Source organism: Pseudomonas sp. P135 (assembly GCF_020312125.1).
Lineage (GTDB): Bacteria > Pseudomonadota > Gammaproteobacteria > Pseudomonadales > Pseudomonadaceae > Aquipseudomonas > Aquipseudomonas fragariae.
Genome location: NZ_JAGPYR010000006.1, coordinates 56131 through 429081 on the forward strand (window position 1 = coordinate 56131; position 372951 = coordinate 429081).

Sequence of the window (372951 nt, forward strand, 5' to 3'; positions counted from 1 at the left end):
GGGCAACGCTGACGCTGCCCGTGCCGAGATCACCAAATCGGTTGCAGCGTACAAAGGCTGATCATCGATTGGCGTTTCAGGGCACGCCACACCCGTGCCCTGAAACACGCGTCCCCCTCCTCGCTGTACCTCCCCGAACACCTCGCTCGCCGAAACACAATCCATCTTTTTTGCAACTCGCACGTTTAAAAATGCGCCCGGCTTTTAGACATTCAATGAACAGTTCGTTAAGGCCCGTATAGCGGGGGTAAACGCGCAATACCTCGTTTAGCGCCAAAAGAGCTATTACGGAATCCACCTACACGACATTCATTCCATCCGTAGTCCGGATAGCCACGCCCACCCTGGGATAACGTCGACGTCAACACCTCGTTCATTTAAACGCCCAGGCGACGCCCGTAGACTTCGCCACTATGAATACATCAGGTGATCGACTCCGCATCCTCCTTCGGGAGTGCCATCTCACAGCGACTGATTTTGCCGCCAACCGCAAAATCACGCCGCAACACGTCAATAACTGGTTCAAGCGCGGCGTGCCCATGGCGCGGATTGACGAGGTGGCTGAACTGTTGACCGTCAACGCCCGCTGGCTGCGCACCGGCGAAGGCCCCAAACACCCTAACGAATGCGCCAATGAAAACACCGGCGGCGATACCCGCGTCATCATTCATCAGGCCAGAAACGTGTCGCGCGGCGATGTGGAAATCCAGATCTTCATGGAAGCCGAATCCACCCACGGCGTCGGCAAGACCGTCCTCGCCGAAGCCCCCGGACAGAAAATCCGCCTGCCCCTGCAAGTCCTGCAGAACATGGGCATCGACCCGAAAAACTGCATGTGTGTGGCCATGGTCGGCAACAGTATGGCCGACAAGATCCAGGACGGCTCGATCCTCGGCGTCGACCGCGAGCTGACCCAGGTCATCGACGGCGAAATCTACGCCCTCGAACACGGCGGCATCCTGCGCGTCCGCTACCTCTACCGCCTGCCCAACGGCGGCCTGCGCCTGCGCAGCCATAACGATGCCGAATACCCGGACGAACTGTTCAGCGCCGAAGACATCGACCGGGAAAAAATACGGATTCTGGGCTGGATATTCTGGTGGTCGACCCTGAACAGCCGACGCAATGCCATGCTGCTGTTATGAGGTGTTTACGGCTGAAAGGCATTCGGGCTGGGCATGGAAGGCGAAGTTCAGTATCCTGTTCGCCATCCAGAGCACCTGACGCAGTCATGCGATGCGGTGTTTGAACGGGGCATGTGATCCGTTTGCCCTGTTGCCTATTCGCGCTTCTTCAAGAGGTGCATCTGTTGAAGGCGATTGCGGTCTATCAAAAATAGATCAGAACCGCCTACGAGAAGCCGGCCACAAGCCGGCTTTTTAATGTCTGCTGCTTTCTTCTTGCGGCTGGACAGTGGATATTCGCTATCTTAAGCAACATGAATCTCCGCCAGCACAAGGAAGGGTTCAGCGCAGCAGCGCCTGACCTTCAATTTGCCGTGATCACGATTCATCGAAACTTCGCGCTCAAAAACCGCTGGAAGATCATCCCTCAACACCCACTAGCTAATCATGCCATTCAGCTACTCGACTATGCCGAAGGCTTCGAAGCTATCAATTGGGCCGTCATGAATGTAAGGGACTATCATGATGCCGAATGTAAAAGCGTCTGCATGGCAGAGTGCCTATCGCCCAATATTGTTTCCCCTCAAGATTTCTTCAAGATTTTTGTTTCGAATGCCGAGATTGAGGCCTTCTGCGGGGCTAAAATGCGCGACGCTGGTTTTAATGTGCAGCTCGGGGTGAACAGGGGAATGTTTCTTAGATGATTTATCGCAGTCTGAATCCAGAAAAAGCTCTGATTTGGCGGATCGTCCATCGCGATAATCTGCCCTGGATTCTGGATAACGGCCTACATTGCGCCAGCTCCGACGTGCAGGCACCGTATTATGTGAACATCGGCAACACCGACCTGATCGACAAACGCCGCAACCGCGTTGTTCCCATTGCTCCCGGGGGCGTATTGTCTGACTACGTGCCGTTCTACTTCACACCTTTCTCTGTGATGATGAAAAACATCCAGTCCGGGTGGAGCGTTCAGCAGCGTAGCAATGAAGAGATAGTGATTCTGGTCTCAAGCCTTCCCCGCGCCGAACATCTCGGTCTCGCTTTCGTCTTCACCAACGCACATGCCTATCCCGACTGGACCGACTACTACAGCGATCTGGCAGATCTTGACCGGGTCGACTGGTCTATAATCCAGCGACGCGATTTCAAGCGCGATGCTGATGATCCACGTAGGATGGAGCGTTATCAGGCCGAAGCGCTCATTCACCATCACCTACCGATCACAGGACTCCTTGGCATCATGTGCTACGACGATGCAACGAAAGAACGTATTGAGCAAGACGTTGCCGCCAGAGGTCTGACCTTGCCTGTCCACGCGCGCCCGGGATGGTATTTCCAATGATCAGATTCACCCAAGGCAATCTGCTGGAAGCAGATACCGAAGCTCTCGTGAACACGGTGAACACGGTAGGCGTGATGGGAAAAGGCATTGCACTGATGTTCAAGGAGCGCTTTACCGAAAACTACCGCCTCTATTCGGCGGCGTGCAAGGCTGGTGAGGTAGAGACCGGAAAGGTTCACGTAACGGCAGTCAACGAACTGGACGGGCCGCGCTGGATAGTGAATTTTCCTACCAAGCGTCACTGGCGTTCCCCCTCGCAGATGGCATGGATAACTGAAGGCTTACGGGACCTGCGCCGCTTTTTGATCGATAACCAAGTCAAATCCGTAGCAGTTCCACCTCTCGGTGCTGGTAATGGCGGTTTGAAATGGGTAGAGGTCCGTGAGCAGATTGTTGATGTCTTGAGTGATCTGGATGTCGATGTACTTGTCTTTGAACCCACCGATCAATATCTGAATGTCGCGAAGCGCAGCGGTGTCGAGAAGCTGACGCCTGCACGTGCACTCATCGCCGAACTCGTTCGGCGTTACTGGGTTTTGGGCATGGAATGTAGCCTGCTTGAAATTCAGAAGCTCGCTTGGTTTCTGGAGCGTTCGATAGAACAATTGCCAAGCGCAAAGAACCCCTTGGATCTCAAATTTGTAGCCCACAAATATGGGCCATACGCCAATCGTCTTGAGCATCTGCTCGACAATCTCGATGGCAGCTACCTGCATTGCGATAAACGCATCACCGACGCAGGTATTAATGACGTGATCTGGTTTGACGAGGGCCGTAAGGCTTTTCTGCAAACCTATCTGAAAACAGAGGCCAAGGAATATTCCCAAGCTCTGGAGCGCACCGCAGAGCTGATTGACGGCTTTGAGTCGCCTTTCGGCATGGAGCTGTTGGCGACGGTTGACTGGTTATTGAGTAAGTCGGGAGTTTCTCCAACGGTTCCGGCAGTGCGTGAAGCATTGAAACATTGGGATGGGGGCGCAGGTGCGGCTGCTCGGAAAAGCAGGCTGTTCGATGATCAAGCTCTCGGCATTGCGTTAAAGCGGTTGACTGCCAGCAATCTCAGTACAGAGATAGCCGCACCCTAGGTCTCATCTACTCTGTGTTTTGACTATCAAAATAGCAGTCCACTGCGAAGACAACGCTCATTTCAACTGCTAGGTTCGTGACGTTTTGCCCCAGCGTGCTGCAGCAGAGCAAAACAGTCTGCCAGGCATAGCTATCGCGTTCGAAGGCGCTGTTCAGTTTGGTCATCAGCTCGCTGACCAAATCGAAGATCCAGGCAATGCGGCGCAAAAGAAGTGCGGGTATTTGAGATTGCTGGTTGACCAGTCCCTCAGGTTCGGGAATAAGTCGTTGAGATCTTGCGTTCGGCGCTCAATCACTTTCCCTCCCCCAAACGCCTCCGCCGCGCCACCAGCGCCCTGCGCAGGGAAACATCCGCATACTCCATAAACAGCGTTGCCAATCGATTCAGCGCTGCCTCTTCCTCTTCACCGCCCACGATTGAATCGAAGCCAAGCGCACGCTTGTTCTGTTCGGGCAGTTCTTCCCAGCTGGTCATGAGATAGGCATACATTGCGCTGACGATTTGGCACTGGGTCATGACATCAGGTACTGGGGCGGATGAGGTGGCGTTAGAGCGTTGCTTTAGCGCACGACATTGTGGACATAGGTTTCGCGTAAGCGACAAGCCAAGGTAAAGACGCCTACGGCGCAGCAACTGGGCTTTTCTGATTTTCATAAGACCTCCTTGAACGTGTGCGTACATCCTTGAGGTACATATCTTAATCGAAAAACCTATTTTGGGATAATCCCAAATCGGGTTTATTTAGGTAGCCGGACTATTCAGACGGCGTGCCCAAGTGAAAACCATCCATAATGCTCGCTACCAGGCGTTGCTTGATCTTTTGCTGGAAGCGCGCAATGCAGCCGGTATGACGCAAAAAGAATTAGCCGTCAGGCTAGGGCGACCGCAGTCGTTTGTCTCGAAGACGGAGAATGCCGAGCGCAGGCTCGATGTCATCGAGTTCATGGATGTCTGTCGGGGGATCGGGACTGATCCATATGCGTTGCTCAGCAAGCTGGATGAACGCTTGCGCAACGCATGACGTGTTTTCGATACCTGCCCACGCCCAGCCCTCAAACCCGATAAGACTCCGCATGCGCGACCTTCCTCAGCGTGCGCCAATACGAACGGATGCGCTTGGCAAGGGTTGGCGAAGTGCTGAACAGTACGATGGTCGCAAAGGACACCCACCAGCCGGGGCGCAGGCAGGTCAGCAGGTATTGATTGAGCCAGATGCGCGCAATTCTCAGCCTGTAGCCCTGCGGGTCGAGCCTTTGCAATTGCTCTATCGCAGAAGCTTTGTAGAGCGTCGTCAGTACGCGGCGGCTGGTCAGAAAGCGTTCCGGGAAGTCGACGCCAGCCTCGCAGTGGTTGAGGACTCTGAAGTTGCGTCTCAAGACGTTGTCCCATAATTTCAGGTTGCTCAGCCCTACTTCGCAGGGTCGTGCGAGCCGGGCGTCGATGCCCTTCCTGTGCATGACACCCAGCATCAGTGCCTGTTCGCTGACCAGGCGCGCGGACGTGTAGCCAATGAAGTTGCCAAACGGGTTGCGAGACGGCCGGTCGTTGAAAAGCTCGTCCCTTTCGAACAGGGGTTGCTCCCACATGGCGAGCATCGCATTGCGCGTGCCGAATTGAACGAGATCCGATATATGGAACAACATCGGCAACCGTTCAGGGTCGCGAATATAAAGCGTCGTGGTAGTGATGGGCGTGTCGAACAGTTGTGTCTCGCCCGGCTCGGTATCATCAGACTGGCCTATGACGGCCAGTGCAGCGCTGGTCAGGTTGTGATCGGCGCGCATTTTCATGACATAGGGTCTTGAAGCGCTCTGAATACCGCATAACGTCGATCGCAGCATGCGATTGATGTTGATCTGATTACCGGCGTCATCGACGAAGGCACCCGGATCATCCGACATGACGATCTGGTCCGCCTTCACACCGGACGTATCTTCATGACGCCAGGTCGAAACGATGATTTCGGCCTGTGGCAGGTGCGTCCGGATCGACGCGATGCAGGCGAAGATGTTTCGTTTGGAACTCAGGTTGCGATACAGGGGGCCCTGAATAACCACGCTGATTTTTCTGGAATCGACGGCCACAAGATGAGGCATGTGTTTAACCTTGTAATGAGAAGCGCCTGCTACCGACGGCTAGCGGCAGATCGGTCAATGGGATCTTGCAACACGCCGAAAGACGCGCAGAGCAACACGCCGTATTCGACGCAGAATGCCTGCCAGCAATGGAAGACTTATCAGTACTCGCTCAAGACGAGTGACCATCAATAACCTTCTAATCTGAACGGAACGGGCTGAGGCGGTTGTGCTTGCCGGCAAATTGTTGAACGACGCATTGAGGGTTCGCGAATAAATGCCCAGATGCATGGAGGGCACCATGATCACGAGGTTTCGCTTTCGCAGCCTGGCGCTCAGATAGTTGTAACGAGCAATTTTCTGGATGAAGTCCATGCAGGTAGCCGAGTCATGCTGGCCAAAATCAATCAGCACCCAGTCGCTTTCGACTTTATCCATGTGCTGGGCAATTCTGTTCGCCACAATGCCGCTCAGACCATTGTCGTGAAGAAAATCCTCCAGGCTGAACAGGGCGTGTTCCGTCGGTAGATCGCTGACGGGCAGTTCGCTCAGGTTGTAGCGGTCATCAATCACAAGCACGGGAACGGTCTTTCTGTGCTCGTGCTGAATGTGCGCCAGCTGACAGATCAACTGATGACTGGAGGGGCTGGGGCTCAGATGAGAAACGACGAATACCTTCACTTCGCCCCCTGGATGTAGGACTTGAAAGGTGTGGAGTTGTAGACCGCCCTCACGGCAGCCCACAGGCTTTCAAAATAGAAGATTTTCCCGTTATTTCTGTACACACGAATCGCAGAAATCAGAATGCCGGGGAGCGAAAGAAGATTGTGGTGAAAGTAGTCATCCTGCTGGCGGACGAACCAGGTCTGCGTACTGCGTTGACGCAACATATTGCGCACCTCACAGCTTTGCGTGATCAGTGTCTGTTTGGCCAGCACAGGGTCTGTGAGGAAGCGATTGACCAGAAACTCCTGACGGGTTTCTGTCAATTGGTCGAACAGCATGAGCCTCTCGAAGTCGGCGAGAAATTCTCTGACTGCGTCGATATCATTTCTGAAGCTGGACTGCTGGGCCACGCGATCGATCAGTTCGACCCAGGCTCGAACAGAGATGCGATCAAGACCGGTAGGAATGACAACCGCCGATGGATTGGCCAGGTATTTGTCCCCGAACTGTTGCAGTCTGGCCAATGCGGCCTCGGCAGACAGATTGAAAAGAGGTTTCTTTTGAAGCAGGGACACATAGCAAGGCCCGGACACCTCAAGGCGCCCGTTAGCCGATTCGACTGAGCCCTTGCCACCCAGCAGCGCCCGGGAGGTCACCGACTGAGTGATACCAAAAGGGTTGATCCGATTTGGAATACCTGCCCGGGATGCGCGTAGTGCATGCTCGATGTCTTCGTATTCCACCCAGTGCAGGGACTCGTCCAGCGGGCAGGCATTCCAGACATCCTTGCGACAAATGTAGAGGCTGCCTGTCGGGTAGCTGGCGTCGCTGTTGTAGCGCATCGGGCTGGCGAAACAGAACCCGGTCCGGTCGACGTCCGGGAATATTGACGGCGCAATGGACTGAGCATTACCGCTGGTGCGGTGCAGCCCCAGCAGACCCTGAGCGACCTCGTCCATGGCCATGCCGTAATCCGAGTAGCGACGCGGGTGCATGCTGATTCGGTTATCGAAGAACATGCTTTGCAAGGTCATCAATGGATAGCGCGGACCAAAGCGGCGGACAACTTCCCCGAAATGTTTTGGCAAAAAAACGCGATCATGCAGGATCACCAGATTGCTGTGTCTGGCCTCCAGCGCGAGACGGTTTTTCTTCTTGCAGATCTGCACAGGCGGGGCAGTGATGTCCTCACCCACGATGCGGACTTTGTCGAAATAGGCGAAGTTACTTCCCGGCGTGCCGCACAGCAGTATCTCCTTGTGCGGGATGTCAATTTCCAGAATGCGCTTCACGACGGCATTGAGAACGGTGGCGTCGCCTGGACCGACAGGGATGCCGAAGGTCCAGCTGTCGAGATCGTCGTTAGATTCCGCAGTCAGCCTGGATACTTTCTTGTAAGTGACCGAGTTGGCCGAACGCGCAATGACCTTGAGCGATCCCGCGAAGTAATCACGATCCAGATAACACTCGATAGGCGTGTCTTCGATGACCGTTATTTTTTCGCCAACATTCAGAAAGTGCGCACCGTCCCACAGCAGCAGGGGTGCCAGCGGTGAATCACTCTGGACACCATAAAAACAGTAGCTACCCGACCCATACAGACACAACGGACGCTGTGCGGCATGCAGTTTCCTGATCACCCGCTCAGGCTTGCGAAACGGATGCGCGCGGAACGAGATGAAGCTGGAACACTCATGGGGCAGCAGTAGCCCTACCGGGAGGCTGCGCAGACTGCCAGCCGCTATGTAACCGAGGCTTGGGTGATGCTGCAGATGGGTCGTTTTCATGGTCAGACGACGTACTTGTCAGCAAGCGCACCCGGCACCTTCACGACAACGGTGGTCGCATCGGTGAGCGCTTCGAACGCCGTGATGTCGCCCGGTTCCAGAACGATGATGTCGCCGGCATGCCAGACCTGATCGCGCATGTTGACCGACCCGGCAATGAGCAAGGTTATTTCGGTGGCGACCTTGTGGTAATGAGCCGCTTCCTTTTCACCTGCCTTGTAGGTCTTGACCCCGACCTCACAGGACTCGGTACTGAAAACTGCAGGTTCGAATCCGCCCACGAACCAGCCTTTGACCATGTCTTCCAGTCTGGCCGTTTTCATCGCATTTCTCCTGCTTCGAAAGCGTGGAGCTGACTGTCGGTTTTCAGTGGCCGGTACTGATTGGGTTCGATCCGGTAGGCGCCGATCCTCTTCTGCAACAGCACCAGCTCATTGAGGGCGGGAGCTATGTAGAAATTGTCGTTGACCCTGGCGTCCTTGCGAATCATCTCCTTGGCCGCCGATACGAACAGCGAGCCGGACTTGAACCAGTACACACCTGCAATGGCGTTTGAGCTGATCGGATTTTTTTCGGCAGCTTCTATAACCCGGCAGTCGCTATCCAGGCGCGCGAATGAATAACGAGGGTGCAGAGAATTGAAGATGACCACTCCGGCATCCTCATGGCTTTGCCGAAACGTGCGCACTACATCCTGCAGCTCGATATCCAGGAAGTCGCTGACACTGAGAATCAGCAATTCGTCATCGTTGTCGATTTCTTCGCTCGCCAGAAGCGCCGTGCACGCCGCGCCCCGGGTGACGTTGTGAACCGCTAGAACACTGGCCGACGGGTGCATCTGCGGGAGCATGCTGCGAAGGTGCAGCCGGGCGATATCGTGGTTCGAGAATGTGCAGATCATCCTGCGCGGCTGAAGTACCCCACAGTTGTCTATCAGTGTATGAATCAGTGGCTTGCCGTTGTATTCGCACAGGTAGTGCGGGTACTCGCCCTCATCGTGCAGCGCCTCTGACTGCCTGCCGGTCAGAAGGATGATATTCAACGCGCTCACAGGACAGCCGCCTTGTCGAAGTTGATCTGTTCGACTTTGCCAAGAATGTTATTGAGGTTTACGTCGCAGGTTTCAGCCACGACCAGAACATGTGCGCCTGAGTCTCTGGCGGCCTTGATGCCATTCTCGTTGTCCTCGACGATGAGGCATTCTTCAGGCCGAAGACCCAGTTGGCTGATGGCCTTGGTATAAATGTCCGGCGCTGGCTTGGCATGCCTGACGTCTTCATTGGAGAGGCGCAGATCGAGGTATTGGTCGAGATCTGCCCTGTTCATCATGACCTCCACGGTGTTGCGGATGGAGTTGGACGCCACTGCCAGCTTGTAACCCAGCGTTTTCAGTGACGACAACGCGTACTGATGCACAAAGGTCGGTTTGCACTGGGCGTAAACGATCTCCATGGTGTACTGCTGCTTCATCTCGTTGATGAAGGCGTGCAAGGCAACCGGCAGGTCGCGTTCGACACTCAGCATGTCGAGTTTGCGCGAGGTGGGCAGACCGTCGTAGGCGGTGAGGTGTTCGTGGCGACTGATGTTGTAACCGAACAGGCTGAGCGCTTTGTTCAGTGCGTCGTAATGCCATTCTTTGGCGTCGATAAGGACACCGTCCATATCGAAAATCACTGCCTTGATCATGATTGCCTCACGTGAAGAAAGTGGCTGCGTCTGCGGGAAAGTCAGTACACAGCGTCAAACGGTCCTGCGACCTGAACTCGAGCAATTGCTGCCACAGGGCGTCATGACCACGCCCGTGCAATTCGGGTGACACCACACAAATTCGCTTGCCCAGGGAAAGAAGATCGCCAATGACCTGGTTGGAGAACCACTCACCCTCAAAACCGTCAAGCCAGACGCCGGCTGCCTGTTCGAGCCAGGCTGGCGACGGCTCAACATCGCTGAGACGGGTGTAAGTGGTGAGGTTGGCGTTGAGGTAACTGCGCATGTCCGGCACCGCCATATCGAAGGTGAACCAGTTGGTATGGCCGTAACGGGCGAAGGTTGCAGCGAGAGCCTGTGCCAGGCCATCCGCCTTGACGTTGATGGCCAGAGGCAGGTTGCGGCCTGCCATGATGTCGAGCAGGCCGTTCAGGGTCAGCTCGCCGCCCGCGGGCATGTCGTGGGAAATGACCAGCTGGCCCGCCACATCACGGACATCGGTTTCGGTGCCGAAGCCAAGGTCGAATGATCGATGAAAGGCTTCGGGCAGATTTCGCTCCGGCTTTTGCAACCAATAGCCGCGATGGCTGATGATCTGCATCTCAGGCCTCTTTTCCCGAAGCTGCCTGCCTGCTCAGCGGCAGCGACAGAAACTGGTTGAGGTCTGCCGGGATGCCCAGGCCATACATGCCATGACCTTCTGCGCCAATGCTGTAATGAATGACCCTGGCGCCCTGCCCGATGAGCTCGTTGTAAACCGGTGCGACATAGAATTCGCCATTGACGCGAAGATCTTTCGCGATCATCGCCTCGATGGCCGATATCAGTTGATCTGCGCGGCGAAAGTTATAGATGCCGACGGTGGCCTCGTCAGAGATAACCTCTTTTTCCACCACACGGTCGATCAGGCCTGCTGCACTGAAACCCACGAACGACCACTTCGGATCGTCGGCTTTCATGGTCATGATCAAGCCTTCTGCATCATTCTCGTTCATTGCCTGCAGATAGGCGTTTATATCCACATCGACGTACTGGTCGCTGTTGGCGATCATCACTTGCTGGCTGTCGTCGAGCAGGTGCCTCGCGGCATACACCGAGCACGCAGCGCCCCCGGTCAGCCCGCCGAGTTCGACGATCTCGCAGCCGGGCGCCCAGGCATTCAGTTTTTCCCTCAGCCCGTAACGGGCGACCTGTTCCGCCTGACAGATAAAGATGAATCTGTGCGGGCACTCCGGCGTCAGGTTGTCGATCACGACCTTGATCATCGGTACACCATGTACAGGGATCAACGGTTTGGGATCGGTGTAGCCTGCAACCGCAAAGCGACTCCCGGCCCCGGCCATCGGAACGATAATTTGCAACATGGAAATCCCTTTATGAATTGAGTTATTGCTCAGTTGGCAGGACGCAGGGCATCGCGAAGCAGTGAATCAGTAATAACCGTGCTCGGTCATCCGGCCGCGCTCAAGCGTTAAATAACGCTGGCAAAACTTCTTGCCTTCGTCTATTTCGTGGGTAACAAGAATCAAGGCCATCCCGTCATCCTGCATTATTCGAATTCGTTCGTGGCATTTGCGCTTGAACTCTTCGTCACCTACCGCCAGTACTTCGTCAGCCAGTAATGTCTGAGGCTCGACATGAACGGCGACTGAAAAACCCAGCCTCATGTACATGCCAGACGAATAGTTCTTTACCGGTGTATCGATGAAGTTTCCCAACCCGGAAAAATCGACAATTTCATTGAAGCGCGAACGCACTTCCTTGTTACTCAATCCAAACAGACTGGCATTGAGGTAGATATTTTCCTCGCCGGTCAGTTCAGGGTGAAAACCCACCCCTATTTCGATTAGCGGTGCTACCCGGCCCACGCTGGTCAGACGCCCACTGGTCGGCAAAAGAATGCGTGAAACCAGTTGCAACAAGGTACTTTTACCTGAACCGTTATGCCCCACCAGTGCAAGCGACTCGCCTTTGTGCAAGGTGAACGATACATCGCTGACTGCCGTGAATGTTTCGGCACGTTCACGATATCGAGCGTCAAACAGCCCGAGAAACTTCTTCTTCAAACCGCCCCTGTTGTGGCGCAGAACAAACTGTTTGGTGAGGTTTTCTGCCTTGATGACGACGCGACTCATAAATACTCCACCACGCTGTCCACCTTCCTGAACATGAACAACCCCACCAGCAGCGACGCGGCGCCCATGAACACGCACAGCAGCAGATCACGGGGCTCTGGAACGACTCCGGCATGCAGAATGCTGGTAAAGCTGTTGAAGTACAGACCTATCGGGTTATAGGCCGCAATGTTGGCGATACCGACGGGCAGCGATGAGCTCACCCATACAATGGGTGTGAGCCAGAACAACAAGGGTAGAAACACGTCGATGAAGTGCTTGGCATCCCGTACGGTGACCTGGATGACACTGAGTGCCAGACCAACGCCCATGATCAATGCCATGAACGCGATCAGCACAATCGGATAAAACAACAGCGCACGCGAAAAGACGCCGCCGAGCACGGCAAATAATGATGCATAGACGAGCATGCAGCCGGCCCAGAAAACAACGATTGCCAGTGCCCCGGAAATGGGTAGCAACAGACGGGGAAACCGCAACTTTCGAATGAGGTTGCCGTTATTGATCAGCCACTCTCCGCTTTGCGAAACAATTTGTGCCAGAAGCATCCAGTGGACGATACCTGTCACCAGGTGCAGCGCAAAGCGGTCCTGACTACTGGGCAGAATATACGTGAACACCGTGTAATACGTGAGCGTGACAACCAGCGGATTGCCCAATGACCAGATAAAGCCCAATGTTGCGCCCATGTAGCGGATTTTTATTTCCTTGATGACAAGATTAATGATCAGGTCGCGCCACTTCATCACGCCAGGGCTGCAAAAAGACGGCATACGGTATCCAGCTATTAATGGGAAAATCAGAGAGAGCAACTTTGACAACCAGGATCATGAATGGATAACCTTATGATCCTCGTGCTGCGAACACATATTCTCTTCTTTTACCTGGCTACAGCTATAGGACGACGCCTTAGTTGCCGTAGGAATATTCCACAAACGCCCAAAGGTAGCGAAATGGGCCACTCGCTGCCTCGCTACACTCGTTCACGATCGCAAGGCACTTCCCAGCCCGTACGTTGATCTATAACGTCTATGGTTCTTTGCAACACGACCGGTCCAGCGAACACCCTTGAACAAGCGAGGCTCCTCATGACCCAAACGTCCTACACCCCGCCGAAGGTCTGGCAGCAGGAAACAAAGGCGGGCGGCACGTTCGCCAGCATCAACCGGCCCGTCGCCGGCCCCACGCACGACAAGGCGCTGCCGGTCGGCAAGCACCCGCTGCAGCTTTATTCACTGGCCACCCCCAACGGTGTGAAAGTCACGATCATGCTCGAAGAGCTGCTGGCGCTCGGGCACAGCGGTGCGGAATACGATGCCTGGCTGATCCGTATCTCCGAGGGCGATCAGTTCTCCAGCGGTTTTGTCGAGATCAATCCCAATTCCAAGATCCCGGCATTGCTGGATCGAAGCCATGAAACACCTGTTCGGGTATTCGAGTCCGGCTCTATCCTGCTGTACCTGGCCGAAAAGTTTTCCAGCTTCCTGCCCGCCGACCCGGCAGGCCGAACCGAAACGCTGAACTGGCTGTTCTGGCAGATGGGCGCTGCGCCGTATCTGGGCGGCGGTTTCGGGCATTTCTATGCCTACGCGCCGGAGAAACTCGAATACCCCATCAATCGGTTCGCGATGGAGGCCAAGCGCCAACTCGATGTGCTGAACCGTCGCCTGGGCGAGCACCGCTACCTGGCCGGCGACACCTACACGATTGCCGATATCGCGGTCTGGCCATGGTATGGCGCACTGGTGCAGAACAAGGTGTACTCGGCTGCCGAATTCCTCTCGGTACACGAATACCCGCACCTGATTCGCTGGACAGAAGAAATCGCCGCACGCCCTGCCGTCATCAGAGGCCAGAAGGTCAACCGCACCTGGGGCGAAGAAGCCGATCAGGTTCCGGAGCGGCATCAGGCGTCCGATCTGGATAAATAAGGCACACGTCAAGTCCTTCGCGGACAGAAACCTGATGCTACAAACCCACAGGAAACTCTGGAACAGAACGTCCTGATCTGCACGTAAAGTAGCCGACCTTAGCCACCGCCCAAGGACGCGCCTTTATGAGCCGAACAACTGTTCTTCCAGACTTTCGCTTGCAATCGCCCATCAGGTTGCCACGCAGTGGAGTACTTTCAGTATGAGTACTCCCAACACACCGCATACGCCTGTACATGATCGCTTTGATGAAGTGCTCGCCATGATACGGAGCGCTCGACAGCAGGCCGCACAGGCGGTGAACACCCAATTGATCGAGCTTTACTGGCAAGTCGGCGCCTACATCAGTCGCAAGCTTGAAAACGCTGAATGGGGTGACGCGGTGGTCACCCAGCTTGCCGAGCATCTGGCCACCACCCAGCCAGGGCTGCGTGGTTTTACGCGCAGCAACCTCTTTCGCATGCGTCAATTCTATGAGATTTACCGTGCAGAAGAGAAAGTCGCGCCACTGGCGCGACAATTATCCTGGTCACATAACCTGATCATTTTCAGCCAGAGCAAGCGTCCTGAAGAACGCGAGTTCTACTTGAAAATGGCAACTCAGGAAAGGTGGTCAAAACGCGAACTTGAACGCCAATTCAAGAACGCTCTATTCGAGCGCACTGTCACCCAGCCAGCCAAAGCCTCGGCGATGCTCAAGGAAACCCGGCCGGCCGCACTGGATATATTCCGTGATGCCTATATGGTGGAGTTTCTGGAGCTGCCACCGGGGCACGCCGAAGCGGACCTGCATGGCGGCTTGTTGAAACGCCTGAGGGACTTTCTGATCGAGCTAGGCCGCGATTTCTGTTTTGTCGGCTCCGAGTACGCGTTGCAGGTCGGCAGCCAGGACTTTGCTCTGGATCTGCTGTTTTTCCATCGAGGCCTCAATTGCCTCGTTGCCATTGAACTCAAGGTCGGCCGCTTTGAGCCCGAATACCTCGGCAAACTGGACTTCTACCTGGAAGCGCTGGACCGCAATGAACGCAAACCCCATGAAAACCCGGCCATTGGCGTCTTACTCTGCGCCAGCAAAAACGACGAAGTCGTCGAGTACGCTCTGAACCGCTCGCTTTCACCCGCGTTGATTGCCGAGTACCAGACCCGCCTGCCGGACAGACAGTTACTGCAAGCGAAACTGCATGAGTTCTACGCGAGCGCTGTGTTGAACGATCAGTGATACCTGCCAGGCGCACGATGCATTACGCTTGCGGGTACCTGAGCCGCAGCCTGCAAGCCTTTTCCACCCGGAGCCTCCAATGCCGCAAGACAAAGACCCTCGTGCCCACACCGCCCTGTCGCAACGCGGCCGCAGCGCCGGCAGCGGGCCCGGGATTGCGGTCAACCCACCCGTCGTGCGCCTCAGTACGGTGCTGTTCGACAGTCTGGAAAGCTTGCGGCAGGCGGAAATTCGCACCACGGGGCCTGAGCGCTCGTTGACTTACGGCGCCAACGGCAACCCGACTGCGTTTGCCTTGCAGGACCTGATCTCCGAGCTCGAAGGCGCACACGGCACCTGCCTGTACCCGACCGGGCTGGCCGCAGTGGCACAAATGTTTCAATCGTTTCTGCGCCCAGGCGATCATGTCCTGATCACCGAATCGGTCTATGGCCCTGTTCGACGGCTGGCGAAAACCATGCTGACCGCCTTCGACATCCAGTTCGACTTCTACGCGGCCGACGGCAGTAACGTGGAATCGCTGCTCAAGGCCAACACCCGGATGATCTATGCCGAGGTGCCCGGCTCGCTGACATTCGACATGTGTGACCTGCCCGCTCTGTCGCAGCTGTGCAAAGCAAGGAATCTGCTGCTGGCTGTGGATAACTCTTGGGGCTCGGGGGTGCTGTACAAGCCGCTGGAGCTGGGCGCGGACATTTCGCTGATGGCCCTGACCAAGTACGTGGCCGGGCATTCCGACGTGATGATGGGCAGCGTCAGCACCACCGAAGCGCATTGGCATACCCTGAAAACCATGAACACCGCCGTGGGCAATACCGTCAGCCCCGACGATGCCTATCTGGTGCTGCGTGGTGCCCGCAGCCTGGCGGCGCGCATGGCCATGCATGAGCGCCATGCGCTGCAGATCGCACAATGGCTGCAGGCCCAGCCTCAGGTTGCCCGCGTGCTCTATCCCGCTTTGCCGGACGATCCGGGCCACGCCATCTGGAAGCGCGATTTCCATGGCTGCAACGGCTTGCTCAGTTTCGAATTCAACACCGCTGACCGGCAAGTGCTGGATCGCTTTACCGGCGCGTTGGAACTGTTCGGCATCGGCTATTCCTGGGGTGGTTTTGAAAGCCTGATCACGGAAGTGGAACAACACGGTCCCGAGCGCGGTGCAGGGCCGATGCTGCGGCTGCAGGTCGGCCTGGAAAGCCCGGAAGACCTGATCGCAGACCTGCGCAACGGATTCGCGGCAGAGTGACCCCGGCAACCGCTTGAAGAGCGCGGCTCCGTCGCCGCAATTTGCCCAGACGCCATCGCTCTGCTAGTGTCGCGCGGTTTAACCTCTACCGGAAATTCCCTCATGGCCCGCAAGAAAGCTGCACTGGATTTCGAACAGTCACTCGCTGATCTGCAAGCGCTGGTAGAGCGGCTGGAGAATGGCGAGTTGTCGCTGGAAGACTCCCTGACCGCCTTCGAGCAAGGTGTACGCCTGACCCGCGACTGCCAGAGCGCCCTCACCCAGGCCGAGCAGAAGGTTCAGGTGCTGCTGGAGCGCGATGGCGAGCTGAGCGAAGAGCCGTTCGACGATGCGGAACTCCCCGAATGATCGCGAGCTATCAAGCGCAAAGCCAGACTCGCGTCAACGCAGCACTCGACGGGCTGTTCAAGGCTCCGGGCCCTGAGCTCGAACGCCTCTACCAAGCCATGCGCTACAGCGTGATGAACGGCGGCAAGCGCGTGCGCCCGCTGCTCGCGTATGCCGCCTGCGAAGCACTGGGCGGTGTAGCCGAGGATGCCAACGGCGCCGCCTGTGCCGTTGAACTGATTCATGCCTATTCGCTGGTACATGACGATTTGCCGGCAATGGACGACGACGACCTGCGTCGCGGTCAGCCGACCACGCACAAGGCCTTCGATGAAGCCTGCGCGATCCTCGCCGGTGACGGCCTGCAAAGCCTGGCTTTCACGGCCCTGCTCGCCCCTCACCTGACGTCACGCGATGCCGAGACGCGTCTGCAGATGGTCACGGCCCTCGCGACTGCGGCCGGACCGGCGGGCATGGTGGGTGGTCAGGCTATCGATCTGGGTTCAGTGGGGCTGAAGCTCGATCAGGCCGCGCTGGAATACATGCATCGCCACAAGACCGGCGCATTGATCGAAGCCAGCGTCCGGCTTGGCGCACTGGCCAGCGGTCACGCCGATCAGCCGCGCCTTGATGCTCTGCAGGTCTACGCGCGTGCAATCGGCCTGGCGTTTCAGGTTCAGGACGACATTCTCGATGTCGAAAGCGATACCGCGACCCTCGGCAAGCGCCAGGGTGCCGACATCGCCCGCGACAAGCCGACCTACCCGGCGCTGCTGGGCCTGGAAGCGGCCAAACACTACGCACTGGAACTGCGTGATCAGGCGCTTCTGGCGCTGAGCCCGTTCGATGCTGCCGCAGAGCCGTTGCGCCAGCTGGCACGCTACATCGTCGAACGTCGCCACTGATCACTGTCACCGGACCGGAAAATCCGCTGAATCAACCACGCTTCATCGTGGTCTCAGTCATTACACATGTCAGTCGGCAGATCATCCGCCGACTCACTTCATGGGCAGCGTACGATGCATAAGGTAAACTGCCGCCTCTTTTACTTATAACGATTCGCCTGATGCCCACGACGTTCAAAGAGATCCCCCGCGAGCGCCCGGTCACGCCGTTGCTCGACCGAGCCGATACCCCGCACGGCCTGCGCCGTCTGGGCGAAGCCGAGCTGGAAACCCTGGCCGATGAACTGCGCCTGGAATTGCTGTATTCCGTTGGCCAGACCGGAGGGCATTTTGGTGCCGGCCTCGGGGTCATCGAGCTGACCATCGCGCTGCATTACGTTTTCGACACCCCGGACGACCGTCTGGTGTGGGACGTGGGTCATCAAGCCTATCCGCACAAGATCCTCACCGGCCGTCGTGCGCGCATGTCCACCCTGCGCCAGAAGGAAGGGGTTGCCGCCTTTCCGCGTCGCAGCGAAAGCGAGTACGACACCTTTGGTGTCGGGCACTCCAGCACCTCGATCAGCGCCGCGCTGGGCATGGCGATTGCATCGCGCCTGCAGGGCAGCGAGCGCAAATCGATTGCCGTGATCGGCGACGGCGCGCTGACTGCCGGTATGGCCTTCGAAGCGCTGAACCACGCGCCGGAAGTGGCCGCCGACATGCTGGTCATTCTCAACGACAACGACATGTCGATCTCGCGCAATGTCGGCGGGCTGTCGAACTACCTGGCCAAGATTCTTTCCAGCCGCACCTACAGCAGCATGCGTGAAGGCAGCAAAAAGGTGCTTTCGCGCCTGCCCGGAGCATGGGAAATCGCGCGGCGCACCGAAGAGTACGCCAAAGGCATGCTGGTCCCGGGCACGCTTTTCGAAGAGCTGGGCTGGAACTACATCGGCCCTATCGACGGCCACGACCTGCCGACCCTGATCGCCACCCTGCGCAACATGCGTGACCTGAAGGGCCCGCAGTTTCTGCATGTGGTGACCAAGAAGGGCAAGGGGTTTGCGCCGGCCGAAGTCGATCCGATCGGCTATCACGCCATTACCAAGCTCGAGCCGCTGAATGCGCCTGCCGCGCAGAAAAAGATCAGCGCACCGAAATACTCCGGCGTGTTCGGCCAGTGGATCTGTGACATGGCCGACGCTGACGCACGGTTGGTCGGCATCACGCCTGCAATGAAGGAAGGTTCGGATCTGGTCGCGTTCAGCGAACGCTTCCCCGAGCGCTACTTCGACGTGGCCATCGCCGAACAACACGCAGTGACCCTGGCGGCCGGTATGGCGTGCGAAGGCAGCAAGCCGGTGGTGGCGATCTATTCGACCTTCCTGCAGCGTGGCTACGATCAGCTGATTCACGACGTCGCGGTACAGAACCTCGACGTGCTGTTCGCCATCGACCGCGCCGGGCTGGTGGGCGAAGACGGCCCGACTCACGCGGGCAGCTTCGACCTCTCCTACCTGCGCTGCATCCCCGGCATGCTGGTGATGACACCTAGCGATGAAAACGAACTGCGCAAACTGCTCAGCACCGGTTACCTGCATACCGGTCCTGCAGCAGTGCGCTATCCGCGCGGCACCGGCCCTAACGCGGTGATCGAGGCCAGTCTTGACCCGGTCGAGATCGGCAAGGGCATTGTGCGGCGTCAGGGCCAGGGCGTTGCGATACTGGCGTTCGGCGTGCAGCTGGCCGAGGCGCTGGTGGTGGCCGAGAAGCTCGACGCAACGGTGATCGACATGCGTTTCGTCAAGCCACTGGACGAAGCCCTGGTCAGCGAAGCTGCCGCCAATCACGAGTTGCTGGTCACACTGGAAGAAAACGCCGTCATGGGCGGTGCCGGTGCTGCGGTCAGCGAGTTCCTGGCACGCGCCAATATCCTCAAGTCGGTATTGCACCTGGGTCTGCCGGATGTCTACGTCGAGCATGCCAAGCCTGCGCAGATGCTCACCGAGTGCGGCCTGGATGCCCAAGGGATCGAAGCCGCGATCAATGAGCGACTGGCGCTGATTGGCTGACTGCCAGAGCTTCCTCACGCGCCTGGCGTGAGGAACGATCAGCACCCGCCCTCGTGCAGCAATCCTGATAACATGCTGCGCACCTCGACACTGCCGCGATGCCAGCCGATGCCTCATGTGACCCGCTCCGCCTCCACGCCTGAATTGACCTCGCTGTTCGCCGCCCTGCAGCAGCACTTCATGCAGGTCGTCGTTCCGCTGTGGCAGGGTCCTGGCTGGAACGCACAACTGGCATTGCCCTACGAAGCACTCGACGCCAGTGATCAACCGTTACCGCCGCAACGCTATCGCGCCATGGCCTGTGCGCGTCAGCTGTTTCTGTTTTCCAGCCTCATCGATCACGCGCAAGTGCCAGATGCACGGGCGCGGGCCGGTGAATTGTTCCGTTCCCTGCAACAGCACTTCCACGATGCCGAGCATGGCGGCTGGTTTTACAGCATCGATCCACAGGGCAAGCCGCTGGATCGCCGCAAGGACCTCTACACCCACGCCTTCATTATCTTTGCCTGCGCCCACTACTGGGCGCACGTGCAGGACCCGCTGGCAGAGTCGGTGCTCAACGCAGCGCTCAACGTTGTGGCAGAACGCTTTGCCGACGACGACGGGCTGTACGAGGCGCAGCTCGCTGAGGACTGGTCGGTATTGGGTACCGGACCGTTGCAAAACCCCTTGATGCATCTGGCAGAGGCGTTTCTGGCTGCCCTGTCGGTGCGTGCCGACCCTGCCACGCAGGCGGCACTGGACGCACTGGTTATCCACATGCAGCGCCGTTTCGTCGATACCGCAACCGGCGTGATGCTGGAGAAGCCTCTGGGCGCTGTGGATAACTGGTACGAGCCAGGGCATCAGTTCGAATGGTTCTTTCTGCTGCAATCGTCGCCGGAACTGCACGGGCGCGAGCTGCATGAATCCATGACCCGCGCGTTCGCCTACGCTCAGGCGCAGGGCGTCGATCCACACAGCGGCGCTGTGACGGCGATGCTGGCGCTCGATGGTACGGTACGCGATGCCACCCAGCGTATCTGGGCCCAGGCGGAATACCTGCGGGCCATGGCCCTGCGCCCGGACTGCGAAGCGGCCTTGACCCAGCAGTTGTCGGCCTTCGAGCAGCGCTTTCTGCATGCCAGGGGCTGGAACGAGTGCGTCGAGCCCGATGGCAGGGTCAGCCGCAGCGACATGCCGTCGACCACGCCCTACCACCTGGCGACCTGCTACATCGGCCTGGCAGATTTCGTCGAAAATCGCTTCGTCAGTGCATTCCCGCCGCCAACACCCGCAGACAGCTGATCGGGCCGCAGCTGCGCGGCCCGATCAGCAATCAATCAACCGCGGTTGCGATCAATCGCAAAGCCGGCCCAGGTCTGGCTGACAGGCATCAGTTCCAGGCTGTTGATGTTGACGTGCGCGGGTGTGTTCATGATCCAGAAGATGGTGTCGGCGATGTCCTGAGGCTGAATCGGCTCGGCACCTGCGTAGGTGGCGTCGTACTTGGCCTGATCACCGCCGAAACGCACCAGCGAAAACTCGCTCTCGCACAGCCCCGGCTCAAGGTTGGTGACGCGCACGCCGGTGCCGATCAGGTCGTTGCGCAGGTTCAGCGAGAACTGCCCGACAAAGGCCTTGGTGCCACCGTAGACGTTGCCGCCCGGATACGGGTAGTTACCGGCGACCGAACCCAGGTTGACGATGCTCGCGCCGCGACCGTGCGCGATCAGACGCGGCAGCAGCAGACGCGTGGTGTACACCAGACCTTTGACGTTGGTGTCGATCATGGTGTCCCAGTCATCCAGATCGCACTTGGGCGCAGGATCGATTCCCAGCGCCAGACCGGCATTGTTGATCAGCCCGCGAATGCTGCCGAACTCTTCAGGCAAACCTGCGATGGCGCTCTCCATCGCCTTGCGGTCACGTACATCCAGCACCAGCGTATGCACCTTGGTCTGCTTCGACAGCTCGGCGCTCAAGGCATCCAGGCGGTCCTTGCGTCGACCGGTCAGCACCAGCGACCAGCCCGCCTCGGCGAAACGACGGGCACACGCCTCGCCAAAACCGGAAGTGGCGCCCGTGATGAATACAGTGGAAGTCATTTCATTCTCCTGACATGGCGCAAAAACAGCGCTGCCTGTTAATAAGTTTCTGGCAAGGGCAGCAGAATGCCCGTCAGCGGGACATCGATGCAACAACCGAGTGTATTTGTACAAAAAACAACCAACCCGGAGCGGGCCATGCGCTACGGGCCTCACAGGCACTTTTGCCCACCTTATCCACAGTCAGACCCACAATCTCTGGGGGCAAGTCAGGTACGCTGAACATCACGTGTTTCGGGGCCTGCAGCGTATCAGGCGAAGTTTTTTCCTTGACTTTGCCCGAGACCGCCAAGGGGTCGCCAAGCGTCAGAAAACAGTGATGGCCTGTAGCCCAGACCCCATAACGTCCGGGGCAGTCTTTCCAAGGCTTGTTAACAGACTTACCCACAGGCTGTTCGCCTGTAAAGCCTGTATGAACGACCAGCCCGGATGCTGTTGACAAATGCCCCGTCACGTCGGCCGAAAACCTCTGTACGAAATTTGATCATTCTTCTGCAGGCCTTATGCATAAAGGGCTGCAGGTAAATACTCCCAAGTTATTAACAGCCGGTTCCACAGTAAACCTGAACAAGTCAAAACGGTGACAAAACAACCCTTTGCAGCGGTTTTATGTCGCACTTATCAGACGCGCCAAAATTGTTTTCCACAATTGCAGACGACCGCGCCCCGGATGTTTGAGCATCCGGGGCGCGCGACGAAAACGGCAGGGTTTTGACGAACTCAGTGCCCGCCCAGATAAGCGTTCCTTACCTCTTCATTTACCAGCAATTCCTGCCCCGTGCCGGACAGGCGAATCTCGCCATTGACCATGACATAGGCCCGGTCGGACAGCTTGAGCGCATGGTTGGCGTTCTGCTCGACCAGAAATATCGTCATGCCCGTGGCTGCCAGTTCACGCAGGGTCGAGAAGATCTGTTTGACGATGATCGGGGCCAGACCCAGGCTTGGCTCATCGAGCAGCAGCAATTTCGGACGACTCATCAGCGCACGGGCGATGGCGAGCATTTGCTGCTCGCCTCCGGACATGGTCATGGCGCGCTGATTGCGGCGCTCCTTGAGCCTGGGGAACAGCTCGAACATGCGCTGCATGTCTTCGGCCGAATGCTTGTCGCCAATCGGAATGGTGCCCATCATCAGGTTTTCTTCGACCGACATGTCGGGAAAGACCCGCCGTCCCTCCGGCGACTGCGCAATGCCGTTGGAGGCGATGTAATGCGAGGACTTCTGGGTGATGTCGGTGCCCTGATAGATGATCTGCCCGCTGGCCGCGCGCGGCTGACCGAAGATCGACATCAGCAGCGTGGACTTGCCCGCGCCGTTGGAGCCGATCAGGCTCACCGTTTCACCCTCATTGATGTGCAGCGAGACTTTCTTCAGGGCCTGAATCGGCCCGTAAAACACATCGATCTCTTTCAGTTCGAGGATCGGCTTGCTCATACCAGCTCCTCTTCATCAGCGCCCAGATACGCAGCGATCACCTTCGGATCATTACGGATCTGTTCCGGCCCGCCCATCGCAATCACGTTGCCATGGTCGAGCACCACAATATCGTCGGAAATCCCCATGACCATGCCCATGTCGTGCTCGATCAGCACAATGGTCATGTCGTGCTCGTCACGCAGCAGGCGGATCATGCCGCTGAGTGCCTCGGTTTCCTGCGGGTTGAGACCGGCAGCCGGCTCATCCAGGCAGATCACCTGCGGCCGCGTGCACATGGCTCGCGCAATCTCCAGACGGCGCTGCTGCCCGTAGGACAACTCGCCAGCCAGACGGTTGGCGCAGTCCACCAGATCGACCACCTCCAGCCAGTAGAACGCGGTGTTCAGCGCATCCTCTTCGGCCTTGCGATAGCCCCTGGTATTCAGGATCCCGCTGATCAGGCTGCGGTTGACCCACATGTGCTGGGCGACCAGCAGGTTTTCGACGACCGACATTTCCTTGAACAGGCGAATGTTCTGGAACGTGCGCGCCAGCCCTGCCCTGTTGACCAGATGGGTGCCGCCGAACATCTTGTAGTACACCCGGCTGAGGAAGCTTTTCGGCGACACGAAGTCGGTCGCCTGGAACGGCTCGCCCAATAGCTTGATCACATTGGTGGTCTTGCCACGAGTGTGCAGTTCGATGCGTCCGCCAGTGGCCTTGTAGAAACCGGTCAGGCAGTTGAAGACCGTGGTCTTGCCCGCACCGTTGGGGCCGATCAGGGCGAAAATCGAATTGCGCCGGACCTTGAGGCTGACGTCGCTGAGGGCCTTGATGCCGCCAAAGTGCATCATCAGGTGCTCGACGGAGAGAATCACTTCAGTGCTCATCGCGCAGCCCTCTCTGTCACCAGCGCGCCCTTGCGCGGTTTTACCCCGGTGCGGCTGATGCGAATCAGGCCGCGTGGTCGCCAGATCATCATCAGCACCATCAGAATCCCGAACAGCAGCACGCGGTATTCGGAGAAGCTGCGCAGCAGTTCAGGCGCAACGGTCAGCACGAACGCGGCGATCACCACACCGACGGTCGAGCCCATGCCGCCCAGCACCACGATCGCCAGAATCAGCGCCGACTCGAAAAAGGTGAATGAGGTCGGGTTGACGAAGCCCTGATAGCTGGCGAAAAACACTCCGGCAAGGCCTGCGGTCGACGCACCGATGGTGAACGCCGACAGCTTGACCAGCACATGATTGAGGCCCATCGAACGACAGGCGATCTCGTCCTCGCGCAAGGCTTCCCAGGCACGCCCGATCGGCATGCGGGTCAGGCGATGCTTGATGAACAGCACCGCCAGCACGACCAGGAACAGCACGGTGTAGATGAAGATGAATTTCAGGTCCGGGTTGTAATCGAAGCCGAAATATTCATGGATCGGCACCCCGCCGTCCTTGGCGCGTCGGCCGAATTCCAGCCCGAGGAAGGTGGGCGCCGGCACCGGCACACCGTTCGGGCCGCCGGTGAACGACAGCCAGTTATTCAACACCAGGCGAATGATCTCGCCGAACCCGAGCGTCACGATGGCCAGATAGTCGCCATGCATGCGCAACACCGGGAAGCCAAGAATGCACCCGGCCAGCGCCGCCGCGATCGCCGCCAGCGGCAAGGCCGACCAGAAGCCCAGGCCCAGATACTGATAGCCCAGCGCCAGACCATAAGCACCGATGGCGTAAAACGCCACGTAGCCAAGATCGAGCAGCCCCGCCAGACCGACCACGATGTTCAGCCCCAGGCCCAGCAGCACGTAGATCAGACCGAGGATGACCACGGTCAGAATGTACTTGTTGGCGAAGATCGGGAACACGATGGCAATCACGATCAGCAGCGGAATGACCCAGTACAGGCTCGATCGATGATCCGGTTTGAGTACATGCACGCCGGAGTCGGAGCTTTCGAAGCTCTGGGAAACACGCAGGCCTCTGGGTGTTTGCAGAAACAGACTGATCAAAAAGCGACCGATCATGACCACGCCCACCAGCCAGGCCACGCGCGTCGGTTGCAGGTTGAAGCTGTAGCCATCGAGCACGATCCCGACAATGGGGCCGAATACGATCAGCGCCAGCAACCCGGCGACTACGGCATCGATCAGACTCTTCTTGATGTCGACAGGTTTGGAAACAGGAACAGCAACAGGAGCGGACATACTTATACCTTCGCCACGAGTGGGCGACCCAGAAGGCCTTGGGGACGGAAAATCAGGATCAGCACCAGCAGGCCGAAACTGAACACGTCTTTGTAATCGGAGTTGATCAGACCGGAGAACTGCGACTCGGCAACCCCCAGGATCAAGCCGCCCAGCATGGCACCCGGCAACGAGCCGATCCCGCCCAGCACGGCGGCAGTAAACGCCTTGATGCCGATGATGAAGCCGGCATAGAAGTCGAACGTGCCGTAATTCATGGTGATCAGCACACCGGCCAGTGCCGCCATGGCAGCGCCGATGATGAACACATAGGAAATGACCCGGTCGGTGTTGATGCCGAGGATCGAGGCCATCTTGCGGTCTTGCTGGGTGGCCCGGCACATGCGGCCCAGCTTGGTGTACTTGATGATGTAGGTCAGCACGCCCATGCCGACGAAGGCGGCAATGAGGATGAAGATCTTGGTGTAGGTGATCTGCACGAAGCCGCTGCCGACCTCGAAGCGCCACGCGCCTTCAAGCAGCGTAGGCACGCCTTGCTGGCGCGCGCCCTGGCTGATCTGTGCATAGTTCTGCAGGATCAGGGAAATGCCGATAGCGCTGATCAGCGGTGCCAGGCGGGTCGAGTTGCGCAGCGGCTTGTACGCCACACGCTCGATGACGAAGCCGTAAACCCCGGTGACCACAATGGTGAACACCAGCGTACCGAGAATCAGGAACGGAAAGGATTCCACGCCGAAGAACGACAGAACCGCGAGGCCGATGGCGGCCAGGTAGGCGGAAATCATGTACACGTCGCCATGGGCGAAGTTGATCATGCCGATGATGCCGTAGACCATCGTATAACCGATGGCGATGAGGCCGTAGACAGACCCGAGAGTGAGTCCGTTGACCATTTGTTGCAGGAAGATTCCATCCATCACGCACGCTCACACAAAAAGGCAGCTCAGCACCCCGCCAGTCACACCCTCGTGAGGCATGACCGACAGGTCCGAAAACGATAAAAGAGATGCAGGCTCGCTCATGGGCGAGCCCATCACCGGGTCAGCACCTGACGCGCAGGACTGACGCGAGGTCTATCTCACTTCTGTTTTTCGAGTTGCTTGTATTTGCCGGCGGCGTCCCACTGGTAAACCACGTAGTCGGAGACTTTCAGGTCACCCTTGGCATCCCAGGCTTTTTCACCCATGACGGTCTTGACCGGGTTGGCCTTGAGCCAGACGGCGGCTGCGTCACCCTTGTTGGACTTGGCGCCATTGAAACCGGCCGCCAGGGCCTGTACCGAAGCGTAAGCGTACAGCGTGTAACCTTCAGGCTCGTAACCGGCCTTGCGGAACTGGTCCACCACAGCCTTGCTGTCCGGCAATGCGCGCGGGTCAGCGCCGAAGGTCATGTACACGCCATCGACGTACTGTGCGCCACCTGCAGTGGTCACCAGCTCGTCGGTCACGACACCATCATCGGACATGAACTTGACGTCCTTGAGGCCTTGCTCGCGCATCTGCCGAACCAGTGGACCGGCTTCCGGGTGCAGACCGCCGAAGTACACGACGTCAGCGCCCACCGAACGAATCTTCGTGACCAGCGCACTGAAATCTTTCTCGCCACGGGTCAGACCCTCTTCGAGGATCGGCTCGACGCCACGCTTGGTCAACTGAGCGGCCGTTGCGTCCGCGAGGCCCTTGCCGTAGGTGTCCTTGTCATTGATAACGGCGACTTTCTTGCCCTTGAGCACGTCGACGATGTAGTCCCCCGCAACGACACCCTGCTGGTCATCGCGACCGCACATGCGGAACATATCTTTCAGACCACGCTCGGTCACTGTCGGGTTGGTCGAGCCGGGCGTAATGGCAATCACGCCTGCTTCGTCATAGATCTCAGACGCCGGGATGGTTGACGACGAGCAGAAGTGCCCGACCACGCCAATCACCTTGTCCTGATCCACCAGGCGGTTGGCAACTGCCACGGCCTGCTTGGGCTCACAAGCGTCATCGCCCGCGACCAGTACGATTTTCTCCCCGTTGACACCCCCTGCCGCATTGATCGCATCGGCTGCTGCCTGCGCGCCCTTCATGTACTGCTGACCAAACGACGCGTTCGCGCCGGTCATTGGGCCCGCTACGCCGATTTTCACGTCCGCCTGTGCAAACGAAGACACGCCCAATGCAGTAGCCACTGCGATTGCCAGAAAATCTTTCCTGTAAAACGTATGCGACATAAGTGGTGCTCCTGAGGGTATTTTTTTAGTTGGCACTTTCATGATCGAACAGATACAGAGTTGCTCAGAGCAAGGCGCGTGCCATCGCTTTTTGGTTGAGGGCGATGTCGTGTTTTTCGTGTCATTCCATCATTCAACGCCGCGCAACAGGGCACCGTGGTTACTTCAGACGCGCAAGGTGCAACCCCGGACGAAAAAAGAGCAACCCACGCGCACTCGAGTAGCAACCAGCACATGCCGGGATGGGCAACCCACCTGTAACAGCACACGTCACCGAATTGCACACGCCCGGTGCGTGAACGCTACGAGACGCACCATTTGAGGCTAGCGGATTAAACGAGACCTGCCGCAGCCATCGTCAGATTCTGAAAAGCGCGTCACGCGACGCCAGTAATAACCTCCCCGCATACACCCGACAAACGACCTTTAAGCGAGATATCATTCCGATTATTCATAATGCTTACGCCAGCCCGCGCGCGCCGCAGACAGAGAAGTCATCATGCTGAACAAACGTCATCTGCCCTCGATAGCCGCATTGCAATGCTTTGAGGCAGTGACCCGGCACCTGAGCTTCACGCGCGCAGCAGAAGAACTCAACCTGACCCAGAGCGCCGTCAGCAAGCAGGTCGCGCAACTCGAAGAGCTGGTTCAGCACCTGCTGTTTCAGCGCGTGCGCCGCCGTCTGCAACTGACGCCAGCCGGGGCGCTGTACCTGGCTGAAGTGCGCAAGATCCTGACCCAGATCGAGATGTCTACCCACTTCCTGCGCTCCTACGGCGGAGAAACCGAGGTGTTGCGCGTCTCCACACCGTCGACATTCGGCGCGCGCTGGCTGGTGCCGCGCCTCAAGGGCTGGCGCTTGCGTCACCCGCACATTCACCTGGACCTTATCAACGAACAGGAATCCGATGACCTGATCAAGGGCCGCTGTGACGTGTCGTTCTATTTCGGCCAGGCGGCCATGCCCGGCGCAGAAAGCGTGAAGCTGTTCGGTGAGGAACTGGTGCCGGTGTGCACCCCCGAAAGCCTGCCGGACGAGCCTCTCGCCGACCCGACCCAACTGAGTGAACTGGTCCTGTTGCAGAATGCCTTCCGCCCCGAAGCCTGGCATGAATGGTTCGAAAGCCAGGGCTATCACACCGACCACAGCTATCACGGGCCGCGCTTTGAAACCTTCTATATGTGCATCCGCGCGGCACAGGTCGGCTGCGGTGTCGCGCTGCTGCCACGCTTTCTGGTCGAGGAGGAACTGGCCGAGGGCAAGCTGGTGATTGCCTGGGATTACGCATTGCCCAGCACTAACAGCGCCTACTACCTGTCCTATCCGGAACATACCGCCGACGTGCCCAAAATCCGGGTTTTTCTACAGTGGATGCTGGAACAGTTGGATCAACCCCCCGCTTAAGGGCGACAATGCACACCCATCCGGCCGTGAGCCTTCCATGGTGACAGACAGGAAGTCACGCGCCCCACTTTATCCGGCTGCTCTGGAGAGCCTGATTCAATGAGCGAGAGCGCCTTTTCCAATCGCATCGTGCAAAGCCTGCTCGATACCGATTTCTACAAGCTGACCATGATGCAGGCCGTCCTGCACAACTACCCGAACGTGGACGTCGAGTGGGAATTCCGTTGCCGCAACGGGGAGGACCTTCGCCCCTACCTGGATGAAATCAAGCACCAGATCGAGCTGTTGTGCGAGCTGTCCCTGAGCCCCGAGCACCTGGCTTTTCTGGAACGCATCACCTTCATCAAACCGGATTTTCTGCGCTTTCTCGGGCTGTTCCGCTTCAATACCCGCTACGTGAAAACCACCATCGAGAATGACGAACTGTGCATTCGCCTGCACGGGCCGTGGCTGCACGTCATCCTGTTTGAAGTGCCGCTGCTGGCCATCGTCAGCGAAGTGCGCAACCGGCATCGCTACCCGGACACCCTGCTCAGCCAGGCGCGGGATCGTCTGTATGACAAGTTCGAATGGTTGACCACGCATGCCACGACGGATGAGCTGGCCGAGCTGAAAGTGGCGGACTTCGGCACGCGCCGGCGGTTTTCCTACCGCGTGCAGGAAGAAATGCTCGGCGTCCTGAAAAACGACTTTCCAGGCCAGTTCGTCGGCACCAGCAATGTGCATCTGGCCCGCCAGCTTGACCTCAAGCCCTTGGGCACCATGGCCCACGAATGGATCATGGCCCATCAGCAGCTGGGACCGCGTCTGATCGACAGTCAGATTGCCGCGCTCGATTGCTGGGTCCGTGAATATCGCGGCCTGCTGGGGATCGCGCTGACCGACTGCATCACCACCGATGCCTTCCTGAACGACTTCGATCTGTACTTCGCCAAGCTGTTCGACGGTTTGCGCCATGATTCGGGCGACCCGGTGAAGTGGGCCGAAAAATGCATCTCGCATTACCAGAAGCTCGGTATCGACCCGATGAGCAAGACCCTGGTGTTTTCCGATGGGCTGAACCTGCCCAAGGCGCTCGATATCTTTCGCGCGTTGCGCGGACGCATCAATGTCAGCTTCGGGATCGGCACCAACCTGACGGCCGACATCCCCGGCATTGCGCCGATGAACATGGTATTGAAAATGACGGCTTGCGCCGGTCAGGCCGTGGCGAAGATCTCTGACGAGCCCGGCAAGACGCAGTGCAAGGACCCGAACTTTGTCGCTTACCTGCGGCATGTGTTCAAGGTGCCGGATTTGCCGAGCCCGGAAAACCCGCTTGAATTGTCCTATCTACGAGGAGTGAATCATGCACGCCGTACAGCGCCAGATTGCTGAACAGCTCAAGGTCCAGCCACCTTTCGCGGACCAGAACGCGCTGCAGGCCGAGGTCGCCCGCCGCGTCAACTTCATCAAGGAGTGCCTGCAGAACGCACGGCTCAAGACTCTGGTGCTCGGCATCAGCGGCGGAGTCGACTCGCTGACGGCCGGCCTGCTCGCCCAACGCGCGGTCAAGGAACTGCGTGAAAGCACGGGTGACAACGCCTATCGCTTCATCGCCGTGCGCCTGCCTTATGTGGTGCAGGCCGATGAGCACGAAGCCCAGGCCTCTGTCGACTTCATCGAGCCGGACGAGCGCCATACCATCAACATCGGCAGCAGCGTCAAGGCCCTGGCCGCTGAGGTGAAGGCCTTCGACGGGCTTCCAGCGACTTCGGTGGATTTCGTGCTCGGCAACACCAAGGCGCGCATGCGCATGGTCGCGCAGTACACCGTCGCCGGCGCTTACCATGGCCTTGTGATCGGCACCGATCACGCGGCCGAAGCGGTGATGGGCTTCTTCACCAAGTTCGGCGACGGCGCATGCGACCTGGCACCGTTGAGCGGCCTGGTGAAAAACCAGGTACGCGCCATCGCCCGCCATTTCGGCGCACCTGAATCGCTGGTCGAGAAAGTGCCGACTGCGGACCTGGAAGACCTGTCACCCGGCAAACCGGACGAAGCTTCGCACGGCGTGACCTACGCCGAGATCGACGCCTTCCTGCACGGCGAACCGGTACGCGAGGAAGCGTTCCGGATCATTTGCGAAACCTACGCCAAGACCCAGCACAAGCGCGAACTGCCTTACGCGCCGTGAGTGAGTGCGGAACGAGAGCGCTGCAGCACTATCGTGCCCATGCTCCGCGTGGGTACGCCTTTCTGGACGCTCTGCGTCCGCTTCTGAATGCGCGGCGCGGCACAGATCTGTGACGCAGAGCGCCACGAACGGCATTCCCACGCGGAGCGTGAGGAACGATACTCTCAGACGCTCCGGAGACCTGCCGTTACTTCAGGGTCACAGCGCCTTTCATCATGCTGATGTGCCCGGGGAAGGTGCAGAAGAACTGGTATTCCTGGGCAGCGTCGAGCTTCGACACGTCAAACGTCACCGAGTCCTTTTCGCCAGCGCCGATGACTTTGGTGTGGGCGATAACGCGGCTGTCGTCCGGCTTCAAATACTCCTTGTCGATGCCAGCCGCCATGCCGTCGGTGACGATTGCCTGGGTGTCGGCTTTTTTGCCCAGCACCCAGTTATGGCCCATGACATTCTTCGGCAGGCTGCCGGAGTGAGTCAGGTTGACGGTGAATTCCTTGCAGCTCTTGTCGATCTCAATGGCTTTGGTGTCGTACATCATTTGATCGGTCGAATCGACTGTGACCGAGCACTCGGCAGCCAGCAATTGACCACTGGCCAGCGACAACAGCGAAATCGCTAAAAGCTTGCGAATCATTTGAATCTCCAGGGCAGGACTTGATTAACGTAAAACTGATGTAAGAAGAGAGTGCCCGATCAGGGCCAGGGTTCCAAGGACGTGCGTCAAATGGTCCCGCGGACGCTCGCGACAGAGCGCCCTTTGAAAGAACGATTCCCGGCAGCAGGTAATTAGCCGCTGACCGGCATCACCGTTACCCGCACATCCGGATCATGCGTGCCGCCGCCCAGAATCACACCACGCAACGGTGAGACATCGGAGAAATCGCGTCCCCAGGCCAGGCTGATGTGCTCCAGCGCAGGCTGCACATTGTTGGTGGGGTCGAAGTCGACCCAGCCAGAGGCCGGACAGAATACCGAGACCCAGGCGTGCGAGGCATCGGCACCGATCAGCCGCGGCTGCCCCGGTGGCGGCTGGGTGAGCAGATAGCCGCTCACATAGCGCGCCGCCAGGCCACGGGAGCGCAGACACGCCAGCATCAAATGGGCGAAGTCCTGACACACGCCGCGCCGCCGCTCCAGCACTTCCACCAGCGGCGTGGCGACCTGAGTGGCTTCTTCATCGAAGGTGAACTCCTCGAAAATCTTTTCCATCAACGCCTGTACGCACAGCAATAACGGGCGGCCCGGCGGGAAACAGACCTGCGAGAACTCGACGAACGAGCGCTTCAGGTGAACGTAGGGGGATTCGAAGCGATAGCGGCAGGCCTCCAGAATGTCCTCGGTCATCGGCTTGGCGCTGTACGTCAGCGCACTGCGGGTCACTTCCCATTCCGGCGACAGATTGAAATCCAGAAACGGCTTCTCCATGACCTCGATACGCAACCGCGCATTGACCTGCAACTCATCGTGCGGACGCTCGAAGGCCAGACGGGTCAGCGGGTTGCCGAACACATCCAGCTCATCACGACGCGTGGTGGGCTCCGGAAGAATCTCCAGCGCCTGCTCGGTGCAACGCTGCCAGGGACTGCTGCGCGGCCACAGGTGCGCCAGTTGCTGGGCCAGCGAGACCGGGCTGTCGTACTTGTAATGCGTGTCATGGAAAATCTGGTAGAAAGCGCTCATCAGACAGACACCGTGCGTTGGCTGACATCATCGACGTGGGCAAAGTGGCGCAACGCCAGGCGATCGGATGCCTGTCCACTGCAATCACCGATGCTCTGCAGCAAGTCCGCCAGCCCGTCGAGCACGGCGTCGATACTGCTCTGGCCAAACAAGGGATTCTCCAGGCTGCCCAGGTCGAACGCGGCAAGACGCTGGGCCAGCACCGCCAGGCTACTGTCGCGTGGCGCATCGAACTCGTCGTTCAGGCGGCGCAACGAGCGCTGCACCAGCTTGAGCTGAAACAGCACCGCATGCGGGTTCTGCTCGTCGAGCAGCAACAGGTCCAGCACCGGAATCAGATGCGGCACCGCCATGTAGCGCGAGCGATAGGTGATGCTGCTGTTACCCAGCTCCAGCAACCACTCCAGTCCGGCCCGCTCGAAAACCACCAGCCCGCGCAAAAACGCCGAGAGACTGGTGCTGAGAAACTTCAGGCGCTCGATCCGTCGCCCGATCATCAGGAAGCTCCAGCCCTCGTCGCGGGTCATGTCATCCATGGCGAAGCCAGACAGGGCCGCCAGCGACATCACCAGACGGTTGAGAAAATCCAGCAGCTCGCCGAAATCCGGCTCTTCGCTTTCCAGGCTCAGGGCCTCGCGCTGCAACTCGACCAGCGCCTGCCAGTTTTCCTTGGATAACTTGCCACGCACTTGCGAGGCCGCCCATTGCAGGCGCTGCAAATTGGCCCGCAGGCTGAACGGCCACTCGTCGCCCATCAGCGCGACAAGCAGGCGATCCTTCAGCTCTTCGCCCTCCTGTGCCTCGGGCAACATGCCCAGGCTCTCGGCCAGCGCGACGGCGGCTTGCAGCGCGAGAGGGTCATCATCGTCGACGTAGCGCGTCAGCATGATGCGCAGCAGGCGCGCACTGTCGTCGCAACGCTCGCAGTAACGGCCAAACCAGAACAGGTTTTCCACCACCCGTGACGGCAGATAGGGGTCGCGACGGATCAGGTCGTAGACACCCAGCTTTCGTTGGCCTTTCCACGGCTCGCCAAGGTGCGAGCGCTCGCCCAGCACCCAGGTGTCCTTGCTTGCCCCGCCACGCTGCATCGAAACCACGTCGGCATCGGCTTCGGCGGCCACTCGGGTCAGGCCGCCCGGCAGCACGCGATAGCCGTCGAGGCTGGCCACGGCATACACACGCATGCCGATGGCGCGCGGCTGCAAACCGGTGCCATCGGCCTGCAGCACCGGAGCATGGGACAACTGCGCCAGTTCCTGAGCGACATAGGCATAGGGCCGCGACTGCATGCGCTGGGCAAGTGCCAGGCGTTGCTCCTCATTCAGATCACGGCCGAACACCGGCGCGAAGTGCTGCGAGGGGAACGCCGGTTTGATCAACAGATCCGGCAGTTTTTCCAGCGCCTGGGCCAGCACCGGCGGCTCTCCGCACCACCAGGTCGCCACCGAGGGCAGGATCAAATCCTCGCCGAACAGGTATTGACTGATTTTCGGCAAAAAGCCCAATAGCCCAGGCGACTCCAGCACACCACTGCCCAACGCGTTGGCGACCAGTACATTGCCCTGACGCACCGCCTCAAGCAGCCCCGGCACACCCAGCGCAGAATCGGTACGCAATTCCAGGGGGTCGCAGAAGTCATCGTCCAGCCGGCGCATGATCGCGTGAACCCGACGCAAGCCGCTGAGGGTTTTCAGGTAGACCGTGGCATCGCGCACTGTCAGATCGCCACCCTCGACCAGCGGATAGCCCAGTTGCCGCGCCAGGTACAAGTGTTCGAAGTAGCTTTCGTTGAAACGGCCCGGCGTCAGCAGGACGATCAGGGGGGCTTCGTTGCTGGTCGGCGCCTGACGGGCCAACGTCTGCTGCAGCGCATCGAAGAAACCCGACAGGTGCCGGACTTGCAGGTCGCGGTAGGTTTCCGGCAAGGCGCGCGCGACGCTCTGGCGGTTTTCCAGCGCATAACCGGCACCCGAAGGCGCCTGGGTACGGTCGGCAGTCACCCACCAGCGCCCGTCCGGGGTACGCGCCAGATCAACGGCGTACATGTGCAGGAACGTGCCTTCCGGAGGCTTCACACCCTGACAGGGCCAGAGAAAGTTGTTGTGGCCAAACACCAGTTCGGCGGGCAACAGGCCATTGGCGATCAGCGTCTGCGGGCCGTAAAGGTCGGCGAGCACTGCATTGAGCAGCCGCGCACGCTGGGCAATCCCTGCCGCCACGTGCTGCCATTCATCCGCTGCAATGATGTGCGGCAACAGGTCCAGCTCCCACGGGCGATCCGCGCCCTTGGGGTCGGCATACACGTTGTAGGTGACACCGTTTTCCTGAATCTGCCGGGTCAGCAGGGCCTGACGCTGGATCAGTTGCGCTGCACTGCTGCGCCGCATGTGCTCGTACAGACGACGCCAGTGCGGGCGAACGGCTCCGTCGGCGTCGAGCATTTCGTGGTAAGTACCCTCGGACAGCGGGTAATGGTCAAGCAGGTCGGGCATGGAAGGCTCGGCAGGCAACGTAAGGACTTCAGATTAGTGCAGTCAGATGTCACGTCCGTGTGCATCTGACGCACAGAGCCACTGTTTTTTTAATGCAGACGCATATCCAGCGTCATCGGCAGCTCGTCGTTAATGTTGAGCGACGGAACGTCCAGTTTGCCCGGGGTGTGGCCGATGCGGAAGAAACGTGACAGGCGACGGCTTTCCGCTTCGTTGGCGTTGACCGGCAAGGTTTCGTAATTACGGCCGCCCGGATGGGCGACATGATACTCGCAGCCACCCAGCGAGCGGTGCATCCAGGTGTCGAGCAGATCGAAAACCAGTGGCGCATGCACGCCGATGGTCGGTTGCAGGCAGTTGGCCGGCTGCCAGGCGCGATAACGCACACCGGCAACGAACTCGCCGGCCCGCCCGGTCGGCTGCAGAGGCACTGCCACACCGTTACAGGTCAGCATGTAGCGCTGCGGCGGCAGCCCGCTGATATGCACTTGCAGACGCTCCAGCGATGAATCGACGTAGCGCACCGCGCCGCCGGCCGAGCCCTCTTCACCCAGGACATGCCAGGGCTCCAGCGCCTGACGCAGTTCCAGCTCGATACCGTTGACGGCGTAATCGCCCACTTTCGGGAAGCGGAATTCCAGGTGCGCAGAGAACCAGTCGGCCTGCACCGGGTAGCCTGCCGCGTTGAGGTCGGCAACCACATCGGCAAAATCCTGCTCGATGAAGTGCGGCAGCATGAAGCGGTCATGCAGTTGCGTGCCCCAGCGCGCCAGTTTCGCGGGGGCGTAGGGTTCACGCCAGAAGCGCGCCACCAGGGCGCGCAGCAACAACTGCTGCGCCAGGCTCATGCGTGCATGCGGCGGCATCTCGAACGCACGCAGCTCCAGCAGCCCCAGACGTCCGGTTGCACCATCGGGCGAGTAAAGCTTGTCGATGCAGAACTCGGCACGGTGGGTATTGCCGGTGACGTCGATCAGCAGGTTACGCAGCAGACGGTCCACCACCCACGGCGCAACTTCCTCGCCTGGCGCCGGCATCTGCGCAAAAGCGATTTCCATCTCGTAGAGCGAGTCGTTGCGCGCCTCGTCGATGCGCGGTGCCTGGGACGTCGGGCCGATGAACAGGCCGGAAAACAGGTACGACAGCGAAGGATGGTTGTGCCAGTAGCTGATCAGGCTGCGCAGCAGGTCCGGACGCCGCAGAAACGGCGAGTCCGCCGGCGTCGCGCCGCCCAGGACGAAATGGTTGCCCCCGCCGGTGCCGGTGTGACGGCCATCGATCATGAACTTCTCGGTGGTCAGACGCGTGAGGCGCGCCTGTTCATAGAGAAACTCGGTGCGCTCGACCAGCTCGTCCCAGCTCGCCGAAGGCTGCACGTTGACCTCGATCACGCCAGGGTCCGGGGTGATCCGGAAATTGCACAGCCGCGGATCGCTTGGCGGCTCGTAGCCTTCCAGCAGGATCGGGCACTGCAGTTCTTCTGCCGTCGCTTCGATCACGGCCACCAGCTCAAGGTATTCCTCAAGCTTTTGCAGCGGCGGCATGAACAGGTACAGCCGCCCTTCGCGCGCTTCGGCACACAACGCCGTGCGGGTCAGCCAGTCGGCCGACTCATCGATCTTCGGCGCGCGCTCGGCGTCCGTGTCTGTGGACTTGAGCGCCGAGGTCAACGAGTCGCTGTCGGCCAGCTCGGGGAAGTCCTGGTTATGGTCGGTCGGGTGAATGAACGGGTATTCCGCCGCCTTGACCCAAGGCTGCGACGCCAGTGGCAATCGATAGCCCAGCGCAGAATCCCCCGGCACCAGACGACAATGCTCGTCACGCAGGTACCAGCGGCCACTCTGCCAGCTGTCACCGTCCGCGTTGCGGGCCAGCGGCAGGACCTGACCGATCATCTTGTCCAGCCCCTGGGCAAAGACCTTGCGCAGACGGGCACGCTCCAGCTCGTCGCCCAGCCGCGAATCTTCGGCCGTGACGTTGACCGGCAACGCGCCTTCGCGCCACAAGTAGTAGAAATTGTCTTCGTAAGCCGGGAAAACGAAGCGGGCCGGCAGCTTCAGACGCTCGGCAACGCTGGCCAGAAAACGCCCCGCCAGTTCGCCGGTAGCGCCGTAGTCGCGGGTTTCATCGGCGATCAGTGCATTATTGCGCCACACCGGCTGGCCGTCCTTGCGCCAGAAGCAGTTCAGCGACCAGCGCGGCAACTGCTCACCCGGATACCATTTGCCCTGCCCGAAATGCACGATGCCCAGCGGCGCGTAATGCCCGCGCATGCGCTGGAACAGCTCGGCGGACAGCTCACGCTTGCGCGGCCCCAGCGCGGCGGTGTTCCATTCGGCGCCATCGCGATCGTCGATGGACACGAAGGTCGGCTCGCCGCCCATGGTCAGGCGCACATCGTCGCGCAGCAGATCGGCGTCGATCTGTCGGCCCAGGGCCTGGATGTCCTGCCATTGCGCCTCGGTGTAAGGCTTGGTGACGCGCGGCGCCTCCCAGATACGCTCGACCGACATTTCATGGCTGAATTCGGTTTCGCAGGGCTCGACCAGACCGCTGATCGGTGCTGCAGAGGACGGTTCAGGGCTGCATGCGAGGGGAATGTGCCCTTCACCAGCGAACAGGCCGGAAGTGGCATCCAGCCCGACCCAGCCCGCACCCGGCAGATAGACCTCGCACCAGGCGTGCAGATCGGTGAAGTCGACATCCGTACCCGACGGCCCATCGAGCGCCTCGACATCGGCCTTGAGCTGAATGAGGTAGCCCGACACGAAGCGCGCCGCCATGCCCAGATGACGCAGCAGTTGCACCAGCAGCCAGGCCGAGTCACGGCACGAGCCCGAGGCGTTTTCCAGGGTGAATTCCGGAGTCTGAACGCCCGGTTCCATGCGGATCAGGTAAGCCACGTCCTGACTCAGGCGCTGATTGAGGCCGACCAGAAAGTCGATGGCCGGAATCGGCTCGCGACTGATGCTGTCCAGGTACGCCTGAAATCTCGGGGTCAGCGGCAGTTTTTCGAGGTACGGCGCCAGCTCGCGCTGCTCTTCGCTGGCGTAAGTGAACGGGATGTTCTCGGCGTAGGGCTCGAGGAAGAAGTCGAACGGATTGAACACCGCCATCTCGGCGACCAGATCGACTTCGACGCGAAATTCATCGGTCTTTTCCGGGAAGACCAGACGCGCCAGGTAATTACCCTGAGGGTCCTGCTGCCAGTTGATGAAATGGTTTTCAGGCAGGACTTTCAGCGAATACGACAGCACGCGTGTGCGGCTATGGGCGGCCGGGCGCAGGCGAACGATCTGCGGACCCAGTTCGACCGCGCGGTCGTAGCGATAATGCGTGACATGGTGCAAGGCAATATGAATCGACACGGCGTGCCTCCTGCGAGCCTGAACGGTAATTGAGCCGCGCAAGACTTATGCCATCCGGTCAAAGTCGTGCGCCAACGAGATTGGAACTCCCCGCCTGAACGGGCGCAGCACCAAAATCGTGCCGGCCGAAGCCAGCGGTGCAAGGGTTGCACGCTAATAAGGCAGACAGTGTGGCAGAGGGAATGAGTGGGGGGTGAAGAATTGTGAGCGGCGTGGGTATGTGGCGTTGATGGATAGAGCGGCACGGCGGGAGTGGTGTGACGCGGAGCGTCACGAACGGCATTCCCACGCTGGAGCGTGAGGAACGATGATCTCGACTATCGTGCGACGCTCCGCGTCGACATGCCGTTCTGGACGCTCTGCGTCCGCCTTACTGCCGGTCCCCGGCAGATCGCGAACAAGTTCGCTCCCACGCCCTCCGGGCAGAAGCCCGCTATTCAGCGGCCTTCAGAACCTATGTATGGACACGCAGTTCCGGACGCTCTGCGTCTGCCCTGATACCCCACGTTAGCGTGGCACCACCGGCTTGCGCTTGGGCGGTTTGGTGCCTTTGCCTTTGGCTGCATCCATGCGCTCCTTGGCGGCCTGCTTGTTGCGCGCCATGGCGGCAGCCTTGGCCTCTTCGCGCTTGTCCCACGGCTTGCTGCCATCGCTTCCGCGCGGCGGCAGGCCGGTGTGCTGGGTCTGGATCAGCGTGGTCTTGGCATTTTTCGCAACCTTGTGGCTGCCCGCCGGCGTCGAGTTCTTGCGGCGCGCACTCTGATAGCTGTCGGTAGCCGGCTGATGCAACGGGATCAGTTGATCCTTGCCCGGCCCGATCAGATCGGCACGGCCCATGCGTTCCAGTGCCTCACGCAGCACCGGCCAGCCTTTCGGATCGTGATAGCGCAGGAAAGCCTTGTGCAGACGACGTTGCGCTTCGCTCTTCACGATGGTGACGGCATCGCTCTTGTAGGTGACCTTGCGCAGCGGGTTCTTGCCCGAGTGGTACATGGCCGTGGCCGTGGCCATCGGCGACGGGTAGAACGCCTGCACCTGGTCCGCACGGAAACCATTGCCCTTGAGCCACAACGCCAGGTTCATCATGTCTTCATCGGTGGTACCCGGGTGGGCGGCGATGAAGTAAGGAATCAGGTACTGCTCCTTGCCGGCTTCCCTGGTGTACTTCTCGAACATGCGCTTGAACTTGTCATAGCTGCCAATGCCCGGCTTCATCATCTGGTTGAGCGGACCTTCCTCGGTGTGTTCCGGGGCGATCTTCAGGTAACCACCGACGTGGTGCGTGACCAGTTCCTTGACGTACTCCGGCGACTCGACCGCGAGGTCATAGCGCAGGCCAGAGGCGATCAGGATCTTTTTCACGCCCGGCAAAGCGCGCGCGCTGCGATACAGCTGGATCAGCGACGAGTGATCGGTATTCAGGTTCGGGCAGATACCCGGGAATACGCAGGACGGCTTGCGGCAGGCCGACTCGATCTCCGGGCTTTTGCAGGCGATGCGATACATGTTCGCGGTCGGCCCGCCCAGGTCGGAAATGACCCCGGTAAAGCCCGGCACCTTGTCGCGGATCTCTTCGATTTCGCGAATGATCGACTCTTCGGAGCGGTTCTGAATGATCCGTCCTTCGTGCTCGGTGATCGAGCAGAAGGTGCAGCCGCCGAAGCAGCCACGCATGATGTTCACCGAGAAACGAATCATGTCGTAGGCAGGGATCTTTTCCTTGCCGTACGCAGGGTGCGGGACGCGCGCGTAAGGCATGCCAAACACGTAGTCCATTTCTTCAGTGGTCATCGGAATGGGCGGCGGGTTGAACCAGACGTCAACGTCGCCATGCTTCTGAACCAGCGCGCGAGCGTTGCCCGGGTTGGTTTCAAGGTGCAGCACGCGGTTGGCGTGGGCATACAGCACAGCGTCGTTACGGACCTTTTCCACTGAAGGCAGGCGGATGACCGTCTTGTCGCGGGTCATGCGCGGGCTGGCAAGAATCTGCACCACCTTGGCTTCGTTGGGGTCCTCGACGTTGCCCTTTTCCTGCTCGATGGCGCAGGCCTGAGTGTCCTGGGTGTTGACGTACGGGTTGATGATCTTGTCGACCTTGCCCGGACGGTCGATACGCGTGGAATCGACCTCATACCAGCCCTGCGGCGTGTCACGACGAATGAACGCCGTACCGCGCACGTCGGTGATGTCTTCGATCTTGTGGCCGTAGGACAGGCGCTGGGCGACTTCGACAATCGCACGTTCGGCATTGCCGTACAGCAGGATGTCGGCACAGGCGTCGATCAGGATCGAGTTGCGAACCTTGTCCTGCCAGTAGTCATAGTGCGCGATGCGGCGCAGCGAAGCTTCGATGCCACCCAGCACGATAGGCACGTGCTTGTAGGCTTCCTTGCAGCGCTGGCTGTACACCAGACTTGCGCGGTCCGGACGTTTGCCGGCCATGCCGCCCGGGGTATAGGCGTCATCGGAGCGAATTTTCTTGTCCGCGGTATAGCGGTTGATCATCGAGTCCATGTTGCCGGCAGCGACACCGAAAAACAGATTCGGCTCGCCGAGCTTCATGAAGTCGTCTTTGGACTGCCAGTCGGGCTGCGCGATGATCCCGACCCGAAAGCCCTGGGATTCGAGCAGACGACCGATGATCGCCATGCCGAAAGACGGGTGATCCACGTACGCATCACCGGTAACGATGATGATGTCGCAGGAATCCCAGCCAAGCAGATCCATTTCTTCCCGGCTCATGGGCAGGAAAGGTGCTGGTCCGAAACATTCGGCCCAGTACTTGGGATAGTCAAATAACGGCTTGGCTGATTGCATGTTCAGGACCTACGTTTGCACGTTGGAAAAATCGCGGGCGCGGAATATAGCACATTTTTTGATCAAGTCCGACGGCAATGGTCGGAATAGCAAGATCATTCGCCTAGCGCGCCTCACTGCTATTTATCACAGTACCGCGACTTATCGAGTCGGAATACCCTGATTCCGCGCTCTGATGGAAATCTACGACCATGCCTGATTCCCTGCACCGACATACACCCACGCTTATGGTGACTGATAGCCGGGGGCTGCCAATCCGCAGTGTGAGTTATTACCGCGGCACACCGGGTGATAGTTCGCAGGCGCGCCCGGAACGCCAGCAGTATGATGCAGCGGCAAGACCCGTCGCCAGATGGGACGCCAGGCTATTCAGGCAATTGACCACCGAGCCATTCACTCGCCCGAACCTGAGCACGGTATTCAGCCTCACCGGCGCGCCCCTGGCGGTAAACAGTGTCGACGCAGGCTGCCGGGTTTCCCTCTATGGCGAGGCGGGTCAGTTGCTGGAGCACCATGACGCACGCGGTACCCACTGGACAACCCGCTACGACGAACTGCTTCGCCCCTTGGCGATCAACGAAAAGCCCCGGGGCCAGCCCTGCCGAACATCAGAACGTTTCTCATATGCCGATAGTTCAGAGCTGGCCGCTGCCAACAATGTCTGCGGCCGCCTGATTCAGACTTACGACGGATCGGGTAGCGATCTTATCGATGCCTGTGGCGTATCAGGGCAGATTCTCCAGCAGACCCGACGCTTTCTGCAGAAGAACGATCTACCGAACTGGCCTGCAGACGCTCTGCATCAGGATGAGTTGCTGGAGCCCGGCCCGGGTTTCTCAAGCAAAGCACGCTTCAACGCTATGGGCGAGGTACTTGACCAAACCGATGCATCAGGCAATCGTCATACGTCGACCTATGACGTGTCGGGCCAGTTGAAGGCTACCCGCCTGAGGGTGATGAACGGGAGCGATCAGGTACTGCTGCATGGATTGATGTACGACGCGCATGGCCGTATCGAGTCGCAAACAGCCGGTAACGGAGTCATCAGCTGCGCAAGCTTTGATCCTGCCGATGGTCGCATGGGTGAGCTAATCACCTACCGTCCGGGAGTCAAGCAACTGCAGCACCTGCTGTACGACTACGACCCAGTGGGAAATGTAACCAGGATTCGGGACGAGGCACAGCCCGCACGCCACTGTTCAGGCCAGCGCATTGATGCCGTCAATGAATACGAATATGACAGCCTTTACCAGTTGATCAGGGCCAGCGGTCGCGAAACCGCCCTGGCGGGGATTCGCCCTGAATTACCGGAGCTCGCCCGGCTACCAGTGGATGAAAGTCAGCTACTCAATTACACCCAACGTTATTCCTACGACGATGCGGGCAATCTCTTAAAGCTCATTCACAAGGGTGCGCAAGCGTACACACGTCACATGATCGTCGATACCAAAAGCAACCGGGCCTTGCCCTGGCGCGAGGGTGACGCGCCACCAGACTTCGATAAACAATTCGACGCCAATGGCAATCAGCAAGCGCTGGTTGCGGGACGAGCGCTGCACTGGGACTCGGGAAACCGCCTGATCAAGGTGGATGCCGTTACTCGTTCCGAGCAACCAGACGACGGCGAACACTACGCTTACGACGCTAGCGGCCAGCGCCTGCGTAAAACAGCGAAGGCCATGACCCGGACATTCCAGCACCAATGCGACGTGCGCTATTTGCCAGGCCTGGAAATCCGTACAAACAGTGCAACCGGCGAGCGACTGGAAGTCATCACAGTGTACGCCGGACGGACTAACGTGCGCTGCCTGCACTGGCGAGAGGGCAAACCGGATGCGATAGACAACAATCAGCTCCGCTACAGCATCGGTGACCACCTGGGCTCAAGCACACTTGAGCTGGATGCCCAGGCAAAGCTGATCAGCCATGAAGGGTATTACCCGTTCGGAGGGACCGCATGGTGGGCTGCGCGCTCGGCTGTTGAAGCGTCCTATAAAGCCATCCGCTACTCTGGCAAGGAGCGGGACAGCACGGGTCTTTATTACTACGGCGTGAGGTATTACGCGCCTTGGCTGATGCGCTGGATGAGTGCAGACCCGCTAGGCGATGTAGAGGGGCTGAACCTTTACCGAATGACCAGAAACAACCCCGTCAGCAGAGTCGACCCAGAGGGTGGCCAGAGCATTGATTTTGACGGCATGACGCTCATTTCCATAGGCATTACTATTGGGGTAGTCGCTATGGGACTGACCACCTGGGCACTTCTAGCCTACACCTCGTGGACACGGAAAAACGCCAAACTAAAGGCCTATAGGGCTTTTTCTGATAGTGCGGCCAGTGAGTTCGGGCTTGACAGCAATGAGATTAAAGAACTTCACGGCTTCATGAGCAGCGTCAACGCGAGACCCAGGGATATATTTTTTCGGCACGACGACCCGACTGGATCGGTACATGCGTATTACCTCCCCAAATCAGTCCAGCAAGACTTTTTCAAAAAACACAGCAAATCGCCTGAATTCTTAAGCCAGTCAACGAAACTCATCCACATGGAGCTTAGGGCCGCAGAGTATCCTGACCTGTCCCGCCGCGCGAGCAATGTGAGCAATGTGAGCACCTTAAGCAACGTGAGCAACCGGACATCTATTACTGAGACATCAGAACCCACCGTATCTCCTGAAGATAAAAAGCGTTATCGCGACTCTGCAGGAACAAGTACATCCACGCCTGAAGCCCCCAGTCTTAATGCCCCAGTAAAAAAGAAGCGAGCGACAACATTCGCCAAGGTTGCTATCGGCGACTTTTTTAACTCCACAGTGTTCGAGGATGCTAAAAACACATTTGGAGAGGATGAAGTGACATCAGCCGTCACCAAGGCGATCGACAGTTTCAATGAGCGAGGTTTTAACGGCGCCTCAGCACACAAGTTAAGGACAGGAGAAATCTCTCTGGACCTTCTCGGGTTAGGCGGCGCCACAGGCAGAGGCAGAATGCGGTTGCTACTGGCAAAAAACAAAAAAACAGGGCGATTGTATCCAACCCGAATCACGGATACGCACCGATAGATGCTGCCACCGTCTCAGCACGAGCCATGATGAAACGGCAACAGCATCTGGCGGCAAAATCAATCGTCGTCAAAGTTGTAACTGCCCGGTGCCAGATTCTCGAAGCGCGTGTATTTGCCGATGAACGCCAGGCGCGTGGTGCCGATGGGGCCGTTACGCTGCTTGCCGATGATGATCTCGGCAATGCCCTTGTGCTCGGTTTCCGGGTGATACACCTCGTCCCGGTAAACGAACATGATGACGTCGGCATCCTGCTCGATCGCTCCGGATTCCCGGAGGTCGGAGTTGATCGGGCGTTTGTTGGGACGCTGCTCAAGGGAGCGGTTGAGCTGCGACAGGGCAATCACCGGGCAGTTGAATTCCTTGGCCAGTGCTTTCAACGAGCGCGAGATCTCGGAAATCTCGTTGGTACGGTTGTCGCCACTGGAGCCGGGAATCTGCATCAACTGCAGGTAGTCGATCATGATCATGGCGATGTCGCCATGCTCACGCACGATCCGCCGCGTCCGCGCGCGCATTTCGGACGGGCTGATACCGGCCGTGTCGTCGATGAACAGCTTGCGGTCATTGAGCAGATTGACCGCCGATGTCAGACGCGGCCAGTCATCGTCATCAAGCTGGCCGGCCCGCACCTTGGTCTGGTCGATGCGCCCCAGCGAGGACAACATACGCATGATCAGCGATTCGCCTGGCATCTCCAGCGAGTAGACCAGCACCACCTTGTCACTGCGCAGCACCGCGTTCTCGACCAGGTTCATGGCGAAAGTGGTCTTACCCATCGACGGACGTCCGGCGACGATGATCAGGTCGGAGGGTTGCAGTCCGCTGGTCTTTTCATCGAGATCGGTATACCCGGTCGACAGGCCGGTAATGGCGTTGTCGCTGTTGAACAGGGTATCGATACGGTCGATGGCCTTGGTCAGCAGGTCGTTGACGCTGACCGGGCCGCCGGTCTTGGGGCGCGCTTCGGCGATCTGGAAGATCTGCCGTTCAGCCTCGTCAAGAATCTCTTCGGCGGTCCGGCCTTCGGGGTTGAACGCACTGTCGGCGATTTCGGTACTGATGCCGATCAATTGCCGCAGCGTGGCCCGGGCCCGGACGATCTGCGCATAGGCCTTGATGTTGGCGACAGATGGCGTGTTTTTCGCCAGCTCGCTGAGGTAGCCCAGGCCACCCACTTGCGAGGTCTGCCCTTCCTTGTCCAGCTGTTCAGCCAGGGTGACCACGTCGATCGGGCTGTTCTGGTCGGCCAATCGGGCGATGGCGCGGAATATCAGGCGGTGGTCATGTCGATAGAAATCGCCATCGGAAACTTGATCGAGCACCCGCTCCCAGGCGTTGTTGTCCAGCATCAGACCACCGAGTACAGCCTGTTCGGCCTCAATGGAATGTGGCGGCACCTTCAGGGCGGCGGTTTGCAGATCGTATTGCTCGGGGGCGGAAATATCGTTCATGGCCACTTTAATTCGGGGTTTGCAGAATGGGGATGGCACAAAGACAAAGGGCACGACCTGTAAACAGGATCGTGCCCGATGTTAATCCTCTGGCAGCAATGCCGCCAGACGATTACGTGTTGCTTAAGCAGCCACTACGACAACGCGTACGGTTGCTTCTACGTCGCTGTGCAGGTGCACGGCTACGTCGAATTCACCAACGTTGCGGATAGTGCCGTTCGGCAGACGAACTTCGCTTTTTGCAACTTCAACGCCAGAGGCGGTCAGTGCATCAGCGATGTCGTGGGTGCCGATCGAACCGAACAGCTTGCCTTCGTCACCAGCGGTGGCAGTGATAGTCACTTCCAGCTCAGCCAGTTGGGCTGCGCGAGTTTCGGCAGATGCTTTCTTGTCTGCAGCCAGTTTTTCCAGCTCGGCACGACGCTCTTCAAACGCAGCCACGTTGGCAGCGGTTGCAGCGGTTGCTTTGCCGTAAGGCAGCAGGTAGTTACGACCGTAGCCGGCCTTAACGTTTACTTTGTCGCCCAGGTTGCCCAGGTTGGCGACTTTTTCCAGAAGGATCAGTTGCATGTGGAAATCCTCTTAACTTTTAACCTTCACCGTTCGCAGGACCATTGCCGGAATCTTTCGAGCTCCGGCGACCGCGAAAATCAATCAGGCTGTCGACAATGGCAATTACCACGAGCAACGGATAAATCAGCTGCATGAACACCAGCAGCGTGATGTACATCCCCACCAGCCAGAACCTGGACAGACGCTTTTCAGCGACCAGTCCGTGAATCAGGGCCAGGCCCGCAAAGACCAGCGGTACGCTGCACAGCGGTGTAAGCATCGCTATCTGCGGACCGAAATTCGGCCCCACCAGCATGCACACCACCAGCACCAACGCCGGCACCAGCGGGAGTTTCACGGCGCGAAATTCACGCCCGAAACCACCAGGGTTGTACAACATCGCTTGCCAGTACCGCCCAAGAATCAGGCACAGCACACTGACGATTTGCAGCACAGCCGCTATCAGGCCATTCAGGACGGGTGCAATCAGTGCCCCCAGACGCGCTCGCTCTTCTACGTTCAACTGCTCGTAGAGCCCGGCCAGCATTGTCGGCAGATGTTTCTGCAACTCCTGCGACATTGCTTCCAGAGGTTCGCGAAAAACCGTGCCCAGAATTACTGCATACACCACACCCAACGCCACGCTGACCAGCAGCACGCGGACCCAGGACTCGCTGGCACGCAAAACCATTGCCAAACTCAGTGAACCCGCCAGCACCATGGCTGTACGAGGCTCACCGAAATACCACCAGACCAAAGCCGGCAGCAGAGCCCAGGCCAGGACACCAACGGCATCACTGAACCCGCGTCGCAGGAGCACAAGGCACCCTGCGGCAGCACTCAACCAGAACAACAGCGGCAATGCCGCACATCCAGCCACTACGAAAGTGGCCTGCATACGGCCGCGCATGATGAATTCAGCCAGGGCACGCATGCTTTCTATCCTTTGTTACGTTTTGTCGACTACCTGGTCTCAGCGGCCGTGGCTGTCGGTGTAGGCCAGCAGGGCCAGGAAGCGGGCACGCTTGATAGCGGTGGCCAGCTGACGCTGATAACGTGCTTTGGTACCAGTGATACGGCTTGGAACGATTTTGCCGGTCTCGGATACGTAGGCTTTCAGAGTGTTGAGATCTTTGTAATCGATCTCTTTGACGTCTTCAGCGGTGAAGCGGCAGAATTTACGACGACGGAAGAAACGTGCCATGTAATTGGCTCCTCAAAAGGTCCGTGGATTACTCGTCAGCGTTATCGCTAACGTCGCTGTTGTCGCCGTCATCGCCATCGGCGCTGTCGGAGTGCTCAGGACGGTCACGACGCTCACGGCGCTCACTGCGGTTCTCTTCAGCCTTGAGCATCTCGGACTGGCCGGTTACGGCTTCGTCGCGACGGATGACCAGGTTACGGATCACAGCATCGTTGTAACGGAAGTTGTCTTCCAGCTCGGCCAGAGCCTTGCCAGTGCACTCAACGTTCAGCATCACGTAGTGAGCCTTGTGAACATTGTTGATTGCGTAAGCCAGTTGACGACGGCCCCAATCTTCCAGACGGTGGATTTTGCCGCCGTCTTCTTCGATCAGCTTGGTGTAACGCTCTACCATGCCGCCGACTTGCTCGCTTTGATCCGGGTGGACCAAAAAGATAATTTCGTAATGACGCATGAATGCTCCTTACGGGTTGTAGCCTGCCGCTCAAATAGCGGTCAGACAAGGAGTGAATGACACTGTTGGTCTTGCTCAGGGACAGGCACATGCGCGCCTGCCGTGACAGCAAGGGGCGCAAGTGTAGAGAAGGCAGCTGCAAGCTGCAAGTGGAAAGCTACAAATGGGGAAGGAGCTACAAGCTGCAAGTGAAAAGCTACAAGTAGAAGCAGTCCGCTTGTAGCTTGTAGCTTGTAGCTTGTAGCTTGAGGCTTGCAGCTGCTACTAAGCCGGCTTCCGCTTGGCGGATCGCTGGCGCAGCGCTTCAAACAGACACACGCCGGTCGCGACCGACACATTGAGACTGCTGACACTGCCCGCCATCGGCAGGCGCACCAGATAATCACAATGCTCACGGGTCAGGCGGCGCATGCCCTTGCCTTCCGCGCCCATGATAATGATGGTCGGCCCGGTCAGGTCCTGCTGATACAGCTCGACCTCGGCCTCGCCCGCAGTCCCCACCACCCACAATCCGCGCTGCTGCAGTTTTTCCAGCGTACGCGCCAGGTTGGTCACGGCCACGAGCGGGATGACCTCGGCAGCACCGCAGGCGACCTTGCGCACAGCCGGCGTCAGGGTTGCGGATTTGTCCTTGGGTACGATGACCGCCAGCGCACCTGCTGCATCAGCAGTACGCAGGCAAGCGCCGAGGTTGTGCGGATCGGTCACGCCGTCCAGCACCAACAGCAGCGGCGAGCCTTCACTGCGGTCCAGCAGTTCGTCGAGCATGGCCTCGCCCCAGACCTGACTCGGGCTCACGTCGGCAACAACGCCCTGATGCACGCCCTCGACCCAGGCATCCATTTCGCGGCGCTCGGCCTGCCCGATGGTCACGCGATTCTCGGCTGCCAGCGCCACCAGCGTCTGGACGCGAGGGTCGTTACGACCCTCGGCCAGCCAGATGTGCTTGACGCGTTTCGGATGATGACGGAGTAACGCTTCTACGGCGTGAACGCCGTAGATTTTTTCCAGCTGACTCATGACTTGGCCTTGGGTTTACGAGCGCCACTGCTTTTCGCAGCTGGCGCGGAGCCCGTTTTTGACGAGCCTTTACGGTGTTTGCTGGCCGGCTTGCCCGATGAAGGCGCAGAGCCCGACCTGTCAGACTTTCCCGACGATGCCTTGCTACCACCCTTCGCGTCTGCCAGAAGCGCTTTTTTCAGCTCGCGGCTTTTACGCACTTCTGCGTTTTTCGCCGCGGCATCGCTCGGGCGATACGCTTCGGGGCTGCTTTCCTTGGTCGAAGCGCTACGACGCCCGGACTTGGCCGGCGCCTTGTCCTTTTCAGCCGTGGTTGTGGCAGCAGGTGCCGCGGTGTCATTACCACGACGCTTGCGCGCCGTCGGCTTCGCAGCCGCTGCCGCTTCGGAGATCTCGAAATCGATCTTGCGCTCGTCCAGATCGACGCGCATGACCCGCACCTCAACGGTGTCGCCCAGGCGGAAGTTACGCCCGGTACGCTCGCCGGCAAGGCGGTGGTGCAGCGGATCGAAGTGGTAGTAGTCACCCGGCAAGGCGGTCACGTGGACCAGGCCTTCGACATAGATATCGGTGAGCTCGACGAACAGACCAAAGCCGGTTACAGCGGTGATCACGCCCGGGAACGACTCGCCGACGCGATCCTTCATGTATTCGCACTTGAGCCAGTTGACTACGTCGCGCGTAGCCTCGTCGGCACGGCGCTCGCTCATTGAGCATTGTTCGCCCAACTGGTCGAGCAGCGCATCGTCGTACGGGTAAATGCGCGCCTTCGGAATCGTCGCAGCACCGGCACGACGAACGTGCGGCGTATCCTGCTTGGAGCGAATGACGCTGCGGATCGCGCGATGAGTCAGCAGGTCCGGATAACGACGGATCGGCGACGTGAAGTGCGTATACGCTTCGTAATTCAGACCAAAGTGACCGTTGTTGTCCGAGCTGTAGACCGCCTGACTCAACGAACGCAACATCACGGTCTGGATCAGGTGGTAGTCAGGACGGTCGCGAACGGTTTCAAGCAGCGCCTGATAATCCTTAGGTGTCGGACCTTCCTTGCCTTTGTGCAGCGTCAGACCCAGCTCACCGAGGAATGCGCGCAGTTTTTCCAGGCGCTCTGGCGGCGGACCGTCGTGGACGCGGTACAACGCAGGAATTTCATGCTTCTTCAGGAACTGCGCGGTGGCCACGTTGGCGGCCAGCATGCATTCCTCGATCAGCTTGTGGGCATCGTTACGGGTGGTCGGACGGATTTCGGCAATCTTGCGCTCGGAACCGAAGATGATCCGGGTTTCCTGAGTTTCGAAATCGATCGCACCACGAACATGGCGCGCGCCCAGCAATACCTTGTACATCGCATAAAGCTGTTTGAGGTGCGGCACCACATCGCCGTATTCGCCGCGCAGGCTCTTGGCTTCAGCGGTTTTCGGCTGTTCCAGAATCGTGCTGACCTTGTTGTAGGTCAGGCGAGCGTGGGAGTGGATGATGCCTTCGTAGAACACGTAGTCAGTCATCTCGCCGGTCTTGGAGATGGTCATCTCGCAAACCATGGCCAGACGATCGACGTGCGGGTTCAGCGAGCACAGGCCGTTGGACAATTGCTCAGGCAGCATGGGCACGACGCGCTCGGGGAAATACACCGAGTTGCCGCGCACCTGGGATTCGGCATCCAGCGCCGAGCCGATCTTCACGTAGCTCGATACATCGGCAATTGCCACGTAGAGCTTCCAGCCCCCGGAGAACAAACGCAGTTTGCCCGGTTTGGCTTCGCAATAGACCGCATCGTCGAAGTCGCGAGCGTCTTCGCCGTCGATGGTCACGAACGGCAGTTGGCGCAGATCGACGCGGTGTTCCTTGTCCTTCTCTTCGACTTCCGGCTTGAGCTTGGCAGCCTCTTTGAGCACTGCCTCGGGCCACACGTGCGGGATATCGTAGGTACGCAGCGCGACATCGATCTCCATGCCGGGCGCCATGTAGTTGCCCACCACTTCGATCACATCGCCCTGCGGCTGGAAACGCGGTGTCGGCCAATGGGTGATTTTCACCTCGACGAACTGGCCGATCTTGGCGCCGTTGTTACGACCGGGCGTTACCAGCACTTCCTGCTGGATTTTCGGGTTGTCGGGTACGACAAAACCAATGCCGCTTTCTTCGAAATAGCGACCCACGATGCTTTCGTGAGCACGCGAGATCACTTCGACGATCACGCCTTCGCGGCGGCCGCGACGGTCAAGGCCGGAAACACGCGCCAGCGCCCGGTCACCGTCGAACACCAGGCGCATTTGCGCCGGGCTCATGAACAGGTCGTCGGAGCCGTCGTCCGGTACCAGAAAGCCGAAGCCATCACGATGCCCGGAGATGCGACCCAGGATCAGGTCAAGCTTGTCTACCGGTGCATAAGTGCCGCGACGGGTGTAGATCAACTGGGCGTCACGCTCCATCGCCCGAAGGCGGCGGCGCAGAGCCTCGAATTGATCTTCGGTGGTCAGGCCGAACTCTTCGACCAGTTGCTCGCGACTGGCCGGCGAACCGCGCTCGGCAAGGTGCTGCAAGATCAGCTCGCGGCTGGGAATAGGGTTTTCGTATTTTTCCGCTTCACGAGCGGCCTCGGGATCGAGGGACTGCCAATCGGCCATTAGATAGTTTTCACCTTGTATATATAGGGGTTAGTTTGGCATAGACCTCATGAAACGGGAAATTTCACGCTCAATCCACTGGACAAAAAGCCTCCTGGACCCCGCTGAAACACCCGAAACACGCCGCCCGCGATTTTTTTCGGGTTTTTTTCACTGCCGGGCTTTACAGCCTAAAAGGCGCTCCGTATAGTGCGCGCCATCGACAGGTTGATGCCTGTTGATACTGCCCAGATGGTGAAATTGGTAGACACGCCAGCTTCAGGTGCTGGTGACCGCAAGGTCGTGGAAGTTCGAGTCTTCTTCTGGGCACCAATTCAGGCAACAGACTACAACAGTCTCAAGCCTCACAAAAACCCGCGAAAGCGGGTTTTTGCATTTTCAGGGTTTGATTATTAAATCAAAACAGGGGTTTACAGAGTAAAACGATCGCCGTATAGTGCGCCCCATCAACGGCGTACGCGCTGCTGATGCTGCCCAGATGGTGAAATTGGTAGACACGCCAGCTTCAGGTGCTGGTGACCGCAAGGTCGTGGAAGTTCGAGTCTTCTTCTGGGCACCAATTCAGGCAACAGACTACAACAGTCTCAAGCCTCACAAAAACCCGCGAAAGCGGGTTTTTGCATTTTCAGGGTTTGATTATTAAATCAAAACAGGGGTTTACAGAGTAAAACGATCGCCGTATAGTGCGCCCCATCAACGGCGTACGCGCTGCTGATGCTGCCCAGATGGTGAAATTGGTAGACACGCCAGCTTCAGGTGCTGGTGACCGCAAGGTCGTGGAAGTTCGAGTCTTCTTCTGGGCACCAATTCAGGCAACAGACTACAACAGTCTCAAGCCTCACAAAAACCCGCGAAAGCGGGTTTTTGCATTTTCAGGGTTTGATTATTAAATCAAAACAGGGGTTTACAGAGTAAAACGATCGCCGTATAGTGCGCCCCATCAACGGCGTACGCGCTGCTGATGCTGCCCAGATGGTGAAATTGGTAGACACGCCAGCTTCAGGTGCTGGTGACCGCAAGGTCGTGGAAGTTCGAGTCTTCTTCTGGGCACCAATTCAGGCAACAGACTACAACAGTCTCAAGCCTCACAAAAACCCGCGAAAGCGGGTTTTTGCATTTTCAGGGTTTGATTATTAAATCAAAACAGGGGTTTACAGAGTAAAACGATCGCCGTATAGTGCGCCCCATCAACGGCGTACGCGCTGCTGATGCTGCCCAGATGGTGAAATTGGTAGACACGCCAGCTTCAGGTGCTGGTGACCGCAAGGTCGTGGAAGTTCGAGTCTTCTTCTGGGCACCAATTCAAAAAAACCGAGCCAATGGCTCGGTTTTTTGCGTTTGGCACTCGAAAAGCCCTCCCTCCTGCAGACAGTGCAGCACCACACTTGCAGCGCTGCACCTAGCGCTCATGCCCGAAACTGCCCCAGGCTCGCCTTCAACTGTGCAGCCAGTCCATCGAGCACTTTGCCGCTGGCGGTCGTCTCCACCACAGCCTTCGCAGCACGCTCGGCCTGAGCATGGATCACCTCTACCCGACCACGCACCGCCTGAGCACCTTCAGCCTGATGAACGGCCGCCTTGGTCGCCAGACCAATGGCCGCATGCACCTGCTCCACGGATGCCTGCACCGTCTGCTGGCGCTTGGCGCTGTCGCGCAATACCTCCAGCCCCTCCTTGGCCTGACGCCCGGCGATGCCGATCGCAGCGACCGCCTCTTTCGCGCCGCGCTGCAAGGCCACGATGTGTTCCTGAATATCGCCCGTCGAGCTTTGAGTCTTGCTGGCCAGCGCCCGCACCTCATCGGCCACCACGGCAAAGCCCCTGCCCGTCTCCCCTGCACGGGCCGCTTCGATAGCTGCGTTCAGCGCCAGCAGGTTGGTTTGTTCGGCAATACCATGAATGACTTCCAGCACCACCTCGATCTGCTGACTTTGCTGCGCCAGACGCTCGATGACTTGCGCACCGGTCTCGACCTGCCCGGCCAACGCTTCGATCAGCCCGCCAACCTGACTGGACGTGCGGGTGTTTTCGTCGGTCGCCTGCTTGATGTCGATAACCTGACGCAAAGCCGCCTGCATCGCGTGGCTTTCCGACTGCGCCTCGTCGGCCATCTGCTCCAGCGCTTTGAGGCTGGCCGCTACTTCGTCCCGCTGCAATTCGGCCGCCGCATCGGCGCCGGCGTTACGCTCGCTCATGACACCGATTTCCTGCCCGGTGCGCTGCGCCACTTCGCCTGCCTCGCGGACGATAGGTTGCAGCTTGTCGATGAAGCGGTTGACCGCGGCCGACATATCACCAATCTCGTCATTACTGTCCAGCTTGACGCGCTTGGTCAGATCACCCTCACCCGCCGCCAGGTCATTGAGTGCCGCGATCAGCAGATGCAGCTTGCTGACAACGCGACGCCCGAGTACCACCGCCAGTAACAGCAATACACCCAGGCCGACCAGGGCCAGACCCATACCGATTCTCCAGCGCAGCGTTTCGGCCGCTTCCTGAACAGCGACACGCGTATTGCCGGTCATTGCAGTCGCTGCCGACTGAGCGGATTGCAAACGCGTACGCAGAGCGGTCGAGCTGTCTTTCGAGGCGCTGGCAAGACTGTCAGACACCAACTGCTCACCACTGGTGATCAGGGTCGCGAAACGCTTGTCCAGGGCGGCAAGATTCTCTTCGACCGTTGCCGTGGATACACCCATGCGCACCTTGCCGATCTCCACACCGTTAGGGCTGATGGACGCTTCAACGTAATACACAGAAGGATCGTTTTTCGCCGCATTGAGGACCTTGTCCATCGCCCGCTCGCCTTCGCCCTTGGCCAGCAAGGCCTTGACCAGCGGATTGTCGCGGTTCATGTAACGCGTAAGGTGCTCACCTGCGGCGTCGTCATAAACCACGAACAGTACATCGGGATTGCGCTGGGCACGGCGTGCGAATTCGGAAAGCGTTGGTGTGTCGTTGTCCCACATGGCGCGTGGAGCGACGGCGGCGAGCAGTTCAGCCATGTCGGTCGCGGACTCGCGAAGGTCTTTCTCCAGCGTGGCACGCAGTTGAGCCTGCTCGTCCTTCAGACGGGTAGAGAGCCCGACACTCAGGCGCTGACGAGTGCTGGCTGACAACGCATCGAGGCTCGACGTCACTTCGCTACTCGCCGACTCCAGCTCTGAGGAAAGATGTTGCGAATCTACCCCGAGACGACTGGCGAGATCAGCCTCAAGCGCGGTGACCGTGCTCCGGGTAAGCGCAACCGCCACCACGACCTGCACCAAAAGGGCGATGCCCAAGGCAATGAAGACCGGGCGCAACAAACGACTTTGCAACAGAGATAAGACAGCAGACACAGGAGAATCCCTCCACCCTCAGCGCCACTAAAATGATGGCACTTTTCTGTCATCTTTGTAGCAAGCGCCGTGCCGTGACACAAGTCTCACTTTTGTGCGCTTCCCTGCCCTGGGCGCGAAAATAAAAAAGGGCCGCACAGGCGACCCTTTTTGGCACAGCCCGGTGACGTATCAGCCGAACGGATGACGCAGCACGATGGTTTCGTTGCGGTCAGGACCGGTCGAAATGATGTCGATAGGCGCACCCACCAGCTCTTCGACACGCTTGATGTAAGCGCGAGCGGCAGCAGGCAGCTCTTCGAGGGTTTTGGCACCCAGCGTGGATTCGCTCCAGCCTGGCATCTGCTCGTAGACCGGACGCAGACCCAGATAGCTGTCAGCGTCGGTAGGCGCGTCAATGACTGCGCCCTCTTCGTTCTCGTAGCCCACGCAGATGTTGATGGTTTCCAGACCGTCGAGCACGTCCAGCTTGGTCAGGCACAGGCCCGAGATGCTGTTGATTTCGATGGCGCGACGCAGGATGACGGCGTCGAACCAGCCACAACGGCGTGCACGACCGGTGGTGGCACCGAACTCATGACCACGCTTGGCCAGGAAGGCACCGACGTCGTCGAACAGTTCTGTCGGGAACGGACCCGAACCCACGCGTGTGGTGTAAGCCTTGGTGATGCCCAGGATGTAATCCAGGTACATCGGACCAAAACCGGAGCCGGTGGCAATGCCGCCCGCCGTGGTGTTGGAGCTGGTGACGTACGGGTAAGTACCGTGGTCGATGTCCAGCAGCGAACCCTGGGCGCCTTCGAACATGATGTCCTTGCCGTCGCGACGCATCTCATGCAGCGCAGCGGTGACGTCGAGCATCAGCGGCTTGAGCATGTCAGCGTATTCCATGCACTCGTCGAGCGTCTTCTGGAAGTCGATTGCAGGCTCTTTGTAGTAATTGACCAGCACGAAGTTGTGATAGTCGAGCAGCTCGCCCAGCTTGGCGGCGAAACGCTCGCGATGGAACAGGTCACCGATGCGCAGACCGCGACGTGCGACCTTGTCTTCGTAGGCCGGGCCGATACCACGACCGGTGGTGCCGATCTTGAACTCGCCGCGGGCTTTTTCACGCGCCTGATCGAGTGCCACGTGGTACGACAGGATCAGCGGGCAGGACGGGCTGATGCGCAGACGCTCGCGCACCGGAATGCCTTTCTCTTCCAGCTTGACGATTTCGCGCAGGAGCGCGTCGGGAGCAACCACCACACCGTTACCGATCAGGCACTGCACGCCTTCGCGCAGCACACCGGACGGAATCAGGTGCAAAACGGTTTTCTCACCGTCGATCACCAGCGTGTGGCCCGCGTTGTGGCCACCCTGATAGCGAACTACGGCGGTAGCATGTTCGGTCAGCAGATCAACGATCTTGCCTTTGCCCTCATCACCCCATTGAGTGCCCAGGACTACGACATTCTTACCCATAACACTTGTCCTCATTCACGCAAACTTGGTGCCGGCGGCGGCCGGCAGGAATACTCAAGGAGCCAGCGGCATTACCTGCCAGTGCTCGCCATGCTGAATCAATTGCCGGTCACAGTCGGCTTCACGCGCGGCGCTCGCCTGCTGCCCAGGCAACGCCTGAACCACACGCTGACCTTCACTGCGCAACTGGCAAACCATCTGCCAGAGTGCCGCATCCGTACTGTCCGGCACCCAGATGCCACCAGACGGTAAGACGATTTCTGCCTGGCCCAGGGTAACCAGGGTTTTCAGGTCGGTGGAAAAGCCGGTCGCCGGACGGGCACGACCGAAGTCGGCACCGATGTCATCGTAACGACCGCCCTGAGCGATCGACTGGCCCACGCCCGGTACGAATACCGCAAACACCACACCGGTGTGGTAGTGGTAGCCGCGCAGCTCGCCGAGGTCAAAGTACAGCGGCAACTGCGGGAAACGCGCAGCCAGACGCTCGGCGATCGACAGCAGGTCATCCAGCGCGGCCAGCACTGGCGCCGGTGCGCCGGCCAGACGATCACGTGCGGCATCCAGCACCTCACGACCACCGCACAGATCAACCAGTGCGCGCAGCATTGTTGCCAGCTCTGGCGGCAGATCGGCGGTGAGGGCAATCACCTCATCGATGGCCTTGCGCTGCAGTGCATCGAACAGTTGCTGCTCGACTTCACCCGACAGGCCGGCGGCACGCGCCAGACCGCGATAGATACCGACATGCCCGAGGTCCATATGCACATCCGGCACATCGGCCAGTTGCAGCATGGCCAGCATCAGGCTGATGACTTCGACGTCGCTGCTCGGGCTCGCATCACCGTACAACTCGGCACCCAGTTGTATAGGGCTGCGCGAGGACGACAGCGCGCGCGGCTGGGCGTGCAGAACGCTGCCCGCGTAGCACAGACGGCTCGGGCCTTCACGTTTCAGGGTGTGAGCATCGATGCGTGCAACCTGCGGCGTGATGTCGGCGCGAAAGCCCATCTGCCGGCCCGATTGCGGGTCGATAACCTTGAAGGTGCGCAGATCCAGATCCGAACCCGCGCCAGTCAGCAGGGACTCGAGATACTCGATATGCGGGGTGACGACAAACTCATAGCCCCAGCTCTGAAACAGATCCAACACCTGACGGCGCGCTACTTCAATGCGCGCCGCTTCCGGTGGCAGTACTTCTTCGATGCCATCTGGTAGCAGCCAGCGGTCGACCGTTGCCATTACGCCATTCCCCTGTGATCCAGGCGGCCAGCCTACAGGCCGACCTTGAGTGAAGCAGAAAGTGATGCGCCGTATGACGGGCACGACAAATGCCCGAGACAGGCCTTGCAGACCACTTTCCTCGAAAAATCTTGCCGCGTTCCGATTCAGATACGGCCAATCAATCGTGCAGACGCAAAAAAGCCGGGAATTTCCCGGCTGCCGCATGATACACACGTTTCACCGTACGTTCACCCCACCGGGCGGTTTTGCCGCCCGGCGGATGATTAATTACGGCTTGGCTTTTTCCATGTAGCGAAAGAATTCGCTGTTCGGATCAAGCACCATCACGTCGCTCTTGTTCGCAAAGCTTTCGCGGTAGGCACGCAGGCTGCGATAGAACGCGTAGAACTCCTGGTCCTGACCATACGCCTTGGAATAGATCGCGGCAGCCTGGGCATCACCATCACCACGCGCTTCTTCCGACTCGCGATAGGCTTCGGCCAGCAGCACACGACGCTGACGATCGGCGTCGGCACGGATGCCTTCAGCCAGCTCGTTACCCTTGGCACGGTGCTCGCGCGCTTCACGCTCACGCTCGGTGCTCATACGTTCGAAAACGCTGCGATTCACTTCCTTCGGCAGATCGATGGCCTTGACCCGGACATCGACGACTTCGATCCCCAGTTCTTTCTCGGCCATGCGGTTCAGCGAACCGGTGATATCCGCCATCAGCGCGTCTCGCTCACCCGACACGACTTCGTGCAGGGTGCGCTTGCCGAACTGGTCACGCAGGCCGGATTCCAGACGACGCGAAAGACGCTCGTCGGCGATCTGCTTGAGGCCGGAAGTCGCGGTGTAGAAACGCTCCGCATCCTTCACACGCCACTTGGCGTAGGCATCGACCATGACCGCTTTCTTTTCCAGTGTCAGGAAGCGCTGGGTCGGTGCATCGAGGGTCAGCAAACGACCGTCGAACTTGCGCACCTGGTTCACGTAAGGAACCTTCACATGCAGACCCGGCTGAACGTCAGCCTGGACCACACGACCGAATTGCAGCAGAACAGCGCGTTCGGTCTGGGACACTATGTAGAAGCTGTTCCAGGCAATGACCGCCAGTATCACGCCAACAATAAGGGTGATCAGTGATTTGTTACTCATCAGCGAGTCTCCCTGGTACGTACTTCACCACGCTGCTGAGCCTCAGTCGCCCGGGCGGCGGCAGCAGCAGCGGCAGCATCATTGGCTGACTGCGATGGCGTACCTGAATTGGAGCCATTGCCGGTACCGCTGCGGCTGCTTTCGATCATCTTGTCGAGTGGCAGGTAAAGCAGGTTGTTCTGCCCCTTGTCGCCGGTCACGAGCACCTTGCTGGTGTTGCTGAAGACTTCCTGCATGGTGTCCAGATACAGACGCTGGCGGGTGACTTCAGGTGCCTTGCGGTACTCGGCAACCAGTTTGGTAAAGCGATCCGCCTCACCCTTGGCGCGCGAAACCACTTCATCGCGATAACCGTTGGCATCTTCAAGAATACGCTGAGCCTGACCACGGGCTTCCGGGATCACACCATTGGCGTAGCTTTCAGCCTGGTTACGTGCACGCTGCTCGTCTTCACGGGCGCGGATCACGTCATCGAAGGCTTCCTGCACTTCACGCGGCGCGGCGGCGCTCTGCACGTTCACCTGGGTCACGGTGATACCGGTGCGGTAGGTATCGAGGAAGCGTTGCAGACGCTCCTTGATTTCGCTGGCCATCAGTTCGCGGCCTTCAGTCAGCACCTGATCCATCGCCGTGGAACCCACGACATGACGCAACGCACTTTCAGTCGCGTGCTGCAGGCTGATTTCAGGCTGATCGACGTTCAGCACGAACGCCTGAAGATCGCTGATCTTGTACTGCACGGTCAGCGGCACTTCGACGATGTTCTCGTCTTCGGTGAGCATCTGGCCCTGCTTGCTGTAGGCACGCTCGCGAGTCACGTTCTCCATGTACTTGCGATCGAACGGCGGGAAGTAGATGTTAAGGCCCGGGCCCACGGTCTCGTGGTACTGACCAAAACGCAGCACGACAGCCTGCTCTTGCTCGTCGACCACATAGATAGCGCTGTACAGCCAGAAAGCGACGAGTACGACAAGCCCGATGCCGAGCAGACCGAAGCCACCGCCCTTGCCTGAACCGCCACCACTGCCACTGCTGCCGCCATCGCTGCCGCGTTTGTTACCGCCGCCGAACAACCCCTTCAGGCTTTCCTGCAGCTTACGGAAGGCCTCGTCGAGATCAGGTGGTCCCTTGCGGTCGCCGCCACGGCGTTTGCCACCCCAGGGATCTTGATTATTCGAGTTGCCACCCGGCTCATTCCAAGCCATAGCGCTCTCCATCTGATAAAGCAAAGACGCGCCCGCGGCGCGCCGACCAATGCTACAGAATGCTCGGGAAAGCCGTACAACGGCTTTCTCGTGCTTTTATTGCAAAGTGTGTTGCTCGATGAACTCCAGCGGCTGCAATCCTTCGCGACTCACCAGTCGATTGAGTTCAACGCGCGGCAGTCGTACGGCCAGCACGCTGGCACCTTCCTCGTCATGCGTTTCGCTCTGCACCGCACCCAGTTCAAAGAACTGGGCACGCAGCCGGGCAAGACTTTGAGGCAGAAGCAGCGTGCCGACAAACAGATCGTCGCCGAGCAATTCGGCGATAGCCTGTTTGAGCAGATCAAGCCCTCGACCATCACGGGCAGACACCCAGACACGCTGCGGTTTGCCGTCGGCATCGCGCTGTATCTGAGGTTCTACGCCTTCAAGCAGATCGAGTTTGTTATAGACCTCGAGGATCGGCAAGCCCTCGGCTCCGATCTCGCCGAGCACCGCCATCACCTGCTCGATCTGCGACATGCGATCCGGCTCGTGGGAGTCGATCACATGCAGCAGTAAATCGGAGTTGCTCGACTCTTCAAGCGTCGCGCGAAAGGCCTCGACCAGTTTGTGCGGCAGGTGGCGAATGAAGCCCACGGTATCGGCCAGCACGATAGGACCCAGGTCATCGAGCTGCAGACGACGCAAGGTCGGATCGAGCGTGGCGAACAGTTGGTCTGCCGCAAACACATCCGAATCGGTTACCGAGTTGAACAGGGTGGATTTGCCGGCGTTGGTATACCCCACCAGTGAAACCGATGGAATATCCGCGCGACGACGCCCGCGACGGGCCTGATCACGCTGGCTGCGAACCTTCTCCAGCCGTCCCTTGATCTGCCGCAGGCGAACCCGCAGAAGACGTCGGTCGGTTTCGAGCTGGGTTTCACCCGGACCGCGCAGGCCGATACCACCTTTCTGTCGCTCAAGGTGAGTCCAGCCACGGACCAGACGGGTACTCATGTGTTCAAGCTGGGCCAGTTCGACCTGAAGCTTGCCCTCGTGAGTACGCGCCCGCTGCGCAAAGATATCGAGAATCAGACCGGTACGATCAAGCACACGACACTCGAAAACGCGTTCGAGGTTGCGTTCCTGACTGGGCGTGAGGGTGTGATTGAAGATCACCAGATCGGCCTGCTCGGCCTTGACCTGATCGCGAAGCTCCTCGACCTTGCCAGAGCCGATCAGATACTTGGCCGAAGGCCGATGACGCGGCACGTTGATAAACGCAACGGTATCGGCACCGGCCGAGATGGCCAATTCCTGAAACTCCTGCGGATCTTCGCGCGCCTCAGGGTCCTGACCATCCAGATGAACGAGAATTGCACGTTCACCACCACTGTGGCGCTCAAAGAACAAGGCAGACTCCTATCAGGCGTTACCTGGCTCGGCGTCCGCGCCGTCAGCGTCTGTAGCGCTTGGCAGGCGGATCGGACGAACCGGTACGACGGTGGAAATGGCGTGTTTGTAGACCATCTGGCTGACCGTGTTCTTCAGCAAAATGACGAACTGGTCGAAAGACTCGATCGTACCCTGCAGCTTGATACCGTTGACCAGATAGATCGATACCCCGACCTTCTCTTTACGCAAGGTATTCAGGTAAGGGTCTTGTAGCGAATGCCCTTTTGACATGTGCCGCACTCCTTTAAGGATCAATAAAATAATAAATCGAATTCGATTTGCTTGACCGACCACCCCCCAAGGATAGACGGCTATTGCAGGGACTCAGCTCAATATGGAGACCGATCCCAGGTATTTCAAGGCGCGCGACAGATTGTCGCTGGCCAGGCTGTCCAGCCAGTGCAGGTCGTCCCAGCTACGTAGCCAGGTGAACTGCCTTTTGGCCAGCTGGCGCGTCGCAATGATGCCGCGCTCCTGCATTTCATCCCGTGTCAGTTTCCCATCCAGGTGATCCCAGACCTGGCGATAACCGACGGCTCTTATCGATGGCAACCCCGAATGCAGGTCACCTCTTGAGCGCAATGCCAGTACTTCGTCCAGAAACCCCTGATCCAGCATTTGCTCGAAACGTAGCGCGATGCGTTGGTGCAGCACCTTGCGATCAGCCGGAGCAATGGCAAGGTTCGCGACAGTATAGGGCAATTGCTGGCGCCCTGATGCGGCTGCTTCGGTACTTTGCGCAGTTTGTTGCTCGCGATGTGCCGTCATGCTCATTCCGCTGACGCGATACACCTCAAGCGCCCTGATCAGCCGTTGCGGATCGTTGGGGTGAATACGTGCCGCCGAAACGGGATCGACCACCGCCAACTGATCGTGCAATGCCTGCCAGCCGAAGGCCTGTGCATCCGCCTCAAGCTGCGCCCTGACCTGTGCATCGGCCGCCGGCATATCCGCCAGCCCGTCCAATAGAGCCTTGAAATACAACATAGTGCCGCCGACCAGCAAAGGAATATTTCCGCGTGCGGTAATTTCCGCCATGGCCGCCAGAGCGTCACTGCGAAAATCGGCTGCGGAGTAGCTTTGCGCCGGGTCGAGAATGTCGATCAGACGGTGAGGATGTTCAGCCAGCTGCGTCTTCGACGGCTTGGCGGTGCCGATGTCCATGCCGCGATAGACCAGCGCAGAATCGACGCTGATCAACTCGCAGGGGAGCACTTTGGTCAGTTCTATCGCAAGGTCGGTCTTGCCTGCAGCGGTAGGCCCCATGAGAAAGATGGCCGGAGGTAAAGCGTTCATTCATTGACCGCGCAGGAATAATTTATCCAGGTCATTGAGACCCATCTGGGTCCAGGTAGGACGACCGTGGTTGCATTGCCCGCTGCGCTCGGTGTTTTCCATGTCACGCAGCAGGCCGTTCATTTCCGGGATGGCCAGACGCCGATTGGCACGAATCGCGCCGTGACAGGCCATGGTGCCGAGCAGCTCGTTCATGTGCGCCTGCACCCGGTCGCTGGTGCCGTATTCCATGAGGTCAGCCAGCACATCGCTGACCAGCCGGTTGGCCTCGGCCTGCTTGAGCAACGCAGGGATCTGGCGGATCGCCAGGGTTTCCGGGCCGAGCCGCTGCAGTTCGAAGCCCAGGCGCTGGAAGGTCGCAAGGTGTTCTTCGGCGCAGTCCGCTTCACGCTGGCTGACCGCGATGGACTCGGGCACCAGCAATGGCTGGCCGCTCAGGCCTTCGTTGGCCATGGCTATTTTCAGGCGTTCGTACATGATCCGCTCGTGGGCGGCATGCATGTCCACCAGCACCAGGCCGTGAGCATTTTCAGCAAGGATGTAGATCCCCTTGAGCTGCGCCAGCGCATAACCCAGCGGCGGAATATCACCGGGCGATTCAGGCAGCGACGCGGGCGCGGCACTGGGCAGCGGTGCGAAGAATTCCCGGTAGGCACTTTGCGCTTCGGCGACCGGCACGCCAGCGGTGGGCCGAGGCGTGTATTGATACTGATAACCGCTGCCAGCGCCGCCAGCGCCGCCAGCGGCAGCAGGCCGGGCAAACGGCTCGCCCTGGGGCTGCTCCAGCACATTGTTGGCCAGACGCATTTCACCCTGCGGCCCGAATTCGCCCGCTTCAGGCCCGCTCGGGCGCGTCTCGGCGACAACCGGCACGCTGCCACCCAGCTGATTTTCAGGACGTACATCGCCCAGCGCACGGTACAGCGTGCCATACAGGAAGTCATGCACCATGCGCCCGTCGCGGAAGCGCACTTCATGCTTGGTCGGGTGAACATTGACGTCCACAGCGGCCGGGTCGACCTCGAAGAACAGCACGAAAGTCGGGTGACGGCCATTGAACAGCACGTCGCGATACGCCTGACGCACCGCGTGGGCGACCAGCTTGTCGCGCACGGCCCGGCCATTCACGAAGAAATATTGCAGGTCGGCCTGGCTGCGCGAGAAGGTCGGCAGCCCGACCCAGCCCCACAAATGCAGGCCGTTGCGCTCGATCTCGATGGGCAGCGCCTGCTCCAGAAAGCCCGGCCCGCAGATTGCCGAGACACGTCGCGCTCTGGCGGTGTCGTCATGCGCCTCATGCAGGCTCAGCACGGTCTTGCCGTTGTGCCGCAGATGGAAGGCCACGTCGAAACGCGCCAGCGCCATGCGCTTGATGACTTCCTGCAAATGATCGAATTCGGTTTTCTCGGCTTTCAGAAACTTGCGCCGGGCCGGCGTATTGAAGAACAGGTCGCGTACTTCAACGGAGGTGCCCACCGGATGCGCGGCCGGCTGCACGCGTGGCGCCATGTCACGACCTTCGGTTTCGACCTGCCATGCCTGATCGGCGTCACGGGTGCGCGAGGTCAGGGTCAGGCGCGCCACGGAGCTGATCGAAGCCAGCGCTTCGCCGCGAAACCCCAGGCTCATGACCCGCTCGAGGTCTTCCAGGTCGCGAATCTTGCTGGTCGCGTGGCGTGCCAGCGCCAACGGCAGATCGTCCGAAGAGATGCCGCCGCCATCGTCACGCACTTTCAACAATTTGATGCCGGCCTGCTCGACGTCGACATCGATGCGCCGCGCGCCGGAATCGAGGCTGTTTTCCAGCAACTCCTTGATCACCGAAGCCGGACGCTCGACAACTTCGCCCGCCGCAATCTGGTTGGCCAGACGCGGACTGAGCAGTTCGATGCGTGCTGCGTTCAGGGCAGTCTGAGCGTTATCGGCTTCGGCGCCGTCGAGCAGGAGATCGGTCATTACTGAGTCGCCACCTCGGAACTTGGAATACGCAGATCCTGGCCGATCTTCAATTCATCGGACTTCAGATTGTTGGCGCTGCGCAAGGTGGCGATGTTCATGTCATAGCGTGCAGCAAGCATGGCCAGGGTTTCGCCGGAACGAACGACGTGGGTTCGCGGCCCCTGAGCCAGCTTGCCATTGTCACGCAGCCAGGCAATGTAGGTGCCCTGCGGCGGGTTCTGCTGGAAGAACTGCTTGACGCCCGATGTGATCGAACGCGCCAGCGCCTGCTGATGCGACGCAGAACCGAGCTTGTTAGCCTCATTGGCGTTGGAGATAAAGCCGGTTTCCACAAGAATCGACGGGATATCCGGCGACTTGAGCACCATGAAGCCCGCCTGCTCGACGCGTGCCTTGTGCAGCGAGGTCACGCGGCCAATATTGCTCAATACCTTCTGGCCAACGTTCAGGCTCGAAGACAGCGACGCGGTCATGGACAAGTCCAGCAACACACCCGCGAGCATGCGGTCCTTGTCATCGAGGCTGACTGCGCCGGCCCCACCGATCAGGTCAGAACGGTTTTCACTGTCCGCCAGCCAGCGGGCGGTTTCGGAAGTGGCGCCACGATCAGACAGGGCGAACACCGATGCGCCGAACGCAGCGGAGGACGGCGCGGCGTCGGCGTGGATCGACACAAACAGGTCAGCGCCCTTGGAGCGGGCGATCTCGGTACGTTTGCGCAGCGGAATAAAGTAGTCGCCGGTCCGCGTAAGTTCGGCACGGTAGCCTTTCTCGGCATTCACCTGGCGCTGCAACTCCTTGGCAATCGACAGCACCACGTTTTTCTCTTTCTGACCGGCGCCGCCCGAGGCACCGGGGTCTTCCCCGCCGTGCCCGGCATCGATCACCACGACGATATCGCGCTTGCCATTCGGCACCGGAGTCAGCTTGATTTCAGGCTTGGCCGGGCTGACCGGAACTGCGGGTGCGGTGTTGGCAGCGGTGTCGGGAATCACCGGCGTGGGGTTGGCATCGGCAGCGTTGTCGTACAGGTCGACCACCAGACGGTTGCCGTATTGCTGGTTGGGCGCCAGCGTGAAGCTCTTCGGGGTCACACCCTTTTTCAGGTCGATGACCACGCGCAGGTCGGTAGGTGTGCGCTGCGCAGAACGCATGCTGCTGATCGGCGTATTGGCCGTGGGTACGTTCAAGGGTCCGCCGAGCGTCGCACCATTGATATCGATCACCAGACGGTCAGGCGAAGTCAGGGTAAACAGGCTGTGCTGAACCGGCCCCGTCAGGTCGAAGACCAGACGTGTGTTATCCGGCGCTCGCCATAAGCGGACACTTCGTACTTGCGTAGCGGCAACCGCCTCGACAGCCATGGCCATCAACAGCAGACCTACTACAGTAACCAGCGCGCGCATGCGCATACCTAACCCCATATCTATTTGAATTCCAAAGCCAAAGTGGCACACCACTGTTCGCCACGCGAGCCCAGCGGGCTCAATATCACGGACCGACCTTCACCGTGCGGCACAATGGTAATGGTCAGGTCGGGCTTTGGCAAAAAGCCTGCACCGCGTTGGGGCCATTCAATCAGACAAAGTGCATCGCCGTCGAAATAATCACGCCCGCCCATGAACTCGAGTTCTTCAGGATCGACCAGCCGGTAAAGATCAAAGTGAAAGACCTTTATCGCACCGATTTCGTACGGCTCGACCAGCGTGAAAGTAGGGCTCTTGACAGCCCCGGCATGCCCGAAGCCGCGAATCAATCCCCGCGAAAGCGTGGTTTTTCCAGCGCCCAGATCGCCATCCAGAAAGATGACGCCAAGGCCTTCTGTAACCTTGGCCAAGCGTGCACCAAAATCCATCATTGCCTCTTCGCCAACCACATGCAGCGTTAAATCTGACACGGTTGCAGCTCCTCCAGTAACTGACGAATGGCAGGAATAATATCGCTGGCGGCCAACCCGCGACCGTACTCGCCGACTTTCTGACCGGCGCTTGCGTGCAGCCATACCGCCAGACAGGCCGCGTCGAATGGCTTGAGATGCTGCGCCATCAACGCACCGATCAATCCGGCCAGCACGTCACCCAGTCCCGCAGTGGCCATGGCCGGATGACCGCGGTCGCACAGCGCCAGTTGCCCGTGCGCGTCGGCAATCAGGCTGCCGGAGCCCTTGAGCACACAAACCGTATCGAATTTACGCGCCAGCGCCCGCACTGCAGCGGCCCGGTCCGCCTGAACCTCCTTGATGCCCACGCCCAACAAGCGTGCCGCCTCGCCCGGATGCGGGGTGATGACACTGCCTTTGGGCAGGCTGACCAGCCCGGCGGCCAGCATATTCAGCGCATCGGCGTCCCACACCTGCGGACGATCCGCATTGGCGGCTGCCGACAGCAGGCTGCGCCCCCAGGCCGACTGCCCCAGTCCGGGGCCGACCACCAGCACGCTGGCTGGCTCGATCAAGCCCATCAGCTGGTTGGCCGAATGAATTGCCGCGCTCATGATCTCCGGCATGCGCGTCAGGGCGGCCGCAACGTGCTCGGGCCGTGTGGCCAGCGTCAGCATGCCTGCACCGCTGCGCAGGGCGCTTTCGGCGCTGAGCAACGCGGCACCACCAAAACCGTGATCGCCACCGATGACCAGCACGCGGCCAAACATGCCTTTATGAGCGGTCCGCGGACGCGCTGCCAGTTGTGGCAGGTTGTGTTTATCGAGGCGCTTCGCGCTGAACGGCATCTGCGCCACCAGCGCCGGGTCTGCTCGCAGGTCGTCGAAAATCAGCTCACCCACCAGATCCGCCGCATCCCCCGTCAGCAACCCCAGTTTGAGGCCGATGAACGTAACGGTCACATCGGCACGCACCGCGACACCCAGCGTCTGGCCGGTATCTGCGCTCAAGCCAGACGGAATATCCGCCGCCACGACGGGCAGACCACTGTCGTTGACAGCCTTGATGGCCGAGACATAGGGCTCGCGCACCTCGCCGTCGAGCCCGGTACCGAGCAAGGCATCCAGCACGACACCGGCCAGCGACTGCCCGGCCCATGCCTGAATATCAATACCGAAAGCCGCAGCATGCGCCGCCGCAGCATCACCGGTCAGTGCAGCCGGGTCGCCGACGGCCAGCACCCTGACCTGCCAGCCGGCCTTGTGCGCCATTGCAGCCACCAGATACCCGTCACCGGCGTTGTTACCACGCCCGGTCAATACGGTCAGCTCGTTGGCCTGAGGCCAGCGCCGAAGTAGCGTGTGCCACAACGCCTGCGCGGCACGCAGCATCAATTCCAGGCCGGGTGTACCGGCCGCAATCAGCCGTGCGTCGAGGTCGCGGACCTGCGCAGCGCTGTACAGCGCGTCGGGTAAATGAGGTTTAGTGTCGAACATGCGTCTATGGGCTCCGATGTCTGGCAGAATTATACGCACCTTGGCCCCGGTTTCTCTCTGCGCATGTCCGCTATTACTGCTGTATTTCCCACTTCCGATGATCTTGCCGCCCTTGCCGTTTCAATCAAGGCGTGGGGGCGTGAGCTGGGCTTTCAGGAAGTCGGGATCAGCGGCCTGGACCTGGCAGAGCACGAACAGCATCTGCAACGCTGGCTCGATGCAGGCTATCACGGGGAAATGGACTATATGGCAGCCCATGGCAGCAAACGCTCCCACCCCGATGAGCTGGTGCCGGGAACGCTGCGCGTGGTGTCGCTGCGCATGGATTATCTGCCGGGCGACACCGAGATGGCGCAACGCCTGACCGAGCCGGAAAAAGCCTACGTCTCACGCTACGCGCTGGGCCGTGATTATCACAAACTCATCCGCAAGCGCCTGCAGCAACTGGCCGAGCGTATTCAGCAGGCCATCGGGCCGTTTGGCTTTCGAGCCTTCGTGGACAGCGCGCCAGTGCTGGAAAAGGCCATCGCCGAACAGGCCGGGCTGGGCTGGATCGGCAAGAACACGCTGGTGCTCAACCGCAAGGCGGGCAGCTTCTTCTTTCTTGGCGAGCTGTTTGTCGATATTCCGCTGCCGGTGGATGCGCCCCATGCGACCGAACACTGCGGTCGTTGTACAGCCTGCCTGGACATCTGCCCGACTGCGGCGTTTGTCGGGCCTTATGTGCTGGATGCGCGGCGTTGTATTTCCTACCTGACCATCGAGCTGAAGACGGCGATTCCCGAAGAGCTGCGGCCGTTGATTGGTAACCGGGTGTTCGGCTGTGACGATTGCCAGATCGTCTGCCCGTGGAACCGCTTCGCCCGGCCAACCGAGCAGAGCGACTTTCAGCCGCGTCACAATCTGGACAATTCCGGGCTGGCCGAGCTGTTCCTCTGGGATGAAGAGAAATTCCTCGGCAGCACCGAAGGCTCGCCACTACGCCGGGCGGGTTATGAGCGCTGGCTACGCAACCTGGCCGTGGGGCTGGGCAACGCGCCCTCCACCATCCCGGTGATCGAGGCCCTGCAAGCACGGCGCGACTACCCGTCGGAACTGGTCAGAGAACATGTGGAATGGGCGCTGCAGAGACATGGCGTGGCGCCGCTTTAAAGGTACCCCCTAGATATTCCTGTGGGAGCTTGCTCGCGAAGGCGTAGTCACGATATATAGATTTTCAGCGACTGCACCGGCCTCTTCGTGAGCAAGCTCACTCCCACAGGTCCGGCGTGTTTTCAAGCCCTGTGGATCACTCCCGCAGGTCGGGGGTGTTTTCGAGCCGCCTAGATGTTCTGCAGCAGCGCTGATCTTGTGGGAGCGAGCTTGCTCGCGAAGAGGCAGGGACAATCGCCGGAGATTTATGCCTCTGTCAGTCAGCCTTCGCGAGCAAGCGAAGCGTGGCCCGGCTCGCTCCTACATGGTTATGACTGAACAACATTGCCTCCCACAAGACTAGCTTGGGCATGCCGCTCGTGGCCTTCTCCCCCTCTTCAAGGCTCGTCTTTATAGACAAACTTGGGCATTTCCCAACGGAAACGAATCGCCAGCAGGCGCAGCAGCAGGCCGCCGAACAGGGTGATCAGCACTGCTTGCTCGTCCGGCAACTGCAGGTACTGGCATAGCAGAAAACACCACGCGGCCAGAAATGACACGCTGGCGTACAGCTCGCGGCGGAAGATCAGCGGGATGTCGTTGCAGAAGATGTCGCGCAGGATGCCGCCGAATACCCCGGTGATCACGCCACAGACTGACGCGATCAGCAGACCGTGCCCGGCCTCCAGCGCAGTCATGCAGCCGATCAGGGTAAAAGCCACCAGTCCCAGCGCGTCGAGCACCAGAAACAGTGAGCGCAGATGACGCATCAGTGGCGCGATGAAGATCGTCACCAGGGCCGCCACGCTGGTCAGGACCAGATACTCCGGATGCTTGACCCAAGTCAGCGGGTAATGACCGATCAGTACGTCGCGCACCGACCCGCCACCCAGCGCAGTGACGCAGGCGATCAGCACCACGCCGAACCAGTCCATCCCGCGCCGCCCTGCAGACAGGGCTCCCGTCATGGCTTCAGCAGTGATGGCGATCAGATAAAGCATCAGCAACATGGCGGCGACTCTGCGACAAAGGCGCGCAGTCTAACCAGCCGACCTGCGCACTGAAAGAGTGCAGCGAAGATTATTCACTGCACGCGCGAGTCTCGATCAAGGCTTGATGAAGTGCTCACGGTAGAAGCGCAGCTCGGCAATCGACTCACGGATGTCGTCGAGCGCCAGGTGGGTGCTGCCTTTCTTGAATTTCAGCTCGGGGGACCAGCGCGCAGCCAGTTCCTTGAGGGTCGAGACATCCAGATTGCGGTAGTGGAAGTAGTTTTCCAGCGTCGGCATGTGGCGATACAGGAAGCGGCGATCCTGGCAGATGCTGTTGCCGCAGATCGGCGAACTGCGCTCCGGCACCCACAGCTTGATGAACTCAAGGGTCTGCGCCTCGGCTTCAGCCATGCCGACGGTACTTTCGCGCACGCGCTGGGTCAGGCCCGAGCCGCCGTGCTGGCGCGTGTTCCACTCATCCATTTTCGCCAGTGTCTCGTCGCTCTGATGCACAGCGATCACCGGGCCTTCGGCCAGGGTGTTCAGCTCACTATCGGTGATGATCGTGGCCATTTCGATAATGACATCGGTATCAGGGTCCAGACCGGTCATTTCCAGATCGATCCAGATCAGGTTCTGCTTGTTCTGCATGTGTCGACTCCTCAGCGTAGGCGCGCAGTTTAGCTCACCCTGCCGTGCTAGACTCCTGCCGATCAATCGTACTGCCTAATTCATCGGTTACATCACATCGGAACACCCATGGCCAAACGCCAACTCAATCGTCGTCAGAACTGGCGCATCGAAAAAATTCAGGGCGAGCGTGCTGCCCGCGCAGCAAAACGCGAGTCCGCTACGCTTGAAACACTCGAGGGTGGCGACCTCGGCCCCGAGCAGACGGGCCTGGTGATCGCCCACTTCGGCGTGCAAGTCGAAGTGGAAGCTCAGGAAGGCGAAGTGACCGGCCAGGTCTTTCGCTGCCACCTGCGCGCCAACCTGCCTGCACTGGTGACCGGTGATCGCGTGGTATGGCGCGCCGGCAATCAGGGCATTGGCGTCATTGTCGCGCAACTGCCTCGCACCACCGAACTGCGCCGCCCGGATTCACGCGGCCAGCTCAAGCCTGTGGCGGCCAACGTCGACCTGATCGTGATCGTCTTCGCGCCGATGCCCGAGCCGCATGCCAACCTGATCGACCGCTACCTGGTGGCCGCCGAGCATGCCGGGATTCGTCCGTTGCTGCTGCTCAACAAGGCCGACCTGATCGACGAGCAGAATGCGCCCGCGCTCAATGCGCTGCTGGCGGTCTATCGCACACTGGGTTACCCGGTACTGGAAGTGTCCGCGCACCACGGTGACGGCATGCAGAGCCTGCAAAGCCAGCTTGACGGGCACATCAGCGTGTTCGTCGGCCAGTCCGGCGTCGGCAAGTCCTCGCTGGTCAACAGCCTGTTGCCGGAAACGGACACTCGGGTCGGTCCGCTGTCCGAGGTTTCCGGTCAGGGCACACACACCACGACCACCGCCCGCCTGTTTCACTTCCCGCGCGGCGGCGATCTGATCGACTCGCCGGGCATTCGTGAATTCGGCCTTGGCCACGTCAGCCGTGCCGACGTAGAGGCAGGCTTCATCGAGTTCAACGACCTGATCGGCACGTGCCGCTTTCGTGACTGCAAGCACGACCGCGAACCGGGCTGCGCCCTGCTCAAGGGGCTTGAGGACGGCCGCGTTCAGCAGCAGCGCATGAACAGCTACCGCTCGATCATTGCCAGCCTGCCGCAAGACAGTTACTGAGCACCGAACGCCGCACGCAAAAACGCCGCGATCATCGCGGCGTTTTTGTATCGGTTGCAGCTCAGTTCTGGGCCGGCTCGACCCGCAATTTGCCATCGTCAAAGATATTCAGCTTCTGCCGGATCTCGTGCGGCTGTGCGTAGGCCTGCGGGTCGGGCGGCGCCGCTGTCGAAGCCCCCGGCGCAGCGGGAGCACCTGGAGCAGCAGGCACCGCCGGTGCGGGTGCTGTCGGCGCCGCAGGCGTGGCTGGCGCACCGCCGGAGTTCTGATCGCCCTCGATGCGGTGCTGGGCCTTTTTGGTCAGCACCACGATATCGATGCGGCGATTGATCGGGTTAGTCGGGTTCTGGCGATCATACAGAGCAGACGACGCGTACCCCACCACCCTGGCCACTTGTGAATCCGGATACGTCCCGGCTACCAGCGCACGGCGTGCAGCGTTGGCACGGTTGGCCGACAATTCCCAGTTGCCGAACCCGCCACTGCCCACGAAAGGCGTTGCATCGGTGTGGCCGCTGATACTGACCTTGTTCGGCACACTTTTGATGGTGTCAGCCAGGGCCAGCAGAATGTCTTCGAAATATGGTTTGAGACGCGCGCTGCCCGAGTCGAACATCGGCCGGTTTTCCGCATCCATGATCTGGATACGCAAGCCGTCCTGAGTGATCTCGAACAGAATCTGGTCCTTGAATTTCTGCAGCTGCGGGTTTTCCTCGACCTTGGTCTGCAATTCCTGGAGCAGCATCTCCAGACGTTCCTGCTCCACCGCTTCAGCCTTGGTCTCGGCATTTTCCGCCTCAAGCGGCACGGTGTCCGGCGACGGCGTGGTCTGCACCTCGGGGTTCAGCGTCTGGTTCGGCGACATCTCCGGCGAACCGCCCAGATCGATCACGTACGGCGAACCGCTGTCCGAGAAGCCGACCGGGTCCTTGAAATAACCGGCGACCGCGAGCAACTGCTCGGGGGTGGCAGACGACATCAGCCACAGCACCAGAAAGAACGCCATCATCGCCGTCGCGAAGTCGGCAAATGCGATCTTCCAGGCACCGCCGTGATGTCCGCCACCAAAGCGCTTTACGCGCTTGATGATAATCGGCTGATTATTTTCCATGACTTAGCGACCGCGAACCGCTTGTTCCAGCTCGCTGAAGCTGGGGCGATGCAGCGGATAGAGAACCTTGCGGCCGAATTCGACAGCCAGCGAAGGCGGCATGCCGGAGGCCGAGGCCACCAGCGACGCCTTGATGCTCTCGTAGACGTTCATTTCTTCCTTGGCATCATGCGCAAGGCTGGTGGCCAGAGGACCGAAGAAACCGTAAGCCGCGAGAATACCGAAGAACGTACCGACCAGCGCCGCACCTACGTGCATGCCGATCGCTGCCTTGTCGCCCGAACCCAGCGACGCCATGGTCACCACGATACCCAGTACCGCAGCCACGATACCGAAGCCGGGCATACCGTCGGCGATACCGGTAATGGCGTGGGATGGATGCTCGAGGTCTTCTTTCATGCTCAGCAGCTCCATGTCGAACAGACCTTCCAGCTCGTGAGGAGCCATGTTGCCGGACGACATGATGCGCAGGTAATCGCAGATGTACGCAGTCATGCGCTCATCCTTGAGGACACCCGGGTATTTGGCGAAGATCGGGCTGGAGGCAGCGTCTTCGATATCCCCTTCGATCGCCATCATGCCTTCACGGCGGCTCTTGTTGAGGATTTCGTAGACCAGCCCCAGCACTTCAAGGTAATAGGCATGTGTGAAGCGCGTACCGAACATCTTCAGCGACTTCTTGAACACGTGCATGAACATGTAGCCAGGGTTGGCCTGGAGGAACGCGCCCAGTGCAGCACCGCCGATAATCAAGACCTCGTACGGTTGGAACAGCGCCATGACCTTGCCATGGGACAGCACATATCCGCCGATGACACTTGCGAGAACGACAATGATGCCGATGATTTTAGCCATAGGAAAAAATACTTTACTGAGTCGGGTTCAGGGACAGTCCGGAAGTTGTTGAATCTCTTCTTCTCCTTATCGGCCTAACTGGGCCAGACTATAGCCGGTTCTTTTGAAAAACCCATTTATGCGCCTCCATAAAAGGAGGAAAATGGCCTCAGCACCCCGTACGCTGGCGGTTTCCCAGCTCAGATAATCAGCCGCACAGGCCCTCGAATGCCGACAGTACACGCAGCACATCACCTCGTTCCGAAGACGCTGGATGCCTGGGTCAAACTGCTTGACGGCATCGCGTTGCCGGTCCCTGCCGTCAATCATGGACACGTCCGCGCCGCACTGAACGACAGTCGTCGGTCGCTGCGTGAAATTGCCGAAATGATGCAGGAAAGTCCTGCGCTGGTGCTGAGCGTGATGCGCGAGGCCAACCATCACACCCACGGTTTGACCGAGCAGGCCGAGAGCCTTGAAATTGCCATCAACCGCCTGGGTCTGGCGCGTACCGAAGTCCTGCTGGGCCGTTTACCGGCCAAGCCGCCCGAAGAAATTCCTGCGGCCTATCGCCAACTGATTCTGGTCAGCCAGCACGCCACGCAACAAGCCAACGGCCTGTTCGCCAGCCGGCTGGCGCGACTCTGGCAGGACATCCACATGGGCAGCCTGCTGTTTCTGTCGCCGCTCTGGCCGATGGCGCTGGCTTATCCGAAGCTGCTCGAAGAGCTGGAACTGCGGGTTATCCACAAGGGCCATTCCAGCGCTGCAGTGGAAAAAGAGCTGTTCGGCGTCAACCTGCTGGAACTGTGCCTGGCACTCGCCGAGTTCTGGCGCCTGCCGATCTGGGTCACGCGCGGCTATAAACTGTTGATCAACGAGCGACGCGATCTGGCCAAGGCGCTGCGCATCGCCCGCGAAGACAACAGCCCGCTGCAGCAGCAACAACTGATGGACGACGACCCCAACCTGCGACGCTGGCTGAACCAGCCCGCCAATACCGTGTTGCTGGGCAACGGCCTGGCGCTGGCGGCACAAAATGCCTGGAACAGCCCGCATTGCCTGCGCTGGGAACGGCTGACCAGCCTGTACCTGCAACAGTCGATCAGCGAAGTACAGCAACAGGCGCACCAGAATGCGGCCAGCAGCGCACGCGTCCATGCGGAAAAAGACCTCTGGCACCCGGCCGAATCGCTGATCTGGCCGTGGGATGCACGGCGTGTAAGGCGCGACAATGAGCCTGCACCTCCGCCATCGGCTGACGCCCTGCAAATGTGGCGCAAGCAATGCGCCGAACTGCTGCAGGACCCCAGCCCGTTCATCAACGCCATGCACCTGACCACCTCGGCGCGCGACGCCTTCATCTCGTGCGGCATGGAGCGGGTCATGCTGCTGATGCTGGACAAGACCTCAACCGTGCTGCGCGTCAATCAGACTGCCGGACTGCCGAAGGACGCCGCTGCCTTGCAGCTGTTCATCAAGGAAAGCACCGTACTGCAGCGCTTGCTGACCCAGCCGACGCAGTTACGCATGACGCCCGCCAACAGTGCGCAATTTGCCGCCCTGCTGCCCCCGCCGCTGAAAACCCTGTTCAGTGGCCAGCACTGGCTGATTCGCTCGCTGAGCAACAACGGCAAAGTCATGCTGCTGGTGGTCGCCGACCAGGGCGGCGGGGCCTTGTCGGAAATTTCCGTCCAGGCATTCGGAAAAACCGCGCAATGTATTGAACGGGCACTGGGCATCTTTAGTCATCGCAAAGCCTGAGGCCTGGCGTACAATTCGCCCCTTTCCTTTCATCGGAGGCTGCAAATGTACGCATTCACTGGCTTGTCGCTGGTCATCGAACCCAACGATCTGCTTGAGCGTCTAGACGCCCCGGAACTGATCCTCGTGGATCTGACCAGCAGCGCTCGCTACGAAGCCGGGCACATTCGCGGTGCCCGCTTCGTCGATCCGAAACGTACACAACTGGGCACGCCTCCTGCCCCCGGCCTGCTGCCCGACACGGCCGGTCTTGAGCAAGTGTTCGGCGAGCTGGGCCACAACCCTGACGCTGTCTATGTCGTCTACGATGACGAAGGCGGCGGCTGGGCCGGGCGTTTCATCTGGCTGCTGGATGTCATCGGCCACAGCCGTTATCACTATCTGGACGGTGGACTGCTGGCCTGGGAAGCGCAATTGCTGCCGCTGAGCACCGACGTGCCGCCTGCTGCCGATACTCCGGTAACGCTGACGCTGCACGATGAACCTACCGCCACGCGCGAGTACCTGCAAAGCCGTCTGGGCGCCGCCGATCTGGCGATCTGGGATGCCCGCGCGCCGACCGAGTATTCGGGCGAAAAAGTGGTCGCGGCCAAAGGCGGCCACATACCCGGCGCCGTCAATTTCGAGTGGACGGCGGGCATGGACAAGGCGCGCAACCTGCGTATTCGCCAGGACATGCCGGAGATCCTTCGCGACCTGGGCATCACGCCCGACAAGGAAATCATCACGCACTGTCAGACCCATCACCGCTCGGGCTTCACCTATCTGGTGGCCAAGGCGCTTGGCTATCCAAGGGTCAAGGCATATGCCGGCTCGTGGGGCGAATGGGGCAATCATCCGGATACACCGGTAGAAGTACCGAATGTGGCCGCCGCGCCCGTCGAGGCAGTCGAGGTTGCGCAACCCGTAGAGCCTCCCCAGCCAGCCCCGGCCGAAACCGTCGAACCGGTCCGCGCCACCGAACCGGGACGGACCTCACAGAAATATTCAGGACACTCATCCTCAGGACCTTCAATGAAAGACCGCTTGTTCATCATCAGCCAGTACCTGCTGCCACACCACCTGCTGTCCCGACTGGCAGGCTGCGTTGCCGAATGCCGCGTACGCTGGTTCAAAAACGCTTTCACTGCGTGGTTTGCCCGCCGTTATCAGGTGGACATGTCGCAGGCACTGGTCGAAGACCTGACGTCCTACGAGCACTTCAACGCGTTCTTCACCCGCGCATTGAAAGCTGACGCGCGCCCGCTCGATGCCACGCCGGGCGCGATTCTCTCGCCGGCCGACGGTGCCATCAGCCAGTTGGGCCCTATCGACCACGGCCGGATCTTCCAGGCCAAGGGCCACAGTTTCAGCGTACTGGAACTGCTCGGCGGCGACCCCAAGCTGTCGGCGCCGTTCATGGGCGGCGAGTTCGCAACCGTCTACCTGTCGCCGAAGGACTATCACCGCGTTCACATGCCACTGGCCGGCACGCTGAGTGAAATGGTCTACGTACCGGGCCGCATCTTCTCGGTCAACCAGACCACCGCTGAAAACGTACCCGAGCTGTTCGCCCGTAACGAGCGAGTGGTCTGCCTGTTCGATACCGAGCGCGGACCAATGGCAGTGGTACTGGTGGGCGCGATGATCGTGGCGTCTGTCGAAACGGTATGGGCCGGACTGGTCACACCGCCCAAGCGTGAATTGAAGACGTTCAGCTACGACGAAGCGGCGCGTGCGCCGATCCACCTGGAAAAAGGTGCCGAGATGGGTCGGTTCAAGCTGGGCTCTACCGCCATCGTGCTGTTCGGTCCAGGTCAGGTGAAATGGGCCGAACAACTGACGGCCGGCTCCAAGGTTCAAATGGGCCAGGCACTGGCCGTTCCGGCACAGGCATGATCGCGACCTGAGCCTCGATGCATGAGTGCCCGATGATGGATATTGGCACTCATGCAGCATGCCACCGGACGATAATGGCCTCCAGCCATAATTGCTGCGAACCTATGTCGATACTGGTAAAGTCGCCCGATCGATGCTGTAGGATACTTCGCACTTTCATGGGCGTATGCTCGGCATATCGCGGGTGCGCGATAACCTCGCCCCCCCTATGAAGCCATCATCCAGGCCAGTGAGTTGTTGGAGTTTGTCTGTCACATGAGTAATTTTAGCCTCCCTCTGCTATTGCGTGCGCCCACGCCGACGCAGTCGAGCCTGACATTCAGTGAAGCCAATCCCCGCGACCTCAAACGCTGGATCTCCAGACTGCCCAAGGCAAACCTCGGAGAAATGGCGCGTCAGCTCTATCAGGGGCTGACCGAGCTAAACCAGTTGATCACCCCGAGTGAAAACCGCCTGCAATTGCTTGAATTGCTGCGGCCCGAGGTGTACTTCGTCTGCAAGCACCTCGAACGTCACTTTCTCAATCAGGCCATTGTGCTGGACGAGCGACCACGCAAGGTTGCCAACCTCTGCCAGGCGCTGCAAAACCATCTGGCGACCGGTTACAAGCAAATCATTCAGCAGGTCGCCCCGCGCTACACCCGAGACCAGGCCGGGCTGTTCAGCACCGCACTGCAACGAGCAGTGCACGGGCTCAACGGGCCGCTGATTCGCGCCAACCAGCTTTACTGTCCCGTTCAGGACGGCCTGTGGCTCGAGCTGCACCAGATTTATCAGATTGCCCGTCAGTACCAGCTACACAACACGCCGGTCGAAGAACCCCTGGCCCATCACAGCAAAGTGCTGAGCGTTGAACAGACCTATGTGATCGCACTGCTGATGGGCTGCTCGCGCTGCAATCAGATGCGCCAACTGAACATCGGCAAACTGGCCGATGCGCTGGAGGCCTGGAGCGCGCTGGTAAAACTGCAGTCGCCTGCCACGCAAAGCAGCCTATTCGCCCTGGACCCGACGGCAGACAAACCGCCGCTGTATCGCACCCTGTTCAGTGACGAACAATCACCCCGGCTGCTGGGCATCAATACCTTGGCGCTGGCGGAAGCGATCAATCAGTACCTGGCCCTGCCGGACGACCAGCGCACGCCCTCACCGCTGCTGATCCCAACCGGTATCAACACCGACCTGCTGCAACATCTGGCGGTCGCCTGGGGTGATGTGGCCGAACGCACCTTTCAACGTACGCCCGGTCAGGGCACGCTGAGATTGTGCATCGGCATGAGCGCGCTGCATTTCTATGTCGCTGGCCAGAAGTCGTTCAGCGAGCTGTTGCAATTGAACAGCGCCACCAGTGCAGCGAGCTTTTCGTTGAAGATGGCCAATGATGACGCGGACGACCCGTGGGCCTCTGCCTTCGATACTCAGCGTGGCAAGACCTCATCCGTTCTGCTGCCCTACGAAGAGATTGAATACCCGAAAAACGACGGCGACAGCGACTCGCTGTCCAACAACCAGCACACGTTTCCGACCTTCGACCTGAATATCGTCAACCACAGCCCGGGCGGTTACTGCCTGGCGTGGCAGAAGGACGTGCCTCAACAGTTGCAGGCTGGCGAACTGGTGGGTATTCAGGACGACGCAGGCCAGGGCTGGAGCGTTGCCATCGTGCGCTGGATCCGTCAGGTACGCAGCGGGGGCACACAGATGGGCATCGAACTGATCGCCCCGTTTGCCCAGCCGTGCGGCATGCAACTGATTCGCGAACAACAGAACAGCCAGTACCTGCGAACTCTGATGCTGCCCGAAGTACGCGCCATGGAAAAACCGCCCACCGTGCTCGCACCGCGCCTGCCTTTTCAGGAAGGCAGCATGGTGATGGTCAACGTCAACGGCGAAGAACGCCGCGCCTCACTGAGCAACCGGCAGGTCAGCAGCGCCAGTTACAATCAGTTTGAGTATCAGATGTACGACGCCCCGAAAGCCGCCGAAACCGAAAAGGCCATGCCGGATCAGGAATTCGATTCCTTGTGGGGCACGCTGTAGCGATCATTGCGACAGCCGTCGCGATTGCCCCTCGCCATCAGGAGCAGACCACGACGGCCTGAGCGTCAGCGCTTTCCCTCGCGGTCGCGCAAGCCCAGCAGATACAGCACGCCATCGAGCCCCAGCGTCGAAATGGCCTGCTTGGCCGATTGCTTGACCAGTGGCTTGGCGCGAAACGCTACACCCAGCCCGGCAATCGCCAGCATCGGCAGGTCATTGGCACCGTCGCCGACCGCGATGGTCTGCTCCAGACTCAACCCTTCCTTGTGGGCCAGTTCGCGCAACAGATCGGCCTTGCGCTGCGCATTGACGATCGGCTCGACCGCTACGCCGGTCACCTTGCCGTCAACCACTTCCAGCTCATTGGCGAAGACATAATCAATGCCCAGCTTTGCTTGCAGCTGCTTGGCAAAATAGGTGAAGCCTCCCGACAGAATCGCCGTCTTGTAACCCAGCCGCTTGAGCTCGGAGAACAGTGTTTCAGCACCTTCGGTCAAACGCAGGGACGCGCCGATTTCATCCAGCACACTCACGTCGAGGCCCTTGAGCAAAGCCAGACGTTCCTTGAAGCTTTCGCTGAAATCCAGTTCGCCGCGCATGGCACGTTCGGTAATCTCGGAAACCTGCTCGCCGACGCCTGCGGCCTTGGCCAGTTCGTCGATGACTTCGGCCTCGATGAGGGTCGAGTCCATGTCGAACACCGCCAGGCGCCGGTTGCGGCGGAACAGCGAGTCCTGCTGGAACGCGATATCAACGTCGAGATCCTGGGCGACCGCGAGAAATTCGGCCTGCATGGCTTTCGGGTCGGCGGGCTCGCCGCGCACGGTGAACTCGATGCAGCCCTTGCCCTTGTCAGCCGGGGTGTCGAGCGGCATGCGACCGGACAACCGATCGATCTGATCGATATTCAGCCCGTACCTGGCAGTGATGGCGCTGACGCGCTGCAATTGCTCGGCCGTGACTTTGCGAGTCAGCAGCGTAACGATGTGGCGCGCCTTGCCCTGACCTTCGACCCAGTGTTGATAGTCGGTTTCGGACACCGCAGTGAAACGGACCTGCTGATCCAGTTCGTAGGCGGTGAACAGGATGTCCTTGAGCACCGAAGATCCCTGTACGGTATCCGGAATTTCAACCAGGATGCCGAACGACAGGGTGTCATGGATCACCGCCTGACCAATATCGAGAATGTTCACGCCACCCTGGGCGAGGACGCCGGTGATGGCTGCAGTGAGACCGGGACGGTCGACACCGGTGATGTTAATCAGGACGATTTCGCGCAAGGCGCACCCCCGCAGTGGAAAAAAAACGCATTCTAACCACATTCAGTGACCACCGGGCACAGGCAGCGCTTTGCCGCCACTGGGTCGCTCGTTATACTGCGCGACAACTTCACCGAAAGAGCCGTGCTCTGTGAACCGGCCCACGCCCGTTAAAACCGATAATTTCTTCCTGCTCATCTTTCGTGCCCTGCGTCATCGCCGTGTACCGATCGCTTTGCGCATTGCCAGCCATAACGTGATCCTGGTCGCTTTGGCGCTGGTGATCTACGCCGGAGTCATGGGCCTGCAGTTCAAGCAGGCCATGCATGAACAGGCTGATGCGCTGGGGCAGGCCCTGACCACCCAGACCGCCACCTCGGCTACCGAGCTGTTGGTGTCCAACGACATCCTCAGTCTCAACGTGCTGCTGGGCAATCTGGTCAAGAATCCGCTGGTCGCGCATGCGGCTATCTACAGTGTGGATAACCGCATCCTCGCGGAGGCCGGCCAGCGCCCGAAAAACGGGCTTCTGGGGGAAGCTCAGGGCCTGTATGAAATCAAGATCACGTTCCAGGACGTGATGGCGGGCCATCTGCGTATCAGCCTCGACATGTCGCAGTTCCAGCAGCCGCTGACCATCAGCCTGCAGAGCATGGGCATTCTGGCCGGTATCCTGCTGGCCCTGGCGCTGGCCCTGAGTCTGCGCCTTGGCCGCCACATCTCCACGCCACTGATGCAGATGCGTATCTGGCTGCGCGATATCGACCCGTACACACCCGCCACTGATCGCCAGGATGAAATCGGTGATCTGGCGCGGCAGTTGCGCACCTCGTTCGCGCCGCCGGTGCCGGAGCCAGAACCGCTGCCCGAGCCCGAGTATGACGGCGAGGAAGACGACAGCGAAGATCCGTATCTGGAGCCGGAAGAGAAGCCTGCGCCAGTGGTTTCAGCTCGTAGCAGCGAAGCAAAACCGCGCTTGCCGGCACCACCGGTGCAGCGCCGCATCGTTGCCGAGGAAGATGAAGACGACGATGAGGATCCGTTCGCCGATCTGCGCGACCACTCGGACAACTCACCAGCCGTTCGCCCGGCGGCTGCCTCGGTAGCGCCGGTCGAGCCGCACAACAGTGCAGTGCTGGCCGTGCAGCTGGGTGCACAGGATCAATTGCGTCGCCTGCCGCGTGCACGCCTTACCGAATTGCTGCAACGCTACCGCGACTGCCTCGATCAGGCCGCCTCGCTGTATGAAAGCGAGCTGCATACGCTGAATGACGGCAGCACGCTGATGCTGTTCCACAGTCACGAAAGCGGTGATGACTACCTGACCAACGCGATCTGCTGCGGCGAGCTGTTGCGCGCACTCAGTCATGCCTTGCAGATCGAGGTGGCCGATAGTGGCATCACCTTGCAACTGCAACTGGGCCTGACGCTGGGTGAAGGCTTGAGCGGTCTGAGCCAGATCGATCTGTTGCTGACCGAAACGGCGCAGGACGCACTGGCGCTGTCTCAGCACAGCCGCAACCTGCTGCTGGTCGAACGCCGCATCAACGACGATCCGTTGATCCGCCAGCGCGCCCGCATCCGCCCGATCGCCAGCCCGGAAGGTGCCTGCTGCGTAGAACGCCTGATGGAGCCCTACCCGTCGATGCTCGAGCGCCAGCTGGCGCGCATGCACGAATCCAACAAGGCCTGATCCTCTCCTCCGCTCACGCTTGAAGTGAGACGCTTGTGCCCATGCTCTGCGTGGGCATATCGCTCTGAATGCTCCGCATCCGATACTGACCAACCTGTCCCGGTGCAAACAGATGACGCAGAGCGTCATGACCGGCATTCCCACGCGGAGCGTGAGGAACGATAGGTGTCCGCAAGATCACCACCTGGCCCGGCCCCAGCGCGGGCATGCCGCACCGGGGCGTGAGGAGCGATAGGTGCCCGCAAGATCACCATCGTGCCCATGCTCCAGCGTGGGCATGCCGTTCTGGACGCTCTGCGTCCTATCCTGACTGTGCGAAGCGTCAGGAACGCCGAGGTGTGGGAACCAGAGATGAGCGCCCAACAAAAAGCCCGCATCGCTGCGGGCTTTTTGTTGGGCCAATCCTAGAAGCGGAACACTTCAAGATCGGTGCGTATGGGGGAAGCCAGCGGAATTCTTGGCTTGTCAGGCTCTTTGGCCTTGGCGACAGGCGTTTTTTTCGGCTCATCGAGCGCCTGCCAGGAAATCGGCTTGATCGCCGTGCTGACCTGATCAGCGAGGCGCTGCAACAGCATGCCCTGGGCCTTGACCTGATCGGCAGAGCTGCCGGCATGGACTTGTTCCAAGTGAACCAGTCGACTGTCACGGACATGGCCCTTACGGTCCAGAAGACGCCATTGCGCATCCAGTACCGCAGGCTGCTTGGCCCCGGAGTCCAGACGGGTGATGGACAGCACGACCTGAACATCGGGCGTGAAACTGGCCGTCGCAGGCGCCATGACGACGCGCTGGCTGTCGAGCTTCCAGGCCAGCTGACGCAAGAGCAACTGATCTATATCCGAAGACAGGTTGCCCGCCCAGCGCCCATCGGACGAAGCGGTCAAGGTCCCGTCAGGCTGGCGTTGCAGCAGAGTTTCGCGTTGCAGATAGTCGGCCACCGAAACAGGACCCAGCAAAACTGCCAGACCACTACTCTGTTTCGGCTGACCAGGCTCACCACTATCGAGCTGATAAAGCGCGGTCGGCTGGCGCACACTGCAACCAGCCAGACCCAGAACGCCAGTCATCAGCAGGATCAAGGGAAGGCGTAGAAAATTCATCATCCCATCCAGGTGGCCGTCCAGAGACAGGCCACAGTATAAGTACTTTCAAGACCCATGCAGGCACTGAGCCACGCATGCACCCCAAGACCCCATATCATCCGTGAATATGCACCATGACTCCAGCGATTATGCATCGTACTTCATGGCAAAACGAAGAACCTTGGTGCCAGATCAATGTTTTCAGCTATTTTCCACCAATAATGCATCGACCCTCTGGAAGCCCCTTGGCAGTTTATTGCCACGTCTGCCGCGCTCCCCCTTGTAATGTTCGAGGTCTTCAGGTTTCAGCGACAGCGTTCGTTTGCCCGCCTGAAGTACCAGCGTAGCGCCTTGTCCGATCACCGCAAGATCGGTCACATACTCTTCACGACTGGCCACCCGCTCGCCCGGAATGCCAATGATCTTGTTGCCCTTGCCTTTGCCCAGCTGCGGCAAATCGCTGATCTTGAACACCAGCATGCGGCCTTCGGTAGTCACCGCCGCCAGCCAGTTCTGCTCACGATCGGGCACGGGGCGAGGCAGGATGACTTTCGCCCCGGCCGGCAGGCTCAGCAGCGCCTTGCCCGCCTTGTTCTTGGCTTGCAGGTCTTCGCCTTTGACGACAAAACCATAACCGGCATCCGACGCGATCACGTACAACGCATCATCTTCCGGCAGCAATACGCATTCGAAGGTCGCACCCGGTGGCGGTTGCAGCTTGCCCGTCAGCGGCTCGCCCTGGCCTCGCGCGGATGGCAGGGTGTGGGCGGCAACCGAATAGCTGCGCCCGGTCGAGTCGATGAACACGGCGAACTGATTGGAGCGGCCGATGGACGAGGTCTTGAAACCGTCCCCGGCTTTATAGGAAAGCCCGGTAGCATCAATGTCGTGACCCTTTGCACAGCGTACCCAGCCTTTTTCCGACAGCACGACAGTCACCGGCTCGGTGGGCATCAATTCGTTTTCAGACAGCGCCTTGGCTTCGGCACGGGCAACGATGGGCGAACGACGCTCGTCGCCATAGGTTTCAGCGTCGGCAATCAGTTCGGCACGCACCAGCTTGCGCAGCTTGGACTCACTGCTCAACAGCGCCAGAAGCTTGGCCTGCTCTTTGCGCAGGGCATCCTGTTCGCTGCGCAGCTTCATCTCTTCCAGGCGCGCCAACTGACGCAGACGGGTGTCGAGGATGTAATCGGCCTGAATTTCCGACAGATCGAAACGCGCAATCAGCTCCGCCTTCGGATGCTCGGCGGTACGGATGATGTGAATCACTTCATCGAGGTTCAGGTAAGCCGTGAGCAAACCGTCCAACAGGTGCAGACGATGCTCGACCTTGTCCAGACGGAATTGCAGACGGCGACGAACCGTACCGATGCGGAACGTCAGCCATTCGCCGAGCAGTGTCTTGAGGTTCTTGAGCTGCGGCTTGCCATCCAGACCGATGATGTTGATGTTCACCCGGTAACTGGATTCCAGCTCGGTAGTGGCGAACAGGTGCTGCATCAGCTCGTCCAGCTCAACCCGATTGGAGCGCGGGATGATCACGATACGGCAAGGGTTCTCGTGGTCCGACTCGTCGCGCAGGTCGGCAACCATCGGCAGCTTCTTGGCCTGCATCTGCGCGGCGATCTGTTCCAGCACCTTGGCACCGGATACCTGATGCGGCAGTGCGGTGACGATAATGTCGCCATCTTCGATGCGATAAACCGCACGCATGCGCACAGAGCCACGTCCGGTCTCGTAGATTTTCAGCAGGTCGGCACGCGGCGTGATGATTTCCGCTTCGGTCGGATAGTCCGGCCCCAGAATGTGCTCGCACAGCTCGGCAACCGTGGCCTTGGGATCGTCCAGCAGGCGAACGCAGGCACTGGCGACTTCGCGCAGGTTATGCGGCGGCACATCGGTCGCCATACCGACGGCAATGCCGGTGGTGCCATTGAGCAGGATGTTCGGCAGACGTGCCGGCAACACCGCGGGTTCGTCCAGCGTGCCGTCAAAGTTCGGCACCCAGTCAGCGGTGCCCTGACCCAGTTCACTGAGCAGGACTTCAGAGTAGCGCGACAGACGCGCCTCGGTGTAGCGCATGGCCGCAAAGGATTTGGGATCATCCGGCGCACCCCAGTTGCCCTGCCCGTCCACCAGCGTGTAGCGGTAGCTGAACGGCTGAGCCATCAGCACCATCGCTTCGTAACAGGCCGAGTCGCCGTGCGGGTGGAACTTGCCGAGCACGTCGCCGACGGTACGCGCCGACTTCTTGTGCTTGGCGTCGGCACCCAGGCCCAGCTCGCTCATCGCGTAGATGATGCGTCGCTGAACAGGCTTCAGGCCGTCACCGATATGCGGCAAGGCACGGTCCATGATCACGTACATGGAGTAGTTGAGGTAGGCCTGTTCGGTGAAGTCCGCCAGTGATCGGCGTTCTACACCATCCAGGCTGAGGTCAAGGGAGTCGCTCATGCGGGCCTCATTATTTCGTTGACTGGCGCAGCAGCAAATTGCCGCCACGCTGTGTGAATTCGAGTTGTTTCATTGCGCTCATACCCAGCAGCACCTGTTCACCGTCCAGACCGGGCGCCACCAGGGCGCGCACATTGGTCAGGACGATATCGCCCAGTTGCAAGCGGTCAAGCGTGGTCCGAAAACCCTGACTGTTACCATTGGCCGTACTGACCGTGACCGGAAAGCCACGCTTGAGCCCCAGGCGGTCAGCCATATCACCGGGTACGGCCACATCGGTCGCCCCGGTGTCGATCATGAACGCCACTGTCCGGCCGTTGATCTGGCCGGTCGTGACGAAGTGCCCCTGTCGGTTGCCTGCCAGCTGCACTTCTATATAGCCGTCACCGTGTTGCGAGGTGACCACGGCGTTGGGATTCTGCTGCCGGTCTTCCCAATCGCCGAAAAAGCGCGTCGCGAGAAACAGACCGGCCGCCCAAGCCATGATCATCAGCACCTTGCCAGCGCGCTTGCCGGGCTGCACGTCGCTCACTGCCCGGCACTCCAGCCCGCCTCAGGCGCAGCGAAACGCCAGACGATCGGGCGTTTCTCACCGTCGGCACGCACACCGAAATTATTGTCGATGCCGATCCACGCGCCCTTCTCGTCCACCACCAGTGCCTCGGTCAGCCCGTAGGGTTGATCGTAACGACGCGACGGCACCATGGCTTCCTTGGCGAACGACCAGCAACGCTCGATCTGCCCGGTTTCGAGATCACGCCGACAGATGCGATACACCGCACGTTCCAGCGTGAACAGCTTGCCGTTGTACAACGACACATCAGAAAAATCCGTCGACACCTTTTTGCTGCCCTGCTCCGGCGGCAACGCGTCCAGACCGGACTCGGACAGCAGCACGCAGCTTTGCCCGCAGGTCCACTGCTCCTTGTCGCGTTGCACCACCAGCAAGCCGCGCTTCTCGCGTTCGGCCGCCAGCCAGAGACGGTCGCCTGCCGGACTGACGGCAATCCCTTCGAAAATCGCGTTGAAACGCTGCAACATGCCCTGAGCCCGCGCCTGATCCACCAGTTCCTTCGGCAAATCCAGCCAGAACGGTTTGCCACTCACCGGAACCTTGAGCACCGTGCCATAAGCCTCGCTGACCAGATAGCGATTGCCGGCTGCATCACAGCTGACACCCTCGAAATCCAGACTACCGCCGCGTATCAGCGCGGAAAGCCCGGCCATGAAACGCAACTTCAACGGCAGATAGCTTTGTGGTGCCGGTGCGTCAATATGATGTGACTGAGCCTTCCAGGTGTCTTGCGACACATCCAGGCTGTACAGCACATCGTCGTCACGGTCGGACACGGTCCACAGCTGGCCATTGCACATCGCCAGACCTGACAGATTGCCACCCGCCATGTCGTCCACCGGATGCTCGGATTGCAGCTTCAGGGCCTCGAGTGGCGCAGCGACAACCGGCGCGGCAATCAGGATCAGGGCGGCGAGCCAGGCTCGTATCAAGTCAGGACCTCGGCAAGGTTGCCCTTCGACTCGAGCCAGGACTTGCGATCACCCGCACGCTTCTTCGCCAGCAACATGTCCATCATTTCCGACGTGGCTGCGAAATCATCCAGCGTGAGCTGCACCAGGCGCCGGGTGTTCGGGTCCATGGTGGTTTCGCGCAGCTGCGGCGGGTTCATCTCACCCAGGCCCTTGAATCGGGTGACCTGCGGCTTGCCACGTTTCTTTTCAGCGACCAGACGGTCAAGGATCCCGTCACGCTCGGCTTCGTCCAGCGCGTAGTAGATTTCCTTGCCGAGGTCGATCCGGTACAGCGGCGGCATGGCGACATACACATGCCCGGCGTCAACCAACGGGCGGAAGTGCTGCACGAACAAGGCACACAGCAGCGTCGCAATGTGCAGACCGTCCGAGTCGGCGTCAGCCAGGATGCAGATCTTGCCGTAACGCAACTGGCTGATGTCGGCTGCGCCGGGGTCAACCCCGATGGCCACGGCAATGTTGTGGACTTCCTGACTGGCAAGCACTTCGCCGCCATCGACTTCCCAGGTGTTGAGGATTTTGCCGCGCAGCGGCAGGATCGCCTGGAATTCCTTGTCGCGAGCCTGCTTGGCGGAACCGCCGGCAGAGTCACCCTCGACCAGAAACAGTTCGGAGCGCGCCGGGTCCTGTCCGGCACAGTCAGCCAGCTTGCCCGGCAACGCCGGCCCTTGGGTGATGCGCTTGCGCTCGACCTTTTTGCTCGCCTTGAGGCGCCGACCGGCGTTGTTGATCGCCAGATCGGCCAGCTGCAGGCCCAGCTCGGAGTGCGTGTTGAGCCACAGGCTGAACGCATCCTTGACCACGCCGGAGACGAACGCCGCCGCTTCACGGGACGACAGACGTTCCTTGGTCTGCCCGGAGAACTGCGGCTCCTGCATTTTCATCGACAGGACGAAGGCAATGCGTTCCCAGACGTCTTCCGGGGCCAGCTTCACACCACGCGGCAACAGGTTGCGGAACTCGCAGAACTCGCGCATGGCATCCAGCAAACCCTGGCGCAAGCCGTTCACGTGGGTGCCGCCCTGCGCGGTCGGGATCAGGTTGACGTAGCTTTCCTGAACGCTGTCGCCACCCTCGGGCAGCCACAGCAACGCCCAGTCGACCGCTTCCTTGTTACCGGTGAAGCTGCCGCAGAACGGCTCGTCCGGCAGGCGCAGGAATTCGGTGACCGAGTCCTGCAGGTAGGAGCGCAGGCCGTCTTCGTAATGCCACTCGACTTTCTCGCCGCTGGATTTGTCTTCGAAGCTGACCAGCAGGCCCGGGCACAGAACCGCCTTGGCCTTGAGGACGTGCTTGAGACGGCTGACGGAAAACTTCGGTGTATCGAAATACTTCGGATCGGGGGCGAAATAGACGCTGGTCCCGGTGTTGCGCTTGCCGACGGTGCCGACGACCGCCAGTTCGGTGGCCTTGTAGCCGTCAGCGAAGGTCATCTCATATTCGTTGCCATCACGCTTGACCCGCACCCGGACCTGAGTGGACAGCGCGTTGACCACGGAAATGCCCACGCCGTGCAGGCCGCCGGAGAACTGATAGTTCTTGTTGGAAAACTTGCCGCCTGCGTGAAGCTTGGTGAGGATCAGCTCGACGCCGGACACGCCTTCTTCCGGGTGGATGTCCACCGGCATGCCGCGGCCGTCGTCGGACACCTCGAGCGAATTGTCGGCATGAAGGATGACTTGTACCGAACGCGCGTGGCCGGCCAAGGCTTCGTCGACGCTGTTGTCGATGACTTCCTGAGCCAGGTGGTTGGGCCGCGAGGTGTCGGTGTACATGCCCGGACGTTTACGAACCGGATCGAGGCCCGAGAGGACTTCGATGGCGTCTGCGTTATAAGAGCTAGCGCTGGGATTGGCCATGGGTTCTCGATATCAATCTTTCATGGAATTTCGGGGGTTCAATGTTCTTGCATTCATGTGACCGGGCATCGATCACCTACAGCGCCGACAGATCGATCTTCTGCAACAGATCGGGGGCAAATCCGGCAACGGTCAGCAGTGCTGGCATGTGCTCGGCAAAGCCCTGAAAGCTGTGGTCGCCGCCCGCCTGAATACGCAAGGCGCAGCTGCGGTAAAACTTCTCGGCACGACGATAATCGAGCGTCTCGTCACCGGTCTGCAACCACACCTGAAACTGCTGCGGATCCTGCGGCGCGGGTACCTCCAGCTCGGCCAGCGCCCGAATATGGTCTTCGGTCAACTGCCACTGCTCGCCGGTGTACAGGTTCTGTTGCACGCCGAGAAACCCGTCGAACAGCTGATGCGGATTGACTGCCGGGTTGATCAGCACCGCCTTGAGGCCGTGCCGCTGCGCCAAATGAGTCGCATAGTAGCCGCCGAGGGAGCTGCCGACCAGTAATGGCCGTCCCAGCGCCGTGATGGCCGCTTCAAGCTGGAGCATGGCCTGACGCGGATGGTGATGCAGTTCAGGGACTTGCAGACGATCAGCCAGACCCAGGGATTTCATCAGCGCGCTGAGCTGACAGGCCTTTCTCGACAGGTTCGAGCTGTTCAAGCCATGGATGTATAGCAGTGAAGGTGTGTCGCTCGTCACGCTGTTGCTCCCGGGTGCAAGGCAAAGCCGTGTAGTTTACAGGGACTTGCGCTACAGCACCTCACCGGAAACGTATCCGCCTGCCCGATCAATAGCCGGTGCCGCCGTAATCGACCTCGAATTCCAGGCCGACCACTCGGGAAACAGCCGTTTCCAGCCGTCCATCGTCGTGCAGTCGCAGCCAGCGATAGCCCGGCGCCGTGGTGTCCACCTTGAAATCGGCACTGCCCGGGGCGAATTGAATGCAGGTCGAAGGCGACGCCAGCAGGCGCACACCGTTACGCATCTGGTCGAACTCCTGATGCACATGTCCCCACAGTATGGCGCGAACCTGTGCAAAACGATCGAGCACAGAAAATAACGCATCGGCATTGCGCAAGCCGATCGGCGCCATCCACTCACAACCAATCGCGACCGGGTGATGGTGCAAACAGATCAGATGATGCCGATCAGGCGCTTCGCTCAGCGACTGCTCCAGCAACTGCAATTGCGTGTCCACGAGAAAACCCGGCACCGAACCAGGCACCGCCGAATCCAGCAGCGTCACCCGCCATTGACCGATATCCACCACAGGGTCGAGCAGCCCGTTATGCTGCGCAACCTGCTCCATCTGCGGCAGTTCGTCGTGATTACCGGCGAACCAGCGCGCTGGCGCATCGATCCGCCCGCTTATCCGACGAAACGCTTCGTAAGACTCGACGCTGCCGTCTTGGGAGATATCGCCGCTGGCGACCACAAGATCGATGTGTGGCTGCTCGGCCAGCACTCGATCAACGACTTTTTCCAGACTGTCGCGGGTGCTCATACCCAACAATGCACCGTCCGCCTCGGCGAACAAGTGGCTGTCGGATAGCTGGACCAGCAAAACTGACGACGAAAGGGCTGCGCTCGGCAAGACCGTCTCCCAGAGAGGATTCAGCGCGATTATGTGATGCGGCAGCGAGCGGGTAAACCGGGAATGTGCGTGCGGACGAGCATTTGGTCACATTTGCTGATTCGCTCGGTGCTTGAGCACAATTGAAGCAATAAGTCCGGCCGACACCATGCCTGCCAGTCCCGCACCCAAGATATAGCTCAACACGCGCTCATAAGGCATTCCGGGCCAGAGATATCCCGCCAGCAAAAGCTCCAGGGCAACACCAAGAATCATTCCTGCCAATCCAGCCAGATGAACGATCCACGGCATGAGCCTCAAAGACAGAATACCGATGACCGCTCCGATAATGGCCATATACAGGGAGTGCTCCCCACGCAGAGCGCTGCCGGTCAGGGTTATCACCTCGATATAGCTGAAGAGGCTGAAAGTGATTCCCGCGAAGCACGCTAACTGACGCCGAGGAGTACCTGAGTAACTCATTCGTTATACCTGAAGATCAATTCAGGCCGAATGTAAGGCATTGGGTTTCAAATCCAAGGTGCCGGGGTATTTTCAGAAACAACCTACAGGACCGAAGCACACCCACTGTCAGTTGATGTCACTTGCCGGCCAATCAGATGTGGGAGAAATCCAGAGCGAAGCCAGGAAGCGGTAGTACGAGAACAACTGAGGAAGGAGTTAACGCACCGCCTCAAACTCATGCCCACACGCCAGGCAGTGACTCAGCCATTCGCCCAGAAACAGGTTGAGCTGGGCTTTTTCATCCGGCTGGTGCATGTCGGCGTTGGGGTAGGGATAGATGCCCCGGAAGCGCCTCGCGTGTTCGGCGCCGATGACTTCGGCCATGCGTGCGTCATGGTAGACCTGTACTTCAAGCACTGGCACCGGCAGCCACGGCAGGCTGTGTTCCTGGCGGACTTGCAAGGTGGTGGTGTACGGGCAGTCGAGCAGCACTTCGACGGCCAGTACGCCCAGCATCTGATCACCCTGGGTAACGGCGACGCGGCGTGAGCGCTGTTCGTTGCGCATGTCGGGCAACAGGCGCATCAGGCGCGCGTAGTTGGCCTCGCACGCAGCCTGCAGTCCGGCAAGATCGACACGGTAGCGCTCGCGCAATAGATTCACGACCATAAACCCCTTATCTCGGCACGATTCAGCGCCAGCCATTGCAAGGCGATGATCGTCGATGCGTTCTTGATTGTTCCGTCTTTCATCGCCTGCAATGCGTCATCGAATGACCAGACTGTTACCCGGATGTCTTCACCTTCGGCCTCCAGCCCGTGCAAGCCGCCCGCCCCTTCACTGCTGCAACGCCCCAGAAACAGGTGAACGAACTCGTCGCTGCCACCCGGCGAGGGGAAGTATTTGGTGATCGGCCACAGCGCTTCGAACTTCAGCCCAGCTTCCTCCTCCGCCTCGCGATGAGCAACTTCTTCCGGCTGCTCGTCCTTGTCGATCAGACCTGCGACCAGTTCGACCAGCCAAGGGTTGTTGGTCTTTTTCATGGCGCCTACACGAAACTGCTCGATGAGCACCACTTCGTCACGTTTGGCGTCATAAGGCAGCACGCAGACGGCGTCGTGGCGAACGAACAGTTCGCGGCTGATTTCCTTGCTCATCCCGCCGGCGAACAATTCGTGGCGCACATGCAGCTTGTCCAGCTTATAGAAGCCCTTGAAGCAGTTTTCACGCTTTATGGTTTCAAAAGCGCTTGGTGCAGATCGTGTGGTCTGGGTCATGGGTTTCTCGCTGGCCGCCGTGTTTGACATCGGGCCATCCTAACGCGCATCGGCAGTCAGATGCAGCCCCCTTGAAGATGCAGGGTAGACGGCCGGGACTTAAAACAATTCTAATCTGCCATGATCGAACCGAAGACGTTGTCTACAGTCCAACCAGCCTGCATACGTACAACGCAACCGCCTTTACTGACACTGCCAAGGATCAACATGTCGTTATTGAGGATCACTTCACTGGCTTGCCTGGCCCTGTTGCTCGGCGCCTGCCAAAGCCTCTTCACGCCCAACATGCGCACACCGCTGCAAGTCCAGCGCGATGCTTCCGAGCTGATCAAGCCGGGCTGCACCACGGCCGACTGCCCGTTGGTGAACATCGATACCGTGCACTTCCCCGATGAGCCGCGACTGGACGCCATCGTTCAGAAGACGTTGCTGCAACTGACCGTTGCCGACAGCAGCGCATCGCCACCTGCGTCGATCAAAGCCTATCAGGAACAGTTCCTGAGTCAGGCCCAGGGTCGCAACGCCAGCTATCTGCAGGCCAAGGTACGCGAGCAGCATGACGGTATCGTAGTGGTCGAACTGTCCAGCTATCTGGAGACCGGCGGTGCCCACGGCAACCCAGGTCGGGCGTTCATCAACTATTCGCGTCAGCAGCAGAAAGTCCTGACCCTGGCTGACATGATCATCCCGGGCAAGGAAAGCGAGTTCTGGCAGAAAGCCCAACTGGCCCACCAGGGCTGGCTGGTATCGACCAAGATGAATGAAGACAGCGAGTTCATGAAGACCTGGCCGTTCAAGCGCACGCCCCACATTGCGCTGACCTACGGTGCAGTGATCCTCAAGTACTCGGTCGATACCATCGCGCCGTATTCGATGGGTCACATCGAGCTGAAGATTCCTTATCCTCAGCTCAATGGCATCCTCAAGCCGGAACTGTTCCCCGGCCGCGGTTGATCGCACCGCCGATCAGCAGTTGCAACACGCCAGCGACAATGAGCGCTGGCAGTGTTGCGCCCACTTCAGGATAAAGATTGGCCAGCAGGTGATAGGTGCTGAGCCCGCCGAGCCACGCCAGCAGGCTCATCCAGCGCAAACCGCCCTCCGCTGCCTGACCACTGCGACCACGCAGGATGAAATGGTCAACCAGCACGACGCCGAACAGTGGCGCGAATACCGAGCCGATCAATAACAGAAAGTTCTGATACTGCGCCAGCGGTGCCAGACAGGCGATCAGCGTACAGATCACGCCAATCACCAACGCCAGATACTCGACCTTGATGCGTGACAGCAGCGCGCTGGAGACCGCAGCCGAGTGAATATCGGCGAACGCATTTTCCGTCTCGTCCAGCAGAATCAGGAGCAGCGGGATACCCAGACCTGCGCCGGCCAGTGCCAGCAGCAAGGCATTGACCTCGCCGCTCGGGGCGAACGCCAGGGTGTAGGCGACGCCCAGGCTCATCAGCCAGAAGTTGCCGATGAAAAAGCCAGTAGCGGTGCCAGCGAAGACACTTTTCGCGCGCTGCCCGAAGCGTGAGTAGTCGGCAATCAGCGGCAGCCACGACAGCGGCATGGCGATGGCAATGTCGAACCCGGAGGCAAACGGTAGCGAACCATCGCCGGACGTTGCCCACAGCGCGGTCAGATCAGCCTTGGCCAGCAGGTTCCAGGTCAGCCATGCACACGCCGTCAAGAGTATCCACAGGCCCCACTTGCGCAGAAACCGGCGCACGAAGGTCAGGGGTCCGCTGACGGCCAACAGTGTGGCCAGTGCGCCGAACAACAGCGTCCAGAGCAGCGGACTGCTCCACAGGCTGCCCTCTGCAAAGGCCCGCGCGCCGAGCAGACTGGCTGCGTCGCGCATAACGATGATCTCGAACGAACCCCAACCGATCAGTTGCAGCAGGTTCAAGACCGCTGGCAGCGACGCGCCCTTGCTGCCCAGGCTGAGCTTCAGCGCGGCCATGGACGACAGGCCGGTATCGCTGCCGATCACGCCAACGCTGGCGAGCAGCAAGACGCCCGCCAGCGTGCCGAGGAAAATTGCCAGCATCGAGCCGGACATGCCCAGCCCCGGCGCCAGCAAGGCACCGGTCTGCAACACCATCAAGCCGATGCCGAGGGAAAACCACAGGGAAAACAGATCCCGCCCGCCGAACACACGCTGGCTGGCGGGGACTGGGGTATCGGGAGAATAGGTGCCGGGTGTATTCACAGGGGTGTCTCGTGTGGGAAGTCAAGGAACCGGGTGAAGCCGCACTGCACCCTCAGAATCGGACGCAGAGCGGGCTTCTGGCCGAAGGCCGTAGGAGCGAACTTGTTCGCGAAAGGGTCGTTACATCCGCTGAAGATGTATCGCCCGGAATAAAGCTTTCGCGAACAATGCGGATCGCCGCCCCGGTCGCTCCTACGCCCTTCGGGCAGAATCAAAGCGGAACTGTGTATAACGACGGGCTATCGCCCTTTACACCTTCTTGTACAGCTGACTGCCCTCCTGCTTGAAGCGCTCGGCCTGTTCGGCCAAGCCCTTGGCAACGTCGACGTCTACCGCATCGATGCGCTGATTGGCGGCGTACTCGCGGACTTCCTGAGTGATCTTCATCGAGCAGAATTTCGGCCCGCACATGGAGCAGAAATGCGCGACCTTGGCCGAATCCTTGGGCAGGGTTTCGTCGTGGTACGAACGCGCGGTGTCCGGGTCCAGGCCGAGGTTGAACTGGTCTTCCCAGCGGAACTCGAAACGCGCCTTGCTCAACGCGTTGTCACGGATCTGCGCACCCGGGTGGCCCTTGGCAAGGTCCGCCGCGTGGGCCGCGATCTTGTAGGTGATGATCCCGGTTTTGACGTCATCCTTGTTCGGCAGCCCCAGGTGCTCCTTGGGCGTGACGTAACACAGCATGGCGCAGCCGAACCAGCCGATCATGGCCGCGCCGATGCCCGAGGTGATGTGGTCGTAACCCGGCGCGATGTCGGTGGTCAGCGGGCCCAGGGTGTAGAACGGCGCTTCGTCGCAGCATTCCAGCTGCTTGTCCATGTTCTCCTTGATCAACTGCATCGGCACATGGCCGGGGCCTTCGATCATGGTCTGCACGTCATGCTTCCAGGCAATCCTGATCAGTTCGCCCAGCGTTTCCAGTTCGCCGAACTGCGCCGCATCGTTGGCGTCGGCAATCGAGCCCGGACGCAGGCCGTCGCCCAGCGAGAAGCTGACGTCGTAAGCCTTCATGATTTCGCAGATGTCTTCGAAATGGGTGTAAAGGAAGTTTTCCTTGTGGTGCGCCAGGCACCATTTGGCCATGATCGAACCGCCACGGCTGACGATACCGGTGACACGCTTGGCGGTCAGCGGCACGTAACGCAGCAGCACTCCGGCGTGGATGGTGAAGTAATCGACGCCCTGCTCGGCCTGCTCGATCAGCGTGTCGCGAAACAGCTCCCAGGTCAGGTCCTCGGCTGCCCCCCCCACTTTTTCCAGCGCCTGATAGATCGGCACCGTACCGATCGGCACCGGCGAATTGCGGATGATCCACTCACGGGTTTCGTGAATGTGCTTGCCGGTGGAAAGGTCCATGACCGTGTCCGAGCCCCAGCGGATACCCCAGGTCAGCTTGGCGACTTCCTCTTCGATGGAAGAACCCAATGCGCTGTTGCCGATGTTGCCGTTGATCTTCACCAGGAAGTTGCGACCGATGATCATCGGCTCAAGCTCGACGTGGTTGATGTTGGCCGGGATGATCGCGCGGCCCCGGGCAATCTCTTCACGCACGAACTCGGCAGTGATTTCCTTCGGGATGCTCGCGCCAAAGCTGTGCCCGGCATGTTGCGGGTTCAGCAGACCTGCGGCGCGGGCTTCCTGAAGCTTCATGTTCTCGCGGATGGCGACGTATTCCATCTCGGCGGTAATGATGCCCTGACGCGCATAGTGCATCTGGCTGACGTTGGCTCCGGCCTTGGCCCGGCGCGGGTTGCGCACATGGGCAAAGCGCAGCGCGGTGAGCTCGGCATCGCTCAGGCGTTGCTGGCCGAAGTTGGAACTCAGGCCCGGCAGACGCTCGGTGTCATTGCGCGAGTCGATCCATGGCGAACGCACGTCAGCCAGGCCTTTGCGCACGTCGATGATCACATTGGGGTCGGTGTAGGGACCGGAAGTGTCATAGACCGTGACCGGGGCGTTGATCTCGCCGCCAAAGTCAGTCGGGGTGACATCCAGGGTGATTTCGCGCATCGGCACGCGGATGTCCGGGCGCGAGCCCTGAACGTAGATTTTCTGCGAACGGGTAAACGGCTGTACCGATCCGGAATCGACCTGCGCCGACTCACTCAAATGGGCTGCGTTTTTTGCTTTTATACTCATCACGGCTCTCCAGACATCCAGTTGCGGATTTATTGTCGGAGTGACCTGACATGACGGACGGGTGCACCAGTGCTGGTGCTGAGTAGCGAAAGGAGGCGAAACTGTTCATTATTTGAACAATCGACCCCGGACGGCACTCAAGAGGACTCGCCGGGAGACGAGAAATCTTGTTCCCTACGCAGGCGCTAACCTGATCAGGTTCAACGGGATCCGGTTTAACCGATCTCAGCCTCATAGCAAGGCACCCCGACAAGAACGTCGCCAGTCTATGACGGGGTGCGGTCGCAATGCCAGCCTATTTGCACGGGGCTCGATAAATGGCGCAAATCGACGATTGTTGCCAAAAGCGTCTGGCTCTACACTCCCTAGCCCGGTTTCTCTTCAACCCGAACTGTAATTATTTTCTTCATGAACAGGGAATGCCTCATGTTGCGCAAACTTTCGTTGGTCGTGGCTGTTTCGTTTGCGTCCAGCGGGTTGACTTGGGCAGCCGAATTGCCGATGCCAACGCAGACAGGGCTGTTGAGCGTTTATCAGCAGGCCGTGGACAACAACGCCGACCTCGCGGCCTCGCGCGCCGATTACGATGCGCGCAAGGAAGCCGTGCCGCAGGCCCGCGCCGGTTTGCTGCCGAACATTTCCGGCAGCGCCCAGAACAGCAGCACCCGCACCAGCATCGATCAGCCCAGAGCCGTGGCCAGCCGCAGCGGCAACCTCTACCAGGCCACGCTGAGCCAGCCGATCTTCCGCGCCGACCGCTGGTTCCAGTTGCAGGCTGCCGAAGCGAGCAACGAACAGGCGGCACTGGAGCTGTCGGCTACCGAGCAGAATCTGATCCTGCAATCGGCACAGAGCTATTTCAGCGTACTGCGTGCACAGGACAACCTGGCTTCGACCAAGGCCGAGGAAGCGGCCTTCAAGCGCCAGCTGGATCAGGCCAACGAGCGCTTCGATGTCGGCCTGTCGGACAAGACCGATGTGCTGCAGGCGCAGGCCAGCTATGACACGTCACGCGCCAGCCGACTCCTTGCCCAACGTCAGGTCGAGGATGCCTTTCAGGCGCTGGTGACGCTGACCAACCGCGAATACAACTCGATCGAAGGCATCGTGCATACCCTGCCGGTGCTGGCGCCGACGCCCAATGATGCCAAGGCCTGGGTCGATACTGCCGCGCAGCAGAACCTCAATCTGCTGGCCAGCAACTACGCGGTCAATGCCGCCGAAGAAACCCTACGCCAGCGCAAGGCCGGACACGCGCCGACGCTCGATGCCGTGGCGACCTATCAGCGTGGCGATAACGATGCACTGGGTTTCAGCAACCCCAACTACACCGGGCGCAATTACGGCGGCGACGTCGAGCAGCGCAGCATTGGCGTGCAGTTGAATATCCCGATCTACAGCGGCGGGCTGACCAGCTCGCAGGTACGCGAAGCCTATGCGCGCCTGAGCCAGAGCGAGCAGCGCCGTGAAAGCCTGCGTCGTCAGGTGGTGGAAAACACCCGAAACCTGCATCGCGCGGTGAATACCGATGTGGAGCAGGTCCAGGCCCGCAAGCAGTCGATCATTTCCAACCAGAGCGCGCTGGAAGCCACAGAAATCGGTTATCAGGTCGGCACCCGCAACATCGTCGACGTGCTGGATGCGCAACGCCAGCTGTATGCCTCGGTGCGTGACTACAACAACACGCGTTACGACTACATCCTCGACAACCTGCGCCTCAAGCAGGCAGCAGGCACCCTGAACCCGGGCGACCTGCAGGACCTGTCGCGCTACCTGAAGGCCGACTACAACCCGGACAAGGACTTCCTGCCGCCGGACCTGGCGACTGCTGCGCAGAAGAACTTCGAGCGACCTGCAAAGCGCTGAGATGGCTGGCCGCTCCGGATGCTCTGCGCCCGACTTCAAGTCATGCAGCGCGACGCAGATTTGTGACGCGGAGCGTCACCCAAGGCATTCCCACGCTGGAGCGTGAGGAACGATAGGCGTCTGGGCGAGCGTGAAGAGCGTGAAAAAAGCAAGGTGTCTGGAAGAACACTATCGTGCCCATGCTCCGCGTGGGTATGCCGTTCCGGACGCTCTGCGTCCTCCCGATTCAGCGCCTGCCCATCAACCGCCCGATCCCGTCGAGCAGGCGTTGCAGCGCGCCCTGATTGGCCTTCATCACCGCAAGCCCGGCATCAGCCATGTTGCGCGCCTGCTGCGGCTGGTCGAAAAGGCCCTGCACGGCGGTGGCCAGCGCTGCTGCATCATTGACCTCTTGCAACGCACCGGCCTTGCGCAGCAGGGCGGCGATCTCGAGGAAGTTGAACAGGTGCGGGCCGCTGAGCACCGGCATGGCCAGCGCCGCAGGCTCCAGCAGGTTGTGCCCGCCGTTGGGCACCAGGCTGCCGCCAACGAAAGCGATGTCAGCCAGCGCATAGAGAAACAGCAATTCCCCCATGGTATCGCCCACCAGCACCGAAACATCCGCTGTGACAGCCTGCGCGGTTGAGCGTCTTACCGTCGCAAAACCCTGCTGCTGACACAACGTATGCACGCTGTCGAAACGCTCGGGATGACGCGGCACCAGAATCAGCAGCGCGTCGGGGTGACTGGTCAGTAACGTGCGATGAGCCGCCAGCACGCTTTCATCCTCGCCCGCATGCGTGCTGGCCGCGATCCAGACCGGCCGCTGCGTGGTCTGCCATTGTTCACGCTGCTGGGCGGCACGCTGCAGAAGTTGCGGGTCGATGCTCAGGTCGAACTTGATCGAGCCGGTCACCGCCACGCACTCGGGACGTGCGCCCAGATCACGAAAGCGCTGCGCCTCAGCTTCAGTCTGCACCGCGAACCAGGCCATTTCCGCGAGCATAGGTCGTGTCAGGCAGGCAAAGCGTGCGTAACCCCGCGCCGAACGCTCCGACAGCCGGGCATTGGCGAGCACCACGGGAATCCCGCGCAGGGAACACTGATGGATGTGGTTGGGCCACAGTTCGGTTTCCATGATGATGCCCAGCCGTGGCTGCACCTGATCGAGAAAGCGAGCGGCCGCCCACGGCAGGTCGTAGGGCAGGTAGCAATGCTGAATCCGCGGCTCGCTGGCGAACAGCGCCTTGATTCGCTCCGAACCTGTGGGCGTCATGCAAGTCACAGTGATCGGCAACTGCGGATATTGCACCAGCAGCGAGCGAATCATCGGCGCGGCGGCGATGCTTTCACCCACCGACACCGCATGCACCCAGATACCGCCCCGCTGCATGACCGGCAAGCCGCGGGCAAAGCGCTCGCCAATGCGCTGGCGATACGCAGGGGCCTTGCGCGCACGCAACCAAAGGCGCAGGGCAACCAGTGGCAGGCCGAGATGAAACAGTACGGTATAAAGAGTTCTATTCATGGGCGCGGAGTTTATCAGCCCGCCATCACAAGTCGCTAGAATGCGCAGCCTGACGAAAAGGAATGCACCATGAACGCTTATTACCTGTTGGCTATCGCCGTTTGCGCGGAAGTCATCGCCACCACGTCCATGAAAGCCGTGAAGGGGTTCAGCACCCCGCTGCCCCTGGTGCTGTTGATTACCGGCTATGCGATCGCGTTCTGGATGCTGATTCTGGTGATGCGCACGATCCCGGTCGGCATCACTTACGCCATCTGGTCGGGCATGGGCATTGTCATGGTCAGCATCGCGGCGTTCTTCATCTACGGCCAGAAACTCGACCTGCCCGCGTTGTTGGGCATGGGCATGATCGTGGCGGGCGTGGCGGTCATTCAGCTGTTCTCGAAAACCGCCGGGCATTGAAAACCCGATCCTTTATAATGCTGGTACTTTTCGCTCACTGAGGTGCTCATGCCATCGGTTATTTCCACTGACGTGCTGATTGTCGGGGCTGGCGTCGCCGGTCTCTGGCTCAATGCCCGGTTGCGTCGTCAAGGGTTCTCGACAGTGCTGGTAGAAAGCGCCAGCCTGGGTGGCGGGCAAAGCCTCAAGTCTCAGGGGATCATCCACGGCGGCGCCAAGTACGCGCTGCACGGCGCGCTGTCCGGTGCCTCCGAAGCCATTGCCGACATGCCGCGCCGCTGGCGTGAAGCCCTCGATGGCAAGGGCGAGCTGGACCTGTCCGGTGTACGTCTGCTGTCCGAGGCCCATTATCTGTGGTCACCAGGAACCATCGCCGGCAACCTCACCAGTTTTTTCGCCAGCAAGGCCGTGCGCGGTCGTGTGGATCAGGTCAAGGGCGAGCAACTGCCGCCGGCCCTGCAAAACCCCAAATTCAAAGGCAAGGTCTATCGGCTTGCCGAGCTGGTGGTCGATGTCCCCAGCCTGATCGGGCGGCTTGCCGAGCTGGCCGGTGACAGCCTGCTGGCCGGTCAGCACATCGAGCCGCTCTTCGAGGGCGGTGAACTGATCGGTCTGCGCGTCGATGGTCGCGATATCCATGCGCAGCGCATCGTGCTCAGTGCCGGCGGCGGCAATGCTGACCTGCTGAACGCACTGGGCGTGTCGCAACCGCAGATGCAACGCCGCCCGTTGCACATGGTGCTGGTCAAGGGGCCGACCTTGAAGCCGCTGTACGCTCATTGCCTGGGTGGCGGGCCCAAGCCACGCATCACCGTGACCACGCACCCGGCCGCGGATGGCCAGTGGGTGTGGTATCTGGGTGGCGATCTGGCCGAAGCCGATGGCGTGGCGCGCCAACCCGACGCGCAGATCGCCGTCGCCCGCAAAGAGCTTGAAGCGATGCTGCCTTGGGTCGACCTGAGTCAGGCGCAGTGGGCGACCCTGCGTGTTGATCGTGCCGAGCCGGCTCAATCAGGACTGGTGCGCCCGGACAACGCCTTCCTCGACAGCCAGCAACGCCTGATGATCGGCTGGCCGACCAAGCTGGCGCTGGCACCGGACTTCGCCGACCGGGTCCTGTCGCAGCTGTCCAGAGACGGCATCCACCCGACCCCGCAAGCTGCGCTGAGCGATGTGCCACGGCCGCCGATGGCCATACCTGTCTGGGATGAACTGCTGCCATGAGCCTGAAAACCCTGCACGATCTGCATCGCCCGCTGGGCAGTACCGGCCTGAACGTATCACCGCTGGGGCTGGGCACCGTCAAACTGGGGCGCGACCAGGGCGTCAAATACCCCAGCGGCTTCAAGATTCCCGATGACCAGCAGGCGCAGATGCTGCTGCGCATGGCCCGCGACATGGGCATCAACCTGATCGACACGGCGCCCGCCTACGGCACCAGCGAAGAGCGCCTGGGGCCGCTGCTGCGCGGTCAGCGCCAGGACTGGGTGATCGTCAGCAAGGTTGGCGAGGAATTCGTCAACGGCCAGTCGAGCCATGACTTCAGCGCCACCCATACACGCACATCGGTCGAGCGCAGCCTGAAACGTCTTGAAACTGACTTTCTCGATCTGGTTCTGGTGCATTCGGACGGCAATGATCTGGCGATCCTCAACGATGCCGAGGTGTACCAGACGCTCGCCGACCTCAAACGCGAAGGCAAGATTCGTGGCTTCGGCTTTTCCGGCAAGACCGTCGAAGGCGGCCTGCTGGCGCTGCGTGAGGGTGACTGCGCAATGGTCACCTACAACCTCAACGAGCAGGACGAAAAGCCGGTACTGGATTACGCGCAGGCTCATGGCAAGGGCATTCTGGTGAAGAAAGCGCTGGCCAGTGGTCATGTCTGCCTGACACCCGGCACGGACCCGGTCCACGCCAGTTTCCAGCTACTGTTTGAACATCCGGCGGTTGCCAGTGCTATTGTCGGCACCATCAACCCGTTGCACCTGGCACACAACGTTGCAACTGCCGCAGCCGTGATTTGCCGTCAAGCCTGATTAAGGCGGCCGACCCCAACGCAAGAAGGAGCCGTTATGCCGCGAACACTGATCCGGAAGAATCCCAGCAACTTCAAGACCTTGCCGCTGTTTGTCGAGGCCACTCCGGAAAGCCTGAGCTACCAGAGCGTCGGCATGCCGATGAACTTCGCGCAGACCTTGCAGCGGCGGCGCAAGATCGACGTGCCGGACACCGAACGTTTCGCCACCGAGCTGGCCAATCTGGGGGTGTCAGTTCGCCTGACCGTCAGTTGGCAGAATCGCGATTACTGGGTGCTGGTCCGCCAGCGTCGTCAGGACCGCGGCGACGTCGTACTCAAGCTGATCTCGGGTTATGTCCCGGCCCATGAGCTGACACTGCCGCTGCACACCGCGATTCAGGAAGTGGCCGAAGAGTGCCTGATCGAAACACCGCAGGGCTGGCTCAGCGGGCTGTTCAAGGAGACCTGGCTACCTGCGCCCTATGCTGCCGCGCTGCATTATCGCGAGGCCATGCCGTTTCGCCTCAGCCCCCTCTCCGGCGCCGCGAGACCTGTTCGAACCGGCAGCCTGACCCTGCTGGAACGCCCACGGGCCTATGTGCATTTGCCCACGGCGTCGTTGCAGCTGATTTACGACATGCGCCTGGAAATCCCCAAGGAAGCGCGGCCGGTCAGCCTTTTCCATGTCGACGAAGCCCTGGAAAACGATCAACTGGTCGCCCGCCTCAACCGCAGCAAGCCTGACCTGTACCTGATGCCGCTGGAGAATGGCGCGCCCCTGCCTGAGCTGTACACGCTCAAGCGCGACAAGCTGATCCCGGCCGGCACGAGAGGGCTGTACCTGGCCGAGAGTTTCGCCGCGCAGGATGGCTGGGTGGTGCGTGAAGAGCGGATTCGCTGGAAGGACTGGCTGCGTCAGCAGGGCATGGCCCCACCGGCGAAGAAGTCAGGACTCAAACGCCTGACCGGCAAGGCCCGGGAGTTGTTGCACTCCATTAGTGGCAAGCTGTAAGCCTCAAGCCTCAAGCCTCAAGCCTCAAGCCTCAAGCCTCAAGCCTCAAGCCTCAAGCCTCAAGCCTTTTGATTTGATCTGCTTTGGCTTGTAGCTTGTAGCTTGCAGCTTGAGGCTTGCAGCTTGCAGCTAACCCCTACCCCTACCCCTGCCCTCGAATCTTTTCGACGATCGCGGTGGTAGAGCTGTTTTCCACCAGCCCCAGCACACGCACTTCGCCACCGTACGCCTGAACGATATCGGCACCGACCACTTGGTCAACACCGTAGTCACCGCCCTTGACCAGCACGTCGGGCTTGACGTGGGTCAGCAGGTTTTCAGGTGTTCCTTCCGGGAAGCTGATGACCCAGTCCACGGCTCCCAGACCTGCCAGCACCGCCATGCGCCGCTCAACGCTGTTGATCGGTCGGCCCGGCCCTTTCAGGCGGCTGACAGACGCATCGTCGTTGACGGCAACGATCAGGCGATCACCCAGCGCGCGCGCCTGCTCCAGATAGGTCACATGACCGGCGTGGAGAATGTCGAAACAGCCGTTGGTGAAAACGATCCTTTCCTTGTGCGCGCGCGCATCGTCGACCGCCAGCAGCAGTTGCTCCAGCCCCAGCACGCCGCGCTCGGAGCCCTCTTCGCGCTGAATGGCACGGCGCAGCTCGGGGGCGCTGATGGCCGCGGTGCCCAGCTTGCCGACCACGATGCCCGCGGCCAGATTGGCCAGCGCTACCGCATGCGGCAGTTCCTCACCGGCAGCGATCGCCGCAGCCAGGGTAGAAATCACTGTATCGCCAGCGCCGGTCACATCGAACACTTCGCGGGCACGGGCCGGCAGGTGCAGCGCCTGCTGATCAGGACGCAGCAAGGTCATGCCATGTTCGCCACGGGTCACCAGCAGCGCGCCGAGATCGAGCTCCTGCATCAACTGCGCCCCCTTGGTGACCAGTTGCGCCTCATCGACACAATGACCGACGATGGCTTCGAATTCGCTGAGGTTCGGTGTGATCAGGCTGGCACCGCGATAAATCGCGAAATCCTTGCCCTTGGGGTCGGCCAGCACCGGAATGCCGCGCTTGCGGGCGGCCTGGATCAGCGCCTGATGGTTTTTCAGTGCGCCCTTGCCGTAATCCGACAGGACCAGCACCTTGATGCCATCCAGCAAGCTATAGACCTCTGCGCTCAGGGCCAGCGGGTCGGTCCTGAACGGTTCTTCGAAATCGATGCGCAACAGTTGCTGGTGGCGACTCATGACACGCAGTTTGACGATGGTCGGCTGATCGGCGATGCGCTGAAAGCGCGCCAGTACACCAGCAGCCTTGAGGCTGTTGGTCAGACTCTCGGCAGCTTCGTCATCCCCCGTCACACCGACCAGCGAAGCCGGTGCGCCCAGCGCAGCGATGTTCAAGGCCACGTTGGCAGCGCCACCCGGACGGTCCTCGATCTGATCGACCTTGACCACAGGCACTGGCGCTTCAGGGGAAATACGCGAGGTACCACCATGCCAATATCTGTCGAGCATGACATCGCCCACCACCAGGACAGGGGCCTGATCAAAGCGCGGCATGGATAGCTTCATGGAACAACCCGTACTTGAAAATGGACAGGGGCGGAATCTTAGCACAGGGGTTTGCAACCGACAGGCTGTTGAATCACACCGCTGAAAGGCAGGCGGGCTGTGTCAGCCCGCCTGATAATGAGGTCAAACCGCGCCGGCAGGCGCTGGCTCGTCCAGCCCCATGGCATGCAGGCGGGCGTAATAGCCGTTCTGCGCCAGCAGCTCGGTGTGCGTACCGCGTTCGACGATCTGCCCGGCATCCATGACCAGAATCAGGTCAGCCTTTTCGATGGTCGAAAGGCGGTGGGCGATGACCAGCGTGGTACGGCCCTTCATGACGTGATCCAGCGCCGCCTGGATGTGCCGCTCGGACTCGGTGTCCAGCGCCGAGGTGGCTTCGTCGAGAATCAGCAACGGGGCGTTCTTGAGCAGCGCGCGGGCAATTGCCAGACGCTGGCGTTGACCGCCGGACAGCAGCACACCGTTTTCGCCCACCTGGGTGTCGAAACCCTGCGGCAACTGGTCGATGAATTCCTTGGCGTACGCATCAGCGGCAGCCGCTTCGATGTCGGCACGCGGCGCACCGGCCAGATCGCCGTAGGCAATGTTGTTGGCAATCGTGTCATTGAACAGCGTGACGTTCTGATTGACCTGAGCGATGTGCCTGCGCAGGTTACGCAAGCGATAATCGTTGATCTCGACGCCATCGAGCAGGATGTTGCCGATGTCGTGCCCGTAGAAACGCGGGATCAGGTTGGCCAGGGTCGACTTGCCGCTGCCGGAGCGTCCTACCAGGGCAATCATCTGCCCCGGCGCGGCGGAGAAACTGATGTCGTTCAACACCTGACGCGCAGTCTGCGGGTAGAAGAAGCTGAGGTTCTTCACCTCGAGGTGGCCGGTCACGCGCTCACGCTCGATGGTGCCGGTGTCGACTTCCTCTTCCACATCCAGCTGTTCGAAGATGCTCTCGGCACCGGCGACGCCTTTCTGGATCGTCGAACTGACTTCCGACAGCTGCCGAATCGGCTTGGGCAGCAGGCCCGCAGCGGTGATATAGGCAACCAGATCACCCGCTGTTGCCTCGCCACGCAGGAACAGCACCAGGAACATCAGCACCGCCATGGCGCTGTAGATCACCAGTTGCAGCATCGGCGTATAGATGGCGCCGGTCTTGGTCATGCGCAGCTGCTTTTGGGTGTTGCTGTTGCTGGCCTGGGCAAAGCGCGCCTGCTCGTAGGCCTCGCCACCGAAGCTGCGGACTACGCGATAGCCCTGAATGGTTTCCGAGGCAACATGCGTGACATCGCCCATCGCCACCTGGATCTTCTTGCTCTGCTTGCGGAATTTCTTGCTCGCGGTGCCGACCATCACGGCAATCAACGGCAGGATCGCGAGCATGACCAGTGTCAGCTTCCAGTTCATCATCAGCAGATAGATGAACAGGAACACCACGGTCAGGCCTTCGCGAATCACCACCTTGATAGCATCGGTGGCAGCGCCGGTCACCATCGTGACGTTGAAGGTGATGCGCGAGATCAGATGACCGGAATTGGTTGTATCGAAGTAGCGATTGGGCAACACCAGCAGCTTGTTGAACAGCTCTACCCGCAGGTCATGCACCAGCCCCAGGGAAACCTTGGCCAGGAAATAGTTGCCCAGAAAGGAGCCCAGCCCCTGCCATGCGGCAATCAGCACGATCAGCAGCGGCACGGCCTGCAATAGCTGCAACTCGCGCAGATAAGGGACATTGGGAAACAGCACCGCTTCGGGATTGGTCAGGCCGTCGACGAAATATTTCAGGATGCCGGCGAGCATCGGCTGGGTCGAGGCGAAGATCACGAAACCAATGATGCTGAGCAGGAAAATGCCCACATACGGACGCACATAAGACAACAGGCGGAAATAGATTTTCACGCTGGAGGTTGCGGACGATTCGGAGGTTGTCATGAGAATCCGTCGTGTTAAAAAGAGGCCGAATTGTATCACAGCGGTTTTCGCGGCTGCCTGCTGCGGTAACATAGGCGGCTCGCCCATTCCCTGGGGCGTAAAAACCGGAGTATCGATGCAAGCGCTTGACCACGCCCATTACCTTGAACGGGTTCAAGGTGCCGAAGTACTTGAAGCCGACGGCACGGGCGACAAGGTACTCCGTCTGCGTGACGGCTCCATGCTGAAATTGTTTCGGCGCAAACGCCTTGTCAGCTCCGCAGCCTGGTACCCCTACGCGCAGCGCTTCGCAGACAACTGTGAAACGCTGGCCAGACGCGGTATTCCCTGCCCGCGGGTACGCACAGTCTGCCGCATCGCCGAGATCGAGCGCGATGCCGTGCATTATGATCCGCTGGCAGGCTTCACCCTGCGCCAGCTGCTGGGCAGCGCGGTTGCCGACGACAAGCTGCGCATGCAACTGGGAAGCTTCATTGCCGGGTTGCACGAAAAGGGCATCTACTTTCGCTCGGCCCATCTTGGCAACGTGATCCTCACGCCGGAAGGCAGCCTCGGCCTGATTGACATCGCCGACATGAAAACCTATCGCCGCGCCTTGCGCAAAAGCCTCCGCTTGCGCAATTTCAAGCACATGCTGCGCTATCAGGAAGACCGCCAATGGCTGCTGGACAACGGCAACCCGGCCTTCCTCGATGGCTACATGAGTGCTCAGACCCTATGCGACACCTCTGAACTGGCCCAGGCTGTTCAATAGCCTGCCCCATGAAAAATGGCCGCTGTCGAAGCGGCCATTTTTTTGATGCTATTGCTGCTGCCTGAGCCGATGCGTCTGCACCACTCGCCCGAGCACCATGGTCGCCGGTAACAGCACCAGCACCCAGAGCTCGTCGGGATTGCCGACCAGCTGGCCACCGTCGAAGTTAAGCATGACCAGCGCGCACACCAGGTAAAGACCCCAGGCATCGCCGTTGCGCAAGGCGTCCCACAGCGTCATCGCCATCACGACCAGAAACATCACCAGCGAAGCCGCGCCGGTGTACAGCCCCAGCGACACGAAAATATTGTGCGGGTGCTGGATCGGTATGCCGCCCGTCAGGGTCTGGGTCGTATAGAAATCGACACCGCAGCCGAGCATCCAGCCACAGCGACGCCATTCACCGGTCATGATATCAAACAGCTCGATGCGGTAGGAATCACCCCTGGCCGTCAGCAGCGCGACCCACTGTTCATCCTTGACGAACCAGAAGGCTGCTGCCGCCACAACGCCAAGCGCCAACAAAGCCACTATCGTACGCAGAGGGAAACGGTACAGCGAATAGGCGGTGCAGACGGCAAACAGAACGGCGCAACCCACCAGTGCAGTACGCGTCTGCACTACGAAGGCGCTTATCACCAGGGTGACAAGAACGGCGCAGACAGCCTCAACCCAGCGACGCTCTCTTGCCCACAGCGGCATGGCCAACGCAAGGCTGCAGACCAGCCAGGCACTGGCGTAGATCACGTTCTCCATTCGCCCCGGCAGAATCGCCACACGCTGGCCGAATTCGAACTGCCCGGTCACCCAGCTGTGAATGCTGCTGAGCAGGATGTACAGGCATATGGCCCAGAACATGCTGCGCACGAAGACCCCGCGCCTGAAGAAGCCGTTGTCGGTAATCCCGGCCACGACAAAGACAAACAGGCTGACGTAGATGATGTGCTTGTAATACTGGAACTCCTGCGCCTGCAGCGCGGGGACCAGAAAGCAGGCCATGAACACCGCCCAGGCAATGCCCAGTGGCTTGGCAAACACGCCAGCGGCTCGGTACTTGATCAGAAAGAACAAGCCCGGCAGCGCCGTGAATGCATAAAACAGATTGTTGGTGATCTTGGCTGATGGGTTGAGGATGAAACTCAGCAGGAAGATGACGATGGCAGCGGTGAAGTACTGCTGTACTTTGCTGCCGGGTACTCTTATCGGGTCAACTGACATTATTAAGCAACCAACCTGCTACTAGGCCAGCGAGCACAGCGACGATCAGCTTGATGCGATCCCGACGTTTGCGACGCTGTTTGTCAAGCCGCTCCTGCGGCACCTCCACGTGCTCACCAAACCCGGTGTGCAACACGGCATCATTTTCCAGAATCAAAGCGTAACGGTTTTGTGCAGCGAATAATTGTGAAAGTTTCTTCTCGCCACCGTGCCCGGCATAAGGCGCATGCTGCTGGTAATCAGCCAGGCGGCGCAGCCCAGGATTGAAGGAAAACCCCTGCCATTCCGGTTTGTGCGAGCCCAACTTGTAAAACGCGATGCCTTCAACCACTTCACGCTCGTTCAGGTAAACGTAAGGGCTGTGGATACGCAGATCATGATTGTAGCTGCGCAACCAGACTTGCAAGGCCTGAGGGTCGTGTTCCAGCAGCGTCATCGACTCTTCGATGAAGTGCGGACGGTAGAAATCCCAGTCATCTTCGCAATGGAACACCCAAGACGTTTCGATCAGCGAATAGGCCGCGTCGACAGAGCGCATCTGCCCCAGCTTGGGGTTGTTGATGATGAAGCGCGTATGCGGGTGCCAGTGTTCGGGAATGCATGCCTGAACCCGGTCATCGCCGGAGTCTTCGGTAATCAGCACATGGCGTATGGGCGCAGTGTTGAAATGGTCGAACGTTTCCAGGGTGCGCTTCAACAGGTCGAATCGACCACAACTGGTGACGACCAGCGTAATGTCGCTGTTTTCGCTGAATACCATCATTCGTTCCCAATCATTGAATATTCATAATTCCTTACCATCCCAATCGTGACCGCAGGCGATCGATCCAGCTCGCCGCCGGCATGCTGCGCAGTGGCGCATGCATGGCGTCCACGATGGCTTTTCCAAGGGCATGGAATGTAAAGCGTTCCTCGACCAAAGTCTGCCCATTACAGGATATTTCACTGGCCAGTGTGACGTTATCGCGCAATTTCGCCAGCTTTTCGCGAAGCTCGGGAATGTCGCGATAGAGCACGATGTTGTGCATGTCGACAAAGCCCAGCGCGCGGTTTTCTTCAGCGCCCTGATCGAAGGCAAGCAGCACGCAGCCGCATGCCATGGCCTCGAAATTCTTGATCATGTATTCGCCCATGCCCACGTCGGCACTGACGAAAAAACGGATGCGGTTCAGGGTGTCGCAATACTCTTCGCCGGACTTGGTCCGTGTGACGAGCAGGTTCTCGACCTGGCCCAACTCGTCCAGCAACGCCTTGCGACCGCTGTAGGCGACGCTGTTGGTGCTGCCCACAAAGGCCAGTTCGATGTCACGCTCGCGTGCCTGCAACTGCAGCAGGCTCTGGTCATAGCCCTTGGGCACGAACACCGCGTCGAAGCCTTCCTGGCGCAGGCGCTCGCTGACCATGAACCCTGAACAGATCACCCGCGCCCAGGGCAGCTTGCGGTAGTGCGCGCTGAACTTGCCGGTGTATTTGCACGGAATGTAGTTCTGGTAGGCATCGTGTTCGAGGATGACCAGATTGGGAATCGTGCGGATAAACCCGACCTGACGCACTTCCTGCTTGAAACGCAGGAAAAACACGATCCGGTCATAGCGGCTGACGTCCACCTCGCGGCGGAAATAACCACGCAGGTTGCGTTGCTCCGCAGAGCTCAGCCAGCGCACTTCGCATTCACAATGTGCGGCGATGCCGTCATAGAGACGGTCCAGAATCGCACGCTGCTCTTTCTGGACCAGCAGTAGAACTTTCATGGTTTTCCTTGCAGTACTGCGCCTGCTGAATCAGAGATCACGGCTGCACCAGAACAACTCGTGTCGTCGCACCGCCTTGCGGAAGAATTCGTTCTCGCCCTCGGCTGGCCAGTGACGACCGGCCAGAACGCGTTGCAGCGCACGGCGCACACGGCGCTTGAACGGCATGCGTGGCAGCAGGTCATGCATCATGCCCAGTGCCATGGCCTTGTCGCGTTGCGCGGCGACCGACAATTGAAGGCTGTACGGCACCAGCGGCAGCGCGGCATCGAAAACCGGCGGCAGGCTGATGCCGCTGTAGGCATCGCCCATCGGCCAGCGGTCGTTGTCGTGCAGGTGATTGGCATAACCGAGCACCACCTCCGGCTGCCATTCGAGCCCGAGCAGCGCTTCACGCACCGCAGCCTGGGCGCAGATGTGATCGGGATGAGGGTCGACGGCAGGATGCGGCATCACCACAACCTGCGGCCGGGCCTTGAGAATCAGCGCGCGCAGGTCGGCGAGCAGGTTATTCCAGGTCGGCTGGCCGTTGTCGCCGGGCAATGGCAGGGTATTGAACTGACGAAACAGGCGGGTATCGGTCAGATCGGCTTCCCGCGAACCAATCGGCGTATCCGGCGCAGCCTGCATGGCGGGCAGTTGCAGGCAGAAATAGCCCAATTGCACACACTGCGACTCGGGCACCCCGCCCCAGCGCGCCACGGCGATACTGTCCCAGGCCCGCAAGCGGCCCTTCATACGCGCAGCTTCGGCACGCTCCATGCCCATCTGCCGATAATGCTCGGCCTCGATCTCACCGGCGGTCAGCGTGATGATCCACGCCTCCTCGGCCTGGCTGTACAGCCCGAAGGCGGCCAGCTCGGCATCATCGGCGTGCGGTGCGATGACCATGACACGCTGTTTTCGCGCATCCGGTTGGCGAAACAGCCAGAGACGCGGTGTGCCGGCAAGGCGGCAGCAACGCCCGCGCAGTTTCAGCACACCTGCGGCCAACGGCTCGCCCAGCCCGGTCAGGTTCAGATAGCGCACGCCGCTGACCCCGCGTTCGAATGCCTGCTGGTCGTTGAGGCCCTGACCTTGCAGCTCGACCACCGGATCGAGAAAGCGCCCGAGCCAGGTGCTTTTGACCGTCAGTGCCAGTATCAGCGTTTCGTCGCCGTTCAGCTGTACTGCGGGGTCGATCAGCAACGTGCCGCCGTCGAGGCGCACGCCCGGCACTTCGCTGTCGGCAGCAAAGGTGTACTGATAATCGTCAGACGGCGAATAGAACAGATGATCGGCGAACCAGGCCTCATGGGCGACCCAGGCACACACGGCCAGCACCGGCGCCAGCCACCAGGCCACCAGCACGCCCACCGCGATCAGCAGGAGCAGTCCACCCAGCAACGCCAGTCGCTTGTTACGGCGATGGCGCTTGAGCAACTGCTGCTTGCGACTCAAATCTGGAACACCGGAACGGGGTTGCACCATCGGTCCTTGTACTCGCGGTCGGCACGACCGAAGGAAAAACGCAGTGATTTGCCCAGTGCGCGGGCGTTCTCCCAGGCGGACTGGGTATTGACGAAGCTGAGCACGCTGCCCGGACTGAAGTCACGGGTTTGGGGATCGACACCGCCGTTGACGTACTCGATGCTGACCCACTGCGGCGCTTCGACGCGATACACCAGTTGAATGGCAATCGGCGCATCGTTGAGAAACACCACCGAACCGATCAGCAGCTCGCGCAACAGTTCGATGACTTCGGCCTTGTGCCGGGCACCGGTCGCTTCGAAGCCCCAGCGCCGCTGAAACAGGTCGCAGTACATGCTCGCCAGTTCGGCGCTGCTGAACTCGCTGACAGGCCTTACCGTCCCGCCGGCCTCTTCCAGCAAGCGAAGCTCACGACGCTGGTTGTAACGAAATTTCTTGGACAGTTCTTCAGGCGTACGCGCCATCGCCAGGGATTCGGCCTGTGGCTTGAAGTCACTGATGCGGCCTTCGTTGAGCGCAGACACATAGCGGGCGCGATGCCGGACCGGCACCTCGATATCATCGGCCACCGGCAAAATCAGCTCGGCATTCCCCAGATCGAACAGCCCTTTCTTGCCGTGGCGTTTGAGTTCGTCCTTGGACAGCGCCAGCGAGCGGCCCCAGGTGGCAATCGCGGCCTTCACTTCACCGCCCTGCTCCCAGGCCAGATAACGCACAGCGATGCCGGAAAAGGCCGACAGGCGCGCGACCACCAGCGGATGAGTGGCGACGCTGCCGCCAAACCGCTGCCAGGCTTGCTCGTAGGCAGCCGCATCGATCTGCACCCAGCCACGCTCGCGCCAGCCCTTGAATCGATTGAGCATCAGGCCCCCGCTGTCAGGCTGGAGACTTGTGGCAGACGCCAGAAGACATTACGCACAGCGTGATCGGAAAAACGTTCGCGCAAGCGCAACAGCATGCGCTCAGCACAGTCCTGACGTTGTTCGGCATCGAGACCGGCCATGTGCACCAGGCCGTGTGCCAGGCTATGCACGTCACCCAGCGGGAACAACAGGCCAACGTCTTCAACCACTTCCTTGGCGCCGCCGCATGAGGTTGCAACCAGCGGGACACCGGCGACCATCGCCTCCAGCAGGACCATGCCGAACGGTTCGTGGTCCGAGCTCAAGGCGAACACGTCGAAGGCCTTGAAGTAGCGGCGCGCGTCAGGCACCTGCCCGAGGAACAGCACCTGCGGGCCGATGCCCAGTTCCAGCGCCAGGGCCTTGAGGTCTTCTTCCAGACGACCCTTGCCGAGAATCACCAGCTGGCTGTTCTCGGGAAGATCGGGCAGCGCTTCGGCAAAACCGCGCAACAGCGTGGCCTGGTCCTTGTCGGGATGCAGGCGACCGACGTTGGCGACAATCCAGGCCGAGGGCGACAGGCCCAGCTCTGCGCGGGCATCTTCAGCGGAAAACTGACTGCCCTGCAGTTGCTCGACATCGATCCGGTTGTACAGGGTCTGAATGCGCTCGGACGGCCACTTGGGCAGGCTGCCGCGCATGTCGTCGCGAACCGCGTCGGAAACACCGAGCAGGCTCAGGCGCTTGCGAAACAGGTTGGCGAACAGCTTGCGACTGCGCCGGTGGTAATCGCCGAACGCATGATGCACACCGATCACCGGCAGCTTCGTCGCCAGCAGGGCTATGTACACCGGCTTGAAGCGGTGCGCGATGCAGAAGCTGAAACTGCGCGTGGCAGCAATTTTGCGCAGATCCCGAATGGCGCCCAGCTTCAGGCCACGAATGGCACTGGAGCTGTACTCCATGAACAGCACTTCGTCCGAACCGCAGTCAGCAACGACATCCGGATCGGCGGCACCGGTCAGAAACACCGTCGTGACCCGATAGCCCTTGCCGGCGAACAGGCTGGCGTATTGCCGCGCGCAGTCCAGAAACGGCCCGTCATAACCGTGACAGAACTGCAGTACGTGTCGTTCAACCGAGCGTGTCATAAGCCTCGACGCCCTCTTTTACCACCAGGATGTCTTCCATGATCAGATACTCGAGGTCCGAGCCGAAGAACATGTTCAGCGCATCGGTCGGCGAGCAGATCATCGGCTCACCACGGCGGTTCAGCGAGGTGTTCAGGGACACGCCATTGCCGGTCAGGTTTTCCAGCGCTTTCATCATGTCGTAATAGCGCGGGTTGTATTCGCGCTTGAGCACCTGGGCACGGGAGGTGCCGTCTTCATGGACGACTTCCGGAACGCGGGTTTTCCACTCTTCGGCCACTTCGAAGGTGAAGGTCATGAACGGCGCCGGGTGATCGATCTTGATCATCTGCGGGGCGACGGTGTCGAGCATCGACGGGCAGAAAGGCCTCCAGCGCTCGCGGAACTTGATCTGATGGTTGATGCGGTCGGCCACGCCGGTGACGCTCGGGCAACCGATGATGGAGCGGCCGCCCAGCGCGCGCGGACCGAACTCCATACGCCCCTGGAACCAGGCAACCGGGTTGCCCTTGACCATGATTTCGGCAATCCGCTCCGGCGTGTTGTCGATCTGACGCCAGACCGGCTTGCTCGGGTGACGGGCACAGGCCGCAATCACATCTTCGTTGCTGTAAGCAGGGCCGAGGTAGACGTGTTCCATCTTCTCGACCGGCACACCGCGGGCGTGCGAGACATAAGCCGCAGCGCCCACCGCCGTACCGGCATCGCCGGACGCAGGCTGCACGAACAGTTCCTTGACTTCAGGACGGGCGATGATGCGCTGGTTGAGTTTGACGTTCAGCGCACAGCCACCGGCGAAAGCGATCTTGCCGGTTTCCTTGAGGATGTCACCCAGGTAGTGATCCATCATCTGCAGCGCGAGCTTTTCGAACAGCGCCTGCATGCTCGCGGCGTAGTGAATGTAGGGTTCGTCGGCCACGTCGCCAACGCGTTTCGGGCCGAGCCACTCGATCAGCTTCGGCGAGAAATAGAAGCCCTTGCCGTTCTCTTTGTAGCGACGCAGACCAATAACGTTGGCCAGCTCGGTATTGATGACCAGCTCGCCCTTCTCGAAGGTCGCCAGACGCGAAAAGTCATACTTGCTGGCATCTCCATACGGCGCCATGCCCATGACCTTGAATTCGCCGTCGAGCATCTCGAAACCGAGGAACTCGGTGATCGCGCCGTACAGGCCGCCCAGCGAGTCCGGATCGAAGAATTCCTTGATCTTGTGGATCTTGCCGTTCTCGCCATAGCCGAAGAAGGTCGTGGCGTACTCACCCTTGCCGTCGATGCCCATGATCGCGGTTTTTTCGGTGAAACCGGAGCAGTGGTAGGCGCTGGAAGCGTGGGCCAGGTGATGCTCGACCGGCTCGATCTTGATCTTTTTCGGATCGAAGCCCAGTTGCTCGAGGCACCAGACAATCTTGTTGCGGTAGCGCTTGTAACGGCGATTGCCCATCAGCAGCGCATCGAGGGCGCGATCCGGTGCGTACCAGTAACGCTTGGCGTAATGCCAGCGGGCCTTGCCGAACAGGCTGATCGGGGCGAACGGAATCGCGACCACGTCGACGTCCGAAGGCTTGATGCCTGCCTGTTCCAGACAGAACTTCGCCGACTCGTAGGGCATGCGGTTCTTTGCATGCTTGTCACGAACGAAGCGCTCTTCTTCGGCCGCTGCTATCAGCTTGCCGTCGATGTAAAGCGCTGCGGAAGGATCATGGCTAAGGGCGCCGGACAGGCCAAGGATCGTCAATGCCACTATGTCTAGCCTCTTTAGTCTGCATGCAGGCGCAGGGCGCCCGGGAAAAGGTGTGCCCCCGCACAGCGGGCTGAGGGCAGCTAAAGGGCGGGATTATAACGTAATGACCAAGGATTGGCTCGACGCGCTGAAATGTCACTCAAGGCGGCCCGCCAGACGGTGTACGAAACGTCTCTTTCGCCGCCTCGCATATTTATCTACAGCGTTGCTGCCCGTTGCACCTGATTAATTGAGGCCTTCAGTCGCAGCCCCCGAGGCCGCCGATCACACCTCAGCGCCTAGCGCAATGGAAAGCCTGTCATGACGCAAACACCACCCTCTTTGGATTTCAACCTTTCAACGCCGAGTCCTGTACCGATGACGCCCAGCGATACCTGGGCTGGCGCGTCCGCAGCGCTGAAAAGGCTCGACGAACTGCGCACCCTGCTGGCCAGGGAGCTGGACGCGCTGCCCCAGGCTGGCGAAGCCCTGCTGAGCGCCCTCGACGGCGCTGACGTGTCCGAACGCGAGTTGCAGATCTTCGGCCTGTTGCAGCAGATCGAAGACTACTGGACGGACCCGGGCGAAACCGGTGAAAGCCGCCGTGATCGCCTCTTGCCCGCCTTGCAAAGGTCCCTGCATGACGAAGCTCGCGTCAGGATTCACGAGCGCGATCTCGACAGTGGCTACCTGGCCTGCCTGCCCGACTCGCCCGACTCGCCCGATCAGGAAGGCCCGGCGCTCGCCTATTCGACGGTGCGGGTGCAGTTGCATGATGACGAACAGATTGAAATGGCCGGCGTGCTGGTGATTTCCCAGGATCAGGGGCGCACGTTATTGATGCTGCCAGGGCTCGGGATCAGCGGTTTTGCCACGCAGGCCATGATGGTCGCAACCCTTGTGCAGTGGCTCAACACGCCAACGCTGCGCGATGCGCTGCTCAGCAACGCGCAACGACAGCATCAGGAGCGTTTGACCGAGATACTCCAGGACGCCGACCTGTACCTGGAACCCTTCACGGCTGCCGACGTGCAATTGCAGCCGGTTGTTACCACGGCACCGTTCATTCACGCCTTCGACCGGTTGCTGAACAAGCAGCGCAACGACATCCGTTACGCCTGCGAACAGCCCGGCACGGCGGATCGGCTCAAGCGTCAATCGCTGATCCAGCAAGCCATCGACATGCCTGGCCTGTTCGGCCCGGCGGCCATGCTAGAGCTGCGTGAACTGACCAACAGACGACGTCAGTACGAGCGGGACTTGCCGGAGTGGATGAAGATCGCCAGCGCGGCTGATCTGCAGACCTATGCCCTGCACCTGCAACGCTACGACGCGGCGCATGCTGCGATGCTGAGTGTATTGGGCAGCGCGGCGTCGCCGGAGCGGTTTGCCGAAATGCAGTTGCGCACACGCCTGGCCAATGACCTGGGCCATGATCTGGACCCTGGGGCCTTGACCATCGACACCCGCCGCACGCTGCCAGCGACGAGCGAGACCTACCGCGTGAAGCTGCCGCTGACCGAACTGGCGCTCTATGGCCTGCATCCGGATGACGAGACAGCGGGCTCGGACTTCCTCGACCAGACGCTCATCACCCTCGATGGCCAGCCGCTGGACGCCGCCTATTCGGCCTTGAACCCGGCCTACCTTGCCAGAGTGATTGACGAACTCGATCTGCGCGCGGTGTTTGGCGATTTTCAACGCCAGGCCTATCAACAGGAACACAACCAACAGATGCTGCGCGCACTGGCGCGTGTCCGACTGACCACGCTCGGCTGGGCGGCGAAGATGCAGGGGCATATCCGGCCCGATGACTTTGCCATCGTCGCAGCGCTGACCAGCGCGGCGACGGGGACGCCTGATCCCGCGCTGCGCGTGCAGCAGATCAGGCTGAACGACCGCAACGTGATGGCCAGACTGCTGGTGTGTCGCAAGCAGGATGCTCAAGGCCGGACGCAACGGCTGATCATGTTCGCCAGCGAGGCGCCCGGGCAGCAGTATTTCAAGGCCTTCGACACCGACACCCAACTGCTGCATGAGGTGGTCGGCTGGACCGCATCGCCCGCAATGACGGCCTGGCTGCTTGATCAGGTAGAGGTCGCTGCCCGCCCGGAACTGGCTGCGCAACTGACCGCGCTGCGCGAGAAACCCCAGCCCGCAAAGGACTTCCTGCAATTCATCGATCACCCCGACTGCGAGACGGCACTGCGCCGTTTTACCGACGAGCAGACCCGCGTATTGCTCTCCGAACAGGCCCGCCATACCCCGGACTGGTACCTGCGCGCCAGCCGCGCCCAGCGTCGGGAATTACTGGCCCTTGAACGCGCCATCAATGGCGCCCTCGACAACTATCAGGCCCAGGCGCACACCGGGGTTCAGTCGTTCAAGGACTACGTACACCAGCGTGCCAGCCAGCAGCTCGGCAAACTGCTGGGCGTCCCCGCAGGCACGGTAGACCCCGATCAGATCGTGATCACCAGCGAGCGCGAAACGCAGACCTACACCGACATGCTGCTCAAAGGCTACAACGACAGCATCGACCCCTTGAGCACTTCGGCAGCTACCGACGCCACGTTCAGCGGCCCGCCGGGGATCGACCTGAGCGCGCTGTCACCCGCTGCTGTCGCAGGTTCGGTACGCGGCCAGTGGCTGGCGGACGAGTACATTGCGCTGATCAGAAACACCCTGCTGAACAGCGAAAACGATGGCTACGCCTACCGTCGCCAATACAGCGTGATGATCACCCAATTGCAGATGAAGGCGGCTGCACTGCGCAGCCTGCTGAAAGGTCATGTCGAGGCCGCGCAGTATGCCTGGCTCACGCAATCACTGGATAACGCGCACCTGAGCGACCCGGCCTCACGCGAGCGATATCCCCTTTACCCCCTGCAAATACATGTGGATAAACCCCTGATCGCCTCGGGACTGACCGATGTCGATCAACTGGTTATCCCCAGCCCGCTGCTGACCCACATCGAAACCGTTCAGGGCTGCCTGGTCATCCTGCCGACACAGATCCGTCACGCCGCGCTGCTCTATACGCCGCAGGCACCTGACGGTATCGAATTCCGTCTGTTCAGCGACTTCGTGAGCTCGCTGGATAGTGACGGGATGATCGATTACTACAAGGATCGCTGCCGCATCAAGGCACGCCGGACCCTGTCGTTCTTCCTGCGGGACATGCAGAAGGGCAACGCCAACAAGCCTCCGGTCATCCCCAGGGCATTCATTGCAGACGTTGCCGATACCTGTTTCAACCGGCCGCTGGAGCGCAGGCTGCGTGACGTGGAAGAAACCACCACCGGCCGTAACGACATGCTGACGAAGCTGATCCGGGTCAGTGTCGAAATCGTTGCCACGGCCCTGACCCTGCCCTTCCCGCCGGCAAGCTTTGCGGTGGGCAGCCTGATTTCATTGCATGACAGCGGGCAGGCACTGGCAGCGCTGAGCGCAGGCGACCGGGAGCGCGCCACGAACTACATGCTGTCGGCCCTGCTCAACGGCCTCGGTGCAGGCAGCGATTTGCTGGTGGGTCTGAAAGGACTTGGCGGCGCGTTGCACCAGCTTGAGAACAGTCAGCATTCGACCCCGGTACTGCGCTCGTTCCAGCGCCAGCCTTCCCTGCCGCGTTACGAGGATCTGTACCCGGTAGAGCTGCAAGAGCAAGTTTTTCTGCTCGGCAAGCCCAACGTTCATGGGCATGCTGCGGTTTTCCAGGCGTCCCATGTCGCCTCGGCACCGCCGCTGGCAACCGGCCAGTTCGCTGCGCGCGAGATCGGAGGCGCCTGGCAGCCGCTGCTCCCGTTGCCCCCGACTGCACAGCGCGCGCCATCAGGTTTGCGCATCGATCTGGCCGTCGACATCTCTCTGGAGAACGTGCCACGTATCGCCGAGGGTCACGCAAAAGGCGTGCATGCGATCAATGGAAAATACTATATCCAGCTCTCAGACCAGGCCTTTGAGGTTCAGTACGACGCCTACTGGCAGTACTGGCAGATCATCGACCCGGCCAATCCGTTCGCCTTCTTCGGCAAACAGCCGGTTCGCCTGAATGATCAGGGCCAGTGGCTGCTTGTCGAACGGCAGCGCCTGCGCGGCGGCGGGCTGGACACTCCGGGCACTTATCGACCGCTACCTGAGCAAGCCAGCGCAAGCTCAAGCTCGCTGAATACCTTGAGCGACTATGAGATGCCGAGCGGCATGCGCGCGCACCTGGACATCGTCATCAACAAGGAAGTCTTCGACCCGACCGGCGCAGGCCTGGACGTCTATTTCGAAACGTATTTCACCGAGGTGCGCCAGACCTTCACGGCGCGTCGGGAACAACTCTATCAGGACGCCCAGGCCTTTTTTGCCCGATTCACGCCTCCACCCAGGCCGACCCTGCCCGCCTATGGCCTGCCCGGCAGCGTCGACACGCTCATCAAGCACATCTTCAGTCACAGTAACGGACTGGTGTTCAGCGAAGCCCCGAAATCGGTGGCCAGCAAGCGTCTGCTGCTGCTCAACATGCCCTTGCTCGCAGAGCAGCGTGTCGAGGTGCTGTACATCGAGCACCTGCTGACCGACAAACACCTGCGCAAGCTGGCCAGGTATCGCCAACTGGGCAAAAAGAGTCGCTCCGGCTCTCATGAACTCAAGTATTACCTGCAAGAGACCAATCGCGGCGCCCTGAACAACGCCAGCAGCGAATTCGATTACTACCACCTGATCAAGGCAGCCCACCGTTACGGGATCGAGGTGCGCCCGTTCAGTTCGTCGATCAGCTATCCGTTTCTCGGCCATACAGTGCTGAGCGCTGCCGATGACCCGGCAGCCGCCATGAAAATGAGCAACTTCTTCGGGCACAGGCTCATCAACCACGACATCGAGCCGGCCTCTGCCAGGCGTTGGGTAGCGCTGCTCGACCAGAAGCTGGCCACGACGCACGATCAAGTGCCCGGCATCGCTGAAATGCAGGGCGCCGTCAGTGTGCAGGTCCAGGACATCCCCGCCGGACGTCCGACCCGCATCAGGCAAGGCGCTGGTGAGGCGCATGAAAACACGCCGTCTCACTGCGACTTCAGCATAGCGTTTGCCGACCCGACGCTGCCCGCCAGGCCGCTGCCCCCTGCCACTGCTCTGGATAACACGTTGATCCGCGAGCTGGGCGACCCGACCGCGATTGCCGAGGGTGAGCGCTGGGCGGGCGAGTACGGGTTCGTCCTTGACGAAAACCATACCTGGCTGCGCGTGGAAGCCGATGACTGGAGCGTTGACAGGTCGATGACGGCCATCCAGCAATCGCTGACCGATGCTACCTACGAAATGCCGCCGGATACCAGAACCACGCTGCATCGCCTGGCGAACTTCGAAAAGAAGGGGCTCGATATGGAGTATTTTTTTGAAGACATCGAACTCGACACTGTGCGCAATACGTTCGACCTGCGGCGCAAGAATCTGCAAAAGGACGCCGCCAGCATCAGTGCCGCGCAACTGCCGCCTCGCCCGACATTGCCAGCCATTGAACCCCAGACAAGCACTGCCGGGCTGCTTGAAACCCTGTATCGCCATACCGAAGGCCTCGTCATTGGCGAGTCACACTCTTCGGTCGCCAGCAAAAAGCTGATCATCGACAACCTGCCGTTGCTGTCGCAGCAGAACGTCAAAACGCTGTACATGGAGCACCTGCTGAGCGATCTGCATCAGGCGGACCTGGATCGTTTCCTCGAAACCGGGCAGATGAGCAAAACCCTGCTGCATGACCTGAAAACCCTGGACCGCGGGCATCACACCGACCCGAACGGCGTCTACACGTTCGAACAGCTGGTCATCAGGGCGCGGCAGCAGGGCCTGGAGATTCGCGCCATCGATTGCGCAAGCAGTTACCACCTCAAAGGCATCGCCGAGGACGAGCCCCTTATCCGCCAGCAAATGATGAATTACTTTGCCTCACGCACGATCCGCAGGCATCAGGACGTGATGGGCTCGCACAAGTGGATCGCGCTGGTTGGCAACAGCCATTCCAATACCTACCAGGGCGTCGTGCCTGGCATTGCCGAACTGGAAGGAGGAATCGGCCTGCGGGTCGTCGATGTGGCTCCGGGCCATTCGAGGGGTATAACGCTGGATCAGGGAGAGCTCGTCTCGGGTGGCATAGCGGATGACAAGGTCTACATCAAAGCTGATTATCGAGTGGAGATGGAGGTGCCGCGTCCACAGCCGGCCCGGCTGCCGAGCATCGAGAAACGCCTCTCCCGTCCGGGCATGTTTCTGGTGCAGGAGGGTGAAGGCAACCTGCAAACCATCGTCCATCGCGCGCGCGACACCTGGATTCACCGCACGCCAGTGCTGCGCAATGCCGAAGGCAAGCTGTACATCGAACGCCTGCGCTGGCCGCGCATCCACCTCAAACCCTTCGACGACATCGATGCACTGGTGGCGGCACTCGAAGCGATGAACCTCACGCGCGCTACCTGAGGATGCAGACGCTCCGCGTCACACAGAGGACGCGGAGCGTCCGGAACTGCATGCCAACGCGGAGCATTGGCACGAGAGTCAGCCACTACCGATGAGCGCTCCGCGCTGGCACGAGAGTCAGGTGGATTCAGTCTGACGCGAGCTTCGGCAAGCGCTGTTCCAGCAACTGGTGCAGCGCGCTGTGCGCGGGCCAGTTACGCATGAAGCGGGCCCGGTCACGGGCGTAGGCCGCCGCGAATGACGATTGCGAACTGTGCTGCTGCATGGCGTCCAGGTCGATCATCGCCCAGCGATCGACGTGCCAGAACAGGTTATGCCCCTTGAAATCGCCATGGCTGATGCGCGCCTGGATAAGCTGCACAAAAAGCCGATCCAGCGCCTGCAGTTCGACCTCTGGCGCATCACCGCTTTCAACATAGGGGGCGAAGCGTTCGATGATGTCCGGCCCATCGATGAATTCGGTCACCAGCCAGGCCTTGCTGCGCAAGCCGAGAAAGCGCTTTTCCTGCACGGCCAGCGGTTTGGGTGTGGCGATACCGAGGAACTTCAGCCGATTGCCTTCGCGCCACGAATGCCAGGCTCGGCTGGGGCGCCAGAAGCGCTTGAGCCAGTGGCTGAAATTCTTGATGTTGTAGCGCTTGATGACCAGCGGACGACCACTGACCTCAACCCGCCCGACACTCGCAGCGCCCCCGGTCTTGTACAGATGCCCCTGGTCGAGCAAGGCATCCGCCTGACTCAGCACCGGCAGCATTGCGGATTCTTCCTCGCGACGAATGGCGCGGAACACCGAAGCGCTGTCCTCGACGCTGAACAGACTGCAGTCGCGCACGGTCTTGCTCATGAAGTCCTTGAGCCGCCAGCTGCGAACCTTGTCAATCTGCTTTTGCAGCGCTTCCATCGGCAAACCATGTTCGGCATTGCTCAACAGGTAATGCACCAGCAGCTCTTCAGTAAACGGTTCGAAAGACCTGGGCAACTGGGCAAAGAACACGCCGAGGTTTTCCAGCACCTTTTGCCGGGACAACGGCGTACCGGCCTGTTCAGCACGAATCCCGGCGCCATCGATCAGGTACAGCTGCCCGTTGTGGCGCAGCAGGTTGTCCAGGTGCAGGTCTTCCTGCCACAGGCCTTTTGCGTGCTGCCGGGCAATGGCCGATAGCGCCTCGCCAAGCACCGCTTGCTGCTCGTCTGCCAGCGGTGGCAGGTGCTGAACGGCGTTCCAGGCATCGCCCAGGCTTGGCGCCTGTTCGAGAAACTCGAACAACAGCCAGCCACCCTCGCCGTCCTGTAAACCGTCGGCCAGCAGCAGCGGTGTGGTCAGGCCCTGTTCGGCAAGCAGCCTGACCCCGGCCAGCTCACGCTGAAAGTGTCGGGCCGCCTTGTCGCCCACCAGCAGTTTTGCCAGCACCGTTCGGCCTCGCCAGACACCGGCCCCGACATAGCGCTGCCCCGGCAATACACGCAGCAGGGTCAGCAATTGCAGTTCAGCCGATCCGGCAGCATCGGCCAGCGTCAGGCTCATCGGCAACTCGAGGGTACGGCCGGCGGTCTTGAGTTCAGACAGGCGCATCAACGGGTCTCTTTATCATCGCTGTGTTGAAGGTCTCGTTTGTGAGCGCCGCGTTTGCCAAGGCGCGCACTCCAGGCGTCGACCAGCAGGCTGTTTGGCGTGGCGTGCAGATAAGCCGCCAGCAGCTCGCGCCGATCGGCCTCATTCCACATCGGCGCGCGGCGCAGCAGCGGTTCGAGGTCGCGGGCAAGGTCACGCTTGCCAAAAATCACCGGGCGGGTCTTTTCCAGGTCGATCAGTTGCGCCTGATACCCGGTACCGGCTGCCTGAAGAAAAATATGTTTGGGGTAGAAGCAGCCATGTACCTGTCCGGCGCGGTGCAGCGTGCGCGCCAGCTGGCCGCAGGCGTGCAGTATTGCCTGACGCTGAGGGGCCTCCATCTGGTTCCACTGCTGCAACAGCTCGTCAAGATCGGTCCAGCCGTCCAGCGCACGCGTCATCAGGATCGCCCGGCGTTCGCCGTCGACCTTGCGCTCGCCATAGAACACCGCCTGCAACGCCGGAATCCCCAGCTTGCGATAGCGACTGATGTTACGAAACTCGCGCGAAAACGACGGTTCGCCAAACGGGTGATGCAACGTGTGCGTCAGGTAATTGCTCTGACGCTTGAGGTAAAAACCCTGACCGTCCAGGTCGAGGCGGAACACACTGCTCCAGCCGCCGCGCCCGGTATTGGGCTCATCGACCGCATCAAGCCTGATGTTCCAAAGCGATTCAAAATCAGCCAGGTTGTGACGCGCCAGTAAAGGCTGGTCGGCACTGGCAATAAAAACGCTCATTCACGGCCCTCGAAAAAGCTGACGATATGTCGAATACGTTTCTTGTCGGAGGCGTTCAAACGCGTTCGCTGGCGGTATTGCAGGTAGAAGCGCAGGCGCTGGGTGGCTGACAAATGATACTTGGCGACCTTGTCCAGGCAGGCCAGATCCTTGGTGATCCGATAGCGCAGCATGAAGCTCCACCAGAATGCACCATTGGGGCAATCGATGAAAAACAGCTTGCCCTCGTTATCGACCAACAGGTTGCGCCATTTCAAATCGTTATGCGTGAAATGGTTGTCGTGCATGATCCGGGTAAAGGCAGCCAGTTGGCGACTGACTGCATCGACCCAGTGGCGGTCGGCCAGTCGCGGGTCCTTGCGTTGCGCCAGTGCCGACAAGTCTTCGGTGTTCGGCAAGCCTCGCGTGATCAGTGCGCCGCGATCATACGCCGCGCCGTTGCGCTCCAGCCCCCAGGCCACGACTTCTGCGGTGGGAATGCCCCATTTGGCAAAGCGCTTGAGGTTCTGCCACTCGGACTTGACCCTCGGCTTGCCCATATAGCGACGCAGGCCCTTGCCCGCGCCCACGTAGCGTTTGACGTAGTAGTAAACCCCGCCGCGCTCGACGCGAATGACGTCGGACAGCGGGTCGCGGGTCAACTGCTGTCCCTGCAAGGCAAATACGGCATCCAGGCTACCGAATTCCTGTTCCAGGAACGCGTACTCGGGCTCGAGCTTCCAGCCCGCCATCAGAGAGCGTCTCCGTAGCGCACTTTGCGCTGATACAACTTGTCGGCTTTTTTGTCCAGCCAGGTCAGCAACGTCGCTTCCTTGAGCAGGATTTCGCGCAACGGCTTCTGGAAATAGCCCTGGAGAAAACGCAGTTTGTCGCGGCGGGTCAGGCCGATGTCCAGCGCGGAGAAATACAACGCGGCCAGGTCCTTGTTGCGCCAGCGCGGCGTGATCGCACGGCGGGTCTGGGCACGGTGCAGGTCGATGACCGACAGTTTGAAATCGTCAGCGGTCACTGGCTTGTCGGTGTGCAGCAGAAAATGGCAGATGTAGCAGTCGCGATGATTGACGCCTGCGCGGTGCATCATGCCGACCATGCGGGCGACTTCGGCAATGAAGGCTCTTTTCAGACGCGGCTCGGGCGGCTCGCTGCGCCAGTTGAGGCTGATGTCTTCAAGGCTGATGGTCGGTGCCAGTTCTTCAGTGACGATGAACGAGTGCTGCGCGGCAGGGTTGCTGCCACGCTCACCATAGGCCACGGCGGTCATGGTCGGGACGCCGACTTCATGCAGACGCTCGATGGCGTCCCATTCCTTGCCCGCGCCCAGTACCGGCAGCTTGGCGGTTGCCAGGTTCTTGGCGATCTCGCCCCAGCCGATGCCGCGGTGGATCTTGACGAAGTAACCGCGCCCGTCGACCTCGGTGCGCAGCGTGCGGCGCCCTTCCAGTTCGCGGTAGACCTCACCGCTCAGGCCTTCGACCTCGACGAACGCATCGCGCTCCGCCCACAGGCTCTTGAACGGCTCAGCAAGGAACAGCTTCATCAATAGTGCTCCGCCAGAATCACATCCGCAGCGTGTTGCGGCATGCTGTAAAGGTCTGCCGTGTCGGCAAAGGTCAGGCCATTGCGCGACCACGCGCTGCGTGCGGCGTTGTCCTGAAGCATCTCCGACAGGTAGCGATTGAGCTGCGCCTGATCGAACGGCTCATCCAGCACCCGCCCGCAATCGGCCTCGGCAATATAGTGAGCGTAACCACAGACCGCGCTGACCAAAACCGGCAAACCGGCAACCAGCGCTTCGAGCAGCACGGTCCCGGTGTTTTCGTTGTAGGCCGGATGAATCAGCAGGTCGGCACCCAGTAGAAAGCGCGGAATATCGCTGCGCCCTTTCATGAAGGTCACCTGATCACCCAGGCCGAGCGCCGCGCTCTGCAATTGGAATACTTTGGGGTCGTCCTGCCCGATTACAAACAGTCGCGTGCGCTTCTTCAGCTCGGCGGGCAGAGCCGCGAGCGCCTTCAGGCTGCGATCCACGCCCTTGGTCTTGAAACCGGAGCCTATCTGCACCAATAACAGGTCATCGTCGGCAAGGCCGAATTCCTTGCGAAAGCCCGCGCGGATCTCAGGGGCATCCGGCGGCGCGCGGCGATCCTGGGAAATACCCGGCGGCAGCAAATGGAAGCGCGACGGCGGGGTGTCGTAATGCTTGATGAACAGCGGCTGCTGCACTTCGGAAATCATCAACACCTGGGTTTTCGAGTCCCTGGCAAACACTGCGCGCTCGTAGTCGGCAAAGTGGCGGTAACGGCCCCACTTGCGATAGAGCGGGCTGCGCAGGTTCTGCGCCTTGTCCTCGAAGCAGCCGTCGGCGGCGTAATACACATCCAGACCGGGCATCTTGTTGAAACCGATCAGGCGGTCCACCGGGCGTTTGGCCAGGTCCGCCTCCATCCAGGCACTGAGCTTTTCGTTGCGCCGATGGTTGAAGAACGCCTTGACCGGCGCCACCAGCACCTCGAAACCGGGCGGCACATCGCCTTCCCAGATCAGGGTGTAAACGCGGATCTGATGACCGCGCTGCTGACACTCCAGCGCGATGCGCATGAAGTCGCGTTGCAGGCCACCGAACGGGAAGTATTTGTAGAGTACAAAAGCCAGTTGCATCAGCCAGGTTCCTTTGCCAGCAACAGCGCGCCCAATTGGCTCGCTACTCGCTCGGGATTCAAACGAGTGAAGCACATCGGCCACTCGCGCTTAAGGTCGAACCGGCGCTGATCGTCGGCGCTCGGTTGGTACGTGCATTTCTTTTGCAGGCACGGCGTGCAGCCCGGGTAGTCGCTGGCCAGATGCACCTGCGATTTGCCGTAGGCCCCGGTCAGGCCCGGATTGGTCGGGCCGAACAGGGAAATGGTCGGCACATCCAGTGCCGCGGCCAGGTGCCCGATGCCGGTGTCTACCGCGACGCACGCCTGCGCGCTGGCCAGCACCCGCGCAACCCCTGCCAGATTCAGCTTGGGCAGCACGTGCGCGCTGCTCAGACCCTCGGCAATGCGCTCGGCGCGGGCCTTCTCTGCCGGATTGCCCCACGGCAACTGCACCTGCAGGCCGCGCGCGGCCATCAATTCGGCCAGTTGCCGCCAGTACAGCTCGGGCCAGTGCTTGGTGTCCCAGGTCGTGCCATGCAAGAACAGCACGAACGGGGCCTGCAAACTGTCATCCAGCGTCGCCAGCGGCTTGAGACCGTAATCGCCCATGCCGGACGGCTGTGGATAGCCCAGTGCCTGAGCGAACAACTGACGCAGCCGCTCGACCGCATGCTGCCCGCGTGCCACTGGAAAAGCGCGATCATAAAAGCGACTGGCGACCGGCTCGCGTGCCGAATCGCGGTCCAGACCGGCCACCGGTGCCTCGACATAGCGCGTCAGCCAGGCACTTTTGAACAGGCCCTGCGCATCAATCACCAGATCATAACGCTGTTCGCGCACCTGCTGCTTGAAGCGCCGCCATTCGCCGGACCTGAAGGTCTGCCAGAGGTGCTTGCGCCAGCGGCGGATCGCCACCGGGATGACCCTGTCGACCGCCGGATGCCAGGCGGGAATTTCCGCGAAGCCTTCCTCGACCACCCAGTCGAAGCGAATACCGGGCAGCGCGCGCGCCGCATCGGTCAGCGCGGGCAAGGCATGAATCACATCACCCAGTGAAGACGTCTTGATCAGCAGTACCCGCAAAATCAGGCAACCTCCACCGGCGTGCTACTCAGACGGCTCAGCGCCTGAGTCACCGCGTCCGGCTCAAGCAGACGCATGCAGTTGTAATGGCCGAAACGGCAGGTGCGCTCAAAGCACGGGCTGCACTCGATGCCCAGTCGCACCACCTCCACTGCGTCGGCCAGCGGCGGCGTGAAGCCCGGCGAGGTCGAGCCGTAGACAGCCACCAGCGGACGGTTCAGCGCGGCGGCCACATGCATCAGGCCGGAATCGTTGGAGACCACCGCGTCGGCGCACGACAGCAGGTCAATGGCTTCGGCCAGCGAGGTCTCGCCACTGAGGTTGACGGACTCCTCACGCAGGCCGGGAATCAGCTCCTGGCGAATGCTCTCACCGACCGGATGATCCTTTTTCGAGCCAAACAGCCAGACCTGCCAGCCTTCGCGAATGCTCGCGTCAGCGACCTGTGCGTAATGTTCGGCAGGCCAGCGCTTGGACTCGCCGAACTCTGCGCCGGGGCACAGCGCCAGTACCGGGCGATCCAGGGTGAGGCCGAATTTGCTCAGTGCGGCATCGCGCGTGGCCGGGTCGATGCGCAGGCTCGGTCGCGGGTAAGGACGCGGCAACTCGGCGCCCTTGTCGAAGGCCAGGGCCATGAAACGTTCGATCATCAGCGGGTAACGCTGTTTGTCGAGGGTCCGCACGTCGTTGAGCAGGCCGTAGCGAAACTCGCCGCGCCAGCCGGTGCGCTTCGGGATACCGGCAAAAAACGGCACCAGCGCGGATTTCAGCGAATTGGGCAGCAGGATAGCCTGATCGTATTGGCCAGCCAGGGACTTGCCGATCCGGCGACGGGTCGCCAGTTCCAGGGCACCGTGCCCCAGCGGAAAACTCAGCGCAGCGCGAACCTGCGGCATGCGCTCCAGTATCGGACGGCTCCATTCAGGGGCCAACACGTCGATTTCGCACTCGGGATGACGCTGTTTCAGACACTGGAACAGCGTTTGTGCCATCACCATGTCACCGACCCAGCTAGGCCCAACGATCAGAATTTTCATGTTCTATCCAAAAACGACCAGAAACGATCAGGGAGGCCGATCAGACTGCGTGACGTTCCCACACAACCTGTCGCCTCCCTGTCATAGCTTTATAGAGTGTTGCAGCGGAATGTGGCGTTGCCGTGAGGCTCAGCTCAACCCCATCTGCGTCCAGATCCGCATCACCTCACGCCGCTGGGCATGAAACTGATCGCCGCTGACCACGCCCGCCTGCTTCTGCAAGGCCTGGCGATGTGCCGCCGAGCGATACGCCTTATAGGCTTCGCGCAACAGGCCGGCATCCGTATCCGGCAGCAGCCCTGCCTCTTCCAGCCCTTCGAGAATCCGGATGTTGTCGGTGTATTGCAGCAGCGCGGGATGCTCTCTGGACCACGCCAAGGCGGCGTATTGCACCATAAATTCGATATCGACGATACCTCCGGCGTCCTGCTTGAGGTCGAATGGCACCGCCGCCTCGAAGGCATTGGCCGCCCTGCCAGCCGCTGTCACGCGGGTCCCGAGGTTGTCACGCATCTTGGCGCGCATTTCGCTGACTTCGGCGCGCAGCTTGTGCAGATCACGTTCGCGCCCCAGCACATCGGCACGGACTTTCTCGAATTGCTCGCCAACATCCCGGCTGCCGGTCATCACCCGCGCACGGACCAGTGCCTGATGCTCCCAGGTCCAGGCTTCATTGGCCTGATAACGGGCGAAAGCGCCCAGAGAGCTGACCAGCAGGCCGGACGCCCCCGAAGGCCGCAGGCGCATGTCGACCTCATACAGCTGACCGGAGTTGGTTTGCGTGGTCAGCAAATGGATCACCCGCTGCCCCAGCCGGGTGAAGAACTGCGCGGTGTCGATCGGTTTGGCACCGTCGGTCTCGGCTTCCAGATCGCCATCATGAATGAACACCAGATCCAGATCGGAGCCGTGCCCCAGTTCGATGCCACCGACCTTGCCGTAGCCGACGATCACGAAGCCCGGATCGCACAACGAGCCATCCGGGCGTAACGGCGTGCCGTGGCGGGCCACGCTGTAGCGCCAGGCCAGCGCGAGCACCTGATCGAGAATCGCCTCGGCCAGCCAGGTCAGGTAATCACTGACTTTCATCAATGGCAGGCTGCCGGATATCTCGGATGCCGCGACCCGCAGGCTGTGCGCCAGCTTGAAATGCCGCAGGGCTTCCATCTGTTGCTCGAGATCGTCCTCGGGGATACGAATCAGCCGTTCGCGCAGCTCGGCGGCGAGTTCCGGGGCCAGCGGCGGATTGAACAGGCGTCCCTCGTTGAGCAACTCATCGAGCAGCAACGGGAAACGCGCGATCTGTTCGGCAATCCACGGGCTGGCGGCGCACAGGGTCAACAGTTGCCGCAGTGCGTCTGGGTTTTCCGTGAGCAGCACCAGGTACGCCGAGCGCCGGGCGACGGCTTCTACCAGCGGCAGCACGCGTTCCAGGACCAGGTCGGGCTTCTCATGCTCCACCGCCTGAGCCAGCAGACGGGGGATGAACGCGTCCAGTCGCTCACGGCTCAGACGCTGCATCGAACGCAGGTTGGGGCTGCTGCGCAGGTTGGCCAGATTTTTCAGCGCCCTCTCGGCATCGACGAAGCCGGCCTGCAACAGTTGGCGACCTGCGGCTTCTTCGTCCTGGGACTCTTCCCACAACGGCAGCCATTCGCCTCCAACCACCACTTCGCCATCTTCATCTTGCTCGTCATCCGGATCGGCGTCGGGGTCAGCAATGACCTGGCGGAAATGCCAGGCCACACGGCCACGCCAGTACATCAGCCGTTCATGAAAGGCAGCCCAGTCAGCGAAGCCCATGATCAAGGCAACACGCGCCTGATCCTGTTCGTTGTCCGGGAGCATCTGCGTCTGACGGTCGGCAATCGCCTGAATGGCGTGCTCGGTGTAGCGCAGAAACTCGTAGCCCTCGCGCAACTCTTCGGTCACCGCCGAGGGCAGATAGCCCTGCTCCTCAAGGGTTTTCAGCACTTTGAACAGCGGTCGCTGCTGCAGACTCAGGTCGCGGCCGCCGTGAATCAGTTGAAAGGCCTGGGCGATGAACTCCACCTCGCGAATACCGCCGGCACCCAGCTTGATGTTTTCCGCCATGCCCTTGCGCTTCACTTCCTGCTGAATGAGCTGCTTCATGGTGCGCAGCGCTTCGATGGCCGAGAAGTCCAGATAGCGGCGATAGACGAACGGACGCAGCATCGCCAGCAATTCGGCACCGGCCGCCTGATCGCCCCCGACCACGCGCGCCTTGATCATCGCGTAACGTTCCCAGTCACGACCCTGGTCCTGGTAATACTGCTCCAGCGCATTGAAGCTGAGCACCAGTGCCCCGGACGAACCGTAGGGACGCAGACGCATGTCGACCCGGAACACGAACCCGTCGACGGTCACCGGGTCGAGCGCCTTGATCAGCCGCTGGCCCAGACGAATGAAGAACTCCTGATTGTCCAGGGCACGCTTGGTGCCGACGGTTTCGCCGCCCTCCGGGTAGCCGAAGATCAGGTCAATGTCCGAGGACAGGTTCAGTTCGACCGCGCCGAGCTTGCCCATACCCAGGATGACCATGTGCTGCGGCTTTCCGGAATGACGACCGGTCGGGGTGCCGAACTGCTGGCAATGCCGGGCGTACAACCATTGGTAAGCCAGATCGATCGACGCATCGGCCATGTCCGACAGGTCACGGCAGGTTTCGATCAGGTTTGCCTGACGGCTCAGGTCGCGCCAGATAATCCGTACTTGCTGGCGCGCGCGCTGTCGACGTAGATTACGCCCCAATTCATCCTCGCTGGCGACGCTCGACAGCGCGTCGGCAAGCTGACCGCGCAATTGGCCGGCAGAGAAGCTACGCTCCAGCTCGCCCGAATCGGCCAGCTGCAGGAGCATCTGCGGATCACGGCAGACTTGTTCGGTTACAAAATCACTGGCGGCGCAGACCCGGTCGAAGGCTGCCTGTCGCGCCTCGGGCCAGGCCTGGAAAGAAGCCAGCGCGTCCTCGGACAGGGCAGTCAGCGCAGCCTGAAACATCTGGAGGGCGCGGCTGATCGATGGCAGCAGAATGGCCGGAAATTCGGCCAGTAAAGGTAGGCTCATGGTCTATCCTTGATCGGCGTGCAGACGCCCGTCCGTCGTTACGGCGAGACGCGTCTGCCAGCACCGCTTGTCGAACAAAGGTTATAAATTGCTGGAAAAATCAAATTAGAAGCATAAAAATCCGCTTTTTCCCTGCAAGATATTCAATAGCGATCAACAGTAACGTTTTAAGCTACACGACAACAGGAGCGATTGAGTCGCTTCTCTGTAGTTTTACTACTGGGTCCGATACTCGGAGGGCTGAAATCGTCGTCGATTTGTAGTAAAACTACACGCCGCCGGATCCCACCCTCCGGAAATCCAAGAATTTATGTCGTCTGCCCACAAGGCCAGTCGCAAACTCAGGCAACCGATTCTGGAAGCCTTTCCGCCCTGGAGCAAGCCATGCAAGACCTCGATCCCGTCGAAACCCAGGAATGGCTGGACGCCCTGGAATCGGTTCTCGACAAAGAAGGCGAAGACCGCGCTCACTACCTGATGACCCGTTTGGGCGAGCTGGCCACCCGTAGTGGTTCGCAGCTGCCGTACGCCATCACCACGCCATATCGCAACACCATTCCTGTCACCCACGAAGCACGCATGCCTGGCGACCTGTTCATGGAACGCCGCATTCGCTCGCTGGTGCGCTGGAACGCATTGGCCATGGTTGTCAAAACCAACATCGGCGACCCGGATCTGGGCGGCCACATCTCCAGCTTCGCCTCCAGCGCCACGCTGTACGACATCGGCTTCAACTACTTCTTCCAGGCCCCGACCGACGAACACGGCGGCGACCTGATCTACTTCCAGGGTCACGCATCGCCAGGTGTTTACGCCCGTGCGTTCATGGAAGGCCGCATCACCGAAGAGCAAATGACCAACTTCCGTCAGGAAGTCGACGGCAATGGCCTGTCGTCTTACCCACACCCGTGGCTGATGAAGGATTTCTGGCAGTTCCCGACCGTATCGATGGGCCTTGGTCCGATCCAGGCGATCTACCAGGCGCGCTTCATGAAGTACCTGGAGCACCGCGGTTACATCCCGGAAGGCAAGCAGAAAGTCTGGTGCTTCCTGGGTGACGGCGAGACCGACGAGCCGGAATCCCTGGGCGCCATCGCCCTGGCCGGTCGCGAGAAGCTCGACAACCTGATCTTCGTCGTCAACTGCAACCTGCAGCGCCTCGACGGCCCGGTTCGCGGCAACGCCAAGATCATCCAGGAACTCGAAGGCGTGTTCCGTGGCGCCCAGTGGAACGTCACCAAAGTCATCTGGGGCCGTTTCTGGGACCCACTGCTGGCCAAGGACGTCGACGGTATCCTGCAACGTCGCATGGACGAAGTCATCGACGGCGAATACCAGAACTACAAGGCCAAGGACGGCGCGTTCGTCCGCGAGCACTTCTTCAACTCGCCTGAACTCAAGGCCATGGTTGCCGATCTGTCCGATGACGAGATCTGGAAACTCAACCGTGGCGGCCACGACCCGTACAAGGTCTATGCGGCCTACCACGAAGCCGTCAACCACAAGGGTCAACCGACCGTGGTTCTGGCCAAGACCATCAAAGGTTATGGCACCGGCGCCGGTGAAGCGAAAAACACTGCGCACAACACCAAAAAGGTCGATGTCGACAGCCTGCGTCACTTCCGTGACCGCTTCGACATCCCGGTCAAGGACTCCGAACTCGAAGCCCTGCCGTTCTACAAGCCGGAAGAAGGCAGCGCCGAAGCCCGTTATCTGAGCGAGCGTCGTGCTGCGCTGGGTGGTTTCGTGCCGCAGCGTCGTGCGCAGAGCTTCAGCCTGCCGACCCCGCCACTCGAGACCCTCAAGGCCATCCTGGATGGCTCGGGCGATCGCGAAATCTCCACCACCATGGCCTTCGTGCGCATCCTGACGCAACTGGTCAAGGACAAGGAAATCGGTCAGCGCATCGTGCCGATCATCCCGGACGAAGCGCGTACCTTCGGTATGGAAGGCATGTTCCGCCAACTGGGCATCTACTCGTCGGTCGGCCAGCTCTACGAGCCAGTCGATAAAGAACAGGTGATGTTCTATCGCGAAGACAAGAAAGGCCAGATCCTCGAAGAAGGCATCAACGAAGCGGGCGCCATGTCCTCCTTCATCGCTGCCGGTACTTCGTATTCCAGCCACAACCAGCCGATGATTCCGTTCTACATCTTCTACTCGATGTTCGGTTTCCAGCGTATCGGCGACCTGGCCTGGGCCGCTGGCGACAGCCGTACCCGTGGCTTCCTGATTGGCGGCACCGCCGGCCGTACCACGCTGAACGGTGAAGGCCTGCAGCACGAAGACGGTCACAGCCACATCCTGGCATCGACCATCCCGAACTGCCGCACCTTCGACCCGACTTACGGTTATGAACTGGCAGTGATCATCCAGGACGGCATGCGCCGGATGTTCGAAGAGCAGCAGGACGTTTTCTACTACCTGACCGTGATGAACGAGTCCTACGCCCAGCCAGCCATGCCGGCCGGTGTGGAAGAAGGCATCGTCAAGGGCATGTACCTGCTCGAAGAAGACACCAAGGAAGCGGCGCACCACGTCCAGTTGCTGGGCTCGGGCACCATCCTGCGTGAAGTCCGCGAAGCAGCGAAGATTCTCCGTGACGAGTTCAACATCGGTGCCGACGTGTGGAGCGTCACCAGCTTCAACGAGCTGCGTCGCGACGGTCTGGCTGCAGAGCGCAACAACCGCCTGCACCCTGGCCAGAAGCCGCAGCTGAGCTATGTCGAGGAATGCCTGAACGGTCGCAAAGGTCCGGTCATCGCATCGACGGATTACATGAAGCTGTTCGCTGATCAGATTCGTCAGTGGGTTCCAACCAAGGAATACAAAGTCCTGGGCACCGACGGTTTCGGCCGTAGCGACAGCCGCAAGAAGCTGCGTCACTTCTTTGAAGTCGATCGTCACTTCGTGGTGCTGGCAGCCCTGGAAGCCTTGGCTGATCGTGGCGATATCGAACCTAAAGTCGTGGCGGAAGCCATCGCCAAGTTCGGTATCGATCCTGAAAAACGCAATCCACTGGACTGCTAAGAGTCTGCTTCAAGAGCGCTGATCAGAGCGTAAACAGCCGAGGATGCGGAATTTACTCGACGTAAATGAGCATCCAACGCTGTTTCGTTGTAACTGAACCAGCGTATTCGTGAGTGAACAGGTTCTCCTAAGGAGAGACATAGTGAGTGAGTTAATTCGTGTACCCGACATCGGCAACGGTGAAGGCGAAGTCATTGAATTGATGGTCAAGGTCGGTGATCGCATCGAAGCCGACCAGAGCGTTCTGACGCTTGAGTCGGACAAGGCGAGCATGGAAATCCCTGCTCCCAAGGCTGGCGTCATCAAGACCATGAAGGTCAAGCTGGGTGACCGCCTGAAAGAAGGCGACGAGCTGTTCGAACTGGAAGTGGAAGGCGAAGCGGCTGCGGCTGCGGCTGCGGCCCCGGCACCTGCTGCCGAACCTGCCCCTGCCCCTGCTGCTGCCGAAAAGCCGGCTGAAGCGGCACCTGCACCTGCGGCCGCCGCCGAGCCTGCTCCGGCAGCCAGCGCCAGCGTTCAGGACATCCACGTACCGGACATCGGTTCGTCGGGCAAGGCCAAGATCATCGAACTGATGGTCAAGGTCGGTGACAGCATCCAGGCCGATCAGTCGCTGATCACCCTGGAATCCGACAAGGCCAGCATGGAGATCCCTTCTCCGGCAGCAGGCGTTGTCGAGAGCATCGAAGTCAAGCTGGACCAGGAAGTCGGTACCGGCGACCTGATCCTGAAACTGAAAGTCGAAGGCGCCGCGCCTGCCGCCGCTCCGGCCCCTGCCGCCAGCGCACCCGCCGCGGCCCCGGCCAAGGCTGAGGCCGCAGCTCCCGCCGCCCCTGCTCCCAAAGCAGAAGCAGCACCTGCGCCAGCCGCTCCAGCGGCTCCGGCCAAAGACGGTGCCAAGGTTCATGCCGGCCCGGCCGTTCGTCAGCTGGCCCGCGAATTTGGCGTCGAGCTGAACGCTGTCAGCGCCACCGGCCCGCACGGCCGTGTGCTGAAAGAAGACGTTCAGGCTTACGTCAAAACCATGATGCAGAAGGCCAAGGAAGCTCCAGCTGGCGGCGCAAGCGGCGGCTCGGGCATCCCGCCGATTCCGGAAGTCGATTTCAGCCGTTTCGGCGAGATCGAAGAAGTACCGATGACGCGCCTGATGCAACTCGGCGCTTCCGGCCTGCACCGCAGCTGGCTGAACATTCCGCACGTCACGCAGTTCGACCAGGCCGACATTACCGACCTGGAAGCTTTCCGTGTGGCGCAGAAAGGCGCTGCCGAGAAGGCTGGCGTCAAGCTGACGGTCCTGCCGCTGCTGCTCAAATCCTGCGCCCACCTGCTCAAGGAGCTGCCGGACTTCAACGCTTCGCTGGCGCCTAGCGGCAAGGCCGTGATTCGCAAGAAGTACGTGCACATCGGCTTTGCCGTGGACACCCCGGACGGCCTGCTGGTCCCGGTCATCCGCGACGTCGACCAGAAGAGCCTGTTGCAACTGGCCGCCGAAGCCGCCGCACTGGCGGAAAAGGCGCGCAACAAGAAACTGACGGCGAACGACATGCAGGGCGCGTGCTTCACCATCTCCAGCCTCGGCCACATTGGCGGCACCGGCTTCACGCCGATCGTCAACGCGCCGGAAGTGGCGATCCTCGGTGTTTCCAAGGCAACCATCCAGCCCGTCTGGGACGGCAAAGCCTTCCAGCCGAAACTGATGCTGCCGCTGTCGCTGTCCTATGATCACCGCGTGATCAACGGCGCAGCTGCTGCCCGCTTCACCAAGCGCTTGAGCGAATTGCTGGCGGACATCCGCACAATCCTGCTGTAAGCCCTGCCGGCCCGTCCCCGGACGGGCCTTGCTGTACACCCTTGCGAGCTGCCACGCTCGAACCTCAACCCCGCCCTCCAGCGGGGATTTTTTTGCCCTGGATATCGCGCCCATGCTCCGCGCTCATTGCTGGATCCTGTGGGAGTGACCGGGGCGGCGATCCGCATTGCTCACGAAGACCATGGTCCAGACGCCCCATCTTCTGGGACTGTAAGGGCCCCTTCGCGAGCAAGCTCGCTCCCACGACCTTTATCGTCGGTGCCAGGTCTCACTGGCGGGTGATACACTACGCGACATTTTTGTTTTGCAGGTCCACCGTCGTGACTAACACCGCTTTCAATTCCCTGCCTCTGTCCGCTGCCATGCTGGCTAACCTGGAGTCGCTTGGTTATGCCGAAATGACACCGATTCAGGCGCAGAGCCTGCCGGTGATCCTCAAGGGCATGGACCTGATCGCGCAAGCCAAGACCGGCAGCGGCAAGACCGCTGCGTTCGGCATCGGCCTGCTCAACCCGATCAACCCGCGTTTCTTCGGTTGTCAGGCACTGGTCATGTGCCCGACCCGCGAACTGGCGGATCAGGTGGCCAAGGAAATCCGCCGTCTGGCGCGTTCCGAGGACAACATCAAGGTCCTGACCCTGTGTGGCGGCGTATCCTTTGGCCCGCAGATCGGCTCGCTGGAACATGGCGCACACATCATCGTCGGCACTCCGGGTCGTATACAGCAGCACTTGCGCAAGGGCTCTCTGGTCCTGGACGGCCTGAACACGCTGATTCTCGATGAAGCCGACCGCATGCTGGACATGGGCTTCTACGACGCCATCGCCGACATCATCGAGCAGACTCCGCAGCGCCGTCAGACCCTGCTGTTCTCCGCCACCTACCCGGTCGGCATCAAGCAGTTGTCCTCGAAGTTCATGCGTGATCCGCAGACCGTCAAGGTCGAAGCGCTGCACGCCGACAGCCAGATCGAGCAGATTTTCTACGAGATCTCCCCGGAGCAGCGCCTGGAAGCGGTGGTCAAGGTACTCGGCCATTTCCGTCCGACGTCCTGCGTGGCGTTCTGCTTCACCAAGCAGCAGGTCCAGGAAGTGGTCGATCACCTGACCGCCAAGGGCATGTCTGCCGTCGGCCTGCATGGTGATCTGGAACAGCGTGACCGTGATCAGGTACTGGCGATGTTCGCCAACCGCAGTACCTCGGTACTGGTCGCCACGGACGTAGCCGCGCGCGGTCTGGATATCGACGCGCTGGACATGGTGATCAACGTCGAGCTGGCGCGTGATTCGGAAATCCACATCCACCGTGTCGGCCGTACCGGTCGTGCAGGCGAGAAAGGCATCGCGGTCAGCCTCGTGGCCCCGTCGGAAAGCCAGCGCGCCCGTGCCATCGAAGAATTGCAGAAAGCGCCGTTGAACTGGCAGCAATACGACAGACTGAGCATCAAGGAAGGCGGCAAGCTGCTGCCCGCCATGACCACCCTGTGCATCGGCTCGGGCCGCAAGGACAAGCTGCGTCCGGGCGACATCCTCGGCGCACTGACCGGCGAGGCAGGCATTGCGGGCACTCAGGTCGGCAAGATCGCGATTTTCGACTTCCAGGCCTACGTTGCCGTCGAGCGCAGCATGGCCAAACAGGCCCTGGAGCGTTTGAACAATGGCAAGATCAAGGGCAAGTCGCTGCGCGTGCGGATTTTGTAAAGTTTATCGTTGACCCTGATAGTCCCTACACGCCGCGCCGAGCGTCATATACAGGCCCCGAAGGTCCTGAAAACGCGGTTTTCAGGCTTCTGCGGCCAGAATCAAAAACAGGCTTGTGCATAGCTTGGCGCGGAGCATGGGAACGATAGTGACCTGAAGATCGAGGAACCACGCTGTGCCCGTTACTGACGTTGTAATCATTGGCGCCGGCGCTGCCGGTCTGATGTGTGCGTTCACCGCTGCCGCTCGCGGGCGCAAGGTGATGTTGATCGACCACGCCAACAAACCCGGCAAGAAGATCCTGATGTCCGGTGGCGGGCGGTGCAACTTCACCAATATGTACACCGAGCCGGCCAACTTCCTGTCGCAGAACCCGCATTTCTGCAAATCGGCCCTGGCCCGCTACACCCAATGGGATTTCATCGCGATGGTCGCCAAACATGGCGTGCCTTATCACGAGAAAAAGCTCGGCCAGCTGTTTTGCGACAACAAGTCCAGCGACATTCTGGAAATGCTTCTGGACGAGTGCCGCCACGCCGGTGTCAGCCTGCACATGGACACCGCCGTGCAGCAGATCGAAAAGACTGACGCCGGCTACAGCCTGCAGACCACGCTGGGCACCCTGAACTGCCAGTCGCTGGTGATTGCCACAGGCGGGCTGTCGATTCCGACGCTGGGCGCCACCGGTTTTGGCTATCAGGTCGGCAAGCAGTTCGGCCACACGCTGCTGCCGACCCGCGCAGGGCTGGTGCCGTTCACCATCACCGATCAGCTCAAGGAGCTGTGCACCGAGCTGTCAGGCACCTCGGTGGATTGCCTGGTGAGCTGCAACGACACCAGCTTCCGCGAAAACATCCTGTTCACCCACCGCGGCCTCAGTGGCCCGGCGATCCTGCAGATTTCCTCGTTCTGGCAGCCCGGCGACACAGTGGAAATCAACCTGCTGCCCGATCATGACGTGCCCGCCTGGCTCAACCAGCAGCAGGCCGAGCGCCCCAACAGTGAACTGAAAACCCTGCTGGGCGAGATTTTCACCAAGAAGATGGCCAACCTGATCGCCGAACACTGGTTCGTATCCAGACCGATGAAGCAGTACACCCACGCCGAACTGGCCGAGATCGCCGAAAAGCTGGCGAGCTGGCAGGTGGTCCCGGCGGGCACCGAGGGTTATCGCACGGCCGAAGTGACGCTGGGCGGTATCGACACCCGCGAAGTGTCGTCCAAGACCATGGAATCGCTGAAATCCCCCGGTCTTTATTTCGTGGGCGAAGTGCTCGACGTGAGCGGTCATCTGGGCGGCTTCAACTTTCAGTGGGCGTGGGCGTCGGCCTATGCTGCCGCACAGTACGTGTGACCTGGTCGCTGATATGCAACATCACGACACGGCAAACCGGTATAAATTTTGCGAGGCGGATGTACAGCCAGTCATTTGGTCTGTACATATCCCCCTGCACGATCGATCAATTGCGAACAGGGCCGTCAAGCTAACCCATGGCATCGAAATCTCTCCGTCATACATTCCGTCGATTGTGGGCGCTGGATAAATTCAGCTATAGCGTTCGAGTCTTTATCGCACTGACCGGCAGCATGGCACTGTGCTGGTATCAAAATGAAATGGCGTTACTGATCCCGCTGTTTCTGGGGATTATCGCCTGCGCCCTGGCCGAGACCGACGACAGCTGGCAAGGCCGACTCAACGCACTGGCGGTGACGCTGGTGTGTTTCAGCATCGCCGCCCTTGCCGTCGAATTGCTCTTCCCCTACCCCATCCTGTTTGTCTGTTCACTGGCGCTGGCCAGCTTCTGCCTGACCATGCTCGGCGCACTGGGTGAACGCTATGGCGCGATTGCCTACGGCACGTTGATCCTTTCGGTCTACACCATGATCGGCGTCGATCAGCGTGGCGGTGAAGTACTGGACTTCTGGCATGAACCGATGCTGCTGGTGGCGGGCGCAGCCTGGTACGGCCTGCTGTCGGTGCTGTGGCAGATGCTGTTTTCCAACCAGCCGGTGCAACAGGCGCTGGCGCGACTGTTTCGTGAGCTGGGCCAGTACCTGAAGCTCAAGTCGACCCTGTTCGAACCGATTCGCACGCTCAACGTGGAGGCCCGTCGCCTGGAGCTGGCGCAGCAGAACGGCAAAGTCGTCGCCGCGCTGAACTCCACCAAGGAAATCATCCTGCACCGCGTCGGCAGCGGCCGCCCCGGCTCCAAAGTCAGCCGCTACCTGAAGCTGTACTTCATCGCCCAGGACATCCACGAGCGCGCCAGCTCGTCGCATTACCCCTACAACTCACTGGCCGATGCGTTTTTCCACAGCGACGTGCTGTTCCGCTGCCAGCGCCTGCTGCGTCAACAGGGCGTGGCCTGCCAGGCGCTGTCGGAATCCATCCAGTTACGTCAACCATTCGTGTATGACCCAAGCTTCGCCGAAGCCATGGAAGACCTGCACGCGTCCCTTGAACATCTGCGCATCCAGAGCAACCCTGCGTGGCGCGGCCTGCTGCGTTCGCTGCGCGCGCTGGCCGCCAACCTTGGCACCCTGGATCGCCTGATCAGCGACGCCAGCAACCCGGACGCCGTGGCCGATGCCACCGACAGCAGCCTGCTGGACCGCTCGCCGCGCAACCTCAAGGATGTCTGGACGCGCCTGCGCCTGCAGATGACCCCGACCTCGCTGCTGTTTCGTCACGCCCTGCGCCTGCCGCTGGCATTGACCATCGGTTACGCGATGGTGCACCTGATTCACCCGTCACAGGGCTACTGGATCATCCTGACCACGGTGTTCGTCTGCCAGCCCAGCTACGGCGCCACCCGGCTCAAGCTCGGCCAGCGGATCATCGGCACCGCGATCGGCCTGACGGTCGGCTGGGTGCTGTTCGATCTGGTTACCAGCCCGATTCTGCAATCGATGTGCGCCGTGCTGGCCGGGGTGGTGTTCTTCGTCAATCGGACCACCCGCTACACCCTGTCGACCGCCGCCATCACGGTGATGGTGCTGTTCTGCTTCAATCAGGTCGGTGATGGTTATGGCCTGTTCCTGCCGCGGCTGTTCGATACATTGCTGGGCAGCCTTATCGCCGGTCTCGCCGTGTTCCTGTTTTTGCCGGACTGGCAGGGACGACGCCTGAACAAGGTGCTGGCCAATACCCTGACCTGCAACAGCATCTACCTGCGGCAGATCATGCAACAGTACGCCAAGGGCAAGAGTGACGACCTGGCCTATCGACTGGCGCGGCGCAACGCCCACAACGCCGACGCCGCGCTGTCGACCACGCTGGCGAACATGCTCATGGAGCCCGGCCACTTTCGCAAGGAGGCCGACGTCGGCTTCCGCTTTCTGGTGCTGTCACACACGCTGCTGAGCTACCTTTCCGGCCTCGGCGCGCACCGTGATACGCAGTTGCCGAGTGATGTCCGCGAACACCTGATCGATAACGTCGGTGCCACACTGGCCGCCAGCATCGACGAAATCGCTGCAGGGCTAGCCGAGAAGAAGCCGGTTGCGGTGCAGAGCGATGCCGAGGAAGGGCTGGCCGCGCAACTGGAGCAACTGCCCGAAGACATGGACGAAAGTCAGCGACTGGTGCAAGCCCAGCTGGCGCTGATCTGCCGCCAGCTGGCTCCGCTGCGCACCCTCGCCGCGCACTTGATCAAAGCTCCGGAGGTTGCTGCAACCCATGCAGTCTGAGCAGCTCATCGTAGGTGCCGTCGGCTTTCATGGCGGCAATTTCGCGATCAAAGTCGGCGACGATCTTGTCGTGGTGGGGATTTTTCAGGCTGACCAGAATATGCAGGCTGTTCTCGCTCAACGAGCCCGGTAGAAACTCGACCCGGTCACGCACCTCATCCGGTTCCATCGCCAGGTTGTAACGGGCTACGTACTCATCTTCCAGGGTCAGGTCGACACGCTCGGCGGCGAGCATGCGTATGGCGGTGGAGAAGTTCTGCACAGGGACCTTCTGCAACTGGCTGTCGCTGTCAAACGCAGGGGCATAAGCATAACCCCTGACCACCGCGATCACGTATTGGTGGAGCTGCTCATGGGTCAGGGTGCCAATGGGCGACTCCTTGCGCTTGATGAAACGTATCCGGTTGAGCAGGTATTCCGCAGAAAACTGGCCAATTTTCGTACGTTCATCGCTGAACCACGCATTGATCAGCACATCATGACGCCCTTGGCTCAAGCCCAGCATCGCCCGTGCCCAGGGCACTTGCTCATACAGCGTGGTGTACCCGGCACGGCGCAGCGCCGTATTGACGATATCGGTTGCCAGCCCGCCGTTGAGCAGCAGCGCGTCGGTAAAAGGTGGCCAGGGATCGGCGACAAGACGCAACTTTTCAGCTGCGTTGACGTGCGCCATCAGCAGAAAGACCAGCACCCCCACCGCTCGAAGCAACTGCGACATGCTCAGGTTCCTGAAAGGGGCGGCATGCCCGATTTAATCCTATCGGCAGGAAAACGCTCGCCCGTGAGGGCGCCTGCAGTTCTAATTGAAGACCTCAAGCAGGCAGTAGACAAGCCGGGCAGGCAACATGCTCAACCGGCGCAGCATTCATATCGTTGACGGCGTTTATTGGGAATGTCGCCGGATACGTTTAGACTTCGCTTCTGGTTTCCCTGCGAGTCTGCGACATGTCTATCAAATGGATCTGCAAACATCACACCGAGCTGAGCATCGAGCAACTCTATGCCGTGCTGCAACTGCGTGCCGAGGTGTTTGTGGTCGAGCAGCAATGCGTGTACCTGGACGTCGACGGACAGGACCTGATGGGCGACACCTGCCACCTGATGGCCTGGCAGGAAGACAAGCTGGTCGCCTACCTGCGTTTGCTCGACCCGATCCAGCAAGGCGGCGACGTGACCATCGGCCGGGTGGTGACTGCGCCTTCGATCCGCAGCAGGGGCATCGGCCATGAACTGATGGAGCAGGCCCTGGAAAACGCCGAACGCAAATGGCCCGACCAGCCCATCTACCTATCGGCCCAGGCCCATCTGCAAGGCTATTACAGCCGCTACGGCTTCAATCCGGTGGGCGAGGTCTACCTGGAAGACGACATTCCGCATATCGGCATGCGTCGCGATCTGGACTGAAAGCCGCTCAGGGATACTCCAGCACGGCCTTGATACGCGGCAGATTGTCGGCAATCCAGCCCTTGTCAACGGCGCCCCAGTCACGGATCCGGTAGCTGCCGGCGTGATTGCGGCCGCCTTCCAGCTGCTCGAAATCACACACAATGTCCAGATCGGCAAGCGCACTGATAGTGTCCTGCGCGGTCCGACGCGGCATGCCGGTTGCCGCTATCAGCTCCGGAACACTGCTGGCGATCTGTGAATCGATCAGGTACGCCACGTACAGGCGGCGATAGAAACTGCTTTTGGTCTTGCTGACCTGCATCGTCGAATCCTTTTTCAGTGCCTGGCTCAGCATGGCGCTCGCGCGGCCTGCAGATCGCGGTACGTCAGGTACACGCGCAAATCGAACTCCAATTGGTGATAACCGGGCAACATGTGCTCGCACAACTGGTAGAAGGCCTTGTTGTGATCCGACTCACGAAAGTGAGCCAGCTCGTGCACGACGATCATTTTCAGAAACTCTGGCGGCGCTTCCTTGAACAGCGCGGCCACACGGATCTCGTTACTGGCCTTGAGCTTGCCGCCCTGCACTCTGGATATCTTGGTGTGCAGGCCCAGCGCGCGGTGGGTCAGGTCGAGACGATTGTCGAAAAGAACCTTCTTGATGGCTGGCGCGTTGCGCAGGTGATCCTGCTTGAGCGCCAGCGCGTAGGCGTAAAGGGCCTTGTCGCTCTGGACCTGATGCCGCGCGGGGTAGCGCTGCTCAAGGTAATCCGCCAGACGATCCTCGGCAATCAGCTGCTGCACCTGATCCTGCAGGGCCTGCGGATAGGCCTGCAGGTATTTGAGCGGAGCAGGGCTGGATGCAGTCATGGGGCCTTTGCATGAGATCGAAAAACGCCATTCTACAACAATCTGGTTTGCCTGAAGCCCGCCACATCAAAGTGCCCGGGAAAGCGCAACGCATCTTCTGGCAACATCGGATGAGCGATCAAAAAGCCCTGCATGACCTGACAGCCGTTGTCTGCCAGCCACTGGTATTGCTCGGCAGTCTCGACCCCTTCGGCAATAACCAGCATATCGAGGTTGCGGCTCAGGTCGATGATACTGCTGGCCATCGCCGCCTCGCGCTTTGACCCTGCAATATTGGCCACAAAACGCCTGTCCAGCTTCAAGGTGTCGAGTTGCAGATTGCGCAGGTGCGACAGCGAGCATTCGCCGGTACCAAAGTCGTCGAGCGCAATGCGCACACCGACCTCATGCAACAACTTCAGCTGTTTGTGGCTGTGCGTCAGGTTGTTGACCAGGGCGGTTTCAGTGATTTCCACCTCTATCTGCCCCGGTTTCAGCTCGAAGCGATCCATGGCGCGTTTCAATTCCGAGGCCAGATTGGGCAGGCAGAATTGTGTGGGGCTGACACAGACACTCAGCACCATGTCGGGCGCGAAGATGTGGCTCCATGCCTGACGCTGCTCGGCGCCCTGATCAAAGATCCAGCTGCCGAGCCGATTGATCAGTCTGGTCTCTTCCAGCAGCGGAATGAACAGCGCAGGCGGGACCTCTCCGACCGCTGGATGCTGCCAACGCAGCAAGGCCTCGAAACCACGCAAGCGACCATCCGCCACGTGAATCTGGGGCTGGTACACCACTGAAAAATCCCGACCGTCGATGGCCGTACGCACGCTTTCCTCAAGCATCAGTCGCGAGCGGGCGCGCCCGTTCATGTTCTGATCATAGAACCGGTATTGTTGCCGCCCTGCACGCTTGGCCTCGTACATGGCGATATCTGCCGCGCGCAGCAGACCGTCCAGATTCGAGCCGCAATCCGGAAAGGTCGCAATGCCGACGCTGGCACCCAGGGTGATCTCGACACCGTCGACCTGGCGTCTTCCGGATACCCGCTCGATGAGCTTTTCGGCGATCTTGGCCGCCTGTTCGGGGTAATCAAGCCCGTCGATTACGACGGTGAACTCGTCGCCGCCGATGCGTGCCAGCACATCATAGGGGCGCATGCTGTCCTTGAACTGCTCGGCGACCCAGAGCAATACCTGATCACCGGCCTCGTGGCCCAGCGTGTCGTTTATCTGCTTGAAACCATCCAGATCCATGAACAGCACGACCAGGTATTTATCCGCCCGCTCGTTGCGCAACAGCATGCTTTCAACGGCCTGATAAAGTCCCCGGCGATTGAGCAGGCCTGTCAATGCATCGGTGACGGCCTGTTTTTCCAGCTGCTGATAAAGATCACGAACCACCGACATATCGAGAACCGTCAGCACCATTGCCTTCTGTTCGGCAGGCAGCGCCGCACAGGACAACGCCACTGGCAGTTGCGTGCCTTGCGCCGTACGCAGAATGGCGTCGTGCACCCGATAGGTGTCGGACTTGCGATAGTGCTGGTAAAAGCCCGAATCCAGCCAGTGGCCTACCTTCGGTTCGATGATGTAGTCCAGCACCTGGGTGCCGCGCAGGTGATCGACGGAGGTGTTCAATAACTGACAGATAGCCGGGTTGGCAAAGCTGATGGTGCCTGCTTCGTCAACGACCAGAATGCCTTCGGCGACGTTGGCCAGCACCGATGCGTTGAACGCACGGGCCGACTCCAGCTCCAGTGACAGCTGTTGCAGCGCACGACGATTGCGCTGTTGCTCAAGCAGGGTCTGCACCTTGGGCTTGAGCACATTCGGGTCGAAGGGTTTGAACAGATAGTCCGTCGCACCATTCGCATAGCCCTTTTGCACCGCATCCTGGGTCTGCTCATTGGCGGTGAGAAAAATAATCGGCGTAAGGCGGGTGCGCTGACTGCCACGCATCAGTCGCGCGACCTCGAAGCCGTCCATACCCGGCATCTGCACATCCAGCAAAACCAGGTCGACTTCCTGCTCGAGAAGTACGGTCAATGCTTCTATTCCGGAACTTGCAGTCACAATGTGCCAGTCCGTTCTTTGCAGAACAGCGCACATCGTCACCAGATTTTCCGGGTAATCGTCTACAACAAGTAAAACTGAAGAGCCATCATCTGGCTGGTTTGGCACGCGTTCCATGCTGCTTCTCTGTGTGGGCATGACGCCTGAGACTCAGGACGACCGTCATACTTTGGAATAACTCTAGCCTCGTCTCGCCAAAAGCAGAAGCAAGGCGCCTCTTCCCTACTGTCAAAGTTCGATCTAGCCGACTAACGGTCATTCTCTGCACCCCTTACAGGCTCTGCCCTGCAGAAGAAGTGACAGCACTTTGACGCCATCCGTTCGACATTTTTTTATTAACAAATTGTCCTACAAGCCGTATAAAAGCTGGCTGAAGCCTCGTGCCAGAGGCTTTCTCTATGAGCGATACAAAGACATTTACGGACGGAGACAAAATGGTAGATCTTGGATCGTGGAATCTCAGCATCCCGGTGGGGTCGCCCCCCAAGACCATCGAAACCGCTCAGTTAGTAAAAGGCTACGACGGTAAATATTTCAAATCCAAAACCGACGCCATTGTGTTCTGGTCGCCCGTCACCGGCACTAAAACCGAGAACGCCAAATATTCCCGAAGCGAACTTCGGGAAACGTGGTCCGATGGTTCGCTGCATAATTGGGTGTACCCGGATGCCGACAACTTTCTGAATGCCAAACTGGAAGTCGACCAAGTACCTTCCTCAGGCAAGATTGTCATCGGACAAATACACGCATACGAGAGCACAGAGCCGCTCCTGAAAGTCGAGTTTCAATACAAGGAAGACACCAAGACCGGCGATATCGTTGCAAAAGTCCGCAACCGCTATGACGACGATGAAAGCAAGGTTTACACCATCGTAGAGGGTGTGAAGCTCAATGAGACATTCAATTACGTCATTCACCTGAGCAAGGGCGGAAAACTGTCCGTCAGCGCCAAGGATCAGGACTGGAGCACGCGCATCAGTGAGACCTGGCGCGACAAGCCTCTGTACTTCAAGGCGGGGGTGTATACCCAGGACAATACCGGGTACACCTCGGAGGGTGGCAAGGCGACGTTCTACAACCTCGACATCGATCACAACCAGAGCTGAGCGGCACGCAGCTCTCAGCCTGAATACACAACGGCCCGCGCTTCACGAAGAAGAACGGGCCGTTTGTGTTTCAGTCAGACCTGTCAGCGGTTGGCTTTGAAATCCTGTTCGGCGGCCAGGAAACGGGTCTGCATGGACGCAGAAGCAGGCTTGCCGATCAGGCTGAATACCACGATGGCGATGCTGGCCAGGATGAACCCGGGGATGATTTCATACAGCCCCATGGTACTGAATTGCTTCCAGAGCACCACGGTGGCCGCACCCATAATGACCCCGGCCAGAGCGCCGTTGCGAGTCATGCCCTTCCACAGTACCGAAATCAGTACCACAGGGCCGAAGGCTGCGCCGAAACCGGCCCAGGCGTAACTCACCAGGCCCAGCACGCGGTTTTCAGGATTGGCCGCCAGCAGAATGGCAATGATCGCGATCAGCAGCACCATTGCCCGACCTACCCAGACCAGCTCGACCTGCGAAGCGCCCTTGCGCAGATAAGCCTTGTAGAAGTCCTCGGTCAACGCGCTGGAGCACACCAGCAACTGGCAGCTCAGCGTACTCATCACCGCAGCCAGAATGGCCGACAACAGCACGCCGGCAATCCACGGATTGAACAGCAGCTTGGCCAGCTCGATGAACACCCGCTCCGGGTTCTCGGTAACCGGCCCGGCGACCTCAGGGTGCGCGGAAAAATAAGCGATGCCGAAGAAACCCACCGCCACGGTGCCGCCCAGGCACAGGATCATCCAGGCCATGGAGATGCGTCGGGCGCTGGCAATCGACTTGACCGAATCGGCCGCCATGAAGCGCGCCAGGATATGTGGCTGACCGAAATAACCCAGGCCCCAGCCGAGCAGGGAAATGATGCCGATGAATGTGGTGTTCTTGAACATGTCGAAGCTGGTCGGGTCTTTCGCTTCGATCGCCAGAAAGGTGGTGTCGACGCCGCCCGTTGCCAGCAGAACGATGATCGGCGTCAGGATAAGGGCGAAGATCATCAGCGTGGCCTGCACGGTGTCTGTCCAGCTCACCGCCAGAAAACCACCGACGAAGGTGTAGGCGATGGTCGCCGCAGCGCCGGCCCACAGGGCGGTTTCGTAGGACATGCCGAAGGTGCTTTCAAACAGACGCGCGCCCGCAACGATGCCAGAGGCGCAATAAATGGTGAAGAACACCAGAATCACGATGGCCGAAATGATGCGCAGCAGGCCACTGTTGTCTTCGAAACGGCTGCTGAAGTAATCCGGCAGCGTCAGTGCGTCACCGTTGTGCTCTGTCTGCACACGCAGACGGCCGGCCACGAACAGCCAGTTCAGGTAGGCGCCGATGATCAGGCCGATGGCGATCCAGCTTTCCGACAGGCCGGACATATAGATGGCACCGGGCAACCCCATCAACAGCCAGCCGCTCATGTCCGAGGCTCCTGCTGAAAGAGCGGTGACCACGCTGCCGAGGCTGCGTCCGCCGAGAATGTAATCCGAAAGGTTGTTGGTAGAGCGATAGGCCATCAGGCCGATCAATACCATTGCCGCTATATAGATCACGAACGTGATCAAGGTAGGGTTGCTGACACTCATGAGTTCTGCCTTGGCATTATTTTTATGTTGGCACCCGATGCCAAAGGGAATAGCGACCGATATTCGGCACATCCCTGCTTTTGCACCCGACACCGCGTTGACTGATCGCTCCGCAAGGATTGGCAATCAATGACTGGCGGTTGCACCGCGGGAACGAATCCTATTAAACAATCCAAACAAGGTGCAACCCATTTCATCCTGCAAGTTGCACCTGTTACAAAAAACTCGTGACATATGCATTTACGCGCCATTTTAGGGCGTTTTCAACGCAATCTACAAAAAATCACGCACCAGCACTGAGCGTAGCGCCATTTTTATCAGCCGCTCACCGGGAACCTCACAAAATATTCTGCAAATCGGGTTGCACCCGGTTGCACCCCACCCTGTCCCGAGGCTAATCTGCGCCAAAGCCGATGCCACTTCCACGTGGCTATAAAGAGGACAACACATGGCCACCACCACTCTGGGCGTCAAACTTGACGACCCGACCCGCGAGCGTTTGAAAGCCGCAGCTCACTCCATCGACCGTACGCCGCACTGGTTGATCAAGCAGGCGATTTTCAATTACCTGGAAAAGCTCGAGAGTGGTGCAACCCTGCTGGAGCTCGACGGTGCTGCCGGCAAGGACAACGAAGACCGCGGCGAGCTGGCAGAAGAGGCGGGGCTGCAATGCTTTCTGGATTTTGCCGAGAGCATTCAACCGCAGTCCGTGTTACGTGCAGCCATCACCTCCGCCTACCGCCGCCCCGAGCCGGAAGTGGTGCCTATGCTGCTCGAGCAGGCACGCCTGAGCGCGCCGGTTGCCGAGGCCACCAACAAGATGGCCGCGTCGATTGCGGAGAAACTGCGTAACCAGAAAAGCGCCGGTGGTCGCGCGGGCATCGTTCAGGGCCTGCTGCAGGAGTTTTCACTGTCGTCCCAGGAGGGCGTCGCGCTGATGTGCCTGGCCGAAGCGCTGCTGCGTATTCCGGACAAGGGCACCCGCGATGCCTTGATTCGCGACAAGATCAGCAACGGCAACTGGCAGCCGCACCTGGGCAACAGCCCGTCGCTGTTCGTCAACGCCGCCACCTGGGGCCTGCTGCTGACAGGCAGGCTGGTCGCCACTCACAATGAAGCGGGCCTTACATCCTCGCTGAGCCGCATCATCGGCAAAAGCGGCGAACCGATGATCCGCAAGGGCGTCGACATGGCCATGCGCCTGATGGGCGAGCAGTTCGTCACCGGCGAAACCATCGGTGAAGCCCTGGCCAATGCCAGTCGCTTCGAAGCCAAGGGCTTTCGCTACTCCTACGACATGCTGGGTGAAGCGGCGCTGACCGAACATGACGCGCAGAAGTACCTGGCGTCCTACGAGCAGGCTATCCACTCCATCGGCAAAGCCTCGCACGGTCGCGGCATCTACGAAGGTCCGGGGATTTCCATCAAGCTGTCGGCGCTGCACCCGCGCTACAGCCGCGCCCAGTACGAGCGGGTGATGGATGAACTGTACCCGCGCCTGCTGTCGCTGACGCTGCTCGCCAAGCAGTACGACATCGGCCTGAACATCGACGCCGAAGAAGCCGATCGCCTGGAGCTGTCGCTGGATCTGCTCGAGCGCCTGTGTTTCGAACCACAGCTCACCGGCTGGAACGGCATCGGCTTCGTGATTCAGGCGTATCAGAAGCGCTGCCCTTATGTGATCGATTACGTGATCGACCTGGCGCGCCGCAGCCGCCATCGCCTGATGATCCGTCTGGTCAAGGGCGCGTACTGGGACAGCGAGATCAAGCGCGCCCAGGTCGAAGGCCTGGAAGGCTATCCGGTGTACACGCGCAAGGTGTACACCGACGTGTCCTACATCGCCTGCGCCCGCAAGTTGCTCGCGGCACCGGAAGTCATCTATCCACAATTTGCCACACACAACGCCCACACCCTGGCGGCGATCTACCAGATCGCCGGGCAGAATTATTACCCTGGCCAGTATGAATTCCAGTGCCTGCACGGCATGGGCGAGCCGTTGTATGAGCAGGTTGTAGGCAAAGTCGCCGACGGCAAACTGAATCGTCCTTGCCGCGTGTACGCCCCGGTTGGCACCCATGAAACGCTGCTGGCCTATCTGGTGCGTCGCCTGCTCGAAAACGGCGCCAACACCTCGTTCGTCAACCGGATTGCCGACCACTCGATCTCGATTCAGGAACTGGTCGCCGATCCGGTCAGCCAGATCGAACGCATGGCGACCCAGGAAGGCGGTTTCGGCCTGCCGCACCCACGCATTCCGCTGCCGCGTGATCTGTACGGAACCGAACGCGCCAACTCCAGCGGCATCGACATGGCCAACGAGCATCGTCTGGCTTCGCTGTCTTCGGCCCTGCTGGCTACCGCGCACAACGACTGGAAAGCCGCCCCGATGCTGGGCTGCCCGGCCAGCGCTGGCACGCTGAGTGCCGCGCTGAACCCATCGGACCTGCGTGACGTGGTCGGTCATGTGCAGGAAGCGTCCCTTCAGGATGTCGATAACGCCATCCAGTGCGCCTTGAGCGCTGGCCCGATCTGGCAGGCCACTCCGCCTGTCGAGCGCGCTGCGATTCTGGAGCGTGCCGCTGACTTGATGGAGGCTGAAATCCAGCCGTTGATGGGCCTGCTGGTTCGTGAAGCGGGCAAGACCTTCGCCAACGCCATCGCCGAAGTGCGCGAAGCCGTGGATTTCCTGCGTTACTACGCCGTGCAGGCGCGCAATGACTTCACTAACGACGGCCATCGTCCGCTGGGGCCGGTGGTCTGCATCAGCCCGTGGAACTTCCCGCTGGCGATTTTCAGTGGTCAGGTAGCTGCTGCATTGGCTGCCGGTAACCCGGTGCTGGCCAAACCTGCCGAGCAGACGCCGCTGATCGCCGCACAGGCCGTGCGCCTGCTGCTTGAAGCGGGCATTCCGGAAGGCGTAGTGCAATTGCTGCCGGGTCGCGGCGAAACCGTAGGTGCCGGACTGGTCGGCGATGAACGTGTCAAGGGTGTCATGTTTACCGGTTCAACCGAAGTCGCCCGCCTGCTGCAGCGCAACGTGGCAGGTCGCCTCGACTCACAGGGTCGCCCCATTCCGCTGATCGCCGAAACCGGTGGCCAGAACGCGATGATCGTCGACTCTTCGGCGCTGACCGAACAGGTGGTGATCGACGTAGTGTCTTCGGCGTTCGACAGCGCCGGTCAGCGCTGCTCGGCACTGCGCGTGCTGTGCCTGCAGGAAGATTCTGCCGACCGCGTCATCGAAATGCTCAAGGGCGCGATGGCCGAGAACCGCCTCGGCAATCCGGAGCGCCTGTCGGTAGACATCGGCCCGGTGATCGACGCAGAGGCCAAGGCCGGTATCGAAAAACACATCCAGGCCATGCGCGACAAGGGCCGCACGGTCTATCAGGTGGCCATCGCCGACAGCACCGAACTCAAGCGTGGCACTTATGTGATGCCTACCTTGATCGAACTGGAAAGCTTCGATGAGCTGCAACGCGAAATATTCGGCCCAGTGCTGCACGTGGTGCGCTACAAGCGCAAGGAGCTTGGCCTGCTGATCGATCAGATCAATGCCTCCGGTTATGGCCTGACCCTGGGCGTGCACACGCGCATCGACGAGACCATCGCCAAGGTCATCGACAACGTCAATGCCGGCAACGTCTACGTCAACCGCAACATCGTCGGCGCCGTGGTGGGTGTTCAGCCATTCGGCGGCGAAGGCTTGTCCGGCACCGGCCCCAAAGCGGGTGGCCCGTTGTACCTGTATCGCCTGCTGTCGACGCGTCCGCAGGATGCTATCGAGAAATCGTTCGTCCGCAGCGACGCGCTGTCTGCGCCGGATACCCGCCTGCGTGAAGCCCTCGGCAAGCCGTTGCAGGCATTGAAGGCCTGGGCTGCCAGCAACCAGCAAAGCGACCTGGACGCGCTGTGCAGTCAATACGCCGAGCAATCGCAAAGCGGCATCACCCGCCAGTTGGCAGGCCCGACCGGCGAACGCAACAGCTACGCGATCCTGCCGCGTGAACACGTACTTTGCCTGGCTGACGACGAGAACGACCTGCTGATTCAACTGGCAGCCGTACTGGCGGTCGGCAGCTCTGCCGTATGGCCGGAAACCGACATCAGCAAACCGCTGCGTGCTCGCCTGCCAAAGGACGTTCAGGCGCGCATCAAACTGATACCTGACTGGGCCAAGGACGAAGTCATCTTCGACGCCGTCCTGCACCATGGCGACTCCGATCAGCTACGTGCCATCTGCCAGCAGATCGCACAACGCAGCGGTGCCATCGTCGGCGTCAACGGCCTGTCCCACGGCGAAACCAACGTACCGCTGGAACGTCTGGTGATCGAGCGGGCATTGAGCGTCAACACTGCGGCGGCGGGTGGCAATGCGAGTCTGATGACGATCGGCTGATGCCGCGCGGTAACAGATGACGCAGAGCGTCACGACAGGCATTCCCACGCTGGAGCGTGCGGAACGAGAGGTGTCTGAAAGACACCGACCGTTCCCATGCTCTGGACGCTCTGCGTCCGCTCTCGATGCACCCTCACCCACGCTCGACCATCACCCGAATCAATCTTGCTACCCTCGCCCCTCAACCCGACCTAGACTTGAGCCATTCCAAGAACAGGTACGCCATCATGTCCGAGTCGCTGCTCAGTTCCCGAAATCTGGCTTTCGAGCTGTATGAAGTGCTGGACGCCGAAGGTCTGACGCGTCGCGAGCGCTTTGCCGAGCACTCGCGGGAAACCTTTGATGCGGCGCTGGGGACGGCGCGCGTCATTGCAGAAAAGTACTTTGCACCGCACAACCGCAAGGCTGACGAAAACGAGCCGCGCTATGAAAAGGGCGAGGCGATTCTGATCCCGGAGGTCAAGCCTGCGGTGGATGCGTTTATTGCGGCGGGCTTTCTCAACGCATCGCGTGATTTCGACGTGGGTGGCATGCAGTTGCCTACCCTGCTGTCGCAAGCCTGCTTTGCCCACTTCCAGGCCGCCAACGTCGGGACCACGTCCTATCCGTTTCTGACCATGGGCGCCGCAAACCTGATCGAAAGTTTTGGCAGTGACGAGCAGAAGCAACGCTTTCTGCAACCGATGATCGAGGGGCGCTTTTTCGGCACCATGGCGCTGACCGAGCCCCATGCGGGTTCATCATTGTCAGACATCCGCACACGCGCCGAACCGGCAGATAACGGTACGTATCGGCTGCGCGGCAACAAGATATTCATTTCCGGGGGCGATCATTCGCTGTCGGAAAATATCGTGCACCTGGTGCTGGCGAAACTGCCAGATGCACCAGGGGGCGTCAAAGGCATCTCACTGTTCATCGTGCCCAAGTTTCTGGTCCACGACGACGGCAGCCTCGGCAAACGCAATGATGTGCTGCTGGCAGGTCTGTTTCACAAGATGGGCTGGAAAGGTACGACCTCTACAGCGCTGAACTTCGGCGATAACGGCGAGTGCGTCGGCTATCTGGTCGGCAAGCCTCATCACGGTTTGAGTTACATGTTCCAGATGATGAACGAAGCGCGTATCGGCGTTGGCTTGGGCGCTGTCATGTTGGGCTACGCCGGTTATCTGTATTCGCTGGATTACGCTCGGGATCGACCTCAGGGTCGCCTGCCCGACAGCAAAAGCCCCGAGAGCACGCCCGTACCGATCATCCAGCACGCTGACGTGCGGCGCATGCTGCTGACCCAGAAGGCTTACGTAGAGGGCGCGTTTGACCTGTGTCTGTATGCCTCACGGCTGTTCGACGACACCCAGACCGGAGAAACCGAAGACGTCCGCAAGCACGCCCATGAGCTGCTGGACCTGCTGACCCCCGTCGTCAAATCCTGGCCTTCGGAGTTCTGCCTGAAGGCCAATGAACTGGCGATTCAGGTGCTCGGCGGTCATGGTTACACCCGCGAGTACCCCGTTGAGCAGTACTACCGTGACAACCGGCTCAATCCGATTCATGAAGGCACTCACGGCATTCAGTCACTGGACCTGCTCGGGCGCAAGCTGGCGCAGAACGGTGGCACCGGCCTCAAGCAACTGTTGCGCCTGATCGCCAACACCTGCGAGCGCGCGCAGGCTCACGAGTCACTCGTTGAACTGCGCCAGCCTCTGGAGCAATTGATTGCTCGCTTGCAGGCTGTCACTCTGGGGCTGCTGGGCGATCTGGCGCAAGGCAGGATCACCAGCACACTGGCCAACTCGGCGCTGTACCTCAAGGCATTCGGTCACACGGTAATCGGCTGGCGCTGGCTGGAACAGGCAATCCGCGCCGAGGAAGGCCTGGGCAAGGGTAATTCGGCCGACAGCGACTTCTACCACGGCAAACTGCAAGCTGCCCGGTATTTCCTGACGTGGGAAGTACCGGGCAGCCATCATGAACTGACGATTCTGGAAAACCGCGATGACACCTGTCTGGCAATGCGCGATGACTGGTTCTGATCAAAACCAGGCTGGCTGTTGATCAGTGCGGGCTGAACAGGTCTGTCATTGGATTCTGTGGAAAAAACCGGTCGACCAGTACCTTGGCATCTGTCCCCAGCTTAAGCGCGTATTGCTCTCGACTGAATGGCTCGCCCGTGCGCATATCGTAAAGCGCCCGCCCCTGGATTGGACGATCGACCTCCTGCATCTGGACTTTCATGATGCGATAAAACTCACCGCTCACTTCTTCGATGCTGTCGATCTGAAAGTAGCATCCGGGCAAGAAGATCGATTCGGCCTCATCGGGCGAGGCCGAGAATGGCGCAACGGGCGTGGCCCGCAGATAACGCCCTTTGGGCAAAACGAAGACCACCGAGGTGTCATCGAACGTGACCGGCCCAAGCATGGCGCTAGCGGGCGCACCGGCCCGACTGCTGGCGAAGGCGCTGACCACGTAGGGGTTTTCGCTGAACGAGGTGACATCGGTATTGACCAGCACGTCGCCGACCTTGATCTGCCCGCTGCGGAACACGGCACCCGAGGTGCCCCGATCACCACTGCCGCCACGGTACAACTCGACATCATTGTTGTACCCCACCACATGGATATCATCGGCCAGCCGTTCGACGGCTCTGACCTGGTTTCGGCCCAGGCTCTCACCGGTACGCAGGAACCTGTTGAATTGCGCATCATCCTGGGTATACAGCGTGATATTGGCGGCGTAATAGTCGTCATCGCCAAGCTTGAAAACCCGATGTTTGCCCTGCCAGGGGTCCCTGTATACCTCGTTGCCATCGGGCGAAGAATCGGACTCCAGGACATCCTCCGGGGTCGCGTCCCAGATTGACATGACCTGTTTCTGCCGGGCCAGAGCTGTTTCTGCAAAGTGCTGCTCATTGAAAATGTCAGTTTGCAAATACCGGTCCCAGAACGAGGAACCTACTGTCGCATAAGGTTTGCCAACCGGGGCAGATGCGCTGCCTGACGGAATCTGCACATCCATAGGAGAGCCGCCCTGCAAGCCGGGCGACGCCATCAGCGTCCATTTCCCTTCGGCGTTCAGACGAACCGGCTTGCTGCCGATGAACGCAAACGGGTTATCAGGATTGACGACCATCCAGCACTGCTGTTGCTCATTGAACATTACGCGATAAGGCAAGTGCGCCAGCTTGATCCAGGTTTCGCCGTTACCCAGCGTGTAGACGCCGCGCAACCTGCCCTCTTCGGCTGAGGGCGTGAGGGTGTCGAGCAGCAGGTTGCCTTCCATGTTATCCAGCGGGTTGGCAAGCACGCTGCCGCCCTCCAGGGCCTCACTGGAGATCGATGCGACGTCCGTTGTCGTTACCTGTAAAGGCTGGGGAGCGACACGTATGGACATCAGCAGAGGAAGATTGAAGAGTAGATAAAGCGTGTTGAGAATCGCGCCCAGCACACCAGCCTTGCGTTGCGCAGGGGTTTTGCCATTGACCGCCTGATCAATATTCAACCCGGTATTGGCAAGACTTGCCCCGACAAGCGTCAAAGCAACCGGCCAGCTCAGCGGCGCAAGCCCGCCAAACGCCCGCAGGAATGCGCTCAGATAGCCGATCCATATCTGCTTGAGCAGGTCGGTATTGGACGTCAGGATCTCGCGTGCATCGGCGCTCATTGCCTGCCGGGCAACGTCACGCAGGTAAACAAAGGGATCACCTGCAATAGGCGCTTGCGACTGGTTGATGAGTCGAACGTCAGCACGCCAATCGTGCGCGAGCAAATCGCTCACCGCGCGCGCAAACCTGGCACCATCTTGTGTCCGGGACGCCTCACCACGCAGGAAATGGCCTGTCATCGCCTTGGCTGCCTGCTCGCCCATGAACTGTTCCTTGAGCCAGTGGTACAAGGCGCGCTCGCTGTCGAACGCCATAAAAGGCTGTTCGGCATCAGGCCAGTAAATCACCTCCCGCCCACCGGCAATGACGATACGCAGCAGGTCATGGGCCTTGATGCCGTCGATATCCAGCGTATGTACCGACACACCGGGCGGCAACGGCAGCGGCTCCTGCAATGCTTTCAGCGTAGGCGTTTGCAATGGATCGGCAATAACGACGCGGGTGACCTGTTTGAAGTCGTCGGGTGACAGTTGGCCCTTGCGCAGGCAATGGCCGGCGGCAACCAGATATTGCGCCTTGGCCAGAATGCAAAAGTTGTCACTGTGAATGTTCCAGAAACGCTCCATTCGGCGGGTGTACAACGAACTGAAATCAAGCGTCCACATGTCGTTGAGCACATCCTGAGGCAGCATGGGCACCTCATTGCGCTCGTCGAAAAACCCGTGGTCCGGGCCATCGGTATAAAAACCACCGTACAGGGAGAGCTCATCGCTGGCTTCCTGGTCGTGGGCGCTGAAGTGCTTCATGAGCAGCTCGATCAACGTCATCGACTGCACAGGCTTTCCGGAATGCTGCCAGCCGGTGAAGGTACGCGGGCTGCTGCTGGCGGAACCGAAACGATGCCAGTACACCTTTTCAGGATTGAACATCCTGTGGGTGTGTTGAAGAATGATCTTGCTGGCTGCGATATAGGCCAGATCGTGCAGATCGGGATAGTCGAGAACAAACTGCTGCGCACGTTCGCGCAGCAGTTGCTGATCGGTTTTGGAGGCTTGCGAGGGTGGGGGTGACATAACGTCTTCCTGTGTGAGAGAAGTCATGCACGTAATCACCCATCGCAGTGTTCATGGCACTAACTATCTATGCCGTCACGCGCCTGTCGATGGTTCGGGCTCAGCCACTGGCCTGTCCACTGAACGCTACCACTCGTTCGCAGAGCCTGGAGTAATCTTCGCCGTGGCCTTGAAGGGGAAATAGAAGTCCACGGTATCCTTCAGATAGGCCTCGTATATGACGGACAGGACTTGATCAGGCGGAAGATAGGAGCGCGCCAGCAAATCGAAGCAGTCAGGTCGCAGCCTTCGCAAAACATCTGACATCAGTTTGGGGCCGGTCAAGTCCGAAATACGTGTCATATAAGGCGTCATCCTGGCTTTTGATGCGGCTTTCGTGGCGTCGCCGGTACGGTCGATGTAGGGCCTGCGGGTGCTGAAGAACGCTTCGTTGGTCTGCTTCTCGCTGTCGAAGCGTACCTTTATCTCCTTGAGCATCTGTTTTAAAACAGGATTGTTCGGGTGACTGCCGAAGTGACTGTTTCCCGGCCCTTTATAACCCAGATGCTCCGCCTGCAGTTCCCTTCCCAGCAGTACGTCATTCGGACCGGCTTTCAATGGAAATTTTGCGAAAGGGACGTTGATCGTGTCGTCGCAATCGACATAGATACCGCCATACTCGTCAATCAGCCGATAGCGCAAAATATCCGAGGCAGCAGCGTAATTACGGTTATCCGAGTGCCGGAAGTAATTGAATGCCTCGCCGTTTTCGCCGCTCAGGAAGTCTGGATAGAACGCTTCTTCCTTGAGGCGGGAAATATGCATTTGCGGCTGTTCAAAAAAGTAATCGAACAACTGCTGGTCAGCTGCCGGGTCATCGATATCTATGTGCAGTTGAAAGCGCAAATCCGGACTGGTGCGCATGTTGCTCAGCATCTTTTCCAGGAGGTCTGCACCCGGCGTTCGTTCCCCCATCCAGATGTGGTGAACGATGCGGCTTATGGGTTTGGCGTCTGCCGGCAGGCTCGGTACACGAGGAAAAGTATAGAACTCGAAACGCTGGCTCTGTGGCAGATTTGCCTCAAGTTTCTGGAATGTGTCTTTGGAACCGCGGTTCCACACCCCGTCGCGATCCAGCCACACCAAGCCGTCCCTGTCAGATGGGTCAGTTCGCCAGCAACGAATATCGGGGTCGTAATAGACATTCGTCTTTTCCCCCCTCACCTGAACGAAATACTTCTCTATGACGGTCCCTCTTGATTGACTCAGTACCTCCTCGATGCTGATACCGTCCATAGGCAATTCGACCTGCAACTTGGGGGCCCAGCGCTGGACTTCGATTTTCGGCTCGCCGGGCACCACCGGTACTACGACGCTTTCTGCTTCACTGGCAGGCGGCAACTGCGTACCGTCGAAACTTTCCCCGCCGCGCAGCCCCAGCTTGAGGTCCAGGTCCCAGTAGCCGGTGTCGACAGTCTTCACATAGGGCCCCCACACACGAGGATCCGCGGCGGAGCGAATTCGGTACTGTTTCTCCTGCGGCACCCACTCCACCCGGAACGCACGATCATGCAGTTCGATGTAGCGTTTGCCTTCGAGCGGATAGATACCCGCCACTTCGCCCGACGCAAGTCCCGGCAGTTCCTGAGGCGCTTCAAGCGCGCGCAACAGGCGGCGCATTTTCTTGTCAAGCGAGCGCAGTGCCGGGGGTTCCGGCCTGAAAACCGGGGCTGGCTCAATATCGATGACAGGGTCGATCTCAGTCGATGACCCTGGCACCTCATAGCCGCCACCCGTCTCGTCAACCAGCCCTGTTTCAACTCCGGCCTCGACCGCCTCACCCTCCTCGCCAAGAATCGGCAGCGCGTTCAAGACGCCGAAGGCAATCCGCCCAAGCCCAGCCTGACGCTCCTCCAGCGTGTGACCATTCACGGCGGCGTCAACACCCAACCCGACCAGCGCGAGAGACAGCCCTGCGACCACCGGCATCAGCTCGGGAAAGACGATGGCAACGCCACCCAGAACGGACACGCATTCGCTCAAACCGCTGCTGGCTTCCTCTTTCCAGTAGTCGCCATGGCTGCGGATTTTTTGCAGCGCATCGATTTCGGACTTTGCCCTGACCCGAGTCTTGAAGTGCGAGAACGGCCAAGGCTGCAGAGGTTCGCCAAACTGCACCAGCTTTCGGGGGTTCCATGCCCCCGTCGCGGAGTCCAGCAGCTTCGGGTAGACGGCAAAGCCTTTCAGGGCAGTGGCCACACCGCTGTAGAAAAAGCCATCCAGGTCATCGGCAGCACTGAAGTGCGCCTCCAAAGAACGGCGCTTGCCGGGGTCCCTGCACATCAGCGCGACCCAGTCCTTGAGTTCGTCTGCGTTCTTGAAGGCATGAATGGGTGACGAATTACCGGGTATATAGAGCAGCACGGTCGGCGAATCGGCGCTGCGTATGACCATGATGTCGACGGCACTGTAACCGTGAACCAGCAGCTCGGAAATCGTCACACGGGTGGCAATCGGGGCAGCGACAAAATCGTCGAAACTCAGCGTTTTCCAGCCCTGATCGCCGGGCAGGCCAAGCGCCTCAAGTACCATGGCCTTGTGCTCGGCCTTGAGGGTATTTTCTTCGGCTTGCAGCCAGGCTGCCTTGAACAACCCGGCCTTTAGCATCAGGTTGTAGTCTTCGCCATGCGCGTGCCAGAACTGCTTCAGATAAGCGATATACCCTGATTGCAGATTGTGATCCCAGATGTATTGCTTGAATGCCTCGGCATTAATGCCAAGTTGTGTCGTTGCGTCATAGCGCTGCGGGCTGGTTTTTCGGTAGATGGCCTCGTAAGCGACGCAGTCGGAAGCGAGCAGCTTCTCGTCCACGACCTGGCAGTCGAAACCGCCATCACTGTGGGGTTGCAAATGCCCGAGGTGATCAAACCAGTTGCCATTGCCCTTTTGCTGCCAGTTACGCAGCAGCGCCTGGGTCAGTGTCATCGAGTGAACGACATTGGCGCGGTGAGGTGCGGGGTAGAGCCTCGGATCTTCGATATACAGAGTGGCGATCAGGGTGTCGTCCGGATCAATCTCGACGCCCCACCGCGACTGGCATTCCTGTGCCACATCCCGCGCAGCCAGGGCGGCAGGTGACTGCAGGTTGATCGGGTTGAGCCGGAAGTAATCGCTGACCGAAAAGTCTTCGTCTACCCGTTTCCGGAACGCTGCGTCAGAGTCATCATCGCCAGCCCTGTCGGCATCGTCGAAGTCGTAATGTGCTGCAAACTCATCATCCATGATGAAAACCTTCTTGGTGGTAGGAGCCCCGACAGTAGTGAGCAAGAAGGTCTGGTCTGCGGTATATAGCTATGCGTCAGCCGCTGGATTGCAACCAATCGTGAACCCGGGAGCGCCGCTCTGGGTCAATCGCCCTAAATTGATCTTTGACAGCCAAGCAATTCAACAGGTTAAATCGCTTGGCATGCGGACTGCATGGTCAGTTTTCGCCCCTCTCGTTGCAATTCAGTTTTCTACGGAGTACCGCCCTTGGACGCCACCACCATCAACAGCCTGTTCCTGATCGGCGCGTTGCTGGTAGCCGCAAGCATCCTGGTCAGTTCTCTTTCGTCGCGCCTGGGCATTCCGATTCTGGTCATTATTCTGGCCGTAGGCATGGTTGCAGGCGTCGATGGCGGCGGGATCATCTTCGACAACTACGCGACCGCCTATCTGGTCGGCAACCTTGCGCTGGCGGTGATCCTGCTCGACGGCGGGCTGCGAACGCGGGTGGCCAGTTTCCGGGTCGCACTGTGGCCGGCCTTGTCGCTGGCGACGGTAGGCGTGCTGATCACCACGGTACTGACCGGCATGATGGCTGCGTGGCTGTTCAATCTCAGCGTTATCCAGGGCCTGTTGATCGGCGCGATCGTCGGCTCCACAGACGCCGCGGCGGTGTTCTCCCTGCTGGGCGGCAAAGGTTTGAACGAGCGCGTTACCGCCAGCCTCGAGATCGAGTCGGGGAGCAACGACCCCATGGCGGTGTTCCTGACTGTCACCCTGATCGGCATGCTCGCCAGCGGTCAGACCGGCTTGCACTGGGGACTGCTGGGGCACCTGATCCAGGAATTCGGGATCGGCAGCTTCATCGGTCTGGGCGGCGGCTGGATCCTGCTGCAACTGGTCAACCGCATCAATCTGGCCGCCGGCCTCTACCCGATTCTGGTGATTGCCGGTGGCCTGGCAATCTTCGCCCTGACCAACGCCATCCACGGCAGCGGCTTTCTCGCGGTCTACCTGTGCGGTCTGGTGCTCGGCAACCGGCCGATTCGCAGTCGCCACGGCATCCTGCACATGCTCGACGGCATGGCCTGGCTGGCACAGATCGGCATGTTTCTGGTACTGGGCCTGCTGGTCACGCCGCACGATCTGCTGCCGATTGCGATACCAGCGCTGGGTCTGGCGCTATGGATGATTCTGGTGGCACGTCCACTGTCGGTGATGGTCGGCCTGCTGCCGTTCAAGGCCTTCCATGATCGCGAAAAAGCCTTTATCGCCTGGGTCGGACTGCGTGGCGCGGTGCCGATCATCCTCGCGGTGTTCCCGCTGATGGCCGGCCTGCCCAATGCGCAGCTGTACTTCAACCTGGCGTTCTTTATCGTGCTGGTTTCGCTGTTGCTGCAAGGCACTAGCCTGCCGTGGATGGCCAAACTGCTGAAAGTGACGGTTCCGCCTGATCCCGCGCCGATTTCCCGGGCCGCGCTGGAGGTACACGTCACCAGCGAATGGGAGTTGTTCGTCTACCGCCTGGGCGCTGAAAAGTGGTGCATCGGCGCGGCGCTGCGTGAGCTGAAGATGCCGGAAGGCACGCGTATCGCGGCACTGTTCCGCGGCCAGCAACTGCTCCACCCGTCCGGCAGTACAACCCTGGAAGTCGGTGATCTGCTGTGCGTGATCGGCCACGAACACGACCTTCCAGCGCTGGGCAAATTGTTCAGCCAGGCGCCGCAGCGTGGGCTGGACCTGCGTTTCTTCGGCGACTTCGTGCTCGAAGGCGACGCAAGGCTGGGTGAAGTGGCGGCCCTGTATGGCCTGAAACTCGACGGCATCGACCCTGGAATGCCGCTCAGCCAGTTCATCGTGCAGAAGAACCGTGGCGAACCGGTGGTCGGCGACCAGGTTGAATGGAATGGAACTATTTGGACGGTTGCCGTCATGGACGGGAACAAGATCCAGAAAGTGGGCGTCAAATTCCCCGAAGGAACCCGCCCGGGCCCCGGACTGTTCCTTTAAACTGCCAACCCACACGTATCATCATGCGACCGGTGTCTATGTTTTCCCTGCGTTCCTTTTGTGCTGCCGCACTGTTTGCGCTCTGCCTGTCTTCTTTCCCGGCGCTCGCCGCCGACCCGCCCAGCAGCGCCGCTGTTCAGCAAAGCCTCGACAAGATTGCCGACCGCAAGCTGCCTGATGCCGAGCAAAAGGCACTGCAACAGGTCCTCGAACAGACACTGGCGTTTCTGAACAGCAAGCAGGACAGCGAACAGAAACTCGAAGCGCTCAAACAGCAGCTCGCCCAGGCGCCAAAACAGACTTCGGAAAACCAGCGTGAACTGGCCCGCCTGAAAGAAAGCAAAGTGGTGCCTGTGGCCCAGCGCTATGGCGGCCTCGACGTGCCGCAGCTGGAGCAACTGCTCAGTCAGCGCAGCACCCAGCAGAGTGATCTGCAGAGCGAACTCAACGACGCCAACAGCCTGGCCATTACCGCGCAAACACGGCCGGAGCGTGCCCAGACTGAAATCAGCGCCAACCAGACGCGCATCCAGCAGATCAACGCCATCCTCAAGAATGGCAAGGACAACGGCAAGACCCTGAGCGCCGACCAGCGCAACCTGCTCAATGCAGAGCTGGCCTCGATCAACGCCCTCAACCTGCTGCGCCGCCAGGAACTGGCCGGCAACAGCCAGTTGCAGGACCTGGGCAACAGCCAGCATGACTTGCTGACCGAGAAGGTCGCGCGCCAGGAGCAGGAAATTCAGGACCTGCAGACCCTGATCAACGACAAGCGCCGCGCCCAGTCGCAGAAAACGGTTGCCGACCTGTCCCTGGAAGCGCAGAAGTCAGGCGGCAGCAGCCTGCTGGCGACCGAAAGCGCTGCCAACCTCAAGCTCTCGGACTACCTGTTGCGCGGCACCGATCGCCTCAACGAACTGACCCAGCAGAACCTCAAGACCAAGCAGCAGCTCGACAACCTGACCCAGACCGATCAAGCCCTCAGCGAGCAGATCAACGTGCTGAGCGGCAGCCTGCTGCTGTCCAAGATTCTCTACAAACAGAAACAGGCATTGCCGCACCTTGAGCTGGACAAGGGGCTGGCCGATGAAATCGCCAACATTCGCCTGTATCAGTTCGACATCAACCAGCAACGCGAACAGATGAGCACGCCGACCGCTTACGTCGAAAAGCTGCTCGCTACCCAGCCGCCTGAAAACGTCACCCCGCAACTACGCCGGACGCTGCTGGACCTGGCCATCACCCGCAGTGACTTGCTGGAGCGCCTCAATCGCGAACTGAGCGCGTTGCTCAACGAATCCATCACCCTGCAACTGAACCAGAAGCAACTGACCAGCACTGCTCAGGGGCTGCGCGCCACACTCGACGAGCAGATGTTCTGGATCCCCAGCAACAAGCCGCTGGACGTGGAATGGTTTCAGAATATCTGGCCGCGTCTGCAAAAGCAGGTCGCCACCCTGCCGTGGACATCCAGCCTCAGCGAACTGTCAGACGGCCTGACCCAGCGGCCGCTGCTGTTCCTGCCCTTGCTGCTGTTGATCGGCATACTGACCTGGCGGCGCAAGGCGCTGTACCAGAAGCTCAATCGCCTGCACGCCGACATCGGTCACTTCAAGCGTGACAGCCAATGGAAGACGCCACTGGCGCTGCTGATCAACGTGCTGCTGGCCATGCCCGTCGCACTGGGACTGGCGCTGTGCGGTTACGCGCTGCAGATCGACGCCCGCGGTCAAAACGCCAATCTGGGCGAGGCATTGCTGCAGATCGCCCTGGCCTGGCTGGTGTTCTACACCGCCTATCGCGTGCTTGCGCCGTCTGGCGTTGCGCAGTTGCACTTCCGCTGGGAGACGGCGCAAGTCGAGTTCCTGCGTGGCTGGGTGCGGCGCCTGGGGCTGGTGGTCCTGGCCCTGGTGGCGGTAGTGGCCGTCGCCGAACACCAGCCTGCCGCACTGGCCGACGACGTGCTGGGAATCGGCGTGGTGCTGACCTGTTACGCCCTGATGACCTGGCTGCTTGGCCGCCTGCTGATCTCCAGCCCCACGCATCACAATGCCTCACTGTTCCGCAAAACCGTCGGCGTCTTGTTCACGGCGTTGCCCGTCGCGCTCTTCCTCGCAGTCTGCTTTGGCTACTACTACACCGCGCTCAAGCTCAGCGACCGTCTGATCGACACCCTGTACCTGATGATGATCTGGCTGATGGTCGAGGCGACGTTCGTCCGCGGCCTGAGCGTGGCCGCCCGGCGCCTGGCCTATCAGCGTGCGCTGGCCAAGCGTCAGGCAGCCAGAGAAAACGGCGACAGCGACATTCCGGTCGAAGAACCCAAGCTGGACATCGAGCAGGTCAACCAGCAGTCGCTGCGTCTGATCCGTCTGGCCCTGCTGGCCGGTTTCGTCGGTGCGCTGTATCTGGTGTGGGCCGAGCTGATCACGGTGTTCGCCTACCTGGACAACATCATTCTCTACGAGTACACCAGCGGCACTGGCGCCAACATGAGCATGGTGCCGATCAGCCTGAGCGACTTCCTCGGTGCGGGGGTGATCATCGTCATCACCTTCGTGCTCGCCGGCAACCTGCCCGGCCTGCTGGAAGTACTCGTGCTGTCACGCATGAACCTCGCGCAGGGCAGTGCCTACGCGACGACCACACTGCTGTCGTACACCATCGCCGGTGTCGGCTTCGTCACCACGTTGTCGACGCTGGGCGTGAGCTGGGACAAATTGCAGTGGCTGGTTGCGGCACTGTCGGTGGGCCTAGGCTTCGGCATGCAGGAAATCTTCGCCAACTTCATTTCCGGCATCATGATCCTCTTTGAACGTCCGGTGCGGATCGGCGACACCATCACCATCGGTGCCCTGTCGGGGACGGTCAGCAAGATCCGCATCCGCGCCACGACCATCACCGACTTCGACCGCAAGGACATCATCGTCCCGAACAAGACCTTCATCACCGGCCAGCTCATCAACTGGTCGCTGACCGACACCGTCACCCGCGTAACCCTCAAGCTGGGCGTGGATTACGGCTCGGACCTGGACCTGGTGCGCTCCCTGCTGCTACAAGCCGCCCGGGAAAATCCCCGGGTGCTCAAGGAGCCAGAACCGATTGTCTACTTCCTGAACTTCGGCGAAAGCACCCTCGACCACGAACTGCGCATGCACGTACGCGACCTGGGCGACCGCAACCCGGTACTCGACGAGATCAACCGCTTCATCAATCGCGAGTTCAAGAAGCAGCACATCAACATCTCGTTCCGCCAGATGGAGATCTACCTCAAGAACACCCAGGGCCTGGAGTACAAACTGGTGCCCGCCGAGCCAAGCGACAAGGGCAATGCGCCGACCGGAAAAACCACCCTGCAGCCGGTGAACACTACCGTAACCCCGGCGACCAAGGATGCGCCCGAGCCGCCTGAGTTGCGGCTGGATTGAGAAGACTGACAGTGTGCGTCAGCCGCCCCCACGCGGCTGACGCACATTAACGATCAAGTCAGGCCTCAACCCGCCCAATCACCACCTTCGCCTCCAGATACCCCCCAGGCTCCTTGCTGATCTGCACGGTTCCGGCACACGGTGCCAGTATCGATGTTTCCATCTTCATCGCCTCCATGATGGCGATCACCTGTCCCTTCTCTACCATCGCACCGTCTTCAACCGCCCAGGCATGCAGGTTGCCCGCGACCGGCGTCAGGACTGCGTGCGGGTCCGGGGTGTCGGCGACTGGCTGGCTGGCGTCAGCCGGGGCGGCAGCGTTCAGGCTCATGCCGGCCAGCAGCGCAGCAGGCAGGCCCAGTTCGTGGCGTTTGCCGTCGATTTCAACAAAGGTGCGCAGCACGCCCGGATCGACCGGCTCTGCGTTGCGTGGGGCGATGGTGACGTGCTCGGCGAAGTCGGTTTCGATCCAGCGGGTGTGGACGGCGAAGGTATCGGCCGCGGTGAAGTCGGCATGGTCCATGACCGCCCGGTGGAACGGCAGCACGGTGGCCACGCCTTCCACCTTGAACTCGGCCAGCGCACGGCGGGCGCGGCTGATGGCCTGTTCGCGGGTGGCGCCGGTGACGATCAGCTTGGCGATCATCGAGTCGAAGTTCGGTGAGACCCGTGAGCCTTCTGCCACGCCGGTGTCCAGACGCACGCCCGGACCGGACGGCGGCTGAAATAAAGTGATAGACCCTGGCGTCGGCAGAAAGCCGTTGCCCGCGTCTTCGGCATTGATGCGGAATTCAAAGCTGTGACCGCGCGGCACAGGCGTGCCATCGAACGACAGCGGCAGGCCGTCGGCGACGCGAAGTTGTTCGATGACCAGGTCCACACCGCTGGTTTCTTCCGTCACCGGGTGTTCGACCTGCAAGCGCGTGTTGACCTCCAGGAACGACAGGGTGCCATCGCCGCTGAGCAGGAACTCCACCGTACCGGCACCGACATAGCCCGCTTCGGCGCAGACCGCGCGGGCCGACTCGTGAATGCGCTGGCGCAGTTCGTCATTCAGATAAGGCGCTGGCGCTTCTTCGATCAGCTTCTGGTTGCGACGCTGCAACGAGCAGTCACGGGTGCCGACCACAACCACCCGGCCATGACGGTCGGCGATGATCTGCGCTTCGATGTGCCGTGGGCGATCCAGGAAGCGCTCGACGAAGCACTCGCCACGACCGAACGCGGTCACCGCCTCACGCACTGCAGATTCGTACAGCTCGCTGACTTCATCGAGCTTCCAGGCGACTTTCAGGCCGCGCCCACCGCCGCCAAAGGCAGCCTTGATGGCAATCGGCAGGCCGTGCTGCTCGGCAAATGCGACCACCTCAGAGGCATCGTTTACCGGGTCTTCCGTACCGGCCACCAGCGGTGCGCCGACTTTCAGGGCGATACGTCGGGCCTGGACCTTGTCGCCCAGTGCGTCGATGGTCGCAGGATCGGGGCCGATCCAGATCAGACCGGCGTCGATCACCGCGCGGGCGAATTCGGCGCGCTCCGAGAGGAAGCCGTAGCCCGGGTGAACCGCGTCGGCACCGGCACGCGCGGCAACCGCCAGCAGCTTTTCGATGTTCAGGTAGGTGTCGGTCGGGCGCTCGCCCTGCAGCCCGTAGGCTTCATCGGCCTGACGCACGTGCAGCGCGTCGATATCGGCATCAGCGTACACCGCCACCGAGGCGACTCCGTAGTCACGGCAGGCACGGGCAATACGAACGGCAATTTCGCCACGATTGGCTATCAGAACCTTTTTCATCTGTTCTTGGTCTCGTCTGAAGTGGCGGGGCGCACTGGCTCGAAGGCGCTCAGCGGGTTGAAGCGAATGCGGGCATTGACCGGAATCTGCCCGGCCTTGTCCAGGTGGTAGGTGGCGACTGCGCCGATGACCGGATAACCACCGGTCAACGGGTGATCGGCCAGAAACAGCACCGGCTGGCCACTGGGCGGCACTTGAATGGCGCCGACTGTGGTGCCCTCGCTGGGCAACTCGCCATCGACGGCACGTTGCAGCGATTGCTCGCCCGCCAGGCGAATACCGATACGGTTGGATTGCGGCGTGACCCGCCAGGTCTGTTGCGCCAGCAGTTGCTGTGCTTCGGCGCTGAACCAGTCACTGCGCGGCCCCATGACCACATCCAGGGTGATGACCTCATCGCTACGCGGCATCTCGAAAGCCGGTTGTTCGGCAGTCGATACTGAAAGGCCGCCGGTTCTGCGCGTGAAGCCCAGCCGGTCACCCGCTGCCAACGCGGCGGGCCCGACCTGGGCCAGCGTGTCGGTGGACAGGCTGCCGAGCACCGGCTCATGAATGAAACCGCCACGAACCGCCAGATAATTGCGCAGGCCGGCAGTCGGGGAACCGATGCTGACCTGATCGCCGTTCTGTAGAGAAAAAGGCGCATAAAGCAGCGGCCGCAATTTTTGCCCTTCGGCGGTCAGCACCTCGACGCTGACCTGAGCCCCGGTAATCGCCACAACGGTCTGCCCCTGACAGGTAAACGTCAGGCCGCCCATGAGAATTTCCAGGCACGCTGTCGCCGGATCGTTACCCACCGCGCGGTTGGCGGCGCGCAAGGCGCCGCGATCCAGCGCGCCCGATGCGGAAACACCCTGCCCCGCGCGACCGGGACGCCCCAGATCCTGAAACAGGGTTTGCAGACCTGGCGTCTCGATCTGCAGATAGTCTTCGTTGACCGTCGTCGCCTGCGGCCGGACAGGTGCGGCAACCTGCACACGAGTCTCCGGGAGCGGACCGGCATCCTGGAAACGCACGCGGTAGCCGGGCTGGAGCAAGGCGGGCTCGTCGCGGCCCAGGTCCCACATGGTTGAGGTGGTCACCCCGATGATCTGCCAGCCGCCGGGGCTGGCCTGTGGGTAAATACCACTGAAACCACCGGCCAGTGCCACTGCGCCAGCCGGAATACGCGTGCGCGGCGTGCTGCGCCGTGGCACCACGAACCCGGCGCCGCCGCTGAGGTAGGCAAATCCGGGCGCAAAGCCGCAGAACGCAACGTTGTAGTCGCTGCCAGTGTGGCGCCTGATCACTTCCTCGACGCTGATATCCAGCTCGCGGGCGACATCGGCCAGGTCTTCGCCGTTGTAATGCACCGGTATTTCGATCAGCTTGCCCGCCTCGCGCGCCTTGCCACGAATGTCGCGCGTGGCGATCTGTGTGGCCAGTGCTTCGAAACCGATGGCTGACGGACGAAAGTGCACCAGCAACGTTCGGGCGGCCGGGACGATTTCCTCCACGCCAGCGATGGGCATCTGCTGTAACGATTCGAACAGGGCCAGGGTCTCGTCCAGATTCGACAGTTCAACCAGGAGTGCATCCAGGTTGGCCGGGTAGAAACGCATGAGCCTCTCCTATACGTGGTAATAGCTGTCCGGGATATCGGTAATGAACATGTGGCCCGGCGCGTGGGAAATCGCAAACGGCACACGGGACGCCATGACCACCGCCTGCGGGGTCACGCCGCAGGCCCAGAACACCGGAATCTCGCCGGGCCTGATCGTCACCGCATCACCAAAATCAGGGCTCGCCAGGTCGTTGATGCCGAGCAGTCCAGGCTCGCCGACGTGTACTGGCGCGCCGTGCACACCGGGATAGCGCCCGGTGATGCGCGCCGCTTCGGCAACCCGGTCCGCGGCGATCGGGCGCATCGACACCACCATGTTGCCCTGCAGGCGCCCGGCCGGGCGGCAGACCCGGTTGCTGCGGTACATCGGCACATTGCAGCCTTCGCTGATGTGGCGCACATCGATGCCGGCGTGCATCAGGTCGGTTTCGAAGGTGAAGCTGCAACCGATCAGAAAGCTGACCAGATCGGTGTGCTGCGCCCAGATGTGGCTCACATCACTCAGTTCTTCGGCCAGTTGCCCATCGCGCCAGACCCGGTACAGCGGCAGGTCGGTGCGCAGATCAGCCTGCTCGGCCAACAGGGTGGTGTGGCTGCCGGCCTCGGTCACATCCAGCACCGGGCAGGCTTGCGGGTTGCGCTGTGCGAACAGCAGAAAGTCATACGCCCATTCACGTGGCAGGGTGATCATGTTGCACTGGGTCAGACCAGGCGCCTCGCCAGCGGTCGGCGCGACGAATCCCTGGCGATAACGGGCACGGGCGGCGCTGGCAGCCTCGCGGGCGAGTTGCAGTGAGTTCATGATCAGCCTCGATTGAATGCGCGGACAGTGACGCCTGCGTCGTGCAGACGGTTTTTCAGGATGCGGGCGATGTTCACCGCGCCCGGGCTGTCGCCATGCACGCAGATCGAATCGGCCTGCAGGCTGATTTCGCGGCCATCTTCAGCCTCGATGACGCCTTCGCGCACCAGGCGCAGCATGCGCTCGGCGATCAGTTCGGCGTCGTGCAGCACCGCACCGGGCCGCGAGCGCGAGACCAGCGTGCCTTGAGCGGTATAGGCGCGGTCGGCGAACGCTTCGGCGACGCAGGAAAGCCCGGCTTCGCGTGCCCAGTCGAGCAGCGGGGAATTAGCCAGGCACACCAGCTTCAACTCGGGATCAATGCGCAGCAGCGCCTGAATGACCGCCGCGGCCTGACGCTGATCACCAGCAATGGTGTTGTACAGCGCGCCGTGGGGTTTGACGTAGCTCACGCTCGTCCCGGCGCTGCGGGCCAGGCCCTGAAGCGCACCGATCTGATAAATGACATCGGCGGTCAGCTGGTCGGACGGGACGTCCATGTTGCGGCGGCCAAACCCTACCAGGTCCGGGTAGGCCACATGCGCGCCGATGGCAACGCCCCGGGCCGCAGCGGCCTCGAGGGTGCGCAGGATCCCGGCCGGGTCACCGGCATGGAAGCCGCAGGCCACGTTGGCGCTGCTGACCACATCGAGAATCGCCTCGTCATCGCCCATGCTCCAGGCGCCGAAGCTTTCACCGAGATCACTGTTGAGGTCTATTGCAGGCATTTTTATTCTCCGAAATCAGGCTGCATTGATGAAGGCAAAGATAGGACCGACTGATTTGAACGCCATGTACCACGACAGCAGACAGGTCAGCACGCCCAGTACCAGCAGCCAGCGCGGGTAGTGGTAGCCGTCCATCATGTCGGACCGGCGCCAGCCGACGTACATAAAAATGCTCAGGCCCAGTGGCAGGATCAAACCGTTGAAGCCCCCGGCAAAGACCAGCAGCGCGGCCGGTGGTTTGCCCCACATGACGTATACGACCACGGTGATCAGGATAAAGCCGACCGTGGCGAGGTTACGAGCTCGCTCGGTGATGCGCTTGGAAAACACCGTGATGAACGACATCGACGTGTAAGACGCGCCGATCACGCTGCTGATACCGGCCGCCCAGAGCACCAGGCCGAACATGATCAGGCCGAAGTTGCCAGCGGCAGCGGTGAACGCCTGGGCCGCAGGGTTTGCGCCCTTACCGGACACGTCGATGACGACGCCGCTGGCGACCACGCCGAGGATCGCCAGAAAGAGTATGTAACGAACAACCCCGGTGACCAGAATACCGGTGAGCGCCGCCTTGGACACCACATCGATGTTCTCGACCCCGACGGTGCCGCGATCCAGCAAGCGGTGAGCACCGGCGTAAGTGATATAGCCGCCGACCGTGCCGCCGACAATGGTGGTGATGGCCGCGAAATCGACCATGTCCGGCAGGACGGTCTGGCGCAGCGCTTCACCCAGCGGCGGATGCGAGGCAAAGGCGGCGAACAGAATCAGGCAGACCTTCAGGGTGCCCAGCACCATCATGATGCGGTCCATGGCGATGCCGGCGCGGTGCGACGAAAAGATCGCGATGGCGATCAACGCGCTCAAGGCGCCACCCCATTTGGGATCAAGCCCGGTCAACGCGTTCAAGCCCAGGCCCGCACCGGCGATGTTGCCCAGACTGAATACCAGGCCGCCGAAGATGACCAATACCGCGAGCAGATAACCGCTGCCGGGGATCGCTGCGTTGGCCAGGTCGGCCGCGCGCATTCTGGTCAGCGTGACGATGCGCCAGACATTCAGCTGTACCACGAAGTCGATCAGGATCGAAGCCAGGATGCCGAAGGCAAACGCCGCCCCCAGCGTCGCGGTGAACGTGGCTGTCTGGGTCAGAAAGCCAGGGCCGATGGCAGAGGTCGCCATCATGAAGATCGCGGCGATCAATGAGGCGCGGCGCGCCTTGGTGAACTCATTGGCAGTCTGTGTCACGGCGGCATTCCTGAGATGAGAGGTAATCTGTTTGAGCAACGACCATGCCAAAGGTCATTCAAGCGCGCCAAGTTGTAGATACACAAAGATAATATTGTTGAACAATGTAGATGGTTTGGATCAACCATGTGCACCATGTTGTTACGCAGGGACTCAGGTGTGCTACCTGATGAAGCATCTGTTGACCTTCGTCCTTGCCAGCCAATCAGCTGTCGTGGAATATCGACCTGGCTTTTCTTTCTCTGGACCTTTTATGAACGACGCTGCTTCTACCCTCCCTCGCACCCTCGGAGAATCAATCACCACTGAGCTTCGCAGAATGCTGGTCGAGGGCGAGCTGGTGCCTGGTCAGCGCCTCTCGGAAGCCGCTCTGGCCGAGAGTCTGGATATTTCCCGTAATACCCTGAGAGAAGCCTTCAGAGTACTGACCCGCGAAGGACTGCTGACCCACGAGCCCAATCGCGGCGTCACCGTGGCCAAGCCTGATATGGCGTCGATCATCGATATCTACCGAATTCGGCGCTTCATCGAGTGCGGGGCGATTGCCCAGGCTTACCCACAGCATCCGGGTGTGCTGCACATGCGCAATGCGGTCGAGGCGGGCGTGCAGGCGCGTGAAGCAAAGGACTGGATTGCCGTGGGCACCGCCAACATGATGTTTCACAAGGCCATCGTCGAGCTGTCCGACAGCCCGCGATTGGTGGCGTTTTATGCGCAGATATCGGCAGAGTTGCGACTGGCCTTCGGCTTGCTCAACAATCCGGAACTGCTGCATTCGCCCTATCTGGACATGAATGCTGCGGTACTCGGGCGCCTGGACGCGGGCAAGACCGATGAGGCAACGCGCATGCTCGAGGATTATCTGGTGCAATCGGAACGAACGATTCTGGCCGCCTTCGAGCGAAGCCGGAACCGGTAGTCCGGGCGCAGGCCTGATCACCAGAACTACCACCCAGGGACCCGGTCTACGGGTTCTGACCGTCGCAACACGCCCGACGAGCCAGGCAGGCCGCCGCTTCGTTGAAAGCCTGAAATTCCCCTCTGGAGGCGATACGCTTTGAAAGCACTCGACGAACTCATTTTCGACAACCGCTTTGCCCGTCTGGGCGATGCGTTCTCCACTTCCGTGCTGCCTGAGCCCATTGATGCGCCGCAGCTGGTGGTAGCCAGCCAGTCAGCGCTGGCGCTGCTGGACCTGGCGCCTGAGCAGGCCGATCTGCCGCTGTTCGCGGAAATCTTCAGCGGCCACAAGCTGTGGTCGGAGGCAGAACCTCGGGCGATGGTGTATTCCGGGCATCAGTTTGGCTCCTACAACCCACGCCTGGGCGACGGTCGCGGGCTGCTGCTCGGCGAGGTCTACAACGATGCAGGTGAGCACTGGGACCTGCACCTCAAGGGCGCCGGCCGCACGCCGTATTCACGCATGGGGGACGGGCGCGCCGTACTGCGCTCGTCGATCCGCGAGTTTCTGGCCTCCGAAGCCCTGCACGCGCTGGGCATCCCCAGCAGCCGCGCGGGGTGTGTGGTCAGCTCCAGCACGCCGGTATGGCGCGAAACCCAGGAGCATGCAGCCATGGTGCTGCGCTTGGCGCAGAGCCATGTGCGCTTCGGCAGTCTGGAATACTTCTTCTACACCAAGCAGCCAGAGCAGTTGAAGACCCTCGCCGAACATGTGCTGACGATGCATTACCCGCACTGCCAGGAGCAGCCGGAGCCGTATCTGGCGATGTTCCGGGAAATCGTCGAGCGCAACGCAGAGCTGATTGCCAAGTGGCAGGCCTACGGCTTCTGCCATGGTGTGATGAACACCGACAACATGTCGATTCTGGGCATTACCTTCGACTTCGGACCGTTCGCGTTTCTGGATGATTTCGATGAGCACTTTATCTGCAACCACTCCGACCATGAAGGCCGTTATTCCTTCAGCAATCAGGTGCCTATCGCGCAATGGAACCTCAGCGCACTGGCACAGGCGCTGACCCCTTTCATCAGCGTGGACGCGTTGCGCGAGGCGATCGGTTTGTTCCTGCCGCTGTATCAGGCGCACTACCTGGACCTGATGCGCCGTCGACTGGGCCTGACCGTCGCCCATGAGCAGGACGAACAACTGGTCAGCCAGTTGCTGAAGCTGATGCAGAACAGTGGCGTGGATTACACCCTGTTCTTCCGCCGCCTGGGTGACCAGCCAGCCGCCGAGGCGTTGCGCACGCTGCGCGACGACTTTGTCGAGATCAAGGGCTTCGATGGCTGGGCGCAAGCGTATCAAGCGCGTATTGCCCTTGAGGACAACGGCACCGAGCAGGAGCGTCAGAACCGCATGCATGCGGTCAATCCGCTGTACATCCTGCGCAACTACCTGGCGCAGAACGCCATCGCCGCAGCGGAAAAAGGCGACTACGCAGAAGTCCGCCGCCTGCATCAGGTGCTCTGCACCCCCTTCACCGAACAACCCGGCATGCAAGGCTACGCCCAACGCCCGCCGGACTGGGGCAAGCACCTGGAAATCAGCTGTTCGTCGTGAGGCATTTGACCCCTATCGTGGCCCTGCTCCAGCGTAGGCATGCCGTTCCGGACGCTCTCCTGTAACTATCGTGCGGCGCTCAGCGTCGCATGCAGTTCTGGACGCTCCGCGTCCTGCCTTGAGCGTGCGGTGCGACGCAGATCTGTGACGCAGAGCGTCACGAAAGGCATTCCCACGCTGGAGCGTGAGGAACGATAGGCGCCCACAAGAACACCATCTAACTATCGTGCGACGCTCCGCGTCGCATGCCGTTCTGGACGCTCCGCGTCCTGTCTTGAGTGTGCGGTGCGGCGCAGATCTGTGACGCAGAGCGTCACGAAAGGCATTCCCACGCTGGAGCGTGAGGAACGATAGGCGCCCGCAAGAACACCATCTAACTATCGTGCGACGCTCCGCGTCGCATGCCGTTCTGGACGCTCCGCGTCCTCTTTAACTACGACAGCCCTGCATCCACCAGCCATTGCTCCAGCCCTTCGAGGTCGGGAATACGGGCTATGGTTTCGCCGATCTGTACGGCGGCCAGTTCCAGTTCGGCCAGCGGGACGTCGACATAGCTCAACTGGCTGTCGACCTTGCACGAGCGCGGGATGCCCTGGGTCAGCAGGGCGATGAACCTGACGTCGTTGCGTCCGCCCAGTGCGTTGAGCACCACGATCCGGGCTCGGCCGCCAACGCGGGTGCGGCCTCCGCAGGCGGCTTCGAAGCTGAGCAGCGGCAAGGTCAGTTCGCGCCAGATGATCGGCCCCAGATACCACTCGGGGGCGCCCGGCTCTGCGCTGCAATCCTGGTAATCGATCAACTCTGCGACCGCGACGTTGGGCAGCAGCAGATGCCGGTCACTCAACGGCACCAGCAAGCCGGTCAGGCTGGTCAGACGGCTGGTCTGGAACGTGCCTTCAGACATGCGCCTGACTCCAGTAAGCGATGCTCTCCAGCAACACGGTTTCCTGATACGGCTTGCTCAGGTACTCGTTGACGCCTACCGCCATCGCCCGATCGCGATGCTTCTGGCCCGAGCGGGAGGTGATCATGATGATGGGCAGGTCCTTGAGCTGTTCGTCCTGGCGGATCTGACTGGCCACTTCAAAGCCGTCCATGCGCGGCATTTCGATATCGAGCAGCATGATGTCGGGGGTGTGCTCCTGCAACAGGGTCATGGCATCGACACCGTCCTTGGCGGTCAGCACGTGCATACCGTGGCGTTCCAGCAGACGGCTGGTAACTTTGCGCACCGTCACCGAATCGTCCACCACCATCACCAGCAACGGTCTGGCGTGCTCGACTTCGTGATAGGCAGGCGCCATAAGCCCTCGGAAAGGCAAGCCCTGCAAGTTACGAATCTGCGCCATCAGATCAAGAATCAGCACCACTTGGCCGTCACCCAGAATGGTCGCGCCGGAAATGCCCTGCACCCTGGAGAACTGCGGGCCAAGACTCTTGACCACGATCTCGCGCGAGCCTGCCAGCGCATCGACCTGCACCGCCACCCACTGATCCTGCAGATGCACCAGCAACACCGGCAGCGGCTGCAATTGCCCGGCCAGCCTGGGCGGACTGCTGCCCAGCAACTCGCCCAGATAGCGCAACTCGTAACTGCGCCCGCCATATTGATAGCGCGGCGGGCTGGTCTGGTAATAGCCGTCCAGCTCATTGGCCATGACGCGCACGATGCCATCGACGGTATTGAGCGGCACCGCATACTGTTCTTCGCCGCACGTGACCATCAACGCCCGGTTGACGGACACCGAAATCGGCAGGCGAATACGGAAGCGCGTGCCCTTGCCCGGCACCGAGTCGATGACCATCGAACCGCCCAGTTGCTTGACCTCGGCGTGCACCACATCCATGCCCACGCCACGGCCGGAAATCTGGGTGATGATCTCGCTGGTGGAAAACCCCGCCTGCAGAATGAACGGCAACACTTCATGGTCGGACAGATCGGCATCCGGATGAATCATGCCGCGCTTGATGGCCTTGCGGCGTACGGCAGCGAGGTCGACACCGGAGCCGTCATCGCTCAGTTCGATGACCATATCGCCGCCTTCGTACATCAGTTCCAGACTGATATGGCCTTGTTCCGGCTTACCGGCGGCGATACGTTTTTCGGTGCTTTCAAGCCCGTGATCAACGGCGTTGCGCAGCATGTGCTCGAGTGGCGCGACCATTCGTTCCAGCACGTTGCGGTCCATTTCACCGTCGGCGTTGCCCACCTCGAAATGGACCTTCTTGTGCAGTTCCGAGGCCACCTGGCGCACCACGCGACGCAGGCGCGGCACCAGTCGCTCGAACGGCACCATGCGCGTACGCATCAGGCCTTCCTGAAGCTGAGTGTTGACCCTGGCCTGTTGCGACAGCAGCGTTTCCGCGTCGCGGGCGCGCGCACCGAGGGTTTCCTTGAGGTCCATCAGGTCGGACGCCGATTCGAACAGGGCGCGTGACAACTGCTGCAACTGCGAATGACGGTCCATTTCCAGCGGGTCGAACTCTTCATAGCCCAACCGCTCGGCCTGGACCTGCTCACGGCTGAGAATGCGCCCCTGGGTTTCCATGTCCAGACGACGCAATTGATCGCGCATCCGCTCGATGGTGGTTTCCATCTCTACCAGGGCGATCTGCGAGTCAATAATTTGCTGTTCGATGCGTCCACGGAAGATCGAGGTTTCGCCGGCCAGGTTGACCAGGTCTTCCAGTTGCTCGGCAGGCACCTTGACCATTTCCGGGCCACTGCGCTCGACCTCGCCCTCGGCGACCGGGGCCACGGCTAAGACGGACTCCGGATGGACTTCCGGGTCCTGCGCAGCCAGCTGTGCGCCCGACGGCTCATCGGTGGCCAGCCTGCGAATGCTCTCGATCAGCAAGGAGGCGTCAGGCAGCGGTTTTTCATTGCGCACGGCATCGAGCATGTCGGCCAGCACATCCTGGCCGCTCTGCAACAGGCCGATCATCAACGGCGCAGGCTGCAGGCTCCCGGCGGAAAGCCCCTCGTAAAGCGTCTCCAGCTCGTGGGCGAGGTCGCCTATCGGAGCAATTTCCACCATCCGCGCGCCGCCCTTGAGGGTGTGCAGGTCGCGCAGCAGGTTTTCGACTTCCAGCATGTTGTGCGGATCGGCCTGCCAGCGAGCCAACGCCGCACCGGAGCTTTCCATGATGTCGAAACCTTCCTCGAGGAAGACTTCACGCAGCTCGGCGTCATGCTCGGGAAGATCTTCATGGGCGGCAGGCGAGGCTTGCACCTCAGGTCCGGCGCTCTCGAGCGTGCGGCAGCTGCGCAGCGCTTCGATCAAAGCCGAAGGGTCGCTGAGCGCTTCCTGCCGATACAATTGCTCGAGCAGAATCGCCAGATGGTCGTGGCTCTCGTTCAGCAGCGCGGCCAGCGTCGGAGAATGGTTGAAGCGCCGGTCGATCAAGCCTTCGTAGAGGTTTTCCAGTTCGTGGGCCAGGTCGCCCACTTCGGCTACCTCAGCCATCCGCGCACCGCCCTTGAGGGTGTGCAGGTCGCGTTGCAGGGAGGCCAGCGGCGCAGGGTTTTCCGGATCGGCCAGCCAGCGCTGCAACGCCTGCCCGGCGCTGTCGAGGATATCGACGGCCTCTTCCAGAAATATCTCGACGATTTCGTCGTCCGGCCCGGCAACTTCAGTGTGTCCGGCCTCGCTGGCCAGCTGCGCGGTGGCGGCGTTGAGCTCGGTAACGCTCAAGGTACGATGGCCGTCGCTCTTGACCAGCCCGGTCGCCGACGGGTCAAGCGTCTGATCCAGCAACTGGTTCAAGGCGCGCACGCATTCGGGACGCGGCTCGACATCCTGGCCGGCCGCCACCTGATCGAGCATGTTGATCAGCGCTTCGTGAGCATTTTCTGCCACATCGAAAAACCGCTCGCTGACCGCCAGACTGCTTTCCTCGACCGCACCGTAGAGGTCGAGCAAGGCTTCGCACAGCTCATCGACCTGCGGCAGGTCGGCCAGGTGCGCGCCATGACCGAGGGTGGTCAGTTCGTCGAGCAGCGCGCTCAGTTCCTGGCGTTCGCCGGGGTGCTGCCGCCAGCGCTGCAGCAGGTTCTCCGCATCCAGCACGATGTCCATGCCCTCGGCCAGAAAACCGGCGAGCAGCGTGGGGTTGCGCTTGATCCGCAGGCCGCTGTCCGACTCGCGCAGCACCACGGTGAGGCGGTCGTTGAGCATCGCCAGGGCGGCCTCGATCAGCGGCGCGGCCCCCGGGATATCGGCCAGCGGCGTGCTGTCCAGTTGTTCGAGGCCCTTGTGCAGCAAGGGTTCGGCGCTGCGCAGCAGGGCAAGTTCCGGTGAGCCGATATCGATGAGGTTGGCCTTGTATTCACGCACCAGCTGATCGAGCGGGCTGGCCAGTTCGGCAATCGGCAGCACTCCGGCCATGTGCGCGCTGCCCTTGAGCGTATGCAGCGCACGCAGCACGGCGTCGCTGATCGCCGGCGACGCTGATTGTTCGGCGTTGTCGAGGAAGCGACCGAGGGTATTCAGATGGCCGAGCGCTTCCTGACGAAAAATCTCCAGCAACTGTGGATCGAGCGGTTCGTCGGCAACAGGCTGGCCTGGCACATGATCATCCGCGGCTGGCAGCATCGGTGGCTCCAGCCCATTGGCCAACGCATGGGCGCGAGCCGCCAGCAGGTCGACATCATCGCGCTGACACTGTGCACCTTCGGCAAAGTCGCGGATGACCGACGGCAGCAGCGCCTGCACTTCGGTCATCAGTTGCTGCACTTCGAGGCCCGGCAACACGTCGCCTTCCAGCACCCGGTTGAGCAGGTTTTCCACCGCCCAGGCCAGTTCGCTGAGAATCAGCGCACGCACCATCCGGCCGCTGCCCTTGAGGGTATGAAACGCACGACGCACTTCGGTCAGCGCCGTGCTGTCCCAATGGCCGTCGCTGCCGAGCGAGGTGAACCAGCGCGGCAGGTACTCGCGCAGCGCGTCGAGCACCTCGTCGGCCTCTTCGAGAAACACATCGCGCAACTCGTCGTCCACCGCCTCTTCCCCGGCCGAGGGCGGCAACAGGCTGGCGGGGACGTTGCGGGCGGGCGGGTTGACGGCCGAGACCGGGCTGGCGAGGACCTGAGCAATGGTTTGCGTGGGGCTGACCAGCGCCTTGCGGTCATCCAGTTCCAGCAACTCGTCCTGAGTGATGACCTCTTCGAGCAATGGCACGTCGAGGGTGTCCGCAGCGGGCGTATAGCCCAGTCGTGCCAGACTCTGCTGGGCCATGTCGAGCACCTGGTCGCCCGGCGCCTGATGATCTTCGAGCATGCGCTCCAGGTAATACTCGATGCCGGTGATGGTGTCGGCCAGGCAATCGAGCTGAACCCAGGTGGGACGGGTTTCATCGACCAGCAGGTGTTCCTGAATGTATTCGTTGCAGGCGGCCAGCAGGCTGGCTGCACGGGCCAGCGGGATCATCGCCAGCGCACCACGAACCTGCACGATCAGCGCGCACAGCGGATCGAGGCGCTGTCGGTCCCACGCGCCGTCGATGTAATCGAGGATCACGTCCTTGGCCTGCTGCAACACCGTGCGGGCTTCGCGAATCACCAGTTGATGAATCTGCGTCAGGTCGGTGGTCGGCAGGCGGCTTTCCTCGCGGCTGACCTGCTCGTGACTGCCCGCCATGCCGGCAAGGGTCGATTCGACGTAGAGCAAGGCACCCGCGACATCCATCAGCGCCGCGTCGCTGGGCTCGCGCTGCCCCTGCGCCAGACCGATGACGACGGAAAGCTGGTCGATGATCACCTTGCGCGGCTGGCCGAAACCCAGCACCGCGAGAGTATCGGCAATCTGCCGCAACGGCGGCAGCAACGCGTTGAGCTCGCTGACATGCTGACGGTCGCCGCGCACGAACACGTCGAGCCGTTCCTTGACCCTGACCAGCCCTTCGCACAAGGCCACGATCACCGAACGCATGGCGTCACGGTCCGGACCGGCCATGCGGGCGCGCTCTTCGTTGACCACGTCGTTGCCGGGCAAGGCGTCGGCCAGCGCGTACTGGTCCTTGAGGTCGAGCATCTTCGGCGCCAGGCTGTCGGACTTGGCGATATAGAACAGCAGGCTTTTCAACAGCTCTTCGGGGGCGGGCTGATTGATGCCGGTGACGCCCTGCTCGGCCAGACGCTTGAGTTCCTTGTCGGCATCCTTCAACAGGCTGCGCAGCGCCGGGCTGTTGGTGAAGTTGCCGTTGAGCATGGTTTCGACCAGTGCCGAGGCGATCCGCCAGAGCGCACCGAGCGGCGCGTCTTCGCACAACTGCTCAAGCCGGGCAAAGACCTTGGCCATGTAGCCGAGCTGGGTCTGCACGCCCTGCTCGCGCATCAGGCCGGCCAGCGCCGCCTGCAGGGTCTGGCGCAGCTTGCGCAGCAGGTTGGGCAATTCCGGGGTATTGCGCCGCGCCAGTTCCTGTTCATCAAGCGCCGGCACGACGACCAGCTGCGGGGCGAACAGGCTGGTTTCCGAGAGCAGACTTTCGCCCCGCGCACTGCGCAGGTCATTGAGCAGTGGCAAGACCACCAGCGGCAGGTCGCGGCGCGCGGAATGAATGCGTTCCAGATAAACCGGCAACTGACTCATGGCCTGAATCAGCAGTTGCTCGGACTCGATCGGATGGCTGACGCGGTTCTGCTGGACCGCCAGCGCCAGTTGCTCGATTTCCTCGGCCAGCAACGCGGCGCCATAGAACTCGATCATCTGCAGACTGCCGTGAACCTGATGCACCAGGTTCAGGCACTCGGCCATCGCCGCAGCGTTGGCCGGGTCTTCGATGAACCCGTCCAGCGCCTGACGGGCATGGCGCAGCGTTTCGGCGATTTCGCCCTTCAGCCATTCAAGGGCTACATAATCGTGACGATCAGCCATGACGAGTACCGTCCGTTACCCAATCAAGGTTGTTCATGTGCGGTACATCATCCGGCTTTCTTCGATGACGGCAGGGCAAAGCCCGATACCGAGCGGCGCATTTCGCTGGCCATTTTTGCCAGGTTGCCGATGCTTTCGGCGGTGGCCGATGTGCCCGAGGTGGTCTGCGAAGTGGTCTGCTGAATGACGGTCATGATCTGCGAAATCTGCCCGGCAGACTCGGCCTGCTGGTGGGCAGCGTCGGTGATACTTTCGATCAGTTCGGCCAGCACCCTGGACACCCCTTCGATTTCCCCCAGCGCCACCCCGGCGTCCTGCGCCAGCCGGGCGCCGCGCACCACTTCGCTGGTGGTCTGCTCCATGGAGATAACCGCCTCGTTGGTGTCGTTCTGGATGGCCCGGACCAGCGTTTCGATCTGCTTGGTCGCAGACGACGAACGCTCGGCCAGGCGCTGCACTTCGTCAGCCACCACGGCAAACCCTCGTCCGGCATCACCGGCCATCGACGCCTGAATGGCGGCGTTCAAGGCCAGGATATTGGTCTGGTCGGCAATGTCGTCGATCAGGCTGACGATGTCGCCAATCTCCTGGGAGGACTCGCCCAGACGCTTGATGCGCTTGGAAGTGTCCTGAATCTGCTCGCGAATGTTGTCCATGCCGTGAATGGTGTTTTGCACGACCTCGTTGCCTTTATTGGCAATTGTCACGGAGCGCTCCGCCACGGCCGAGGACTCCGAGGCGTTGGTCGAAACCTGATCGATCGACGCGGCCATGTCGTTGATCGCCGTCGACGCGGCACTGATCTGCAACGCCTGGTGCTCAGAGGCAGCCGACAATTGCATGGCAGTCGCCTGGGTTTCGGTCACCGCAGCCGCCACTTGCTCGGCGGTCAGGTTGATGGTCACCACCAGCTCGCGCAACTGGTCAATGGAATAATTGATGGAGTCGGCAATCGCCCCGGTGAAGTCCTCGGTCACCGAGGCGGTGACCGTCAGGTCGCCGTCGGCGAGGTTCTCGATCTCGTCCAGCAGGCGCATGATCGCTGTCTGGTTGCGCTCGCTTTTCTGCGCGGTTTCGCGCAGCTGGCGATTGGTCTCGCGCACCATGACCAGACCGATGAGGATGATCGACGCCAGTGCCAGCAAGCCCAGCACATAGCCGCCGACGGTGTTCACGGTGCGGCGCTTGGCGAGGTTTTCCAGGCTGTTGGCGAGTACCGAGGTTTCATCCAGCAGGGTCTGTGAGGTGTTGAAGATGTTGCCCGACGCCTCGCGCACCTGATACAGCTCGGGCGAAGTCTCGAGAATCTCGTCCACCGAGCCTGAGACGAATTCGAACAGTTCGGCGATCTCCGCCAGCCGCGCGCGCGCATCGCGGTCTTCGACCTGGGATATGCGCAGCGTGGCGTTGCCCTCCAGCATGCCGTTGAGCACACGACCGAACTGGCTGGCGTCGCGGCCAAAGGCATCGGCGGCCTGCACAGCCGTTTCATCACCGGCCAGCACGGTATTGACCGAGCCGAGAATCCGTTCTGCGAGCAGCGCTTGGCGCTGCGCAACCACCACCTGTGCGGCAGGAGCACGGCTTTGCAGCAGGCTCTCGACGACTTTTTCGTATTCGGCCTGCAATTGCGGAATGGTTTCGGCCAGCGTTGCCGCCACCTGATGCAACGACAGGACGGTCTGTTCACTGGCCAGAATCACGTCGGTGCTCTTGCGCAGCCCTTCCCAGTCACGTTGCACGGTGCGCAATTCGTCGCGTATCAGCTCGGGTGCCGCAGGCAGGCCGGTGGCCGGGTCGCCTTTTCTCAGGTAGCCCCAGCGCACGTCGAAATCGTTGCGCGCATCGGCCAGCAATTTGAACGCCTGGGTTTTGCCGGCAGCCGCTTCGGTGGCGTTTTTCGCGATGCGTTGCGACAGCACGCGCAGCTCACCGGCATGCCCGATGTACTGTTTGTCGTAGTTGGACTGAGTGTTGAGGTAGGCGAAGTTGGCGAACAGCAACATGATGAAAACGATAAGCGCCACGAACAGCAGAATAATCTGCGTCCGGCTTCTTGCGCCTTCCCTTGACCGGTCTGTACTACTCATTAATCAGGCCCCCGCCTGGATCAATTGTGAAACACACCAGGCCCGACATGCTAGGAAGCCAGGTCCATGAAATCCGCAGACTGCACCAGCGCCCACGGGCTGAAGATCAGCCACGCCTGCTCGCGGATAAACTGCCCGCGCAGGAACGGCACCATACGCTGATCCATGTCCTGCGGGGTCTGGGGTATGAGGCTCAACTGACTGAAACGTTGCATGCCGAACACTTCATCGACCAGCAGACCGGCAAATACATCATGGTGCTCGACCACCAGCACCCGTCGCTGTTTGCGCACCGGCACCAGTTCGTGGCCGAAAAACCCGCACAGATCCATGAGTGGCAACAACCGACCGCGCAAGTTGGCAATACCGGCCACCCAGAACTTCACACCGGGCATTACCGCATGATGGGGTTCGTGAAGGATCTCGGCGATCTCGCCAATCGGCGCGACAAACCGTTGCTCGCCCATACGAAAGCCGATGCCGACCCAGTCCTGCTGATGGGCTTCCTGCAGCGGCAGGCCCGCCGCCAGCGAACGACAGCGTCGATCCATATCCAGAAGCAGTTCAAAAGCGGTGCGCGGCTCGGCCATGGCGATTCCGGCGATCAGCCGGCCAGCACCGCATTCAGGGTTTTCATCAGGGTTTCTTCGTCCACCGGCTTGGTCAGGTAATCCCGCGCGCCCTGGCGTTTGCCCCAGACCTTGTCGGTTTCCTGATCCTTGGTGGTGATCATGATCACCGGAATATTGGTGGTGTCAGGATCCTTGGTCAGCTGGCGTGTGGCCTGAAAGCCGTTGAGCCCCGGCATGACGATGTCCATCAGCACGGCATCAGGCTTTTCCTGACGGGCCAGGGCCACGCCATCAGCGCCGTTTTCGGCCTTGAGCACTTCATGACCGTGCTTTTCCAGCATGCCGGTGAGTTTGTACATTTCAGTCGGCGAGTCATCGACGATCAATATTCGAGCCATGGGTGTTCCCCGTCAGATTACGAGCGCGCTACATCAGGCGCGGGCGTCATGATATGTGTTGTTCTGCTGCAACGAAGCCCGGCACATGAGCCTTGATCGCGCTGAGCAGTTCTTCCTTGCTGAAAGGCTTGGTCAAAAACTGATCGGACCCGACAATCCGCCCCTTGGCCTTGTCGAACAGGCCGTCCTTGGAGGACAGCATGATGACCGGCGTCGACTTGAATGCCCGGTTGTTCTTGATCAGCGCGCAGGTCTGATAACCGTCCAGACGCGGCATCATGATATCGACGAATATGATTCGCGGGTGGTTATCGGCAATCTTGGCCAGCGCGTCGAAACCGTCTATCGCAGTGATGACTTCACAGCCTGCGTTCTTGAGCAGTGTTTCGGCGGTGCGGCGGATGGTCTTCGAATCATCGATGACCATGACTTTCAGGGCGGAGGCGTGTTGTTCCATAGCTGCTCTTCCATCGCCGCAGCGAATTTTTGCGCATTCTGCGAGGCACTGGGAGCCTGACCGTATCGCTTCGTTGATCGACTGGGACCGAAGACCGGATGCCGAGCCTTTTTAGCACACTCTCCAGACGCAATCCATAAAGTGCACCCTGGTGCATCGCGGCAGGCCTGCCCCTTGACCGGGAGCAATCGGAGCGCCACCCTGATGCCAATTTTACGGCCGTTGCGGCCCTTACCGATCAGAGGATATTGCCCATGAGCGTTCGCCTAGGGATTGTCATGGACCCCATTGAGCGCATTTCCTATAAAAAGGACAGCTCGCTGGCCATGCTGCTTGCCGCCCAGGAACGCGGCTGGTCACTGTTCTATATGGAACAGAAAGACCTGTATCAGAACGCCGGCCAGGCCCGCGCACGCATGAAGCCGCTCAAGGTGTTTGCCGATCCGGCCAAGTGGTTCGAGTTCGAAGCCGAAGTCGACGCAGGTCTCGACGATCTGGACGTGATCCTGATGCGCAAGGATCCGCCGTTCGACATGGAGTTCGTCTACGCCACCTACCTGCTGGAGCAGGCCGAGCGTGCCGGCGTACTGGTGGTCAACAAGCCGCAGAGCCTGCGCGACTGCAACGAGAAGCTGTTCGCCACGCTGTTTCCGCAGTGCACGCCGCCGACGCTGGTCAGCCGCCGCGCGGATATCATTCGCGAATTCGCCGAACAGCACGGCGACGTGATCCTCAAGCCGCTGGACGGCATGGGCGGCGCGTCGATCTTCCGCCATCGGGCGGGCGATCCGAACCTGTCAGTGATCCTCGAAACCCTGACCGCCCACGGCACGCAGCAAATCATGGCGCAGGGTTACCTGCCCGCCATCAAGGACGGCGACAAGCGCATTCTGATGGTCGATGGCGAACCGGTTCCGTATTGCCTGGCGCGCATCCCGGCAGCCGGCGAAACGCGTGGCAACCTGGCGGCAGGCGGACGTGGCGAGGCCCGTCCATTGAGCGACAAGGACCACTGGATCGCCGAACAGATCGGCCCGACCCTGCGTGAAAAAGGCCTGCTGTTCGTCGGACTCGACGTAATCGGTGAGCACCTTACCGAAATCAACGTCACCAGCCCGACCTGCATCCGCGAAATCGACAACGCCTTCGGCACCAACATTGGTGGCCTGCTGATGGACGCGATCGAGAAGAAGCTGCAAGCGCGCAAGGGCTGATCAGCCGCTGACGCCGCTGGCCACGGGCAACACCGTGCGCCACGGCGCCAGATCGATTCCCTTCGTCCGATCCGCAGCAGAGCGGCGCGGCACATTGCGTTATCATGCGCCACCTGTAACACGACACAGATTTTGACATGCAGGCTGACGAGATGCTGAACCGCCAATGACATCCATGGCCAACAACGACCTCCCCCTGGAACTCGCCAACGCCGGTGTGCGCCCTGCCGATCGCCTGGGCTTTACCATGATGATCGCGGCGCTGATCCACCTCGCGGTGATCCTTGGCGTGGGGTTCACCTATGTAAAGCCGGAGCAGATCTCGCAGACGCTGGAGATCACCCTGGCCACCTTCAAAAGCGAAGAAAAGCCCAAACAGGCTGACTTTCTGGCGCAAGACGATCAACAGGGCAGCGGCACCCTGGACAAGGCCGAAACGCTCAAGACCACTGAGCTGGCGCCCTATCAGGACACCAAGGTCAACAAGGTCACGCCGCCGCCGGCCAGCAAGCCGGTGGTCAAACAGGAAGCGCCAAAGACGGCCGTTGCGACCACCGCGCCCAGCCAGCAGAAAACCGTTGCCAAGCGCGATGAGGTCAAGCCCGAGCCCACCACCAAGGCCGCACCGACCTTCGACAGCTCGGAACTGAGCAACGAAATCGCCAGCCTCGAAGCCGAACTGTCGACCGAACAGCAGCTTTACGCCAAGCGCCCGAAGATCCATCGCCTCAATGCGGCCTCCACCATGCGCGACAAAGGTGCCTGGTACAAGGATGACTGGCGCAAGAAGGTCGAGCGGGTCGGAAACCTGAACTATCCTGAGGAAGCACGACGCAAGCAGATCTACGGTAATTTGCGACTTCTTGTGTCAATCAATCGGGACGGCTCGTTGTATGAAGTGCTGGTGCTCGAATCTTCAGGACAGCCTTTGCTGGATCAGGCCGCACAGCGGATCGTGCGTCTGGCGGCGCCTTTTGCGCCGTTCACCGGCGATCTGGCGGATATCGATCGACTGGAGATCATTCGCACCTGGAAATTTGCACGCGGAGACAAGCTGTCAAGCAACTGAACTTTTTGCCAGCCGATGCTCGACACCCACACGTGTCAGTTGTCAGCCGGGCAAGGCAACGCCAAACTAGGGCTCATGAAAAAAGTCTCTCCGAGTTATCTCAAGCATCATTTCCTCATCGCCATGCCTCACATGCACGATGAGAACTTTGCTCAGACCTTGACCTACATTGTCGAGCACAACGCCAATGGCGCCATGGGGCTGGTGATCAACCGCCCGCAAAGCCTGACCCTGGCCGATGTGCTCGAACAACTGCGACCGGAACTGCCGGCGCCGAGACACTGCCAGGACATCGTCATTCATACCGGCGGGCCGGTGCAGACCGATCGGGGCTTTGTCCTGCATCCCAGCGGCCAGACCTTTCAGGCAACGGTCAATCTTCCGGGCGGGATTTCCTTGTCGACCTCGCAGGATGTGCTGTTCTCCATCGCCGATGGCTACGGGCCTGATCAAAATGTGATCACTCTGGGCTACGCGGGCTGGGATGCCGGTCAACTGGATGCTGAAATGGCCGACAACGCCTGGCTGACCTGCTCGTTCGACCCGGCCATCCTGTTCGATGTCGACAGCGACCAGCGTCTGGAGGCTGCTGCCAGACGCCTGGGTATCAATCTCAACCTGATCTCGACCCAGGCAGGGCACGCTTGATGGCCGCCTTACGGCTGCTGCTGGGCATTGATTACGGCACCAAACAGATCGGCGTTGCAGTCGGCCAGGCGATTACCGGTCAGGCGCGTGAACTCTGTACGCTCAAGGCGCAGAATGGCGTGCCGGACTGGGACAAGGTCCAGGCGCTGATCAACGAGTGGAAACCTGATGCGATCGTGGTCGGCCTGCCGTTGAACATGGACGGCACGCCCAGCGACATGAGCGCGCGCGCGGAAAAGTTTTCGCGCAAGCTCAACGGACGCTTTGGTGTAACGGTCTACACCCATGATGAACGCCTGACCACCTTCGAAGCCAAGGGCGAGCGCATGGCGCGCGGCGGCCAGAAAGGCAGCTATCGCGACAACCCGGTGGATGCCATTGCCGCTGCACTCTTGCTGCAAGGCTGGCTGGACGAGCACCCCGAACTGTTGAATGTGTGACTTTTTCTGCCTTTATCGCTTCGAGATACCCGGATTCCACGTTATCGCTTGAGCATCGCGCCACGGACCGACGCTGCCCGAGCCTCTAAGGAGCAACCATGAGCCTGCCCGATCCCGCCGAACTGATTCGTCAGATGGCCACTGACCTGAACGCTCACCTGAGCAAGCGCGGCATCAGCGACCCTCGTTTCATCGGCATCCGCACTGGCGGTGTCTGGGTTGCCCAGGCGCTGCTCAAGGCACTGAACAACCCCGCTCCGCTGGGCACCCTGGACGTTTCGTTCTATCGCGATGATTTCAGCCAGAACGGCCTGCACCCGCAAGTGCGCCCTTCTGAACTGCCGTTCGAGATCGAAGGCCAGCACCTGGTGCTGATCGATGACGTGCTGATGAGCGGCCGTACCGTCCGCGCTGCACTCAACGAACTGTTCGATTACGGCCGCCCGGCCAGTGTCACGCTGGTCTGCCTGCTGGACCTGGACGCCGGTGAACTGCCGGTACGTCCGAACGTGGTCGGCGCCACCCTGTCGCTGGCACCGAATGAACGCATCAAGCTGTCCGGCCCCGAGCCGCTGGCGCTCGAACTTCAAGACCTCTCCACCGCCCTTTAAGAGTCCATTGCGATGACGCCTCTCGACGCCAAGCGCCCGCTGCAGCTCAACCACCTGGGCCAGCTGCGCCATTTCCTGTCTCTGGACGGCTTGCCCCGCGAGCTGCTCACCGAAATTCTCGACACCGCCGACTCGTTCCTCGAAGTCGGCGCCCGGGCGGTCAAGAAAGTCCCGTTGTTGCGCGGCAAGACTGTGTGCAACGTGTTCTTCGAGAACTCCACGCGCACCCGGACCACCTTTGAACTGGCGGCCCAGCGCCTGTCAGCCGACGTGATCACGCTGAACGTCTCGACCTCGTCCACCAGCAAGGGTGAAACGCTGTTCGACACCTTGCGCAACCTCGAAGCGATGGCCGCCGACATGTTCGTCGTGCGCCACGCCGACTCGGGTGCGGCGCATTTCATTGCCGAGCACGTGTGCCCGGACGTCGCGATCATCAACGGCGGCGACGGCCGCCATGCTCACCCGACCCAGGGCATGCTCGACATGCTGACCATCCGCCGTCACAAGGGCGGTTTCGAGAACCTGTCGGTGGCCATCGTCGGTGACATCCTGCATTCACGGGTGGCACGCTCGAATATGCTGGCGCTCAAGGCGCTGGGCTGCCCGGATATCCGCGTGATCGGGCCGAAAACCCTGCTGCCGGTGGGCGTCGAACAATACGGGGTCAAGGTCTACACCGACCTCAACGAAGGTTTGAAGGACGTGGACGTGGTCATCATGCTGCGTCTGCAGCGTGAGCGCATGACCGGTGGCCTGCTGCCCAGCGAAGGCGAGTTCTACCGCCTGTTCGGCCTGACCACCGCCCGTTTGGCGGCGGCGAAGCCGGATGCGATTGTCATGCACCCCGGCCCGATCAACCGCGGCGTGGAAATCGAATCGGCAGTGGCCGACGGCGCGCATTCGGTGATTCTCAATCAAGTGACTTACGGTATCGCGATCCGCATGGCGGTGCTGTCCATGGCCATGAGCGGACAAAACGCACAACGCCAATTCGAACAGGAGAACGCCCAGTGAAGCTCAGCATCCTCGGCGCTCGCGTCATCGACCCGGTCAGCGGGCTGGATCAAATCACTGACCTGCACCTCGAAGCAGGCAAACTCAGCGCCATCGGTTCGGCCCCGGCGGGTTTCGAGCCCACGCAGACCATCGACGCTACCGGGCTGGTCGCAGCACCGGGCCTGGTCGACCTCAACGTATCCCTGCGCGAGCCTGGCTACAGTCGCAAGGGCAGCATCGCCAGCGAAACCCGCGCGGCGGTGGCCGGCGGCGTGACCAGCCTGTGCTGCCCGCCACGTACCAAACCGGTGCTCGACACCTCGGCGGTGGCCGAGCTGATCCTCGACCGCGCCCGTGAGGCCGGATTCAGCAAGGTGTTCCCCATCGGAGCGCTGAGCAAGGGCCTGGACGGCGAACAGCTGGCAGAACTGATCGCCCTGCGCGACGCAGGTTGCGTGGCCTTCGGCAACGGTCTGAGCAGCTTCAGCAACACCCGCACGCTGTGCCGGGCGCTGGAATATGCGGCGACCTTTGACCTGACGGTGATTTTCAACTCGCAGGATCATGATCTGGCCGAAGGCGGTCTGGCGCACGATGGTCCGACGGCCAGTTTCCTGGGCCTGGCGGGCATTCCCGAGACGGCCGAGACCGTGGCGCTGGCTCGCGACCTGTTGCTGGTCGAACAGAGCGGTGTACGCGCGCACTTCAGCCAGCTGACCAGTGCGCGTGGCGCGGCGCTGATCGCCCAGGCGCAGGCACGCGGTCTGCCGGTGACGGCGGATGTGGCGCTGTATCAGTTGATTCTGACTGACGAGGCGCTGATCGACTTCTCCAGCCTCTATCACGTCCAGCCGCCGCTGCGCACCCGCGCTGACCGCGATGGCCTGCGTGAAGCGGTGAAGAGCGGTGTCATCCAGGCGATTTCCAGCCATCACCAGCCGCACGAACGCGATGCCAAGCTGGCACCGTTTGGCGCTACGGAGCCAGGCATCAGCAGTGTCGAACTGCTGCTGCCGCTGGCCATGACGCTGGTGGATGACGGCCTGCTGGACCTGCCGACCCTGATCGCCCGCCTGAGCAGCGGCCCGGCCGCCGCGCTGCGCCTGCCAGCCGGCAAGCTGAGCGCTGGAGCGCCTGCCGACATCGTCCTGTTCGACCCGGCCGCCTCGACGGTTGCCGGCGAGACCTGGCTGTCAAAAGGCGAAAACTGCCCCTTCATCGGCCACTGCCTGCCCGGCTCGGTACGCTACACACTGGTGGATGGACGGATCAGCTACAGCCGTTGAGCCCGCTTCGGGCTCTCGCTCCCGCACAGAGTGCTCATCGTTATGCACAAGTCCGCTTTTGATTCTGGCCGAAGGCCGTAGGAGCGAACTTGTTCGCGAAGGGTTTCGGCTATCGTGCGACGCTCCGCGTCTGCATGCCGTTCTGGACGCTCTGCGTCCGGTCTTGAGCATGCGGCGCGGCGCAGATTTGTGACGCGGAGCGTCACGACAGGCATTCCCACGCAGAGCGTGAGGAACGATAGGTGTCCGGGCCGCGCTCTGCGTCAGCCCTTCGTCCCAGCCTCACCCGCGTCGGGCGTTCTTCATCGAGATCTGGTCATTCAATGTCCAGAAGTCATAAAGGATGCCGACCAGAAACAACCCGCCGGTAAACAGGTAGATGATCCCGGTGATCCACTTGCCCTGGTACATGCGGTGCACGCCGAACAGGCCGAGGAAGGTCAGCAGCACCCACGCCACGCTGTAGTCGGTCGAGCCGGGGGTAAAGCGCAGGTCGGCGTCACGGTCCATCGACGGGATCAGGAACAGGTCGATCAGCCAGCCAATGCCAAACAGACCGAACGTGAAGAACCAGAGGGTCCCGGTGACCGGTTTGCCGTAGTAGAAGCGATGCGCTCCCAGGAAGCCGAAAATCCACATCAGGTAGCCCATGACCTTGCTGTGTGTGTCTGAACGATAGGCGTTCATTTTTGCCCTCTTTGCGCTGATAGAAAAAAATACATAACAAAATTGTGACTTGGTTTCCCTATTCCGACGTATGGCACATGAGGCGGTTTAATGCCGCCAAGCCCTTGTCGCTAAAGGGATTAGCCCGAAAAAAGAAAGAGTCTGTCGCATAAAACGCAATGATGCCACTGTGATGCGCTCGACAAATGGGGTCAGTTTTTTTGAAAAAGCTGTTATAAAGTTGCGCGCTGACCACCATGAGCCCTGCCGAATGCGTCCTTTTTTCAAGACATGGCTAACCATTTGCCTATTTATGCCTCTGGCCGCCCACGCCACCAATCGTGAGCAACAACTTCCTGCGAGCTTCTCGGGCTACACCGCCAAAAGCCACTCTTCACCGGCACTCGCGACTCGCAATGCACCCCAGGAAGCCGCCACCACCCGAACTCAGTACGGCGCCACCGCTGCCGTCCAGAAGCCGCTTTCACGCAAGAACGCCAAGAAAGTCGCGGCCTTGCAGGCTTCCGCCCCCGCCAAGCAAGGCAGCGCCGTTGTAAAGCGCGCCTTGCAGGCTGTGGGCACGCCTTATCGCTGGGGCGGCACCACGCCTGGCAAAGGCCTGGACTGCAGCGGACTGGTCAAATACGCCTACACGGATGTCCGTGAGGTCGACCTGCCGCGCACCTCCAATGCCATGGCCCAGGGTCATGGTCAGACGGTGGATCGCAAGGACCTGAAGCCCGGTGATCTGCTGTTCTTCAACATCAAGAGCCGCAACATCAACCACGTGGCCATTTACCTGGGCGACAACAAGTTCGTTCATGCGCCGCGCCGTGGCAAGGCCGTAACTGTCGATACGCTGAACAAACCGTATTGGAACAGCCACTACAAGATTGCCAAGCGTGTGCTGCCCAAGCAGGCAGGGCAGATGCGTGTGGTTCAGCGCTGATCCTGGCCTGAATCTGCGCTCTGCAGGCTGCATCTGAAAAAGGGGTCTTGAACGCGTTCAAGACCCCTTTTTCGTTCCTGCAGCATCCCTGTGATCAGAAGTTATCCGGCACCTTGGCGCGTTCGCGTGCGCTTTCGCGGGTGATCAGCCCCTTCTTGACCAGATCGGCCAGGCACATGTCCAGCGTCTGCATGCCCATCGAGCCGCCCGTCTGGATCGACGAATACATCTGCGCCACTTTGTCCTCGCGGATCAGGTTACGGATCGCCGGGGTGCCCATCATGATTTCGTGCGCCGCCACGCGCCCGCCGCCGACCTTCTTGAGCAACGCCTGCGAGACCACGGCGTGCAGCGATTCGGAGAGCATCGAGCGAATCATCGATTTTTCCTGAGCCGGAAACACGTCGACGATCCGGTCGATGGTCTTGGCGGCTGACGTGGTGTGCAGCGTGCCGAATACCAGGTGGCCGGTTTCAGCAGCGGTCAGCGCCAGGCGGATGGTCTCCAGGTCACGCATTTCACCGACCAGAATCACGTCCGGGTCTTCACGCAACGCCGAGCGCAGCGCCTCCGAGAAGCCCAGCGTGTCGCGGTGAACCTCACGCTGGTTGACCAGGCACTTCTTCGACTCGTGGACGAATTCGATCGGGTCCTCGATGGTCAGAATATGGTGATGCTTATTGTTATTGAGGTAGTCGATCATTGCCGCCAGGGTGGTCGACTTGCCTGAGCCGGTCGGCCCGGTAACCAGAATCAGGCCGCGCGCCACGTCGGTAATCTTGCGAAACACATTGCCCATGCCCAAGTCTTCCATGCTCAGGATTTTCGAGGGAATGGTCCGGAATACCGCGCCAGCACCGCGGTTCTGGTTGAAGGCGTTGACCCGAAACCGCGCCACGCCCGGCACTTCAAAGGAAAAGTCGGTTTCCAGCCGCTCTTCGAAATCCTGCCGTTGCTTGTCGTTCATGATGTCGTAGATCAGCGCCTTGACCTCCTTCGCGTCCAGCGGGGGCAGGTTGATACGCCGCACATCGCCGTCGACGCGGATCATCGGCGGCAGACCTGCAGAGAGGTGCAAGTCCGACGCGCCCTGTTTGGCACTGAAGGCCAACAGCTCGGTAATATCCATACAGCTCCTCAATCACATAGAATGCCGCAGACCTTAGCCTGACTGGCGCAAATCAATGTCCACGATAGCAGCGAACATTTCAACGCTCGAACAGCGAATTCGCGACGCAGCGCTTGCCGCCGATCGCGATCCGGCGTCCGTCGGCCTACTGGCGGTGAGTAAAACCAAGCCTGCCAGTGACCTGCGTGAAGCTTACAACGCAGGCTTGCGCGATTTTGGCGAAAATTATTTACAGGAAGCGCTGGGCAAACAGCTCGAACTGAGCGACCTGCCCTTGTGCTGGCACTTCATTGGCCCCATTCAATCGAACAAGACGCGAGCTATCGCCGAGAACTTCGACTGGGTACATTCCGTGGACCGCCTGAAAATCGCGCAACGCCTGTCCGAGCAACGCCCCGAAGCGCTTGAACCGCTGAACATCTGCATTCAGGTGAACGTCAGTGGCGAGGCCAGCAAGTCGGGCTGTACGCCTCAGGACCTGCCTGCGCTGGCCGCTGCCATCATCGCCCTGCCGCGACTCAGGTTGCGCGGCCTGATGGCCATCCCCGAGCCCACAGACGATCCTGCGGCGCAGGACGCATCCTTCGCCGCCGTACGCGCGCTGCAGGAGCAGTTGAACCTGGCGCTCGACACACTTTCCATGGGCATGAGCCACGACCTGGAAGCCGCCATTGCACAAGGCGCAACCTGGGTGCGCATCGGCACCGCTCTTTTTGGCGCCCGCGACTATGGCCAGCCATAAACTCTTCACAAGGACCCCTTCATGAGCAAGACCCGTATTGCCTTCGTCGGTGCCGGTAACATGGCCGCCAGCCTGATCGGCGGCCTGCGCGCCCAGGGCGTGGAGGCGGCACTGATCAGTGCCAGTGCGCCGGGTGCCGAAACCCGCGAACGCATTGCCAACGATCACGGCATCCAGGTATTCGCTGACAACGCTGAAGCCATTAAGGGCGTCGACGTGGTGGTACTGGCAGTCAAGCCGCAGATGATGAAAACCGTCTGTCAGGCCTTGAAGTCCAGTCTCGAACCTCATCAGCTGATTGTTTCGGTCGCGGCCGGCATCACCTGCGCCAGCCTGACTCAATGGCTGGGCGAGCAGCCGGTGGTGCGCTGCATGCCCAATACGCCCTCGCTGCTGCGTCAGGGTGCCAGCGGGCTGTACGCGACCGACAACGTCACGCCCGAGCAGCGTGAGCAGGCCGAGGCGTTGCTGGCCGCGGTCGGCATCGCGGTCTGGGTCGAGCAGGAAAAACACATGGACGCTGTCACGGCCGTTTCCGGCAGTGGCCCGGCGTATTTCTTTCTGATGATGGAAGCGATGACAGCGGCAGGCGTAAAACTGGGTCTGCCGGAGGACATCGCTAAAAAGCTGACCCTGCAGACAGCGCTGGGCTCGGCCCTGATCGCGACTGGCAGTGATGCAGGCGCGGGCGAACTGCGTCGTCGCGTCACTTCGCCGGGCGGGACCACCGAGGCGGCTATCAAGGCATTTCAGGCGGGCGGCTTCGAGGCACTCGTGGAAACGGCACTGACCGCCGCAGACCATCGTGCAGCCGAGCTGGCTGAACAACTGGGCAAATAATTTTCGGGTTTTCTGGAGCAGATCGATGATCGGATTGAACACCGCTGCAATTTACGTCCTGCAGACGCTTGGCAGTCTTTACCTGCTGATCGTACTGTTGCGCTTTGTCCTGCAACTGGTACGGGCCAACTTCTACAACCCGCTGTGCCAGTTCATCGTGCGCGCCACCCAGCCGCTGCTCAAGCCGCTGCGGCGCATCATCCCCAGCCTGTTCGGGCTGGACATGTCGTCGCTGGTGCTGGCGATCATCGTGCAGATGATCCTGATGGCCCTGACCCTGCTGCTGATGTTCGGCACCACGGGCGACCCGCTGCACCTGCTGCTGTGGTCGATCATCGGCGTGACCGCGCTGTTCCTGAAGATCTTCTTCTTTGCCCTGATCATCAGCGTGATTCTGTCGTGGGTCGCACCGGGCAGCCACAACCCCGGCGCGGAACTGGTCAACCAGATCTGCGAACCGGCACTGGCACCGTTCCGCAAGATCGTCCCGAATCTGGGCGGCCTGGACATCTCGCCGATCCTCGCATTCCTGGTGCTCAAACTGCTGGACATGCTGGTCATCAACAACCTCGCCGCTATGAGCAACATGCCGGATGTGCTGCGGTTGTTGATGTAAGCACTCTTGTTCCAACGTTCCAATGCTCGACGTTACACACAAGTCCGCTTTTGATTCTGGCCGTAGGCCGTAGGAGCGAACTTGTTCGCGAAGGGGTAGGTACATCCAAAGAGGATATATCGACCCAAGCAACGCCTTCGCGAACAAGTTCGCTCCTACAACAGCCTTAACTATCGTGCCGTTGATTTGCGTCTCACAATATCCCTTATTGCCGCTGCACCCCGCGGTCTTTAGACTTACGCCTCATTTATGCGAGAGCAGGGTCGATGCCCACGGTATTCCCTCACGATTCTGTCGGACTGGTCACGCCGCAAACGGCGCATTTCAGCGAGCCTCTGGCGCTGGCCTGCGGGCGTTCGTTGCCAGCCTATGACCTGATTTACGAAACCTACGGTCAACTCAACGCCGCACGCAGCAATGCCGTGCTGATCTGTCATGCGCTGTCCGGGCATCACCATGCCGCAGGCTTCCACAGCGCTGACGACCGCAAACCCGGTTGGTGGGACAGCTGTATCGGTCCCGGCAAGCCGATCGACACCACTAAGTTTTTCGTCGTCAGCCTCAACAATCTGGGCGGTTGCAACGGCTCGACCGGGCCGAGCAGCATTGACCCGGACACCGGCAAGCCGTTCGGCGCCAATTTCCCGGTGGTGACCGTGGAAGACTGGGTCAACAGCCAGGCCCGGCTGGCCGATCTGCTCGGCATCGACACCTGGGCTGCGGTGATTGGCGGCAGCCTGGGCGGCATGCAGGCGCTGCAATGGACCATCAGTTATCCGAACCGCGTACGCCATTGCCTGGCAATTGCCTCGGCGCCCAAGCTGTCGGCACAGAACATCGCGTTCAACGAGGTGGCCCGCCAGGCCATTCTCACCGACCCGGAATTTCACGGTGGCTCGTTCCAGGAACGCGGCGTGATTCCCAAGCGCGGCCTGATGCTGGCGCGAATGGTCGGGCACATCACCTACCTGTCGGATGACTCGATGGGCGAGAAATTCGGCCGTGGCCTGAAGAGCGAAAAACTCAACTACGACTTTCACAGCGTCGAGTTCCAGGTCGAAAGCTACCTGCGCTATCAGGGCGAAGAGTTTTCCGGGCGTTTCGACGCCAATACCTACCTGTTGATGACCAAGGCACTGGATTACTTCGACCCTGCGGCAAACTTCAACGACGACCTGGCCAAGACCTTCGCCAACGCCACCGCCAGGTTCTGCGTGATGTCGTTCACCACCGACTGGCGCTTCTCGCCGGCCCGCTCGCGGGAACTGGTGGACGCGCTGATGGCCGCGCGCAAGGACGTCTGCTACCTGGAAATCGATGCACCGCAGGGCCACGACGCCTTTCTGATCCCGATTCCGCGCTACTTGCAGGCTTTCGGTAATTACATGAACCGAATTTCGTTGTGAGGACGCCATGAGAGCCGATCTGGAAATCATTCAGGAATGGATTCCCGCAGGCAGCCGCGTGCTCGACCTGGGCTGCGGTGACGGCGAATTGCTGACCTGGCTGCGTGACCACAAACAGGTCACCGGCTACGGGCTGGAAAACGACGCGGCCAACATTGCCGAGTGTGTTGCCAAGGGCATCAACGTTATCGAGCAGGACCTCGACAAGGGGCTGGGCAACTTTGCCAGCAACAGCTTCGATGTCGTGGTCATGACTCAGGCCCTGCAGGCGGTGCATTACCCGGACCGCATCCTCGACGAGATGCTGCGCGTCGGTCGCCAGTGCATCATCACCTTCCCGAATTTCGGTCACTGGCGCTGCCGCTGGTATCTGGCGAGCAAGGGCCGCATGCCGGTGTCCGAATTCCTGCCGTATACCTGGTACAACACGCCGAACATTCACTTCTGCACCTTCGGCGACTTCGAAGAGCTGTGCCGCGAGCGCGATGCGCAGGTGCTCGACAGGCTGGCGGTCGATCAGCAGCACCGTCACGGCTGGGCCAGCAAACTCTGGCCTAATCTGCTCGGCGAGATCGGCATCTATCGCGTCACAAGCCCCGGGCTGACGGACCACAGGATTGCCGTTTAATCGACCGTTTCCAAGCACCACGACAGGCCAACCATGAACCTCACACAACTCGTACTGGCCAGCCACAATGGCGGCAAACTCAAGGAACTCCAGGCCATGCTCGGCGACAGCGTAACGCTGCGCTCGGTCAGCGAGTTCAGTCTGGTGGAGCCGGAAGAAACCGGCCTGTCATTCGTCGAGAATGCGATCCTCAAGGCACGCAACGCCGCGCGCCTGTCCGGCCTGCCTGCGCTGGCCGACGACTCGGGGCTGGCGGTGGACTTTCTCGGCGGTGCGCCGGGTATCTATTCGGCACGTTACGCCGATGGTCAGGGCGATGCCGCCAACAACGCCAAGCTGCTGGAGGCGCTCAAAGACGTGCCGGACGACCAGCGTGGTGCGCAGTTCGTGTGCGTATTGGCACTGGTACGCCACGCCGACGACCCATTGCCGATCCTCTGTGAAGGGCTGTGGCACGGGCGCATCCTGCACGCTGCCAGCGGCGAACACGGCTTCGGCTATGACCCGCTGTTCTGGGTACCGGAGCGCAACTGCTCGAGCGCCGAACTGGGCCCGACCGAAAAAAACCAGCTCAGCCACCGCGCCCGCGCCATGGTCCTGTTGCGGCAACGCCTGGGTCTGCAATGACCCACGATTCGCCTGCGCAGCCGCTGTTTCTCGGCGAGAGCGGCTTCTCGTCAGAGAGCCCGCGCCCTGCGCTGCCGCACCTGCCGCCGTTGTCGCTATACATCCATATTCCGTGGTGCGTGCGCAAATGCCCGTACTGCGACTTCAACTCGCACACCGCCAGCCCGGTGCTGCCGGAACAGGAATATGTCGACGCCCTGCTCGCCGACCTCGACCTTGACCTGCCGCACGTCTACGGCCGCGAGCTGCAATCGATCTTCTTTGGTGGCGGTACGCCGAGCCTGTTCAGCGCCGATGCGCTGGGGCGCCTGCTGCAAGGCGTCGAACAGCGCATCCGCTTTGCCAGCGACATCGAGATCACCCTGGAAGCCAACCCCGGCACCTTCGAACAGGCCAAGTTCAGCGCCTATCGCGGCCTGGGCATCAATCGGTTGTCGATCGGCATTCAGAGCTTTCAGGAATCCAAACTCAAGGCGCTGGGCCGCATTCACAACGGCGACGAAGCGATTCGCGCCGCCGACATGGCGCGCCGGGCCGGTTTCGACAACTTCAACCTGGACCTGATGCACGGCCTGCCGGATCAATCCCAGGACGAAGCACTGGCCGATCTGCGCCAGGCCATTGCCCTCGCGCCGACCCACCTGTCCTGGTATCAACTGACCCTGGAGCCCAACACGGTGTTCTGGAATCAGCCACCGGTGCTGCCCGAAGACGACATTCTCTGGGACATTCAGGAAACCGGACAGCAGTTGCTGGCCACTCATGGCTACGCGCAGTACGAAGTGTCGGCTTATGCACAGCCCGGGAAACCGGCGCGGCATAACCTCAACTATTGGGCGTTCGGTGATTTCATCGGCATCGGCGCAGGCGCACACGGCAAGCTGAGCCACCCGGACGGGCGCATTGTCCGTACTTGGAAAACACGGCTGCCCAAGGATTACCTGAACCCGGACAAGCCGTTTCAGGCCGGTTCCAAGCTGTTGCCGCTCGATGAATTGCCGTTCGAATTCCTGATGAACGCACTGCGACTGACAAATGGTGTGGACGCTGCGTTATTTCGCGAAAGAACCGGTCTAAGCCTCGATTCGCTGGCCGAGGCGCGTCGACAGGCTGAACAAAAGGGCTTGCTGCACCAGGACCCGACACGCCTGATCGCCACGCCACAAGGCCAGCTGTTCCTCAATGACCTGCTGCAATACTTTCTGATCTAAGGACCCTGCATGGATTTCGTACTCGACTTGCTCGCCACCGTTTCGCGCTGGAGTCGCAGCAATCTCTCGGAAATCGCGCTCGCGCTGGTGGGCTGCCTGCTGGTGCTGTTCGGCTCGGACATCAAAGGCTGGCTGGAACAGCGAATCAGCGGCATTACCGGCGCCCTGCGCATCCCGCTCATCGCCCTGCTGTGCGCCGTGGGCAGCGGCGCGGCGCTGATCTACGCCACACCGTGGGTAGTGCGCGGCCTCAGCCAGTTCAACAACTACAGCCTGGCACCGGTGCTGTTGGTGGTGCTGGTGCTGATCGGGGTGATTGCCGACCGCAAGTAAGCGCTGCTTTTTCAAACGCAGCAAAAAGCCCGGCATCTCTGCCGGGCTTTTGCTTTTACCTTCTACCGATGCGGATCAAGGTACCAGTTTGTCCAGCAACGCCTTGTCACGCACCGCGCCCTTGTCGGCGCTGGTCGCCAGCAGGGCGTAGGCCTTGAGGGCGGTGGTCACTTTGCGCGGACGCGACTCGACAGGCTTCCAGCCTTTCTTGTCCTGTTCGGTGCGACGCTCGGCCATCTCGGCATCGTCGATCAGCAGGTTGATCGAGCGATTGGGGATGTCGATCAGCACCTTGTCACCGTCGCGCACCAGACCGATCGCGCCACCTGCCGCCGCTTCCGGCGAGGCGTGGCCGATGGACAGGCCGGACGTACCGCCCGAGAAACGGCCGTCAGTCAGCAGCGCGCAATCCTTGCCCAGCCCCTTGGACTTCAGGTAGGACGTCGGGTAGAGCATTTCCTGCATGCCCGGACCGCCTTTCGGGCCTTCGTAGCGGATGATGACAATGTCGCCCGCCTTGACTTCGTCAGCGAGAATCCCGCGCACCGCGCTGTCCTGGCTTTCGAAGATCTTCGCGTTGCCTTCGAAGACGTGGATCGACTCGTCGACACCGGCGGTTTTCACCACGCAGCCGTCCAGGGCGATGTTGCCGTATAGCACGGCCAGGCCACCTTCCTGCGAATAGGCGTGCTGGACGCTACGGATGCAGCCGTTTTCACGGTCGTCATCCAGGCTGTCCCAACGGGTCGACTGGCTGAACGCGGTCTGCGTCGGGATGCCCGCCGGGCCTGCCTTGAAGAAGGTGTGCACGGCTTCGTCGTCAGTCTGGGTGATGTCCCATTTGGCGATGCCTTCGGCCAGGGTCTTGCTGTGTACGGTCGGCAGGTCGGTGTGCAGCAGGCCGCCACGCGCCAGCTCGCCGAGGATGCTGAAGATCCCGCCCGCGCGGTGCACGTCTTCCATGTGGTACTTCTGGATGTTCGGCGCGACCTTGCACAGCTGCGGCACCTTGCGCGACAGACGGTCGATATGGCGCAGGTCGAAGTCGATCTCGGCTTCCTGGGCCGCTGCCAGCAAGTGCAGGATGGTGTTGGTCGAACCGCCCATGGCGATGTCCAGCGTCATGGCGTTCTCGAACGCCTTGAAGTTGGCGATGTTGCGCGGCAACACCGAATCATCGTTTTCCTTGTAGTACTGACGGCACAGGTCAACGATGGTGCGGCCGGCCTGCAGGAACAGTTGCTCGCGGTCGCTATGGGTGGCGAGTGCGGAACCGTTGCCCGGCAGGGCCAGGCCCAGTGCCTCGGTCAGGCAGTTCATCGAGTTGGCGGTGAACATGCCGGAACACGACCCGCAGGTCGGACAGGCGCTGCGCTCATACTCGGCGACTTTTTCGTCACTGGCCGTCGAGTCGGCGGCGATGACCATCGCATCGACCAGATCCAGGCCGTGGCTGGCCAGTTTGGTCTTGCCCGCTTCCATCGGCCCGCCGGAGACGAAGATCACCGGAATGTTCAGGCGCAACGACGCCATCAGCATGCCGGGGGTGATCTTGTCGCAGTTGGAAATGCACACGATGGCGTCGGCGCAATGCGCGTTGACCATGTACTCGACCGAGTCGGCAATGATCTCGCGGCTCGGCAGCGAATAGAGCATGCCGTCGTGGCCCATGGCGATGCCGTCGTCGACCGCAATGGTGTTGAATTCCTTGGCCACGCCACCGGCGCGTTCGACTTCACGCGCGACCAGCTGGCCCATGTCCTTGAGGTGGACGTGGCCCGGTACGAACTGGGTGAAGGAGTTGGCAATGGCAATGATCGGTTTCTTGAAATCTTCGTCCTTCATGCCCGTGGCGCGCCACAGGGCACGGGCGCCGGCCATGTTGCGGCCGTGGGTGGAGGTTTTCGAGCGGTAATCAGGCATTGGAGCACTCCGGCAAAAATAAGGCTGAATCAGGAAGGGAGTGAGCTTCTATTGACGTCGCGGACGAGCGGCAGTGACCGCAGGCAGCGAAGAAACCGAACACCACGGGATCACCGTGTACTCGGCCTGAGCTCATAAACCCGCCGGGGATGACTGGCGATGAATAGCGCCGATTCTACACCGCCGGGTGGTTTGGTGGGGTCCGAATATCGGTCTTGGCACGGCGTTGCAGATCCCGATGGACAAAAGGCTATCAGCCCATCTATCTTCCTCGGCAGGCCGCCTCATGTGGCCACGTCGCTCGGACGGTTCCGGGCGCTTACGTACGCGAGATACTCATGGCAGACCAAGGTTCGCCGCGCCGCTTTGCGCGCATCGATCGACTCCCCCCTTACGTGTTCAACATCACCGCCGAGCTGAAAATGGCTGCTCGTCGTCGCGGTGAGGACATTATCGACCTGAGCATGGGCAACCCCGACGGGGCCACACCGCCGCACATCGTCGACAAGCTGATCACCGTCGCCCAGCGCGAAGACACCCACGGCTACTCCACCTCGCGCGGCATTCCACGCCTGCGCCGGGCGATTTCCAACTGGTACAAGAAACGCTACGAGGTCGACATCGACCCTGAAAGCGAAGCAATCGTGACCATTGGTTCCAAGGAAGGCCTGGCCCACCTGATGCTCGCCACACTGGACCAGGGCGACACGGTGCTGGTGCCCAACCCCAGTTACCCGATCCACATCTACGGTGCCGTGATTGCCGGCGCCCAGGTGCGATCGGTGCCGCTGGTGCCTGGCGTGGACTTCTTCGACGAGCTGGAAAAAGCCATTCGCGGCTCGATTCCCAAGCCGAAGATGATGATTCTGGGCTTTCCGTCCAACCCGACTGCGCAATGTGTGGAGCTGGACTTCTTCGAGCGCGTGGTGGCCCTGGCCAAACAGTACGACGTGCTGGTGGTGCATGACCTGGCGTACGCCGACATCGTCTACGATGGCTGGAAAGCCCCGTCGATCATGCAGGTGCCGGGTGCCAAGGACATTGCCGTGGAGTTCTTCACCCTGTCCAAGAGCTACAACATGGCCGGCTGGCGGATTGGTTTCATGGTCGGCAACCCCGAGCTGGTGAATGCACTGGCGCGGATCAAGAGTTACCACGACTACGGTACCTTCACGCCACTGCAGGTGGCGGCGATTGCCGCGCTGGAAGGCGATCAGCAATGCGTGCTCGACATTGCCGAGCAGTATCGCCAACGCCGCAACGTGCTGGTCAAGGGCTTGCACGAACTGGGCTGGATGGTCGAGAACCCCAAGGCCTCGATGTATGTCTGGGCGAAGATTCCACAGGCCTATGCGCACCTGGGTTCGCTGGAGTTCGCCAAGAAGCTGTTGGCCGAAGCCAAGGTGTGTGTCTCGCCGGGCATCGGTTTCGGCGAGTACGGCGACGACCACGTGCGCTTCGCCCTGATCGAGAATCAGGACCGCATCCGCCAGGCCGTTCGCGGCATCCGCAGCATGTTCAGGGCCGACGACAAGCTCAAGTCCTGAGCCCCCACTGAGACACCGCGCCTGCTGACCGACTGCGCTCGGCAGGCGCGGACTCTGCAGCCGACTGCCTGCCCACACCTGACCGACAGTCGCTTCGGCAATTTTTGATTTCTGCAAATCGCTGCAGACCGGTATGATCGCGCGCCCCGATACACCCGGAAGCCTGACCTGAAATGAAACCCACCTTGATCGCCGCCGCAGAACTCGATCGCATCGACACCTGGGCCAAATACTCCAGCCACATGTGCGGGGGCTGCGTGTCCAGTTGCTGCACGTTGCCGGTAGAAGTGAAGATCAAGGACCTGATCCGCATCGGCATCGTCGATGAGTTCGAACGCGGCGACCCGGCGAAGAACATCGCCAAGCGTCTGCAGAAAGAAGGCATCGTCGAGCGCTACAACCAGAAGTCCGAGATCTTCACCTTGCAGCGCATGAGCAACAACGACTGCCTGTACCTGGACCGCAAAAGCCGCCTGTGCACCATCTATGACAAGCGCCCGGACACCTGCCGCAACCACCCGAAAGTCGGGCCGCGCCCCGGTTATTGCGCGTACAAGCCCAAAGAAGTCGTGCGTCAGGAAAGCGGCTCACTGCGAAACGCCACCAGCGCGCCAGTGCCGAAATTCTGATTCGTGAAAGACGGCGCAGCACGCCGAACATCATGGTTTTCAATCAAGCCCCGCACAGGGGCTTTTTTGTGCGCGATGGAAAAAGCCTATCGATGTTAAATTTTGTGAAAAATAAAAATACTTCACATTATTTACTCATTGATTCACTATCCGATTCACAGATCAGAACAATAACGTCCGAATGTCGGCTTCACAGGCATCGGCACTGACTTCGAGGATTACTGCATGACTGGCAAAAACGTTGGCGTTATCGGCCTGGGTGCGATGGGTCTGGGCATTGCTCGCTCGTTGCTGCGTAGCGGCTTCACTGTGCATGCCTGTGATGTGCGCACCAGCGTGACCGAAGCATTCGCTCAGGAAGGCGGGGTGGCCTGTGATTCCCCGGCCAGCATGGCCGCTGCCTGCGATGTGATCATCACAGTCGTGGTCAACGCCGAGCAGACCGAAACCGTACTGTTTGGCGAAAACGGCGCCATTGCCGCGCTGCGTCCGGGCTGCCTGGTCATAGGTTGCGCCACCGTCGCGCCCACCTTCGCCGTCGAACTGGGCGAGCGTCTGGCTGCACAGAACCTGCTGTACCTCGATGCGCCGATCTCCGGCGGTGCCGCCAAGGCGGCCGCTGGCCAGATGACCATGATGACCTCCGGCCCGGCCGAGTCCTATGCCAAGGCAGAAGCCATCCTCAACGGCATGGCCGGTAAGGTCTATCGCCTGGGCGACGTTCACGGTCTGGGTTCGAAAGTCAAAATCATCAATCAACTGCTCGCGGGCGTACACATCGCCGCCAGTGCCGAAGCCATGGCCCTGGGCCTGCGCGAAGGTGTCGATGCTGACGCGCTGTATGAAGTGATCACCAACAGTGCCGGTAACTCGTGGATGTTCGAGAACCGCGTGCCGCACATCCTCAATGCCGATTACACGCCGCTGTCGGCCGTGGACATCTTCGTCAAGGACCTCGGCCTGGTGCTGGATACCGCACGCAGCAGCAAATTCCCGCTGCCACTCTCGGCCACCGCGCACCAGATGTTCATGCAGGCATCCAGCGCCGGCTTCGGTCGCGAGGATGACTCGGCCGTGATCAAGATTTTCCCGGGCATCGAGTTGCCGAAAGCCAAGCCAGAAAAAGCCTGAGGAGCGCCTGATGAGCCTGAATAACGCTCGCCCGCTGCTGGGCTGCATTGCCGATGACTTCACCGGCGCCACCGACCTGGCCAACATGCTAGTGCGGGGCGGCATGCGCACCGTGCAGAGCATTGGCATCCCCAGCGCCGAGATGGCTGCAGGTCTGGACGCCGACGCGATTGTCATCGCGCTGAAATCGCGTACCACGCCCAGCGCCGAGGCGGTGGCTGAATCCCTGGCGGCTCTGGAATGGCTGCGCGAGCGCGGCTGCGAGCAGATCTTCTTCAAGTACTGCTCGACCTTCGATTCCACTGCCGCGGGCAACATCGGCCAGGTCAGCGAAGCACTGCTGGAGCAACTGGGCAGCGACTTCACCCTCGCCTGCCCGGCCTTCCCGGAAAACGGCCGCACGATTTTCCGTGGTCACCTGTTCGTGCAGGACCAGTTGCTCAGCGAATCGGGCATGCAGAACCACCCGCTGACGCCGATGACCGACGCCAATCTGGTGCGTGTGCTGCAAGCGCAGACCCGCCACAAGGTCGGCCTGTTGCGCTATGACAGCATTGCCCAGGGCGTCGAAGGCGTGCGCAACAGAATTGCCGAGCTGCGCGCCGAAGGTGTGAGCATGGCGATTGCCGATGCCTTGTCGGATGCGGATCTGTACACACTCGGCGAAGCCTGCGCCGACTTGCCGCTGCTGACCGGTGGCTCGGGGCTGGCGCTGGGCCTGCCGGGCAACTTCCGCAAGGCGGGCAAGCTGCGCGATATCGATGCGGCCAAACAGGTCGCCATCAGTGGCGGCGAAGTGGTACTGGCGGGTAGCGCATCGGTCGCCACCAATGGTCAGGTCGCGGCGTGGCTGGAAGCCGATCGCCCTGCGCTGCGCATCAATCCGCTGGACCTGGCCGCTGGCAAGCCAGTGGTCGAGCAGGCGCTGGCCTTTGCCAGAGACGCCGGGCAGACCGTATTGATCTACGCCACCAGCACTCCGGACGAAGTCAAAGCCGTGCAGCAAGAACTGGGCGTCGAACGCTCCGGGGCCATGGTCGAAGCTGCACTTGGTGAAATCGCCAAAGGGCTGCTGGACGCAGGCGTGCGCCGTTTCGTGGTTGCCGGTGGCGAAACCTCCGGTGCCGTGGTTCAGGCACTGGGCGTGCAGTTGCTGCAAATCGGCGCGCAGATCGACCCGGGCGTTCCCGCCACAGTGAGCAGCGGCGCACAACCGCTGGCCCTGGCCCTCAAATCCGGCAACTTTGGTGCGCGCGACTTCTTCGCCAAGGCGCTCAAGCAACTGGCGGGGGCTGCCTGATGATCGATGAAAACGCACTGCGTCAGGAAATCTGCGACGTCGGCCGTTTGCTGTATGGCCGCGGCTATACGGTGGGCAGCGCCGGCAACATCAGCGCACGACTCGACGACGGCTGGCTGATTACCCCGACCGACGCCTGCCTGGGGCGCATGGACCCGGCCGATATCGCCAAGGTCAATCTGGCCGGTGAATGGGTGTCTGGCAGCAAGCCGTCCAAAACCCTGGCCTTGCACCGCGAGGTCTACGACCGCAATCCGCAGGTCGGTGGCGTGGTGCACACGCACTCGACGCATCTGGTCGCCCTGACCCTGGCCGGAGTGTGGCAGGAAGACGACATTCTGCCGCCGCTGACGCCGTATCAGGTCATGAAGGTCGGGCATATCCCGTTGATCCCTTACGAACGTCCAGGCTCGCCGAAAGTCGCCGAGCGCGTGGCGGAACTGGCCAACAGCGTGCGCGGCGTGATGCTCGAGCGCCTCGGCCCGGTGGTCTGGGAAAGCTCGGTGGCCAAGGCCTGCTATGCCCTTGAGGAACTGGAAGAGACTGCCCGTCTGTGGCTGATGAGCACCCCCAAACCTGCACCGCTGGACCCGGCGGCGCTTGAAGAGCTGCGTCAGGTGTTCGACGCCAGGTGGTAACGGACACACGGTGATCGCGAGGCGCACTGCGCCTCCCGGTCGAAAACAATAACAACAGGAATCGAGAGCATGACTCACCCCTACCCCGCTGTTTCGTTGTCAGTCTTTACCGCCATTGACCAGAGTGCACGGGCATGACGCCGCTCATGTTGATGGTCGTGGCCGGTGCGGGCATCGCACTGCTGTTGTTTCTGGTGCTCAAGTATAAATTCCAGCCGTTTGTCGCCCTGATGCTGGTCAGCATTATCGTGGCGCTGGTCGCCGGTGTTAAACCGGCCGATCTGGTCGCCACCATCGAAGGCGGCATGGGCAAGACGCTCGGCCATATCGCGATCATCATCGCCCTCGGCGCAATGATCGGGCGCATTATTGAGCTGTCCGGCGGGGCCGAAGCACTGGCCAAGACCCTGATCAACCGCTTCGGCAACAAGCGCACGCCACTGGCCCTGACGGTGGCGGGTTTCATGGTCGGCATTCCGGTGTTCTTCGAGGTCGGCGTGATCATTCTCATGCCGCTGGCCTATGGCGTGGCGCGTGCGGCACGCAAGCCGCTGCTGATTTTCGCGCTGCCGATGTGCGCTGCACTGCTCGCCGTGCACGCGTTTCTGCCGCCGCATCCTGGCGCTGTTGCCGCCGCCAGCCAGTTGGGCGCGGACCTGGGCCGGGTGCTGATGCTGGGCATCCCGATCGTTGCCGTGCTGTGCATGATCGGCTACTTCGTCGCGGGGCGCATGACCCGCAAGACTTACCCGATGACCGATGACATCCGCGCCGAAGTCTATGGCCCGCATGTCACCAACGAAGATCTGGAAGCCTGGGCGCGCAACGATTATTCCGCTGTGCGCGAAGCGAGCGAAACCCGAACAATGGGCGTCGAAGAGAGCGCCAGCAGCTTGGCAAGCAAGCTGCCGCCCGCGCCCGCACCGGGTTTCGGACTGATCATCGCGCTGATCCTGCTACCGATCGTGCTGATTCTGATGGGCACGCTGGCCACCACCATGCTGCCAGCCACGTCCACACTGCGCGCGGTGCTGACCGTACTGGGTGCGCCTCTGGTTGCGCTGCTGATCGATACCCTGCTGTGCGCCTGGCTGCTGGGCTCGCGTCGCGGCTGGAGCCGTACTCAGGTGTCCGACGTGATCGGCTCGGCCTTGCCGGGTGTCGCGATGGTGATCCTGATTGCCGGCGCCGGTGGCGTATTCGGCAAGGTGCTGGTCGACACCGGCATAGGTGCCGTGGTTTCCGAAGCGCTGCGCAACACCGGTCTGCCGGTACTCGCGCTGGGCTTCCTGCTGACCCTGCTGCTGCGTGCCGTTCAGGGCTCGACCACCGTTGCGCTGGTCACCACCGCAGGCATTCTCAGCCCGCTGATCGCCACACTGGACCTGAGCGCCAACCACCTGGCGCTGCTGTGTCTGGCCATGGGCGGTGGCGGCCTGGCCATGTCGCACATCAACGATGCCGGTTACTGGATGTTCACCAAGCTGGCGGGCCTCAACGTCGCCGACGGCTTGCGCACCTGGACCGTACTGGTCACGCTGCTCGGCACACTGGGCTTTGTGATCACCTTGCTGCTTTGGCCATTCGTCTGACCCTTTGAAGACTGGAGTTAACATGCCTCGTTTTGCCGCCAACCTCAGCATGCTGTACCCGCAGCATGATTTTCTTGAGCGCTTTGCCGCAGCCGCTGCCGACGGTTTCGGCGCGGTCGAGTACCTGTTTCCTTATGCTTACACGCCGCAGGAGCTCAAGCAGCGCCTGAGCGACAACGGTCTGGTGCAGGCGCTGTTCAACGCTCCACCGGGCGACTGGGACGCGTGCGAGCGAGGCATTGCCACCCTGCCGGGCCGTGAAGCGGAATTTCGCAGCGGTATCGAGCGGGCACTGGAATATGCGCAGGTGCTGGGCAATGACCGTGTGCATGTCATGGCCGGTCTATTGCCTAACGAAGGGTTGCGTGAGCGTCATCAGGCGGTCTATCTGGAGAACCTGGCGTTCGCGGCTGAGCAAGCCAAGAGCGCAGGCGTCACGATCCTGATCGAGCCGATCAACACCCGCGACATGCCGGGCTTCTTCCTCAACCGTCAGGATCAGGCGCAGGACATCTGCAAGCTGGTGGGCGCCGACAATCTGAAGGTGCAGTTCGACTGCTACCACTGCCAGATCGTCGAAGGCGACCTGACCAGCAAACTGCGTCGTGACTTTGCAGGCATCGGCCACATCCAGATCGCCGGGGTGCCGGATCGCAACGAGCCGGACCTGGGCGAACTGAACTACGAGCACCTGTTCAACGCCATCGACGAACTGGGCTACAGCGGCTGGATCGGTTGCGAATATCGCCCGAAAGGCGATACCAGCGAAGGTCTGGCGTGGTTGCGCGAGTTGCAGGCCAAGGGCTGAACCCTGCTTTTATGGATGACGCGGAGCGTCATGAAAGGCATTCCCACGCGGAGCGTGAGGAACGATCATTCTGTAACTGTCGTGCCCAGGCACGGCAGGTTTGCGCAAGAACACTATCGTGCCCATGCTCCGCGTGTTCAGCGACCTGAGCGTCAGTCCTCTACGTCGAACTGGTCCTTGATGTAGCGAATTTCAGTCCGGCCATGCGGCACAGGCTGGCCGTCTTCGTCGAGGTTGACGAACACGATCTTCTCGACGGTCAAAATGCTTTTGCGGGTGATCTTATTGCGCACCTGGCATTTGAGGGTGATCGAGGTGCGGCCGAACTCTGTAGCCGTGATGCCCAGCTCGATGATGTCGCCCTGACGCGAGGCACTGACGAAGTTGATTTCAGAGATGTACTTGGTGACCACCCGCTGATTACCCAGTTGAACAATCGCGTAGATCGCCGCCTCTTCATCGATCCAGCGCAGCAGGCTGCCGCCGAATAACGTGCCGTTGGGGTTGAGGTCTTCGGGCTTTACCCATTTGCGGGTGTGGAAATTCATGGTCACTCCTGAGCGTCTGGCCGATGGATAGCTGCATGATGGCAGAGCCGGCGGCCCGCGCCCATGCCTGGGTCATAGCGACTGTGCATCGACCCTATTACAGACAGATGGCAATTGGATGGCCTTTAAACCGACAGAAAGCCTTGGGAAGAATCGCGAGCACCGCTATACTGCCAAACGTTTCAAAACGGTCATCTACGCTTGATACCGTTCCCGCCACCTGTCCGAGGGGCGCTGCAGCAGGTTTTCCCTGTCAGGCTCGGATGGGGCGTTGTTTGCCAGGACGATCCTCGACCGGCAAACCTTAAACGCACAACGGCGCCCATTCGCATTTTTATGGAATGGAGACTCTCAATGAGTGCTGTAATGACGCCCGCAGAATTCAATGACTACAAGGTTGCCGATATTTCCCTGGCCGCCTGGGGCCGCCGCGAAACCATCATCGCCGAATCCGAAATGCCTGCCCTGATGGGTCTGCGTAGCAAATACGCCGGTGATCAGCCGCTGAAAGGCGCGAAGATACTCGGCTGCATCCACATGACCATTCAGACCGCCGTACTGATCGAAACCCTGGTTGCCCTGGGTGCCGAAGTTCGCTGGTCGTCGTGCAACATTTTCTCGACTCAGGACCAGGCTGCTGCGGCCATCGCTGCTGCCGGCATTCCTGTGTTCGCCTGGAAAGGCGAAACCGAAGAAGAATACGAGTGGTGCATCGAGCAGACCATCCTCAAGGATGGCCAGCCATGGGACGCCAACATGATCCTCGACGACGGCGGCGACCTGACCGAGATCATCCACAAGAAATACCCGGCGATGCTGGACAAGATCCACGGCGTCACTGAAGAAACCACCACGGGCGTGCACCGCCTGCTGGACATGCTGGCCAAGGGCGAGCTGAAAATCCCGGCCATCAACGTCAACGACTCGGTGACCAAGAGCAAGAACGACAACAAGTACGGCTGCCGTCACAGCCTGAACGACGCCATCAAGCGCGGCACCGACCACTTGCTGTCCGGCAAGCAGGCGCTGGTGATCGGCTACGGTGACGTGGGCAAGGGCTCGGCCCAGTCCCTGCGTCAGGAAGGCATGATCGTCAAAGTGACCGAAGTCGACCCGATCTGCGCCATGCAGGCCTGCATGGACGGTTTCGAGCTGGTCTCGCCGTTCATCGACGGTGAGAACGACGGCACCGAAGCGAGCATCGACAAGGCACTGTTGGGCAAGATCGACCTGATCGTGACCACCACCGGTAACGTCAACGTTTGCGACTCCAACATGCTCAAGGCGCTGAAAAAGCGCGCTGTGGTGTGCAACATCGGTCACTTCGACAACGAAATCGACACCGCTTTCATGCGCAAGAACTGGGCATGGGAAGAAGTGAAGCCACAGGTTCACAAGATCCACCGTACCGGCCCAGGCTCGTTCGACGCACAGAACGACGACTACCTGATCCTGCTGGCCGAAGGCCGTCTGGTCAACCTGGGTAACGCCACTGGCCACCCAAGCCGCATCATGGATGGCTCGTTCGCCAACCAGGTTCTGGCGCAGATCTTCCTCTTCGAGCAGAAGTACGCCGACCTGGCACCCGCCAAGAAATCCGAGCGTCTGACCGTTGAAGTACTGCCGAAGAAACTCGACGAAGAAGTGGCCCTGGAAATGGTCCGCGGCTTCGGTGGCGTTGTGACCAAGCTGACCAAGACCCAGGCCGATTACATCGGCGTGACCGTCGAAGGTCCGTTCAAGCCAGACGCTTATCGCTATTGATAGATAGCTGCAAGCGATAAGCTTCAAGCTGCAAGCAAGTGCATTTCTCTTGTTTGCAGCTTGAGCTTGACGCTCGTTTCTTTATCGTTATTACACAGCCGTGAGCGGTAAGCATGAGGCTGCGGAGCCAGGCATACAGCCCTCTTGCAGCTTGTAGCTTGCAGCTAAAAGCTGGAGGCCTCCTCCCCCATGTCTCAAGAACGCCGCTTCAGCTTCGAGTTCTTTCCTACCAAGACCGACGCTGGACATGAAAAGCTGCTGACCGTTGCTCGTCAGCTCGCTACGTACAACCCCGATTTTTTCTCCTGCACCTATGGTGCCGGTGGCTCGACCCGCGACCGCACGCTCAATACCGTGCTGCAGCTGGAAAACGAGATCAAAGTCCCTGCTGCGCCGCATTTGTCCTGCGTAGGCGACAGCAAGGATGACCTGCGCAACCTGTTGGCGCAGTACAAGGATGCGGGCATCAAACGCATCGTGGCACTGCGCGGCGACCTGCCATCCGGCATGGGCATGGCCAGCGGTGAACTGCGTCACGCCAATGACCTGGTGAGCTTCATTCGCCAGGAAAGCGGCAGCCACTTCCACATCGAAGTCGCCGCCTACCCGGAAATGCATCCGCAGGCGCGCAATTTCGAAGACGACCTCAAGCACTTCGTCAACAAGGCCAATGCCGGCGCCGACAGTGCGATCACTCAGTACTTCTTCAACGCCGACAGCTATTTCAACTTTGTCGAGCGTGTCGAGAAGATGGGCGTCAGCATTCCGATCGTGCCGGGCATCATGCCGATCACCAACTACAGCAAGCTGGCGCGTTTCTCGGATGCCTGCGGTGCGGAAATCCCGCGCTGGATTCGCAAACAGCTGGAAGCCTACGGCGATGACGTGCAAAGCATCCAGGCGTTTGGCGAAGAAGTCATCACGCAGATGTGCGAACGACTGCTGCAAGGTGGCGCTCCCGGCCTGCACCTCTACACCCTGAACCAGGCGGAACCGAGCCTGGCGGTGTGGAACAACCTGCAACTGCCACGCTGAAAACGGCTGCGGCACCGCGATCCGACCGGCAGTTTCCGGGGGATCGCGGCCTCATACACCGTTGGGCAGCAGGAAAGCGGCGTATTGCGCTCGCTCTGTTATACTCCAGCCTTCCCGCCAGGCTTACGCCCGGACGCCCGGTCTTGCAATCGTCATCCGTTCACGCCAACAGCGCAATTTTCATCAAGCGCAGACGTCACGGAATGCACTGAAGACCCGGCAGGACCGGACGGGATCGCGTTGTCTTTACACGCCATTCGCGCCAGGCAAGACATCCCTTGAGCTTAAGCTCCAACAGAACAGGATTACTCATGTCCTTTGCTTCCCTCGGTCTCTCCGAGGCTTTAGTCCGCGCCATCGAGGCAGCCGGCTATACCCAGCCTACCCCCGTGCAACAGCGGGCCATTCCCGCCGTGTTGCAAGGTCGCGACCTGATGGTTGCGGCACAGACCGGTACTGGTAAAACCGGCGGTTTTGCCCTCCCTATTCTGGAGCGGCTGTTTCCCAATGGTGTTCCGGACAAATCCCAGCGTCACGGCCCGCGTCAACCGCGCGTTCTGGTCCTGACCCCGACCCGCGAACTGGCCGCACAGGTGCACGAGAGCTTCAAGCTCTATGCCCGCGACCTGAAGTTCGTCAGCGCCTGCATCTTCGGCGGCGTCGGCATGAACCCGCAGGTTCAGGCCATGTCCCGTGGTGTGGACGTCCTGGTGGCCTGCCCCGGCCGCCTGCTCGACCTGGCCGGCCAAGGCAGTGTCGACCTGTCCCACGTCGAAATCCTGGTGCTCGATGAAGCAGACCGGATGCTCGACATGGGCTTCGTGCATGACGTCAAGAAGGTCCTCGCGCGGCTGCCGGCCAAGCGTCAGAACCTGCTGTTCTCGGCCACCTTCTCCAATGACATCACGTCGTTGGCTGGCAAGCTGCTGCACAACCCCGAGCGCATCGAAGTCACGCCGCCGAACACCACGGTCGAGCGTATCGAGCAACGGGTTTTCCGCCTGGCAGCCAACCACAAGCGTTCGCTGCTGGCGCACCTGATTACCGTCGGTGCCTGGGAACAGGTGCTGGTCTTCACCCGCACCAAGCACGGCGCCAACCGTCTGGCCGAGTACCTGGACAAGCACGGCCTTGCGGCTGTCGCGATCCACGGCAACAAGAGCCAGAACGCCCGTACCAAGGCCCTGGCTGACTTCAAGGCAGGTGATGTACGCATCATGGTCGCGACCGATATCGCCGCACGCGGCCTGGATATCGATCAGTTGCCGCATGTCGTCAACTTCGAGCTGCCCAACGTCGACGAAGACTACGTGCACCGTATCGGTCGTACCGGCCGTGCCGGTCGCTCCGGTGAAGCCATTTCGCTGGTTGCGCCGGACGAAGAGAAGCTGCTCAAAAGCATCGAGCGCATGACCAAGCAGAAGATCGCCGACGGCGACCTGATGGGCTTCGACATCACCGCAGTCGAGGCTGAGAAGCCGGAAGTGCGTGAGCGTCCGGATGTTCGCAACTCGCGTGGCGCACGTCCTGCACGTGGCGATGGCGACAAGAACAACGGTGGTCGTCGCGACAAGGGCAAGGATAAAGGCAAGGAAAAACCTGCCGCTGCATCCGCCACTGGCGAACGCCCTGCAAGGCAGCCACGCGAAAAAAAACCTCGTGAGGGCACGCCTCGCAGCGAACAGCGTGCATCGCAACCCGCCACACCGCGTCCGGCAGCCGATCGTGCACCGGACGAGTTCCGTGACGACGAAGTAGACAACTTCGGCAACCGCGCTGACTACGTCAGTCCTTATCAGGGCAAAGGCCAGAACCGTGGTCGTCGCCCTGCCGCCGCGCCTGGCGCAGCCGCACCGGCCGCTGGCGGCGCAGCTCGCCCGGCCAATCCGGGTCGCCCTGCCGGTGGCGCTCGCAACGGCTCCGGCAGTGGCGCACCAAAGCGCAACGGCTCGGGCTCATCGGCACCACGCTCGCGCGATGGTCAGCCACGTGGCCGTCGCCCGGCACGTGAAGAGCAACCCTTGCCACGTGAAGGTCAGGAGCCGGTCGCACGCGCACCCCGCGACGGCCAGCCTCAGCCGAAGATCGTGCACAAGGAATCCAAGATCGACCGCTTCCCGTCTGCCGAGCAACTGGACCAGTTGCCAAGCCGCCCACGCGGTGAAAAACCGGCCCTGCTGACCCGCAACCGCGACAGCTGACAGCCACGCAACACTGAAAACGCCCCGACTTGCTCGGGGCGTTTTTGTTTGTTGTATCGATGATCGTCGTGCGAGATGATCGCTCCCGCACTCTGCGTATACGTAAATCTGTTTTTGATTCTGGCCGAAGGCCGTAGGAGCGAACTTGTTCGCGAAGGCTTCAGCTCAGACGATGCATTTTCGGTGAATATACAGGCCCTTTCGCGAACAAGTTCGCTCCCACGCCCTGCGGGCAGAAACCTGAAAGCGCCGTCCTCCGAGCTTTTCAGGGCTTGTATATGAAGATAAGCGCTCCGCGTAGTAGCGCAGCCTTGGACGCTCCGCGTTCGATCCTGGGCAGCACCAACAAAAACGCCGACCCAAGGGTCGGCGTTTTGTCGATCAAGCGTGCAATTACTTCTTCTGTACGCCTTCGAAGCTGATGTCCAGATCCAGCGTCTGCGACGTAGGGCCTGGGCCCTTGATGCCGAAGTCGTTCAGGTTCAGCGTCGAAGTACCGTTGAAGCCGGCACGGTAGCCGCCCCATGGATCCTTGCCTTCGCCGTTGAAGGTTGCCTTGATGACGATTGGCTTGGTTACGCCGTGCAGGGTCAGGTCACCAGTGACGTCAGCCGTTTTCTCGCCAGTCGATTTGACTGCGGTGGAAACGAATTTGGCTTCCGGGTATTTGGCAACGTCCAGGAAATCCTTGCTGGAGATGTGCTTGTCGCGCTCAGCGTGGTTGGTGAACAGGCTGGCGGTTTTCAGCTCGACATTGATCTTGCTGGCTTCAGGCTTGGCAGCATCGAAGCTGAACGTGCCGTCCCAGTCCTTGAAGGTACCGTGGATGAAGCTGTAGCCCAGGTGGCTGATCTTGAAGTCAACGAATGCGTGTTGACCTTCCTTGTCGATTACGTAGTCGGCAGCCATGGCCTGGCCAGCAGACAACAATGCGGTACCCAGAGCCAGAGCGGCGAGAGACTTCTTCAACATGCGTTTATTCCCGTTTTGGTTGAACAATCAATTACGACCCAGCATACGCTTGAGGGTCACATCGCGATCGATGAAGTGGTGTTTCAATGCAGCAAAACCATGGAGCCCCGCGAATATCACGATGACCCAGGCCAGATACAGGTGAATCCAGCCAGCCGTTTCTGCCTGATCAGGAAGGCCCGAAACCAGCGCGGGCACATCGAACAGGCCGAATATCGGAATCCCCACGCCGTCGGCGGTGGAGATGAGATACCCGGCGAACATCACGGCAAACAGTGCGACGTACAAAAACAGATGGCCGAATGCGGCACCGATGCGCGTCAACTTACTGTAGCTGGTCAACGGCGGTGGTGGCGGACTGAGCAGGCGCCAGACCACACGGATCAACATGACTGCAAACAACGTGATGCCGATGCTCTTGTGCAGATCAGGGCCCGCCTTGCGCCACGTATCGTAGTAATCCAGCCCGACCATCCACAGCCCCAGCGCAAACATTCCAAACACGACAGCAGCCACACCCCAGTGCAGCACCATGCTGACCAGACCGTAGCGAGAGGATGAATTACGTAGCTGCATTACCAGTACCTTGTCAGAAGTGTTACCAGACTAGCTTTTTATCTATCGAATGAAAGCGCAAAATTTCGCTCGGACGTATCGAACAATACGATAGGTCTGGTGGACAGCTCGTACTTCGATTCTGTTGCTTTCCCCAACACCTGAACCCCTGTTCAGCGGTGTCAGGCTGTCCTCGCTGCAGCAGCATCCCGATAATTGGCCGCCAGTAACACTTTGCAATGACCATCGGCGTTTCGATGCCGATGAACGGCACGCCGAGGCCCGACAAGGTCAACCCACAGGGATAGAACGAATCGAGCGTGCATAAAAAAAGGGATGCGGTATGAACCGCATCCCTTTCAGTCAGCCATCGGCTGGTCAGTTGTTGGCGTCTGCAGGCGCTGCGTCAGCAGGGGTCTTGGCTGGAGCCGGTTTGCTCTGAGCCTTTTTCGCGGCCTCTTTTTTGGCCGCTTCCTTCTTCGCAGCCTCTTTTTTAGCCGCTTCTTTCCTGGCCGCTTCCTTGCTCTGCACTTTCTTCGCAGGCTCAGCCTTGGTCGCTGGCTTCTTCGCTGGCTCGGCTTTTACCGGCGGTTTGGCAGGCTGAACAACCGGCGCAACCACGGGTGCCGGAGCGGCAGCCGGTGCAGGCGCTGGAGCCGGCTCTACCGCTTTCTCAACCGGAGCAGGTGCCGGCGCCGGTTGCTCACCACCGCCGAACATGCGCGAGAAGAAGCCTGGCTTGTCAGCCTGCGGCTTGGCAGGTTCGGCCGGTTTGTCGGAGGAACCGCCGAACAGATTGCTGAAGAAATTACCTTCGGATTTCTGCGCAGCCGGGGCCGGAGCTTTCGGCGGCGCAACCTTGACCGGTTCGAACGACTTGCCAGCGGCCAGATCCTGCACCTGACCGGCTGCACGCTGCCCACTGCGCAGGGCGCCTTCCAGGGTGCCGGGGTACAAGGTGTCGGTGTGCTCGCCAGCAAAGGCTACGCGCAGAATCGGCCGCTCCCACAGACGCCAGTACTTGCTGATCTGACCGGGGCCGAACGCCAGGTAAGAACCGCCAGTGGAGGGATCGACGCTGTAGCGGCGGATTTCATAGCCGGTGTACGCACCGCGAGCTTCAGGGTAGAACGCATGCAGACGGATCAACACCTGATCGACCATCTGCTTGTCACCGAAGGCCTGCATGATGCGCGCGTTGTCGCCCGACAGATTGATCACCACGTTGGCGCCACCCTTGAGCGCGGGCTCTACCCACAGCATGCCCAGACCGGTGTTACTGAACACTTCACCGGACATGCGCGCCTTGCTGTCCCAGACCGGGGTCTTGAACTTGAGCATGATCTGGTCGCGCCAGCCGTAGTTGGTGCTCTTGATCGCGCCCATGTGCTGAGCGTCCAGTGCAGGCGTCATCTGGATCTTGCCCAGCGAACGCAACGGCACGGCCATGACTGCGTAGTCGGCTGTATAGCTGGTCGCGCCAGCCTTGACGGTGACCTTGTCCTTTTCCTGAATGACTGCCGTCACCGGCGAGTTGGTCTTGACGGTCTTGAGTTGCTTGACGAACGCCTGGGTCAGCACCGCGCTGCCACCGGGCAGGCGCGCAGCACGCAAGTCACGCTCGTCGACCGAGCGATAAACCCGCGATTGCTGGGCGAGGTACAGCAGCGACAGGCGCGAAGGCTCGTCGTAGCGGGTACGGATCTGCTGATTGATCAACTGACGCGCCGTGACAGGCAGGTTCAGGCGGTCCAGCCAGTTGGCGACGTTGATCTGGTCCAGCGCAAACAGCGTGCTGTTGGACGCCGGGTTTTCCGGGTCGTCCACCGAACGCGCGAGGTTATCCAGCGTGTCGTTGTAGCGCTTGATGGCTTCGGCGGTCGCCGGCTGTTTGACGGCCAGGTCAGCCTGGGTGAAGTACACCCCGTCGATCAGGTAGCTGGGCGTGCGCACGAATTCAGGCGCAGGCACAGTAGGCAGCTTGAAGCTGTCCAGGTAGCGGTTCAGCACAGGCTGAGCCTTGGTGTTGCCGATCCACTCGCTGGTCGCCAGACCGGAGCGTCCGCCCAGGCTCGGCTTGGCTTCCAGCAGCGTCACCTGCCAGCCTTTGGCCTGCAGTTCATAGGCAGCAGTCAAACCTGCCAGACCACCACCGACGACAATGGCGGTTCGTTGTTTTTCATCGGCGAGCGTCGAAACGCTGACCAACCCTGCCACTATCAGCGCACAGGCGCGCAGCCAACCAGAAAGCATTCGGCGAACTCCAGAAAACATAGGGAAGATAGGGCAAGTCAGCCCGACACATCGACTCGCTGCGCAGGATACGCGAGCCATCAAATAGCCGCCAGCAATGTCCATCGGCCGTTAAAACTGCATCAAAGGTTGTTCCGCAGCCGGGCATTGCATAGGCTTGCGCGATTGTTCGTCCTCGCATCAGGCGAGTCGCTACCCGGAGATTGAAAATGGGCCTCAATGACCAGTGGATGCAACGTGACCTGAAGGTCCTGTGGCACCCCTGCACCCAGATGAAAGACCACGAAAATCTGCCGTTGATACCGATCAAGCGTGGTGAAGGCGTATGGCTTGAAGACTTCGAGGGCAAGCGCTATCTGGACGCTGTCAGCTCCTGGTGGGTCAACGTTTTCGGACACGCCAACCCGCGCATCAATCAGCGCATCAAGGATCAGGTTGACCAGCTGGAGCACGTGATCCTCGCCGGCTTCAGCCATCAGCCGGTGATCGAGCTGTCCGAACGGCTGGTCAAACTCACGCCTGACGGCCTGACCCGCTGCTTCTACGCCGATAACGGCTCGTCGTGCATCGAAGTCGCGCTGAAAATGAGCTTTCATTACTGGCTCAATCGCGGCCAGCCGGACAAGAAACGCTTCGTCACCCTGACCAACAGCTACCACGGCGAGACCATGGCGGCGATGTCGGTCGGTGATGTGCCGCTGTTCACCGAAACCTACAAGGCGCTGCTGCTCGATACCATCAAGGTGCCGAGCCCCGATTGCTACCATCGCCCGGACGGCATGAGCTGGGAAGAGCATTCGCGCAACATGTTCGCCGCCATGGAGCAGACCCTCGCCGAGCACCACGCCAGCGTTGCAGCGGTGATCGTCGAGCCGCTGATCCAGGGCGCGGGCGGCATGCGCATGTATCACCCGATCTACCTCAAGCTGCTGCGCGACGCCTGCGACCGCTATGGCGTGCACCTGATCCACGACGAAATCGCTGTCGGTTTCGGCCGTACCGGGACCATGTTCGCCTGCGAACAGGCCGGCATTCGTCCGGACTTCCTGTGCCTGTCCAAGGCGCTGACCGGTGGCTACCTGCCGCTGGCCGCCTGCCTGACCACCGATGATGTGTACGACGCGTTCTACGACGACTACCCGACCCTGCGTGCGTTTCTGCACTCGCACAGTTACACCGGCAACCCGCTGGCCTGTGCGGCGGCGCTGGCGACCCTGGATATCTTCGAGCAGGACAACGTCATCGAGAACAACAAGGCCTTGGCACAACGCATGGCGACGGCCACTGCGCATCTGGTCGATCACCCGCACGTCGCGGAAGTGCGTCAGACCGGCATGGCCATCGCCATCGAAATGGTTCAGGACAAGGCGACCAAGACCGCCTACCCGTGGCAGGAACGCCGCGGCATGAAGGTCTTCCAGCATGCGCTGGAACGTGGCGCACTGCTGCGCCCGCTGGGCAGTGTGGTGTATTTCCTGCCGCCGTACGTGATTACGCCGGAGCAGATCGACTTCCTCGCCGAGGTAGCCAGCGAAGGCATTGATATCGCGACGCGCAGCAGTGTCAGTGTTGCCGTGCGCGAGAACTTTCATCCGGACTTTCGCGATCCGGGTTAAGGGCTGAAATTGCGGCGTCATGACTGACGCCTTCGCGGACAAGTCCGCTCCTACAGGGGCCTGGCTGCACATGCGGGAGCGAGCCGGGTGACGACACCCTCACAGAATGAACACCGGAACCGAGACACACCATGAGACTGTCGCGCTTTTTTACTGAAACGCCGCTGAGTCTGGGCGAGCATGAACTGCCTGAGGCCCAGGCGCATTACATCAGCCGCGTGCTGCGCATGACCGAAGGTGACGCGCTGCAACTGTTCGACGGGTCGGGCCAGGAGTTTCGCGGCACGTTGCTGGAAGTCGGCAAGAAGCGCGTGCATGTGCAGCTCACCGAAAGCTTCGCGGGGCAGGTGGAGTCAGGCCTGCGCATTCATCTCGGTCAAGGCCTGTCGCGCGGCGAGCGGATGGACTGGGCCATTCAAAAAGCCACCGAGCTGGGCGTCAGCGAAATTACGCCGATTGTCAGCGAACGCTGCGAGGTGCGCCTCAAGGACGAACGTGCCGAGAAGCGCCAGGCACACTGGCAGCAGATCGCGATCAGCGCCTGTGAGCAATGTGGTCGCTCCGTGGTGCCGGTGATTCATGCACCGATGCCGCTGGCCGAGTGGATCAAGCACACCGAAGCCGACCTGAAACTGGTCCTGCACCCGGTGGCCGAACCCCTGACCAGCCATGACAAGCCCGCCAGTCTGGCCTTTCTGATTGGCCCGGAAGGCGGTCTGAATGATGCGGAAGTCGCTCAGGCGCAAGACGCAGGCTTCCACGCCGCGCGCCTCGGCCCACGCGTGCTGCGCACTGAAACCGCTCCCGTGGTCGCGCTCAGCGTGGCGCAACAGCTGTGGGGCGATTTTTGATCATTTGATGCGTCCTCACACGCGCTGCACGCTCAGAGTCAGACACCGGCGGGGTGGGAGCTTGCTCGCGAAAGGGTCGATACAGAACATGAAAATACAGCGTTTGTACCATCGTCTTCGCGAGCAAGCTCGCTCCCACAAGGATTTGCATTTACACAGCCATTGAGGCCTGAACCTGGCCACTTTCACAGCACATAAAAACAGATCGCCACAAAGTGCATCAAACTGCCGGCAATGACGAACAGGTGCCAGATGCCGTGAAAGTGGCGGATCTGGTCGTAGGCGAAGAACAGGATGCCGACGGTGTACAGCACGCCGCCTCCGGCCAGCCAGATGAAACCCGATACACCGAGCGCAGCCAGCAGTGGCTTGACGGCCACCAGCACGATCCAGCCCATCACCGCGTAAATCACGATGGACATGATTCGCGCTTCGGAGCGCGGTTTTATCTCTTGCAGGATGCCGATCAGCGCCAGCCCCCAGACAATGCCGAACAGGGTCCAGCCCCACGCGCCGCGCAATGTCACGAGACAGAACGGGGTGTAGCTGCCGGCAATCATCAGGTAGATCGAAAAGTGGTCGACCTTCTGCATGATCGATTTCGAGCGTCCCTTGACGCTGTGGTAGACCGTCGAGACGCTGTACAGCGTCACCAGACACACACCATAGATGGCCATGCTGACCACTTTCCAGACATCGCCATGCAGGCTGGCCATGACCAATAGCCAGATCGCACCGACGGCCGCCAGTACGGCGCCAACCAGATGCGACCAGGCGTTGAATTTTTCTCCGTAGTACATCCGCTTATTGCCCTCGCCTAGAGAAAATACTGATGACAGACGCTCCCGGTTATTGAAACAAAGAGCAACGTATCTGTCATTACAGGGCACAATCAGCGCACCTTAACCATAAGCGCCACGACATGCAGATCGATGACGAACTGACGCTCAAGAAACTGGAAATATTCCTGGCCTTCATGCGCACCGGCAATCTGGCGCGGGCGGCGGAGGAGTTGCAGACCAGTAACGTCAGCGTGCACCGCGCCATTCATTCGCTGGAAAGCGCGCTGCGTTGCCCGCTGTTCAAGCACGAGGGACGCAACCTGACGCCGCTGGAAAGCGCGTATGTGCTGGAAGAACGTGCACAGAAACTGGTCCAGGATGTGCTCGCCACGGTGGAACTGACCCGTCAGGCAGCAGGCTTTTCAGCGGCGCGGTTCAGGCTGGGGGCGTTGTATTCGCTGACGGTCAAGACGGTGCCGCAGTTGATCATGGGCCTGAAGATCCGCCGCAGCGAGCTGAATATCGACCTGATTCTGGGCTCGAACATGGACTTGCTCTACAAGCTCAAGAACATGGAAGTCGATGCGATGCTGGTGTCGCTGGATGAAAGCACCCATGACCCGGACTGCGAGCATCTGGCGCTGTTTTCCGACGACATCTTTCTCGCCGTCCCCACCGACTCACCGTTCGCCGAACACCCTGAAGTGGACCTGAGCGACCTGCGCGAAGCGACGTTCATCACCCTGACCCAAGGCTTCGCCACGCACCGCGACGGGATCCGCGTATTCCAGCAGGCCGGTTTCGAGCCCAAGGTGGCGATGCAGGTCAATGACATCTTCACCCTGCTGAGCATGGTCAGCTCCGGCGTCGGCTATGCACTGCTGCCGGGAAGAATCGCCGCGGTCTATGAAAACCGCGTGCGCCTGATCCCGTTGCAGAGCCGCTACCGGATGCAGCAACACATCGGCATTGTTTTTCTCAAGTCCAAGCAGCGCGATCCCAACCTGCTCGCGCTGTTGGCCGAGTGCCGGATGTACACCAACCGGCTGCTGGAACAGACGACCTGAGCTAGCCGACGATGGCGCGCACGATGAAATACAGCACCGATGGCCCGAGCAGGCAGCCCAGACCGGTGTGGAACGTGGCGGTCAGCGCGCCGTAGGGCACCAGACGCCGGTCGGTTGCTGCCAGCCCTGCGGTAACGCCGCTGACAGTCCCCGCCAGACCACCGAAAACCATCGCCGAGCGCGGATTGTCCAGCCCCATCCAGCGCGCCGCCATGGGCGTGCCGACCATCACCAGAATCGCCTTGATCAGACCGGTGGCAATCGACAGCGCCATTACATCGGAGGTGGCGCCCAGCGCAGCACCGGTCACCGGGCCGACAATGTAGGTCACCGCCCCTGCACCGATGGTGGTCATGCTGATCGCATCGCGATAGCCAAACATCCAGGCGATGCTCGCGCCGACGATAAACGGCAGAATCGTGCCCAGTAGCAAGGCGATTACCCCGATCAGCCCGGCCTTGCGCGCTTCGGTGGCCTGCACTTCGAAGGCGGTGGCCACGATGGCAAAGTCACGCAGCATCGCCCCGCCCATCAGGCCGATGCCGGAGAACAGCGTGATATCGGCCAGCCCTTTCTGGCCACCGGTCAAGGTACCGCCGACCCAGGCCAGAATCAGCCCGATGACAATCGCAATGGCCGAACCATGCACCCGGCCGAACGTCAGGCGCCTGGAAAGCACTACCGAGACCCACATGATGATGCCGACGAAGGCGAAGGCGGTGATCAGGCCGTTGTGTTCAAGTCCCTTTTCGATGAGGTCCCACATATCAGCGACCTCCGGCAGGGGCGATTTCAGGCGTCAGCAGCGGCTCTTCCTTGGGCAATGGCTCGCCCCGGTTGGTACGGCTGATCAAAGCAATGGTGCAGGCACACAGCACCACCGAACCCACAGCAGCCAACACCGCCACCGGCCCGCCCTTGAGTGCGGTTACCACGTTTTGTTGTGCGGCCATCGCCACCACCACCGGGATGTACAGCGCGCCCCAGAAACCCACGCCCATTTCGCAGTCCTTGCTCATGCCGCCGTGTTTTTCCATCCACAGGCGCGCGCAGATCAACAGGATCATGGCGATCCCGACCCCGCCCACATTGGATTTCACACCCAGCAGAACGCCGAGCATGTCGCCGAGAATCACGCCCGCAAGCGTGCAGATGGCCAGTAGTGCAACACCGTAGATAATCATTGTTGTTATTCCTCTGTTTGCATTGCTGAAGTTGTTGTTTTTGTCCTTCGTAGCAGCTGCACGGCGGCTCTATGGGGTGCGGCGACCCTCCTCGCGCGACAGCGCGACCAGGCTGTCCAGACGCGCAGCCTGAAAAGCCAATGCGCTGCCCTGCTGAAATACCTTGCGTGCCAGCCCGGTCAGCACACTGCCGGGCGGCAATTCGATGTGCAGGCGCACGCCCCGCTCCCAGGCGGTTTCCACGGTGCTGCGCCAGTCGATGACCCGGCACATGTTGAAGGCCAGGTCGTCACGCAGCTTCTCGGCACTCAGCACCGGCCGCGCCGTGCTGCCGCTGAGGTAACGTAGCGTGGGTGCCTGCAGCGCGACCCTTGAAAAGGCCTCGGCCAGTTGTTGCGCGGGAGCGTCCAGCAAGGCGCAATGTGACGGCACGCTGACCGCAAGACGCTTGACCGCTGCCGCTCCGGCAGCCTTGGCCAACTGACCGACCTGATGCATCGCCTCGGCACTGCCGGAGATCACCATCTGGTTGTCGGCGTTGATATTGGCGAGAAATACCGGTGTCTTCGCGCTGTGTACCTGCCCGATCAGCGCTTCTACCTGTGTCTGGTCCAGGCCGATGAGCGCGGTCATGCCGTAACCCTGCGCCCAGGCGCTTTGCATCAGCTCGCCACGCAACGCGACCAGGCGCACGGCGTCGTCAAAGGCCAGCGCCCCCGAAACCACCGCTGCCGGATAAGCACCGATGGACAGCCCGGCCAGGTAGTCCGGCACACAATCACGCGCCTGCAGCACCCGTGCGCATGCGACGCCAGCGATCAGCAGGCAAAGCTGAACGGCACGCGTGGCTTGCAGTGCCTCGGCAGTGTCCAGCGCCAGCACGTCTTCACCCAGCGCATCGGCGGCTTCCTGCAGGCAGTCGCGCACCACGGCCTCGTCCGGCAACTGATGCAGCATGCCGGCTTGCTGCGCGCCCTGACCGGGAAACACCCACAGGCTGCTCATGCGCACACCTGACCCAGGTGCCACGGGTCTGCAACCAGCCGCGCGCCGGTGGCGGTCTTGAGCAGCACCCGCCCCGTTGGCCGCGCCCACTCACGCAGCGCCACGGCACCAGACTCAAGTTGCAGCTGGACGTCGACCCGACAGACCGAGGTTTCCAGCGCCTCGACCAGCTCGGCGGCACAGCGGCGACCCAGGCGTCCCGGGGTGCGCAGAATCAGATCCAGATCGCTGTCCTGATGCAACGCCGCAATACCGCTGGCCAGCTCGAATCCGGCACTGCCGCCGACGCCCCAGTCCAGCTCCAGCGCCTCCATGACCGGACGGATCTGGCGCAACGCCTGCAACGCCGGCCATTGCTGATGAATCTCGGTCGGGGCGTCGATCAACTGCTCGGGCATGACCCTTCGGCAGACCTCAGCCAGCGGCATGCTCGCGGCATAGCGCTGCTCCCGACCGCGACCGCGCAAGCCCACCGCCACCTGCCCGGCGGGCATTGCCTGACGCCGCACCACCACCGGTTGCCCGGCCAGCACGGCCTCGACCGCCCATTTGGGCGCATCGTCCGGCAACGCAGTCAGCGGCATGCCCCACAACAAATCATGGGGCAGCACTGCACCCGTGTTGCTGATCACCATTGCGCCCGCAGCAACTGGCGCACATTGACCGACGCCGCACGGTTGCTCGCGCCCAGGCGGCTGCTCAGATCGACGCCGCGGGCCTGTACGTCCTTGATCGCACTGCTCAGCACGTTGCGCACCTGAACCAGGTCATCCGCAGCGGGCTGTTCGATCTGCTTGACCGTCAGGGTTTCCCACAACAGACCGAGGCTGGCGTAGCTGTCAATGTCGTAAGCCATCGGCGGAATGCTGGCGGCGAGCTTTTCCAGATCCTCGACGCTGCGCAGGGTTACGCGGGCTGCCGAAGCCTTGCCCATCGCATGCACCATCACGCCGGGATCACGCAGCGCGATCAATCGATTGGCCTGATAGCCGTGGGCCAGAAATGCGCCGGACATCGCTTTGCCGACCAACAGGCCGATCACCGGATGCCCGGCCAGACGTGCTCGCGCATAACTGTCCACAGCCCCGGCCAGTGCCTGATGGATACCGAGCGCTTCCTCGCGACGCCCGTAGGCCTGGCTCGGGACGTCGACGATGGCAATCAGTGCGCGCTTTTCGGCGCGGTCGCGATCCTGCTCGATAGCCTCGTCCACCGCTTTGGCCAGGCCCCAGCCTTCCAGCAGGCCGACTTCGCCCTGGCGCGCCCGGGGAAAGCGGTTGTCGGTATCGGCAATCACGGCCAGAAAGCGCACCGGCTGTTCGCCCAGTACGCCATCCGCCACCTTGAGTGAGGCAGGCAGGCCAGTGACTTCACGGGCACCTGCGCTCAAGGCGTTGAACCAGTTCAAACCCCGTTGTGAATGACTCATGACCGGGCTCCTTGATAGAGGGTGCGCACGCTTTGCGGATCGATTTGCGGTTCAGTGTCGAGGCTGGCCAAGCGTTGCAGGAACAGTGGGTACTGACTGCTGCGATGCGTGTCGGGCACGCCCTGCTTGAGCCAGCCGCTGACCTGCTGGCGCACATCGGCGACATCATCGGCAGCAAAACCATCCACCAGAGCGCTGGCAAAGCGTTGCTCGCCACCGGTCAGGCTCCAGATGAACGGACGGTCGCGGGAGTCGTATTCTTCGATGCCGGCTTCCTGCTCGATCACCTGCGGACCGTTCAGGCCCAGACGCGCTTCCTGTGTCACCAGCAGGTAACTGCACAGCCCTGCGGCGATGGACATCCCGCCAAAGCAGCCGACGCCGCCTGCGACCACACCGATCACCGGCTGGTACTGACGCAGGTCGACTATCGCGGCATGAATCTCGGCAATCGCGGCCAGGCCCAGATTGGCTTCCTGCAAACGCACGCCACCGGTTTCCAGCAGCACGATCGCGGCGGTAGGAATGCCGTTGCGGTTGTCTTCGGCGGCCAGTTCCAGCGCGCCGGCCATCTTCGCACCGCCGACTTCGCCCATGCTGCCACCCTGAAAAGAACCTTCGATGGCGGCGATGACCACTGGCCGACCATCGACAGTGCCTTTAGCGACCACCACGCCATCATCCGCCTGAGGCACCACGCCCTGCATGGCCAGCCACGGCGACATGACCCGATCGAACGGACCGAGCAGTTCGCGGAAACTGCCGGCATCCAGCAAGGCACGGGCGCGCTGTCGGGCACCCAGTTCGATGAAACTGTGCTGATTCAGCAACCGTGCGTTATCAGTCATGACCGATCTCCTCGAAGCCTTGCTCCAGGCGCAGACGCACAACGCCGGGCGTCGCGCCGAAGTCATGAATATCGATGCTCAGCGCAGGCGGGGTCTGGCCGTCGAACATGCGTTCGAACAGATGCTGCCAGCGCAGCGCGGCACCGTTGACCGACGTCACCACCTGAATCGACAAGGTGCCCGGCTTACCGGGCTCCAGCAGCACTTCCAGATCACCGGAGCCCACCACACCCACCAGCGCACGGCCCTTGGGCGGCTGTCCGGCAGGAAATTCAAAAGACAGGGTTTCCATTTCAGGCACTCCTCGAAACAAGGCCGAGCGCAGGCTCAAGGCCATCGATGAACAGGCAGCCAGCCAGCAGATCCGCCGCGCCACCGGGCGAAGCATTGAGGGCCAGCAGGTGCTGATCCAGCGCGTTCAGTGCACGGCGGCCGGCCAGACTGGCGCTGCCTCCAGCGTCCAGCACGCGCTGCGCGCCTTGCTGCATGGCATTCAGCCCTTCGATGCCGGCGCGATGCAGCACGCAGGTGTCGTCCAGCGTAGTCATGATTGCCAGCAGCGCGTCCAGCCGGGCGTTCTGCTCACCGCTGCCTGCCGCGCGGCTGCGTTGCAGTTGCGGCAAGGCAAACAGCCTGACCGCCGGGAACCCTTGCTGCGCCTGCTCCCTGGCACCCATGACGCCGTAACGACGAACCACCTGATCACCGTGGCTGTTCTGCGTGAGCACCTGGCGGTCCTTGATCCGTGCCAGAGCGGCAGCGCGCGCGCAGACGGCTTCGGGCGCACACTCCTGAGCATCCAGCGCGGCAGCGGTCACCAGCAGGCCCAGCGCCCAGATCGCGCCGCGATGCGTATTCACCCCGCTGGTGGTGCGCAGCATCGTGGCTTCGCCTTCACGGCCAAGCCTGCCCAATGCCTCACGCAATGGCTGACCCACGACACCGAACTGCGTGGCGGCATCCGCCATCCACTTGAAGGTCGGCCACAACGACAGCGCCGAGGAATGCATCAGCCCCAGATGCAGATCGGTGTGCGCACCGCTGCCACGCCGGTCTACCAGAGCCGGTTTGGGTGACAGGTCGGCTTCGTCGATCAAGGCGTCGACCGCCAGATCGGCCAGTCGCTCGGCCAGCGAAGCAGGGTGCGGTGTCCATTGAAGTGCGCTCATTACCAGCTCCTGAATTTGGCAGGCGGGTTGTAGAGGCCACCGGACCACTGAACCAGGTCGGCAATGCTCTTGGCGGCCAGCAGTTCACGGCTAGCATCGGTGCGGCGGATCCCGAGGTCTTCGGGCAACGCGATCAGCCCTTCACGGCGCATGCGCGCGGTGTCCTTGGGGTTGTGGCGCAAACCGATCACGGTCACGCCGGCCACCGCCGCGATCATCGCCTGGCGTTCCTCAAGGCTGCGCGCCTTGTAAAGATAGGCGATGCCTTCTTCGGTCAGCAGGTGGGTCACGTCGTCGCCGTAGATCATGATCGGCGCCAGCGGCATGCCGCTTTTCTTCGCTACCTCGACGGCGTCCAGGGTTTCGACGAAGGTCGGTTTGCCACCCTCCTGGAACGTCTCGACCATCTGCACCACCAGTTTCTTGCCACGCTCCAGGTAGGCAGCCGGGCCGTCATCGTGCTGCTGACGCATGTCGAGCCAGGCGGGCGTGGCATGACGCCGGCCGCGTGGGTCATGGCCCATGTTCGGCGCGCCACCAAAGCCGGCCAGACGACCACGGGTGACTGTCGAGGAATGCCCGTCGCCATCGACCTGCAAGGTTGCACCGATGAACAGGTCCACCGCGTACTGCCCGGCCAGTTGGCAGAGCTGGCGGTTGGAACGCAGCGAGCCGTCGCGTCCGGTGAAGAACACGTCCGGGCGGGCGGCGATGTAATTTTCCATGCCCAGCTCGGTGCCGAAACAATGCACGCTCTCGACCCAGCCGCTTTCGATGGCCGGGATCAGCGTCGGGTGCGGATTGAGTGTCCAGTTGCGGCAGATCTTGCCCTTCAGGCCCAGCGACTCGCCGTAGGTCGGCAGAATCAGCTCAATGGCGGCGGTATTGAAACCGATGCCGTGGTTCAACGACTGGACGTTGTGTTTCTCGTAGATGCCGCGAATCGCCATCATCGCCATCAACACATGCACCGGCTTGATATGGCGCGGGTCGCGGGTGAACAGCGGTTCGATATAGAACGGCTTGTCGGCGACCACCACAAAGTCGACCCACGAGGCCGGGATGTCCACGCGTGGCAGCTCGCTGACGTCATCGACCAGTTGATTGACCTGGACAATGACGATGCCGTCGCTGAATGCCGCCGGTTCGATGAGTGCGGGGGTGTCTTCGGTGCTGGGTCCGGTGTAGATGTTGCCGGCGCGGTCGGCCATGAAGCCTGCCGCCAGCACCACGTTGGGGATGAGGTCCACCACCAGCCGTGAATAGAGTTCGATGTAGGTGTGGATCGCACCGATTTCCAGCAGGCCGTCTTCCAGCAACTGACTGATGCGCAAGCTTTGCGTACCGGCGAACGAGAAGTCCAGCTTGCGCGCAATGCCCTGCTCGAACAGGTCCAGGTGCTCGGCGCGGCCGACGCTCGGCATGATCATGTGCAGGTCATGCACCTTGCCCGGATCGACTTTGGCCAGCGCGCGGGAGAGGAAGTCCGCCTGCTTCTGGTTGTTGCCTTCAAGCACCACACGATCACCGGAAACCAGCAAGGCCTCCAGCGCCGCGACGATGTTGTCGGTCGGCAACACCACACCATCGGCCAACGCCCGCACTTGCTGCAGACGCCGCTGCTTCTCGCTGCGACGACGTGTCCAGCGTGCGTCGGGGGAAGTTGTTGTTGTCATGATCGCTCCACGATTTTGCTGTCGTCGGCCACCTTAGGAGCCAGGGTGTGTAAAAACGTCACGAGCGAAGGCAAGACAAGGCAAAAACAGGCGAAAAAGCGGAGTCTAGGTGTTCTAAATGAGCATTTTTCGCCTGTTTTTAACGCAGTATTGCCAAGCGCAGTAGTTTTTACACATCCTGGAGCGATAGCGGTCGGGCATCAATCAAGCAACGCGTCGAATCATTACGGCTGGAGTAACGATAGAGGAACGGGCGTTTCGCCAGGCGCGTCATTGCGCGTGCAACAGGCTCGAAACGCCCGGCTGGTAATTGCGTAGGACCGGTCTTTAAAGGGCCAGGGGAGCTATCGGAATCCGTGTTTGCGCCTAGCCTTGAGGTTTTCCGTAACCCAGAGGCAGTAGCGCCATGTCATTTATAGTCAGGGAAGGCGATCTCACCACCACCGGCGGCTTCGTGCTGGCCGCATCGGCAAGCGAAGTCATCGAGCGGCGTCGTGTAGCGCGCATGGGAGACCCGGTGTGGTGCCCGGCCTGCAAGGAGATTGGCTTCATCGCCCAGGGCAACCCCACCTACATCGACGAACTCGTGGCGGTCGCCACGCAGGGTCATGAGGTGCAGTGTGGCTGCGCAACCGGCAGCAATACGCTGACCACCTCGCAGGAGCATGTCCGGGCAGACATGGACGCGACCATCACCATCCCCGAAGAACTGGCCAACACTGCCCGCCAGCATGCGGGACACCTGGCCCGTTCGATGAAGGATGGCAGCTTCACGCCTGATGTATTGAGGCCGCTGACGTAGCGAGAGTTGCGCGGTAGAACGCCCGTCAAAGGGCTTAGGAGCGAACCGGGAGTTTGCGGTGTCCTGTAGGAGCGGACTTGTCCGCGAAGAGGGCGTCATAGTCGATGGATTTTCTGCGTCAGGAATATAGCCTTCGCGAACAAGGCGGATCGCCGCCCCGGTCGCTCCTGCGGGTGTTTGCGGTGCCCTGTAGGAGCGGACTTGTCCGCGAAGAGGGCGTCATAGTCGATGGATTTTCTGCGTCAGGAATATAGCCTTCGCGAACAAGGCGGATCGCCGCCCCGGTCGCTCCTACGGCCTTCGGCCAGAATCCAGAGCGGACTTCTGCATGACGAGCCTTCGCGAACAAGGCGGATCGCCGCCCCGGTCGCTCCTGCGGCCTTCGGCCAGAATCAAGAGCGGACTTGCGTATGACGATTGCTCTCGCGGTGGCCCATCACGGATGGGCGTTGGTCTCGAGCAGGTGATGCAGTTCCATGAACTGCTGGGTCAGTTTGTGCCGTGGGTCGAGGTGGATCAGCGGCAGGTTGGCCTGATGCGACTCGCGCATTTTTACCGAGGCGTTGAGGTAGACCGGCAGCACCGGCAAGCCTTCGGCAATCAGTTCGTCGAGCATCTGCTGCGGCAGGCTGGCCCTGGGCTGGAACTGGTTGACGATGATGCCTTCCACCTGAAGACCTTCGTTGTGGTCCTCTTTCAACTCCTCGATCTCGCGCATCAGCCCGTACAGCGCCTGTCGCGAGAAACTGTCGCAGTCGAAAGGGATCAGCACCCGATCGGACGCGATCAACGCCGAAACTGCATAAAAATTCAGCGCGGGAGGCGTATCCAGGTAGATACGCTCGTAATCTTCGCTCAACTCGTCGAGCAGTTTGCGCAGCTTGTTGATCTTGTGCTTGGCCTCAAGCTTGGGCTGCAGGTCAGCAAGCTCTGCGGTCGCCGTGACCACATGAAGGTTGTCGAACGGTGTTTCGTAGATATCGACATGGTTCTTCTTGGCGACCGGTGAGCCGGACAGCGTGTTCTTGAAGAACTCGGCGATCCCCATCGGGATGTCCTGGCCGGTGAGGCCGGTGAGGTACTGAGTCGAATTGGCCTGGGCATCGAGATCGATCAATAACGTCCGATAGCCTTCGTGAGCGCTGACTGCAGCCAGATTGCAGGCGATGCTCGATTTGCCGACACCGCCCTTCTGATTGAATACCACGCGACGCATGCTTTGGATTCCTTGAAAGATGAAGAAACAGCAGCAGTGGCCGATAACGACCGTAAGAGGAGGTCGAGTCTAGACAGCGCATATGACAACGGTGAGCTTAACGCAAAAACAGTTGTCAGCCGGTTGTCATACAGAAAAACGACTTCAACCTTAAAATACACGCCTGTAAACGGTTTTTATGTAACAAATTTGCTAGTAATGAGCACCATCGGGATAATGCGCGCACTCGGTCAATTACCGCACCCAGGCTGATATCGACCTGATATCGATGTAGCGAGAAACAAGCCCGCAGGGGCGGGAAGAGAAGCCTTGATCACCTTCAACATTGCACGATGGCAAGCCTGGGCGCCGGGCCTGGCGAGCGCGGAAGACTGGCAGAGGTGGAGCCTCGATCCGACGTTGCTGGAAACCAGTGACGCAGCGCCAGACGTGTCTTTTCTTCCTGCGATGCAACGCCGCCGCCTGGGCCGTATGGCAAGAATGGCGTTTGCTGTCGGCTGGCCGTTGACTGAAGGGCTGGGGCGCGTCCCGCTGGTGTTTGTCTCGCGCCACGGAGAAACCCCGAGGACCTTTGAAATCCTGCGTGATCTGGCCGCCAACGAGCCGCTTTCACCGACCCAGTTCAGCCTTTCAGTGCATAACGCCGTCATTGGTCTGTGGTCGATCATGCGCGGTGAAACAAGTGAGATGACAGCCCTGGCCGCCACAGGCGACGGGCTGGAGTATGGAGCATTCGAGGCCGCAGCGTTGCTGGCCGAGGGAGCAGAAGCAGTATTGCTTGTGGTGACTGAAGAACAGCCACCGCAAGCCTATGCCCAATGGATTGATGACGTGCCCTTTCCCTACGCGGTCGGCTTGCTGCTGACGCCGGGGAATGAGTGGCAGCTGTCTCTGAACACCGATACGCAAGGCACAACGCGCACTCAGTGGCCTCACGCCCTGAACCTGCTGCGGGCCTTGCACACTGATCAATCCGTCTGCCTGCACCCTTGGAATAACCGGTTATGGAACTGGCAACGCAGTCACTGAAGAAAGGTCGGGACGCCTATTACTGGCGTCTGCTGGCAACAGGCATCAGCTTTGCCCTGTTCGGGTTGAGCGGTTTATGCCTGCGGTTGTTCGTTTTTCCAGTCTTGGGTTGCATGCCTGGCAGTGTGGCCAGCCATCAGCGTCGCGCGCGGCGGACCATCAGCCGCCTGTTCTGGCTGTTCATCCGCATCATGGCGCGCATGCGTGTGCTGACCTATGACGTGCAAGGCGCCGAAAAGCTTGGCCGCCCCGGGCAGATGATCATCGCCAACCACCCGTCACTGATCGATGTGGTGTTCCTGATCGGGCTGGTGCGTGACGCCAACTGCGTCGTCAAACGCAGCCTGTGGGAGAACCCTTTCACCCGCGGCCCTGTGCGCGCCACCGGTTACATCAGCAACGACGGCAGCATGGACATGCTCGACGCCGCCGTAGAGCGCCTGCAAAGCGGCCAGACACTGATCATCTTCCCGGAAGGCACGCGCACCCAGCCAGGTCAGCCGCCGGTCTTTCACCGTGGCGCGGCAGCCATTGCGCTGCGTGGCGCAAGCGTCATCACCCCGGTGACGATCAAGGTCCAGCCGACCACCCTGACCAAGGCCGAGCCCTGGTATCGCATTCCGCAACGCCGCGTGCACTTCACTTTGCGCGTCGGTGCCGATATAGACCCAACCGCCTTCAGTGCGCTAGGCCCACCGCCCCTGGCGTCCCGCAAGCTCAACGATTACCTGCATGACTATTTCACCAAGGAGCTCGCCTCAGATGAGCGATCTGCACCAGGACATTAAATTGTTGATCATCGATGCCCTGGGCCTCGAAGACATCACCCCGGAAGATATCGGCAACGATATGACGCTGTTTGGCGAAGGACTGGGACTGGACTCGGTGGATGCACTCGAATTGGGCCTGGCCATCCAGAAGCGTTATGGCATCAGGATCGATGCCGATGCAAAGGACACCCGTAACCATTTCGCCAGCGTCGACAGCCTTGCGGCCTTCGTCAGCGCCAGACAACCGGCCTGAGAATTGAACATGCAAACCCGTGAAGACATCTTCGAAATCCTGCGCGCCGCAATGGTGGAACTGTTCGAACTGGAGCCTGAGAGAGTCACGCTTGAAGCCAATCTGTATCAGGACCTGGAAATCGACAGTATCGATGCCGTGGACCTGATCGATCACATCAAACGCAAGACCGGCAAGAAGATTGCGGCTGAAGAATTCAAGTCGGTGAGAACCGTAAACGACGTGGTAGAGGCCGTCTACAAACTGGTCAACAGCGCCGAATGAAGCGGCTGATTGGCCTGATTCTGGTGCTGGCCGGTGTGCTGTATCCATTCGCCGTCTATTGGGGGACCGAGCATTTCGCCCCCTGGCAGTTCGCGCTGCTGCTCGGCAGCCTGTGGCTGGCGCGCGCCCTGACCGGAGAGCGCAAGCAAGGCAGCCTGGCGATGGCGATTGTCGCGCTGATCTTTTGCGTGGTGCTCGGCGCCCTCGACAGCCACATGATGCTGCGCTGGTACCCAGTACTGGTCAGCACCTTCATGCTCGGTCTGTTCGGTTCAAGCCTGGTCTACGGCCCGCCGATCGTGGAAAAGATGGCGCGCCTGAACCGCCCCGATCTGCCTGAGGCGGGTATCCGCTATACGCGTAAAGTCACGCAGATATGGTGCCTGTTCTTTCTCGTCAACGGCCTCACGTCAGCCATCCTGACGCTGTGGGCACCGTTGTCATGGTGGACGCTGTACACCGGCCTGATTTCCTACGGCCTGATGGGCATATTGTTCGCTGTCGAATGGATCGTCCGCCCACCCTCAGCGGGCGGCAAATGAAATGGATCGCATGAACTGGTTGAACCTGGAACACCTGCTGCTCGATGCGCTACCCGACCGGCTGCTGACGCTGGCCCCGGCCCTCGACCACGCGCAGTTTCGTGATCAGGCGCTGGGCGTGGCCGCTGGGCTGCAAGCGCGTGGCATCACCCACCTTGCAGTGCACCTCGAAGATGCCGCCGACCTGGCCATTGCGTTGTTCGCGGCCTGGCGCGCAGGTGTGCACGTGTTGCTGCCCGCCGACTTGCAGGGCCAGACCCGCGAGCGCTGGGCGAATCAGGTCGACCTGTGGCTGACCGACCTGCCAGGTGACACCCAGCTGAGCGATCTGCGTGCCGCGCCCCTCCCGGCGGCAGCGCTGGACCTCGACCAATGCCGGCTGAGCCTGTGCACCTCAGGCTCCAGCGGCGAGCCCAAACTGATCGATAAGCGCCTGCGGCAACTGGCCAACGAAGTCTGCGGGCTGGAACAGCTGTGGGGCGCGGAGCTCGGCTCGGCATGCATGATCGGCAGCGTGGCGACGCAACATATTTACGGGCTGCTGTTTCGTTTGCTGTGGCCGCTGTGCGCGGCACGCCCGTTCGTGCGCCGTCAGTTGCCGTTCGCCGAAGACCTGCAACGCGCCAGCCGTGAATACCCGTCATTCGCCTGGGTCGCCAGCCCCGCGCTGCTCAAACGCATGGGCGACAATCTCGACTGGCACAGTCTTGCGGCCGTGCGCCGGGTGTTCTCTTCCGGTGGTGCATTGCCGGCCGACGCCGCACAGAGCCTGCAGCAACGCCTCGGCCAGTGGCCGACGGAAATTCTCGGCAGCTCGGAAACCGGCGGCATCGCCTGGCGTCAGGGCGGGCAGCGCTGGCAGGCCTTCGACGGCGTAGAGCTGAGTCAGGATGCGCAAGGTGCGCTGCGCATCAGCTCGCCCTATCTGCCGCCCGGCCATGTCGAGCAGACCGCCGATGCGGCGCTGATCGGCGCAGACGGGCGCTTTGAACTGCTGGGCAGGCTGGACCGCATCGTCAAACTCGAAGAGAAGCGCGTGTCCTTGCCGCTGATCGAGCAGGCCCTCGCGGCTCACCCGTGGGTGAGTGAAGCACGCCTTGGCGTGGTGCAGGCAAACCGTGCCTCGCTGGGCGCGCTGCTGGTGCTGAGCGCCGCGGGCTTGCTGGCCCTGCGCAATCAAGGCCGCCGGGCGCTCACCGAAGCCTTGCGACAGCACCTGCAGCCGCATTGCGAAACCATCGCCCTGCCGCGTCGCTGGCGGCTGCTGCGGCAGATGCCGCTCAACGCCCAGGGCAAGCTGCCTCAAGCAGACGTCGAGGCGCTGCTGCTGGCGCCGCGCTCGAAACAACCGGAAGTGCTTGAGCAACAGAACGTCGAAGGCGAGCTGCACCTGCACTTGAGTGTCCCGCCCGATCTGGCGTTTTTCAGCGGCCACTTTCCCAAGGCGCCGATTTTGCCGGGCGTGGTGCAGGTCGACTGGGCGATCAGTCTGGGCCGGCGCCTGCTCGACCTGCCATGCGGATTCGCCGGCATGGAGGTGCTCAAATTCCAGCAGCTGGTGCGCCCCGGCGACCGTCTCACGCTGACGCTGCGCTTCGATGCGGCACGCTCCAAGCTGCACTTCGCCTTTCGCAACGCCGACAACGCGCCCTGCTCCAGTGGCCGGATCCTCCTGGAGGACGACCATGCATAAGCCTTGCGTGATCATTCCGGTGTTTGACCACGAGCTGGCCGTGCCCAACGTGGTCAAGGCCGTGCGCAACGCCGGGTTGCCGTGCATCCTGGTCGACGATGCCAGCAGCCCGGCCTGCGAAGCCGTGTTACAGCAGTTGGCACAGGGCGAGGCTATCTACCTGCTGCGCCTGCCGGTCAATCAGGGCAAGGGCGGCGCGGTGATGGCGGGGTTCCGCGAGGCGTTCCGGCTCGGTTTCAGCCATGCGTTGCAGGTCGATGCCGATGGCCAGCATGATCTGAGCGATATCCCGGTGTTTCTGGAGCAGTCGCGCCAGCACCCGGATGCGCTGATCTGCGGCTATCCGCAGTTCGACGAGAGCGTGCCCAAAGGCCGTCTGTATGCACGCTACCTGACCCACGTCTGGGTGTGGATCAACACCCTGTCGTTGCACATTCGCGACTCCATGTGCGGCTTTCGCCTGTATCCGCTGGCGCCGGTGGTGGCGCTGATCGACCGCGTGCAGATCGGCAGGCGCATGGATTTCGACTCCGAAATTCTCGTGCGCCTGTCCTGGCGCGGCCAGCCGATGCGCTGGCTGCCGACACGGGTTCACTACCCGCAGGACGGCCTGTCGCATTTCCGCCTGTTTCACGACAACGCTCTGATTTCGAAAATGCACGCCAAACTGTTCTTCGGCATGCTGGTACGCCTGCCCATGATCCTGTGGCGACGGTGGCGGCCATGAGCATCGATAAGTCGCCCAGGGAGCATTGGGCCAGTCATCAGGAGCGCGGCAGTTTCATGCTCATGAAGCTCACCGCCTGGGGCATGCGGGTACTCGGCCGGCGCCTGCTCAGCCCGGTGCTGTATGGCATCGTTCTGTATTTCTTTGTCTTCGGCCGACGTGCCCGGCACAGCATCTGGCAATACCAGCAGCACCTGGCCGACTGGAGCGGCAAGCCCGAACTGCGGCCCGGCCAGCGCCGGGTGTTCGGGCAGTTCATGGCATTTGCCGATGCCTTGCTCGACAAGCTCGACGTGTGGAACGGCAGGCTGGGTATCGATCAGATCGAGATCGTCGACCAGGCCCTGCTGCGCCAGAACCTGCGTGGCCAACGCGGACAGATGCTGGTCGGTGCGCACCTGGGCAACCTCGAAGTGTGCCGTGCGCTGGCCGAACTCGGCGAAAAGGTCACCATGAACGTGCTGGTGCACACCAAGCACGCCGAACGTTTCAATCGCCTGCTCGGCGAAGCCGGCGCGACTCATCTGCGCCTGATTCAGGTCAGCGAGCTGGATCCGGCCATCATGCTGCAGCTCAGCCAGCGCCTGGACGAAGGCGAGTGGCTGGCCATCGCCGGTGACCGCGTCGCGCTGCACGGCGGGCGCAATGTGCGGGTCGACTTTCTCGGTCAGCCGGCCAACTTCCCGCAAGGCCCCTGGCTGCTGGCCGGTCTGCTCAAGTGCCCGGTCAACCTGTTCTTCTGCCTCAAGGGTGCGAAAGGCTATCGGGTGATTCTCGAACCGTTCGCCGACGCCATCGAGTGGCGGCGCAGCGACCGCGCTCAGGTCATCGAGCAGTGGGCCACGCGTTATGCCGAGCGTCTTGGTCACTATTGCCTGGAAGCGCCGCAGCAGTGGTTCAATTTCTACCCATTCTGGAAGTCTGCCGATGAATCGGGCTCATGAGCTGATCGCGCTCGGCGATCGGGGGCTGCGTTGTAAAATCAGCGCGGGTCGCCACAGGAGGTTACATGCGCAGTAAGGGTTTTCTGCACATCGACACTGAAATCGTCGTGCCGTTTTTCGACGTCGACATGATGAACATCGTCTGGCACGGGCACTACGTGAAGTACCTCGAAGTGGCGCGTTGCGCGTTGCTCGATCATATCGGCCATAACTACATGCAGATGCTCGAATCCGGTTATGGTTGGCCGGTGATCGATCTGCAATTGCGCTATGTGCGCAGCGCCGTGTTCGGTCAGACACTGAACGTGCGCGCCAGTCTGGTGGAGTGGGAGAACCGCTTGAAAATCAATTACCTGATCACCGATGCACACACCGGTGAGCGCCTGACCCGCGCCAGTACTGTGCAGGTCGCCGTCGACAGCCAGAGCCGGGAAATGCAACTGGCTTCGCCGCAAGTGTTCATCGATGCCGTGAAAAATGCCCTTGAGAGCACAATAGAGAGCGCCTCGCCATGAACCGCCCGCTTCGCACCTTGATTCTGCTGGGTCTGCTGTGCCTTTCGTCCCTGGCGCAGGCTTTCGACCTGCAACAACTGAGCGACCAGCTCGCCAAACCTGCCGTGGTGCAGGGTCGTTTCGTTCAGGAAAAACACCTGCGCGCCCTGCCGCAACCGCTGCTCAGCAAGGGCCGCTTCGTGCTCGCCAGGGATTTCGGGCTGCTCTGGCTGCTGGAAACACCGCTCAAGCAGGATTACCGCATCAATGCCGACGGTATTGCCCGTCGTGAAACCGCTGGCAATGTCAGCACCTGGAAGCCGGTGCCGAACAAGAACGCCGGCTCCGAGCAGAACCGTCTGTTTCTGGCGGTCCTGCAAGGCGACAGCAGCGGCCTGCAACGGGATTTCGACTTGCAGCTCAAGGGCGAAGCGAATGCCTGGCACCTCACCCTGACGCCACGCTCGATGCTGCTGCAACAAGTGTTCAAGCAGATCAACATCGACGGCGGCGAACTGGTGCAGCGTATCGAGCTGCTGGAAACCCAGGGCGACAGCACGGTCCTGAAAATGATCGACAGCAGCAGTGCCACGACCCTGACCGATGCGCAGCGTAATGACTTCAAAGACTGAGCGGCTGTTGCCGCGACTGTTCCTGCTGATTCTGGCGGGCGTATTGGCGCTGGCTGGCTGGCAGTGGCACGACCGCTCGCCGCTGTCGGCCAACCTGATGGAGCTGGTGCCGGGCACCGATAACGACGAACTGGTGGTGAGCGCCGAAAAGCGCATGCAGGAACCGCTCAACCGCGAAATGCTGGTGCTGGTGGGCCACAGCGATCGGCAGAAGGCCGTCGAACTGGCGCGCAACCTGGCTGAACAATGGCAGTCGACCGGCCTGTTTGAGAAGGTCCAGTGGTCGCTGCAGGCCGACCTGCCCGCGTTGCGCACCCAGTTGCTGCAAGGGCGCATCGCCATGTTGCCGACAGCGGACCGCACACTGCTGATCGACGACCCGAAAACCTTCATCGAACAGCGCGTACAGACGCTGTTCGACCCGTTTGCCGGGTTCAGCCTGGTGCCTGGTCAGGATGACTGGCTGGGGCTGACCGGACGTATCCAGAACGGCCTGCCGAAGCAGGGCTCGGTCGAGGCGGACCTGGCCAGTGGCGCGCTGGTGGCCAGCGCCGAGGGTAAAAGCTGGGTACTGCTGCGTTCACGAACCCGAACCGATGCCTTCGATATGCACCTGCCCGGCCAGGTTGCCGACCTGCTGGCGCAAGCGCGGGTGCAGGCCAGTCAGGCAGGTGGTCAATTACTCGCCGCCAGCGGGCTGCTTTACGCTGCCGACGGGCAGAAGCAGGCCAGCCGGGAAATCACCTGGGTCGGCGGTGGCGCAACGGTCGGTATCCTGTTGTTGCTGTTGCTCGCCTTCCGCCGCTGGAGCGTGCTGCTGGCATTCGTGCCGGTGGTGGTCGGCATGCTGTTCGGCGCGGTGGCCTGCGTCGCGCTATTCGGCAGCATGCACGTCATGACACTGGTGCTGGGCTCCAGCCTGATCGGCGTCGCGGTGGATTACCCGCTGCATTACCTGTCCAAGAGCTGGAGCCTCAAGCCCTGGCGCAGCTGGCCCGCCTTGCGCCTGACCCTGCCGGGCCTGAGCCTGAGCCTGATCACCAGTTGCATCGGCTACCTGGCGCTGGCCTGGACGCCGTTCCCGGCACTCACGCAAATTGCGGTGTTCTCGGCGGCCGGCCTGATCGGCGCCTACCTGACGGCGGTGTGCCTGCTGCCCGCGCTGCTCGCCAATGTCGAGATCAGCCCTGCCCAGTGGCCGCTGAAACTGGCGCAATTGATGCTCGATTGCCGCGCCGCCTTGTTGCTGCGCATCAGCACACCGATTCTGCTGGTGCTGCTGTTGGCCTTCTGTGGCGGCGGGCTCTGGCACCTGACCACCAAGAACGATATCCGCCAGTGGGTGGCAGCGCCTCAGACGTTGACCGATGAAGCCCAGGCCATCGCACGGATCACCGGTTATCAACCCACCAGCCAGTTCTTTCTGGTGCGCGGCAAGGACCAGCAGCAATTGCTGGATCGGCAGTCCGAACTGACCCAACGGCTCGACCAACTGGTCAGCATGGACAAGCTGCAAGGCTACATGGCGCTCAACCAGTTGCTCGATTCGCCTGCCGAACAACAGGCCACCCGCGATGCACTGGGCAAATTGCCGCAATACTGGGCACCGCTGGTGCAACTTGGCGTTCCGGCCAGCGCCTTGAAGGCTGAACTGGCCCAATTGCAGGTACTGCCGACGCAAGACGTCGATCAAGCGCTTCAAGGCCCGCTGAGCGAGCCGTGGCGCACGCTCTGGCTGGGACCGACCCGCGATGACAATGGCGATCAAGGTGTCGCCAGCATCGTCAGCCTGCGCGGCATGAACAGCATGGCGTTGCTGCGCGTGCAGGCCATCGGGCTGGAGGGCGTGCAACTGGTCGACCGCCTGGGTGAGCTCAACGAGGTGTTTGCCCACACACAGATCAGTGCAGCGGAATTGAAGCTGGCGTCGTGCGTACTGATCGTCCTGCTGCTGATCACTCCGTTTGGCTTCGGTGGTGCGTTGCGCATCGTCGCACTGCCGCTGCTGGCGGCGCTGTGCAGCCTCGCCAGCCTGGGCTGGCTCGGTCAGCCGCTGACCCTGTTCAGCCTGTTCGGCCTGTTGCTGGTCACGGCGATCAGCGTCGATTACGCCATCCTGATGCGCGAGCAGATAGGCGGCGCGGCCGTCAGCCTGCTGGGCACGCTGCTGGCGGCGCTCACCACCTGGCTGTCGTTCGGGCTGCTGGCCGTTTCCAGCACCCCGGCGATCAGCAACTTCGGCCTGTCGGTCAGTCTGGGGCTGGCGTTCAGCTTCCTGCTGGCGCCCTGGGCCAGCCCGCGTAAAGCGCTTCATTCGCCAGCCAATGCTGAAGGGCCACACGCATGAATCTTGCAGCGCTGTCGTCACTCCCTGCCACCGCCCAACCGAAAAGGAATACCTGTGCCCATCACTGATAGGGAAATACGTCAGGTCATCGTCATCGGTGCCGGCCCGGCCGGTTCAATAGCGGCTGCCCTGCTCAAACGCCAGGGCCATGACGTGCTGATCATCGAGCGCCAGCTGTTTCCGCGCTTCTCCATCGGTGAAAGCCTGCTGTGCCATTGCCTGGACTTCGTCGAAGAAGCCGGGATGCTGGAGGCCGTGCAGGCCGCCGGTTTCCAGCCCAAGAATGGCGCAGCCTTCGCGCGTGGCGAGCAATACAGCGATTTCGACTTCGGCGATACGTTCAGCAACGGCAGGCCGACGAAGTTTCAGGTGCAGCGCAGCGAGTTCGACAAACTGCTCGCCGATCAGGCCGCGCTGCAAGGCGTGGACATCCGCTATCAGGAAGAGATCGTCAGTGCCGACTTCGACGGCCCGCAGCCGGTTTTGCGTGTGAGGCGCGAGGACGGCAGCGAATACAGCGTGCAGGCCAGCTTCGTGCTCGACGCCAGCGGTTATGGCCGCGTGCTGCCGCGCTTGCTGGATCTGGAAGCGCCGTCGGGTTTCCCCGTGCGCCAGGCGGTGTTCACGCATATCCAAGACCGCATCGAAAGCCCGCCCTTCGACCGCCGCAAGATTCTCGTCAGCATCCATCCGCAGCACAGCGATGTGTGGTTCTGGTCGATTCCGTTCAGCGAAGGCCGCTGTTCGATAGGCGTGGTCGCCTCGGCTGAACGCTTCAAGGACAAGCCCGAGGATCTGGATGCCTGCCTGCGCACCTTTATCGCTGAAACACCGCAACTGGCCAGCGTGCTGAAAAACGCGGTCTGGGACACGCCAGCGAGAACCATCGGCGGCTACTCGGCCAACGTCAAGACCCTGCACGGCAAGGGCTTTGCGCTGCTGGGCAATGCGGCGGAGTTCCTCGACCCGGTGTTTTCTTCGGGCGTGACCATCGCCATGCGTTCGGCAAGCATGGCGGCTGGCGTGCTGAGCCGGCAGTTGCAGGGCGAAAACGTGGATTGGGAAAGCGAGTTCGCGGTGCCGTTGAAACGTGGCGTCGACACCTTTCGCGCCTATGTCGAAGGCTGGTACGACGGTACGTTCCAGAACGTGATCTTCTACCCCGGCAGCGCTCCGGACATCCGCCGCATGATCAGCTCGATTCTGGCCGGTTATGCCTGGGACGAACGCAATCCGTTTGTCAGCGAGCCCAAGCGCCGCCTGCGCACGCTCTCGGAAATCTGCGCGGGCAGTGGCTCATGAATCGACCGTTCCTGAGTGACAGTTATGTCGAGGAAACCCGCTTCGGCCTGTGGTTTCTGCGCAGTAACATCTGGCAGTACCGCGTGCTGCGCGTGGCGATAGACGACTTGCGCAGCCTGTTCGCCAGCGCGCCGCCGGTTGCGCCGGTGTTGCTCGACGCCGGGTGCGGGCAAGGCCGCTCGTTCCAGCACCTGAACAAGGTTTTTCAGCCCTACAGGCTCATCGGTGTCGACGCCGACCCGCACAGCCTCGACATGAGTCGTGAAGAGGCGAGGGCCAGAGGCGTAGAGGTCGAACTGATCGGCAGCGACTGCGCAGCCCTGCAAGTACCCGACGCCAGCGTCGATCTGCTGTTCTGCCACCAGACTTTCCATCATCTGGTCGATCAGGAACGGGCGCTGGCCGAGTTTTATCGCGTGCTCAAGCCGGGCGGCTATCTGCTGTTCGCCGAGTCGACCGAGGCGTACATCGACACCTGGGTGATTCGCTGGCTGTTCCGCCACCCGATGCATGTTCAGAAAAGCGCGGCGCAGTATCTGCAGATGATCCATGACCAGGGTTTCGAGTTCGATGCACAGAATGTTTCGTACCCTTACCTGTGGTGGAGCCGCGCCAGGGACTTCGGCCTGCTCGAAGTCTTGAAATTGCAAAAGCCCAGGCCGTTCGGGCAACGTGAGGAAACGCTGGTCAATGTCGTGGCCCGCAAACCCCTGGAAGTGGGAGCATCATGATTCGCGTACTGTTTTTAGCCTTCCTGCTGCTCGGCGGCTGTGCGGCACAAGCCCCGCTGCCGGCCAGCGCACCGACCCTGCAATTGCCGATGCAACTGCACATCGAGCGTCGCCAGGCCGATCAGCATCAGGACTGGTTGCTGATCATCCAGCGTGAAAACGGCGGATTGCGCTGGTCGATGATGGACCCGCTGGGCATTCCCCAGGCGCGCCAGTTGCTGATCGACGGAAAATGGCAGGCCGATGGTTTGCTGCCGCCCAATCCCGAAGCCCGCGAGCTGTTCGCTGCGCTGATGTTCGCCATGACCCCGGACCTGGAAATGCATGGTCGCTACCCGACGGCTTACCGCCAGGGCATGCAGCGTCGTCTGGATGACCGCTGGCTGGTCGAATATCAATCGGCCAACGCGTTCACTGTCCGCCTCAAGGACAGGCTGAGCTACAAGGTTACACCGCTGAACAACGAGAGCCTGCCATGACTGCCTATCTCAACGCGCTGGGCCTGATCTGCTCGCTGGGCGACAGCCGTGAAGAGGTGTCGCGCAGGCTGTTCGCAGGCGACAGCTCGGGCATGGTGTTCGAAAGCGGCTGGGTGCCGGAACGGGCGTTGCCGGTCGGTGCAGTCAAATCTGCACTGCCGCCCATTCCGCCTGCCGTACATTTGCATCGCAGCCGCAATAACCAGTTGCTGCTGGCCGCCGCCTTGCAGATCGAGGAGGACATCAGCCAGGCCATCACCCGCTTCGGCGCCGGGCGGATCGGCGTGATCATCGGCACCAGCACCTCTGGCATCGATGAAGCGAGCGAGAGCATGGCCGTCTGGCTGCGTGAACGGACCTTCCCCGACGATTACGATTATCGGCAACAGGAACTGGGCGCACCGGCGAATTTTCTCGCCGCCTGGCTGCAATTGAGCGGCCCGGCCTACGTCATTTCGACAGCCTGCACCTCCAGCTCGCGGGCGTTGCTCAGTGCGCGTCGGGCGCTGGACATGGGCCTGTGCGATGCCGTGCTGTGCGGCGGCGTCGACAGCCTGTGCAGGCTGACCCTGCAGGGATTCTCGGCACTCGAGGCCATGTCGCCGCAGCTCTGCAACCCGTTCTCCAGCAACCGCAACGGGATCAATATCGGCGAGGCCGCCGCGCTGTTCCTGATGACTCGCGAAACCGACAGCAGGCACTCGATTGCCCTGCTGGGTGCAGGTGCCAGCTGCGACGCTCACCACATCTCGGCCCCCGAACCCACCGGGCGTGGTGCGCGCGATGCCATGCTGCAAGCGTTGCGCAATGCCCGACTCGAGGCGGAACAGATCGGTTATCTGAACCTGCATGGCACCGCCACGCCGCACAACGACGCGATGGAGAGCCTGGCCGTGCAGGGGGTATTTCCGAACGGCGTGCCCTGCTCGTCGACCAAACCGCTCAGCGGCCACACCCTGGGCGCGGCAGGCGCGCTGGAAGCGGCGTTTTGCTGGCTGAGCCTGGCACCGCAGAATACCGAACAGGCCCTGCCCCCGCACTTGTGGGACGGCGAGGCCGATCCGCTCTTGCCAGCGCTGCACTGGACACATGCAGGCTCGCGCCTGACACCTGAAAACGCTCGTTACATGATGAGCAATTCGTTTGCCTTCGGTGGCAACAACATCAGCCTGATTATCGGAGATGCCCCATGACCGAGTGGCCGCTCGCCGAACTCATCCCCCATGCCGGCGACATGATTCTCATCGATCAGGTGCTGAGCTTTGACGAAGAGCAGATTCGAACCCGCCTGACCGTGCGCGCCGACGGCCTGTTCAATCAAGCCGACGGCAGTCTGCCGGCATGGCTGGGCATCGAGCTGATGGCGCAGAGCGTCGCGGCCTATGCCGGTTGCAAGGCGCGCAACAAGGGCGAAGCGGTCAAGCTGGGGTTTCTGCTTGGCAGCCGCAAGTTCGACTGCAACGTGACGCGCTTCCCGCTGGGCAGCGAACTGCACATCCACGCCGTGCGTTCCCTGCAGGACGACAACGGCATGGGCATGTTCGAATGCACCCTCACCGGTCCGGGTATCGAGGCTTTTGCCCGACTCAATGTATATTGCCCGCCCAATACTGCTGACTACCTGGCTGAAGGAGCCCCGGCATGACTGAATCGATACTGGTCACCGGCTCCAGCCGTGGCATTGGCCGCGCCATCGCCCTGCGTCTGGCGCAGGCCGGATACGACCTGATCCTGCATTGCCGCACCGGCCGCAGCGAAGCCGAAGCGGTGCAGGCCGAAGTCGTTGCGCTGGGCCGTCAGGCACGCGTGCTGCAATTCGATGTCTCGGACCGGGCCGCCTGCAAGGCCGTTCTGGAACAGGACGTGGAGACGCACGGCGCCTATTACGGCGTGGTGCTCAACGCCGGGCTGACCCGCGACGGCGCGTTTCCGGCGCTCAGCGACGATGACTGGGATCAGGTGCTGCGCACCAACCTGGACGGCTTCTATAACGTCCTGCACCCGTTGACGATGCCGATGATTCGCCGTCGTACAGCAGGGCGCATCGTCTGCATCACTTCGGTTTCCGGGCTGATCGGCAACCGCGGCCAGGTCAATTACAGCGCTTCCAAGGCAGGGCTTATCGGTGCTGCCAAGGCCCTGGCTATCGAACTGGGCAAGCGCAAGATCACCGTCAACTGCGTCGCGCCGGGGCTGATCGATACCGCCATGCTCGACGAGAACGTGCCGGTGGACGAACTGCTGAAAATGATTCCGGCACAACGCATGGGCACGCCCGAGGAAGTGGCGGGTGCGGTGAATTTTCTGATGTCGGCCGAAGCGAGCTACATCACTCGTCAGGTTCTGGCCGTCAACGGGGGACTGTGCTGATGAAGCGTGTGGTAGTGACCGGCATGTCCGGCATCACTTCGGTGGGCAGCGACTGGCCGACTATCGATGCACGCTTCACGGCCAATCGCAGCGGCATTCGCCGGATGGACGAGTGGAACCGGTTTGCCGAGCTCAATACCCGCCTGGCCGGTCCCATCGACGATTTCGCCGTGCCGGGGCACTGGACGCGCAAGCAACTGCGCAGCATGGGCCGCGTGTCACGTCTGGCCGTGGCGGCTGCCGAGCAGGCCCTGATCGACGCCGGGCTGCTGAATGACCCGATCATTCGCGATGGGCGCATGGGCACGGCCTGCGGTTCGTCCACCGGCAGCACCGACGAGATCAAGGCCTTCGGCAACATGCTGATCAACTCGGTGGCCGTGGGCCTGAACGCCAATTCCTATGTGCGGATGATGCCGCACACCACCGCCGCCAACATCAGTATCTTCTTCGGCCTGACCGGACGCCTGATTCCGACCTCCAGCGCCTGCACCAGTGGCAGTCAGGGCATCGGCTATGCCTATGAGGCGATCAAGTTCGGCCGTCTGCCGCTGATGCTGGCGGGCGGGGCCGAAGAGTTGTGCCCGACCGAGGCCATGGTCTTCGACGCGCTGTACGCCACCAGCCTCAAGAATGACGCGCCACACACCACACCACGCCCCTACGACAGCGGACGCGACGGCCTGGTGATCGGTGAAGGCGGCGGCATGCTGGTGCTTGAAGAGCTTGAGCATGCCCAGGCACGGGGGGCGCACATCTACGCCGAAATAGTCGGCTTCGGCAGCAACGCCGACGGCGCGCACAGCACTCGCCCCGAGCAGACCACCATGCGCCGCGCGATGGAGCTGGCCCTCGAAGACGCCAACCTGTCGCCCGACGCCATCGGTTACGTCAACGGTCACGGCACCGCCACCGAACAAGGCGACATCGCCGAGACCCTGGCCACCAGCAGCCTGTTCGGCCCGCGCATGCCACTTAGCTCGCAAAAAAGCTTTCTCGGTCACACGCTGGGAGCGTGCGGCGCGCTGGAATCATGGTTCAGCATCGAAATGCTCAACAGCGATCGCTATATCCATACCCTGAACCTGGTCGACATCGACCCACAGTGCGGCGAACTGGACTACATCGTCGGCGAACCCAGGCACATGAGCAACGAATACGTGATGAACAACAACTTCGCATTTGGCGGCGTGAACACCTCGCTGATCTTCAGGCGTTGGGGCTAAGGGTATTCTCTGAGCCGCCTGTCGTTCCTCACGCGCCAGCCCACACACCTATCGTTCCCTACGCTCCAGCGTGGGAATACAGTTCTGCACCGCATGCACCGGTCTTGCTGCCGGTTCCCGGCAGATCGCGAGCAAGCTCGCTCCCACGGCCTGCGGCCAGAATCTCAACTATCGTGCGACGCTCCGCGTCGCATGCCGTTCTGGACGCTCCGCGTCCTATCATCCGTGCCTTTGAATCACCCTACGTTGCGCGTTAACAGCTCGGTGAACGCCTTGGCCATGGGCGATTGTTCGTCCTTGCGTTGCACCAGCCACACCGCGCTGGTTGCGCCGGGGTCGAGGACGTTGCGGTAGACCACGCCGTCGATGCGCATTCGCCGGTAGGACGCAGGCAGTACGGTGACGCCCAAGCCTGCTGCAACCAGGCCGATGATGGTCATCACTTCGCCCGCTTCCTGGGTGATCAGCGGGCTGAACCCGGCCGCGCGCGCCAGGCTCAGGACTTGCGCGTAGATACCGCTGCCATAAGTGCGCGGGAAGAACACGAACGGCTCGGCGGCCAGTGCCGCCATGTAGATCCCTTCCTCGCTTTCTGCCGCCAGCGGATGGTCGGCACGCATGATCGCCACCAGCGGCTCACTGAGCAATTCGAACACCACCAGTGAATCGGGCAATGCCAGCGGGCGCATGATGCCGACCTGAATGGTCTTGTCCTCAAGACCTGCCGCCACTTCCTGACTGGTGATCTCGGTCAGGGTCAGGTGCACATCCGGGCAGGCCTGACGGAAAGCAAAAATCGCCTGCGGGATGCTCGACGTAAACGGCGCAGACGAAGTGAAGCCAATCTTCAGCTCGCCGATTTCACCCAGTTGCGCACGCCGGGCAACATCAGTGGCCTTGTCGACCTGTGCCAGCACCAGCCGTGCTTCGTCGAGAAACAGCCGCCCGGATTCGCTCAGCTCGACACGCCGGTTGGTGCGTTCGAAAAGACGCGTGCCCAGTTCCTGCTCCAGCGTCTGAATCTGCTGGCTGAGCGGCGGTTGCGAAATCCCCAGCGCCTGGGCTGCGCGGCCAAAATGCAGCTCCTCGGCAACCGCGATGAAGTAACGCAGATGACGCAATTCCATGCGGCCTCCATTAAGTCGTTTTAAATATCAAACAGGTCGAACAATATATTGGATGGAATGATTAGCGAGCTATATGATTTTTTCATTGCCTGCTCAACCGTGCCCCGAGGTCTTTGTGAACCCTGCCGTTGCCCCGCCCACCCCCGACTTGAACACCTCGTCCGTACAGTCGTCGACACTGCCGGGCGATACCTACATCGAGAAGAACACGCCACTGTTCAAACGCACTGCACTGGCGCTGTTCGCTGGCGGGTTTTCGACTTTTACCCTGCTGTACTGCGTTCAGCCGATGATGCCCACGCTGTCCAGCGAGTTCTCCCTGACTGCGGCACAAAGCAGCCTGATCCTGTCCGTCGCCACAGCAATGCTCGCCATCGGCCTGCTGATCACCGGGCCGATATCCGATCGGCTGGGGCGCAAGCCGGTGATGGTCATGGCGCTGTTCTGTGCCTCGCTGTTCACCATCGCCAGCGCCTTGATGCCCAGCTGGGAGGGCGTGCTGATTACCCGAGCTCTTGTAGGTCTTTCGTTGAGCGGCCTGGCGGCAGTGGCGATGACCTACCTGAGCGAGGAGATCCACCCCACCCATCTGGGCCTGGCGATGGGGCTGTATATCGGCGGCAGCGCCGTCGGTGGCATGAGCGGAAGGCTGATCGTCGGGGTGATGATCGATTATGTCAGCTGGCACGCGGCGATGCTGGTGGTCGGCGGGCTGGCGCTGATCGCCGCAGCGGTGTTCTGGAAGATCCTGCCGGCGTCACGCAACTTCCGCCCGCGCTCGCTGCACCCTCGCAGTCTGCTCGACGGCTTTGTCGTGCAGTTTCGCGATGCAGGCCTGCCGCTGCTGTTTCTGACCGGTTTTCTGCTGATGGGCGCATTCGTTACGCTGTTCAACTACATCGCCTACCGCTTTCTGAGCGCCCCCTACAACCTGAGCCAGGCCGTGGTCGGTGTGTTTTCCGTGGTGTACCTGTCGGGCATCTACAGTTCAGCAAAGATCGGCTCGCTGGCTGACCGCCTAGGCCGCCGACAGGTGCTCTGGGCCGTGATCGTGATGATGCTGGCCGGCCTGCTGCTGACCCTGTTCACCCCACTGCCACTGGTGATCGTCGGTGTGCTGATCTTCACCTTCGGCTTCTTCGGCGCACATTCAGTGGCCAGCAGTTGGGTCGGACGCAGGGCCACCACCGCCAGAGGCCAGGCCGCGTCCCTGTACCTGTTCTGTTACTACGCAGGTTCGAGCGTGGCCGGCACCGGCGGCGGCGTGTTCTGGCACTACGCAGGCTGGAACGGTATCGGGGTGTTTATAGGCGTGTTGCTGCTGATCGCCCTTGGTGTGGCGTTGAGGTTGGCAAGGTTGCAGCCGCTGGGGTCGCAGGTTTAGTCACACATAGGGCGATGGCGCATAGGGTTAGCCAAGGTACACTGGCGCATCCGCCAGTTCTGGTAAAGGAAACCGACATGCGCCTCGACCGCCTCCACCTGCAGAATTTTCGTTGCTACGAAGATGCTCATTTCGACTTCCAGCCTGGGTTCAATCTGGTGGTGGGGGTTAATGGCAGTGGGAAGACGTCGTTATTGCTGGGGGTGGCGGGATGCTTCGGGAATCTACTTGGAAGCATTGGCGTCCATCAACCATCGATAGCCGAGTCCGATGTTCGGTTCGAGTTAGTAAAGTTCGAAGACAGGATTCGTTTTGAGCGCAGCTATCCTCTTGTGTTGACTGCCCAAGGTGGCGCGTTTGAGCATCAGGAATGGCACGTATCGCTAGAACGCAGCAGTCTTCAGACAAATTTTAGCGCGCTGAACAGTCTCGTATTTTCGGAAAATCTGATCAGCATCGACGGCGCTACTCACGGGGATTTGCCTGTATTCGCCGTCTATCAAGCCAATCGACGCTGGCTGACGATGAGTGTAACCGCTGAGCATGCTGCACAGAGCAAACCATCAAGACTGGATGCCTACACCTCTTGGTTCGATGCCGCTTCCAACTTGAAAAACTTCGAGACCTGGTTCATCGGCAAGACACTGGAGCGCTTTCAAAGACTGGCCAGAACGGGTTTCCCTGGCATTCTCACCGACGAACTCACCTGGATCAATTCAGCTATCCAGTGCGCACTGCCGGAGTCCAAGGGCATAGAGTACGACATGGAAATGCGGGGGCTGATGGTGGACATTGATGACCGAAAAACCCCGTTCAACGACCTGAGCGACGGGCAACGCGGAATGGTCGCCCTCTTCGCCGATATTGCCCGCCGTATCTGCCTGCTAAATCCGCACATGGGGAAGGATGTTCTAAGCAAGACAAACGGCATCATCGTGATCGATGAACTGGACATCCACCTTCACCCCGGCTGGCAACGCACCATTGCACCCGCGCTGAAAAAAGCATTTCCCAGCATTCAGTTCATCGCTGCCAGCCACTCGCCACAGGTCATCGGCAGCCTGCAACCGGGCGAGGTCATCCTGCTGAATAACCATGACGGCTCTCACCCAAGAGCAACCTACGGCCTGGACTCCAGCAGCATTCTGGAAGAAGTCATGGGCGTGCCTCAGCGTGAGCCTGAAATTGAAGAGTTGCTCGATCAGCTATTCAGCACTCTGGAAAACAACGAGCTTGAAAAAGCCAGGTCGCAGCTTGATGCACTGAAGAAGAAGGCGCCCGATCTACCAGAGTTCGCGGGTGCCGAGGCGCTACTCAAACGCAAGGAGATCATTGGACGATGAGACGCATCATCAAAGGAACTGAGCCTGCGTCATTCACCGAATGGAAAGCCAGTGCAAACGAAGACTGGACGCCCACTTATCCAACCTTGCAGAACCCGCAAAAACGCGACCTGCATGATCGCCTGCTGCAAGAGCAGAACTTCTCATGCTGCTATTGCGGCAGGGAAATAGAACTTGATAGCAGTCACATCGAACATTTCAGACCGCAGGATCATTATCTGCCATTGGCACTGGAGTTCAGCAATCTTCATGCGTCCTGCCTGCGCGAGACCACACCAGGAAGCCCGTTGCACTGCGGCCACTACAAGGGCAACTGGTTCGATGAAGACCTGCACATCTCTCCGACAGAGGACGATTGCGAACGGCGCTTCCGTTACTTGCTGACAGGGAAAATCCAGAGCACATCCCACACCGACCTTCCCGCCACGACGATGATCGAAAAGCTCGCACTCGATATCGCGTATCTGACCAAAAGACGTCAGGAGGCCATCACGGGTGTGTTCGATGAACAGTTCATATCCAGCGCCAGCGATGCGGAACTCGCTAACCTTGTAGACAGCCTGCGCTCGGGCACCGCTAATACCTCTATTGCTTTCGGCCATGTCGTTGCGCGCTATGCGGAGCAATTGCTGACGCAGCGGTAGGCCGCGCCTCAGCGCCTCTCTCCCATTAGCGAGGCACGACCCAAAAAAGAAAATTATTTTCATATATTTGTTTATATTTCATTTTCGTGTAATTTATTTTCATAACGAAAACAGAGATAAAAATAATGAATACCTGTGATCGCCCTGAAATGCCCCTGCTCCACCTTATTGCGTCATCCCTGCCGAGTACTCCCGAGTCGCCTTCAGGCTGACAGCTTCAGCTGTTGGTGTTGCGCCCTCGCCTACCCACTTTGCAAGGAACCGTCGCCATGTCGCCGTCACCCGGTATTTCGCTATTGGTCTACGCCGCTGTCGCCATCATCGCCTTGATCGTGCTGATCGCGCGTTACCGCCTCAATCCGTTTATCGTCATTACGCTTGTTTCGGTCGGTCTGGCCCTGATCGCCGGAATGCCGGCCAGTGGCGTGGTCGCCTCTTATGAAGCGGGGGTTGGCAAAACGCTGGGGCATATCGCGCTGGTCGTGGCGCTGGGCACCATGCTCGGCAAGATGATGGCCGAGTCTGGCGGCGCCGAGCAGGTGGCGCGCACCCTGATCGATCGCTTTGGCGAACGTAACGCGCACTGGGCCATGGTCTGCATTGCGTTTCTGGTGGGCTTGCCACTGTTCTTCGAAGTCGGCTTCGTTCTGCTGGTGCCGATCGCCTTTACCGTAGCCCGGCGTGTCGGGGTGTCGATTCTGATGGTCGGCCTGCCGATGGTCGCCGGTCTTTCGGTGGTGCATGCGCTGGTGCCGCCGCACCCTGCTGCGATGCTCGCGGTGCAGGCGTATCAGGCGTCGGTAGGACAAACGCTGTTCTACGCCATCCTGATCGGCATCCCCACGGCCATCATCGCCGGTCCGGTGTATGCCAAATTCATTGTCCCGCGCATCCACCTGCCGGCTGAAAACCCGCTGGCCAAACAGTTTCTCGACCGCGAGCCACGCCAGAAGCTGCCCAGCTTCGGCCTGACCATGGCGACGATTCTGCTGCCGGTGGTGCTGATGCTGCTGGGTGGCTGGGCCAACCTGATCAGTACACCGGGTAGCGCGTTCAACAGCTTTCTGCTGTTCATCGGTAACTCGGTGATTGCCCTGCTGCTGGCCACCCTGCTGAGCTTCTGGACGCTGGGCATCGCGCAGGGCTTCAACCGCGACTCTATCCTGAAATTCACCAACGAGTGCCTGGCACCGACCGCCAGCATCACGTTGCTGGTAGGTGCCGGTGGCGGCTTGAACCGCATTCTGATCGACAGCGGCGTGACCAATGAGATCGTCGGCCTGGCGCAGGACTTTCATCTGTCGCCCCTGCTGATGGGCTGGTTGTTCGCGGCACTGATGCGCGTTGCCACCGGCTCGGCGACGGTGGCGATGACCACGGCATCGGGCATCGTTGCACCTGTGGCGATGGGGCTGGGTTATCCACACCCCGAACTGCTGGTGCTGGCGACGGGTGCAGGCTCGGTGATCTTTTCCCACGTCAACGACGGTGGGTTCTGGCTTATCAAGGAGTATTTCAACATGACTGTCGCGCAAACGTTCAAGACCTGGACGGTCTTGGAGACGCTGATTTCCGTCGTCGCTTTCGCCCTGACGCTGGGCCTGGCGCAGGTGCTTTGAGTGGACATTCTGTACCAGATACGTGCCCGTCAGGATTCCTTCAGTGCGGGAGAAGGCCGAATCGCCAGGCTGTTGCTCAGCGATATCGCCTTCGCGGCCAGTGCCAGTCTGGATGAGCTGGCCAGCCGCGCCGAGGTCAGCAGTGCGACGCTGTCACGTTTCGCGCGCAGCATCGGTTGCCGGGATCTGCGCGATTTGCGCCTGCAACTGGCTCAGGCCAGCGGCGTCGGCAGCCGCTTTTTGCATCCGCAACCGGCGCCGGAGCAGTCGGCCTTTTTCGCCCGGATTGTCGACGACATCGAAGCCACCCTGCGCCAGCACCTGGCAGGCTTTGACGCGACACGCTTTGCCGCCGCCATCGCCTGCGTCACCGATGCACGCATGATTCACACATTCGGCATGGGCGGTTGCTCCAGCCTGTGCAGCGAGGAGCTGCAAACCCGGCTGGTGCGCCTGGGTTACCCGGTGGCCGCCTGCCGCGACCCGGTGATGATGCGCATGGTCGCCGCTACGCTTGGCCCGCAACACAGTCTGATTGTCTGCTCGCTCAGCGGGCGCCCACCGGAGCTGCTCGACGCCGTGACCCTGGCGCGCAGCTACGGTGCCCGCGTGCTGGCCATCACCCTGCCTGACTCACCGCTGGCACAACTGGCCGAGGTCGTGCTGCCGTTACAGATTGCTGAAACCAATTTCATCTATAAACCCACCGCAGCGCGTTACGGCATGCTGCTGACCATCGATGTGCTGGCCACTGAACTGGCGCTGTCGAGCCCTGAAGACAACCAGGAGCGGCTGCGCCGGATCAAGCTTGCGCTGGATGAATACCGTGGCGGCGAAGATGGCCTGCCGCTGGGAGACTGAACCATGTTTTATGACCTGATCATCCGCGACGCACTGGTCATTGATGGCAGTGACACACCGGGGGTACGCGCCGATGTGGCGATCAGCGACGGGCGCATTCAGCGCATCGGCAGTCTGGCCGGTGACAGTGCCCGGGAAGAAGTCGATGCGGCCGGTCGCGTGCTGGCCCCAGGGTTTATCGATGTCCACACCCACGACGATACGGTGGTCATCCGCAAACCCGACATGCTGCCGAAAATCAGCCAGGGCGTAACGACCGTCATCGTCGGCAACTGCGGGATCAGCGCGTCGCCGGTCTCGCTGAGCGGCAATCCGCCCGACCCGATGAACCTGCTGGGCGACGCCGCTGCGTTCATCTATCCACGTTTCACCGACTACCGCTCAGCGGTTGAAAACGCCAGGCCAGCGGTGAACGTGGCGGCCCTGATCGGCCATACCGCCTTGCGCAGCAACCACATGGATGACTTGTTGCGCAGCGCCAGTCCGGAAGAAATTGCCGCGATGCGCGAACAGTTGCGTGACAGCCTGGAAGCCGGCGCGCTGGGGTTATCGACCGGCCTTGCCTACGCCTCGGCGTTTTCGGCCGAAACCAGCGAGGTCAAACAACTGGCGGAAGAGCTCAGCGCGTTCGGCGCGATTTACACCACCCACCTGCGCAGCGAGTTCGAGCCGGTGCTGGAGGCCATGGCGGAAGCATTCGATATAGGCCGCCATGCGCGCTCACCGGTCATCATCTCGCACATGAAATGCGCTGGTGCCGGCAACTGGGGACGCAGCCCGCAACTGCTGGCAGCCCTGGAAAAAGCCGCGCAGGACCATCCGGTAGGTTGCGACTGCTATCCCTATGCGGCCAGCTCTTCGACGCTGGACCTCAAACAGGTCACAGACGCGTTCCGCATCACCATCACCTGGTCTACGCCGCATCCGGATCAGGGTGGCAGGGATCTGCAGGACATTGCCGCCGACTGGGGGCTGTCATTACTCGACGCCGCACGCAAGTTGCAGCCTGCGGGTGCGGTGTACTACGGCATGGATGAAAGCGATGTCGAGCGCATCATGTCTCACCCGCTGGCGATGATCGGCTCCGATGGCCTTCCGGAAGACCCGTTTCCACACCCGCGCCTGTGGGGTGCGTTCCCGAGGGTGCTCGGGCATTTCAGTCGCGACAAGGGGCTGTTTGCGTTGCATACCGCCGTACACAAAATGACCGGACTGTCGGCCGCGCGCTTCGCCCTGCACGAGCGCGGCCTTATTCGCGAAGGCTACTGGGCGGATCTGGTGCTGTTCAATCCGCAAACCGTGCGAGACGTGGCGGACTTCAAAGATCCTCAGCGAGCGGCGCAGGGCATCGACGGTGTTTGGGTCAACGGCCGCTTGAGCTATGCCGACGGCAAACCGCAAGGCGAGCGACAGGGCCGATTCCTGCCACGCAGCGGTTCGCTGCGGGAGGGCTTTGCGGATGCGAAAGCGCCGACGTAGTCGTCGGCGCTGAAAAGGGAAGGATGACCCTGGTGCGTACAGGGTTACCAGAGGTAGGGAAACAGGAACTCGATCGAGTGCCGGGATAGGTTCAGGGCTACCGGCTTGCGGCCGTCCAACGTTATCAAGCCCTCTTTGGCCATCTGGCTCAACAGACTGCGTGTGGTGCGCTCGCCGACGCCCAAGCGGGCCTGAATATCAGCGCGCTGCTGATCGCCCTGGTAGAGCAACGCCTTATAGACATCTCGGGCCTCTATACGGAGTTCAGGAAGAGTCTCGCCCTTGCTGTCCGAAAGCGCGCGACGGCTGCGCATCTCGAAATAAACGTCGATCCGCTCGTCAAGCCTTTCCGGTTCAAGCTGCGCGCTGAAGTATTGCACCTGATCCAGGGCAGTCTCCGTGAAGAAACGGGTCCAGCGCAACAGGCCACTATCCGAAAGCTCACCCCGCCCGTCCAGCTCACCTTTGCGCGGGTGGTCGGCGGCGCCAAGCATCTCGTAGTAGGCGGTGACATTGCGGGCAAATCCACGGCTCATGGACCACAGACCATACCCACCAAAGCCAGCTGCCTTGAGGTACTGATCCGTGAACAGGCGGCCGGTGCGACCGTTGCCATCCATAAATGGGTGAATCCACATCAGCCTGTGGTGCGACGCTGCAGCCGCAAAGAAGCCCGAAAGGCCGTGAATCCAGTCCAGGCGGTACATTCGCTCAAAATCGTTGAGGTATGTGGGCATCTGCTCGACGGTTGGAGGGATGTGCTTGCCGACGCGAACCCCCAGATGCCGGAATTCGCCGGGGACCATACGCACGGTATCGCCCTTCTCATTGAGTTGAATATCCAGCATATCTTCGGGCACGCCAACATAGAACTCGCGGTGCATGCGTGAGATAGCGCTCTTCGTGCACACGTCGACCTGATTAATAGGCTCATCGGTAAGTCGACGCTGGGCTTCAATGTGACGCTTGATCTCCTGCAGGTCCTTTGCACCCTTGAACTCCTGAGGCGCATCCTCGGCACGCAGAATGTCGGCGGGAATCGTGGAGTTACCCTCGATCTTGTTGCTGTAGTAAGAATTCACCACCCGAAGCAGATTCATCATCGGCAAGCGCAGCGGGCCCGGAATTTTCGCGTGGAGGGCCGCATCGAGCCGCATGATCTGGACGACCTGATCCTGCAACTCATCGGGCGCTTTGTCTTGGGGAATGTACGGTGTGAATGCCATTTGCCGGTTTTAAACCCCACCTAATGCCCCTATTTATAGGGGCTTGGTAATTTTTAACCGGCTATTTTTGCCGGCTTGCTTGCCGGCAATTTATCACTCCTTGTCCCTAAGAGCACTACCGTCGTCCGATGACCAGCGATCAGCCCTGAGAATCAGCAAGAGGAATAGTCTTTTCTATTCCTCTCCCATAGGTTCAGCTCTCAAAAACCAACATCGTCAGCCCAGCAACTACTGGTGATACTGCGCCGACAACTCATGCACCGCGTTGATGAACGCGCCGGCATTGGCCGGGTCGACTTCAGGGGTGATGCCGTGGCCGAGGTTGAAGACGTGGCCGGTGCCGCTGCCGTAGCTGGCAAGGATGCGTGCGACTTCCTGGCGGATGGCTTCCGGGCGGGCGTAGAGTACGGTCGGGTCCATGTTGCCTTGCAGCGAAACCTTGCTGCCGACACGCTGACGCGCTTCGCCGATGTCGCAGGTCCAGTCCAGTCCAAGAGTATCTGCACCGATGTCGGCGATGCTTTCCAGCCACAGACCGCCGCCTTTGGTGAAGACGATGACCGGCACCTTGCGCCCGTCGTTTTCGCGGATCAGGCCGCTGACGATCTTGCGCATGTAGGCCAGCGAGAACTCCTGATACGCCGCCGAAGACAGGCTGCCGCCCCAGCTGTCGAAGATCTGCACGGCCTGCGCACCGGCCAGAATCTGGCCATTGAGGTAGGAGGTGACTGACTGCGCCAGCTTGTCGAGCAGCAGGTGCATGGCTTGCGGGTTGTCGTAGAGCATGGCCTTGGACTTGCGGAAGTCCTTCGACGAACCGCCCTCGACCATGTAGGTCGCCAGCGTCCACGGGCTGCCGGCGAAACCGATCAGCGGTACACGACCGTTGAGTTCGCGGCGAATGGTGCTGACCGCATCCATCACGTAGCCCAGATCCTGCTGCGCATCGGGGATCGGCAGTGCTTCGATGTCAGCGAGTGTACTCACGGTTTTCCTGAAACGCGGGCCTTCGCCGGTTTCGAAGTACAGCCCCTGGCCCATCGCATCAGGAATGGTCAGGATGTCGGAGAACAGAATCGCCGCGTCCAGCGGGTAGCGATCCAGCGGCTGCAGGGTGACTTCACAGGCGAACTGCGGGTTCTTGCACAGGCTCATGAAATCCCCGGCACTGGCGCGGCTGGCGCGGTATTCCGGCAGGTAACGACCTGCCTGACGCATCATCCATACCGGCGTGACGTCTACGGGTTGCTTGAGCAAAGCGCGAAGGAAACGGTCGTTCTTCAGGGCAGTCATGTCGGCATCCGCAATAAAAGTGCCGGCATTTTCTCAGAGCTCGACGCAAAAGGCACGGCGAGAGCCGTGCCTTTTGTCTATCGAGGCGATTTGCCAAGCCAATTCAGCGGCTTGCGCTGCGCAGGTCTGAGCTATTTGTGCGGATCCTTGACGTCGACAGCCCTGATGATGCCCTTTTCACCGGGTTCGAGTATCAAGCGCCAGGCTCCCCTGCCGGTACTCCTGCCAACACCGGGAAGATCGAGCGAAAAACCTGTTTTGCCGTGTTTATGCAGACTGCCGTTGCCGTCCAGTTCGAATCGCTCTGTTGCCTTCCTGACTGCAACGACGAGGTCATCTTCGATGTTTTTCTGAGCGTTCTTGAAGTTGCGACTTTCAAAAAATCCCTCCAGATCAACTTTATACCTCCTGACGCGGCTACCGTTTTCCGGCGATCCGCTATCACTGCCCGAGCCACTGGAGGACTTGGGTTTTGAATGCTTCTTGCCACCGCGCAAACCTGCCGAGGCGTGTACCCACACATTTTGCCTGTCGAGCTGAATCGGCAATTGGTAATAGGCATCCGGCCGGCGCGGATCGATCACCCGCCAGACTGCGGAATCGGCGTCGTACCTGACGGCATAGGCCTTATCGTGTTGCACGGCATAAAAACGGCTTGGCGCGTCTTCCCGGCTTTTTTCGTAAACGCCTTTGTAAAAACCGTCATCGCGTAATTTCAACCCGCCGGGGATTCTTGCCACGGCTGTTCTCGGGTCGAGCACAGAGCGACCAATGGAGGTCGCTGCGGGCGTCCTGACCTGTCGCCCCTTGGGCAGCGCCAATCCATCGGCCAGTAGTAGCGCCGCCTGAACGAAATACAGCGGGGCGCTTGCCTTGTCATCAGCCGTTGTGGCAACGCCCTGCCATATGGCATAAAAACTGCGCAGCGCGGCCATCGGCAGCCTCACCTTGAAAGGTGCGAAGGTGAGCACGATATCGCCAATAGCCTTGGTGATTTCCCAGGCGCTCTCCCAATTGGTTTCCCACGTGGTATTGGTCTGTTCATCGACAGCAGAAATCACCCGTGCGACTTCAGACTCGTAAACTGCATCGAGAAAACTACCAGTGCAGGGCTGCAGTGCCATGAACAGCGTGTCACGGCCAGAGGTCAGGACGTGCCTGACATGGCCCCGGGACGCCAGAGGAGCCCTGCTCACCAGATAGTCCAGCAATTCAGGCTCAAGCAGTACTTGTTGCTGAAGTGCCTGCGCATCGCTCATTTCCCGGAAGCATTTGCCGTCGGGTACCTGCGGGGTGAACAGCACCAGGCTGGCCACGCTGGAAAGAGACTCCGCGCCGACCAGCAGTATGCCGCTCAATGTCACACCATTGATCGACAACTGACTGACCTGAATGCGGTGCCCCTCCACCGCCGCACGATCGCCACCTTCAGACGGGTGATCCAGTACGGCGGCGAGCCATTTGTAACCTCTGTTCGCCAACTCGGGAGGGAGCCCTCCATCGCCAAGAAAGTCTCCGGCCATTTTTGCTTCGAGGGCGTCCAGACGCATCTGTGCGCGCATGACGCTCGCGAAACGTTCGCGGTGCCATTGCCCGGCTGTCGAGGTCAATAACTCGGTGTTGAGGAATCGGACATGGTTTTCGCCGACGTTCAGATCACGAATCAGGCTGAACAGATAACCGGCGCTCAAAAAGCTGATCAGTTGTCCATGATCGTCAAACGCGCGACCGGTGAGCAGAAAGTTGATATCGGTAACGGCAATGTTTTCCAGAGACAGCTCCGTCAGGCTGCGCTGCTGCGTTTCAACATTCGGCTCGATCTCTGAAGGACCGACGTAGGTGTAATCCGTATCGATGATAATGCCTGGGTCAATCTCGATGCTCGCGGTGTGCACAATGACAGCGTCAGGGTCGACTGCAACCCCGTGGTCGAGCAGGATTCGCGCCCGAAGTTTCTCGCGCGCGTAGTTGCGCAACTGCTCGGGCTCTCCGTATCCGGAAGGATCGAGCAGGTCCGGTGCCTGAGCTTCGAGCAATGCCTGAGTGTAATCCTGCACCGCCGCTTTCCAGCGATGCTTTTCGACATCGGCCGCGGCCGCGAACCACTCGGGTAGAAACCCGCTTTCGATTTCGGTCGGCTTTCCGGGGTCAAACCAGCCGCGATTTTCCTTGATGGCAAGACGAGTCAGCAGCTCGCGAAACCCCTTCACGTCCTGTTCGAACTGCATGCCCAGCAATGCTCGTTCTTCGGCCTTCAATTGCGCACTGATCGCCAGATAAAAGCTGTCGGTGCCCTCCTTGAATGAAGTGATTTCACCGTTGCCGGTGTCCTGTGCACGGTAATTGCCGTAGTCGTCATGCAGCAAAACGATGCTGGTATCGTCAGGGCCTGGCGTGACATACAGGCTCATGCCGTACTCGATGATCACCAGTGCTCGTCCCAGGGTGTCCGTCAGCAGCTGACTGGCAAGGCGGCGGGCCAGCTCGTCCGTATAGGTATTGAAGCTGCGCGTTCGCGCCAGACCATCAATGGCCAGACTGCTGCTCCACTCATCCAGAGAAATGTTCAGCGCTTCGCCAAAAGCGTCCGGCAATAGTGTTCTCTCCAGAAAGCCGGTTTCTTCCTGCTCCGTCAACGGCATCTGATCCAGCAATTCCTCGAGGCGTGCGACCGGAACCTCTGGGCATAAGGCACACAGCACGCCCAGCGCCGGAGTCAGAAAAGCCTGCTGACGAACCCATAGGGGCAGAAGAGGGTTACGCGTGCGGGTATCCAGCTGGCTTTTTGAAACGTCCTCATTCGCCGCCACAAGGGCATCGAACAACAGCGGCCTCTGGTCTTTTGCCAACCCGGCGATTTGCTCACGCAGGGTTACTATTCGTCCGGCGACACTGTTGCTGCCCGGAAAGTTACCTCCCGTCCCGAGGTCAGAACCCACAGGCAACTGGCTGAAGATCAAGTGCAGCAGCGGCTCATCATCGGAGATCGGAACATCATCCGGCGCAATATAAGCGTCAGCGTTTAGCGTCAGGAGAATACTGCTCTGAACGACGCTGTCATCGCTGCCCTTCAGGAAAACCGCGAGCACTTCGTCGCTTTCGTTGTGAATCCTGATCGACAGGTCTGCTGGCCATTCAGGCAACTGAACCAGCAAGGCAAACAAGGCGTCATCGCCGTCATCCGGAAAAAAATCTTTTTCTGTGAAGCGCTCGACGAACTGGTCGATGATGCGGTCTGCCCGTTCCCGGTTCCGGTGTTCGCGAACGGCAATGCTACTGGGCGTGAACCTGTCCGGCCCGAGAGATTGCTGTTCAGTGGAGCGCGCAAGCTTGCCCCTGGGTGCTGCTTTCAACACGGCTATTTCCTTATAGCGACATGGAGGGCGGGAGTGCCTGTGTGGCAATTGACCTCCCGATGAAAGCGCAAGAGCCTAATGCTTTCCGGGGGCAGTGACCGGGGGCGGAAACAAGCGTTAACAATCGAATATCACGCCCCTTACGGACAGGTCGTGATCGGAGAATCGGAGTTATTTCAAAAGATCTCAAACCCGCCCTGCCGAGCGAGTTGCACCGAGTTCAGGGAAGAAGTGCCAGGCGGGATGTCAGAGACATTGGCGCAGTGCCTATGAAGGGTAGACGCTTGTTATCGGGGTGCGCGTCAGCAACGACACACCCCGGCAACACAAGGCTCAGACGCCCAGGTAATCCAGAATCCCTTCAGCCGCATTACGGCCTTCGAAGATAGCGGTCACCACCAGGTCAGAGCCGCGCACCATGTCGCCACCGGCGAAGATCTTCGGGTTGCTGGTCTGGTGCTTGTACTGCGCCTGTTCCGGGGCCACGACACGGCCCTGGCTGTCGGTGCTGATGGTGAACTGCTCGAACCAGGGTGCCGGGCTTGGGCGGAAGCCGAAGGCGATGACCACGGCTTCTGCCGGGATGATCTCTTCGGAGCCCGGAATAGGCTCGGGACTGCGACGACCACGGGCATCCGGTTCGCCCAGGCGCGTCTCGACCACTTTCACGCCTTCAACCTTGCCCTCGCCGATGATGGCGATCGGCTGACGGTTGTAGAGGAACTTCACGCCTTCTTCCTTGGCGTTTTTCACTTCCTTGCGCGAGCCAGGCATGTTTTCTTCGTCGCGCCGGTAGGCGCAGGTCACTGACTTGGCGCCCTGACGGATCGAGGTGCGGTTGCAGTCCATCGCCGTGTCGCCACCGCCCAGAACCACGACCCGCTTGCCCTTCATGTCGACGAAGTCTTCCGGGGCCTTTTCAAAGCCCAGGTTGCGGTTGACGTTGGCGATCAGGAAGTCGAGCGCATCGTGCACGCCCGGCAGATCCTCACCGGGGAAGCCGCCTTTCATGTAGGTGTAGGTGCCCATGCCCATGAACACCGCATCGTATTCTGCGAGCAGTTGATCGATGGTGACATCCTTGCCGACTTCGGTGTTGAGACGGAATTCGATGCCCATGCCGGTGAACACTTCACGGCGATGGCTCAGCACGGATTTCTCCAGCTTGAATTCCGGAATGCCGAAGGTCAGCAGACCGCCGATTTCCGGATTCTTGTCGAACACCACCGGGGTTACGCCGCCACGCACCAGCACGTCGGCACAGCCCAGGCCCGCAGGCCCTGCGCCGATGATCGCGACGCGCTTGCCGGTCGGCACGACCTTGGACATGTCCGGACGCCAGCCCATGGCAAAGGCGGTATCGGTGATGTACTTTTCGACCGACCCGATGGTCACCGCACCGAAACCGTCGTTCAGTGTGCAGGCACCTTCACACAGGCGATCCTGCGGGCACACGCGGCCGCAGACTTCCGGCAGGGTGTTGGTCTGGTGCGACAATTCCGCTGCCGCGAGGATATTGCCCTCGGCGACCAGCTTGAGCCAGTTGGGAATGAAGTTGTGCACCGGGCACTTCCATTCGCAGTACGGGTTGCCGCAACCCAGGCAGCGGTGCGCCTGATCGGCGGACTGCTGGGGCTTGAAAGGCTCGTAGATTTCCACGAACTCTTTCTTGCGTTGACGCAGCAGTTTCTTCTTCGGGTCTTTACGTCCGACGTCGATGAACTGGAAGTCGTTACTGAGACGTTCAGCCATTCTCTGGAGCCTCTTTGCGGCAGCTTCAAGCGACAAGCTTCAAGCTGCAAGAAATCAATTCAGTTCAATTCACAGGGTGGCAAACTTGCGGCTTGAAGCTAACCGCTAGCAGCTGCTTTTACTGCGGATTCGCCCGAGTGCTGGACAGCAGCGATTTCAGGTTGGCAGCCTTGGGCTTGACCAGCCAGAAACGACGCAGGTAGTCGTCCAGGTTTTCCGCGATATTGCGGCCCCATTCGCTGTCGGTTTCCGCGACGTACTCGTTCAGGACGCTTTGCAGGTGAGTGCGGTATGCCTCCATCGATTCGCCGCTGATACGCTGGATCTCGACCAGTTCATGGTTGACGAGGTCAACGAAGGTGTTGTCCAGGTCGAGCACGTAGGCGAAACCGCCGGTCATGCCGGAACCGAAGTTGTAGCCGGTCTTGCCCAGTACGCAGACGAAACCACCCGTCATGTATTCGCAGCAATGATCGCCAGTGCCTTCAACCACAGTATGGGCACCGGAGTTACGCACGGCGAAACGCTCGCCTGCCGTACCTGCCGCAAACAGCTTGCCGCCAGTTGCGCCGTACAGGCAGGTGTTACCGATAATCGCGCTTTCGTTGGTCTTGAACGGGCTGCCCTTGGGCGGCACGATCACCAGCTTGCCAGCGGTCATGCCCTTGCCGACGTAGTCGTTGGCATCGCCTTCCAGGTACATGTTCAGGCCACCGGCGTTCCACACGCCGAAGCTCTGACCGGCAGTGCCCTTGAAGCGGAAGGTAACAGGTGCCTTGTTCATGCCCTGGTTGCCGTGCAGTCTGGCGATTTCGCCAGAGATGCGCGCGCCGATCGAACGGTCGCAGTTGCAGATATCCAGTTCGTAGTCGCCGCCGCTGAGCGACTCGATGGCCGGCTTGGCCATCTCCACCATCTTCTCGGCCAGCAAGCCCTTGTCGAACGGCGGGTTGCGATCCACCTGGCTGAACTGCGGTTTGTCGGCCGGAATATGGTCGCTGCCCAGCAATGGTGTCAGGTCCAGATGTTGCTGCTTCTCGGTTTCGCCCGGCAGGATGTCCAGCAGGTCGGTACGGCCGATCAGCTCTTCCAGCGAGCGAACACCCAGCCTGGCCAGCCACTCGCGGGTTTCTTCTGCCACGTAGGTGAAGAAGTTGATCACCATGTCGACGGTGCCGATGTAGTGGTCCTTGCGCAGCTTTTCGTTCTGAGTTGCAACGCCGGTGGCGCAGTTGTTCAGGTGGCAGATACGCAGGTATTTGCAGCCCAGCGCGATCATCGGCGCGGTGCCGAAACCGAAGCTTTCGGCCCCGAGAATGGCAGCCTTGATCACGTCCAGGCCGGTTTTCAGACCACCGTCGGTCTGTACCCGAACCTTGCCGCGCAGGTCGTTGCCACGCAGGGTCTGGTGGGTTTCGGCCAGCCCCAGCTCCCACGGTGCGCCGGCGTATTTGATCGAGGTCAGCGGCGATGCACCGGTGCCACCGTCGTAACCGGAAATGGTGATCAGGTCGGCATAGGCCTTGGCGACACCGGCGGCAATGGTACCGACTCCCGCTTCTGCCACCAGCTTGACCGACACCAGCGCCGCCGGGTTGACCTGCTTCAGGTCAAAAATCAGCTGCGACAAGTCTTCGATGGAATAGATGTCGTGGTGTGGAGGCGGCGAAATCAGCGTCACGCCCGGTACTGCATAACGCAGCTTGGCGATCAGGCCATTGACCTTGCCACCCGGCAGTTGCCCGCCCTCGCCCGGCTTGGCGCCCTGCGCGACCTTGATCTGCAGCACATCGGCATTGACCAGATACTCGGGCGTGACGCCAAAGCGGCCTGTCGCAATCTGCTTGATCTTGGAGCTGCGCACCGTGCCGTAACGGGCCGGGTCTTCGCCACCCTCACCGGAGTTGGAGCGCGCGCCCAGGCGGTTCATCGCCTCGGCCAGCGCTTCGTGGGCCTCGGGCGACAAGGCACCCAGAGAAATACCGGCCGAGTCGAAGCGCTTGAGGATTTCGCTCAGCGGCTCGATTTCGTCGATGTTCAGCGGCTGATCGATTGTCCTGACCTGCAGCAGGTCACGAATCATCGACACCGGACGCTGGTCCACCAGCGAGGTGTATTCCTTGAACTTGCTGTAGTCACCCTGCTGCACGGCAGCCTGCAGGGTGCTGACCACGTCCGGGTTGTAGGCATGGTATTCGCCACCAAACACGAACTTGAGCAGGCCGCCTTGCTGGATCGGCTTGCGCGGGCTCCAGGCTTCGGCGGCCAGCGCCTTCTGTTCGGCTTCGATGTCGACGAAGCGCGCGCCCTTCAGGCGGCTCGGCACGCCGCGGAAGCTCATGTCGCAGACTTCCTCGGACAGACCGATGGCTTCGAACAACTGTGCGCCACGGTAGGACGCAACGGTCGAGATGCCCATCTTCGAGAGGATCTTGAGCAGGCCCTTGGTGATGCCTTTGCGGTAGTTCTTGAAGACTTCGTACAGATCGCCCAGCACTTCGCCGGTACGGATCAGGTCGCCCAGCACTTCGTAGGCCAGGAACGGATAGACCGCCGAGGCGCCGAAGCCGATCAACACGGCGAAATGGTGCGGGTCACGCGCCGTCGCGGTTTCGACCAGGATGTTGCTGTCGCAGCGCAGACCCTGTTCGGTCAGACGGTGGTGAACCGCGCCGACCGCCAGCGAGGCGTGCACCGGCAGCTTGCCCGGCGCAATGTGTCGGTCGCTCAGCACGATCAGCGTATGACCGGCACGCACGGCCTCTTCGGCCTGATCGGCAACGTTGCGCACAGCGGCTTCAAGGCCCAGGCTTTCATCGTAGTTCAGGTCAATGATATGGCGTTCGAACCCTGGACGCTCCAGGTTCATCAGCGAGCGCCATTTGGCTGGCGAAATGACCGGCGAGCTGAGGATCACGCGCGAAGCGTGCTCCGGCGACTCCTGGAAAATATTGCGCTCGGCACCGAGGCAGATTTCCAGCGACATGACGATGGCTTCGCGCAGCGGGTCGATCGGCGGGTTGGTCACCTGCGCGAATTGCTGACGGAAGTAATCGTAAGGCGAGCGCACACGACGCGACAGCACGGCCATTGGCGTGTCGTCACCCATCGAGCCTACGGCTTCCTGGCCCTGCTCGCCCAGCGGACGCAGTACCTGATCACGCTCTTCGAACGTAACCTGATACATCTTCATGTACTGCTTGAGTTGCTCGCTGTCGTAAAAAGCCGAACCATGGTCGTTGTCTTCCATGGTGGCCTGAATGCGCAGGGCATTCTTGCGCAGCCATTGCTTGTACGGATGACGCGACTTGAGGCGGTTGTCGATGGCATCGGTGTCGAGGATCTGACCGGTTTCGGTGTCCACGGCAAAGATCTGCCCCGGACCGACACGGCCCTTGGCGATGACATCTTCGGGTTTGTAATCCCACACGCCGATTTCCGACGCCAGGGTGATGTAGCCGTTCCTGGTCGTGACCCAGCGCGCCGGGCGCAGGCCGTTGCGGTCGAGCAGGCAGACCGCATGACGACCTTCGGTCATGACCACGCCCGCAGGGCCGTCCCACGGCTCCATGTGCATGGAGTTGTACTCATAGAACGCCCGCAGATCCGGGTCCATGGTCTCGACGTTCTGCCACGCAGGCGGAATGATCATGCGCACGCCACGGAACAGGTCGATGCCGCCGGTGACCATCAGTTCGAGCATGTTGTCCATGCTCGACGAGTCAGAACCCACGCGGTTGACCAGCGGGCCCAGCTCGTCCAGGTCCATCAGATCGTTGGTGAACTTGGTGCGCCGCGCCTGTGCCCAGTTGCGGTTGCCGGTGATGGTGTTGATCTCGCCGTTGTGGGCGAGGAAACGGAACGGCTGCGCCAGCGGCCATTTCGGCAGGGTATTGGTGGAAAAGCGCTGGTGGAACACGCAGATAGCGGTCTGCAGACGCTCGTCGCTCAGGTCCGGGAAGAAGGCCGTGAGGTCGGCCGGCATCATCAGGCCTTTATAAATGATGGTCTTGTGCGAAAAGCTGCAGATGTAGTGATCGGTATCGGCGGCGTTGGACACCGACGAGCGGCGACGCGCACTGAACAGTTTGATGGCGAATTCCTGATCGCTCAGGCCCTCACCGCCAATGAATACCTGCTCGATTTTCGGCAGGCGCTCCAGCGCCAGGCGACCCAGAACGCTGGTATCGATCGGCACCTGACGCCAGCCCACCAGATCCAGGCCTTCGGCGAGGATTTCACGGTTCATGTTTTCGCGTGCGGCGTCGGCCTTGGCGTCGTCCTGATTGAGGAACACCATGCCCACAGCATATTGGCGGGGCAGATCGACGTCGAAGTGTTGCTTGGCAATCGCACGCAGGAAGCCATCGGGCTTCTGAATCAACAGACCGCAACCGTCGCCGGTCTTGCCGTCGGCGTTGATACCGCCACGGTGGGTCATGCAGGTCAGGGCCTGAACGGCCGTCTGCAACAGGTGATGACTGGGCTCGCCCTGCATATGAGCGATCAGGCCGAAGCCGCAGTTATCCTTGAATTCATCTGGTTGGTACAGACCTGCTTTCATAGACACTTTCTCACCAGGCTGCCTCTGTGCGAGGCAAATTTCCTTTTAATTCAACCAATTGCCTGTCACGCCGAACGTGCGCCAGCTTCGGACAGGCAAAACGGAGGTCATTGTACACAGCGACACAAGGGCTCACAAATTTAACGACGACTGGCTGATAATCAATGTCGCAATTATGAAAGTTTTAAAACGGGTCGCTGTGCTAGTCAAAGTATTTCTTCATGAATCTGACTGACGCGACGGGAGACTGTAAGGCGCTTGTAACGCAGACGCCGCAAGGCTCGGGCCGATAGGCCGCGCGCGCAGGCGGGTTAAGTCAGGCAGGTCGGCAAACGGCCCGGGTAGGGCCGCTGCGACTTCAACGAGTGGCGCCGAGCTCTTGTTGGACGCTGGCGACAGTACGAGGCCAAGGTTTACCAGCCTGAACCTTGGCTGGCAATACCTTGATGGCTGCCAGGGCGGCAGCGCGGTCAGGAAAGTTGCCGTACGTCACAACGTACAGCGGCTTGCCCTGCAGGGTTTTCTTGAAATAACGATACTCGCCACCCTGCTCTGCAACGTAGGCCTGGGCCGTCGCTTCGGAGCTGGTGCCGAGAATCTGCACCACGTAGTGGCTTGGTGCCTGGCTGCTGTACCAGCTACCGCCGGCAGCCGGTTTGGCGGCGGCCGCTGCCGGTTTTTCAGCCGGTTTGGCAGCCGGAGCCGGGGCAGGCTTGGCCGTAGCAACCTGAGTCTGCGCAGGTGCCGGCTTGGCCGCTGGCGCAGGTGCAGGTGCAGGTGTCGGCGCAGGGATGGACGAACGAGGCGTCTGCGCTGCGGCCTGACCTGCCGGAACACCGGCTGGAGGCGCAGTAGTGGTCACGGTCGGCGGCTGGGCAGGCGAACCTGTCGGCACGGCGTCTTCGTCGGAATCACTGGAACCGGCGGCTTCGGCCAGAGGACCGCGCATCACCGGCTGGTTGCCATTCATCGGCAACGGCATCGGCTGGGAATTGCCAGCGAATTCGATGGCCGGGCTGCCGTTGTTCGATTGTTGAGCAGTTGGCTTGCCTTCGCCCAGCGGCAGTTGCGCCTGAGCGGAAGCCGGGGCATTGGCGGGTGTACCCGTCTTGTCGCCGCGACCCGGGATCAGCACGGCTGCTGCCACGGCCACTATGACAACGGCACCCAAGGCCAATACGTGTTTTTTCGGCATTTTGAACCCCACACTTGGACGCTTGACCGCGGAACGACTCGCGATCATCGCCTCGATCATTGAATCGCGGGCTACCTGGTTGATTGCGCCAGGCCAGCCATCGGACTGTTCATGAATATCGGTGATCTGGTCGGCGGTGAACAACGCGATTCCCTGCCCTGCACCCTCCAGACGCTGAGCCAGATACTCCCGGGTTTCCTCTTCCGTATAGGGTTGCAGCTCGATGACGTGAAAGCGTTCGCCTTCGACATCGCCCTGCAGGTCGGCACACATCTGATCGAGACGATCGAGCAGCGATGGCTCTCCGAACAGGAATACATGCGGACGCCCTTCAGGCGTTCCCGCAGCAAGACCCAGCAACGCTTCGAGCGCCGAATCGCCAAGTTGTTCCGCATCGTCAACCAGCAGGTAGACTTCCTGACCGGTCAGCCCGAGCTGCACGACCTGCGACAGGATCGACTGCATTTCAGCCTGGGCGACGCTCAGCGCCTGCGCGACCTGCTGCAGCACGCCCGCAGCATCGCCGGCACCGCGCGCAGAAATCACGACACTTTGCACCGACTGCTTGTTGGTACTCGCCACCAACGCCTGACGCAGCAGGGTCTTGCCGCTGCCCTGAGGCCCGGTGACCGCCAGCAGCAACTGGCTGTAGCGCGCCAGATGATGAAGCTGACCCAGCACAGGCTTGCGTTGGGCAGGAAAGAATTTGAAGCCAGGTACCCGCGCCGCAAAGGGGTCATGACTCAACTGATAATGGCCGAGGAAGGCCTCGTCGGCATGCAAACTAGTCATGGGGTTTCCGTTAACCTCTGAGCTGATCCACCAGGGCGCGATAATCCGCAACCAGAGTGGCCTGTAATACTTCTTTTGGATATTCGTCCGTGATAACCGCTTCACCCATCCGGCGCAACAGCACCAGACGCAAGCGACCGTCGATGACTTTCTTATCGATCGCCATGTGTTCGAGGAAATTGTCTTGCGTCATGTCCTGCGGCGGCACGACCGGCAGCCCGGCACGCTGAAACAGGCGAATGCCGCGATCCCGCTCCTGCGTGCTGATCCAGCCCAGGCGCGAGGACATTTCCAGCGCCATGACCGTACCGGCAGCAACCGCCTCGCCATGCAGCCAGACACCATAGCCCATATGCGTCTCGATGGCGTGCCCGAATGTGTGACCCAGGTTCAATGTCGCACGAACACCGGACTCGCGCTCATCGGCGCCGACCACCAGCGCCTTGGCGGCGCAGGAACGTTCGATGGCCACGGTCAGCGCCGCCTGGTCCAGCCCGCGCAGTGCATCGACGTGCTCTTCGAGCCAGGTCAGAAAGGGTTCGTCGCAGATCAGGCCGTACTTGATGACTTCCGCCAGCCCGGCGGACAGCTCGCGCTCGGGCAGAGTATTGAGCGAGGCGGTATCGATCAGCACCACACTCGGCTGATAGAAGGCACCGACCATGTTCTTGCCCAGCGGGTGGTTGATGCCGGTCTTGCCGCCGACCGACGAGTCCACCTGAGACAGCAGCGTGGTCGGGATCTGGATGAAGTTCACGCCACGCTGATAGCAGGCGGCAGCGAACCCGGCCATGTCGCCGATCACCCCGCCACCCAGGGCGATGACCGTGGTACGACGATCATGACGGGCGGTCAGCAGGCCATCGAAAATGGTCTGCAGGGTCTCCCAGTTCTTGAACGCCTCGCCATCGGGCAGAACAATCGGCAGAACGTTGTAACCGGCCAGGGTTTGCGTCAGGCGTTCCAGGTACAGCGGTGCCACTGTCGTGTTGGAAACGATAGCCACCTGACGCCCGACGATATGCGGGGTCAGGAGCTCTGGCTGATCCAGCAGGCCTTCGCCAATATGGATCGGGTAGCTACGCTCACCAAGCTCGACCTTAAGTGTCTGCATGTGTCCCCACATTGATTACCGATTGGACGGTGTGTGCTTCAGCAGGTCATGACGCAAGGCCATGCACCGTCGCTGTTTTCCGGGCGTCGAGAATAGCGCATTTTCGCCTGCGCTTTAACGGGGAGGAAGCTCTGCCAGTCGCGCCAGTATCTCAAGAACCACCATTCGGGGCGGCCGCTCATCGGTTTCAATCACTATATCGGCGATTTCCCGATAAAACGGGTCACGGATGGCCAGCAACTCGCTCAGTACCCGGGCAGGATCGGCGGTACGCAGCAAAGGCCGATTGCGATCACGCGCGGTGCGCCCCACCTGTTGCTCGATCGAGGCGTGCAGATAAACCACGCGCCCGCCGGCGCGCAGTGCATGGCGATTTTCGCTGCGCATGACCGCACCACCGCCGGTCGCCAGAACCACGCCATCGGCGGCGCACAGCTCGGCAATCATGGCCTGCTCGCGATCACGAAAACCCGGTTCGCCTTCTTTGTCGAAGATCCAGGGAATATTGGCGCCCGTACGCAGCTCGATTTCCTTGTCGGAATCCTTGAACGGCAGTCGCAATTCTTTGGCAAGCAAACGGCCGATGGTGCTCTTGCCAGCACCCATCGGCCCCACAAGTATTAAATTTCGCACAAAATCAACGACTCACAGAAATCGCCTGGTTGTTCATGATACGCGGAGTCAAAAATACCAACAGCTCGGATTTGGACTCGGATACCACATCGCGCCTGAAAAGCCGGCCAAGATACGGTACATCGCCAAGAAATGGCACTTTATCGACAACTTTACTTTGCGTATTCGAGAACACACCACCGATGACGATGGTTTCGCCGTCGGAAATCAGCACCTTGGCGTTGACCTCGTTCTTCTTGATGGGCGGTACGCCCAGTACCGCATTCAGGTAGTCCGGCTCGTCCTTGGTGACCTTCACTTCCATGATGATGCGGTTGTCCGGCGTGATCTGCGGCGTCACTTCAAGCGACAGGGAAGCTTCCTTGAAGCTCACGGTGGTCGCACCGCTGGAGCTGGATTCCTGGTACGGGATCTCCGTGCCCTTGAGGATCTTGGCGGTTTCCTTGTCGGAAGTGACCACCTTGGGCTGGGAGACGATTTCACCGTTACCGGTTTTCTCCATGGCACTCAGCTCAAGGTCCAGCAGCGTGTTGTTGGTCACGAAGCCCAGGCCTATGCCGGTCGTCGCATCAGCAGCGCCCAGGTCCACGAACGGCACGTTGGAGGTCACACTGCTGCCAGTGTTACCGGCCTCGTCGCCGTTATTATCCAGCCCGTAGGTTGTCCATTTGCCGCTGCCGCTGGTGTTGGTAGACCCGCCCCAGCGTACCCCGAGCTGCTTGTTGTAATCGACGTTGGCCTCGACGATGCGCGCCTCGATCATCACCTGGCGTACCGGGATGTCCAGTTGCGACACGATACGACGCAGTTCGTCGAGTCGTTCCTGGGTCTGGTAGGCAATGATGTTGTTGGTCCGGTCGTCCACCGTGATCGAGCCGCGCTCGTCGGCCTTGGACTCGGCGCTGGTCACGGACTGGAACAGCTTGGCGATGTCGGCTGCCTTGGCGTAATTGACCTGCAGCAGTTCGCGGCGCAGGGGCGCCAGCTCGGCGATCTGTTTGAGCGATTCCAGCTCCTGACGCTCACGGGCGGCAATTTCATCGGCTGGTGCGACCAGCAGAACGTTGCCAACCTTGCGCTTGTCCAGGCCCTTGGTTTTCAGCACCAGATCCAGCGCCTGATCCCATGGCACATTCTGCAGACGCAGGGTGATACCGCCCTGGACCGTATCACTGGCCACCAGATTGAGGTTGGTGAAGTCGGCAATCAGCTGCAGCACCGAACGCACATCGATGTCCTGGAAGTTCAGCGACAGCTTTTCACCGGTGTACACCGGCTTGTCGGCAGCGCGGCGGTCCAGATCCTCGTTGGTCAACGGGCGCACGCTGATCGTCAGCTTGTTTTCGGTCTGGAACGCCGAGTAGTCGAAGGCGCCCGACGGCTCGATCAGAATGCTGGCCTTGTCACCTGTCGCCGAAGCACTGACGAACTGCACCGGCGTGGCGAAGTCCTTGACGTCCAGGCGGACGCGCAGCGGTTCGGGCAGCTGGGTCTTGGCGAAGTCCACGCGGATCTTGCCGCCCTGCTCCTGAATATCCGGGGCAATGCTGGGGTTGCTCAGGTCAATGACCACATTGCCTTCACCCAGCTCGCCACGCTGAAAGTCGACATTCCTGATGGCCTTGACGCCAGCGGGGATGAACGGCTTGGCGGATGCCGGTGTGGGCGGTGGCACCGCGACCCGTTGCGCGCCCATCGCGGTAGTCGGCTGGGAGGCTTGCGCGGCGCCGGCACCCTGGCCGATGACCACGAACAGGTTGTTGCCATCGACGCGGGAGCTGTACGGCGAAAGCGTGGTCAGGTTGATGATCACCCGGGTACGGTCCTGAGCCTGTACCACGACCACACTGCGCGCATTGCCGGTGCCCAGGTCACGACTTTTGGTCGCCAGCTGGCTGGTAACACCCGGCAGGTCCAGCGCAATGCGCGCCGGTTGCGAGGTGGTGTAACCGCGCGGTGCAGGCACCGGGGCGTCGAATGCCAGCTTCAGCTCGATGCGGTCACCCGGCAGGGCGGCGACATCCAGGGTCTTGAGGTTGGCAGCCTGGAGAACCGGCGACAGCATCGCGATGCATAACGACACGCCGATAATCGAGAGAATCCGGGTCATGATCAATTTCCGTTGAGCGCTACTGTGCATACTTGGCCTTGCCCACTTCATGAGCGTTCTTTGAGGGCGATCGTGCGCGGCCTTTCCAGCCACGCCCCCTCTCCATCAGGAACAATTTCGATGACATCAACCTGCGCGTCGCCGATCGACACTACCCGGCCGTTGTTACGCCCCAGATAATCCCCCACCTTGACGCGATGAACACCTCCGGCACCGCGCAGCAGGGCGAATGTCCCTGACTCGTTGCCAATCGTGCCGACCATCTCGAACGACTCGATATTGAAGCCTTCAAGGAACTGTTTGACCCGGTGTTCGTCCGGCGCCACCAGCCGTGACCCCTTCTGGCGGTTGAGCAGGTCGATCTTGACCGGCGGCTGAAAAGGACTGCGCAGCGTGGAGGCGTTGTAGGTGAACGCCTCATACGGCCGAAACTTGGGCAGCGGCTCGATGTTGCCACTCGGGCGGGCTCTGGCCTGATCCATGAATTCAGAAAGATCGGCAAAATCATTGTCATTACCGCAACCGGCCAGCCCTGCCAGAACCACACTGACGCACAGCAATCGCGCCGCCCTCATTTCTTCAGCCCTTCATCGTTGTAGCGGTAGGTCTTGGCCAGAATGCTCATGCGCAACTTGGTCGGCACCTTGGGATCGACCGGCTTGATTTCGAAATCATGCAGCGTGACGATGCGCGGCAGGCTGGCGACGCCGCTGACGAAGGTCGCCAGGTCGTGATAACCACCGACCACGGTGATCTGTATCGGCAGCTCGATGTAGAACTGCTGGGCCGCCTCGGGCAGCAGCTTGATTTCCTCGAACTCGAGCCCGCTTCCCAGTCCGGTGCGGGTGATGTCCTCAAGCAGCCCAGGCACTTCGGTGTCGCTGGGCAATTGCCGCAGCAGGGCACCGAAGGTGTTTTCCATTTCTTCCATCTGCTTCTTGTACGGCTCGAGGTTGGCCGCCTGGAAGGCCTTGTTGGAGAACTGCTCCTTGAGCGTCACCTCGCTGCCCTGCGCGCTTTCCAGCTGGGTTTCCAGGTCCTGGATAAAGAAGAAATAGCCCAGAGCGAAAATCATGACCGCGACCAGCACCCCGGCAATGGCCTTGATCGCCGCAGGCCATGAACCGAGGTTGTTCAGGTCCAGTTCGCTCAGATCGACCTTGCGCAGCCCTTCCAGCCATTCGGACATATTCATGGCTTGGCTCCTGCGGCAGCGGCAACCGGTGGCTGGGTCTGGCGTACGGTCAACTGAAAGACGTTGGCCTGATCCACAGCACCGGCGGTCGTGGCCTTGACCTCGGTCAGGCTCGGCGCTTCCAGCCAGTCGGAAGCTTCAAGATTACGCATCAGGTCGGAAACCCGGTTGTTCGACTCGGCAGCACCATTGATGGCGATCAGCTTGTCGGTCATTTTGACCTGCGAGTAATAGACGCCATCCGGCAGAGTCCGCGCCAGTTGATCGAAGACGCGCCCGGTGATCGGGCGGTTGCCTTGCAGGTCCTGAATGATCTTCATGCGCTCGAGCAGTTGCTTGCGACGGGCCTTGAGGTCGCTGATCTCCTTGATGCGGATATCGAGCTGGGCAATCTGTGTCTGCAGAAACGCATTGCGCGCCATCTGATGCTCGAGGGCGTTGCTGACGTACCGATCGATCAGAAACAGAATGCCGACTGATACCACCAACACGCCGACCAAGGCAGTCAGGAAGCGTTTCTTTCGTTCTTCGCGAAGCTCTTCGCGCCACGGTAATAAGTTGATCCGCGCCATCAGTCGAAACTCCTCAACGCCAGGCCACACGCGATCATCAGCGCCGGCGCATCACTGGCCAGGGCGCCGGCATTGACCTTGGAACTCAGGGCCATGTCGGCAAACGGGTTGGCGACCATGGTCGGAGTGCCGATGCGCCGCTGGATCAGATGCTCCAGCCCTGAAATCGAAGCCGTGCCGCCTGCCAGCATGATGTGATCCACGGAGTTGTATTGACCGGCCGCAAAGAAGAACTGCAGGGAGCGGGAAACCTGCTGCACCAGCGCTTCCTTGAAGGGGTCGAGCACCTCGCTGACGTAGTCGTCGGGCAAGCCGCCCTGCTTCTTGGCAAGCCCGGCTTCCTCCATGGAGAGCCCGTAGCGGCGCTGAATTTCGTCAGTCAGCTGGCGCCCGCCAAACAGCTGCTCGCGGGTATAAATGATCCGGCCATGATGCAGCACGCTCAGGGTGGTCATGGTGGCGCCGATATCGACCACGGCCACCGTCAGCTCGTCATGACCGTTGCCCAGTTGCGCGGCCAGCAGTCCGAACGAGCGCTCGAGGGCGTAGGCTTCGACATCGACCACGCGCGCGGTCAGCCCGGCCAGCGCCAGGGCGGCCTCGCGCACTTCGACGTTCTCCTTGCGGCAGGCAGCCAGCAGCACCTCGACGCGCTCGGGATTGCGCACCGAATAGCCCTGCACTTCGAAATCGATGGCGACTTCTTCCAGCGGATAGGGGATGTACTGGTCAGCTTCAAGCTTGAGCTGGTTTTCCATGTCATCGTCGGAAAGACCGGCGTCCATCTCGATGGTCTTGGTGATCACCGCCGAACCGGCCACGGCAACCGCCACGTTCTTGACGCTGGTCTTGGCCTTGGCGAGCACGCGAGACAACGCCTGCCCGACCCCTTCGAGTTCGGCAATGTTCTTTTCGACGACAGCGTTGGCCGGCAACGGCTCTACTGCGTAAGACTCGACCTTGTAACGGGTGCCGGAACGACTCAATTCCAGGAGTTTTACCGAGGTGGAGCTAATATCGATCCCTAGAAGGGTGTTGGCCTTCTTACTGAAGAGTTCGAACACAACCTGATTCCTATGAGTTTCCGTCACTTACGGAGTTATTTCGGGCCAACGTCACTGTCGACAGCCTTGACAGTAGCGCAAATCACGCGTGGGGACGAAAAATGCTTATAATGCCCAGCGTTTTTTTCATTTAACAAAGCTTCAAGGCATGTTCATTTGTAAATGCCTGCGCTTAACCCATTATTTTTTCTGGAAATCCAAAAGCCTTGATACGCCTGCTGAAGTTTTTCTGGTGGTCCCTCGTCGCGGTATTCTGCTCGCTGTTGCTTGGCCTGAGCGGCGCGTTTCTTTACCTGAGCCCGACCCTGCCCTCCGTTGACGCGCTGCGAAGCATTCAACTGCAAATCCCCCTGCGCGTGTTCACCAGCGACGGCAAGCTGATTGCCGAGTTCGGTGAAATGCGCCGCACGCCGATTCGCTTCGCGGAAATCCCGCCCAATTTCATCAACGCACTGCTGTCGGCCGAAGACGACAACTTCGCCAACCACTACGGCGTCGACCCGGGCAGCCTGATGCGCGCCGCCACTCAACTGGTCAAGAGCGGCCATATCCAGTCAGGCGGCAGTACCATCACCATGCAGGTCGCGAAAAACTTCTTCCTGACCAGCGAGCGCAGCTTTTCGCGCAAAACCACCGAGATCCTGTTGGCCTTGCAAATCGAGCGCCAACTTACCAAGGACGAGATTCTCGAGCTGTACGTCAACAAGATTTATCTGGGTAACCGCGCCTACGGGATCGAGGCAGCGGCGCAAGTCTACTATGGCAAATCGATTCGCGATGTAAGCCTTGCGCAAATGGCCATGATTGCCGGTCTGCCCAAGGCACCGTCACGCTTCAACCCGTTGGCCAACCCGACCCGTGCCAAGGAACGTCGCGACTGGATCCTCGGCCGCATGTATCGCCTGGGCAAGATCGACCAGACGGCTTACCAGGCAGCGCTGAACGAACCGCTCAACGCCAGCTATCACGTGCCGACGCCGGAAGTGAATGCACCGTACATCGCTGAAATGGCGCGGGCAGAAATGGTCGGCCGCTATGGCAGCGAGGCCTACACAGAAGGCTTCCGCGTCACCACGACGGTGCCGAGCGACCTTCAGGAACACGCCAACAAGTCCATCCAGCAAGGCTTGATCGATTACGACCAGCGCCACGGCTACCGTGGTCCGGAAAGCCGCTTCCCGGGCATGACCCGCGCCAACTGGGTACAGGAACTGACCAGGCAGCGCATGATCAACGGCCTCGAGCCCGGCATCGTGACCCAGGTCGACAAGACCGGTCTGCGCGTTCTGACCCACAACGGCGAGAAGGAAGAAACCGTAGACTGGGCCACCATGAAGTGGGCGCGGCCTTACCTGAATACCAACAGCCTGGGCGCCAATCCGAAGCAGCCGGGTGACGTTGCCAAGGTCGGCGACCTGGTTCGTCTGCTGCGCCAGGACGATGGCTCGCTGAAATTCAGTCAAATTCCCGTCGCGCAGAGCGCACTGGTATCGCTTGATCCGCAGAACGGTGCCATTCGTGCGCTGGTCGGCGGCTTCGCGTTCGAGCAGAGCAACTACAACCGCGCCATGCAGGCCAAACGTCAACCGGGCTCCAGCTTCAAGCCGTTCATCTACAGCGCTGCGCTGGATAACGGTTACACCGCTTCCAGCCTGGTTAACGACGCGCCTATCGTCTTTGTCGACGAATACCTGGACAAGGTATGGCGTCCGAAAAATGACACCAACACCTTCCTCGGGCCGATCCGCCTGCGCGAGGCGCTGTACAAGTCTCGTAACCTGGTATCGATCCGCTTGCTTCAGGCCCTCGGCATCGACAGCACCATCGACTACATCACCCGCTTCGGCTTCTCCAAGCAGGACTTGCCGCGCAACCTGTCGCTGGCACTGGGTACGGCGACACTGACCCCGATGGAAATCGCCACCGGCTGGGCAACCTTCGCCAACGGCGGTTACAAGGTCAGCCCTTATCTGATCCAGACCATCGAGAACCGTGACGGCCAGACCCTGTTTGTCGCCAACCCGCCAAGCGTTCCGGCCAATGATGTCAATACCGCGCCCAATACTTCGACCTTTGCGGTACATGACAGCCCGAGCGTGGTTGCGGGTCCACCGGGCGCACCCGCCCAGCCGCAAGCGCCTGCCGTTGCCGAGCGCATTGTCGATGGCCGCACCACGTACATTCTGAACAGCATGCTGCAGGACGTGATCAAGCGCGGCACCGGGCGCCGCGCGCTGTCCATGAACAGACCGGACATCGCCGGCAAGACCGGTACCACCAACGATTCCAAGGATGCCTGGTTCTCCGGGTATAACGCAGACTACGTGACGACGGTGTGGAGTGGTTTCGATCAGCCTGAAAGCCTTGGCCGTCACGAATTCGGCGGGACGGTCTCGCTGCCGATCTGGATGGACTACATGAGCGCTGCGCTCAAGGACAAGCCGCCGCATCAACAGGCCGAACCGCCAGGCATTCTCAGCCTGCGCGTCGACCCATTGAGTGGCCGCGCCGCTACGCCAAGCACGCCGAACGCATTCTTCGAGCTGTTCAAAAGCGAAGACACACCGCCAAGCGTCAACGAACTGGGCGGCAGCAGTGCACCGGGCAGTCCGTTGCCAGCGGATGAGTCAGCGCCGATCGATTTGTTCTGATAGCACTGCGCGGGCTTGTGACACGGAGCGTCACGAAAGGCATTGCCACGCTGGAGCGTGAGGAACGATAGTCGTCAATAAGATCACCATCGTGCCCATGCTCCGCCCTGACGGTTATACGCAGGTCCCGTGGGAGCCAACTGTCTTTCATCATCCCCCGATGAATGGGCATTTTATAATGCCATCGCGGATAGATTCCGCGATGGCAGGCAAAGACCGCCCCCATTCAAACCGCATGATCACGCCATGGTGTTCCGTCGCGCACCATGGCGTTCAGGCGTATCAGCAACACCCGCATGCAGGCCACCAGGGCCACTTTCGCGCACTTGCCTTTGGCACGCAGCCTCGCATACCGGCCTCTTCGCGAGCAAGCTCGCTCCCACAAGTGCGGTGTATACCTGACCGGCAGGCGGGGCAGCGGGGAGATAACTGCCCCTGAAGATTTTATGGCGTGTGAAGATCTTGTGGGAGCGAGCTTGCTCGCGAAGAGGCCAGTTCAATCCCGAAAATGCCCCACAAGTGCAGGGTATCCAAGGCATAAAAAAACCCCTGCATCGCTGCAGGGGTTTTTTATTGGCTCAGGGATCAGCCCTTGAACACGTCATCCACGCTGGTCAGCGGGTAGTGCTTCGGATACGGCAGGGTGGCAACGCCGCTTTCGATGGCGGCCTTGGCCACTGCATCGGCGATCAGGCCCAGCAGGCGCGTATCCATTGGTTTCGGGATGATGTACTCACGACCGAATTCCAGTTTGATGCCGCCGTAGGCGTCGCTGACTTCCTGTGGCACAGGCAGCTTGGCCAGTTCGCGCAGGGCGTTGGCCGCAGCGATTTTCATTTCTTCGTTGATGCGCTTGGCGCGAACGTCCAGAGCACCGCGGAAGATGAACGGGAAGCCCAGCACGTTGTTGACCTGGTTCGGGTAGTCCGAACGGCCAGTGGCCATGATCACATCGCTGCGCGTGGCGTGAGCCAGTTCCGGGGAAATTTCCGGATCAGGGTTCGAGCAAGCGAACACGATCGGGTCCTTGGCCATCAGCTTGAGGTTTTCAGCGCTCAGCAGGTTAGGGCCGGACAGGCCTACGAATACGTCAGCGCCATCCAGTGCATCGGTCAGCGAGCGCTTCTCGGTAGCGTGAGCGAATGCAGCCTTGTACTGGTTCAGGTCGGTACGGCCGGAGTGGATAACGCCGGTACGGTCGACCATGAAGATGTTTTCGATCTTCGCGCCCATGCTCACCAGCAGCTTCATGCAGGAGATGGCTGCAGCGCCAGCGCCCAGGCAGACGATCTTCGCCGATTCGAGGGTCTTGCCGACGATTTCCAGTGCGTTGATCATGCCGGCCGCCGTCACGATAGCGGTGCCGTGCTGGTCATCATGGAAAACCGGGATGTCGCACTGTTCGATCAGCGCCTTCTCGATTTCAAAGCACTCAGGCGCCTTGATGTCTTCCAGGTTGATGCCACCGAAGGTGATGGAGATACGCTTGACGGTGTCGATGAACGCCTGCGGGCTTTCGGAATCGACTTCGATATCGAAAACGTCGATACCGGCGAAGCGCTTGAACAGAACGCCCTTACCTTCCATGACCGGCTTGGAAGCCAATGGCCCCAGATCGCCGAGGCCGAGAATCGCGGTGCCATCAGAAATAACTGCTACCAGATTGCCTTTGCCGGTGTACTTGTAAGCCAGCTCGGGGTCACGGGCAATTTCACGCACGGGTTCAGCAACGCCAGGGCTGTAGGCCAGAGCCAGGTCACGAGCGGTTGCGGTCGGCTTGGTGAGTTCGACGCTCAGCTTCCCCGGACGAGGATTGGCATGGTATTCGAGCGCGGCAGTTTTCAGATCTGACATGTATTGGATTCCGCTTTTTTTACTGTGGGACAGACGGACCGCCGAGGATACGCAAGATGCATAGTCCTAACAAGACTGACCAGTCACTGCTGTCAATAGGCACAGGCTTAGACTTTAGCTTAGAGGTCTGATACGTGAACACTCGGTCACGCTCGTCGGATCACCGGCCTGAAGGGCGCTTCTAACGGCGGGAAGGGCTCAGCATGGCGGGATGGGTCAGTGGCAGCAGCCAGCGGGACTGCCCGGCTTTCAGGCCCGCGCGCCGGGAGCGGTCGACTACCCAGCCACGCGCTTCGACCTGCTGCCCTTGGAGGCGCTGGAGCATCGCCGTATCGAACGCATTCAGGTGGGCAGGCGCGACACGCAGGACCAGCGAGCCCTGCAACTCGATCCAGATACCGCCGCGATTGCGCTGCACACGCCTGACCTGACCGGACACAATCGCGAACCCGCCTTTGCTCAGCCGGGTCGAGGACTGCACCGGCGAATTGCGCCACACACCCAGCCGCGCCTGACGTGCCTGACGCTCCGCGCCCTGCTGGCAAGCGACCAGCCTGACATTGGGCGCAACGGCCACCAGATAGCCCAGACCTTCACTCAGCAACTGCGCCTCGAGGTTGGCGCCCTTACGGTCATAGACGTTGGCCAGCGTGCGGCCGTAATGATCCTTGCCCTGCTGGCCGATACGCAGCCTGACCTTGCCGCCGCTTTCATTCACCAGCGTCTGCAAGCGCTTTTTCGCCGCCTCGGCAAACGGTTCGGCCGACCGGCCTTTCCTGCCGGTTTCAGGCGTATTGAGCCCGATCATTCGCACACTGCGGCCATCGGTCAGCTTTAACGTGTCGCCGTCGACCACACGCTGCACCTGTGCAATCGGCAACGAGGCAGGTGCGGGGCAGAAGGCCTGCGCAGCGGACACCCAAATCGCGGGCATAAAAAAGACGCCCACAAGGAGCGCCTTTTCAAGCAGCCTGGAGATGCCCATAGGGCAGCCAGTCTTACTTCGCTTTGGTTGCGCCGAACGCACCGAAACGGGATTTGAACTTGTCGACACGGCCGCCAACGTCAAGCATCTTCTGCTTGCCGGTGTAGAACGGGTGGCACTCGTTGCACACGTCCAGGCTCAGAGGAGCGGCCAGGGTGGAACGGGTCTTGATGACATTGCCGCAGCTGCAGGTAGCGTCAATGGCTTCGTAAACTGGATGGATATCAGCTTTCATCGGTACTTCCTCGGTCTAACGCGCCGCCACCCAACACTATTGTTGAATACCGCACGGAAATAGGCTGCGGATAGTACCAGACAATTGCAACGACGCAAGCGAACCTTCACACCGGTCGTCTGCTAAGATCGCGCCTCCGTCATCACTTATCACCACAGGGAAACACCGCGTGCCCGACGCCATCCTGCGCCTTGCCCTGCCCTCGCCGCTTCGCCGCCTGTTCGACTACCGCGCCCCCGCGGGCGTGTCGCGCAGCGCCTTGCAGCCGGGCATGCGTCTGCGAGTGCCGTTCGGACGTCGGGAAATGATCGGCATTCTGGTGGAAGTGGTCGATCACAGCGAAGTACCCGCCGACAAGCTGAAGCCGGCTATCGCCCTGCTCGACAGTGAAGCGCCGCTGCCGCCCGCACTGTTCAAGCTGTGCCTGTGGACCTCGCAGTACTACCAGCACAGCCTCGGAGACACACTGAGCTGGGCCTTGCCGGTGCTGCTGCGTCAGGGCGAACTGGCCGAAAGTCGCCAAGAGCGCTTCTGGCATGTGGCCCCGGGCGCCAGCGTCGACGATCCGCGCATCGCCCGCGCGCCCAAGCAGCGCGAAGCCCTGACCACCCTTGCCCAGCACCCGCACGGAGTGGCGCATCAACTGCTCAGCAAGCTGATGCTTAACAGGGACAGCCTCAACCTGTTGCTGGCCAAGGAGCTGGTGTACGTCGAGGTCCGCAGCCATGCGCCCAGCGCACGCCATGAACACTGGCTGGCCCAGCCTGAATTGCCACTCAACACCGAACAACGCGCCGCTTACGAAGCGATCCGCGCCGGATTCGACAGCTTTCATGCGTTTCTGCTGGCCGGTGTCACCGGCAGCGGCAAGACCGAAGTCTATCTGCAACTGATCCGCGAAACCCTCGAAGCCGGAAAGCAGGCGCTGGTGCTGATCCCGGAAATCAACCTCGGCCCGCAGACCCTGGCGCGCTTCGAGCAGCGCTTCAATGCGCGCATTGCGCTGGTCCACTCGGCGGTCAACGACCGCGAACGGCTGGACGCCTGGCTGGCGGCTCGCGATGGCGAGGCGGACATCATCATCGGCACGCGTTCGGCGCTGTTCACGCCGATGAAAAACCCCGGCCTGATCATCATCGACGAAGAACACGACGGTTCCTATAAACAGCAGGAAGGTCTGCGCTATCACGCCCGCGATCTGGCACTGGTGCGGGCGCGTCAGGAAAACATTCCGATTGTCCTGGGCTCGGCCACGCCGTCCCTGGAAAGCCTGCACAACGCCTACACCGGCCGCTATGGCCTGTTGCGCCTGAATCAGCGCGCGGGCGGCGCACAACAGCCGCGTTTCATGCGCCTGGACGTCAAGAGCCGACCGCTGGACAGCGGCATCTCCGGGCCCATGCAGCAGGCCATCGGCCAGACGCTCGCGGCAGGCCAGCAGGTTTTGGTGTTCCTCAACCGTCGCGGCTTTGCGCCAACCTTGCTGTGCCACGACTGCGGCTGGATGTCCGGCTGCCAACGCTGCGATGCACGCATGACCGTGCACCAGCGCTCGGGCGAACTGCGCTGCCATCACTGCGGGTATGTCGAGCGCGTACCGCGTCAGTGCCCGTCGTGCGGCAAGGTGGATTTGCGCCCGGTAGGCGCCGGCACCGAGCGCGCCGAAGAGCGCCTGGCGATTCTGTTTCCGGACTACCCCGTGCTGCGTGTCGATCGCGACAGCACGTCGCGCAAGGACGCCATGAACCAGCTGTTCACGACGATCCAGCGCGGTCAGCCGTGCATTCTGGTCGGCACGCAAATGCTCGCCAAGGGCCATCACTTTCCCCGGGTCACGCTGGTCTCGATTCTGGACGCCGACGGCGGGCTGTTTTCCGGCGACTTCCGCGCCAGCGAGCGCATGGCGCAACTGATCGTGCAGGTGGCAGGCCGTGCCGGGCGCGCCGAAGAGCCTGGCAAGGTGATCATCCAGACCCACCTGGCCGACCATCCGTTGCTGATCCAGCTGACCGAGCAGGGTTATTTCGCCTTTGCCGAACAAGCGTTGAGCGAGCGCCGTTCAGCGGGTCTGCCACCGTTTTCACACCTTGCACTGCTGCGCGCCGAAGCGCACAAGCCGGGGCAGGCCGAGGCCTTTCTTGATCAGGCCTGCAGCGATGCCGAGCAACTGGTTGCGCAAATGGCGCTGGGCGGCATTGAGCTGCTGGGCCCGGTTCCGGCACCGATGGAACGCCGCGCCGGGCGTTATCGCGCGCAACTGCTGGTGCAGTCCAGCGCCCGCGCGCCACTGCATAAATTGCTTGCCACCTGGCTGCTCGCGCTGGAGCAAATGCCCAGCGGTCGACAGGTCAGATGGTCGCTGGATGTGGATCCTGTGGATCTTTATTAAGTCACGCCGTTGGCAAGCAGGCTTGAGCAGCGGATAATGCAGAGTTTTTCCACCCGCGCATCGAAGCGCCACCGCGCTTGCGGTCGAAGAGAGCACCATGAAAGACACGATTCGCCAGCTGATTCAACAAGCCCTGACCCGTCTCGTCACCGAGGGCGTCTTGCCAGAAGGGCTGACGCCGGCGATTCAGGTGGAAAACGCCCGCGACAAGACGCACGGCGACTTCGCCAGCAATATCGCGATGATGCTCGCCAAGCCTGCCGGCATGAAACCGCGCGATCTGGCTGAAAAACTGATCGCCGCCCTCCCGGCCGACGAGCAGATCAGCAAGGTCGAAATTGCCGGGCCGGGCTTCCTGAACTTCTTCCAGAACACCGCCGCGCTCGCCGCACGCCTCGACGCTGCCTTGGCCGACCCGGAAAAACTGTCGGTCCGCAAGGCGAGCGCTGCACAGCGCGTGGTCGTCGATCTGTCGGCACCCAATCTGGCCAAGGAAATGCACGTTGGGCACCTGCGCTCGACCATTATTGGCGACGGCGTGGCGAACGTTCTCGAGTTTCTCGGCGACACGGTCATTCGCCAGAACCACGTGGGCGACTGGGGCACCCAGTTCGGCATGCTGCTGGCCTATCTGCAGGAAAAGCCGGCGACCAGCGACGAGCTGTCCGACCTGGAAAACTTCTACCGCGCCGCCAAGCAGCGCTTTGACGAGTCCGAAGAGTTCGCCGAGCGTGCCCGTGGCCTGGTGGTCAAGCTGCAGGCCGGCGATGCCGAATGCCTGGCGCTGTGGACGCGCTTCAAGGACATCTCGCTGTCGCACTGCCAGGAGACCTACGAGCGCCTCAACGTCAAGCTGACCCCGGCCGACGTGATGGGCGAAAGCGCCTATAACGATGACCTGGCCAATGTCGTCAACGACCTGAAAGCCACGGGCCTGCTGGTCGAGAGCAATGGCGCACAATGCGTGTTCCTCGAAGAATTCCGCACCGCCGATGACACGCCGTTGCCGGTCATCGTGCAGAAGGCCGGTGGCGGTTATCTGTATGCCACCACCGACCTGGCAGCGATCCGCTATCGCAGCAAGGTGCTCAAGGCCGATCGCGTACTGTATTTCGTCGACCAGCGTCAGGCCCTGCACTTCCAGCAGGTGTTCGAAGTGGCGCGCCGCGCCGGTTTCGTGCATGACGGCATGCAGCTCGAACACATGGGCTTCGGCACCATGAACGGCGCCGATGGCCGCCCGTTCAAGACCCGCGATGGCGGCACGGTCAAGCTCATCGACCTGCTCGATGAAGCCGAAGAGCGCGCCTACACGCTGGTCAGGGAAAAGAACCCGGAAGTCGCCGAAGCGGAATTGCGCAGCATTGCCAAGGCCGTGGGCATCAGTGCGGTGAAATACGCCGACCTGTCCAAGCACCGCGCCAGCGATTACAGCTTCAACTTCGATCAGATGCTCAGTTTCGAAGGCAACACCGCGCCCTATCTGCTGTACGCCTACACCCGTGTGGCCGGCGTGTTCCGCAAGCTGGGCAGCGCGTTTGACGCCAGCAAGGGCCAGATCGTCCTCGCAGCGCCGCAGGAACAGGAACTGGCCGCACGTCTGGCGCAGCTCACCGAAACACTGAACAACGTCGCAGAAAAAGGCACACCGCACGTACTTTGTGCTTACCTGTATGACCTTGCGGGTCTGTTTTCGAGCTTTTACGAAAACTGCCCGATCCTTGGTGCGGAAAACCCCGATCAGCAACAGAGCCGTCTGCGCCTGGCTGCACTGACCGGCCGCACCCTCAAGCAAGGCCTGGACCTGTTGGGTCTGGAAACTCTGGAGCGTATGTAAGTTGGCAGTTGCGAAGAAGAAACCGGCACCCAAGCGGGGCGCCAGCCGTTACCAGGCACCCGCGAAGAAGCCGATTCCAGGATGGTTGTGGCTGGCGATTGGCTTGACCGTGGGCGCATTCGTGGTCTTTTTGATGAAGCTCGAACCCGGTGGCGATGACGTCAAGCGGGTCAGGGCAGACGCCAAGGCTGCAAAGATCGCCGAAGCGAACAAGACACCGCCAAGCCCTACGGCGCCGGTCAAACCCAAGTACGACTTCTACACATTGCTGCCGGAATCGGAAGTGATCGTGCCGAACGAGGCCGTGCCGGAGAAAACCCCGCCGCCTGTGGCACCGACAGCACCGGTCTCGCCGGAACAGGCAGCCAAGATCGACACGGCACGTGCCCAGGCAGCCCTCAGCGGCCTGACGCCTCCGCCGGCGCCACCGGTTGCGACCACCAAGCCGGCAGCGGTGACGACGTTCTTCCTGCAGGCAGGCTCGTTCCGCAAACAGGCTGACGCCGAGAAGGTCCGCGCGCAAATCATCCTGCTGGGCCAGACCTCTACCGTCGAGTCGGGCACCGTCAAGGATGAAACCTGGTATCGCGTACTGGTCGGCCCGTTCAGCAACCGCGAACAACTGACCACTGCCCAGAAACAACTGGCAAGCGGCGGATTTAGTAACCTGTTGTTGCAACAGCGCCAGAGCCGCTAGCCAAAGCGCCGCTGTTTCCGTGCTCATCGCGTGTTTTCGATGAGTACGGAGAACGGAGCTTCTGCCCGAAGGGCGTAGGAGCGGACTTGTCCGCGATCTGCCGGGAACCGGCAGCAAAACCAGCCGCATCTGTGTATCAGACCCAGCCGAGACAGCCTGTTTGGGGGCCGCTTCGCAGCCCATCGCGGACAAGTCCGCTCCTACGCCCGTTGGGCAGAATCAAAACGGCCTTCTGTCCGCTACAAAAACCGGGAGATCGCGGACAAATGAAGCGTCGCCCGGTCCGCTTAAAGAGTTGGGACAAGAATCATACGGTCATTCCCCCCCGATTCATCCCCAAGGTTGAAATACTCACCCACACCCCCATATGAGTTTGCATCAGGGCATTTTCGCCCCGCAGTGTGGAGACTCTCCCTTGACCACCATCGTTTCAGTGCGCCGCCACGGTAAAGTCGTCATGGCTGGCGACGGCCAGGTTTCTCTGGGCAACACCGTCATGAAAGGCAACGCCAAGAAGGTACGCCGCCTGTATCACGGTGAAGTGATCGCCGGATTCGCTGGCGCGACCGCCGATGCATTCACGCTGTTCGAACGCTTCGAGGCCCAACTGGAAAAACACCAGGGGCATCTGGTTCGTGCAGCCGTCGAACTGGCCAAGGACTGGCGCACCGATCGCTCGCTGAGCCGCCTTGAAGCCATGCTGGCCGTCGCCAACAAGGACGCCTCGCTGATCATCACCGGCAACGGTGACGTGGTCGAGCCCGAGGACGGACTGATCGCCATGGGCTCCGGCGGCGCATTCGCTCAGGCCGCAGCACGCGCCCTGCTGCTCAAGACCGACCTGTCGGCCCGCGAAATTGCCGAGACTTCCCTGCATATCGCCGGCGACATTTGCGTGTTCACCAACCACAACATCACCATTGAGGAGCAGGACCTCGCCGGCTAAGCCGCTGCCGGGCCGCACATCTTGCGGCCCCATCGACTTGACCGTACCAGAGGACCGTGAATAACCATGTCAATGACTCCCCGCGAAATCGTCCATGAACTCAACCGCCATATTATCGGCCAGGACGATGCCAAGCGCGCCGTGGCCATTGCCCTGCGCAATCGCTGGCGCCGCATGCAGTTGCCGGAAGAGCTGCGTGTTGAAGTAACCCCCAAGAACATTCTGATGATCGGTCCGACCGGTGTCGGCAAAACCGAAATCGCCCGTCGTCTGGCCAAACTCGCCAACGCGCCGTTCATCAAGGTCGAAGCCACCAAATTCACCGAAGTTGGTTATGTGGGTCGTGATGTAGAGTCGATCATCCGTGATCTGGCCGATGCCGCGATCAAGCTGCTGCGCGAACAGGAAATCGTCAAGGTGCGTCACCGTGCCGAAGATGCTGCCGAAGAGCGCATTCTCGACGCCCTGCTGCCACCGGCCCGGGTCGGCTTCAACGAAGACCCGGCGCAGAGCAGCGATTCCAATACCCGTCAGCTGTTCCGCAAGCGTCTGCGCGAAGGCCAGCTGGATGATAAGGAAATCGAGATCGAGATCAACGAAGCCGTTGGTGTCGATATCTCCGCGCCGCCTGGCATGGAGGAGATGACCAATCAGTTGCAGAGCCTGTTTGCCAACATGGGCAAGGGCAAGACCAAGAGCCGCAAACTCAAGGTCAAGGAAGCGCTCAAGCTGGTACGCGAAGAAGAAGCGGGCCGTCTGGTCAATGAAGAAGAGCTGAAAGCCAAGGCGCTGGAAGCGGTCGAACAACACGGCATCGTGTTCATCGACGAAATCGACAAGGTGGCCAAGCGTGGTAATTCGGGCGGTGTCGACGTGTCCCGTGAAGGCGTGCAGCGCGACCTGCTGCCGCTGATCGAAGGCTGCACCGTGAACACCAAACTGGGCATGGTCAAGACCGACCACATCCTGTTTATCGCCTCGGGCGCGTTCCATTTGAGCAAGCCGAGTGATCTGGTCCCCGAGCTGCAAGGCCGTCTGCCGATCCGCGTCGAACTCAAGGCGCTGTCGCCGCAGGACTTCGAGCGCATCCTCAGCGAGCCGCATGCGTCGTTGACCGAACAGTACCGCGAGCTGCTCAAGACCGAAGGCCTGAAGATCGAGTTCAAGCCTGAAGGCATCAAGCGTCTGGCCGAGATCGCCTGGCAGGTCAACGAGAAGACCGAAAACATTGGTGCCCGCCGCCTGCACACGCTGCTTGAGCGCCTGCTCGAGGAAGTCTCGTTCAGCGCCGGCGACCTGGCCATCAGCCCTGACGCAGCGCCGATTGAAATCGATGCAGAATACGTCAACAGTCACCTGGGTGATCTGGCAGAAAACGAAGACCTGTCGCGTTATATTCTCTAAGCCACACGCGGTTGGCATTTCAGGCTGCAAGAGGTTGTTCACTCTTGCAGCTTTTTGCTTCTGCCCGACGCTTAAAACCCGAGACTGCAGCCATGCCCGCTCTGCCCACTGCCATCCAGTTGCACAAGGCCTCCAAGACCCTGACGCTGAAATACGCGCCGGATGAGGAATACCATTTGCCCGCCGAATTTCTGCGGGTGCATTCCCCTTCTGCCGAAGTTCAGGGCCACGGCCGGCCGATCCTGCAATTCGGCAAACTGGGAGTCGGCCTGACCAAGGTCGAGCCCGCCGGGCAATATGCGCTGAAACTCACTTTCGATGACGGCCATGACAGCGGCCTGTTTACCTGGGAATACCTGTACGAACTGGCCACACGGCAGGCTTCGCTGTGGGAAGACTACCTGCAGGAACTCGAAAAATCCGGCAAGTCCCGCGACCCTTCCGAACACGTCATCAAACTGATGCTCTGATCCGCCTGCAGGTGTCCGCATGAACACCATTGTGCCGATGCGCCGCGTGGGCATGCCGTTCTGGACGCTCTGCGTCCTACCTTGAGCAGGTGGCGCGGCGTAGATCTGTGACGCGGAGCGTCACGAAAGGCATTCCCACGCTGGAGCGTGAGGAACGATAGGCGTCAGGTAGATCACCATCGTGCCCATGCTCCGCGTGGGTATGCCGTTCGGGACGCTCTGCGTCCTATCTTCTTTGTTGCAGCCGGGTATCAGGGCTAAATCACTGTCTTTTCCGATGCGGCCGGCGTAGAGGGCTTGGCAGCAGGTTTGGCCGCCGGCTTTCTTGTCGCTGTTTTTTTCGCTGCTGCAGTTTTGGTCGCGGTGCTGGTTTTGCGGGTGCTCGCAGCGGCAGGCTTGTTGGCAGCCTCGACGGGCCCGGCCGCTGCTTTCTTGACGGCTGGCTTGGCCGCTACGCTCTTGTCCGCCGCTTTGACGACAGGCTTGGGCGCAGCCTTGACCAACGGTTTCGCCGCGTTCTTCGTCGCTGCCGGTTTGGCCGCCACAGTGCGCGAAGCAGCCGGTCTGGCTTTCGCGCCCGTCAGTAGCTCGATCTGCCGGGTCAGCTGGTCGACCTTGCTGTTCAGCGCCTGTACTTCACTGCGGCTCGGCACACCCAGGCGCGCAATCGCGCCATTCAGACGCTTGTCGAAAGCCTCTTCCAGCTCGTTCCACTTGCCAACCGCGAGGTCTTTCACGTCGTCCACGCGGGACTTGGCCGACTTGCTGGTGTTCTTGACGTCATCGAGCTGCTTCTGCGCTTCGACCTTGGTCAGCTTCTCGGCCTTCTCGCCGTCCTTCACCAGCGTCTCGAAAAGCTTGCTGCCGTCATTGCTGATTTTGGAATACGCGCCCAAACCAGCCAGCCAGATCTGACGAGAGTACTTCTCAACCTCGCCCATCCAGGAGCTGCCATCTTTTTCGGTTTTTTTCTTGCCAGCCATCCTGTTCTCCTTATCGTCCAGACGTGGAACGCCCGAGTCGTTTCGGCACGCAGCGTTCGAGCTTTTATCGGCCCGACACGCTCATGCAGCACCGGCGGCTCATCGAGCCTGGCAAGGAGCGTGTCTACATCATGTGTAGACGCGATACCGATCCGGTTCAAGGCCTTTGCGACTCGAAGGTCGAAAGCACGCTCGATTCTGTCGATTTGCGCGCATAAAAGAGCGCATGGGCACACGGCGGCGAAGAAAAATCAGCAGGTCTGCATACGGCACTCAGGCAGCGAGCGCCTTGTCCAGAACGCGCTCGACTTCTGTTTTGATCGAACCGCTCATGGCCGACAGGATGAAGTTCAGCTCGATGTTGACGCGGATCAAAGCCTCTTCGACCTCGACCTCACCCTTGGCGCCCTTGCCCTCCAGTTTTACGGTATCGCCAGCCCATTCGTGGGCCAGTCCGTATCGGGTGGACAGCTTCTCGACCAGTTGCTCGGCCTTTTTGCGGGCCTTCTCGAGGCCCAGGGCGTGCGGGCGTTCAACGGTTATCTTGGCCATCGGAGGCTTCCTTGATCGTCATATGAAATGCGGCGCAACTATATACACCCGCCCGCATCCAAGAAAGCGTTGCAGGTGAGCCTTGTCAAGACAAAGCCGGCCTTGGCGATTAGAATGACCCGCACTCTATTCCGGTGAAGCGATATGAACGATCAGCGCAAAGGCAGCGATGCCGAACCTACGACTCACTTCGGTTACAAAAATGTACCGGAAAGCCAGAAGGCAGAAAAAGTCGCTGAGGTTTTCCATTCGGTAGCGGCCAAGTACGACCTGATGAACGACCTGCTGTCCGGCGGCATGCATCGCCTGTGGAAGCGTTTCGCGATCGAGCTGTCCGGCGTCCGCACCGGTAACCGCGTGCTGGACATTGCTGGCGGCACGGGCGACCTGACCCGCAAATTCTCCAACCTGGTCGGCCCGACCGGCCAGGTGGTACTGGCTGACATCAACGCCTCCATGCTCAAGGTCGGCCGTGACCGCCTGCTGGACCTGGGTGTGTCGGGCAACGTCGAGTTCGTCCAGGCAGACGCCGAGAAGCTGCCATTCCCGGACAACCATTTCGACTGCGTGACCATCGCGTTCGGCCTGCGCAACGTGACGCACAAGGAAGACGCCCTGCGTTCCATGCTGCGCGTGCTCAAGCCGGGTGGTCGCCTGTTGGTGCTGGAGTTCTCCAAGCCGACCAACAAGTTGATGTCCAAGGCCTACGACGCCTACTCGTTCGCGTTCATGCCGTTGATGGGCAAGCTGGTCACCAATGATTCGGAAAGCTACCGCTATCTGGCCGAATCGATCCGCATGCACCCCAACCAGGAAACCCTCAAGTCGATGATGGTAGAAGCCGGTTTTGACCGCGTGACCTATCACAACATGACTGCCGGCGTCGTGGCCCTGCACCGCGGTATCAAACCCTGATGTTGCTCCGGGGGCTGCTCGCCAGCATCGAGCACGGCATCAATCGGGTGCTGCGCCTGGACAGCACCGCGCTGCCCCGCATGGCGCGTCTGTCCGGACGTGTCATTGCGGTGGACTGTCGCGATCCGTCCCTGAAGCTGTTCATCCTGCCCAGCGACCAAGGCTTGCTGCTCGCCGCTGACTGGGCTGCCGAAGCCGACTGCACCCTGCGTGCGCCGGCGTCCAGCCTGGTGCGTCTGTCCCTGAGCAAAGACAAGACCGCTGTGCTGCACGGCCCGGACGTCGAACTCGACGGTGACAGCGGCGCGCTGCTGGAACTGGTCGGCATTCTTCAGGACCTGGAGCTGGACTGGGAGCACGAACTGTCCAACTGGATCGGCCCGGTGGCCAGCCAGTTGTTCAGCAGCCACCTGCGCAACAGTGGGCGCTGGACGCGGGAAAGCTTCAACAGCCTCAGCCAGAACGTCACCGACTACCTCAGCGAAGAATCGCGCACGCTGGTAGGCAAACACGAAGCCGAAGCACGATTCGCCGAACTCGATCAGATCAAACTCGATCTGGAACGCCTCGAGGCGCGCTTTGCCCGCCTTGCCCACTCCCTCAATACCAGCGATAACGCATGAAGCTGCTTGCCGTCCGCCGTCTGTTTCGCATTCAACGTGTCGTTATCCGCTATCGCCTTGATGACCTGTTGTTCGCCCTGCCCCTGCCGTGGTGGATGCTCGCGCTGCGTTTCGTGCTGCCCTGGCGCTGGCTGCCACGGCGCAAATCCGAGCTGAGCCGTGGCGTACGCTTTCGCCTGGCGCTCCAGGACCTGGGGCCGATTTTCATCAAGTTCGGGCAACTGCTGTCCACCCGGCGCGACCTGCTGCCCGAGGACATCGCCGACGAGCTGATGCTGCTGCAGGATCGCGTGCCGCCGTTCGATCAGCAATTGGCGATCAAGCTGATCGAAGAACAGCTTGGCGCGCGCATCTGTGACGTGTTCAGCCGCTTCGACGAGAAGCCGCTGGCATCCGCTTCGGTCGCCCAGGTGCATGCCGCCTGCCTGAAGACCGGCGAAGAAGTCGTGGTCAAGGTGGTACGCCCCGGCCTCAAGCCGATCATCGGTCAGGACCTGGCATGGCTGTTCATTCTCGCCCGCACCGCCGAGCGCGTTTCCGCCGATGCCCGCCTGCTGCACCCGGTGCAGGTGGTGATGGATTATGAGAAGACCATCTACGACGAACTCGACCTGCTGCGTGAAGCGGCCAACGCCAGCCAGTTGCGACGCAACTTCGAAGGCTCCGACCTGCTTTACGTGCCACAAGTCTACTGGGACTGGTGCCGGCCGAAAGTGCTGGTCATGGAGCGTATCTACGGCCTGCAGGTCACCGACATGGCCGGGCTGGCGGATCAGCGCACCGACATGAAATTACTGGCCGAGCGCGGCGTGGAGATCTTCTTCACGCAGATTTTTCGCGACAGCTTCTTCCATGCCGACATGCACCCCGGCAACATTTTCGTCAGCACGGTCAACCCGTGGGCGCCGAAGTACATTGCCATCGACTGCGGTATCGTCGGCAGCCTGACCCCGGAAGATCAGGATTACCTGGCGCGTAACCTGTTTGCCTTTTTCAAACGTGATTATCGTCGCGTTGCGCAACTGCACATCGATTCGGGCTGGGTGCCGGCAGAGACCAAGCTCAATGAATTCGAAGCGGCCATCCGCACGGTCTGCGAGCCGATTTTCGAGAAGCCGCTCAAGGATATTTCCTTCGGTCAGGTGCTGATGCGCCTGTTCCAGACCGCACGCCGCTTCAATATGGAAGTCCAGCCGCAACTGGTTCTGCTGCAAAAGACCCTGCTCAACATCGAGGGGCTGGGTCGTCAGCTGTACCCGGAACTGGACCTGTGGAGCACCGCGCAGCCTTATCTGGAGCGCTGGATGCGTGAACGGGTCAGCCCGAAAACCCTGCTGGGCAATCTGCAATCACAGGTCGAGCAATTGCCGCACATCGCCGGCATGACCCGTGATCTGCTGGAACGCATGTCCCGCCCGCACGCCTCGGATCCGCCACGCCCTTGGCACGATCGCAAGGACGAGCCGGTCCTGCGGCTGATCGGTGCAGCATTGCTGGTCGGCGGCGCGATACAGGGCTGGGTGATGAGCGAGGCCGCCACCCAGTTGCTGACGCTCACCGCGTGGCCGGCCGCGATCATGCTGATCGCCGGGCTGTATCTGATCGTTCGCCGATAGCCAGCAGCGAATGGCGCTGGCACACTGTTCAATCCGCCGGGCATGAAAGCCGGCTGCCGGAGTAGATATGAAAGACTGGCTGGACGAGATTCACTGGAACAGCGACGGTCTGGTGCCTGCAATCGCTCAGGATCACAAGACCGGCCGGGTATTGATGATGGCCTGGATGAACCGCGAGGCCCTGAGCCTGACCGCGGCCGAGAACCGTGCCATCTATTGGTCGCGTTCGCGTGGCAAACTCTGGCGCAAAGGTGAAGAATCGGGTCATGTGCAAAAGCTGCATGAACTGCGCCTGGACTGTGACGCCGACGTCATTATCCTGATGGTCGAGCAGATCGGTGGCATCGCTTGCCATACCGGCCGCGAAAGTTGCTTCTACCGAGTGTATGAAAAGTCAGGCTGGAAGACCGTAGACCCGGTTCTGAAAGATCCTGATGCTATTTACCCTGCAGGCCATTGAACATGACTGATACGTTGTCCCGTCTGGCCGAAGTGCTGGAATCACGCAAGGACGCCGCTGCCGACAGCTCCTATGTCGCAAGCCTGTATCACAAGGGCCTGAACAAGATTCTGGAAAAGCTCGGCGAAGAGTCGATCGAGACCATCATCGCTGCCAAGGACGCTGCGGTCAGCGGCGATTGCAGTGACGTGATTTATGAAACCGCTGACCTGTGGTTTCACAGCATGGTGATGCTCGCCGCGCTGGGTCAGCACCCACAGGCCGTGCTCGATGAACTGGACCGCCGATTCGGCTTGTCCGGCCACGCGGAAAAAGCCGCTCGCACGGCAGAGTAACGCTCTCCCCTTTCAAGCTTGAACTCTTTTACGAGGACTGTTTCATGGGTATTTTTGACTGGAAACACTGGATCGTCATCCTGATCGTCGTAGTACTGGTTTTCGGGACCAAGAAACTCAAGGGCCTGGGCAGCGACGTCGGCGAATCGATCAAGGGCTTTCGCAAGGCGATGAATGACGACGACAAGCCTGCCGAACAGCCTGCACCTCAACCCCAGCAGGCCCAGCCAGCCCCACAGGGCTCGCCGCTGAATCAGCCGCACACCATCGACGCGCAGGCGCACAAAGTCGACGAGCCGATCCGCAAAGACCAGGTTTAAGCCCATGTTCGGTATCAGCTTCTCTGAACTGCTGCTTGTCGGCCTGGTTGCCTTGCTGGTACTGGGTCCCGAGCGCCTGCCGGGTGCTGCACGCACCGCAGGCTTATGGATCGGCCGCTTGAAGCGCAGCTTCAATGCGATCAAACAGGAAGTTGAACGTGAAATCGGGGCCGACGAAATTCGTCGGCAGTTGCACAACGAGCATATTCTTTCGATGGAAGACGAAGCGCGCAAAATGTTCGCGCCCAATCAGCCGTCCGAGAACAGCCCGGAGCCGGCAAACCCGCCGCCAGCGCCCGCTGCGGCCGAAGCTGCAAGCCCCGTGCACAACCAAGCCGCACACCACGAAATCGGCCCTGCCCAACCTGCGGCACCAAAGACCGAGCTGTCGCTGGAGAAAACCGCGAAACCGGCTGACGCCGGCACACCGGTCCCGGCGCCTCCCGCCCACGATTCGTCATTGCCACCGCGAGCACCATGAGCGCTGATACCCCGGAAAATGATCAGCAAATGCCGCTGATCTCGCACCTCACCGAGCTGCGTACACGTCTGTTGCGCTGCGTTGCGGCAGTCTTCCTGATTTTCGCCGGCCTGTTCTACTTCACGCAGAAGATCTACACACTGGTCTCGGCGCCGCTGCGAGTCTATCTGCCTGAAGGCGCAACGATGATCGCCACCGATGTGGCCTCGCCGTTCATCACGCCGTTCAAGCTGACCATGATGGTCGCGCTGTTTCTGTCCATGCCGGTCATCCTGCATCAGATCTGGGGCTTCATCGCGCCGGGCCTGTACAAGCACGAGAAGCGTGTCGCAGTGCCATTGCTGGTGTCGAGCATCATCCTGTTCTACGCAGGCATGGCGTTCGCCTACTTCCTGGTCTTCCCGCTGATTTTCCACTTCTTCGCCAGCGTGACGCCGGAAGGCGTGTCGATGATGACCGACATCGCCAGCTACCTGGACTTCGTGATGACGCTGTTCTTCGCCTTTGGCGTGGCCTTCGAAATCCCGGTGGCCGTGGTGTTGCTGGTGTGGATCGGCATCGTCGACGTCAAGTACCTGAAGAAGATCCGCCCTTACGTGATCATCGGCTGCTTCGTGGTCGGCATGATCCTCACGCCGCCGGACATCTTCTCGCAGACGCTGCTGGCGGTGCCGATGTGGCTGCTCTTCGAGCTGGGCGTCCTGTGCAGCACGATGATCAAGAAGCGTGGCGAACATCCGGACGATGAGGCCGAGGACGCTGACAAGCAGGATCAGCCGCCCGCGACCACTCCGTGAACCTGCTGCTGCTTGAGGAAGCCGATTTCATTGCGGCGGACCGGGTGGTCCTGCGTGACCGCCGCCTGAAGCACATGCAGGAGGTGCACCGCGCAGAGGTTGGCGACAGTGTGCGTGTGGGCCGGGTCAATGGCCTGCTGGGCAATGCCCAACTGCTGCGCCTTGAACCGCATGAAGCAGAGCTGCGTGTCGAGCTGCAGAGTGCTCCGCCGGCAAAGCTGCCGCTTACCCTGTTGCTGGCGTTGCCACGCCCGAAGATGTTACGCCGGGTGTTTCAGACCGTTGCGACCATGGGCGTGCCGAAAGTCATTCTGCTGAACAGCTACAGGGTGGAAAAAAGCTTCTGGCAGACGCCGTTTCTCGAGCCCGAAGCCATCCGCGAGCAGCTGATTCTGGGCCTGGAGCAGGCGCGCGATTCGGTGCTGCCTGAAATCGTGATCGAAAAGCGCTTCAAGCCGTTCGTTGAAGATCGCTTGCCGCAGATCGCGCTCGACACACTGGCCCTGGTTGGCCATCCCGGTGATTTCCCAGCCTGCCCACGTGCGGTCACCCAACCGATCACGCTGGCCATCGGCCCTGAAGGTGGCTGGATACCCTACGAAATCGATCTGTTGCGCCAGTCAGGTTTGCAGCCCGTGCAACTGGGCGAACGCATCCTGCGCGTCGAAACCGCTGTAACGGCCCTTCTCGCTCGCTTGTTCTAAGCTGTCAGTGTCGACTCAATCGCTTCAGTTAACCGATAACTGGCCGATGCAGTCGGATACTTAGGACAAAAGCAGTCAAGGAGTGATCATGTCTCGTGGGTTATCCAAAAGCCTCGCCAATGCGAGTGTCAGCCTCAAATTGGCGATCGGCTTTGGTCTGGTGCTGTTGATGACGCTGATGATTTCAGCCACCGGCTGGTTCAGCAATCAGGCCCTGATCGATCGTGGGGACCGTGTCACTGCGATTGCAGAGGTCAATGAGCTGACCCTTCAGTTGCGCATCAACCGTATGAGCTACGAGGTGCTGTACAACGCAGAGACTGCAGCGAAGGTCAGAAGTACACTCGATGAGCTCGACGCTGCACTGCAAACCGCCAGAAACCTGCTGCGATCCCCCGAGAACCTGCAGTTGCTGGATGTCCAGATTCAGGCAACGCGGGACTATCGGCAGTCGTTCGAGGACATGAGCAAGGCGATCGAAACCCGCGAAGCGAGCCGCAGCCAGATGGGCGAAAACGCCGACAAGGCAGTGGATCAGGCCAACAGGATCGAAGCCGAACTGCTCAAGGAAGATAACATCCTGGCCTTCAATGGCATCGTCGGCGTCAGCAAGCTGATTCAGCAGGCGCGCTTTCAGGTACGTGGTTACACCTACAGCGGCCGTCCCGATTTCGAAAAGGACGCCAATAAAGCCATCGATGACGCTGTGACCGGGATCAACACGCTGGCTGGCGACATTTCTTCCACTTATTCGCCCATGCTGCAACAGGCCATCGCCGGGCTGAATGGCTACCGCGCGGCTGTGGGCAAATACCGCGATGCCCAGGCCGCCTCCAAGGCCGCACTGGATAAAATGACCACGCTGGGCGTCAGCATGCTCGCCACCAGCAACGACCTGATTGCCAGACAGAACAAGAGCCGCGACGCAGACAGCGCCAAGTCGGTCACGATGATCGCCGCTGCTACTGCGCTGGCGCTGGTGTTGAGCATTCTCGCGGCGTGGGTCATCACTCGCCAGATCACCACCCCGCTGCAGGAGACTCTCGAAGTAGTGGAGCGGGTCGCCTCGGGCGACCTGAGCCGCAACCTCAAGGTCGATCGCAAGGACGAACTGGGCAAGCTGCAGGCCACGATTCAGCGCATGACGGTCAGTCTGCGCGAACTGGTCGGCGGGATTCGTGATGGCGTCACCCAGATTGCCAGCGCTGCGGAAGAGCTGTCGGCGGTTACCGAGCAGACCAGTGCCGGGGTCAACAGTCAGAAGGTCGAGACTGATCAGGTGGCCACCGCCATGCATGAAATGACGGCAACCGTTCAGGAGGTCGCGCGCAACGCCGAGGAAGCCTCGGAAGCAGCAGTGGCGGCAGACCGTCAGGCCCGTGATGGCGAACGGGTGGTCAACGAGGCCATTGCGCAAATCGAACGTCTCGCCTCTGCGGTGGGCAACTCCAGCGAAGCAATGGGCGCGTTGAAACAGGAAAGCGACAAGATTGGCAGCGTGCTGGACGTCATCAAATCGGTCGCCGAACAGACCAACCTGCTGGCGTTGAACGCCGCTATCGAGGCAGCACGCGCCGGTGAGGCCGGTCGGGGCTTTGCGGTGGTTGCCGATGAAGTGCGCAGCCTGGCGCAACGCACGCAAAAATCCACTGAAGAAATCGAAGCGCTTATTGCCCGCCTGCAAAGCGGCACACAACAGGCCACCACCGTCATGGACAGCAGCCGCGAGCTGAGCACCAGCAGCGTGGAACTGACCCGCAGGGCCGGTGGATCGCTGGCGAACATCACCAAAACCGTCTCGTCGATCCAGGCCATGAACCAGCAGATTGCGGCTGCCGCCGAAGAACAGAGCGCGACCGCCGAAGAGATCAACCGCAGCATCATCAATGTCCGTGACGTGTCCGAACAGACCTCTGCAGCCAGTGAAGAAACCGCGGCGTCCAGTGTAGAACTGGCGAGACTGGGCAATCACCTTCAGGTGCTGGTGAGCCGTTTCACCGTCTGACCTGTCAGGACACAGCCCGCGTCAGCACTCGGCGCGGGCCATTTTCCCTGACAAAATGTGACACCTTTCACCCCTCTTCCGTGCTCGGAAATCTCCTACGACCTTCTCAGGTCACGCAATGAATCGCCACGCCGATGCGCTCACAACGCATGTCCCGACGGGTTCGGAACGTGCTTTTGTTCGCTCATTGCAGGAGATTCCAATGTTCCGACTGATCAATCAAGCGCTCGGCAACATGAACGTCAGATTCAAACTGTCCCTGGGTTTCGGCCTGGTGCTGTTATTGACGCTGATCATCACACTGACGGGCTGGCATGGCCTGTACACCATGATCGACCGCTCGGAGTCGCTCTCGGACATCGCCCAGCTCAACGGTCTGACCAAAGATCTGCGCGCCGAGCGAATCACCGACCGCGTCCAGAAAACCCCGGAGAGCACGGCGCTGGTTACAGAAAAGCTCAATGAAATGAAAGCCCAGCTCACCCTGCTGCACAAGCAGAGTGACGAGGAGGCAACCATCAAGCTGCTCAACGGGCAGTTCGAGACGCTGAACAGGATCGAAAAGACCTTCGCGGACGTTCGCGACAACCGACAGACCCGCAACCAGATACGCACGCGCCTGGAGCAGACCTCGGAACAGGCCTTGCAGGCCATCGCGCAGGTTGAGGTAGAAGTGCTCAAAAGCGTCAGCCAGGAACAGGACAGCAGCGAGCGGATGGAGGAATTCACCAATATTTCCCAACTGAGGCAGCAGGTCCAGACCGCTCGTTATCAAGTGCAGACGTATACCTTCACCACCCGCGACGCGGATGAAAGCGCAGCCATTGCGGCCATCGACGAAGCGCTCAAGGAAATCGGGCAGATCGCTCAGGATCAGGGCAACGAAAGCCTTCAGGGCCTGACACCGGCGACCGCAGCCCTGCAGAGTTATCGCGAACGGCTTGGCGAGTTCAAGCAGATACAGACCAAGGCCGAAGCGGATCAGGAAATCATGGAAGGCCTTGGCGAAACGCTGCTGGACTCCGTCGGCGCGCTGAATCGCCTGCAGACTGCACAGCGCGACAGCGAGGCGGCTAATTCCAGCGCCATGCTGAGCAGTGTTGCAGGTCTGGCTCTGCTGATCGGATTGCTTGCCGCCTGGATCATGACCCGGCAGATCACCGTGCCGTTGCAGCAGACACTCAGTGCCGCAGCGCGCATCGCTCAGGGCGATCTGAGCCGGGACATATCGGTCACGCGCCGTGACGAAATGGGTCAGTTACAAGGCAGCATGCAGACCATGACCGTCAGCCTGCGCGAACTGGTTGGCGGCATCAGCGAGGGCGTGTCGCAGATCGCCAGCGCGGCCGAACAGTTATCCGCGGTGACCAAACAGACCTGCATCGGAGTCACCAGCCAAAAAGACGAAACCGACCAGGTGGCCACGGCCATGAATGAAATGGCCGCGACCGTGCAGGAAGTCGCGCGCAATGCGCAAGAAGCTTCGCAGGCAGCCGCTCAGGCGGATCAACAGGCGCGCAGCGGCGATGAAGTGGTCGGGCAGGCGATCACGCAGATCGAGCAACTGGCTCGCGAAGTGCTGAACTCCACGCAGTCGATGAGCGCGCTCAAGCAGGAGAGTAACAAGATCGTCGGCGTTCTTGACGTGATCAAGTCTGTTTCACAGCAGACCAATCTGCTGGCTCTCAATGCGGCGATTGAAGCAGCCCGCGCGGGAGAGGCCGGGCGCGGCTTCGCGGTGGTTGCCGATGAAGTGCGTGGTCTGGCGCAGCGCACGCAAAAATCCACCGAGGAAATCGAAGAGCTGATCGCCGCCCTGCAAACCGGCACACAACAGGTCGCGACCACTCTGGACAGCAGCCGCACCCTGACTGACAACACGGTTGAACTGAGCCGTCGTGCCGGTGGCGCACTGGAGCAGATCACCCGCACCGTGGCGACGATCCAGCACATGAACGAACAGATCGCTACCGCCAGCGAGGAACAGAGCGTGGTCGCCGAACAGATCAACCGTAACGTCATCAGCGTACGCGACATCTCCGAACAAACCGCCGCAGCCAGTGAACAAACCGCCGCCTCCAGCGTCGAACTCGCCAGACTGGGAACCCACCTGCAGACACTGGTGGGGAAATTCAGGGTGGGTTGATAGATCTGCGACGCAAGGATTCCGACGCTGGAGCGCTTGGCGTTATACACCAGCCTGCTTTTGATTCTGCCCAACGGGCGTAGGAGCGGACTTGTCCGCGAAGGGGCCGCCAAGCTTTCCGGACATGCATCGCCTGAACGACCGTCTTCGCGAACAAGTTCGCTCCTACCGCTCGGGCAGGAGGCCGCTTTTGATTCTGCCCAACGGGCGTAGGAGCGGACTTGTCCGCGAAGGGGCCGCCAAGCTTTCCGAACATGCCGCGAACAAGTTCGCCTCTCCCCCTCGCTTGCGTGGGTCTTTGCCACAAAGCCCAATAAAAAAGCCCCCGACGCGCTAAGCGTCAGGGGCTCTTTTCGTAGCCGGGCGGTTTTAGACCGGAACCGGCTCCGATGCTTTACCTTCAGGCTGCAAAGGCAGCAGAGGCGCATGTGGATCGGCTTCGATGGAAGCTCTCCACGCGGCCAGCCACTCTTCGTGACCTTCGCTCCAGACGCGCTCGTGCAAGCGGCCAAGGGCGACCGGGTCGCTCAGCAGCATCAGGCGTTCCTGATTGCCGAGTTTTGCCGGACCGACCTTGAGTGCCTGATCGACACGCTCCATACGCACCACTTCAATCGGCTGAGCCTGACGGTGACGCGACGTCGCCAGGGCGCAGGCCAGGGCGTTCTGGCGCGGGTCGACCACAGCGCGGATGAAGCCCTGCTTCAGCGCATGCCAGCGGTTCTCGTAGGTGTACCGATCCGTCGAGATCAGCTCTTGCGGCGGCTCGAACTCTTCAGGAATCAGGAAGAACTTCTCGTCACGCGCCTTGACGCCCAGATTGGTACGGCTGGAAATCACCGACACCGGAATCGACAGCATCAACGACACCACGATCGGCGCAAGCCACCACAGGAAGCTCGGGTTCAACCAGAACACCAGCAAGGCCCAGCACGCGCCCAGCAGGGTTTGCGGACCATGACGCTTCACCGCTTCGATCCACGGCGTGGAGTCATCGTCGCGTTGCGGCGAGTTCCAGGTCGCGGCCCAGCCCAGGAAAGCGGCCAGTACGAAGCGTGTGTGGAACAGCATGCGCACCGGAGCCAGCAGCACCGAGAAGAGCATTTCCAGCAGCATCGAAACGGTGACCTTGAACTTCCCACCGAAGCCTTTCGCGCCCTTGGCCCAGATCAGAATGACGCTGAGCAGTTTAGGCAGGAACAGCAGGACGATGGTGGTCGAGAACAACGCAACGGCTTTTTCCGGGTGCCATTGTGGCCACAGCGGGTACAGCTGACGCGGTTCAAGGAAGTAGGTCGGCTCCATCAGCGTGTTCACCGCCAGCAAGGCCGTGGACAGCACGAGGAAGAAGAACCACAACGGCGCCGACAGGTAAGACATCACACCGGTCAGGAACACCGCACGGTGAACCGGGTGCATGCCCTTGACCAGAAACAGCCTGAAGTTCATCAGGTTGCCGTGGCACCAGCGACGGTCACGCTTGAGTTCGTCCAGCAGGTTGGGCGGCAACTCTTCGTAACTGCCTGGCAGGTCGTAGGCAATCCACACGCCCCAGCCGGCACGGCGCATCAGCGCAGCTTCGACGAAGTCGTGGGAGAGGATCGCACCGGCGAATGCGCCTTTGCCGGGCAGCGGCGCCAGGGCGCAGTGCTCGATGAAGGGCTTCATGCGGATGATCGCGTTGTGACCCCAATAGTGGGATTCACCCAGCTGCCAGAAGTGCAGACCGGCAGTGAACAGCGGACCATAGACCCGGGTAGCGAACTGCTGCATGCGTGCATACAGCGTGTCCATACCCGACGCACGTGGCGCGGTCTGGATGATACCGGCGTCCGGCGTGGCTTCCATCAGGCGAACCAGACTGGTCAGACACTCACCGCTCATGACGCTGTCGGCGTCCAGCACGACCATGTAGCGGTAGTCACCGCCCCAGCGCCGGCAGAAGTCGTCGAGGTTGCCGCTTTTGCGTTTTACGCGACGGCGACGGCGACGATAGAAGATCTTGCCAAAGCCTTTGGTCTCGCGGCACACGTCCAGCCACGCCTGTTGCTCGGCAACGGCGATGTCGGTTTCGTTGGTGTCACTGAGCACGAAGAAATCGAAACGATCCAGGTCACCCGTGGCCGCTACCGATTCGAACGTAGCGCGCAGACCGGCGAAAACCCGAGGCACGTCTTCGTTGCAGATCGGCATGACCAGCGCAGTACGTGCGCCCTTTTCGATCGGCTCGTTGCCGGCACTGGCACCCGAGATGCGGTATTTGTCGCGACCGGTGAGCAGTTCCAGGAAGCCCATCAGCGCGGTCCAGAAACCGGCCGATACCCAGCAGAACAGAATCCCGAACAACAACAGGATACTGGTCTGCAAGGCATAAGGCATGACCTGCAAGGCGGTCTGCACGAAGGTCTGACGGGTGATTTCGTCGAGCGAAACCAGCGACCAGCCCTGATACGGCAGAATGCCTTTCATGTACCAGCCAGCCACGATCGTCTGACCCAGCATGAGGATCAGCAGGATGTAGCGACGGATCGAACCGACGGTACGCCAGCGCGCCTTCGGCAGATCCCGGGGCAGATCATCGTGCTCGGGCTTGGGCGGGTTGCCCTTGCCGGTCAGGCGACGCCAGCCGCGCACCAGGATGTTGGTGCGCCATGGCTCTGGCACGACCTTGGTCCGGCGAATCGGCGGTGTAGCCTTCAGGCACAGGCGACCGCTGGCGTCGACGCCGAGCATCTCGGCGTCCTCCAGCTGATCTGCGGTGGTCAGCGTCAGACGGCGACCTACCGAAGCCTGAGCGGCCTCGGCAGGGTCAGTGACCGGCTGCGCGGACAGTCGCTCATGCAACTCGGCGAAGGTCGTGCAGCCGGCAAGTTCTGCCCGCTGCTCGTCGCTCATCGGTAAATGCGCCAGGTACTCGTTCAGAGACATTGGCACCGGTAGAGAATTACTCATCGCTCGGCAACTGATAGCTCCAGGTCTCGGTCATGACTTGCAACGTCTTGGCCGGTTCCGGATGGGTGGGTGCTGCCTCGGTTTCAGGCTGCTGAATTTCCTTACCGTCCTTGTCCTTGGCTACGTCAGCCTTGGATGCGTCGGCTTTGCCTGCATCGGCCTTGGCGACTTCGCCTTTGCCTTTGGCTGCGTCAGCTTTTGCTGCGTCAGCCTTGCCTGCTTCAGACTTGGCAGTCTCAGGCTTGGCAGCTTCCGGCTTGGGTGCGTCGGCCTTGGCGATTTCTACCTGGTCGTTGGCGGACTCCTTGGCGACTGCCGGCTTGGCAGCTTCCTTGGCGGCGGCCTTCTTCTCTTCGGCTTTGTCAGCCACGAGCAGCGCAGGTTCCTTGCCCGGTTCGGCAGGGATTTCACGCAACAGGTAGGCGCGCATTTCGGTCGGCTTGCTGGAATCCTTGACCTTGACACGCAGGGTCAGGCGGTAACCTTTGGTGACCGGGTTGTAGCGCAGGTTGTTTTCCACCAGCTCGACGTTGTCGTCAGTGGTCACCTGGCTGCGAATGGTCTTGTCTTCCGGCAGTGCGGCCAGCACCGGGCCCACGAAGTCGACCAGGAAGGCAAGGCTGCCGTCCGGCTGACGGATCAGATTGGACTGACGCACGTCACCGATGGAGCGTTGAGTCTGCTTGACCCAGCCCAGATCCGGCGAGTGAATCGAGTTTTCCTGCATGGTCCAGTGCAGACGGTAGTCGAACGCCATTTCCTGGCCAGGTTCTGCCAGCGTTTCAGGCTTCCAGTAGGCTACGATGTTGTCGTTGGTCTCGTCGGCAGTCGGAATTTCGACCAGCTCGACAGTCCCCTTGCCCCAATCGCCCTTCGGCTCGATCCAGGCACTTGGACGCTTGTCGTAGCGGTCATCCAGGTCTTCGTACTGGCTGAAGTCACGGCCACGTTGCAGCAGACCGAAACCACGCGGGTTCTCGACCGAGAAGCTGCTGATGGACAGATGTTTAGGGTTGTTCAGCGGACGCCACAGCCACTCACCGTTTGCCGCCTGAATCGACAGACCGCTGGAATCGTGCAGTTCACGACGGTAGTTAGGCACACGCGAAGGCTGGTTGGCGCCGAACAGGAACATACTGGTCAGAGGAGCAACGCCCAGCTTGTTGACCTTGTCACGCAGGAACATGCGCGACTTCACGTCAACCAGGGTGTTGGTACCCGGGCGCAGGGTCAACTGATAGGCACCGGTGGCACGCGGCGAGTCGAGCAGAGCAAAGATCACCAGATGGTTGTCATCCGGGCCTGGCTTCTCGATCCAGAATTCCTTGAAGCGCGGAAATTCTTCACCGGATGGCGAGGCAGTGTCGATCGCCATGCCGCGCGCGGAAAGGCCATAAACCTGACCCTTGCCGATGACGCGGAAGTAGCTCGCGCCCAGCATGGTCATGATTTCGTCCTGCTTGTCATCCTTGTTGATCGGATACAGGACACGGAAACCGGCATAACCCAGTTTCTCGGTGGATTTCGGGTCGATCTTCAGATCGCCGAAGTCAAAACGATTCGGGTCGTACTTGATCTCGTCGACGCTGGTCGCGGTCACTTCGTTGATCTTGACCGGCGTATCGAAGTGCATGCCCTGGTGGTAGAAAGACACTTTGAACGGAGTCTTCTCACCCGCCCATTCGGCCTTGTCATCACGGAAGCGGATCTTCTGATAATCGGCGAACTTCATGTCGCGCAGCTCGTTCGGCAGATTGCTCCGCGGAGCCTCGAACTTCTGCCCGGCCATTTCTTTGGCCTTCGCCGCTACATCATCAAGGTTGAACGCCCACAGTTGACCTGCACTGAACAGGCATACAAGGGCCGAGCTTGCCAGAAGTGCACTACGCAACCGCTTGACAGGTGTCTTTGGAGCATCACAGGGACTAACAATCACGAGCAACCCTCGCCGAAAAACAGATGAAAAAACCAACGGCCAGCTATCAATGCCGGGTTGGCGAGCATTGTTCCGACTCCGAATGGGCTTAATGATTCCCCAACCAGGTGTCAGAACCGCTTTTGTCATACCAAATGGACCAACAGTGTCGATCCCCGCAACGCGCGATTATCCAGTAGCGCGCGCCACAACGCATCAGGTATGACAAAGAAATTTATTCCCGCAAGACAGATGAATTCAGGGAGATAAAGTGAAATCGTAGCTTATGTATCAAACAAAAATGTCACGGGGCCATCATTTATCAGGTGCACCTGCATGTCTGCACCAAACTGGCCCGCAGCTACCGTGGGATGCGCGATTCTGGCCTGGCTCAACAGATAGTCGAACAGCTCGGCGCCCAGTGCTGGAGGCGCGGCTTTCGAGAAGCCCGCACGCAACCCGCTTTTGGTGTCCGCAGCCAGCGTGAACTGGGAAACCAGCAACAGGCCGCCCCCCACCTCACGCAAGGACAGATTCATCTTGCCCTCAACATCGCTGAACACTCGATAATTGAGCAACTTGTGCAGCAACTTATCGGCACTGGCGCGGGTGTCTTGAGGCTCTATTCCCACCAACACCAATATGCCCTGTTCAATGGCGCCCACGACCTCGGTGCCCACCTCGACGCGCGCACTTCGCACGCGCTGCAACAAACCTTTCATAGATGCCTTTCCAGACTCAGAACCAATACCGGACTGCTGTCACGCCTCTTCGGGCGGCAGGTCGAGCAGATTGCGCGCCACTTCTGCGGCAGCACGCACCAGCGCGTCGGCGATACCCGGCTCGGCTGCCGAATGCCCGGCCTCGCGAATCACCTGCAGTTCACTGCCAGGCCAGTTCTGGTGCAGCTCCCACGCATTGTCCAGCGGACAGATGACATCGTAACGACCGTGGACAATGATTGCCGGCAGGTGCGCGATCTTCGGCATGTCGCGAATCAGCTGGTTGTCTTCCAGAAAGGCGTTGTTCATGAAGTAGTGACATTCGATGCGCGCGATGGACAACGCACGGTGCGGCTCGGCAAAGCGATCGACCACTTGCGGATTGGGCCGCAGGGTTGCGCAGCGCCCTTCCCAGGTCGACCAGGCCTTGGCAGCGTGCATCTGGGCGATCTGGTCCGGACCGGTGAGTCGCTTGTGGAAGGCAGCCAGAATGTTGTCACGCTCGTCCAGCGGGATCGGCGCGACATAATCCTGCCAATAGTCCGGAAACAGACGGCTGGCGCCGGCCTGATAGAACCAGTCGATTTCCTGCTGACGGGCAAGGAATACGCCACGCAGGATCATCGCGTGCACGCGGTCGGGATGGGTCTGTGCATAGGCCAGAGCGAGGGTCGAACCCCACGAACCGCCGAACAACACCCATTTGTCGATCCCGAGGTGCTCGCGAATCGCTTCAAGGTCTTCCACCAGTTTCCAGGTGGTGTTGTTTTCAAGGCTGGCATGCGGTGTGGAACGACCGCAGCCGCGCTGGTCGAACGTGACAATGCGGTACAGGTTGGGATCAAAGTAGCAGCGGCTGTGCGCATCGCATCCCGAACCCGGGCCGCCGTGGATAAACACCACCGGCAAGCCTTCTGGCGAGCCACTTTCATCGACGTAAAGCACATGCGGTTGTTCCACGGCCAGATCGTGCCGGGCGTAGGGTTTGATCTGCGGGTACAAAGTCTGCATAAGTGCTCCATAAGTCCAGTTCAGAGGCTTCTATTATTCTGCCGTGGGGCATCATAAACCCGAAACGAAGAATCAGCATGCTGCACGTCATTGATCAGGATGGAACGAACGATGCAAGCGTTTTGCCAATTTCAACGGTGCGCGAACCAGAGCTGTCGCGCTGGGTCGAAGCGAGAGCTATGCCATGAATTATTTCGCTTTTTTTCAGGAAATAATTGACGACACGCCTACAGTCTAAGAATCCCGTTTTTCATTCGTCAGACTACTTGAGGTTTTACCGATGTCTCAGGAACCACTTGTTCGTGACGCTGATGTGGCCGCTTTTCGCGCCGCTGTGCTCGCCAAACTCACCTATTCGGTGGGCAAGGACCCCGACCATGCGTTTGAGCATGACTGGTTTGAAGCTGTTGCCCTTGCCGCCCGCGACCATATGGTCGAACACTGGATGGACCATACGCGGCAGATCTATCGCAAGGTTCAGAAACGCGTTTACTACCTGTCTCTCGAATTCCTGATAGGCAGGCTGCTGTACGACAGCCTGAGTAACCTGGGCCTGCTCGAAGTCGCTCGCGAGGCCTTGACCGAGCTGGGTGTGGACATCGAACGTATCCGCCTGCTTGAACCGGATGCGGCACTGGGCAACGGCGGCCTGGGTCGTCTGGCCGCGTGCTTCATGGAAAGCATGTCGACCCTGGGCATCGCGGGTCATGGTTACGGCATTCGTTACGAGCACGGCCTGTTTCGTCAGGGCATCGTCGATGGCTGGCAGCAGGAACAGACCGAGAACTGGCTGGACTTCGGTAACCCATGGGAATTCGAACGCCCTGAGGTGGTGTACTCCATCGGCTTCGGCGGCAGTGTCGACACCGTCCCGACCGAAGCGGGCGATTCGCGTCAGGTATGGCGTCCGGGCGAGACCGTTCGGGCCATCGCCTATGACACCCCGGTGGTGGGCTGGCGCGGCAAGAGCGTCAACACCCTGCGCCTGTGGCGCGCCCGTGCGGTAGAAGACCTGCACCTGGAACGCTTCAACGCCGGTGATCACTTCGGCGCCGTAGCCGAAGTGGTGCGCGCCGAAAGCATTTCCCGCGTGCTTTACCCGAACGATGCGACCGAAGCCGGTCAGGAACTGCGTCTGCGTCAGGAATACTTTTTCGTTTCCGCGTCTCTGCAGGACTTGCTGCGCCGCCATCTGAACCAGCACGCCACACTGACGGATCTGTCCGAGCACGCGGCGATTCAGATGAACGACACGCACCCCTCGATCGCCGTGGCCGAGCTGATGCGTCAGTTGATCGACAACCACAACATCCCGTGGGACACCGCGTGGAAAATCACCGTCGGCACCCTCGGCTACACCAACCACACTCTGTTGCCTGAAGCACTGGAGACCTGGTCGGTCGGTCTGATGGAGCGGATGCTGCCGCGCCACATGCAGATCATCTACCTGATCAACGCGCAGCACATCGACACACTGCGCGCCAAGGGTGTCGACGACGTCAACGTGCTGCGCGCGGTATCGCTGATCGAAGAAGACAACGGTCGTCGGGTACGCATGGGCAACCTGGCCTTCCTCGGCTCGCACAGCGTCAACGGCGTTTCGGCGCTGCACACCCAACTGATGCGCAAGACCGTATTCGCCGAGCTGCACAAGATCTATCCGGAGCGGATCAACAACAAGACCAACGGCATCACCTTCCGCCGCTGGCTGTTCCAGGCCAACCCGAAACTGACCGAGATGCTTGTCGAGTCGCTCGGCGAGGATGTTCTGGACAACGCCGAGACGCGCCTCAAAGAGCTCGAGCCGTTCGCCGAGAAGTCGTCGTTCCGCAAGCAGATGGCCGATCAACGCCTGCACAGCAAGCGTGCGCTGGCCGCGATCATTCATGAACGCCTGGGCATTGCCGTCAACCCTGCCGCGATGTTCGACGTTCAGGTCAAGCGGATCCACGAGTACAAGCGCCAGTTGCTGAACCTGTTCCACACCGTCGCCCTGTATCAGGCCATTCGGGCCGAGCCGGGGACCGATTGGGTGCCACGGGTGAAGATCTTCGCCGGCAAGGCGGCGGCCAGCTATCACTCGGCCAAACTGATCATCAAGCTGACCAACGACATCGCGCGGACCGTGAACAACGATCCGACCGTACGCGGTCTGCTGAAAGTGGTGTTCATGCCCAACTACAACGTCAGCCTGGCGGAGAGCATCATTCCGGCGGCCGACCTGTCCGAGCAGATATCCACCGCAGGCCTGGAAGCGTCCGGGACCAGCAACATGAAGTTCGGCCTCAACGGCGCACTGACCATCGGTACGCTGGACGGTGCCAATGTGGAAATGAGCGAGCAGGTCGGGCTGGAGCACATGTTCATCTTCGGCATGTCTTCGCAACAGGTCGAAGCCCGCAAGCAGGCAGGTGAGTTCAGCGCGCATGACGACGTGGCCGCTTCCGGACGCTTGAACGATGTGCTGCAGGCGATCCGTGGCGGCGTGTTCTCGCCGGATGACCCGAACCGTTATGTGGGCCTGATCGATCAGTTGCTGGCGTATGACCGCTTCCTGGTCTGCGCTGACTTCGACTCGTACTGGGCGGCCCAGGCCAAGGTCGAAGAGCGCTGGCACGACTCCAAGGAATGGTGGCGCTCGGCGGTCCTCAACACCGCACGCATGGGCTGGTTCTCCTCGGACCGGACCATCCGCGAGTACGCCGGAGACATCTGGAAGGCGCTGGAGTGACGTCATAGCCTGAACAGCCTCACAGGCTCTGTGGGAGCGAGCTTGCTCGCGAAGAGGCCGGTACTGCCTCGGAAAGAAGGCGCTGGAAACAGCGCCTTCTCAAGCAATGCGGACCACAACCCCGGTCACACCCACACTGATCTGTGTTCTGCCTGTTACTCAGAATTCCACCAGACTTCGCGCAGGTGTCGGCACTTGCGCGTTACATAACCAGCCCTGTGTACCGCTCAAAACATTACAAGCGATGTCCGACGGCCCCTATATACTGCGCCTGATGAACCTTCACACACCGAAAAGGATATCGTCGCGTGCTTTGGATTTGTCTGGTGGTGGGCGGCACGGCACTAGGCTACTCGCTGAGTTATGACGAGTGGGCAGGTGCGCTGATTGGCGCAGTCATGGGCTGGGCCGTATGGGCCGGCATTCGCGTGCGCCTGCTTGACAGGCAATCCGCCGATCAGCTGCAGCAACTGCTCGCAACCCGTGAATCCCTCGATGTCCTTCAGCAGCGCCTGAGCGCACTTGAACGTCAGTCCGCGCCCGGCGTGCCGCCTGCGCAGGACCCTGCACCGCTTCCACTCGATGCGATCATTATCGAAGCACCCACCGACGGTCCCGAGCTGATCTGGGATCTCCCGGACGAGCAGCCACAGGCAGCAACGCCAGTCGAGCCCGCCCCACAGAGCCTCCAGCCAGCCACGACAGCAAAAGCCAATCCGCTGGACAGCGCGATCAGCTGATGGCACTGGCCTTGACGATCGGCGGTCACATGCGCTCAAACCGCCAGCTGTCGCTGGGCGGCGCAGCGTTGATCGGAGTGGTGGTGATCAAGCTGTTCTTCGTCGAGCTGAGCAATCGCGGCGGCATGGAGCGCATCGTATCGTTCATCGGTGTTGGTATTTTGCTATTGGTGGTGGGATATTTCGCACCGTTACCGCCGAAACACTCTGTCACAGAGGTCGGTGAAGAACCCGGCCCAGGCTCGACTGCCGCACCGGAAACGCTATGAGGAAACCGTTCTTGAGTCATCCTGCCATGAAGATCGCCGTGCTTGGCCTGGCCTTGTGCACGGCGATAACCGCCCTCGCCCAGGACAAACCGGCGGACTTTGCCAGCCAGACGCCGCTGAGCCTGAGCGGCCAAGGGCCGTGGTATCGCATCGAGTTGCCGCTTGCCGTCCAGCTGAATGCCCGGCAGACCGATCTGAGCGATGTACGCGTGTTCAATGCCGAGGGCCAGCCGCAGGCTTATTCGATCAGGCCGCGCCAGCCCGCCCCCGAACAGGAGCCGACGCCGATCGAGGTCAACTGGTTTGCCCTGTACAGCACACAGGAGGCAGGCGACACCGCACCGGTCATCCGTATCGAGCGCTCCAGCAACGGCAGCGTGATCGAGGTGCAGCCACAAAGCGATATCGAAGCGGGCGAAGAAGTGCTGCGCGGCTGGCTGCTGGACACCAGCGCAATCAAGGCGCCACTGGAACAGCTGGTTATCGACTGGAGCACCGAGCGTGAGGGCTTCCAGAATTTCAGCATCGAAGCCAGTGATGACCTGCAACACTGGCGCAACTGGGGCGAGGGCCAGGTTGCACGGCTGTCGTTTGCCGACGAAGTGGTCGAACAGCGCGAAGTCGGCCTGCCCGGCCAGAGCGCCCGCTATCTGCGCCTGCTGTGGCGGTCCCCGCACAGTGCGCCGCTGCTGATCTCTGCGCACCTGCTGAGTGCCAGCAGCGGCACGCCGGCCTCGCCACTGACCTGGTCGCCACCGGTCCAAGGCAGCGTCGAAAGCCCCAACGAGTATGTCTGGCAACTGCCGACCGGCTTGCCGATAGGCCGCGTCAAGATCGACATTGCCCAGCCCAACAGCCTGGCACCGGCGACGCTCTACGGCCGGCTCGATGCCGGACAGCCCTGGCAGCCGATCAGCAGCGGCCTGCTGTATCGCTTGTCGCAGAACAACAGCGACGTCTTGCAGGACCAGCTGCAATTGTCCGGACGCATCGTTCAACAGCTCAAGCTGGTGGTGGATGATCGCGGCGGCGGGCTGGGCAGCGAAGCGCCGCAGTTGAGTGTGGCTGTGCCTGCCACAGAGGTGGTGTTCCTGGCGCGCGGTGACGGACCATTCACCCTGGCAATCGGTAATCCGAGCGTCAAGGCTGCCAACCTGTCGCTGGCCACGCTGATTCCTGACCTGAGCGCGGAAAAGCTCGCGACTCTCGGCACAGCGAGCCCGGCCACGGCAACCAAGGCCAACATGGCCGCAGCGCCGATCGCCGTGCCACAAGGTACTGACTTCAAACGCCTGGGGCTTTGGGCCGTACTGCTGCTTGGCGTGGTGTTTCTGGGCTGGATGGCGTTCAGCACGCTGCGCGCTGCAAAACGCTGAAACAGGCGGCCTGTCAGGCGTGCTTCGCCTGACATCTGAACTGAAACAGTCTTAAGCCAGTCTCATAGCAGTATTACGTCGCCACTCGCGTTAAACTGCGCAGGTTTTCATACCCCCTATTTTCGGAGCTATCCATGTCCCGCGTCACACTAAGTCGTTACTTGATTGAGCAGACTCGCAGCAACAACACCCCTGCCGATCTGCGCTTCCTGATCGAAGTTGTGGCGCGCGCATGCAAGGAAATCAGCCACGCCGTCTCCAAAGGCGCGCTGGGCGGCGTACTGGGCAGCATGGGCACCGAAAACGTGCAGGGCGAAGTGCAGAAAAAGCTCGATGTGATCTCCAACGAGATTCTGCTCGAAGCCAACGAATGGGGCGGTCACCTGGCCGGCATGGCGTCCGAAGAAATGGACAACGCCTACCAGATCCCGGGCAAATACCCGAAGGGTGCCTACCTGCTGGTTTTCGACCCGCTGGACGGCTCGTCGAACATCGACATCAACGCACCGGTCGGCACCATTTTCTCGGTACTGCGCTGCCCGAACGAATACCTGAGCCAGAACGAAGCGCTGAATGAAAAGGCCTTCCTGCAGCCAGGCACCGAACAGGTCGCCGCCGGCTACGCCATCTACGGCCCGCAAACCATGCTGGTCCTGACCCTGGGCGATGGCGTGAAAGGCTTCACCCTGGACCGTGAAATGGGCAGCTTCGTGCTGACCCACGAAGACATCACCATCCCGGAGTCCACTCAGGAGTTCGCGGTCAACATGTCCAACCAGCGCCACTGGGAAGCCCCGGTACAGCGCTACGTGAGCGAGCTGCTGGCCGGTGAAGACGGTCCGCTGAAAAAGAACTACAACATGCGCTGGGTCGCGGCGATGGTGGCCGACGTGCACCGTATCCTGACCCGTGGCGGCCTGTTCATGTACCCGCGCGACAGCCGCGAGCCTTCCAAGCCGGGCAAGCTGCGCCTGATGTACGAAGCCAACCCGATGTCCTTTCTGGTCGAACAGGCTGGCGGCGCGTCCACTGATGGCCATCAGCGCATTCTCGACATTCAGCCTGAAGGCCTGCACCAGCGCGTAGCGGTGTACCTGGGTTCCAAGGAAGAAGTCGAGCGCGCCACCGCGTATCACAAGGCGTAAGACGTCTTCTGCAGCGCTGGTGATCGGGCCATGCCCGATCACCAGCGCGTGAGCCGATTCTTGAAAAAACCAGCAGTCCGCCCTTCTGTCAGCCCCTTCTGCGGGCCGACTATCTGATCCACGGCATAAATCCTTGCGCCGTCCGGGAACCAGATTCCGTTTTTCTCTTCTAAGCTTGCGGTACTGCGCCAGCGCCAGACTGCACCGGCTTGCACTGCGACGCGACCCCCTTCCGTTCAGGAGCTACATCCATGTCCTTGCGTTCTGTCGCGTTACTCTCGTTCTGCGTCCTGCTGGCTGCCTGCAGCAAGATCACTCAGGAAAACTATTCCAAACTGTCCGCTGGCATGCCCAAGGCACAAGTCGAGTCCTTGCTCGGCAGCCCGACGGAATGTTCCGGTGCGCTGGGCATGTCGAGCTGCACCTGGGGCGACCAGAACACCTTTATCAGCGTGCAGTACGCAGCGGACAAGGTTGTGCTGTTCTCGGGCCAGGGTCTGAAATAACACATGATCAAGGTACTGGTACGTTTTGGAATTTGTGTCATGGCCAGCTTCCTGGCCATCGGTTTTGCCCACTCGGCTGACAACCTCGAGCCAAAGACTGTCGACAGCGTCGACCTCAAGCAGTACCAGGGCACCTGGTACGAGATCGCCCGTCTGCCGATGTTCTTCCAGCGCAAGTGCGCTCAGTCCGAGGCGCGTTATACGCTCAAGGATGACGGCAACATCGCGGTGACCAACCGCTGCCGCACGATTGAAGGCACGTGGGAAGAAGCAACGGGCACCGCCTCGCCGCAGGTTCCGGGCAAGACCGACAAGCTGTGGGTTGTGTTCGACAACTGGTTCTCGCGCCTGCTGCCGAGCGTTGCCAAGGGTGATTACTGGATTCTGGACGTCAGCGAAGGCTACCGCACCGCCGTGGTCGGCAACCCGGATCGCAAATACCTGTGGCTGTTGTCGCGTACACCGACCGTGTCTGCCTCGGTCAGGGAAGACATGCTCAGCAAGGCCCGCCAGCAAGGCTACGACACCTCACGCCTGATCTGGCGCGAGGATGACTCGAAGATTGGCAAGGGCGAGAAGTAACCGAATTGGGATTCTGGCTAAGCCCGGTAGGAGCGAACTTGTTCGCGAAGACGGTCGTTCGAACGATAAATTTCAGAACGCTTTCCGCCCCCTTCGCGAACAAGTTCGCTCCCACGGCCTTCGGCCAGAATCAGAAGCGGACTCGTGAATAACGCCGAGTGCTCTGCGTCCTCCCTTGCATCAGCCCAGCAGCGCCCTCAACACCTGCGCGAACTCGCGGTTGCTTTGTTCTTCTGCGGCGTGTCGCCCTTCGCGTATGACCCATCGCCCATTGACCGCCACGTCGCGGATCTGCCGGTCGCTGCCGGCGAACAGCCAGCGGTTGAGGATGGCGTCGTCCGAGGCCGTGGCAATGTACGGGTCGTTGCCATCGAGCACCAGCCAGTCGGCACGGTGACCCACTTGCAGCGTTCCAATCTGCTGCCCCAACGCCTGCGCGCCACCGGCAAGTGCAGCGTCGTATAACGTGCGGCCAACCATGGGTTGATCGCTGCGATACAGCCGGTTACGGCGCTGATCGCGCAGACGCTGGCCGTATTCCAGCCAGCGCAGTTCTTCGACCACGCTGAGCGAGACGTGACTGTCCGAACCGATCCCCCAGCGACCGCCCTGAGCAATGTAGTCCACCGCCGGAAAGATCCCGTCACCCAGGTTGGCCTCGGTGGTCAGGCATAGCCCGGCCACCGCGCCGCTTTGCGCCATCAAAGCCACTTCATCCGCCTCGGCATGAGTCGCATGGACCAGGCACCAGCGGTTATCCACAGGGGCGTTTTCATACAGCCATTGCAACGGACGTCGACCACTCCAGCTCAGGCAGTCATCGACTTCCTTCTGCTGTTCCGCGATATGAATGTGCACCGGACACTGCCGGTCGCTGGCCGCCAGCACCTCGCTTATCTGCTGCGGCGTCACCGCACGCAGCGAGTGGAAGCATAGCCCCGGCTGCTGGGCAGGCTGAGCTGCCAGAACCGGACGCAGACGAGCCTGCAGATCCAGATAGCTGTCGGTGCTGTGGATAAAACGCCGCTGGCCCTCGTTGGGAGCCTGCCCGCCAAAGCCGGAATGGCTGTACAGCACCGGCAGCAAGGTCAGGCCGATACCGACCGAAGCGGCCGCCTGGCTGATCTGCAGCGCGAGCTCGGCAGGGTCGGCATAGGGCTTGCCATCGCTGTCCTGATGCACGTAATGAAATTCGGCAACCGAGGTGTAGCCGCCCTTGAGCATCTCGATGTACAGCTGGCGAGCGATAACGCCCAGTTGCTGCGGGCTGATGCGCCCCACCAGGCGATACATGAGGTCGCGCCAGGTCCAGAAACTGTCATTGGGGTTGCCCGCCACTTCCGCCAGCCCGGCCATGGCACGCTGGAACGCGTGGGAATGCAGGTTCGGCATGCCAGGCAGCAAAGGCCCGCTGACCTTCTCGGCGCCCTGCTGATCAGCATTGGCTTCGACGCGGGTCAAAATACCGTCCTGACCGACCTCCAGACGCACATTGCGGGCCCAGCCGTCGGGGAGTAACGCGCGCTCGGCAAAGAAGGCTGACATTGACTTCACACCTCATCACTGTAATTTGTATATACATATACAGACGTTTAAGCGACCGGTAAACCTTCTGCATGCTTGCCGAGCAGCAGGTTAATGGTTAGCGTGAGCGCTTTGCAGCGTCTGAACGCACTCGAAAACACTGTCTCGAACAACAAGGACTCCCACGTGTCGACTCCGCCCGCCGCTTCTTCCCTGGCAGCCCAGATGGGCGAAAGTCCCGCACCCTTGTACGCCCGCGTGAAACAGATGATCGCCTTGCAGATCCAGAACGGCACCTGGCCGCCGCACCATCGTGTGCCGTCGGAAAGCGAGCTGGTGACGCAACTGGGTTTCAGCCGCATGACCATAAACCGGGCACTGCGCGAGCTGACCGCCGAGGGCCTGCTGGTGCGCATGCAGGGCGTCGGCACCTTTGTCGCCGAGCCCAAGAGCCAGTCGGCGCTGTTCGAAGTGCACAACATTGCCGACGAGATCGCCGCACGCGGTCATCGCCACACCTGCAAGGTCATGGTCCTCAAGGAGGAAGCCGCTGGCTCCGAACGCGCCCTGGCGCTGGACATGCGCGAAGGCCAGCGGGTCTTCCACTCGCTGATCGTGCATTACGAGAACGACATTCCGGTGCAGATCGAGGACCGCTTCGTGAACGCCCAGGTCGCTCCGGACTACCTCCGGCAGGACTTCACCCTGCAGACGCCTTACGCCTACCTGTCGCAGGTTGCGCCACTCACCGAAGGCGAGCACGTGGTCGAGGCGATTCTCGCCGAAGCCGATGAATGCAGGCTGTTGCAGATTGAGGCCGGAGAACCCTGCCTGCTGATTCGCCGCCGTACCTGGTCAGGTCGTCAGCCGGTCACCGCTGCGCGCCTGATCCATCCCGGCTCCCGCCATCGCCTGGAAGGACGCTTTACCAAATGAGCCAGACCCGCATTTTGCGCGCCGCAGACTACCCGCGCATGCCGTGGAAGAACGGCGGAGGCAGCACTGAAGAGATCGCTCGCGACGCAGGCCAGGACCTGGACGGTTTCGGCTGGCGGCTGTCGATTGCCGACATCGAAACCTCGGGCGGTTTTTCGGTGTTCGCCGGTTATCAGCGCATCATCACCGTCCTGCAGGGCGCGGGCATGACGCTGGACGTGGATGGCCTCAGCAGTCGCCCGCTGCTGCCATCGGACCCGTTTGCATTCAGCGGTGACAGTCAGGTCAATTGCACCTTGCTGGACGGGCCGATTCGCGATTTCAACCTGATCTACGCCCCACACCGCTACACTGCACGCTTGCACTGGATAGACGTGCGTCACCCGCAACGCCTGTTCAGTTCAGCCAGTACTCTGGTGCTGTTCAGCATGGCCGAGCAAGTGGCGATCAGCGTCGACAGTCAGCCGTGGGAAATCCTCGGCAAACACGACTGCGCTCAGGTGGACAACGCTGGCGGTCTGCTTGAACTCGAACTGCAATCACCGCGCGCCAGCCGTTGCTGCCTGATCGAGCTCACCGCCACAGGCCAGTAAGCGCCTGTCTGCACACCTTATAAAAACAGCTTTGCGTTCAAGGACGACCATGACTCAAGTTCCGAACCGGGAAACGCCGAGAGGCATTGCCATCCTCGCCCGCTTCCTCGCCTCCGAATCGGCCGGCGGCATCGTGTTGATGGCGGCTGCGCTGGCGGCCTTGATCGTTGCCAACTCGCCGCTTTCTGCCGGCTATTTCTCGATCCTGCACAGCGTCTGGCTGGGCCTCTCGGTCGAGCTGTGGATCAACGACGGACTGATGGCGATCTTCTTCCTGATGGTCGGCCTGGAGATCAAGCGTGAAGTCCTCGCCGGTGGTCTGGCGAGCTGGGGGCAACGTGCCCTGCCCGGCTTTGCGGCGGCCGGCGGCATGCTGGTGCCGGCGCTGATCTACATCGCGATCAATTGGGGTAATCCGCAGACCCTGAGCGGCTGGGCGATCCCGGCAGCCACCGACATCGCCTTCGCCCTCGGCGTGCTGTCGCTGCTCGGCAATCGGGTGCCGACCTCGCTGAAGGTCTTTCTGGCCGCACTTGCGATCCTCGACGATCTGGGCGCCGTGACCATCATCGCCTTCTTTTACAGCTCCGGTCTGAACCTGCCGATGCTGGCCGCCGCCTTCGTGACACTGGCGGTGCTGATCGTCATGAACCGTTTGAACGTGCGTCGTTTGCTGCCCTATCTGCTGCTTGGCGCGCTGCTGTGGTTTTTCGTCCTGCAATCGGGCGTACACGCCACGCTGGCCGGTGTCGCCCTGGCGTTGTGCATCCCGATGGGCAAGCCCGAGGAAGAAGCCCGCTCGCCACTGCTGTTCCTCGAAGAAAAGATGCACTACTGGGTGGCCTTCGCCGTGGTGCCGATCTTTGGTTTTGCCAACGCTGGCGTGTCGCTGGCTGGCATTACTCTGGGCAATCTGGTCGATCCTGTGCCGCTGGGCGTTGCGCTGGGGCTGTTCGTGGGCAAGCAGATCGGCGTGTTTCTCGCCGCCGTGCTGGCCATCCGCGCCGGGCTGGCGGTATTGCCGGAAGGCAGCAACTGGGTGCAACTGTACGGCGTGGCGATTCTGTGCGGCATCGGTTTCACCATGAGCCTGTTCATCGGCAACCTGGCGTTCCCCGGCTCGCAACACCTGATCGACGAGGTGAAGGTCGGCGTACTGATCGGCTCGGGGCTGGCCGCAATTGCCGGAATTGTGTTGCTGCGCAGCCGTTTCAGCAGGCCCTGAAAAAATATTTTCAAATCACTGCATCCAGACGGGTTTCTCGCGGGTAGTACATTCAGCAGCCACTTCGAGTTGCTGAGCGCGGTTAAACCTTCTGGAGATTTCTGCATGAACGCAAAACGCTTGCTCTGCCTTGCTGGTACTACTCTGGCCTTCACTTGCCTGTCGTCCGTTGCCATGGCTCAGACCGACCTCCCCGAAAGCGTCCGTGTGCCGGCTGGCAACAAGGTCGGCATGCAAACCACCGGGGTTGGCGAGATCACCTACGAGTGCCGCGCCAAGGCCAACATGCCCAACGAAATGGAGTGGGCGTTCGTCGGCCCCAAAGCAGTGCTCAACGACAAGAGCGGCAAACAGGTCGGCACCTACTACGGCCCGCCTGCTACCTGGGAAGCCAAAGACGGTTCCAAAGTAACCGGTACCCAAGTCGCCGTGGCCCCTTCGAGCGCTGGCAACCTGCCGTACCAACTGGTCAAGGCCAACCCGGCCGAAGGCAAGGGCGCAATGACCGGCGTCACCTACATTCAGCGTGTAGCCCTGAAAGGCGGCGTTGCCCCGGCCAAAGCCTGCGCAGAGAGCAACAAGGGCGCGAAGGAAGTGGTCAAGTATCAGGCTGATTACCTGTTCTGGACTGCCGGCTGATCAATGCGCTTAATCAGGTGACCGTGCAACAGTAGGCTATGCTGCTGCGCGGGAGCCTCGTGATGTCAACGAGGCAGTAGTCTTCCATTGATGGCGGATCATCTTGTCTTCGCACGAATCTCTCTTTGATTACGAAGCGACGTTGCAGGCCTGCGCTCGCGGTGAAAAACAGGCCTTGCAGCGTCTCTATCAACAGGAAAGCGCCCGACTGCTCGGTGTCGCTCAGCGCTTGGTGCGTGACCGCGCACTGGCCGAGGACATCGTGCATGACGCGTTCCTGAAAATCTGGTCCCACGCGGCCAGCTTCGATGCCTCGCGTGGTTCGGCACGTGGCTGGATCTTCAGCGTGACTCGCCACCTGGCGCTCAACACGTTGCGCAACACGACTCGCGAGGTGCGTGTCGAAGACGACGGCAGTGAAGATCATCATGAACAGGCGACACTGGAAGGCTGGCAGGAAATCGGCGATGCCTTCGATTGGCAGGTCAATCCAGGACGGATCACGTCATGCCTGGAGCAACTGGAGCCGGTAAGACGCAACTGTATTTTTCACGCTTACGTAGACGGTTATTCGCATCAGGAAATCGCGCAGAAAATTGGCGCGCCATTGGGTACGGTCAAAGCCTGGATCAAGCGCAGCCTGACGGCTTTGCGGGAGTGCATGGGATGACCCGGCCTTTAGACGACAACATTCACGAGCTGGCTGGCGAGTATGTACTCGGCACCCTCTCGGGGCAGAAGCGGCTCGACGTACAGCGTCGCCTGTCGCGCGAGCCCGACCTGCGGGCCGCCGTCGATGCCTGGGAACAGCGTCTGCAGCCCCTGACCGGACTGGCCGAACCGGTAACGCCCTCGCCTGGCCTGTGGGATCGCATCGAACGTAACCTGCTGGACATGGCCGCGCCTGCCAGCACGCCGCAACGACCGCGCGTGCGCTGGTGGGACAACCTGTCGATCTGGCGCGGCCTCGCCGGGGCCGGCCTGGCTGCTTCGCTGGTATTGGGCATGACGCTGCTGACCCGCGCACCGGCGCAACCGTCGTATCTGGTGGTTCTCGTAGGGCCGCAGGACAAGGCGCCTGGCTGGGTCGTGCAGGCCAGTAATTCGCAGGAAATACAGCTTATCCCGCTGGGCGTGTTCGAGGTTCCGACCGACAAGGCACTGGAGTTCTGGACCAAGGGTGACGACTGGCAAGGCCCGGTTTCGCTTGGGCTGGTCAAACCGGGGCAAAGCCTGCATGTGCCGCTGGATAAACTGCCGCCGCTGCAACCCAACCAGTTGTTCGAGCTGACACTGGAGAAATCCACCGGCTCGCCCATCGGCAAACCCACCGGGCCGATTCAGTTCATCGGCCGGGCGGTGAAGGTGATCTGACGCGAAAGCAGCCTACTTGCGGCTGCAGTCGTCCTGTTGCAGCAGGTTGGCCTGGGTCAGGTTGCAGTCTGCCGGTACGCTGCGCGTCAGCCAGACATTGCCGCCGATGGTCGAACCTTTGCCGATGGTGATGCGCCCCAGAATCGTCGCGCCAGCGTAGATCACCACGTCGTCTTCAACGATCGGATGCCGTGCATGGCCTTTCTGCAACTGGCCGTCCTCGTCTGAGGGGAAGCGCTTGGCGCCCAGGGTCACGGCCTGATAGATCCGCACCCGCTCGCCGATGATCGCGGTTTCGCCAATCACCACGCCTGTCCCGTGATCGATAAAGAAGCTCGGGCCGATCTGCGCGCCCGGATGAATATCGATACCGGTCGCAGAATGGGCGATTTCCGAGCTGATACGCGCCAGCAACGGCAAACCGGCGCGATACAGATAATGCGCCAGACGATGGTGGATCACCGCCAGAATGCCGGGATAGCACAGCAGCACTTCATCGACACTGCGCGCCGCTGGGTCACCGTGATAGGCAGCCAGCACGTCGGTGTCCAGCAACAGACGAATACCCGGCAGGGCCATGGCGAAACCCTGAATCAGCTCGAGCGCCCGCGCATCGATGCTCTTCAGGTCACCGCCCTGCTGATGGGCCACGTAGCGCAATTCAAGCCGGGCCTGAGCCAGCAGCGCGTTGAGCGCCACATCCAGCGTATGGCCGACATAGAAGTCCTCGCTTTCCTCACGCAGGTCCACAGGGCCCAGGCGCATCGGGAACAGAGCACCGCTCAAGGCTTCAAGAATCTCGCCCATGGCCGCACGCGAAGGCAGCTCACGTCCACCGTGTTCACCGCTCACCCGCCTGTTGCGAGCCCGCCAGTCTTCACGCGCGCCACGCAACTGGCTGACGATGCGCTGCAACTGCCAGTGGCTGGAGCGGCCGTCGGCGGACGCTTCTGGAATATCGCTCACGCTTGACTCTCCTTGATGTGAAGGGTGGCGACCGACAGTACGGGCCGCTGCTGTTACCACTCTACGGCAAACATTCAGACGAAAAAAACAACAATTTCTGTCGGAATACGCGAAGAGCGCCGTGCGCACAGATAAGTTGCCGTGCGAGAAACGTCTGCCTATAGTCCGGTGACTCTTTACACGGCTTATCGACCACCATGATCAAAAATCAGCTTGCCCGCTTCAATCGCCTGGACCTGATCAGCGCGCCAACGGCTCTGGAAAAGCTCGAGCGCCTGTCGATCTGGGCAGATCGTGATATCTACATCAAGCGGGATGACACCACAACGCTGGCCCTGGGCGGCAACAAAGTGCGCAAACTCGAGTACCTGGCCGCCGATGCGCTGGCCCAGGGTGCCGATACACTGATCACCGCCGGTGCCATCCAGTCCAACCATGTCCGTCAGACCGCTGCCCTGGCCGCGCGTCTGGGCCTTGGCTGTGTGGCGCTGCTGGAAAATCCCATCGGCACCGAAGACCCCAGCTACCTGAAAAACGGCAATCGCCTGCTGCTCGAACTGTTCGATGCCAAGGTAGAACTGGTGGAATACCTCGACAACGCTGACGAACAACTGCATGCCCTGGCTGCACGCCTGCGCTCCAGCGGCAAAAAGCCTTATCTGGTCCCCATCGGAGGCTCAAGCCCGGTGGGTGCGCTGGGTTATGTGCGCGCCGGGCTGGAACTGGCCGAGCAGATCAAGCAGACCGGCACCGAGTTTGCGGCTGTCGTTCTGGCCTCCGGCAGTGCCGGCACGCACAGCGGCCTGGCGTTGGCACTGGCTCACGAGCTGCCGCAATTGCCGGTCATCGGTGTGACCGTGTCGCGCAGTGAAGAAGCACAGCTGCCCAAGGTCCAGGGCCTGGCCGAGCGCACCGCAGAGTTGCTCGGCGTTGCGCTGCCTGAACACTTCAAGGTCGAACTGTGGGATGAGTATTTCGCCCCGCGATACGGTGAACCGAACGCCGGTACGCTGTCAGCCATCAAGCTGGTGGCCAGCCACGAAGGACTGTTGCTTGACCCGGTCTACACCGGCAAGGCCATGTCCGGTCTGCTCGATGGCATCGGCCGTCAACGCTTCAACGACGGCCCGCTGATCTTCCTGCACACCGGCGGTGCGCCAGCGCTGTTTGCCTATCCGGATGCGTTCGACCAGTGACGTTCTAGCCAACGGGTCCTTTATGCTTTTGTGGAGGGGAAATAACTTTTTTTGTTATTTTTCCTCATAAGCAGATGGCTATATAGTCGCGCCCGGCAGAGCACAACGCTTAACCTTACACCTGACCTAACTGCCTGAAAAAAGCTGAATAATCAGCACGAAGTTGCTTGAGTCGGGTCAGAAAATGGCCAGACACTTCCATACCAACCAGGGGCTCGCATGAACATTTCCGCTATTCGTCGTACGTTTCTTTTTTCGGCAATGGGCTTGATGCTCAGTGCCGGTATCGCCGGGCAAGCCATGGCTGGCGAGCAACTGCAGAAAATCAAGGACAGCGGTACGCTCAATGTCGGCCTGGAAGGCACTTACCCACCGTTCAGCTTTGTGGATGAGAGCGGCAAGCTCACCGGCTTCGAAGTCGAGTTTTCCGAAGCGCTGGCCAAGGAACTGGGTGTCAAGGCCAAGATCCAGCCGTCGAAGTGGGATGGCATCCTGGCCGCTCTGGACTCCAAGCGTCTGGACGTGGTGATCAACCAGGTGACCATCTCCGACGAGCGCAAGAAGAAGTACGACTTCTCCGAGCCCTACACCGTGTCCGGCATTCAGGCGCTGGTTCTGAAGAAGAACGCAGACACCATCAAGTCTGCCAAAGACCTGAGCGGCAAGAAGGTGGGCGTGGGTCTGGGCACCAACTACGAGGAATGGCTCAAGGCGAACGTTCCGGACGCAATCGTCAAAACCTATGACGATGACCCGAGCAAGATCCAGGACCTGAGCGTAGGTCGTATCGATGCGATCCTCGTTGACCGTCTGGCCGCCCTGGAAATGGCTGCCAAGACAAAAAACAAACTCGTCCCGGCAGGCGAAGCATTTTCCCGCCAGGCATCGGGTATTGCCCTGCGTAAAGGCGAGCCTGAATTGCTGGCGGCCATCGACAAGGCCATCGACAAACTGCGTGCCGACGGCACGCTGAAGAAGCTGTCGGAAAAGTACTTCAACGCTGACGTCACCCAATGATTGAAGAGAGCCTTCAGCTCGCGCTGGACTCCGCGCCCTTCCTGCTCAAGGGCGCGTACTACACGGTATTCCTCAGTCTTGGCGGGATGTTTTTCGGTTTGCTGCTGGGCTTCGGCCTGGCATTGATGCGCCTTTCGCGCATCAAACCGGTGAACTGGATAGCCCGCATCTACGTGTCGTTCTTTCGCGGCACGCCCTTGCTGGTGCAGCTGTTCGTGATTTATTACGGCCTGCCGGAGCTGGGTATCCAGCTTGAGCCGCTGAGCGCTGCACTGATCGGTTTTTCCCTGAATATGGCCGCCTACGCCTGTGAAATCCTGCGCGCGGCCATCAGTTCCGTGGAGCGCGGCCAGTGGGAGGCCGCGGCCAGTATCGGCATGACCCGCTGGCAGACCATGCGTCGGGCGATCCTCCCGCAGGCCGCACGCACCGCATTGCCGCCGCTGGGCAACAGCTTCATCTCGCTGGTCAAGGACACGGCGCTGGCAGCCACCATCCAGGTGCCAGAGCTGTTCCGTCAGGCGCAGTTGATCACCGCACGCACCTTCGAAATTTTCACCATGTACCTGGCCGCTGCACTGATCTACTGGATCCTTGCCACGGCGCTCTCGCACCTGCAAAACAAGCTGGAAGCCAGGGTCAACCGGCACGATCTGGAGACCTGACACATGATAGTGGTTGAAAAACTCACCAAGGCATTCAAGGGCAATCAGGTGCTCAAGGGCATCGATCTGCGTATCGAAGCCGGGGAAGTCGTGGCCATCATCGGGCCCAGCGGCTCGGGCAAGACCACCCTGCTGCGCTGCCTGAATCTGCTTGAAACGCCTGACAGCGGGAGGATCAAGGTCGGTGACATCGAGATCGATGGCACCCGTTCCATGAACCAGCAACAGGGTTTGATCCGCCAGTTGCGTCAGCAGGTCGGGTTCGTCTTTCAGAACTTCAATCTGTTTCCGCATCGCACCGCTCTGGAAAATGTCATCGAAGGCCCGGTGGTGGTCAAGAAGGTGGCCCGTGAAGCCGCCGAGGCGCTGGGCAGAAAGCTGCTCGCCAAGGTCGGCCTGAGCGGCAAGGAAGACGCTTACCCGCGACGCCTGTCCGGCGGGCAGCAACAGCGTGTGGCGATTGCACGGGCGCTGGCGATGGAGCCGCAAGTGATCCTGTTCGACGAGCCGACCTCGGCCCTGGACCCGGAGCTGGTCGGTGAGGTGCTGACGACCATCCGCGCTCTGGCTGAAGAGAAGCGCACCATGGTCATCGTCACTCACGAGATGAGCTTTGCGCGGGAGGTTGCCAACCGGGTGATCTTCATCGACAAGGGAGTGATCGTGGAGCAAGGCGAAGCCAAAGCGCTGTTCGCCAACCCGAAAGAAGAACGCACAAGGCAGTTTCTCGAGCGTACCCGCTCCTGATCAGGACGATCAGCCTGCGCAAAAAGCAGCGTCCATTCAGCGGCGCTGCTTTTTTCTTACATTTCTGGAAGGATTAATCGTTCAATATCCTTGCTGAATTCCCGCGTAATTTTCCGAAAAATCATCGAAATAATAAAATTAGCGTACGCCCGTTTTGCGCCTGGATTCGTAGCCGGCTGCGCCGCTGTGTGCCCGTCTTGCCAGACTTTCCCTTCCGTGCGTTGTCCTGTCGGTTACGGCCTGCTGCCATTGATACTTTGTGGTAGGACGGTTGTTTAGTGAGGAGTCAACGGTTCCAAACATACAGCGTAGGAAGTCTCCGGTTTTCAAGTAAACAACCCTCAAATGCACTTCGCACATTGACAAGTGCCCGCAAAGCCCATTAGCTCACTGACTTCACTCATTCCAGTGAGACCGCAAAGTTTCAAGCACGCATTTCATACCGTTTGTAATGTTTGCCATAACTTGGATATTTAAGGTACTTATCCCCCTGCCTGAACCGCACATTTTATTACTTGAACATGACAACTTATGACGAATCTTTACTTGAACTATTGATTATCAGGAGCACCCCGACATGAGTCAAAACACTTGCAAAGCCAGCCCTATGAGCTTGCCGATCCCTGCTGTTCCGCTGGCCAGCCGACATGGCATAGGCGTGAGGAACGCCTCTCAACTCGTCGTTCATGTGGACCCCTACGGCAGCATGGAAGAGGGCGATCTGATCGAACTGTTTTGGGACGGCTGTTACGTCGCGTCAACAATTTTGAAGGCATCTGACGTCGGCAAGCCTGTCGTCCTACGTGTGCCGGAAAGCTTTCTGCAGAATGGCAAGGCGAGAACCTACTACCGGGTCATGAAGATCGGCGGAGTGCCCGTCACCTCGCCCTGCCGCAAGCTATGGGTCAAGCTGGACGCCCCGGGAGGGCTGCTGGTCAGCGCCAGCACGGAAGAAAACCAGGGGCTGGCGCCGCTCTATGTTGCGCCATCGGTCATACGCCACGGCCTGTCGCGCAGACACCTGGAAGGCGGCTTGCCGATGACCATCGAGCCTTATCTGAACATGGCTGTTCACGACGAGATCACCATACGTTGGGGCGATCTGCGCATGGACCTGCCGCCGCTCACCGCCGACGATATCGGTGAGCCGGTCGATTTGGTTGTACCGCCTGAGTTGATACGCGAAGGCGGAGACGAGCAACGGCTGGAAGTGAGTTACTGTGTGATCGACCGGGTAGGCAACAACTCGCTCTGGGCACCACCCCGTATAATAAGGATCCAACCGCTGGGGCATTGAATGCCTGAGGACGGCACGTCGAACACACCGCTTCGCTAACGATACTGCTTGATAGACAGCACCGCACGGATCACTCTAAAAACGAAGCGTTATTCATTCACGCTCATTACCTGTATTAAACATTGGCCAGGCGTGTAAGAAAGTTCAACGTCGCTCAGGCATCCGCCGTGTTTCATCCGTACTTGGTTCTGCGCAGGCGTCTTACATCTTGCGTGACGCAAGGTGAGTACACGAACGGGCAGTGGCAATTGACAATAACTGTCTATGCTTATTCCAAAAAGCACGTTTTAAAAACTTTTATACACGCTTAGGGTATATACACCGGACCACCGGACATCGTGATGTTTTCCAGCCGCACCTGATGCGGCCTACTGCTACGAGGTTCCGATGGTCCCTTTCACAACTACCCCTGTGGATAAACCCAGGGTCGTATCGATTGACGGTGAGCGACGCGAGTCTGATCCGGCGACGGTAGCGGCCCACAGCGTCGAGGCTCCACAAGAGCCTGACGTTGCCCCCCGCCTGCTGAAGGCCAGCGTGTTGCAAAACGACGCGCAAGCCATTGCAGCAGCCCATGAACTGGCCGCGGCCGCGCAGGTCAACGCCGCCAATCGCGACAGACAACGCGCCTTGCCATGGGCTGAAATCGAACAGTTCACCCGTAGCGGACTGGGCAGTATTTCCATCCCGCGCGCGTACGGCGGCCCGCAAGTATCGTTCGTCACGGTAGCCGAAGTTTTCAGGATCATTTCTGCTGCCGATCCGGCACTGGGACAAATTCCGCAAAACCAGTTCGGCATTCTGCACCTGCTGCAGAGCAGCGCCACCGAGCAGCAGAAGAAAGCGCTGTTCCAGAGCGTGCTGGACGGTTGGCGCATCGGCAATGCAGGCCCTGAGCGTGGCACCAAAAACACCCTGGAACTCAAGGCGCGGATCACCGCCAATGGCGACCGCCTTGCCATTACCGGACAGAAGTTCTATTCCACCGGCGCGCTGTTCGCGCATTGGGTCGCAGTCAAGGCGCTGGATGATCAAGGCCGGCAGATCATGGCCTTCATCGAGCGCGGCACACCGGGCCTGCGCATCGTTGATGACTGGTCGGGCTTTGGCCAGCGCACAACCGCCAGCGGCACGGTGCTGCTCGACAACGTGCCGGTGGACGCCGGGCTGGTGGTCGATAACTGGCGCCTGTCCCTGACGCCGAACATTCAGGGCGCCGTTTCGCAACTGATCCAGGCCGCAATCGACGCGGGTATTGCGCGCGGCGCCATCGACGATGCGATTGCCTTTGTACGCGAGAAATCCCGCCCGTGGGTCGACGCCAATGTCGAGCGCGCCAGCGATGACCTCTACGTGATTGCCGACATCGGCAAGCTGAAACTCGAACTGCACGCGGCAGAAGCGCTGCTGCGCGAGGCGGGTCAGGAGCTCGACGAGATCAGCGCTGCCCCCATCGATGAGCACTCGGCAGCCCGCGCCTCCATCGCGGTCGCGCGGGCCAAGGTACTGACTACCGAAATCTCGCTGCTGGCCAGCGAGAAGCTGTTCGAACTGGCCGGCAGCCGCGCGACCCTGGCCGAGTTCAATCTCGACCGCCACTGGCGCAACGCGCGCGTCCACACCCTGCATGACCCGGTGCGCTGGAAATACCACGCGGTCGGCACCTGGCATTTGAACGGCACCCTGCCTGCTCGCCATTCCTGGATCTGAACCAGACCACTGGAGAAACCCCTTCATGAGTTCCAACCCAAAAGCGCGCGATAACGCAGCGCTGATCACCAGTGACGCTCAGGCCCTGCATATAGCCCGCGAACTGGCCCTGCAATTGAAAACCGACAGCGCGCAACGCGATCGCGAGCGCCGTTTGCCGCATGCCGAACTCGACCTGTTCAGCCAGTCCGGTCTGTGGGGCATCAGTGTGCCGCAAGCGTTCGGCGGCGCAGGTGTTTCCAATGTCACCCTGGCCAAGGTGATCCAGCTGATTTCCGAAGCCGATGGCTCGCTGGGTCAGATTCCACAAAACCATTTTTACGCTCTGGAAGTGCTGCGTGTGAACGGCAGTCCGCAGCAACAGGCGCGCTTGTACGCCGAGGCACTGGCGGGCTTACGCTTCGGCAATGCGCTGGCCGAACTGGGGACCAGAACCGCACATGACCGCACCACTCGCCTGAGCCGCGACGGGGACGGTTATCGCATCAACGGCCGCAAGTTCTACGCCACCGGCGCGCTGTATGCGCAACGTATCCCCACCTCGGTGATTGACGATGAAGGTGTGCAGCAACTGGTGTTCGTGCCGCACGACAGCGAGGGGCTGAGCGTCATCGACGACTGGAGCGGTTTCGGGCAGCGCACCACCGGCAGTGGCTCGGTGGTGTTCGACAATGTGTATGTCAGCGCCAACGATGTGGTGCCGTTCCAGAGCGCCTTCCAGCGCCCTACCACGGTCGGGCCGCTGGCGCAGATTCTCCACGCTGCGATCGACACCGGCATTGCCCGAGCGGCCTTCGAGGACGCCCTGACGTTCGTGCAGACGCGTACCCGGCCATGGATCGATTCGGGCATCGAAAAGGCCGTGGACGACCCGCTGACCCTGCACAGCTTCGGCAAGCTGGGTATTCGCCTGCATGCCGCCGAAGCACTGCTCGAGCGCGCCGGGGAATTTCTGGATGTCGCTCAGGCCGACAGCAATGCCGAGACCGTCGCCGCCGCCTCGATAGCCGTGGCCGAAGCGCGCGCCATCAGCACGGAGATTTCCCTGGCAGCCGGCAGCACGCTGTTCGAGCTGGCGGGCAGTCAATCCACACTGGCGGAACACGGCCTGGATCGCCACTGGCGCAATGCGCGCGTGCATACGCTGCATGACCCGGTGCGCTGGAAGTTTCACGCCATCGGCAATTACTACCTCAATGAGACTAACCCGCCCCTGCGGGGAACGATCTGATGGCGCGTAAAAAGATCCTCCTCAATGCGTTCAACATGAACTGCATCGGCCATATCAACCATGGCCTGTGGACCCATCCACGCGACACCTCGACGCAATTCAACAGCCTGGAATACTGGACTGAGCTGGCAAAACTGCTGGAACGCGGGCTGTTCGACGGCCTGTTCATCGCCGACATCGTGGGCGTGTATGACGTCTATCAGAACTCGGTGGACGTCACCCTCAAGGAGGCGATCCAGTTACCGGTCAACGACCCGCTGCTGCTGGTCTCGGCCATGGCCGGGGTCACCAGACACCTGGGCTTCGGCCTGACCGCCAACCTGACCTACGACGCGCCCTATCTGTTCGCCAGGCGCATGTCGACACTGGATCACCTGAGCCGTGGCCGGGTGGGCTGGAACATCGTCACCGGTTACCTCGACAGCGCAGCGCGGGCCATGGGCCTCAGCGAGCAGAACGAACATGACCGCCGTTACGATCAGGCCGACGAGTACCTGGAGGTGCTTTACAAGCTCTGGGAAGGCAGCTGGGAAGACGATGCCGTGATCAACGACCGCGAGCAACGCGTCTACGCCCAGCCAGGCAAGGTCCACAAGGTCCGGCATCAGGGCGAGTTCTATCAGGTCGAGGGTTATCACCTCTGCGAACCGTCGCCGCAACGCACGCCGGTGCTGTTTCAGGCTGGCAGCTCGGAGCGCGGCCTGCAGTTTGCCGGACAGAACGCCGAGTGCGTGTTCATCAGCGGGCAGAACAAGGCCGCGACCCGCGAGCAGGTCGACAAGGTGCGCGCCAGTGCCGTGCAGGCCGGGCGCAACCCGGAGGACATCAAGGTGTTCATGGGCCTGAACGTGATCGTCGCCGCCACTGAAGCACTGGCTCGGGAGAAACACGCCGAATACCGCCGCCATGCCAGCGCCGAAGCTGGCGTGGCGCACTTCGCCGCATCTACGGGCATCGATTTTTCTCAGTACGAACTGGACGAACCCATTCAGTACGTGAAAAACAACGCCATTCAGTCCGCGACCAAAAACCTGAAAAACAACGACTGGACGCGCCAGAAACTGCTCGACCAGCACGCCTTGGGCGGCCGTTACATCACCTTGATCGGCTCGCCCGAACAGGTCGCCGACGAGCTGGAATCGTGGATCGAGGAAACCGGCCTGGACGGCTTCAACCTGACCCGCATCGTCACCCCGGAAAGTTACGAGGACTTCATTGATCTGGTGATCCCGGAGCTGCAACGCCGTGGGTCTTACAAGACTGCTTACCAGGAGGGCAGCTTGCGCAAAAAACTGTTTCCGCAAGGCACCGACCGTTTACCGCAACGGCATGCGGGGGCGGCACACCGACATATTTGATGAAGACATGCGCCCCACGCCGAAGCGCTTGGCGTTGTACACAGGCTTTGTGGGAGCGATGCGCTGCGGGGGCGGCACACCGGCGTATCTGATGACGACATGCGCCCCAACGCTGAAGCGCTTGGCGTTGTACACAGGCCTTGTGGGAGCGAGCTTGCTCGCGAAAGCGATTGTCCAGACGCCCTGTTTTCTGTGGCTGCACTGGCCTATTCGCGAGCAAGCTCGCTCCCACAGGACCGATGCGCTGCGGGGACGGCACGCCGCCGTATTTGATGACGACATGCGCCCCCACGCTGAAGCGCTTGGCGTTGTACACAGGCTTTGTGGGAGCGAGCTTGCTCGCGAAAGCGATTGTCCAGACGCCCTGTTTTTTGTGTCTGCACTGGCCTATTCGCGAGCAAGTTGGCTCCCACAGGACCGATGTGCTGCGGGGACGGCACGCCGCCGTATTTGATGACGACATGCGCGCCCACGCTGAAGCGCTTGGCGTTGTGCACAGGCTTTGTGGGAGCGAGCTTGCTCGCGAAAGCGATTGTCCAGACGCCCTGTTTTCTGTGGCTGCACTGGCCTCTTCGCGAGCAAGCTCGCTCCCACAGGACCGATGCGCTGCGGGGGCGGCACACCGCCGTAGTTGATGACGACATGCGCCCCAACGCTGAAGCGCTTGGCGTTGTGCACAGGCTTTGTGGAAGCGAGCTTGCTCGCGAAAGCGATTGTCCAGACGCCCTGTTTTTTGTGTCTGCACTGGCCTATTCGCGAGCAAGCTCGCTCCCACAGGACCGATGCGCTGCGGGGGCGGCACGCCGCCGTATTTGATGACGACATGCGCCCCCACGCTGAAGCGCTTGGCGTTGTACACAGGCCTTGTGGGAGCGATAAGCACAAGGCGTGGGGACGAGACTTAGGGATTTTTAAAAGGACCGCATCATGAGCAAAACACTCGCTGCACTGGCCCTCGGCCTGTTGACCCTGACCGCTTACGCCGACGACAAACCCCTGAAGGTCGGCACCACGGCAGCTTTCGCCATACCGCTGGAAGCCGCTGTCGAAGAAGCCGCCAGGCAGGGCCTGAAGGTCGAGCTGGTAGAGTTCACCGACTGGATCGCGCCCAACGTCAGCCTCGCTGCTGGCGATATCGACGTGAACTACTTTCAGCACATCCCGTTTCTGACCAATGCCAACGAAGCCGCCGGGTTCGGCCTGGTGCCCTACGCCCCGGGAATCATCAACAACGTGGGTCTGTACTCGAAGAAGTACAAGCGCTTCGACGAACTGCCGACCGGCGCTACAGTGGCCATCGCCAATGACCCGATCAACAGCGGACGCGGCCTGCAACTGTTGGCCAAGGCCGGGCTGGTCACGCTCAAGGAAGGTGTTGGTTACAAGGCCACCGAGGAAGACATCACCGCCAACCCGAAAAAACTCAAGCTCATTCAGGTCGAAGCCGTGCAACTGGTGCGAGCCTACGACGATGCCGATCTGGTGCAGGGCTACCCCGCCTACATCCGTCTGGCCAAGACCTTTCCCGCCGACTCGGCGATCCTGTTCGACGGTCTGGATCACCCGGAATACGTGATTCAGTTCGTGATCAAGCCTGACCACAAGGATGATCCGCGTCTGGCGAAATTCGTCGACATTTATCAGCACTCGCCGGTCGTCCGCGCCTCACTGGACAAGGTCAACGGCAAGCTTTACCAGGCCGGGTGGAAAGAATGACCGCAACCGCACAACGCCAACGGCCACTCGACACAACGGGCGCAGGTCAACGGGCGCAACAGGCCGAGCTGCATCCGGAGCTGAATCGCGCGCATGTGCGCTTCATCAACCTGGGCAAGACCTATCACGGCAAGCAAGGCCCGGTGGAGGCGCTGGGCAATATCGATCTGGCCGTCCAGCACGGCGAGATCTTCGGCATCATCGGCCGCAGCGGCGCAGGCAAATCCTCGTTGATCCGCACCATCAATCGCCTGGAGCAACCGAGCAACGGTCGCGTATTGATCGATCAGGTGGACATCGGCGAGTTCAACGAAGACAAGCTGGTGGAGCTGCGCCGACGCATCGGCATGATCTTCCAGCACTTCAACCTGATGTCCGCCAAGACCGTCTGGCAGAACGTCGAACTGCCGCTCAAGGTCGCCGGCGTGCCCAGGGAGCAACGCGCGCGCAAGGTCGCGCAGTTGCTGGAGCTGGTGGGGTTGCAGGACAAGCACAAGGCGTATCCCGCGCAACTGTCCGGCGGGCAGAAACAGCGTGTCGGCATCGCTCGCGCGCTGGTGCACGACCCGGCGATTCTGTTGTGCGACGAAGCCACTTCGGCACTGGACCCGGAAACCACCCAGTCGATCCTCGGCCTGCTGCGCGAGATCAACCAGCGCCTGGGCCTGACCATCGTGCTGATCACCCATGAAATGGCGGTCATCCGTGATATCTGTCACCGCGTCGTGGTGCTGGAACAGGGACGAATCGTCGAGCAGGGGCCGGTATGGCAGGTGTTTGGCGACCCGCAGCACGACGTCAGCAAAACCCTGCTGGCGCCGCTGCAAACCGGACTGCCGAAAGAGTGGGCCGAGCGCCTGAGCGATCAGCCGCAACGACCCGATGCGGCCCTGCTGCTGGACGTGCATTTCACCGGCGTCAGCGCTGAAGGGCCGGATCTGGCGGCGCTGTTCACGGCACTGGGCGGCAAGGTGGAGTTGCTGCAAGGCGGCGTCGAGCGCATTCAGGACCGGGCCATCGGGCATCTCATTCTGTCGGTTGCCGGCTCGCCACACAGTCGGGACGAGCTACTGGCGCGCGCCCGCACACTGGCGCCACGCGCGGAGGTATTGGGTTATGTGGGTTGATCGCTTGCTGCAAGGCACCCTCGATACCTTCCTGATGGTCGGTGTGTCGTCATTGATCGCACTGCTGCTGGGCATCCCGCTGGCGGTGATTCTGGTGACCAGTTCCAAAGGCGGCATCTACGCAGCACCGGGGATCAACCGCGTGCTGGGCGGCTTCGTGAACCTGTTTCGCTCGATTCCGTTCTTGATCCTGATGGTCGCACTGATTCCGTTCACCCGGATGATTGTCGGCACCACCTATGGGGTCTGGGCAGCGGTCGTGCCGCTGACCATTGCCGCCACGCCATTCTTTGCGCGGATCGCCGAAGTCAGCCTGCGCGAAGTCGATCACGGCCTGGTCGAGGCGGCGCAGGCGATGGGCTGTCGGCGCTGGCACATCATCTGGCATGTGCTGCTGCCGGAAGCGCGGCCCGGCATCGTCGGCGGCTTCACCATTACCTTGGTGACCATGATCAATTCATCGGCCATGGCCGGTGCCATCGGCGCAGGCGGGTTGGGCGATATTGCCTATCGCTATGGCTATCAGCGCTTCGACACGCAGGTGATGCTGACCGTGATCGTCTTGCTGGTTGCGGTCGTCGCGCTGGTGCAACTGGGCGGCGACCGATTGGCACGCAGCTTCGACAGGCGCTGAGCAGCCGCCACGCAGCGAGGGTATATTGGCAGTCTTCCCTTACCGGACCGCCCTTGATGAAACTCGACCCACAGACCCTTGCGCAGATCACCGCCGCGACCCTCGGCAACTACAACAGTGTGGCCGACGACTTCCGCGCAGGCACCCGCGACCACGACGTCAGCCAGAATATCGACGCGCTGCTGCGCCATATCGAAGGACCGACGCCCTGGCAGATTCTCGACTTCGGCTGCGGGCCGGGGCGTGATCTGAAGGCGTTTACCGCGATGGGCCATGTGGCGGTCGGGCTCGACGGCTCCGAACGTTTCGCCGAGATGGCCCGCGCCGAGACCGGCTGCGAAGTGTTGCAGCAAAACTTCCTCGAACTCGACCTGCCGCAAGGCCGCTTCGATGGCCTCTTCGCCAATGCAGTGTTATTCCACATCCCCAAACAGGAGCTGCCGCGCGTCCTGCGTCAGTTGCATGCCACGCTCAAACCGGGCGGCGTGCTGTTCAGCTCCAATCCGCGCGGTGAGAATCAGGAAGGCTGGAACGGCGAACGTTACGGCGCTTATCACGACCTGGAATCATGGCGAAAATTGCTGACCGAAGCCGGCTTTGTCGAACTGGAGCACTACTACCGTCCCGCCGGGCTGCCGAGGGAGCAGCAACCATGGCTGGCAAGTGTCTGGCGGCGTCAGTGATGTCCGGCGTTGTGAAGCCGGTGTACTGTCACTTCTGACAGTATCGCCCTGGCCACGCAAGCTTTAGCATCGTTGCACAGCAGTACTTGCATACGGCTGACAATGGACCTGACATCAACCGATCAAAGGAACTGATCATGGCGAATGAATATGTGCAGAACGGCGACTTCAGCGACGGCCTTGCCCACTGGGTAACACCGGAGGACTTTGAGCCAGACTTCAAGCCGATGGGGGAAGGCGCAGGTCAAAGCATTAAACTGAACATTGGAGTGGCAATCAGCCAGTCCATCGTCGATCTGCGGACGAAGACCCTGCATATCGAATTCGATGTGATGAGCGCAGACCTGCGCCTGGATGAGGTGCTTTTTGTTATAGCCGTGGGTGGCTACAATCAGGAAGGCGCGATGAATCTATCCCCGGTCATCGGCCTCGCAACCCAGCAATGGGAACACATTTCCGGCGATATCAAGTTCGGAGAATTGCTTGAGGACTTCTTCCTGAACATATCGGCTCCGTCAGAAGCTTTTATCCTCGCGTTTTCAAACTCAAGACTGGCCTCACCGTACGGCCCTGTACGGTTCGCCAACCTCAGCCTGTCCACGATCGACGCCGAAGACGCCGACGGGAACGACTGATTACCGCGTCAGCAGCCCTGCCCCCTGTCACAGGCGGCAGGGCACGCCAGACTCAATGCGCCGGCTGCGCGTGCTCGCCTTCATCCTTGTCAGCCGCTTCGCGACGCTGTTCGTCGGTCGGCTCCTTGATGCGGTACCAGGCCACGTACAACGCGGGCAGGAACAGCAGGGTCAGCAGCGTGGCGATGATGATGCCGCCGATCATGGCGTAGGCCATCGGCCCCCAGAACACCTCACGGGCGATTGGAATCATGCCCAGGCTGGCCGCGGCCGCGGTCAGCAGGATCGGACGACGACGATGCTCGGTGGCTTCGACCACGGCGTCCCACGGCAGATAACCACTTTTCTCATAGGCATCGATCTGGGTCACCAGAATCACCGAGTTGCGGATGATGATGCCGATCAGCGCCAGCACCCCGAGAATCGCCACGAACCCCAGCGGCGTCCCCGTCGGGATCAGCGCAAGCACCACGCCTATCAGGCCGAGGGGCGCGACACTGGCCACCAGGAACATCTTCTGAATGCTGTGCAACTGAATCATCAGGAACGTCGCCATGAGGAACAGCATCAGCGGCGCAACGCTGGCAATCGGCCCCTGTGCCTTGCTGCTTTCTTCGACCGTACCGCCGGTTGCAACCTTGTAGCCGACCGGCAGACCCGCGGCAAACTTGTCGATTTCCGGTTGCAACTGCTTGACCAGATCAGTCGGCTGAATCGCGTCGCGGACGGCGCCTTTCACAGTGATGGTCGGCTTGCGATCGCGGCGCCAGACCAATGGCTGCTCCAGCTCGTAACCGACCGTGGCAAACGCCAGCAGCGGGATCGACGTGCCGGTCGGTGTCACGATTTGCAGGTTCTGCAGGGTTTCCGGCGTACCCCGCTCGGCGTCTTCAGCACGTCCGACCACGTTGATCAGGTAGATGTCATCACGCACCTGAGTCACGGTAGAGCCGCTGACCACGCTGTTCATCAGCTTGGCGACGTCCTCGGACGACAGACCCAGCTGCCGGGCCTTGTCCTGGTTGATGTCGATGCGCAGCACCTTGCCCGGCTCGTTCCAGTCGTAGATCACTTCGCCCACATGTGGGTTGTGATCAAGCAGCGTGGCCAGCTCGATGGCGTGCTGACGCACCTTGTCGATGTTCTCGCCGCTGACGCGATACTGCAACGGACGACCCACCGGCGGGCCCATTTCCAGCGCCTGCACATACGACCCGATGCCGACGAAGTCATCACGCAGGCGCTTTTGCAGACGGGCAGTCAACGCGCCGCGCTCTTCCAGGCCTTTGCTGACAATGACCAGCTGGGCGTAAAACGGATTTTCCAGTTGCTGATCGAGCGGCAGGTAGAAACGCAACGCGCCCTGGCCGATGTAGGTGCTCCAGCGCTCGATGTCCGGATCGTCCTTGAGGCTCGCTTCAAAACGATCGACCAGCTTGCGCGTTTCGTTGATCGAGGCGTTCTGTGGCAGGTTCAGGTCGACCAGAATTTCCGGGCGGTCCGAAGACGGGAAGAACTGGTTCTGCACGAACTGCATGGAGAACAGCGATGCAGCGAACAACCCGACCGTGATGGCAATCGCCAGCCAGCGATGACGCATGGCCCAGAGCATGCTGCCGTTGAATGCCCGGCCTATGCGCCCCGGCTCTTCGGATTTGGGCTTGATGTTGGCGCTCAGAATGTGCACGCCGATCACCGGCGCAAACAACACGGCAACCACCCACGACACCAGCATCGCCACGGCAATCACGGCAAACAGCGTGAAGGTGTATTCCCCCGCCGAGCTGTTGTTCAGACCGATCGGCACAAAGCCGGCCACGGTCACCAGCGTACCGGTGAGCATCGGGAACGCGGTCGAGGTGTAGGCGTACGTCGCGGCCTGCTCCTTGGATTCCCCCATTTCCAGCCGTGTGACCATCATTTCCACGGTAATCATGGCGTCATCCACCAGCAGGCCGAGGGCGATGATCAGTGCGCCGAGGGAAATCCGTTGCATGGTGATGCCGCTGTATTCCATGAACACAAACACCATCGCCAGTACCAGCGGAATCGAGCACGCGACCACCAACCCCGCGCGAAACCCGAGGCTGACGAAGCTGACCAACAGCACGATAATCACCGCCTCGAACAACGCGCTGGTGAAGCCGCCCACGGCCTTGTTCACCACTTCGGCCTGATCCGACACCTTGTGCACGCCAATGCCGACTGGCAGCTCCGCCGTCGTAGCGTCCATACGTTCATGCAGCGCCTTGCCGAACGACTGGATATTGCCGCCCTTCTGCATCGCGATGGCCAGGCCGATCGCCGGTTTGCCATCGAAGCGGAACAGCGGCTTGGGCGGATCGGTGTAGCCACGGGTGATGTCAGCAATGTCGCTCAGACGGTAAAAACGGTCATTGATGCGCAGATTGACGGCAGCCAGATCCTTCTCGGAAGCGAACTGCCCGGAGGTGCGTACCGAGATCCGCTCCGGCCCGGCTTCGATCACCCCGGCGGGCGTCACCGCGTTCTGCGATTGCAGGCTTTGCACCACCTGGCTCTGATCGATGCCCAATGCCGCGAGTTTGCGTGTCGAGAAGTTCAGGTACAGCACTTCGTCCTGCTGACCGATCATCTCGACCTTGCCCAGGCCGGGCACGTCACGGATGTCGGCGCGAACCTTCTCGACGTAGTCACGCAACTGACGCATCGAGAAACCGTCGGCGGTAAACGCATAGATCGAGCCGTACACATCGCCGAACTCGTCGTTGAACGACGGGCCTTGCAGCCCCTGCGGGAACTGGCCACGGATGTCATCGACTTTCTTGCGCACCTGATACCAGATTTCCGGTATCGCCTTGGCATTGGTCGTATCACGCAAGTACACGAAAACCGTGGACTCGCCCGGTCGGGTATAGCTCTTCACGTAGTCCAGCGAGTCCAGCTCTTCGAGCTTCTTCTCGATCCGGTCGGTGACCTGCTCGAGGGTCTCGTCCACCGTCGCGCCCGGCCAGCGGGTCTGGATAATCATGGTCTTGATGGTGAAGGATGGGTCTTCCTCGCGGCCCAGCTTCATGTAGGAAAACACGCCCATCAACAGCGCGACGAACATCAGGTACCAGACGAACGACTGATGCTTGATGGCCCACTCGGACAGATTGAAATTTCCTTTCATCGCGGGCTTTCCTCATCGACTTTGACTTTCTGGCCCGGCTTGAGGCTGTTGACGCCCGCGCTCACCACTTTTTCACCCGCTTTGACGCCATCGGTCAGCACGAAGGAGTCGCTGTCACGGCTGGCAATAGTCACCGCTCTGGGGTTCACCGTCTGGCTCTGCGAGTCGACGATCCAGACCTGGCGTTTGCCATCGACTTCCTGCAGGGCATTGATCGGCAGACGCATGCGCGGCGTGATGGTCGAGCTGAGCGTCACGCTGATGGCCGTGCCCAGCCGGAACGCCGCTGGCGTTTGCGCCAGCGACAGACGCGCACGGCGCGTACGTGTGGTGCGGTCGGCCTGGGGTTCGATTTCGCGAATGGTGGCAGTGGTGTTCACTTCCGGATTGAGCTGACTGGCGACGGTGAAGACCACGTCGGACGGTAACTGGTCGGCCAATGTATCGGGCAGGTCGATCACCGCTTCCTTGATGTCCGGCCGCGCCAGGGTCACGACTTCCTGACCGGCTGTCACCACCTGTCCGGCTTCGACTTTCCACTCGGTAACCACCGCATCGTGATCACTGCGCAGCTCGCTGTAGCTTAATTGGTCGCGGGCCTGTTGAGCCGCGGCTTTGGCCTGCTCCTGCGACGAGCTGGCGGTCTTCAGGTCGGTCAGGGCGATGTCCAGTTGCGCCTGGGCACCGACGCCGCGATCGAACAGCTCCTGCTGGCGCCGAGCATTGGCCTGGGCGTTGATCAACTGCGCCTGAACATTGGCCAGGTCGCCCTGCCGGGCACGCACCGTGTTCTGCTGATCGGTCGGATCGAGGGTTGCCAGCAAGTCGCCTTTCTTGACTTCAGCGCCTACGTCAACATCGCGCCGGGCAATGCGCCCCGCGACACGAAAGCCCAGCACACTTTGATAACGCGCCTGGATATTGCCGGCGAAACGCCCGAAATCCTGATTCGACTCAGGCCGGACTTCGACAAACACGACGGGACGCACCGGCTCGGGAGGTGCTTCATCTTTGCCACAGCCACTCAATAAAACGCCGCTCAACAGCAGGCTGCCCAGCAACAGACATGACCGACGCTTCATGGCTGCACCTGTGCATTCTGTGGTTTGGGCTGTTCGGCAATGTCGACCTGCATGTCCGGGTGTAACAACTGTCCGCCTGCCACCACAACTTTCTCTCCACTCTTGAGCCCGTCGCCAATGATGACTTTGGACGTCAGGTAACGGGTAACGGTGACCTTGCGCAGATTGACCTTGCCCTGCTCGTCCACCACCCATACGGCAGGCTTGCCCAACTGTTCGCCGAGGTCCTTGGTCAGCGCCGCCCATGGCAACTCGACACTGGCGTTGGCCGGTGCGCTCAGCGCCACGCTGACCACCGAGCCCAGGTCCATGCCTTCCGGCAGCGGGTCCAGGGCAATCTTGATCTGCAAGGTACCGGTCTGCGCCGACACCGCCGGGGTCACTTCGCGCACTTTGCCGCTGACCTTGATGTTCGGGTTATCGAGCAACGTGACCTGCACGGCCTGATTGGTCGGCGGCTGAACGAACAGCGACTCGTAGACATTGAACACCGCATCGCGATCACCGTCGCGCGCCAGATCGAAAATCGGCATGGTGGCCTGCACCACTTGCCCGACTTCAGCCTGACGCGCGGTGATCACACCCGGCGCGTCAGCGACCAGAGCGGTATAACCCAGTTGCTCGCGAGCATTGGCCAGTTGCGCCTGCGCCGCTTTCAACGAACTCTCGCTGCCACGCACGGCGGCCTGGGCCGAGTCATATTCGCTGCGACTGGTATAACCCTTGGGCAGCAGCTTTTGCTGACGGACAAACGCAGCGCGGGACTGGCTCACGCGGGCCTGCTCGGCCGCCACGGCAGCAGCGGCCGAATCGACATTGGTCTGCAGATCCTTCGGATCGAGCCGCGCCAGCACCTGCCGGGCAGTGACCCGGTCGCCCACATCGACGTTACGCTGAATGATCTTGCCATTGACCCGGAAAGACAGGCGGGTCTGCACCCGCGCCTGAACATCACCGGTCAGGGCGACACTGGCGGCGAAGTCGGCACTTTTTACCGTCTGCACGTAAACCCTGGGCAGTTCGGGCGCCGCCGGTTTTTCCTCGCCACAGCCCGCCAGCGCCGCCAAGGCAGCGGCCAGACCGAACGTAACCAGTCTTGAAATACGAACGGGCATGCAGACTCCTTGTGCGACTGCCGGATGCGGACGTGATCAGGGCGAGAGAATAGCGTGAGTATGCGACTGTGTGCGAGAGGGAGGGTTCATTGGGGGGCGCTATTTGCAGGAGAAGGGAGCCTGTCAGCTGACTATAGAGAACAGGACATGCTACGAGAGTGGACCGTTCTGAAAGAATGACTGACAGGCACATGATACATACTTGAAACCCCGGCTAGCCCAAGCCTTCGTTTACCGTGCGGGCCGTGACAACAGACATGAGCGGAGTCTGCTTTTATAGTTAGATGAGACTGACCTCTTTAGTCCCGCAACAGCGATGCATATTGATCCCTCCCGGTAATTTCAATGCCACTCACGTTATCTCCCTGATCGCGTGTGCTTTAGTGCGAAGCGTCTGACCATCATCGATACGCGTCAAAGTCAGTAAACCAGGGGGCCTACTAGTCGAATCAAGTACTACAACGCGTTTCGCATCTTTATCTCGTATTTTATTGAGCATAACCGGGTCAAGAAAGCTGGAAGAATAGTAATCGTAAGGACCGTTCTTCATGACGTCGGCCTCCATAAGCTCTAATCGAAACGTAAGTGCACTGTCAGAAGATGCGGGGGGGCCCTTCAATTCATCAGCATGGCGAGTCAATTCATCAGCCTGGCGAGTCAATGCCTCAGCATGGCGAGCGCTCGATTGTTTTCTAGCGGACGCCAAATCACTCGCCTCCCTCTTGCCTGTTTTAATCTTGGCTCTCATTTGTTTTAACTTGACGCTCGTCTGTTTTAACTTGAAACCCGTCGTAGCAAATGCCCCCAAGCCGGCCATCAAAGAGATGCTCCCGACGACGGTGAGCGTGGTACCGAGCGTACTGTCCGAATCCTTGAGCCCGGCAGCCGTCGCTATTGCGCCCGCTCCGGCAGCACTAAGTACAATGCCTGATATCAAAGCAGCCAACGCCGAGAAATGCCCCGTCGGATCAACCCGATTGACCGGATCACCCACACAATACGCATACGCATTCAACCCGCCCTTGCCAAACGGGCTCATGCTGTCAGGACTGTTGAAGCGCATCAAAACCGGGTTGTAGGCGCGATAGCCATTGCCGAGCAGGTAATGGCCGGTCAGCGGGTCAGGCTGCTCGCCGTTGAAACCGGGTAGCTCTGCACTAGCCTGCACGGCTTGATGATGCCCGAATGGCGTATAGACAACGTCAGATTGTTGCCCGGCTTCGCTCGCGTGCAGAACGCTATTGTTACGGTCGCCGGCGATCATCGTCGTCACGACCTCATCGCCCTCCCGAAGCTGTTGCGCCAGCAGCTGGCCGCCTGCGCGGACACAGGTTCTTTGCCTGCCGCCCTGCAACTCGGTCATCAGTTGTTCGCCGTTGTAGAACCGGTTGAAGACGGCCTGAGCTAACGGGGTCAATGTGGACACACGGTCCAGCGGGTCGTAGGTGTACCTGCACAGAATGGCCATTATCGTTCCTTGATGATGACGAAGTCAGAGCTTCAGCGTGACCCGAGTCGTGATGCAGGTCTACTGGCAGAAATGTCAGCGACCAGGTTCATGTAGAGCGTGGAGAGACGCAATGCTGATTTCAGGCCAAACGGACTCAGGCTCTCGGCGCCGTTGAACCGCATCAAAAGGGGTTTGTAGGCGCGATAAAATTCCAGAAGACACATCTACCCTGAAGGTCCCTGACGAAATGGAATCTGGTTTAGATTAAACTGCCGTTTCGCGCACCGACCCGGCACTCCCACGGATACGCGCAACATCAATTGAAATACCGGGTAATGCAGGTGAGGCCGAATTGCTCCGCACCGAGGAATTACCAGGCCGAGAAGGAAATTCAGCTAGCTCTATCGCCTCGGCATAGGTGGGCGGTGGCGCTTCGACATAGACGGGCGGTGGCGCGTTGGGACGCTCCATCGCTTGGTCGTAAGTTGGGGGCCTGTCGGTGGATGCAGCGGATGGCGCAGAGTGGTGATCTGGAAGCTCTCTCGCGGAGCTATTTGTCGGGCCGCGAGCCCGGCCACGAGTAAAGGCGGATTTTGCGGACATTGCACCACCGGCCAATGACAAGGCACCCAGACCAACAGCCGCCCAACCCAGTTCCGAGCCACCCTCTACATCGTAATAATTCATAAGCGCAGATGCTGTAGTCGCGGAAGAAGCACCAAATCCGGCAAGCATAGTCGGCCCAACCACTTTAACGTTCCGTACTCTAGGAAAGGCATAAATGCCTAATGCAACACCCACCACAGCCATGGCCAAGCTTGCATAAAATTCCCAGGACTCATGCCCTGTAGGGTCTGTGCGATTAACCGGATCCCCCACACAATAGGCATACGCATTCACCCCACCCTTGCCAAACGGGCTCATGCTGTCCGGACTGTTGAAGCGCATCAAAACCGGGTTGTAGGCGCGATAGCCATTGCCGAGCAGGTAATGGCCGGTCAGCGTGTCAGGCTGCTCGCCGTTGAAACCGGGTAGCTCCGCGACAGGCCGGACAGCATCACGATGACCGTAAGGCGAATAGGCAATATCTGCTTGCTGCATGGCACCGCTCGCGTGCAGAACGCTGTTTTGCTGGTCACCGGGGAGCATCGTCGTCATCACTTCATCACCCTCGCGACTCTGCTGCGCCAGCAGCTGGCCGCCTGCGCGGACACAGGTTCTTTGCCTGCCGCCCTGCAACTCGGTCATCAGTTGTTCGCCGTTGTAGAACCGGTTGAAGACGGCCTGAGCCAACGGCGTCAATGTGGACACACGGTCCAGCGGGTCGTAGGTGTACCTGCACAGAATGGCCATTATCGTTCCCTGATGATGACGAAGTCAGAGCTTCAGCGTGACCCGAGTCGTGATGCAGGTCTACTGGTAAAAATGTCAGCGACCGGGTTTATGCAGAGAACGAAGAGGATGTTCAAAGATGAGTGTTTTGAATCTCTGGATCATCACTTCGAATACTTGAACGTGAGGATCGAATGCGATTAGACCCAGTTAAGGAGCTCTGCTTAGACATCGAAGCTTTTTTTGCAGCTCGCGCTGAGGGTCTGGAACGATAATACGTCCAGCCACGAAGCCCGACGACAGGGACAACAACAACTATAGCAACGCTTCTCAGCGTACGAGCTGCCAGTGAATCACGCTCGAACTTACCTGCAATATAAGAGGCGGTCCATGTCGCACTGGCAATCAGCGCTCCGACACCAATGGCTGCCGAGACTTTTTCCACCGTGGTCGCCGGTCTTCTGAGCGCGGAAGTCTGGGAGAGGGCATCGACAGCGTTTGCTTCGGGATCTAGCTTCACTCCCTTTATCACAGCCTTTATAGACGAACGAGCCGTCAGAAGGCCAAAAACGCCGGTAACAAGGGCTGTGCCAAGGTAGATGTACGTCTGCACATCATCAATGAGTCCATGTCCCGTAGGATCGGATCGATTGACCGGGTCACCCGCATAATAGCCATACGCATTGACTCCGCCGTTGCCAAACGGACTCAGGCTGTCAGGGCTGTTGAAGCGCATCAGAACGGGGTTGTAGGCGCGATAACCATTGCCCAACAGATAATGACCGGTCAACGGGTCAGGTCGCTCACCGTTGAAGCCTGGCAGCGGGTTCAGCGCTTGCCGATGCCCGTAGGGGGTGTAGGCGATAGCGGCAGGCAAGCCGGCCGATACGGTGTGGAGCACGCTGTGCTGTTGGTCCGAGCCGATCAACAACGTGGCGAGCGCTGACTGCGTAGCGAGCAACTGGCGATCGTGATGCAGGAAGCGAAGGTGTTCTGCATCCTGAATCTCGCTGGCCAGCGTGTCGGACTGATAGAACGAACGGGCAATGGACCCTCCCACAGGCGTGCGAGTCGCGAGCCGGTCCAGCGCGTCGTAGCGGTAGCGGCATGGAGTGGTTTGCTGGCGCATGACGAGTAACCGGAGTGGTCTTTCAGCGAGGCAGGCCTCTTCAAGCACACAATGCGTTAACTGAACCTTAGCGGCTACTCGTAGAACTGCTAGGTTTCATCAGGGCTGTCAGGGTTCTGAACACATGCCAGCGAGCGCTCCAGCTCGGCCTTGGCCATATTGATCAGATGCACCACCGAGAACGCCAGATCGCGTTTCAGGCCATCGAGGTTGTCACCGGTTTCATACGCGGTGGCAGAGGCACAGCGCAGTATGTCGCTGACCTGTATCAGAGAGTCTTCCAGAGAGTTGGGGAGCGGCGGGGACGGGGTTGAGTTGATCATCATGTGTGCCTCTGCAAGTGGGGCCATCAGATGTTCGCTGCTAAACAAACAAGGGTGGCGACTTTGACGCGGGTTAGCAGACCGGTAGAGAACACAGACCCGGCGCACTCGAAAGTGCCCCACGCAAAGCCGCCATAAAACGGTAATTGCGCTGCGTGTCTCTGGACAGGCTGCTAAACCCGATCGCTGAAAATCAGCGACCGACGCAGCCTAGAGTGCAGACTTGGCAGGCGCAAGGGCCCGGGATTTTCTAGGAAAGGTCATACGCAGGAAAGAGAAAAGACTGAAGGAAAGGTCCTGCAGGACAGGTTTTTCGTGAGCGGAAGTAACCTGAATCTTTCAGAAGAGGACGCAGAGCGTCCAGAACGGCATTCCCACGCTGGAGCGTGAGGAACGATAGGCGCCCGGGAGATCACTTATCGTTCCTCACGCTCTGCGTGGGAATGCTCTTCATGACGCTCCGCGTCATACATTCAGGAGGACGCAGAGCGTCCGGAAATCCATACCCACGCGGAGCATGGGTACGATGGCGTTCCCGAGATCACTTATCGTTCCTCACGCTCTGCGTGGGAATGCCGTTCGTGACGCTCCGCGTCATCCGCAAACCGCGCCGATCAACTGCCCTGGGTGCCGTGCGCTTCTTCGAAGAAGAAATCCTTCCAGCTCGCCGCCTTGTTTTTCAACACACCCAGCTCATGCAGTTTCTCGGCGTAGATGAAGGTGCGCTGCGGCGTGACGGTGAAGTCGATTTCCGGGTCGGCGACGATTTTCTCTACCAGTGGCAACGGCAGCTTCGATTGCTCGACGCGGATGTAGGTCTGCGCGGCAGCGGGCTTGTCGGCCTTGATGATCTTCTCGGCTTCGGCCAGCGCATCGTAGAACGCCTTGTAGGTCTTGGGGTTTTCGTCGTGGAATTTCTCGGTGGTGTAGAGCACGTTGAACGTCGCCTGGCCGCCCAGCACGTCATAGGAACTGAGCACCTTATGCACATTGGGGTTCTCCAGTTCCTGGTACTGGAACGGCGGGCTGGAGAAGTGCGAGTTGATTTCCGAGCCACCGGCAATCAGCGCGGAAGTCGCATCCGGGTGCGCGAGGCTGACCGAGATGTTGTCGAATTTCTTGTAGTTGTCGTTACCGAACAGCTTGGCGGTCTCGATCTGCAACGTGCGCGACTGGAAGCCCACGCCCGCAGCCGGTACGGCGATGCGGTCCTTGTCGGTGAAGTCCTTGAGGGTCTTGACGTTGGGGTTGTTGGTCAGCAGGTAATTGGGCATCGAACCCAGCGAGGCAATCGCCTTGACGTTCTGCTTGCCCTTGGTGCGGTCCCAGACGGTCAGCATCGGCGGCACGCCTGCCGACACCACATCCAGTGCGCCAGCCAGCAACGCTTCGTTCATCGCGGTGGCACCGGAGATGCTGTTCCAGTCGACCTTGATGTCGAGGCCCTGCTCCTTGCCGTGTTTCTCGATCAGTTTCTGATCGCGCACCACGTCGAGGATCAGGTAGCCGATGCCGAATTGCTGAGCGATGCTGATCTTGCCTTCAGCCTGGGCACCGCCGCTGAGCAGCGCGCCAAACAAGCCAAGCGTCGCCGCCAACACAGTCAGTGCCGGGCGTTGAAATGCAGTGTTCATGTGGTTCTCACCCTGATTATTCAAAAAAAGACAGCGTTTCAACGCTGCATGCCCCAGCGCTTGACGGTCAGGCGCTCGATGTTGGCGAACAGCAGGTTCTCGACCAGCAGGCCGATGAGGATCACTGCCGCCAGGCCGGCAAAGACCTTGTCGGTATATAGCTCGTTACGGTTCTGGAAGATGTACCAGCCCAGACCGCCCTTGCCGGAGGAGGCGCCAAACACCAGTTCGGCAGCAATCAGCGTGCGCCAGGCAAAGGCCCAGCCGATTTTCAGACCGGCGAGAATCGATGGCAGCGCAGCGGGAATCAGGATGTGCCAGACAAAGCGCAGGCCTTTGAGACCATAGTTGCGCCCGGCCATACGCTGGGTTTCCGAGACACCCAGAAAGCCCGCGTAAGTATTGAGCGCCAGTGCCCACAGCACCGAATGTACCAGCACAAAGATCAGGCTGTTCTGACCCAGCCCGAACCACAGCAGCGCCAGCGGTAGCAGGGCAATGGCCGGTAGCGGGTTGAACATCGCAGTCAGCGTGCTGAGCAGGTCGCGGCCCAGTTGGGTGGACACTGCCAGGGTGGTCAGGGCGAACGCCAGCACGATGCCGATCAGGTAGCCCTGAATCAGCACGGTCAGGGAGATCCAGACCTTGCCCGGCAACTCACCGGAAATCAGCCCGTCATAAAAAGCGGCAGCCGTTTGCAGAAAGCTCGGCAACAGCAGGTCGTTGTTCTGCAGACGTGCGGCCAGTTCCCAGATCACCGCCAGGGCGATCATGATGACGCATTTGCGCACCCAGCTCAGTTGCCAGATGCGCTGTGCCAGGGGCAGGTCGCGGGCCAGGTCTTCCTGAGTGAAAGGCTCCAGCGTGATTTCATATTCTTCGCGAGCGGGAGGTGCGAGGCTCATGATTCGGGTTCTCGGTAGTCGTAAAAAGCGTATACAGAACGCTCTGGGAAGCGTTAATACGCACAGCATTCATTATTTAGCCTTTGATTCTGCTCGCAGGGCGTGGAGCGAGTTTGTTCGCGAATGGGCCGTTACATTCTCAGAAGATGCATTGTCTGAACTACCGTCTTCGCGAACGAGTTCGCTCCTACGGCCTTCGGCCAGAATCAAAAACCTGTACCAGTGCGGCCAGTCAATAAGCAATCCGGATGTCCTGAAAATTCAGATCCTGCTCCACCGGCCCGGTCTCGCCCTCATCGAACAACAACCGATGAATACGCTGCGCGGTTTGCTGGAAGCCAACGCCGCCGAGGCTTTTCAGGTCATACTGGTGGCTGTTGATTTCCGCCCGTACACGGCCAGGATGCGGGGAAAGCAGCAGGATGCGATTGCCAACCACCAGCGCTTCTTCGATGGAGTGCGTGACGAACAGCAGCGTGAAGCGCACTTCGTCCCACAGCTCCAGCAGTTCTTCCTGCATCTTGCGTCGGGTCAGTGCATCCAGCGCGGCAAAGGGTTCGTCCATCAGCAGGATTTTCGGCTGCATGGCCAGAGCCCGGGCAATCGCCACGCGGGCTTTCATGCCACCGGACAAGGTGTGCGGGTAGGCATCGGCAAACGCACTGAGGCCGACCTTTTCCAGGTAGTAACGCGCGCGCTCCAGCGCTTCGGGGCGCTTCAGCGTGCGTGATGCCAGCAGCGGAAACATGACGTTCTCGATCACGGTTTTCCACGGCGGCAGCTGGTCGAATTCCTGAAACACCACGATGCGGTCCGGGCCAGGCTCGGTGACCTGCTGCCCCGCCAGACGAATCTCGCCCTCACTGGGCTCGATGAAACCGGCCACCGCCTTGAGCAGGGTCGACTTGCCGCAACCGGATGGGCCGAGCAGCACGAAACGATCGGCCGGATCGACTTCGAAACTGACCTGATGCGTCGCCCGCACAACGCGTTCTGGCGTGCGGTATTCGAGGCTGACGCCGCGGACTTGCAACAAGGCTTCAGCAGTGGGCTGTGCAGCCGACTGCGCTTGGGTGCTGGCCGTGTGGCCTTGCGCGACAGCATTCATGAACGGCTCTCCTGGATCAAAATGGCGCGGTGCCTTGAATGGTCGTGCGATGCAGTTTGCGACGCAGATGCGCCGGGCAGCCGGCAGCCAGGTGGATCAGGGAACGGTTGTCCCAGAACACCATGTCGTTGGCCCGCCACTGGTGCCGATAAATGTGCTCGGGCTTCACGCTGTGAGCATAAATCTCGTTGAGAATCTGACGGCTCTCGTCTTCCGGCAGACCGAGGATGCGTGTAGTGAAACCCTCGCTGACAAACAGTGCCTTGCGCCCGTTTTCAGGGTGAGTGCGAACGATCGGATGGCTGACTTCAACTACCTGCGCCAGCTGCTCGGCGGTCAGGGTCGGACGCCAGTTGGCGGCGTTATGGCCCTCGGCGTAGCGTGCGGTGTAACTGTGCACCGCTGAACGCCCCTCGACGGCATCGCGCAGGTGTTGCGGCAACGTTTCCCATGCCAGGTGCATGTCTGCAAACAGCGTATCGCCGCCTTCACTCGGCAACTCCTGGGCGTAAAGCATCGAGCCCAGGCTCGGCAGTTCCTTGTAAGACAGGTCCGAATGCCAGTACTTGCCGGCATCGCCCAGGCCCACAGGCTTATCGTTCTCGACAATGTTGGAGACGATCAGGATTTCCGGGTGGTTGGCCAACAGAAACTGCTTGAGCACATGGATCTGCAGCACCCCGAAGCGCCGGCTGAAATCGATCTGCTGTTGCGGCGTGATTTGCTGATCGCGAAACACCACCACATGGTGATCCAGATGTGCCTGATGCACACGAGCGAAGTCGGCATCGTTCAACGGCCTGGACAGATCCAGCCCAACGATTTCCGCGCCCACCTTTTCGGTGAATGGACGCACTTCGAACGCTTGCGAAGCAGGTTGAGCGGACGATGAAGCGAGGGAGGCTGCTGGCATGAGAACTCCGACTCCAGGACTGTGTGACTGAAAGACGAAACTCTATAGATATAAGAAAGAGAATTTAAATACCGTTAAGGAATATCGATAGTGCTGAAGTTTTCACTGCCTCGCTGTGTAACGTCAGCCAGCATAAATGTGTCATGACAGTTACATCGAAGTGTCAGAACGGCTTGCTAGGGTCGGCGCCTTATCCGAATCGAGTGAAGCGCCCGCTATGCGATCCAATAAACCGGCTGCCCATGTAATGGTGTCGTCATTGATACTTTCGTTGCTTGCCGTATCCGTTCAGGCGGCAAGCCGTTCAGGTGACGACCGTATAAACGGTGTCGACCTGCTCTCCGGGTTCAACACCCTGTGGACAACCGGTGCAACCTGGGACACCGGCACGCCCACCGCCCTGGGTCAGAGCCTGCTTCGGCGCAACTTGCAGATCGTGGTCGACCGCGCCAACTCGCGCACGCTGGCGCAGGAAACCGCTGCCTACTTCGATGACCGCCGCGACCAGAGCTACAGCGCCATCAGCGGCCTGGGCTCGCTGAGCGATGCTTATAAAGCCGGCGCGGGCGCGTTCACAACGATCACGCAATTCGACGACAGCAACAAAACCGTCAGGTACGACGACAAGGGCAATGGCGCAGGCAGTTCGTCTTCGGCGCTGGGCAAGGTGGTCGATCTGGTCGGCGCGGTGCGCAATGATGCGTCCACGACCCCGGCCAAGTCCCACTATCTGTATCCACGGCCATGGCGGCAGAGCCTCGACGGACAGAGCCTGGCATTCGTCGTCGCGCCCTCCCTGCGCCCGGCCGAAAGCACCACGCCGGCCAGTGACTCGGGTTTCCCCAGCGGTCACACCAACGCCGCCTACCTGTCAGCCTACGCATTGGCCTACGCGATCCCCGAGCGGTTCAGCGAGTTGATGCTGCGTGCTTCGGAGATCGGCGACAACCGCATCGAAGCGGGCATGCACTCGCCCTTCGACGTGATGGGCGGGCGTATTACGGCGACCCATTTCGCCATCGACAACCTGTCCAATTCCGTCAACACGCAATTGCGCGCCGATGCTCGCGCACAGGCGCTGGCCTATTTCACTGCTCAGTGCGGCGGCAACGTCAACAATTGCATGACGGCCATCGACCCGGCCACCGACCGCACGTCCCAGCACGCGCAGGACAAGGCGCTGTACACCGCGCGCATGACCTACGGCTTCGACCCGGTCGGCCCGACCAACCTGGCCCCGGTCGTGCCGACCAACGCGGAAGTGCTGCTGGAAACACGCTTCCCGTACCTCGACGCCAGCCAGCGTCGCGAGATTCTGGCGACCACCGAACTGTCATCGGGCTATGCAGTGATCGATCAGTCAGGTGGCTACGGTCGCCTGAACCTGTATGCCGCAGGCGATGGTTACGGCGCGTTCAATTCCAACGTCACCGTCAACATGAACGCCAGCCTGGGCGGCTACAACGCCATCGACGCCTGGCGCAACGACATCAGCGGCAGCGGTGCGCTGATCAAGAACGGTACGGGCAACCTGATCCTGACCGGCAACAACACCTACTCGGGCGGCACGCTGATCAAAGGCGGCACCCTGACCGGTCATGCCCAGGCCTTTGGCAGCGGCACGATCACCGACAACGCAACGCTGGTAGTCGATCAGTCCACCAACGACACCCTCGCCAACACCCTGACCGGCAACGGTGCGCTGATCAAACGCGGTGTCGGCTCACTGAACCTGACCGGCAACAGCAGCCTGTCCGGCGCGACGACCGTGCAGGCCGGTCGCCTGGCAGTGAATGGCAACCTCGGTAACTCCATCGTCAGCGTGCAGCAAGGCGCGACGCTGGGTGGCAACGGCACCGTGGGCGGCATCAACGTCGCTCAGGGCGGCGTGGTCGCGCCGGGTAATTCGGTCGGGCAACTGAACGTCAACGGTGACGTCAACCTGGCTCAGGGTTCGGTCTATCAGGTCGAGTCGGACGCCAGTGGCAAAGCCGACCGCATCGTCGCCAGCGGTCGTGCGACGATCAATAACAGCACGCTGTCACTGGTTGAAGGCGGTAACTGGCTGGCCGCGAGCCGTTACTCGATCCTCTCCGCAGCCGGTGGCGTGAGCGGTGCATTTGCCGCCGTACAAACCAACTTCGCGTTCCTTACCCCGACGCTGAACTACACCGCCACCGATGTCGGCCTGACGCTGGATCGCAACGCACAAACCTTCGCCAGCCTGGCGACCACGCGCAACGCCAAGGCGGTCGCACAGGGTCTGGACAGCGCGGGCGCAGGCAACGCGCTGTGGCGTCAGGTGGTACAGGACGACGCCTCGACGGCGCAGGCCACGTTCAGCGCGCTGTCCAACGAGCTGCATGCATCGACCCAATCTGCACTGATCGAAGACAGTCGGCTGGTGCGCAATGCCATGAATGCTCGCATGCAACAAGCGCAATCCACACAGGCGTTCGGCAGCACCACGCAAACCCTCGCCGGTGACGCCTCGCGCGGTGTGGTGTGGACCCAGGCCATCGGCGCGACCGGTCAGACCGACAGCAGCCGTGACGCCTCGGGCCTCGAAACCCGTACCAGCGGCCTGCTGTTCGGCGCCGACGTACCGCTCGACGACACCTGGCGTGTGGGTGCATTGGCCGGCTTCAGCAACAGCAGCTTCGACCTGCGCCACGCGTCCGGCTCGACCGACAGCGACAACTACCACTTGGGTGTCTACGGCGGCGCGAAATGGGGCCAATTGGGCCTGCGCCTCGGCGCGGTGCGCACCTGGCATGAGCTGACCGCCAAGCGCACGCTGGACCTGCCGGGCTCGTCCGAACACTTCAAGGAAGACTACAAGGCAGCGACCAATCAGGTCTTCGGCGAACTGGGCTACACCCTGGAAATGGGCAACGCACAGCTCGAACCCTTCGCCAACCTAGCGCATGTGCGCCTGGACACCGACGCCTTCGACGAGAACAGCAACGCCATCAGCCTGCAGAACAAGTCCCAGGACAACCACATCACCTTCAGCACCCTGGGCCTGCGTGCAGCGACCCGCCTGAGCGCTGGCAGCGTCGTGATCAAACCCAACGCCACACTGGGCTGGCGTCGCGCCTACGGTGACGTCACCCCGGAAAGCCGCTCGGCCTTCAGCGGCGGCAGCACCTTCGAACTCTCCGGCGCCCCCATCGCCCGCAGCGCAGCCGTGCTCGGCGCAGGTGTCGACCTGGGGTTGAGCGACACCTTGAGCGTGGGCCTGAGCTACGACGGTCAGGTGAGCAACGACGCATCGGATCAGTCGCTGAATGCCCGGGTGACGTTGGCGTTCTAAGGCTGAAGCGGCGGCTCTCTGTAGGGGCGGAGAGCAGCCTGCCGAAGTTATCAGGGGGTCTGAGCGCTCTTGCGTTGACCCTCGACTTCATCCAACTCCAGCTCTCTCGTTTTCATTTCCCGGCCTCCCGATCAGCCTCAACAATCGAGGTCGGGAAAGGGCTGCGTGCCTTTGCAAACCACCACAGGGCACCCGCTCCGATAACGCTCGTCAGCACGGCCAGCATCAGGATGACCTGGCGAATGCCCAAGGGCGCCGCGAGCAGGGCCACCAGCAAACCTGCCAGAGGCTGCGACAGGTTGTTGAGCAACGTGATCACGCCCACCGTCTTGCCGAAGTCCTGAGGCGGTATCACCCGCTGCCGGAGGGTGCGCATGTAGACGTTGAACATCTTGTCGAAGCCGACGATCAACAGAAACCCCAGCGCATAGCCAATCAGGTTCGGACTCAGAGCGCTGATAAATGCCCCGGTCGCGATCATCGAAAAGCCGACGCCACCCAGCACGCGCATAGGCAGAGCCACGCGGGCCAGGAAGAACAGGATAACGATGGTCGTCACCGCGCCCGCCGCCTGCAGCCCGGCATAGCTGTCTTTGCCGGCGCTGTACTCACCGATCACCATGGCTGCCGAGGTCGCCAGCGTGACACCGACGATCAGGTTGACGCCTACCGCCAGCGTGATGATCTTTTTCAATTCCGCGAGGCTGCGGATGTGCCCGAAGGCAATCCGCAATGGCTGCAGCCAGATGTCCTGATGCTGCTCGAACACCTCAAGCGTGATACGGCTGAGACGTTGCCACGCGAGCATGCTCAGGTCTGCCAGCAGGAACAGGCCGGCGGTCAACAGCACCACCCAGTGCCAGGCCCATACTTCAAGCATCAGTGCCGCGACCAGGGGCCCGAGAACCAGCCCTGACTGGTCGGCGATCTGGGAATAGGACAGCGTTCTGGTGTAGCTGTAGTGCTGAAAGATATACGGCATGAGCACTTCGCGCGCCATGATGCCTTGCGTGGTCAGCACCCCGCACAGTGCCGATAACACCACCAGCCATCCGATACCGCCAAAGATGGCGTAGAGCACCATCGCCAGCACGCACAGCGATGCCCGGTAGATCTGGCTGATATGCAGAATTTTGACTGGCGGGTATTTGTCGCAGAGGGCACCGCACAACGGAAACGCGAGAAACCTCGGCAGCGATTCGACGAAAAACGCCAGCCCGGCCCATGAAGCGCTGTTGGTGGTCTGGAATACCACCAGCGGCACGATAAACAACAGGATCTGGTCCGCCAGTCTCGATAGAAAAAGCGAGATAAAAAAAGCGAGGTAATCCTTACGCATGGAGAACTCCTGTCAGTAAGCGGTGTGGCATAGCGGCCAGAAGAAACATTAGTAGGCGGATCCCGTACCGTCATTGAGGTTATGTCGCTCGTCCCCACGCAAAGGCGGATTGAAGACGCTGACCAGTATCAGGTCCTGCTCCTTGCCTCCGCGCAGAAAGTGCCGATCGTGCTGGTCAAGCACATACACATCCCCAGGCCGGATCGGAAATACGTTGCCTTGCATGTCCTCGACTTCGCCTTCACCTCCAATGCAATAGCACGCCTCAAGGTGATTGCGGTAATGCAAGAGCGACTCTGTGCCCGCGCGGACAATGGTGTGGCACAGCGTAAAGCCCATAGCATCACGTTCAGTGAGCAGACGGTGACTGGTTCCGGCGCCCCATTCGACGAAATAAGGGGTGTTCTCGACATCGGTTTTGTTGCGAACAAACATGTGAAACCTCTCTGAGGTGGCCGACGGGAAAAAACTCAATTCTTTTGAGCGTTGTCAGTGGCAGGCCGCAGAATCGCGTCGCCACAGGCCTGCATCGTTTCGTTCCAGGTCACGTCTCGGTGCGCGGCCATCGCCTGGATATCACGCCAGTGACGCTGAAGCGGGTTACTGGCAACCAAGGAAGACGCACCGAGCCTTTCCACTAACCGGTGCACGGCCTGTACGCATTGTTGCGCCAGATAGGCGCGGTCGCGCTTGAGCTGCAACAATTGCGCTGCGTCCAGAACCCGGTCACTGAGTCCCGCCTCGTGCAGCCGGGAGATCAACGAGTCATACAACAGCTCGACGCTGTAGAGCTGTGCGGCCGAGTGGGCAGCCTGTTCGGCGATCCGGGGATCACTTACCGCCGATGAACTGTTGAAGGCCGCTACAAACGCGGCAAGAGCACCCTCTGCACAGCCCAGTAGCGGGCCAATGATCGAGGTGGTCAGATAGGGCACGAGGGGCAACCTGTCGATGTAGTCGCACGCCAATGCAAGCGGGTCCTGCGCAAACACTTCATGCAGCGCGAAGACGCGGTCATGCGGCACCAACAACCGCCGGAGCAGCACGTCGTGAGAACCGGTTGCCGCCATACCGCAGCTGTCCCAATTGTGAAGCCTCTCCACTTCGTTGGCGGCGACCAGCACCAGAAAGCGCGGGGTGCAAGCGGCTTCAGGGTGGTCAGCGCAGGGGGCGTTGAGCATTAACCAGGTAGCATCCTCAATGCCCGAACTGAAGCGCCAGCGCCCGTCAACCCGAACACCTTCTGGTTCAAAGGACAGCAGGCTATCGGTACTGGTAGATGCTGAAGCGAACAACTGTCGTGGGCCATGGCTGTAAAGCTGGTCTACACAGGCGGGGGGCAGTCGCCGGGCGATTGAGCCGTGACCACCCACCAACGCCAGCATCCAGCCTGTGGAGGCACACGCCCGAGCCGCAATCCGTGCGCTTTCTACCAGAGTGGGCCAGTGACCCGTACGTGTGACAGGCGCGCGTGGCGATACCAGATCCAGCCAGCCTTCGGTAAACAGTTCGTCGAATGTGCTACTGCTCAGCCGGCGATTTGTTTCGGCCACAGCAGCCCGCTCTCGCCACAAAGGCAGATACGCGACCGCCCGCTGACACATCAAGGACACTACGTTGCGCTGGAACGCTTGCTCGGCAGGCTCAAGCATCGCCAAACTCCACAACACCTTTTTGCGAAGGAGCTATGGCGCCAAGACGCGAACGTTCAAAGCAAAAATCCGCTGGCTGGACTGTCGGGCCCAGTAGATCCAGAAACTGTTCTAACTGTTGCGGGTCGTCCGAGGCAACGAACTCACAGAAGTTGCTGCTGCTCCATAGCAGGTGCACACATTTGAAGCGAGCGCAAAGAGCGCTCACCAGCGCTTCCAGCGTGACTTGACCGTTTTGCATGTATTCGAGCATCTGCTGGCGCTTCCAGCGTATCTCTTCTTCACTGAAGTAGCGGGTCTTGAACTGCTCATCCTTGATCCGCTCCCGCAAAAGGTATTCTTCCGGATCGGGGTGATCGAGCTTCTCCAGAAAAAATACCAGGCCGCCCGGCTTCAGAAATTGCTTGATGTGGGAAATCTGGCCAACGCGGTCACGGGTATAGAACTGGAATGCGGCCATCTCATAGATGAAGTCGAATCCCCCCCTGAAGCGATCGTATTCGGGGGTCGCCAACAGAGCGCCTGTTACCTTGAACACCGACTGCGCAAAGAACAACGACAACGCCGGGTCGGCATGCCGATTGAAGGTAATCTGATTGGCCGCGTTCGGAGAGGACGTAAAGCTTTGAATCAAGCCATGCGAATGACCCGCGAGTGCGCGGCCGTTACTTCCGTCAAAGGCGTCCACTTCAAACAGGCTGAAGGTTTGGCCTGTTTCCCTGCTATTTAGCTGAGCAAAACGGGCCAGCGCAACGCCGACTCTGGCCAGTTCCTCAAGGATGTAGGGCACGCTGGCCAGAAAGTGGGAAAATAATGGCCCGGCACCCGAGATGAGTCGATCGTGGTAATCAAGGACCTGCGGGTCCTGGATATCGCACCGTAGATGACTGTCCAGGGACTGCAAGGGCACTTGAGTGGCACCTGTTGCCAGACTGTGGAAGTGTCCTGCAAGTTTCAGCATCGCACTCTGTTGCAGGTCACGGTCGAGGGGCGTGTCGACATTTGGCTGGAGTAACGTCTTCATGGCATAGCTCCTTCTATCAGATCAGTCCTTTGGCGGAAAACTTGCCCGAATCGGTTTTTGGCAGAGCCTCAAGAAACACGCACTGAGTCGGGACCATGTGCCAATCCAGATGCGCCTTGCAATAGTCGATCAGCGTTTGTCCGCTGGTCTGACGGTGGTCGCTATCAAGCACGATGCACGCCTTGGGCACATGCCCGGCCGACTCGTCAGCGACCGGCACCACCAGCACCTCGGCAACCGCCGGGTGCGAAGCCAGACACTGCTCGATCTCCCGTGGGTTCACGTTCCAGATATTGCGCGCAAATACGTCGTCCTTGCGGGCAACATAGTAGAGATAGCCCTCTGCGTCCTGCTTGAACAGATCGCCCGTGCGGTACAGCCGCGAGTGACCGAAAGCATTGTGAACAAAGGCTCTGGCGTTCGCTTCAGGCATGTCCCAGTACTCAAGCATCAGGTAGTCGCTTGTCACCAGCAACTCGCCAACCTGCCCAGGCTGGTCGATCACCCGGTCATGCTCGTCCAGCAAGTACAGACTGACACCGGGCAGAGGTTTGCCTACAGACGTTGGCCGGCGATCAATTTCCTCGGGGGGCAGGTAGCTCACGCGCTTGCATTCAGTGAGTCCGTAGTTGGAGAAAATCTGCACCTGAGGCAGCGCCTGGCGAATGCGCTGAATGTGACGGCTATGAAGGGCCTGTCCGCTGCTGGAGATATAACGCAAGCCAGGTACCCGTGCCTGCCACTCGGGTCCGGCATTGGCCAGCAGGCAAAATACCGGAGGAAAGACATGCATTGCGGTCACCGCCTCGCGTTCGACGACCGCGAGTACTTCTTCTGCGCTACCTGCAGGCCGGCTCTCAATGACACTGGTAGCCCCTGCGTACAACGGCATCATTACGTTATAGACGCCGTAATCCGATGCCAGTGTTGAGTAGCTGAGGATTCGGTCATCGGCTTCGTTACCCAGGTAAGCAGTGACCCGACTGCTGGCCGCCAACATGATGCGGTGATTGACGAGTACGCCTTTCGGATTGAAGGTCGACCCCGAGGTATAAAATATCGATGTGGGGCGTTCAGGGTCATCGGTCAATAATGAGGCTACGGCGCTCACTTCATCGCGGTACCCCGAGACAGCCTCGGCAAGTTGAATAACACCAGGTATTGCTGTTGGAATCGGGACAGTGAGCAAAACAAGCTCGAGACCGGCCTCATTGATCAAGTCAGGCAAATCATCAGTGCAGTCGGTGATCAGCACCCGGGCACCGGAATGCTTGAGTTGATGAATCAGCTTGGTACGGCTGAGGGTGTGATGAGTCGCAGCGGTGATCACTCCGGCTTGCAGCATACCCAGATAGCTTGCGATCAGGTCAATGGAGATCGGCGCGTAGAGACCTACACGGTCGCCAGGGAGGATACCGAGCGTTGCAAGCAACGACGCGATGTCATCTACCCGCTGTTGCAATTCCCGATAAGAAGTCGCCTGCCCGTCTAGAATAATGGCCGGCTTGGTCGGATATCTACGGGCGTTATCTGCGATAACCTGATGAAACAACTGCATCGTTTAACTTCCTTTTAAGCGAAACATCCCTGGCATTACTTACGTTTTTTAGCACACACCGACACATAAGTACCTTGCCATGTATAAGGCTCTATTGGCAGGCTGACGGAGTCGGTAAGTGGCCAACTTTGATTATCAAAAAAGTGACTGAAATCAACAATATCGAAGCCACTAAGCCATCGATCAAAAAAGCCTTCGCTGTCCTGGATGGACAGCCCGGCTTCTTTATCCCAGATAAACGGCTCTCCCGTGGCTTGAAAGAAACGAGTCAAGTCGGACAACAAGTCCAGAACGATATACCCGCCGGGTTTCACTGCACCGATTATTTTCGGCATGACCTGTTGAAGCTCATCTTTAGTGAAAAAGTGGAGCACTTCAGAACACACCAGTACGTCGTAACCTTCAGGTGCGGGTGTGTAGTTCAGGATATTCGCTTGCTGAAAATTCATGTCCTTTAGCCATGGATTGAGCTGGCGGCTATGTACCGTGCTGTCAACCATGTCCACGCCGCTAAGGCTGTAGCCTTTAATCGCCAAAGCCGCGAGGTTGCGACCGTCTCCGCAGCCAAGCTCCAGCACGTCACCAGGACCATCAGGCAAGTTTGATAAAAACCGTTTTAACTCCTCCCTTAACTCGCCAAACAAAGTACCACTACTGCACGCACTGTACTCGCTGTCGTACCACTTTTTCAGAACGGAACTGTCCACTACTCTCATAGTAACTCCCTGCCTATTTTAGAGGTCAATGTACAACACATTGTTTCGCGCTACCGGCGCGACCTGTAAATACCAGCAATGAAATTATGGACTTTGAAGCGCTGTAGCGAATAGAAGATGGCGATCGAGACAATAGGGCATCATTTAAAATCCATTTTATTATGAGTCGTGTCGCATCCATTTTTAACAGCCTAATAAACGGATTGCAGCGGGCAAAATATTTACACCCAACCCCATTTCCTGTCAAGAAAAATCAAGGTATTGGATCCGGTATTTTGTCAACGACGAATGACAGGATTCATCCATATGAGGGTCTTAGTTCAAAAGTACGAATAGAATAGCGGGCTTGCTCACATCGCTCGATTCATGCACTGAACCTGCTGCACTCAGTGACGCGGGTACTTCAATCGGCTTACTATCGAAGACACTGATACGCCCTCTCCTGTGAACGCGCGGAGAAATATTCATGTACTCGTCGCCAGGATCCTCGACCGCTCTGGTCGCCTTGCTGATAGCTCTGCTCACAGGCTGTAGCGGAGCACCAGGCACTAGCGCGAAAACTGTCGGCGATACCCAGCCAGGCGAAGGCGGTGTTCCCGCGTTTTACGCATGGACAGATAAAGTGCCGTCAACGCCCGGACGGATGCTGCGCGCCGAGCCACTGACGCCCATTCAGAGCCTTGATAATGCTGGCCAGAATGTCCGTATTTTGTATACCTCCACCGATGGGCTCAACAACCAGCCAGTCGTAGTCTCCGGCGCACTGTTTACTCCCAAGGGCACGCCGCCGAAGGGTGGATGGCCGTTGATGGCGTGGGCGCATGGCACGGTTGGTAGTGCGGATGTCTGCGCGCCTTCTTTTGCCGGGCGCAGTGGTCGCGACACGCGCTATCTGAATGAATGGCTCGGGCGCGGTTACGCGATTGTGGCCACTGACTATGAGGGGCTGGGGACGCCGGGGCTGCATCCGTTCGGGCTGAGCAGCCCGCTGGCTTACGGCGTTCTGGACAGCATTCGTGCAGTTCAGAGGGCGGATTTCAATCTGTCTTCGCGGGTTGTTGTGTTTGGTCAGTCGCAGGGCGGTCGTGCGGCGTTTGCGACGGCTGTCTACAAGAAGACTTACGCACCGGAGCTGAATATTGTCGGCGTGGTTGCGACCGGGACGCCGTATCCGATGGCTCAATTGCATGAGAAACATACGGGATCGGATAACTTCCGCGATCAGGTCTCGCCGTCGCTGGCCTACAACCTGTTGCGATTGAGTACCGCCGCGCTGATCAACCCGTTGCTGCATCCCGCCGATTACCTGAGCGACCGCGCGAAGCCCGCGTTTGAAACCAGCCAGCGTGAATGCCTGCAAGCCATCGAGCGCAAGGTGGTCGCGGATGGACTGACGTTCAACAACAGTTTCAAACGTTCACCCGAGAAAGCACTGGATCAGGTCAATCGCCATTCGGACTACCCGACGGTAAAGTCGGACATTCCGGTATTTATCGGTACCGGGGGCAAGGATGTCATCTCACCTGTTCGCAGCCAGATCGCGCTGGTCAAGGACGCGTGCAGGGCAGGCGACCGCATCGAATGGCATTACTACCCGCAACTGGATCACTCCGGCGCAGTGAATGGCTCACTGCCGGACTCGACACGTTTTGTCGAGAAAGCATTTTCGGGGGAGCTTATGACGGGGAATTGTGGGGAGACGAAGAGCGTCGCACGATAGTTGAGGTTGTCATTCCTCACGCTCCAGCGCGGGAATGCCTTGGGTGACGCTCTGCGTCACAGATCTGCGCTGCGTCGCACATTCACGATCGGACGCGGAGCGTTCAGAACGGCATGCGACGCGGAGCGTCGCATGATAGTTGGAGGAACGAGAGTCAGTGGGTCAGAACGCAGGCAGTACCGCGCCGTCGTACTTCTTGTTGATGAAGTCTTTCACTTCCTGGCTGGTCAGCGCTTTCGACAGTTTCTCGATGGCGTCGGTGTGGGCGTTGTCTTCGCGGGTCACGAGGAAGTTCACGTACGGCGAATCCGAACCCTCGATGATCAGCGCGTCTTTCTTCGGATTGAGCTTGGCTTCCAGCGCGTAGTTGGTATTGATCAGCGCGAGGTCAACCTGGCTCAAGGCGCGTGGCAGTACAGCCGACTCCAGTTCGCGGAACTTGAAATTCTTCGGGTTGCTGGCGATGTCTTTCGGCGTGGACAGTGCGTTTTTCGGATCCTTCAGGGTGATCAGGCCGTTCTTGTCCAACAGGATCAGCGCACGCCCGGCGTTGCTGCCTTCGTTCGGAATGGCAATGGTTGCGCCTTCAGGCAGATCTTTCACGCTCTTGTACTTTTTCGAGTAGCCGCCGAACGGTTCGACGTGCACGCCAACGCCGGTTACCAGGTTGGTGCCTTTACCCTTGTTGAAGCCATCCAGGTAAGGCTTGGTCTGGAAGTAGTTGGCATCCAGACGCTTCTCGCTCAACTGGACGTTGGGCTGTACGTAGTCAGTGAAGACCTTGATTTCCAGGTCCACACCTTCCTTGGCCAGCGTCGGCTGGATCAGTTTGAGGATTTCCGCATGCGGTACGGGCGTTGCGCCGACGACCAGCTTTTCACCTGCGTGAGCCAGGCCAATGGAGAACACAGCCGCCAGAGCGGTCAGCAAAAACGTCTTTTTCATGCAATGTCCTTAACGAAATCCGAGAGCGTCATCCAGAAAATGACACCTTATTATTCAATGATTTGCCACAGCTATCCGAACCCTGCGACATCATGCTGACATTACCGGTGTTTTATATTCCGATAAAATACTTTTTAATCGAGTGCTTATGCTTTTTTGCACCAGAAGCTACTGTACCTCATCAAGACCGCGCCGGGACGCGCTCAAGCAGGTAGCCGCGCCAGCTCCGAGGTGACTGTTTCAAGCAATTGCCTGAGCGCGGAAAGCTGCCTGCCATCACTACCGTTGAGCAATAGCTGCGTCTGGCGCTCGATCAGCGTCAACGGATCGGCGATGTCCGGCAGATTGATATCCTGTGCGCGAATTTCATCACCGCTGCTGACCAGCAGGGCGAAGTGAATGACGTTCTCCAGTTCACGGGTATTGCCGGGCCAGCTGTGGGCCTCCAGCGTCCGCTGCGCCTCCTCGCTGATCAGTTGCACCGGCAGGTTCAGACGCTGGCTGTAGATCCCGACAAAATATTCGGCCAACGGCAGGATGTTGCCCGGCTGCTCGCGCAATGCAGGCAGATCGAGGCGGCCCTCGCTCAGGTAATGATAAAGACGCTCGTGGAATTTCCCGGCAGCCACGGCCTGCGCCAGATCGATACTGGTGGCGGCGACCAGACGCACATCGACCGGGCTCGGCTGCTGCGCGCCCACTCGCGTGACTTCGTGATTTTCAAGGGCCGCCAGCAGCTTGACCTGGATCGGCAACGGCAGGTCGCCGATCTCGTCCAGGTACAAGGTGCCGCCATTGGCCGAACCGAACCATCCCGCGCGGCTGCTGACCGTCCCACTGTGGGCTCCGGCGGCATAGCCGAACAATTCGGCATCGGCGTATGTAGGGCTGATGGCACCGCAGTTCACTGAAACGAACAAACCCGAGCGATCACTGCCGCGATGAATGTGCCGGGCCAGCAATTCCTTGCCGGTCCCGGACTCGCCACGGATCAGTACCGGAAGAGAACGGGGAGCCAGTTGCTCCATTTCTTCACGCAACCGGCGCGAGCGTGGATCGATGAACACCAGCGCCTTGGCGCGAATGCTCAGTGGGCTTTTTTCCGCATCGGGAAAGGTCAGCAGCGGCTGGCCGAAGTTTTCGTGAAGGCTCATGACACACTCCCGCCTGAGCCCTTGCGATGGCTCAAGCGTTTAAAAAGACGGGACCCGGTGAGTCCGATAAACAAGCTGCCCGGTCATGCGCGACGACGCGCGTGTTGCTCCAGACGGTTTTGCAGGCGGTACAGGTAAGCGAAGCCCTGCTCCCAGCGTTGATGGCCGGACTTGACGTTGATATGCCCGGCCTGACTCAGAAAGCCTAGCTCGGCGCCCCAATGACGCGCCATCTCCATGGCACGCTGGGAGCTGACCGCAGGGTCGTTGTCAGAGCTGACGATCTGCGTCGGAAACGGCAATAGATCAGTAGGGATCGGCGCGAAATTACGCAATGCAGGCGGGCAATTCGGACGCTCGACGTCGGCCGGTGCCACCAGCAGTGCGCCCTGCACCTGACGCAAGGTTTCCAGCGGCGCGAGTCGAGCCCAGTGCGCGACCGTGACGCAACCCAGGCTGTGCGCGATCAGGATCACTGGCGTGTCATGCGCGGCAATCGTGCGTTGCAACTCACCCACCCAGTCTTCACGACGTGGCTTGAGCCAGTCGGCCTGCTCCACGCGCGTGCTGTTGGGCAGGCTGTTCTGCCAGTGGGTCTGCCAATGATCGTCAGGAGACCCTTGCCAGCCTGGCACGATCAGATACCGGATCGACTCGTTATGCATGGATTCGCCTCCTGCATGTATGCGTTCATGAAACGAGTATAGGGATGGAAGTTATATTCGCTAAGGAATAAGAAGCTATTTATTAATTCCCAAAACGAATATCGGCTGACAGACAAAAAAAGAGGCCACTCCCTGCCTTCGAGGAACGGCCTCTAATAAAAATCACTTTCAGGGCAAAGATTATCCGCACTTCGTTACAGGATTACGACGGCCTCAGGTTGCAGGCACAGTACGCGGACCCTGCTCGCCCGCAGTCAACGGCACTGTCTCGTCATGCTGCGGGACTTCACGGGCAACGTTCCACACCACAATCGCAGCGACGATGTCGAAAATCGCCAGCACCACGAACAGCGGGCTGTAGCCGATTTTGGTGACCAGCACGCCGAACACCATGGTGAATGCCGCCGCCCCGAAAAAGCCGAACATTCCGCCCATCCCGGTCGCCGTGGCCACCTCGTTTTTGCCGAATGAATCCGAGGTGATCGAATACAGCGCGCCCGACAGGGTCTGGTGAGCAAAACCACCGATGCACAACAAGGCAATGGCGGTGTAGGGACTGTCGACCAGCCCGATGCACGCTGGCCCGATCATGCAGGAGCAGCCGAACAGCATGACCATCTTGCGCGAGGTGAACAGCGACACCTTGCAGTACTTGTGGAACAACGGGCTCAGGTAGCCGCCCAGTACGCAGCCGATGTCAGCCGCCAGAAACGGCAGCCAGGCGAACATCGCGACTTCCTTGATGTTCATGTGACGCTCGGTCATCAGGTACAGCGGAATCCACGCATTGAAGGTCTGCCAGGCAGGCTCGGAGAGGATTCGCGCCGAGGCAATCGCGTAGAAATTACGGTTTTTGAACAGTCGCTTCCAGCTGCCTTTCCGGGCAGGTGCGTCCTTCAGACGCGCTTCCTGGCCGCTGAGGATGTAGTCACGTTCGGCATCGCCCAGACGCTTCTGATCGCGCGGGTGTTTGTACAGCAGCAGCCACAGGCCGCTCCACACAATGCCCAGACCGCCGACAATCAGAAACGCCAGCTCCCAGCCACTCTGCAGAATGGCCCAGACCACCAGCGGCGGCGCAAGCAATGCGCCGAACGACGAACCGATGTTGAACCAGCCGATGGCGACCGAGCGCTCCTTGGCCGGAAACCATTCAGTGGTCGCCTTGACGCCGGCCGGAAGCCCCGCGGCTTCGGTCAGGCCGAGCATGCCGCGGAAGATCGCCAGACTCTGCCAGCCGGTTGCGAAGGCGGCAGCAGCGCAGGCGGCAGACCAGGCGATGGCGAAAATCGCAAAGCCCATCTTGGTGCCGATCGCATCAATGATGTAGCCCGCCACAGGTTGCATGATGGCGTAGCACAGTTGCCAGGCGACCACGATGTGCGCGTACTGCTCGGTGGAAATGCTCAGCTCGCTCATGAGCGTCGGAGCTGCGACGGACAGTGTGTTGCGTGCCAGGTAGTTGACCACCAGGCCGGCCGTGACCAGCCCCACCATCCACCAACGAATGCCTTTTATCTTCATCTCTTCACCCTGTTTATTTTTAGATTGGCGATGAGCGTCCCGCGGCCAAGGCCGTGAGGCGGCTGGTTTTGTGTAACTTCAGATTACGTTTTCTTCAGAAGACTTTTAGGCGCTTTCTGCCGACGATCATGTGTAAAAACAGATTTTCCGTGCGAGAAGCATGCTTTTATGGCCTGAGAATTCAGACTGGTCATGAGGTTGTTACTCTTTGAATTATTTTTGTGGTTGTAATTTTTTTCGAGTCTTATGTTGTCGTACAACATAGTGAACTTATAGTCATTTGCCATTCCGGTGTCAAATGACAGAAACGCTATGACCTGCTTCAGCAATGGGTCAGGGAAGCATTGAGAATGGGAGGTGCATTTTCGCGTCATACGACGACTGTGCAATCAGCGTCTGCAGGTAGCTCGTTTGCGCCCATTGGGCATCACTCAGTGGTTACAGCACAGATATTTTCTGCATGACGGCAAGAAACGCGTCATGACACTTGCACAACTGTCACAAATGCTTTCATTCTTGAAGGCGGCGTCAGGCAAGGGAGTTGCCCGGTGAGACCTTATCGGCATGGGCCCGACGCTGAAGTCACCTCATGTCAGGAAGAGGCGTGCGCATGCCCGAGCCAAGCAGTCTCGCCAGCTGGACCCCCGCGCTGCGCAAGCAGCTTACTGCCCTGGGTATGGACAGCGATGCGTTGTGCCAGAGCGCGGGCATAGACCTGAATTTGCTCAGTGAACCCGGTGCGCAATTCTCGCCGGATGTCACCGCTGCGCTTTGGCAACGGGCAGTGCAAGCCAGCCTTGATCCGGCGCTGGGTTTGCGTGTTTCACGCTTTGTCAGCCCGACAGCGTTTCATGCGCTGGGCTACACGCTGGTCGCCAGCGGTTCGCTACGCGAAGTTTTCGAGCGCATCGTACGTTACCGCTCGATGGCCGAGGACTCTCTGGAGCTGGACTTCAGGACAGTCGGCGAGCGTTATGAATTTCGCTTCGGCACGCCGCCCTCCTGTCAGTCACCGGTGCATGAGCTGCTGGATGCATTTGCCGCCATTTACGTGCGCACCTGCCGCAATCGGCTCGGCCGGGGCTACGCGCCGCTTGCCGTGCACCTGCAGCGTCCGGCACCCGACGACCCGCGGCCCTGGCACGACCTGTTTCGCTCACCGGTCATGTTTGCGGCGCAGGAGAACTTGCTGGAGTTTGACGGTGATCAATTCGACAGCCACCTGGATGACGGCCCGGTACAGCTGAACGGCCAGGAATCCCAAGGGGATCCGTTACCGTCCCTGATCTGGGAGCAGCGCGTACGCTCGGCCATCGAAACCCTGCTGCCGGACGGCGAGCCCACCGTCAGAAGCATTGCCGAAGCCCTGCACCTGAGCCCGCGCAACCTGCAGCGCCATCTGGCCGACGAGGGCTGCTGCTATGACCTGCTGCTCAACCAATGCCGCCAGAACCTGGCGCTGCTGCACATGAACGATCAACAAAGCTCGCTGAGCGAAATCGCCTACCTGCTGGGTTTTTCCGACACCGACTGCCTGAGCCGCGCCTTCAAACGCTGGACCGGGCTGACACCGGAACAGTACCGCAGCAGCGTGGTGCGTTGAGCGCTGATGGAGGACACACCATCGTGTCCGATGCTCAGCGTCCACTCTTGCTCAAGCGGCGCAGCGCACATCCATGACGCGGAGCGTCACGAAGGGCGTTCCCACGCTGGAGCGTGAGGAACGATAGGTGTCCGGGGGATCGCGGGCGTAACGCGCCCTGAAGAACACCATCGTACCCATGCTCCGCGTGGGTATGCCGTTCTGGACGCTCTGCGTCCTCTCCTGAGTGTGTGACGCGGAGCGTCACGAAGGGCGTTCCCACGCTGGAGCGTGAGGAACGATAGGTGTCCGGGGGATCGCGGGCGTAACGCGCCCTGAAGAACACCATCGTACCCATGCTCCGCGTGGGTATGCCGTTCTGGACGCTCTGCGTCCTCTCCTGATTATGTGACGCAGAGCGTCACGACAGGCATTCCCACGCTGTGGACTGCCCCCAAGAAGTTGGACACCAATCCGACCTAATGGGGGTGTTCAAATGGCCAAGTATTCAGAGCAATTCAAGCTCACCGTCG

Annotated in this window: 301 protein-coding genes, 5 tRNA genes, 6 pseudogenes and 2 riboswitches (1 of these 314 only partly in view); of the genes and pseudogenes, 152 read left to right on the forward strand and 160 right to left on the reverse strand. The window is 60.5% G+C overall.

All coding sequences use genetic code 11. The features are described from left to right. The 5 genes from ppa to KBY08_RS11085 all read left to right on the forward strand — a co-directional run. A protein-coding gene (gene ppa, locus KBY08_RS11065; RefSeq protein WP_003317259.1) for an inorganic diphosphatase crosses the window boundary here: on the forward strand, nucleotides 1–61 show its 3' portion. Its footprint begins 467 nt before the window's first position; 61 of the gene's 528 nt are visible here — the last part of the coding sequence; its start codon lies beyond the left edge, outside the window; it ends in the stop codon at nucleotides 59–61. Between the two features lie 352 nt (nucleotides 62–413). Then, nucleotides 414–1145: a helix-turn-helix transcriptional regulator gene (locus KBY08_RS11070; protein WP_004409537.1), complete on the forward strand. Its 732-nt coding sequence runs from the start codon at nucleotides 414–416 to the stop codon at nucleotides 1143–1145. Nucleotides 1146–1438: 293 nt separating this feature from the next. After that, nucleotides 1439–1828: a DarT ssDNA thymidine ADP-ribosyltransferase family protein gene (locus KBY08_RS11075; protein ID WP_111522161.1), complete on the forward strand. Its 390-nt coding sequence runs from the start codon at nucleotides 1439–1441 to the stop codon at nucleotides 1826–1828. Further along, the gene (locus KBY08_RS11080; protein ID WP_024650729.1) at nucleotides 1825–2469 is read left to right on the forward strand and encodes a DUF4433 domain-containing protein; all 645 of its coding nucleotides are present in this window, start codon (nucleotides 1825–1827) and stop codon (nucleotides 2467–2469) included. Before KBY08_RS11075 ends, KBY08_RS11080 begins: the two co-directional genes overlap by 4 nt. Then, nucleotides 2466–3554 carry a macro domain-containing protein gene (locus tag KBY08_RS11085; RefSeq protein WP_111522160.1) on the forward strand — a complete coding sequence of 363 codons (1089 nt, stop codon included), beginning with the start codon at nucleotides 2466–2468 and terminating at the stop codon, nucleotides 3552–3554. Before KBY08_RS11080 ends, KBY08_RS11085 begins: the two co-directional genes overlap by 4 nt. A gap of 293 nt (nucleotides 3555–3847) precedes the next feature. On the opposite strand, the gene KBY08_RS11090 is transcribed toward KBY08_RS11085, so the two are convergent. After that, nucleotides 3848–4210 carry a hypothetical protein gene (locus tag KBY08_RS11090; protein WP_024662677.1) on the reverse strand — a complete coding sequence of 121 codons (363 nt, stop codon included), beginning with the start codon at nucleotides 4208–4210 and terminating at the stop codon, nucleotides 3848–3850. 121 nt (nucleotides 4211–4331) lie between these two features. Between KBY08_RS11090 and KBY08_RS11095 the strand changes: the two genes are divergently transcribed. Beyond that, entirely contained in the window at nucleotides 4332–4577 is a 246-nt protein-coding gene (locus KBY08_RS11095; RefSeq protein WP_004407900.1) for a helix-turn-helix domain-containing protein, read from the forward strand. A gap of 31 nt (nucleotides 4578–4608) precedes the next feature. Here KBY08_RS11095 and KBY08_RS11100 read toward each other — a convergent pair whose 3' ends face one another. From KBY08_RS11100 to KBY08_RS11145, 10 genes are all read right to left on the reverse strand, one after another. Further along, a complete protein-coding gene (locus KBY08_RS11100; protein ID WP_111522158.1) occupies nucleotides 4609–5652 on the reverse strand; it encodes a WavE lipopolysaccharide synthesis family protein in 1044 nt (347 codons plus the stop codon). Nucleotides 5653–5706: 54 nt separating this feature from the next. Then, nucleotides 5707–6312, reverse strand: a complete 606-nt coding sequence (locus KBY08_RS11105) for a hypothetical protein (protein WP_032657102.1) — start codon at nucleotides 6310–6312, stop codon at nucleotides 5707–5709. Then, the gene (locus KBY08_RS11110; RefSeq protein ID WP_011266516.1) at nucleotides 6309–8084 is read right to left on the reverse strand and encodes a hypothetical protein; all 1776 of its coding nucleotides are present in this window, start codon (nucleotides 8082–8084) and stop codon (nucleotides 6309–6311) included. Before KBY08_RS11110 ends, KBY08_RS11105 begins: the two co-directional genes overlap by 4 nt. Nucleotides 8085–8086: 2 nt before the next feature. Next, a complete protein-coding gene (locus tag KBY08_RS11115; RefSeq protein ID WP_024638275.1) occupies nucleotides 8087–8407 on the reverse strand; it encodes a hypothetical protein in 321 nt (106 codons plus the stop codon). After that, the gene (locus KBY08_RS11120; protein WP_060400214.1) at nucleotides 8404–9135 is read right to left on the reverse strand and encodes a glycosyltransferase family 2 protein; all 732 of its coding nucleotides are present in this window, start codon (nucleotides 9133–9135) and stop codon (nucleotides 8404–8406) included. Before KBY08_RS11120 ends, KBY08_RS11115 begins: the two co-directional genes overlap by 4 nt. Then, nucleotides 9132–9770: an HAD family hydrolase gene (locus KBY08_RS11125; RefSeq protein ID WP_024638277.1), complete on the reverse strand. Its 639-nt coding sequence runs from the start codon at nucleotides 9768–9770 to the stop codon at nucleotides 9132–9134. The genes KBY08_RS11120 and KBY08_RS11125 overlap by 4 nt, the downstream gene beginning before the upstream one ends. Before the next feature lie 7 nt (nucleotides 9771–9777). Next, the gene (locus KBY08_RS11130; RefSeq protein WP_111522157.1) at nucleotides 9778–10392 is read right to left on the reverse strand and encodes a phosphodiesterase; all 615 of its coding nucleotides are present in this window, start codon (nucleotides 10390–10392) and stop codon (nucleotides 9778–9780) included. Nucleotide 10393: 1 nt separating this feature from the next. After that, on the reverse strand, nucleotides 10394–11155 hold the full coding sequence (locus tag KBY08_RS11135) for a glycosyltransferase family 2 protein (protein WP_103360378.1): 762 nt from the start codon (nucleotides 11153–11155) through the stop codon (nucleotides 10394–10396). A 66-nt stretch (nucleotides 11156–11221) separates the two neighbouring features. Continuing rightward, nucleotides 11222–11926 (reverse strand): ABC transporter ATP-binding protein, encoded by a 705-nt coding sequence (locus KBY08_RS11140; RefSeq protein ID WP_024660353.1) that lies wholly within the window; start codon nucleotides 11924–11926, stop codon nucleotides 11222–11224. Then, nucleotides 11923–12699, reverse strand: coding sequence for an ABC transporter permease (locus KBY08_RS11145; RefSeq protein ID WP_024640887.1), 777 nt, complete (start codon nucleotides 12697–12699; stop codon nucleotides 11923–11925). The genes KBY08_RS11140 and KBY08_RS11145 overlap by 4 nt, the downstream gene beginning before the upstream one ends. A 315-nt stretch (nucleotides 12700–13014) precedes the next feature. On the opposite strand from KBY08_RS11145, the gene yghU reads away from it, so the two are divergent. The 7 genes from yghU to KBY08_RS11180 all read left to right on the forward strand — a co-directional run bounded on the left by yghU (nucleotide 13015) and on the right by KBY08_RS11180 (nucleotide 20895). Then, on the forward strand, nucleotides 13015–13857 hold the full coding sequence (gene yghU, locus KBY08_RS11150) for a glutathione-dependent disulfide-bond oxidoreductase (RefSeq protein ID WP_024640886.1): 843 nt from the start codon (nucleotides 13015–13017) through the stop codon (nucleotides 13855–13857). Nucleotides 13858–14059: 202 nt separating this feature from the next. Beyond that, entirely contained in the window at nucleotides 14060–15076 is a 1017-nt protein-coding gene (locus KBY08_RS11155) for a PDDEXK nuclease domain-containing protein (RefSeq protein WP_024650739.1), read from the forward strand. Between the two features lie 79 nt (nucleotides 15077–15155). After that, complete coding sequence (metC, locus tag KBY08_RS11160) at nucleotides 15156–16322, forward strand: cystathionine beta-lyase (RefSeq protein WP_111522156.1); 1167 nt, start codon at nucleotides 15156–15158, stop codon at nucleotides 16320–16322. Nucleotides 16323–16424: 102 nt separating this feature from the next. Beyond that, entirely contained in the window at nucleotides 16425–16670 is a 246-nt protein-coding gene (locus KBY08_RS11165) for an exodeoxyribonuclease VII small subunit (RefSeq protein WP_002551852.1), read from the forward strand. Further along, entirely contained in the window at nucleotides 16667–17554 is an 888-nt protein-coding gene (locus tag KBY08_RS11170) for a polyprenyl synthetase family protein (RefSeq protein WP_057458434.1), read from the forward strand. Before KBY08_RS11165 ends, KBY08_RS11170 begins: the two co-directional genes overlap by 4 nt. A 161-nt stretch (nucleotides 17555–17715) precedes the next feature. Next, nucleotides 17716–19608: a 1-deoxy-D-xylulose-5-phosphate synthase gene (gene dxs / locus KBY08_RS11175; protein WP_060405962.1), complete on the forward strand. Its 1893-nt coding sequence runs from the start codon at nucleotides 17716–17718 to the stop codon at nucleotides 19606–19608. A 72-nt stretch (nucleotides 19609–19680) separates the two neighbouring features. Continuing rightward, nucleotides 19681–20895 (forward strand): AGE family epimerase/isomerase, encoded by a 1215-nt coding sequence (locus KBY08_RS11180; protein ID WP_060405961.1) that lies wholly within the window; start codon nucleotides 19681–19683, stop codon nucleotides 20893–20895. A gap of 35 nt (nucleotides 20896–20930) precedes the next feature. Here the strand turns inward: KBY08_RS11180 and KBY08_RS11185 are convergent, their stop codons facing one another. The 6 genes from KBY08_RS11185 to KBY08_RS11210 all read right to left on the reverse strand — a co-directional run bounded on the left by KBY08_RS11185 (nucleotide 20931) and on the right by KBY08_RS11210 (nucleotide 27529). Next, nucleotides 20931–21695: an SDR family oxidoreductase gene (locus KBY08_RS11185; RefSeq protein ID WP_004407873.1), complete on the reverse strand. Its 765-nt coding sequence runs from the start codon at nucleotides 21693–21695 to the stop codon at nucleotides 20931–20933. A gap of 720 nt (nucleotides 21696–22415) precedes the next feature. After that, nucleotides 22416–23132, reverse strand: coding sequence for an ABC transporter ATP-binding protein (locus KBY08_RS11190; protein ID WP_004407872.1), 717 nt, complete (start codon nucleotides 23130–23132; stop codon nucleotides 22416–22418). Beyond that, nucleotides 23129–24004 (reverse strand): ABC transporter ATP-binding protein, encoded by an 876-nt coding sequence (locus KBY08_RS11195; RefSeq protein WP_003431920.1) that lies wholly within the window; start codon nucleotides 24002–24004, stop codon nucleotides 23129–23131. The genes KBY08_RS11190 and KBY08_RS11195 overlap by 4 nt, the downstream gene beginning before the upstream one ends. After that, a complete protein-coding gene (gene livM, locus KBY08_RS11200; RefSeq protein WP_057458435.1) occupies nucleotides 24001–25314 on the reverse strand; it encodes a high-affinity branched-chain amino acid ABC transporter permease LivM in 1314 nt (437 codons plus the stop codon). The genes KBY08_RS11195 and livM overlap by 4 nt, the downstream gene beginning before the upstream one ends. Before the next feature lie 2 nt (nucleotides 25315–25316). Then, nucleotides 25317–26231, reverse strand: coding sequence for an ABC transporter permease subunit (locus tag KBY08_RS11205; protein WP_011266504.1), 915 nt, complete (start codon nucleotides 26229–26231; stop codon nucleotides 25317–25319). 161 nt (nucleotides 26232–26392) lie between these two features. Beyond that, nucleotides 26393–27529 (reverse strand): branched-chain amino acid ABC transporter substrate-binding protein, encoded by a 1137-nt coding sequence (locus tag KBY08_RS11210; protein ID WP_058398825.1) that lies wholly within the window; start codon nucleotides 27527–27529, stop codon nucleotides 26393–26395. A 499-nt stretch (nucleotides 27530–28028) separates the two neighbouring features. Between KBY08_RS11210 and KBY08_RS11215 the strand changes: the two genes are divergently transcribed. The 3 genes from KBY08_RS11215 (at nucleotide 28029) to nadE (ending at nucleotide 31110) form a co-directional block, all read left to right on the forward strand. Then, complete coding sequence (locus tag KBY08_RS11215; RefSeq protein ID WP_024641542.1) at nucleotides 28029–28934, forward strand: LysR substrate-binding domain-containing protein; 906 nt, start codon at nucleotides 28029–28031, stop codon at nucleotides 28932–28934. A 99-nt stretch (nucleotides 28935–29033) separates the two neighbouring features. Next, nucleotides 29034–30311 (forward strand): nicotinate phosphoribosyltransferase, encoded by a 1278-nt coding sequence (pncB, locus tag KBY08_RS11220; protein ID WP_111522154.1) that lies wholly within the window; start codon nucleotides 29034–29036, stop codon nucleotides 30309–30311. Next, entirely contained in the window at nucleotides 30283–31110 is an 828-nt protein-coding gene (nadE, locus tag KBY08_RS11225; protein ID WP_003317217.1) for an ammonia-dependent NAD(+) synthetase, read from the forward strand. Before pncB ends, nadE begins: the two co-directional genes overlap by 29 nt. 187 nt (nucleotides 31111–31297) lie before the next feature. Here nadE and azu read toward each other — a convergent pair whose 3' ends face one another. The 5 genes from azu to KBY08_RS11250 form a co-directional block, all read right to left on the reverse strand. After that, nucleotides 31298–31744 (reverse strand): azurin, encoded by a 447-nt coding sequence (azu, locus tag KBY08_RS11230; protein ID WP_111522153.1) that lies wholly within the window; start codon nucleotides 31742–31744, stop codon nucleotides 31298–31300. A 152-nt stretch (nucleotides 31745–31896) separates the two neighbouring features. Next, nucleotides 31897–32790, reverse strand: a complete 894-nt coding sequence (locus tag KBY08_RS11235) for a transglutaminase family protein (RefSeq protein ID WP_003393517.1) — start codon at nucleotides 32788–32790, stop codon at nucleotides 31897–31899. After that, nucleotides 32790–35285 carry a circularly permuted type 2 ATP-grasp protein gene (locus tag KBY08_RS11240; protein ID WP_004407846.1) on the reverse strand — a complete coding sequence of 832 codons (2496 nt, stop codon included), beginning with the start codon at nucleotides 35283–35285 and terminating at the stop codon, nucleotides 32790–32792. The genes KBY08_RS11235 and KBY08_RS11240 overlap by 1 nt, the downstream gene beginning before the upstream one ends. A gap of 89 nt (nucleotides 35286–35374) precedes the next feature. Then, on the reverse strand, nucleotides 35375–38653 hold the full coding sequence (locus KBY08_RS11245; RefSeq protein WP_111522152.1) for a DUF2126 domain-containing protein: 3279 nt from the start codon (nucleotides 38651–38653) through the stop codon (nucleotides 35375–35377). A gap of 507 nt (nucleotides 38654–39160) precedes the next feature. Continuing rightward, nucleotides 39161–41470: a YgiQ family radical SAM protein gene (locus tag KBY08_RS11250; RefSeq protein ID WP_111522151.1), complete on the reverse strand. Its 2310-nt coding sequence runs from the start codon at nucleotides 41468–41470 to the stop codon at nucleotides 39161–39163. Between the two features lie 191 nt (nucleotides 41471–41661). Between KBY08_RS11250 and KBY08_RS11255 the strand changes: the two genes are divergently transcribed. Beyond that, the gene (locus tag KBY08_RS11255; protein ID WP_111522150.1) at nucleotides 41662–44532 is read left to right on the forward strand and encodes an RHS repeat-associated core domain-containing protein; all 2871 of its coding nucleotides are present in this window, start codon (nucleotides 41662–41664) and stop codon (nucleotides 44530–44532) included. 59 nt (nucleotides 44533–44591) lie between these two features. Here the strand turns inward: KBY08_RS11255 and dnaB are convergent, their stop codons facing one another. The 7 genes from dnaB to rnr form a co-directional block, all read right to left on the reverse strand. Further along, nucleotides 44592–45986: a replicative DNA helicase gene (dnaB, locus tag KBY08_RS11260; protein ID WP_003317209.1), complete on the reverse strand. Its 1395-nt coding sequence runs from the start codon at nucleotides 45984–45986 to the stop codon at nucleotides 44592–44594. A 123-nt stretch (nucleotides 45987–46109) separates the two neighbouring features. Further along, nucleotides 46110–46556 (reverse strand): 50S ribosomal protein L9, encoded by a 447-nt coding sequence (gene rplI / locus KBY08_RS11265; protein ID WP_003317208.1) that lies wholly within the window; start codon nucleotides 46554–46556, stop codon nucleotides 46110–46112. Nucleotides 46557–46575: 19 nt separating this feature from the next. Continuing rightward, the gene (locus KBY08_RS11270) at nucleotides 46576–47472 is read right to left on the reverse strand and encodes a hypothetical protein (RefSeq protein WP_032657126.1); all 897 of its coding nucleotides are present in this window, start codon (nucleotides 47470–47472) and stop codon (nucleotides 46576–46578) included. Between the two features lie 39 nt (nucleotides 47473–47511). Beyond that, on the reverse strand, nucleotides 47512–47742 hold the full coding sequence (gene rpsR / locus KBY08_RS11275) for a 30S ribosomal protein S18 (RefSeq protein WP_002551829.1): 231 nt from the start codon (nucleotides 47740–47742) through the stop codon (nucleotides 47512–47514). Nucleotides 47743–47770: 28 nt separating this feature from the next. Continuing rightward, a complete protein-coding gene (rpsF, locus tag KBY08_RS11280; protein ID WP_002551828.1) occupies nucleotides 47771–48196 on the reverse strand; it encodes a 30S ribosomal protein S6 in 426 nt (141 codons plus the stop codon). 264 nt (nucleotides 48197–48460) lie between these two features. After that, nucleotides 48461–49216, reverse strand: coding sequence for a 23S rRNA (guanosine(2251)-2'-O)-methyltransferase RlmB (rlmB, locus tag KBY08_RS11285; RefSeq protein ID WP_003414481.1), 756 nt, complete (start codon nucleotides 49214–49216; stop codon nucleotides 48461–48463). Continuing rightward, nucleotides 49213–51846: a ribonuclease R gene (gene rnr, locus KBY08_RS11290; protein ID WP_032657128.1), complete on the reverse strand. Its 2634-nt coding sequence runs from the start codon at nucleotides 51844–51846 to the stop codon at nucleotides 49213–49215. Before rnr ends, rlmB begins: the two co-directional genes overlap by 4 nt. A 225-nt stretch (nucleotides 51847–52071) precedes the next feature. Here rnr and KBY08_RS11295 point away from each other — a divergent pair. The 5 genes from KBY08_RS11295 (at nucleotide 52072) to KBY08_RS11315 (ending at nucleotide 53146) form a co-directional block, all read left to right on the forward strand. Then, nucleotides 52072–52158 (forward strand) — tRNA-Leu (locus tag KBY08_RS11295). A 160-nt stretch (nucleotides 52159–52318) separates the two neighbouring features. Next, nucleotides 52319–52405, forward strand: a tRNA-Leu gene (locus KBY08_RS11300). A 160-nt stretch (nucleotides 52406–52565) separates the two neighbouring features. Then, a tRNA-Leu gene (locus KBY08_RS11305) sits at nucleotides 52566–52652 on the forward strand. Between the two features lie 160 nt (nucleotides 52653–52812). Further along, nucleotides 52813–52899 (forward strand) — tRNA-Leu (locus KBY08_RS11310). Between the two features lie 160 nt (nucleotides 52900–53059). After that, nucleotides 53060–53146 (forward strand) — tRNA-Leu (locus KBY08_RS11315). Between the two features lie 106 nt (nucleotides 53147–53252). On the opposite strand, the gene KBY08_RS11320 is transcribed toward KBY08_RS11315, so the two are convergent. From KBY08_RS11320 to KBY08_RS11375, 12 genes are all read right to left on the reverse strand, one after another. Continuing rightward, nucleotides 53253–55187 carry a methyl-accepting chemotaxis protein gene (locus tag KBY08_RS11320; RefSeq protein WP_032657130.1) on the reverse strand — a complete coding sequence of 645 codons (1935 nt, stop codon included), beginning with the start codon at nucleotides 55185–55187 and terminating at the stop codon, nucleotides 53253–53255. Between the two features lie 171 nt (nucleotides 55188–55358). Beyond that, nucleotides 55359–56651: an adenylosuccinate synthase gene (locus KBY08_RS11325; protein WP_003366319.1), complete on the reverse strand. Its 1293-nt coding sequence runs from the start codon at nucleotides 56649–56651 to the stop codon at nucleotides 55359–55361. Between the two features lie 54 nt (nucleotides 56652–56705). After that, nucleotides 56706–57893, reverse strand: a complete 1188-nt coding sequence (locus KBY08_RS11330) for an ATP phosphoribosyltransferase regulatory subunit (protein ID WP_024660846.1) — start codon at nucleotides 57891–57893, stop codon at nucleotides 56706–56708. Between the two features lie 270 nt (nucleotides 57894–58163). Continuing rightward, complete coding sequence (gene hflC, locus KBY08_RS11335) at nucleotides 58164–59033, reverse strand: protease modulator HflC (protein WP_003431937.1); 870 nt, start codon at nucleotides 59031–59033, stop codon at nucleotides 58164–58166. Beyond that, nucleotides 59033–60238, reverse strand: a complete 1206-nt coding sequence (hflK, locus tag KBY08_RS11340; RefSeq protein WP_024638304.1) for an FtsH protease activity modulator HflK — start codon at nucleotides 60236–60238, stop codon at nucleotides 59033–59035. Before hflK ends, hflC begins: the two co-directional genes overlap by 1 nt. A 96-nt stretch (nucleotides 60239–60334) precedes the next feature. After that, nucleotides 60335–61636, reverse strand: coding sequence for a ribosome rescue GTPase HflX (gene hflX / locus KBY08_RS11345; RefSeq protein ID WP_002551820.1), 1302 nt, complete (start codon nucleotides 61634–61636; stop codon nucleotides 60335–60337). Nucleotides 61637–61648: 12 nt separating this feature from the next. After that, complete coding sequence (gene hfq, locus KBY08_RS11350) at nucleotides 61649–61909, reverse strand: RNA chaperone Hfq (protein ID WP_002551819.1); 261 nt, start codon at nucleotides 61907–61909, stop codon at nucleotides 61649–61651. Nucleotides 61910–62002: 93 nt separating this feature from the next. Next, nucleotides 62003–62974, reverse strand: coding sequence for a tRNA (adenosine(37)-N6)-dimethylallyltransferase MiaA (gene miaA / locus KBY08_RS11355; protein ID WP_011266496.1), 972 nt, complete (start codon nucleotides 62972–62974; stop codon nucleotides 62003–62005). Beyond that, the gene (mutL, locus tag KBY08_RS11360; RefSeq protein ID WP_116893389.1) at nucleotides 62975–64930 is read right to left on the reverse strand and encodes a DNA mismatch repair endonuclease MutL; all 1956 of its coding nucleotides are present in this window, start codon (nucleotides 64928–64930) and stop codon (nucleotides 62975–62977) included. Next, the gene (locus KBY08_RS11365; RefSeq protein ID WP_197709718.1) at nucleotides 64930–66357 is read right to left on the reverse strand and encodes an N-acetylmuramoyl-L-alanine amidase; all 1428 of its coding nucleotides are present in this window, start codon (nucleotides 66355–66357) and stop codon (nucleotides 64930–64932) included. Before KBY08_RS11365 ends, mutL begins: the two co-directional genes overlap by 1 nt. A gap of 2 nt (nucleotides 66358–66359) precedes the next feature. Further along, entirely contained in the window at nucleotides 66360–66830 is a 471-nt protein-coding gene (tsaE, locus tag KBY08_RS11370; RefSeq protein ID WP_162886531.1) for a tRNA (adenosine(37)-N6)-threonylcarbamoyltransferase complex ATPase subunit type 1 TsaE, read from the reverse strand. After that, nucleotides 66818–68308: an NAD(P)H-hydrate dehydratase gene (locus KBY08_RS11375; RefSeq protein WP_103378186.1), complete on the reverse strand. Its 1491-nt coding sequence runs from the start codon at nucleotides 68306–68308 to the stop codon at nucleotides 66818–66820. Before KBY08_RS11375 ends, tsaE begins: the two co-directional genes overlap by 13 nt. Nucleotides 68309–68371: 63 nt before the next feature. Between KBY08_RS11375 and queG the strand changes: the two genes are divergently transcribed. Then, nucleotides 68372–69460, forward strand: coding sequence for a tRNA epoxyqueuosine(34) reductase QueG (queG, locus tag KBY08_RS11380; RefSeq protein ID WP_032657151.1), 1089 nt, complete (start codon nucleotides 68372–68374; stop codon nucleotides 69458–69460). 377 nt (nucleotides 69461–69837) lie between these two features. Here queG and KBY08_RS11385 read toward each other — a convergent pair whose 3' ends face one another. Then, nucleotides 69838–70449, reverse strand: a complete 612-nt coding sequence (locus KBY08_RS11385) for a trimeric intracellular cation channel family protein (RefSeq protein WP_003393544.1) — start codon at nucleotides 70447–70449, stop codon at nucleotides 69838–69840. A gap of 96 nt (nucleotides 70450–70545) precedes the next feature. After that, nucleotides 70546–71082, reverse strand: coding sequence for an oligoribonuclease (gene orn, locus KBY08_RS11390; RefSeq protein WP_024642705.1), 537 nt, complete (start codon nucleotides 71080–71082; stop codon nucleotides 70546–70548). Between the two features lie 108 nt (nucleotides 71083–71190). Here orn and rsgA point away from each other — a divergent pair, with 108 nt between their 5' ends. Next, nucleotides 71191–72222, forward strand: a complete 1032-nt coding sequence (rsgA, locus tag KBY08_RS11395) for a small ribosomal subunit biogenesis GTPase RsgA (RefSeq protein ID WP_003366295.1) — start codon at nucleotides 71191–71193, stop codon at nucleotides 72220–72222. Nucleotides 72223–72283: 61 nt separating this feature from the next. Here rsgA and motB read toward each other — a convergent pair whose 3' ends face one another. Further along, nucleotides 72284–73333: a flagellar motor protein MotB gene (gene motB, locus KBY08_RS11400; protein WP_003402902.1), complete on the reverse strand. Its 1050-nt coding sequence runs from the start codon at nucleotides 73331–73333 to the stop codon at nucleotides 72284–72286. Nucleotides 73334–73336: 3 nt separating this feature from the next. Next, the gene (gene motA / locus KBY08_RS11405) at nucleotides 73337–74188 is read right to left on the reverse strand and encodes a flagellar motor stator protein MotA (protein WP_003402900.1); all 852 of its coding nucleotides are present in this window, start codon (nucleotides 74186–74188) and stop codon (nucleotides 73337–73339) included. A gap of 207 nt (nucleotides 74189–74395) precedes the next feature. Between motA and KBY08_RS11410 the strand changes: the two genes are divergently transcribed. The 4 genes and pseudogenes from KBY08_RS11410 to KBY08_RS11425 all read left to right on the forward strand — a co-directional run bounded on the left by KBY08_RS11410 (nucleotide 74396) and on the right by KBY08_RS11425 (nucleotide 79849). Beyond that, nucleotides 74396–75931, forward strand: a complete 1536-nt coding sequence (locus KBY08_RS11410; protein ID WP_003402899.1) for an HDOD domain-containing protein — start codon at nucleotides 74396–74398, stop codon at nucleotides 75929–75931. Nucleotides 75932–75976: 45 nt separating this feature from the next. Further along, a pseudogene (locus tag KBY08_RS11415) lies at nucleotides 75977–76789 on the forward strand (rhodanese-like domain-containing protein); the annotation flags it as partial. 156 nt (nucleotides 76790–76945) lie between these two features. Next, the gene (gene asd / locus KBY08_RS11420) at nucleotides 76946–77809 is read left to right on the forward strand and encodes an archaetidylserine decarboxylase (RefSeq protein WP_024652401.1); all 864 of its coding nucleotides are present in this window, start codon (nucleotides 76946–76948) and stop codon (nucleotides 77807–77809) included. Between the two features lie 255 nt (nucleotides 77810–78064). Next, nucleotides 78065–79849 carry a hypothetical protein gene (locus KBY08_RS11425; RefSeq protein ID WP_024652402.1) on the forward strand — a complete coding sequence of 595 codons (1785 nt, stop codon included), beginning with the start codon at nucleotides 78065–78067 and terminating at the stop codon, nucleotides 79847–79849. A gap of 65 nt (nucleotides 79850–79914) precedes the next feature. Here KBY08_RS11425 and serB read toward each other — a convergent pair whose 3' ends face one another. Next, the gene (serB, locus tag KBY08_RS11430) at nucleotides 79915–81129 is read right to left on the reverse strand and encodes a phosphoserine phosphatase SerB (RefSeq protein ID WP_003402884.1); all 1215 of its coding nucleotides are present in this window, start codon (nucleotides 81127–81129) and stop codon (nucleotides 79915–79917) included. Nucleotides 81130–81259: 130 nt separating this feature from the next. Between serB and KBY08_RS11435 the strand changes: the two genes are divergently transcribed. Further along, nucleotides 81260–82801 (forward strand): HAMP domain-containing protein, encoded by a 1542-nt coding sequence (locus KBY08_RS11435; protein WP_003402883.1) that lies wholly within the window; start codon nucleotides 81260–81262, stop codon nucleotides 82799–82801. 404 nt (nucleotides 82802–83205) lie between these two features. Here the strand turns inward: KBY08_RS11435 and KBY08_RS11440 are convergent, their stop codons facing one another. The 10 genes from KBY08_RS11440 to KBY08_RS11485 form a co-directional block, all read right to left on the reverse strand. Then, nucleotides 83206–83901, reverse strand: coding sequence for a membrane integrity-associated transporter subunit PqiC (locus KBY08_RS11440; protein WP_024641182.1), 696 nt, complete (start codon nucleotides 83899–83901; stop codon nucleotides 83206–83208). Between the two features lie 183 nt (nucleotides 83902–84084). Further along, a complete protein-coding gene (gene parC / locus KBY08_RS11445; protein WP_032657135.1) occupies nucleotides 84085–86340 on the reverse strand; it encodes a DNA topoisomerase IV subunit A in 2256 nt (751 codons plus the stop codon). Between the two features lie 10 nt (nucleotides 86341–86350). Continuing rightward, nucleotides 86351–86830: a TIGR02281 family clan AA aspartic protease gene (locus tag KBY08_RS11450; protein WP_162488891.1), complete on the reverse strand. Its 480-nt coding sequence runs from the start codon at nucleotides 86828–86830 to the stop codon at nucleotides 86351–86353. Between the two features lie 38 nt (nucleotides 86831–86868). Beyond that, nucleotides 86869–87846, reverse strand: a complete 978-nt coding sequence (locus tag KBY08_RS11455; protein WP_032657139.1) for an esterase-like activity of phytase family protein — start codon at nucleotides 87844–87846, stop codon at nucleotides 86869–86871. Further along, a complete protein-coding gene (gene parE / locus KBY08_RS11460; protein WP_003431952.1) occupies nucleotides 87843–89747 on the reverse strand; it encodes a DNA topoisomerase IV subunit B in 1905 nt (634 codons plus the stop codon). The genes KBY08_RS11455 and parE overlap by 4 nt, the downstream gene beginning before the upstream one ends. A gap of 76 nt (nucleotides 89748–89823) precedes the next feature. Next, a complete protein-coding gene (locus tag KBY08_RS11465) occupies nucleotides 89824–90441 on the reverse strand; it encodes a YqiA/YcfP family alpha/beta fold hydrolase (RefSeq protein WP_011266483.1) in 618 nt (205 codons plus the stop codon). An 88-nt stretch (nucleotides 90442–90529) separates the two neighbouring features. After that, nucleotides 90530–91336 (reverse strand): 3',5'-cyclic-AMP phosphodiesterase, encoded by an 807-nt coding sequence (cpdA, locus tag KBY08_RS11470; protein ID WP_111522147.1) that lies wholly within the window; start codon nucleotides 91334–91336, stop codon nucleotides 90530–90532. 87 nt (nucleotides 91337–91423) lie between these two features. Then, complete coding sequence (locus tag KBY08_RS11475) at nucleotides 91424–91798, reverse strand: hypothetical protein (RefSeq protein ID WP_111522146.1); 375 nt, start codon at nucleotides 91796–91798, stop codon at nucleotides 91424–91426. A gap of 198 nt (nucleotides 91799–91996) precedes the next feature. Beyond that, entirely contained in the window at nucleotides 91997–92449 is a 453-nt protein-coding gene (locus KBY08_RS11480; RefSeq protein WP_002551796.1) for a DUF1249 domain-containing protein, read from the reverse strand. Further along, complete coding sequence (locus KBY08_RS11485) at nucleotides 92440–93057, reverse strand: NUDIX domain-containing protein (RefSeq protein WP_003402866.1); 618 nt, start codon at nucleotides 93055–93057, stop codon at nucleotides 92440–92442. The genes KBY08_RS11480 and KBY08_RS11485 overlap by 10 nt, the downstream gene beginning before the upstream one ends. 207 nt (nucleotides 93058–93264) lie before the next feature. Between KBY08_RS11485 and KBY08_RS11490 the strand changes: the two genes are divergently transcribed. Beyond that, nucleotides 93265–94011, forward strand: coding sequence for an RsiV family protein (locus tag KBY08_RS11490; protein ID WP_003402864.1), 747 nt, complete (start codon nucleotides 93265–93267; stop codon nucleotides 94009–94011). On the opposite strand, the gene cytX is transcribed toward KBY08_RS11490, so the two are convergent. Both cytX and thiC read right to left on the reverse strand, forming a co-directional pair. Then, nucleotides 93980–95269, reverse strand: coding sequence for a putative hydroxymethylpyrimidine transporter CytX (cytX, locus tag KBY08_RS11495; RefSeq protein WP_111522145.1), 1290 nt, complete (start codon nucleotides 95267–95269; stop codon nucleotides 93980–93982). The two genes, KBY08_RS11490 and cytX, sit on opposite strands and share 32 nt — an antisense overlap. A 249-nt stretch (nucleotides 95270–95518) precedes the next feature. Further along, nucleotides 95519–97408: a phosphomethylpyrimidine synthase ThiC gene (gene thiC, locus KBY08_RS11500; protein ID WP_111522144.1), complete on the reverse strand. Its 1890-nt coding sequence runs from the start codon at nucleotides 97406–97408 to the stop codon at nucleotides 95519–95521. A gap of 154 nt (nucleotides 97409–97562) precedes the next feature. Next, nucleotides 97563–97667, reverse strand: a riboswitch (TPP riboswitch). Between the two features lie 167 nt (nucleotides 97668–97834). Here thiC and KBY08_RS11505 point away from each other — a divergent pair. Beyond that, nucleotides 97835–99274 carry a TolC family outer membrane protein gene (locus tag KBY08_RS11505; RefSeq protein ID WP_054091587.1) on the forward strand — a complete coding sequence of 480 codons (1440 nt, stop codon included), beginning with the start codon at nucleotides 97835–97837 and terminating at the stop codon, nucleotides 99272–99274. A gap of 226 nt (nucleotides 99275–99500) precedes the next feature. Here the strand turns inward: KBY08_RS11505 and waaA are convergent, their stop codons facing one another. Beyond that, a complete protein-coding gene (gene waaA / locus KBY08_RS11510) occupies nucleotides 99501–100781 on the reverse strand; it encodes a lipid IV(A) 3-deoxy-D-manno-octulosonic acid transferase (RefSeq protein WP_096136023.1) in 1281 nt (426 codons plus the stop codon). Between the two features lie 69 nt (nucleotides 100782–100850). Here waaA and KBY08_RS11515 point away from each other — a divergent pair, with 69 nt between their 5' ends. The 4 genes from KBY08_RS11515 to KBY08_RS11530 are packed head-to-tail and all read left to right on the forward strand — an operon-like array spanning nucleotide 100851 to nucleotide 104212. Then, complete coding sequence (locus tag KBY08_RS11515) at nucleotides 100851–101183, forward strand: SMR family transporter (protein WP_003346798.1); 333 nt, start codon at nucleotides 100851–100853, stop codon at nucleotides 101181–101183. Nucleotides 101184–101231: 48 nt separating this feature from the next. Further along, nucleotides 101232–102407: an NAD(P)/FAD-dependent oxidoreductase gene (locus KBY08_RS11520; RefSeq protein ID WP_096136024.1), complete on the forward strand. Its 1176-nt coding sequence runs from the start codon at nucleotides 101232–101234 to the stop codon at nucleotides 102405–102407. Next, nucleotides 102404–103219 carry an aldo/keto reductase gene (locus KBY08_RS11525; protein WP_032657147.1) on the forward strand — a complete coding sequence of 272 codons (816 nt, stop codon included), beginning with the start codon at nucleotides 102404–102406 and terminating at the stop codon, nucleotides 103217–103219. Before KBY08_RS11520 ends, KBY08_RS11525 begins: the two co-directional genes overlap by 4 nt. A 36-nt stretch (nucleotides 103220–103255) precedes the next feature. Further along, the gene (locus KBY08_RS11530) at nucleotides 103256–104212 is read left to right on the forward strand and encodes a hypothetical protein (protein ID WP_003404692.1); all 957 of its coding nucleotides are present in this window, start codon (nucleotides 103256–103258) and stop codon (nucleotides 104210–104212) included. Between the two features lie 142 nt (nucleotides 104213–104354). Here the strand turns inward: KBY08_RS11530 and hldE are convergent, their stop codons facing one another. Both hldE and msbA read right to left on the reverse strand, forming a co-directional pair. Further along, complete coding sequence (gene hldE, locus KBY08_RS11535; RefSeq protein WP_003404685.1) at nucleotides 104355–105779, reverse strand: bifunctional D-glycero-beta-D-manno-heptose-7-phosphate kinase/D-glycero-beta-D-manno-heptose 1-phosphate adenylyltransferase HldE; 1425 nt, start codon at nucleotides 105777–105779, stop codon at nucleotides 104355–104357. 123 nt (nucleotides 105780–105902) lie between these two features. Further along, entirely contained in the window at nucleotides 105903–107705 is a 1803-nt protein-coding gene (msbA, locus tag KBY08_RS11540) for a lipid A export permease/ATP-binding protein MsbA (RefSeq protein WP_058822310.1), read from the reverse strand. Nucleotides 107706–107820: 115 nt separating this feature from the next. Here msbA and KBY08_RS11545 point away from each other — a divergent pair, with 115 nt between their 5' ends. Continuing rightward, on the forward strand, nucleotides 107821–108459 hold the full coding sequence (locus KBY08_RS11545; protein ID WP_024651302.1) for a toluene tolerance protein: 639 nt from the start codon (nucleotides 107821–107823) through the stop codon (nucleotides 108457–108459). A gap of 48 nt (nucleotides 108460–108507) precedes the next feature. Here the strand turns inward: KBY08_RS11545 and KBY08_RS11550 are convergent, their stop codons facing one another. From KBY08_RS11550 to KBY08_RS11580, 7 genes are read right to left on the reverse strand one after another with little or no spacing between them, the layout of a single operon-like run. Further along, entirely contained in the window at nucleotides 108508–109677 is a 1170-nt protein-coding gene (locus KBY08_RS11550) for a membrane protein (protein WP_024659473.1), read from the reverse strand. Further along, complete coding sequence (locus KBY08_RS11555) at nucleotides 109667–110440, reverse strand: glycosyltransferase family 2 protein (RefSeq protein WP_024659472.1); 774 nt, start codon at nucleotides 110438–110440, stop codon at nucleotides 109667–109669. The genes KBY08_RS11550 and KBY08_RS11555 overlap by 11 nt, the downstream gene beginning before the upstream one ends. A 31-nt stretch (nucleotides 110441–110471) precedes the next feature. Then, nucleotides 110472–111428 carry a glycosyltransferase gene (locus KBY08_RS11560; RefSeq protein WP_024643004.1) on the reverse strand — a complete coding sequence of 319 codons (957 nt, stop codon included), beginning with the start codon at nucleotides 111426–111428 and terminating at the stop codon, nucleotides 110472–110474. Between the two features lie 30 nt (nucleotides 111429–111458). Continuing rightward, entirely contained in the window at nucleotides 111459–112868 is a 1410-nt protein-coding gene (locus KBY08_RS11565) for a PIG-L family deacetylase (protein ID WP_024659471.1), read from the reverse strand. Then, entirely contained in the window at nucleotides 112865–113761 is an 897-nt protein-coding gene (locus KBY08_RS11570) for an antimicrobial resistance protein Mig-14 (RefSeq protein WP_024643002.1), read from the reverse strand. Before KBY08_RS11570 ends, KBY08_RS11565 begins: the two co-directional genes overlap by 4 nt. Continuing rightward, nucleotides 113761–114891, reverse strand: coding sequence for a glycosyltransferase (locus KBY08_RS11575; protein ID WP_032655189.1), 1131 nt, complete (start codon nucleotides 114889–114891; stop codon nucleotides 113761–113763). The genes KBY08_RS11570 and KBY08_RS11575 overlap by 1 nt, the downstream gene beginning before the upstream one ends. Continuing rightward, complete coding sequence (locus tag KBY08_RS11580) at nucleotides 114875–116632, reverse strand: carbamoyltransferase (RefSeq protein ID WP_024651307.1); 1758 nt, start codon at nucleotides 116630–116632, stop codon at nucleotides 114875–114877. The genes KBY08_RS11575 and KBY08_RS11580 overlap by 17 nt, the downstream gene beginning before the upstream one ends. A 300-nt stretch (nucleotides 116633–116932) precedes the next feature. On the opposite strand from KBY08_RS11580, the gene KBY08_RS11585 reads away from it, so the two are divergent. Next, nucleotides 116933–123070 carry a membrane-targeted effector domain-containing toxin gene (locus KBY08_RS11585; protein WP_024659470.1) on the forward strand — a complete coding sequence of 2046 codons (6138 nt, stop codon included), beginning with the start codon at nucleotides 116933–116935 and terminating at the stop codon, nucleotides 123068–123070. A 127-nt stretch (nucleotides 123071–123197) separates the two neighbouring features. On the opposite strand, the gene KBY08_RS11590 is transcribed toward KBY08_RS11585, so the two are convergent. The 8 genes from KBY08_RS11590 to glnE form a co-directional block, all read right to left on the reverse strand. Beyond that, the gene (locus KBY08_RS11590; RefSeq protein WP_024659677.1) at nucleotides 123198–124643 is read right to left on the reverse strand and encodes a lipopolysaccharide kinase InaA family protein; all 1446 of its coding nucleotides are present in this window, start codon (nucleotides 124641–124643) and stop codon (nucleotides 123198–123200) included. Further along, nucleotides 124643–125422 (reverse strand): lipopolysaccharide kinase InaA family protein, encoded by a 780-nt coding sequence (locus tag KBY08_RS11595; protein ID WP_011266464.1) that lies wholly within the window; start codon nucleotides 125420–125422, stop codon nucleotides 124643–124645. Before KBY08_RS11595 ends, KBY08_RS11590 begins: the two co-directional genes overlap by 1 nt. Continuing rightward, nucleotides 125419–126153: a lipopolysaccharide kinase InaA family protein gene (locus KBY08_RS11600; RefSeq protein WP_024659676.1), complete on the reverse strand. Its 735-nt coding sequence runs from the start codon at nucleotides 126151–126153 to the stop codon at nucleotides 125419–125421. Before KBY08_RS11600 ends, KBY08_RS11595 begins: the two co-directional genes overlap by 4 nt. Further along, a complete protein-coding gene (gene rfaP, locus KBY08_RS11605; RefSeq protein WP_024659675.1) occupies nucleotides 126153–126959 on the reverse strand; it encodes a lipopolysaccharide core heptose(I) kinase RfaP in 807 nt (268 codons plus the stop codon). The genes KBY08_RS11600 and rfaP overlap by 1 nt, the downstream gene beginning before the upstream one ends. Further along, on the reverse strand, nucleotides 126959–128080 hold the full coding sequence (locus tag KBY08_RS11610; RefSeq protein WP_024659674.1) for a glycosyltransferase family 4 protein: 1122 nt from the start codon (nucleotides 128078–128080) through the stop codon (nucleotides 126959–126961). The genes rfaP and KBY08_RS11610 overlap by 1 nt, the downstream gene beginning before the upstream one ends. Next, nucleotides 128080–129144 carry a lipopolysaccharide heptosyltransferase I gene (waaC, locus tag KBY08_RS11615; RefSeq protein WP_024640329.1) on the reverse strand — a complete coding sequence of 355 codons (1065 nt, stop codon included), beginning with the start codon at nucleotides 129142–129144 and terminating at the stop codon, nucleotides 128080–128082. The genes KBY08_RS11610 and waaC overlap by 1 nt, the downstream gene beginning before the upstream one ends. A gap of 2 nt (nucleotides 129145–129146) precedes the next feature. Beyond that, entirely contained in the window at nucleotides 129147–130181 is a 1035-nt protein-coding gene (gene waaF, locus KBY08_RS11620; RefSeq protein ID WP_024641054.1) for a lipopolysaccharide heptosyltransferase II, read from the reverse strand. Between the two features lie 129 nt (nucleotides 130182–130310). Beyond that, nucleotides 130311–133268 (reverse strand): bifunctional [glutamate--ammonia ligase]-adenylyl-L-tyrosine phosphorylase/[glutamate--ammonia-ligase] adenylyltransferase, encoded by a 2958-nt coding sequence (glnE, locus tag KBY08_RS11625; RefSeq protein ID WP_032655177.1) that lies wholly within the window; start codon nucleotides 133266–133268, stop codon nucleotides 130311–130313. A 384-nt stretch (nucleotides 133269–133652) separates the two neighbouring features. Here glnE and aceE point away from each other — a divergent pair, with 384 nt between their 5' ends. From aceE to yccS, 5 genes are all read left to right on the forward strand, one after another. Beyond that, on the forward strand, nucleotides 133653–136298 hold the full coding sequence (gene aceE / locus KBY08_RS11630; protein WP_003422379.1) for a pyruvate dehydrogenase (acetyl-transferring), homodimeric type: 2646 nt from the start codon (nucleotides 133653–133655) through the stop codon (nucleotides 136296–136298). A 142-nt stretch (nucleotides 136299–136440) separates the two neighbouring features. Then, nucleotides 136441–138108, forward strand: a complete 1668-nt coding sequence (gene aceF / locus KBY08_RS11635) for a dihydrolipoyllysine-residue acetyltransferase (protein WP_032655172.1) — start codon at nucleotides 136441–136443, stop codon at nucleotides 138106–138108. A gap of 320 nt (nucleotides 138109–138428) precedes the next feature. After that, nucleotides 138429–139808 carry an ATP-dependent RNA helicase DbpA gene (gene dbpA / locus KBY08_RS11640; RefSeq protein WP_010440122.1) on the forward strand — a complete coding sequence of 460 codons (1380 nt, stop codon included), beginning with the start codon at nucleotides 138429–138431 and terminating at the stop codon, nucleotides 139806–139808. A 175-nt stretch (nucleotides 139809–139983) separates the two neighbouring features. After that, complete coding sequence (locus KBY08_RS11645; RefSeq protein WP_024640333.1) at nucleotides 139984–141162, forward strand: NAD(P)/FAD-dependent oxidoreductase; 1179 nt, start codon at nucleotides 139984–139986, stop codon at nucleotides 141160–141162. Nucleotides 141163–141299: 137 nt separating this feature from the next. Then, nucleotides 141300–143498 carry a YccS family putative transporter gene (gene yccS, locus KBY08_RS11650; RefSeq protein WP_011266454.1) on the forward strand — a complete coding sequence of 733 codons (2199 nt, stop codon included), beginning with the start codon at nucleotides 141300–141302 and terminating at the stop codon, nucleotides 143496–143498. Here the strand turns inward: yccS and KBY08_RS11655 are convergent. Beyond that, nucleotides 143461–144216: a substrate-binding periplasmic protein gene (locus KBY08_RS11655; protein WP_024640335.1), complete on the reverse strand. Its 756-nt coding sequence runs from the start codon at nucleotides 144214–144216 to the stop codon at nucleotides 143461–143463. The two genes, yccS and KBY08_RS11655, sit on opposite strands and share 38 nt — an antisense overlap. A gap of 227 nt (nucleotides 144217–144443) precedes the next feature. Between KBY08_RS11655 and KBY08_RS11660 the strand changes: the two genes are divergently transcribed. Continuing rightward, nucleotides 144444–144902: a GNAT family N-acetyltransferase gene (locus KBY08_RS11660; protein ID WP_003404616.1), complete on the forward strand. Its 459-nt coding sequence runs from the start codon at nucleotides 144444–144446 to the stop codon at nucleotides 144900–144902. 7 nt (nucleotides 144903–144909) lie between these two features. Here KBY08_RS11660 and KBY08_RS11665 read toward each other — a convergent pair whose 3' ends face one another. Genes KBY08_RS11665 through KBY08_RS11675 form a run of 3 tightly spaced genes read right to left on the reverse strand, consistent with a single transcriptional unit; the run spans nucleotide 144910 to nucleotide 147928 of the window. Next, nucleotides 144910–145206, reverse strand: coding sequence for a winged helix-turn-helix domain-containing protein (locus KBY08_RS11665; protein WP_011266452.1), 297 nt, complete (start codon nucleotides 145204–145206; stop codon nucleotides 144910–144912). A 26-nt stretch (nucleotides 145207–145232) separates the two neighbouring features. Further along, nucleotides 145233–145757: a M48 family metallopeptidase gene (locus KBY08_RS11670; RefSeq protein ID WP_003404609.1), complete on the reverse strand. Its 525-nt coding sequence runs from the start codon at nucleotides 145755–145757 to the stop codon at nucleotides 145233–145235. A gap of 32 nt (nucleotides 145758–145789) precedes the next feature. Further along, nucleotides 145790–147928: an EAL domain-containing protein gene (locus KBY08_RS11675; RefSeq protein WP_024640337.1), complete on the reverse strand. Its 2139-nt coding sequence runs from the start codon at nucleotides 147926–147928 to the stop codon at nucleotides 145790–145792. A 317-nt stretch (nucleotides 147929–148245) separates the two neighbouring features. Here KBY08_RS11675 and KBY08_RS11680 point away from each other — a divergent pair, with 317 nt between their 5' ends. After that, nucleotides 148246–148917 (forward strand): polysaccharide lyase family 7 protein, encoded by a 672-nt coding sequence (locus tag KBY08_RS11680; protein ID WP_003404605.1) that lies wholly within the window; start codon nucleotides 148246–148248, stop codon nucleotides 148915–148917. Nucleotides 148918–149000: 83 nt separating this feature from the next. Here KBY08_RS11680 and putP read toward each other — a convergent pair whose 3' ends face one another. After that, nucleotides 149001–150488: a sodium/proline symporter PutP gene (putP, locus tag KBY08_RS11685; protein ID WP_032655161.1), complete on the reverse strand. Its 1488-nt coding sequence runs from the start codon at nucleotides 150486–150488 to the stop codon at nucleotides 149001–149003. A gap of 448 nt (nucleotides 150489–150936) precedes the next feature. Here putP and putA point away from each other — a divergent pair, with 448 nt between their 5' ends. Together putA and KBY08_RS11695 are read left to right on the forward strand one after the other, a co-directional pair. After that, nucleotides 150937–154890 carry a trifunctional transcriptional regulator/proline dehydrogenase/L-glutamate gamma-semialdehyde dehydrogenase gene (gene putA, locus KBY08_RS11690; RefSeq protein WP_046722210.1) on the forward strand — a complete coding sequence of 1318 codons (3954 nt, stop codon included), beginning with the start codon at nucleotides 150937–150939 and terminating at the stop codon, nucleotides 154888–154890. A 227-nt stretch (nucleotides 154891–155117) separates the two neighbouring features. Beyond that, nucleotides 155118–156920: an acyl-CoA dehydrogenase gene (locus tag KBY08_RS11695; RefSeq protein ID WP_096136034.1), complete on the forward strand. Its 1803-nt coding sequence runs from the start codon at nucleotides 155118–155120 to the stop codon at nucleotides 156918–156920. Nucleotides 156921–156942: 22 nt separating this feature from the next. Here KBY08_RS11695 and KBY08_RS11700 read toward each other — a convergent pair whose 3' ends face one another. Further along, a complete protein-coding gene (locus KBY08_RS11700; RefSeq protein ID WP_096136035.1) occupies nucleotides 156943–159591 on the reverse strand; it encodes a dermonecrotic toxin domain-containing protein in 2649 nt (882 codons plus the stop codon). 99 nt (nucleotides 159592–159690) lie between these two features. Continuing rightward, entirely contained in the window at nucleotides 159691–162825 is a 3135-nt protein-coding gene (locus KBY08_RS11705; RefSeq protein ID WP_225651146.1) for a dermonecrotic toxin domain-containing protein, read from the reverse strand. Between the two features lie 249 nt (nucleotides 162826–163074). Between KBY08_RS11705 and KBY08_RS11710 the strand changes: the two genes are divergently transcribed. Together KBY08_RS11710 and mscK are read left to right on the forward strand one after the other, a co-directional pair. Beyond that, nucleotides 163075–164817 carry a potassium/proton antiporter gene (locus KBY08_RS11710; RefSeq protein WP_003414375.1) on the forward strand — a complete coding sequence of 581 codons (1743 nt, stop codon included), beginning with the start codon at nucleotides 163075–163077 and terminating at the stop codon, nucleotides 164815–164817. Between the two features lie 38 nt (nucleotides 164818–164855). After that, nucleotides 164856–168245, forward strand: coding sequence for a mechanosensitive channel MscK (mscK, locus tag KBY08_RS11715; RefSeq protein WP_003404597.1), 3390 nt, complete (start codon nucleotides 164856–164858; stop codon nucleotides 168243–168245). A 58-nt stretch (nucleotides 168246–168303) separates the two neighbouring features. On the opposite strand, the gene KBY08_RS11720 is transcribed toward mscK, so the two are convergent. Genes KBY08_RS11720 through KBY08_RS11740 form a run of 5 tightly spaced genes read right to left on the reverse strand, consistent with a single transcriptional unit; the run spans nucleotide 168304 to nucleotide 174457 of the window. Further along, nucleotides 168304–170037, reverse strand: a complete 1734-nt coding sequence (locus KBY08_RS11720; RefSeq protein ID WP_096136037.1) for an acetyl/propionyl/methylcrotonyl-CoA carboxylase subunit alpha — start codon at nucleotides 170035–170037, stop codon at nucleotides 168304–168306. After that, the gene (locus KBY08_RS11725) at nucleotides 170034–171638 is read right to left on the reverse strand and encodes a 5-oxoprolinase/urea amidolyase family protein (protein WP_111522141.1); all 1605 of its coding nucleotides are present in this window, start codon (nucleotides 171636–171638) and stop codon (nucleotides 170034–170036) included. The genes KBY08_RS11720 and KBY08_RS11725 overlap by 4 nt, the downstream gene beginning before the upstream one ends. Before the next feature lie 9 nt (nucleotides 171639–171647). Further along, complete coding sequence (locus tag KBY08_RS11730; RefSeq protein WP_096136039.1) at nucleotides 171648–172442, reverse strand: putative hydro-lyase; 795 nt, start codon at nucleotides 172440–172442, stop codon at nucleotides 171648–171650. 2 nt (nucleotides 172443–172444) lie between these two features. Further along, nucleotides 172445–173209 (reverse strand): LamB/YcsF family protein, encoded by a 765-nt coding sequence (locus tag KBY08_RS11735; protein WP_024641081.1) that lies wholly within the window; start codon nucleotides 173207–173209, stop codon nucleotides 172445–172447. Nucleotides 173210–173224: 15 nt separating this feature from the next. Continuing rightward, on the reverse strand, nucleotides 173225–174457 hold the full coding sequence (locus KBY08_RS11740) for an NRAMP family divalent metal transporter (protein WP_011266439.1): 1233 nt from the start codon (nucleotides 174455–174457) through the stop codon (nucleotides 173225–173227). 253 nt (nucleotides 174458–174710) lie between these two features. Here KBY08_RS11740 and KBY08_RS11745 point away from each other — a divergent pair, with 253 nt between their 5' ends. Then, nucleotides 174711–175376, forward strand: a complete 666-nt coding sequence (locus KBY08_RS11745) for a GntR family transcriptional regulator (RefSeq protein WP_080266962.1) — start codon at nucleotides 174711–174713, stop codon at nucleotides 175374–175376. A gap of 138 nt (nucleotides 175377–175514) precedes the next feature. Then, nucleotides 175515–176978, forward strand: a complete 1464-nt coding sequence (gene selO, locus KBY08_RS11750; protein WP_024640348.1) for a protein adenylyltransferase SelO — start codon at nucleotides 175515–175517, stop codon at nucleotides 176976–176978. 433 nt (nucleotides 176979–177411) lie between these two features. Here selO and KBY08_RS11755 read toward each other — a convergent pair whose 3' ends face one another. The 6 genes from KBY08_RS11755 to pilG are packed head-to-tail and all read right to left on the reverse strand — an operon-like array spanning nucleotide 177412 to nucleotide 187370. Continuing rightward, a complete protein-coding gene (locus KBY08_RS11755; protein ID WP_003404582.1) occupies nucleotides 177412–177882 on the reverse strand; it encodes a chemotaxis protein CheW in 471 nt (156 codons plus the stop codon). Then, nucleotides 177875–183853: an Hpt domain-containing protein gene (locus KBY08_RS11760; protein ID WP_096135352.1), complete on the reverse strand. Its 5979-nt coding sequence runs from the start codon at nucleotides 183851–183853 to the stop codon at nucleotides 177875–177877. The genes KBY08_RS11755 and KBY08_RS11760 overlap by 8 nt, the downstream gene beginning before the upstream one ends. 47 nt (nucleotides 183854–183900) lie before the next feature. Beyond that, nucleotides 183901–185943, reverse strand: a complete 2043-nt coding sequence (locus tag KBY08_RS11765; RefSeq protein ID WP_011266434.1) for a methyl-accepting chemotaxis protein — start codon at nucleotides 185941–185943, stop codon at nucleotides 183901–183903. Nucleotides 185944–185993: 50 nt separating this feature from the next. Beyond that, nucleotides 185994–186533 (reverse strand): chemotaxis protein CheW, encoded by a 540-nt coding sequence (locus KBY08_RS11770; protein ID WP_024641078.1) that lies wholly within the window; start codon nucleotides 186531–186533, stop codon nucleotides 185994–185996. A 14-nt stretch (nucleotides 186534–186547) separates the two neighbouring features. Then, on the reverse strand, nucleotides 186548–186913 hold the full coding sequence (gene pilH / locus KBY08_RS11775; RefSeq protein WP_003404569.1) for a twitching motility response regulator PilH: 366 nt from the start codon (nucleotides 186911–186913) through the stop codon (nucleotides 186548–186550). A gap of 46 nt (nucleotides 186914–186959) precedes the next feature. Next, nucleotides 186960–187370 (reverse strand): twitching motility response regulator PilG, encoded by a 411-nt coding sequence (gene pilG / locus KBY08_RS11780; protein WP_002551738.1) that lies wholly within the window; start codon nucleotides 187368–187370, stop codon nucleotides 186960–186962. 254 nt (nucleotides 187371–187624) lie between these two features. On the opposite strand from pilG, the gene gshB reads away from it, so the two are divergent. From gshB to KBY08_RS11815, 7 genes are all read left to right on the forward strand, one after another. Next, nucleotides 187625–188584 (forward strand): glutathione synthase, encoded by a 960-nt coding sequence (gene gshB, locus KBY08_RS11785; protein WP_058398796.1) that lies wholly within the window; start codon nucleotides 187625–187627, stop codon nucleotides 188582–188584. Between the two features lie 166 nt (nucleotides 188585–188750). After that, the gene (locus tag KBY08_RS11790) at nucleotides 188751–189653 is read left to right on the forward strand and encodes an energy transducer TonB (RefSeq protein WP_004414710.1); all 903 of its coding nucleotides are present in this window, start codon (nucleotides 188751–188753) and stop codon (nucleotides 189651–189653) included. A 75-nt stretch (nucleotides 189654–189728) separates the two neighbouring features. Next, the gene (locus tag KBY08_RS11795) at nucleotides 189729–190301 is read left to right on the forward strand and encodes a YqgE/AlgH family protein (RefSeq protein WP_011266431.1); all 573 of its coding nucleotides are present in this window, start codon (nucleotides 189729–189731) and stop codon (nucleotides 190299–190301) included. Further along, the gene (ruvX, locus tag KBY08_RS11800; protein WP_002551734.1) at nucleotides 190301–190741 is read left to right on the forward strand and encodes a Holliday junction resolvase RuvX; all 441 of its coding nucleotides are present in this window, start codon (nucleotides 190301–190303) and stop codon (nucleotides 190739–190741) included. Before KBY08_RS11795 ends, ruvX begins: the two co-directional genes overlap by 1 nt. 98 nt (nucleotides 190742–190839) lie before the next feature. After that, entirely contained in the window at nucleotides 190840–191352 is a 513-nt protein-coding gene (gene pyrR, locus KBY08_RS11805; protein WP_003366144.1) for a bifunctional pyr operon transcriptional regulator/uracil phosphoribosyltransferase PyrR, read from the forward strand. 12 nt (nucleotides 191353–191364) lie between these two features. Further along, nucleotides 191365–192369, forward strand: coding sequence for an aspartate carbamoyltransferase catalytic subunit (locus KBY08_RS11810; protein ID WP_003366142.1), 1005 nt, complete (start codon nucleotides 191365–191367; stop codon nucleotides 192367–192369). Next, nucleotides 192366–193637, forward strand: a complete 1272-nt coding sequence (locus KBY08_RS11815) for a dihydroorotase (RefSeq protein ID WP_024650890.1) — start codon at nucleotides 192366–192368, stop codon at nucleotides 193635–193637. The genes KBY08_RS11810 and KBY08_RS11815 overlap by 4 nt, the downstream gene beginning before the upstream one ends. Nucleotides 193638–193919: 282 nt before the next feature. Here KBY08_RS11815 and KBY08_RS11820 read toward each other — a convergent pair whose 3' ends face one another. Next, nucleotides 193920–194324, reverse strand: coding sequence for an NINE protein (locus KBY08_RS11820; protein ID WP_003404557.1), 405 nt, complete (start codon nucleotides 194322–194324; stop codon nucleotides 193920–193922). A gap of 250 nt (nucleotides 194325–194574) precedes the next feature. On the opposite strand from KBY08_RS11820, the gene KBY08_RS11825 reads away from it, so the two are divergent. Beyond that, nucleotides 194575–195252, forward strand: a complete 678-nt coding sequence (locus KBY08_RS11825) for a C40 family peptidase (RefSeq protein ID WP_011266428.1) — start codon at nucleotides 194575–194577, stop codon at nucleotides 195250–195252. Nucleotides 195253–195346: 94 nt separating this feature from the next. On the opposite strand, the gene KBY08_RS11830 is transcribed toward KBY08_RS11825, so the two are convergent. Further along, nucleotides 195347–196381 carry a type IV pilus twitching motility protein PilT gene (locus KBY08_RS11830; protein ID WP_003404551.1) on the reverse strand — a complete coding sequence of 345 codons (1035 nt, stop codon included), beginning with the start codon at nucleotides 196379–196381 and terminating at the stop codon, nucleotides 195347–195349. A gap of 55 nt (nucleotides 196382–196436) precedes the next feature. Here KBY08_RS11830 and KBY08_RS11835 point away from each other — a divergent pair, with 55 nt between their 5' ends. The 8 genes from KBY08_RS11835 (at nucleotide 196437) to KBY08_RS11870 (ending at nucleotide 202784) form a co-directional block, all read left to right on the forward strand. Next, on the forward strand, nucleotides 196437–197123 hold the full coding sequence (locus KBY08_RS11835) for a YggS family pyridoxal phosphate-dependent enzyme (protein ID WP_111522140.1): 687 nt from the start codon (nucleotides 196437–196439) through the stop codon (nucleotides 197121–197123). 21 nt (nucleotides 197124–197144) lie between these two features. Beyond that, entirely contained in the window at nucleotides 197145–197963 is an 819-nt protein-coding gene (gene proC, locus KBY08_RS11840; protein WP_003404546.1) for a pyrroline-5-carboxylate reductase, read from the forward strand. Nucleotides 197964–197988: 25 nt separating this feature from the next. After that, nucleotides 197989–198579, forward strand: a complete 591-nt coding sequence (locus tag KBY08_RS11845; RefSeq protein WP_003404543.1) for a YggT family protein — start codon at nucleotides 197989–197991, stop codon at nucleotides 198577–198579. 266 nt (nucleotides 198580–198845) lie between these two features. Then, nucleotides 198846–199985, forward strand: a complete 1140-nt coding sequence (gene metX, locus KBY08_RS11850) for a homoserine O-succinyltransferase MetX (protein ID WP_011266425.1) — start codon at nucleotides 198846–198848, stop codon at nucleotides 199983–199985. Nucleotides 199986–199992: 7 nt separating this feature from the next. Then, nucleotides 199993–200613 carry a methionine biosynthesis protein MetW gene (gene metW / locus KBY08_RS11855; RefSeq protein ID WP_003316724.1) on the forward strand — a complete coding sequence of 207 codons (621 nt, stop codon included), beginning with the start codon at nucleotides 199993–199995 and terminating at the stop codon, nucleotides 200611–200613. 33 nt (nucleotides 200614–200646) lie between these two features. After that, the gene (gene rdgB, locus KBY08_RS11860) at nucleotides 200647–201240 is read left to right on the forward strand and encodes an RdgB/HAM1 family non-canonical purine NTP pyrophosphatase (RefSeq protein ID WP_024659469.1); all 594 of its coding nucleotides are present in this window, start codon (nucleotides 200647–200649) and stop codon (nucleotides 201238–201240) included. Beyond that, on the forward strand, nucleotides 201237–202451 hold the full coding sequence (gene hemW, locus KBY08_RS11865; RefSeq protein WP_024642018.1) for a radical SAM family heme chaperone HemW: 1215 nt from the start codon (nucleotides 201237–201239) through the stop codon (nucleotides 202449–202451). Before rdgB ends, hemW begins: the two co-directional genes overlap by 4 nt. A 9-nt stretch (nucleotides 202452–202460) precedes the next feature. Further along, nucleotides 202461–202784 carry a DUF3392 domain-containing protein gene (locus tag KBY08_RS11870; protein WP_002551720.1) on the forward strand — a complete coding sequence of 108 codons (324 nt, stop codon included), beginning with the start codon at nucleotides 202461–202463 and terminating at the stop codon, nucleotides 202782–202784. 75 nt (nucleotides 202785–202859) lie between these two features. On the opposite strand, the gene ilvD is transcribed toward KBY08_RS11870, so the two are convergent. Next, nucleotides 202860–204707, reverse strand: coding sequence for a dihydroxy-acid dehydratase (ilvD, locus tag KBY08_RS11875; protein WP_003432076.1), 1848 nt, complete (start codon nucleotides 204705–204707; stop codon nucleotides 202860–202862). Between the two features lie 338 nt (nucleotides 204708–205045). Between ilvD and alaC the strand changes: the two genes are divergently transcribed. The 7 genes from alaC to otnI all read left to right on the forward strand — a co-directional run bounded on the left by alaC (nucleotide 205046) and on the right by otnI (nucleotide 212352). Continuing rightward, nucleotides 205046–206254: an alanine transaminase gene (gene alaC / locus KBY08_RS11880; RefSeq protein ID WP_003404530.1), complete on the forward strand. Its 1209-nt coding sequence runs from the start codon at nucleotides 205046–205048 to the stop codon at nucleotides 206252–206254. A 173-nt stretch (nucleotides 206255–206427) separates the two neighbouring features. Further along, nucleotides 206428–206883, forward strand: coding sequence for a YkgJ family cysteine cluster protein (locus KBY08_RS11885; protein ID WP_002551717.1), 456 nt, complete (start codon nucleotides 206428–206430; stop codon nucleotides 206881–206883). 225 nt (nucleotides 206884–207108) lie between these two features. Further along, nucleotides 207109–208014: an L-threonate dehydrogenase gene (ltnD, locus tag KBY08_RS11890; protein WP_003316718.1), complete on the forward strand. Its 906-nt coding sequence runs from the start codon at nucleotides 207109–207111 to the stop codon at nucleotides 208012–208014. Nucleotides 208015–208024: 10 nt separating this feature from the next. Beyond that, entirely contained in the window at nucleotides 208025–209314 is a 1290-nt protein-coding gene (gene otnK / locus KBY08_RS11895; RefSeq protein WP_058398793.1) for a 3-oxo-tetronate kinase, read from the forward strand. Continuing rightward, nucleotides 209314–209952, forward strand: a complete 639-nt coding sequence (locus KBY08_RS11900; protein ID WP_057458007.1) for an aldolase — start codon at nucleotides 209314–209316, stop codon at nucleotides 209950–209952. Before otnK ends, KBY08_RS11900 begins: the two co-directional genes overlap by 1 nt. A gap of 134 nt (nucleotides 209953–210086) precedes the next feature. Then, on the forward strand, nucleotides 210087–211544 hold the full coding sequence (locus KBY08_RS11905) for an SLC13 family permease (RefSeq protein WP_024640357.1): 1458 nt from the start codon (nucleotides 210087–210089) through the stop codon (nucleotides 211542–211544). A gap of 22 nt (nucleotides 211545–211566) precedes the next feature. Beyond that, the gene (gene otnI, locus KBY08_RS11910) at nucleotides 211567–212352 is read left to right on the forward strand and encodes a 2-oxo-tetronate isomerase (RefSeq protein ID WP_032655117.1); all 786 of its coding nucleotides are present in this window, start codon (nucleotides 211567–211569) and stop codon (nucleotides 212350–212352) included. Nucleotides 212353–212504: 152 nt separating this feature from the next. On the opposite strand, the gene KBY08_RS11915 is transcribed toward otnI, so the two are convergent. Then, on the reverse strand, nucleotides 212505–212900 hold the full coding sequence (locus KBY08_RS11915) for an acyl-CoA thioesterase (RefSeq protein WP_003404521.1): 396 nt from the start codon (nucleotides 212898–212900) through the stop codon (nucleotides 212505–212507). Between the two features lie 220 nt (nucleotides 212901–213120). Then, nucleotides 213121–213231, forward strand: a riboswitch (S-adenosyl-L-homocysteine riboswitch). A 23-nt stretch (nucleotides 213232–213254) separates the two neighbouring features. On the opposite strand from KBY08_RS11915, the gene ahcY reads away from it, so the two are divergent. The 3 genes from ahcY to KBY08_RS11930 all read left to right on the forward strand — a co-directional run bounded on the left by ahcY (nucleotide 213255) and on the right by KBY08_RS11930 (nucleotide 217900). Then, on the forward strand, nucleotides 213255–214664 hold the full coding sequence (gene ahcY, locus KBY08_RS11920; protein ID WP_111522138.1) for an adenosylhomocysteinase: 1410 nt from the start codon (nucleotides 213255–213257) through the stop codon (nucleotides 214662–214664). A 189-nt stretch (nucleotides 214665–214853) separates the two neighbouring features. Beyond that, a complete protein-coding gene (gene metF / locus KBY08_RS11925) occupies nucleotides 214854–215699 on the forward strand; it encodes a methylenetetrahydrofolate reductase [NAD(P)H] (RefSeq protein WP_003404519.1) in 846 nt (281 codons plus the stop codon). A 311-nt stretch (nucleotides 215700–216010) separates the two neighbouring features. Further along, a complete protein-coding gene (locus KBY08_RS11930; protein WP_003316710.1) occupies nucleotides 216011–217900 on the forward strand; it encodes a DEAD/DEAH box helicase in 1890 nt (629 codons plus the stop codon). A gap of 393 nt (nucleotides 217901–218293) precedes the next feature. Here the strand turns inward: KBY08_RS11930 and KBY08_RS11935 are convergent, their stop codons facing one another. The 3 genes from KBY08_RS11935 to KBY08_RS11945 form a co-directional block, all read right to left on the reverse strand. Next, nucleotides 218294–218872 carry a YceI family protein gene (locus KBY08_RS11935; RefSeq protein WP_002551707.1) on the reverse strand — a complete coding sequence of 193 codons (579 nt, stop codon included), beginning with the start codon at nucleotides 218870–218872 and terminating at the stop codon, nucleotides 218294–218296. Nucleotides 218873–218899: 27 nt separating this feature from the next. Continuing rightward, nucleotides 218900–219448, reverse strand: a complete 549-nt coding sequence (locus KBY08_RS11940) for a cytochrome b (protein ID WP_103754331.1) — start codon at nucleotides 219446–219448, stop codon at nucleotides 218900–218902. Nucleotides 219449–219805: 357 nt separating this feature from the next. Then, nucleotides 219806–221680, reverse strand: a complete 1875-nt coding sequence (locus tag KBY08_RS11945) for a flavin monoamine oxidase family protein (RefSeq protein WP_060400190.1) — start codon at nucleotides 221678–221680, stop codon at nucleotides 219806–219808. Between the two features lie 209 nt (nucleotides 221681–221889). Between KBY08_RS11945 and KBY08_RS11950 the strand changes: the two genes are divergently transcribed. Together KBY08_RS11950 and KBY08_RS11955 are read left to right on the forward strand one after the other, a co-directional pair. Next, the gene (locus tag KBY08_RS11950; protein WP_003402943.1) at nucleotides 221890–223296 is read left to right on the forward strand and encodes an adenosylmethionine--8-amino-7-oxononanoate transaminase; all 1407 of its coding nucleotides are present in this window, start codon (nucleotides 221890–221892) and stop codon (nucleotides 223294–223296) included. A gap of 131 nt (nucleotides 223297–223427) precedes the next feature. Then, nucleotides 223428–224147 (forward strand): 16S rRNA (uracil(1498)-N(3))-methyltransferase, encoded by a 720-nt coding sequence (locus tag KBY08_RS11955; RefSeq protein ID WP_003346339.1) that lies wholly within the window; start codon nucleotides 223428–223430, stop codon nucleotides 224145–224147. Between the two features lie 185 nt (nucleotides 224148–224332). On the opposite strand, the gene trhA is transcribed toward KBY08_RS11955, so the two are convergent. Continuing rightward, nucleotides 224333–224947, reverse strand: coding sequence for a PAQR family membrane homeostasis protein TrhA (trhA, locus tag KBY08_RS11960; RefSeq protein ID WP_011266412.1), 615 nt, complete (start codon nucleotides 224945–224947; stop codon nucleotides 224333–224335). Nucleotides 224948–225069: 122 nt separating this feature from the next. On the opposite strand from trhA, the gene KBY08_RS11965 reads away from it, so the two are divergent. Beyond that, nucleotides 225070–225996, forward strand: a complete 927-nt coding sequence (locus KBY08_RS11965; RefSeq protein WP_003402946.1) for a LysR substrate-binding domain-containing protein — start codon at nucleotides 225070–225072, stop codon at nucleotides 225994–225996. Between the two features lies 1 nt (nucleotide 225997). On the opposite strand, the gene madM is transcribed toward KBY08_RS11965, so the two are convergent. The 9 genes from madM to mdcA all read right to left on the reverse strand — a co-directional run bounded on the left by madM (nucleotide 225998) and on the right by mdcA (nucleotide 233307). Next, nucleotides 225998–226762 (reverse strand): malonate transporter subunit MadM, encoded by a 765-nt coding sequence (gene madM / locus KBY08_RS11970; protein WP_003402947.1) that lies wholly within the window; start codon nucleotides 226760–226762, stop codon nucleotides 225998–226000. A 1-nt stretch (nucleotide 226763) separates the two neighbouring features. After that, nucleotides 226764–227180 carry a malonate transporter subunit MadL gene (gene madL / locus KBY08_RS11975; RefSeq protein WP_003402948.1) on the reverse strand — a complete coding sequence of 139 codons (417 nt, stop codon included), beginning with the start codon at nucleotides 227178–227180 and terminating at the stop codon, nucleotides 226764–226766. Between the two features lie 69 nt (nucleotides 227181–227249). After that, a complete protein-coding gene (gene mdcH, locus KBY08_RS11980; RefSeq protein ID WP_096135527.1) occupies nucleotides 227250–228185 on the reverse strand; it encodes a malonate decarboxylase subunit epsilon in 936 nt (311 codons plus the stop codon). Continuing rightward, complete coding sequence (locus tag KBY08_RS11985; RefSeq protein WP_096135526.1) at nucleotides 228182–228820, reverse strand: malonate decarboxylase holo-ACP synthase; 639 nt, start codon at nucleotides 228818–228820, stop codon at nucleotides 228182–228184. The genes mdcH and KBY08_RS11985 overlap by 4 nt, the downstream gene beginning before the upstream one ends. Next, on the reverse strand, nucleotides 228814–229614 hold the full coding sequence (gene mdcE / locus KBY08_RS11990) for a biotin-independent malonate decarboxylase subunit gamma (protein WP_003402951.1): 801 nt from the start codon (nucleotides 229612–229614) through the stop codon (nucleotides 228814–228816). The genes KBY08_RS11985 and mdcE overlap by 7 nt, the downstream gene beginning before the upstream one ends. After that, nucleotides 229611–230462: a biotin-independent malonate decarboxylase subunit beta gene (locus KBY08_RS11995; RefSeq protein ID WP_096135525.1), complete on the reverse strand. Its 852-nt coding sequence runs from the start codon at nucleotides 230460–230462 to the stop codon at nucleotides 229611–229613. The genes mdcE and KBY08_RS11995 overlap by 4 nt, the downstream gene beginning before the upstream one ends. Further along, complete coding sequence (locus tag KBY08_RS12000; protein ID WP_003346322.1) at nucleotides 230455–230754, reverse strand: malonate decarboxylase subunit delta; 300 nt, start codon at nucleotides 230752–230754, stop codon at nucleotides 230455–230457. The genes KBY08_RS11995 and KBY08_RS12000 overlap by 8 nt, the downstream gene beginning before the upstream one ends. A gap of 1 nt (nucleotide 230755) precedes the next feature. Beyond that, on the reverse strand, nucleotides 230756–231631 hold the full coding sequence (locus KBY08_RS12005) for a triphosphoribosyl-dephospho-CoA synthase (protein WP_096127301.1): 876 nt from the start codon (nucleotides 231629–231631) through the stop codon (nucleotides 230756–230758). Then, complete coding sequence (gene mdcA, locus KBY08_RS12010; RefSeq protein ID WP_011266405.1) at nucleotides 231631–233307, reverse strand: malonate decarboxylase subunit alpha; 1677 nt, start codon at nucleotides 233305–233307, stop codon at nucleotides 231631–231633. Before mdcA ends, KBY08_RS12005 begins: the two co-directional genes overlap by 1 nt. Before the next feature lie 406 nt (nucleotides 233308–233713). Between mdcA and KBY08_RS12015 the strand changes: the two genes are divergently transcribed. After that, the gene (locus KBY08_RS12015; protein WP_111522137.1) at nucleotides 233714–234109 is read left to right on the forward strand and encodes a PAAR domain-containing protein; all 396 of its coding nucleotides are present in this window, start codon (nucleotides 233714–233716) and stop codon (nucleotides 234107–234109) included. 436 nt (nucleotides 234110–234545) lie between these two features. Here KBY08_RS12015 and KBY08_RS12020 read toward each other — a convergent pair whose 3' ends face one another. Next, on the reverse strand, nucleotides 234546–235325 hold the full coding sequence (locus tag KBY08_RS12020) for a ParA family protein (protein WP_011266403.1): 780 nt from the start codon (nucleotides 235323–235325) through the stop codon (nucleotides 234546–234548). Nucleotides 235326–235634: 309 nt separating this feature from the next. Between KBY08_RS12020 and KBY08_RS12025 the strand changes: the two genes are divergently transcribed. The 18 genes from KBY08_RS12025 (at nucleotide 235635) to KBY08_RS12110 (ending at nucleotide 251128) form a co-directional block, all read left to right on the forward strand. Beyond that, nucleotides 235635–236354 carry a beta-ketoacyl synthase chain length factor gene (locus KBY08_RS12025; protein WP_011266402.1) on the forward strand — a complete coding sequence of 240 codons (720 nt, stop codon included), beginning with the start codon at nucleotides 235635–235637 and terminating at the stop codon, nucleotides 236352–236354. Further along, nucleotides 236330–237142, forward strand: a complete 813-nt coding sequence (locus KBY08_RS12030) for a lysophospholipid acyltransferase family protein (RefSeq protein WP_058823409.1) — start codon at nucleotides 236330–236332, stop codon at nucleotides 237140–237142. The genes KBY08_RS12025 and KBY08_RS12030 overlap by 25 nt, the downstream gene beginning before the upstream one ends. After that, nucleotides 237117–237377, forward strand: a complete 261-nt coding sequence (locus KBY08_RS12035; protein WP_003316688.1) for a phosphopantetheine-binding protein — start codon at nucleotides 237117–237119, stop codon at nucleotides 237375–237377. Before KBY08_RS12030 ends, KBY08_RS12035 begins: the two co-directional genes overlap by 26 nt. A 9-nt stretch (nucleotides 237378–237386) precedes the next feature. Beyond that, a complete protein-coding gene (locus tag KBY08_RS12040) occupies nucleotides 237387–237641 on the forward strand; it encodes an acyl carrier protein (RefSeq protein ID WP_057456935.1) in 255 nt (84 codons plus the stop codon). Then, nucleotides 237638–238183 (forward strand): membrane protein, encoded by a 546-nt coding sequence (locus tag KBY08_RS12045; RefSeq protein WP_004409305.1) that lies wholly within the window; start codon nucleotides 237638–237640, stop codon nucleotides 238181–238183. The genes KBY08_RS12040 and KBY08_RS12045 overlap by 4 nt, the downstream gene beginning before the upstream one ends. 10 nt (nucleotides 238184–238193) lie before the next feature. Then, a complete protein-coding gene (locus KBY08_RS12050) occupies nucleotides 238194–239876 on the forward strand; it encodes an AMP-binding protein (protein ID WP_177410923.1) in 1683 nt (560 codons plus the stop codon). Continuing rightward, on the forward strand, nucleotides 239869–240603 hold the full coding sequence (locus KBY08_RS12055) for a glycosyltransferase family 2 protein (RefSeq protein WP_024639395.1): 735 nt from the start codon (nucleotides 239869–239871) through the stop codon (nucleotides 240601–240603). Before KBY08_RS12050 ends, KBY08_RS12055 begins: the two co-directional genes overlap by 8 nt. Further along, the gene (locus tag KBY08_RS12060; protein ID WP_011266397.1) at nucleotides 240600–241547 is read left to right on the forward strand and encodes a glycosyl transferase; all 948 of its coding nucleotides are present in this window, start codon (nucleotides 240600–240602) and stop codon (nucleotides 241545–241547) included. Before KBY08_RS12055 ends, KBY08_RS12060 begins: the two co-directional genes overlap by 4 nt. Nucleotides 241548–241612: 65 nt before the next feature. Further along, entirely contained in the window at nucleotides 241613–242062 is a 450-nt protein-coding gene (locus KBY08_RS12065) for an acyl-CoA thioesterase (protein WP_003316680.1), read from the forward strand. Continuing rightward, nucleotides 242059–242673 (forward strand): outer membrane lipoprotein carrier protein LolA, encoded by a 615-nt coding sequence (locus KBY08_RS12070; RefSeq protein ID WP_111522135.1) that lies wholly within the window; start codon nucleotides 242059–242061, stop codon nucleotides 242671–242673. The genes KBY08_RS12065 and KBY08_RS12070 overlap by 4 nt, the downstream gene beginning before the upstream one ends. Further along, entirely contained in the window at nucleotides 242657–245020 is a 2364-nt protein-coding gene (locus KBY08_RS12075) for an MMPL family transporter (protein WP_024660835.1), read from the forward strand. Before KBY08_RS12070 ends, KBY08_RS12075 begins: the two co-directional genes overlap by 17 nt. A gap of 54 nt (nucleotides 245021–245074) precedes the next feature. Then, nucleotides 245075–246322: an NAD(P)/FAD-dependent oxidoreductase gene (locus tag KBY08_RS12080; RefSeq protein WP_225651147.1), complete on the forward strand. Its 1248-nt coding sequence runs from the start codon at nucleotides 245075–245077 to the stop codon at nucleotides 246320–246322. Beyond that, nucleotides 246319–247053 (forward strand): class I SAM-dependent methyltransferase, encoded by a 735-nt coding sequence (locus KBY08_RS12085; RefSeq protein ID WP_057456941.1) that lies wholly within the window; start codon nucleotides 246319–246321, stop codon nucleotides 247051–247053. Before KBY08_RS12080 ends, KBY08_RS12085 begins: the two co-directional genes overlap by 4 nt. Then, nucleotides 247050–247532, forward strand: coding sequence for a hypothetical protein (locus KBY08_RS12090; protein WP_057456942.1), 483 nt, complete (start codon nucleotides 247050–247052; stop codon nucleotides 247530–247532). The genes KBY08_RS12085 and KBY08_RS12090 overlap by 4 nt, the downstream gene beginning before the upstream one ends. After that, nucleotides 247529–248725, forward strand: a complete 1197-nt coding sequence (locus KBY08_RS12095; protein ID WP_057456943.1) for a beta-ketoacyl-[acyl-carrier-protein] synthase family protein — start codon at nucleotides 247529–247531, stop codon at nucleotides 248723–248725. Before KBY08_RS12090 ends, KBY08_RS12095 begins: the two co-directional genes overlap by 4 nt. Continuing rightward, nucleotides 248722–249177, forward strand: coding sequence for a hotdog family protein (locus tag KBY08_RS12100; protein WP_003346295.1), 456 nt, complete (start codon nucleotides 248722–248724; stop codon nucleotides 249175–249177). Before KBY08_RS12095 ends, KBY08_RS12100 begins: the two co-directional genes overlap by 4 nt. Continuing rightward, entirely contained in the window at nucleotides 249174–249902 is a 729-nt protein-coding gene (gene fabG, locus KBY08_RS12105; RefSeq protein WP_032655070.1) for a 3-oxoacyl-ACP reductase FabG, read from the forward strand. The genes KBY08_RS12100 and fabG overlap by 4 nt, the downstream gene beginning before the upstream one ends. After that, entirely contained in the window at nucleotides 249902–251128 is a 1227-nt protein-coding gene (locus KBY08_RS12110; RefSeq protein WP_011266389.1) for a beta-ketoacyl-ACP synthase, read from the forward strand. Before fabG ends, KBY08_RS12110 begins: the two co-directional genes overlap by 1 nt. Nucleotides 251129–251364: 236 nt before the next feature. Here the strand turns inward: KBY08_RS12110 and KBY08_RS12115 are convergent, their stop codons facing one another. Then, on the reverse strand, nucleotides 251365–252255 hold the full coding sequence (locus tag KBY08_RS12115; RefSeq protein ID WP_003402997.1) for a LysR family transcriptional regulator: 891 nt from the start codon (nucleotides 252253–252255) through the stop codon (nucleotides 251365–251367). 115 nt (nucleotides 252256–252370) lie between these two features. On the opposite strand from KBY08_RS12115, the gene KBY08_RS12120 reads away from it, so the two are divergent. The 6 genes from KBY08_RS12120 to KBY08_RS12145 all read left to right on the forward strand — a co-directional run bounded on the left by KBY08_RS12120 (nucleotide 252371) and on the right by KBY08_RS12145 (nucleotide 259585). Continuing rightward, entirely contained in the window at nucleotides 252371–253639 is a 1269-nt protein-coding gene (locus KBY08_RS12120) for an MFS transporter (RefSeq protein WP_011266387.1), read from the forward strand. Nucleotides 253640–253716: 77 nt separating this feature from the next. Beyond that, nucleotides 253717–254982, forward strand: coding sequence for an AAA family ATPase (locus KBY08_RS12125; RefSeq protein WP_032620174.1), 1266 nt, complete (start codon nucleotides 253717–253719; stop codon nucleotides 254980–254982). Beyond that, entirely contained in the window at nucleotides 254979–255626 is a 648-nt protein-coding gene (locus KBY08_RS12130; protein ID WP_111522134.1) for a retron system putative HNH endonuclease, read from the forward strand. The genes KBY08_RS12125 and KBY08_RS12130 overlap by 4 nt, the downstream gene beginning before the upstream one ends. Before the next feature lie 269 nt (nucleotides 255627–255895). Then, complete coding sequence (locus tag KBY08_RS12135) at nucleotides 255896–257245, forward strand: GntP family permease (RefSeq protein WP_003403016.1); 1350 nt, start codon at nucleotides 255896–255898, stop codon at nucleotides 257243–257245. Then, a complete protein-coding gene (locus KBY08_RS12140; RefSeq protein ID WP_024651853.1) occupies nucleotides 257246–258106 on the forward strand; it encodes a MurR/RpiR family transcriptional regulator in 861 nt (286 codons plus the stop codon). A gap of 3 nt (nucleotides 258107–258109) precedes the next feature. Beyond that, entirely contained in the window at nucleotides 258110–259585 is a 1476-nt protein-coding gene (locus tag KBY08_RS12145; protein WP_111522133.1) for an N-acyl-D-amino-acid deacylase family protein, read from the forward strand. Nucleotides 259586–259629: 44 nt separating this feature from the next. Here KBY08_RS12145 and KBY08_RS12150 read toward each other — a convergent pair whose 3' ends face one another. The 13 genes from KBY08_RS12150 to KBY08_RS12210 all read right to left on the reverse strand — a co-directional run bounded on the left by KBY08_RS12150 (nucleotide 259630) and on the right by KBY08_RS12210 (nucleotide 280451). After that, nucleotides 259630–260811: a Fic family protein gene (locus KBY08_RS12150; RefSeq protein WP_024643141.1), complete on the reverse strand. Its 1182-nt coding sequence runs from the start codon at nucleotides 260809–260811 to the stop codon at nucleotides 259630–259632. Nucleotides 260812–261039: 228 nt separating this feature from the next. Continuing rightward, complete coding sequence (gene hemE / locus KBY08_RS12155; protein ID WP_024639381.1) at nucleotides 261040–262104, reverse strand: uroporphyrinogen decarboxylase; 1065 nt, start codon at nucleotides 262102–262104, stop codon at nucleotides 261040–261042. A gap of 131 nt (nucleotides 262105–262235) precedes the next feature. Beyond that, nucleotides 262236–265460, reverse strand: coding sequence for a dermonecrotic toxin domain-containing protein (locus KBY08_RS12160; RefSeq protein ID WP_096135378.1), 3225 nt, complete (start codon nucleotides 265458–265460; stop codon nucleotides 262236–262238). Nucleotides 265461–265793: 333 nt separating this feature from the next. Continuing rightward, nucleotides 265794–267212: an FAD-dependent oxidoreductase gene (locus KBY08_RS12165; protein ID WP_003403026.1), complete on the reverse strand. Its 1419-nt coding sequence runs from the start codon at nucleotides 267210–267212 to the stop codon at nucleotides 265794–265796. Between the two features lie 118 nt (nucleotides 267213–267330). After that, nucleotides 267331–271776, reverse strand: coding sequence for a glutamate synthase large subunit (gene gltB / locus KBY08_RS12170; RefSeq protein WP_060409222.1), 4446 nt, complete (start codon nucleotides 271774–271776; stop codon nucleotides 267331–267333). A 358-nt stretch (nucleotides 271777–272134) separates the two neighbouring features. Further along, entirely contained in the window at nucleotides 272135–273763 is a 1629-nt protein-coding gene (locus KBY08_RS12175; protein WP_152091804.1) for an SPOR domain-containing protein, read from the reverse strand. Between the two features lie 10 nt (nucleotides 273764–273773). Next, nucleotides 273774–274877, reverse strand: coding sequence for a 3-dehydroquinate synthase (gene aroB, locus KBY08_RS12180; RefSeq protein WP_003403032.1), 1104 nt, complete (start codon nucleotides 274875–274877; stop codon nucleotides 273774–273776). Nucleotides 274878–274991: 114 nt separating this feature from the next. Continuing rightward, a complete protein-coding gene (aroK, locus tag KBY08_RS12185) occupies nucleotides 274992–275510 on the reverse strand; it encodes a shikimate kinase AroK (protein WP_011266378.1) in 519 nt (172 codons plus the stop codon). Between the two features lie 4 nt (nucleotides 275511–275514). After that, nucleotides 275515–277620 carry a type IV pilus secretin PilQ gene (gene pilQ, locus KBY08_RS12190; protein ID WP_003403035.1) on the reverse strand — a complete coding sequence of 702 codons (2106 nt, stop codon included), beginning with the start codon at nucleotides 277618–277620 and terminating at the stop codon, nucleotides 275515–275517. Between the two features lie 47 nt (nucleotides 277621–277667). After that, a complete protein-coding gene (gene pilP, locus KBY08_RS12195; protein ID WP_011266376.1) occupies nucleotides 277668–278195 on the reverse strand; it encodes a type 4a pilus biogenesis lipoprotein PilP in 528 nt (175 codons plus the stop codon). Further along, nucleotides 278192–278815 (reverse strand): type 4a pilus biogenesis protein PilO, encoded by a 624-nt coding sequence (gene pilO, locus KBY08_RS12200; RefSeq protein ID WP_003403037.1) that lies wholly within the window; start codon nucleotides 278813–278815, stop codon nucleotides 278192–278194. Before pilO ends, pilP begins: the two co-directional genes overlap by 4 nt. Then, nucleotides 278812–279387 carry a PilN domain-containing protein gene (locus KBY08_RS12205; protein WP_003403038.1) on the reverse strand — a complete coding sequence of 192 codons (576 nt, stop codon included), beginning with the start codon at nucleotides 279385–279387 and terminating at the stop codon, nucleotides 278812–278814. The genes pilO and KBY08_RS12205 overlap by 4 nt, the downstream gene beginning before the upstream one ends. Next, nucleotides 279387–280451: a pilus assembly protein PilM gene (locus tag KBY08_RS12210; RefSeq protein ID WP_003403040.1), complete on the reverse strand. Its 1065-nt coding sequence runs from the start codon at nucleotides 280449–280451 to the stop codon at nucleotides 279387–279389. Before KBY08_RS12210 ends, KBY08_RS12205 begins: the two co-directional genes overlap by 1 nt. Before the next feature lie 209 nt (nucleotides 280452–280660). On the opposite strand from KBY08_RS12210, the gene KBY08_RS12215 reads away from it, so the two are divergent. Then, nucleotides 280661–283102: a penicillin-binding protein 1A gene (locus KBY08_RS12215; protein ID WP_371834303.1), complete on the forward strand. Its 2442-nt coding sequence runs from the start codon at nucleotides 280661–280663 to the stop codon at nucleotides 283100–283102. Nucleotides 283103–283328: 226 nt separating this feature from the next. Here KBY08_RS12215 and KBY08_RS12220 read toward each other — a convergent pair. The 4 genes and pseudogenes from KBY08_RS12220 to rpmE form a co-directional block, all read right to left on the reverse strand. Continuing rightward, nucleotides 283329–283457 (reverse strand): annotated as a pseudogene (locus KBY08_RS12220) (IS110 family transposase); the annotation flags it as partial. Nucleotides 283458–283687: 230 nt separating this feature from the next. Then, a complete protein-coding gene (locus KBY08_RS12225; protein ID WP_011266374.1) occupies nucleotides 283688–284956 on the reverse strand; it encodes a malic enzyme-like NAD(P)-binding protein in 1269 nt (422 codons plus the stop codon). A 181-nt stretch (nucleotides 284957–285137) separates the two neighbouring features. After that, on the reverse strand, nucleotides 285138–285941 hold the full coding sequence (locus KBY08_RS12230; protein WP_032655047.1) for a thermonuclease family protein: 804 nt from the start codon (nucleotides 285939–285941) through the stop codon (nucleotides 285138–285140). A 13-nt stretch (nucleotides 285942–285954) separates the two neighbouring features. Then, complete coding sequence (gene rpmE, locus KBY08_RS12235) at nucleotides 285955–286176, reverse strand: 50S ribosomal protein L31 (RefSeq protein WP_003403048.1); 222 nt, start codon at nucleotides 286174–286176, stop codon at nucleotides 285955–285957. A gap of 169 nt (nucleotides 286177–286345) precedes the next feature. Here rpmE and KBY08_RS12240 point away from each other — a divergent pair, with 169 nt between their 5' ends. The 6 genes from KBY08_RS12240 (at nucleotide 286346) to KBY08_RS12265 (ending at nucleotide 293919) form a co-directional block, all read left to right on the forward strand. Then, complete coding sequence (locus KBY08_RS12240) at nucleotides 286346–288565, forward strand: primosomal protein N' (RefSeq protein ID WP_003403050.1); 2220 nt, start codon at nucleotides 286346–286348, stop codon at nucleotides 288563–288565. Nucleotides 288566–288662: 97 nt separating this feature from the next. Continuing rightward, nucleotides 288663–290402, forward strand: coding sequence for an arginine--tRNA ligase (argS, locus tag KBY08_RS12245; protein WP_225651148.1), 1740 nt, complete (start codon nucleotides 288663–288665; stop codon nucleotides 290400–290402). Between the two features lies 1 nt (nucleotide 290403). Continuing rightward, on the forward strand, nucleotides 290404–291099 hold the full coding sequence (locus KBY08_RS12250; RefSeq protein WP_003403056.1) for an SPOR domain-containing protein: 696 nt from the start codon (nucleotides 290404–290406) through the stop codon (nucleotides 291097–291099). 415 nt (nucleotides 291100–291514) lie between these two features. After that, nucleotides 291515–292045 carry an ATP-dependent protease subunit HslV gene (gene hslV / locus KBY08_RS12255; RefSeq protein ID WP_003392345.1) on the forward strand — a complete coding sequence of 177 codons (531 nt, stop codon included), beginning with the start codon at nucleotides 291515–291517 and terminating at the stop codon, nucleotides 292043–292045. 66 nt (nucleotides 292046–292111) lie between these two features. After that, a complete protein-coding gene (gene hslU / locus KBY08_RS12260) occupies nucleotides 292112–293449 on the forward strand; it encodes an ATP-dependent protease ATPase subunit HslU (RefSeq protein WP_003316641.1) in 1338 nt (445 codons plus the stop codon). 92 nt (nucleotides 293450–293541) lie between these two features. Next, complete coding sequence (locus tag KBY08_RS12265; protein ID WP_225651149.1) at nucleotides 293542–293919, forward strand: gamma-butyrobetaine hydroxylase-like domain-containing protein; 378 nt, start codon at nucleotides 293542–293544, stop codon at nucleotides 293917–293919. 257 nt (nucleotides 293920–294176) lie between these two features. Here the strand turns inward: KBY08_RS12265 and KBY08_RS12270 are convergent, their stop codons facing one another. The 3 genes and pseudogenes from KBY08_RS12270 to KBY08_RS12280 form a co-directional block, all read right to left on the reverse strand. Next, a complete protein-coding gene (locus KBY08_RS12270; RefSeq protein ID WP_060406261.1) occupies nucleotides 294177–294902 on the reverse strand; it encodes a phasin family protein in 726 nt (241 codons plus the stop codon). A gap of 10 nt (nucleotides 294903–294912) precedes the next feature. After that, nucleotides 294913–295114: pseudogene (locus KBY08_RS12275) on the reverse strand (phasin family protein); the annotation flags it as partial. Nucleotides 295115–295175: 61 nt separating this feature from the next. Continuing rightward, on the reverse strand, nucleotides 295176–295454 hold the full coding sequence (locus tag KBY08_RS12280) for a polyhydroxyalkanoic acid system family protein (protein WP_011266368.1): 279 nt from the start codon (nucleotides 295452–295454) through the stop codon (nucleotides 295176–295178). 144 nt (nucleotides 295455–295598) lie between these two features. Here KBY08_RS12280 and ubiE point away from each other — a divergent pair, with 144 nt between their 5' ends. From ubiE to KBY08_RS26770, 12 genes and pseudogenes are all read left to right on the forward strand, one after another. Then, a complete protein-coding gene (gene ubiE, locus KBY08_RS12285) occupies nucleotides 295599–296369 on the forward strand; it encodes a bifunctional demethylmenaquinone methyltransferase/2-methoxy-6-polyprenyl-1,4-benzoquinol methylase UbiE (RefSeq protein WP_002551635.1) in 771 nt (256 codons plus the stop codon). Continuing rightward, a complete protein-coding gene (locus KBY08_RS12290; RefSeq protein ID WP_003403066.1) occupies nucleotides 296369–296992 on the forward strand; it encodes an SCP2 domain-containing protein in 624 nt (207 codons plus the stop codon). The genes ubiE and KBY08_RS12290 overlap by 1 nt, the downstream gene beginning before the upstream one ends. Then, nucleotides 296989–298608, forward strand: coding sequence for a ubiquinone biosynthesis regulatory protein kinase UbiB (gene ubiB, locus KBY08_RS12295; protein WP_003316635.1), 1620 nt, complete (start codon nucleotides 296989–296991; stop codon nucleotides 298606–298608). Before KBY08_RS12290 ends, ubiB begins: the two co-directional genes overlap by 4 nt. 67 nt (nucleotides 298609–298675) lie before the next feature. Beyond that, nucleotides 298676–299068 carry a phosphoribosyl-AMP cyclohydrolase gene (gene hisI, locus KBY08_RS12300; RefSeq protein ID WP_003403068.1) on the forward strand — a complete coding sequence of 131 codons (393 nt, stop codon included), beginning with the start codon at nucleotides 298676–298678 and terminating at the stop codon, nucleotides 299066–299068. A gap of 2 nt (nucleotides 299069–299070) precedes the next feature. Then, the gene (locus tag KBY08_RS12305; protein ID WP_002551631.1) at nucleotides 299071–299403 is read left to right on the forward strand and encodes a phosphoribosyl-ATP diphosphatase; all 333 of its coding nucleotides are present in this window, start codon (nucleotides 299071–299073) and stop codon (nucleotides 299401–299403) included. A 44-nt stretch (nucleotides 299404–299447) separates the two neighbouring features. Further along, the gene (locus tag KBY08_RS12310; RefSeq protein ID WP_003316632.1) at nucleotides 299448–299723 is read left to right on the forward strand and encodes a twin-arginine translocase TatA/TatE family subunit; all 276 of its coding nucleotides are present in this window, start codon (nucleotides 299448–299450) and stop codon (nucleotides 299721–299723) included. Between the two features lie 4 nt (nucleotides 299724–299727). Continuing rightward, nucleotides 299728–300204, forward strand: a complete 477-nt coding sequence (gene tatB / locus KBY08_RS12315) for a Sec-independent protein translocase protein TatB (protein WP_011266365.1) — start codon at nucleotides 299728–299730, stop codon at nucleotides 300202–300204. Then, nucleotides 300201–301001: a twin-arginine translocase subunit TatC gene (gene tatC / locus KBY08_RS12320; RefSeq protein WP_011266364.1), complete on the forward strand. Its 801-nt coding sequence runs from the start codon at nucleotides 300201–300203 to the stop codon at nucleotides 300999–301001. The genes tatB and tatC overlap by 4 nt, the downstream gene beginning before the upstream one ends. Then, nucleotides 300998–301705, forward strand: a complete 708-nt coding sequence (locus KBY08_RS12325) for a 16S rRNA (uracil(1498)-N(3))-methyltransferase (protein WP_024641272.1) — start codon at nucleotides 300998–301000, stop codon at nucleotides 301703–301705. Before tatC ends, KBY08_RS12325 begins: the two co-directional genes overlap by 4 nt. Before the next feature lie 169 nt (nucleotides 301706–301874). Continuing rightward, on the forward strand, nucleotides 301875–303710 hold the full coding sequence (locus KBY08_RS12330; RefSeq protein WP_412548559.1) for a methyl-accepting chemotaxis protein: 1836 nt from the start codon (nucleotides 301875–301877) through the stop codon (nucleotides 303708–303710). Between the two features lie 235 nt (nucleotides 303711–303945). Next, nucleotides 303946–304998: pseudogene (locus KBY08_RS26765) on the forward strand (methyl-accepting chemotaxis protein); the annotation flags it as partial. Nucleotides 304999–305139: 141 nt separating this feature from the next. Then, complete coding sequence (locus KBY08_RS26770; RefSeq protein ID WP_371136451.1) at nucleotides 305140–305856, forward strand: methyl-accepting chemotaxis protein; 717 nt, start codon at nucleotides 305140–305142, stop codon at nucleotides 305854–305856. Nucleotides 305857–306225: 369 nt separating this feature from the next. Here the strand turns inward: KBY08_RS26770 and mdoH are convergent, their stop codons facing one another. From mdoH to pip, 4 genes are all read right to left on the reverse strand, one after another. Then, nucleotides 306226–308808 carry a glucans biosynthesis glucosyltransferase MdoH gene (gene mdoH / locus KBY08_RS12340; RefSeq protein ID WP_011266360.1) on the reverse strand — a complete coding sequence of 861 codons (2583 nt, stop codon included), beginning with the start codon at nucleotides 308806–308808 and terminating at the stop codon, nucleotides 306226–306228. Next, nucleotides 308801–310744 carry a glucan biosynthesis protein G gene (locus tag KBY08_RS12345; protein WP_024649753.1) on the reverse strand — a complete coding sequence of 648 codons (1944 nt, stop codon included), beginning with the start codon at nucleotides 310742–310744 and terminating at the stop codon, nucleotides 308801–308803. The genes mdoH and KBY08_RS12345 overlap by 8 nt, the downstream gene beginning before the upstream one ends. A gap of 263 nt (nucleotides 310745–311007) precedes the next feature. Further along, the gene (gene dtd / locus KBY08_RS12350; protein ID WP_011266358.1) at nucleotides 311008–311445 is read right to left on the reverse strand and encodes a D-aminoacyl-tRNA deacylase; all 438 of its coding nucleotides are present in this window, start codon (nucleotides 311443–311445) and stop codon (nucleotides 311008–311010) included. Nucleotides 311446–311484: 39 nt separating this feature from the next. After that, complete coding sequence (gene pip, locus KBY08_RS12355; RefSeq protein ID WP_003414210.1) at nucleotides 311485–312456, reverse strand: prolyl aminopeptidase; 972 nt, start codon at nucleotides 312454–312456, stop codon at nucleotides 311485–311487. Between the two features lie 280 nt (nucleotides 312457–312736). On the opposite strand from pip, the gene KBY08_RS12360 reads away from it, so the two are divergent. The 7 genes and pseudogenes from KBY08_RS12360 (at nucleotide 312737) to KBY08_RS12385 (ending at nucleotide 319805) form a co-directional block, all read left to right on the forward strand. Beyond that, nucleotides 312737–315187, forward strand: coding sequence for a glycogen/starch/alpha-glucan phosphorylase (locus tag KBY08_RS12360; protein WP_003403097.1), 2451 nt, complete (start codon nucleotides 312737–312739; stop codon nucleotides 315185–315187). A gap of 308 nt (nucleotides 315188–315495) precedes the next feature. After that, nucleotides 315496–315924: pseudogene (locus KBY08_RS26775) on the forward strand (DUF2339 domain-containing protein); the annotation flags it as partial. After that, nucleotides 315924–316196, forward strand: a pseudogene (locus KBY08_RS26780) (DUF2339 domain-containing protein); the annotation flags it as partial. The pseudogenes KBY08_RS26775 and KBY08_RS26780, both read left to right, overlap by 1 nt. A 26-nt stretch (nucleotides 316197–316222) precedes the next feature. Continuing rightward, nucleotides 316223–317572: a DUF3999 domain-containing protein gene (locus tag KBY08_RS12370; protein WP_024659543.1), complete on the forward strand. Its 1350-nt coding sequence runs from the start codon at nucleotides 316223–316225 to the stop codon at nucleotides 317570–317572. Between the two features lie 134 nt (nucleotides 317573–317706). Then, a complete protein-coding gene (locus tag KBY08_RS12375; RefSeq protein ID WP_003341445.1) occupies nucleotides 317707–318717 on the forward strand; it encodes a class 1 fructose-bisphosphatase in 1011 nt (336 codons plus the stop codon). Nucleotides 318718–318968: 251 nt separating this feature from the next. After that, nucleotides 318969–319223: an outer membrane protein assembly factor BamE gene (gene bamE / locus KBY08_RS12380; RefSeq protein ID WP_003403102.1), complete on the forward strand. Its 255-nt coding sequence runs from the start codon at nucleotides 318969–318971 to the stop codon at nucleotides 319221–319223. Nucleotides 319224–319226: 3 nt separating this feature from the next. Next, nucleotides 319227–319805 (forward strand): lipocalin family protein, encoded by a 579-nt coding sequence (locus KBY08_RS12385; RefSeq protein ID WP_024652659.1) that lies wholly within the window; start codon nucleotides 319227–319229, stop codon nucleotides 319803–319805. 180 nt (nucleotides 319806–319985) lie between these two features. On the opposite strand, the gene KBY08_RS12390 is transcribed toward KBY08_RS12385, so the two are convergent. Then, nucleotides 319986–321350, reverse strand: coding sequence for a formimidoylglutamate deiminase (locus KBY08_RS12390; RefSeq protein ID WP_003403108.1), 1365 nt, complete (start codon nucleotides 321348–321350; stop codon nucleotides 319986–319988). Between the two features lie 204 nt (nucleotides 321351–321554). Here KBY08_RS12390 and hutC point away from each other — a divergent pair, with 204 nt between their 5' ends. The 6 genes from hutC to KBY08_RS12420 all read left to right on the forward strand — a co-directional run bounded on the left by hutC (nucleotide 321555) and on the right by KBY08_RS12420 (nucleotide 326096). Further along, nucleotides 321555–322265 carry a histidine utilization repressor gene (gene hutC, locus KBY08_RS12395; protein WP_161420743.1) on the forward strand — a complete coding sequence of 237 codons (711 nt, stop codon included), beginning with the start codon at nucleotides 321555–321557 and terminating at the stop codon, nucleotides 322263–322265. After that, complete coding sequence (locus KBY08_RS12400; protein ID WP_024640805.1) at nucleotides 322262–322858, forward strand: HutD family protein; 597 nt, start codon at nucleotides 322262–322264, stop codon at nucleotides 322856–322858. The genes hutC and KBY08_RS12400 overlap by 4 nt, the downstream gene beginning before the upstream one ends. 49 nt (nucleotides 322859–322907) lie before the next feature. Then, complete coding sequence (gene nhaA, locus KBY08_RS12405; protein ID WP_032655501.1) at nucleotides 322908–324083, forward strand: Na+/H+ antiporter NhaA; 1176 nt, start codon at nucleotides 322908–322910, stop codon at nucleotides 324081–324083. Nucleotides 324084–324188: 105 nt separating this feature from the next. After that, complete coding sequence (locus KBY08_RS12410) at nucleotides 324189–324722, forward strand: DUF3455 domain-containing protein (protein WP_024661050.1); 534 nt, start codon at nucleotides 324189–324191, stop codon at nucleotides 324720–324722. 103 nt (nucleotides 324723–324825) lie between these two features. Beyond that, complete coding sequence (locus tag KBY08_RS12415; RefSeq protein WP_011266351.1) at nucleotides 324826–325392, forward strand: sigma-70 family RNA polymerase sigma factor; 567 nt, start codon at nucleotides 324826–324828, stop codon at nucleotides 325390–325392. Then, on the forward strand, nucleotides 325389–326096 hold the full coding sequence (locus KBY08_RS12420; RefSeq protein WP_011266350.1) for an anti-sigma factor domain-containing protein: 708 nt from the start codon (nucleotides 325389–325391) through the stop codon (nucleotides 326094–326096). Before KBY08_RS12415 ends, KBY08_RS12420 begins: the two co-directional genes overlap by 4 nt. 12 nt (nucleotides 326097–326108) lie before the next feature. Here the strand turns inward: KBY08_RS12420 and epsC are convergent, their stop codons facing one another. Beyond that, on the reverse strand, nucleotides 326109–327062 hold the full coding sequence (gene epsC, locus KBY08_RS12425; RefSeq protein WP_003414200.1) for a serine O-acetyltransferase EpsC: 954 nt from the start codon (nucleotides 327060–327062) through the stop codon (nucleotides 326109–326111). A 197-nt stretch (nucleotides 327063–327259) separates the two neighbouring features. Between epsC and KBY08_RS12430 the strand changes: the two genes are divergently transcribed. The 13 genes from KBY08_RS12430 (at nucleotide 327260) to KBY08_RS12490 (ending at nucleotide 341078) form a co-directional block, all read left to right on the forward strand. Next, nucleotides 327260–328258: a D-cysteine desulfhydrase gene (locus KBY08_RS12430; RefSeq protein ID WP_111522130.1), complete on the forward strand. Its 999-nt coding sequence runs from the start codon at nucleotides 327260–327262 to the stop codon at nucleotides 328256–328258. Between the two features lie 219 nt (nucleotides 328259–328477). After that, a complete protein-coding gene (gene tcyJ, locus KBY08_RS12435; protein WP_024661048.1) occupies nucleotides 328478–329275 on the forward strand; it encodes a cystine ABC transporter substrate-binding protein in 798 nt (265 codons plus the stop codon). Beyond that, nucleotides 329272–329940, forward strand: a complete 669-nt coding sequence (gene tcyL, locus KBY08_RS12440) for a cystine ABC transporter permease (RefSeq protein WP_003403129.1) — start codon at nucleotides 329272–329274, stop codon at nucleotides 329938–329940. Before tcyJ ends, tcyL begins: the two co-directional genes overlap by 4 nt. Before the next feature lie 3 nt (nucleotides 329941–329943). Then, nucleotides 329944–330687 carry an L-cystine ABC transporter ATP-binding protein TcyN gene (gene tcyN, locus KBY08_RS12445; RefSeq protein ID WP_024639247.1) on the forward strand — a complete coding sequence of 248 codons (744 nt, stop codon included), beginning with the start codon at nucleotides 329944–329946 and terminating at the stop codon, nucleotides 330685–330687. Between the two features lie 577 nt (nucleotides 330688–331264). Continuing rightward, nucleotides 331265–331984 carry a hypothetical protein gene (locus KBY08_RS12450; RefSeq protein ID WP_003403135.1) on the forward strand — a complete coding sequence of 240 codons (720 nt, stop codon included), beginning with the start codon at nucleotides 331265–331267 and terminating at the stop codon, nucleotides 331982–331984. Between the two features lie 537 nt (nucleotides 331985–332521). Then, a complete protein-coding gene (locus KBY08_RS12455; RefSeq protein WP_024661047.1) occupies nucleotides 332522–333694 on the forward strand; it encodes an SfnB family sulfur acquisition oxidoreductase in 1173 nt (390 codons plus the stop codon). A 25-nt stretch (nucleotides 333695–333719) separates the two neighbouring features. Continuing rightward, on the forward strand, nucleotides 333720–334925 hold the full coding sequence (locus tag KBY08_RS12460; RefSeq protein ID WP_024640800.1) for an SfnB family sulfur acquisition oxidoreductase: 1206 nt from the start codon (nucleotides 333720–333722) through the stop codon (nucleotides 334923–334925). Further along, nucleotides 334925–336283 carry an LLM class flavin-dependent oxidoreductase gene (locus tag KBY08_RS12465; protein ID WP_024640799.1) on the forward strand — a complete coding sequence of 453 codons (1359 nt, stop codon included), beginning with the start codon at nucleotides 334925–334927 and terminating at the stop codon, nucleotides 336281–336283. Before KBY08_RS12460 ends, KBY08_RS12465 begins: the two co-directional genes overlap by 1 nt. Nucleotides 336284–337210: 927 nt before the next feature. Continuing rightward, nucleotides 337211–337999 (forward strand): MetQ/NlpA family ABC transporter substrate-binding protein, encoded by a 789-nt coding sequence (locus tag KBY08_RS12470; RefSeq protein ID WP_024642254.1) that lies wholly within the window; start codon nucleotides 337211–337213, stop codon nucleotides 337997–337999. Beyond that, complete coding sequence (locus KBY08_RS12475; RefSeq protein ID WP_024642255.1) at nucleotides 337996–339126, forward strand: methionine ABC transporter ATP-binding protein; 1131 nt, start codon at nucleotides 337996–337998, stop codon at nucleotides 339124–339126. The genes KBY08_RS12470 and KBY08_RS12475 overlap by 4 nt, the downstream gene beginning before the upstream one ends. Then, nucleotides 339116–339760, forward strand: coding sequence for a methionine ABC transporter permease (locus KBY08_RS12480; RefSeq protein ID WP_003403166.1), 645 nt, complete (start codon nucleotides 339116–339118; stop codon nucleotides 339758–339760). The genes KBY08_RS12475 and KBY08_RS12480 overlap by 11 nt, the downstream gene beginning before the upstream one ends. A gap of 56 nt (nucleotides 339761–339816) precedes the next feature. After that, nucleotides 339817–340443 (forward strand): class I SAM-dependent methyltransferase, encoded by a 627-nt coding sequence (locus tag KBY08_RS12485; protein ID WP_024661045.1) that lies wholly within the window; start codon nucleotides 339817–339819, stop codon nucleotides 340441–340443. Between the two features lie 137 nt (nucleotides 340444–340580). Further along, nucleotides 340581–341078: a hypothetical protein gene (locus KBY08_RS12490; protein ID WP_024661044.1), complete on the forward strand. Its 498-nt coding sequence runs from the start codon at nucleotides 340581–340583 to the stop codon at nucleotides 341076–341078. A gap of 52 nt (nucleotides 341079–341130) precedes the next feature. Here the strand turns inward: KBY08_RS12490 and KBY08_RS12495 are convergent, their stop codons facing one another. The 11 genes from KBY08_RS12495 to KBY08_RS12545 form a co-directional block, all read right to left on the reverse strand. After that, nucleotides 341131–344232: an efflux RND transporter permease subunit gene (locus tag KBY08_RS12495; RefSeq protein ID WP_024661043.1), complete on the reverse strand. Its 3102-nt coding sequence runs from the start codon at nucleotides 344230–344232 to the stop codon at nucleotides 341131–341133. After that, nucleotides 344229–345314 carry an efflux RND transporter periplasmic adaptor subunit gene (locus tag KBY08_RS12500; protein WP_024639257.1) on the reverse strand — a complete coding sequence of 362 codons (1086 nt, stop codon included), beginning with the start codon at nucleotides 345312–345314 and terminating at the stop codon, nucleotides 344229–344231. The genes KBY08_RS12495 and KBY08_RS12500 overlap by 4 nt, the downstream gene beginning before the upstream one ends. After that, on the reverse strand, nucleotides 345311–346429 hold the full coding sequence (locus tag KBY08_RS12505) for an efflux RND transporter periplasmic adaptor subunit (RefSeq protein ID WP_011266337.1): 1119 nt from the start codon (nucleotides 346427–346429) through the stop codon (nucleotides 345311–345313). Before KBY08_RS12505 ends, KBY08_RS12500 begins: the two co-directional genes overlap by 4 nt. A gap of 352 nt (nucleotides 346430–346781) precedes the next feature. Beyond that, complete coding sequence (locus KBY08_RS12510; RefSeq protein WP_024641565.1) at nucleotides 346782–347897, reverse strand: RHS repeat-associated core domain-containing protein; 1116 nt, start codon at nucleotides 347895–347897, stop codon at nucleotides 346782–346784. 246 nt (nucleotides 347898–348143) lie between these two features. Continuing rightward, nucleotides 348144–349232, reverse strand: coding sequence for an RHS repeat-associated core domain-containing protein (locus KBY08_RS12515; protein ID WP_225651150.1), 1089 nt, complete (start codon nucleotides 349230–349232; stop codon nucleotides 348144–348146). 112 nt (nucleotides 349233–349344) lie between these two features. Continuing rightward, complete coding sequence (locus tag KBY08_RS12520) at nucleotides 349345–350340, reverse strand: RHS repeat-associated core domain-containing protein (protein WP_225651151.1); 996 nt, start codon at nucleotides 350338–350340, stop codon at nucleotides 349345–349347. An 89-nt stretch (nucleotides 350341–350429) separates the two neighbouring features. Then, nucleotides 350430–350663: a DUF6124 family protein gene (locus tag KBY08_RS12525; protein WP_024660469.1), complete on the reverse strand. Its 234-nt coding sequence runs from the start codon at nucleotides 350661–350663 to the stop codon at nucleotides 350430–350432. Nucleotides 350664–351277: 614 nt separating this feature from the next. Further along, nucleotides 351278–352297, reverse strand: coding sequence for an ABC transporter substrate-binding protein (locus tag KBY08_RS12530; protein ID WP_024659619.1), 1020 nt, complete (start codon nucleotides 352295–352297; stop codon nucleotides 351278–351280). A gap of 38 nt (nucleotides 352298–352335) precedes the next feature. Beyond that, on the reverse strand, nucleotides 352336–353202 hold the full coding sequence (locus tag KBY08_RS12535; protein ID WP_003317308.1) for an ABC transporter permease: 867 nt from the start codon (nucleotides 353200–353202) through the stop codon (nucleotides 352336–352338). 232 nt (nucleotides 353203–353434) lie between these two features. Next, a complete protein-coding gene (locus KBY08_RS12540; protein WP_024659620.1) occupies nucleotides 353435–354310 on the reverse strand; it encodes an ABC transporter ATP-binding protein in 876 nt (291 codons plus the stop codon). Nucleotides 354311–354326: 16 nt separating this feature from the next. Continuing rightward, entirely contained in the window at nucleotides 354327–355223 is an 897-nt protein-coding gene (locus tag KBY08_RS12545; protein WP_024640879.1) for a TauD/TfdA dioxygenase family protein, read from the reverse strand. Between the two features lie 217 nt (nucleotides 355224–355440). Between KBY08_RS12545 and KBY08_RS12550 the strand changes: the two genes are divergently transcribed. Beyond that, the gene (locus KBY08_RS12550; protein ID WP_225651152.1) at nucleotides 355441–358539 is read left to right on the forward strand and encodes an autotransporter domain-containing protein; all 3099 of its coding nucleotides are present in this window, start codon (nucleotides 355441–355443) and stop codon (nucleotides 358537–358539) included. A 112-nt stretch (nucleotides 358540–358651) separates the two neighbouring features. On the opposite strand, the gene KBY08_RS12555 is transcribed toward KBY08_RS12550, so the two are convergent. From KBY08_RS12555 to KBY08_RS12580, 6 genes are read right to left on the reverse strand one after another with little or no spacing between them, the layout of a single operon-like run. After that, nucleotides 358652–359878: an MFS transporter gene (locus KBY08_RS12555; RefSeq protein ID WP_024659621.1), complete on the reverse strand. Its 1227-nt coding sequence runs from the start codon at nucleotides 359876–359878 to the stop codon at nucleotides 358652–358654. 48 nt (nucleotides 359879–359926) lie between these two features. Continuing rightward, complete coding sequence (locus KBY08_RS12560; protein WP_003403190.1) at nucleotides 359927–360313, reverse strand: ectoine synthase; 387 nt, start codon at nucleotides 360311–360313, stop codon at nucleotides 359927–359929. 35 nt (nucleotides 360314–360348) lie between these two features. Further along, a complete protein-coding gene (locus tag KBY08_RS12565) occupies nucleotides 360349–361530 on the reverse strand; it encodes an acyl-CoA dehydrogenase family protein (RefSeq protein ID WP_011266329.1) in 1182 nt (393 codons plus the stop codon). Further along, nucleotides 361523–362554, reverse strand: coding sequence for a hypothetical protein (locus KBY08_RS12570; RefSeq protein WP_003403194.1), 1032 nt, complete (start codon nucleotides 362552–362554; stop codon nucleotides 361523–361525). The genes KBY08_RS12565 and KBY08_RS12570 overlap by 8 nt, the downstream gene beginning before the upstream one ends. A 16-nt stretch (nucleotides 362555–362570) precedes the next feature. Continuing rightward, complete coding sequence (locus KBY08_RS12575; RefSeq protein ID WP_003403196.1) at nucleotides 362571–364112, reverse strand: class I adenylate-forming enzyme family protein; 1542 nt, start codon at nucleotides 364110–364112, stop codon at nucleotides 362571–362573. Between the two features lie 35 nt (nucleotides 364113–364147). Beyond that, nucleotides 364148–364828, reverse strand: a complete 681-nt coding sequence (locus KBY08_RS12580; protein WP_011266326.1) for a class I SAM-dependent methyltransferase — start codon at nucleotides 364826–364828, stop codon at nucleotides 364148–364150. Between the two features lie 466 nt (nucleotides 364829–365294). Between KBY08_RS12580 and KBY08_RS12585 the strand changes: the two genes are divergently transcribed. Then, nucleotides 365295–366548 carry a lipase family protein gene (locus KBY08_RS12585; protein WP_111522323.1) on the forward strand — a complete coding sequence of 418 codons (1254 nt, stop codon included), beginning with the start codon at nucleotides 365295–365297 and terminating at the stop codon, nucleotides 366546–366548. 162 nt (nucleotides 366549–366710) lie between these two features. Here the strand turns inward: KBY08_RS12585 and KBY08_RS12590 are convergent, their stop codons facing one another. From KBY08_RS12590 to KBY08_RS12605, 4 genes are all read right to left on the reverse strand, one after another. Continuing rightward, nucleotides 366711–367493 carry a MetQ/NlpA family ABC transporter substrate-binding protein gene (locus KBY08_RS12590; protein ID WP_003403204.1) on the reverse strand — a complete coding sequence of 261 codons (783 nt, stop codon included), beginning with the start codon at nucleotides 367491–367493 and terminating at the stop codon, nucleotides 366711–366713. Nucleotides 367494–367696: 203 nt separating this feature from the next. Continuing rightward, complete coding sequence (locus KBY08_RS12595; RefSeq protein WP_024639271.1) at nucleotides 367697–368647, reverse strand: sigma 54-interacting transcriptional regulator; 951 nt, start codon at nucleotides 368645–368647, stop codon at nucleotides 367697–367699. 83 nt (nucleotides 368648–368730) lie between these two features. Then, a complete protein-coding gene (locus KBY08_RS12600) occupies nucleotides 368731–369312 on the reverse strand; it encodes an alpha/beta hydrolase (RefSeq protein WP_011266323.1) in 582 nt (193 codons plus the stop codon). A gap of 213 nt (nucleotides 369313–369525) precedes the next feature. Next, nucleotides 369526–370809, reverse strand: coding sequence for an MFS transporter (locus KBY08_RS12605; RefSeq protein ID WP_024661239.1), 1284 nt, complete (start codon nucleotides 370807–370809; stop codon nucleotides 369526–369528). Nucleotides 370810–371446: 637 nt separating this feature from the next. Between KBY08_RS12605 and KBY08_RS12610 the strand changes: the two genes are divergently transcribed. After that, on the forward strand, nucleotides 371447–372439 hold the full coding sequence (locus tag KBY08_RS12610; RefSeq protein WP_011266321.1) for an AraC family transcriptional regulator: 993 nt from the start codon (nucleotides 371447–371449) through the stop codon (nucleotides 372437–372439). The last annotated feature ends 512 nt before the right edge of the window (nucleotides 372440–372951 follow it).

What these genes read in the sequence shown, in the direction of transcription:
- KBY08_RS12030 (WP_058823409.1), top strand. Translation starts at nt 236,330, where the DNA reads ATGGAACTGGCAACGCAGTCACTGAAGAAAGGTCGGGACGCCTATTAC.
- KBY08_RS12510 (WP_024641565.1), bottom strand. Translation starts at nt 347,897, where the DNA reads ATGGCCATTCTGTGCAGGTACACCTACGACCCGCTGGACCGTGTGTCC.
- KBY08_RS12565 (WP_011266329.1), bottom strand. Translation starts at nt 361,530, where the DNA reads ATGCTTGAGCCTGCCGAGCAAGCGTTCCAGCGCAACGTAGTGTCCTTG.
- aroB (WP_003403032.1), bottom strand. Translation starts at nt 274,877, where the DNA reads ATGCAGACACTTAAGGTCGAGCTTGGTGAGCGTAGCTACCCGATCCAT.
- KBY08_RS11450 (WP_162488891.1), bottom strand. Translation starts at nt 86,830, where the DNA reads ATGATCATGGCTTGGGCGGCCGGTCTGTTTCTCGCGACGCGCTTTTTC.
- KBY08_RS11070 (WP_004409537.1), top strand. Translation starts at nt 414, where the DNA reads ATGAATACATCAGGTGATCGACTCCGCATCCTCCTTCGGGAGTGCCAT.
- motB (WP_003402902.1), bottom strand. Translation starts at nt 73,333, where the DNA reads ATGGAAAATAATCAGCCGATTATCATCAAGCGCGTAAAGCGCTTTGGT.
- asd (WP_024652401.1), top strand. Translation starts at nt 76,946, where the DNA reads ATGAAAGACCGCTTGTTCATCATCAGCCAGTACCTGCTGCCACACCAC.
- KBY08_RS11125 (WP_024638277.1), bottom strand. Translation starts at nt 9,770, where the DNA reads ATGATCAAGGCAGTGATTTTCGATATGGACGGTGTCCTTATCGACGCC.
- metW (WP_003316724.1), top strand. Translation starts at nt 199,993, where the DNA reads ATGAGAGCCGATCTGGAAATCATTCAGGAATGGATTCCCGCAGGCAGC.
- KBY08_RS11705 (WP_225651146.1), bottom strand. Translation starts at nt 162,825, where the DNA reads ATGGATGATGAGTTTGCAGCACATTACGACTTCGACGATGCCGACAGG.
- msbA (WP_058822310.1), bottom strand. Translation starts at nt 107,705, where the DNA reads ATGACAACCTCCGAATCGTCCGCAACCTCCAGCGTGAAAATCTATTTC.
- KBY08_RS12145 (WP_111522133.1), top strand. Translation starts at nt 258,110, where the DNA reads ATGTTTTATGACCTGATCATCCGCGACGCACTGGTCATTGATGGCAGT.
- KBY08_RS12500 (WP_024639257.1), bottom strand. Translation starts at nt 345,314, where the DNA reads ATGAAGCGTCGGTCATGTCTGTTGCTGGGCAGCCTGCTGTTGAGCGGC.
- KBY08_RS12020 (WP_011266403.1), bottom strand. Translation starts at nt 235,325, where the DNA reads ATGCGTCGCGTGGTATTCAATCAGAAGGGCGGTGTCGGCAAATCGAGC.
- rlmB (WP_003414481.1), bottom strand. Translation starts at nt 49,216, where the DNA reads ATGAGTCAGCTGGAAAAAATCTACGGCGTTCACGCCGTAGAAGCGTTA.
- proC (WP_003404546.1), top strand. Translation starts at nt 197,145, where the DNA reads ATGAGCAAGACCCGTATTGCCTTCGTCGGTGCCGGTAACATGGCCGCC.
- KBY08_RS11940 (WP_103754331.1), bottom strand. Translation starts at nt 219,448, where the DNA reads ATGCAGCTACGTAATTCATCCTCTCGCTACGGTCTGGTCAGCATGGTG.
- KBY08_RS11725 (WP_111522141.1), bottom strand. Translation starts at nt 171,638, where the DNA reads ATGCGTTTCTACCCGGCCAACCTGGATGCACTCCTGGTTGAACTGTCG.
- hslU (WP_003316641.1), top strand. Translation starts at nt 292,112, where the DNA reads ATGTCAATGACTCCCCGCGAAATCGTCCATGAACTCAACCGCCATATT.
- KBY08_RS11600 (WP_024659676.1), bottom strand. Translation starts at nt 126,153, where the DNA reads ATGGCGGGCTGGAAGCTCGAGCCCGAGTACGCGTTCCTGGAACAGGAA.
- KBY08_RS11660 (WP_003404616.1), top strand. Translation starts at nt 144,444, where the DNA reads ATGTCTATCAAATGGATCTGCAAACATCACACCGAGCTGAGCATCGAG.
- pilQ (WP_003403035.1), bottom strand. Translation starts at nt 277,620, where the DNA reads ATGACCCGGATTCTCTCGATTATCGGCGTGTCGTTATGCATCGCGATG.
- KBY08_RS12330 (WP_412548559.1), top strand. Translation starts at nt 301,875, where the DNA reads ATGACGCTGATGATTTCAGCCACCGGCTGGTTCAGCAATCAGGCCCTG.
- KBY08_RS12375 (WP_003341445.1), top strand. Translation starts at nt 317,707, where the DNA reads ATGTCCCGCGTCACACTAAGTCGTTACTTGATTGAGCAGACTCGCAGC.
- KBY08_RS11845 (WP_003404543.1), top strand. Translation starts at nt 197,989, where the DNA reads ATGATCGGATTGAACACCGCTGCAATTTACGTCCTGCAGACGCTTGGC.
- KBY08_RS11530 (WP_003404692.1), top strand. Translation starts at nt 103,256, where the DNA reads ATGCCGCGAACACTGATCCGGAAGAATCCCAGCAACTTCAAGACCTTG.
- KBY08_RS11115 (WP_024638275.1), bottom strand. Translation starts at nt 8,407, where the DNA reads ATGAAAACGGCCAGACTGGAAGACATGGTCAAAGGCTGGTTCGTGGGC.
- yccS (WP_011266454.1), top strand. Translation starts at nt 141,300, where the DNA reads ATGGCATCGAAATCTCTCCGTCATACATTCCGTCGATTGTGGGCGCTG.
- KBY08_RS11240 (WP_004407846.1), bottom strand. Translation starts at nt 35,285, where the DNA reads ATGCCCGACCTGCTTGACCATTACCCGCTGTCCGAGGGTACTTACCAC.
- KBY08_RS11820 (WP_003404557.1), bottom strand. Translation starts at nt 194,324, where the DNA reads ATGAACGCCTATCGTTCAGACACACACAGCAAGGTCATGGGCTACCTG.
- KBY08_RS11810 (WP_003366142.1), top strand. Translation starts at nt 191,365, where the DNA reads ATGACGCCTCTCGACGCCAAGCGCCCGCTGCAGCTCAACCACCTGGGC.
- gltB (WP_060409222.1), bottom strand. Translation starts at nt 271,776, where the DNA reads ATGAAAGCAGGTCTGTACCAACCAGATGAATTCAAGGATAACTGCGGC.
- ilvD (WP_003432076.1), bottom strand. Translation starts at nt 204,707, where the DNA reads ATGCCTGATTACCGCTCGAAAACCTCCACCCACGGCCGCAACATGGCC.
- KBY08_RS12450 (WP_003403135.1), top strand. Translation starts at nt 331,265, where the DNA reads ATGAGTCAAAACACTTGCAAAGCCAGCCCTATGAGCTTGCCGATCCCT.
- pilP (WP_011266376.1), bottom strand. Translation starts at nt 278,195, where the DNA reads ATGAGGGCGGCGCGATTGCTGTGCGTCAGTGTGGTTCTGGCAGGGCTG.
- KBY08_RS11995 (WP_096135525.1), bottom strand. Translation starts at nt 230,462, where the DNA reads ATGACTGATAACGCACGGTTGCTGAATCAGCACAGTTTCATCGAACTG.
- KBY08_RS12410 (WP_024661050.1), top strand. Translation starts at nt 324,189, where the DNA reads ATGAACGCAAAACGCTTGCTCTGCCTTGCTGGTACTACTCTGGCCTTC.
- KBY08_RS12230 (WP_032655047.1), bottom strand. Translation starts at nt 285,941, where the DNA reads ATGGGCATCTCCAGGCTGCTTGAAAAGGCGCTCCTTGTGGGCGTCTTT.
- rnr (WP_032657128.1), bottom strand. Translation starts at nt 51,846, where the DNA reads ATGGCCGATTGGCAGTCCCTCGATCCCGAGGCCGCTCGTGAAGCGGAA.
- mdoH (WP_011266360.1), bottom strand. Translation starts at nt 308,808, where the DNA reads ATGAGTAATTCTCTACCGGTGCCAATGTCTCTGAACGAGTACCTGGCG.
- KBY08_RS11100 (WP_111522158.1), bottom strand. Translation starts at nt 5,652, where the DNA reads ATGCCTCATCTTGTGGCCGTCGATTCCAGAAAAATCAGCGTGGTTATT.
- KBY08_RS11080 (WP_024650729.1), top strand. Translation starts at nt 1,825, where the DNA reads ATGATTTATCGCAGTCTGAATCCAGAAAAAGCTCTGATTTGGCGGATC.
- hfq (WP_002551819.1), bottom strand. Translation starts at nt 61,909, where the DNA reads ATGTCAAAAGGGCATTCGCTACAAGACCCTTACCTGAATACCTTGCGT.
- glnE (WP_032655177.1), bottom strand. Translation starts at nt 133,268, where the DNA reads ATGAGCCTACCTTTACTGGCCGAATTTCCGGCCATTCTGCTGCCATCG.
- mdcE (WP_003402951.1), bottom strand. Translation starts at nt 229,614, where the DNA reads ATGAGTCATTCACAACGGGGTTTGAACTGGTTCAACGCCTTGAGCGCA.
- KBY08_RS11425 (WP_024652402.1), top strand. Translation starts at nt 78,065, where the DNA reads ATGAGTAATTTTAGCCTCCCTCTGCTATTGCGTGCGCCCACGCCGACG.
- pilO (WP_003403037.1), bottom strand. Translation starts at nt 278,815, where the DNA reads ATGAATATGTCCGAATGGCTGGAAGGGCTGCGCAAGGTCGATCTGAGC.
- waaA (WP_096136023.1), bottom strand. Translation starts at nt 100,781, where the DNA reads ATGAATAGAACTCTTTATACCGTACTGTTTCATCTCGGCCTGCCACTG.
- KBY08_RS11935 (WP_002551707.1), bottom strand. Translation starts at nt 218,872, where the DNA reads ATGTTGAAGAAGTCTCTCGCCGCTCTGGCTCTGGGTACCGCATTGTTG.
- KBY08_RS11170 (WP_057458434.1), top strand. Translation starts at nt 16,667, where the DNA reads ATGATCGCGAGCTATCAAGCGCAAAGCCAGACTCGCGTCAACGCAGCA.
- parC (WP_032657135.1), bottom strand. Translation starts at nt 86,340, where the DNA reads ATGAGCGACTCCCTTGACCTCAGCCTGGATGGTGTAGAACGCCGATCA.
- KBY08_RS11905 (WP_024640357.1), top strand. Translation starts at nt 210,087, where the DNA reads ATGACGCCGCTCATGTTGATGGTCGTGGCCGGTGCGGGCATCGCACTG.
- KBY08_RS12465 (WP_024640799.1), top strand. Translation starts at nt 334,925, where the DNA reads ATGGCGCGTAAAAAGATCCTCCTCAATGCGTTCAACATGAACTGCATC.
- KBY08_RS11155 (WP_024650739.1), top strand. Translation starts at nt 14,060, where the DNA reads ATGAGTACTCCCAACACACCGCATACGCCTGTACATGATCGCTTTGAT.
- KBY08_RS11485 (WP_003402866.1), bottom strand. Translation starts at nt 93,057, where the DNA reads ATGACCCAGACCACACGATCTGCACCAAGCGCTTTTGAAACCATAAAG.
- KBY08_RS12385 (WP_024652659.1), top strand. Translation starts at nt 319,227, where the DNA reads ATGATCAAGGTACTGGTACGTTTTGGAATTTGTGTCATGGCCAGCTTC.
- KBY08_RS12095 (WP_057456943.1), top strand. Translation starts at nt 247,529, where the DNA reads ATGACTGCCTATCTCAACGCGCTGGGCCTGATCTGCTCGCTGGGCGAC.
- KBY08_RS11330 (WP_024660846.1), bottom strand. Translation starts at nt 57,893, where the DNA reads ATGGCAACGGTCGACCGCTGGCTGCTACCAGATGGCATCGAAGAAGTA.
- KBY08_RS12055 (WP_024639395.1), top strand. Translation starts at nt 239,869, where the DNA reads ATGCATAAGCCTTGCGTGATCATTCCGGTGTTTGACCACGAGCTGGCC.
- KBY08_RS11325 (WP_003366319.1), bottom strand. Translation starts at nt 56,651, where the DNA reads ATGGGTAAGAATGTCGTAGTCCTGGGCACTCAATGGGGTGATGAGGGC.
- KBY08_RS11205 (WP_011266504.1), bottom strand. Translation starts at nt 26,231, where the DNA reads ATGGATGGAATCTTCCTGCAACAAATGGTCAACGGACTCACTCTCGGG.
- pip (WP_003414210.1), bottom strand. Translation starts at nt 312,456, where the DNA reads ATGCAGACTTTGTACCCGCAGATCAAACCCTACGCCCGGCACGATCTG.
- motA (WP_003402900.1), bottom strand. Translation starts at nt 74,188, where the DNA reads ATGGCTAAAATCATCGGCATCATTGTCGTTCTCGCAAGTGTCATCGGC.
- KBY08_RS11610 (WP_024659674.1), bottom strand. Translation starts at nt 128,080, where the DNA reads ATGCAACTGGCTTTTGTACTCTACAAATACTTCCCGTTCGGTGGCCTG.
- KBY08_RS12605 (WP_024661239.1), bottom strand. Translation starts at nt 370,809, where the DNA reads ATGGTGGGGCTGGTCACGGCCGGCCTGGTGGTCAACTACCTGGCACGC.
- KBY08_RS12165 (WP_003403026.1), bottom strand. Translation starts at nt 267,212, where the DNA reads ATGGCTGAACGTCTCAGTAACGACTTCCAGTTCATCGACGTCGGACGT.
- KBY08_RS12065 (WP_003316680.1), top strand. Translation starts at nt 241,613, where the DNA reads ATGCGCAGTAAGGGTTTTCTGCACATCGACACTGAAATCGTCGTGCCG.
- trhA (WP_011266412.1), bottom strand. Translation starts at nt 224,947, where the DNA reads ATGTACTACGGAGAAAAATTCAACGCCTGGTCGCATCTGGTTGGCGCC.
- KBY08_RS11545 (WP_024651302.1), top strand. Translation starts at nt 107,821, where the DNA reads ATGCAAGCGCTTGACCACGCCCATTACCTTGAACGGGTTCAAGGTGCC.
- mdcH (WP_096135527.1), bottom strand. Translation starts at nt 228,185, where the DNA reads ATGAGCAGCCTGTGGGTGTTTCCCGGTCAGGGCGCGCAGCAAGCCGGC.
- KBY08_RS11570 (WP_024643002.1), bottom strand. Translation starts at nt 113,761, where the DNA reads ATGCTCAATCGATTCAAGGGCTGGCGCGAGCGTGGCTGGGTGCAGATC.
- KBY08_RS11870 (WP_002551720.1), top strand. Translation starts at nt 202,461, where the DNA reads ATGGATTTCGTACTCGACTTGCTCGCCACCGTTTCGCGCTGGAGTCGC.
- KBY08_RS12535 (WP_003317308.1), bottom strand. Translation starts at nt 353,202, where the DNA reads ATGAGCCTCGCACCTCCCGCTCGCGAAGAATATGAAATCACGCTGGAG.
- KBY08_RS11505 (WP_054091587.1), top strand. Translation starts at nt 97,835, where the DNA reads ATGTTGCGCAAACTTTCGTTGGTCGTGGCTGTTTCGTTTGCGTCCAGC.
- KBY08_RS11185 (WP_004407873.1), bottom strand. Translation starts at nt 21,695, where the DNA reads ATGACTTCCACTGTATTCATCACGGGCGCCACTTCCGGTTTTGGCGAG.
- rfaP (WP_024659675.1), bottom strand. Translation starts at nt 126,959, where the DNA reads ATGAAGCTGTTCCTTGCTGAGCCGTTCAAGAGCCTGTGGGCGGAGCGC.
- otnK (WP_058398793.1), top strand. Translation starts at nt 208,025, where the DNA reads ATGAGCCTGAATAACGCTCGCCCGCTGCTGGGCTGCATTGCCGATGAC.
- KBY08_RS11670 (WP_003404609.1), bottom strand. Translation starts at nt 145,757, where the DNA reads ATGACTGCATCCAGCCCTGCTCCGCTCAAATACCTGCAGGCCTATCCG.
- KBY08_RS12525 (WP_024660469.1), bottom strand. Translation starts at nt 350,663, where the DNA reads ATGATCAACTCAACCCCGTCCCCGCCGCTCCCCAACTCTCTGGAAGAC.
- KBY08_RS26770 (WP_371136451.1), top strand. Translation starts at nt 305,140, where the DNA reads ATGAATGAAATGGCCGCGACCGTGCAGGAAGTCGCGCGCAATGCGCAA.
- rplI (WP_003317208.1), bottom strand. Translation starts at nt 46,556, where the DNA reads ATGCAACTGATCCTTCTGGAAAAAGTCGCCAACCTGGGCAACCTGGGC.
- KBY08_RS12590 (WP_003403204.1), bottom strand. Translation starts at nt 367,493, where the DNA reads ATGAAAAAGACGTTTTTGCTGACCGCTCTGGCGGCTGTGTTCTCCATT.
- KBY08_RS11140 (WP_024660353.1), bottom strand. Translation starts at nt 11,926, where the DNA reads ATGAGTCGCGTCGTCATCAAGGCAGAAAACCTCACCAAACAGTTTGTT.
- KBY08_RS12270 (WP_060406261.1), bottom strand. Translation starts at nt 294,902, where the DNA reads ATGGCTGGCAAGAAAAAAACCGAAAAAGATGGCAGCTCCTGGATGGGC.
- KBY08_RS12475 (WP_024642255.1), top strand. Translation starts at nt 337,996, where the DNA reads ATGACCGCAACCGCACAACGCCAACGGCCACTCGACACAACGGGCGCA.
- KBY08_RS11110 (WP_011266516.1), bottom strand. Translation starts at nt 8,084, where the DNA reads ATGAAAACGACCCATCTGCAGCATCACCCAAGCCTCGGTTACATAGCG.
- KBY08_RS11130 (WP_111522157.1), bottom strand. Translation starts at nt 10,392, where the DNA reads ATGCAGATCATCAGCCATCGCGGCTATTGGTTGCAAAAGCCGGAGCGA.
- KBY08_RS11695 (WP_096136034.1), top strand. Translation starts at nt 155,118, where the DNA reads ATGTCCGAGTCGCTGCTCAGTTCCCGAAATCTGGCTTTCGAGCTGTAT.
- KBY08_RS12420 (WP_011266350.1), top strand. Translation starts at nt 325,389, where the DNA reads ATGACCCGGCCTTTAGACGACAACATTCACGAGCTGGCTGGCGAGTAT.
- KBY08_RS11680 (WP_003404605.1), top strand. Translation starts at nt 148,246, where the DNA reads ATGGTAGATCTTGGATCGTGGAATCTCAGCATCCCGGTGGGGTCGCCC.
- pncB (WP_111522154.1), top strand. Translation starts at nt 29,034, where the DNA reads ATGAGCGAGAGCGCCTTTTCCAATCGCATCGTGCAAAGCCTGCTCGAT.
- mdcA (WP_011266405.1), bottom strand. Translation starts at nt 233,307, where the DNA reads ATGACAACAACAACTTCCCCCGACGCACGCTGGACACGTCGTCGCAGC.
- ubiE (WP_002551635.1), top strand. Translation starts at nt 295,599, where the DNA reads ATGAACGATCAGCGCAAAGGCAGCGATGCCGAACCTACGACTCACTTC.
- KBY08_RS12305 (WP_002551631.1), top strand. Translation starts at nt 299,071, where the DNA reads ATGACTGATACGTTGTCCCGTCTGGCCGAAGTGCTGGAATCACGCAAG.
- KBY08_RS11585 (WP_024659470.1), top strand. Translation starts at nt 116,933, where the DNA reads ATGACGCAAACACCACCCTCTTTGGATTTCAACCTTTCAACGCCGAGT.
- KBY08_RS12310 (WP_003316632.1), top strand. Translation starts at nt 299,448, where the DNA reads ATGGGTATTTTTGACTGGAAACACTGGATCGTCATCCTGATCGTCGTA.
- hflC (WP_003431937.1), bottom strand. Translation starts at nt 59,033, where the DNA reads ATGAGTAACAAATCACTGATCACCCTTATTGTTGGCGTGATACTGGCG.
- putP (WP_032655161.1), bottom strand. Translation starts at nt 150,488, where the DNA reads ATGAGTGTCAGCAACCCTACCTTGATCACGTTCGTGATCTATATAGCG.
- KBY08_RS11965 (WP_003402946.1), top strand. Translation starts at nt 225,070, where the DNA reads ATGCAGATCGATGACGAACTGACGCTCAAGAAACTGGAAATATTCCTG.
- KBY08_RS12015 (WP_111522137.1), top strand. Translation starts at nt 233,714, where the DNA reads ATGTCATTTATAGTCAGGGAAGGCGATCTCACCACCACCGGCGGCTTC.
- KBY08_RS11085 (WP_111522160.1), top strand. Translation starts at nt 2,466, where the DNA reads ATGATCAGATTCACCCAAGGCAATCTGCTGGAAGCAGATACCGAAGCT.
- KBY08_RS11675 (WP_024640337.1), bottom strand. Translation starts at nt 147,928, where the DNA reads ATGGAACGCGTGCCAAACCAGCCAGATGATGGCTCTTCAGTTTTACTT.
- KBY08_RS12075 (WP_024660835.1), top strand. Translation starts at nt 242,657, where the DNA reads ATGACTTCAAAGACTGAGCGGCTGTTGCCGCGACTGTTCCTGCTGATT.
- yghU (WP_024640886.1), top strand. Translation starts at nt 13,015, where the DNA reads ATGACCCAAACGTCCTACACCCCGCCGAAGGTCTGGCAGCAGGAAACA.
- KBY08_RS12150 (WP_024643141.1), bottom strand. Translation starts at nt 260,811, where the DNA reads ATGGCATTCACACCGTACATTCCCCAAGACAAAGCGCCCGATGAGTTG.
- parE (WP_003431952.1), bottom strand. Translation starts at nt 89,747, where the DNA reads ATGGCCAATCCCAGCGCTAGCTCTTATAACGCAGACGCCATCGAAGTC.
- KBY08_RS11385 (WP_003393544.1), bottom strand. Translation starts at nt 70,449, where the DNA reads ATGTTGCTGATGCTTTATCTGATCGCCATCACTGCTGAAGCCATGACG.
- KBY08_RS12290 (WP_003403066.1), top strand. Translation starts at nt 296,369, where the DNA reads ATGTTGCTCCGGGGGCTGCTCGCCAGCATCGAGCACGGCATCAATCGG.
- KBY08_RS11665 (WP_011266452.1), bottom strand. Translation starts at nt 145,206, where the DNA reads ATGCAGGTCAGCAAGACCAAAAGCAGTTTCTATCGCCGCCTGTACGTG.
- KBY08_RS11770 (WP_024641078.1), bottom strand. Translation starts at nt 186,533, where the DNA reads ATGGCCGAGCCGCGCACCGCTTTTGAACTGCTTCTGGATATGGATCGA.
- KBY08_RS11475 (WP_111522146.1), bottom strand. Translation starts at nt 91,798, where the DNA reads ATGAGTTACTCAGGTACTCCTCGGCGTCAGTTAGCGTGCTTCGCGGGA.
- KBY08_RS12035 (WP_003316688.1), top strand. Translation starts at nt 237,117, where the DNA reads ATGAGCGATCTGCACCAGGACATTAAATTGTTGATCATCGATGCCCTG.
- pilH (WP_003404569.1), bottom strand. Translation starts at nt 186,913, where the DNA reads ATGGCTCGAATATTGATCGTCGATGACTCGCCGACTGAAATGTACAAA.
- KBY08_RS11555 (WP_024659472.1), bottom strand. Translation starts at nt 110,440, where the DNA reads ATGATGGTATTCAGCGAAAACAGCGACATTACGCTGGTCGTCACCAGT.
- ubiB (WP_003316635.1), top strand. Translation starts at nt 296,989, where the DNA reads ATGAAGCTGCTTGCCGTCCGCCGTCTGTTTCGCATTCAACGTGTCGTT.
- hflK (WP_024638304.1), bottom strand. Translation starts at nt 60,238, where the DNA reads ATGGCTTGGAATGAGCCGGGTGGCAACTCGAATAATCAAGATCCCTGG.
- KBY08_RS11145 (WP_024640887.1), bottom strand. Translation starts at nt 12,699, where the DNA reads ATGCCGTCTTTTTGCAGCCCTGGCGTGATGAAGTGGCGCGACCTGATC.
- KBY08_RS11730 (WP_096136039.1), bottom strand. Translation starts at nt 172,442, where the DNA reads ATGAACTCACTGCAACTCGCCCGCGAGGCTGCCAGCGCCGCCCGTGCC.
- metC (WP_111522156.1), top strand. Translation starts at nt 15,156, where the DNA reads ATGCCGCAAGACAAAGACCCTCGTGCCCACACCGCCCTGTCGCAACGC.
- KBY08_RS12085 (WP_057456941.1), top strand. Translation starts at nt 246,319, where the DNA reads ATGAATCGACCGTTCCTGAGTGACAGTTATGTCGAGGAAACCCGCTTC.
- KBY08_RS11930 (WP_003316710.1), top strand. Translation starts at nt 216,011, where the DNA reads ATGTCCTTTGCTTCCCTCGGTCTCTCCGAGGCTTTAGTCCGCGCCATC.
- thiC (WP_111522144.1), bottom strand. Translation starts at nt 97,408, where the DNA reads ATGAGTATAAAAGCAAAAAACGCAGCCCATTTGAGTGAGTCGGCGCAG.
- rpsF (WP_002551828.1), bottom strand. Translation starts at nt 48,196, where the DNA reads ATGCGTCATTACGAAATTATCTTTTTGGTCCACCCGGATCAAAGCGAG.
- KBY08_RS12070 (WP_111522135.1), top strand. Translation starts at nt 242,059, where the DNA reads ATGAACCGCCCGCTTCGCACCTTGATTCTGCTGGGTCTGCTGTGCCTT.
- KBY08_RS12090 (WP_057456942.1), top strand. Translation starts at nt 247,050, where the DNA reads ATGATTCGCGTACTGTTTTTAGCCTTCCTGCTGCTCGGCGGCTGTGCG.
- KBY08_RS11700 (WP_096136035.1), bottom strand. Translation starts at nt 159,591, where the DNA reads ATGACTTCTCTCACACAGGAAGACGTTATGTCACCCCCACCCTCGCAA.
- rpsR (WP_002551829.1), bottom strand. Translation starts at nt 47,742, where the DNA reads ATGGCACGTTTCTTCCGTCGTCGTAAATTCTGCCGCTTCACCGCTGAA.
- KBY08_RS12430 (WP_111522130.1), top strand. Translation starts at nt 327,260, where the DNA reads ATGATCAAAAATCAGCTTGCCCGCTTCAATCGCCTGGACCTGATCAGC.
- gshB (WP_058398796.1), top strand. Translation starts at nt 187,625, where the DNA reads ATGAGCGTTCGCCTAGGGATTGTCATGGACCCCATTGAGCGCATTTCC.
- KBY08_RS12370 (WP_024659543.1), top strand. Translation starts at nt 316,223, where the DNA reads ATGAAGATCGCCGTGCTTGGCCTGGCCTTGTGCACGGCGATAACCGCC.
- KBY08_RS12495 (WP_024661043.1), bottom strand. Translation starts at nt 344,232, where the DNA reads ATGAAAGGAAATTTCAATCTGTCCGAGTGGGCCATCAAGCATCAGTCG.
- KBY08_RS11950 (WP_003402943.1), top strand. Translation starts at nt 221,890, where the DNA reads ATGGGCCTCAATGACCAGTGGATGCAACGTGACCTGAAGGTCCTGTGG.
- KBY08_RS11195 (WP_003431920.1), bottom strand. Translation starts at nt 24,004, where the DNA reads ATGAGCACTGAAGTGATTCTCTCCGTCGAGCACCTGATGATGCACTTT.
- mutL (WP_116893389.1), bottom strand. Translation starts at nt 64,930, where the DNA reads ATGACCGATCTCCTGCTCGACGGCGCCGAAGCCGATAACGCTCAGACT.
- tcyL (WP_003403129.1), top strand. Translation starts at nt 329,272, where the DNA reads ATGATTGAAGAGAGCCTTCAGCTCGCGCTGGACTCCGCGCCCTTCCTG.
- KBY08_RS12225 (WP_011266374.1), bottom strand. Translation starts at nt 284,956, where the DNA reads ATGTCAGATCTGAAAACTGCCGCGCTCGAATACCATGCCAATCCTCGT.
- livM (WP_057458435.1), bottom strand. Translation starts at nt 25,314, where the DNA reads ATGTCCGCTCCTGTTGCTGTTCCTGTTTCCAAACCTGTCGACATCAAG.
- KBY08_RS11760 (WP_096135352.1), bottom strand. Translation starts at nt 183,853, where the DNA reads ATGGCTGATCGTCACGATTATGTAGCCCTTGAATGGCTGAAGGGCGAA.
- KBY08_RS11915 (WP_003404521.1), bottom strand. Translation starts at nt 212,900, where the DNA reads ATGAATTTCCACACCCGCAAATGGGTAAAGCCCGAAGACCTCAACCCC.
- metF (WP_003404519.1), top strand. Translation starts at nt 214,854, where the DNA reads ATGTCTCAAGAACGCCGCTTCAGCTTCGAGTTCTTTCCTACCAAGACC.
- hutC (WP_161420743.1), top strand. Translation starts at nt 321,555, where the DNA reads ATGGGCGAAAGTCCCGCACCCTTGTACGCCCGCGTGAAACAGATGATC.
- KBY08_RS11550 (WP_024659473.1), bottom strand. Translation starts at nt 109,677, where the DNA reads ATGTCAGTTGACCCGATAAGAGTACCCGGCAGCAAAGTACAGCAGTAC.
- KBY08_RS12280 (WP_011266368.1), bottom strand. Translation starts at nt 295,454, where the DNA reads ATGGCCAAGATAACCGTTGAACGCCCGCACGCCCTGGGCCTCGAGAAG.
- dtd (WP_011266358.1), bottom strand. Translation starts at nt 311,445, where the DNA reads ATGAAAGGTTTGTTGCAGCGCGTGCGAAGTGCGCGCGTCGAGGTGGGC.
- miaA (WP_011266496.1), bottom strand. Translation starts at nt 62,974, where the DNA reads ATGAACGCTTTACCTCCGGCCATCTTTCTCATGGGGCCTACCGCTGCA.
- KBY08_RS12480 (WP_003403166.1), top strand. Translation starts at nt 339,116, where the DNA reads ATGTGGGTTGATCGCTTGCTGCAAGGCACCCTCGATACCTTCCTGATG.
- pilG (WP_002551738.1), bottom strand. Translation starts at nt 187,370, where the DNA reads ATGGAACAACACGCCTCCGCCCTGAAAGTCATGGTCATCGATGATTCG.
- KBY08_RS12125 (WP_032620174.1), top strand. Translation starts at nt 253,717, where the DNA reads ATGCGCCTCGACCGCCTCCACCTGCAGAATTTTCGTTGCTACGAAGAT.
- KBY08_RS12585 (WP_111522323.1), top strand. Translation starts at nt 365,295, where the DNA reads ATGTACTCGTCGCCAGGATCCTCGACCGCTCTGGTCGCCTTGCTGATA.
- KBY08_RS11180 (WP_060405961.1), top strand. Translation starts at nt 19,681, where the DNA reads ATGCTGCGCACCTCGACACTGCCGCGATGCCAGCCGATGCCTCATGTG.
- KBY08_RS12060 (WP_011266397.1), top strand. Translation starts at nt 240,600, where the DNA reads ATGAGCATCGATAAGTCGCCCAGGGAGCATTGGGCCAGTCATCAGGAG.
- nadE (WP_003317217.1), top strand. Translation starts at nt 30,283, where the DNA reads ATGCACGCCGTACAGCGCCAGATTGCTGAACAGCTCAAGGTCCAGCCA.
- KBY08_RS11720 (WP_096136037.1), bottom strand. Translation starts at nt 170,037, where the DNA reads ATGAAAAAGGTTCTGATAGCCAATCGTGGCGAAATTGCCGTTCGTATT.
- KBY08_RS11735 (WP_024641081.1), bottom strand. Translation starts at nt 173,209, where the DNA reads ATGCCTGCAATAGACCTCAACAGTGATCTCGGTGAAAGCTTCGGCGCC.
- KBY08_RS12555 (WP_024659621.1), bottom strand. Translation starts at nt 359,878, where the DNA reads ATGCGTAAGGATTACCTCGCTTTTTTTATCTCGCTTTTTCTATCGAGA.
- tatC (WP_011266364.1), top strand. Translation starts at nt 300,201, where the DNA reads ATGAGCGCTGATACCCCGGAAAATGATCAGCAAATGCCGCTGATCTCG.
- KBY08_RS11480 (WP_002551796.1), bottom strand. Translation starts at nt 92,449, where the DNA reads ATGGTCGTGAATCTATTGCGCGAGCGCTACCGTGTCGATCTTGCCGGA.
- KBY08_RS11765 (WP_011266434.1), bottom strand. Translation starts at nt 185,943, where the DNA reads ATGAGTAGTACAGACCGGTCAAGGGAAGGCGCAAGAAGCCGGACGCAG.
- KBY08_RS12005 (WP_096127301.1), bottom strand. Translation starts at nt 231,631, where the DNA reads ATGAGCGCACTTCAATGGACACCGCACCCTGCTTCGCTGGCCGAGCGA.
- KBY08_RS11165 (WP_002551852.1), top strand. Translation starts at nt 16,425, where the DNA reads ATGGCCCGCAAGAAAGCTGCACTGGATTTCGAACAGTCACTCGCTGAT.
- dxs (WP_060405962.1), top strand. Translation starts at nt 17,716, where the DNA reads ATGCCCACGACGTTCAAAGAGATCCCCCGCGAGCGCCCGGTCACGCCG.
- argS (WP_225651148.1), top strand. Translation starts at nt 288,663, where the DNA reads ATGAAAGACACGATTCGCCAGCTGATTCAACAAGCCCTGACCCGTCTC.
- putA (WP_046722210.1), top strand. Translation starts at nt 150,937, where the DNA reads ATGGCCACCACCACTCTGGGCGTCAAACTTGACGACCCGACCCGCGAG.
- KBY08_RS11250 (WP_111522151.1), bottom strand. Translation starts at nt 41,470, where the DNA reads ATGCAATCAGCCAAGCCGTTATTTGACTATCCCAAGTACTGGGCCGAA.
- KBY08_RS12595 (WP_024639271.1), bottom strand. Translation starts at nt 368,647, where the DNA reads ATGAGCCTTCACGAAAACTTCGGCCAGCCGCTGCTGACCTTTCCCGAT.
- KBY08_RS12115 (WP_003402997.1), bottom strand. Translation starts at nt 252,255, where the DNA reads ATGGAATTGCGTCATCTGCGTTACTTCATCGCGGTTGCCGAGGAGCTG.
- KBY08_RS12580 (WP_011266326.1), bottom strand. Translation starts at nt 364,828, where the DNA reads ATGAGAGTAGTGGACAGTTCCGTTCTGAAAAAGTGGTACGACAGCGAG.
- KBY08_RS11215 (WP_024641542.1), top strand. Translation starts at nt 28,029, where the DNA reads ATGCTGAACAAACGTCATCTGCCCTCGATAGCCGCATTGCAATGCTTT.
- KBY08_RS11525 (WP_032657147.1), top strand. Translation starts at nt 102,404, where the DNA reads ATGAGCCTGAAAACCCTGCACGATCTGCATCGCCCGCTGGGCAGTACC.
- KBY08_RS12485 (WP_024661045.1), top strand. Translation starts at nt 339,817, where the DNA reads ATGAAACTCGACCCACAGACCCTTGCGCAGATCACCGCCGCGACCCTC.
- KBY08_RS12110 (WP_011266389.1), top strand. Translation starts at nt 249,902, where the DNA reads ATGAAGCGTGTGGTAGTGACCGGCATGTCCGGCATCACTTCGGTGGGC.
- KBY08_RS12130 (WP_111522134.1), top strand. Translation starts at nt 254,979, where the DNA reads ATGAGACGCATCATCAAAGGAACTGAGCCTGCGTCATTCACCGAATGG.
- KBY08_RS12050 (WP_177410923.1), top strand. Translation starts at nt 238,194, where the DNA reads ATGAACTGGTTGAACCTGGAACACCTGCTGCTCGATGCGCTACCCGAC.
- KBY08_RS11835 (WP_111522140.1), top strand. Translation starts at nt 196,437, where the DNA reads ATGTCCACGATAGCAGCGAACATTTCAACGCTCGAACAGCGAATTCGC.
- KBY08_RS11655 (WP_024640335.1), bottom strand. Translation starts at nt 144,216, where the DNA reads ATGTCGCAGTTGCTTCGAGCGGTGGGGGTGCTGGTCTTTCTGCTGATG.
- KBY08_RS12135 (WP_003403016.1), top strand. Translation starts at nt 255,896, where the DNA reads ATGTCGCCGTCACCCGGTATTTCGCTATTGGTCTACGCCGCTGTCGCC.
- alaC (WP_003404530.1), top strand. Translation starts at nt 205,046, where the DNA reads ATGGCAGACCAAGGTTCGCCGCGCCGCTTTGCGCGCATCGATCGACTC.
- tcyJ (WP_024661048.1), top strand. Translation starts at nt 328,478, where the DNA reads ATGAACATTTCCGCTATTCGTCGTACGTTTCTTTTTTCGGCAATGGGC.
- dnaB (WP_003317209.1), bottom strand. Translation starts at nt 45,986, where the DNA reads ATGAACGATATTTCCGCCCCCGAGCAATACGATCTGCAAACCGCCGCC.
- KBY08_RS12490 (WP_024661044.1), top strand. Translation starts at nt 340,581, where the DNA reads ATGGCGAATGAATATGTGCAGAACGGCGACTTCAGCGACGGCCTTGCC.
- mscK (WP_003404597.1), top strand. Translation starts at nt 164,856, where the DNA reads ATGTTTTCCCTGCGTTCCTTTTGTGCTGCCGCACTGTTTGCGCTCTGC.
- ahcY (WP_111522138.1), top strand. Translation starts at nt 213,255, where the DNA reads ATGAGTGCTGTAATGACGCCCGCAGAATTCAATGACTACAAGGTTGCC.
- KBY08_RS11515 (WP_003346798.1), top strand. Translation starts at nt 100,851, where the DNA reads ATGAACGCTTATTACCTGTTGGCTATCGCCGTTTGCGCGGAAGTCATC.
- KBY08_RS12100 (WP_003346295.1), top strand. Translation starts at nt 248,722, where the DNA reads ATGACCGAGTGGCCGCTCGCCGAACTCATCCCCCATGCCGGCGACATG.
- hisI (WP_003403068.1), top strand. Translation starts at nt 298,676, where the DNA reads ATGAAAGACTGGCTGGACGAGATTCACTGGAACAGCGACGGTCTGGTG.
- KBY08_RS12470 (WP_024642254.1), top strand. Translation starts at nt 337,211, where the DNA reads ATGAGCAAAACACTCGCTGCACTGGCCCTCGGCCTGTTGACCCTGACC.
- rsgA (WP_003366295.1), top strand. Translation starts at nt 71,191, where the DNA reads ATGGCCAAACGCCAACTCAATCGTCGTCAGAACTGGCGCATCGAAAAA.
- azu (WP_111522153.1), bottom strand. Translation starts at nt 31,744, where the DNA reads ATGATTCGCAAGCTTTTAGCGATTTCGCTGTTGTCGCTGGCCAGTGGT.
- rdgB (WP_024659469.1), top strand. Translation starts at nt 200,647, where the DNA reads ATGAACCTCACACAACTCGTACTGGCCAGCCACAATGGCGGCAAACTC.
- KBY08_RS11090 (WP_024662677.1), bottom strand. Translation starts at nt 4,210, where the DNA reads ATGAAAATCAGAAAAGCCCAGTTGCTGCGCCGTAGGCGTCTTTACCTT.
- KBY08_RS11235 (WP_003393517.1), bottom strand. Translation starts at nt 32,790, where the DNA reads ATGAGCGCTTTCTACCAGATTTTCCATGACACGCATTACAAGTACGAC.
- KBY08_RS12175 (WP_152091804.1), bottom strand. Translation starts at nt 273,763, where the DNA reads ATGACTAGTTTGCATGCCGACGAGGCCTTCCTCGGCCATTATCAGTTG.
- KBY08_RS11900 (WP_057458007.1), top strand. Translation starts at nt 209,314, where the DNA reads ATGATCGATGAAAACGCACTGCGTCAGGAAATCTGCGACGTCGGCCGT.
- KBY08_RS11945 (WP_060400190.1), bottom strand. Translation starts at nt 221,680, where the DNA reads ATGCTTTCTGGTTGGCTGCGCGCCTGTGCGCTGATAGTGGCAGGGTTG.
- KBY08_RS11955 (WP_003346339.1), top strand. Translation starts at nt 223,428, where the DNA reads ATGAGACTGTCGCGCTTTTTTACTGAAACGCCGCTGAGTCTGGGCGAG.
- KBY08_RS12360 (WP_003403097.1), top strand. Translation starts at nt 312,737, where the DNA reads ATGTCTCAGGAACCACTTGTTCGTGACGCTGATGTGGCCGCTTTTCGC.
- KBY08_RS11270 (WP_032657126.1), bottom strand. Translation starts at nt 47,472, where the DNA reads ATGCGTGCCCTGGCTGAATTCATCATGCGCGGCCGTATGCAGGCCACT.
- pyrR (WP_003366144.1), top strand. Translation starts at nt 190,840, where the DNA reads ATGAGCCTGCCCGATCCCGCCGAACTGATTCGTCAGATGGCCACTGAC.
- KBY08_RS12390 (WP_003403108.1), bottom strand. Translation starts at nt 321,350, where the DNA reads ATGTCAGCCTTCTTTGCCGAGCGCGCGTTACTCCCCGACGGCTGGGCC.
- waaF (WP_024641054.1), bottom strand. Translation starts at nt 130,181, where the DNA reads ATGAAAATTCTGATCGTTGGGCCTAGCTGGGTCGGTGACATGGTGATG.
- KBY08_RS12040 (WP_057456935.1), top strand. Translation starts at nt 237,387, where the DNA reads ATGCAAACCCGTGAAGACATCTTCGAAATCCTGCGCGCCGCAATGGTG.
- KBY08_RS12515 (WP_225651150.1), bottom strand. Translation starts at nt 349,232, where the DNA reads ATGGCCATTCTGTGCAGGTACACCTACGACCCGCTGGACCGTGTGTCC.
- KBY08_RS12000 (WP_003346322.1), bottom strand. Translation starts at nt 230,754, where the DNA reads ATGGAAACCCTGTCTTTTGAATTTCCTGCCGGACAGCCGCCCAAGGGC.
- KBY08_RS11745 (WP_080266962.1), top strand. Translation starts at nt 174,711, where the DNA reads ATGAACGACGCTGCTTCTACCCTCCCTCGCACCCTCGGAGAATCAATC.
- orn (WP_024642705.1), bottom strand. Translation starts at nt 71,082, where the DNA reads ATGCAGAACAAGCAGAACCTGATCTGGATCGATCTGGAAATGACCGGT.
- KBY08_RS11885 (WP_002551717.1), top strand. Translation starts at nt 206,428, where the DNA reads ATGAAACCCACCTTGATCGCCGCCGCAGAACTCGATCGCATCGACACC.
- KBY08_RS12205 (WP_003403038.1), bottom strand. Translation starts at nt 279,387, where the DNA reads ATGGCGCGGATCAACTTATTACCGTGGCGCGAAGAGCTTCGCGAAGAA.
- ltnD (WP_003316718.1), top strand. Translation starts at nt 207,109, where the DNA reads ATGACTGGCAAAAACGTTGGCGTTATCGGCCTGGGTGCGATGGGTCTG.
- KBY08_RS12505 (WP_011266337.1), bottom strand. Translation starts at nt 346,429, where the DNA reads ATGCCCGTTCGTATTTCAAGACTGGTTACGTTCGGTCTGGCCGCTGCC.
- otnI (WP_032655117.1), top strand. Translation starts at nt 211,567, where the DNA reads ATGCCTCGTTTTGCCGCCAACCTCAGCATGCTGTACCCGCAGCATGAT.
- KBY08_RS11985 (WP_096135526.1), bottom strand. Translation starts at nt 228,820, where the DNA reads ATGGTGATCAGCAACACGGGTGCAGTGCTGCCCCATGATTTGTTGTGG.
- KBY08_RS12610 (WP_011266321.1), top strand. Translation starts at nt 371,447, where the DNA reads ATGCCCGAGCCAAGCAGTCTCGCCAGCTGGACCCCCGCGCTGCGCAAG.
- KBY08_RS12045 (WP_004409305.1), top strand. Translation starts at nt 237,638, where the DNA reads ATGAAGCGGCTGATTGGCCTGATTCTGGTGCTGGCCGGTGTGCTGTAT.
- tatB (WP_011266365.1), top strand. Translation starts at nt 299,728, where the DNA reads ATGTTCGGTATCAGCTTCTCTGAACTGCTGCTTGTCGGCCTGGTTGCC.
- KBY08_RS12545 (WP_024640879.1), bottom strand. Translation starts at nt 355,223, where the DNA reads ATGCCAGCAGCCTCCCTCGCTTCATCGTCCGCTCAACCTGCTTCGCAA.
- KBY08_RS12265 (WP_225651149.1), top strand. Translation starts at nt 293,542, where the DNA reads ATGCCCGCTCTGCCCACTGCCATCCAGTTGCACAAGGCCTCCAAGACC.
- KBY08_RS11595 (WP_011266464.1), bottom strand. Translation starts at nt 125,422, where the DNA reads ATGAGCGTTTTTATTGCCAGTGCCGACCAGCCTTTACTGGCGCGTCAC.
- rpmE (WP_003403048.1), bottom strand. Translation starts at nt 286,176, where the DNA reads ATGAAAGCTGATATCCATCCAGTTTACGAAGCCATTGACGCTACCTGC.
- metX (WP_011266425.1), top strand. Translation starts at nt 198,846, where the DNA reads ATGCCCACGGTATTCCCTCACGATTCTGTCGGACTGGTCACGCCGCAA.
- KBY08_RS11365 (WP_197709718.1), bottom strand. Translation starts at nt 66,357, where the DNA reads ATGGGGTTAGGTATGCGCATGCGCGCGCTGGTTACTGTAGTAGGTCTG.
- KBY08_RS11560 (WP_024643004.1), bottom strand. Translation starts at nt 111,428, where the DNA reads ATGAAAGTTCTACTGCTGGTCCAGAAAGAGCAGCGTGCGATTCTGGAC.
- hemE (WP_024639381.1), bottom strand. Translation starts at nt 262,104, where the DNA reads ATGACTGCCCTGAAGAACGACCGTTTCCTTCGCGCTTTGCTCAAGCAA.
- queG (WP_032657151.1), top strand. Translation starts at nt 68,372, where the DNA reads ATGTCCGCTATTACTGCTGTATTTCCCACTTCCGATGATCTTGCCGCC.
- KBY08_RS11410 (WP_003402899.1), top strand. Translation starts at nt 74,396, where the DNA reads ATGCCGACAGTACACGCAGCACATCACCTCGTTCCGAAGACGCTGGAT.
- KBY08_RS12560 (WP_003403190.1), bottom strand. Translation starts at nt 360,313, where the DNA reads ATGTTTGTTCGCAACAAAACCGATGTCGAGAACACCCCTTATTTCGTC.
- KBY08_RS12600 (WP_011266323.1), bottom strand. Translation starts at nt 369,312, where the DNA reads ATGCATAACGAGTCGATCCGGTATCTGATCGTGCCAGGCTGGCAAGGG.
- KBY08_RS11590 (WP_024659677.1), bottom strand. Translation starts at nt 124,643, where the DNA reads ATGCGCCTGTCTGAACTCAAGACCGCCGGCCGTACCCTCGAGTTGCCG.
- KBY08_RS12460 (WP_024640800.1), top strand. Translation starts at nt 333,720, where the DNA reads ATGAGTTCCAACCCAAAAGCGCGCGATAACGCAGCGCTGATCACCAGT.
- KBY08_RS11135 (WP_103360378.1), bottom strand. Translation starts at nt 11,155, where the DNA reads ATGTTGCAAATTATCGTTCCGATGGCCGGGGCCGGGAGTCGCTTTGCG.
- KBY08_RS12550 (WP_225651152.1), top strand. Translation starts at nt 355,441, where the DNA reads ATGCGATCCAATAAACCGGCTGCCCATGTAATGGTGTCGTCATTGATA.
- KBY08_RS12520 (WP_225651151.1), bottom strand. Translation starts at nt 350,340, where the DNA reads ATGCGCCAGCAAACCACTCCATGCCGCTACCGCTACGACGCGCTGGAC.
- KBY08_RS12400 (WP_024640805.1), top strand. Translation starts at nt 322,262, where the DNA reads ATGAGCCAGACCCGCATTTTGCGCGCCGCAGACTACCCGCGCATGCCG.
- KBY08_RS11190 (WP_004407872.1), bottom strand. Translation starts at nt 23,132, where the DNA reads ATGAGCAAGCCGATCCTCGAACTGAAAGAGATCGATGTGTTTTACGGG.
- tcyN (WP_024639247.1), top strand. Translation starts at nt 329,944, where the DNA reads ATGATAGTGGTTGAAAAACTCACCAAGGCATTCAAGGGCAATCAGGTG.
- KBY08_RS11490 (WP_003402864.1), top strand. Translation starts at nt 93,265, where the DNA reads ATGTCGTTATTGAGGATCACTTCACTGGCTTGCCTGGCCCTGTTGCTC.
- KBY08_RS11255 (WP_111522150.1), top strand. Translation starts at nt 41,662, where the DNA reads ATGCCTGATTCCCTGCACCGACATACACCCACGCTTATGGTGACTGAT.
- KBY08_RS12540 (WP_024659620.1), bottom strand. Translation starts at nt 354,310, where the DNA reads ATGAATGCTGTCGCGCAAGGCCACACGGCCAGCACCCAAGCGCAGTCG.
- KBY08_RS11575 (WP_032655189.1), bottom strand. Translation starts at nt 114,891, where the DNA reads ATGACACGCTCGGTTGAACGACACGTACTGCAGTTCTGTCACGGTTAT.
- fabG (WP_032655070.1), top strand. Translation starts at nt 249,174, where the DNA reads ATGACTGAATCGATACTGGTCACCGGCTCCAGCCGTGGCATTGGCCGC.
- KBY08_RS11790 (WP_004414710.1), top strand. Translation starts at nt 188,751, where the DNA reads ATGACATCCATGGCCAACAACGACCTCCCCCTGGAACTCGCCAACGCC.
- KBY08_RS11440 (WP_024641182.1), bottom strand. Translation starts at nt 83,901, where the DNA reads ATGAATTTTCTACGCCTTCCCTTGATCCTGCTGATGACTGGCGTTCTG.
- KBY08_RS11520 (WP_096136024.1), top strand. Translation starts at nt 101,232, where the DNA reads ATGCCATCGGTTATTTCCACTGACGTGCTGATTGTCGGGGCTGGCGTC.
- KBY08_RS12570 (WP_003403194.1), bottom strand. Translation starts at nt 362,554, where the DNA reads ATGAAGACGTTACTCCAGCCAAATGTCGACACGCCCCTCGACCGTGAC.
- KBY08_RS11210 (WP_058398825.1), bottom strand. Translation starts at nt 27,529, where the DNA reads ATGTCGCATACGTTTTACAGGAAAGATTTTCTGGCAATCGCAGTGGCT.
- KBY08_RS11075 (WP_111522161.1), top strand. Translation starts at nt 1,439, where the DNA reads ATGAATCTCCGCCAGCACAAGGAAGGGTTCAGCGCAGCAGCGCCTGAC.
- KBY08_RS12575 (WP_003403196.1), bottom strand. Translation starts at nt 364,112, where the DNA reads ATGCAGTTGTTTCATCAGGTTATCGCAGATAACGCCCGTAGATATCCG.
- ruvX (WP_002551734.1), top strand. Translation starts at nt 190,301, where the DNA reads ATGGCCGCCTTACGGCTGCTGCTGGGCATTGATTACGGCACCAAACAG.
- KBY08_RS11825 (WP_011266428.1), top strand. Translation starts at nt 194,575, where the DNA reads ATGCGTCCTTTTTTCAAGACATGGCTAACCATTTGCCTATTTATGCCT.
- nhaA (WP_032655501.1), top strand. Translation starts at nt 322,908, where the DNA reads ATGACTCAAGTTCCGAACCGGGAAACGCCGAGAGGCATTGCCATCCTC.
- KBY08_RS11795 (WP_011266431.1), top strand. Translation starts at nt 189,729, where the DNA reads ATGAAAAAAGTCTCTCCGAGTTATCTCAAGCATCATTTCCTCATCGCC.
- KBY08_RS11830 (WP_003404551.1), bottom strand. Translation starts at nt 196,381, where the DNA reads ATGGATATTACCGAGCTGTTGGCCTTCAGTGCCAAACAGGGCGCGTCG.
- hldE (WP_003404685.1), bottom strand. Translation starts at nt 105,779, where the DNA reads ATGAAGCTATCCATGCCGCGCTTTGATCAGGCCCCTGTCCTGGTGGTG.
- KBY08_RS11755 (WP_003404582.1), bottom strand. Translation starts at nt 177,882, where the DNA reads ATGTCTGAAGGCACGTTCCAGACCAGCCGTCTGACCAGCCTGACCGGC.
- KBY08_RS12530 (WP_024659619.1), bottom strand. Translation starts at nt 352,297, where the DNA reads ATGAACACTGCATTTCAACGCCCGGCACTGACTGTGTTGGCGGCGACG.
- KBY08_RS11375 (WP_103378186.1), bottom strand. Translation starts at nt 68,308, where the DNA reads ATGTTCGACACTAAACCTCATTTACCCGACGCGCTGTACAGCGCTGCG.
- bamE (WP_003403102.1), top strand. Translation starts at nt 318,969, where the DNA reads ATGTCCTTGCGTTCTGTCGCGTTACTCTCGTTCTGCGTCCTGCTGGCT.
- aceE (WP_003422379.1), top strand. Translation starts at nt 133,653, where the DNA reads ATGCAAGACCTCGATCCCGTCGAAACCCAGGAATGGCTGGACGCCCTG.
- madM (WP_003402947.1), bottom strand. Translation starts at nt 226,762, where the DNA reads ATGTGGGACCTCATCGAAAAGGGACTTGAACACAACGGCCTGATCACC.
- madL (WP_003402948.1), bottom strand. Translation starts at nt 227,180, where the DNA reads ATGATTATCTACGGTGTTGCACTACTGGCCATCTGCACGCTTGCGGGC.
- hemW (WP_024642018.1), top strand. Translation starts at nt 201,237, where the DNA reads ATGACCCACGATTCGCCTGCGCAGCCGCTGTTTCTCGGCGAGAGCGGC.